This is a genomic window from Citrobacter sp. R56, assembly GCF_016811995.1.
Lineage (GTDB): Bacteria > Pseudomonadota > Gammaproteobacteria > Enterobacterales > Enterobacteriaceae > Citrobacter_D > Citrobacter_D enshiensis.
The window spans coordinates 1,263,051-1,724,423 of sequence record NZ_CP069159.1; the positions used below are offsets into that span (position 1 = coordinate 1,263,051).

General features: G+C 53.4%; 405 protein-coding genes, 8 tRNA genes, 1 other RNA gene, 5 pseudogenes and 1 riboswitch (2 of these 420 running past the window's edge). Of the genes and pseudogenes, 253 read left to right on the forward strand and 166 right to left on the reverse strand.

Annotated elements, in window-relative coordinates:
- Positions 1-748, reverse strand: partial view of an autoinducer 2 ABC transporter substrate-binding protein gene (locus JM656_RS06060; RefSeq protein WP_203360403.1) — the 5' portion only. It extends 236 nt beyond the left edge of the window; the window shows 748 of its 984 coding nt (coding positions 1-748); it begins with the start codon at positions 746-748; the stop codon falls past the left edge of the window.
- Between the two features lie 417 nt (positions 749-1,165).
- Between JM656_RS06060 and JM656_RS06065 the strand changes: the two genes are divergently transcribed.
- Complete coding sequence (locus tag JM656_RS06065) at positions 1,166-1,804, forward strand: DUF1007 family protein (protein ID WP_203360404.1); 639 nt, start codon at positions 1,166-1,168, stop codon at positions 1,802-1,804.
- Positions 1,795-2,775, forward strand: coding sequence for a nickel/cobalt transporter (locus JM656_RS06070; RefSeq protein WP_203360405.1), 981 nt, complete (start codon positions 1,795-1,797; stop codon positions 2,773-2,775). The genes JM656_RS06065 and JM656_RS06070 overlap by 10 nt, the downstream gene beginning before the upstream one ends.
- Positions 2,776-2,864: 89 nt before the next feature.
- Here JM656_RS06070 and suhB read toward each other — a convergent pair whose 3' ends face one another.
- Positions 2,865-3,668 carry an inositol-1-monophosphatase gene (suhB, locus tag JM656_RS06075; protein ID WP_203360406.1) on the reverse strand — a complete coding sequence of 268 codons (804 nt, stop codon included), beginning with the start codon at positions 3,666-3,668 and terminating at the stop codon, positions 2,865-2,867.
- A gap of 118 nt (positions 3,669-3,786) precedes the next feature.
- Between suhB and trmJ the strand changes: the two genes are divergently transcribed.
- From trmJ to sseB, 11 genes are all read left to right on the forward strand, one after another.
- Positions 3,787-4,518: a tRNA (cytosine(32)/uridine(32)-2'-O)-methyltransferase TrmJ gene (gene trmJ / locus JM656_RS06080; RefSeq protein ID WP_203360407.1), complete on the forward strand. Its 732-nt coding sequence runs from the start codon at positions 3,787-3,789 to the stop codon at positions 4,516-4,518.
- 195 nt (positions 4,519-4,713) lie between these two features.
- Entirely contained in the window at positions 4,714-5,205 is a 492-nt protein-coding gene (gene iscR / locus JM656_RS06085) for a Fe-S cluster assembly transcriptional regulator IscR (protein ID WP_192613079.1), read from the forward strand.
- 110 nt (positions 5,206-5,315) lie between these two features.
- Positions 5,316-6,530: a cysteine desulfurase gene (gene iscS, locus JM656_RS06090; protein WP_203360408.1), complete on the forward strand. Its 1,215-nt coding sequence runs from the start codon at positions 5,316-5,318 to the stop codon at positions 6,528-6,530.
- A gap of 25 nt (positions 6,531-6,555) precedes the next feature.
- On the forward strand, positions 6,556-6,942 hold the full coding sequence (gene iscU, locus JM656_RS06095) for a Fe-S cluster assembly scaffold IscU (protein ID WP_002913991.1): 387 nt from the start codon (positions 6,556-6,558) through the stop codon (positions 6,940-6,942).
- 19 nt (positions 6,943-6,961) lie between these two features.
- Positions 6,962-7,285, forward strand: coding sequence for an iron-sulfur cluster assembly protein IscA (gene iscA, locus JM656_RS06100; protein WP_003037681.1), 324 nt, complete (start codon positions 6,962-6,964; stop codon positions 7,283-7,285).
- Positions 7,286-7,377: 92 nt separating this feature from the next.
- Positions 7,378-7,893, forward strand: a complete 516-nt coding sequence (gene hscB, locus JM656_RS06105; protein ID WP_203360409.1) for a co-chaperone HscB — start codon at positions 7,378-7,380, stop codon at positions 7,891-7,893.
- Positions 7,894-7,908: 15 nt separating this feature from the next.
- Complete coding sequence (hscA, locus tag JM656_RS06110) at positions 7,909-9,759, forward strand: Fe-S protein assembly chaperone HscA (protein ID WP_203360410.1); 1,851 nt, start codon at positions 7,909-7,911, stop codon at positions 9,757-9,759.
- 1 nt (position 9,760) lies between these two features.
- Positions 9,761-10,096 (forward strand): ISC system 2Fe-2S type ferredoxin, encoded by a 336-nt coding sequence (fdx, locus tag JM656_RS06115; protein ID WP_203360411.1) that lies wholly within the window; start codon positions 9,761-9,763, stop codon positions 10,094-10,096.
- A gap of 11 nt (positions 10,097-10,107) precedes the next feature.
- On the forward strand, positions 10,108-10,308 hold the full coding sequence (gene iscX / locus JM656_RS06120; RefSeq protein WP_162379114.1) for a Fe-S cluster assembly protein IscX: 201 nt from the start codon (positions 10,108-10,110) through the stop codon (positions 10,306-10,308).
- A gap of 70 nt (positions 10,309-10,378) precedes the next feature.
- Positions 10,379-11,662: an aminopeptidase PepB gene (gene pepB / locus JM656_RS06125; protein ID WP_203360412.1), complete on the forward strand. Its 1,284-nt coding sequence runs from the start codon at positions 10,379-10,381 to the stop codon at positions 11,660-11,662.
- Positions 11,663-11,769: 107 nt separating this feature from the next.
- A complete protein-coding gene (sseB, locus tag JM656_RS06130) occupies positions 11,770-12,546 on the forward strand; it encodes an enhanced serine sensitivity protein SseB (RefSeq protein WP_192613072.1) in 777 nt (258 codons plus the stop codon).
- Positions 12,547-12,635: 89 nt separating this feature from the next.
- Here the strand turns inward: sseB and sseA are convergent, their stop codons facing one another.
- Positions 12,636-13,478, reverse strand: coding sequence for a 3-mercaptopyruvate sulfurtransferase (gene sseA, locus JM656_RS06135; RefSeq protein ID WP_203360413.1), 843 nt, complete (start codon positions 13,476-13,478; stop codon positions 12,636-12,638).
- Between the two features lie 209 nt (positions 13,479-13,687).
- On the opposite strand from sseA, the gene JM656_RS06140 reads away from it, so the two are divergent.
- The 11 genes from JM656_RS06140 (at position 13,688) to JM656_RS06190 (ending at position 30,434) form a co-directional block, all read left to right on the forward strand.
- Complete coding sequence (locus JM656_RS06140; RefSeq protein ID WP_203360414.1) at positions 13,688-18,655, forward strand: alpha-2-macroglobulin; 4,968 nt, start codon at positions 13,688-13,690, stop codon at positions 18,653-18,655.
- The gene (pbpC, locus tag JM656_RS06145) at positions 18,656-20,968 is read left to right on the forward strand and encodes a peptidoglycan glycosyltransferase PbpC (protein WP_203360415.1); all 2,313 of its coding nucleotides are present in this window, start codon (positions 18,656-18,658) and stop codon (positions 20,966-20,968) included.
- Between the two features lie 174 nt (positions 20,969-21,142).
- Positions 21,143-21,574 (forward strand): nucleoside-diphosphate kinase, encoded by a 432-nt coding sequence (ndk, locus tag JM656_RS06150; protein WP_162379108.1) that lies wholly within the window; start codon positions 21,143-21,145, stop codon positions 21,572-21,574.
- A 168-nt stretch (positions 21,575-21,742) separates the two neighbouring features.
- Positions 21,743-22,909 carry a bifunctional tRNA (adenosine(37)-C2)-methyltransferase TrmG/ribosomal RNA large subunit methyltransferase RlmN gene (locus JM656_RS06155; protein ID WP_203360416.1) on the forward strand — a complete coding sequence of 389 codons (1,167 nt, stop codon included), beginning with the start codon at positions 21,743-21,745 and terminating at the stop codon, positions 22,907-22,909.
- Positions 22,910-23,201: 292 nt separating this feature from the next.
- Positions 23,202-24,212 carry a cytoskeleton protein RodZ gene (gene rodZ, locus JM656_RS06160; RefSeq protein ID WP_203360417.1) on the forward strand — a complete coding sequence of 337 codons (1,011 nt, stop codon included), beginning with the start codon at positions 23,202-23,204 and terminating at the stop codon, positions 24,210-24,212.
- A gap of 26 nt (positions 24,213-24,238) precedes the next feature.
- Complete coding sequence (gene ispG, locus JM656_RS06165; protein WP_203360418.1) at positions 24,239-25,357, forward strand: flavodoxin-dependent (E)-4-hydroxy-3-methylbut-2-enyl-diphosphate synthase; 1,119 nt, start codon at positions 24,239-24,241, stop codon at positions 25,355-25,357.
- A gap of 110 nt (positions 25,358-25,467) precedes the next feature.
- Entirely contained in the window at positions 25,468-26,742 is a 1,275-nt protein-coding gene (gene hisS, locus JM656_RS06170) for a histidine--tRNA ligase (RefSeq protein ID WP_203360419.1), read from the forward strand.
- Positions 26,743-26,755: 13 nt separating this feature from the next.
- Positions 26,756-27,376 carry a YfgM family protein gene (locus JM656_RS06175; protein WP_203360420.1) on the forward strand — a complete coding sequence of 207 codons (621 nt, stop codon included), beginning with the start codon at positions 26,756-26,758 and terminating at the stop codon, positions 27,374-27,376.
- 10 nt (positions 27,377-27,386) lie between these two features.
- Positions 27,387-28,565 (forward strand): outer membrane protein assembly factor BamB, encoded by a 1,179-nt coding sequence (bamB, locus tag JM656_RS06180; RefSeq protein WP_203360421.1) that lies wholly within the window; start codon positions 27,387-27,389, stop codon positions 28,563-28,565.
- Positions 28,566-28,681: 116 nt separating this feature from the next.
- Positions 28,682-30,154 carry a ribosome biogenesis GTPase Der gene (gene der / locus JM656_RS06185; protein ID WP_192613062.1) on the forward strand — a complete coding sequence of 491 codons (1,473 nt, stop codon included), beginning with the start codon at positions 28,682-28,684 and terminating at the stop codon, positions 30,152-30,154.
- A gap of 58 nt (positions 30,155-30,212) precedes the next feature.
- Complete coding sequence (locus JM656_RS06190) at positions 30,213-30,434, forward strand: zinc ribbon domain-containing protein (protein WP_203360422.1); 222 nt, start codon at positions 30,213-30,215, stop codon at positions 30,432-30,434.
- A gap of 5 nt (positions 30,435-30,439) precedes the next feature.
- On the opposite strand, the gene xseA is transcribed toward JM656_RS06190, so the two are convergent.
- A complete protein-coding gene (gene xseA / locus JM656_RS06195; RefSeq protein WP_203360423.1) occupies positions 30,440-31,819 on the reverse strand; it encodes an exodeoxyribonuclease VII large subunit in 1,380 nt (459 codons plus the stop codon).
- Positions 31,820-31,980: 161 nt separating this feature from the next.
- Between xseA and guaB the strand changes: the two genes are divergently transcribed.
- From guaB to JM656_RS06215, 4 genes are all read left to right on the forward strand, one after another.
- Entirely contained in the window at positions 31,981-33,447 is a 1,467-nt protein-coding gene (gene guaB / locus JM656_RS06200) for an IMP dehydrogenase (RefSeq protein ID WP_203360424.1), read from the forward strand.
- Between the two features lie 68 nt (positions 33,448-33,515).
- Positions 33,516-35,093 carry a glutamine-hydrolyzing GMP synthase gene (gene guaA, locus JM656_RS06205; protein ID WP_203360425.1) on the forward strand — a complete coding sequence of 526 codons (1,578 nt, stop codon included), beginning with the start codon at positions 33,516-33,518 and terminating at the stop codon, positions 35,091-35,093.
- Between the two features lie 618 nt (positions 35,094-35,711).
- Entirely contained in the window at positions 35,712-36,806 is a 1,095-nt protein-coding gene (locus tag JM656_RS06210) for a NapC/NirT family cytochrome c (RefSeq protein WP_203360426.1), read from the forward strand.
- Positions 36,807-36,827: 21 nt separating this feature from the next.
- The gene (locus JM656_RS06215) at positions 36,828-39,272 is read left to right on the forward strand and encodes a trimethylamine-N-oxide reductase 2 (protein ID WP_203360427.1); all 2,445 of its coding nucleotides are present in this window, start codon (positions 36,828-36,830) and stop codon (positions 39,270-39,272) included.
- A gap of 129 nt (positions 39,273-39,401) precedes the next feature.
- On the opposite strand, the gene JM656_RS06220 is transcribed toward JM656_RS06215, so the two are convergent.
- Positions 39,402-39,593, reverse strand: a complete 192-nt coding sequence (locus JM656_RS06220) for a YfgG family protein (RefSeq protein ID WP_192613055.1) — start codon at positions 39,591-39,593, stop codon at positions 39,402-39,404.
- Between the two features lie 353 nt (positions 39,594-39,946).
- Between JM656_RS06220 and JM656_RS06225 the strand changes: the two genes are divergently transcribed.
- Positions 39,947-42,187 (forward strand): sensor domain-containing phosphodiesterase, encoded by a 2,241-nt coding sequence (locus tag JM656_RS06225; protein WP_203360428.1) that lies wholly within the window; start codon positions 39,947-39,949, stop codon positions 42,185-42,187.
- Between the two features lie 7 nt (positions 42,188-42,194).
- On the opposite strand, the gene ppx is transcribed toward JM656_RS06225, so the two are convergent.
- The 4 genes from ppx to purM form a co-directional block, all read right to left on the reverse strand.
- Positions 42,195-43,739: an exopolyphosphatase gene (gene ppx / locus JM656_RS06230; RefSeq protein ID WP_203360429.1), complete on the reverse strand. Its 1,545-nt coding sequence runs from the start codon at positions 43,737-43,739 to the stop codon at positions 42,195-42,197.
- A 4-nt stretch (positions 43,740-43,743) separates the two neighbouring features.
- Positions 43,744-45,810, reverse strand: coding sequence for a polyphosphate kinase 1 (ppk1, locus tag JM656_RS06235; RefSeq protein ID WP_203360430.1), 2,067 nt, complete (start codon positions 45,808-45,810; stop codon positions 43,744-43,746).
- Positions 45,811-46,021: 211 nt separating this feature from the next.
- The gene (purN, locus tag JM656_RS06240) at positions 46,022-46,660 is read right to left on the reverse strand and encodes a phosphoribosylglycinamide formyltransferase (RefSeq protein ID WP_203361227.1); all 639 of its coding nucleotides are present in this window, start codon (positions 46,658-46,660) and stop codon (positions 46,022-46,024) included.
- Complete coding sequence (gene purM / locus JM656_RS06245; protein WP_203360431.1) at positions 46,660-47,697, reverse strand: phosphoribosylformylglycinamidine cyclo-ligase; 1,038 nt, start codon at positions 47,695-47,697, stop codon at positions 46,660-46,662. The genes purN and purM overlap by 1 nt, the downstream gene beginning before the upstream one ends.
- 286 nt (positions 47,698-47,983) lie before the next feature.
- On the opposite strand from purM, the gene JM656_RS06250 reads away from it, so the two are divergent.
- From JM656_RS06250 to JM656_RS06265, 4 genes are all read left to right on the forward strand, one after another.
- Entirely contained in the window at positions 47,984-49,414 is a 1,431-nt protein-coding gene (locus JM656_RS06250) for a 6-phospho-beta-glucosidase (RefSeq protein ID WP_203360432.1), read from the forward strand.
- A 212-nt stretch (positions 49,415-49,626) separates the two neighbouring features.
- A complete protein-coding gene (upp, locus tag JM656_RS06255) occupies positions 49,627-50,253 on the forward strand; it encodes a uracil phosphoribosyltransferase (protein WP_162379081.1) in 627 nt (208 codons plus the stop codon).
- Between the two features lie 86 nt (positions 50,254-50,339).
- A complete protein-coding gene (gene uraA, locus JM656_RS06260) occupies positions 50,340-51,629 on the forward strand; it encodes a uracil permease (protein ID WP_203360433.1) in 1,290 nt (429 codons plus the stop codon).
- Positions 51,630-51,724: 95 nt separating this feature from the next.
- Positions 51,725-52,426, forward strand: coding sequence for a DnaA inactivator Hda (locus JM656_RS06265; RefSeq protein ID WP_238929233.1), 702 nt, complete (start codon positions 51,725-51,727; stop codon positions 52,424-52,426).
- Positions 52,427-52,468: 42 nt separating this feature from the next.
- On the opposite strand, the gene JM656_RS06270 is transcribed toward JM656_RS06265, so the two are convergent.
- Genes JM656_RS06270 through celB form a run of 3 tightly spaced genes read right to left on the reverse strand, consistent with a single transcriptional unit; the run spans position 52,469 to position 56,178 of the window.
- Positions 52,469-53,899, reverse strand: a complete 1,431-nt coding sequence (locus tag JM656_RS06270) for a M17 family metallopeptidase (RefSeq protein ID WP_203360435.1) — start codon at positions 53,897-53,899, stop codon at positions 52,469-52,471.
- Positions 53,899-54,855, reverse strand: coding sequence for a N(4)-(beta-N-acetylglucosaminyl)-L-asparaginase (locus tag JM656_RS06275; RefSeq protein WP_203360436.1), 957 nt, complete (start codon positions 54,853-54,855; stop codon positions 53,899-53,901). The genes JM656_RS06270 and JM656_RS06275 overlap by 1 nt, the downstream gene beginning before the upstream one ends.
- A gap of 3 nt (positions 54,856-54,858) precedes the next feature.
- Positions 54,859-56,178: a PTS cellobiose transporter subunit IIC gene (celB, locus tag JM656_RS06280; RefSeq protein WP_203360437.1), complete on the reverse strand. Its 1,320-nt coding sequence runs from the start codon at positions 56,176-56,178 to the stop codon at positions 54,859-54,861.
- A 155-nt stretch (positions 56,179-56,333) separates the two neighbouring features.
- On the opposite strand from celB, the gene JM656_RS06285 reads away from it, so the two are divergent.
- Positions 56,334-57,179 (forward strand): XRE family transcriptional regulator, encoded by an 846-nt coding sequence (locus JM656_RS06285; RefSeq protein ID WP_203360438.1) that lies wholly within the window; start codon positions 56,334-56,336, stop codon positions 57,177-57,179.
- Here JM656_RS06285 and arsC read toward each other — a convergent pair.
- Entirely contained in the window at positions 57,176-57,535 is a 360-nt protein-coding gene (gene arsC / locus JM656_RS06290; RefSeq protein WP_203360439.1) for an arsenate reductase (glutaredoxin), read from the reverse strand. The two genes, JM656_RS06285 and arsC, sit on opposite strands and share 4 nt — an antisense overlap.
- Before the next feature lie 11 nt (positions 57,536-57,546).
- Entirely contained in the window at positions 57,547-59,010 is a 1,464-nt protein-coding gene (gene bepA / locus JM656_RS06295) for a beta-barrel assembly-enhancing protease (RefSeq protein WP_203360440.1), read from the reverse strand.
- A 224-nt stretch (positions 59,011-59,234) separates the two neighbouring features.
- On the opposite strand from bepA, the gene JM656_RS06300 reads away from it, so the two are divergent.
- Entirely contained in the window at positions 59,235-60,299 is a 1,065-nt protein-coding gene (locus JM656_RS06300) for an AI-2E family transporter (protein ID WP_203360441.1), read from the forward strand.
- 76 nt (positions 60,300-60,375) lie between these two features.
- On the opposite strand, the gene focA is transcribed toward JM656_RS06300, so the two are convergent.
- The 14 genes from focA to JM656_RS06370 form a co-directional block, all read right to left on the reverse strand.
- Positions 60,376-61,227, reverse strand: coding sequence for a formate transporter FocA (gene focA / locus JM656_RS06305; RefSeq protein WP_203360442.1), 852 nt, complete (start codon positions 61,225-61,227; stop codon positions 60,376-60,378).
- Between the two features lie 117 nt (positions 61,228-61,344).
- Complete coding sequence (locus JM656_RS06310) at positions 61,345-63,360, reverse strand: sigma-54-dependent Fis family transcriptional regulator (protein ID WP_203360443.1); 2,016 nt, start codon at positions 63,358-63,360, stop codon at positions 61,345-61,347.
- A 109-nt stretch (positions 63,361-63,469) separates the two neighbouring features.
- On the reverse strand, positions 63,470-63,883 hold the full coding sequence (locus JM656_RS06315) for a formate hydrogenlyase maturation HycH family protein (protein WP_203360444.1): 414 nt from the start codon (positions 63,881-63,883) through the stop codon (positions 63,470-63,472).
- A 1-nt stretch (position 63,884) separates the two neighbouring features.
- On the reverse strand, positions 63,885-64,643 hold the full coding sequence (locus JM656_RS06320; protein WP_203360445.1) for an NADH-quinone oxidoreductase subunit B family protein: 759 nt from the start codon (positions 64,641-64,643) through the stop codon (positions 63,885-63,887).
- Entirely contained in the window at positions 64,640-65,188 is a 549-nt protein-coding gene (hyfH, locus tag JM656_RS06325) for a hydrogenase 4 subunit H (RefSeq protein ID WP_203360446.1), read from the reverse strand. The genes JM656_RS06320 and hyfH overlap by 4 nt, the downstream gene beginning before the upstream one ends.
- A 10-nt stretch (positions 65,189-65,198) precedes the next feature.
- Entirely contained in the window at positions 65,199-66,926 is a 1,728-nt protein-coding gene (locus JM656_RS06330) for an NADH-quinone oxidoreductase subunit C (RefSeq protein ID WP_203360447.1), read from the reverse strand.
- The gene (gene hyfF, locus JM656_RS06335; RefSeq protein WP_203360448.1) at positions 66,904-68,496 is read right to left on the reverse strand and encodes a hydrogenase 4 subunit F; all 1,593 of its coding nucleotides are present in this window, start codon (positions 68,494-68,496) and stop codon (positions 66,904-66,906) included. Before hyfF ends, JM656_RS06330 begins: the two co-directional genes overlap by 23 nt.
- A gap of 4 nt (positions 68,497-68,500) precedes the next feature.
- Positions 68,501-69,151 (reverse strand): hydrogenase 4 membrane subunit, encoded by a 651-nt coding sequence (gene hyfE / locus JM656_RS06340; RefSeq protein WP_203360449.1) that lies wholly within the window; start codon positions 69,149-69,151, stop codon positions 68,501-68,503.
- 11 nt (positions 69,152-69,162) lie between these two features.
- Positions 69,163-70,602, reverse strand: coding sequence for a hydrogenase 4 subunit D (locus JM656_RS06345; RefSeq protein ID WP_203360450.1), 1,440 nt, complete (start codon positions 70,600-70,602; stop codon positions 69,163-69,165).
- Between the two features lie 16 nt (positions 70,603-70,618).
- Positions 70,619-71,566, reverse strand: coding sequence for a respiratory chain complex I subunit 1 family protein (locus tag JM656_RS06350; protein ID WP_203360451.1), 948 nt, complete (start codon positions 71,564-71,566; stop codon positions 70,619-70,621).
- A gap of 10 nt (positions 71,567-71,576) precedes the next feature.
- Entirely contained in the window at positions 71,577-73,598 is a 2,022-nt protein-coding gene (gene hyfB / locus JM656_RS06355; RefSeq protein ID WP_203360452.1) for a hydrogenase 4 subunit B, read from the reverse strand.
- Positions 73,598-74,215 carry a 4Fe-4S dicluster domain-containing protein gene (locus JM656_RS06360; protein ID WP_203360453.1) on the reverse strand — a complete coding sequence of 206 codons (618 nt, stop codon included), beginning with the start codon at positions 74,213-74,215 and terminating at the stop codon, positions 73,598-73,600. The genes hyfB and JM656_RS06360 overlap by 1 nt, the downstream gene beginning before the upstream one ends.
- Positions 74,216-74,476: 261 nt before the next feature.
- Positions 74,477-74,947, reverse strand: a complete 471-nt coding sequence (bcp, locus tag JM656_RS06365; RefSeq protein ID WP_162379060.1) for a thioredoxin-dependent thiol peroxidase — start codon at positions 74,945-74,947, stop codon at positions 74,477-74,479.
- Positions 74,947-75,519 carry a glycine cleavage system transcriptional repressor gene (locus tag JM656_RS06370; RefSeq protein WP_202882566.1) on the reverse strand — a complete coding sequence of 191 codons (573 nt, stop codon included), beginning with the start codon at positions 75,517-75,519 and terminating at the stop codon, positions 74,947-74,949. Before JM656_RS06370 ends, bcp begins: the two co-directional genes overlap by 1 nt.
- A gap of 145 nt (positions 75,520-75,664) precedes the next feature.
- Here JM656_RS06370 and dapA point away from each other — a divergent pair, with 145 nt between their 5' ends.
- From dapA to ypfH, 6 genes are all read left to right on the forward strand, one after another.
- Positions 75,665-76,543, forward strand: a complete 879-nt coding sequence (gene dapA / locus JM656_RS06375; RefSeq protein ID WP_203360454.1) for a 4-hydroxy-tetrahydrodipicolinate synthase — start codon at positions 75,665-75,667, stop codon at positions 76,541-76,543.
- Between the two features lie 16 nt (positions 76,544-76,559).
- Positions 76,560-77,594, forward strand: a complete 1,035-nt coding sequence (gene bamC / locus JM656_RS06380) for an outer membrane protein assembly factor BamC (RefSeq protein ID WP_203360455.1) — start codon at positions 76,560-76,562, stop codon at positions 77,592-77,594.
- 110 nt (positions 77,595-77,704) lie between these two features.
- On the forward strand, positions 77,705-78,418 hold the full coding sequence (purC, locus tag JM656_RS06385) for a phosphoribosylaminoimidazolesuccinocarboxamide synthase (RefSeq protein WP_203360456.1): 714 nt from the start codon (positions 77,705-77,707) through the stop codon (positions 78,416-78,418).
- 138 nt (positions 78,419-78,556) lie between these two features.
- On the forward strand, positions 78,557-79,423 hold the full coding sequence (locus JM656_RS06390) for a neutral zinc metallopeptidase (protein ID WP_203360457.1): 867 nt from the start codon (positions 78,557-78,559) through the stop codon (positions 79,421-79,423).
- 15 nt (positions 79,424-79,438) lie between these two features.
- Positions 79,439-81,454: a tRNA(Met) cytidine acetyltransferase TmcA gene (locus tag JM656_RS06395; protein ID WP_203360458.1), complete on the forward strand. Its 2,016-nt coding sequence runs from the start codon at positions 79,439-79,441 to the stop codon at positions 81,452-81,454.
- Positions 81,455-81,526: 72 nt separating this feature from the next.
- Complete coding sequence (ypfH, locus tag JM656_RS06400; protein WP_203360459.1) at positions 81,527-82,225, forward strand: esterase; 699 nt, start codon at positions 81,527-81,529, stop codon at positions 82,223-82,225.
- A gap of 79 nt (positions 82,226-82,304) precedes the next feature.
- Here the strand turns inward: ypfH and JM656_RS06405 are convergent, their stop codons facing one another.
- The 3 genes from JM656_RS06405 to JM656_RS06415 are packed head-to-tail and all read right to left on the reverse strand — an operon-like array spanning position 82,305 to position 84,020.
- Positions 82,305-82,505 carry a YpfN family protein gene (locus JM656_RS06405; protein WP_203360460.1) on the reverse strand — a complete coding sequence of 67 codons (201 nt, stop codon included), beginning with the start codon at positions 82,503-82,505 and terminating at the stop codon, positions 82,305-82,307.
- A gap of 27 nt (positions 82,506-82,532) precedes the next feature.
- Positions 82,533-83,660, reverse strand: a complete 1,128-nt coding sequence (dapE, locus tag JM656_RS06410) for a succinyl-diaminopimelate desuccinylase (protein WP_203360461.1) — start codon at positions 83,658-83,660, stop codon at positions 82,533-82,535.
- A gap of 3 nt (positions 83,661-83,663) precedes the next feature.
- Entirely contained in the window at positions 83,664-84,020 is a 357-nt protein-coding gene (locus JM656_RS06415; RefSeq protein WP_203360462.1) for an ArsC family reductase, read from the reverse strand.
- A gap of 413 nt (positions 84,021-84,433) precedes the next feature.
- On the opposite strand from JM656_RS06415, the gene ypfM reads away from it, so the two are divergent.
- Positions 84,434-84,493 (forward strand): protein YpfM, encoded by a 60-nt coding sequence (ypfM, locus tag JM656_RS06420; RefSeq protein ID WP_001386977.1) that lies wholly within the window; start codon positions 84,434-84,436, stop codon positions 84,491-84,493.
- 94 nt (positions 84,494-84,587) lie between these two features.
- On the opposite strand, the gene acrD is transcribed toward ypfM, so the two are convergent.
- A complete protein-coding gene (acrD, locus tag JM656_RS06425) occupies positions 84,588-87,701 on the reverse strand; it encodes a multidrug efflux RND transporter permease AcrD (protein WP_203360463.1) in 3,114 nt (1,037 codons plus the stop codon).
- Positions 87,702-87,885: 184 nt separating this feature from the next.
- Positions 87,886-89,586, reverse strand: coding sequence for a nitrate/nitrite two-component system sensor histidine kinase NarQ (gene narQ, locus JM656_RS06430; RefSeq protein WP_203360464.1), 1,701 nt, complete (start codon positions 89,584-89,586; stop codon positions 87,886-87,888).
- A gap of 236 nt (positions 89,587-89,822) precedes the next feature.
- Here narQ and aegA point away from each other — a divergent pair, with 236 nt between their 5' ends.
- The 3 genes from aegA (at position 89,823) to JM656_RS06445 (ending at position 93,613) form a co-directional block, all read left to right on the forward strand.
- Positions 89,823-91,802 carry a formate-dependent uric acid utilization protein AegA gene (gene aegA / locus JM656_RS06435; RefSeq protein ID WP_203360465.1) on the forward strand — a complete coding sequence of 660 codons (1,980 nt, stop codon included), beginning with the start codon at positions 89,823-89,825 and terminating at the stop codon, positions 91,800-91,802.
- A 67-nt stretch (positions 91,803-91,869) separates the two neighbouring features.
- Positions 91,870-92,445 (forward strand): GDP-mannose pyrophosphatase NudK, encoded by a 576-nt coding sequence (gene nudK / locus JM656_RS06440; RefSeq protein WP_203360466.1) that lies wholly within the window; start codon positions 91,870-91,872, stop codon positions 92,443-92,445.
- A 124-nt stretch (positions 92,446-92,569) separates the two neighbouring features.
- A complete protein-coding gene (locus JM656_RS06445) occupies positions 92,570-93,613 on the forward strand; it encodes a DUF1176 domain-containing protein (protein WP_203360467.1) in 1,044 nt (347 codons plus the stop codon).
- Between the two features lie 43 nt (positions 93,614-93,656).
- On the opposite strand, the gene tkt is transcribed toward JM656_RS06445, so the two are convergent.
- Entirely contained in the window at positions 93,657-95,651 is a 1,995-nt protein-coding gene (tkt, locus tag JM656_RS06450) for a transketolase (protein ID WP_203360468.1), read from the reverse strand.
- A gap of 20 nt (positions 95,652-95,671) precedes the next feature.
- Complete coding sequence (gene tal, locus JM656_RS06455; protein WP_203360469.1) at positions 95,672-96,622, reverse strand: transaldolase; 951 nt, start codon at positions 96,620-96,622, stop codon at positions 95,672-95,674.
- A gap of 272 nt (positions 96,623-96,894) precedes the next feature.
- Here tal and maeB point away from each other — a divergent pair, with 272 nt between their 5' ends.
- The 18 genes from maeB to eutR all read left to right on the forward strand — a co-directional run bounded on the left by maeB (position 96,895) and on the right by eutR (position 114,200).
- Positions 96,895-99,174, forward strand: a complete 2,280-nt coding sequence (gene maeB, locus JM656_RS06460; RefSeq protein WP_203360470.1) for an NADP-dependent oxaloacetate-decarboxylating malate dehydrogenase — start codon at positions 96,895-96,897, stop codon at positions 99,172-99,174.
- 159 nt (positions 99,175-99,333) lie between these two features.
- Positions 99,334-99,669 (forward strand): ethanolamine utilization microcompartment protein EutS, encoded by a 336-nt coding sequence (gene eutS, locus JM656_RS06465; RefSeq protein WP_192613012.1) that lies wholly within the window; start codon positions 99,334-99,336, stop codon positions 99,667-99,669.
- A gap of 12 nt (positions 99,670-99,681) precedes the next feature.
- Positions 99,682-100,161 carry an ethanolamine utilization acetate kinase EutP gene (eutP, locus tag JM656_RS06470; RefSeq protein WP_203360471.1) on the forward strand — a complete coding sequence of 160 codons (480 nt, stop codon included), beginning with the start codon at positions 99,682-99,684 and terminating at the stop codon, positions 100,159-100,161.
- Positions 100,139-100,855 carry an ethanolamine utilization acetate kinase EutQ gene (gene eutQ, locus JM656_RS06475; RefSeq protein WP_203360472.1) on the forward strand — a complete coding sequence of 239 codons (717 nt, stop codon included), beginning with the start codon at positions 100,139-100,141 and terminating at the stop codon, positions 100,853-100,855. The genes eutP and eutQ overlap by 23 nt, the downstream gene beginning before the upstream one ends.
- Positions 100,856-100,864: 9 nt before the next feature.
- Positions 100,865-101,674 (forward strand): ethanolamine utilization cob(I)yrinic acid a,c-diamide adenosyltransferase EutT, encoded by an 810-nt coding sequence (eutT, locus tag JM656_RS06480; RefSeq protein ID WP_203360473.1) that lies wholly within the window; start codon positions 100,865-100,867, stop codon positions 101,672-101,674.
- The gene (gene pta, locus JM656_RS06485) at positions 101,664-102,680 is read left to right on the forward strand and encodes a phosphate acetyltransferase (RefSeq protein WP_203360474.1); all 1,017 of its coding nucleotides are present in this window, start codon (positions 101,664-101,666) and stop codon (positions 102,678-102,680) included. Before eutT ends, pta (JM656_RS06485) begins: the two co-directional genes overlap by 11 nt.
- A gap of 36 nt (positions 102,681-102,716) precedes the next feature.
- Complete coding sequence (gene eutM / locus JM656_RS06490) at positions 102,717-103,010, forward strand: ethanolamine utilization microcompartment protein EutM (RefSeq protein WP_005121908.1); 294 nt, start codon at positions 102,717-102,719, stop codon at positions 103,008-103,010.
- A gap of 105 nt (positions 103,011-103,115) precedes the next feature.
- The gene (gene eutN, locus JM656_RS06495) at positions 103,116-103,403 is read left to right on the forward strand and encodes an ethanolamine utilization microcompartment protein EutN (RefSeq protein WP_162379037.1); all 288 of its coding nucleotides are present in this window, start codon (positions 103,116-103,118) and stop codon (positions 103,401-103,403) included.
- 11 nt (positions 103,404-103,414) lie between these two features.
- On the forward strand, positions 103,415-104,818 hold the full coding sequence (locus tag JM656_RS06500; protein ID WP_203360475.1) for an aldehyde dehydrogenase family protein: 1,404 nt from the start codon (positions 103,415-103,417) through the stop codon (positions 104,816-104,818).
- A 33-nt stretch (positions 104,819-104,851) separates the two neighbouring features.
- Positions 104,852-105,691: an ethanolamine utilization protein EutJ gene (gene eutJ, locus JM656_RS06505; protein WP_203360476.1), complete on the forward strand. Its 840-nt coding sequence runs from the start codon at positions 104,852-104,854 to the stop codon at positions 105,689-105,691.
- Positions 105,681-106,868: an ethanolamine utilization ethanol dehydrogenase EutG gene (gene eutG / locus JM656_RS06510; protein WP_203360477.1), complete on the forward strand. Its 1,188-nt coding sequence runs from the start codon at positions 105,681-105,683 to the stop codon at positions 106,866-106,868. Before eutJ ends, eutG begins: the two co-directional genes overlap by 11 nt.
- A gap of 123 nt (positions 106,869-106,991) precedes the next feature.
- Positions 106,992-108,218, forward strand: coding sequence for an ethanolamine utilization protein EutH (gene eutH / locus JM656_RS06515; RefSeq protein WP_203360478.1), 1,227 nt, complete (start codon positions 106,992-106,994; stop codon positions 108,216-108,218).
- Positions 108,215-109,618 (forward strand): ethanolamine ammonia-lyase reactivating factor EutA, encoded by a 1,404-nt coding sequence (gene eutA, locus JM656_RS06520; RefSeq protein ID WP_203360479.1) that lies wholly within the window; start codon positions 108,215-108,217, stop codon positions 109,616-109,618. The genes eutH and eutA overlap by 4 nt, the downstream gene beginning before the upstream one ends.
- Positions 109,619-109,629: 11 nt before the next feature.
- Complete coding sequence (gene eutB / locus JM656_RS06525) at positions 109,630-110,991, forward strand: ethanolamine ammonia-lyase subunit alpha (RefSeq protein ID WP_203360480.1); 1,362 nt, start codon at positions 109,630-109,632, stop codon at positions 110,989-110,991.
- Between the two features lie 20 nt (positions 110,992-111,011).
- A complete protein-coding gene (gene eutC, locus JM656_RS06530) occupies positions 111,012-111,911 on the forward strand; it encodes an ethanolamine ammonia-lyase subunit EutC (protein ID WP_203360481.1) in 900 nt (299 codons plus the stop codon).
- Between the two features lie 9 nt (positions 111,912-111,920).
- Positions 111,921-112,580 (forward strand): ethanolamine utilization microcompartment protein EutL, encoded by a 660-nt coding sequence (gene eutL / locus JM656_RS06535; RefSeq protein WP_203360482.1) that lies wholly within the window; start codon positions 111,921-111,923, stop codon positions 112,578-112,580.
- A gap of 11 nt (positions 112,581-112,591) precedes the next feature.
- The gene (gene eutK, locus JM656_RS06540) at positions 112,592-113,098 is read left to right on the forward strand and encodes an ethanolamine utilization microcompartment protein EutK (RefSeq protein ID WP_203360483.1); all 507 of its coding nucleotides are present in this window, start codon (positions 112,592-112,594) and stop codon (positions 113,096-113,098) included.
- Between the two features lie 49 nt (positions 113,099-113,147).
- On the forward strand, positions 113,148-114,200 hold the full coding sequence (gene eutR, locus JM656_RS06545) for an HTH-type transcriptional regulator EutR (protein WP_203360484.1): 1,053 nt from the start codon (positions 113,148-113,150) through the stop codon (positions 114,198-114,200).
- A gap of 83 nt (positions 114,201-114,283) precedes the next feature.
- On the opposite strand, the gene hemF is transcribed toward eutR, so the two are convergent.
- On the reverse strand, positions 114,284-115,183 hold the full coding sequence (gene hemF, locus JM656_RS06550) for an oxygen-dependent coproporphyrinogen oxidase (RefSeq protein WP_203360485.1): 900 nt from the start codon (positions 115,181-115,183) through the stop codon (positions 114,284-114,286).
- A gap of 2 nt (positions 115,184-115,185) precedes the next feature.
- A complete protein-coding gene (amiA, locus tag JM656_RS06555) occupies positions 115,186-116,055 on the reverse strand; it encodes an N-acetylmuramoyl-L-alanine amidase AmiA (protein WP_203360486.1) in 870 nt (289 codons plus the stop codon).
- Positions 116,056-116,392: 337 nt separating this feature from the next.
- Here amiA and JM656_RS06560 point away from each other — a divergent pair, with 337 nt between their 5' ends.
- The 4 genes from JM656_RS06560 to yfeX all read left to right on the forward strand — a co-directional run bounded on the left by JM656_RS06560 (position 116,393) and on the right by yfeX (position 118,887).
- On the forward strand, positions 116,393-116,818 hold the full coding sequence (locus tag JM656_RS06560; protein WP_192612996.1) for a GNAT family acetyltransferase: 426 nt from the start codon (positions 116,393-116,395) through the stop codon (positions 116,816-116,818).
- Entirely contained in the window at positions 116,805-117,254 is a 450-nt protein-coding gene (locus JM656_RS06565) for a DUF2919 domain-containing protein (RefSeq protein WP_203360487.1), read from the forward strand. Before JM656_RS06560 ends, JM656_RS06565 begins: the two co-directional genes overlap by 14 nt.
- Before the next feature lie 60 nt (positions 117,255-117,314).
- Positions 117,315-117,890, forward strand: coding sequence for an RpoE-regulated lipoprotein (locus JM656_RS06570; RefSeq protein WP_203360488.1), 576 nt, complete (start codon positions 117,315-117,317; stop codon positions 117,888-117,890).
- Positions 117,891-117,987: 97 nt separating this feature from the next.
- A complete protein-coding gene (gene yfeX / locus JM656_RS06575) occupies positions 117,988-118,887 on the forward strand; it encodes a porphyrinogen peroxidase (RefSeq protein ID WP_203360489.1) in 900 nt (299 codons plus the stop codon).
- 127 nt (positions 118,888-119,014) lie between these two features.
- Here the strand turns inward: yfeX and murP are convergent, their stop codons facing one another.
- Positions 119,015-120,439 carry a PTS N-acetylmuramic acid transporter subunit IIBC gene (murP, locus tag JM656_RS06580; protein ID WP_203360490.1) on the reverse strand — a complete coding sequence of 475 codons (1,425 nt, stop codon included), beginning with the start codon at positions 120,437-120,439 and terminating at the stop codon, positions 119,015-119,017.
- A gap of 327 nt (positions 120,440-120,766) precedes the next feature.
- Between murP and ucpA the strand changes: the two genes are divergently transcribed.
- The 6 genes from ucpA (at position 120,767) to cysM (ending at position 126,508) form a co-directional block, all read left to right on the forward strand.
- Complete coding sequence (gene ucpA, locus JM656_RS06585) at positions 120,767-121,558, forward strand: SDR family oxidoreductase UcpA (protein ID WP_203360491.1); 792 nt, start codon at positions 120,767-120,769, stop codon at positions 121,556-121,558.
- 157 nt (positions 121,559-121,715) lie between these two features.
- On the forward strand, positions 121,716-122,732 hold the full coding sequence (gene cysP / locus JM656_RS06590; protein ID WP_203360492.1) for a thiosulfate/sulfate ABC transporter substrate-binding protein CysP: 1,017 nt from the start codon (positions 121,716-121,718) through the stop codon (positions 122,730-122,732).
- Entirely contained in the window at positions 122,733-123,566 is an 834-nt protein-coding gene (gene cysT, locus JM656_RS06595; RefSeq protein WP_192612989.1) for a sulfate/thiosulfate ABC transporter permease CysT, read from the forward strand. It abuts the gene before it with no gap.
- Positions 123,566-124,441: a sulfate/thiosulfate ABC transporter permease CysW gene (cysW, locus tag JM656_RS06600; RefSeq protein WP_203360493.1), complete on the forward strand. Its 876-nt coding sequence runs from the start codon at positions 123,566-123,568 to the stop codon at positions 124,439-124,441. The genes cysT and cysW overlap by 1 nt, the downstream gene beginning before the upstream one ends.
- The gene (cysA, locus tag JM656_RS06605) at positions 124,431-125,528 is read left to right on the forward strand and encodes a sulfate/thiosulfate ABC transporter ATP-binding protein CysA (RefSeq protein WP_203360494.1); all 1,098 of its coding nucleotides are present in this window, start codon (positions 124,431-124,433) and stop codon (positions 125,526-125,528) included. Before cysW ends, cysA begins: the two co-directional genes overlap by 11 nt.
- Before the next feature lie 68 nt (positions 125,529-125,596).
- Positions 125,597-126,508: a cysteine synthase CysM gene (gene cysM / locus JM656_RS06610; RefSeq protein ID WP_203360495.1), complete on the forward strand. Its 912-nt coding sequence runs from the start codon at positions 125,597-125,599 to the stop codon at positions 126,506-126,508.
- Positions 126,509-126,540: 32 nt separating this feature from the next.
- Here cysM and JM656_RS06615 read toward each other — a convergent pair whose 3' ends face one another.
- Positions 126,541-127,257, reverse strand: a complete 717-nt coding sequence (locus JM656_RS06615; RefSeq protein WP_203360496.1) for a type 1 glutamine amidotransferase — start codon at positions 127,255-127,257, stop codon at positions 126,541-126,543.
- Between the two features lie 13 nt (positions 127,258-127,270).
- Positions 127,271-128,566, reverse strand: a complete 1,296-nt coding sequence (gene ptsJ / locus JM656_RS06620; protein ID WP_203360497.1) for a transcriptional regulator PtsJ — start codon at positions 128,564-128,566, stop codon at positions 127,271-127,273.
- 82 nt (positions 128,567-128,648) lie between these two features.
- Here ptsJ and pdxK point away from each other — a divergent pair, with 82 nt between their 5' ends.
- Positions 128,649-129,515, forward strand: coding sequence for a pyridoxine/pyridoxal/pyridoxamine kinase (gene pdxK / locus JM656_RS06625; protein ID WP_203360498.1), 867 nt, complete (start codon positions 128,649-128,651; stop codon positions 129,513-129,515).
- Positions 129,512-129,751, forward strand: a complete 240-nt coding sequence (locus tag JM656_RS06630) for a cytoplasmic protein (RefSeq protein WP_203360499.1) — start codon at positions 129,512-129,514, stop codon at positions 129,749-129,751. Before pdxK ends, JM656_RS06630 begins: the two co-directional genes overlap by 4 nt.
- Before the next feature lie 155 nt (positions 129,752-129,906).
- On the opposite strand, the gene crr is transcribed toward JM656_RS06630, so the two are convergent.
- The 5 genes from crr to cysZ all read right to left on the reverse strand — a co-directional run bounded on the left by crr (position 129,907) and on the right by cysZ (position 134,788).
- Entirely contained in the window at positions 129,907-130,416 is a 510-nt protein-coding gene (gene crr / locus JM656_RS06635) for a PTS glucose transporter subunit IIA (RefSeq protein WP_008803873.1), read from the reverse strand.
- Positions 130,417-130,456: 40 nt separating this feature from the next.
- Entirely contained in the window at positions 130,457-132,184 is a 1,728-nt protein-coding gene (gene ptsI / locus JM656_RS06640; protein ID WP_203360500.1) for a phosphoenolpyruvate-protein phosphotransferase PtsI, read from the reverse strand.
- A 44-nt stretch (positions 132,185-132,228) separates the two neighbouring features.
- Complete coding sequence (ptsH, locus tag JM656_RS06645) at positions 132,229-132,486, reverse strand: phosphocarrier protein Hpr (protein WP_004936458.1); 258 nt, start codon at positions 132,484-132,486, stop codon at positions 132,229-132,231.
- A gap of 384 nt (positions 132,487-132,870) precedes the next feature.
- Positions 132,871-133,842, reverse strand: a complete 972-nt coding sequence (cysK, locus tag JM656_RS06650; RefSeq protein ID WP_203360501.1) for a cysteine synthase A — start codon at positions 133,840-133,842, stop codon at positions 132,871-132,873.
- Between the two features lie 184 nt (positions 133,843-134,026).
- Positions 134,027-134,788 carry a sulfate transporter CysZ gene (gene cysZ / locus JM656_RS06655; RefSeq protein ID WP_203360502.1) on the reverse strand — a complete coding sequence of 254 codons (762 nt, stop codon included), beginning with the start codon at positions 134,786-134,788 and terminating at the stop codon, positions 134,027-134,029.
- 230 nt (positions 134,789-135,018) lie between these two features.
- Here cysZ and zipA point away from each other — a divergent pair, with 230 nt between their 5' ends.
- The 3 genes from zipA (at position 135,019) to JM656_RS06670 (ending at position 138,315) form a co-directional block, all read left to right on the forward strand.
- Positions 135,019-136,008: a cell division protein ZipA gene (zipA, locus tag JM656_RS06660; protein WP_203360503.1), complete on the forward strand. Its 990-nt coding sequence runs from the start codon at positions 135,019-135,021 to the stop codon at positions 136,006-136,008.
- 71 nt (positions 136,009-136,079) lie between these two features.
- Entirely contained in the window at positions 136,080-138,095 is a 2,016-nt protein-coding gene (ligA, locus tag JM656_RS06665) for an NAD-dependent DNA ligase LigA (RefSeq protein WP_203360504.1), read from the forward strand.
- 1 nt (position 138,096) lies between these two features.
- Positions 138,097-138,315: a DUF3820 family protein gene (locus tag JM656_RS06670; protein ID WP_203360505.1), complete on the forward strand. Its 219-nt coding sequence runs from the start codon at positions 138,097-138,099 to the stop codon at positions 138,313-138,315.
- Here the strand turns inward: JM656_RS06670 and JM656_RS06675 are convergent.
- Positions 138,312-139,310 carry a bile acid:sodium symporter family protein gene (locus tag JM656_RS06675; protein ID WP_203360506.1) on the reverse strand — a complete coding sequence of 333 codons (999 nt, stop codon included), beginning with the start codon at positions 139,308-139,310 and terminating at the stop codon, positions 138,312-138,314. The two genes, JM656_RS06670 and JM656_RS06675, sit on opposite strands and share 4 nt — an antisense overlap.
- A gap of 89 nt (positions 139,311-139,399) precedes the next feature.
- Between JM656_RS06675 and JM656_RS06680 the strand changes: the two genes are divergently transcribed.
- Positions 139,400-140,326, forward strand: a complete 927-nt coding sequence (locus JM656_RS06680) for a LysR family transcriptional regulator (RefSeq protein WP_203360507.1) — start codon at positions 139,400-139,402, stop codon at positions 140,324-140,326.
- A 190-nt stretch (positions 140,327-140,516) separates the two neighbouring features.
- Here JM656_RS06680 and JM656_RS06685 read toward each other — a convergent pair.
- The 5 genes from JM656_RS06685 to JM656_RS06705 all read right to left on the reverse strand — a co-directional run bounded on the left by JM656_RS06685 (position 140,517) and on the right by JM656_RS06705 (position 141,069).
- Positions 140,517-140,643: non-coding RNA, RtT sRNA (locus tag JM656_RS06685), on the reverse strand.
- A gap of 29 nt (positions 140,644-140,672) precedes the next feature.
- Positions 140,673-140,748 (reverse strand) — tRNA-Lys (locus JM656_RS06690).
- A 4-nt stretch (positions 140,749-140,752) separates the two neighbouring features.
- A tRNA-Val gene (locus JM656_RS06695) sits at positions 140,753-140,828 on the reverse strand.
- A 45-nt stretch (positions 140,829-140,873) separates the two neighbouring features.
- Positions 140,874-140,949: transfer RNA gene (locus JM656_RS06700), tRNA-Val, on the reverse strand.
- Positions 140,950-140,993: 44 nt separating this feature from the next.
- A tRNA-Val gene (locus JM656_RS06705) sits at positions 140,994-141,069 on the reverse strand.
- Between the two features lie 258 nt (positions 141,070-141,327).
- Between JM656_RS06705 and gltX the strand changes: the two genes are divergently transcribed.
- On the forward strand, positions 141,328-142,743 hold the full coding sequence (gene gltX, locus JM656_RS06710; RefSeq protein WP_192612973.1) for a glutamate--tRNA ligase: 1,416 nt from the start codon (positions 141,328-141,330) through the stop codon (positions 142,741-142,743).
- A gap of 56 nt (positions 142,744-142,799) precedes the next feature.
- Here gltX and JM656_RS06715 read toward each other — a convergent pair whose 3' ends face one another.
- Together JM656_RS06715 and JM656_RS06720 are read right to left on the reverse strand one after the other, a co-directional pair.
- A complete protein-coding gene (locus tag JM656_RS06715) occupies positions 142,800-143,192 on the reverse strand; it encodes a YfeC-like transcriptional regulator (RefSeq protein WP_203360508.1) in 393 nt (130 codons plus the stop codon).
- Between the two features lies 1 nt (position 143,193).
- On the reverse strand, positions 143,194-143,556 hold the full coding sequence (locus JM656_RS06720) for a YfeC-like transcriptional regulator (protein ID WP_203360509.1): 363 nt from the start codon (positions 143,554-143,556) through the stop codon (positions 143,194-143,196).
- Positions 143,557-143,776: 220 nt separating this feature from the next.
- Here JM656_RS06720 and JM656_RS06725 point away from each other — a divergent pair.
- The 3 genes from JM656_RS06725 (at position 143,777) to JM656_RS06735 (ending at position 146,371) form a co-directional block, all read left to right on the forward strand.
- Positions 143,777-143,852 (forward strand) — tRNA-Ala (locus JM656_RS06725).
- Between the two features lie 38 nt (positions 143,853-143,890).
- Positions 143,891-143,966, forward strand: a tRNA-Ala gene (locus tag JM656_RS06730).
- Between the two features lie 206 nt (positions 143,967-144,172).
- Positions 144,173-146,371 carry an EAL domain-containing protein gene (locus JM656_RS06735; RefSeq protein ID WP_203360510.1) on the forward strand — a complete coding sequence of 733 codons (2,199 nt, stop codon included), beginning with the start codon at positions 144,173-144,175 and terminating at the stop codon, positions 146,369-146,371.
- A 45-nt stretch (positions 146,372-146,416) separates the two neighbouring features.
- Here the strand turns inward: JM656_RS06735 and nupC are convergent, their stop codons facing one another.
- Entirely contained in the window at positions 146,417-147,604 is a 1,188-nt protein-coding gene (nupC, locus tag JM656_RS06740; protein ID WP_203360511.1) for a nucleoside permease NupC, read from the reverse strand.
- A 343-nt stretch (positions 147,605-147,947) separates the two neighbouring features.
- On the opposite strand from nupC, the gene JM656_RS06745 reads away from it, so the two are divergent.
- A complete protein-coding gene (locus tag JM656_RS06745) occupies positions 147,948-149,186 on the forward strand; it encodes an Nramp family divalent metal transporter (RefSeq protein ID WP_203360512.1) in 1,239 nt (412 codons plus the stop codon).
- Between the two features lie 91 nt (positions 149,187-149,277).
- On the opposite strand, the gene ypeC is transcribed toward JM656_RS06745, so the two are convergent.
- Both ypeC and mgrA read right to left on the reverse strand, forming a co-directional pair.
- Positions 149,278-149,616: a DUF2502 domain-containing protein YpeC gene (gene ypeC, locus JM656_RS06750; RefSeq protein ID WP_203360513.1), complete on the reverse strand. Its 339-nt coding sequence runs from the start codon at positions 149,614-149,616 to the stop codon at positions 149,278-149,280.
- A gap of 127 nt (positions 149,617-149,743) precedes the next feature.
- A complete protein-coding gene (mgrA, locus tag JM656_RS06755; protein WP_203360514.1) occupies positions 149,744-150,742 on the reverse strand; it encodes an L-glyceraldehyde 3-phosphate reductase in 999 nt (332 codons plus the stop codon).
- 185 nt (positions 150,743-150,927) lie between these two features.
- Here mgrA and JM656_RS06760 point away from each other — a divergent pair, with 185 nt between their 5' ends.
- Complete coding sequence (locus JM656_RS06760) at positions 150,928-152,583, forward strand: alpha-keto acid decarboxylase family protein (protein WP_203360515.1); 1,656 nt, start codon at positions 150,928-150,930, stop codon at positions 152,581-152,583.
- Here JM656_RS06760 and JM656_RS06765 read toward each other — a convergent pair whose 3' ends face one another.
- Positions 152,584-153,819, reverse strand: coding sequence for an ion channel protein (locus JM656_RS06765; protein ID WP_203360516.1), 1,236 nt, complete (start codon positions 153,817-153,819; stop codon positions 152,584-152,586). It abuts the gene before it with no gap.
- 204 nt (positions 153,820-154,023) lie between these two features.
- On the opposite strand from JM656_RS06765, the gene glk reads away from it, so the two are divergent.
- Positions 154,024-154,989: a glucokinase gene (gene glk / locus JM656_RS06770; RefSeq protein WP_203360517.1), complete on the forward strand. Its 966-nt coding sequence runs from the start codon at positions 154,024-154,026 to the stop codon at positions 154,987-154,989.
- A 76-nt stretch (positions 154,990-155,065) separates the two neighbouring features.
- Here glk and ypdB read toward each other — a convergent pair whose 3' ends face one another.
- Together ypdB and ypdA are read right to left on the reverse strand one after the other, a co-directional pair.
- Positions 155,066-155,806 (reverse strand): two-component system response regulator YpdB, encoded by a 741-nt coding sequence (gene ypdB, locus JM656_RS06775; RefSeq protein ID WP_203360518.1) that lies wholly within the window; start codon positions 155,804-155,806, stop codon positions 155,066-155,068.
- Between the two features lie 14 nt (positions 155,807-155,820).
- Complete coding sequence (ypdA, locus tag JM656_RS06780; protein WP_203360519.1) at positions 155,821-157,518, reverse strand: two-component system sensor histidine kinase YpdA; 1,698 nt, start codon at positions 157,516-157,518, stop codon at positions 155,821-155,823.
- 390 nt (positions 157,519-157,908) lie between these two features.
- On the opposite strand from ypdA, the gene alaC reads away from it, so the two are divergent.
- Positions 157,909-159,147: an alanine transaminase gene (gene alaC / locus JM656_RS06785; RefSeq protein ID WP_203360520.1), complete on the forward strand. Its 1,239-nt coding sequence runs from the start codon at positions 157,909-157,911 to the stop codon at positions 159,145-159,147.
- Positions 159,148-159,199: 52 nt separating this feature from the next.
- Here alaC and ypdK read toward each other — a convergent pair whose 3' ends face one another.
- Both ypdK and lpxP read right to left on the reverse strand, forming a co-directional pair.
- The gene (gene ypdK, locus JM656_RS06790) at positions 159,200-159,271 is read right to left on the reverse strand and encodes a membrane protein YpdK (protein ID WP_010723117.1); all 72 of its coding nucleotides are present in this window, start codon (positions 159,269-159,271) and stop codon (positions 159,200-159,202) included.
- Between the two features lie 434 nt (positions 159,272-159,705).
- Entirely contained in the window at positions 159,706-160,626 is a 921-nt protein-coding gene (gene lpxP, locus JM656_RS06795) for a kdo(2)-lipid IV(A) palmitoleoyltransferase (protein ID WP_203360521.1), read from the reverse strand.
- 421 nt (positions 160,627-161,047) lie between these two features.
- Here lpxP and JM656_RS06800 point away from each other — a divergent pair, with 421 nt between their 5' ends.
- Positions 161,048-161,290, forward strand: a complete 243-nt coding sequence (locus tag JM656_RS06800) for a DUF2545 family protein (RefSeq protein WP_192612958.1) — start codon at positions 161,048-161,050, stop codon at positions 161,288-161,290.
- A gap of 219 nt (positions 161,291-161,509) precedes the next feature.
- Here the strand turns inward: JM656_RS06800 and JM656_RS06805 are convergent, their stop codons facing one another.
- The 4 genes from JM656_RS06805 to JM656_RS06820 are packed head-to-tail and all read right to left on the reverse strand — an operon-like array spanning position 161,510 to position 164,230.
- A complete protein-coding gene (locus JM656_RS06805) occupies positions 161,510-162,181 on the reverse strand; it encodes a hypothetical protein (RefSeq protein ID WP_203360522.1) in 672 nt (223 codons plus the stop codon).
- Positions 162,166-162,690, reverse strand: coding sequence for an RNA polymerase sigma factor (locus JM656_RS06810; protein ID WP_203360523.1), 525 nt, complete (start codon positions 162,688-162,690; stop codon positions 162,166-162,168). Before JM656_RS06810 ends, JM656_RS06805 begins: the two co-directional genes overlap by 16 nt.
- Positions 162,691-162,698: 8 nt before the next feature.
- The gene (locus tag JM656_RS06815; RefSeq protein ID WP_203360524.1) at positions 162,699-163,391 is read right to left on the reverse strand and encodes a hypothetical protein; all 693 of its coding nucleotides are present in this window, start codon (positions 163,389-163,391) and stop codon (positions 162,699-162,701) included.
- Between the two features lie 44 nt (positions 163,392-163,435).
- Positions 163,436-164,230, reverse strand: a complete 795-nt coding sequence (locus JM656_RS06820; RefSeq protein WP_203360525.1) for a substrate-binding domain-containing protein — start codon at positions 164,228-164,230, stop codon at positions 163,436-163,438.
- 532 nt (positions 164,231-164,762) lie between these two features.
- On the opposite strand from JM656_RS06820, the gene JM656_RS06825 reads away from it, so the two are divergent.
- Both JM656_RS06825 and JM656_RS06830 read left to right on the forward strand, forming a co-directional pair.
- Positions 164,763-164,990 carry a hypothetical protein gene (locus JM656_RS06825; protein WP_203360526.1) on the forward strand — a complete coding sequence of 76 codons (228 nt, stop codon included), beginning with the start codon at positions 164,763-164,765 and terminating at the stop codon, positions 164,988-164,990.
- Between the two features lie 66 nt (positions 164,991-165,056).
- The gene (locus JM656_RS06830; RefSeq protein WP_203360527.1) at positions 165,057-166,604 is read left to right on the forward strand and encodes a diguanylate cyclase; all 1,548 of its coding nucleotides are present in this window, start codon (positions 165,057-165,059) and stop codon (positions 166,602-166,604) included.
- Positions 166,605-166,813: 209 nt separating this feature from the next.
- Here the strand turns inward: JM656_RS06830 and JM656_RS06835 are convergent, their stop codons facing one another.
- Positions 166,814-167,872 (reverse strand): AraC family transcriptional regulator, encoded by a 1,059-nt coding sequence (locus JM656_RS06835; protein ID WP_203360528.1) that lies wholly within the window; start codon positions 167,870-167,872, stop codon positions 166,814-166,816.
- A gap of 287 nt (positions 167,873-168,159) precedes the next feature.
- On the opposite strand from JM656_RS06835, the gene JM656_RS06840 reads away from it, so the two are divergent.
- The 8 genes from JM656_RS06840 (at position 168,160) to JM656_RS06875 (ending at position 176,913) form a co-directional block, all read left to right on the forward strand.
- Positions 168,160-168,726 carry an alpha/beta hydrolase gene (locus tag JM656_RS06840; protein WP_203360529.1) on the forward strand — a complete coding sequence of 189 codons (567 nt, stop codon included), beginning with the start codon at positions 168,160-168,162 and terminating at the stop codon, positions 168,724-168,726.
- 140 nt (positions 168,727-168,866) lie between these two features.
- Positions 168,867-170,528, forward strand: a complete 1,662-nt coding sequence (locus tag JM656_RS06845) for a fatty acid--CoA ligase (protein ID WP_203360530.1) — start codon at positions 168,867-168,869, stop codon at positions 170,526-170,528.
- Between the two features lie 421 nt (positions 170,529-170,949).
- Positions 170,950-171,939, forward strand: a complete 990-nt coding sequence (locus tag JM656_RS06850) for a quinone oxidoreductase (RefSeq protein WP_203360531.1) — start codon at positions 170,950-170,952, stop codon at positions 171,937-171,939.
- 1 nt (position 171,940) lies between these two features.
- A complete protein-coding gene (locus tag JM656_RS06855; protein WP_203360532.1) occupies positions 171,941-172,789 on the forward strand; it encodes a TauD/TfdA family dioxygenase in 849 nt (282 codons plus the stop codon).
- A gap of 77 nt (positions 172,790-172,866) precedes the next feature.
- Positions 172,867-173,919 carry a 3-keto-5-aminohexanoate cleavage protein gene (locus JM656_RS06860; RefSeq protein ID WP_203360533.1) on the forward strand — a complete coding sequence of 351 codons (1,053 nt, stop codon included), beginning with the start codon at positions 172,867-172,869 and terminating at the stop codon, positions 173,917-173,919.
- A 110-nt stretch (positions 173,920-174,029) separates the two neighbouring features.
- The gene (locus JM656_RS06865) at positions 174,030-175,367 is read left to right on the forward strand and encodes an MFS transporter (RefSeq protein WP_203360534.1); all 1,338 of its coding nucleotides are present in this window, start codon (positions 174,030-174,032) and stop codon (positions 175,365-175,367) included.
- 28 nt (positions 175,368-175,395) lie between these two features.
- The gene (locus JM656_RS06870) at positions 175,396-175,713 is read left to right on the forward strand and encodes a Rieske 2Fe-2S domain-containing protein (RefSeq protein WP_203360535.1); all 318 of its coding nucleotides are present in this window, start codon (positions 175,396-175,398) and stop codon (positions 175,711-175,713) included.
- 186 nt (positions 175,714-175,899) lie between these two features.
- The gene (locus tag JM656_RS06875; protein WP_203360536.1) at positions 175,900-176,913 is read left to right on the forward strand and encodes a hypothetical protein; all 1,014 of its coding nucleotides are present in this window, start codon (positions 175,900-175,902) and stop codon (positions 176,911-176,913) included.
- A gap of 74 nt (positions 176,914-176,987) precedes the next feature.
- Here the strand turns inward: JM656_RS06875 and JM656_RS06880 are convergent.
- Positions 176,988-177,062: transfer RNA gene (locus tag JM656_RS06880), tRNA-Arg, on the reverse strand.
- Between the two features lie 75 nt (positions 177,063-177,137).
- Complete coding sequence (locus tag JM656_RS06885) at positions 177,138-178,079, reverse strand: formate/nitrite transporter family protein (RefSeq protein WP_203360537.1); 942 nt, start codon at positions 178,077-178,079, stop codon at positions 177,138-177,140.
- A 288-nt stretch (positions 178,080-178,367) separates the two neighbouring features.
- Here JM656_RS06885 and mlaA point away from each other — a divergent pair, with 288 nt between their 5' ends.
- A complete protein-coding gene (gene mlaA / locus JM656_RS06890; protein WP_162383129.1) occupies positions 178,368-179,123 on the forward strand; it encodes a phospholipid-binding lipoprotein MlaA in 756 nt (251 codons plus the stop codon).
- Between the two features lie 62 nt (positions 179,124-179,185).
- On the opposite strand, the gene fadL is transcribed toward mlaA, so the two are convergent.
- Entirely contained in the window at positions 179,186-180,526 is a 1,341-nt protein-coding gene (fadL, locus tag JM656_RS06895; protein WP_203360538.1) for a long-chain fatty acid transporter FadL, read from the reverse strand.
- Between the two features lie 371 nt (positions 180,527-180,897).
- Between fadL and JM656_RS06900 the strand changes: the two genes are divergently transcribed.
- The 4 genes from JM656_RS06900 to sixA all read left to right on the forward strand — a co-directional run bounded on the left by JM656_RS06900 (position 180,898) and on the right by sixA (position 185,509).
- On the forward strand, positions 180,898-181,182 hold the full coding sequence (locus JM656_RS06900) for a YfcZ/YiiS family protein (RefSeq protein ID WP_162383127.1): 285 nt from the start codon (positions 180,898-180,900) through the stop codon (positions 181,180-181,182).
- Positions 181,183-181,359: 177 nt separating this feature from the next.
- Positions 181,360-182,670: an acetyl-CoA C-acyltransferase FadI gene (gene fadI, locus JM656_RS06905; RefSeq protein WP_203360539.1), complete on the forward strand. Its 1,311-nt coding sequence runs from the start codon at positions 181,360-181,362 to the stop codon at positions 182,668-182,670.
- On the forward strand, positions 182,670-184,811 hold the full coding sequence (gene fadJ / locus JM656_RS06910; protein ID WP_203360540.1) for a fatty acid oxidation complex subunit alpha FadJ: 2,142 nt from the start codon (positions 182,670-182,672) through the stop codon (positions 184,809-184,811). Before fadI ends, fadJ begins: the two co-directional genes overlap by 1 nt.
- A gap of 212 nt (positions 184,812-185,023) precedes the next feature.
- Positions 185,024-185,509 (forward strand): phosphohistidine phosphatase SixA, encoded by a 486-nt coding sequence (gene sixA, locus JM656_RS06915; RefSeq protein ID WP_203360541.1) that lies wholly within the window; start codon positions 185,024-185,026, stop codon positions 185,507-185,509.
- Positions 185,510-185,598: 89 nt separating this feature from the next.
- Here sixA and smrB read toward each other — a convergent pair whose 3' ends face one another.
- Positions 185,599-186,150 carry an endonuclease SmrB gene (smrB, locus tag JM656_RS06920; RefSeq protein WP_192612936.1) on the reverse strand — a complete coding sequence of 184 codons (552 nt, stop codon included), beginning with the start codon at positions 186,148-186,150 and terminating at the stop codon, positions 185,599-185,601.
- Positions 186,151-186,315: 165 nt separating this feature from the next.
- Between smrB and prmB the strand changes: the two genes are divergently transcribed.
- Genes prmB through JM656_RS06950 form a run of 6 tightly spaced genes read left to right on the forward strand, consistent with a single transcriptional unit; the run spans position 186,316 to position 190,869 of the window.
- Complete coding sequence (gene prmB, locus JM656_RS06925; protein WP_203360542.1) at positions 186,316-187,248, forward strand: 50S ribosomal protein L3 N(5)-glutamine methyltransferase; 933 nt, start codon at positions 186,316-186,318, stop codon at positions 187,246-187,248.
- A gap of 39 nt (positions 187,249-187,287) precedes the next feature.
- Positions 187,288-188,373: a chorismate synthase gene (gene aroC, locus JM656_RS06930; RefSeq protein ID WP_192612934.1), complete on the forward strand. Its 1,086-nt coding sequence runs from the start codon at positions 187,288-187,290 to the stop codon at positions 188,371-188,373.
- Positions 188,374-188,376: 3 nt separating this feature from the next.
- Positions 188,377-189,201, forward strand: a complete 825-nt coding sequence (mepA, locus tag JM656_RS06935) for a penicillin-insensitive murein endopeptidase (protein WP_203360543.1) — start codon at positions 188,377-188,379, stop codon at positions 189,199-189,201.
- Complete coding sequence (locus tag JM656_RS06940) at positions 189,201-190,010, forward strand: sulfite exporter TauE/SafE family protein (RefSeq protein WP_203360544.1); 810 nt, start codon at positions 189,201-189,203, stop codon at positions 190,008-190,010. Before mepA ends, JM656_RS06940 begins: the two co-directional genes overlap by 1 nt.
- The gene (locus tag JM656_RS06945) at positions 190,010-190,558 is read left to right on the forward strand and encodes an elongation factor P hydroxylase (RefSeq protein ID WP_192612931.1); all 549 of its coding nucleotides are present in this window, start codon (positions 190,010-190,012) and stop codon (positions 190,556-190,558) included. The genes JM656_RS06940 and JM656_RS06945 overlap by 1 nt, the downstream gene beginning before the upstream one ends.
- A gap of 32 nt (positions 190,559-190,590) precedes the next feature.
- The gene (locus tag JM656_RS06950; RefSeq protein WP_192612930.1) at positions 190,591-190,869 is read left to right on the forward strand and encodes a YfcL family protein; all 279 of its coding nucleotides are present in this window, start codon (positions 190,591-190,593) and stop codon (positions 190,867-190,869) included.
- 104 nt (positions 190,870-190,973) lie between these two features.
- Here JM656_RS06950 and mnmC read toward each other — a convergent pair whose 3' ends face one another.
- On the reverse strand, positions 190,974-192,974 hold the full coding sequence (gene mnmC, locus JM656_RS06955) for a bifunctional tRNA (5-methylaminomethyl-2-thiouridine)(34)-methyltransferase MnmD/FAD-dependent 5-carboxymethylaminomethyl-2-thiouridine(34) oxidoreductase MnmC (RefSeq protein ID WP_203360545.1): 2,001 nt from the start codon (positions 192,972-192,974) through the stop codon (positions 190,974-190,976).
- A gap of 158 nt (positions 192,975-193,132) precedes the next feature.
- Here mnmC and fabB point away from each other — a divergent pair, with 158 nt between their 5' ends.
- Both fabB and JM656_RS06965 read left to right on the forward strand, forming a co-directional pair.
- Positions 193,133-194,350, forward strand: coding sequence for a beta-ketoacyl-ACP synthase I (fabB, locus tag JM656_RS06960; protein WP_203360546.1), 1,218 nt, complete (start codon positions 193,133-193,135; stop codon positions 194,348-194,350).
- Between the two features lie 205 nt (positions 194,351-194,555).
- On the forward strand, positions 194,556-195,734 hold the full coding sequence (locus tag JM656_RS06965) for an MFS transporter (protein WP_203360547.1): 1,179 nt from the start codon (positions 194,556-194,558) through the stop codon (positions 195,732-195,734).
- On the opposite strand, the gene flk is transcribed toward JM656_RS06965, so the two are convergent.
- Complete coding sequence (flk, locus tag JM656_RS06970) at positions 195,731-196,732, reverse strand: flagella biosynthesis regulator Flk (RefSeq protein ID WP_203361228.1); 1,002 nt, start codon at positions 196,730-196,732, stop codon at positions 195,731-195,733. The genes JM656_RS06965 and flk overlap by 4 nt on opposite strands.
- 108 nt (positions 196,733-196,840) lie before the next feature.
- Between flk and pdxB the strand changes: the two genes are divergently transcribed.
- The 15 genes from pdxB (at position 196,841) to hisP (ending at position 210,987) form a co-directional block, all read left to right on the forward strand.
- The gene (gene pdxB, locus JM656_RS06975) at positions 196,841-197,977 is read left to right on the forward strand and encodes a 4-phosphoerythronate dehydrogenase PdxB (RefSeq protein ID WP_203360548.1); all 1,137 of its coding nucleotides are present in this window, start codon (positions 196,841-196,843) and stop codon (positions 197,975-197,977) included.
- 67 nt (positions 197,978-198,044) lie between these two features.
- Positions 198,045-199,058, forward strand: coding sequence for an aspartate-semialdehyde dehydrogenase (locus JM656_RS06980; RefSeq protein ID WP_203360549.1), 1,014 nt, complete (start codon positions 198,045-198,047; stop codon positions 199,056-199,058).
- On the forward strand, positions 199,058-199,870 hold the full coding sequence (gene truA / locus JM656_RS06985; RefSeq protein ID WP_192612924.1) for a tRNA pseudouridine(38-40) synthase TruA: 813 nt from the start codon (positions 199,058-199,060) through the stop codon (positions 199,868-199,870). The genes JM656_RS06980 and truA overlap by 1 nt, the downstream gene beginning before the upstream one ends.
- A 49-nt stretch (positions 199,871-199,919) precedes the next feature.
- A complete protein-coding gene (locus JM656_RS06990; protein WP_203360550.1) occupies positions 199,920-200,579 on the forward strand; it encodes a DedA family protein in 660 nt (219 codons plus the stop codon).
- Positions 200,580-200,734: 155 nt separating this feature from the next.
- Positions 200,735-201,649 (forward strand): acetyl-CoA carboxylase, carboxyltransferase subunit beta, encoded by a 915-nt coding sequence (gene accD, locus JM656_RS06995; protein ID WP_203360551.1) that lies wholly within the window; start codon positions 200,735-200,737, stop codon positions 201,647-201,649.
- A 69-nt stretch (positions 201,650-201,718) separates the two neighbouring features.
- A complete protein-coding gene (gene folC, locus JM656_RS07000) occupies positions 201,719-202,987 on the forward strand; it encodes a bifunctional tetrahydrofolate synthase/dihydrofolate synthase (RefSeq protein ID WP_203360552.1) in 1,269 nt (422 codons plus the stop codon).
- Positions 202,977-203,660 carry a cell division protein DedD gene (gene dedD, locus JM656_RS07005; protein WP_203360553.1) on the forward strand — a complete coding sequence of 228 codons (684 nt, stop codon included), beginning with the start codon at positions 202,977-202,979 and terminating at the stop codon, positions 203,658-203,660. The genes folC and dedD overlap by 11 nt, the downstream gene beginning before the upstream one ends.
- Before the next feature lie 244 nt (positions 203,661-203,904).
- Positions 203,905-204,393 carry a colicin V production protein gene (gene cvpA, locus JM656_RS07010; RefSeq protein ID WP_162383106.1) on the forward strand — a complete coding sequence of 163 codons (489 nt, stop codon included), beginning with the start codon at positions 203,905-203,907 and terminating at the stop codon, positions 204,391-204,393.
- Positions 204,394-204,430: 37 nt separating this feature from the next.
- The gene (purF, locus tag JM656_RS07015; protein ID WP_192612919.1) at positions 204,431-205,948 is read left to right on the forward strand and encodes an amidophosphoribosyltransferase; all 1,518 of its coding nucleotides are present in this window, start codon (positions 204,431-204,433) and stop codon (positions 205,946-205,948) included.
- A 97-nt stretch (positions 205,949-206,045) separates the two neighbouring features.
- Positions 206,046-206,615, forward strand: coding sequence for a flavin prenyltransferase UbiX (gene ubiX, locus JM656_RS07020; protein ID WP_203360554.1), 570 nt, complete (start codon positions 206,046-206,048; stop codon positions 206,613-206,615).
- 287 nt (positions 206,616-206,902) lie between these two features.
- Positions 206,903-207,685, forward strand: a complete 783-nt coding sequence (argT, locus tag JM656_RS07025; protein ID WP_203360555.1) for a lysine/arginine/ornithine ABC transporter substrate-binding protein ArgT — start codon at positions 206,903-206,905, stop codon at positions 207,683-207,685.
- Positions 207,686-207,932: 247 nt separating this feature from the next.
- Entirely contained in the window at positions 207,933-208,715 is a 783-nt protein-coding gene (gene hisJ / locus JM656_RS07030; protein WP_203360556.1) for a histidine ABC transporter substrate-binding protein HisJ, read from the forward strand.
- 94 nt (positions 208,716-208,809) lie between these two features.
- Positions 208,810-209,496: a histidine ABC transporter permease HisQ gene (locus tag JM656_RS07035; protein WP_162383101.1), complete on the forward strand. Its 687-nt coding sequence runs from the start codon at positions 208,810-208,812 to the stop codon at positions 209,494-209,496.
- Positions 209,493-210,206, forward strand: a complete 714-nt coding sequence (hisM, locus tag JM656_RS07040) for a histidine ABC transporter permease HisM (protein WP_203360557.1) — start codon at positions 209,493-209,495, stop codon at positions 210,204-210,206. Before JM656_RS07035 ends, hisM begins: the two co-directional genes overlap by 4 nt.
- 7 nt (positions 210,207-210,213) lie before the next feature.
- Positions 210,214-210,987, forward strand: a complete 774-nt coding sequence (gene hisP / locus JM656_RS07045; RefSeq protein ID WP_203360558.1) for a histidine ABC transporter ATP-binding protein HisP — start codon at positions 210,214-210,216, stop codon at positions 210,985-210,987.
- A 58-nt stretch (positions 210,988-211,045) separates the two neighbouring features.
- On the opposite strand, the gene JM656_RS07050 is transcribed toward hisP, so the two are convergent.
- From JM656_RS07050 to yfcG, 4 genes are all read right to left on the reverse strand, one after another.
- The gene (locus JM656_RS07050; protein ID WP_203360559.1) at positions 211,046-211,555 is read right to left on the reverse strand and encodes a GNAT family N-acetyltransferase; all 510 of its coding nucleotides are present in this window, start codon (positions 211,553-211,555) and stop codon (positions 211,046-211,048) included.
- Positions 211,556-211,625: 70 nt separating this feature from the next.
- Complete coding sequence (locus JM656_RS07055; protein WP_203360560.1) at positions 211,626-212,519, reverse strand: TIGR01777 family oxidoreductase; 894 nt, start codon at positions 212,517-212,519, stop codon at positions 211,626-211,628.
- A gap of 21 nt (positions 212,520-212,540) precedes the next feature.
- Entirely contained in the window at positions 212,541-212,903 is a 363-nt protein-coding gene (folX, locus tag JM656_RS07060; protein ID WP_203360561.1) for a dihydroneopterin triphosphate 2'-epimerase, read from the reverse strand.
- Between the two features lie 79 nt (positions 212,904-212,982).
- Positions 212,983-213,606 (reverse strand): GSH-dependent disulfide bond oxidoreductase, encoded by a 624-nt coding sequence (yfcG, locus tag JM656_RS07065; RefSeq protein ID WP_203360562.1) that lies wholly within the window; start codon positions 213,604-213,606, stop codon positions 212,983-212,985.
- Between the two features lie 140 nt (positions 213,607-213,746).
- On the opposite strand from yfcG, the gene yfcF reads away from it, so the two are divergent.
- Genes yfcF through yfcD form a run of 3 tightly spaced genes read left to right on the forward strand, consistent with a single transcriptional unit; the run spans position 213,747 to position 215,599 of the window.
- Positions 213,747-214,391, forward strand: coding sequence for a glutathione transferase (gene yfcF, locus JM656_RS07070; RefSeq protein ID WP_203360563.1), 645 nt, complete (start codon positions 213,747-213,749; stop codon positions 214,389-214,391).
- Positions 214,392-214,446: 55 nt separating this feature from the next.
- On the forward strand, positions 214,447-214,998 hold the full coding sequence (gene yfcE / locus JM656_RS07075) for a phosphodiesterase (protein WP_203360564.1): 552 nt from the start codon (positions 214,447-214,449) through the stop codon (positions 214,996-214,998).
- A 55-nt stretch (positions 214,999-215,053) separates the two neighbouring features.
- Positions 215,054-215,599, forward strand: a complete 546-nt coding sequence (yfcD, locus tag JM656_RS07080; protein WP_192612907.1) for an NUDIX hydrolase YfcD — start codon at positions 215,054-215,056, stop codon at positions 215,597-215,599.
- Between the two features lie 88 nt (positions 215,600-215,687).
- On the opposite strand, the gene pta (JM656_RS07085) is transcribed toward yfcD, so the two are convergent.
- The gene (gene pta / locus JM656_RS07085; RefSeq protein ID WP_203360565.1) at positions 215,688-217,829 is read right to left on the reverse strand and encodes a phosphate acetyltransferase; all 2,142 of its coding nucleotides are present in this window, start codon (positions 217,827-217,829) and stop codon (positions 215,688-215,690) included.
- A 75-nt stretch (positions 217,830-217,904) separates the two neighbouring features.
- Entirely contained in the window at positions 217,905-219,107 is a 1,203-nt protein-coding gene (gene ackA, locus JM656_RS07090) for an acetate kinase (RefSeq protein WP_192612905.1), read from the reverse strand.
- Between the two features lie 337 nt (positions 219,108-219,444).
- Here ackA and yfbV point away from each other — a divergent pair, with 337 nt between their 5' ends.
- The 4 genes from yfbV to JM656_RS07110 all read left to right on the forward strand — a co-directional run bounded on the left by yfbV (position 219,445) and on the right by JM656_RS07110 (position 223,059).
- Positions 219,445-219,900, forward strand: a complete 456-nt coding sequence (gene yfbV, locus JM656_RS07095; RefSeq protein WP_192612904.1) for a terminus macrodomain insulation protein YfbV — start codon at positions 219,445-219,447, stop codon at positions 219,898-219,900.
- 84 nt (positions 219,901-219,984) lie between these two features.
- Positions 219,985-220,479 (forward strand): YfbU family protein, encoded by a 495-nt coding sequence (locus JM656_RS07100; protein WP_162383089.1) that lies wholly within the window; start codon positions 219,985-219,987, stop codon positions 220,477-220,479.
- Entirely contained in the window at positions 220,472-221,149 is a 678-nt protein-coding gene (locus JM656_RS07105) for a sugar phosphatase (RefSeq protein ID WP_203361229.1), read from the forward strand. Before JM656_RS07100 ends, JM656_RS07105 begins: the two co-directional genes overlap by 8 nt.
- Before the next feature lie 77 nt (positions 221,150-221,226).
- Positions 221,227-223,059, forward strand: a complete 1,833-nt coding sequence (locus tag JM656_RS07110; protein WP_203360566.1) for an SLC13 family permease — start codon at positions 221,227-221,229, stop codon at positions 223,057-223,059.
- Between the two features lie 99 nt (positions 223,060-223,158).
- Here JM656_RS07110 and yfbR read toward each other — a convergent pair whose 3' ends face one another.
- Both yfbR and alaA read right to left on the reverse strand, forming a co-directional pair.
- On the reverse strand, positions 223,159-223,758 hold the full coding sequence (yfbR, locus tag JM656_RS07115; protein WP_203360567.1) for a 5'-deoxynucleotidase: 600 nt from the start codon (positions 223,756-223,758) through the stop codon (positions 223,159-223,161).
- 92 nt (positions 223,759-223,850) lie between these two features.
- On the reverse strand, positions 223,851-225,068 hold the full coding sequence (gene alaA, locus JM656_RS07120) for an alanine transaminase AlaA (protein WP_203360568.1): 1,218 nt from the start codon (positions 225,066-225,068) through the stop codon (positions 223,851-223,853).
- Positions 225,069-225,988: 920 nt separating this feature from the next.
- Between alaA and lrhA the strand changes: the two genes are divergently transcribed.
- The 16 genes from lrhA to JM656_RS07200 all read left to right on the forward strand — a co-directional run bounded on the left by lrhA (position 225,989) and on the right by JM656_RS07200 (position 244,677).
- Entirely contained in the window at positions 225,989-226,927 is a 939-nt protein-coding gene (gene lrhA / locus JM656_RS07125) for a transcriptional regulator LrhA (RefSeq protein ID WP_203360569.1), read from the forward strand.
- Positions 226,928-227,553: 626 nt separating this feature from the next.
- Entirely contained in the window at positions 227,554-227,997 is a 444-nt protein-coding gene (nuoA, locus tag JM656_RS07130) for an NADH-quinone oxidoreductase subunit NuoA (RefSeq protein ID WP_162383083.1), read from the forward strand.
- A 15-nt stretch (positions 227,998-228,012) separates the two neighbouring features.
- Complete coding sequence (gene nuoB / locus JM656_RS07135; RefSeq protein ID WP_003028075.1) at positions 228,013-228,675, forward strand: NADH-quinone oxidoreductase subunit NuoB; 663 nt, start codon at positions 228,013-228,015, stop codon at positions 228,673-228,675.
- A gap of 81 nt (positions 228,676-228,756) precedes the next feature.
- Positions 228,757-230,559: an NADH-quinone oxidoreductase subunit C/D gene (gene nuoC / locus JM656_RS07140; protein WP_203360570.1), complete on the forward strand. Its 1,803-nt coding sequence runs from the start codon at positions 228,757-228,759 to the stop codon at positions 230,557-230,559.
- A gap of 2 nt (positions 230,560-230,561) precedes the next feature.
- On the forward strand, positions 230,562-231,062 hold the full coding sequence (nuoE, locus tag JM656_RS07145; RefSeq protein WP_192612898.1) for an NADH-quinone oxidoreductase subunit NuoE: 501 nt from the start codon (positions 230,562-230,564) through the stop codon (positions 231,060-231,062).
- The gene (nuoF, locus tag JM656_RS07150) at positions 231,059-232,396 is read left to right on the forward strand and encodes an NADH-quinone oxidoreductase subunit NuoF (RefSeq protein WP_203360571.1); all 1,338 of its coding nucleotides are present in this window, start codon (positions 231,059-231,061) and stop codon (positions 232,394-232,396) included. Before nuoE ends, nuoF begins: the two co-directional genes overlap by 4 nt.
- An 81-nt stretch (positions 232,397-232,477) precedes the next feature.
- Positions 232,478-235,204: an NADH-quinone oxidoreductase subunit NuoG gene (gene nuoG / locus JM656_RS07155; protein ID WP_203360572.1), complete on the forward strand. Its 2,727-nt coding sequence runs from the start codon at positions 232,478-232,480 to the stop codon at positions 235,202-235,204.
- Positions 235,201-236,178, forward strand: coding sequence for an NADH-quinone oxidoreductase subunit NuoH (gene nuoH, locus JM656_RS07160; RefSeq protein WP_162383079.1), 978 nt, complete (start codon positions 235,201-235,203; stop codon positions 236,176-236,178). Before nuoG ends, nuoH begins: the two co-directional genes overlap by 4 nt.
- Positions 236,179-236,192: 14 nt before the next feature.
- Positions 236,193-236,735: an NADH-quinone oxidoreductase subunit NuoI gene (gene nuoI / locus JM656_RS07165; protein ID WP_005129470.1), complete on the forward strand. Its 543-nt coding sequence runs from the start codon at positions 236,193-236,195 to the stop codon at positions 236,733-236,735.
- 11 nt (positions 236,736-236,746) lie between these two features.
- Entirely contained in the window at positions 236,747-237,301 is a 555-nt protein-coding gene (nuoJ, locus tag JM656_RS07170) for an NADH-quinone oxidoreductase subunit J (protein WP_192612894.1), read from the forward strand.
- Positions 237,298-237,600 carry an NADH-quinone oxidoreductase subunit NuoK gene (nuoK, locus tag JM656_RS07175; RefSeq protein ID WP_000612644.1) on the forward strand — a complete coding sequence of 101 codons (303 nt, stop codon included), beginning with the start codon at positions 237,298-237,300 and terminating at the stop codon, positions 237,598-237,600. The genes nuoJ and nuoK overlap by 4 nt, the downstream gene beginning before the upstream one ends.
- Complete coding sequence (nuoL, locus tag JM656_RS07180; protein WP_203360573.1) at positions 237,597-239,438, forward strand: NADH-quinone oxidoreductase subunit L; 1,842 nt, start codon at positions 237,597-237,599, stop codon at positions 239,436-239,438. Before nuoK ends, nuoL begins: the two co-directional genes overlap by 4 nt.
- Positions 239,439-239,619: 181 nt before the next feature.
- Positions 239,620-241,149, forward strand: coding sequence for an NADH-quinone oxidoreductase subunit M (gene nuoM, locus JM656_RS07185; protein ID WP_203360574.1), 1,530 nt, complete (start codon positions 239,620-239,622; stop codon positions 241,147-241,149).
- 6 nt (positions 241,150-241,155) lie between these two features.
- Entirely contained in the window at positions 241,156-242,613 is a 1,458-nt protein-coding gene (gene nuoN, locus JM656_RS07190) for an NADH-quinone oxidoreductase subunit NuoN (protein ID WP_203360575.1), read from the forward strand.
- A 154-nt stretch (positions 242,614-242,767) separates the two neighbouring features.
- Positions 242,768-244,084 (forward strand): AAA family ATPase, encoded by a 1,317-nt coding sequence (locus JM656_RS07195; protein ID WP_203360576.1) that lies wholly within the window; start codon positions 242,768-242,770, stop codon positions 244,082-244,084.
- 2 nt (positions 244,085-244,086) lie between these two features.
- Positions 244,087-244,677, forward strand: a complete 591-nt coding sequence (locus JM656_RS07200) for a retron system putative HNH endonuclease (protein WP_203360577.1) — start codon at positions 244,087-244,089, stop codon at positions 244,675-244,677.
- A gap of 22 nt (positions 244,678-244,699) precedes the next feature.
- Here JM656_RS07200 and JM656_RS07205 read toward each other — a convergent pair whose 3' ends face one another.
- A complete protein-coding gene (locus JM656_RS07205) occupies positions 244,700-245,704 on the reverse strand; it encodes a chemotaxis protein (protein WP_203360578.1) in 1,005 nt (334 codons plus the stop codon).
- Positions 245,705-245,768: 64 nt separating this feature from the next.
- Positions 245,769-246,686 carry a ribonuclease BN gene (gene rbn / locus JM656_RS07210; RefSeq protein WP_203361230.1) on the reverse strand — a complete coding sequence of 306 codons (918 nt, stop codon included), beginning with the start codon at positions 246,684-246,686 and terminating at the stop codon, positions 245,769-245,771.
- 65 nt (positions 246,687-246,751) lie between these two features.
- Between rbn and JM656_RS07215 the strand changes: the two genes are divergently transcribed.
- The 8 genes from JM656_RS07215 (at position 246,752) to menE (ending at position 254,689) form a co-directional block, all read left to right on the forward strand.
- Entirely contained in the window at positions 246,752-247,213 is a 462-nt protein-coding gene (locus JM656_RS07215; RefSeq protein ID WP_203360579.1) for a GNAT family N-acetyltransferase, read from the forward strand.
- A gap of 53 nt (positions 247,214-247,266) precedes the next feature.
- Complete coding sequence (elaB, locus tag JM656_RS07220) at positions 247,267-247,572, forward strand: stress response protein ElaB (protein ID WP_203360580.1); 306 nt, start codon at positions 247,267-247,269, stop codon at positions 247,570-247,572.
- A 104-nt stretch (positions 247,573-247,676) separates the two neighbouring features.
- Positions 247,677-248,975: an isochorismate synthase MenF gene (menF, locus tag JM656_RS07225; RefSeq protein ID WP_203360581.1), complete on the forward strand. Its 1,299-nt coding sequence runs from the start codon at positions 247,677-247,679 to the stop codon at positions 248,973-248,975.
- 84 nt (positions 248,976-249,059) lie between these two features.
- The gene (gene menD, locus JM656_RS07230; protein WP_203360582.1) at positions 249,060-250,730 is read left to right on the forward strand and encodes a 2-succinyl-5-enolpyruvyl-6-hydroxy-3-cyclohexene-1-carboxylic-acid synthase; all 1,671 of its coding nucleotides are present in this window, start codon (positions 249,060-249,062) and stop codon (positions 250,728-250,730) included.
- Complete coding sequence (gene menH / locus JM656_RS07235) at positions 250,727-251,485, forward strand: 2-succinyl-6-hydroxy-2,4-cyclohexadiene-1-carboxylate synthase (protein ID WP_203360583.1); 759 nt, start codon at positions 250,727-250,729, stop codon at positions 251,483-251,485. Before menD ends, menH begins: the two co-directional genes overlap by 4 nt.
- 14 nt (positions 251,486-251,499) lie before the next feature.
- Positions 251,500-252,357, forward strand: a complete 858-nt coding sequence (menB, locus tag JM656_RS07240; protein WP_203360584.1) for a 1,4-dihydroxy-2-naphthoyl-CoA synthase — start codon at positions 251,500-251,502, stop codon at positions 252,355-252,357.
- Positions 252,357-253,319: an o-succinylbenzoate synthase gene (gene menC, locus JM656_RS07245; RefSeq protein ID WP_203360585.1), complete on the forward strand. Its 963-nt coding sequence runs from the start codon at positions 252,357-252,359 to the stop codon at positions 253,317-253,319. The genes menB and menC overlap by 1 nt, the downstream gene beginning before the upstream one ends.
- Positions 253,316-254,689 carry an o-succinylbenzoate--CoA ligase gene (menE, locus tag JM656_RS07250; protein WP_203360586.1) on the forward strand — a complete coding sequence of 458 codons (1,374 nt, stop codon included), beginning with the start codon at positions 253,316-253,318 and terminating at the stop codon, positions 254,687-254,689. Before menC ends, menE begins: the two co-directional genes overlap by 4 nt.
- 11 nt (positions 254,690-254,700) lie before the next feature.
- On the opposite strand, the gene arnF is transcribed toward menE, so the two are convergent.
- Genes arnF through arnB form a run of 7 tightly spaced genes read right to left on the reverse strand, consistent with a single transcriptional unit; the run spans position 254,701 to position 262,083 of the window.
- A complete protein-coding gene (arnF, locus tag JM656_RS07255) occupies positions 254,701-255,093 on the reverse strand; it encodes a 4-amino-4-deoxy-L-arabinose-phosphoundecaprenol flippase subunit ArnF (RefSeq protein WP_203360587.1) in 393 nt (130 codons plus the stop codon).
- The gene (gene arnE, locus JM656_RS07260; RefSeq protein WP_203360588.1) at positions 255,093-255,428 is read right to left on the reverse strand and encodes a 4-amino-4-deoxy-L-arabinose-phosphoundecaprenol flippase subunit ArnE; all 336 of its coding nucleotides are present in this window, start codon (positions 255,426-255,428) and stop codon (positions 255,093-255,095) included. Before arnE ends, arnF begins: the two co-directional genes overlap by 1 nt.
- Positions 255,425-257,080, reverse strand: a complete 1,656-nt coding sequence (gene arnT, locus JM656_RS07265) for a lipid IV(A) 4-amino-4-deoxy-L-arabinosyltransferase (RefSeq protein ID WP_203361231.1) — start codon at positions 257,078-257,080, stop codon at positions 255,425-255,427. The genes arnE and arnT overlap by 4 nt, the downstream gene beginning before the upstream one ends.
- Positions 257,080-257,979 (reverse strand): 4-deoxy-4-formamido-L-arabinose-phosphoundecaprenol deformylase, encoded by a 900-nt coding sequence (gene arnD / locus JM656_RS07270; RefSeq protein ID WP_203360589.1) that lies wholly within the window; start codon positions 257,977-257,979, stop codon positions 257,080-257,082. The genes arnT and arnD overlap by 1 nt, the downstream gene beginning before the upstream one ends.
- A complete protein-coding gene (arnA, locus tag JM656_RS07275) occupies positions 257,976-259,961 on the reverse strand; it encodes a bifunctional UDP-4-amino-4-deoxy-L-arabinose formyltransferase/UDP-glucuronic acid oxidase ArnA (protein WP_203360590.1) in 1,986 nt (661 codons plus the stop codon). The genes arnD and arnA overlap by 4 nt, the downstream gene beginning before the upstream one ends.
- Positions 259,958-260,941, reverse strand: a complete 984-nt coding sequence (arnC, locus tag JM656_RS07280) for an undecaprenyl-phosphate 4-deoxy-4-formamido-L-arabinose transferase (RefSeq protein ID WP_203360591.1) — start codon at positions 260,939-260,941, stop codon at positions 259,958-259,960. The genes arnA and arnC overlap by 4 nt, the downstream gene beginning before the upstream one ends.
- A gap of 2 nt (positions 260,942-260,943) precedes the next feature.
- On the reverse strand, positions 260,944-262,083 hold the full coding sequence (gene arnB / locus JM656_RS07285; protein WP_203361232.1) for a UDP-4-amino-4-deoxy-L-arabinose aminotransferase: 1,140 nt from the start codon (positions 262,081-262,083) through the stop codon (positions 260,944-260,946).
- A gap of 281 nt (positions 262,084-262,364) precedes the next feature.
- Here arnB and JM656_RS07290 point away from each other — a divergent pair, with 281 nt between their 5' ends.
- On the forward strand, positions 262,365-262,970 hold the full coding sequence (locus JM656_RS07290; RefSeq protein ID WP_203360592.1) for a histidine phosphatase family protein: 606 nt from the start codon (positions 262,365-262,367) through the stop codon (positions 262,968-262,970).
- Positions 262,971-263,042: 72 nt separating this feature from the next.
- On the opposite strand, the gene nudI is transcribed toward JM656_RS07290, so the two are convergent.
- Complete coding sequence (gene nudI / locus JM656_RS07295; protein ID WP_192614381.1) at positions 263,043-263,468, reverse strand: nucleoside triphosphatase NudI; 426 nt, start codon at positions 263,466-263,468, stop codon at positions 263,043-263,045.
- A 273-nt stretch (positions 263,469-263,741) separates the two neighbouring features.
- Between nudI and JM656_RS07300 the strand changes: the two genes are divergently transcribed.
- Both JM656_RS07300 and JM656_RS07305 read left to right on the forward strand, forming a co-directional pair.
- Positions 263,742-264,284 (forward strand): YfaZ family outer membrane protein, encoded by a 543-nt coding sequence (locus tag JM656_RS07300; protein ID WP_192612876.1) that lies wholly within the window; start codon positions 263,742-263,744, stop codon positions 264,282-264,284.
- Positions 264,285-264,412: 128 nt separating this feature from the next.
- Positions 264,413-265,609 (forward strand): nicotinamide mononucleotide deamidase-related protein YfaY, encoded by a 1,197-nt coding sequence (locus tag JM656_RS07305; protein WP_203360593.1) that lies wholly within the window; start codon positions 264,413-264,415, stop codon positions 265,607-265,609.
- A gap of 43 nt (positions 265,610-265,652) precedes the next feature.
- Here JM656_RS07305 and glpC read toward each other — a convergent pair whose 3' ends face one another.
- From glpC to glpA, 3 genes are read right to left on the reverse strand one after another with little or no spacing between them, the layout of a single operon-like run.
- A complete protein-coding gene (gene glpC / locus JM656_RS07310) occupies positions 265,653-266,843 on the reverse strand; it encodes an anaerobic glycerol-3-phosphate dehydrogenase subunit GlpC (protein ID WP_203360594.1) in 1,191 nt (396 codons plus the stop codon).
- The gene (gene glpB / locus JM656_RS07315) at positions 266,840-268,099 is read right to left on the reverse strand and encodes a glycerol-3-phosphate dehydrogenase subunit GlpB (RefSeq protein WP_203360595.1); all 1,260 of its coding nucleotides are present in this window, start codon (positions 268,097-268,099) and stop codon (positions 266,840-266,842) included. Before glpB ends, glpC begins: the two co-directional genes overlap by 4 nt.
- Complete coding sequence (glpA, locus tag JM656_RS07320) at positions 268,089-269,717, reverse strand: anaerobic glycerol-3-phosphate dehydrogenase subunit A (RefSeq protein WP_203360596.1); 1,629 nt, start codon at positions 269,715-269,717, stop codon at positions 268,089-268,091. The genes glpB and glpA overlap by 11 nt, the downstream gene beginning before the upstream one ends.
- 269 nt (positions 269,718-269,986) lie before the next feature.
- Between glpA and glpT the strand changes: the two genes are divergently transcribed.
- From glpT to inaA, 3 genes and pseudogenes are all read left to right on the forward strand, one after another.
- A complete protein-coding gene (gene glpT, locus JM656_RS07325; RefSeq protein ID WP_203360597.1) occupies positions 269,987-271,345 on the forward strand; it encodes a glycerol-3-phosphate transporter in 1,359 nt (452 codons plus the stop codon).
- A gap of 33 nt (positions 271,346-271,378) precedes the next feature.
- Positions 271,379-272,283, forward strand: a pseudogene (glpQ, locus tag JM656_RS07330) (glycerophosphodiester phosphodiesterase); the annotation flags it as partial.
- Between the two features lie 285 nt (positions 272,284-272,568).
- Entirely contained in the window at positions 272,569-273,219 is a 651-nt protein-coding gene (gene inaA / locus JM656_RS07335; RefSeq protein ID WP_203360598.1) for a lipopolysaccharide kinase InaA, read from the forward strand.
- 6 nt (positions 273,220-273,225) lie between these two features.
- Here inaA and yfaE read toward each other — a convergent pair whose 3' ends face one another.
- From yfaE to ubiG, 4 genes are all read right to left on the reverse strand, one after another.
- The gene (gene yfaE / locus JM656_RS07340; RefSeq protein ID WP_162379175.1) at positions 273,226-273,480 is read right to left on the reverse strand and encodes a class I ribonucleotide reductase maintenance protein YfaE; all 255 of its coding nucleotides are present in this window, start codon (positions 273,478-273,480) and stop codon (positions 273,226-273,228) included.
- Positions 273,480-274,610: a class Ia ribonucleoside-diphosphate reductase subunit beta gene (nrdB, locus tag JM656_RS07345; RefSeq protein WP_203360599.1), complete on the reverse strand. Its 1,131-nt coding sequence runs from the start codon at positions 274,608-274,610 to the stop codon at positions 273,480-273,482. Before nrdB ends, yfaE begins: the two co-directional genes overlap by 1 nt.
- A 122-nt stretch (positions 274,611-274,732) precedes the next feature.
- Positions 274,733-277,018: a class 1a ribonucleoside-diphosphate reductase subunit alpha gene (gene nrdA / locus JM656_RS07350; RefSeq protein ID WP_203360600.1), complete on the reverse strand. Its 2,286-nt coding sequence runs from the start codon at positions 277,016-277,018 to the stop codon at positions 274,733-274,735.
- 334 nt (positions 277,019-277,352) lie between these two features.
- The gene (gene ubiG / locus JM656_RS07355) at positions 277,353-278,081 is read right to left on the reverse strand and encodes a bifunctional 2-polyprenyl-6-hydroxyphenol methylase/3-demethylubiquinol 3-O-methyltransferase UbiG (protein WP_203360601.1); all 729 of its coding nucleotides are present in this window, start codon (positions 278,079-278,081) and stop codon (positions 277,353-277,355) included.
- Positions 278,082-278,239: 158 nt separating this feature from the next.
- On the opposite strand from ubiG, the gene gyrA reads away from it, so the two are divergent.
- Positions 278,240-280,897, forward strand: a complete 2,658-nt coding sequence (gene gyrA / locus JM656_RS07360; protein ID WP_203360602.1) for a DNA topoisomerase (ATP-hydrolyzing) subunit A — start codon at positions 278,240-278,242, stop codon at positions 280,895-280,897.
- Positions 280,898-280,981: 84 nt separating this feature from the next.
- On the opposite strand, the gene JM656_RS07365 is transcribed toward gyrA, so the two are convergent.
- The 6 genes from JM656_RS07365 to atoS all read right to left on the reverse strand — a co-directional run bounded on the left by JM656_RS07365 (position 280,982) and on the right by atoS (position 288,245).
- Positions 280,982-282,166 (reverse strand): acetyl-CoA C-acetyltransferase, encoded by a 1,185-nt coding sequence (locus JM656_RS07365; RefSeq protein WP_203360603.1) that lies wholly within the window; start codon positions 282,164-282,166, stop codon positions 280,982-280,984.
- Between the two features lie 29 nt (positions 282,167-282,195).
- The gene (locus JM656_RS07370; protein WP_203360604.1) at positions 282,196-283,518 is read right to left on the reverse strand and encodes a TIGR00366 family protein; all 1,323 of its coding nucleotides are present in this window, start codon (positions 283,516-283,518) and stop codon (positions 282,196-282,198) included.
- Positions 283,515-284,165: a 3-oxoacid CoA-transferase subunit B gene (locus JM656_RS07375; RefSeq protein ID WP_203360605.1), complete on the reverse strand. Its 651-nt coding sequence runs from the start codon at positions 284,163-284,165 to the stop codon at positions 283,515-283,517. The genes JM656_RS07370 and JM656_RS07375 overlap by 4 nt, the downstream gene beginning before the upstream one ends.
- Positions 284,166-284,167: 2 nt before the next feature.
- Positions 284,168-284,827: an acetate CoA-transferase subunit alpha gene (gene atoD, locus JM656_RS07380; RefSeq protein ID WP_203360606.1), complete on the reverse strand. Its 660-nt coding sequence runs from the start codon at positions 284,825-284,827 to the stop codon at positions 284,168-284,170.
- Positions 284,828-285,024: 197 nt separating this feature from the next.
- Positions 285,025-286,410: an acetoacetate metabolism transcriptional regulator AtoC gene (gene atoC / locus JM656_RS07385; RefSeq protein WP_203360607.1), complete on the reverse strand. Its 1,386-nt coding sequence runs from the start codon at positions 286,408-286,410 to the stop codon at positions 285,025-285,027.
- Positions 286,407-288,245: a two-component system sensor histidine kinase AtoS gene (atoS, locus tag JM656_RS07390; protein WP_203360608.1), complete on the reverse strand. Its 1,839-nt coding sequence runs from the start codon at positions 288,243-288,245 to the stop codon at positions 286,407-286,409. The genes atoC and atoS overlap by 4 nt, the downstream gene beginning before the upstream one ends.
- A 168-nt stretch (positions 288,246-288,413) precedes the next feature.
- Here atoS and rcsC point away from each other — a divergent pair, with 168 nt between their 5' ends.
- Complete coding sequence (gene rcsC / locus JM656_RS07395; protein WP_203360609.1) at positions 288,414-291,260, forward strand: two-component system sensor histidine kinase RcsC; 2,847 nt, start codon at positions 288,414-288,416, stop codon at positions 291,258-291,260.
- Positions 291,261-291,365: 105 nt separating this feature from the next.
- Here rcsC and rcsB read toward each other — a convergent pair whose 3' ends face one another.
- Complete coding sequence (gene rcsB, locus JM656_RS07400; protein WP_203360610.1) at positions 291,366-292,016, reverse strand: response regulator transcription factor RcsB; 651 nt, start codon at positions 292,014-292,016, stop codon at positions 291,366-291,368.
- 16 nt (positions 292,017-292,032) lie between these two features.
- The gene (rcsD, locus tag JM656_RS07405; RefSeq protein ID WP_203360611.1) at positions 292,033-294,702 is read right to left on the reverse strand and encodes a phosphotransferase RcsD; all 2,670 of its coding nucleotides are present in this window, start codon (positions 294,700-294,702) and stop codon (positions 292,033-292,035) included.
- A 743-nt stretch (positions 294,703-295,445) separates the two neighbouring features.
- Here rcsD and JM656_RS07410 point away from each other — a divergent pair.
- The 7 genes from JM656_RS07410 (at position 295,446) to mqo (ending at position 304,609) form a co-directional block, all read left to right on the forward strand.
- On the forward strand, positions 295,446-296,540 hold the full coding sequence (locus JM656_RS07410) for a porin OmpC (RefSeq protein WP_203360612.1): 1,095 nt from the start codon (positions 295,446-295,448) through the stop codon (positions 296,538-296,540).
- Between the two features lie 115 nt (positions 296,541-296,655).
- Positions 296,656-297,708, forward strand: coding sequence for an FAD:protein FMN transferase ApbE (apbE, locus tag JM656_RS07415; protein ID WP_203360613.1), 1,053 nt, complete (start codon positions 296,656-296,658; stop codon positions 297,706-297,708).
- 73 nt (positions 297,709-297,781) lie between these two features.
- A complete protein-coding gene (gene ada / locus JM656_RS07420) occupies positions 297,782-298,846 on the forward strand; it encodes a bifunctional DNA-binding transcriptional regulator/O6-methylguanine-DNA methyltransferase Ada (protein ID WP_203361233.1) in 1,065 nt (354 codons plus the stop codon).
- Complete coding sequence (alkB, locus tag JM656_RS07425; protein WP_203361234.1) at positions 298,846-299,502, forward strand: DNA oxidative demethylase AlkB; 657 nt, start codon at positions 298,846-298,848, stop codon at positions 299,500-299,502. The genes ada and alkB overlap by 1 nt, the downstream gene beginning before the upstream one ends.
- 69 nt (positions 299,503-299,571) lie before the next feature.
- The gene (locus tag JM656_RS07430; protein ID WP_203360614.1) at positions 299,572-301,215 is read left to right on the forward strand and encodes a multidrug ABC transporter permease/ATP-binding protein; all 1,644 of its coding nucleotides are present in this window, start codon (positions 299,572-299,574) and stop codon (positions 301,213-301,215) included.
- A 147-nt stretch (positions 301,216-301,362) separates the two neighbouring features.
- Positions 301,363-302,799 carry a magnesium transporter gene (gene mgtE / locus JM656_RS07435; RefSeq protein ID WP_203360615.1) on the forward strand — a complete coding sequence of 479 codons (1,437 nt, stop codon included), beginning with the start codon at positions 301,363-301,365 and terminating at the stop codon, positions 302,797-302,799.
- Between the two features lie 154 nt (positions 302,800-302,953).
- On the forward strand, positions 302,954-304,609 hold the full coding sequence (mqo, locus tag JM656_RS07440; RefSeq protein ID WP_203361235.1) for a malate dehydrogenase (quinone): 1,656 nt from the start codon (positions 302,954-302,956) through the stop codon (positions 304,607-304,609).
- A 50-nt stretch (positions 304,610-304,659) separates the two neighbouring features.
- Here the strand turns inward: mqo and eco are convergent, their stop codons facing one another.
- Positions 304,660-305,157, reverse strand: coding sequence for a serine protease inhibitor ecotin (gene eco, locus JM656_RS07445; RefSeq protein WP_203361236.1), 498 nt, complete (start codon positions 305,155-305,157; stop codon positions 304,660-304,662).
- Between the two features lie 409 nt (positions 305,158-305,566).
- On the opposite strand from eco, the gene napF reads away from it, so the two are divergent.
- The 15 genes from napF to JM656_RS07520 are packed head-to-tail and all read left to right on the forward strand — an operon-like array spanning position 305,567 to position 317,705.
- On the forward strand, positions 305,567-306,058 hold the full coding sequence (napF, locus tag JM656_RS07450) for a ferredoxin-type protein NapF (RefSeq protein ID WP_203360616.1): 492 nt from the start codon (positions 305,567-305,569) through the stop codon (positions 306,056-306,058).
- Positions 306,048-306,311: a chaperone NapD gene (gene napD, locus JM656_RS07455; RefSeq protein WP_162379194.1), complete on the forward strand. Its 264-nt coding sequence runs from the start codon at positions 306,048-306,050 to the stop codon at positions 306,309-306,311. The genes napF and napD overlap by 11 nt, the downstream gene beginning before the upstream one ends.
- Positions 306,308-308,794: a nitrate reductase catalytic subunit NapA gene (gene napA / locus JM656_RS07460; RefSeq protein WP_203360617.1), complete on the forward strand. Its 2,487-nt coding sequence runs from the start codon at positions 306,308-306,310 to the stop codon at positions 308,792-308,794. The genes napD and napA overlap by 4 nt, the downstream gene beginning before the upstream one ends.
- Positions 308,795-308,800: 6 nt before the next feature.
- Positions 308,801-309,496, forward strand: coding sequence for a ferredoxin-type protein NapG (gene napG, locus JM656_RS07465; protein ID WP_203360618.1), 696 nt, complete (start codon positions 308,801-308,803; stop codon positions 309,494-309,496).
- Positions 309,483-310,346 (forward strand): quinol dehydrogenase ferredoxin subunit NapH, encoded by an 864-nt coding sequence (napH, locus tag JM656_RS07470; RefSeq protein ID WP_203360619.1) that lies wholly within the window; start codon positions 309,483-309,485, stop codon positions 310,344-310,346. The genes napG and napH overlap by 14 nt, the downstream gene beginning before the upstream one ends.
- On the forward strand, positions 310,343-310,792 hold the full coding sequence (napB, locus tag JM656_RS07475; protein WP_192612842.1) for a nitrate reductase cytochrome c-type subunit: 450 nt from the start codon (positions 310,343-310,345) through the stop codon (positions 310,790-310,792). Before napH ends, napB begins: the two co-directional genes overlap by 4 nt.
- A gap of 9 nt (positions 310,793-310,801) precedes the next feature.
- On the forward strand, positions 310,802-311,404 hold the full coding sequence (gene napC / locus JM656_RS07480; protein WP_192612841.1) for a cytochrome c-type protein NapC: 603 nt from the start codon (positions 310,802-310,804) through the stop codon (positions 311,402-311,404).
- Between the two features lie 14 nt (positions 311,405-311,418).
- Positions 311,419-312,045: a cytochrome c biogenesis heme-transporting ATPase CcmA gene (gene ccmA, locus JM656_RS07485; protein ID WP_238929205.1), complete on the forward strand. Its 627-nt coding sequence runs from the start codon at positions 311,419-311,421 to the stop codon at positions 312,043-312,045.
- Positions 312,042-312,701, forward strand: coding sequence for a heme exporter protein CcmB (gene ccmB / locus JM656_RS07490; RefSeq protein WP_192612840.1), 660 nt, complete (start codon positions 312,042-312,044; stop codon positions 312,699-312,701). Before ccmA ends, ccmB begins: the two co-directional genes overlap by 4 nt.
- Before the next feature lie 41 nt (positions 312,702-312,742).
- Positions 312,743-313,480, forward strand: a complete 738-nt coding sequence (locus tag JM656_RS07495; RefSeq protein WP_203360620.1) for a heme ABC transporter permease — start codon at positions 312,743-312,745, stop codon at positions 313,478-313,480.
- Complete coding sequence (gene ccmD, locus JM656_RS07500; RefSeq protein WP_192612838.1) at positions 313,477-313,689, forward strand: heme exporter protein CcmD; 213 nt, start codon at positions 313,477-313,479, stop codon at positions 313,687-313,689. Before JM656_RS07495 ends, ccmD begins: the two co-directional genes overlap by 4 nt.
- Positions 313,686-314,165: a cytochrome c maturation protein CcmE gene (ccmE, locus tag JM656_RS07505; protein WP_203360621.1), complete on the forward strand. Its 480-nt coding sequence runs from the start codon at positions 313,686-313,688 to the stop codon at positions 314,163-314,165. Before ccmD ends, ccmE begins: the two co-directional genes overlap by 4 nt.
- A complete protein-coding gene (locus JM656_RS07510) occupies positions 314,162-316,105 on the forward strand; it encodes a heme lyase CcmF/NrfE family subunit (protein WP_203360622.1) in 1,944 nt (647 codons plus the stop codon). Before ccmE ends, JM656_RS07510 begins: the two co-directional genes overlap by 4 nt.
- Positions 316,102-316,659: a thiol:disulfide interchange protein DsbE gene (gene dsbE / locus JM656_RS07515; protein ID WP_203360623.1), complete on the forward strand. Its 558-nt coding sequence runs from the start codon at positions 316,102-316,104 to the stop codon at positions 316,657-316,659. Before JM656_RS07510 ends, dsbE begins: the two co-directional genes overlap by 4 nt.
- Positions 316,656-317,705 (forward strand): cytochrome c-type biogenesis protein CcmH, encoded by a 1,050-nt coding sequence (locus JM656_RS07520; RefSeq protein ID WP_203360624.1) that lies wholly within the window; start codon positions 316,656-316,658, stop codon positions 317,703-317,705. The genes dsbE and JM656_RS07520 overlap by 4 nt, the downstream gene beginning before the upstream one ends.
- Positions 317,706-317,749: 44 nt before the next feature.
- Here the strand turns inward: JM656_RS07520 and narP are convergent, their stop codons facing one another.
- From narP to JM656_RS07540, 5 genes and pseudogenes are all read right to left on the reverse strand, one after another.
- Positions 317,750-318,397 carry a nitrate/nitrite response regulator protein NarP gene (narP, locus tag JM656_RS07525; protein ID WP_203360625.1) on the reverse strand — a complete coding sequence of 216 codons (648 nt, stop codon included), beginning with the start codon at positions 318,395-318,397 and terminating at the stop codon, positions 317,750-317,752.
- A gap of 150 nt (positions 318,398-318,547) precedes the next feature.
- Positions 318,548-318,647 (reverse strand): annotated as a pseudogene (locus JM656_RS22495) (hypothetical protein); the annotation flags it as partial.
- Between the two features lie 248 nt (positions 318,648-318,895).
- Positions 318,896-319,270: a cell envelope integrity TolA C-terminal domain-containing protein gene (locus tag JM656_RS07530; RefSeq protein ID WP_203361238.1), complete on the reverse strand. Its 375-nt coding sequence runs from the start codon at positions 319,268-319,270 to the stop codon at positions 318,896-318,898.
- Positions 319,271-319,515: 245 nt separating this feature from the next.
- Positions 319,516-320,693: pseudogene (locus JM656_RS07535) on the reverse strand (recombinase).
- Between the two features lie 118 nt (positions 320,694-320,811).
- Positions 320,812-321,027, reverse strand: a pseudogene (locus tag JM656_RS07540) (transposase); the annotation flags it as partial.
- Between the two features lie 20 nt (positions 321,028-321,047).
- Between JM656_RS07540 and JM656_RS07545 the strand changes: the two are divergent.
- Positions 321,048-321,323 carry a hypothetical protein gene (locus tag JM656_RS07545; RefSeq protein ID WP_203360626.1) on the forward strand — a complete coding sequence of 92 codons (276 nt, stop codon included), beginning with the start codon at positions 321,048-321,050 and terminating at the stop codon, positions 321,321-321,323.
- Between the two features lie 259 nt (positions 321,324-321,582).
- A pseudogene (locus JM656_RS22265) lies at positions 321,583-321,765 on the forward strand (LexA family transcriptional regulator); the annotation flags it as partial.
- A 131-nt stretch (positions 321,766-321,896) separates the two neighbouring features.
- Here the strand turns inward: JM656_RS22265 and JM656_RS07550 are convergent.
- The 3 genes from JM656_RS07550 to JM656_RS07560 form a co-directional block, all read right to left on the reverse strand.
- Positions 321,897-321,973 (reverse strand) — tRNA-Pro (locus JM656_RS07550).
- A 73-nt stretch (positions 321,974-322,046) separates the two neighbouring features.
- Complete coding sequence (gene yejM / locus JM656_RS07555; protein WP_203360627.1) at positions 322,047-323,807, reverse strand: LPS biosynthesis-modulating metalloenzyme YejM; 1,761 nt, start codon at positions 323,805-323,807, stop codon at positions 322,047-322,049.
- Positions 323,808-323,838: 31 nt separating this feature from the next.
- The gene (locus tag JM656_RS07560) at positions 323,839-324,066 is read right to left on the reverse strand and encodes a YejL family protein (protein WP_162379210.1); all 228 of its coding nucleotides are present in this window, start codon (positions 324,064-324,066) and stop codon (positions 323,839-323,841) included.
- 134 nt (positions 324,067-324,200) lie between these two features.
- On the opposite strand from JM656_RS07560, the gene yejK reads away from it, so the two are divergent.
- Positions 324,201-325,208 (forward strand): nucleoid-associated protein YejK, encoded by a 1,008-nt coding sequence (yejK, locus tag JM656_RS07565; protein WP_192612831.1) that lies wholly within the window; start codon positions 324,201-324,203, stop codon positions 325,206-325,208.
- Positions 325,209-325,311: 103 nt separating this feature from the next.
- On the opposite strand, the gene rplY is transcribed toward yejK, so the two are convergent.
- Together rplY and JM656_RS07575 are read right to left on the reverse strand one after the other, a co-directional pair.
- Positions 325,312-325,596: a 50S ribosomal protein L25 gene (gene rplY, locus JM656_RS07570; RefSeq protein WP_203360628.1), complete on the reverse strand. Its 285-nt coding sequence runs from the start codon at positions 325,594-325,596 to the stop codon at positions 325,312-325,314.
- Between the two features lie 124 nt (positions 325,597-325,720).
- Positions 325,721-327,481 (reverse strand): DEAD/DEAH box helicase, encoded by a 1,761-nt coding sequence (locus JM656_RS07575; protein ID WP_203360629.1) that lies wholly within the window; start codon positions 327,479-327,481, stop codon positions 325,721-325,723.
- 150 nt (positions 327,482-327,631) lie between these two features.
- Here JM656_RS07575 and rsuA point away from each other — a divergent pair, with 150 nt between their 5' ends.
- The 3 genes from rsuA (at position 327,632) to JM656_RS07590 (ending at position 330,248) form a co-directional block, all read left to right on the forward strand.
- Entirely contained in the window at positions 327,632-328,327 is a 696-nt protein-coding gene (gene rsuA / locus JM656_RS07580; RefSeq protein ID WP_203360630.1) for a 16S rRNA pseudouridine(516) synthase RsuA, read from the forward strand.
- 51 nt (positions 328,328-328,378) lie between these two features.
- Complete coding sequence (locus tag JM656_RS07585) at positions 328,379-329,569, forward strand: Bcr/CflA family multidrug efflux MFS transporter (protein WP_203360631.1); 1,191 nt, start codon at positions 328,379-328,381, stop codon at positions 329,567-329,569.
- A gap of 334 nt (positions 329,570-329,903) precedes the next feature.
- A complete protein-coding gene (locus JM656_RS07590) occupies positions 329,904-330,248 on the forward strand; it encodes a YejG family protein (RefSeq protein ID WP_192612826.1) in 345 nt (114 codons plus the stop codon).
- 3 nt (positions 330,249-330,251) lie between these two features.
- Here JM656_RS07590 and yejF read toward each other — a convergent pair whose 3' ends face one another.
- The 9 genes from yejF to JM656_RS07635 all read right to left on the reverse strand — a co-directional run bounded on the left by yejF (position 330,252) and on the right by JM656_RS07635 (position 341,940).
- Positions 330,252-331,841 (reverse strand): microcin C ABC transporter ATP-binding protein YejF, encoded by a 1,590-nt coding sequence (gene yejF, locus JM656_RS07595; protein WP_203360632.1) that lies wholly within the window; start codon positions 331,839-331,841, stop codon positions 330,252-330,254.
- Between the two features lies 1 nt (position 331,842).
- On the reverse strand, positions 331,843-332,868 hold the full coding sequence (locus JM656_RS07600; RefSeq protein ID WP_203360633.1) for an ABC transporter permease: 1,026 nt from the start codon (positions 332,866-332,868) through the stop codon (positions 331,843-331,845).
- Entirely contained in the window at positions 332,868-333,962 is a 1,095-nt protein-coding gene (locus JM656_RS07605) for a microcin C ABC transporter permease YejB (protein ID WP_203360634.1), read from the reverse strand. Before JM656_RS07605 ends, JM656_RS07600 begins: the two co-directional genes overlap by 1 nt.
- Positions 333,963-335,777, reverse strand: a complete 1,815-nt coding sequence (locus JM656_RS07610) for an extracellular solute-binding protein (RefSeq protein ID WP_203360635.1) — start codon at positions 335,775-335,777, stop codon at positions 333,963-333,965. It lies immediately after the preceding gene.
- 110 nt (positions 335,778-335,887) lie between these two features.
- Positions 335,888-337,444 (reverse strand): cyclic di-GMP phosphodiesterase, encoded by a 1,557-nt coding sequence (locus tag JM656_RS07615; RefSeq protein ID WP_203360636.1) that lies wholly within the window; start codon positions 337,442-337,444, stop codon positions 335,888-335,890.
- Between the two features lie 189 nt (positions 337,445-337,633).
- Entirely contained in the window at positions 337,634-338,203 is a 570-nt protein-coding gene (gene mepS, locus JM656_RS07620) for a bifunctional murein DD-endopeptidase/murein LD-carboxypeptidase (RefSeq protein ID WP_203360637.1), read from the reverse strand.
- Between the two features lie 416 nt (positions 338,204-338,619).
- The gene (locus tag JM656_RS07625) at positions 338,620-339,333 is read right to left on the reverse strand and encodes a phosphatase PAP2 family protein (protein WP_203361239.1); all 714 of its coding nucleotides are present in this window, start codon (positions 339,331-339,333) and stop codon (positions 338,620-338,622) included.
- Between the two features lie 34 nt (positions 339,334-339,367).
- Complete coding sequence (locus JM656_RS07630) at positions 339,368-340,354, reverse strand: GTP-binding protein (protein ID WP_203360638.1); 987 nt, start codon at positions 340,352-340,354, stop codon at positions 339,368-339,370.
- Positions 340,355-340,473: 119 nt separating this feature from the next.
- Entirely contained in the window at positions 340,474-341,940 is a 1,467-nt protein-coding gene (locus JM656_RS07635) for a mannitol dehydrogenase family protein (protein ID WP_203360639.1), read from the reverse strand.
- Positions 341,941-342,144: 204 nt separating this feature from the next.
- Between JM656_RS07635 and uxuA the strand changes: the two genes are divergently transcribed.
- Positions 342,145-343,335, forward strand: coding sequence for a mannonate dehydratase (uxuA, locus tag JM656_RS07640; protein ID WP_203360640.1), 1,191 nt, complete (start codon positions 342,145-342,147; stop codon positions 343,333-343,335).
- 66 nt (positions 343,336-343,401) lie between these two features.
- Here uxuA and yeiP read toward each other — a convergent pair whose 3' ends face one another.
- Positions 343,402-343,974, reverse strand: a complete 573-nt coding sequence (gene yeiP, locus JM656_RS07645) for an elongation factor P-like protein YeiP (protein ID WP_203360641.1) — start codon at positions 343,972-343,974, stop codon at positions 343,402-343,404.
- Positions 343,975-344,127: 153 nt separating this feature from the next.
- Here yeiP and JM656_RS07650 point away from each other — a divergent pair, with 153 nt between their 5' ends.
- Positions 344,128-344,382 carry a YkgJ family cysteine cluster protein gene (locus tag JM656_RS07650; RefSeq protein ID WP_203361240.1) on the forward strand — a complete coding sequence of 85 codons (255 nt, stop codon included), beginning with the start codon at positions 344,128-344,130 and terminating at the stop codon, positions 344,380-344,382.
- Here the strand turns inward: JM656_RS07650 and setB are convergent.
- Positions 344,379-345,560 carry a sugar efflux transporter SetB gene (gene setB / locus JM656_RS07655; RefSeq protein WP_203360642.1) on the reverse strand — a complete coding sequence of 394 codons (1,182 nt, stop codon included), beginning with the start codon at positions 345,558-345,560 and terminating at the stop codon, positions 344,379-344,381. The two genes, JM656_RS07650 and setB, sit on opposite strands and share 4 nt — an antisense overlap.
- A gap of 369 nt (positions 345,561-345,929) precedes the next feature.
- Here setB and fruB point away from each other — a divergent pair, with 369 nt between their 5' ends.
- From fruB to fruA, 3 genes are read left to right on the forward strand one after another with little or no spacing between them, the layout of a single operon-like run.
- On the forward strand, positions 345,930-347,060 hold the full coding sequence (fruB, locus tag JM656_RS07660) for a fused PTS fructose transporter subunit IIA/HPr protein (RefSeq protein ID WP_203360643.1): 1,131 nt from the start codon (positions 345,930-345,932) through the stop codon (positions 347,058-347,060).
- The gene (gene fruK / locus JM656_RS07665) at positions 347,060-347,998 is read left to right on the forward strand and encodes a 1-phosphofructokinase (RefSeq protein ID WP_192612813.1); all 939 of its coding nucleotides are present in this window, start codon (positions 347,060-347,062) and stop codon (positions 347,996-347,998) included. The genes fruB and fruK overlap by 1 nt, the downstream gene beginning before the upstream one ends.
- A gap of 16 nt (positions 347,999-348,014) precedes the next feature.
- The gene (fruA, locus tag JM656_RS07670) at positions 348,015-349,706 is read left to right on the forward strand and encodes a PTS fructose transporter subunit IIBC (RefSeq protein WP_203360644.1); all 1,692 of its coding nucleotides are present in this window, start codon (positions 348,015-348,017) and stop codon (positions 349,704-349,706) included.
- Positions 349,707-349,781: 75 nt separating this feature from the next.
- Here fruA and nfo read toward each other — a convergent pair whose 3' ends face one another.
- Positions 349,782-350,639 (reverse strand): deoxyribonuclease IV, encoded by an 858-nt coding sequence (gene nfo, locus JM656_RS07675; RefSeq protein WP_203360645.1) that lies wholly within the window; start codon positions 350,637-350,639, stop codon positions 349,782-349,784.
- Positions 350,640-350,718: 79 nt separating this feature from the next.
- Positions 350,719-351,768, reverse strand: coding sequence for a YeiH family protein (locus tag JM656_RS07680; RefSeq protein WP_192612810.1), 1,050 nt, complete (start codon positions 351,766-351,768; stop codon positions 350,719-350,721).
- 120 nt (positions 351,769-351,888) lie between these two features.
- Here JM656_RS07680 and yieE point away from each other — a divergent pair, with 120 nt between their 5' ends.
- Positions 351,889-352,767, forward strand: a complete 879-nt coding sequence (gene yieE, locus JM656_RS07685) for a DNA-binding transcriptional regulator YeiE (protein WP_203360646.1) — start codon at positions 351,889-351,891, stop codon at positions 352,765-352,767.
- Here yieE and JM656_RS07690 read toward each other — a convergent pair.
- Both JM656_RS07690 and JM656_RS07695 read right to left on the reverse strand, forming a co-directional pair.
- Positions 352,748-353,188, reverse strand: coding sequence for a hypothetical protein (locus JM656_RS07690; RefSeq protein WP_203360647.1), 441 nt, complete (start codon positions 353,186-353,188; stop codon positions 352,748-352,750). The genes yieE and JM656_RS07690 overlap by 20 nt on opposite strands.
- Before the next feature lie 44 nt (positions 353,189-353,232).
- Positions 353,233-353,703, reverse strand: a complete 471-nt coding sequence (locus JM656_RS07695; RefSeq protein ID WP_203360648.1) for a hypothetical protein — start codon at positions 353,701-353,703, stop codon at positions 353,233-353,235.
- A 210-nt stretch (positions 353,704-353,913) separates the two neighbouring features.
- Here JM656_RS07695 and lysP point away from each other — a divergent pair, with 210 nt between their 5' ends.
- Positions 353,914-355,383 (forward strand): lysine-specific permease, encoded by a 1,470-nt coding sequence (gene lysP / locus JM656_RS07700; protein WP_203360649.1) that lies wholly within the window; start codon positions 353,914-353,916, stop codon positions 355,381-355,383.
- A gap of 104 nt (positions 355,384-355,487) precedes the next feature.
- On the opposite strand, the gene JM656_RS07705 is transcribed toward lysP, so the two are convergent.
- Entirely contained in the window at positions 355,488-357,473 is a 1,986-nt protein-coding gene (locus tag JM656_RS07705; protein ID WP_203360650.1) for a ligand-gated channel protein, read from the reverse strand.
- Between the two features lie 284 nt (positions 357,474-357,757).
- Positions 357,758-358,594: an S-formylglutathione hydrolase gene (gene fghA / locus JM656_RS07710; RefSeq protein WP_203360651.1), complete on the reverse strand. Its 837-nt coding sequence runs from the start codon at positions 358,592-358,594 to the stop codon at positions 357,758-357,760.
- A 329-nt stretch (positions 358,595-358,923) separates the two neighbouring features.
- On the opposite strand from fghA, the gene folE reads away from it, so the two are divergent.
- The 6 genes from folE (at position 358,924) to mglC (ending at position 365,858) form a co-directional block, all read left to right on the forward strand.
- On the forward strand, positions 358,924-359,592 hold the full coding sequence (gene folE / locus JM656_RS07715; RefSeq protein WP_043000121.1) for a GTP cyclohydrolase I FolE: 669 nt from the start codon (positions 358,924-358,926) through the stop codon (positions 359,590-359,592).
- 14 nt (positions 359,593-359,606) lie between these two features.
- Positions 359,607-360,764 carry a DUF418 domain-containing protein YeiB gene (gene yeiB, locus JM656_RS07720; RefSeq protein WP_203360652.1) on the forward strand — a complete coding sequence of 386 codons (1,158 nt, stop codon included), beginning with the start codon at positions 359,607-359,609 and terminating at the stop codon, positions 360,762-360,764.
- Positions 360,765-360,913: 149 nt separating this feature from the next.
- Complete coding sequence (galS, locus tag JM656_RS07725; protein WP_203360653.1) at positions 360,914-361,936, forward strand: HTH-type transcriptional regulator GalS; 1,023 nt, start codon at positions 360,914-360,916, stop codon at positions 361,934-361,936.
- A gap of 297 nt (positions 361,937-362,233) precedes the next feature.
- Entirely contained in the window at positions 362,234-363,232 is a 999-nt protein-coding gene (gene mglB / locus JM656_RS07730; RefSeq protein ID WP_203360654.1) for a galactose/glucose ABC transporter substrate-binding protein MglB, read from the forward strand.
- A gap of 79 nt (positions 363,233-363,311) precedes the next feature.
- Complete coding sequence (mglA, locus tag JM656_RS07735; protein ID WP_203360655.1) at positions 363,312-364,832, forward strand: galactose/methyl galactoside ABC transporter ATP-binding protein MglA; 1,521 nt, start codon at positions 363,312-363,314, stop codon at positions 364,830-364,832.
- A 15-nt stretch (positions 364,833-364,847) separates the two neighbouring features.
- Positions 364,848-365,858 (forward strand): galactose/methyl galactoside ABC transporter permease MglC, encoded by a 1,011-nt coding sequence (mglC, locus tag JM656_RS07740; protein ID WP_203360656.1) that lies wholly within the window; start codon positions 364,848-364,850, stop codon positions 365,856-365,858.
- A 49-nt stretch (positions 365,859-365,907) separates the two neighbouring features.
- Here mglC and JM656_RS07745 read toward each other — a convergent pair whose 3' ends face one another.
- The 5 genes from JM656_RS07745 to JM656_RS07765 all read right to left on the reverse strand — a co-directional run bounded on the left by JM656_RS07745 (position 365,908) and on the right by JM656_RS07765 (position 369,140).
- Positions 365,908-366,147: a DUF2542 family protein gene (locus JM656_RS07745; RefSeq protein WP_203360657.1), complete on the reverse strand. Its 240-nt coding sequence runs from the start codon at positions 366,145-366,147 to the stop codon at positions 365,908-365,910.
- Positions 366,148-366,149: 2 nt separating this feature from the next.
- On the reverse strand, positions 366,150-366,869 hold the full coding sequence (gene sanA, locus JM656_RS07750; RefSeq protein ID WP_203361241.1) for an outer membrane permeability protein SanA: 720 nt from the start codon (positions 366,867-366,869) through the stop codon (positions 366,150-366,152).
- Between the two features lie 166 nt (positions 366,870-367,035).
- Complete coding sequence (cdd, locus tag JM656_RS07755) at positions 367,036-367,920, reverse strand: cytidine deaminase (RefSeq protein ID WP_203360658.1); 885 nt, start codon at positions 367,918-367,920, stop codon at positions 367,036-367,038.
- 129 nt (positions 367,921-368,049) lie between these two features.
- Positions 368,050-368,745 (reverse strand): CidB/LrgB family autolysis modulator, encoded by a 696-nt coding sequence (locus JM656_RS07760; RefSeq protein WP_203360659.1) that lies wholly within the window; start codon positions 368,743-368,745, stop codon positions 368,050-368,052.
- Entirely contained in the window at positions 368,742-369,140 is a 399-nt protein-coding gene (locus tag JM656_RS07765) for a CidA/LrgA family protein (protein WP_203360660.1), read from the reverse strand. Before JM656_RS07765 ends, JM656_RS07760 begins: the two co-directional genes overlap by 4 nt.
- 190 nt (positions 369,141-369,330) lie before the next feature.
- On the opposite strand from JM656_RS07765, the gene dusC reads away from it, so the two are divergent.
- Complete coding sequence (dusC, locus tag JM656_RS07770; RefSeq protein WP_203360661.1) at positions 369,331-370,284, forward strand: tRNA dihydrouridine(16) synthase DusC; 954 nt, start codon at positions 369,331-369,333, stop codon at positions 370,282-370,284.
- Between the two features lie 219 nt (positions 370,285-370,503).
- Complete coding sequence (gene mdtQ / locus JM656_RS07775; protein ID WP_203360662.1) at positions 370,504-371,943, forward strand: multidrug resistance outer membrane protein MdtQ; 1,440 nt, start codon at positions 370,504-370,506, stop codon at positions 371,941-371,943.
- A 36-nt stretch (positions 371,944-371,979) separates the two neighbouring features.
- Here mdtQ and JM656_RS07780 read toward each other — a convergent pair whose 3' ends face one another.
- The gene (locus JM656_RS07780; RefSeq protein WP_203360663.1) at positions 371,980-372,549 is read right to left on the reverse strand and encodes a DedA family protein; all 570 of its coding nucleotides are present in this window, start codon (positions 372,547-372,549) and stop codon (positions 371,980-371,982) included.
- 165 nt (positions 372,550-372,714) lie between these two features.
- Between JM656_RS07780 and JM656_RS07785 the strand changes: the two genes are divergently transcribed.
- A complete protein-coding gene (locus JM656_RS07785; RefSeq protein WP_203360664.1) occupies positions 372,715-373,302 on the forward strand; it encodes a Yip1 family protein in 588 nt (195 codons plus the stop codon).
- Between the two features lie 176 nt (positions 373,303-373,478).
- Positions 373,479-374,426, forward strand: a complete 948-nt coding sequence (pbpG, locus tag JM656_RS07790; RefSeq protein ID WP_203360665.1) for a D-alanyl-D-alanine endopeptidase — start codon at positions 373,479-373,481, stop codon at positions 374,424-374,426.
- A 45-nt stretch (positions 374,427-374,471) separates the two neighbouring features.
- On the opposite strand, the gene dld is transcribed toward pbpG, so the two are convergent.
- A complete protein-coding gene (gene dld / locus JM656_RS07795; protein WP_203360666.1) occupies positions 374,472-376,178 on the reverse strand; it encodes a D-lactate dehydrogenase in 1,707 nt (568 codons plus the stop codon).
- 195 nt (positions 376,179-376,373) lie between these two features.
- On the opposite strand from dld, the gene bglX reads away from it, so the two are divergent.
- From bglX to JM656_RS07835, 8 genes are all read left to right on the forward strand, one after another.
- Positions 376,374-378,671: a beta-glucosidase BglX gene (gene bglX / locus JM656_RS07800; protein ID WP_203360667.1), complete on the forward strand. Its 2,298-nt coding sequence runs from the start codon at positions 376,374-376,376 to the stop codon at positions 378,669-378,671.
- Between the two features lie 363 nt (positions 378,672-379,034).
- Positions 379,035-380,399: a glycoside hydrolase family 28 protein gene (locus tag JM656_RS07805; protein WP_203360668.1), complete on the forward strand. Its 1,365-nt coding sequence runs from the start codon at positions 379,035-379,037 to the stop codon at positions 380,397-380,399.
- 42 nt (positions 380,400-380,441) lie between these two features.
- Positions 380,442-381,998, forward strand: coding sequence for an MFS transporter (locus JM656_RS07810; RefSeq protein WP_203360669.1), 1,557 nt, complete (start codon positions 380,442-380,444; stop codon positions 381,996-381,998).
- A gap of 47 nt (positions 381,999-382,045) precedes the next feature.
- Positions 382,046-383,293, forward strand: coding sequence for an MFS transporter (locus JM656_RS07815; protein WP_203360670.1), 1,248 nt, complete (start codon positions 382,046-382,048; stop codon positions 383,291-383,293).
- Positions 383,294-383,363: 70 nt separating this feature from the next.
- The gene (locus JM656_RS07820) at positions 383,364-384,281 is read left to right on the forward strand and encodes an ABC transporter substrate-binding protein (protein ID WP_203360671.1); all 918 of its coding nucleotides are present in this window, start codon (positions 383,364-383,366) and stop codon (positions 384,279-384,281) included.
- A gap of 15 nt (positions 384,282-384,296) precedes the next feature.
- Positions 384,297-385,463 carry an ABC transporter permease gene (locus JM656_RS07825; RefSeq protein WP_203360672.1) on the forward strand — a complete coding sequence of 389 codons (1,167 nt, stop codon included), beginning with the start codon at positions 384,297-384,299 and terminating at the stop codon, positions 385,461-385,463.
- Positions 385,456-386,403, forward strand: a complete 948-nt coding sequence (locus tag JM656_RS07830) for an ABC transporter ATP-binding protein (protein ID WP_203360673.1) — start codon at positions 385,456-385,458, stop codon at positions 386,401-386,403. Before JM656_RS07825 ends, JM656_RS07830 begins: the two co-directional genes overlap by 8 nt.
- Positions 386,387-387,118 carry an ABC transporter permease gene (locus JM656_RS07835; protein WP_203360674.1) on the forward strand — a complete coding sequence of 244 codons (732 nt, stop codon included), beginning with the start codon at positions 386,387-386,389 and terminating at the stop codon, positions 387,116-387,118. Before JM656_RS07830 ends, JM656_RS07835 begins: the two co-directional genes overlap by 17 nt.
- On the opposite strand, the gene JM656_RS07840 is transcribed toward JM656_RS07835, so the two are convergent.
- On the reverse strand, positions 387,099-387,206 hold the full coding sequence (locus JM656_RS07840) for a protein YohO (RefSeq protein WP_192612784.1): 108 nt from the start codon (positions 387,204-387,206) through the stop codon (positions 387,099-387,101). The genes JM656_RS07835 and JM656_RS07840 overlap by 20 nt on opposite strands.
- A gap of 59 nt (positions 387,207-387,265) precedes the next feature.
- Positions 387,266-387,997: an HTH-type transcriptional regulator MlrA gene (gene mlrA / locus JM656_RS07845; RefSeq protein WP_203360675.1), complete on the reverse strand. Its 732-nt coding sequence runs from the start codon at positions 387,995-387,997 to the stop codon at positions 387,266-387,268.
- Between the two features lie 222 nt (positions 387,998-388,219).
- Here mlrA and JM656_RS07850 point away from each other — a divergent pair, with 222 nt between their 5' ends.
- The 3 genes from JM656_RS07850 to JM656_RS07860 all read left to right on the forward strand — a co-directional run bounded on the left by JM656_RS07850 (position 388,220) and on the right by JM656_RS07860 (position 391,217).
- Positions 388,220-389,905, forward strand: coding sequence for a sensor histidine kinase (locus JM656_RS07850; protein ID WP_203360676.1), 1,686 nt, complete (start codon positions 388,220-388,222; stop codon positions 389,903-389,905).
- Entirely contained in the window at positions 389,902-390,621 is a 720-nt protein-coding gene (gene btsR / locus JM656_RS07855) for a two-component system response regulator BtsR (protein ID WP_203360677.1), read from the forward strand. The genes JM656_RS07850 and btsR overlap by 4 nt, the downstream gene beginning before the upstream one ends.
- Positions 390,622-390,746: 125 nt before the next feature.
- Entirely contained in the window at positions 390,747-391,217 is a 471-nt protein-coding gene (locus JM656_RS07860) for a DUF1456 family protein (protein ID WP_192612780.1), read from the forward strand.
- Positions 391,218-391,348: 131 nt separating this feature from the next.
- Here JM656_RS07860 and metG read toward each other — a convergent pair whose 3' ends face one another.
- A complete protein-coding gene (metG, locus tag JM656_RS07865; RefSeq protein WP_203360678.1) occupies positions 391,349-393,382 on the reverse strand; it encodes a methionine--tRNA ligase in 2,034 nt (677 codons plus the stop codon).
- A gap of 164 nt (positions 393,383-393,546) precedes the next feature.
- On the opposite strand from metG, the gene apbC reads away from it, so the two are divergent.
- Positions 393,547-394,656: an iron-sulfur cluster carrier protein ApbC gene (gene apbC / locus JM656_RS07870; protein WP_203360679.1), complete on the forward strand. Its 1,110-nt coding sequence runs from the start codon at positions 393,547-393,549 to the stop codon at positions 394,654-394,656.
- A 236-nt stretch (positions 394,657-394,892) separates the two neighbouring features.
- Here apbC and JM656_RS07875 read toward each other — a convergent pair whose 3' ends face one another.
- The 4 genes from JM656_RS07875 to JM656_RS07890 form a co-directional block, all read right to left on the reverse strand.
- Positions 394,893-395,216, reverse strand: a complete 324-nt coding sequence (locus tag JM656_RS07875) for an RcnB family protein (RefSeq protein ID WP_203360680.1) — start codon at positions 395,214-395,216, stop codon at positions 394,893-394,895.
- Positions 395,217-395,518: 302 nt separating this feature from the next.
- Positions 395,519-395,881, reverse strand: a complete 363-nt coding sequence (locus tag JM656_RS07880; protein WP_203360681.1) for a hypothetical protein — start codon at positions 395,879-395,881, stop codon at positions 395,519-395,521.
- Positions 395,881-396,135 carry a hypothetical protein gene (locus tag JM656_RS07885; RefSeq protein ID WP_238929206.1) on the reverse strand — a complete coding sequence of 85 codons (255 nt, stop codon included), beginning with the start codon at positions 396,133-396,135 and terminating at the stop codon, positions 395,881-395,883. The genes JM656_RS07880 and JM656_RS07885 overlap by 1 nt, the downstream gene beginning before the upstream one ends.
- Before the next feature lie 65 nt (positions 396,136-396,200).
- The gene (locus JM656_RS07890) at positions 396,201-397,166 is read right to left on the reverse strand and encodes a YadA C-terminal domain-containing protein (protein ID WP_203360682.1); all 966 of its coding nucleotides are present in this window, start codon (positions 397,164-397,166) and stop codon (positions 396,201-396,203) included.
- A gap of 688 nt (positions 397,167-397,854) precedes the next feature.
- Positions 397,855-397,952: riboswitch (TPP riboswitch) on the forward strand.
- A gap of 33 nt (positions 397,953-397,985) precedes the next feature.
- On the opposite strand from JM656_RS07890, the gene thiM reads away from it, so the two are divergent.
- The 3 genes from thiM to JM656_RS07905 are packed head-to-tail and all read left to right on the forward strand — an operon-like array spanning position 397,986 to position 400,362.
- Positions 397,986-398,774 (forward strand): hydroxyethylthiazole kinase, encoded by a 789-nt coding sequence (thiM, locus tag JM656_RS07895; protein ID WP_203360683.1) that lies wholly within the window; start codon positions 397,986-397,988, stop codon positions 398,772-398,774.
- Positions 398,771-399,571, forward strand: coding sequence for a bifunctional hydroxymethylpyrimidine kinase/phosphomethylpyrimidine kinase (thiD, locus tag JM656_RS07900; RefSeq protein WP_203360684.1), 801 nt, complete (start codon positions 398,771-398,773; stop codon positions 399,569-399,571). The genes thiM and thiD overlap by 4 nt, the downstream gene beginning before the upstream one ends.
- Positions 399,572-399,615: 44 nt before the next feature.
- Entirely contained in the window at positions 399,616-400,362 is a 747-nt protein-coding gene (locus JM656_RS07905) for a GntR family transcriptional regulator (RefSeq protein ID WP_203360685.1), read from the forward strand.
- Here the strand turns inward: JM656_RS07905 and JM656_RS07910 are convergent.
- Genes JM656_RS07910 through JM656_RS07920 form a run of 3 tightly spaced genes read right to left on the reverse strand, consistent with a single transcriptional unit; the run spans position 400,336 to position 403,576 of the window.
- Positions 400,336-401,301 (reverse strand): PfkB family carbohydrate kinase, encoded by a 966-nt coding sequence (locus tag JM656_RS07910; RefSeq protein ID WP_192612766.1) that lies wholly within the window; start codon positions 401,299-401,301, stop codon positions 400,336-400,338. The two genes, JM656_RS07905 and JM656_RS07910, sit on opposite strands and share 27 nt — an antisense overlap.
- Positions 401,298-402,302: an ADP-ribosylglycohydrolase family protein gene (locus tag JM656_RS07915; protein WP_203360686.1), complete on the reverse strand. Its 1,005-nt coding sequence runs from the start codon at positions 402,300-402,302 to the stop codon at positions 401,298-401,300. The genes JM656_RS07910 and JM656_RS07915 overlap by 4 nt, the downstream gene beginning before the upstream one ends.
- A complete protein-coding gene (locus JM656_RS07920) occupies positions 402,299-403,576 on the reverse strand; it encodes a nucleoside permease (RefSeq protein WP_203360687.1) in 1,278 nt (425 codons plus the stop codon). Before JM656_RS07920 ends, JM656_RS07915 begins: the two co-directional genes overlap by 4 nt.
- 252 nt (positions 403,577-403,828) lie before the next feature.
- Here JM656_RS07920 and fbaB point away from each other — a divergent pair, with 252 nt between their 5' ends.
- Positions 403,829-404,881: a class I fructose-bisphosphate aldolase gene (fbaB, locus tag JM656_RS07925; RefSeq protein ID WP_203360688.1), complete on the forward strand. Its 1,053-nt coding sequence runs from the start codon at positions 403,829-403,831 to the stop codon at positions 404,879-404,881.
- Positions 404,882-404,931: 50 nt separating this feature from the next.
- Here the strand turns inward: fbaB and yegS are convergent, their stop codons facing one another.
- Positions 404,932-405,831 (reverse strand): lipid kinase YegS, encoded by a 900-nt coding sequence (yegS, locus tag JM656_RS07930; protein ID WP_203360689.1) that lies wholly within the window; start codon positions 405,829-405,831, stop codon positions 404,932-404,934.
- Between the two features lie 437 nt (positions 405,832-406,268).
- Here yegS and JM656_RS07935 point away from each other — a divergent pair, with 437 nt between their 5' ends.
- Both JM656_RS07935 and JM656_RS07940 read left to right on the forward strand, forming a co-directional pair.
- On the forward strand, positions 406,269-407,735 hold the full coding sequence (locus tag JM656_RS07935) for an APC family permease (RefSeq protein ID WP_203360690.1): 1,467 nt from the start codon (positions 406,269-406,271) through the stop codon (positions 407,733-407,735).
- Between the two features lie 16 nt (positions 407,736-407,751).
- A complete protein-coding gene (locus JM656_RS07940) occupies positions 407,752-409,353 on the forward strand; it encodes a GMC family oxidoreductase (RefSeq protein ID WP_203360691.1) in 1,602 nt (533 codons plus the stop codon).
- A 142-nt stretch (positions 409,354-409,495) separates the two neighbouring features.
- On the opposite strand, the gene JM656_RS07945 is transcribed toward JM656_RS07940, so the two are convergent.
- Entirely contained in the window at positions 409,496-410,254 is a 759-nt protein-coding gene (locus JM656_RS07945) for a DeoR/GlpR family DNA-binding transcription regulator (RefSeq protein WP_203360692.1), read from the reverse strand.
- A gap of 201 nt (positions 410,255-410,455) precedes the next feature.
- On the opposite strand from JM656_RS07945, the gene JM656_RS07950 reads away from it, so the two are divergent.
- A complete protein-coding gene (locus JM656_RS07950) occupies positions 410,456-411,469 on the forward strand; it encodes an SIS domain-containing protein (RefSeq protein ID WP_203360693.1) in 1,014 nt (337 codons plus the stop codon).
- On the forward strand, positions 411,466-412,377 hold the full coding sequence (locus tag JM656_RS07955) for an ROK family protein (RefSeq protein ID WP_203360694.1): 912 nt from the start codon (positions 411,466-411,468) through the stop codon (positions 412,375-412,377). The genes JM656_RS07950 and JM656_RS07955 overlap by 4 nt, the downstream gene beginning before the upstream one ends.
- A 659-nt stretch (positions 412,378-413,036) precedes the next feature.
- Here the strand turns inward: JM656_RS07955 and yegQ are convergent.
- The 11 genes from yegQ to JM656_RS08010 all read right to left on the reverse strand — a co-directional run bounded on the left by yegQ (position 413,037) and on the right by JM656_RS08010 (position 430,301).
- A complete protein-coding gene (gene yegQ, locus JM656_RS07960; protein WP_203360695.1) occupies positions 413,037-414,398 on the reverse strand; it encodes a tRNA 5-hydroxyuridine modification protein YegQ in 1,362 nt (453 codons plus the stop codon).
- Between the two features lie 113 nt (positions 414,399-414,511).
- Positions 414,512-416,623 (reverse strand): DUF4034 domain-containing protein, encoded by a 2,112-nt coding sequence (locus JM656_RS07965; protein WP_203360696.1) that lies wholly within the window; start codon positions 416,621-416,623, stop codon positions 414,512-414,514.
- Between the two features lie 11 nt (positions 416,624-416,634).
- Positions 416,635-417,354, reverse strand: a complete 720-nt coding sequence (locus JM656_RS07970; RefSeq protein ID WP_203360697.1) for a DUF1266 domain-containing protein — start codon at positions 417,352-417,354, stop codon at positions 416,635-416,637.
- Positions 417,351-418,550 (reverse strand): PcfJ domain-containing protein, encoded by a 1,200-nt coding sequence (locus JM656_RS07975; protein ID WP_203360698.1) that lies wholly within the window; start codon positions 418,548-418,550, stop codon positions 417,351-417,353. Before JM656_RS07975 ends, JM656_RS07970 begins: the two co-directional genes overlap by 4 nt.
- A gap of 26 nt (positions 418,551-418,576) precedes the next feature.
- Positions 418,577-419,287 (reverse strand): tetratricopeptide repeat protein, encoded by a 711-nt coding sequence (locus JM656_RS07980; protein WP_203360699.1) that lies wholly within the window; start codon positions 419,285-419,287, stop codon positions 418,577-418,579.
- 28 nt (positions 419,288-419,315) lie between these two features.
- Positions 419,316-420,038, reverse strand: coding sequence for a two-component system response regulator BaeR (gene baeR, locus JM656_RS07985; protein ID WP_203360700.1), 723 nt, complete (start codon positions 420,036-420,038; stop codon positions 419,316-419,318).
- Positions 420,035-421,438 (reverse strand): two-component system sensor histidine kinase BaeS, encoded by a 1,404-nt coding sequence (baeS, locus tag JM656_RS07990; protein ID WP_203360701.1) that lies wholly within the window; start codon positions 421,436-421,438, stop codon positions 420,035-420,037. Before baeS ends, baeR begins: the two co-directional genes overlap by 4 nt.
- Entirely contained in the window at positions 421,438-422,850 is a 1,413-nt protein-coding gene (locus tag JM656_RS07995) for an MFS transporter (RefSeq protein WP_203360702.1), read from the reverse strand. Before JM656_RS07995 ends, baeS begins: the two co-directional genes overlap by 1 nt.
- Before the next feature lie 3 nt (positions 422,851-422,853).
- On the reverse strand, positions 422,854-425,931 hold the full coding sequence (mdtC, locus tag JM656_RS08000) for a multidrug efflux RND transporter permease subunit MdtC (RefSeq protein ID WP_203360703.1): 3,078 nt from the start codon (positions 425,929-425,931) through the stop codon (positions 422,854-422,856).
- A complete protein-coding gene (locus tag JM656_RS08005; RefSeq protein WP_203360704.1) occupies positions 425,932-429,054 on the reverse strand; it encodes an MdtB/MuxB family multidrug efflux RND transporter permease subunit in 3,123 nt (1,040 codons plus the stop codon).
- A complete protein-coding gene (locus tag JM656_RS08010; protein WP_203360705.1) occupies positions 429,054-430,301 on the reverse strand; it encodes an MdtA/MuxA family multidrug efflux RND transporter periplasmic adaptor subunit in 1,248 nt (415 codons plus the stop codon). Before JM656_RS08010 ends, JM656_RS08005 begins: the two co-directional genes overlap by 1 nt.
- Before the next feature lie 277 nt (positions 430,302-430,578).
- On the opposite strand from JM656_RS08010, the gene JM656_RS08015 reads away from it, so the two are divergent.
- Positions 430,579-430,638, forward strand: coding sequence for a type I toxin-antitoxin system Ibs family toxin (locus tag JM656_RS08015; protein WP_203361243.1), 60 nt, complete (start codon positions 430,579-430,581; stop codon positions 430,636-430,638).
- Between the two features lie 101 nt (positions 430,639-430,739).
- On the opposite strand, the gene yegD is transcribed toward JM656_RS08015, so the two are convergent.
- Positions 430,740-432,092, reverse strand: coding sequence for a molecular chaperone (gene yegD / locus JM656_RS08020; protein WP_203360706.1), 1,353 nt, complete (start codon positions 432,090-432,092; stop codon positions 430,740-430,742).
- 134 nt (positions 432,093-432,226) lie between these two features.
- Between yegD and alkA the strand changes: the two genes are divergently transcribed.
- Positions 432,227-433,096: a DNA-3-methyladenine glycosylase 2 gene (gene alkA / locus JM656_RS08025; RefSeq protein WP_203360707.1), complete on the forward strand. Its 870-nt coding sequence runs from the start codon at positions 432,227-432,229 to the stop codon at positions 433,094-433,096.
- Here the strand turns inward: alkA and JM656_RS08030 are convergent.
- Positions 433,064-436,393 carry a diguanylate cyclase gene (locus JM656_RS08030; protein WP_203360708.1) on the reverse strand — a complete coding sequence of 1,110 codons (3,330 nt, stop codon included), beginning with the start codon at positions 436,391-436,393 and terminating at the stop codon, positions 433,064-433,066. The two genes, alkA and JM656_RS08030, sit on opposite strands and share 33 nt — an antisense overlap.
- A 340-nt stretch (positions 436,394-436,733) precedes the next feature.
- On the opposite strand from JM656_RS08030, the gene udk reads away from it, so the two are divergent.
- The 3 genes from udk to asmA all read left to right on the forward strand — a co-directional run bounded on the left by udk (position 436,734) and on the right by asmA (position 439,928).
- Positions 436,734-437,375, forward strand: coding sequence for a uridine kinase (gene udk, locus JM656_RS08035; protein WP_192612745.1), 642 nt, complete (start codon positions 436,734-436,736; stop codon positions 437,373-437,375).
- A 91-nt stretch (positions 437,376-437,466) separates the two neighbouring features.
- The gene (gene dcd, locus JM656_RS08040) at positions 437,467-438,048 is read left to right on the forward strand and encodes a dCTP deaminase (protein WP_162379963.1); all 582 of its coding nucleotides are present in this window, start codon (positions 437,467-437,469) and stop codon (positions 438,046-438,048) included.
- 26 nt (positions 438,049-438,074) lie between these two features.
- Positions 438,075-439,928: an outer membrane assembly protein AsmA gene (asmA, locus tag JM656_RS08045; protein WP_203360709.1), complete on the forward strand. Its 1,854-nt coding sequence runs from the start codon at positions 438,075-438,077 to the stop codon at positions 439,926-439,928.
- Positions 439,929-439,974: 46 nt separating this feature from the next.
- On the opposite strand, the gene JM656_RS08050 is transcribed toward asmA, so the two are convergent.
- Positions 439,975-441,561 carry a TerC family protein gene (locus tag JM656_RS08050; RefSeq protein ID WP_203360710.1) on the reverse strand — a complete coding sequence of 529 codons (1,587 nt, stop codon included), beginning with the start codon at positions 441,559-441,561 and terminating at the stop codon, positions 439,975-439,977.
- 687 nt (positions 441,562-442,248) lie between these two features.
- On the opposite strand from JM656_RS08050, the gene JM656_RS08055 reads away from it, so the two are divergent.
- From JM656_RS08055 to wcaK, 18 genes are all read left to right on the forward strand, one after another.
- Positions 442,249-443,388 carry a polysaccharide export protein gene (locus JM656_RS08055; protein WP_162379960.1) on the forward strand — a complete coding sequence of 380 codons (1,140 nt, stop codon included), beginning with the start codon at positions 442,249-442,251 and terminating at the stop codon, positions 443,386-443,388.
- Positions 443,389-443,393: 5 nt separating this feature from the next.
- The gene (wzb, locus tag JM656_RS08060; protein WP_203360711.1) at positions 443,394-443,843 is read left to right on the forward strand and encodes a low molecular weight protein-tyrosine-phosphatase Wzb; all 450 of its coding nucleotides are present in this window, start codon (positions 443,394-443,396) and stop codon (positions 443,841-443,843) included.
- Complete coding sequence (gene wzc / locus JM656_RS08065) at positions 443,840-446,002, forward strand: tyrosine-protein kinase Wzc (protein WP_203360712.1); 2,163 nt, start codon at positions 443,840-443,842, stop codon at positions 446,000-446,002. Before wzb ends, wzc begins: the two co-directional genes overlap by 4 nt.
- Before the next feature lie 134 nt (positions 446,003-446,136).
- The gene (gene wcaA, locus JM656_RS08070; RefSeq protein WP_203360713.1) at positions 446,137-446,979 is read left to right on the forward strand and encodes a colanic acid biosynthesis glycosyltransferase WcaA; all 843 of its coding nucleotides are present in this window, start codon (positions 446,137-446,139) and stop codon (positions 446,977-446,979) included.
- Between the two features lie 2 nt (positions 446,980-446,981).
- Positions 446,982-447,470, forward strand: a complete 489-nt coding sequence (wcaB, locus tag JM656_RS08075; protein ID WP_203360714.1) for a colanic acid biosynthesis acetyltransferase WcaB — start codon at positions 446,982-446,984, stop codon at positions 447,468-447,470.
- Positions 447,467-448,684 carry a colanic acid biosynthesis glycosyltransferase WcaC gene (wcaC, locus tag JM656_RS08080; protein ID WP_203360715.1) on the forward strand — a complete coding sequence of 406 codons (1,218 nt, stop codon included), beginning with the start codon at positions 447,467-447,469 and terminating at the stop codon, positions 448,682-448,684. Before wcaB ends, wcaC begins: the two co-directional genes overlap by 4 nt.
- Positions 448,659-449,870 carry a colanic acid polymerase WcaD gene (gene wcaD / locus JM656_RS08085; RefSeq protein ID WP_203360716.1) on the forward strand — a complete coding sequence of 404 codons (1,212 nt, stop codon included), beginning with the start codon at positions 448,659-448,661 and terminating at the stop codon, positions 449,868-449,870. Before wcaC ends, wcaD begins: the two co-directional genes overlap by 26 nt.
- A gap of 32 nt (positions 449,871-449,902) precedes the next feature.
- Positions 449,903-450,649 carry a colanic acid biosynthesis glycosyltransferase WcaE gene (wcaE, locus tag JM656_RS08090; protein ID WP_203360717.1) on the forward strand — a complete coding sequence of 249 codons (747 nt, stop codon included), beginning with the start codon at positions 449,903-449,905 and terminating at the stop codon, positions 450,647-450,649.
- A 15-nt stretch (positions 450,650-450,664) separates the two neighbouring features.
- On the forward strand, positions 450,665-451,213 hold the full coding sequence (gene wcaF, locus JM656_RS08095) for a colanic acid biosynthesis acetyltransferase WcaF (protein ID WP_203360718.1): 549 nt from the start codon (positions 450,665-450,667) through the stop codon (positions 451,211-451,213).
- 29 nt (positions 451,214-451,242) lie between these two features.
- Positions 451,243-452,364 (forward strand): GDP-mannose 4,6-dehydratase, encoded by a 1,122-nt coding sequence (gene gmd, locus JM656_RS08100; protein ID WP_162379951.1) that lies wholly within the window; start codon positions 451,243-451,245, stop codon positions 452,362-452,364.
- A gap of 2 nt (positions 452,365-452,366) precedes the next feature.
- Positions 452,367-453,332, forward strand: a complete 966-nt coding sequence (locus JM656_RS08105) for a GDP-L-fucose synthase (RefSeq protein ID WP_203360719.1) — start codon at positions 452,367-452,369, stop codon at positions 453,330-453,332.
- Between the two features lie 2 nt (positions 453,333-453,334).
- Positions 453,335-453,814 carry a GDP-mannose mannosyl hydrolase gene (locus JM656_RS08110; protein WP_203360720.1) on the forward strand — a complete coding sequence of 160 codons (480 nt, stop codon included), beginning with the start codon at positions 453,335-453,337 and terminating at the stop codon, positions 453,812-453,814.
- Positions 453,811-455,034: a colanic acid biosynthesis fucosyltransferase WcaI gene (wcaI, locus tag JM656_RS08115; protein WP_203360721.1), complete on the forward strand. Its 1,224-nt coding sequence runs from the start codon at positions 453,811-453,813 to the stop codon at positions 455,032-455,034. The genes JM656_RS08110 and wcaI overlap by 4 nt, the downstream gene beginning before the upstream one ends.
- Positions 455,035-455,037: 3 nt before the next feature.
- Positions 455,038-456,474: a mannose-1-phosphate guanyltransferase gene (gene cpsB / locus JM656_RS08120; protein ID WP_203360722.1), complete on the forward strand. Its 1,437-nt coding sequence runs from the start codon at positions 455,038-455,040 to the stop codon at positions 456,472-456,474.
- Between the two features lie 165 nt (positions 456,475-456,639).
- Complete coding sequence (cpsG, locus tag JM656_RS08125; RefSeq protein ID WP_203360723.1) at positions 456,640-458,010, forward strand: colanic acid biosynthesis phosphomannomutase CpsG; 1,371 nt, start codon at positions 456,640-456,642, stop codon at positions 458,008-458,010.
- A 62-nt stretch (positions 458,011-458,072) separates the two neighbouring features.
- Entirely contained in the window at positions 458,073-459,467 is a 1,395-nt protein-coding gene (gene wcaJ, locus JM656_RS08130) for an undecaprenyl-phosphate glucose phosphotransferase (protein WP_203360724.1), read from the forward strand.
- Positions 459,468-459,476: 9 nt separating this feature from the next.
- Entirely contained in the window at positions 459,477-460,955 is a 1,479-nt protein-coding gene (gene wzxC, locus JM656_RS08135) for a colanic acid undecaprenyl disphosphate flippase WzxC (protein ID WP_203360725.1), read from the forward strand.
- A gap of 27 nt (positions 460,956-460,982) precedes the next feature.
- A protein-coding gene (wcaK, locus tag JM656_RS08140; RefSeq protein ID WP_203360726.1) for a colanic acid biosynthesis pyruvyl transferase WcaK crosses the window boundary here: on the forward strand, positions 460,983-461,373 show its 5' portion. Its footprint extends 890 nt past the window's final position; 391 of the gene's 1,281 nt are visible here — the first part of the coding sequence; the start codon lies at positions 460,983-460,985; its stop codon lies beyond the right edge, outside the window.

The following is a 461,373-nucleotide window of genomic DNA, read 5'->3' on the forward strand; positions in this document are numbered from 1 at the left end:
GTGCTGGCATGGCAATACCGACGACGGCAATCTTATCTTTGGCGCGTTTTTTCTGCACAGCCTGTCCTGCACCGATTGGCCCCAGCGAACCGAAACCAATAATGCCCTTCATCTGTGGATAGGTTTTCATCAGGTCAAGTGTCGTGGAGTAGGACTTATCGATACTCTCTGCGACCGGCAGGCGTGAGGTAACTTCGAACATCTCTGGGTATTTTTCTTTTTGATACTTAATCGCATAGTCAGCCCACGCGTTATGCAACGGCACCGTCAGCGATCCGACATAGATGGCATAACCCCCTTTACCACCCATATTTTTCGCCAGCTCATCGACGTTGGCCTGCGCGTATTTTTCACTGTCGATGGTTTCGATATCCCACTGACCAATGTGCTCGTCCGGGGATTCGTGCGTCAGGACGACGATGCCTTTCTCGCGCGCTTTTTTCAGTACCGGCTCAAGGACTTTGGCATCATTCGGTACCACGATGATCGCATTGACGTTTTTGGCGATCAAATCTTCAATCACTTTCACCTGCTGCGCCGGATCCGGCGTAGAAGGGCCGGTCTGGTAGGCGTTCACATCCAGTTTTTTTGCTGCTTCATTGACGCCGGTTTCCATCCGGTTAAACCAGGGAATACCGGTGACTTTGGCAACCACAGCAATCTCATATTTTTCCGCCGCAAAGGACGTGCCGGACAACATGCATGCAGAAACCAGGGTTGCACTGAGTAATGCGAGTTTGAATTTCATCGTTGTACCTTTAGTAGGGGGGTAGGGCATGTCACGGCGCGAGGTTAACAACGAAGGGAAGAGGGAATGAACCATAGATTTTGTAAATGTGATCTATGCCCATTTTTGTAAATACACGGATAATCCGCTGTTATTATTTAGTTAAATTCTAATGCGTTGGTATTCATTCGATTAAATTTATTGTTAATAAAACATTGAAATGAAACCGCGCATTAACAACTTATTATCATTTGACGTAAGTTAACGCGTTCATGACGCCGTTTTCGTTTCACCGTCAGAAAAGAAAGTTTCAGAATTGAGAACTGAATCGAGACCGGAAAACGGTGCTCAACATTTTTTCGTTCAATGATATCCTCACAGCACTTTCGCCAACGACGTCATTTCCGTGGCGGTCTGGATTTTTCTCGTGGAGAGCTCATGCAACGCGTTAAATGTATTGCCGTAACGTTGTTTCTCGCGGTCCTGTCGTTTGGAGCCGGAGCGCATCCCCACAGCTTTATTCGGCTGCAAACAGAGATCGTTAGTGAAAATAACCAGTTTGTGGCGTTGAAAATGCGCTGGACGATGGATGAAATCACCTCGGCCGATCTGCTTTATGACGCTGGCAATGCGAAACCCGGTGATGAAATCTGGAAAAAGCTGGCGGCGGAAGTGATGGCCAACGTACTTGGGCAGCACTACTTCACCGAGGTCTGGCATCGCGGACAAAAGGTAAAGTTTAAAAATCGCCCGACGGAATATGGTATGGAGCGTGAGGAACACCAGGCGGTGCTGACGTTCGTTTTGCCTCTGGCCCAGCCGCAACCGCTTACCGGACAGACCTATCTCATTTCCACGTTTGACCCCAGCTATTACGTGGATATGAGCTATGAAAAGGACAGCGATGCGACACTGCCGCAGACGTTGAACAAGCAGTGTCAGATAGCGATGCACACGCCGACGCCCAATGAAGAGACTCTGAGCTTTGCCCAGTCGCTCGATAAAGAAGATGCCCCGCCAGAGGATATGAATTTGGGCCAACAGTTTGCACAGAAGGTGACGCTGACATGTCAGTAATGTACTCATCACGTCGTCGCCCGCGACGTTGGTGGGCGCTGTGGCCGCTGGCGCTCTTCGTATTACTGGCCGTCGGCGGCGGATATTGCTTGTGGCAGAACTGGCCGCAGGTAATGGTGAAAAGTGTTCTCTGGCAAAGAGAGGTGAACCAGCAGATAAGCCTCTTGCTGAAAGCCGTGGCGGAGAACCCGACACAGGCAGGTGGGTCGCTGTTGTTGTTTAGTTTTACCTATGGCGTGCTGCATGCGCTGGGGCCGGGGCATGGAAAAGTGGTGATCACCACCTGGCTGGCGACACATCCCTCAAAGCTGAAATCCAGTATCGGCCTGACGCTGGCCTCTTCCTTATTACAGGGACTGGTGGCGATTGGGCTGGTGGTTGTGGTGCTAACGGTACTGCAACTGCCCGCGCGACAACTGCATATGAGCAGTTTTTGGCTGGAGAAAGGGAGTTATGCGTTGGTTGGCGTGCTGGGTATTTTGCTGTGCTGGCGGGCGTTGAAAAAATTACGCATGCTGATGCGTCGACCGAAATTTACCGCCTTCTCACCGCATCATGAGCATCATGAAAACTGTGGCTGCGGACATCAGCATTTGCCCAATCCTGAACAGATGCAGAGCGGGAATGACTGGCGCGCCCGGCTGATGATTATTCTGTCGATGGGGATGCGTCCCTGTTCTGGCGCGATCATGGTGTTGTTGTTCAGCAAAGTGATTGGCGTCTTTAGTTGGGGAATGGCGTCGGCGCTGGCGATGGCAGCAGGCACCTCGTTAACGATAACCTCTTTGGCCCTGCTGGTGCACAGTTTTCGAACGCTAGCGGTCAGGTTGAGCGGTAACAGAACGCCGGTATTATGGCGGCAGGTTGGCTGGACAACGCTGGCATTAGCCGGTGGCGCGGTATTGATTGTTGCTGGCGTAATAATGTGGGTGAGTGCGGTGCCGGTGGGAAGGGGATTACGACCGTTTTAAAAAAGCCGGATAGTGGCTGACGCCTTATCCGGCTTACGTGAACGGTATGCATTGATGGCCGGATAAGACGTCTCCGGCACAACAACAGATTAGCGCTTCAGCGCATCGCTCAGTTCGTCACGCATGTTCGCCAGCATCGCTTTAACGACGCGTGGGTTGCCTGCAACGATGTTGCCGGTCGTCATATAGTTATGACCGCCGGTAAAGTCGCACACCAGTGCACCAGCTTCACGGGCAATCAGTTCACCTGCGGCAAAATCCCACGGCTTGAGGCCGATTTCGAAGTAACCGTCAACGCGAGCGGCGGCGACATAGGCCAGATCCAGCGCAGCGGAACCGGTGCGACGGAAGTCAGCGCATTCGGTATACATTTTGCCGAGAATCTTCATATAAGAAGGGGCATGCTGTTTGGCTTTGAACGGAAAGCCGGTGGCGATAATGGTGCCATCCAGGTCGCGAGCGGTGCTGCCGCGCAGACGGTAGCCATTCAGCTGTGCGCCCTGACCGCGAGTGGCGGTGAACAGTTCGTTACGCATTGGATCGTAAACAACGGCGACTTCAGTACGGCCTTTGATGCGTACTGCGATGGATACCGCGAAGTGCGGCAGGCGTTTTACGAAGTTAGTGGTGCCATCCAGTGGATCGATAACCCATTGAACATCCAAATCTTCACCAACATGTTCACCGCTTTCTTCGGTGATGATGGTGTGCTGAGGGTAAGATTTGCGGATCGTTTCGATAATAATCGCTTCGGCGGCTTTATCGACGTTAGTCACGAAATCATTGCTGCCTTTCTGGCTGGTTTCTACAGAGTCTGGAGTTTCGTAGTGTTTGGCAATTACATTACCCGCCTTGCGCGCTGCGCGCACGGCGATGGTCAGCATCGGATGCATCGGTCTCTCTCACTGGATGTTAAAGAACGGGAAAACGGCGCAGAGTATAGCAGCGAGATCGGAATATGTCTTCGATTTATGATAATATGGCCGAATAATCTTTAGCTGAAGAAAGACAATGCTGCAAAATATTCGAATTGTACTGGTGGAAACCTCCCACACGGGCAACATGGGCTCTGTCGCCCGCGCAATGAAGACCATGGGGCTAACCAATCTGTGGCTGGTGAATCCGTTGGTAAAACCGGACTCCCAGGCCATCGCCCTGGCGGCTGGCGCCAGCGACGTGATCGGCAATGCGCAAATCGTTGACACGCTGGATGAAGCGCTGGCGGGATGCAGCCTGGTCGTAGGCACCAGTGCGCGTTCTCGTACACTGCCGTGGCCGATGCTTGACCCGCGTGAATGCGGCTTAAAAAGTATCTCAGAGGCAGCCAATTCGCCTGTTGCGTTGGTTTTTGGGCGTGAACGTGTTGGCCTGACCAATGACGAACTGCAAAAGTGTCATTATCATGTCGCGATTGCGGCAAACCCGGAGTACAGCTCGCTTAACCTCGCCATGGCGGTTCAGGTGATTGCCTATGAAGTGCGGATGGCCTGGCTGGCCACGCAGGAATCCGGTGATGCAGAGGAGTACGAAGAGACGCCGTATCCGCTGGTGGACGATCTGGAACGTTTTTATGGCCACCTTGAGCAAACGCTGCTTTCAACCGGCTTTATTCGTGAAGGCCATCCGGGGCAGGTGATGAACAAATTGCGCCGTCTGTTTACCCGTGCGCGTCCGGAAAGTCAGGAATTAAATATTCTGCGCGGAATTCTGGCGTCGATTGAGCAGCAGAATAAAGGAAAGTAAGTGCGAGAGACTGGCTGGGTAAGCGTAGCGCTATCCGGTTGCAGAAAATGGCACTGAAGGTTAAATACCTGACTAAATCAGTCAAGTAAATAGTTGACCAATTTAGTCAGGAATGTCAGACTTGGCCCTGCTATGCAATACCCCCATTTTACAATAAAAACCCCGGGCAGGGGCGAGTTTGAGGTTAAGTAAGACATGAGACTGACATCTAAAGGGCGCTATGCCGTGACCGCAATGTTGGACGTTGCGCTCAACTCTGAAGCGGGCCCGGTACCGTTGGCTGATATTTCTGAACGTCAGGGAATCTCCCTTTCTTATTTGGAACAGCTGTTTTCGCGTTTGCGGAAAAACGGTCTGGTTTCCAGCGTACGTGGACCTGGCGGTGGTTATCTGCTGGGCAAAGATGCAGGCAGCATCGCAGTAGGTGAAGTGATCAGCGCTGTTGACGAGTCGGTTGATGCGACCCGTTGCCAGGGCAAAGGCGGTTGTCAGGGCGGCGATAAGTGCCTGACGCATGCGCTGTGGCGCGATTTGAGTGACCGTCTGACCGGTTTCCTCAACAATATTACTCTGGGCGAACTGGTGAATAACCAGGAAGTACTGGATGTGTCTGGTCGCCAGCACACCCATGACACCCCGCGCAGTGCTCGCACACAAGACGCAATTGACGTGAAGTTGCGCGCCTAATAAAAAGAATTCAGAGTCAGGCCGGGGTGTTCCGCACCCCGTTAACGCGGTCGTACATCCAGCCGGTTGCCTGACTCCTTGCATTGAGTGATGTACGGAGTTTAAGAGCAATGAAATTACCGATTTATCTCGATTACTCCGCAACCACGCCGGTGGATCCGCGTGTTGCCGAGAAAATGATGCAGTGTCTGACTCTGGACGGAAACTTTGGTAACCCAGCTTCCCGTTCACACCGTTTTGGCTGGCATGCTGAAGAGGCGGTCGATATCGCCCGTAATCAGATTGCTGACCTGGTAGGTGCCGACCCGCGTGAAATTGTTTTCACCTCCGGTGCAACCGAATCCGACAACCTGGCGATCAAAGGTGCAGCCAACTTTTATCAGAAAAAAGGCAAGCACATCATCACCAGCAAAACCGAACATAAAGCCGTGCTGGATACCTGCCGTCAGCTGGAGCGCGAAGGGTTTGAAGTGACCTACCTGGCGCCGCAGAGCAACGGTATTATCGACCTGAAAGAACTGGAAGCGGCGATGCGTGATGACACCATCCTCGTTTCTATTATGCACGTGAACAACGAAATCGGCGTGGTACAGGATATCGCGACGATCGGCGAAATGTGCCGTGCGCGCGGCATCATCTACCACGTAGACGCCACCCAGAGCGTAGGCAAACTGCCTATCGATCTGAGCCAGCTGAAAGTGGATCTGATGTCCTTCTCCGGCCACAAAATCTATGGCCCGAAAGGCATCGGCGCGCTGTACGTGCGTCGTAAACCGCGTATCCGCATCGAAGCACAGATGCACGGCGGCGGTCACGAGCGCGGTATGCGTTCCGGTACGCTGCCTGTTCACCAGATCGTCGGCATGGGCGAAGCCTATCGCATCGCGAAAGAAGAGATGGAAACCGAGATGGCGCGTCTGCGCGGTCTGCGTAACCGTCTGTGGGAAGGCGTGAAAGATATGGAAGAGGTTTACCTGAACGGTGATCTCGAGCAAGGCGCGCCGAACATTCTTAACGTCAGCTTTAACTATGTTGAAGGCGAATCGCTGATTATGGCGCTGAAAGATCTGGCCGTCTCTTCCGGTTCCGCCTGTACCTCTGCAAGCCTCGAGCCATCCTACGTGTTGCGTGCGTTGGGGATGACCGACGAGCTGGCACATAGCTCTATCCGTTTCTCTTTAGGTCGTTTTACTACCGAAGAAGAAATTGATTACACCATCGATCTGGTTCGCAAATCCATTGGTCGTCTGCGTGAACTTTCTCCGCTGTGGGACATGTTCAAGCAGGGCGTGGATCTGAACAGCATCGAATGGTCACATCATTAATCGGTACCGATAAGGGGAATTCATCATGGCTTACAGCGAAAAAGTAATCGATCATTACGAGAATCCACGTAACGTGGGTTCTTTTGACAACAGCGACGAGAACGTGGGCAGCGGTATGGTGGGTGCACCAGCCTGTGGCGACGTGATGAAGTTGCAGATTAAAGTCAACAATGAAGGTATCATTGAAGACGCGCGTTTCAAGACTTACGGCTGTGGTTCCGCCATCGCCTCCAGCTCCCTGGTTACCGAATGGGTCAAAGGGAAATCGCTGGACGAAGCACAGGCAATTAAAAACACAGACATCGCCGACGAGCTTGAACTGCCGCCAGTGAAAATTCACTGTTCTATCCTGGCAGAAGACGCAATTAAAGCCGCCATTGCGGACTACAAAAGCAAACGTGAAGCAAAATAAAAAGAGTTGAGGTTTTGTTATGTCGATTACACTTAGCGACAGTGCAGCAGCGCGAGTCAATACCTTCCTGGCCAACCGCGGTAAAGGGTTTGGTCTGCGTCTGGGCGTGAGAACCTCTGGCTGCTCGGGTATGGCTTATGTACTGGAATTTGTCGATGAACCGGCGGCTGAAGACACCGTGTTTGAAGACAAAGGCGTAAAAGTAGTGGTCGACGGCAAGAGCCTGCAATTTCTGGACGGTACGCAACTGGACTTCGTAAAAGAAGGTCTGAACGAAGGGTTTAAATTCACTAACCCGAACGTAAAAGACGAGTGTGGATGCGGCGAAAGCTTCCACGTGTAACGCGCTTACCGATAACCCCACCGTGGTCGCCTGCGCGTGGGGTTTGTTTTACCTGACTCTCTGTGAAAGAGAATCGCTGCCCTGAGAATGTTATGGACTACTTCACCCTCTTTGGCTTGCCGGCGCAATATCAACTCGATACTCAGGCGCTGAGCCTTCGTTTTCAGGATCTTCAACGTCAGTATCATCCTGATAAATTCGCCAGCGGCACGCAGGCGGAGCAACTCGCTGCAGTACAACACTCCGCCAACATTAATCAGGCCTGGCAAACGTTGCGCCATCCTTTGATGCGTGCCGAATACCTGTTGTCACTGCACGGTTTCGATCTTTCCAGCGAGCAGCACACTGTGCGCGATACCGCGTTCCTGATGGAACAGCTCGAACTGCGTGAAGAGCTTGATGAGATTGAACAGACGAAGGACGAAGTGCGGCTGGAAAGCTTTATCAAGCGTGTGAAAACGATGTTTGAGACCCGCCGTCAACTGATGGTGGAACAGTTAGACAGTGAGACGTGGGATAGGGCGGCAGACACCGTGCGTAAACTGCGTTTTCTCGATAAACTGCAAAGCTCAGCAGAACAACTCGAAGAAAAGCTGCTCGATTTTTAATTTTCGGAAGCGAATATGGCCTTATTACAAATTAGTGAGCCTGGTCTGAGTGCAGCGCCGCATCAGCGTCGTCTGGCGGCTGGCATCGATTTAGGCACCACCAACTCTTTAGTGGCGACCGTGCGTAGCGGACAAGCAGAAACGCTGGCCGATCACGAAGGCCGTCACCTGCTGCCGTCTGTGGTTCACTATCAGCAGCAGGGCCACACGGTCGGTTACGACGCGCGCACCAATGCCGCGCTGGACACCGCCAACACCATCAGCTCGGTTAAACGTATGATGGGCCGTTCTCTGGCGGACATTCGTGCACGTTATCCGCACCTGCCATATCAGTTTCAGGCAAGTGAAAACGGTCTGCCGATGATCGAAACTGCGGCAGGATTGTTGAATCCGATACGTGTCTCTGCCGATATCCTGAAAGCGCTGGCGGCGCGGGCAACTGAATCGCTGTCGGGCGAACTCGACGGCGTCGTCATCACGGTTCCGGCATATTTCGATGACGCACAGCGTCAGGGCACCAAAGACGCCGCGCGTCTGGCGGGCCTGCATGTGCTGCGTCTGCTTAACGAACCGACGGCGGCGGCGATAGCCTACGGCCTGGACTCGGGTAAAGAAGGCGTCATCGCGGTTTATGACCTGGGCGGCGGCACGTTTGATATTTCGATTTTACGCCTGAGCCGTGGTGTGTTCGAAGTGCTGGCGACCGGCGGTGATTCCGCGCTGGGCGGCGATGACTTTGACCACCTGCTGGCGGACTACATTCGCGAACAAGCCGGTGTTGCCGACCGTAGCGATAACCGTGTGCAGCGCGAACTGCTGGATGCGGCGATTGCGGCAAAAATCGCGCTCAGCGATAGCGATGTTGTCACCGTGAATGTGGCGGGGTGGCAGGGTGAAATTACCCGCGAACAGTTTAACGAACTCATTTCCGCGCTGGTCAAGCGTACCCTGCTGGCCTGCCGTCGCGCATTGAAAGATGCCGGTGTTGAGGCGCAGGATGTGCTGGAAGTGGTGATGGTCGGCGGTTCCACCCGCGTGCCGCTGGTGCGTGAACGGGTGGGGGAATTCTTTGGTCGTCCGCCGCTGACCTCTATCGATCCGGATAAAGTGGTGGCCATCGGCGCTGCGATCCAGGCCGATATTCTGGTCGGCAACAAACCGGACAGCGAAATGCTGCTGCTGGATGTGATCCCGCTGTCGCTGGGGCTCGAAACCATGGGCGGCCTGGTGGAAAAAGTGATCCCTCGCAACACCACGATTCCGGTGGCACGTGCGCAGGACTTCACCACCTTTAAAGACGGTCAGACCGCCATGTCTATCCACGTGATGCAGGGCGAACGTGAACTGGTGCAGGATTGCCGTTCGCTGGCACGCTTCGCGTTGCGAGGAATTCCTGCGCTGCCTGCGGGAGGGGCGCATATTCGTGTGACTTTCCAGGTTGATGCAGACGGTTTGCTGAGCGTCACCGCGATGGAGAAATCCACTGGTGTCGAGTCCTCTATTCAGGTTAAGCCTTCGTACGGCCTGACGGACAGCGAAATCGCCTCCATGATCCAGGACTCCATGAGCTTTGCCGAGCAGGATGTAAAAGCCCGTATGCTGGCAGAGCAAAAAGTCGAAGCTGCACGCGTGCTGGAAAGCTTGACCAGTGCGCTCATTGCGGATGCCGCGCTGCTCAGCGCCGCAGAGCGCCAGATTATCGACGATGCCGCCGCGCACTTGAGCGAGGTTGCACAGGGCGATGATGTTGACGCCATTGAACAAGCCATTAAAAACGTAGACAAACAAACCCAGGAATTCGCCGCTCGCCGTATGGACCAGTCGGTCCGTAGCGCGCTGAAAGGCCAATCCGTGGACGAGGTTTAATATGCCAAAGATTGTTATTCTGCCTCATCAGGATCTCTGTCCCGATGGCGCGGTTCTGGAAGCCGATAGCGGAGAAACCATTCTCGATGTTGCCCTGCGTAACGGTATCGAGATTGAACACGCCTGTGAAAAATCCTGTGCCTGCACGACCTGCCACTGCATCGTGCGTGAAGGTTTCGACTCCCTGGCCGAAAGCACGGAAGACGAAGACGACATGCTGGATAAGGCCTGGGGACTGGAGCCTGAGAGTCGTTTAGGCTGCCAGGCGCGCGTCACTGACGAAGATTTAGTGGTCGAAATCCCACGTTACACAATCAACCATGCGCGTGAGCATTAACAGAGGGTAGTATGGGACTGAAGTGGACTGATAGCCGCGAGATTGGCGAAGCGCTGTATGATGCCTTCCCCGACCTTGACCCAAAAACCGTTCGTTTCACCGACCTGCATCAATGGATCTGCGAGCTGGAAGATTTCGATGATGACCCGCAGGCATCAAACGAAAAAATTCTTGAAGCCATCCTGCTGATCTGGCTGGACGAAGCTGAATAAGTAAACGGGCTGCCCACGGGTGGCCCGTTTTTCTGTATGTGCGAATTATGTGCGAATAAGGAAAATAACAATGACAGAAGCCATGAAAATTACGCTTTCCACGCAACCTGCTGACGCTCGCTGGGGAGAAAAAGCGACATACAGCATTAATAATGAAGGCATTACCCTGCATCTCAATGGGAAAGAAGACCTTGGTGTTATCCAGCGTGCGGCGCGTAAAATCGACGGCCTGGGTATCAAACATGTAGAGCTGACCGGAGAAGGCTGGGATGCGGATCGCTGCTGGGCATTCTGGCAGGGTTACAAAGCGCCGAAAGGCAGCCGTAAAGTGGAGTGGCCAGATCTGGAGGACGCGCAGCGTCAGGAGCTGAATAGCCGTCTGACCATTATCGACTGGGTGCGCGATACCATTAACGCGCCAGCGGAAGAGCTCGGGCCGGAGCAACTGGCGCAGCGTGCGGTGGATCTGCTGTGCAGCGTGGCGTGCGACCACGTCTCTTACCGCATTACCAAAGGCGAAGATCTGCGCGAGCAGAACTATATGGGGCTGCACACGGTGGGGCGTGGTTCCGAACGTCCGCCGGTCCTGCTGGCGCTGGATTACAATCCGACGGGCAGCAAAGAAGCGCCGGTGTATGCTTGTCTGGTCGGTAAAGGGATCACCTTTGATTCCGGTGGTTACAGTATTAAGCAGAGCGCGTTTATGGACTCGATGAAGTCCGATATGGGCGGTGCGGCAACGGTGACCGGCGCACTGGCGTTTGCTATCACCCGTGGTCTGAACAAACGTGTGAAGCTCTACCTGTGCTGTGCAGATAACCTGATCAGCGGCAATGCGTTCAAACTGGGCGATATTATTCGCTATCGCAACGGTAAAAACGTTGAAATCATGAACACCGACGCAGAAGGGCGTCTGGTTCTGGCGGACGGGCTGATTGATGCCTGCGCGCAAAAACCGGAGCTGATCATTGATGCCGCGACGCTCACGGGGGCGGCGAAAACGGCTCTGGGTAATGATTATCACGCGCTGTTCAGCTTTGATGATCAACTGGCGGGGCGCCTGTTGGCGAGCGCGACAGCAGAAAACGAGCCGTTCTGGCGTTTGCCGCTGGCTGAGTTCCACCGTAGCCAGTTGCCGTCAAACTTTGCGGAACTGAACAATACGGCCAGTGCAGCGTACCCGGCAGGGGCGAGTACGGCGGCGGGGTTCCTGTCGCATTTTGTGGAAAACTACCAGCAAGGTTGGCTGCATATCGACTGTTCCGCAACCTACCGCAAGGCGCCTGTGGAGCAGTGGTCCGCAGGGGCGACAGGACTGGGTGTCCGCACGATTGCTAATCTACTGACTGCCTAAATGGTGTTTTTGTAGGCCGGGTAAGCGAAGCGCCACCCGGCATTTTGCCTGATGGCGACGCAGTGCGTCTTATCAGGCCTACAATCCATATATAATTTGTGATCTCTATGTCTGAAACAAAAAATGAATTAGAAACCCTGCTGGAGAAGGCGGCTACTGAGCCCGCGCATCGTCCGGCATTTTTCCGTACTTTACTGGAGTCTACTGTCTGGGTTCCGGGCACCGCCGCCGAAGGCGAAGCGATTGTTGAAGACAGTGCGCTGGATTTGCAGCACTGGGAAAAAGAAGACGGCACCACGGTAATCCCGTTTTTCACCTCGCTTGAAGCATTGCAGCAGGCTGTGGAAGAGGAGCAGGCATTTGTGGTGATGCCAGTGCGTACCTTATTTGAAATGACGCTGGGTGAGACGCTTTTTCTCAATGCCAAACTGCCGACGGGCAAAGAGTTTATGCCGCGTGAAATCAGCCATTTGATCGGCGAAGAAGGCAATCCGCTGAGTACCCAGGAGGTACTGGAAGGGGGGGAGTCGTTAATTCTCTCTGAAGTGGCAGAACCGCCCGCGCAGATGATTGATTCGCTGACGACGCTGTTTAAAACCATTAAACCGGTAAAAAGAGCCTTCCTTTGTTCGATCAAAGACAGCGCAGAGGCACAGCCCAACCTGCTGATTGGTATCGAAGCGGATGGCGATATTGAGGAGATTATTCAGGCGGCGGGCAGCGTGGCGACCGACACGTTACCGGGCGATGAACCGATCGATATCTGCCAGGTAGTGAAAGGCGAGAAGGGGATCAGCCACTTTATTACTGAGCACATTGCGCCGTTCTACGAGCGTCGCTGGGGCGGGTTCCTGCGCGATTTTAAACAGAATCGGATTATCTGAAAAAGCAGGATGGCGCTGCGCTCATCAGGCCTGTAAGGTGCAATTCTGTTGGCCGGATAAGCGTTTAGCGCCATCCGGCATGGCAAACATTACGCAGGCTCTACCGGTAAATCGGCGCGAGCGCCCCATTCACTCCATGCTCCGTCATACAGTGCAACGTTCTGCACGCCGAGCGTCGTCAGTGCCAGAACCACAACGGCCGCCGTGACGCCTGAACCGCAACTTGCGATGATCGGTCTGTCAAAACTCACCCCGTGGCTGAAGAAAATAGTATCCAGCTCGTCAGTCGTTTTTAACTCGCCATCACGAACCAGTTCACTCCACGGAACGTTGAGTGCGCCAGGAACGTGACCACGTCTCAGGCCCGGGCGCGGTTCGTCGACTTCAGCATTGAATCGTGCGGCCGGGCGGGCATCGACAATCTGGGCGGTTTTTTCGTGGCTGGCCAGCAGGACATCGGTTAGACGCACGACCGCCTCTGGGGTGAATTTAACCTCAAACTCCCCTTCAGACCAGGCGGCTTCCCCTTCCTGCAACGGCAGTTCTTCACGCTGCCAGCCTGCCAGGCCTCCGGCAAGAATAGAGACATTTTCCACCCCGAAGGTGCGGAGCATCCACCACGCTCGCGGTGCAGAGAAGAGGTTGCCGTCGTCATAAACCACCAGATGTTTATCCTGAAAGACGCCCAGTTCGCGCATCGCGACGGCGAAAGCTTCCGGGCGCGGCATCATGTGCGGCAATGGCGAGGTATGGTCGGAGAGCGCTTCGATATCGAAAAAAACAGCCCCGGGAATATGCCCTGAACGGTATTCGTCCGCAACGTCACGGTCTTCTTGTCCAGGGGGAGCCATACGGGCGTCAATGATTTGTATTTCCGGGTCATCGATATGTTCGGCAAGCCAGTCGGCTGCAACAAACCAGGGGGTAGTCATAGGCGTCTCCATTTTTACCAGTGCTTTGGCAAATTGTCGGCCGTTTGCCGTAAAGGAACAAGTAAAAGAGGCGGATTTATCAGGCGGAGCCACATTTCTCACCCAAAAATCAGAATTCAGCCCCCTGATACAGACTTACACAACTGGAAATCTCGCGCATAATATCTTATCAACAGTGGCTAACGGGCCTGAGTGGCCAGGGATGAACAATGAAACACTTACGTGTAGCAGCCTGTTTGCTGATGGCGGCGCTGGCTGGATGCGACAACAGCGACAACGCAACGACAGCGGCAAAAAATGCCGCCCCTGCGCCGCAGGCGACAAAGGAAAAAAATGCTGCCCCTGCGAAACAAGCTGCCTCGGTGAAAGATCCCGCGCAGTTGCAGAAGCTGGTTCAGCAAAGTCAGGGGAAAGCGCTGACGCTGCTGGATGCATCGGAAGTCCAGGTGGATGGCGCGGCGGCGCTGGTGCTTACATTCTCGATCCCGTTAGATCCTGAGCAAGATTTTTCCCGTACCGTACATGTGGTTGATAAAAAAAGCGGCAAGATTGATGGTGGCTGGGAGCTTGCGCCAAATCTGAAAGAGTTGCGATTACGGCATATTGAGCCAAATCGGGATCTGATCGTGACCGTCGAACGCGATGTCAAAGCGTTGAATAAAGCCACGTTTGGCAGCGAATATGAGAAAACCATCACGACGCGGGATATTCAGCCGAGTGTTGGATTCGCCAGCCGCGGCTCGTTGCTGCCAGGGAAAGTGATTGAAGGCCTGCCGGTGATGGCGCTCAACGTGAACAATGTGGATGTTAATTTCTTTCGTGTAAAACCCGAGTCGCTGGCGGCGTTCGTCAGCCAGTGGGAATACCGTAACGCCCTGTCTAACTGGGAGTCCGACAATCTGCTAAAAATGGCGGATCTGGTCTATACCGGTCGCTTTGATCTGAATCCTGCGCGCAATACCCGTGAAAAACTCCTCTTGCCGTTAAGCGAGATTAAGCCATTACAGCAGGCTGGGGTCTATGTGGCGGTGATGAATCAGGCGGGCCAGTATAACTACAGCAATGCCGCTACGCTGTTTACGCTCAGCGACATCGGTGTTTCTGCGCACCGTTATCACAGCCGTCTCGACGTTTTTACCCAAAGCCTGGAGAACGGCGCCGCGCAACAGGGCATTGAGGTCGCTTTACTCAATGATAAGGGGCAAACGCTGGCGCAAGCGACCAGCGATGCACAGGGACATGTCCAACTGGAGACGGACAAAAACGCGGCGTTATTGCTGGCGAGAAAAGACGGACAAACCACGCTCCTGGATTTGAAATTGCCGGCGCTGGATCTGGCTGAATTTAATATTGCGGGCGCACCCGGTTACAGCAAACAGTTCTTTATGTTTGGTCCCCGCGATCTCTATCGTCCTGGCGAAACGGTGATCCTCAATGGGTTACTGCGTGACAGCGACGGCAACGCGTTACCCGATCAACCCGTCAAACTGGAAGTGGTGAAACCGGACGGTCAGGTGTTGCGTACGGTGGTGAGCCAGCCAGAAAACGGCTTGTATCGCTTTACCTATCCGCTGGACAGTGGCGCGGCGACCGGCATGTGGCACATCCGCGCGAACACCGGCGATAACCAGTCGCGGATGTGGGATTTCCACGTTGAAGACTTTATGCCCGAGCGGATGGCGCTCAACCTGACGGCACAAAAAACACCAATAGCCCCCGCCGATGAGGTGAAATTCTCGGTCGTCGGCTACTACCTGTATGGCGCACCGGCAAATGGTAATGCGTTGCAAGGGCAACTGTTTTTGCGCCCGCTGCGAGACGCAGTACCGGCGCTGCCGGGATTCCAGTTTGGCAATATTGCTGAGGAGAATCTCTCCCGTAGTCTCGATGAAGTTCAGCTCACGCTGGATGATACAGGTCGCGGTGAGGTGACTACGGCAAGCCAGTGGCAAGAGGCGCATTCGCCGTTGCAGGTGATCCTGCAGGCAAGCTTGCTGGAGTCGGGGGGACGCCCGGTGACGCGCCGTGCTGAACAGGCTATCTGGCCGGCGGAGGCGTTGCCAGGCATTCGCCCACAATTCGCCGCGAAAGCCGTGTATGACTACCGCACGGACACCACGGTGAATCAGCCGATTGTTGACGAAGGCAGCAATGCGGCTTTTGACATTGTCTATGCCGATGCGCAGGGTGCAAAAAAAGCGGTTTCAGGATTACAGGTGCGTTTGATTCGCGAGCGACGTGATTACTACTGGAACTGGTCAGAAAGCGAAGGCTGGGAATCACAGTTTGATCAAAAAGATCTGGTGGAAGGGGAGCAGTCTCTCGATCTTAACGCGGATGAAACCGGCAAAGTCAGCTTCCCCGTTGACTGGGGTTCCTATCGTCTGGAGGTGAAAGCACCAAACGACGTGGTCAGTAGCGTGAGATTCTGGGCCGGATACAGCTGGCAGGATAACAGCGATGGCAGCGGCGCTGCCCGTCCGGATCGTGTCACGCTGAAACTGGATAAACCGACCTATCGCCCTGGCGACACCCTCAAATTACATATCGCTGCACCTGCTGCGGGCAAAGGGTATGCGATGGTGGAATCGAGCGACGGTCCACTGTGGTGGAAAGAAATTGATGTCCCCGCCGGGGGGCTTGAACTTGCAATTCCGATCGATAAAACCTGGAATCGCCACGATGTATACCTGAGCGCGCTGGTGGTGCGCCCTGGCGATAAATCACGCTCAGCCACGCCGAAACGCGCTGTCGGGTTATTACATCTGCCGTTAGGGGACGAAACCCGCCGTCTGGATCTGAGCCTGGACACACCAGAAAAGATGCGACCCAATCAACCGCTGACCGTGAAAGTGAAAGCCAGCGTCAAACAGGGCGAGACGCCAAAGCAGGTTAATGTGCTGGTGTCTGCCGTGGACAGCGGAGTGCTGAATATTACGGACTACGTGACGCCGGATCCGTGGCAGGCGTTCTTCGGGCAAAAACGCTATGGCGCAGATATCTATGATATTTACGGCCAGGTAATTGAAGGTCAGGGGCGTCTGGCGGCGCTTCGCTTTGGCGGGGATGGCGACGCACTCAAACGCGGCGGTAAACCGCCGGTCAACCATGTGAACATTGTGGCGCAGCAGGCGCTGCCGGTGGCGCTCAATGAACAGGGTGAAGGCACGGTGACTCTGCCGATTGGTGATTTTAATGGTGAACTGCGGGTGATGGCGCAGGCGTGGACTACCGGAGATTTCGGCAGCAGTGAAAGCAAGGTGGTCGTTGCAGCACCGGTCATTGCGGAGCTGAACACCCCGCGCTTTATGGCTGCTGGCGATACCTCGCGTCTGACGCTGGACGTCACGAACCTGACTGACAAACCGCAAACGCTCAATATCGCGCTGACCGCTAGCGGATTACTCGAACTGGTGAGCCAACAGCCAGATCCCGTCAATCTGGCGCCGGGCGTCAGGACAACGTTGTTTATTCCCGTTCGTGCTCTTGAGGGCTTTGGCGATGGCGAATTACAGGCAACGATCAACGGAGTAAACCTGCCGGGTGAAACCATTGCTGCGCAGAATAAACAGTGGAAGATTGGGGTACGCCCTGCCTGGCCTGCCCAGACGGTAAACAGCGGCGTCACTCTGCAACCCGGAGAAACCTGGCGTGCGCCTGCGCAGAATCTGGAGAATTTCTCTCCGGCTACGCTACAGGGACAATTGCTGTTGAGCGGCAAACCGCCGCTGAATCTGGCGCGTTATATTCGTGAATTGAAAGCGTATCCGTATGGGTGTCTTGAGCAGACCGCCAGCGGCCTGTTCCCTTCACTTTATACCAATGCGGCACAACTGAAGGCGCTGGAGATTGCGGGCGATAGCGATGAAAAACGTCGTGCGGCGGTTGATATCGGTATTTCTCGTTTGTTGCAGATGCAGCGTGATAACGGCGGTTTTGCTCTGTGGGATAAAAACGGTCCGGAAGAGTATTGGCTGACGGCCTATGCGATGGACTTCCTCGTGCGCGCTGGCGAGCAAGGGTATAGCGTGCCAACGGAGGCCGTTAACCGTGGCAATGAACGCCTGCTTCGTTATCTGCAGGACCCGGGCATGATGTCGATCCGCTATAGCGATGATACTCCGGCCAGCAAATTTGCGGTGCAGGCGTACGCTGCGCTGGTACTGGCACGCCAGCAAAAAGCGCCGTTGGGCGCGTTGCGTGAGATCTGGGAACGTCATGCTCAGGCTGCATCAGGCTTACCCCTGTTGCAATTGGGTATTGCGCTGAAAAACATGGGCGATGCCACTCGCAGTGAGCAAGCGTTGACGCTGGCACTCAATACACCGCGGCGTGATACGCAGCAGTGGATGGCGGATTACGGCAGTTCGCTGCGCGATAACGCGCTGATGTTGTCGCTGCTGGAGGAGAATAAACTCAAACCGGATGTGCAAAATACCTTGCTGAACACCTTGTCTGAGCAGGCATTCGGTCAGCGCTGGCTTTCCACTCAGGAAAGTAATGCCCTGTTCCTTGCCGCGCGAACCTTGCAGGATTTGCCGGGGAACTGGCAGGCACAGACGTCGCTTTCAGAGCAGCCGCTTGCGGGCACGAACGCGCAAACGCGTAATCTTGATGCTGACCAGTTATCGACTCTTGCCGTCACCAACAGTGGCGATCAACCGCTGTGGCTGCGTCTGGACAGCAGCGGTTATCCGAATTCTGCCCCTGCGTCGACAAGTCAGGTTCTGCAAATTGAACGCCAGATCCTGGGGACCGACGGGCAGCGTAAATCGCTCTCGTCACTGCGCAGCGGCGAACTGGTGCTGGTTTCGTTGACGGTGAAAGCCAGCCAGAATGTACCCGATGCTCTGGTCGTGGATTTATTACCTGCCGGGCTTGAACTGGAAAACCAGAATCTGGCGAACGGCAGCGCCAGCCTGCAGGACAGCGGTAGCGCGGTGCAGAATCTGTTGAGCCAGATGCAGCAGGCGGATATCCAACATCTGGAATTCAGAGACGACCGCTTTGTTGCTGCCGTCGCGGTAAATGAAGGACAGCCCGTGACGCTGGTCTACCTCGCGCGAGCGGTGACGCCGGGGACTTATCAGGTGCCGGTTCCGCAGGTGGAATCAATGTATGTTCCACAGTGGCGGGCGACCGGGACAACCGAAGGGCTTATGATTGTCACACCGTAAATGATGGGTTTTCGAGGAAAACGCGGCTATTGGATTGGGCTGATAGCCGCCCCCCTGTTCATTCTCTTTTTGGTATGGGGTGCAGATAAAATCTGGCCGCTACCGCTCAGAGAGGTGAATCCTGCACGGGTGGTGGTGGCGCATGACGGCGTACCGCTTTGGCGTTTTGCCGATGCGGACGGTATCTGGCGTTATCCGGTGACGATCGAAGAGGTGTCGCCCCGATATCTGGAAGCGCTCATCAATTATGAAGATCGCTGGTTCTGGAAGCATCCGGGGGTAAACCCGTTTTCAGTATTACGCGCTGCCTGGCAGGATCTCTCCTCCGGGCGCGTGGTGTCTGGCGGCAGTACGCTCACCATGCAGGTCGCAAGATTGCTTGATCCCCATCCGCGCACATTCGGTGGCAAATTTCGTCAGCTTTGGCGCGCACTTCAGCTTGAATGGCATCTCTCCAAACGCGATATTTTGACGTTGTATCTTAACCGCGCGCCCTTTGGGGGAACGCTGCAAGGCATTGGCGCAGCAAGCTGGGTCTATCTCGGCAAACCGCCAGGACAACTGAGCTACTCAGAAGCAGCATTGCTGGCCGTTTTACCGCAGGCACCCAGTCGTTTGCGCCCCGATCGCTGGCCGGAGCGCGCACAAGCGGCGCGAAATAAAGTGCTGGAACGGATGGCGACTCAGGCCATCTGGTCGGTAAAAATCGTGCAGGAATCCCGTGAAGAACCTGTCTGGCTGTCGCCCCGGAAAATGCCGCAGCTGGCGCCGCTTTTTTCGCGCATGATGCTCGGGAAAAGCAAAAGCGACAAAATCGTAACCACGCTGGATGCGGGATTACAGTATCAACTGGAAGAGCTTGCCCAGACCTGGAAAAGCAGGCTTCCCGCCCGCAGTTCACTGGCGATGATCGTTGTTGATCACACGGATATGAGCGTGCGCGGCTGGGTGGGATCGGTGGACCTGAACGACGACAGTCGTTTTGGTCATGTCAATATGGTCAATGCTATCCGATCGCCGGGATCGCTGCTCAAACCGTTTGTTTACGGTCTGGCGCTGGATGAAGGGCTGATCCATCCGGCGTCATTATTACAGGACGTCCCGCGCCGTACCGGTGATTATCGTCCGGGGAATTTTGACAGTGGCTTTCATGGTCCGGTCAGCATGAGCGAGGCGTTGGTGCGTTCGCTGAATTTACCCGCGGTACAAGTGCTGGAGGCGTATGGGCCAAAACGTTTTGCCGCCAAACTTCGCAATGTGGGGTTGCCGCTCTATTTACCTGCCGGGGCAGCCCCCAATCTTTCACTGATTCTGGGGGGCGCAGGGGCGAAGCTGGATGAGATGACCGCAGCCTGGAGCGCTTTTGCGCGTCATGGCAAAGCCGGTACTTTGCGGCTTCAGCCTGACGACCCGTTACAAGAACGCCCGCTGATGTCGCCCGGCGCGGCGTGGATTATCCGGCGAATTATGGCGGATGAGGCGCAGCCTTTACCGGATAATTCGCTGCCGAGGATTGCGCCGCTGGCATGGAAAACCGGCACCAGCTATGGCTATCGTGATGCCTGGGCAATCGGACTTAATGCGCGCTATATCATTGGAGTCTGGACGGGCAGGCCAGACGGCACGCCAGTTGTGGGACAGTTTGGATTCGCAAGCGCCGTCCCGTTACTAAATCAGGTGAACAATATTTTGCAGGCGCGGACAACTGTTCAGCCTGAAGATCCGCGCCCGCCATCGGTCAGTCAGGGCGTGATTTGTTGGCCTGGGGGACAATCACTTCCCGCTACAGAGCCGAACTGCCGCCGCCGACTGGCGACATGGCTACTGGAGGGCAGCCAACCGCCAACGTTGTTGCTACCTGAACAGGAAGGGATAAACGGTATCCATTTTCCGGTCTGGCTGGATGACTCGGGAAAACGTGTCGCGGCTGACTGCCCGCAGGCACGCGAGCAAACGCTGATTGTATGGCCGTTACCGCTTGAACCCTGGCTTCCAGCCTCCGAGCGCCGCGCATCGCGGCTTCCGCCGGTTTCAACCACCTGTCCGCCGTTGGGGCAGGGGGCGCTTTTACCCCTCCAGTTGACAGGGGTTCTCGACGGCGCGATTCTGAGGTGCTTACCCGGAACGCCAGAAGCCTCTTTACCGATCCAAACCCGTGGTGGAACAGAAGCGCGTTGGTGGTTTTTGAATGGTGAACGGCTGCAAGAGCGCGGGCGGAATATCACGTTACGCATTGCGGAAAAAGGGGAGTATCAGCTCCTGGTGATGGATGATGCGGGGCAGGTGGCGACAGTGAGATTTACTTTGCAGTAGCCGGAAAGTAGACCAGATTGCGTAGAATTGTTGCTAATGCTCGTTTTATTTTAAAAAAATGTTACCTCTGTCAATGGTCAATTGGCTGGAGGGCCATTATAATCCGCGCCAGGTCGTACATGCGTATATAAACCCTGGCGGGTATACAACAACAGAACATATTCAGAGGTAATCATGGCTATTGAACGTACTTTTTCCATCATCAAACCAAACGCGGTGGCAAAAAACGTTATTGGCAACATCTTTGCGCGCTTTGAAGCAGCAGGGTTTAAAATTGTCGGTACTAAAATGTTGCACCTGACCGTTGAGCAGGCGCGTGGATTCTATGCAGAGCACGACGGTAAACCTTTCTTCGACGGCCTGGTAGAGTTCATGACCTCTGGCCCGATCGTCGTTTCCGTACTGGAAAGTGAAAACGCCGTTCAGCGTCATCGCGACCTGCTGGGGGCAACCAACCCGGCTAATGCGCTGGCAGGCACCCTGCGTGCTGACTACGCTGACAGCTTCACCGAAAACGGCACCCACGGTTCTGATTCCGCTGAGTCTGCTGCACGTGAAATCGCCTATTTCTTTGGCGAAGGCGAAGTGTGCCCGCGTACTCGCTAATCGAGCACGCTTTTACACATTATTTTCGCTAATGTCTCGCGCAAGCGTGGCATCCTTGCGATAGAATTTGTACAATGCAGCGCCCCCGGACGAGCACCGCTCACCGGGGCGTTTCTTTTTTCAACCCTCCAGGGGCCATAACGTGTAATAACGAGGCCGGAATCGATTATGTCTGAACAAATTGTCACGTCTGAAAGCATCACCCCAGTAGTCCCTAATAAAGAGGGTAAAATTAATCTGTTGGATCTCAACCGCCAGCAGATGCGCGAGTTTTTTAAAGAATTAGGTGAAAAGCCCTTCCGCGCCGACCAGGTGATGAAGTGGATGTACCACTATTGCAGCGATGACTTTGATGATATGACCGATATCAACAAGGTATTGCGTGGTAAGCTGAAAGAGGTGGCGGAAATCCGCGCGCCAGAGGTGGTTGAAGAGCAGCGTTCATCTGACGGCACCATCAAATGGGCGATTGCGGTTGGCGATCAGCGTGTTGAAACGGTCTACATCCCGGAAGACGATCGCGCCACCCTGTGCGTCTCTTCACAGGTGGGTTGTGCGCTGGAGTGTAAATTCTGCTCAACCGCGCAGCAAGGCTTTAACCGTAACCTGCGCGTGTCGGAAATTATCGGCCAGGTGTGGCGGGCGGCGAAGATTGTCGGTGCTGCGAAAGTCACCGGGCAACGTCCTATCACCAATGTGGTGATGATGGGGATGGGCGAGCCATTACTCAACCTGACCAACGTCGTTCCTGCTATGGAAATCATGCTGGATGATTTCGGATTCGGTTTATCAAAGCGTCGCGTTACCCTGTCCACCTCCGGTGTTGTACCCGCGTTGGACAAACTGGGTGATATGATTGACGTTGCGCTGGCAATTTCCCTGCATGCGCCGAACGATGAAATTCGTGATGAAATCGTTCCTATCAACAAAAAGTACAATATCGAAACGTTCCTGAGCTCAGTTCGTCGCTATCTGGAGAAATCCAATGCGAACCAGGGGCGCGTCACGATTGAGTATGTCATGCTCGATCATGTTAACGACGGCACTGAACATGCGCATCAACTGGCGGAATTGCTGAAAGATACGCCGTGCAAGATTAACCTGATTCCGTGGAACCCGTTCCCGGGCGCACCGTATGGACGCAGTTCAAACAGCCGGATTGACCGTTTCTCCAAGGTGTTGATGGGCTACGGCTTCACCACCATCGTGCGTAAAACCCGCGGTGATGATATTGATGCAGCCTGCGGCCAGTTGGCGGGTGACGTGATTGACCGTACTAAACGCACTCTGCGTAAGCGCATGCAGGGTGAGGCAATCGACATTAAAGCGGTTTGATGTTAGTTACGCTGCGGTATAATTAATCTACCGCAGCACTAAGGTAAGCTATTTTGAGGGTATTGCTATATCTCTCAGGTCAATATTAACGGTGCGTTTTTGTCGACTTTAGGGCAGTATGTAGCGGTGCAACAATAGTTTAGCCTTAGGCTTTAGCTGTTTTGTCATGAGTAACCTGACAGTCTTATACTGTCCGACTAAGGTTAACTGACCTGATGTTTCGCGGTGCGGGTGGGCATTGTGGCTCGCCGGCACCTGAACCCTTATTTACACGTACCTGCAGCTGTAGCGAATGAATACTGAAGCCACGCACGACCAAAATGAAGCACAAACCACCGGCGTTCGTCTGCGCAATGCCCGTGAACAACTCGGACTCAGCCAGCAGGCAGTCGCGGAGCGACTTTGCCTGAAGGTTTCCACGGTACGCGACATTGAAGAAGATAAGGCGCCAGCCGATCTCGCTTCAACGTTCCTGCGCGGGTATATCCGTTCTTACGCACGTCTGGTGCATATTCCTGAAGAAGAGCTGCTGCCAGGGCTGGAAAAGCAGGCACCGATTCGACCGGGCAAAGTCGCCCCGATGCAAAGTTTTTCTCTCGGCAAGCGTCGTAAAAAACGCGATGGCTGGTTGATGACGTTCACTTGGCTGATTCTGTTTGTGGTCGTTGGCCTGACGGGTGCCTGGTGGTGGCAAAATCACAAGGCGCAGCAGGAAGAGATCACCACGATGGCCGATCAATCCACCGCTGAGCTGAACGCCAGTAACGAGAGCTCGCAGAGCGTGCCGCTGGATACCAGCGCGACGGCAAGCCAGAATAACGCACAAGCGCCTGCGGACGCCGCGAATACGGCAGCGACAACTGAGCAGCAGGCGGCGGAAGCGACATCTGCTGCGCCGACGGCAGATGCGCAACAAAATGCGGTTGTTGCTCCTTCTCAGGCTAACGTTGATACCGCAACGACGGCTCCTGCTGTTGCTCCAGTCGCCCCGGGTGCGCCATTGCCGGCTGACCAGGCTGGTGTAACGACGCCTGCGGTTGATCCCAATGCGCTGGTCATGAACTTCACTGCCGATTGCTGGTTAGAAGTGACTGATGCAACAGGTAAAAAGTTGTTTAGCGGTATGCAGCGTAAAGATGGCAATTTAAACTTAACGGGCCAGGCGCCTTACAAGCTTAAAATTGGTGCTCCGGCCGCGGTACAGATCCAGTATCAAGGAAAGCCTGTCGATCTTAGCCGTTTTATCAGAACTAACCAGGTTGCACGTCTGACCGTTAATGCCGAACAATCACCGGCTCAGTAACAGACGGGCAATGCGGGAGATTTTTCATGCATAACCAGGCCCCAATTCAACGTAGAAAGTCGAAACGTATTTACGTTGGGAATGTGCCGATTGGCGATGGTGCTCCCATCGCCGTACAATCTATGACCAATACGCGTACCACAGATGTGGCGGCGACGGTCAATCAAATCAAAGCGCTTGAACGCGTTGGCGCCGATATTGTTCGTGTCTCTGTACCGACGATGGATGCTGCCGAAGCGTTTAAACTGATCAAACAGCAGGTCAACGTACCTCTGGTTGCCGATATCCATTTTGACTATCGCATTGCGCTAAAAGTGGCGGAGTACGGTGTCGATTGTTTGCGGATTAATCCAGGCAATATTGGCAGTGAAGAGCGTATTCGCATGGTGGTGGATTGCGCTCGCGACAAAAACATCCCGATCCGCATCGGCGTTAACGCCGGATCGCTGGAAAAAGATCTCCAGGAAAAATACGGTGAACCGACACCGCAAGCGTTGCTGGAATCCGCAATGCGCCATGTGGATCATCTCGATCGTCTCAATTTTGACCAGTTTAAAGTCAGCGTTAAAGCCTCCGATGTCTTTTTGGCGGTTGAATCCTATCGTTTGCTGGCGCGCCAAATCGAACAACCCTTGCATCTCGGGATCACCGAGGCGGGCGGCGCGCGCAGTGGCGCAGTGAAATCCGCGATTGGTTTGGGGTTACTGCTGTCGGAAGGGATTGGCGATACGCTGCGCGTCTCGCTGGCTGCCGATCCGCTGGAAGAGATCAAAGTCGGTTTCGATATTCTGAAATCGCTGCGTATTCGTGCCCGCGGGATCAACTTTATCGCGTGTCCAACCTGTTCTCGCCAGGAGTTCGACGTCATCGGTACGGTGAACGCGCTGGAACAACGTCTGGAAGATATCATTACGCCAATGGACGTTTCGATTATCGGCTGCGTTGTCAACGGACCGGGCGAAGCGCTGGTTTCTACGTTGGGTGTGACGGGCGGTAACAAGAAAAGCGGCCTCTACGAAGACGGTGTGCGTAAAGACCGTCTCGACAACGACGATATGATCACGCAGCTTGAAGCCCGCATTCGTGCGAAAGCCAGCATCCTGGATGAAGCGCGTCGAATTGACGTGCAGCAGGTTGAAAAATAATAACGTGATGGGAAGCGGCGTGCTTCCCGTGTATGATTGAACCCGCATGGCTCCCGCACCGTTTGGGGAAGCGCTGAGGGTTCATTTTTATATTCAGAAAGAGAATAAACGTGGCAAAAAACATTCAAGCCATTCGCGGCATGAACGATTATCTGCCTGGCGAAACCGCCATCTGGCAGCGCATTGAAGGCACACTCAAAAACGTGCTCGGCAGCTACGGTTACAGTGAAATCCGCTTGCCGATTGTAGAGCAGACCCCGTTATTCAAACGCGCGATCGGTGAAGTTACTGACGTGGTTGAAAAAGAGATGTACACCTTTGAGGACCGTAACGGCGATAGCCTGACATTGCGTCCCGAAGGGACGGCGGGCTGTGTACGCGCCGGCATCGAACATGGTCTCCTGTACAATCAGGAACAGCGTCTGTGGTATATCGGGCCGATGTTCCGCCACGAACGTCCACAGAAAGGACGTTATCGTCAATTCCATCAGCTGGGTGTCGAAGTGTTTGGCCTGCAAGGCCCGGACATTGATGCCGAGTTGATCCTGCTCACTGCGCGCTGGTGGCGTGCGCTGGGTATTTCTGAGCATGTCAGCCTTGAGCTGAACTCTATCGGTTCACTTGAAGCTCGTGCTAACTATCGTGATGCGCTGGTTGCCTTCCTCGAACAGCATAAAGAGAAGCTGGACGAAGACTGCAAACGCCGTATGTACACCAATCCGTTGCGTGTTCTGGATTCCAAAAATCCGGAAGTGCAGGCGTTGCTCAACGACGCCCCGGCGCTGGGTGATTATCTGGACGACGACTCACGCGAACACTTCACGGGTCTGTGCAAGTTGCTTGAAGCAGCAGGTATAGCCTACACCGTCAACCAGCGTCTGGTGCGCGGTCTCGACTACTACAACCGCACCGTCTTTGAATGGGTCACCAACAGCCTGGGCTCGCAAGGCACCGTATGTGCGGGTGGTCGTTATGACGGTCTGGTGGAGCAACTTGGCGGTCGCGCAGCCCCGGCAGTCGGTTTTGCCATGGGTCTCGAACGACTTGTTTTGCTTGTTCAGGCAGTTAATCCGGAATTTAACGTCGATCCTGTTGTCGATATATACCTGGTCGCTTCAGGCGTTGATACGCAGTCTGCTGCAATGATCTTCGCTGAACGTCTGCGTGATGAAATCCCAGGCGTAAAACTGATGACAAACCACGGTGGCGGCAACTTTAAAAAACAGTTTGCCCGTGCCGACAAATGGGGCGCCAGCGTTGCATTGGTGCTGGGTGAGACTGAAGTGGCCGACGGTACTGTGGTTGTGAAGGATTTGCGCTCTGGTGAGCAAACGACAGTCGCGCAGGATAGCGTTGCCGCACATTTGCGCACTTTGACTCGTTAAGGAGAAGGACAGCGTGGAAATTTACGAGAACGAAAACGATCAGATTGATGCGATCAAACGTTTCTTTGCTGAGAACGGTAAAGCGCTGGTTGTTGGGGTTATTTTAGGGGTTGGTGCGCTGGTTGGTTGGCGCTACTGGACCAGCCATCAGACAGAGTCAGCACGTTCTGCTTCTCTGGCCTATCAAAATGCGGTAACCGCAGTGAGTGCGGGCAAACCGGAGAGCCTTCCTGCTGCGGAGAAATTTGCTGCAGAAAACAAAAATACTTACGGCGCGCTGGCCTCTATGGAACTGGCGCAGCAGTTTGTTGATAAAAATGAACTTGAGAAAGCCGCTGCCCAGTTACAACAGGGGTTGACGGCCACCAGCGATGAGAATCTCAAAGCGGTGATCAATCTGCGTCTGGCCCGCGTTCAGATGCAACTCAAGCAAGCGGATACTGCGCTGAAAACGCTCGACACCATCAAAGGTGAAGGGTGGGCAGCCATTGTAGCCGATTTGCGTGGGGAAGCATTGCTGAGTAAAGGTGATAAACAAGGCGCGCGTAGCGCATGGGAAGCTGGCGTGAAGAGCGACGCTACCCCAGCGCTGAGCGAAATGATGCAGATGAAAATCAATAATTTGTCCATCTGAGAGGGACCCGATGCAATTGCGTAAATTACTTCTGCCAGGGCTGCTTTCCGTGAGCCTGGTGAGCGGCTGTTCACTGTTTAGTGGCGAAGAAGATATCGTTAAGATGTCCCCGTTACCTGTAGTTGAAAATCAGTTTCAACCGTCTACGGCCTGGAGCACCTCTGTAGGCAACGGTATTGGTGATTTCTATTCCAATCTTCATCCTGCTCTGGCGGATAACGTCGTCTATGCAGCCGATCGTGCTGGCGTTGTTAAGGCACTGAATGCAGACGATGGCAAAGAGGTCTGGTCTGTTAATCTGGGAGAGAAAGACGGGTGGTTCTCCAGAGCCTCTGCGCAACTCTCTGGCGGTGTGACCGTTTCTGGCGGCCATGTTTATATCGGCAGCGAAAAAGCGCAGGTGTATGCCTTGAATACCAGCGACGGTACGCCAGCATGGCAGACGAAAGTCGCCGGTGAAGCGTTGTCCCGTCCGGTGGTCAGTGATGGCGTGGTGCTGATTCATACCAGCAACGGTCAACTCCAGGCGTTAAACGAGGCTGATGGTGCTATCAAATGGACCGTTAACCTTGATATGCCGTCGCTCTCTCTGCGTGGCGAGTCTGCCCCAGCGACCGCTTATGGCGCTGCGATTGTGGGTGGCGATAATGGCCGTGTAAGTGCGGTACTGATGCAGCAGGGCCAGATGATTTGGCAGCAGCGTATTTCGCAAACTACAGGGACGACTGAAATTGACCGCCTGAGCGACGTTGATACGACGCCGGTCATCGTCAATGGAGTCGTTTACGCGCTGGCTTATAATGGTAACCTGACGGCGCTTGATCTGCGCAGCGGTCAGATTATGTGGAAACGCGAGCTGGGTTCGGTGAATGACTTTATCGTCGACGGCAACCGTATTTACCTCGTTGACCAGAATGACCGTGTCATGGCGTTGACCACTGACGGTGGCGTAACCCTGTGGACGCAAAGCGATCTCCTGCACCGTCTGCTGACCTCACCAGCGCTGTATAATGGCAACTTAGTGGTCGGCGATAGCGAAGGCTATCTGCACTGGCTCAACGTTGAAGATGGTCGTTTCGTGGCTCAGCAAAAAGTAGACGGCTCCGGTTTATTGACCGAACCGGTATCGGCTGATGGTAAACTGCTGCTCCAGGCAAAAGACGGCACGGTGTATTCAATTACGCGTTAACCGTCACGGCCGCTCGCTTTGAAAAACGGCTCCTGGTGCAGGGGCCGTTTTACTGTTTTTAACAACGGCATAAAATGTGCGCGTTGTCTGATGATTTTTTAAATGAGGCTTTAAACATGGTACCTGTGGTCGCGCTTGTCGGGCGCCCTAACGTCGGAAAATCCACGTTATTTAACCGTCTAACTCGCACCCGAGATGCGCTGGTTGCGGATTTCCCGGGTCTGACTCGTGACCGTAAGTACGGTCGTGCGGAAGTTGAAGGCCGCGAGTTTATCTGCATTGATACCGGTGGTATTGATGGCACTGAAGACGGCGTAGAAACGCGAATGGCGGAACAGTCGCTGCTGGCGATTGAAGAGGCCGATGTGGTGTTGTTCATGGTTGATGCGCGAGCAGGGCTGATGCCAGCCGATGAAGCCATCGCCCAGCATCTGCGTTCTCGCCAGAAACCGACGTTCCTCGTTGCCAACAAAACTGACGGACTTGATCCTGACCAGGCGATCGTCGATTTCTATTCACTGGGTTTAGGTGAAATCCACCCGATTGCAGCATCTCATGGGCGTGGTGTACTGAGCCTGCTGGAACACGTGCTGCTGCCGTGGATGGATGATGTTGCTCCGCAGGAAGAAGTCGATGAAGACGCGGAGTATTGGGCAAAGCTTGCAGCCGAAGAAAACGGTGAAGAAGAGCCGGAAGATGATTTCAACCCGCAAGACTTGCCGATCAAGCTGGCTATCGTTGGCCGCCCGAACGTAGGTAAGTCTACACTCACTAACCGTATTTTGGGTGAAGATCGTGTTGTCGTTTATGACATGCCGGGCACGACGCGTGACAGCATCTATATCCCAATGGAGCGCGACGAGCGTGAGTATGTACTGATTGATACTGCGGGTGTTCGCAAACGCGGTAAAATCACTGACGCGGTAGAAAAATTCTCCGTTATCAAGACGTTGCAGGCGATTGAAGACGCCAACGTGGTGATGCTGGTGATTGACGCTCGCGAAGGTATTTCCGATCAGGATCTGTCGCTGCTGGGCTTCATCCTCAATAGTGGGCGCTCACTTGTTATTGTGGTGAACAAATGGGATGGCCTGAGCCAGGAAGTTAGAGAGCAGGTAAAAGAGACGCTGGACTTCCGTCTGGGCTTTATCGACTTTGCCCGCGTACACTTTATTTCTGCCTTGCACGGCAGCGGTGTAGGCAACCTGTTTGAATCTATCCGTGAGGCTTATGACAGCTCAACGCGTCGCGTGAGCACGGCGATGCTGACCCGTATCATGACGATGGCGGCAGAAGATCACCAGCCGCCGCTGGTGCGTGGTCGTCGCGTGAAGTTGAAATATGCCCATGCCGGTGGTTATAACCCGCCAATCGTGGTGATCCACGGTAACCAGGTGAAAGATTTACCGGACTCCTACAAGCGTTATCTGATGAACTACTTCCGTAAGTCGCTGGAAGTGATGGGGACGCCGATCCGCATTCAGTTTAAGGAAGGGGAAAACCCGTATGCCAACAAACGCAATACGCTGACCCCAACCCAGATGCGTAAGCGTAAGCGTCTGATCAAGCACATCAAGAAAAGTAAGTAATCTGCTCACCCTCTCCGTTCCGGGGAGGGTGTCATCAACAGGATTGTGAGGAGGATGTATGGAACTCATTTGTCCCGTCTGTCACCAGGCACTGGAACGCAATGGCGAAACAGCGCACTGTGCGTCATGTGAAAAAGATTTCAAACTGGAAGCACGCTGCCCGGATTGCCATCAGCCCCTGCAGGTTTTAAAAGCCTGTGGCGCGGTGGATTATTTTTGCCAGAATGGTCACGGTCTTATTTCAAAAAAGCGGGTTGAGTTCGTTATTAATAACGAATAACGCGATTACTGACTCGCGGGTTTGCGTTTTCGGGGAGCTTTCACTGGCTTAACGTCGGTTATCTGGCTCTCCACCCAGCCATCTTTCAGGCGAGTAGTCATTATTTCTCCTGCCTTCACCTGTTTAACCTGCTTCAGCACTGCGCCATCGGCAGTGCGGGTCACGCTATAACCACGCGCCAGTGTAGAAAGTGGACTGACGGCCTCAAGGTGGGTCACGGCGTTACCGAAGCGTTCACGCGTGGCGCTGAGCTTCGCGCGGAACGTTTCCGTCAGGCGATATTCCAGTTGCTGGATACGCGTCTGGGCACGATGAATTCGCGGCTGCGGACTTTGCTGATTCAGGCGTTGAATCAGACGTTGCTGTTGCGACGACGCGCGTTTGAGCTGGTTCTCCAGGGCAAAACTCATCCTTTTTTGCAGACGCTCCAGCGCGGTTTGCTGGCGCGCCAGCCGTAGCTGCGGATGCTGCTGCTGTAAGCGGTGATGAAGCTGTGTAAAACGGCGCGTACGGTTGGCGAGATAATAATCCATCGCCATCTCCAGCCGTTGCTGTGCAGACTGTACCTGCCGCAGCAATTCCTGCTGATTGCGACTGACAATTTCCGCAGCTGCGGAAGGTGTCGGTGCCCGCAGGTCGGCAACAAAATCAGCAATCGTGACGTCGGTTTCATGGCCGACGGCGCTGACCACCGGAATCTGGCTGGCAAAAATAGCCCGCGCAACGCGCTCGTCGTTGAAGCTCCATAAATCTTCCAGCGAACCACCGCCGCGCCCGACAATCAACACGTCACACTCGTTGCGGGCATTCGCCAGTTCAATGGCTCGGACGATTTGACCCGGTGCGTCATCGCCCTGTACGGCCGTCGGGTAAATGATCACCGGCAGCGATGGATCGCGACGTTTCAGGACGTGGAGAATATCGTGCAGCGCAGCCCCGGTTTTAGAGGTAATCACCCCTACGCAGTGTGCGGGGGAGGGAAGTGGTTTCTTTAACTGCTGATCGAAAAGACCCTCAGCCTGCAACGTTGCTTTTAGCTGCTCATATTTCTGCTGAAGTAACCCTTCACCCGCGGGCTGCATGCTTTCGACAATAATTTGATAGTCGCCGCGTGGTTCATAGAGCGTAATATTGGCGCGCACCAGAACTTGCTGACCGTGCTGCGGACGAAAGGTGACGCGGCGGTTGCTGTTGCGAAACATGGCGCAGCGGACCTGGGCGGTGTCGTCTTTTAGCGTGAAGTACCAGTGACCGGAAGAGGGCTGGGTAAAATTTGAGATTTCGCCGCTGATCCATACCTGCCCCATTTCCTGTTCAAGCAACAAACGAACCGTCTGGTTGAGGCGGGTGACAGTAAAAATTGAGGTGGTTTGAGCGGATAACATGTGAGCGGGATCAAATTCTAAATCAGCAGGTTATTCAGTCGATAGTAACCCGCCCACAGAGGAGCGCAAGTATTATTTGCAAAAAAGTGTGGAAGCAATCGGTTCCGCTCTGTATAATGCCACGGCAATATTTAACCACCCCCAGGTCAGAGATATTGCCCATGCTACGTATTGCTAAAGAAGCTTTGACGTTTGACGACGTCCTCCTCGTTCCCGCTCATTCTACCGTTCTGCCGAATACTGCCGATCTCAGCACGCAGTTAACGAAAACCATTCGCCTGAACATTCCTATGCTCTCTGCAGCAATGGACACCGTGACGGAAGCGCGTCTGGCGATTGCCCTGGCGCAGGAAGGCGGCATCGGTTTTATCCACAAGAACATGTCTATTGAGCGCCAGGCTGAAGAAGTTCGCCGCGTGAAAAAACATGAGTCTGGTGTTGTGACCGACCCACAGACTGTCCTGCCTACCACCACGCTGCGTGAAGTCAAAGAGCTGACCGAACGTAATGGTTTTGCCGGTTACCCGGTCGTCACTGAAGATTACGAACTGGTTGGCATTATCACCGGTCGTGATGTCCGTTTTGTGACCGACCTGAACCAGCCGGTGAGCGTATACATGACGCCGAAAGAGCGTCTGGTCACCGTTCGTGAAGGCGAAGCCCGTGACGTAGTGTTAGCGAAAATGCACGAAAAACGCGTTGAAAAAGCCCTGGTAGTTGACAGTGGTTTCCATCTGCGCGGCATGATTACCGTAAAAGACTTCCAGAAAGCGGAACGTAAACCAAACTCCTGTAAAGATGAGCATGGCCGTTTGCGCGTTGGCGCGGCAGTCGGCGCAGGCGCGGGCAACGAAGAGCGCGTTGATGCGCTGGTGGCTGCCGGTGTTGACGTGCTGCTGATCGACTCCTCTCACGGCCATTCCGAAGGCGTGCTGCAACGTATTCGTGAAACCCGTGCAAAATACCCGGATCTGCAAATCATCGGTGGCAACGTGGCGACTGGCGCTGGCGCACGTGCGTTGGCTGACGCTGGCGTGAGCGCGGTGAAAGTCGGTATCGGTCCTGGTTCTATCTGTACGACTCGTATCGTTACTGGCGTCGGGGTTCCGCAGATCACTGCCGTATCTGACGCGGTTGAAGCGCTGGAAGGTACTGGTATTCCGGTTATCGCAGACGGCGGTATCCGTTTCTCAGGTGATATCGCGAAAGCGATCGCAGCAGGCGCGGCTGCCGTGATGGTCGGTTCCATGCTGGCAGGTACTGAAGAATCCCCGGGCGAAATCGAGCTGTACCAGGGGCGTTCTTACAAATCTTACCGCGGTATGGGTTCTCTTGGCGCGATGTCCAAAGGTTCCTCTGACCGTTACTTCCAGAGCGATAACGCCGCTGACAAACTGGTGCCGGAAGGTATCGAAGGTCGCGTTGCCTATAAAGGTCGCCTGAAAGAGATCATTCACCAGCAGATGGGCGGCCTGCGCTCCTGTATGGGGCTGACCGGTTGTGGTACCATTGACGAGTTGCGTACCAAAGCAGAGTTTGTACGCATCAGCGGTGCGGGCATTCAGGAAAGTCACGTTCACGATGTGACGATCACCAAAGAGTCCCCGAACTACCGTCTGGGCTCCTGATTTTCTTCGCCCGACCTTGTGTCGGGCGATTTATTTAATCTGTTTCACTTGCCTCGGAATTAGCGTCAATGACGGAAAACATTCATAAACATCGCATTCTCATCCTGGATTTCGGTTCTCAGTACACTCAGCTGGTGGCGCGTCGCGTGCGTGAACTTGGCGTTTACTGCGAACTGTGGGCGTGGGATGTTACGGAAGCACAAATTCGCGAATTCAATCCAAGCGGCATCATCCTTTCCGGCGGTCCGGAAAGTACCACTGAAGACAATAGCCCACGCGCACCGCAGTACGTGTTTGAAGCGGGTGTTCCGGTCTTCGGCGTTTGCTATGGCATGCAGACCATGGCAATGCAGTTGGGCGGTCATGTTGAAAGCTCTAACGAACGTGAATTCGGTTACGCGCAGGTTGAAGTGAAAACCGACAGCGCCCTGACGCGTGGTATTGAAGATTCCCTGACCGCAGAGGGTAAACCGCTGCTGGATGTGTGGATGAGCCACGGCGACAAAGTGACCGCGATTCCGGCTGACTTTGTCACGGTCGCCAGCACCGAAACCTGCCCGTTCGCCATTATGGCCAATGAAGAAAAACGGTTCTACGGCGTGCAGTTCCACCCGGAAGTGACTCACACGCGTCAGGGCCTGCGTATGCTGGAGCGCTTTGTGCGCGACATCTGCCAGTGTGAAGCACTGTGGACCCCGGCGAAAATTATCGACGACGCCGTTGCCCGCATCCGCGAGCAGGTGGGCGACGATAAAGTGATCCTCGGTCTTTCCGGCGGCGTAGACTCCTCTGTCACAGCAATGCTGCTGCATCGTGCTATTGGCAAAAACCTGACCTGCGTCTTCGTGGATAACGGTCTTCTGCGCCTGAACGAAGCCGAGCAGGTGATGGACATGTTTGGTGACCATTTCGGTCTGAACATCGTTCACGTGGAAGGCGAAAAACGCTTCCTCGATGCGCTGGCGGGTGAAAACGATCCGGAAGCGAAACGTAAAATTATCGGCCGCGTCTTTGTTGAAGTCTTCGACGAAGAAGCACTGAAACTGGAAGACGTAAAATGGCTGGCGCAGGGTACCATCTACCCGGACGTTATCGAGTCTGCCGCTTCTGCGACCGGTAAAGCACACGTCATCAAATCTCACCACAACGTGGGCGGCTTGCCGAAAGAGATGAAGATGGGTCTGGTTGAGCCGCTGCGTGAGCTGTTCAAAGATGAAGTGCGTAAAATTGGTCTGGAACTGGGCCTGCCGTACAACATGCTCTACCGTCACCCGTTCCCGGGGCCAGGTCTTGGCGTTCGCGTGCTGGGCGAAGTGAAGAAAGAGTACTGCGACCTGCTGCGTCGTGCAGACGCTATCTTTATCGAAGAGCTGCATAAAGCTGACCTGTACAACAAAGTGAGCCAGGCATTCACCGTCTTCCTGCCGGTACGTTCTGTGGGTGTGATGGGCGATGGTCGTAAGTACGACTGGGTTGTTTCCCTGCGTGCTGTCGAAACTATCGACTTCATGACTGCGCACTGGGCGCATCTGCCGTATGACTTCCTGGGCCGCGTTTCCAACCGCATCATCAACGAAGTGAACGGCATCTCCCGCGTGGTGTATGACATCAGCGGCAAGCCGCCAGCTACGATTGAGTGGGAATAATCACGAGTCCCTCTGCTCTGTTCATGCGCAGGAAAAAATGAAATCAACCCTCTGTTTTTACAGAGGGTTTTTTTATGTGTGTTATAAATTCCCAGACGTTGAAAATTATGTGGGATAAATATATTTATAAAATCTATCAAATAAAATGACAACATTTAAATGATTTATATATGATGATGGAAATTGCTCAGAAGCAGCACTCTGGTCAATGATTATGCGCTTTTAGGATATTTTAAATATAGTATTGGAATATCTTTTTCTAACCATAAATAAAGTGAATTATATAAAGCGTTTGGTCTTAGGTGTAAAATCATTATGTATTTAATTATATAACGATGTGCATTTTTCAGATGCAGATGATAATATTTGGTGCTGTCAAAATTTTATTCGTAGTAGTGCTTTTTATTTAGTTTAATAATCCAGTGTTGGGGGGTTAACTCACTATTTTTAGTGTCATTTTTGCTTTAATCTCTCGCTGTTTCTGAATTGAGACGTCATTCATAGTTTCTTCTTTGTCTGTTTCTTCTTCCTTTTCAATTGATGAATGTCAATAAGTCACCTGTGGCGCCTATTTAATGTCTACCTATAAAAGGGTATTTGGGCTTGCCAGGGTATACGATGAAAAAAATAAATAGAATAGTTATATGGATGGTGCTTCTGGGGGCCATTCTTGGGGTGTTTATTATTTTGGCCGCGCAATGGACATTGCACAAAACGTCCAGTACGGAATTTTGTTTGTCGTGTCATACGATGCAGGCGCCTTATGAGGAATATCAGGGGTCCAAACATTTTCAGAATCAGAAGGGAATCCGTGCGGAGTGCGCAGATTGTCACCTTCCGCAAGGTGGTGTGGATTACTTGTTCGCTAAACTGCGTGCTTCGAAAGATATCTATCACCAGTTCATTACTAAAAAGATCGATACCCCCGAAAAATTTGAAGACCATCGTCTGGAAATGGCGCAAACAGTATGGGCAGAACTCAAAGCCAGTGACTCAGCGACCTGCCGCAGTTGTCACAGCATGGATGCCATGGATCTCGAAGCGCAAAGCGCGGATGCCCGAAAGATGCATGAGATGGGCGCTAAGGAAAAACAAACCTGTATCGACTGCCACAAAGGGGTCGCCCACTTCCCTCCAGAAATAAAAATGGACGATACCGCGTTACAAGGGCTTGAAGCACAGGCGGCCTCAACCCCCGCATCAACGAAAGAGCTCTATGTTGTCAGCGCTGGCGCGCTTGGCGATCTGGCGACGCTTTATCCGGCGACGCAACTGCATGTGCTGAAAACTTCAGGAACCTCGCGTCATGTTGAAATTCGCGGTAGCCAGATGCAGGGCAGTGAACAGGTCATTTATTACGCGCCAGGTCAGCGACTTGTGCTTGCCAGCCTGAGTGAAAAAGGACTGCAGGCGCTGAACGTACTCTCTGACTGGAAGAAAGATGAGTATGGCAATGCGTGGCGGGACGTTGCGCTACAGGGGGAGTGGAGTGCTTCTTCCCTGGCCAGTCGTGAACCTATGTGGGATTACGCGCGTAAGCTCGACAATGTGTATTGCGCAGGTTGCCATGCGCCGATCCCCGCGAAGCACTTTACCCTCAATGCCTGGCCTTCGGTGGCAAAGGGGATGGGAGCACGAACCAACATCAGTGAAAACGAGCTGGATATTCTGAGTCGTTATTTCCAGTACAACGCAAAAGACATGAATAAATAAGCGACAACTCCAGGAGAAATCATGAAACTCACAAGACGTGACTTTATTAAAACGGCTGGCGCGGCAACCGGGACTATGGCGATTTCTTCAATGATCCCGATGCCCGCATGGGCAGCAGGACCAGGAGGCGGCGCAGTTCTGACAGCGGCGCGCTGGGGGGCTATTTATGTCGAAGTCAAAGACGGGAAGGTTGTCTCTTCGAAAGGGGCATTACAAAAAACAATTCCTAACTCATTGCAACAGACAGCCCCTGACCAGGTTCATACCAGCGCGCGTATAAAATACCCGATGGTGCGTAAAAGCTATCTGGAAAATCCAGGAAAGGCAGAGGGTAAACGGGGAAGCGATCCTTTTGTCCGTGTGAGTTGGGAGCAGGCGCTTAAACTTATCCATGAGCAGCACAGCCGGATCCGTAGCAGCTATGGCCCAGCTTCGGTATTTGCCGGTTCTTATGGCTGGCGTTCCAGCGGTGTGTTGCACAAAGCACAAACCCTGTTGCAACGTTACATGAGCATGGCGGGGGGGTATGCAGGTCATTCCGGTGATTATTCTACCGGTGCGGCACAAGTGATTCTGCCTTATGTCGTCGGATCGGTGGAAGTCTACGAACAGCAGACAACGTGGCCGATGATTCTTGAACACAGCCAGGTTGTGGTGCTGTGGGGGATGAACCCGCTCAACACATTAAAAATTGCCTGGAGTAGCACTGACGAGCAGGGACTTGAGTACTTTAATTTGCTCAAAAAATCCGGAAAGAGCGTGATTGCTATTGACCCAATGCGATCTGAAACCATTGAATTTTTTGGTGATAATGCCACCTGGATTGCGCCGCACATGGGAACGGATGTTGCGATGATGCTGGGCATTGCACATACGCTGGTGAAAAAGGGTCTGCATGATAAGGCCTTCCTTGAGAAATACACGACCGGTTATCCACAGTTTGAAGAGTACCTGCTGGGTAAAAGCGATAAAACAGAGAAAACCGCGAAGTGGGCCGCGGGCGTATGCGGTGTACCTGCAGAGCAAATCGAGAAACTGGCGGAAATCTTCTCCGGTAATAAAACCATGCTCATGGCGGGTTGGGGCATTCAGCGTCAGCAGTATGGCGAGCAAAAACACTGGATGCTGGTGACACTGGCTGCCATGTTGGGGCAAATCGGCACGGAAGGGGGCGGCTTTGGTTTCTCCTACCATTATTCTAACGGTGGTAACCCGACGCGTACGGGTGGGGTATTACCTGCAATTTCAGCGAAGATTGAAGGCGGCTCCTCTGCAGGCAATGACTGGGCGGTCTCCGACGCGGTGACGAGCCTTCCTGTCGCACGAATTGTTGAAGCGCTCGAAAACCCGGGTGGAAAATATCAGCATAATGGTAAAGAACAAACCTTCCCGGATATCAAAATGATCTGGTGGGCAGGTGGCGGGAACTTTACCCATCACCAGGATACGAACCGTTTAATTAAAGCGTGGCAGAAACCGGAGCTGGTTGTCATTTCAGAGTGCTACTGGACTGCGGCAGCCAAACACGCCGATATTGTTCTGCCGATTACCACATCGTTTGAACGTAACGATCTCACCATGACCGGGGATTACAGTAACCAGCATCTCGTGCCGATGAAGCAGGTTATTGAGCCTCAGTTTGAAGCGCGCAATGACTTTGATGTGTTTGCCGATCTGGCGGAGATGCTCAAAGCGGGCGGTAAAGCTGTCTATACCGAAGGCAAAGATGAAATGGCGTGGCTGAAACAATTCTACGACGCTGCGCAAAAGGCCGCGCGTACGCAGCGTGTGGCGATGCCTCAGTTCAATACCTTCTGGCAACAGAATAAATTGATCGAGATGCGCGAGAACGAGAAGAATAACAAGTATGTTCGCTATGCTGATTTCCGCAGCGACCCGGTGATGAATGCACTTGGCACACCAAGTGGAAAGATTGAGCTCTACTCGAAAACGATTGAAGGATATCACTACAAAGATTGTCCGCCGCATGCTTCATGGCTAGAACCAGATGAGTGGAAAGGCTCAGCGGATAAGGATCAGCTGCAGTTGCTGACCGCGCATCCTGCGCATCGTCTGCACAGTCAGCTGAATTATGCTTCACTGCGTAAAGAGTATGCCATTGCCAATCGTGAGCCAGTGACAATTCACCCGGATGATGCGAAGGCTCGCGGTATTTCCGATGGTGATTTGGTTCGGGTATGGAACGGTCGCGGACAAGTGCTGGTGGGGGCGCGCGTCAGTGATGGAATCAAACCCGGGATTATCTGCATTCATGAAGGGGCCTGGCCGGATCTGGAGAATGGGATCTGTAAAAATGGCGGCGCTAACGTACTGACTGCGGATATTCCGACTTCCCGACTGGCGAACGGTTGCGCGGGTAATACGTCACTGGTCTACGCAGAAAAATTCACCGGCGAAGCGCCAAAACTGACCGCGTTTGACGAGCCTGCGATTGTCACTTTGTAAAACGGTGCATTGTCAGTTTATCTGAACAAAACGGGAGTCTGCGTACTCCCGTTTTTACTGCCCAATGCCAGGGTTGAATAAAAATATATTAAATTACAACGATGTGGGGAGTTTTTAGTCGCGAACAGATTATGACTGTGATGGCGTTTCAGTCGTCAGGGTTGATTGTTGTGATTCTTTTTTATCCTGATGATGATGCCAGGCGCCAATAGAAGAGTAGACGAAACGTCCAAAAAAGAAGAGAAAACTGATAAGCAGTACGATACGGGTCATGCGAGTGTTAAATCGATGTCGTTTTCGCATACTGGTTGCCTGACTCACAAAAGGTTCCTTAGGGTGGGCCCAACGCGTGGGCGATAATGACATTAAGGCACACTGTGAGGCGATGGTCAATTCTTCATTATGTAAAAATACGTCAGTCAATTTATCTTTTAATGTTATGAGAAATAAATTTAATATTTAAATAAATAATAACTTAATGATAAAACAGCAGAAATAAAGGAATAATTAATTAGTGATAAGTGAGTTATTTGACATAAGTCAAATGTTACGCGCTGACGATAACTAAAATCTATGCTCCACAATTGTGATGAGTTTTTCATCATTGTTCTGACGTCAGGTGGGATGCCTGTCTGAATAAAGCCTTCAGGAAACGGAGGTTCTGCTGAGCATCTATGAGCCTTAAGAAATTATATATTCGTATCAGAGATAAATGGTGGGCACTGCCTCTTGTCTTGCCCTCTTTGTTATTACCCATATTGAGCAATACCAATACCTTTGCAAGTACTGCAACAGGTAATGTCGTGCTGTTTTATCTGCCTTTGGCATTAATGTTAAGCCTGATGCTATTTTTCGGCTGGGCGGCGTTACCCGGAATTGCAATTGCCATCTTCTGGTATAAATTTTCGCAGGTAGGATGGTATGAGACGCTGCCCATTATCATTCACTTTGTGGTAACGGTAGTGCTCAGTTGGGGAGGGTATCATGTGTTCGCCCCGCGGCGTGGGCATGTCTATCATGGCGATGTGCGATTAGTCTTTCAGCGAATGTTCTGGCAGGTAGTTTTCCCGGCATCGCTGTTTTTAGTCATATTTCAATTTGCCGCCTTTGTAGGAATGTATGATAGCAAACCCCATCTGATGGGAGTCATGCCTTTCAATATTAACGCATTGATTGATTATCAGGCGCTACTGGTCGGAAATCTTGTCGGGGTTCCTCTGTGCTATTTGATCATTCGCATTATTCGAAATCCTTGTTATTTATATGGTTATTTTTCGCAGCTTAAACTACAAATTGATGCAAAAGTAACGAAAAAAGAAATAGCTATCTGGCTGATAGTATTGGGTATGCTGATGGTTTTGTTATGCATGCCTTTAAATGAAGATAGCTCAATACTTAGCACAAACTATACGTTGTCACTCCTGCTACCCGTTATGTTATGGGGGGCAATGCGCTACGGTTATAAATTTATTTCGCCGTTATGGGCGATAATACTCATAGTATCGATAAATTATTATCACCGTTATATGCCGTTGTATTCCGGATACGATACCCAACTGGCTATTACCTCTTCGAGCTATCTGGTTTTTTCATTTATTGTGAATTATATGGCGATACTGGCGACGCGCCAGAGGATTGTCAGTAGCCGCGCTCGCCGTCTCGCTTACCTTGATCCTGTTGTGCATCTTCCCAATTTACGCGCTCTGAATCGGGCTCTCAAAAGCGCACCCTGGTCTGCCCTCTGTTATTTGCGTGTGCCAGGAATGGAATTACTCATTAAAAATTATGGGATTATGTTGCGCATTCAATACAAGCAACAACTATCTCACTGGATCTCCCCCTTGTTGGCGCAAGATGAGGATGTGTTTCAGTTGTCCGGCAACGATTTGGTGCTGCGTCTGAATACCGAATCCCACCAGCAGCGGATAGAAGCACTGGATAACCATATAAAGCAATTTCGCTTTGCATGGGATGGAATGCCAATGCAGCCGCAGATTGGGGTTAGTTACTGCTATGTTCGTTCGCCGGTAAGCCATATCTACTTATTATTGGGGGAATTAAGTACAGTTGCCGAACTTTCGATTGCGACAAACACGCCAGAGAATCTACAACGTCGCGGTGCCATGAATTTGCAGCGCGGACTGAAAGACAAAGTGGCGATGATGAATCTTCTGCAACGGGCGCTGGAGTACGATCGCTTTTGTCTGATGGCTCAACCTATTCAAGGCGTTCGCGGCGATGTCTATCATGAAATTCTGCTGCGGCTTAAAGACCAGAACGGCGGGATGATTAATCCCGACATTTTTCTGCCTGTCGCCCATGAATTTGGTTTGTCTTCCAGTATCGATCTCTGGGTTATCGAACATACATTGCAGTTTATGGCGGTGAATCGGCAAAAAATGCCTGCCCGGCGTTTTGCCATCAATCTGTCGCCGACATCAGTGTGTCGTGCCCGTTTCCCCATTGAGGTGAGTAAGCTGCTGACTCATTATCAGGTTGAAGCCTGGCAGCTGATATTTGAGGTTACGGAGAGTAACGCACTTGCCGATGCCGAGCATGCGCAAACGACTCTGTTGCAATTACAGCAACTGGGCTGTCAGATTGCTATTGATGATTTTGGTACCGGGTATGCCAGCTATGCGCGTCTGAAAAACGTGAACGCAAATATTCTCAAAATTGACGGCAGTTTTATTCGCAATATCGTCTCGAACAGCCTCGATTATCAGATTGTGGCTTCCATTTGCCATCTGGCGCGCATGAAAAAGATGTTGGTGGTGGCTGAGCACGTGGAAAGTGAAGAGATACGCAACGCGGTGATCTCGCTGGGTATCGATTACCTGCAGGGTTATCTGATCGGGGAGCCGCAGCGACTGGAAGATACCCTGGAGAAACAAGCGCCGGAGTCCGGCGCCTGAATGAGGATCACGCCGCAATATCGGGCGAGCTTTCTTCTTCTTCAATGGTCAGACGCCAGCCGGTTACGGCTTCCCAGTATTGCTGCTCTCTTTCCAGATCGAGCAAAACCAGCGCGTTCTGGCTGAACCAGTCGTGCGGGAAACGTAAAATCCAGTGACTGTCGTGGGTTATCAGCGTTAGTGTTGGCGGCGTGGTCGTTGCCTGACGCTGATTGTTCAGCAGGACGCCGAGGCGCAGCAGCTGGATGAGCGGCAGAAACTGTTTCTTCTTAAACAGTGTAAACCGGGGCAAATCATCCAGTTTTACGCCCTTACGATGGTAACGAACTAATGTCGCCATCATCATTTGCTGTTCCTGGTTAAAACCGGGCAGATCGCTGTGTTGAAGAATATAGGCGGAATGGCGGTGCAAACCGCTATGGTTGATGTTCAGCCCAACTTCATGCAGCATCGCCGCCCATTTCAGTAACGCTTCCAGTTGCGGGTTCACCAGTTTAGGTTGCTGCGACTGCCACTGATCATACATCTGCATCGTGGTGTCCAGCACCCGTCTCGCCTGTTCGCTGTCGATATTGTACTGGTTTGCCAGGCTACTGGCGGTACGGCTGCGCACGTCCTGATGACGGAATCGGCCTTCCATTTCATACAAGACGCCTTCACGCAGCGCGCCATCGGAAAGACGCAGTTCACGAATGGCCAGCGCGTCAAAAACACCGCACAGGATCGCCAGACCCGGTACAAAAACGGCTTTGCGTTCTTCCGAAAGACCCGGAAGACTGAGCGCGTCGAATGAGCGATGTTTAAGAACCTCAGCTTTCAACTTATCCAGACGCTCAGGCGTAATAAAACCATCTTTCTCGCCCATTTCCAGCAGCACTTCGTGTGCCGCTTTTATGGTGCCGGAAGCGCCCAGAGCAACGTTCCAGCCCTGGATACGGAACTGCCAGGTCAACGTTTCCAGTTTTTGCGCTGCCGCCATCCGCGCACGCTGGAAGTTCTCCTCGTTAATCACACCGCCCCGGAAGTAGAGCTGCGCAAAGCTGACGCAACCCATACGACGGCTTTCAACCAGTTTCGGTTCGAAGTTCTCGCCAATGACCAGTTCTGTTGAACCGCCACCAATATCGATAACCAGCTTGCGGCCTTTTTCCGGTTGCGTGTGCTCCACGCCCATGAAAATCAGACGGGCTTCTTCGTTACCGGAAATGATTTCAATCGGGTAGGGGATGACCTTTTCCGCACGCTTTAGAAAATCAGTGGCATTCAGTGCCTGACGTAACGTATGGGTCCCGACAATACAGACGCTCGACGGCGCGAAACCTTGCAGGCGTTCAGCAAACAAGGATAAGCAGCTTAAGCCGCGTTCCATCGATTCTTCACTTAGCCTGCCGTCTTCACCGAGACCATCGGCCAGATGGACACGCTGTTTCAGCCGACCGATAATTTGCATCGCGCCATCCACAACGCGCGCAATGACCATATGGAAACTGTTTGAACCGAGGTCGACCGCAGCAAACTCCTGCGGTCGGGGTGTCCTGTCATGTATTGGCATAGCGTTAGTCTGGTTGCTCAAGTGATTTGATGTAGTCATAGATCGCCAATTGTGACTGCACTTTACGGCGATTTCCGCGCGGTACATAGCGATTACTCAGTTCTTTATCGATATAACGGGCTTTAACCGTGTCGCTGAACAGAATGTCTATAATATCAAGGACCCGCTGTTTGAGGCGAGGGTCAAGCAATGGCGTGGCAACCTCAATTCGATAATCGATGTTACGCGTCATCCAGTCGGCGGAGGAGAGATACACCCGCTTATCGCCGCCATTCTCGAAAATATAGACCCGGTCGTGCTCAAGGTAGCGATCCACGATGCTGATCACCCGAATATTGTCGCTGATGCCTTCCAGATTTGGGATCAGCGAACACATACCGCGGATCAGCAGGTTAATCTGCACGCCGGAACCGGATGCGGCATACAGTCTGTCAACCAGCCCTTTATCGACCAGGTTATTGAGTTTCAGTGTGATGCCCGACGGTAATCCCTGTTGTGCATTAGCAATTTCCCGGTCGATCATCTCATACAGCAGACGACGGGAGTTTTGCGGCGAAACCAGCAGGTAATCGAATGTCACCGGACGATAGGGGTTCTCGATAAAATTGAACACCCGACGCACTTCGTTGGTGATCCGCGCATCCGCAGTCAGTAATGAATAGTCGGTATACAGACGCGCTGTTTTTTCGTTGAAGTTCCCAGTGCCGATGTGTGCGTAACGCACCACGTCATCGCCTTCTTTACGCGAGATGAGGAACAGCTTGGCGTGGATTTTCAGCCCCGGCGCAGAGAAGATCACATGGACGCCAGCCTCGGTCAGACGTTTAGCCCAGTGAATATTGGCTTCCTCATCGAAACGGGCCTGCAATTCCACAACCACGGTCACTTTTTTACCGTTATGGGCGGCGTGAATCATCGCGTCAATAATGCGCGAGTCTTTCGCCACGCGATAAATATTAATTTTTATCGCCAGAACACTCGGATCAAAAGAGGCCTGACGCAGCAGTTCCAGCACATGCTCGAAGGTGTGGTATGGATAGTAGAGCAGCACATCTTGCTCACGAATGGCGTCAAAACCATTGCGGAACTTTTCTTTATCGAACCAGATATGGCGCTGCCGCGGTAACGGTTTGTTCACCAGATTGGCTTTGCCCACATTAGGGAAATTAATAAAGTCTTTGAAATTATGGTAACGCCCGCCGGGAACAATCGAGTCATAGCGGGAAATGGTCAGTTTTTCGCGCAGAACTTCCACCAGCGCATTAGGCATATCACGTTGATAGACAAAACGAACTGGCTCCGCTGTCAGACGTTGCTTCAGGCTGGAGGACATCAATTCCATCAGACTGGATTCCATTTCGTGCACCAAATCGTATTCGGCGTCACGGGTCATCTTCATGGAATACGCATTGAGGGCATCGTAATCAAAGAATCCTTTGAAGATATCGTCGAGGCAGTAGCGCAGAATGTTATCCAGCAAAATCATTGGCTTGCGACGACGCGGCGCTTCCGGCGGCAGATTCACAAAACGAGGAACCTTGTCGGAAGGAATTTCCAGCAGCGCGTAGCGGATGGAATCTCCGCGAATAATCTCCACCGCCAGATAGGTGTAATCGTCCTTCAGAAACTGAACTAAATCCGTCTCCCGGTTGATTAAAATCGGCGTAATGTGTTGGCGAAGATAGTGTTTAAAGTAGTGGCGCAACCAGTCTTGCTGGTTTACCGACAGCTGGCGTTCGTTAATCAGGAAAATTTGATTACGCGCCATCTCCAGCAGTAATTCGTTGTACAGACCGTCAAATTCTTGATCGGCTTTCAATACGCGGGACTGGATTTTGCCTAACAGGTGACGAGAATGAGAATTTGAACCCTGTTCTTCACTAATAATGATGCGACGCTTTAATTCGGCAAAGCGGACTTTGTAGAATTCGTCAAGATTATTGGAATAGATGCCTAAAAAACGCATCCGTTCAATCAGCGGGTTTGATTTATCCGCTGCTTCCTGGAGTACGCGTTCATTGAACGCTAACCAGCTCAGTTCTTTCTCGATGTATAGCTTTTCCTGACCCATTACAACTTTTACTCCGTTTCAATCACGGGACACTGCCGGGTTATTATGGCGAGCATTAGTGTCAGATGTCCAACTGCGCCAGAAGAGTATGACAATAAACCGTCTGTGGCATGTGAGCAACTGACGCATTTTTGCGAAAAGGATGGGGAGACGAACAAGAGATAATGGAGCCGTTCCCCGTCAGTGGTTACTAACGGGGAACAGAGAGACGTTACTCGTCTGATGCGTATCCCTGAGGAGAGAGTTTGATGCCGTCAAGCCATGCTGCGTTTTCGCGCATTTCAAGACGCCCATCGACAAACCAGCTAACCACTAACGGGTAAATTGCATGCTCCTGCACCTGAACGCGTGCGGTGATGTCATCTTCGCTATCGCCTTCAAAAACCGGAATTTTAGCCTGGAGAATGACCGGGCCGCCATCCAGTTCATCAGTAACAAAATGCACAGAAGTGCCGTGCTCTTCGTCGCCGTTTTCCAGCGCCTGACGATGCGTATGCAGGCCAGGGTACTTTGGCAACAGGGACGGGTGAATATTGAGCAAACGCCCTTCGTAGTGCGTGACAAACGCCGGACTGAGGATTCGCATATAGCCTGCCAGTACCACCACATCGGGGGCATAAGCATCAATTTCCCGCATCAGTTCGCGATCGAACGCTTCACGGTTGGCAAATTGACTGGCGGTCAGCGCATGCGCTGGAATGCCTGCTTCCCGGGCACGTTCAAGGCCGAACGCGTCGGCCTTGTTACTGAATACTGCCCTGAGGGTGCCTTTAATTTTCTGCTCTTTGCAGGCGTCGATAATTGCCTGCAAATTGCTTCCGTTACCGGAAATAAGCACCACAATATTCATCATTCAATAACCACACGCTGTTCGGAATCAGAGGCTTTGATGATACCGATTTTCCACGCCTTTTCACCTTTGGCCTTCAGCAGCGTGAGCGCGTTATCGACTTCCGCTTCCGGCAGGGCAATCACCATCCCGACGCCGCAGTTGAAGGTGCGATACATTTCATGCTGACTGACATTACCTGCGGTTTTCAGCCAGTCAAATACGGCCGGCCACTGCCAGGAGGATTCATCAATCACTGCCTGTGTATTGTCGGGCAGAACGCGCGGGATGTTCTCCCAGAAACCGCCGCCCGTCAGGTGCGCGATAGCGTGTACATCAACCTGTTCAATCAGCTCCAGGATTGACTTCACATAGATACGCGTTGGTTCCAGCAGATGGTCGGCTAACGGTTTGCCTTCGAGTTCTGTTGTTTCAGGGTCGCAACCGCTGACGTCGATGATTTTACGCACCAGAGAGTAACCGTTGGAGTGCGGACCGCTGGAACCCAGCGCTATCAGCACATCGCCATCAGCCACTTTCGAGCCGTCGATAATTTCTGATTTTTCGACCACACCAACGCAGAACCCGGCCACGTCGTAATCTTCGCCGTGATACATGCCCGGCATTTCAGCGGTTTCTCCGCCGACCAACGCGCAGCCAGACTGCAGACAACCCTCGGCAATACCGCTGATCACACTGGAGGCGGTGTCGACATCCAGTTTGCCGGTGGCATAGTAATCCAGGAAAAACAGCGGTTCTGCACCCTGAACGACCAGATCGTTAACGCACATCGCCACGAGATCGATACCAATGGTGTCGTGACGTTTTAAATCCATTGCCAGACGCAGTTTTGTCCCTACGCCATCAGTGCCGGAAACCAGTACAGGCTCACGATATTTTTGCGGCAATGCGCACAGCGCGCCGAAGCCACCCAGACCGCCCATCACTTCGGGACGACGGGTTTTCTTCACTACGCCTTTGATTCGATCAACCAGAGCATTACCCGCGTCGATATCAACACCGGCATCTTTATAGCTAAGAGAGGTTTTATCGGTCACTGCTTGGGTCCCCACGCGTTTACTTGCGGTGAAAATTAAATTCGGCGCAATTCTAACAGGGAAAGCAAACGTTTGCGAGCCTGCTTTGCATCGGCATAGAACTGCTGATTTTTTCAACATTTCGCTCTCGAAATTCGGGTTATTTGAACTGCGCCACGAAAATGAACCCGGTTTCATTCTCGTGCTTGAAACCCGCCTGATAAATGCACAGTATCGTAATGAAACCGGTTTCTGTGAGTGTGGCCTGAGACTGCGGCCAGCAAATTGCGACGAATGAGGGAAGCGTATGTCTGGATTTAAAGCGAATTTCATGTGGGGAGGCGCAGTGGCGGCTCACCAGTTAGAAGGCGGTTGGCAGGTAGGGGGAAAGGGCGTCAGCGTGGCGGATGTCATGACCGCCGGAGCGCATGGTATTCCCAGAGAGATAACCCCCGGCGTCATTCCCGGTAAGAATTACCCCAATCACGAAGCCATCGATTTCTATCACCGCTACAAAGATGACATCTCGCTCTTTGCTGAAATGGGATTTACATGTTTCCGCACTTCCATCGCGTGGACGCGTATTTTTCCGTTGGGCGACGAATCCCAGCCGAATGAAGCAGGCCTGCAATTTTATGACTGCCTCTTTGATGAATGTCTGAAACACGGCATTGAACCTGTTATTACGCTGTCGCATTTCGAGATGCCGTATCATCTGGTGACGGAATACGGCGGCTGGCGCAACCGTAAACTGATCGACTTCTTCGTTCGCTTTGCGCAGGTGGTCTTCAAACGCTACCAGCACAAAGTGAAGTACTGGATGACGTTCAATGAAATCAACAACCAGGCCAACTTCCACGAAGACTTTGCGCCTTTCACCAACTCGGGTCTGAAATACCTGCCGGGTGAAGACCGCGAGCCCGTGATGTTTCAGGCGGCGCATTACGAACTGGTGGCCAGCGCCCTGGCGGTAAAAGCGGGGCGTGAAATTAACCCGTCACTGCAAATCGGCTGCATGATCGCCATGTGCCCAATCTATCCGCTGACCTGCGCGCCGAACGACATGATGATGGCGATGAACGCCATGCATCGCCGCTACTGGTTCACCGATGTACACGTGCGGGGGAAATATCCGCAGCATCTGCTGAACTACTTTGCGCGTCGTGGTTTTACGCTGGATATCACCGAAGACGATAAACAGGCGCTGATGCAGGGCTGCGTCGACTATATCGGTTTCAGCTACTATATGTCGTTCGCCACCAAAGCGACGGCGGATAACCTGCAGCTGGACTATGACGAAAGCACTAGCCTGGTCTCTAACCCGTATGTGCAGAAGTCCGACTGGGGTTGGCAGATTGACCCGGTGGGGCTGCGCTATTCGCTCAACTGGTTCTGGGACCACTATCAGCTACCGCTGTTTATCGTCGAAAACGGTTTTGGCGCGATTGATGTCCAGCAGGCCGACGGCTCTGTAGACGATCAATACCGCATCGATTATATGGCCGCGCACATCCGTGAAATGAAAAAAGCGGTGGTCGAAGACGGTGTCGATCTGATGGGTTATACCCCGTGGGGCTGCATTGATTTAGTTTCTGCGGGGACGGGCGAAATGAAAAAACGCTACGGCTTCATCTATGTCGATAAAAATAATGACGGTAGCGGGACGTTAGCACGCCATCCAAAGAAATCATTTGCCTGGTATCAGCAGGTGATTGCGTCTAATGGTGAAAAACTGTAATCCGTGCAGATAGCGGTCAGCATGGGTTGGCCGCTCTCCCTTTTCGTTTTCATGCCCAGCGCTGAGATATTCGTCTGTCGAATATTTGCTCTATTCGCACTAACCCCTCCTATGCTTGATCAACATCAAGTAAATAAATGTTGCCCACTAAAAGAATGGCGGTATAATCCGTCGATTTTTTTTGTGGCTGCCCTATTCAAAGGAGAAAGAGAATGAAGATTGTGGAAGTGAAACACCCACTCGTCAAACACAAGCTGGGCCTGATGCGCGAGCATGACATCAGCACTAAACGCTTCCGTGAACTCGCCTCCGAAGTTGGCAGCCTGCTGACTTATGAAGCCACTGCGGGTCTGGAAACAGAAAAAGTGACTATCGAAGGCTGGAACGGCCCGGTAGAAATAGACCAGATCAAAGGCAAGAAAATTACCGTTGTGCCGATCCTGCGCGCAGGTCTGGGCATGATGGACGGCGTACTGGAAAACGTCCCGAGCGCGCGTATCAGCGTTGTGGGCATGTACCGTGACGAAGAGACGCTGGAGCCGGTACCGTACTTCCAGAAACTGGTTTCTAACATCGATGAGCGTATGGCGCTGATCGTTGACCCGATGCTGGCAACTGGCGGTTCCGTTATCGCCACCATCGACCTGCTGAAGAAAGCAGGCTGCTCCAGCATCAAGGTGCTGGTACTGGTTGCGGCGCCGGAAGGTATCGCGGCGCTGGAAAAAGCGCACCCGGACATCGAGCTGTACACGGCGTCGATTGACCAGGGACTCAACGAGCACGGATACATTATTCCGGGCCTCGGCGATGCCGGCGATAAGATCTTTGGTACGAAGTAAACGAAAAAATAAAAAGAGCCGACTTTTAGAGTCGGCTTTTTTTTGAATAAAACATCAATAACATACAACACTCAGAGGAAAACACTATGACGCGCCGTGCTATCGGGGTGAGTGAAAGACCGCCGCTTTTACAGACTATCCCGCTTAGTTTGCAGCATTTGTTTGCCATGTTTGGCGCAACCGTGCTGGTGCCAGTCCTGTTTCATATCAACCCGGCCACTGTCCTGCTGTTTAACGGCATTGGCACCTTGCTGTACCTCTTTATTTGTAAAGGTAAAATTCCTGCCTATTTAGGTTCAAGCTTTGCCTTTATCTCTCCGGTTCTGCTGTTGCTGCCTCTGGGATATGAAGTCGCGTTAGGCGGCTTTATTATGTGCGGCGTCCTGTTCTGCCTGGTATCAGTGATTGTGAAGAAAGCGGGGACCGGCTGGCTGGATGTGATGTTCCCGCCTGCGGCGATGGGCGCAATCGTTGCCGTCATCGGTCTGGAGCTGGCGGGTGTTGCTGCAGGGATGGCGGGATTACTGCCTGCCGAAGGCCAAACGCCGGACTCGAAGACCATCATCATTTCTATGGTCACCCTGGCGGTAACGGTGTTCGGCTCCGTGCTGTTCCGTGGCTTTATGGCGATCATCCCGATTCTGATCGGTGTGCTGGCGGGCTATGCGCTGTCGTTTGTGATGGGCGTTGTGGATACCACGCCGATTGCACAGGCACACTGGTTTGCGCTGCCGACCTTTTATACTCCGCGTTTTGAGTGGTTCGCCATTCTGACGATTCTGCCTGCGGCGCTGGTGGTTATTGCGGAACACGTCGGTCACCTGGTGGTCACGGCGAATATCGTGAAGAAAGATCTGATCCGCGATCCGGGTTTGCACCGCTCGATGTTTGCTAACGGCCTGTCGACCGTCATCTCCGGGTTCTTCGGCTCCACGCCAAACACCACTTACGGTGAGAACATCGGCGTGATGGCGATTACGCGCGTGTACAGTACCTGGGTTATCGGTGGCGCAGCCATTATTGCGATTCTGCTTTCCTGCGTAGGTAAACTGGCCGCCGCCATTCAGATTATCCCACTGCCGGTGATGGGCGGCGTGTCGCTGCTGCTGTACGGGGTGATCGGCGCATCGGGTATCCGCGTATTGATCGAATCAAAAGTGGATTACAACAAAGCGCAAAACCTGATCCTGACCTCGGTCATTCTGATCATCGGTGTCAGCGGCGCGAAGGTGCACATTGGCGCGGCAGAACTGAAAGGTATGGCGCTGGCGACCATTGTTGGGATTGGCCTGAGCCTGATTTTCAAAGTGATCTCGCTGTTACGTCCGGAAGAAGTCGTATTGGATGCGCAGGACGCGGATCGTCCTCAGCACTAACTCTCTGACCGGGCAGCGACGCTGCCCGGTTCTATCGCGACGGAATTCTGTGGTAAACTCACTGCGATTTTGTGAAATCCTGGGTTGAGGTATCTCTGAACACACCGGCACAGCTCTCTCTGCCACTTTATCTTCCTGACGATGAAACGTTTGCAAGTTTCTGGCCGGGGGATAACGCCTCTTTACTGGCCGCGCTGCAAAACGTGCTACGTCAGGAACATAGCGGATATATTTATCTCTGGTCGCGCGAAGGTGCGGGCAGAAGCCATCTGCTGCATGCCGCGTGCGCCGAGTTGTCGCAGCGTGGCGATGCGGTCGGTTATGTCCCGCTGGATAAACGTACCTGGTTTGTGCCGGAAGTGCTCGACGGAATGGAACATTTGTCGCTGGTATGCATTGATAATATTGAATGCGTAGCGGGGGACGAATTGTGGGAGATGGCGATCTTTGATCTCTACAACCGTATCCTGGAGTCGGGGAAAACCCGCTTACTGATCACCGGCGATCGCCCTCCGCGTCAGTTAAACCTCGGGCTGCCCGATCTGGCCTCTCGCCTGGACTGGGGGCAAATCTATAAACTTCAGCCGCTCTCAGATGAAGATAAACTTCAGGCTTTACAGCTGCGGGCAAGATTGCGTGGTTTCGAACTGCCGGAAGATGTGGGGCGTTTCCTGCTGAAACGACTGGACCGAGAAATGCGTACGCTCTTTGATACGCTGGATCAGCTCGATCATGCCTCCATTACCGCACAACGTAAGCTGACGATCCCCTTCGTCAAAGAGATCCTCACGTTGTAATCTTGCCGGGCGGAGGTTTCGCCTTACCCGGCTACACACAGCTCACGCCTGACGCATATCCTCCAGGAGATGCTCTACCAGCAGGGGAATCGGCCTGCCTGAGGCAACACTCTTCCCGTTTTCCCGCCATAGCGCCGTACCGCTAATATCCAGATGCGCCCAGGGAATTGTCGGCGGGCAAAAGTGGTGTAGCAACCAGGCGGCGGAAGCGCTGATCGCCGCGTTATTGCCGGGCGTATTGCACAGATCGGCAATGGCGCTTTCGGTCTGTTTTTTCAACCGCGCATCAAGCGGTAGCGACCAGACTTCATCTCCGCACTGTTTTCCGGCTACGTTTAGCGCCTGACGCAAAGGTTCATCCTGAGTCATGAGTCCGTTCAGTTCATAGCCCAGCGCTTTCACTACCGCACCGGTTAAGGTTGCCATATCAATAAGATACCTGGCCTGTGGATGTCGCTGGCTGGCCCAGGCAATCGCGTCTGCCAGCACCAGTCTTCCTTCTGCATCCGTATTATTGATTTCCACCGTCAGACCGTTGCAGGCGCGCGCCACGCTACCCGGCTGCATGGCGTCAGGGCCGATGGCGTTTTCAGCCAGCGCCAGCACGCCCATAATGCGAACCGGTAAATGTAACTCTGCAACCGTCAGCAGCAATCCCAGCACATTGGCTGCGCCGCACATGTCGTACTTCATGGTGTACATACCCGCGCCTTCTTTCAGCCACAGGCCGCCGGTATCAAACGTAATACCTTTTCCCACATAGCAGCGTACCGGACCCTCGGCGATGCCATCGTAGTGAATGGCAAGCAAATGCGGCGGACAGGTTGCCCCTTTACCGACGGCATGAAGCAGACCCAATTGCTGTTCAATAATCTGTTTTTCATCAAGTGCTTCGCAGCGAAGGGCAGGGTAGTCGGAGCACAGCCTTTGTGCTTCTGTCACCACAAACTGCGGCGTACAGCGGTCTGACGGAATATCGGCCAGGCGGCGAGCGGCAAGCATGCCATTGGCAATCGCCTGCTGTTGGCGAAATAGCGCCTCTAATCTTTTTTGCTGCGCGGGCAGACAGAGTGCATCTATATGGCAAACTCGCACTGACGCATGGTCTGCCTTTTTGAGCTGTAAATCGCTGAGCCGGTGCGCCTGATTGAACAAAAAACGCAATAACTGCATCAGGACGGTGTCATTGATGTCCGTCACATCAATGACCACACGGGAACTGACAGGCTCTGCCAGCACCGGACGCAACGCGCCCAGCAAACTTTCGGTCAGCGGATCGTGCCAGAAGGCTTCGGGGAGTAACGTAATACGTGCAAACGGCGCGCAACCGAAACACGTATCGGCTGTTTTATCCTGCTGGCGCATCTCGTTGATGAGCGGGGTATCGGGTAGCAGCGGGCAGGATGCGCGTGCAATAAGATGGCTTTCCGGTTGCGTCTCTGTGAGTGAATGAATTAGCTGCCAGGTAATCATTATTCCTCCTCTATCGGGGCACGAATTCGCGCAGCGTAGGCCTGCATCCATTCTTCATCGACCGGCTGATAATGCGTCTTTTCGCGTTGGCGCTCAGCGCGATAAACGGTAAGCGGATGGTGGGCGGAGGCCACCGTGAATGAAAAGGTTTTAATATTGGTGGCGGCGCCAAACTCACCTTTATTGTTCATACAGACAACAGAGAGATCGCCCGCGCGGCCAAAGCGCGACATCAGCTTGTCTTCCAGTTCGAACACCACAGAATCGGCGGCGTGTTGCGGCGTCATCCCCTGCGCCATGCGGCGCACGATTTCATAACTGACGCAGCCTTTCATCAGGTCTTCTCCGACGCCTGTTGCGGTCGCCGCGCCTGTCTCACTGTCGCAGTAGAAACCGGAACCCATGATTGGCGAGTCGCCAATACGTCCGCGTTTTTTCATAAACAGGCCACTGGTGGAGGTCGCGACGCTCATTGAACCGTGTTTATCAAGCCCGATAATTCCGACCGTATCGTGGCCGTCATAGGGGCCCAGACCTTTATCCAGCGTTTCGCGACAGCGCTTGCGATAATGTTGCATAGCGCGGTCAGTCAGCATGGTTTTGCTCGCAAATCCCTGATTCAGCGCCCACTCGCGAGCACCCTGACCCACCAGCAAATTGTTATAGCGCTGGCGGCTTAACGCGTGGGCCACCCGCACCGGGTTGGCGATATCGACCAGATTGCCCACCGCGCCAAACGCCAGCGTGTCGCCATCCATAAAGGCAGCGTCCAGTTCGACATCGCCATTTTCAGTGGGCAAACCGCCGTAGCCAACGGATTTATACAACGGGAAGTCTTCAACGGCGGCAATGGCGTCGACGACGGCAGAGGCCGCGCGTTTTCCTGCCGCCAGCGCAGAGGCAGATTCCGTGACGCCCTCAAGCGCCATTCGCCAGGTGGCGATAATTCCCCACATGGTTTACTCCTGTTTAGCCAGCGTGGCTTCGGTTTGCGTAAGAGACGCGATTTCTGCAGCGCGGTATTGCTTGTCCAGAATACGCAGGAAAGGCAGATACAGCATGGCGCCAATCAGCAGGTTGATAAGCTGCATGATGCTACCGCTGATATGCCCGGTAACGATAAAGCCGCTGATGACCGGTGGCAGCGTCCAGGGGATAAACACCCCGGTCGTCACCGCCACCATGCCGATTTTCATGGCCGCGTACTGGATAGTCACCAGCACCAGCGGTACCAGATTGAATGGAATCAGCATGATCGGGTTCATGATCACCGGCAGGCCAAACAGAATCGGTTCATTGATATTGAACAGTGATGCGCCCGCGCCCAGTCGGGCCACTTCCCGCATGTTTTTGCTACGGGCGAAAATCAACATGGCGATAACCAGCGACAGCGTCGCGCCTGCGCCACCCATCCAGATCATGTCAAAAAATTGTTCGGTGATAATGTGCGGCGGCGTGATGCCCGCCTGAATCGCGGCGATGTTATCGGTCTGATTTTCCATCCATGACGGACGAATAATACCGTTGACCATCGAACCAGAGTTGATCCCCACCGACCACAAAATGGTAATGCTAAATACCGTCAGCAGCGCGCCAATGTAAGAGGTGCCGAAGTGGCGTACCGGGGTGGCGACGACTTCGTATATAAACTGATGAATTGTCTGATAATGGGTGTTCTGGAAGAGAATACGAATGGCGAGCACCAGAATCATCACCAGCAATGCCGGAATCAGCGCGGCGAAGGACTCCTGCACGGCTGGCGGCACGCCATCGGGCATTTTGATCACCAGCTTTTTACGCTTCAGCCAGCAGAATAGCTCTGTCCAGAGCAGCGAGCCAATCATGGCCACGAACAGCCCTTTGCTGCCGATCCACTCAACCGGCATCACCGTAATACCGCCGTTTTCGGCGACTTTAATAAACGGGGTGAGGATAAGAAAACTGACCAGCGACAGAATCCCGCAGGAGAGACGGTCATCGCCATAATGTTCTGCCAGTCTGAAGCCGACCAGAAAGCAGATAAACAGCGACATGGTAGAGAAAACGGCATTAAACGGGATCTCAACGATGTTGCCCCAGTTTTCGCCAAAGGTGCTGGACATGAAATGCTGATAGCCCTCATTGGGAAACGACGAGATCACCAGCAGGATAGAACCGACGATAATAAATGGCATGAACGAGACGTATGCGCCGCGAATCGCACCTAAATGACGCTGCTGCGCCGTTTTTGCTGCGATGGGCATCAGTTTCGCTTCAAGAAATCCCAGAACATTGTTCATTGTGAACTCCGTACAAGATCAAGTGACGTGAAGTGTGTTATGTCTGCGGATTATCAGTGAAGCATGGCGACTGAAAGGTGAATCAGGTCACAATGTAATCGCTGTATTACTATAAATCTCACATGATTAGTTGCGGAAATGCGGAAATTCTTACGATGGAAATCAAATTACACGCCAATGCCACGACCACACCACGTATTCGCCGTTATCTCCAAAATTCGGATAAAAGTGACAGAGAACTCGCCGCTGAGCTTGGCATATCGGTGACTACCGTGAGGCGCTGGCGTTGCCGCGAAGAGGTTTTAGACAAAAAAACGACGCCCGCTGTGATACACAAAGCGATGAGACAAGAACAGGTGTCTCTGGTCAATGCATTGCGTGATGTGTCGGGCGCACCGCTGGATGAACTGCTGTTGCTGGTGAATGACGTGTTGGGGATACCGGTCTCCCGAGCGACGCTGAACCGGTATTTAAAACCGGTTGCGCCTAAACACCGGGACGCGCCGTTACAAGGGAAAAAAGCGTTAAAAGCGGGGCTGTTGCCACATCGACTGGAGGTGCATCACCTTCTGCTGTCATTGCATATGGACGATGGCGGCGAGCATCATTTGCTGTGGGCGCGTGAACCGTTAAGCGGATGGTGTTTTGCCAGACTGTATGCCGGGATCTCACCGCAGCGGGTGGTGAACTGGCTGGAAGAATTACTGAGTGAATGTCCGGCTGATATACAATCTATTGAGACTTTTCTTTTTGAGACTGACAGCGCCAGCGTGAGAAGCGTGCTAAAGCAACGTGGAATTGAGCACAAAATCAATCCGGGTTCACCCGTCAGGGCGCAGGTGGCTGTTCCGTTAATGACGATAATTCCGCGATTGCAGACAGAATCCGCCAGTCAGTTACTGATTCAGATATGCGAATTTTATAACGCAGGGCGGGCGCAAAAAAAATTGGGCGATAAGACGCCGCAGGCTTTTCTTGAGGCGCTGCGGCGTGAGGATTAGCGGACGATGTCCAGTACCTGTTCTGGTGGGCGACCGATACGTGCCTGGCCGTTGGCAACCACAATCGGGCGCTCCATCAGTTTCGGGTTTTCTACCATTGCCTGAATCAGCGCCTCTTCGCTCAACTGGCTGTCTGCCAGGTTGAGCGAAGCATAAAGATTTTCTTTCTGGCGCATAAGCTCACGCGCGCTGGACATCCCCAGCATTTTTAGCAGCTCACGCAGGGTAGCGGCATCAGCGGGGCTTTCCAGATAGAGCACCACTTCCGGCTCCACGCCGTTTGATTTCAGCAGGCTAAGCGTCTCGCGGCTCTTCGAGCAGCGAGGATTATGGTAGATTTTTACCGTGTCAGACATGAGTTCTCCTTTTACATCTTTTCATACGGCTTGAAGCGCTGCTGTAGCTGGCGCAACTGGTCGATGCGGGCATCGTAACGTGCCTGCTGCTGACTCCCCAGTTTGACCTGAGAGCTTGCGTTGCTGAGCATGGTGATCGCCTGATCCAGACGCCCCGACAGTGCATACACTTCAGCACGCGCAGCCAGTTCTTGATCGCGGTTATTTATCGCCGCTTCCACCTGCGCCAGCAGGTCCCAGCCGTTGCTGTCATCTTTATTATTGAAGGTATAGCGATTGAGTATGGTTGCGGCCTCTTTCGCTTGTCCTCCCTGCAACAAGGCATTGGCCAGGTTGAGTTGCAGGACGGGGTTAACGCGCAGATCGCGGGCGCTTTTCAGCCGGTTAATGGCGTCGTTGGGTTTCTTCTGACCGAGATCGATATCGGTTGCCAGGTCGAGATACCACGCATTGTTCGGCTCTGCGCTCAGCAATGGCTGCAGCGTTTTACGCGCCTCGTCATATTTATTGGCTTCCATCGCCTGTAACGCTTTGCCGTATTGCGCAGCGCGTTGCTGACGAACGTTGCCTTTGCTCCATTCATCCAACAGGTCGCTGGTTAACTGGTTGCGCCCTGAATTGTACATCCCCAGCGTACGCGCTTTCGCCAGATAAAAGTCTTCTGAAGATTGCACCACGGCTGGCCGCATCTGGTTCGCACGGTTACGGGCGTCCGCGAGACGGCTTTCCGGCAAGGGGTGAGTGAGCAAAATTTCAGGCGGTCGGGTGGAGTAACGTGCCTGATCGAGCAGTTTTTCCAGGAACGTCGGCATTGCCTGGGGATCGAAGCCCGAACGTTGCAGAACCTGAATACCGATACGATCGGCTTCCTGCTCGTTTTGCTGCGTGAAGCTGATCATCCCCTGGCGCGTACCTGCCAGAGTACCGGTGAGCGCCGCCATACCCGCCTGTGGGCTGGCCATCGCCAGTAATATTGAGCCTAACGCGCCAACCCAGGTGAGCGGGGCGCTACGCTGTTGATCTTCCATCGCACGCGCCAGGTGACGCTGGGTCACGTGGGAGATTTCGTGCGCCATAACGGAAGCCAGCTGGCTTTCGTTGTCGGAATAGCGAAAAAGCGCGGAATGCAGAACGACGTTGCCGCCGAAGAAGGCAAAGGCGTTAATTTCGTCGTTATTAATCAAAAAGAAATGGAAGGGAGTTTTCACCGAATCGGCATGAGAGACCAGGCGCATCCCGAGGGTATTGATGTACTGTACCAGCAGCGGATCGTTAATCAGCGGCGCGCTGCCTCGCAGCTGGCGAACATAATAATCGCCCATCTGCATTTCCTGACCGATGGAAAGCGTGCTGGCTGCCGAGGTCCCCATATCGGGCAGTGTGTCCGTTGGATCTGCAAACGCGGGCGCTATCTGACCGAGGGTCAGCGCAGCGATGAGGGTAGCAACCAGGTTTTTTTTAAACTGCCTGAACATGACCTCTGTCCTGTATTCTTTAAGATAGCCATTTGACCGATGCTGCGAAATATCGTTCCCGCTTCGGTGACATTGGGAGTGTAACTGCGAAACCCGCCAATGAACACCCGGACCAGGACGCTTCTCAGTTTCCTGAATCAGCCATAAAAAGCGAAGTCTTTTTTGAGACATTTCGATACAATTCGGGATCACAATCCCGCTATTGAGTTCAGGGAAGGGTTTTTATGCTCGAAATGTTGATGCAATGGTATCGCCGTCGCTTTAGCGACCCGGAGGCGATTGCTTTGCTGGTTATTCTGGTGGCTGGTTTTAGCATCCTGTTCTTTTTTAGTGGGCTTTTAGCGCCGCTGCTGGTGGCGCTTGTGCTGGCTTATCTGCTCGAGTGGCCGACAGTGCGTCTGGAGGCCATTGGCTGTTCCCGGCGATGGGCGACCTCGATTGTGCTGGTGTTCTTCGTCGGCATATTGCTGTTGATGGCATTTGTGGTGATGCCGGTGGCGTGGCAGCAGGGGATCTATTTAATCCGCGACATGCCGGGCATGTTGAATAAGCTCTCCGATTTTGCGGCGACATTGCCGCGTCGCTATCCGGCGCTGATGGATGCCGGGATCATCGATGCAATGGCGGAAAATTTGCGCACCCGAATGCTCTCAATGGGCGATTCGGTGGTTAAATATTCGCTGGCGTCACTGGTGGGGCTGTTGACGCTGGCGGTCTATCTGGTACTGGTGCCACTAATGGTTTTCTTCCTGATCAAAGATAAAGATCAGATGCTGAATGCCGTACGTCGGGTTCTGCCGCGAAATCGGGGTCTGGCAGGCCAGGTCTGGAAAGAGATGAACCAACAGATTACCAACTATATTCGCGGTAAAGTGCTGGAAATGGTGGTCGTTGGCGTGGCAACGTGGCTTGGATTTTTACTGTTTGGCCTGAACTACTCATTGCTGCTGGCGGTCCTGGTTGGATTCTCGGTGCTGATCCCCTATATCGGCGCATTTGTGGTGACGATTCCGGTGGTGGGGGTGGCGCTGTTCCAGTTTGGTTTAGGGACGGAGTTCTGGAGCTGTTTTGCCGTGTACCTGATTATTCAGGCGCTGGACGGCAATCTGCTGGTGCCGGTGCTGTTCTCTGAAGCCGTGAATCTTCACCCCTTAGTGATCATTTTGTCGGTGGTCATTTTTGGCGGTCTGTGGGGATTCTGGGGCGTCTTTTTTGCCATTCCACTGGCAACGTTAATCAAAGCGGTGGTTCACGCCTGGCCAGACGGACAGACCACTCTCGAAGAGTAATCTTTAGTCCATAAAATAGCCCGGCGGTCATTTGCGCGCCGGGCTACCCTTCATCTCCCTGTACTTGCGTTAATATTTAGTGTTTTTCTTTACGCAAATAAATGATCCAGTACGTCACGCTGACCAGCAAACCGCCGCCAATAATATTGCCGATGGTCACGGGAATCAGATTATCGGTAATGAAATTGCTCATTGTTAATGCCGGGAAATTATCCGCTGTGGTTTGCGTAAGATTCCAGAATGCATCCGGTGAAAAATTGCGAATCAGGATGGCCAGAGGGATAAGAAACATATTGGCGATGCTGTGCTCGAAGCCGCTGGCGACAAACATGCTGATCGGTAATAACATGGCGGCAATTTTATCGGTGAGCGAATGGCCGGAATAACTTATCCAGACTGCGAGGCAGACCATTAAATTACACAACGTGCCCAGACAAACGGCTTCGATAAAGGTGTGATGCATTTTGTGATCGGCGGTTTGTAAAACGTTGAGCCCCCACAAACCGTTGCTGGTCATCGCCTGCCCGGAAAACCAAATCAGGCACACAAAAAAGAGCGCGCCGACCAAATTACCGCAATAGACGATAAACCAGTTGATGATTAATTGTCGCCAGCTGATCAGCCCACTGGCTTTGGCCATGACCGTCATTACTGTCGACGTAAACAAGTCAGCACCACAAACGACGACAAAAATAAGACCGAGAGAAAAACAGAGACCGCCAACCAGTTTGGTTAATGCTGTCGCTGGCTCTGCGCCAGTGGTTACGGTGATATAAAAGACAAAGGCAATAGAAATGAACACACCGGCAGTAATTGCCAGAAAAAATGCCAATTCCTTTTTCTTTGTCACCTTATAGACGCCGGCCTGTTCGGCGACTTTTGCCATTTCTGCAGGCATTCTCAAATCTAAAGAAACGCTGTTCTTCATAAGATACTCCTGAATAGCACTGAGATATCAAAGACTGCATACCTTTATGCACAGTGCGTACCAGAGTGAGAGCCTCTTACGAGAATGAAATGTGAATCCCTTCACAGAGTTGCAGCGTTATAAGACCTCACGCGCGGTAATGCCCAGCCGTTGCATACGCGATAATAAGGTTGTGCGTTTCATGCCCAGTCGCGTAGCGGCGCCACGAGGTCCGGCGACAATGCCGTTTGTTTCCCGTAGAACCTGAATAATACGCTGGCGCTCCTCTTCATCATTTTCTGGCGTGGCGGGATTAAGCATTTCCGACATCGGCCCGGAAACGGGGGAATCGCTTCCCAGCGGCGGCAGCAGCCGGGTCTGGCGGGTATTAAGATGCAAATTCAGGCTATTACCTCGGGTGAGCAATACAGCACGTTCGATCACGTTTTCCAGTTCACGCACGTTCCCAGGCCAGTCCCATGTCATCAGTTGACGTAGCGCTTCCGTCGGGATCACCTCAATGTTCCGGTTCATCCGTTTCGCCATCTTTTGCGTAAAGTGTTTCGCCAGTAGTGGAATATCTTCCGGGCGTTCGCGCAGCGGCGGTATCTCAAGGGGAAAAACGTTCAACCGATAAAACAGATCGCTACGGAATTGCCGGTCTTCGACCATTTGCCAGAGATCGCGGTTGGTGGCGGCAATCATTCGCACGTTGACCGGTATTGTTTTGTTTCCGCCCAGACGTTCGATCTCCCTTTCCTGCAGCACACGCAGCAGTTTGGGCTGTAACTCGAGAGGAAGGTCGCCGATTTCATCGAGAAATAAGGTTCCGCCGTCGGCAATTTCAAACCGGCCGCGATGAGTATTGATCGCGCCGGTAAAGGCCCCTTTATCGTGTCCGAAGAGTTCGCTTTCCAGCAGGCTGGCGGGGATCGCGGCGCAGTTAATCTTTACCAGCGGCTTATCCCGACGCAGACTTAACTGATGGATCGCGCGGGCAATCACCTCTTTCCCCGTCCCCGTTTCACCGCAGATCAACACGGTGCTGTCGCTCTGCGCCACAATGTTGATCTGCGAAAGCAGGTCATCCATTGCCTGGCTTTGATAAATAATATTACCGGCGCCCTGGCTGGCAAACAGTTGCTCACTCAGCTGAAAATTTTCCTGTTTCAGGCTCTCTTTCAGGTCAGTCATGCTGCGCCAGGCATCGGCATTATCTACGGCGATAGCAACGCGGTCGGCAATATGTTGGAGAAGTTCGCAATTCTCTTCGCTGAACTGCGATCGCGAAGGGTGGGCGAGAAGTAAGACGCCCGGCGTATGGCTGCCAAAGGTCAGTGGCAGAAAGAAGGCGCTTCCGACGTGGTTGTTTTTCAGATCCAGCAGCAGCGGGTCGTGCTCCCACAGAACGGGATCGTCTGCCAGATGCAGCAAACAGGCGTGCTTGTCGCGCAGCGTTTGCATCAGCATGATGCTCTGTTCCTGCAGGATAAACTGCAGGCGTTCCGGCTGTTCTTCCTGAGAGAAATCGGTACTCCATGCGCAGAACTTGTCTGTCCGCCGGGTATCCCGCAAAACCATGCTGACGAAAGTAATACCGAAGAAGTGGTTAATCTCTCTGGCAACATCGTCGATCAGCTCATCAAGATTTAAATGGGAGAGCACCGAGTTGGTAATATCGACCAGCACACGATGATGATCGCGTTCTTTCGAGACGGTCTGAAGGGATTCCTGTTGACTCGACTGGGTAAGCATAGATTCCAGTACAGGCGTCATAATGCGAACTAACCAGTTGAATAAGCTGGTGTCCTGGCGGGTAAACGTGCCTTTATCCGTGCGAATGAAGCGCAACTCCGCCATCAGCGTATCGCCGAGCTGCGTGGCGTGTAGCGAAAAGTCGCTGACGTCGCGCAGGTAAGGTTCTTCGACAATCTCGTCGGTTCCATCGTCGAAGCAGCGATAATAAAAGCTGCTTTCCGGGATGTGGAGTTCAATAAGTTGTATTGGGCTGAAGGGCGGGGGGAGCGGAACGAAGGCGTGCAGTATAGAGGCCTTATCATTCTGCCGAGTCAGAGAGTGCATAAGTGAACTGACTACATCATCCAACAACTTACCTACAGGCGGGGCAAAAATTGCCTCGTCAAACTTTGTCATCAACGGTCCTTTTTACTGAAGAGACATTGGGTGTAGCGAGTGCGTTTCGGTAGCGATCATGGCAACGCGACACTTTACCTTATCCCTTCACTTCGTAATGTTATCCGTCTCACGAGATCTTCCGCGCCATCAGATAAATGGCGGGCTCACGAACAATATCATCCAGCAGATGAATCAATTGGATACTCAGATTACGCCACGGTTCCGCGGCGTCATCGGCGAGGGGGGAAAAGGCGCGGCTGAGCATGTTAACGTGACTGGCATCGATAACAATCTCGTCAAAGCGGAGTACGCCCGACATTTTGCGGCGCGCCTCTTCATCTTCCACTTGCGCTATCCATTGGTTGTAGTCTGCCAGCGGGCAGGTTAACGCCACGTTCAGGCAGTCGATGACACCAACGTGATGGCCTATCGCCAGTGAGTAGTACATGACCTGGCGACTTTTTTCCGGCATGGCGACCGTACTGTCGAGAAACTTCTTTCGCAGCGTCCAGAAGACGATTTCGCCGCGCTGATTAACCATGTTACCCCCTGAGAGTCAGTAATAACTGGTGTACGATATCGGTCAGGCGCGGATCGTCCGCCTCTTGTAACCAGCTTGCCACCTGTTGACCGGAAGGATCCTGAGTCAGCACCCGTAAGAGCTGGTCGCAGATCTCCCGTCCCTGGCGATAACCTGCCAGGCGGCGCGCCTCTCTCTCCACGGCGATACGCTGAGCGGGAGGGATCTGCGGCCACAGCGGTTGAGACGGTTCGGCTGCGGCATCGACATAATCCACACCATGAATTTTCTGCTGCAGTAATCCCAGCGCCACGGCAAAACCGTGGATCGTAGCGGCTGGCGTGGGCGGACACCCCGGTATCCACACGTCGATAGGCACAATCGTGTCACTGCCTCCCCACACGCAGTACAGATCGTGGAAAATCCCGCCACCGACGCCGCATGCGCCGTAGGAGACACAAATCTTATGGTCTGGCGCGGAGTGGTACGCGCGCAGCGCAGGCATGCGCATTGCACGGGTAACGGCGCCGGTAAATAACAAAATATCGGCATGCCGGGGAGAAGCCACCACCTTAATACCAAATCGTTCAGCGTCGAACACCGGGGTGATCGCAGAGAAGATCTCGATTTCGCAGCCATTACACCCACCACAGTCAACGCGATAAACATACGCTGAGCGGCGAATATCCTTCAGGAGGCGCTGCTTCATTTGTTGTGCCTGGTCGTCCAGCGTAATGGGCTGACTGACGTGGTGGCGATGCGTTGCCGTCAACGAAGTCATTGCTTCTCCTTAATGGCAAAAGATATATTTTCGCAGCCGCCATGAAACAGCGCGGCGCGTTGTTTACACTCCGGGCATACGCCTGCCTGCTGACGCAGCAATTCCAGGTTTTGCGGCGCATTTTGCTGTTGCACCAGTAACGCGATAGCCATCTCGATCGACTTTTCTGGCGCAAACGGCCGCTGACACTGAGTGCAGTGTTGCAGACGGAACGTTGCGCGGGTGTACAGGTCCGCCTTACAGGTGACCGCCAGCTCGAAGTTTTCAGACAGCCGTATCGCCCGGGTTGGACACACCTCTTCGCAACGACCGCAATAAATACAGCGCCCCAAATAGAGCTGCCAGGTGCGGGTGTTATCCTGCGCGGAGGTTTCCATGGTCAGGGCGTTGGCCGGGCACGCCGACGTACAGGCCGCACACGCGATGCACTGGCGTGGGTCCAGCTCCGGCTTGCCGCGAAAGCCAGGGCTGACCTCCAGCGGCGCAAAAGGGTATTTCACCGTGGGCTCTCCAGCCCGCATGATGGTTTTGAGTAATTTCAGCATTTTTCTGTCCTTACTTCAGCGGCGAACGGCTACGGTCAATGCTGTAGCGCTCGATCTCTTTATACGGCACGGTTTTCGACTTGCGCTTACGCACATCAATCAGCGTCACGCGGTCAGTGCAGGAATAGCAAGGATCGAGGCTGCCGATAATCAGCGGCGCATCAGAAATGGTGTTGCCACGCAGCATGTAGCGCAGAACTGGCCAGTTCGCATAGGTCGCGGCGCGGCAGCGCCAGCGGAACAGCTTCTGGTTGTCGCCGAGCATGCTCCAGTGCACATCTTCGCCGCGTGGTGCCTCTACAAAACCGAGTGCAAAAGCATGCGGGCGATAGGTGAAGCCTTCGGTGAGCAGCGGCGTATTCGGCATCATGTCGAGGGCGTATTCGATCATCGCCAGCGAGTCGAAGGTCTCTTTCACGCGTACCATCACGCGGGAGAACACATCGCCACCAGGGAAGCTGAACAGCGTTTTCGGGATGTTGGCGTAGTCAGAATACGGGTGGTCAAAACGCAGGTCGCGGGCAAAACCGCTGCCGCGAATCAACGGTCCTACGGGACTAAAGTCGCGGGCAATTTGTCGGTCGAGAATACCGACGCCCTGGGTGCGTTGTTCCATATTGGGGGTCGCGAGCAACATTTCGACGAGATCCGAAACCTCTGCGCGCATCTCCCGGACCAGCTTCAGCGTTTGCAGACGCTGCTCTTTGAGAATATCGCGGCGAACGCCGCCGATCAGGTTGAGACCATAGGTTTTACGCGAACCCGTCAGCAGTTCCGCCATCGTCATCGATTTTTCGCGCACGCGGAAAAACTGCATAAAGCCGGTATCGAAGCCGACAAAGTGGCAGGAAAGACCCAGATTAAGCAGATGGCTGTGCAGGCGCTCTACTTCCAGCAATATCGAACGGATGGTATGCGCACGCTGCGGGACGTGGATCCCAAGCGCATTTTCGACGGACGTGGCGTAGGCCACGCTGTGGGCAAATCCACAAATGCCGCAGACCCTGTCCGACAAAAATGTCACTTCGTTGTAGCCCATCCGCGTTTCCGCCAGTTTTTCCATGCCGCGATGCACGTAAAACAGGCGATAATCGGCGTCGACGATCCGCTCACCATCGACAAAAAGGCGGAAATGGCCGGGTTCGTCGGAGGTAATATGCAGCGGACCGATGGGGATCACGCGCGCATCATCACCGCCGTCGTTAATAAACGGATAGGTTTCGCTATCGGTCGTCGGTCCTGGGCGCAGGCGATAATCCATGGCGTCTTTACGCAGCGGATGCATATCGTCAGGCCAGTCGTCTGGCAGCACCAGTCGGCGCTGATCGGGCAAACCGACCGGAATAAGGCCATACATATCGCGAATTTCCCGCTCGCCCCAGACCGCAGCAGGGACGCGTGGCGTGACCGATGGGAACTCACGACTGTTGGCATCGACCAACGCCTTCACCACAATCCAGCATTTTTCCGCGCCTTCAATCGAGAGCGCATAGTAAACCGCATAGTGTCCGTTCAGGCTTCGTTCGTCGTTACCAAACAGCACCGGTAGCCAGCCTTCATGCTGGTAGTAAAGATAATGCACGATGTCGGGCAGCAGATTCGTTTTTACCGTAATCGTCACCTGCGTCGGTGTTTGTCGCTCTTCGTCCAGCACCGCGCCAGGAAACTGATTTCGTACTGCGGCCAGACAGGCTTCGCCGCGGATTGACTGGTTATTAACGCTGTCTGAATAATTCACTTTTACTCTCCGGTACCGATGCAGTAGTGGGGTTAACAAAATCACGCCAGCCGTTTAGCTGAATAGGGCGTTCAGAGGAGCCTGAAAGCACGATCGCGGAGGCATTTTCCAGAATTCGGCTTACCGGTTGCGGTATGTGGGTACCCATGACCAGCATCATGACCAGCAGAACCACCATGGGTAGTGTCGTCAGCCAGCCCAGTTCACCGCGACTCACCGCCTCTGGTGGGCGAGCAAACAGAACCCGGGCGACCATGCGGATCAGACCCGCCAGCACCACCGTCAGCAGCAGCAAGAGCACAATGGTGAGCACGATATGATCACGGGCAAGACCCGCCGTGACGGTCATAAATTCACTGAGGAAGATATTGAACGGAGGCATGCCCGCGAGCGCCAATGCACCGCCCGCAAACAGGACGGCGGTAAACGGCATGATTTTTAGCATGCCGCAGACCACATCAATATTTCGCGTGCCGTATTTCAGCAGTACGTTGCCGGAACCGCAGAACAGCAGGGTTTTCGCCAGACTGTGGTTTAACGTATGCAGCAACGCCGCCAGAATACCCAGCGGCCCGCCGATACCCAGCGCGACGGCGACCAGCCCCATATTTTCCACGCTGGAATAGGCCAGCAGACGTTTCATGTCCTGCTGCACGAGAATAAAGAAGGCGGCAACCCCGACGGACAACAGACCGAAGATCAACAGCAGCGTATTGGGGAAATCACTGCCGATGGCGTTGCAGATAATGATGTAATAACGGATCAACACCAGCAGCGCACAGTTAAGCAGTACCGCAGAAAGCAGGGCGCTCACCGGGCTTGGCGCCTCACTATGCGCATCCGGCAGCCAGGCGTGCATCGGGAACAGACCGGTTTTGGTACCGAAACCAATCAGGACAAACACAAACGCCAGCAGCATCAGTGTCGGATCAAGCAGCGTCGCCTGCTTCAATACGTCGGTCCAGAAAATCGCCAGATTAGGATCGGACATGATGCTCGCGGCGTTGGCGTATACCAGAACGGTGCCAAACAGACCGAAAGCGACACCAACGGTACAGATGATGATGTACTTCCAGGCCGCTTCCAGTGAGGAGCGCTGGCCGTAGATACCCACCAAAAACGCGGAACTGAGGGTGGTGGCTTCAATCGCCGCCCACATCACGATCAGGTTATTGCTGGTCACCACCAGCAGCATCGTGAACAAAAACAAATGGAAGAAACCGTAATAGTTACAGAGCGTAGGCTCGGTGATTTCTCCGTGTTTCACCTCATGATTCATATAACCGATTGAATAGAGGCCCGTGAGAAAACCAATGACCCCCAGAATGGCTAAAAACAGTCCACTCAGGCTATCAATATGCAGCCAGCGATGCCCGGCGAAAATCTCGCCTTCGCTCAGCGCTTCTTTTACCGTCCAGAGCGTCAGAATCAGCAGTAATGTGATCCCCACGGTATGAATCAGGGTGACCGCGTTGCGTGCTGACCCGCCCGTCATGCGACAGGCGAAACAGATCAATGAGATAACCAGTGGCGTCAGCAACAGTAAGGTGAACATGACAGAATGACTCATTTCATTATCCCTTCAACGCAGTCAGGTTGTTCACGTCCAGCGTGCCATGGGTCCGCCAAATCTTTCTGGCCAGCAGCACCATCACGATAACGGCGAAAATAGCGTCGGTCGCAATGCCTATTTCGACCAGCTCCGGCGCGCGCCAGGCAATCAGCGCCAGCACCAGATGGGAGCCGTTCTCCATCAGGCAGTAACCGAAAATCTGCCGCAAAATATTGCGTTGGCTGATAATGCACAGCAGTCCGAGGAGGAAATGCCCCAACGCGACTGCCAGTGCAGGCTTCAGGTCCGCCGCCATCGGTAATTTCACCGGCTGTACGACGAAAGCGCAGAGCAGCACAATGAGTGCGGCCAGTAACGCCATGGTTGCCGGGCCGAACAAGTTCTTCTCTGTGCTGACCGGGGCGATTTTGCGTACGGCAAAACTCATAATCAGCGGCACCATCACCACTTTGGTGACGAAGGCGCTGACCGACCACATCATCAATTGTTCTGCCGCAAACACTCGCGAGAGCGTCACGAAAATGGACACCAGAACCAGCGACTGGACGGCATAAAAAATACATGAGAGGCGATAGCCTTTGACGCAGATCACCAGAAGTGACGTCAGCATCATCAGTCCCGCCAGATTATTTACGAGCGTTGTTCCCGTCATCCTTCACCTCCTTACTGAAGCCAGGTTGCGGCGATGACGCTGGACACAAGCGACATCACAATCAGTACCATCAACACCAGACGCATTGAGAGCGGCAGCGGCACTGCCTGCGCAACGTCGTCACTCGGTTTGCCCGGCACGACGCGACCAAACCAATAAATAAACCAACCGAAGCTGGCGACCGATTCAATCAGCACCAGAACCAGGACAGGTATCAGCAACCAGTACTGACTGGAGAGCATGAAACCGGCGGCGAAAAGCGGGTACTTGCTGAAGAAACCGTTGAATGGCGGTACGCCGGTGATGGCCAGCGCCGCCACGCAGAAACCAATTCCCACCAGCGGCAACGTGCGCAATATGCCGCGCAGGCGCGGCAGCAGACGTGTTCCGCAGCTATAGCTCAGAGAACCCGCGACCAGGAAGAACAGGCTTTTGGCAAAGGCGTGGTTGACGATGTAAGCAATACCGCCCTCGAAAGCGAGATGAGAACCGAAGGTGGCAAGCGACAGCGCGAGAAAGATATAGGCCAGTTGGGTAATGGTCGACCAGGCCAGCAGGCGCTTCATATCGTGTTGCGGCAGATACATCATGAAACCGTAGATCAGCGTCACCAGCGCCATCACCACGCCCGTCCAGCCAATGGCAGGCGGGATCTGACCGCCGTCGAGGATCGCGCGGGCAAAAATGTAGACCCCCACTTTGACCATCGAGGCCGCATGCAGATACGCACTGACCGGCGTTGGCGCTTCCATCGCATCCGGCAACCAGGCCTGGAGCGGCAGCTGTGCCGATTTCCCCCATGCGGCGAACAGAATGCCGCCGTAAACCAGATAGCGGGCGTCACCTTGCACTTCACTCAGCGCGCTGAGCGCAAAGGTACCGGTCTGTAAAAACAGCGTTGCGGCGGCGAGGTACAACCCCAGTGAGGCGATGTGCGTAATCAACAGCGCCTTTAATGCAGAACGCTGTGATTTTGCTGTCTGGTAGTAGCTGATCAGCGCCCAGGAACAGCCGCCAGTGATTTCGAAAAACAGCAGTTGCCCCAGAATGGTGGAAGAGAGGACCAGCCCGGACATTGCGCCGATAAAAATCAACAGAAAGGCGTAATAGCGGTTGCTGCCGTTATGCGGGTGTTCGCGGTTTTTTTCGGTCAAATAGCCGTTGGAAAAAAGTGAAACCAGCAGGCCGAGAAAAACAACCACAAATAGGATTAACGTACTGACGCGATCGATCACCAGTCCAAACAGCGCAATGTCATTGACGCTCGCCAGCGGAAGAACAACCGTCGCTTTCCCGGCCTGGTAAAACATGACCTCCAGCGCCAGCATACTGAGCGTCGCCAGTCCGGCAAAGAGCGTCCCCAATGTGGCGGCCTGGCGCTGTGGGGCAAGCGAAACGACCAGCGCGCCGATAAACGGTAGCAGCAGCGTCGTTAGAGCAAGAGATTCCATGGTATGTCGATGCTCCTTACAGACCGGTTAACCAGAAAACATACGACAGCGCGGCGAGACTAAAACCGAGCCAGGTAACGTGGTGCGTCAGCAGGAATCTGCCGCGCGCCAGAGTATTTTCGACGAAAGATGCCAGTACGAAGAGCAGCAGAACTTTGCCCAGTGTCACGACCAGCGAGATCAGTAAGCTGCTGAAAGTCAGGGTTGTTGCGTTACCAAACGGCAGGAACAGCGAGATGAACAACGCGGCCATCACCACCTGTTTCAACCCAAGCCCCCACTTCACCAGCGCCAGTCCGGCACCGGAATACTCTGTTAACGGCCCTTCCTGAAGTTCCTGCTCGGCTTCTGCAACATCAAAAGGAATTTTTCCCATTTCAATGAAGCAGGCAAAACCGCAGGCGAGCAACGCCAGCAGTGTGGCGACCGGCGATGCCCAACCTGCCGCCAGTACGTTGCTAATGACGGCGATATGCGTAGAGCCGGCCATCAGCGCGATAACGAGCAGAGAGAGGATCAGAATGGGTTCCACCAGGATACCCATCGTCATTTCCCGGCTGGCACCAATCCCTGAGAACGGACTTCCGGTATCCAACCCGGAAAGGGCAAAAAAGAAGCGGAATAAGGCAAAGAGATAGATCAGGGTTATCAAATCGCCGCCGCCCGCGAGGGGCGACGTACGGATGAAGAGTGGCAATGCCATTGCCACCACCAACATGCTGCTGAGCAATACCCATGGCATGACGCGAAACATCAGACCCGATGAAGAGGGCGCGACTTCCTGACGCTTTAACAGTTTGTTGATGTCGCGGTAGTCCTGCCAGATCCCCGGTCCCGTGCGTGAGTGCATACGGGCGCGGATCTGCCGGGAGATCCCGGTGAATAACGGCGTCAGTGCCAATAAAATGACGGCCTGCAACAACGCAAAACCTGCCAGATATCCGTCGAAGAGTGTGGGTGTCATGGTCGTTTCCTCAGACGGCGATAATCAGTAACAGAATGACCAGCGCAGCCACGACATACAGGCAATACAGGCGGAAGTCGCCGCTTTGCAGATACTGTATTTTGTGCGCCAGGCGCTGTGTCATACGAACGATGGGAGCGATGATGTACTCATCCCAGAACGGTTCCGTGTTCCGCGCAGCGGTCGTGGCGTGGAGTAAACCACTGGCGAGCGGTGGTGACGGATCGAGCTGTTTGCGTAACCGATAGAGTGTGGAGAACATCACCCGCAACGGCTGAGTGAAGCTGCCAGCAGAAGGCGCCATCGCACTTTCCCAGCCGTAGCCGCAGGCCCAGGCATCCCCGGCGCGGCGAAACGCGCCACGTCTGGAGCGATAGACCCACCAGTAAAGACCCGGCAGGAGAGGCAAGGCGAGAAGCAACAGGAAAACGGTTGATGGAGTCATCAGGGTTTCATGCATTTCACCCGGGATCAGCGAAATGCCCTCTGCCACAGGCGCGGTGCTGGCCGCCGTAAACGAGAGCACAATCTGCATGATTTGCGGCGCGACCCAGCTTGCGCCGATGCCGGTAAAGACGCACAGCGCGGCGAGCACAATCATCGCCACCACCATCTGCCAGGGCGCTTCCTGCGCCTGTTCCGCTTTTTCGCTGCGTGGTGCGCCGCAGAAACTGATTCCGTAGACTTTTACGAAACACATGGCGGCCAGCGCACCCGTAATGGCGAGCATCACGATGGCGATGGGGCCCGCCAGACGCAATGCCACATCGTCAAACCGGGTCATGGCAAATAACGACTGGTAGGTGTACCACTCACTGATAAAACCGTTCAGCGGCGGCATTGCGGAAATGGCCAGACAGCCAATCAGAAACGCGCCTGCGGTCCAGGGCATCCTTTTCGCCAGCGCGCCCATTTTTTCCATATCGCGGGTGTGCAAACGCCAGATGATGGCCCCGGCGCCAAGAAACAGCAGACCTTTAAACAAGGCGTGATTGAGCAGGTGAAAGAGAGCGCCCAGCAGGCCGACCGCCGCCAGGATTGGCTGGTGTATCGACAGGCCAATCATGCCGACCCCGACCCCGAGCAAAATAATGCCGATGTTCTCAACGGTGTGCCAGGCCAGCAGGCGCTTAATGTCATGCTCCGCCAGGGCATAAAGTACGCCGAGCACGGCAGACACGGCGCCAAACGCCAGCACGATGATGCCCCACCACAGCGGAATGCCGCTATGCGCGAGGAGATCGATACCGACTTTGAGAATGCCGAAAATACCGATCTTCACCATCACACCTGACATCAGCGCGGAAGCATGTGACGGTGCGGCAGGGTGAGCGCGGGGCAACCAACTGTGCAGCGGCAGCATCCCCGCTTTGGCGCCAAAACCAAAAAATGCCAGCAGGAAGACGGCAGAAGCCAGACCGGGCGAGAGTGACAATTCCCGGAAGCTGGCGAAGTCGAGGCTGCCGCTTTGTCGCCACATCAGGAAGAAGGCGATCATGATCAGAACTGAACCGGCGTGGGCGATGAAGAAGTAGAGCATGCCAGCGCTGACGGATTCGTCATCCTGTTCGGCAATCACCAGGAACCATGAGGCCAGCGACATGATTTCGAACAGCACAATAAACCAGAAGGCGTTGTCCATCACCAGCAAACCGACCATCGAGGCGATAAAGAGGTTCATAAAGAACCCCATCGCGGCTGCACCCTTGCCGACATATTCGCGCATGTAGGCCAAAGAGTAGAGCGCACAGACGGTGACCAGCAGTGAAATCACCAGCACCATAAAGGCGGACAGACTGTCCATTCGAACCGTCAGCGCGGCAAATGAGAAGGGGGTCTGAATAGCCCAGGTGAGCGTCGCGCCGGTTTTCAGCTGCGTTATCGCACTGCCGATACCGGTAAGTCCCCCTAAAACCCCCGATAAACCGGCGATATTAATGGCAGCCCGATCGCGTCCTGAGAATAACAATGACATCACGCCGCCGGCGACATAGAGCGCCAGCGACCACATCAATAATTGCAGGGCATCCATCAACGTTGCTCCTGAGTCAATGAAAGAGGATCCAGCGCGAGGTCTGGCATCGCGTCGACAGCCAGCTGCTGTTTCAGTCTGGTCTGCTGGCGCAGGACATCATCGGTGACCAGGTGCAACGCCTGAGTGACGCAGGTGGCGACGCACGCCGGACCTTCGGGGAGGAAATAGCAGAGGTCGCACTTAACGGCGATGGCTTGTACCCCGGCATCCCAGCGTAAGAAGGGGCTGAGCGCCGGCGCGCTTTCCGGTACGTCATTGAGTTGTCCTTCCGCCTGATGGGCAAACTGTGTGGGAACGTCAACAGGACGACTGCCGGAAGGGACAATGGCGCCAAACGGGCAGACAAGGCCGCAAAGTTTACAGCCAATGCAAAGGCTTTCATTGAGCTGAATGGCGTCATCATGGCGCGTGATCGCATTGACAGGACACACCTGCTTGCAGGGGGCGTCTTCGCAGTGACGACAAAGCACAGGCGCGGTGTGTGTGGGGGTTCGCACCAGAGCAAGTCGTGGATGTTGCTGCAAGCCTTGCTTTTTATGTACATCCGAACACGCAGCAAGACAGGTATTGCATCCAATACACCACTGAGGATCGGCTATCACAAAGCGGTTCATGTGGCTCCTTGAGACAAAACAAAACGTTACGCCTGTTATGCACAAAGGATGCCATCTTTTTAATTATCTTAAAATCAACTGGTTACGTGGTTTTTGTTGCGAAAACAGAACAAAAGTGATGGTCAATACCGTCCGCGATTTGGTGTGTCGGCATTAGTGTCGGCAGGGAAAATAACACTGTGATATTAGTCACATTGGGGGGTGTTACGCAGAGAAACACGGCGCTGGCGCCAAAGGTGCCGCCGGCGCGGGGAAGAGGAGTTACGCGTTTTCTTTTAACCAGTTCAGCACCACATCGTGGTGATTGCTGGTTTTAAAGTCATCGAACACATGCTCAATTTTCCCGTCGGGATCGACCAGGAAACTGATGCGATGGATGCCATCGTAGGTTTTGCCCATAAAGGATTTTTCACCCCAGATGCCGAATTGTTCGCAAACCTTATGATCTTCATCTGACAGCAGCGTGAAGTTAAGGACTTCTTTCTCAGCAAATCGGGAGAGCTTCTCAGGTTTATCGGTGCTGATCCCCAGCACTTCAACACCTGCTTTTTTTAACTCGTCCATGTTATCGCGTAAGCCACAGGCTTGAACGGTACAGCCGGGCGTCATGGCTTTGGGGTAGAAATAAACCAAAACTCGCTGTCCCTGGAAGTCGGTTAAATTTACTTGTTCTCCGTCTTGATCCGGCAAGCTAAATTTCGGTGCGGTATCACCGGCTTTCAGTGGGTTCATTACTTAACTCCGTCCTGTTCATCATGTTGTGAGTAATTGACAACGTTTATACTGCCTTGCGCATTGAGTTCTGTACATAGTGCTTTAAACGCTTGTTCAATATTTACCGAAACCTGCGATGCCGGGCTATGTGCGGTAATTTGAATAAAAAGCTGCGCAGCCTTTTCGTTTTCAGCGGGTTGAGTGCGTGAAACCAGTTCGGCGATGTTCATTTGGTGGTTGTCGAACAGGGCGGTAAAACGCTCAATCAAATGCGGAGAGTCTGGCACGTCGACCTGCACCCATACAGTGGCGGGCATTGCCGGGCGAGGACGGGCGGTCGTGCGCTTCATCACAATCAATAAATCCAGCTCTGCGCCTTTCAACGGCAAGGTCGATTCAATCAGGGTGATGGCGTTCCAGGAACCCGATAACAACATAATAAACGTAAACTCATCCCCCAGCATCGCCAGTCGACTGTCTTCGATATTACAGCCGCAGCTGCTGACATGGCGGGTGATAGTGTTCACAATTCCCGGGCGATCGGCACCCAGCGCAGTGATGACCAGATAATGTTGCGATGACGATGTCAATCCTGTTCTTCCTTTCAGAGGTGAGGTAATCATAAGGAAAGCATAAAAAAAACCTGCATACAACAATCAGAACGGCTCTGGTCACTTGCTTTTATTGTCGTACCAAACGTACCATTGAGACACTTGTTTGCACAGAGGATGGCCCATGTTCACGGGAAGTATTGTCGCGCTTGTTACACCGATGGATGATAAAGGTAATGTCTGCCGGTCAAGCCTTAAAAAACTGATTGATTATCATGTCGCTAGCGGCACTTCGGCGATTGTTTCTGTTGGTACCACCGGCGAGTCCGCCACGCTGAGTCATGATGAGCATGCCGACGTGGTGATGATGACGGTGGAGCTGGCTGATGGACGTATTCCGGTGATCGCCGGAACGGGCGCCAATGCGACTGCGGAAGCCATTAGCCTGACTCAGCGTTTCAACGACAGCGGTATTGTCGGTTGCCTGACGGTGACGCCGTACTACAACCGTCCGACGCAGGAAGGGCTGTTCCAGCATTTCAAAGCCATCGCTGAGCACACCGACCTGCCGCAAATTCTGTATAATGTGCCATCCCGTACTGGCTGCGATATGCTGCCGGAAACCGTTGGTCGCCTGTCGAAGGTGAAAAATATTGTCGCAATTAAAGAGGCGACAGGGAACTTAAGTCGCGTTCACCAGATCAAAGAGCTGGTTTCAGATGATTTCGCGCTGCTTAGCGGCGATGATGCGACCTCGATGGACTTTATGCAGCTCGGTGGTCATGGCGTGATTTCTGTAACGACTAACGTTGCAGCGCGCGATATGGCTGAAATGTGCAAACTGGCGGCAGAAGGGCGTTTTGCCGAGGCGCGTGTGATCAACCAGCGTCTGATGCCGTTACACAACAAACTATTTGTCGAACCCAATCCTATCCCGGTGAAATGGGCATGTAAGGAGTTGGGTCTTGTGGCGACCGATACGCTGCGCCTGCCAATGACGCCGATCACGGATAATGGTCGTGAGATTGTCAAAGCGGCGCTTAAGCATGCCGGTTTGCTGTAAAGTTTAGGGAGATTTGATGGCTTACTCAGTACAAAAGTCGCGCCTGGCCAAGGTTGCGGGTGTTTCGCTTGTTATGCTGCTCGCTGCCTGTAGTTCTGACTCGCGCTACAAGCGCCAGGTGAGCGGTGATGAATCCTATCTGGATGCCGCACCGCTTGCTGAACTTCATGCCCCTGCAGGAATGATTCTGCCGGTGCAAACAGGCGACTACAACATTCCGGTGACCAACGGCAGCGGTGCTGTGGGTAAAGCGCTGGACATTCGCCCGCCAGCTCAGCCGTTAGCGCTGGTCAGCGGCGCGCGTACCCAGTTTACTGGCGATACCGCAACTCTGCTGGTGGAGAATGGTCGTGGCAACACGCTGTGGCCACAGGTTGTTAGTCTGATTCAGTCTAAAAACTACCCGATTGACAAACGTGACGATGCCACTCAGACGCTGACGACCGGTTGGGTTGACTGGAACCGTCTGGATGAAGACGAGCAGTATCGCGGACGCTATCAAATCTCTGTTAAACCGCAAGGTTATCAACAGGCTGTCTCAGTGAAACTGGTTAACCTGGAACAGGCGGGTAAACCGGTTGCCGATGCGGCGTCGTTGCAGCGTTACAGCGCTGAGATGATGAACGTTATCTCTGCGGGCCTCGATAAGACGGCCACTGACGCGGCGAATGCGGCGCAGAATCGTTCTGCTGCGACCATGGACGTACAGAGCGCGGCCGACGACACCGGTCTGCCAATGCTGGTGGTACGTGGTCCGTTTAACGTCGTCTGGCAGCGTCTGCCGGCAGCGCTTGAAAAAGCGGGCATGAAAGTGACCGACAGCACGCGCTCGAAGGGTAGCCTCGCCGTGACCTATAAACCGCTTTCTGACAGTGACTGGCAGGAATTGGGCGCAAGCGATCCGGGACTGGTTTCCGGCGATTATAAATTGCAGGTCGGTGATTTAGATAACCGCAGCAGCTTGCAGTTTATCGATCCGAAGGGGCATACCCTGACGCAATCGCAAAACGATGCCCTGGTTGCCGTATTCCAGGCTGCATTCAGTAAGTAATAAAACAGGGCTGGAGATATCCGGCCCTTTTTTCTGATATGATACGCAAACGTGTGCGTCGGCAGAAAAACGCAATTTTTATCGTTAATTCACACCCAGGAGTGTTAAAGATGCAAAAGCAAGCTGAGTTGTATCGTGGTAAAGCGAAAACCGTATACAGCACGGAAAACCCGGACCTGTTGGTGCTCGAATTCCGCAATGATACGTCAGCAGGGGATGGCGCGCGCATTGAACAATTTGATCGCAAAGGGATGGTGAACAACAAATTCAACCATTTCATTATGACCAAACTGGCAGAAGCGGGTATCCCGACCCAGATGGAGCGACTGCTTTCCGACACCGAGTGTCTGGTGAAAAAGCTGGATATGGTGCCGGTAGAGTGCGTAGTACGTAATCGCGCGGCAGGCTCTCTGGTGAAACGCTTAGGCGTAGAGGAAGGCATTGAACTGAACCCGCCGTTGTTCGATCTGTTCCTGAAAAACGACGCTATGCATGACCCGATGGTCAACGATTCCTACTGCGAAACCTTTGGTTGGGTGAGCAAAGAGAATCTGGCACGGATGAAAGAGTTAACCTACAAAGCCAACGATGTGCTGAAAAAGCTGTTTGATGATGCGGGTCTGATTCTGGTCGACTTCAAACTGGAATTCGGTCTGTACAAAGGCGAAGTGGTACTGGGTGATGAGTTCTCTCCGGACGGCAGCCGTCTGTGGGATAAAGAGACGCTGGATAAAATGGACAAAGACCGTTTCCGTCAGAGTCTTGGCGGCCTGATCGAAGCCTATGAAGCCGTCGCACACCGCCTGGGTGTAAAGTTAGACTAACATCTTCTCTGAAACCGGAGGGTTAAAAACTCTCCGGTTCATCCCGAACAGCCGATTCTGGTAGCTGTTTCCTATGGTAATCCTCTCCCTGAGCGCCTACGATCATCACTATAACGAATATATTGATGAGGTATGACTATGCGCTGGCAAGGGCGTCGTGAAAGTGACAATGTGGAAGACAGGCGCAATAGCACCGGTGGTGGCCCCTCTATGGGCGGTCCTGGCTTTCGTTTGCCAAGTGGCAAAGGCGGCATCATTCTGCTGATTGTGGTGCTGGTAGCGGGTTATTACGGTGTGGATTTAAGCGGATTAATGACCGGTGAACCGGTCTCGCAACAACAATCGACACGTTCCATCAGCCCGAATGATGATGAAGCGGCAAAATTTACCTCGGTGATCCTGGCAACAACAGAAGACACCTGGGGGCAACAGTTTGAAAAGATGGGGCGTACCTACCAGCAACCGAAGCTGGTGATGTACCGTGGCGCGACGCGTACCGGGTGCGGTGCGGGCCAGTCGGTAATGGGGCCGTTTTACTGCCCGGCGGACGGTACCGTCTATATCGATCTCTCGTTCTATGATGACATGAAGAACAAACTGGGCGCTGATGGCGATTTCGCTCAGGGCTATGTGATCGCCCATGAAGTGGGACACCATGTGCAAAAACTGCTGGGCATTGAGCCGAAAGTGCGTCAGTTGCAGCAGAACGCAACGCAGACAGAAGCAAACCAGCTTTCCGTACGTATGGAATTACAGGCGGATTGTTTTGCCGGCGTCTGGGGCAACAGCATGAAACATCAGGGTGTGCTGGAATCGGGTGACCTGGAAGAAGCGCTGAATGCCGCTCAGGCGATTGGCGACGATCGTCTGCAACAGCAAGGGCAGGGGCGTATTGTCCCGGACAGCTTTACGCACGGTACATCTGAGCAGCGTTACAGCTGGTTTAAACGCGGATTTGATAGCGGCGACCCGGCACAATGTAATACCTTTGGCAAAGGCTTTTAAACGACCGGGGCAGGGATGTCGGAAAACAATGTGCTGAGTACCTTAACTGCGCAAATGGCGCAGGAGGGCATTCGTCGTCTGTTGGTGCTCAGTGGTGATGAACGCTGGTGCGCTGAACAGGCGCTCATGCTTCGCGACGCGTTAGCGGGCGACTGGCTGTGGGTCGCGTCTGAAGCACCCGTTGAGCCGCACTGTCGGCCTCAGGCGTTGCAAACATTACTGGGGCGAGAGTTTCGTCATGCGGTGTTTGATGCGCGGCAGGGATTTGACGCTGCCGCGTTTGCCGCGTTGAGTGGTACGCTTCAGGCGGGAAGCTGGCTGGTATTACTGACGCCTTCTTATGCTACCTGGGAAAATCACCCTGACGAAGATTCGCTACGCTGGAGCGACTGTCCACAACCGATCCCTACTCCCCATTTTGTACAACATTTTATGCGATGCATCGCCAGCGATGAGCAGGTGTTGCACTGGCAACAACATCAGCCCTTCTCGTGGCCGCACTTTCCTGCCCGTGACGACTGGCAACCCGCGTCGGGTGAGCCGCAGCCTGAACAAGCCGAAATTTTGCAGCAGTTGTTGCAAATGCCTTCCGGTGTGGCCACCGTCACCGCCGCACGTGGTCGGGGAAAATCGGCGTTGGCAGGGCAGTTGATCCGGCGAATCGGCGGTACGGCGATTGTGACGGCACCGGCAAAAGCGGCAACGGACGTGCTGGCGCAGTTCGCGGGTGACAAATTTCGTTTTATTGCGCCGGATGCGTTGCTGGCGGGCGCTGAGTCCGCTGACTGGCTGATTGTTGATGAAGCTGCCGCACTGCCCGCTCCGCTACTTCATCGTCTGGTGGCGCGGTTTCCGCGCACGCTGTTGACCACCACCGTTCAGGGTTACGAAGGTACAGGTCGCGGCTTTTTACTGAAGTTTTGCGCTCACTTTGCACATCTGCAGCGTTTTGAGCTGCGCCAGCCAATTCGCTGGGCGCAAGGATGCCCGTTGGAAAAAACAGTCAGCGACGCACTGGTTTTTGATGACGAAACATACGCGCAGACCCCGCGGGGCAATATTCGTATCTCAGCGTTTGAACAGGATGTCTGGCGCACAAATCCGGAACTGCCGCTGGCGGTATATCGACTGCTCTCCGGCGCGCACTATCGTACATCGCCGCTCGATTTACGCCGCATGATGGATGCTCCCGGTCAGCATTTTCTTCAGGCCTCGGGGACCGACCGTGTGGCTGGCGCCGTCTGGCTGGTGGATGAAGGCGGATTATCCGCCCGTCTGAGTCAGGCGGTCTGGGCGGGCTACCGCCGACCCCGAGGCAATCTGGTTGCTCAATCGCTGGCGGCGCATGGAGGTTACCCGCTGGCGGCAACGCTGACAGGGCGACGCGTGAGCCGCATTGCTGTACATCCCACACGGCAACGTGAAGGCCTTGGTCAACAGTTGATCGCGCAGGCCAGTGCCGACGCGTCTCGACTGGATTATCTCTCTGTCAGCTTTGGCTTCACCGCGACATTGTGGCGCTTCTGGCAACGCTGTGGATTCATCCTCGTCCGGATGGGGAACCATCGGGAAGCGAGTAGCGGGTGTTTTACGGCGATGGCTATTTTGCCAATCAGCGAGGCGGGGAAACAGCTGGCAGAGCGTGAACATCACCGTCTGCGACGGGATGCGGTGGCGTTGTCTCACTGGAACGGTGAAGCGGTTCCGGTTATCCCGCTGAAAGAGGCTACGCTTAATGATGATGACTGGCAGGCGCTGGCAGGTTTTGCTTTTGCCCATCGTCCGCTGCTGACGTCGCTAGGCAGCCTTAGTCGTCTGCTGGAGACCTGCTGTCTCCCGCTTCCTGCGTTACGTGGACGTCTGCGGGACAAAGACAGTGAAGTGCAATTGTGCGCCAGACTGGCTCTGTCAGGGCGTAAAGCGCTGCTGGCCATGCAGAGAGCGGAAGTCGCGCAGGCGCTGGCAACGCTGGATGCCGGACGCGCGCAGCGGTTACATGATCGTATTTTGCAATGGCAATTTTTTCACTAACTCCTTCAATTTCCTGGCATGGTCATTGTGATTAAGCGGCGTAGAATCGACCCATCAGTTAAGGAGATTGCCATGAAACATGACCATTTTGTTGTTCAAAGTCCTGCCCAACCCGCACAACAGTTGTTGCTGCTGTTTCATGGCGTGGGTGACAACCCGGTTGCGATGGGGGAATTGGGGCGCTGGTTTATTCCCCTGTTCCCGGACTCGCTGATTGTCAGCATTGGGGGCGCAGAACCCTGTGGCCCGGCACCGGGACGCCAGTGGTTTTCCGTGCAGGGCGTGACGGAAGAAAATCGTCAGGCGCGGGTAGACGCTATCATGCCGGTATTCGTTGAAACGATCCGCTACTGGCAACAGCAGAGCGGGGTGGATGCGAAGGCTACGGCGCTGATTGGCTTTTCACAAGGCGCAATTATGTCGCTCGAAAGCGTGAAAGCGCATTCAGGGCTGGCCTCCAGAGTGATTGCGTTTAATGGTCGCTACGCCAGTCTGCCGGAAACGGCGACAACCGCGACCACCGTGCATCTGATTCACGGCGGTGAGGATCGGGTGATTGAGTTATCGCATGCGGTGGCGGCCCAGGAAGCCTTATTACGGGCGGGGGGCGATGTCACGCTGGATATCGTGGAAGGTTTAGGGCACGCCATTGATGACCGCAGTATGCAGTTCGCGCTCGATCATTTGCGCTTTACCGTGCCGAAGCATTACTTCGATGAAGCGCTGAGTGGCGGTACGCCCCATGATGATGACGTGATTGAGATGATCTGATAGGTAAGGCCTGATACGCGTAACGCCATCAGGCGCGAGTGCCGGATGGCAACGCTACGCGTGCTATCCGGCCTGCGGGTTACTTCTTCGGTTGATCTTTCTTCGGCCAATCGTCGTCATCGTCCCACTTGTCGTTAAAGTCACGATGTGGGGGAAGATCCGGCTTATTGGCGAGGAATTTTTTATGGTCGACGCGCTTGAGATCTTTGATCACGTTCAGCAGTACGCCTACCAGAAAAACCAGTATCAGAACCCACCAATATTGTGCCAGCCAGTCCATGCTTATTTCCTCTTTTGGGAGCACTCATCAGGCGACGAGTTGCTCCATGATACGTTGATACATACGGGCAAGCAGTTGCAGATCGGCCGCATTCACACATTCATTAATTTTATGAATGGTGGCGTTGACCGGCCCAAGTTCCACCACTTGTGCTCCCATACGTGCAATAAACCGCCCGTCGGATGTTCCACCCGTCGTGAGCAGTTGGGGTTTGATCTCATTATAGTGCTCAATGGCATTCACCACCGCATCCACCAGTTTGCCGCGTGCCGTCAGGAAAGGTTGGCCGGAAAGCCACCAGTCGACGGTGTAGCGCAACTGATGTTTGTCGAGCAGTGCCTGCACGCGGGACTTGATCATCTCGTCGTTCAGTTCCGTGCTAAAACGGAAATTGAACTGGACAAAGAGTTCACCTGGGATCACGTTATTGCTGCCGGTGCCCGCCTGGATGTTGGCTATCTGCATACTGGTGGCAGGGAAGAATTCATTGCCCTGATCCCACTCAATGCCCACCAGTTCGTTCAGCATGGGCGCTGCACGGTGAACGGGGTTATCTGCCAGATGCGGGTAAGCTACGTGGCCCTGGACACCGTGAATCGTCAGATTACAGGTCAGTGAACCACGACGACCATTTTTCACCACGTCGCCGACGATTTCAGTGCTGGAAGGCTCGCCCACCAGACAATAATCGAGTCTTTCGCGGCGCGCCATCAGCGCTTCAACCACTTTAACGGTGCCGTTCTGCGCGCTGGCTTCTTCATCTGAGGTGATCAGGAATGCCAGACGCCCACGGTGATTAGGATGCTGAGCCACAAAGCGCTCTGCCGCCACAACCATCGCCGCCAGTGAACCTTTCATGTCTGCCGCGCCGCGGCCGAACAGCATACCGTCACGGATCGTTGGCTCGAAAGGCGGGTTAATCCACCTATCGACATCTCCGACCGGTACCACGTCGGTGTGGCCGGCAAAGGCGAGGGTTTCACCTTGTCCGCGCCATGCCCAGAAATTCTGTGTGTCACCAAAATCCATGCGCTCGACGGTAAAACCGATAGCGCGCAGGCGTTCAATCATTAACGCCTGACATCCCGCATCATCCGGGCTCAGGGAAGGGCGGCGAATAAGCTGCTGTGTCAGCTCAATGACCGGGCACGACATAGACTACACCTCATTAAAAAACTGCTGATAACTGGATTCGCTAAAGCCAAGCAGCATAGGCTTACCGGGCGTCCAGAGCAATGGTCGTTTTATTATTGCTGGCGTTTCTGTCATCAATGCGGCAGCGGCATTAGCATCGGTAATGCTATTACGCGTCGCTTCATCAAGTTTGCGCCAGGTGGTGCCACGCGTATTCAGTAACGCTTCCCAACCTAACTCAGCAATAAAGGTATTCAATAATTCACTCTCTAATCCGTCTGCACGGTAATCGTGGAAACGGTAGTCAATGCCGTGCGCCTCCAGCCAGCGCCGCGCTTTCTTGATGGTGTCACAGTTTTTGATGCCGAAGACGGTAACCATTTTTGAATCCTTTTACGCGAATTTCGAATAATTAAGCAATATTATCGCAGTGCATGACCACGCGGAATAGTCATCATCGCTGTTATTTCTCAGGTAATTATGATCGTAAAATATAACATTGTTGAATGTATTGTGAATAATGATACATGAATGTTCTTGAATATTCCGCAGAGGTGATAATTCAGATTATCACTTGTTGCAATTGACTGTTTTTACATCAAAATTGAGAAAGTAGTAGATGATGTATGATTGTTGCAAAATATTGCAGTTGGTCACATAAAGTTTATGAGTATAGAACCATAGTGATGACATAGTCTCGTTTTCCGAAACATGTAATTGCACCAATCGGTTAAATTATCTTCTCCTGAAGATAATGTTTTTGTAGAATACCCATAATAATAAGAGAGGTTGTTATGATTGAACGTGAACTGGGGAACTGGAAAGACTTTATCGAAGTGATGCTTCGTAAATAGTTTTCAGGAAGAAATAAGCAGTGAAATAATCATAGTGTGAAGGTTTCACACAGAAAAGGCGACCCGTTGGCAGGTCGCCTTTTTTATGGCGCGATTATTCTGGTCGTGGTTTTAGCGGAAAACGCCGACGCACCAGCACGAAGAACAAGGGGACGAAGTAGATCGCCAGAATCGTTGCGGAGATCATTCCGCCCATCACACCGGTTCCCACGGCGTGCTGACCGCCGGAACCTGCGCCATTGCTGATCGCCATCGGCAACACCCCGAAGATAAACGCCAGCGAGGTCATCAGAATCGGTCGTAAGCGCTGACGACAGGCATGCAGGGTGGCCTCCAGCAGATCGTGCCCTTTCTCATTCATCTCGTTAGCGAACTCGACAATCAGAATGGCGTTTTTCGCCGAGAGACCAATGACCGTGAGTAACCCCACCTGGAAATAGACGTCGTTTTCCAGGCCGCGCATCCACGTGGCGAGCAGGGCGCCGATAACGCCTAATGGCACTACCAGCATCACCGAGAACGGCACCGACCAGCTTTCATACAACGCCGCCAGACACAGGAATACCACCAGCAACGAGATGGCGTACAGCGCTGGCGCTTGTGCGCCAGAGAGGCGTTCCTGATATGACATTGCGGTCCACTCCAGACCAAAACCCGTCGGCAATTCGCGTACCAGCGACTCCATAATATCCATCGCGGTGCCGGTGCTGACACCGGGGGCAGCTTCCCCCACAATCTCTACCGCAGAGTAGCCGTTGTAGCGCTCCAGACGCGGTGAACCGGTCTCCCAGTGGGAGGTTGCAAAGGCGGAGAAAGGCACCATCCCGCCCTCTTTATTGCGCACATACCAGAGATTAATATCGCCTGGCAGCATGCGATATTTTGCCGCCGCCTGAACGTACACTTTCTTCACGCGGCCTCGGTCCATAAAGTCGTTGACGTAGCTCGACCCCCAGGCCGTTTGCAATGTATCGTTGATATCGTCGATAGAGACGCCAAGCGCCTGCGCTTTACGTTGGTCAATTTCAATTTGCAACTGCGGGCTGTCGTCCAGACCATTGTGGCGGACACGGGTCAACAGACTGTCTTTCCCGGCGAGCTCAATCAGTTGGTCGCGCGCAGCCATTAATGCGTCATGCCCGGCACCGGCGTGATCCTGAAGCTCCATATCAAACCCAGCGGAACTGCCAAGGCCGCTGATCGCGGGGGGGCTACTGGCGAACACCCGGGCTTCTTTAATCTTGCTAAAGGCTTTTGTTGAACGCTCGATAATGGCAAACGACGTTCCGGTTGTGGTGTCTCGTTCGTCCCAGTCTTTTAAACGGACAAACATTCGAGCCACGTTCTGCCCGTTTCCACCCGGTCCTGAGCCGACGGTAGAGAAGACGGACATGATGTTGTCTTTCTCATGGGTAAAGAAATATTTCTCGACTTCCTCCACCACTTTCAGGGTCTGTTGCTGCGTTGAACCGCTGGGTAACTGGACGGAGGTCGTGAACATGCCGCGATCTTCCAGCGGCAAAAATGAGGTTGGCAGGCGCAAAAACAGGAACACCATACCGCCAAGCAGCAGCACGTAGATCAGTATCCAGCGCAGGCTGCGATGCAGAATTCTCGCGACCCCTTTTTCGTAACGTTCAGCATTGCGGTTAAAGCTGCGGTTAAACCAGCCGAAGAATCCTTTTTGCCCGTGCTGTTCGCCTTTATGCAATGGCTTCAGCAACGTGGCGCACAGGGCAGGGGTCAGGATCATCGCTACCAGCACGGAGAGCACCATCGCGGCCACAATGGTGATAGAAAACTGTCGATAAATCGCGCCGGTTGTCCCGCCGAAGAAGGCCATCGGCACAAATACTGCGGAAAGCACCATCGCGATACCGACCAGTGCCCCCTGAATTTGCCCCATCGATTTGCGTGTTGCTTCGCGCGGAGTGAGCCCTTCCTCGCTCATTATTCGCTCGACGTTCTCCACGACCACGATGGCGTCATCGACCAGCAGGCCGATCGCCAGCACCATCGCGAACATCGTCAGCGTATTGACACTGTAACCAAACGCGTAGAGGACGGAGAAGGTGCCCATCAATACCACGGGCACCGCAATGGTCGGGATCAGCGTCGCACGGAAGTTTTGCAGGAACAGGTACATGACCAGGAACACCAGCAAGATAGCTTCCAGCAGCGTTTTTACCACGTCTTCAATAGAGGCTTTTACGAAGGAGGTCGTTTCATAGGCCACCTTGTATTCCAGCCCATGCGGGAAGTACTGCGCCAGCTCATCCAGACGGTGAAGCACCAGACTGGCAGTGGCCATTTCATTGGCACCAGAGGCCAGTTTCACCCCGAGACCAGAAGCAGGATTGCTGTTAAAGCGGCTGATGTAATCGTATTTTTCCGCCCCCATTTCGACGGTAGCGACATCCGCCAGTTTAACTTCGGAACCGTCCTGATTGACGCGCAGCGTAATGGCGCGGAATTGATCGGGCGTTTGCAGCAGCGATTGCGCATTAATGGTGGCGTTCAGCGCCTGTTTGTCTACCGAGGGCGTACCGCCAAGCTGCCCGACGGCGATCTGCGCATTCTGCGACTCAATGGCGTCGGTCACGTCTTTGGCGGTCATCTGAACGCTGTTCAGTTTGGCGGGGTCCAGCCAGATTCGCATTGAGTACTGTGAACCGTAGGCATCAATGTCCCCGACGCCATTCACGCGGCTCAGCGGGTCCTGAATATTACTGGCGACATAGTCGGCGATATCCTGCTTATCCATTGAGCCATCGGTAGACACAAACGCGATAGTCAGGATGTTGGTATCCCCGGTTTTTCGCACGGTGACGCCCTGATCCTGTACCGCCTGCGGCAACTTGCGCATCGCGGATTGCAGCTGGTTTTGTACCTGCTGCACCGCTTCATCCGGGTCGGTCCCGGCGATAAAGCTGAGTGTGATCGACGCTTGCCCTGTTCCGCTGCTCTGCGACGACATGTACATCAGATTATCGAGACCAGTCATATTCTGTTCGATAACCTGAGTGACGGTATTTTCCAGCGTTTGTGCGGACGCGCCCGGATAGTTTGCGGTGATTCGCACGTTCGGAGGTGCCAGATCGGGGTATTGTTCAACGGGCAAAGATAAGATGGCCAGGGTTCCTGTCAGGCACAACAGTATTGCCAGCACCCAGGCAAAAATGGGGCGATCGATGAAAAAATTCGCCATTAAAAGAGGACCTCGTGTTTCTACGTATCGTTATGGGTATGACTTGCATCACTGTAGCGGCAAGGCGTCAGGCAAACGTGGAGAAAAAAAGGAGATAATGTAAATTATCATGCCCATTTACAGCGTACGTTTTGTGCCTGTCGCGTCTGGCCTGTATTCAGGTTTTCTGACGCTTTGCCATTATTTACGTCAGTTGACTCTCTTCAGTATCTGAAGACCGGAAACTGATACTCACCAGCGTACCTCCTCCGGAAGGTTGTGAAAAAAGTAAGGTACCGCTGAGTCTTTCAGCACGCTCACGCATAATGTTCAGGCCGTAGTGCCCCGGTGGTTCGTTTGGTTCACCGATCCCCACGCCATTATCCCGAATGTAGACGGTATGATTTCCGTCCGGTGCGGTGACGCAACTGACGGCAATCTCGGTGGCGTCGGCATGTTTAATGGCGTTTAACACCGCCTCCCGGATAATCTGCAGCAAATGCACCTGCATTTGCGCATCCAGCGCCAGCGTGGGCAAGCGACAGTCCAGAGACAGTTTAGCGGAGGTTTGATTTTGCAGGGTATCGAGCATTTCGTGCAATGCCGAGGGCAAATCGGCCTGCTGCAATGTCAGACGGAAGGTGGTGAGCAGCTCACGCAATTGACGCCAGGCATCATTTAACGCGACGGAAAAATCGGAGAGGATCGATTGTGCTACCGCGTTCTCTTCCGCCACCGAGCGTTTTAGCAGGGTGAGCTGAATGCGTAAATAGGAGAGCATCTGCGCCAGCGAGTCGTGCAGTTCGCGGGCGATGGTCGCGCGTTCTTCCATCAACAGCAACTGCTGGAAGTGTTTCTGCGCCTGGTTAAAGTACAACCCGCGCCCCAGCATACTTGAAACGCTGTTCAGCAGCGGTGCGGAGGCATTAATGTTGGGGCTTTGCCAGTGCAACTCACCGTAGACCGTCTCCTGCATGGTGACGGGCAAGATTTGCAACGGGAGGGAGGCGCTCAGCGTCCCTTCGCTGATGCGCCAGTTGTCGCCGACGGTCAACTCCAGATAATACGCGGCGTCATTTTCCCGCACGATCTTCAGAATATGACGGAAACAGTGCACATCGATCTGACTGGTATTCAGCGCCTGCGAGCACTGATAGAGCACCTCAAGTTGACGGTTGGCTTCATGCAGGTCGTGGGTTTTCTCTTCGACAGAGGCCTCGAGCGAACGATAGAGTTTATACAGTTCGCTCGACATCTGATTAAAGGTTTTTGCCAGCAACCCCAGTTCGTTGGGTAAACCGGTATCCAGCGGCGGAGTGTCAAACTGTCCGTGCTCTATACGCTGGCTCGCCATCACCAGTTGATTGAGCGGCCGCACGACCTGTTGGCGAATCCGCCGCAGCGTAAAGAAGACCAGCGTAAAAATCCCAATCCCGCCCGCCAGTGAGATGCCGACGACCAGCATCATTTTCCGCTCGGCGTAGCGCTGGAGCGCCAGCACATACAAATCTATCTGATCGACATACGCGTTGATGTTTTTTTGATACCACGGTAAATCGCCGTCGACCAGTCGTGCGTCCATTTCCAGCCAGTTAGCATGCAGTCGCGCGTAACCGCTTTTTACCGCGTCCGGAACGTACCAGGTATTCAGTTTTTGCAGCACTGGCGAGTTCAGGGTCTGCTGGAACAGCTGGCGGTGCGCATTCAACTGGGGGCTGCGGCTTTGCAGGTCGTAGCCCAGCCGATAGCTTTGCATACGCAGTGAGCCAGAAATATTGATGGCTTCGGCATCCTGCAAACTGCTGGCAAGCGTCAGCAACGCGACACCGGTAGAAAGTATCGACAGCAAAACAATGTAAAAAAATGCCCGGGCCAGGCTGGCCGAGACGGGGCGTTTGACCGTCACACGCGTAATCCTCTGTACAAAGGCAATGGGTAAAGCGCAGGTGATGAAATGATAGAGAAAGTCCTTAATTAACTAAAACGCAATTTCACCTGCCATGAAATAAATTGATCTGCCACAGGTTCTGGAGAAATAGTTGCCCATCCTGGGCAAATGGACATTGCCGACCTTTGTCGGGTCGGTTAATAACATTGTTCCTATAAAGAATAAGGTTTTTACAACCAAAACAGAAGGTCGCCATGAATCGTTTTATTATGGCTAACAGCCAGCAGTGCCTGGGATGCCATGCCTGTGAGGTCGCCTGCGTGATGGCCCACAATGCAGAGCAACATGTACTGAGCCAACAACATTATCAACCCAGGATTACGGTTATCAAACATCAGCATCAGCGCAGCGCGGTGACCTGCCACCACTGCGAAGATGCACCCTGCGCCAAAAGTTGTCCTAACGGCGCGATAAGCCACGTCAACAACAGCGTGCAGGTGAACCAGCAGAAATGCATCGGCTGCAAATCCTGCGTAGTCGCCTGTCCGTTTGGCACCATGCAAATTGTGCTGACGCCGGTCGCCCGCGATCAGGTTAAAGCCACGGCGCACAAATGCGATTTGTGTCAGGATCGTGAAGGCGGTCCGGCCTGCGTAGAAAACTGCCCGGCCGACGCGCTGCAACTGGTGACGGAGTCGTCCCTCGCCAGCTTGTCAAAAGCGCGCCGTTTGCGTACGGCACGTCAGGAAAGTCAGCCCTGGCATGCTGAGGCCACCGGGATGAAGCCTTACGTCATGAGCAAAGTTGAGCAGATGCAGGCGACGCCGCCGCGCGGTGAGCCGGACAAGCTGGCGATTGAGGCGCGAAAAACCACCTTTGAAGAAATTTATCTGCCATTTCGCACGGCACAGGCCCAGCGTGAGGCGTCGCGCTGCCTGAAGTGCGGCGAACACAGTATCTGCGAATGGACCTGCCCATTGCACAACCATATTCCGCAGTGGATTGAACTCGTCAAAGCCGGAAACATCGACGCGGCGGTGGAGCTCTCCCACCAGACTAACTGCCTGCCGGAAATTACAGGGCGCGTTTGCCCCCAGGACAGGTTGTGTGAAGGCGCGTGTACCGTTCGTGACGAGCACGGCGCGATCACTATCGGCAACATTGAGCGCTACATTTCCGATCGGGCGTTGAGTAAAGGCTGGCACCCCGACCTGAGGGGGGTTCAGAAGGTCGACAAACGTGTCGCCATCATCGGCGCGGGGCCGGCAGGTTTGGCCTGTGCCGATGTGCTGGCGCGTCATGGCGTGAGTGCGACGGTGTTCGATCGTCATCCGGAGATCGGCGGTTTGCTGACATTTGGCATCCCGGCCTTCAAGCTGGATAAATCTCTGCTGGCGCGTCGTCGGGAAATCTTCAGCGCAATGGGGATCCATTTTGAGCTGAATTGTGAAGTGGGCAAAGAGGTGACTCTTGAAGCGCTGCTGGACGATTTCGATGCCGTCTTCGTGGGGGTGGGAACCTATCGCTCCATGAAAGCCGATCTGCCGAACGAAGATGCGCCGGGGGTTTACGACGCGCTGCCGTTCCTGATCGCCAATACGAAAAACGTGATGGGAATTGATGAATCGCCGGATGAACCCTTTATTGATACCGCAGGGCTGAATGTCGTGGTGTTGGGCGGCGGCGACACGGCAATGGATTGTGTGCGTACAGCGTTGCGCCATGGAGCCAGTCAGGTCACCTGTGCTTATCGCCGTGATGAAGTCAACATGCCGGGGTCGAAGAAAGAGGTGAAAAACGCCAGGGAAGAAGGGGCAAACTTCGAGTTCAACGTACAGCCGGTTGATCTGGTGCTCAACGATGAAGGACGCGTGAGCGGCGTGCGCTTCCTGCGTACTCAACTGGGTGAACCCGATGCGCAAGGACGACGTCGTCCGGTGCCTGTCGCAGGCAGCGAATTTGTCATGCCGGCGGACGCGGTCATTATGGCGTTTGGTTTTCATCCTCACGGCATGCCGTGGCTGGAAGCGCACGGGGTGAAAGTTGACGACTGGGGACGGATTGCGGCTAACGTCGAAAGCACTTTCCGTTATCAGACCACCAATCCGAAAATCTTCGCCGGAGGCGATGCGGTACGCGGTGCCGATCTGGTGGTCACGGCAATGGCGGAAGGGCGGCATGCCGCGCAGGGGATGATCGACTGGTTGGGGATAAAATCAGTCAAATCTCACTAGGTCGGGCTGACGACAAATCCGGTTTCACGGCGTAGTATGGTGATTCACTTCTCGCTGTGGAGCCGGTATGTCGCAAAAAATTACCCTCATCAAAGATAAAGTCCTCTCTGATAACTACTTCATCCTGCGCAATATCACCTACGATCTGACTCGCCAAAATGGTGACGTCATCCGCCACAAACGTGAGGTGTACGATCGTGGAAACGGCGCGACGATTCTGCTGTACAACGCAGAGAAAAAAACGGTCGTTCTGATCCGCCAGTTTCGTGTTGCCACCTGGGTTAATGGCAATGAAACGGGTCAATTGATTGAAACCTGTGCCGGATTGCTGGATAACGACGAGCCGGAAACCTGTATCCGCAAAGAAGCGATCGAAGAGACCGGGTACGAAGTGGGGGAAGTGAGGAAACTGTTTGAGCTGTATATGTCGCCGGGTGGGGTGACGGAGCTTATCCACTTCTTTATTGCTGAATACAGCGATAGCCAGCGCGCCAATGCTGGTGGAGGCGTGGAAGATGAAGATATTGACGTACTGGAGCTGCCCTTTACCCAGGCGCTGGAGATGATCAAATCTGGCGAAATACGGGACGGTAAGACGGTATTATTACTCAACTATTTACAGTCATCGCATTTAATGGACTGATTAATAAATGTTATAAATATTTACATTTATTAACGTAATCCGATAAATCTGATTGAGCCGGATGGGAACCCCAACGAAGATACTCACTGTGTAGGTTGTTTGACTTCTGGGGTTCGTACCGTCCATGCGCTATCGCGTTATTTTCATTTTCCTGCTCAGCGTCATCGCGGCCCGACTTGCGTGGGCGGCGCCAGCACAACAGTCGTTTTCCGACTGGCAGGTGACCTGTAATAATCAAAATTTCTGCGTGGCGAGAAACAGCGGTGAGCATCATGGCCTGGTCATGACCCTGAGTCGCAGCGCTGGCGCGCGCACGGATGCCGTTTTACGCATCGATCTGGGTGGATTGACGCCCCCCGACGCGAACGAAGCGGATATTGCGCCGCGTCTATTGCTGGAAGGAAAGCCGCTGACACTGGACGCGCAAAACTGGCAGATCTCACCGTGGCATCTGATGACGGGCGATGCGACAACTATCACGTCATTTTTGCAGACCATTCAGCAAGCCCGGGTGATTACTCTGAGCGGAGGGCCACAGATCCTTTCGCTGGAGGGATTAAAGGCTGCCTTACTGTTTATCGATTCTCAGCAAAAGCGCGTGGGCAGTGAAACGGCATGGATTGAAAAAGGCGACGATCCGCCGCTCAGCGTGCCGCCTGCGCCTGCGCTAAAAGGGGTGGCTGTGATTAACCCAACGCCGACCCCCCTGTCTGATGAAGAACGCAGCGATCTACTGGAGTACGCCAACTGGCGAATGAATGGTTTTCGCTGTTCGCTGGACCCGATGCGTCGCGAGGTTCGGGTCACCGCTCTGACGGATGACAAAACGCTGATGATGATAGGCTGCGAGGCTGGCGCTTATAACACCATTGATCTGGCGTGGATTGTTTCGCGCAAAAAACCGCTGACCTCCCGATCGCTGCGTCTACGCCTGCCGTTTAATTCCGGTGCGGAAAGTAACGATATGGAACTGATGAACGCCACGTTTGATGAAAAATCGCGTGAGCTGGTGACGCTGGCAAAAGGGCGGGGGTTGACCGACTGCGGCATTCAGACCCGCTGGCGTTTTGACGGCCAGCGTTTTCGTCTGGTGCGCTATGCCCAGGAGCCAAGCTGCGACAACTGGCATGGGCCAGACGCGTGGCCCACACTGTGGATCACGCGTTGACCGTTATGGTAAGAAAACACGAAGCGTCGGTTTCTGACCTCATCTACCGACTCAACACCTGATGTGCCTTCGCCACGATATTGTCGACCGTGAAACCAAAGTGGGGGAAAAGTTTTTCCGCAGGCGCCGATTCCCCGTAACTGGTCATCCCGACAATGGCCCCTTTCAGCCCGACATATTTGTACCAGTAGTCGGCAATTCCCGCCTCGATAGCCACGCGTGCGCTGACGTTCGAGGGCAAAACCGATTCCCGGTACGCGTCATCCTGCGCGTCGAAAATATCCGTTGAAGGGAGGGAAACAACGCGGACATTGCGGCCTTCTCCGGTCAGCTTTTCTGCAGCCTGTAGCGTTATCTCCATTTCGGAACCGGTCGCTATCAGGATCACATCCGGTTTTCCTCCGCTGTCTTTCAACACATACCCGCCACGGGCGATGTCTTTGACCTGCTCGGGTGTGCGCTCAATCTGAGCCAGGTTTTGGCGGGAGAGGATCAGCGCCGTCGGGCCGCTGCGACGCTCAACGGCCAGTTTCCAGCCGACTGCCGCTTCGACCTGATCGCACGGACGCCAGGTGCTGAAGTTTGGCGTCAGTCGCAGGCTCGCTAGCTGCTCCACCGCCTGGTGCGTCGGACCGTCTTCGCCCAGACCAATAGAGTCATGGGTATAGACCATGATTTGCCGGGCTTTCATTAGCGCTGCCATTCGGGCTGCGTTGCGGGCGTATTCAACAAACATCAGGAAGGTGGCGGTGTAGGGTAAGAATCCGCCGTGATGGGCGATGCCGTTGGCAATGGCGGTCATGCCGAATTCGCGTACGCCGTAGTGGATATAGTTGCCAGCCAGATCCTCAGTCAATGACGTGGAGCCTTTCCAGATGGTCAGGTTGCTGGGGGCGAGATCGGCCGACCCACCGAGCAGTTCCGGCAGCAGTGGGCCGTAGACATTCAATGTGTTCTGCGAGGCTTTACGGGTAGCGATTTTAGCCGGACTAGACTGGAGTTCGGCGATATATTTCTGGGTGGTCTTTTCCCAGGATTTTGGCAGGTCGCCGTTCATCCTGCGGGTAAACTCTGCCGCCAAATCGGGGTAAGCTTTTGCATAGGCGGCGAACTTCTCTTGCCACGCCTGCTGCGTTTTCCCGCCTTTTTCATGGGCATCCCAGGCCTGATAAATCTCTTTAGGGATCTCAAAGGCAGGATGATGCCAGCCCAGTTTCTGGCGAGACAGTGCTACTTCTTCCTGGCCAAGCGGCGCGCCGTGCGCCTCTTCTTTACCGGCTTTATTCGGTGAGCCAAAGCCAATCACCGTCCGGCAAAGAATCAGCGACGGTTTATCTTTCACGCTCTGCGCTTGCAAAATCGCTTTTTTCACCGCTTCCGGGTCATGGCCGTCGATCTCCTCCACCACATGCCAGTGATACGCCTCAAAGCGTTTTGCCGTGTCATCGGTAAACCACCCTTTGGTTTCGCCATCAATGGAGATGCCGTTGTGATCGTAAAAACCGATCAGTTTACCGAGTCCCAATGTGCCCGCCAGCGAACACGCCTCGTGGGAGATCCCTTCCATCAGGCAACCGTCGCCCATAAACACATAGGTGAAGTGATCGACAATCTCATGACCGGGCTGATTAAACTGCGCCGCCAGCGTACGCTCGGCGACAGCCATCCCGACGGCATTGGCCAGGCCCTGGCCCAGCGGTCCCGTTGTGGTCTCGACACCCGACGTATAGCCGATCTCCGGGTGTCCCGGCGTTTTGGAGTGCAGTTGTCGGAAGTTCTTTAACTCTTCTAACGGCAGGTCGTACCCGGAAAGATGCAGGAGACTGTACAGCAGCATGGACGCGTGACCGTTGGACAAAATAAAGCGGTCACGATCGTGCCAGCCGGGGTCAGCGGGATTGTGGCGGAGAAAATCATTCCACAGCACTTCGGCAATATCGGCCATCCCCATTGGTGCACCGGGATGTCCGGAATTGGCTTTTTGCACGGCATCCATACTCAGCGCACGAACAGCATTGGCAAGATCTTTACGGGTCATAAATCACTCCGTGGCAAGGTTTACAGTTTGGCAGCAAGCAGGTCTTCCAGTTTGCGTTGGTCAACGGCGAACAGACGAATGCCGTCCGATAATTTTTCTACTGCCATCGCGTCCTGATTGTGTTCCCAGCGGAATTCCGCTTCCGTCATTGGCGTTGGGCGGGGGAGCGCCTGGGAGGATGGCACCAGTTTGCGGACAACCGGCTCCTCGTTATCCTGTAGCGCTTTTAGCAGGTTAGGGGCGATAGTCAGGCGATCGCAACCGGTCAGCGCCAGAATTTGTTCGGTGCGACGGAAGCTGGCGCCCATGACGATGGTGTCATAGCGATGCTGCTTGAAGTAGTCGTAGATGTTACGCACTGATTTCACGCCTGGATCTTCATCGACCACGTACGGATCCATCGGGCTGCGCGCCTGATACCAGTCGTAAATACGACCGACAAAGGGCGAGATCAGAAATACGCCCGCTTCGGCGCAGGCACGTGCTTGCGCAAACGAAAACAGCAGCGTCAGGTTGCAGTTGATCCCCTCTTTTTCAAGCTGCTCGGCGGCACGAATGCCTTCCCAGGTTGAAGCCAGCTTGATAAGGATCCGTGACTTTTCGACACCTTGTTGTTGGTAGAGGTCTACCAGATGGCGCGCTTTCTGAATGCTCTTTTCTTTATCGAAAGAGAGACGCGCATCCACTTCGGTCGACACGCGACCGGGAATGCTGTTCAGAATTTCCGCACCGAAATTCACCGCCAGTTTGTCGCAGGCTTCGGCCACCTGCTCCCGCTGGGTTTTTCCATGGTGTTTGCCCCAGACAACCGCGTCGTCAACCAGATGACCGTACTGGTCAAGCCCGGCGGCCTTCAGCAACAGCGAGGGGTTGGTCGTGGCATCCTGGGGGTGATAATGACGAATAGACTCAATATCACCACTGTCGGCTACGACTGTCGTGAATTGTTTGATACCGTCTAACTGGTTCATAAGAAATACTCCTTGAAAAGTAAAGTGTTAGCTGAGTGCTGTGATTCACACTTCTGAGAAATTCATGGGGTATATCACAAAAAAGCATAGCAGACGGGCATGGTATTGCTGGTTTAAGCAGGTAACATGACAGTTATAAATTGATAACAAATTCTTTCTTTGAGTAGTGAGAGTTTGGTGACGTTCAAAGTTTGTGCCGCCCAGTAAGGCGATAATGTGCGGCTCAGTTGAACCGCGCCACTTTTTTGATCGATACGTGAAAGGAACAACAAATGGATGACCAGTTAAAACAAAGCGCTCTTGATTTCCACGAATTTCCTGTGCCGGGTAAAATCCAGGTGTCCCCGACCAAACCCCTCGCCACTCAGCGCGATCTTGCACTGGCCTACTCGCCAGGCGTGGCGGCTCCCTGTCTTGAAATTGCAAAGGATCCGCTGGCGGCCTACAAATACACTGCGCGTGGTAACCTGGTCGCGGTGATCTCCAACGGTACGGCGGTGCTTGGGCTGGGCAATATCGGCGCCCTGGCAGGTAAACCGGTAATGGAAGGCAAAGGCGTTCTGTTTAAAAAGTTTGCCGGTATTGATGTCTTCGACATTGAAGTGGATGAACTCGACCCGGATAAATTTATCAATGTCGTCGCGGCGCTTGAACCAACGTTTGGCGGAATTAACCTTGAAGACATCAAAGCGCCCGAATGTTTCTACATTGAGCAAAAACTGCGCGAGCGCATGAATATTCCGGTATTCCACGACGATCAGCACGGTACTGCGATCATCAGCACAGCCGCCATTCTGAATGGCCTGCGCGTGGTAGAGAAAAACATCTCTGACGTGCGCATGGTGGTCTCCGGCGCAGGCGCGGCGGCGATTGCCTGTATGAACCTGCTGGTGGCGCTCGGGATGCAGAAGCACAACATTGTCGTCTGCGACTCGAAAGGCGTTATCTACAAAGACCGCGAACCGAACATGGCAGAAACCAAAGCGGCTTACGCGGTGGAGGACGACGGCAAACGTACGCTGGATGATGTGATTGACGGGGCGGACATTTTCCTCGGCTGTTCAGGGCCAAAAGTCCTCACGCCTGAGATGGTGAAAAAAATGGCCCGCGCGCCGATGATTCTGGCGCTGGCCAACCCGGAACCTGAAATCCTGCCGCCGCTGGCGAAAGAGGTTCGTTCGGACGCCATTATCTGTACCGGTCGTTCTGACTATCCAAACCAGGTGAACAACGTTCTGTGCTTCCCGTTCATCTTCCGCGGCGCGCTGGATGTGGGCGCTACGGCGATCAACGAAGAGATGAAACTGGCGGCGGTGCATGCCATTGCTGAACTGGCGCATGCAGAGCAAAGTGAAGTCGTGGCTTCCGCCTATGGCGACCAGGATCTGAGCTTCGGCCCGGACTACATTATTCCAAAACCGTTCGATCCGCGTCTGATCGTCAAGATCGCCCCTGCGGTGGCGAAAGCGGCGATGGATTCCGGCGTGGCGACGCGTCCGATTGCTGATTTTGATGCCTACATCGATAAACTGACCGAGTTTGTTTATAAAACCAACCTGTTCATGAAGCCTATCTTCTCTCTGGCCCGCAAAGCGCCAAAACGCGTGGTGCTGACGGAAGGGGAAGAGGCGCGAGTCCTGCATGCCACGCAGGAGTTGATCACACTGGGGCTGGCGAAACCGATCCTTGTTGGCCGTCCGAGCGTGATCGAAATGCGCATTCAAAAACTGGGTTTGCAGATCAAAGCCGGCGTCGACTTTGAGATCGTCAACAATGAATCCGATCCGCGTTTTAAAGAGTACTGGAGCGAGTACTACCAGATCATGAAGCGTCGGGGGATCACCCAGGAGCAGGCGCAGCGTGCGGTGATCAGTAATACGACGGTGATTGGCGCAATCATGGTGCAGCGTGGCGAAGCGGATGCGATGATCTGCGGGACTATCGGCGACTATCACGAACATTTCAGCGTGGTGAAGGATATCTTCGGTTATCGCGAAGGTGTACACACGGCAGGCGCGATGAACGCTTTGCTGTTGCCAAGCGGTAACACCTTCATTGCAGACACCTATGTCAACGATGATCCAGGCCCGGAAGAGTTGGCTGAAATTGCCCTGATGGCGGCGGAAACCGTGCGTCGTTTTGGCATCGAACCGAAAGTGGCGCTGCTGTCACACTCCAACTTTGGCTCCTCTAACTGTCCATCCGCGGGCAAAATGCGCACGACGCTGGAGCTTATCAAAGCGCGGGCGCCTGATCTGATGATCGACGGCGAAATGCACGGGGACGCCGCGTTGGTGGAGAGTATCCGTAATGACCGGATGCCGGACAGCCCGCTGAAAGGGTCGGCCAATATTCTGGTGATGCCGAACATGGAAGCCGCCCGCATTAGTTACAACTTACTGCGCGTCTCCAGCTCCGAAGGCGTTACGGTGGGACCTGTGTTGATGGGCGTCTCTAAACCGGTTCACGTATTAACGCCGATCGCCTCTGTTCGCCGTATTGTGAATATGGTGGCGCTGGCCGTGGTGGAAGCGCAAACACAACCGCTGTAATTTCACTTTAATTAATTCAGGCGCGGGTTTCTCCCGCGCTTTTTTATATCCCCATTCTTAGTGATCCATCTCACCTTTTAAACCAGCTTGCCGAATTTTGTTATTTACTCTGACGAAAAATTGCCACGATGAGGAAAGTTTCAGCACAGGCGACGGGTCATGGATAAAGAACGCATCATTCAGGAATTTGTACCGGGAAAACAGGTCACGCTGGCGCATCTCATTGCACACCCCGGTGACGAACTGGCGAAAAAGATCGGCGTTCCCGAAGCCGGAGCCATCGGCATTATGACGCTGACACCAGGAGAAACCGCGATGATCGCCGGTGACTTAGCCATGAAAGCGGCTGATGTACATATCGGTTTTCTCGACAGATTTAGCGGTGCGCTGGTGATTTATGGGTCTGTCGGCGCGGTAGAAGAGGCGTTATTGCAGACGGTCAGCGGCCTGGGACGTCTATTAAATTTCACGTTGTGCGATCTGACAAAAAGCTAATGAGAGGCGGCCATGAAACGAATTGCGTTTGTCGGCACCGTCGGCGCGGGGAAAACAACGCTTTTTAACGCATTACAGGGAAATTATTCCCTCGCCAGAAAAACGCAGGCCGTGGAATTTAATGAAAACGGCGATATCGACACCCCTGGGGAATATTTTAGCCATCCTCGCTGGTATCACGCCTTAATTACCACGCTGCAGGATGTCGATACGCTGATTTATGTTCATGCAGCAAATGACAAAGAAAGTCGCTTACCTGCCGGGCTGTTGGATATCGGTGCCAGTAAACGACACATCGCCGTGATCAGCAAAACAGACGTACCGGATGCCGACGTCGCCGCAACGCGACAATTACTGCACGGATTAGGGTTTCAGGACCCCGTTTTCGAACTCAATACGCATGATCCGAACAGCGTGCAGCATCTGGTGGATTATCTGGCAGCACTTACCGAACAGGAGGAAGGGGCAGGTGAAAAAACTTATCACAGCTAATGACATTCGTGCGGCTCACGCACGTGGCGAACAGGCATTGTCGGTTGTTCTGCGCGCCAGCATCATCACCCCGGAGGCCCGCGAAGTTGCGGAGCTACTGGGCGTCACAATCACCGAATGCGACGAATCTACCCCGGTAGCCGCCGCGGCATCCATTCCCGCGACATCCACTCCGGTGGATGACGGCAAAACGGACAGCCAGCGTATTCGTGAAACCATCATCGCCCAGTTGCCGGAAGGGCAGTTCACCGAAAGCCTCGTCGCGCAGTTGATGGACAAAGTGATGAAGGAAAAACAGTCGCTGGAACAAGGCGGTATGCAGCCGAGCTTTACCTCGGTCACCGGCAAAGGCGGCGTGAAAGTGATTGACGGCAGCAGCGTGAAGTTTGGCCGCTTTGACGGTGCTGAACCCCACTGCGTCGGCTTAACGGATTTAGTGACGGACAAAGACGGTAGCAGCATGGCCGCTGGCTTCATGCAGTGGGAAAACGCCTTCTTCCCGTGGACGCTGAATTACGACGAAATCGACATGATTCTGGAAGGGGAACTCCACGTTCGTCACCAGGGCGAAACCATGATTGCCAAAGCCGGGGATGTGATGTTCATCCCGAAAGGCTCCAGCATTGAATTTGGTACGCCATCGACCGTGAAATTCCTGTATGTGGCCTGGCCTGCGAATTGGCAGTCCTGCTAAGGCGGATGTATGAAGGATTTCATTACTGAAGCATGGCTGAGAGCGAATCACACGCTGAGCGAAGGAGCTGAAATTCACCTCCCCGTTGATGCTCGCCTGACGCCATCTGCCAGGGAACTGCTGGAAAGCCGCCACCTGCGCATTAAGTTTCTGGATGAACAAGGAAGTCTGTTTGTCGATGACGAGGAGCAGCAACCGCAGCCGGTACACGGTTTGACCAGCAGCGACTCGCACCCGCAGGCGAGCTGTGAGTTGTGCCGTCAGGAAGTGACGAAAAAGCCCGACACGTTGACCCATCTGACGGCGGACAAAATGGTCGCCAAAAGCGACCCACGGCTGGGGTTTCGCGCCGCGCTGGATAGCACCATTGCCCTGACGGTGTGGTTACAAATTGAGTTGCCGGAACTCTGGCAACCCTGGCTTGCGGACATTCGCTCGCGTCTGGGCAACATCATGCGCGCCGATGCGATGGATGAACCGCTGGCGGAGCAGTCCATCGTGGGACTCAACGAGGAACAACTGCACCGGCTTTCTCATCAGCCGCTGCGCTACCTTGACCACGATCACCTGGTGCCGGAAGCCAGCCACGGTCGCGATGCTGCGCTGCTCAATCTGCTGCGCACCAAAGTCCGTGAAACGGAAGTGGTGGCGGCCCAGGTCTTTATTACCCGCGGCTTCGACGTACTGCGACCGGATATCCTGCAGGCGCTGAACCGTCTCTCGAGTACCGTCTACGTGATGATGATCCTGAGCGTAGCGAAGCATCCGCAGACGGTCAGCCAAATTCAACAACGACTGGGAGGTGGCAATGATCATTGAACGTTGCCGTGAGTTGGCAAAAAACTCGCCTGCCCGGGTGGTCTTCCCGGACGCGCTGGATGTACGCGTGTTGAAAGCGGCGCATTACCTGCAACAGCAGGGGCTGGCGCAGCCGATTCTCGTGGCCAGCCCGTTTGAGATGCGCCAGTTTTCCCTGACGCACCGTATTGCCATGGACGGTCTTCGCGTAATTGATCCACAAAGCAATCTGCAGATGCGTGAAGAATTTGCGCAGCGGTGGCTGGCGCGGGCCGGTGAGAAAACGCCGCCGGATGCGCTGGAGAAACTCAACGATCCGCTGATGTTCGCCGCCGCCATGGTCAGCGCAGGCAAGGCGGATGTCTGTATCGCAGGCAACCTGTCGTCAACTGCGAACGTACTGCGTGCCGGGCTGCGCCTCATTGGTTTACAACCGGGCTGTAAAACGCTGTCGTCCATTTTTCTGATGCTGCCGCAGTACACCGGACAGCCATTAGGGTTTGCCGATTGCAGCGTGGTGCCGCAGCCAACGGCGGCGCAGCTGGCGGACATCGCCATTGCCAGCGCCGACACCTGGCAGACGATTACCGGCGTTGAGCCGCGCGTGGCGATGCTGTCATTTTCCAGCAACGGCAGCGCGCGTCACCCCAACGTGGCCAACGTGCAGCAGGCGACGGATATCGTGCGTGAACGTGCGCCGCAGCTGGTGGTGGATGGCGAATTGCAGTTTGACGCCGCGTTTGTGCCGGATGTCGCGGCGCAAAAAGCGCCAGCCAGCCCGTTACAGGGGAAAGCCAATGTGATGGTCTTCCCGTCGCTGGAGGCGGGCAACATCGGTTACAAAATCGCACAGCGTTTGGGCGGTTATCGCGCCGTCGGGCCATTGATTCAAGGGCTTGCCGCGCCGCTCCACGATCTTTCCCGAGGCTGTAGCGTGCAAGAAATTATCGAACTGGCGTTGGTGGCAGCTGTGCCGCGCCAGACTGACGTGAGCCGTGAAAACGCCTCGCACACACTGGTTGTATAAGGTCCCGTTCTGGACCCTTTAAACGAGGAAAACACAATGGAAGCATTAGGAATGATCGAAACCCGGGGCCTGGTTGCACTGATTGAGGCTTCTGACGCAATGGTTAAAGCGGCACGCGTGAAGCTGGTTGGCGTGAAGCAGATCGGTGGCGGCCTGTGTACTGCCATGGTTCGTGGCGATGTGGCAGCCTGCAAAGCGGCGACCGACGCCGGTGCTGCCGCAGCGCAACGTATTGGTGAGCTGGTTTCTGTGCATGTTATTCCGCGTCCGCATGGCGATCTGGAAGAAGTATTCCCGATCAGCTTCAAAGGCGACAGCAACGACATGTAATCACCCCATGTGACGTCACAGGCTGGCGTCACTCTCTCTCCTTTTCGCAATGTTCTCTTTGGAGAGCAGGGGGAGGTTTTACCTGAAAATGCCACGGAGGCGGGTATGAAACTGGCAGTCGTCACAGGACAAATCGTTTGTACCGTACGCCATCAGGGATTGGCGCATGACAAATTGTTGATGGTGGAAATGATTGATTCCCAGGGAAATCCCGACGGACAGTGTGCCGTTGCTATCGACAGCATCGGGGCGGGAACCGGGGAGTGGGTGTTGCTGGTCAGCGGCAGTTCTGCTCGCCAGGCTCATCGTAGCGAAGCGTCTCCTGTCGACCTGTGCGTGATTGGCATCGTCGATGAAGTGGTGGCCGGTGGTCAGGTGATCTTCCATAAATAAGGCAGAAAATCATGAATCAACAGGATATTGAACAGGTCGTCAAAGCGGTGTTGCTGAAAATGAAAGACAGCAGCCAGCCTGACCAGGCTGTTCATGAAATGGGCGTCTTTGCCTCCCTGGATGACGCGGTTGCCGCCGCAAAAGTGGCTCAGCAGGGGCTTAAGAGCGTCGCGATGCGCCAGCTGGCCATTCACGCTATTCGTGAAGCAGGCGAAAAACACGCCAGAGAATTAGCGGAACTTGCGGTTTCTGAAACCGGCATGGGACGCGTAGAAGATAAATTTGCCAAAAACGTGGCGCAGGCCCGTGGCACACCGGGTGTGGAATGTCTGTCACCCCAGGTGCTGACCGGCGATAACGGCCTGACCTTGATTGAAAACGCGCCGTGGGGCGTGGTGGCATCAGTCACCCCGTCAACTAACCCGGCGGCGACGGTGATTAATAACGCTATCAGCCTGATTGCCGCAGGTAACAGCGTGGTGTTCGCGCCCCATCCGGCGGCGAAAGGCGTTTCTCAACGCGCCATCACCTTACTCAACCAGGCGGTTGTCGCGGCAGGCGGTCCGGAAAACCTGCTGGTCACCGTCGCAAACCCCGATATCGAAACGGCGCAACGCCTGTTTAAGTACCCGGGCATTGGCCTGCTGGTCGTCACCGGCGGCGAAGCGGTGGTGGACGCTGCACGTAAACACACCAATAAACGTCTGATTGCCGCAGGCGCGGGGAACCCGCCAGTGGTGGTGGATGAGACCGCAGATCTGGCGCGCGCCGCGCAATCCATCGTCAAAGGGGCGTCCTTCGATAACAACATCATTTGCGCCGATGAGAAGGTGTTGATTGTTGTCGATAGCGTTGCCGATGAGCTGATGCGTCTGATGGAAAGCGAGCAGGCGGTGAAACTGACCACGGCTCAGGCCGAACAGCTTCAGCCGGTGCTGCTGAAAAACGTCGACGAGCGTGGCAAAGGCACGGTTAGCCGTGACTGGGTAGGACGCGACGCAGGGAAAATTGCCGCCGCGATTGGCCTGAATGTGCCAGAGCAAACGCGCCTGTTATTCGTCGAAACGCCCGCCACTCACCCGTTCGCCGTCACCGAACTGATGATGCCGGTATTGCCGGTTGTACGGGTGGCGAACGTCGACGAAGCCATTGCGCTGGCGGTCACGCTTGAAGGGGGTTGTCACCATACGGCGGCGATGCACTCGCGCAATATCGACAACATGAATCGGATGGCGAATGCCATTGATACCAGCATTTTCGTCAAGAACGGACCGTGCATTGCCGGACTGGGACTGGGCGGCGAAGGCTGGACCACCATGACCATTACCACGCCAACCGGGGAAGGGGTGACCAGCGCGCGTACCTTTGTGCGTCTGCGTCGCTGTGTGTTGGTGGATGCGTTCCGCATCGTTTAAGTGCCTGCCCATCAGGCTAAACGGAGAAAAGAGATGGCGCACGACGAACAACAATGGCTTACCCCACGTTTGCAGAAAGCCGCAGCGCTGTGCAATCAGACACCGGCAAAGAGCGATTCCGCGCTGTGGCTGGGCGTTGATTTGGGCACCTGCGACGTGGTGTCGATGGTTGTCGACAGCGACGGAAACCCGGTGGCTGTCTGCCTCGATTGGGCCGATGTGGTGCGTGACGGCATCGTCTGGGATTTCTTCGGCGCGGTGACCATTGTTCGTCGCCATCTCGATTCCCTTGAACAACAACTCGGCTGTCGGTTTACCCATGCGGCAACCTCGTTTCCGCCGGGCACCGACCCACGCATCTCGATTAACGTGCTGGAGTCGGCGGGTCTGGAAGTCAGCCATGTGCTGGACGAACCGACTGCCGTGGCAGATCTGCTGCAACTGGATAACGCCGGGGTGGTGGATATCGGCGGGGGAACCACCGGGATCGCCATCGTCAAGCGGGGTTTGGTGACTTACTCCGCTGATGAAGCGACTGGCGGGCATCATATTTCCCTGACCCTGGCCGGAAACCGTCGCATTCAACTGGAAGAAGCGGAGCAGTACAAACGCGGCAACGGGGCAGAAATTTGGCCTGTGGTGAAGCCGGTCTACGAAAAGATGGCGGAGATAGTCGCCCATCATATCGAAGGTCAAGGGATCGCTGATTTATGGCTGGCGGGCGGTTCGTGCATGCAGCCGGGCGTCCATGAGCTGTTTCGCAAGCGCTTTCCAGAGTTAGCGGTGCATTTACCACAGCACAGTTTGTTTATGACGCCGCTGGCGATAGCAAACAGCGGGAAAGAGAAAGCGGAGGGGATCCATGCAAGCTGAATTGCAGACGGCGCTCTTTCAGGCATTTGACACCCTGAATCTGCAACGGGTGAAAACGTTCAGCGTTCCACCGGTCACGTTGTGTGGTCTGGGCGCGCTAAGTGCCTGCGGGCAGGAAGCGCAAACGCGCGGGCTGACGCATCTGTTTGTGATGGTCGACAGTTTTCTGCACCAGGCCGGAATGACGGCCGCGCTCACGCGTAGTCTGGCGATGAAAGGTGTGGCGATCACGCTCTGGCCTTGCCCGGTGGGTGAGCCGTGCATTACGGATGTTTGCGCGGCAGTGGCGCAACTGCGTGAGTCGAAGTGTGACGGCGTGGTGGCGTTTGGCGGCGGTTCGGTGCTGGATGCGGCGAAAGCGGTCGCCTTGCTGGTCACGAACCCGACACAACCGCTGGCAGAGATGACAGCACAAAGCGCATTGCGTCCGCGGTTGCCGCTGATTGCGGTGCCGACGACGGCAGGAACCGGGTCGGAAACGACGAACGTGACGGTCATCATTGATGCGGTCACCGGGCGTAAACAGGTGCTGGCGCATGCGGCGCTGATGCCGGATGTAGCGATTCTGGATGCCGCGCTGACGGAAGGGATCCCGTCGCACGTGACAGCGATGACCGGGATCGACGCGTTGACCCACGCGGTTGAGGCATACAGCGCGCTGAACGCCACGCCATTTACCGACAGTCTGGCAATTGGCGCGATTGCGATGATCGGCAAATCACTGCCGAAAGCGGTGGGCAATGGTCACGATCTGGCCGCGCGAGAGAGCATGCTGCTCGCCTCCTGTATGGCCGGAATGGCGTTTTCCAGCGCGGGGCTGGGGTTGTGTCATGCGATGGCGCATCAGCCAGGCGCTGCGCTGCACATCCCGCACGGACAAGCGAACGCCATGTTGTTGCCAACGGTGATGGGATTTAACCGCATGGTGTGCCGTGAACGCTTCAGTCACATCGGGCGGGCATTAACCAATAAGAAATCAGACGATCGCGACGCGATTAATGCGGTGAGTGAACTGATTGCCGAGGTTGGCCAGACCAAACGGCTCGCCGACGTCGGCGCGCAGCCTTCGCAATACAGCGCATGGGCGCAGGCCGCACTGGACGATATTTGTATCAGCAGCAACCCACGAACCGCCACGCAGAGCGAAATTATCGATTTGTACGCGGCGGCACAATAAAAGCATACCAGGACGTAGGCCAGATAAGGCGTTCGCGCCGCCATCCGGTAAAACGCGGCATCATTGCCTGATGGCGCTGCGCTTATCAGGCCTACGAAAACCCTGGCAAATGGAGACAAGGCTATGGGAATTAACGAAATCATCATGTACATCATGATGTTCTTTATGCTGATTGCCGCCGTGGACAGGATCCTGTCGCAGTTTGGCGGCTCTGAACGCTTCCTCGGTAAGTTCGGTAAGAGTATCGAGGGTTCCGGCGGTCAGTTTGAAGAAGGGTTTATGGCAATGGGCGCGCTGGGTCTGGCGATGGTCGGTATGACCGCGCTGGCACCGGTGATGGCGCATGTGCTGGGACCGGTGATTATTCCGTTGTACGAGATGCTGGGTGCCAACCCATCGATGTTCGCCGGTACGCTGTTGGCCTGCGATATGGGCGGTTTCTTCCTTGCCAAAGAGCTGGCGGGCGGTGATGTGGCGGCGTGGCTATACTCTGGATTGATTCTCGGCGCGATGATGGGGCCGACGCTGGTTTTCTCTATTCCGGTGGCGCTTGGCATTATCGAGCCGTCTGACCGCCGTTACCTGGCACTCGGCGTGCTGGCGGGTATTGTCACCATCCCTGTCGGCTGTATCGCCGGAGGGTTGATTGCCATGTACTCCGGCGTTGAGGTCAACGGCCAGCCGGTAGAGTTCACCTTCGCGCTGATCCTGATGAACATGATCCCGGTATTGATTGTGGCGGTGCTGGTGGCGCTGGGGCTGAAATTTATCCCGGAAAAAATGATCAACGGTTTCCAGATCTTCGCCAAATTCCTCGTGGCGCTGATAACGATCGGTCTGGCGGCGGCGGTGGTGAAGTTCCTGCTGGGCTGGGAGCTGATCCCGGGTCTTGATCCTATCTTTATGGCCCCAGGCGACAAACCTGGCGAAGTGATGCGCGCCATTGAAGTTATCGGTTCCATCTCCTGTGTGCTGCTCGGTGCTTATCCGATGGTGCTGCTGCTGACCCGCTGGTTTGAAAAACCGCTGATGAGCGTTGGCAATCTGCTGAAAATCAACAACATTGCTGCGGCAGGTATGGTGGCGACGCTGGCGAACAACATTCCAATGTTCGGCATGATGAAGCAGATGGATACCCGCGGCAAAGTGATTAACTGCGCGTTTGCGGTCTCCGCCGCGTTCGCCCTTGGCGACCACTTAGGTTTCGCCGCCGCGAACATGAACGCCATGATCTTCCCGATGATTGTCGGCAAGCTGATTGGCGGTGTGACGGCGATTGGCGTAGCGATGCTGCTGGTGCCAAAAGATGACCCGGCAGCGGTTAAAACCGAAGTGGAGGCGCAATCGTGAAGACTCGCCAGCTACTGAGCGTTGGTATCGATATCGGCACCACCACCACTCAGGTGATCTTCTCGCGCCTTGAGCTGGTTAACCGTGCGGCAGTGTCGCAGGTGCCGCGTTACGAATTCATCAAACGCGAAATTAGCTGGCAAAGCCCGGTCTTCTTTACTCCCGTCGATAAGCAGGGCGGGTTACAAGAAGCAGAACTGAAGGCGCTGATTCTGGCCCAGTATCAGGCCGCAGGCATTGCTCCGGAGTCTGTGGATTCCGGGGCTGTCATCATCACCGGCGAGAGCGCGAAAACCCGTAACGCCCGTCCGGCGGTGATGACCCTCTCCCAGTCTCTCGGCGACTTTGTCGTTGCCAGCGCCGGACCGCATCTGGAATCGGTGATTGCCGGTCACGGAGCAGGGGCGCAAACCCTGTCGGAACAGCGTCTGTGTCGCGTATTGAACATCGATATTGGTGGCGGTACGTCGAACTACGCGTTGTTTGACGCCGGGAAAGTGAGCGCAACGGCCTGTCTGAACGTGGGCGGCAGACTGCTGGAAACCAACAGCCAGGGACGTGTTGCCTGGGCGCATCAGCCGGGGCAACAGATTGTTGATGCAGTTTTCGGCGCGGGTACCGATGCCCGCGCGCTGACGGTCGCACAACTGGGGCAGGTGGCGCAGCGGATGGCCGATCTTATCGTCGAGGTTATCGACGGTACGCTCTCGCCGCTGGCACAGGCGCTGATGCAAACAGGGTTGCTGCCCGCAGGCACGCGGCCTGACGTCATCACGCTTTCCGGCGGTGTGGGAGAGTGCTATCGCAACCAACCTGCCGATTCATTCTGTTTTTCTGATATTGGACCGCTACTGGCAATGGCGCTGCATGAGCATCCGCGCCTGCGTGAGATGAACGTGCAGTTCCCGGCGCAAACCGTGCGTGCCACGGTGATTGGTGCCGGGGCCCACACGCTGTCGCTCTCGGGCAGCACGATATGGCTGGAGGGCGTTGCGCTGCCGCTGCGCAATCTGCCGGTAGCCATTCCCGTAGATGAATCCGACCTGGTGAACGCCTGGCATCAGGCGCTGATTCAGCTCGATCTCTGCCCACAAACTGACGCGTATGTACTGGCGCTTCCCGCCTCGCTGCCGGTGCGTTACGCCGCATTACTCACGGTCATCGACGCGCTGTTAGCGTTCGTCGCGCGTTTTCCGAATCCGCATCCCCTGCTGGTGGTGGCCGAGCAGGACTTTGGTAAAGCCCTGGGCATGCTGTTACGCCCACAGTTACAGCAACACCCGCTGGCGGTCATTGACGAAGTGATCGTTCGGTCGGGGGACTATATCGACATTGGTACGCCTCTTTTTGGCGGATCGGTTGTGCCGGTGACGGTGAAATCACTCGCATTTCCTTCCTGAGGGAACGACTTATGAAACTAAAGACCACATTGTTCGGCAATGTTTATCAGTTTAAGGATGTAAAAGAGGTGCTGGCAAAAGCCAACGAACTGCGTTCGGGGGATGTGCTGGCAGGGGTCGCCGCAGAAAGCTCGCAAGAGCGTGTTGCTGCGAAACAGGTGTTGTCGGAAATGACGGTAGCGGATATCCGCAATAACCCGGTGATTTCCTATGAGGAGGATTGCGTTACGCGTCTGATTCAGGATGACGTCAACGAAACGGCCTATAACCGCATTAAAAACTGGAGCATCAGCGAGCTGCGCGAATACGTGCTGAGCGATGAAACCTCTGTTGATGACATTGCCTTTACGCGTAAAGGCCTGACCTCGGAAGTGGTGGCGGCGGTCGCCAAAATCTGCTCGAACGCTGACCTGATCTACGGCGGCAAGAAGATGCCGGTGATCAAAAAGGCCAACACGACCATTGGTCTGCCGGGCACCTTCAGCTGCCGTTTACAGCCGAACGACACCCGCGATGATGTGCAGAGTATCGCTGCGCAAATCTATGAAGGACTCTCTTTCGGCGCGGGCGATGCGGTGATCGGCGTTAACCCGGTAACGGATGACGTGGATAACTTAAGCCGCGTGCTAGACACCGTTTACGGGGTTATCGACAAGTTCAATATCCCGACTCAGGGCTGTGTGCTGGCGCACGTCACCACCCAGATTGAAGCCATTCGTCGCGGTGCGCCGGGCGGGCTGATTTTCCAGAGTATTTGCGGCAGTGAAAAAGGGCTGAAAGAGTTTGGCGTAGAGCTGGCGATGCTGGATGAAGCGCGTGCCGTCGGCGCCGAGTTCAACCGTATTGCCGGGGAAAACTGCCTGTACTTTGAAACCGGGCAGGGTTCCGCGCTTTCTGCGGGCGCGAACTTCGGCGCGGATCAGGTGACGATGGAAGCGCGTAACTACGGTCTGGCGCGCCATTACGATCCGTTCCTCGTGAACACCGTGGTGGGCTTTATCGGGCCGGAGTATCTCTACAATGACCGCCAGATTATTCGCGCCGGTCTGGAAGATCACTTTATGGGCAAGCTGAGCGGCATCTCGATGGGCTGTGACTGCTGCTACACCAACCATGCCGATGCCGACCAGAACCTCAACGAAAACCTGATGATTCTGCTCGCCACCGCGGGTTGCAACTACATCATGGGCATGCCGCTCGGTGACGACATCATGCTCAACTATCAGACCACCGCGTTCCACGATACCGCGACCGTGCGCCAGTTGCTGAATCTGCGTCCGTCGCCGGAGTTCGAACGCTGGCTGGAAACCATGGGCATTATGGCAAACGGTCGCCTGACCAAACGGGCGGGCGATCCGTCACTGTTCTTCTGATGACGCGGGGATGACACACGATGGATCAAAAACAGATTGAAGAAATTGTACGCAGTGTAATGGCGTCAATGGGACAACCGCAGCCACAGGCATCCGCGCCGTTACCGGAAGCGAAATGCAGCACGACGCAATGTGCTACCTCCTCTGCGGTGGAAAGCTGCGCGCTGGATTTGGGTTCGCCCGAAGCTAAAGCCTGGATTGGCGTTGAGAACCCCAACCGCGCTGATGTGCTGACGGAGCTGCGTCGCAGTACCGCCGCGCGCGTCTGCACCGGTCGTGCAGGTCCGCGTCCGCGTACCCAGGCGCTGCTGCGTTTCCTGGCTGACCACTCACGCTCGAAAGATACCGTCCTGAAAGAGGTGCCGGAAGAGTGGGTGAAAGCGCAAGGTCTGCTGGAAGTGCGTTCAGAAATCAGCGACAAAAACCTGTACCTGACTCGCCCGGACATGGGCCGTCGCCTGAGCCCGGAGGCTATTGAAGCGCTGAAGGCACAGTGCCTGGCGAATCCGGACGTGCAGGTGGTGGTTTCCGATGGCCTGTCTACCGACGCCATTACCGCCAACTATGAAGAGATCCTGCCGCCGCTGCTGGCCGGGTTAAACCAGGCGGGTCTGAAGGTCGGCACACCGTTCTTTGTGCGCTATGGCCGTGTGAAGATCGAAGATCAGATCGGCGAAATTCTCGGCGCGAAAGTGGTGATTCTGCTGGTTGGCGAGCGTCCGGGGCTGGGGCAGTCGGAAAGTCTCTCCTGCTACGCCGTGTATTCACCGCGCGTGGCGACGACCGTTGAGGCTGACCGTACCTGTATTTCCAACATTCACCAGGGTGGCACACCGCCGGTAGAAGCGGCCGCTGTGATTGTAGATTTGGCAAAACGTATGCTGGAGCAGAAAGCCTCCGGCATCAACATGACCCGTTAAGGAGACATCATGCCAGCATTAGATTTAATTCGACCCTCGGTCACCGCCATGCGTGTGATTGCCTCCGTTAACGCTGAGTTTGCACGGGAACTTAAATTACCACCGCATATACGTAGCCTCGGACTCATCACTGCAGACTCTGATGATGTGGCGTATATTGCCGCAGATGAAGCCACTAAACAGGCCATGGTCGAAGTGGTGTTCGGTCGCTCGTTGTATGCGGGGGCCGCGCATGGTCCATCACCGACAGCCGGTGAAGTGATGATCATGCTGGGCGGCCCGAATCCGGCGGAAGTGCGTGCCGGTCTGGATGCGATGGTCGCCAACATCGAAAGCGGCGCGGCGTTCCAGTGGGCGAACGATGCCGAAAACACGGCATTTCTCGCGCATGTGGTTTCACGTACCGGTTCGTATCTTTCGGCAACGGCCGGGTGTCGACTCGGCGATCCGATGGCCTATCTGGTGGCGCCGCCGCTGGAAGCGACATTTGGGATTGATGCGGCGCTGAAATCTGCCGATGTACAACTGGTGACTTACGTGCCGCCGCCGTCAGAAACCAACTATTCAGCGGCGTTTCTGACCGGTAGCCAGGCCGCCTGTAAAGCTGCCTGTAACGCGTTTGCCGATGCCGTTCTGGATATTGCCCGTAATCCAGTACAGCGCGCGTAAGGGAGGTTTCCATGATCAATGCACTGGGATTACTGGAAGTGGAGGGCATGGTCGCTGCTGTTGATGCTGCGGATGCCATGCTGAAAGCCGCCAACGTGCGTCTGCTCAGTCACGAAGTGCTCGATCCTGGCAGGCTTACGCTGGTGGTTGAGGGGGATTTAGCGGCGTGTCGTGCGGCGCTGGATGCCGGAAGCGCTGCCGCACAGCGAACAGGTCGTGTTATCAGTCGCAAGGAAATCGGGCGGCCAGATGATGACACCCAGTGGCTGATCGGCAGTTTTAAGCGCCAGCCAACGCCCTCGGTGAAACCGAAAAAGACGCCAGATGAGCCGGTGGCGTCTGAATCTCTGGAGGAATTGCTGGCGCAGTTGGCAACAGTACGTCAGGGAATGACGGCAGGGGAGGTGGCGGCGCACTTTGGCTGGCCACTTGAAAAAGCCAGAAGCGCGCTGGAGCAGCTCTTTTCTGATGGGACGTTGCGTAAACGCAGTAGTCGCTATCGTCTGAAGAACGAATAACCTGTCGGAGGTGCCGGGGGCTTCGGTGAAGTTCCCGGCTTAAAAGATCATGAAAAAGACCCGTACAGCAAACTTGCATCATCTTTATCATGAAGCGTTGCCCGAAGACGTTAACTTTACGCCGAAGGTCGAGGTGGACGCGGTTCACCAGCGACGGACAACGGATGTTTATGAACACGCTCTGACGATTACCGCCTGGCAGCAGATCTATGATCAGCTAAATCCTGGCAAATTTCATGGCGAGTTCACGGAAATCCTGCTGGATGATATTCAGGTATTCCGTGAATACACCGGCCTGGCGTTACGCCAGTCTTGTCTGGTCTGGCCAAACTCGTTCTGGTTTGGCATTCCGGCGACACGCGGCGAGCAGGGATTTATTGGTTCGCAGTGCATTGGCAGCGCGGAGATTGCGACCCGACCGGGGGGAACCGAATTTGAATTGAGCACGCCGGACGATTACACCATTCTTGGGGTGGTCATCTCCGAAGAGGCTATTACACGGCATGCGAACTTTTTACATAACCCGGAACGGGTGCTGCATATGCTGCGCAACCAGTCAGCGCTGGAGGTAAAAGAACAGCATAAAGCGGCGCTGTGGGGGTTCGTACAGCAGGCGCTGGCGACCTTCAGTGAGAATCCTGGCAATCTGCATCAGCCCGCGGTACGTAAAGTGCTGCGGGATAATCTGTTGTTGGCGATGGGGACGATGCTGGAAGAAGCGCAGCCGATCATAACGGCGGAGAGCATCAGCCATCAGAGCTATCGACGGTTGCTGTCGCGCGCGCGGGACTATGTGCTGGAGAATATGTCAGAGCCGCTGACTGTACTGGATTTGTGCAATCAACTGCATGTGAGTCGCCGTACGCTGCAAAACGCCTTTCACGCGATTTTAGGGATTGGGCCGAACGCATGGTTGAAGAGGATCCGCCTGAATGCGGTGCGTCGTGAGTTGATAAGCCCCTGGTCGCAAAACGTCACGGTCAAAGACGCCGCGATGCAGTGGGGGTTCTGGCATTTGGGGCAGTTTGCCACCGATTATCAGCACCTGTTTGCCGAGAAACCGTCACTGACGCTGCACCAGCGGATGCGGGAGTGGAGGTAGTTGCGTGCCTGATGGCGCTTCGCTTATCAGGCCTACAAAGCCAGACTCCGTAGGCCGGATAAGGCGAAGCCGCCATCCGGCAATCACACCCACTCGCGCACTTGAATAAACTCGCTTAAGGCGGCTTCCGGGCTGTCGGCTTCCGGTTGCCAGTCATATTCCCAGCGAACCAGCGGCGGCATCGACATCAAAATGGATTCAGTGCGCCCGCCGGTCTGCAAACCAAACAACGTTCCTCTGTCCCACACCAGATTGAATTCCACGTAGCGCCCGCGACGATAGAGCTGGAAGTTCCGCTCACGCTCACCCCAGGCCATCGTTTTGCGGCGCTCGACGATCGGCAGATACGCATCGCTATACCCTTTACCGACCGCCTGCATAAAGGCAAAACAGCTGTCGAAATCCGGCGTGTTCAGATCGTCAAAGAACAGCCCGCCAATGCCGCGCTGTTCATTGCGGTGTTTGAGGAAGAAGTAGTCGTCGCACCATTTTTTATAGCGTGGGTAGACGTCATCGCCAAAGGGCTGGCATAAATCGCGCGCCGTGCGGTGCCAGTGAATGGCATCGTCTTCAAAGCCGTAGTAGGGCGTGAGATCAAACCCCCCGCCAAACCACCAGACCGGATCCGCTCCGGGTTTTTCAGCGATGAAAAAACGCACGTTGGCATGGCTGGTTGGAATGTATGGGTTGAGTGGGTGTACCACCAGCGAGACCCCCATCGCTTCAAAGCTGCGCCCTGCCAGCTCAGGCCGGTGCGCGGTGGCGGAAGCAGGCATTGCATCGCCGTGAACATGGGAGAAATTGACGCCTGCTTGTTCAAAGATCCCACCGCTGCGCAACACCCGACTGCGTCCGCCGCCACCCGCTTCACGCTGCCAGTTGTCTTCGACAAAGCTGGCGCCATCGACCGCTGACAATTGCTGGCAAATGTCATCCTGCAAACTCAGCAGGAACTGTTTCACGCGTTGTGCATCGGGTTTCATGGTTAACGTTTCTTCGAGTGGGCTTTCTGGTTATCGAACCAGTGAAAATAGCTGATCACGCCGTTGGCGATGGCGGTGGCAATTTTTTGCCGGAATGCGGCGGTGCCCAACAGGCGTTCCTCTTCCGGGTTGGTGATAAAAGAGGTCTCAACCAGCACCGACGGAATTGACGGTGATTTTAGCACCACGAACGCGGCCTGCTCTGTATTGCGCGTGTGCAGACGATGCACGGGTTTGATCTTCCTGAGAATATGCGAACCCAGCGTCAGGCTGTTTTTAATGGTGTCCGTCTGTACCAGGTCGAAAAGCACCTGCTGCAACAGATGATCTTTGTCGGTGGTTTTCTTGCCCGCGACTTCATCGGCGCGGTTCTCGCGATCGGAGAGGTATTTCGCCATGGCGCTACTGGCGCCGCGATTGGAAAGTGCGAAAACAGACGCGCCAGCGGCAGACGGGTTGGTAAAACCATCGGCATGAATGGACATAAACAGGTCAGCGCCGTGTTTGTGGGCAATCTCAACGCGATCGTATAACGGAATAAACGTGTCGCCGCTGCGGGTTAAACGCGCATCAATCCCCTGACCACGCAAGATTGAACGGACGTTTTTGGCGATAGCCAGTACCACGTGTTTCTCTTTCGAACCGTTGCGGCCAATGGCGCCGGTGTCGATTCCTCCGTGGCCGGGGTCGAGTACGACAACACGTTTGGCCCCCGCTTTTTTGGCCTTCGGCTTACTGTGACCATTGCTGGTTTTCAGCGGTTCTTCTTTGGCGATGGCGTTCGACATGCCTGACAGCGTCAGGGCAGCCAGCCCAGCTTTCAGCACCTGGCGGCGCGATGTGAGAGTTTTTAGTGGTTTAAAAGTGCTCATACGGCCTGAGTTGTAATAAAAATAAGTTCCAGATGTACCCGTCATACTTCAACTTGCATGTGCGTTGGCTGCGTTCGCTCACGCCAGTCACTGACTTTAGTCAGCTCCTGGAGATTCACTCACTTGCCACCTTCCTGCAACTCGAATTATTTAGGGTATATATATCGTACCGTGTATTCCGTTACGACTGTTCAGGATGAGAATTGTTTTACGTTTCATTTCAATACGTGACAATGATCTATTATGCCATTTTTTTCACCGCTTCGCGTCAGATATTGGCTAAATCAGGCGATCGCGCCATAATCACTGTTTTTAACCCTAAAAGGTGACTCATACCATGGAGATACGCGTTTTCCGCCAGCAAGATTTCGAAGAGGTGATCACCCTCTGGGAGCGCTGCGATCTGTTGCGTCCATGGAACGATCCGGAAATGGATATCGAGCGCAAGGTGAATCATGACGTCAGCTTGTTCCTGGTCGCGGAGGTGAACGGTGAAGTTGTCGGCACGGTGATGGGGGGATATGACGGGCATCGCGGCTCGGCGTACTATCTTGGCGTGCATCCGGAGTTTCGTGGTCGTGGTATCGCCAATGCGCTACTGAACCGGCTGGAAAAAAAGCTGATTGCCCGCGGCTGTCCGAAAATTCAAATCATGGTGCGGGACGAAAACGACGTCGTGCTGGGGATGTATGAGCGCCTGGGCTACGAGCACAGCGATGTGCTGATTTTGGGTAAGCGTTTGATTGAAGATGAAGAGTATTGAGTTTCATCCTGGCGACTATGACAGTCACGGACGTTTACGCCTGCCTTTTCTGTTCTGGTGCGTTCTGTTGCTACAGGCGCGCACCTGGGTATTGTTTGTGATCGCGGGTTCATCGCGTGACCAGGGCAATACGCTGCTTAATCTGTTTTATCCCGATCACGATTCTTTTTGGCTGGGGCTAATCCCTGGCGTACCCGCTGTGCTGGCGTTTTTACTCAGCGGGCGGCGCTTTGCGTTTCCGGTGCTGTGGCACAGATTTCGCGTGCTTTTGATTTTAGCCCAATCGGTGCTGCTTTGTTGGCAACCGGTATTGTGGTTGAGGGGGGAGCCGGTCAGCGGCGTCGGGCTGGCGCTGGTCGTCCTGGATATCATCGCCCTTATCTGGCTGGTGACCCATCGGCGTTTACGCGCCTGTTTTGCCATTGAAAAAGAATAACGGCACTTTTTAACGAAGCCGGACTCCAACCAACGTTGATTAATAAAGAAAGGAAGTGAGATGAAATCGCTGCGTTTGCTTTTATGTGCGATGCCGCTGGCACTGACCGGCTGTTCGACACTCTCGTCTGTAAACTGGTCCGCCGCAAATCCGTGGAACTGGTTTGGATCATCGACGGAAGTCACCGAACAAGGCGTTGGAACATTAACGGCGTCCACCCCGCTTGATGAAAGCGCCATTGCCGACGCGCTGGATGGCGACTATCGCCTGCGTAGCGGGATGAAAACGGATAACGGCAATGTTGTACGTTATTTCGAGGCGATGAAGGGGGACCAGGTGGCGATGGTGATCAACGGCGACCAGGGAACCATCAGCCGGATTGCTGTATTGGACCGTGAGATTCCGGCACACACCGGCGTTGAGATCGGTACTCCGTTTAGCGACCTTTACAGTAAGGCATTCGGCAACTGCGAGTTGGCGTCTGGTGACGATAGCAACGCTGTTGAGTGTAAAGCGGAAGGAAGTCAGCACGTTAGCTATGTTTTTTCTGGCGAATGGAGCGGTCCTGAAGGGTTGATGCCCTCTGATGACACGCTGAAAAACTGGACGGTAAGCAAAATTATCTGGCGTCGTTAATTTGCGTCTGAACAAACCGCCCCGCAGAAAAAACGGTTACAATAGCCCCCATCAATAATGCCACCACGTCGTGGCATTCTCATATTCAGGAGGAATAATGTCTCAGGTTCAGAGTGGCATTTTGCCAGAACATTGCCGTGCGGCGATTTGGATTGAAGCCAATGTTAAAGGGGAGGTTGATGCCCTGCGTGCGGCGAGCAAAGCGTTTGCCGACAAACTGGCAACCTTCGAAACAAAATTCCCGGATGCGCACTTAGGCGCCGTCGTGGCTTTCGGCAACAACACCTGGCGCGCCCTCAGCGGCGGCGTGGGCGCAGAAGAGTTGAAAGATTTTATGCCTTACGGTAAAGGTCTGGCACCGGCAACGCAGTACGACGTGCTTATCCATATTTTGTCTCTGCGTCATGACGTGAATTTCTCCGTTGCGCAGGCGGCGATGGAAGCCTTTGGCGACTGCATCGAAGTGAAAGAAGAGATCCACGGTTTCCGTTGGGTAGAAGAGCGTGACCTCAGCGGCTTTGTCGATGGGACAGAAAACCCGGCGGGCGCTGAGACGCGCCGTGAGGTTGCGGTCATTAAAGACGGCGTGGATGCGGGCGGCAGCTATGTGTTCGTTCAGCGTTGGGAACACAACCTGAAGCAGCTCAACCGCATGAGCATCCACGATCAGGAGATGATGATTGGCCGCACCAAAGAAGCCAACGAAGAGATTGACGGCGACGATCGCCCGGAGACGTCTCACCTGAGCCGCGTGGATCTGAAAGAAGAAGGTAAAGGGCTGAAAATTGTCCGTCAGAGTCTGCCGTACGGGACAGCCAGCGGCACGCATGGCCTCTATTTCTGCGCCTACTGCGCACGTCTGTACAACATCGAACAGCAGTTGTTGAGCATGTTCGGCGACACCGACGGTAAACGCGATGCCATGTTGCGCTTCACCAAACCGGTCACCGGCGGTTATTACTTTGCGCCGTCTCTGGATCGTTTGATGGCGCTGTAAGGCGTTAATGACTTTTCCGGTAGTGAAAGGCCAGTCAGTGATGTCACTGACTGGCCTTTTTGTTATTCATGTTTCAGCGTGGCGCAGGAGTCATACTGAGGGCAACGCGTCAGGTGATGGTCACTTTTTAATCCAGATTCACGTTACGGCAGCCAAAGAGAACCGTAAAAATAAATCCGGCAATATATGAAACCAGCATGCCGCCTGCATACACCGCCATTGCAGGGAGGATACCTTGCGCGGAGGTCATTAAGGGCAGAGCCACCAGACCGGAGGGACCAAAGGCGCTGTTTAACCCCATCGGCAGACCGGACCAGGCCACCAGACCGATAAACAGACCACCGGCAGCGCCGCCGAAGCAGGCGGTGATAAAGGGTTTCATTCGCGGCAATGTGACGCCATAAATCAGCGGTTCCCCGACGCCGAGTAAGCCTGGAATGATCGCACCGCGAACCTGACTGCGTAACGTGCTGTGTTTTTCTGCCCGCCAGTAGAGCGCCAGCGCAGCCCCGACCTGACCCGCGCCCGCCATGGAAAGAATCGGAAACAGGCTGTTAAAACCCTGACTGCTCATTAACGCCAGATAGACGGGAATAAACCCCTGATGGACGCCAAAGACGACGGAAATCAGAAAAAGCCCGGCGAGGACGGCACAACCCAGCGGATTGCTGTTGAGATGGATAAAGAGCCACGACATTCCTTCGAACAGCCATCCGCCCAGCGGCATAATCACCAGATAAGCCAGAATGGCGGTGATCACCAGGGTCAGCATGGAGGTCAGAAGCATATCCAGATCGTCAGGCATAAAACGGCGAATCAGACCTTCAATGCGCGCGCTGGCCCAGGCGGCGATCAGGACGCCAATAATGTTGCCGCGCGGGTCTATCGTCAGCCCGAAGAAATCCTGAAGACCGGAGTAATAACCCGTGGTGGCGGCTGGGTTGTATCCCAGCAAGAACAGTGAGGCGATGATGGCGCCGTTAACCCCTGTACCGCCAAATGCTTGCGCGGCGTTGTAACCAATAAGAATGACCAGAAAGGTAAAGAGACCTTTGCTGAAGACCTTCATAAAGTTCAGCGCATCGGCAAGCGTGCCGGTCGCATCGGCCGGGACGTGCATCACGGTGCCGATGAGCGTTGCAATCCCGAGTAGCAGACCCGCGGCAATAAAACCGGGGATCAACGGGGTGAAAATAGTGGCAAACGTTGACAGAAATTGCTGAATCCCGGATGTCTGCTTCGCTTTAATCTGGCGTTTGTTCTGCGCCGCGATTTCCGCAGCCTGCGGGGTCACCGTTTCGCCAAGCAACACGTTCATGGCATCTGCCGCGCGTTGCGCTTTACCCGGGCCAAAAATGACCTGCACCTGGTCATTAGAGATCACGACGCCTTTCACGCCTTCCAGCGTTTTAATGGCGGGATCTACCAGACTGCTGTCATGCACTGACAACCGCAAGCGGGTCATGCAGTTGCCGCATTTGGCAATGTTAGCCGCGCCGCCGACCTGGTCGAGGATGCGATTCAGGAGTTCATTACTGATGTCTTTTGCCATTCGCGTTATTCCTCAGAAGCGCAGTGAGCGCCTTCGGTAATCATCTTCTCAAATTGCATGATGTGTGTTTCCTTACAGGTTCGTTGTTACCCAGGCGAATAACTGGAATCATATATTTCATAGCATTAAACACAATGTGAATCATTGCATCCCTGCGCATAATCGAACGCAGTAGCCAGTTGATTAAACCGCTGGGGAAATAGCGTGCTGATTTTTTACTTAAGATTTACCTGAATTAGTGAGCTGTTCCGCAGCACTTATTTGTTATTGCTGTATTTTCAGTGTTAATGGAGTGTAAGGCTCTGTATTCAAATGGAGAACGTTGAAATGGGTAAACTCACGGGTAAAACAGCACTGATTACGGGCGCGTCACAAGGTATCGGCGAAGGGATCGCCAGAGTGTTTGCCCGCCATGGCGCGAACTTAATTTTGTTGGACATCTCCGATGAGATTGAAAAACTGGCGGATGAGTTGGGTGGTCGCGGCCATCGTTGTACGGCGGTTCATGCTGATGTCAGGGATGCTGCCTCTGTTGCCGCCGCCATCGCCCGCGCGAAGGCGACGGAAGGTAAAATTGATATTCTCGTCAACAACGCAGGCGTTTGCCGGTTAGGTAACTTTCTCGACATGAGCGAGGAGGACCGGGATTTACATATCGATATCAATATTAAAGGTGTCTGGAACGTCACCAAAGCCGTGCTGCCCGAAATGATCGAGCGCAACGACGGTCGCATTGTGATGATGTCTTCCGTGACGGGCGATATGGTTGCCGATCCGGGCGAAACCGCCTATGCCTTATCCAAAGCGGCGCTGATCGGCCTTACCAAATCACTGGCCGTGGAGTTCGCGCAGGCGGGGATTCGTGTGAATGCTATCTGTCCCGGCTACGTGCGCACCCCGATGGCGGAAAGCATTGCCCGGCAGTCCAATCCGGATGACCCAGAGTCCGTGCTGACCGAGATGGCGAAAGCGATCCCGATGCGCCGCCTGGCGAGCCCGCTTGAGGTCGGTGAACTTGCAGCTTTCCTCGCCTCCGATGAATCCAGCTATCTGACGGGGACGCAAAACGTCATTGACGGTGGCAGCACGTTGCCGGAAAGCGTCAGCGTCGGTGTCTGATTGACACCCATAACCTCCTCACCGTCGGTGGGGAGGTGTTCTCTTATTCTCTTTTCAACTTTCAAATCATCAAACGGTATATAAAACCGTTACTCCTTTCACCCTGGTTATAAATATGATGGCAAATAGAAAGTCATTAAATTTATAAGGGTGCGCAATGGCCGTTAACTTACTGAAAAAAAGAACCCTGACGCTGGTAGCGTCTCTGTTACTGGCCACGCAGGCGCAGGCAACGGAACTGCTGAACAGTTCATACGATGTTTCCCGCGAACTGTTTGCCGCCCTGAACCCGCCGTTTGAACAGCAATGGGCGAAAGACAACGGCGGCGACAAGCTGACGATTAAACAATCTCATGCCGGGTCATCAAAACAGGCGCTGGCGATTTTGCAGGGTCTGAAAGCCGATGTCGTCACCTACAACCAGGTGACGGATGTGCAGATCTTGCACGATAAAGGCAAGCTTATCCCGGCGGACTGGCAAAGCCGTCTGCCAAATAACAGTTCACCGTTCTATTCCACGATGGCGTTCCTGGTGCGCAAGGGCAACCCGAAGAACATCCACGACTGGAATGACCTGGTGCGCACTGACGTGAAACTGATTTTCCCGAACCCGAAAACCTCCGGTAATGCGCGTTATACCTACCTGGCGGCCTGGGGTGCGGCGGATAAAGCCGATGGCGGCGATAAAGCCAAAACCGAGCAATTCATGACCCAATTCCTGAAGAATGTTGAGGTGTTTGACACCGGCGGTCGTGGCGCAACCACTACGTTTGTTGAGCGTGGGCTGGGCGATGTGCTGATCACCTTTGAGTCGGAAGTGAACAACATTCGCAAACAGTATGAAGCGCAGGGCTTTGAAGTGGTGGTGCCGAAGGTGAATATCCTCGCCGAGTTTCCCGTGGCGTGGGTCGATAAAAACGTGAAGGCCAACGGCACTGAGAAGGCGGCGAAAGCGTATTTGAACTGGCTCTACAGCCCTGAAGCGCAGACCATCATTACTGATTTCTACTACCGCGTGAACAACCCGGAAGTGATGGACAAGCTGAAAGACAAATTCCCGCAAACCGAACTGTTCCGCGTGGAAGATAAGTTTGGCGACTGGCCTGCGGTGATGAAAACCCATTTTGTCAGCGGTGGCGAACTGGACAAACTGCTGGCGGCGGGGCGCTCGTAAATGTTAGCCGTCTCCTCCAGACGCGTGCTGCCCGGCTTTACCTTAAGTCTGGGCACCAGCTTGCTGTTCGTCTGCCTGATTTTGCTGCTGCCGCTCAGCGCGCTGGTGATGCAACTTTCTGAGATGAGCTGGGCGCAGTACTGGGAAGTGATCACCAACCCGCAGGTGGTTGCGGCCTATAAAGTCACGCTGTTGTCGGCCTTTGTGGCGTCGATTTTTAACGGTGTGTTCGGCCTGCTGATGGCGTGGATCTTAACCCGCTATCGCTTCCCGGGGCGCACATTGCTGGATGCGTTGATGGATCTACCGTTTGCCCTGCCAACGGCGGTCGCGGGTTTGACGCTGGCGTCGCTGTTTTCGGTCAACGGTTTTTACGGCGAGTGGCTGGCGAAGTTTGATATCAAAGTCACCTATACCTGGCTCGGTATTGCGGTGGCGATGGCGTTTACCAGCATTCCGTTTGTGGTACGTACGGTGCAACCGGTGCTGGAAGAGTTAGGCCCGGAATATGAAGAAGCGGCAGAGACGCTCGGTGCGACCCGCTGGCAGAGCTTTCGCAAGGTCGTGTTGCCGGAGCTCTCTCCGGCGCTGGTGGCAGGCGTGGCGCTCTCCTTCACCCGCAGTCTGGGTGAATTCGGCGCGGTGATTTTTATCGCGGGCAATATCGCGTGGAAGACCGAAGTGACATCGCTGATGATTTTTGTTCGCTTACAGGAGTTTGATTATCCGGCGGCGAGCGCGATCGCGTCGGTGATCCTTGCCGCGTCGTTGTTACTGCTGTTTTCGATTAACACTCTGCAAAGTCGCTTTGGTCGACGTGTGGTAGGTCACTGATGGCGGACGTTACTCAATTAAAGCGCTATGACGCGCCCCGCATTAACTGGGGGAAATGGCTGCTGATTGGCGCGGGCATGCTGGTGTCCACGTTTATTTTGCTGGTGCCGATGATCTATATCTTCGTGCAGGCATTCAGCAAAGGATTGATGCCGGTAATACAGAATTTGGCCGACCCGGACATGCTCCACGCCATCTGGCTGACCGTGCTGATTGCATTGATTGCTGTGCCGGTCAACCTGGTGTTCGGCGTGTTGCTGGCCTGGCTGGTGACGCGCTTTAACTTCCCGGGTCGCCAATTGTTGCTGACGCTGCTGGATATCCCGTTTGCCGTCTCGCCAGTGGTCGCTGGTCTGGTGTATCTGCTGTTCTACGGCTCTAACGGTCCGTTGGGCGGCTGGCTGGATGAGCATAACCTGCAAATTATGTTCTCCTGGCCGGGCATGGTGCTGGTCACTATCTTCGTCACCTGCCCATTTGTGGTACGTGAACTGGTGCCGGTGATGCTAAGTCAGGGGAGCCAGGAAGACGAAGCGGCGATTTTACTCGGTGCCTCCGGCTGGCAAATGTTCCGCCGCGTGACGCTGCCGAACATCCGCTGGGCGCTGCTGTACGGCGTGGTGCTGACCAACGCCCGTGCGATTGGCGAGTTTGGCGCAGTGTCGGTAGTCTCCGGCTCGATTCGCGGTGAAACCCTGTCGCTGCCGCTACAGATTGAATTACTGGAGCAAGACTACAACGCTGTCGGCTCCTTTACCGCTGCCGCGTTACTGACGCTGATGGCGATTGTTACCCTGTTTTTGAAGAGCATGTTGCAGTGGCGCCTGGAAAATCAGGAAAAACGCGCGCAACAGGAGGAAAATCATGAGCATTGAGATTGCCAATATTAAGAAGTCTTTTGGTCGCACCCTGGTGCTGAACGATATCTCACTGGATATTCCTTCAGGTCAAATGGTGGCTCTGCTGGGGCCGTCTGGTTCCGGGAAGACCACGCTGTTACGGATTATCGCCGGGCTGGAACATCAGTCCAGCGGCCATATTCGCTTCCACGGGACGGATGTCAGCCGCCTGCATGCCCGCGATCGTAAAGTCGGTTTCGTGTTCCAGCACTACGCGCTGTTCCGCCATATGACCGTATTCGACAATATCGCCTTTGGTCTGACAGTGCTGCCGCGTCGCGAGCGCCCGAATGCGGCGGCGATTAAAGCGAAAGTGACAAAGTTGCTGGAGATGGTGCAACTGGCGCATCTGGCGGATCGCTTCCCGTCTCAGCTTTCCGGCGGGCAGAAACAGCGTGTGGCGCTGGCGCGCGCGTTAGCCGTGGAACCACAAATTCTGTTGCTTGATGAACCGTTTGGCGCACTCGACGCTCAGGTACGCAAAGAGTTGCGTCGCTGGCTGCGTCAGCTGCATGAAGAGCTGAAATTCACCAGCGTCTTTGTGACGCACGATCAGGAAGAAGCCACCGAAGTGGCGGACCGCGTGGTGGTGATGAGTCAGGGCAATATTGAGCAGGCCGATGCGCCGGATCAGGTATGGCGTGAGCCAGCGACCCGCTTCGTGCTGGAGTTTATGGGCGAGGTGAACCGCCTGCGGGGGACAATCCGCGGCGGGCAGTTCCACGTTGGGGCGCACCGCTGGCCGTTGGGCTATACACCGGCTTATCAGGGGCCTGTCGATCTGTTCCTGCGCCCGTGGGAAGTGGACATCAGTCGCCGCACCAGCCTTGACTCACCGTTGCCGGTACAGGTGCTGGAAGCCAGTCCGAAAGGGCACTACACCCAATTAGTTGTGCAGCCTTTAGGGTGGTACAACGAGCCGCTGACGGTGGTGATGCAGGGTGACGATGCGCCAGTCCGCGGCGAGCGCCTGTTCGTTGGGTTGCAAAATGCGCGGTTGTATAACGGCGAACAACGCATCGAAACGCGCGAAGCGGAGCTTGCTCTGGCTGAATCGGCCTGATAGGTTAATTCGTATGTTTATCGGCCGGGTAAGCGCAGCGCCACCCGGCTTTTTTATGAGCAGAAAACGTGAATACATTAGAACAAACCATCGGCAACACGCCGCTGGTTAAATTACAACGTCTGGGGCCGAACAACGGCAGCGAAATTTGGCTCAAACTGGAAGGCAATAATCCGGCGGGCTCGGTAAAAGATCGCGCCGCGTTATCGATGATTGTCGAGGCGGAAAAGCGGGGCGAAATCAAACCGGGCGATGTGCTGATTGAAGCGACCAGTGGTAACACCGGAATTGCACTGGCGATGATTGCCGCGCTGAAAGGCTATCGCATGAAACTGTTAATGCCGGACAACATGAGTCAGGAACGACGCGCCGCCATGCGTGCTTACGGTGCTGAGCTGATCCTGGTCACCAAAGAGCAGGGGATGGAAGGGGCGCGGGATTTGGCGCTGGAAATGGCGAATCGCGGTGAAGGTAAGCTGCTGGATCAGTTTAACAATCCGGATAACCCGTACGCGCACTACACCACCACCGGTCCCGAAATCTGGCAGCAAACGTCCGGGCGGATCACCCATTTTGTCTCCAGTATGGGGACGACCGGCACTATTACCGGCGTGTCGCGTTTCATGCGTGAGCAAGAGAAACCGGTGACGATTGTGGGTTTGCAGCCTGAAGAAGGCAGCAGTATTCCGGGTATTCGTCGCTGGCCGGCAGAATATATGCCGGGGATTTTCAACGCCTCGCTGGTGGATGAAGTTTTAGATATTCATCAGGACGACGCTGAAAACACGATGCGTGAACTGGCGGTGCGTGAAGGCATTTTCTGCGGCGTCAGCTCCGGCGGCGCAGTAGCAGGGGCGCTGCGCGTGGCGAAAGCGAATCCTGGTACGGTGGTCGTGGCGATCATCTGCGATCGCGGCGATCGCTATCTTTCGACTGGCGTCTTTGGCGAAGAGCACTTCAGCCAGGGAGCGGGAATCTAAGAACATCGCCCGGCAATGGCCGGGCATGTCGGTTATTTGCGGTGTTTCTCGACCAACAGGTCCAGGAACTGCCACAGTTTTTCATTCATTTCCCGGTAATTCCATTCACGCATTTCCTCGTTTGAGCGAATAAAGCGCTTCCCTTTGGCTTCTGCCAGTTCCTGTTCGGAATGCTGAATCAGTCCTGCCACCGCTTCAGCGGTAAACTCCATATGGCACTGGAAACCATAAACAAAATTACCGTACTGCACGATTTGCCGTGGGCAGCCTGTGCTTGTGGCAAGTACCGTTGCCTGATCGGTTAACCCCGGCATGTCGTTGTGCCAGTGACCCACCATCAACGGGGAGCCAAAGTGAGCAACCAACGGATGCTGTTGACCTGCCTCGGTCAGCGTAATGGGGTAATGACCAATCTCTTTTTCCGGGCTTTGACACACTTTCGCCCCCAACGCCTCGCCAATCAGCTGTGAGCCTAAACAGATCCCCACCACAATCCGTTGCGCGACAATGGCCTGGTTGATCAGATGCTGCTCGGCCAGTGAGTCAAAATGTGGGCACTCAGCAAGCGTGGTGCGCGGTGACTGCGGCCCGCCAAAAACCACCAGCATATCGAAATCATCGGCATTGGCGGGGACGGGCTCTCCGCTATAGACGCGAGACCAGGAGATGGCGTAACCACGATCTTCAGCCCATTGCAAATATGCTCCGGTTGATTCGAACGACTCATGAACAACAAAATGAACTCGCACTTGTATTCTCCTGTTAGCGTTTCAGCGCCTGATGAATATCAGCCGCCAGTGTGTTGATGTCGCTGTCGCTGAGTGTCGACAGCGTAATGCGCAGGCCGTGGGCTGGCGTATTCACGGCAAACACTTCACCTTCACGTACCAGCCATCCTGATTTTGCCAGTTTAAACGCAACCGTCTGGCTTGCGTCATGAAGCGGTAGCCACAGATTCAGGCCGTCGCCGGGAGAGACGGAATCTATGCCCTGATGGCGTAATGCTGCCGCCAGTTTTTGCTGCTGAGAGGCATAAAACTGCCGGGTATCATGAAGTGATTGCTGGTAGTCCTCGTCGGTCAGACAGGCGCAGACGAGATCCTGTAACAGATGGCTGACCCACTGACTGCCGGAGTTTAACCGTAAACGAAGCTTCGCCGAGGTGGCCGCGTCGCTGCAAACGATGGCGAGGCGCAGGTCCGGGCCGAGCGTTTTCGACATGGAACGCACCACAGCCCAATGTTGCGTTTCGCGGGCAATGACCGGATACCAGGGAGATGAAGAAAGCAGGGCGAAGTGATCATCGACAATCACCAGCACTTGTGGGTAGAGAGCCAGAATGGCGTGTAACGCGGCCGCGCGCGATGCGCTCAGGCTGCATCCTGTTGGGTTGTGCGCCCGTGGGGTCAGAATAACGGCTCTTGCCCCTTTTTGCAGAGCCTGCTCCAGCCCTTCCGGCAGTATGCCTTCGCTATCGACAAGTACCGGAGCTGCGCTAAATCCGGCGTAACGGAGCATGCTGATACTGCTTAAAAAGCAGGGGTCTTCCACCACCACACTGTCGCCAGGCAGCAGGTGCGCACAGAGCAGGCGCTCAATCGCATCAATGGCGCCGCTGGTAATATCAATTTCGCCAGCCTGAGGGGTTGCATCCTGCATCCAGTGCGCAGCCCATTTCTTGAGGTCAGGAGACACTGCCGCATCGCCATACAGACGGGGCGACCTGTTTATCGCGGTGAAGTAGCGGCTGAGATCGGGTAGGCGCTGAGGATCAGGGTTACCACCGGAGAGATCGGTCAGCGGTGTTCCTGGGTTGCTCCCTTCGAGCGCGACAGGCGATGGAGTACCTTTGATCACCGTCCCGTTGCGCCCGAGGCTGACGGCAAGCCCGGAGGTGACCAGGCGCTTGTAAGCCGCCGCGACAGTATTGCGGTTGATCTCCAGCGCGGTCGCCAGTTCACGAACCGGCGGCAGCGTTTCGCCTGGCGTCAATTTGCCACTTGCGACATGTTGACGAATATTGTCAAAAATTTCGTTGGCGGTTTTTCCGTCGATCATTATTGACCTATGACAAAATGAATTTTAGCATATGACGATAATAGTGAGGCGTGAGCCCGCTGTCCAGTGAGAGGAGAAGGCAATGGGGCAGGAGAGTGAAATACAGTCAGTGCTCTTCGACGATACGCATCGGGCGATACAGACCGATATTGTCGCCGTTCAGTCACAGGTCGTTTATGGTAGCGTCGGCAACAGCATTGCGGTGCCTGCCATTAAAGCACAGGGATTACGGGTGACCCCGGTCCCTACGGTACTGTTTAGCAATACCCCGCATTATCAGACGTTTTATGGCGGCATTATCCCTGCCGACTGGTTTCGCGGTTATCTTCAGGCTTTGAATGAACGTGACGCACTGCGTGAACTCAAAGCCGTGACCACCGGTTATATGGGAAGCGCAGAGCAGATCGAACTGTTGGCGCAGTGGCTGACGACGGTCCGGGAGTCGCATCCTGATGTGTGTATTCTGGTGGACCCGGTGATAGGCGACACGGACAGTGGAATGTACGTGAAAGCGGAAATTCCCGCCGCGTATCGCCACCATCTGCTGCCGTTGGCGCAGGGACTGACACCCAACGTCTTCGAACTGGAGATGCTCAGCGGGAAGCCGTGCGGCACGCTGGATGATGCAGTGATCGCCGCCAAATCGCTCCTTTCCGACACCTTGCTATGGGTGGTTATCACCAGCGCGCCGGGTGAAACCGATGAGACGATAAACGTTGCGGTGGTGACCGCCGATTCGGTGGATGTCATTGAACACTCACGGGTGAAAACCGATCTGAAAGGGACCGGCGATCTGTTCTGTGCGGAACTGGTGAGCGGTCTCGTGAAAGGGAAAACGCTGGTGGCGGCGACGAAAAGTGCTGCTCAGCGGGTGCTGGACGTCATGACCTGGACTCAGCAATGCGGTTGCGATGAACTGATACTGCCACCGGCAGGGGAGGCGCGATGAAGAGTTATCGGTTAGTGGTTCGCCAGCAGGGGCGTGTCGTCGGCCATTTCGAAACCAGCGGCCTTGAGGCGCTGGAAGACATTTGTGTGGCGCGGGCAATGTTCGGCGTTGCAGGGGGATATCAGTGCGAATTGCAGGTTGCTGATTCAGAGAAGCGGATGCTGGAAAGCGGGCCGGAAGGGATGAAAATCCTGATGCGTGAAAAATGTTATCGCCCAGTGACCTCGCCATTGTGACCGCGGCACTGATGCCGGATGGCGGCGTGAACGCCTTAGTCTAATTCCGTGGTGACAATTCGCGTAGGTCTGATAAGCGTAGCGCCATCAGGCAGACCGGATGAAGTGTATAAAAAAATGGCGCCATCAGGCGCCATTCTTCACTGCGGCAAGAATTACTTCTTGATGCGGATAACCGGGGTTTCACCCACAGTCACGCTACCGGACAGTTTGATCAGTTCTTTGATTTCGTCCATGTTGGAGATAACAACCGGAGTCAGGGTAGACTTGGCTTTTTCTTCCAGCAGCGGCAAATCGAATTCAATAACCGGGTCGCCAACTTTAACGCGCTGGCCTTCTTCAGCGATACGCTTGAAACCTTCGCCTTTCAGTTCAACGGTGTCGATACCGAAGTGAACGAACAGCTCAATGCCGCTATCAGATTCGATAGAGAACGCATGGTTGGTTTCAAAGATTTTGCCGATGGTACCGTCAACAGGCGCTACCATTTTGTTGCCAGTTGGTTTGATAGCGATGCCATCACCAACGATTTTTTCAGCAAAAACAACATCCGGCACGTCTTCGATATTGACGATCTCGCCAGAGAGCGGAGCAATAATCTCAATAGTTCCGGTGTCTTTCTTATCATCAGAAACCAGAGATTTCAATTTATCAAACAAACCCATGATCTTCTCCTAAGCAGTAAATTGGGCCGCATCTCGTGGATTAGCAGATTGTTTTTTCTTCAATGAACTTGTTAACCAGCGTCATTAACTCGTCCGTTGTCGGTTGAGCAAGAGCCTGCTCTGCTAACACCTTCGCATCTTCGAAGTTCGTGTTACGGATAATCTTCTTAATGCGCGGGATAGAAATGGCGCTCATAGAGAATTCGTCCAGACCCATCCCCAGCAACAGAAGTGTAGCACGTTCGTCGCCTGCAAGCTCACCACACATGCCAGTCCATTTGCCTTCCGCATGAGAAGCATCGATAACCTGCTTAATAAGCGTAAGGACAGACGGTGACATTGGCTGGTAAAGGTGTGAAATCATATCATTACCACGGTCAACTGCCAGAGTATACTGCGTTAAATCATTGGTACCGATACTAAAGAAGTCCACTTCTTTGGCTAAATGACGCGCAATCGTCGCGGCGGCCGGTGTTTCCACCATCACGCCAATCTCAATGCTCTCGTCAAAGGCTTTCCCTTCGTCACGCAGTTCCTGTTTGTAGATTTCGATCTCTTTGCGCAGTTCGCGTACTTCTTCAACAGAGATGATCATCGGGAACATGATGCGCAATTTACCGAAAGCAGACGCACGCAGGATGGCGCGAACCTGGTCACGCAGGATCTCTTTGCGATCCAGCGCGATACGCACGGCACGCCAGCCGAGGAACGGGTTTTCTTCTTTCGGGAAGTTCATGTACGGCAGCTCTTTGTCGCCGCCAATGTCCATGGTACGTACGATAACCGCCTGAGAGCCACACGCTTCAGCAACGGCTTTATACGCCGCAAACTGCTCTTCTTCAGTAGGCAGAGCGTCACGGTCCATGAACAGGAATTCGGTGCGGTACAGGCCAACACCTTCAGCGCCGTTACGCTCGGCACCTTCAACATCACGTACAGTACCGATGTTAGCGCAAACCTCAACCTGATGACCGTCAAGCGTGATGGCCGGCAGATCTTTCAGTTTCGCCAGTTCGGCTTTCTCAGTCGCAACTTGCTCCTGAACGGCGCGCAGCTGTTCGATTTCTTCGTTCGTTGGATTGACGTAAACCAGGTTGTTTACGGCATCCAGAATCAGATAGTCGTCATTTTTTACCTGAGCGGTAACGCTACCGGTACCTACGATGGCAGGCAGTTCCAGAGAACGCGCCATAATAGAGGTGTGCGAAGTACGGCCACCGGCGTCAGTAATGAAACCCAGCACCTTGTTCAGGTTCAGCTGTGCGGTTTCTGACGGCGTCAGGTCAGCCGCAACCAGGATAACTTCATCCTGAATCGCGCTCAGATCGATAATTGCCAGACCAAGAATATTACGCAGCAGACGTTTACCGATGTCACGCACGTCAGCCGCACGTTCTTTCAGGTATTCATCATCCAGCTCTTCCAGGGCAGTGGCCTGACCTTCGATAATTTCATGCGCAGCTGCATCAGCCGTCATGTGTTTATCTTTAATCAGGGCTATGATTTCCTGCTCCAGCTCCTCATCTTCGAGCAGCATAATATGCCCTTCAAAGATGGCTTCTTTCTCTTCACCGAACGTTTCACCAGCTTTCGTTTTGATCGTTTCCAGCTGTGCAGATGCCTTGGCACGACCGCTCAGAAAACGTTCAACTTCCTGATCAACCTTGTCGGCAGAAATTTTTTTCCGGTCAATGACGATTTCGTCTTCTTTCAGCAGCAGTGCTTTGCCGAAAGCGATACCCGGGGATGCTAAAATGCCTGAAATCATAACCCTACCTTACTTGTGACTGATTTTTAAAAGAACCCGGAAAATTACTCGAGTTCCGCCATCAGTTTAACCAGATGTTCAACCGCTTTCTGCTCGTCTTCACCTTCCGCAGAGATGGTAACAACGGTGCCCTGAGTCAGACCCAGAGTCTGCAGTTTGAACAGGCTTTTTGCGCTAGCGCTTTTGCCATTGGAGGTCACGGTAATATCAGAAGTGAAGCCTTTCGCTTCTTTAACAAACTGAGCAGCAGGGCGGGTATGCAGACCGTTCGGAGCGGTAATGGTAACTTCTTGCTGGAACATTGTATTTCCCCAACTTATAGGTTTAGTGTTGTGGAACTAAAGTCTAGCCTGGCGGCTCAACTTTAGCCTGTATTGTTAGCGCCGGCGTAAACGGGGCACGACACAGTCGGTGTTCTACGCAATTCCGTTGCTGGCAACGTCTGGCCGCTGACGTTTCGCTCGTCATTAAACATTATGCCGCTAAAGGAAGACTTGAACCAAATCATAAAATCGATTCAGCTAGCGGTTTTCGTGTAACGATTAATTTCGCGCATCAAAATAATTAGTCTGGTTAAATACCAGACCCGGCAGGGTGAATCAATGCCAGGAGGAGTGAAACTTTGAAGCAGGCCACAAAAAAGCGCCCAAAAAGGCGCTTTTTTACGCGTTATTAACATGCTGGCATTACTGTTGCAGTTCCTTCTCAGTGAAGAGATCGGCAAACAACGCAGTGCTTAGATAACGCTCACCTGATGATGGTAATATAACCACAATGTTCTTACCGGTAAAGGTCTCATCTTGCTGGAGCTTAAGCGCTGCAGCAACGGCGGCACCCGAGGAGATACCTGCCAGAATGCCTTCTTCTTCCATCAGACGACGTGCGGTGGAAATAGCCTCATCGTTGGTGATGCCGATAACTTTATCAATCAGTTTTAGATCCAGGTTACCGGGGATGAAACCCGCGCCGATACCCTGAATTTTGTGCGGGCCGGGTTTCAGCTCTTCGCCTGCCAGCGCCTGAGCAATAACCGGAGAGTCCGTCGGCTCAACGGCAACGGTTACCAGATCCGTTTTGCCTTTCGTTCCCTTAATGTAGCGGGATACGCCGGTGAGCGTACCGCCAGTACCAACGCCGGAGATAAACACATCGACCTGACCGTCGGTATCTTCCCAAATTTCCGGGCCAGTGGTTTTTTCATGAATTTCAGGGTTTGCCGGGTTGCTGAACTGTTGGAGCAACAGGTACTTAACCGGATCGCTGGCGACGATTTCTTCTGCCTTCTGGATTGCGCCTTTCATGCCTTTGGCGCCTTCGGTCAGCACCAGATTTGCGCCCAGCGCTTTGAGTAGCTTACGACGCTCAATGCTCATGGTTTCCGGCATGGTTAACGTCAGTTTGTAACCACGAGCCGCAGCCACATACGCCAGAGCGATACCCGTGTTGCCGCTGGTCGGCTCAACCAGTTCAACGCCTGGTTTCAACACACCACGTTTTTCGGCATCCCAAATCATATTGGCACCAATACGGCATTTGACGCTGAAGCTCGGGTTACGTGATTCCACCTTCGCCAGAATGCGTCCGTTACCGATACGGTTCAGTCGAACCAGCGGCGTATGACCGATAGTCAGCGAGTTATCTTCAAAAATCTTACTCATGGCCTGTCCTTAACTGTATGAAATTGGGGTACATGGGCTAGCATACCCGCTCAGAGAATATGCGGAAGTAAGGATTTAGCATATCTATATTCAGAAGGGAAATAATGGGGATCCGGATGGAATAAGGAGCGGCATAAGCCACTCCCATTTTGCACAATTTTTTTACAAATAGAAAAAAGATCAATTACTTCCAGAGCGCGTGTTTATCACGATAGCAATCCACCCACATTGCCGTCGCGCCGCAGACGGCAACCGGCATAATGAACAGGTTGAGCACGGGCAGCATAGTGAACAGACTGGTCATCGCGCCGAACTGCATATTGGTCACTTTTTTCGTACGCAGGGCGTTCTTCATCTCTTTGAACGGGACTTTGTGGTTGTCGAAGGGATAGTCGCAGTATTGAATCGCCAACATCCACGCGCTGAACAAGAACCACAGTACCGGCGCGACGGTTTGCCCGATGCCAGGAATAAAATAGAGAACCAGCAGAGCAATCGCGCGCGGGAGATACCACGCCAGTTTTTGCCATTCACGTTTCATGATGCGCGGCACATCTTTCATGATGCCGAGTACGCCAGTGTCGGGAGGCGTCGCCCCGGTTAAACGCGCTTCAAGCTGTTCGGCAAGCAAACCATTAAACGGCGCCGCTATCCAGTTGGCGAGCGTCGAGAAAAAATAGCCGAAAACCAGCAACACCGAGAGGACGATAATCGGCCACAGCAGGTAACTTAACCACTGTAGCCAGTCCGGTACATGGCTCATCAGCGAAGGGATCCAGGTGTCCAGTTCGGTAAACAGCCACCAGAACGCGCTGCCCATCAACAGAATGTTGACCATCATAGGTAAAATCACAAAACGACGGATACCCGGTTGGGTGACCAACTTCCATCCCTGAGAAAAATAATAGAAACCACTGCGTGGCGCAGTTGCGGATGATGAAACCATAATCAGGACATGCTCCTTTTGTTTAAGCCCCGGCTAAACTTTGTCTATCTTACCGTGTTGTGGCCTGGTGGACAGTTAAGAAATGTTCGAAAAATCAGCAAAAAGTACAATTTCGTTCATCTTTATGCTGTGAAAGACAAGAGTCCACTTGCACTTGAGGTAATCGGCAAATACTCTTAGTGAGTAAATGTTTGCCGTGGTGGCAAGGTGTTAGAACAACAGAGAATATAATGATGCAGGATTTGCGTCTGATATTAATCATTGTTGGCGCGATCGCCATAATCGCTTTACTGGTACATGGTTTCTGGACCAGCCGTAAAGAACGATCTTCTATGTTCCGCGATCGTCCACTAAAACGCATGAAATCAAAACGTGACGACGAGTCGTTTGACGACGATGTCGATCAAGACGACGAAGGCGTGGGTGAAGTTCGTGTTCACCGCGTAAATCATGCCCCGGGCAATGCGCAGGAGCATGACGCACCTCGCCAGCCGCCGCAACACCAGTACCAGCCGCCTTATGCGTCTGCGCAGCCGCGTCAACCGGCTCAGCAACCGCCTGGCGCGTCGGTACCGCCGCAGCATGCTCAGCCGCAGCCAGTACAACAGCCGCAACCGGTACAACCGCCTGTGCAGCATCAGCCGGTACAACAACCGGCCACGCCGCAGGTGCAACCGGTTCAACAGCCTGTGCAGCCTGCACCGCAAACATTCCAGCCTGCGGAACCCGTTGCCGAGCCAAAACCTCAGCCAGAACCTGTCGTGGAAACGCCGCCGCCAGCGCCTGAAAAACCGCAGCGCAAAGAAGCGGTCATTATCATGAACGTCGCGGCGCATCATGGCACCGAATTGAACGGTGATATCCTGCTGAATAGCATTCAGCAAGCCGGCTTTAAGTTTGGCGATATGAATATTTTCCATCGTCATTTAAGCCCGGATGGCAGCGGTCCTGCGTTATTCAGCCTGGCAAATATGGTGAACCCAGGGACGTTTGATCCTGAAATGACGGGTGATTTCACCACCCCTGGGGTGACTATTTTCATGCAGGTGCCGTCCTACGGCGATGAACTGCAAAACTTTAAGCTGATGCTGCAGTCTGCACAGCATATCGCTGACGAAGTGGGCGGCGTGGTGCTTGACGACCAACGCAGAATGATGACCCCGCAGAAATTGCGTGAGTATCAGGACCGCATCCGCGAAGTGAAAGACGCTAACGCCTGATTCTACTCAGGCGTGACATTTCCTTTCTGAACCCCCGCATGTCGGGGGTTTTTTATCATTGATGGTGCGATATGGAATCAATCGAACAACAACTGACAGAATTACGAACCGCGCTTCGCCATCATGAGTACCTTTACCATGTGATGGACGCGCCGGAAATTCCCGATGCGGAATATGACCGCCTGATGCAGACGCTGCGCGAACTGGAAGCAAAGCACCCGGAAATGGTGACGTCAGACTCGCCAACCCAGCGCGTCGGGGCTGCTCCGCTGGCGGTATTCAGTCAAATTCGCCATGAAGTACCGATGTTGTCACTGGATAACGTGTTTGACGAAGAGAGCTTTCTGGCTTTTAACAAACGCGTACAGGACCGGCTGAAAAGCACCGACAAACTGACCTGGTGCTGCGAATTGAAACTCGATGGCCTGGCGGTGAGCATTCTGTATGAAAACGGTGTGCTGGTCAGTGCGGCGACGCGTGGCGATGGGACAACCGGTGAAGATATTACCTCTAACGTGCGTACCATCCGCGCTATTCCGCTCAAACTGCGCGGCGACAATATTCCTGCGCGTCTGGAAGTGCGCGGTGAAGTCTTCCTGCCACAAGCCGGTTTTGAAAAGATTAATGAAGATGCCCGCCGTACGGGGAATAAAGTGTTCGCGAACCCGCGTAACGCGGCGGCAGGTTCATTGCGCCAGCTTGACCCGCGTATTACCGCGAAGCGACCGCTCACATTCTTCTGCTATGGTGTTGGCGTACTGGAAGGAGGCGAACTTCCCGATACGCACCTCGGGCGTTTGCTGCAGTTTAAAGCGTGGGGGCTTCCGGTGAGCGATCGGGTGACGCTCTGCGACTCCCCTGAGGCGGTACTGGCCTTCTACCACAAAGTGGAAGAGGATCGCCCAACGCTCGGCTTTGATATTGACGGCGTCGTCATTAAGGTCAACTCACTGGCGCTCCAGGAACAACTGGGCTTTGTGGCGCGTGCGCCACGCTGGGCGGTGGCCTTTAAATTCCCCGCGCAGGAGCAAATGACCGTTGTTCGTGACGTGGAATTCCAGGTTGGGCGGACGGGCGCAATTACCCCTGTAGCCCGCCTCGAGCCGGTGCAGGTGGCGGGCGTACTGGTGAGCAACGCAACGTTGCATAATGCCGATGAAATTGAACGCCTCGGTTTACGCATTGGCGACAAGGTCGTTATCCGCCGTGCGGGGGATGTGATCCCTCAGGTGGTTAACGTGGTGCTTTCAGAGCGCCCGGAAGAGACTCAGGAAATTGTTTTCCCTACCCATTGCCCGGTCTGCCAGTCGGACGTCGAGCGTGTGGAAGGTGAAGCGGTTGCCCGCTGTACCGGTGGCCTGATTTGCGGGGCGCAACGTAAAGAATCGCTTAAGCATTTCGTCTCACGTCGCGCCATGGATGTTGACGGTATGGGCGATAAAATAATCGACCAATTGGTCGAGAAAGAATATGTCCATACGCCTGCCGATCTGTTCACTCTGACGGCCGGTAAGCTCACCGGTCTTGATCGCATGGGGCCGAAGTCGGCGCAGAATGTGGTTAACGCGCTGGAGAAAGCCAAAGAGACGACATTTGCACGTTTCCTGTATGCGCTGGGTATTCGTGAAGTCGGCGAGGCGACCGCTGCCGGACTGGCGGCGTATTTCGGTACGCTGGAAGCGCTGGAAGCCGCCTCTCTCGACGAACTGCAAAAAGTCCCGGATGTGGGCATCGTAGTCGCCACACACGTGTTCAACTTCTTCGCGGAAGAGAGCAACCGTGAGGTTATCGAACAACTGTTGGCGCGGGGCATTCACTGGCCTGCTCCGGTTGTTGTCAATGCGGAAGAGATCGACAGTCCGTTCGCCGGTAAAACGGTGGTACTGACTGGCAGCTTAAACCAGATGTCCCGTGACGACGCCAAAGCGCGTCTGGTAGCGCTGGGCGCGAAGGTGGCAGGCAGCGTGTCGAAGAAAACCGATTTGGTGATTGCGGGCGAAGCAGCGGGTTCGAAGCTGGCGAAAGCGCAGGAACTGGGCATTGCCGTTATTGACGAAGCCGAAATGCTCCGCTTGCTGGGTGTCTGAGATGGAAAAAGAGCAGTTGGTCGAGATAGCCAATACGGTGATGCCGTTCGGCAAGTACCAGGGGCGTCGATTGATTGATGTACCGGAAGAGTATTTGCTGTGGTTTGCCCGCAAGGATCAGTTCCCGGCGGGAAAATTAGGCGAGCTGATGGCTGTCACGCTGTTGATTAAAACAGAGGGGCTGACGCAGCTGGTTCAGCCCCTGAAACGCCCGCTCTAAGCTTTCGCGGCGCGGTTTTCTTGCTGCGCCTGTAACGCCTCGGTCTGGCGCTTGTAGCGACGCGCCAGCACCGCGCACACCATTAGTTGAATCTGATGGAAGATCATCAGCGGCAGTACCATCATCCCAATCACTGAGGTCGGGAACAGAATGTTAGCCATCGGGATGCCGTTGGCGAGACTCTTTTTCGAACCACAGAAAACAATCGTAATCTCATCAGCCTTGTTGAAACCGCATTTGCGGGCCACAAACATGTTGATTGCAATAACCATCGCCAACAGCACGATGCTGACCACCATGATAAACAGCAGCGATCCCCAGCCCACTTTGTGCCAGATACCGTTCACAACCGCTTCACTGAAGGCAGAATACACCACCAACAGGATCGAGGTTTGGTCGGTTTTACCAATCCACTTTTTATTGCGCGCCACCCAGTTGCCAATCCACGGGCGTGACAGATGCCCGAGCACAAACGGTAGCAGCAGTTGCAGCATGATTTTACCGACCTGCTCCAGGCTACCTTCTGCGCCGTGGATATTCATCACCAGGCCCACCAGAAGTGGCGAGAGGAAAATGCCCAGCAGGCTGGATGCGGATGCGGAACAGACCGCGGCGGCGACGTTACCGCCCGCCAGGGAGGTGAAAGCGATGGCGGACTGGACGGTAGCAGGAAGAATGCAAAGATAAAGAAAACCGGTATAGAGCATAGGGTCGACTTTAACCGGCGCCCACCAGGCAAATAACACGCCGATTATCGGGAACAGAACGAAGGTACTGCACATCACCCACAGATGAAGTCGCCAGTGGCTACCGCCAGCAATAATCGCTTCGCGAGAGAGTTTGGCACCGTGCATAAAAAACAGCAGTGCAATGGCGGCCGTGGTTAAACCTTCGAAGAAAGGAACAAAGCTGCCTTCGGCCGGAAAAAACGAGGCCAGCAATACGACGGTGATAAGGGTCACGGTAAACGGATCAAGGATACGAAAAAGTTTCATAAATACTCCAGGAATCTGATGCCGATATTTTGCGTTTTTCTATTTGAGAAATAAAATTGATTTATTGCATCTATATATGAACTGAATTAATGAATTACTCTCTGCGTCAACTCCGTATCTTTGTCACCGTTGCACAGGCTAAAAGTTTTAGCCGTGCGGGGGATATTATCGGTCTGAGCCAGTCGGCAGTCAGTCACAGTATTAAAGAGCTGGAGCGACAGACAGGCGTCAAACTGTTGGATCGCACAACGCGTGAAGTCGTTTTGACGGAAGCCGGGCAGCAACTGGCGACACGCCTGGAGCGGGTGTTGGATGAACTGCACAGCACCCTGCGTGAAGCGGGGAGGGTGGGCACACAGTTGACCGGCACGGTACGCGTGGCGGCCAGCCAGACCATCTCAGCGCATCTTATTCCGCAGTGTATTGCGCAAAGTAATCACCTTTACCCTGCGATTGATTTTGTTCTGCATGACCGTCCACAGCAGTGGGTGCTGGAGAGTATTCGTCAGGGGGACGTCGATTTTGGCATTGTGATCGATCCCGGTGCCGTGACAGATTTGCAGTGTGAAACCGTGTTGTCTGAACCGTTTTTGCTGCTCTGCCATCAGAATCATCCCTTCGCCAGGCGAGAGTGGGTGAGCTGGCAGGATCTTGAGCATGAGCGGCTGGTATTGCAGGATTATGCTTCAGGCAGTCGACCATTGATTGACGCGGCATTGTCGCATTTTTCGATTGATGCCAATATCGTGCAGGAAATTGGTCACCCGGCGACGCTGTTTCCGATGGTGGAGGCGGGCATTGGTATCAGTGTATTGCCTGCGCTGGCATTACCGTTGCCACAGGGGAATCAATTACAGGTGAAGCGACTCACGCCTGTCGTGGAAAGACAACTCATGCTGGCCCGGCGGAAAAACAGGTCTCTTTCGACCGCCGCTCAGGCGCTCTGGGATGTGGTACGTATGCAGGCCAGTGAGCTTACCGCTGGCCGCGCGCAGGACCCGCTGTATCAGATCTAGATAGTGCAATAAGCGCCTTCCACCAGAATGCCAGGGTTTCAGCTGTTATTATGCGGAAGGCATTGACGCAGTATAGGGGGGGGCAGGGCAGGTAGCCGTAGGTCTGATAAGTGAAGCGCCATCAGACAAGCAAGGCAAAGGTTCTAAATCGCAGATAGCAAAAAGGCGCCTTTAGGGCGCCTTTTTACATTGGTGGGGCGTGCAGGATGACTCGCTTCGCTCGCCCTTCGGGCCGTCGTCGCAAGCGACTCCGTTGTTTCGCTGCGCTCAACACCGAACCTGCTGCAGGTTCGAATCGTACAAATCGCAGATAGCAAAAAGGCGCCTTTAGGGCGCCTTTTTACATTGGTGGGGCGTGCAGGATTCGAACCTGCGACCAATTGATTAAAAGTCAACTGCTCTACCAACTGAGCTAACGCCCCGAAGTGGTGGGTGATGACGGGATCGAACCGCCGACCCCCTCCTTGTAAGGGAGGTGCTCTCCCAGCTGAGCTAATCACCCACTTCGGTACTTCACATTTTGCAAGAAATCCAGCTGGCGAGAAAGTGGTGGGTGATGACGGGATCGAACCGCCGACCCCCTCCTTGTAAGGGAGGTGCTCTCCCAGCTGAGCTAATCACCCACTTCTCAATTTCTTGCTACACGGCGGAGACTACATAAAGTAGTTGGTGGGTGATGACGGGATCGAACCGCCGACCCCCTCCTTGTAAGGGAGGTGCTCTCCCAGCTGAGCTAATCACCCCCGCTGTGTGGAGTCGCATTATAGGGAGAGTTGAAAATGAGTCAACGCCTTTTCTAAATAATTTGTTCGTTCGTCGTAAAATTAGACAAAACGATCGCAAAATGGTCCGCGCCGCATGATTTATAAACAAAAATGGCAAAGCGTGATGTTCCAACCGGATCAACATTGAGGAATCAGGCCACAGTGATAGAATACCAGCCTACTGATCTTTCCAGGATTTGCCGGTTGTCGGCATCTTTATAAACGTAAGGCCATTTCATGAAAACTAAAACTCGCTTCGCGCCAAGCCCGACAGGATATCTGCATGTCGGCGGTGCGCGTACTGCTCTTTATTCCTGGCTTTTTGCACGTAATCACGGCGGTGAGTTTGTGCTGCGTATTGAAGACACCGATCTCGAACGTTCCACGCCGGAAGCTATTGAAGCCATTATGGATGGCATGAACTGGCTGAGCCTGGAATGGGACGAGGGTCCGTACTACCAGACGAAACGCTTTGATCGCTATAACGCGGTGATTGATGAAATGCTCGAAGCAGGAACCGCATATAAATGCTACTGCTCAAAAGAGCGTCTGGAAGCGTTGCGTGAAGAACAAATGGCGAAAGGCGAGAAGCCACGTTACGACGGCCGCTGCCGTCATGGTCATGAACATCATGCGGAAGATGAACCCTGCGTGGTGCGTTTTGCCAACCCGCAGGATGGTTCCGTTATTTTTGACGATCAGATCCGTGGCCCGATCGAATTCAGCAACCAGGAGCTGGACGATCTCATTATTCGCCGCACTGATGGCTCTCCGACCTACAACTTCTGTGTGGTGGTCGATGACTGGGATATGGAGATCACTCACGTTATCCGTGGTGAAGACCATATCAACAACACCCCGCGTCAGATCAACATCCTGAAAGCGCTGAATGCGCCGGTGCCGGTTTATGCACATGTGTCCATGATCAACGGTGATGACGGTAAAAAGCTCTCCAAACGTCATGGCGCGGTAAGCGTGATGCAATACCGTGATGACGGTTATCTGCCGGAAGCGTTGCTGAACTATCTGGTTCGTCTGGGCTGGTCCAGCGGTGACCAGGAGATCTTTACCCGCGAAGAGATGATCAAACTCTTTTCTCTGGGGGCGGTGAGCAAGTCAGCCAGTGCGTTCAATACTGAAAAACTGCAATGGCTGAACCATCACTACATTAATTCTCTGGCGCCGGAATATGTGGCGACTCACCTGCAATGGCACATTGAGCAGGAAAACATCGACACCCGCGTTGGCCCGCAACTGGCTGAACTGGTGAAATTGCTGGGTGAACGTTGTAAGACCCTTAAAGAGATGGCGCAAAGCTGCCGTTACTTCTACGAAGATTTCGCTGAGTTTGATGCTGATGCAGCGAAAAAACATTTGCGTCCGGTTGCGCGTCAGCCGCTGGAAGTGGTGCGTGACAAACTGGCCGCGATTGATACCTGGACTGCAGAAAATGTTCACCACGCGATTCAGGCGACTGCCGATGAGCTGGAAGTCGGTATGGGTAAAGTTGGGATGCCGCTGCGCGTTGCCGTCACTGGCGCAGGTCAGTCCCCAGGTCTGGACGTTACCGTTCATGCTATCGGGAAATCCCGTAGCATCGAACGTATTAACAAAGCACTGGCGTTTATTGCTGAACGTGAAAATCAGCAGTAAGACAGGTGGGTAAATAAAAAACGGCAGGAGCGTATCCTGCCGTTTTTTTTGAGATATTACTTAGATTCATCAATATTCAGGCGAGCGAGAAAGCCGCGAATACCTTCACGTGACAGTAACTGCGCAAGTTTTTCTTGTTCTGTCGAGGACATGTTGTCCAACGCATCAACAATCTGTCGATAAGCATGACTATGAGCAAAATGTTCGTATTCCGCGAGGGGTTCTTCCATTTGATAAAACGAAGGGGTTTTACGAAAGGCAGGAATATTGAGGATAAACTCCCGTACACTGGCATCAATATGAATGAGTCTTGCCCGACCACCCTTAACTCCGGGGAATTTTTCTGTTTTCCAGTTTTGTTCTCTGATCCAACGGTTAACAGTTTGTTTGGCCACGTTCAGGCACTCCGCCAGCTCTTCCGTAGTCATTTTGCTGCGTAATCTTTTCATATTATTTGCTATCGCGAATCCCTAAGCGTTGTAACAAACCGGTAATTCCTTCCCGCAAGAGCAATGACGTAAAGTTCTTCTGTTCCGAAGGCGTCATCTCCTTGGCGAGTGTGATGAGCAGAGTTTCAAGTGAAGTATCACCGGCCAGCGGAAAAGGTTCCGCCATACTTTCAGTTGAACGTTCGGCACTACGGATATATTCACGCACCTGTTCATTGACATGAACCAGACGTGCCTTGCCTCCCTGAACTCCGGGTTTTGGTGATGTCGCCCATCCTTCCTTGCGCACCCATTTATTGATGGTCTGTCGGCTATAACCGGTCAGATTCGCGAGTTCTTCTGGCGTCATCCGTTCCTTGAACATAAGATTCCCTGAATAGATGTGGGGTTAATTAGTGGTTCATTTTATAGCACCATTTTAGTAGAAACCGTGACGGGATTAACTACTGAATGCGAGTTGTTACGCAATGATCTTCATTTGCATGCTTTTTCAGCGATTGAGTTCTGCAGGGTCATTTTGCCGTTGACACGTGCGAAGGGAATTCATATGATGCCGCCCGTCAACTCGACAAGCTTTACGTAATGGGGCTATAGCTCAGCTGGGAGAGCGCTTGCATGGCATGCAAGAGGTCAGCGGTTCGATCCCGCTTAGCTCCACCAAATTCTATCCCAAGGAATTTGGTACGTAATGGCATCGTGGGGCTATAGCTCAGCTGGGAGAGCGCTTGCATGGCATGCAAGAGGTCAGCGGTTCGATCCCGCTTAGCTCCACCAAAATTCTAACCCTCGCTGAAAAGCGGGGGTTTTTTGTATCTGCGCTTTTCCTTTCTATTTCATTCAGTTTAACCCTCCGTGGTGTACCTCTACGCGATGCAATAGCTCGCAAAGCCTGGCGTTAAGCGGGTATCAGGTTGCTTCGTGCCGCGAATAAACTTATCATTTATGCGTCAACTTTATCGTTCTATGAGAGCATTAACGTAATGCCAGTGAAGCATAACATGTTAAAAAACATAAGAAAATTTACTCTGGCTTTAGCGCTTTCCGTTATTGCGATACAATTTTCCCGCTTGATTTCCCCGTTAGCCGTTGTTGATTCCAGCGCTATTTACTTAGCCTGGCTACCGCTGTGCGTTATTTATTCCGTACTGTTTCTCTTTGGCAGACACGGGATTGCGCCAGTCGTTCTCGGCATGATGCTGACCAATCAGTGGAACTTCCACCTGCCGTTTGCACAGGCAGCGGTTCTGCTGTTTTGCCAGCTCTTTTTTGTGTTAGGGATGTGCGCGCTGGTGCGCTGGCAAATCGGCTCGCGTTGGCGCTATCGACTCCCTGACAAAAATATCTGGGTGAGGGTGTTCTGGCTGGGGTTTATTGCTCCCGTTGGGATCAAAGTTATGATGCACCTGGCAGGGCGTTATCTGGACTACCCGGTAGAGATTTCAACCTTTTTTGGTACTGCGACGGTTATTTACACCGTTGTCGACGTTTTAAGTTTGATTTCTGCCGCGCTGATTTTCACTTTATTTTTCTACTACCCCATGCGGATGATGGTGAATCCGCGTTATGCGCGCTTATTTTGGCGTAGGGAAGTCGTCTCCCGCATTTGCAAAAAGAATCGACTCTTTATCACGGGTTGGTTCATGGTGCTGTCGGCGTTGTTAGGGGTGATGTGTACGCCGTATCATGCGGACTATGTTGCAGGTTACCTTGTCCCTGTATTCTTCATTATTTTTACTCTTGGTATTGGCAAGTTCAGCTATCCATTTTTGAATCTCAGTTGGGCTGTTTCAGCGCTTGCGTTACTGACGTACAACAAAAATTTCCTGCAAGGCGTGGTATCAGCCTATTCGCTGGCTTTTATTCTCTCCGTACTGATCTCATTCAGTATTTGTATGCTTTACATGGCGCGGATGTACCAGCGTGGAGAATGGCTTAATCGGCGCTGGCAATTGCAAGCACTAACGGATCCGCTCACTCAATTACCCAACCTTCGGGCGCTGGAGAAATTCCTCGGTAACGAGTCCGGACAGAGTGTCTGTTGCCTGCGCATGGAAAATCTGGAGTTTCTGAGCCGTCATTACGGCATGCTGATGCGCGTTCATTGCAAGAAATCGATATTTCGCGCCATACAACCGCTGCTGATGGAAAAAGAGAGCGTATTTCAACTGCCGGGGAGCGAGTTGTTGTTAGTGCTGACAGGGCCGGAGACCGAAGCCAGATTGCAGCATATGGTCAACCTTCTCAACAGTCGAAAAATTCACTGGAATAATACCGGACTGGATATGGAGTATGGTGCTTCATGGGGGACGTTCGATGGTCGGCAAGAAACATTACAACCTATGCTCGGGCAACTGAGCTGGCTGGCGGAACAATCCTGCACGCACCAGCAGGTTCTGGCGCTGACGAACAGTCTTGAGGCAGCATCGGGGCAGACGACCGAGCGGGTATTGCTGTTGCAAAAAATACGTAGCGCCCTGGAAAGCGACGATTTGGTTTTGTATGCACAACCGATTTATGACGCGCAAGGGAAAGGCTACCATGAGATTCTGGCGCGTCTGAGAAGTGATGACGGCCTGATGATGCCTGATCAGTTTATCCCCTTAATTACCCGGTTTAACCTCAGTGCGCGCTTCGACTTACAGGTGGTGGAGGCAGTGCTGAAATGGCTTTCTGCACATCCTTCACAGCAGAAGGGGGCGCGTTTTTCCGTCAATTTGATGCCGCTGACGTTGATGCAGAAAGAGATCTCGCTGCACATTATTCAACTGTTCAAACGTTATCAGATAGCGCCGGAAAGCGTGATCATTGAGATTACGGAAGAACAGGCTTTTTCTAACTCAGAGAGCAGCGTGCAGAACATTGAACATCTGCGTAAATTCGGTTTCAGGATAGCCATCGATGATTTTGGGACCGGGTACGCCAATTATGAACGCCTGAAACGGCTGAAAGCCGACATTATCAAGATCGACGGTGTCTTCGTGAAAGACATTGTGACTGATTCCCTGGATGCCATGATCGTCAAATCCATCACCGATATGGCAAAAGCAAAGTCTCTGAGCGTGGTGGCTGAGTTTGTCGAAACCCCGGAACAGCAGGCGCTTTTATTCAGTCTTGGCGTGAACCATCTGCAGGGTTACCTGATTGGGCGACCCAGTCCGCTGGCAGAATTGCAGGCATAAAAAAACCGGGGAGAAGCCCCCCGGTTTTCAATGTTATCTCTAAGATTACAGAACCAGTGCAGCGATAGACGCTGACAGTACGCTGACCAGCGTAGAGCCATACACCAGCTTCAGACCAAAACGGGAAACCACGTTGCCTTGCTCTTCATTCAGGCCTTTGATTGCGCCTGCGATGATACCGATAGAAGAGAAGTTAGCGAAGGAAACGAGGAAGACAGACAGAATACCTTCAGCGCGCGGAGAAAGCGTAGAGGCGATTTTCTGCAGATCCATCATCGCAACAAACTCGTTAGAAACCAGCTTGGTCGCCATAATACTGCCCACCTGTAGCGCTTCGTTCGCCGGAACACCCATTACCCAGGCAATCGGATAGAAGATGTAACCCAGAATGCCCTGGAAGGAGATACCCAGTACGGCAGCAAACAGTGCGTTCAGTGCGGCAATCAGAGCGATGAAACCAATCAGCATGGCGGCAACGATAATCGCTACTTTAAAACCAGCCAGAATGTATTCACCCAGCATTTCGAAGAAGCTTTGGCCTTCGTGCAGGTTGGACATCTGAATATCTTCTTCGCTGGCTTCGACACGGTACGGGTTGATCAGGGACAGCACGATAAAGGTGCTGAACATGTTCAGAACCAGCGCCGCAACCACATATTTCGGGTCCAGCATGGTCATGTAAGCGCCGACGATAGACATGGAAACCGTGGACATCGCCGTGGCGGCCATGGTGTACATGCGGTTGCGCGACATTTTGCCAAGAATATCTTTATAGGCGATAAAGTTCTCGGACTGGCCCAGAATCAGGGAGCTTACGGCGTTAAAGGATTCCAGTTTGCCCATACCGTTGACTTTGGACAGAAGGAAACCGATAGCACGGATAACGATCGGCAAGACGCGAATATGCTGAAGAATACCGATCAGCGCAGAAATAAAGACGATAGGGCAAAGGACTTTCAGGAAGAAGAACGCCAGACCTTTATCGTTCATGTTGCCGAAGACGAAGTTTGTCCCTTCATTGGCGAACCCGAGCAGTTTTTCAAACATCTCGGAGAAGCCTTTTACAAAGCCCAGACCGACGTTCGAGTTCAGGAAGAACCACGCCAGTAAGACTTCAATGACGAGTAACTGAATAACGTAACGAATACGAATTTTTTTACGGTCATGGCTTACCAGCAGCGCGAGCACTGCAACGACGGCGAGGGCCAGGACAAAATGAAGGACGCGGTCCATATTTGCTCCAAATATGAGGCAGGTTTAATTTCCGTGCACATTCTATGTAACAACACCAAAGAAAACGAGATCAAACACACACTATAATAAGGACCTGTGACGAGATTCAAAATTAGTGATCTGCAATACACTTCCGCTATGCTGAGTATGGAAGTGAAAAGTTATGTCATTGTGCTAATCTAATAACAATTATTAAACAATATACAACCCTATCCCAAGACTTCAACGATCCATCGTTCAACCCTATCAGAGAAATCAATTCTACTTGCTTCGATGCACTTGATAAGCATTCTCAATAAACATAACATGAAACATAGCAAAGGCTATGTTTCTGAGGCACAAGATGACAGACGATCGCGTTGAGAGTAGCAGTGGACGGGCAGCGCGCAAGTTGAGGCTCGCATTAATGGGACCTGCGTTCATCGCGGCTATCGGATATATCGATCCCGGTAACTTTGCGACCAACATTCAGGCCGGGGCCAGCTTTGGGTATCAATTGCTGTGGGTGGTCATCTGGGCCAACCTGATGGCGATGTTGATCCAGGTGCTGTCGGCCAAACTCGGTATTGCGACCAGTAAAAATCTCGCGGAACAGATTCGCGACCACTACCCGCGTCCTGTGGTCTGGTTCTACTGGGTTCAGGCCGAAATTATCGCCATGGCGACCGATCTGGCGGAGTTTATCGGTGCAGCCATCGGCTTTAAACTTATTCTTGGCATCTCGTTATTGCAGGGGGCGGTACTGACCGGTATTGCCACGTTTTTGATTCTGATGCTGCAACGCCGTGGGCAGAAACCGCTCGAGAAAGTCATTGGCGGATTACTGCTCTTTGTGGCGGCGGCTTACATTGTGGAGCTGATTTTCTCCCAGCCGAACCTGGCGCAACTGAGCAAAGGGGTGATTATCCCGAGTTTACCCAACTCTGAAGCGGTCTTTCTGGCGGCCGGGGTTCTGGGGGCGACGATCATGCCGCACGTTATTTATCTGCACTCTTCGTTAACTCAGCACTTGCACGGTGGTTCGCGCCAGCAGCGCTATTCGGCAACCAAATGGGATGTGGCGATCGCGATGACAATCGCGGGGTTTGTGAACCTGGCGATGATGGCGACAGCCGCCGCGGCATTTCACTTTAGTGGCCACACCGGTATTGCCGATCTTGATCAAGCCTATTTAACGCTGGAGCCGCTGCTCAGCCATGCCGCCGCCACCGTTTTCGGCTTGAGTCTGGTGGCTGCGGGGCTCTCCTCCACCGTGGTGGGAACCCTGGCAGGGCAGGTCGTGATGCAAGGGTTTATTCGTTTTCATATTCCGCTTTGGGTACGCCGTACGGTCACGATGATGCCGTCGTTTATTGTGATTCTGATGGGGCTTGACCCGACGCGTATTCTGGTGATGAGCCAGGTATTGCTCAGTTTTGGTATTGCGCTGGCGCTGGTGCCTTTACTGATGTTCACCAGCGACCGTTCCCTGATGGGCGATTTGGTCAACACCTTGTGGGTAAAATATCTGGGATGGTTGATTGTCATACTGGTTGTCGCGCTGAACATCTGGCTGCTGGTTGGTACGGCTCTGGGAATGTAATAATCACCATCGGGCGCGCCGTGAGCGTCGCAGCGAGAAAACATTCAGTCATAAACAGAGCGTAATAAAAAAGAGCCCGAAGGCTCTTTTTTTAATGGTGATGTTTTTTACCGTGACCGTGACCACGGCCATGACCCCGATGATCATCGCGATCGTTCCAGCCTTCACGGTATCCGCGTTCGTAAGCTTTGCGCTTATCCCAACCACGGTGATAACCATTATCATGTCGCCACCAGCGATTCTGGCGCCATTCGTAATTATGGTGCCAATAATCGCGGTCACGCCAGTATCCGCCGTCCCAGTAGTTACCGTAATTGTCGCGATCGCCAATTTGTAATTTTATTGATGGCAACAGGGTGATTTCGCCAGCGTTAACGGCCAGCGGTGCAAAAGCCAGTAAAGCTGCTGCCAGAATCAGTGACCTGAACATACTTTCTCTCCTTCCACGATCGAAGCCGTAACCGGCCTGTTAACGTAATATTACGAGGCAGTAAAGCCCCGTTTCATCGCCTTAACTCTTAAATCTCGTAGGAGAGCACTTTTTGTTAAAACTGTATTTATTTTGTACTATTCAGAATGGCGTCAATCTCTGCACATTCCCCGGCGGAGAAGTGGCGGTTTGCCAGCATTCCAATCGCATCCTCAATTTGCGCACATTTACTGGCGCCAATCAGTACAGAAGTCACGTTATCATTGCGTAGCACCCAGGCTAAGGCCATTTGCGAAAGTTTCTGTCCCCGTCGCGCGGCCAGCGCATTCAACTGGCGGACTTTATCCAGTTTTTCTGTGGTGATCTGCTCAGGATTCAGGAAACGGCTGGTGCTGGCCGCACGGGAATCAGCAGGAATACCATTGAGATAGCGGTCAGTTAACTGCCCCCCTGCCAGAGGTGAGAACGCGATACTCCCGACCCCTTTCTCCTGTAGCAACGCTAAAAGACTGTCTTCCACCCAGCGTTCGAACATCGAGTATTTGGGTTGGTGGATCAGACAAGGCGTTCCCAGATCGTCGAGGATCTCAATAGCTTGCCGGGCAAGGTCTGCCGGATAATTTGAAAGTCCCACATACAGCGCTTTACCCTGACGCACGATATGATCCAGGGCCTTCATTGTCTCTGTGAGCGGTGTTTCGGGATCGGGACGGTGGTGGTAAAAAATATCGACATACTCAAGCCCCATGCGTTTCAGGCTTTGATCAAGGCTGGAGATCAAATATTTGCGTGAGCCCCAGTCACCGTAAGGTCCCTCCCACATGGTGTAACCCGCTTTGGTGGAAATAATGAGCTCGTCGCGCCAGGGTAAAAAATCTTCCTGGAGAATACGCCCAAAGTTGCGCTCTGCGGAGCCGGGAGGCGGACCGTAGTTGTTGGCGAGATCAAAATGGGTGATACCCAGGTCAAAGGCTCGCTGCAGGAGCGAGCGACTGTTCTCTAGCTGGGTGGTGTCACCAAAATTGTGCCATAGCCCCAGTGAAATCGCGGGGAGCTTTAATCCGCTTTGACCGCAACGGCGGTATTCCATTGTCTGATAACGATTTTCATCAGCCTGATATGCCATTTTATTCCCCCTGTCAGTGACGTCATCGTTTAAGTGTATACGTTTACACTGAACCTGATTCAATGAGATTGCGCTGCGAAAACTGTAAATTTTGCTTTCCACCCCCAATCGCCGTGGCGTTTCTGGACAGCCATCACAGTTCTTTAATACTCAACAGTGAGGTTACCGTCAGAAGGATAGCTGTCATGAAAACCCTCTACTCAATAGCGGATTATCTGCTGGACAGACTGGCAGGTTGCGGTATCAACAATCTTTTTGGTGTACCGGGCGATTATAATTTGCAGTTTCTCGACCATGTTATTGAGCACCCCGAGGTACGTTGGGTCGGGTGTGCAAACGAACTGAACGCCGCCTATGCTGCCGATGGTTACGCCAGAGTAGTAGGGGCAGGGGCGTTACTGACAACATTTGGCGTCGGTGAATTAAGCGCCATCAACGGTATTGCGGGAAGCTATGCAGAGTTTGTTCCCGTCTTGCATATTGTGGGGGCGCCTTGCCAAAGCGCACAGCGAAAGAGGGAGCTGATGCACCACACCCTTGGCGATGGCGATTTTCAGCACTTTTACCGTATGAGCCAGTCGGTAACGGTTGCCAGCGCCATACTGGATGAACAAAACGCCTGCCATGAAATTGACCGCGTACTGCGTGAAATGCTGACTGAACGTCGACCCGGTTATCTGATGCTTCCCGCAGACGTGGCAAGATCGCCTGCGACTCCGTTCGCAAATGCGCTCACGGTAACGCCGTCAGAGCCAGACAACAGCGTTGTGGCGGCGTTTCGCTATCATGCCCGCCAGCGGTTGATGAACAGCCCACGGGTCGCATTGTTGGCCGATTTTCTGGCATTGCGTTTTGGCTTGCAGCCGGTGCTTCAACGCTGGATGGCGGAGACGCCCATGGCGCATGCCACCTTATTGATGGGAAAAGGGCTGTTTGATGAGCAGCATCCGCATTTCGTCGGCACCTACAGCGCCAGCGCCAGCAGTGAATATGTGCGTCAGGCGATAGAGGATGTCGATATGACCCTTTGTGTCGGCACCCGATTTATTGACACGCTGACCGCCGGTTTCAGTCAGCAGCTCCCGCAGGAACGCACGATTGACGTCCAGCCTCATGCCTCGCGAGTGGGCAATACCTGGTTCAGCGGCATTTCTATGGAACAAGCCGTCACCACATTACGAGAATTATGTCTGGAGTTGTCTTTTTCACCTCCTCCTGCTCGCCCTCCTGTTGCGCGTACGCAGATCGAAAAGGGACCGCTAACGCAGGAAAATTTCTGGCATACGCTGCAGAAGTATCTGGTTCCCGGGGATATTGTGCTTGCCGATCAGGGCACCGCCGCGTTTGGCGCAGCCTCGCTCTCGCTCCCCGCCGGAGTGGACGTGCTGGTGCAGCCGCTTTGGGGATCGATTGGCTACTCGTTGCCTGCTGCATTTGGCGCGCAAACAGCCGCGCCAGACCGTCGGGTGATCCTGATAACCGGAGATGGCGCGGCGCAACTGACCATCCAGGAGCTGGGGTCAATGATGCGAAATGGACAGGCGCCGATCGTTTTAGTGCTCAACAATGACGGGTACACCGTGGAACGCGCCATTCACGGGGAGAATCAGCGTTACAACGATATTGCGAACTGGAACTGGACTCAGGTGCCGCATGCGTTGAATGCGGAAGGCCAGGCTGAATGCTGGCGGGTGACGCAGGCCGTTCAACTGGACGAGGTGCTTGAACGTCTGAAATATCCGCAGCGGCTTTCGCTGATCGAAGTCGTGTTGCCGAAAGCCGATTTACCGGATCTGTTAAGGACGCTCACCCGCTCGCTGGAGGCGCATAATGGGGCTTAGTTATTCATCGTGACGATGGGCGATCATCATCGGTTTCCCTGCCAGCAGTAGCCACGCCGGGAGCATCACGATACACAGCAATGGCAGCAGGGTGGCGTTAGGAACGACGACTGCTGCCATAAACAAGCTCAGCCACCCGTCACGCGTGACCACCAGTACCAATCCAAGAATTGCGCAGGATACGGTGATTGCCGCCGGAACTGCCTCCACGTGAGCGTGCAGCATCAGACCTAACGCCACGCCCACAAACACCGCGGGAAATATCCGTCCACCGCGAAAACCGCTGGCGGCTGCAACAACCAGTGCCGCCAGTTTTATCACTGCGAGCATAAAAAAGTCAGAGGTACCCAGAGTCTGGCTAAAGGCCAGTTGCTGCATTTCGTCCAGACCTTTAAATAAGGTCAACGGTCCACCGATCACCCCCAGAATCCCCAGGATAAAGCCGCCAACGCCCAGCATCAGTACCGGGTTTTTCAGCCGATGTATCAGGCGGTGCAAACGCGGCAAACACCAGACCGCCACCATCCCTGTCGCTATCGCAATGGCCGCCACGATCGCACCGCTGAGGATATCCACCAGTTGCATCTGCGCATAGTGGGCAATGGGTAAAGAAAAATGGGGGTGAAAAAACAGGCTGGTCGTGAGTGAGCCCGCGGCGGCAGCCATCATGGGAGCAAACAGGCGATCCCATAAGGGGATATCGTTGGTGCCGTTCAGCGTTTGTGAAAATATCAGCGCGGCGGCAACCGGAGTGCCAAACAACGCCCCGATAGTGCCGGCAGACGCCAGAATGGTCCAGTCGAGGGCGCCAATTCGGGGGAACAGGCGAGCGCCGAGGGCAACGGCTAACGCGATATTCACGGCCATAATGGGATGTTCCGGGCCAAGGCTGACGCCGCCAGCCAGACCGAGGATCAGCGCCATCAGTAAACCGGGAAGTGCGCCTGGGTTTACCGGTGCGCTAATCAAAGGCTCTGTCGCGGGATCGGGCCCAGCATGGCCAGGACTGAAGCGGATCACGAGCCCGACCATAATCCCGGTCAGCGTCAGAATACCGACAATCCATAGTGATGAGTCGTGAGCCACGCCGAGACTGGCAGGCAGACGTTCCCACAGTATCTGCTGTAAAACGTTCGCGACTTTCATTACAGCGATTAATATCAGACTGGATACGATCCCGATAACCAGCGCGGGAACTGATAATAACAGCATGGTTCTGGCTCGCGGATGGAGCATGATTCATTCCTTGTACACGGGTATAAGCCATAGTTTGCACAACCTGCTGGCTGTCATCGCTGCAAATGGTGCTGAAACGATAAAGTAATTCTGTGACCCAGATCTATATTTTCAGGGCGCCCGCTTTCCAGGCGTTGTTGTTATGTCCTCGTGAATCTACAGTGTGGCAAAGAATCATTTTGACTTTAGCGGAGCAGTAGAAGAATGACAAAGTATGCCTTAGTAGGTGATGTCGGCGGCACCAACGCGCGACTTGCTCTGTGCGATATCGCCAGCGGAGAAATTTCGCAGGCGAAAACCTATTCGGGGCTTGATTACCCGAGCCTGGAGGCCGTTGTGCGTGTCTATCTGGACGAGCATAGCGCCAGTGTGGAAGACGGATGTATCGCCATTGCCTGTCCGATCACCGGTGATTGGGTGGCAATGACCAACCATAGCTGGGCATTTTCTATTGCGGAAATGAAAAAGAATTTGGGGTTCAGCCATCTGGAAATTATCAATGATTTCACCGCCGTGTCGATGGCAATCCCGATGCTGAAAAAAGAGCACTTGATTCAGTTCGGTGGTGCGGAACCTGTTGAAGGTAAGCCCATCGCGGTGTATGGCGCGGGAACCGGCTTAGGCGTGGCGCATTTGGTGCATGTGGCTAAGCGTTGGGTCAGTCTGCCGGGCGAGGGGGGGCACGTTGACTTCGCACCGAACAGCGAAGAAGAGGGCATCATTCTGGAAGAACTGCGTGCCGAAATTGGTCACGTTTCGGCTGAGCGCGTGCTGTCAGGCCCGGGGCTTGTGAACTTGTATCGTGCCATTGTGAAATCAGACGGGCGTCTGCCCGAGAATTTACAACCGAAGGATGTCACTGAGCGTGCGCTGGCGGATACCTGCATCGACTGTCGTCGTGCGCTGTCGTTGTTTTGCGTCATTATGGGGCGCTTCGGCGGTAATCTGGCGTTAACGCTGGGAACCTTTGGTGGCGTCTATATTGCGGGCGGTATCGTGCCGCGCTTCCTGGAGTTCTTCAAAGCGTCGGGTTTCCGTGGCGGATTTGAAGATAAAGGCCGTTTTAAAGCCTATGTTCAGGACATTCCTGTCTATCTGATCGTCCATGACAACCCCGGTTTACTTGGCTCCGGCGCGCATCTGCGCCAGACGCTGGGGCATATTCTGTAACCGGAGTACCGGATGGTGTTTTCGACGCCATCCGGTAAACACGGCAAACTGAGCGGAATACGCGCTTGTTCCCGTACTACAAATGCATTAACTGCCTGAACTCTTTCACTTTACTTCGACTGACCGGAACTTCAAATTCCAGATCTTTGAGCCGCAAAATGTAGGTGTTATTAAACCAGGGCTCAATCTCGCGAATTTTATTCAGATTCACGCAAAATGAGCGGTGGCAGCGGAAGAAATGCGACGCCGGAAGTTTGCTGCAAAATTCGGTGATATTCATCGGCATGACATACGATTCCCGTCGCGTATAAACAAAGGTCATCTTTTCATGGGCTTCAGCGTAATAAATATCGTTGATCGGCGTGACGATAATTCGCTCATCTTTCACTAAGTTGATGGTGTCATTCTCACGCGTTACGAGGCTAGCGGGCGCTGTCCCGGGCGGCAGTTGCTGTTGTTGCCAGGCTGATTCCAGTTTTTGCAGCATGCCAACAATACGTGACTCCTGATAAGGTTTCAGAATGTAGTCAAATGCTTCCAGCTCGAACGCTTCCACCGCATGCTCCTTCCACGCAGTGATAAACACGATAAACGGTTTATGGGCGAACTGACTGATGTTTTGCGCCAACAGAACACCATCCAGCGACGGAATATTAATATCCAGGAAGATGGCATCGACGCGGTTATGCTGAAGAAACTTCAGAACATCCAGACCATCGTCAAACGTACCGACAATCTCCATCTGGCTGTGTTCTTTTATCAGCCAGCTTAACTCTTGCTGGGCAAGGAACTCATCTTCAACAATGATGACTTTCACAACACATCTCCGAATTAAAGCAATAACGTTGCCGGCGCGGCGGCAGGGGAGTGCTGATTAGGCACATAGAACGCAATCTCTGTACCGGGCTCCAGGCGACGGATATGCAGCCCTTCACCATATAACAGCTTAACGCGGTGGTGGACATTGAGCAGACCAATTTTATTTCCCGGCATTTCATTGGATTCCACCCGTTCGATCACTTTAGGGTCAATTCCGTGACCGGTATCTCTGACGGCAATCCGTACGCGATTACCGCATTCGGCGACGCTGATGGTGACCACGCCTTTCCCTTTGCAAGGCTGAATGCCGTGGACAATAGCGTTCTCGACCAGCGGTTGAATAAGCAGGCTGGGAATATAGCAGCTCACCTCTTCATCGATATCATAAATAACCGTCAACTTGTCGCCAAAGCGGGCCTGCTCAATAGCAATGTAATCTTTAATTTGATACAGCTCTTTCTTGATATCGATCTGCTCATCATCTTTCAATTCAATGTTATAGCGCAGGTAGCGCGATAAATTAAAAATGAGCTGACGCGCGGTGTCCGGGTTTAAGCGGATTGAGGATGAAATCGCGTTCAGCGCATTAAACAGGAAATGAGGATTTATTTTGCTCTGTAATGCCCGCAGTTCTGCCTTATTTGCCATTTCACGTAATTGTTCAGCGCGGGAGACTTCCAGTTGCGTCGAGATGATTTGCGACAGGCCAACCGCCATCTCCTGCAGTGAGGAGGTGATCTGGTGAGCGTGACAGTAATAAATTTTAAGCGTACCGGTGACGATGCCTTTCTCCCACAATGGGATCACCAGCATGGAGTGTATCTCTGGCGTCCGATGTGCCTCATCATTGTTTTTTATAATGATTTCGCCGTGATTTATCGCTTGCTGAGTGGTAGGACTGACAAAATCATCGTTCTCGCGATAATTCATTTCCCCGACACCGACATAGGCAAGCACATGCTGCGTATTGGTGATGGCGACCGCATCGGCGTGAATATCATGGCGAATGATTTCACAGACCTGGCGTAATGACTCGCTGTTAACATGCCGAAACAGCGGCAGTGTTTTATTGGCAATATCCAGAGCCAGCTTGGCTTGTCGCGCAGCACTGGCTTCCTTTTCCCCTTCAACGCTTTGTACCAACAGCACAATAAAGCCGATGCACACGCTGCCGAGAATCATGGGGATACCGATCTTCGAGACAATATCCAGACCCAGTTCGGTGGTTGGCGCCCACACAATCACCAGGATCATGGTCAGCGTTTCACATAACACACCGCCTAAAATACCCGCCCGCCAGTGCTGCGCTTTGGGGATCTTGCGATTAATCCATCCTGCAATGCAGCCTGCCAGAATGCTGGTGATAAAACACGGTATGGCGGTGACGCCTCCGATATCAATGAGATAGCGATGGATACCTGCGATCACCCCCGTAATGATACCTACCCACGGGCCAAACAGAATTCCGCCTGACATGACGGCGATAATGCGCACATTGACCAGTGAACCTTCCACGGGAACGCCGGACCAGGTGCTGAACAGCGCAAACATGGAAAAGATGGCGGTGACGGCGAGCAGCTCTTTTGGGGAGTGTGCTGACTTGTGCAACAGTTCGCGGAACAGACGGATACGAATGAGGAAAAAAAGACAGAACAGCATCAGCGCTGCCCGATCGAATACCGCCAGCAGCATGTTGAATATTTCGTGCACGGGTGACTCTTGCGAAAGGATTAAACCCCTATGATAGGTAACCTGAGCCCGCTTGACCAGCGTACCGGGAAGTCCTCTCTAATGAGGAAAAACCATAATATTAAAAGGGGATTGATATTCATCCAGTTAATTGACAGTAGATCACCCGGTGGTGCGAATTTTTTGTGTAATTACATTGATGTCAATATGTTAATTAAATGATGGTGGTTTGTCGTTAAAGGTGTTTTTGATATTCAGGTTTTGTTGTTCATTGTTCCTCTTTTTAATGGCCAACATTATTTTCGTTTTTCCCTCGACAGACGGTTTTTTTTCAGGCTATTTTCTAAGCGTGCCACCTTTGTGGCAGCGTCGCTCGGACGGTCCGGGCGCTCACGTTAATTTGAGGATATTATGGCTGACTCTCGTCCAGAACGTCGCTTCACGCGTATTGATCGTCTCCCTCCCTATGTTTTCAACATTACTGCTGAATTGAAAATGGCTGCGCGTCGGCGCGGCGAAGATATTATCGACTTCAGCATGGGGAACCCGGATGGCGCCACGCCACCTCATATCGTCGAAAAACTGTGCACCGTGGCCCAGCGCCCGGATACGCACGGTTATTCGACCTCCCGAGGCATCCCGCGTTTACGTCGGGCGATTTCCCGCTGGTATCAGGAACGCTACGATGTGGAGATTGATCCGGAAACGGAAGCCATTGTGACCATTGGTTCGAAAGAGGGGCTGGCGCACCTGATGCTGGCGACGCTCGATCATGGCGACACGGTACTGGTGCCGAATCCAAGCTATCCCATTCATATTTATGGCGCCGTCATTGCCGGAGCACAGGTACGTTCTGTACCGTTGGTAGAAGGTATTGATTTCTTTACTGAGCTGGAGCGTGCTATTCGTGAAAGCTATCCGAAACCGAAGATGATGATCCTCGGATTCCCCTCTAACCCAACCGCACAGTGCGTTGAACTCTCGTTTTTCGAGAAAGTGGTCGCGCTGGCAAAACGCTATGATGTGCTGGTGGTCCACGACCTGGCCTATGCCGATATTGTTTATGACGGCTGGAAAGCGCCGTCGATCATGCAGGTGCCAGGGGCGCGTGATGTGGCCGTTGAATTTTTTACCCTCTCGAAAAGCTACAATATGGCAGGCTGGCGCATTGGCTTTATGGTCGGAAACGCTACGCTGGTCAGCGCGCTGGCGCGCATTAAGAGCTATCACGACTACGGTACGTTTACGCCGTTACAGGTCGCTGCGATTGCGGCACTGGAGGGCGACCAGCAGTGCGTGCGCGATATTGCTGAGCAGTATAAGCGTCGCCGCGATGTGTTGGTGAAAGGGTTACATGAAGCGGGTTGGATGGTTGAGATGCCGAAAGCATCCATGTACGTGTGGGCCAAAATTCCTGAGCAGTATGCCGCAATGGGCTCGCTGGAATTTGCCAGAAAGTTGCTGAAAGACGCCAAAGTCTGTGTTTCGCCGGGAATTGGTTTTGGTGATTACGGGGATACTCATGTGCGTTTTGCGCTGATTGAAAACCGCGATCGTATTCGTCAGGCAATCAGAGGCATCAAAGCCATGTTCCGTGCTGATGGCGTATTGCCAACGAGTGCGAAATCCACGCCGGAAAGCGAAGAGTAGAAAAGCAAAACAGGAGCCAATGGGCTCCTGTTTTTTTGCTGCATTTTTGTTTTTAGATCATCAGGGCAAAAGTACCGGCCCAAACGATGACCATAAATGAAATGCCCATAAAGAAATATTTCACGTTTCATCTCTCCGCGTAACTTCATGTACGCCTAAATGAACTTAAACTCACCTGATTATAGAGAGCTGGTGCCAGACCGAATGAAACTGAGAATGTTCCCCGTTTCGTCTGCGGCATCACCTCAGAATTCTGTGCTTCATTGCTCCAGACGGCGCTAATGTACGCCTAAAAATGAGGCGAGACAAGAGGCATTTTTTTATTTACTTTTAGTAACTTACAAGTGTCGTGATTCGACGACAGTTTAATTTCTGGCGGTAATAAATGGTCAATCAGCGACGTGAGTTTTGATCGGATAACGCCTGCTTTACCTTGCTGTAATTATGGTTATTTTTACGCAAAAGCCACACTACATGGCGTGATGTCAGCGTGGTCTGGATGGCAGGGGCGGAGCATAAACAAGGCAGAAAAAAAGAAAGGCCATACGGCCTTTCTTTCTAAATATAGAGGGAAGCTTCACCCTGCGGGCGGGTTTTAAACCGACGGTGGATCCAGAGATATTGTTCAGGTGCGCGCATGATCTCTCTTTCGATGATCTTGTTCATGTAGGCGGCAGCCTGGTGCTCTTCGGTTGGGTAACCTTCCATTTCAGGCGAGATGAACAGACGGTATCCTGAGTTATCGGTTTTTCTCACCATGGTGACGGTCAGCATGGCGGCACCTGACAGACGGGAAAGCACATACGTCCCGTTAGTGGTGGCAACATTTTTGACTGCAAAGAAGGGAGCAAATGAGCTGCCTTTACGTCCATAATCCTGGTCGGGCGCAAACCATACGGCTTCGCCTTTTTTCAGCGCACTGACGATGCCACGCAGATTGTTTCTGCCGATCATCGCTTTATTAGAGCGCATACGTCCGCGCGTCTGAATCCATTCCATTAACAGGTTATTATGCGGACGGTAGGTTGCCATCATCGGCTGGCAAAGTCCCATGACGCGACCGCCCAGCTCCAGAGACATAAAGTGAACGCCGACGACCATGACACCCTTGTTTTGCGCCTGAGCGCGCAGCAGGTTATCCATGCCTTCGACATCAAACCATTTGCGTACGCGTTTGTCAGGCCAGAACCAGGCCATGCCCGTTTCGAGCAGCGCCATGCCGAGAGAGTGAAAGTTCTCTGCAATCATGGTCTCTCTCTCTTCCGGCGATAATTTTGGGAAGCAGAGTTCAAGATTTTTACGGGCGATAGATTCGCGACGTTTTAAAAATGGGCGCGCCAGCTTGCCGGTTCGGGTCCCCAAAAAGCATAAAACGGGATAAGGCAATTGCACCAACAACCAGAGCACACCGACACCAAACCAGGTGAGCCAGTAGCGTGGATGCAGGAATGCGCGTGAAAATTTGCTTGTTGGGAACATAAGCACCTTCAATAGATACGGGAGGTTGTATCGCAGAAGATTTCTGGTCTGCAGCGGTACACTTTTACTTAGGCCATCATGTACGACAATGGTTCCTGTAAAGAGTGTAAAGCTGAGTCAGGACAAAACCACGAGGGGCATGAATGCTTGCCCATATAATATACCATTTTAGGATTAGAACCTGCTATAAAATCTTACACAAGAAACGTAAAGTTTTTTCGGGTTGTGAGAGGGGAAAGTGTTTAATTTTAATTCTATGTTTTAAATGCTTTTTGATACCGAAAAGCACGATGAGAGCAGGGGGCCAAATTGTGAGGCGAATGTTATACACGCGGTTCTTTTATAAGGTATAACTTAAAGTATAAACGGTAAGGAATGTAAAGCTATACGGGAAGCAGCACCGCCCACAGGAGGTAACGCTATGATCTATTTATTGATGTTTCTTGCGATAAGTATTGTAGCCGTAAGCGGTTATATTGGTCAGGTTTTAGGGACCGTTTCAGCCATTTCTTCTTTTATCGGAATGATTACGCTTGCAATCTTAATATACTACTTCACCTGGTGGTTGACCGGGGGAGCAGAAATGGTGACCGGCTTTTTTCTTTTTCTCTCTCCGGCCTGTGGGTTGATGATCCAATTAATGGTCGGGTACGACAGGCGATAAAAGCAGACAACCTCCTCCAGGTAAATAAAATTGAATAATAACCTAAGCTTATTCTAAACATTTTACTTATTTTCATGTGTTAAGTGCCAGCCTGGTCTGGCACTTAATTTGGATAAACCAGATGTAAAATAGCGTATTGTTCAGTTTTGCCGATTATTCCTCATTTTCCTAACGTCCCCCTGACCGACGGAAACGTTGGGTTTTCCGAAAGTAGCCGGGCTAAAGTGTGAGACATTTGCCGGAAAACAACGTGCCTTCGTTATCTTTGACGATCAGTTGATCACTGTTTTTCAACTGCTTCCATTCACCGGGCGTCAGATAGTGCAAATCCTGCAACTGCGTCATCGGGGCAAGGTACACCAACTGGCCGCTGGTTTTGTCGCGCATCCACAACGTTGCCTGCTTAAACGCTGACGGGTCGCTGTGCGCGCTGTATTGCACACGAATGCTGGACTGTCCGGGTTTACTTCCCTGGAATGCCAGCAGGACAAAACAATCCCGACACTCCGGGGACGACATCATCGCCAGATAACTTACGGGCTTTATTTGCTGCGTTACCGGCGTCAGCGTCATAAACATCAGTAGCGCCCCTGCAGCCAGCCACCCTGCATTACGCAGCCAGTGTTTTAACCCGCGCGACGATGCGCCTCTGTCCATTGACGCCTGTATATTGCGCCAGACGCGTGCCGGGGGATGTGCGACAGGGGGACTGCGAGCATCCAGGTGCTGCTGCCATTGTTCCACCGCCTCCCATAAAGAAGGATCCAGTTCCAGAAGGCTTTCAAACCGCCGTCTGGCAAGTGGAGACAGGACACCCAGCAGATATTGACTGGCGAGATGCTCGCGGATCTGCGGATGACGATAGCGGGAAGGGGTTATTGGCTGAGGCATTGTTTTAACTCGCTGAGACCCCGGCGGATCCAGGATTTGATCGTGCCCTGCGGCGCACTGAGATGGCTGGCAATTTCGGGGTGTGAAAAACCGTGATACCAGGCGAGGACGATGGCGCTGCGTTTCTCTGCTTCCAGTCGGGAAAGGCAGTCGGTGAGCCGACGTTCTTTCTCCTGTTGCGGCGGTGGCGCAATGAGGTTGTCTTCCTGACCCAACAGCGCTGTTTCACCGCGTCTGCCGTGTTGTCGGATGTGGTCAATCGCCTGGTTGCGCATGACCTGGCATAGCCATGCCCAGGGAGCGTCAATCGGTGAACGGAGTTTACCGTGCCAGATTTTTATATAGCCCTCCTGGAGCAAATCAGCAGCTATCGCCCTGTCTCTCACGATAAGTAAAATGCGGGTATATAAATACCCGCTGGTGCGTTGATAAAGGGTGGTAAAGGCTTCTCTGTCCTGCAGCATGATCCGCGAAAAAAGTGTGCGGATCTCTTCCTTATCAATGTCCACGCAATGCCTTATTGAGTAATGGAGATGATATGCCACACGTTTTTGACGTTATCTCCGGTGGTGTCGCCTGGGGCACGATCCTGTTTCCAGAGATAGAGTGGCATGTTGTTATAACGCAACTGCCGCTGGCCGTCCCGGCGAGCGGTGGAACTGAATGGCGGCGTTAATTTTGCACTTGCCCCGACAATCACTGGCGGCCACTTTTCCGCGCAATCGTCATAGCAGACCGGGATGCCATTCTGATCTTTATCAAAGGTGTAAAGCGTCATGTTTTCGGCGTTCACCAGAATACGGCCTGTTTTTGTCGAATACACCCGGACTGGCGTTTCGTCGGCGCGCGCCAGCTGCCAGACGTTTTTGACCCCCGCGCCAGTGGTATCGCCGGGTTTCATATCTTTTACCCAGCGGTAGAGCGGTTTACCGTTGAGTGCCCATTGTTGGGTGCCATCCTCTCGCTTGATGGCTTCAAGCCCATCGATCGCGGGCGACATCTTTTCCGTGACCCGCAGCGGCGGCCAGTTTTTGCTGCACTCCGCGTCGCAAACGGACATGCCGTTAGCGTCTTTATCAAAGGTATAGAGCGTCATGCTCTCTTTGTTGGTATACACCTTTCCAAGTGACGTATCATGTACGGCGATATCTGCGGCCTGCACGGCACAGGTGGTTCCTGCTAACATCACACTCCAGATGAATTTGTTCATAGCTGTTTCCTGTTGATTGATTGTAGACGGAATTTTCTAACGGGTTATTGCATCCAGCCTTCATGAGCAAAAATTTTGCTCGCCTCCGGGGAGCTCAGGTAACGGACGAAATCCTGGATCTGCGGATCGGCATTTTTCGCGACAGCGATATTCATATCCCGATAGATCCGCCGCTCGGGTTCTATCTCGACCAGAGTGGCCTGATCGGGGTGCGCGAGAGGCCAGTCGCTCCAGGTTATCCAGGCATCGGCCTGGGGTTGCTGAAATGCCTTAAATGCCGCGCCGCTGCCTTTTTCAAACGCAATAATTTTGCTGCGGATGTTTTTGATATCAGCAAGCTGGCCGGTACGTCCGGCGATATCCTCCCAGACTCCGGTTCCGGAGGTGTTGTAGACCCCTGCACCTTCGGTGACCACGATGCCGACGTCTTTGTTCAGTAGATCGTTAATTCCCCTGATGTCTTTAGGATTTCCCGGTTTCACCGCAATCACCGAGCGCTGTAAATAGAGGGGCTGTACATCCTTACTTTGAATAAAGGCATACGTTTCCAGAAAAGCGGTCATCGACTGCTGGGAAGAGCCGAAAATAAGATCGGCATCGTGCTGCGCCTCTTTGCTCCATTTACTTTCCGGTCCATAGATGATCGCAACGTTAACGCCTGATTGTTTCGACCAGGCGCTGGCGGCTTTTTGCAGCGCAGAGTGCGGACCACCCGGTCCATAGACTTTTATTACGCCATCCTGAGGCTGATGCTGAATGGAAGGATCGGTAAGCGGTGAGGCAGAAAAAGCCGTAAAACCGGGTAACAGCATTGAAAGGATCAGGTACTTATATTTCATGAGAACTCCAGTAGCGGTGTGGGTTTACTGGAGAGACGATGCAAAAGCCAAAATGGATGCACCTGAAACAGAATTTTTTGTCGGATGTTTTTCCTTTTCCCTGTGAGATGGGCAAAAGACCCGTCAGGGGGCTACGCGTTTATCTGACATGCACAGTGTGGGTGTGTTTTGCATACCCCGAACCTTTACAAAGCCGCAGGCCTGGGGCATGTCTCGCCACAATGCGCAGCCGTAATTAAATAGTTGAATAAAATCATGCGGTAAAAATAGGCATTAAAAATGACGGGAGAGAATAATTGTGACTAATGAAAAATGCTAAATCATTAAACGATAGGCAATGATTGACGTAAAAAACTGTGTTTACTCTCGGTACTAATGCTTTCATCTTCACTATCAGGTTTCTGTTTTTAGATTGATGATGTTTTTTATCATGGCTCAGCGTTTAACTCTGCTTTTGTGTGTGTTGAGTATTTTGAGTGTAATGGTAATAATTTGAAACATTATGTGAATCTTTCATTAGGAAACCATCTGTATGGCCAGTATATCGCCTTCAAAATTTGACAGTGCCTTTACTTTCACAGGGTTAGATTTTATTGCCAGAAGTATGGTGATGATGGAAACCAACGGCACCTATATTTCACTTGCTGCTGTGACCGGTAATATGACCCATGAACAAAAAGAAATCTTAACGGCGCGTTGGGAATATCATCAGAACAGACGAAATATATCCGGTAATGAGAAGCAAATATCAGCTGAATAAATAGTTTCAGTGAATGTATTACAGACCAATTGTCTCTACAATTAGCCCTATTGATCAGGAAAGCGCGTGCCGTACGGAAAAATTGCCTCATACTGTGGCCATCTTAGCCTGGCCGCAAAGCGGGGTTTACTTCTGCTGTTTATTTTTGTGCAAACGGCAATTCTTGCCGGGCATCTTTATTATCAATATACATATATTATGGGTGAGGCTGCCCGTATTCTGCGGAATACTATTTTATTGGAAGCCGAGCGTTTCGAAACCAGTCTGGATGCGATGGGGTATCAGGTACGTCTTATCGGCAATGCTTTGTTGCTGAATCACACCGTTACGTCTGAAAATACCAATCGGTTTCTTGATGAAGAGCTGAAACAAGACTGGCTCGATGGTGTGATCGTGTTCGATGAGAAGGGCGACTTTGTTGCTCAGCGTGCGCTTTTCCCGCTGGAAAACGCACTTAGCGCATCGACTATCGCGCAGGCCAGCTTTCGCGATAGCCCTCTGTTTAAGCAACTGCGCTACAGTAAAGAGAATGACAGCCTGTTTTACTGGCAGAGTGATGGAGCGGATCCCAATCTCCACGGGTTTGTGATGTACCATGCTATCCGTGACATCAAAGGAAACTTCCTTGGGGGTGTTGTTGGATATTTCGATGCCGATTCAATGGTAGAGATATTCCGAAAACTCAACGATAAAGGTTTTTATCTCGGCTCCGGTGGGGCAATGGTTGTGCTGGATCGTGATAATTATATTCAGCTCACCCGCGTGGGAGCCGGTGTTACAGCGGGTCCGCTTCATTTCTACCCTTACCTCAAGGAGGTCATGAAATATTCCTCCGATTCGGCTCAGACCAATCAATATATATCGCCTATTGACGGTACCCCACGCATGGGGGTATTCCTCAATTTGAGTCATCATAAATGGGTGATGGCTGCGGGACTTGCGGAACATGAGATCCTTCATGGCTGGTATTTGCAGGTCTTTTGTTCGGTCATGGCGCTTATTGCCATCATCATAACGCAGTGGTCATTGTTGAATTATATGCATGCGAATTCCCTGCAACGGGCGCAACTTGTCAAAGACGCTCTGCGTGATCCTCTGACCGGTTTGGCAAACCGCCGCTATTTTGACGAACAAGTCCGGAATATCTGTCGTGTGGTGAGCCATCAGCGACAATCATTGTGTGTGCTGAACATCGATTTGGACTATTTCAAAAGGATCAATGACAACTTCGGTCACAGTGGGGGAGATGAGGTACTCCGGTGTGTAGGGCAAATATTACCGGGATTGGTACGGGGAAATGATATTGTCGCCCGACTTGGCGGTGAAGAGTTTGTTGTGGTGATGCCATTTACAGAACCTGAATACGCCGAAGAGGTGGCCGAACGCATCCGTATCAATTTCGCGCGTCAGGAGGTGAATTTCCATGGCCGTAAGATTCAATTCACGGCAAGTTTTGGTCTTGCACAGATGACGCCTGATGAACTGAACGCCAGTGAGGGTTTCCAGGCGACGCTTGACAGAGCCGATCAGGCGCTTTACCGCGCGAAACGGGAAGGGCGTAACCGGGTCTGCGTGGCGAGCAAAAATCGGCAACTCATTCTGTATCCAGCTTAGCCGAGAGAGTCGGCACAATATGGCGGGAAATAACGCATCAGGAAGGGTATTACAACCGCTGCGAGAACAAACCCGCTTACGAGCCAGTATTGATAGATCCCACTCTCAGCGCTAATTCCAAAATCCTAATCCAGACCGACATGCCGTATCCGCTTCTTGCGCAGGTTTACGGCTGCGGTCTTTTCGCGTTTCGTCATTATCCGTCGCTGTTATTCAGGTGATGAATATAAACATTCCGTAGCTGTCTGGATGGCCCTGGGGACTTTGCTGTGGCGAGAGCGCCAGGTCGCGGGAGGCATACCGAACTGGGCACTGAACCAGCGCGTGAAGGAGCTGGGCATGGAGTAGCCGAGCATGTCGGCGATGTGACCAAGGGAGTAGCCTGGATTCTGCAGGTAACGGATCACCAGGTCGCGTCGCACATCATTGATAAGCTCGCTGAAGGTGGCGCCGCTCTCTTCCAGATGGCGTTGCAGGGTACGCACATTCATCCCCAGGGTACGGGAGATCTGCTCTATGGTGGCGCGCCCCATCGGCAGACGCAGGTAGATCGACTTGCGCACGTCGAACATCAGGGACTGGTGGTTTTCCACCAGCAGGGAGTCGAGGTAGTTGCGCGCGTGGAGAGCCATGGCCTTATTGGCCAGCGGGTTGGCGATGTCCAGATCGGCAGCCTGACAGACAATTCCATTGAATTCGCTGCCAAACTCCACCTTGCAACCGAATATGCGTTTGTGGACGGAGAGATCCGTCGGCGCAGGATGAGTGAAATTGACGCTGATAGGACGCCAGTTTGCGCCAACACCGACCTGAGCGGCGCAGAAGCGGTACATAACACCGACCGCCAGCTCGCTGGCATGGCGTGACGCGGTGGGGATGTCGGTGATCACCTCCTCGCGAATGATGACCATCTTACCCGCCTCCTCGATGTAGATTGCCAGCGAGTCATTGCACAGCTGGCGATACTGCACTATCCCCTGCAGCGCATCACGCAGGGTGGGCAGGTGGCTGAGCAGCAGACTTATCTCGCCAAAGTCCGACAGATGACGATGTTCCGCCATCCGTAGGCCCAGGGTATCGCATCCGCTGACGAGGGCAGACTGCTCGATCAGCTTGATGGCGGTAGAGACGGGGATGCGTTGATTGGGCATCCCCAGGATGGATGTACTAAGCCCCACCTGCGCTAATAAGTGCTGGGTATTGAGACCGAGTTGACGGGTGACGTCCAGATAATTGGTGAGGATGGCGGCTCTGGCTAAGACAGTCATAGTGCAGCTTCCTTAAGTTATTAATCTGTGTCGTGAATAATTGGTTAGCATTTACTTAGCAGTCATGTAACAAAATTGAAAGTTTTATGGTTGTATTTTGCAACATAGATGCTTCACTTATTTGGGGAAGTGGGGTAGGCAGGCGCGGGCCGTAGTCTTGTTTGCCAGTGTCGTAAAATGAAAAATCGATGACGTCAAAAGTAAAGCAACGTGAAAGTTGGGGCTTTAGTGTTGCTCCCGAGGCGCTGGCCCTTAGCCGGACCCGTATGGAGAGTAAGGAAAGTCATATGGATAAATTACATACCAGGGCGACAGTGCTGATCGTCCCCGGATTGCGCGAGCATGTGGCGGAACACTGGCAGACGCATCTGGCGGCCAGTCTGGCCAGGGTGCGTTCAGTGTCTCCTCTGACCCAGGATAAGCTCAATTGCCGGGCTCGTGTCGGGGCCATTGCACAGGAACTGGCGCAGATCGACGGCCCGGTTATCCTGGTGGCGCACAGTGCCGGTGTATTGATGACGGTGCACTGGGCGCAGCAGCATCAGCACCAAATCAAAGGCGCCCTGCTGGTCACTCCCCCGGATCTTAACGCCAACTGGCCGGCCCAATACCCGAGCAAGGAGACCTTGCAGGCCGGTGGATGGTGCCCGTTACCGCGCACGCGGTTGCCGTTTCCCAGCCTGGTGGCCCTCAGCAACAACGATCCCCTGGCCAGCGCCGACGCGGTGCGTGCCATGGCGACCGACTGGGGCAGCGATGTTGTTGAGTTGGGCTCCGTGGGCCACCTCAATCCGGCGAGCGGCTTCGGTCCCTGGCCACAGGGGCTGGATCTGGTGCGTCGCCTAGACACCTGAGGCTCATGTTCAGCGACTATTGATATTCAGGGAAGCGGGTTGGGCAGTGAGCCGCCAGCTTCCTGTCCAGAGGGCAGAGGTTAACCTTCCTCTGCCATTGCAATCTTACCGAGCAGATAATGCGCCAGGGAGTCACCTGCATGGTGAAGACAAGAATCATACCGTCAGCGCAGGGAGCCCATGCTTATCCGTTGCTGATCAAGAGCCTGCTGCTGTCGGGCGGGCGTTATCACCCCGAGCGAGAAATCGTCTACGCCGATAAGCTGCGTTACGACTATCGCACCCTCAGACAACGTATCCACCGTCTGGCAAACATGCTGACCACGGCCGGTGTTAAGCCCGGTGACACCGTCGCTCTGCTGGACTGGGACAGCCATCGCGCCCTTGAGTGTTTCTTCGCCGTGCCCATGATGGGTGCCGTGCTGCACACGGTCAACGTCCGCTTCTCGGCGGATCAACTTGCCTACACCATGAATCATGCCGAGGATCACCTGGTGCTGGTGCACGACGACTTCTTGCCGGTGATTGAGTCGCTGGCGGAGACGCTGACCACGGTTCGGGGCTACATCCAGCTCAGTGACGACGGGGGGAAGGAGACCAGTCTGCCGGTGCTGGGGGAATATGAGACCCTGCTGGCTGCGGCAGGGGATCACTTCGACTTCCCCGATTTCGATGAAAACTCGATGGCCACCCTGTTCTACACCACGGGCACCACGGGCGACCCCAAGGGCGTCTACTTCAGCCATCGCCAACTGGTGCTGCACACTCTCAACGAACTGGGAACTCTGGCGGCTAACGAAGGGCAGTCGCTGCTGCGTTCGAACGATGTCTACATGCCGATCACCCCCATGTTTCATGTCCACGCCTGGGGCGCCCCCTATGTGGCGACGATGCTGGGGGTAAAACAGGTCTACCCCGGTCGTTACGAACCCAACAAGCTGGTACGTCTCTATCGCGACGAGGGGGTGACCTTCTCGCACTGTGTGCCGACCATCTTGCAGATGATCCTCGAGTGCGGCGAAAGCGCGCAGACCGACCTGTCGGGATGGAAGATGCTGCTGGGCGGCAGTGCGCTGTCTCTCGGGCTGGCGACGCAGGCACACCGCAAGGGCATACGTATCCACGCAGGCTATGGCATGTCGGAGACCTGCCCACTCCTCTGTCTGACCCACCTGAGCGATGCAGAGCTGACCCTGCCCATGGAGGAGCAACTGCCCCTGCGGATCCGCACAGGTCTGCCCGTCCCGCTGGTGGATCTGCGCATCGTCGATGGCGAAGGTCGGGAGGTGGTGCAGGATGGCGAGGCGCTGGGCGAGATAGTGGTACGAGCACCCTGGTTGACTCAGGGGTATCTGAAGGAACCCGAAAAAGGAGCTGAGCTATGGAGCGGCGGTTGGCTACATACCGGCGATATGGCCTCGATCGATCCCCATGGGATAGTAGAGATCAAGGATCGCATCAAAGACGTGATCAAGACGGGCGGGGAGTGGATAAGCTCGCTGACGCTGGAGAGTCTCATCAGCTCCCACGCGGCGGTCAGATCGGTGGCCGTTATCGGGATCCCGGATGAGCAGTGGGGAGAACGCCCCCTGGCGCTGGTGGTTTGCAAGGAAGGGGAGTTCCTGGAGCCGCAGGCCATAGCGGCGCATCTGCAAGGGTTCGTCGACAGCGGACGCATCAATAAATGGGCTATCCCCCGGCAGATCCGGATAGTCGCGGATATTCCCAAAACCAGTGTTGGTAAGATCAACAAGCGGCTGATCCGGGAAATCGAAATCAGCGACGGGAAGGAAAGCATTTGAGTGTTCAGCCGGGGACTCACCCTCCCCGCGCGGATACTGATATTGCCCCTACGCAACCTATGCATCCATTCTATGCCGCCCTCGGTGAAGATCCTGTCGGCGGCGCACTCCAGTGACCAGTCAATACCGTTCGCCGCCAACGAACTTATGGCCCGCCTTGTCTTTTTTTATCAAATTCAAACGATTGCCTTTTAAAAAAACCATTTTGACGGTTGTCCCTGGGGCAAGGAAAACTGTCGCAAGGCGGTAACACGAAGTCAGTTTTGGTGGTTTCCCTCCCGCTAAGACAATGAATTCAGGGCGATAGTCACGAGATGAAAAGCGGCTGTCGCCGGATGAAAAGCGTAGGTTTACGTCATCTCCTAGATTCAATTCAGTTCGAGGCATTTTGCTCACATCAAAGACGAGTTGGAGAACAGAGATGGCCAAAGCCGTACGCTTTTATGAGACTGGGGGACCGCAGGTTCTGCGCTACGAAGACGTCACGGTCGGAGAGCCTGGCCCGGGCGAGGTTCGTCTGCGTCAGGTCGCCGTCGGCCTGAACTACGCCGACACCTATTTCCGCAATGGTACTTACCCGATCCCGATGCCGAGTGGTATGGGTGTCGAGGCGGCCGGGGTGGTGGAGGCTATCGGCGCCGGGGTGACTAACGTGGCGGTGGGCGATCGTGTCACCTACACCGGTTTTCTCAATACCCTCGGCGCCTATGCGACTGAGCGACTGATCCCAGCCGCCCCGCTTATCAAGTTGCCCGACCACATCACCTTTGAGACGGCCGCCGCGATGACCATGCGTGGGCTGACCTCGGCTTATCTGATGCGCCGTATCTATGACTTCAAGCCCGGCGATACCATCTTGCTGCACGCCGCCGCAGGTGGCGTCGGCCTCATCGTCGCCCAGTGGGCCAAACTGCTCGGCCTGACTGTGATCGGCACCGTCTCCAGCGAGGCCAAGGCCGAGATCGCCCGTGACCATGGCTGCGATTACACCATCAACTATAGCCATGAAGATGTGGCCCAGCGCGTGCGTACCCTGACCGAGGGCGTCGGCGTCAACGTGGTATTCGACAGCGTTGGCAAGAGTACCTTCATGGGGTCGCTGGACTCGCTCAAGCGTCGCGGTCTGATGGTCTGCGTCGGCACCGCGTCCGGTCCCATCCCGCCGTTCGATCCTGTGTTGCTGGCGATGAAAGGGTCGCTCTGTCTGACCCGCCCGGCGCTGGCCGACTATATTGCCGATCCGGCCGAGAAGGCGGCGCTGGCCGCCGAGCTATTCGACCACGTCGGCAGCGGGCGGATCCGGATTGATATCAATCAAAAATATGCGCTGCAGGATGCGGTGAAGGCCCACAGCGATCTCGAATCGCGCAAGACCACAGGCTCATCTGTCTTTGTCATCCAGGGGGCATGACATGCGTGTAGAACAACTGACCTACCATATCGGCGCTGAGCTGATCGGTGTTCGTCTGGCCGATGCCATTCATGATGCTGGCTTGTTCGCAGAGATCCGCGCGCAACTGCTCAGACATCGAGTCCTGTTCCTGCGCCAGCAGGATATCAGCCGTGCCGAGCACGTCGCCTTCGCGCGAATGTTTGGCGAACTGGAGGATCATCCGGTGGCAGGCAGTGACCCGGACCATCCAGGTCTGGTTCGTATCTACAAGACGCCAGAAGTGGCGAACGAGCGCTATGAAAATGCCTGGCACACCGATGCGACCTGGCGCGAGAAACCCCCGATGGGGTGTGTGTTGCGCTGCGTCGAGAGTCCGCCAGTGGGTGGGGATACGCTCTGGGCCAACATGGTGGTGGCCTGGCAGTACCTGCCGGAAGACGTGAAACAGAAGATCGCAGGCTTGCGTGCCTACCATAGTCTGGAGTCCAGCTTCGGGGCGGCCACCCCCATCGAGAAACGGCTGGCGCTCAAGGCGCAGTTCCCGGACGCGGAGCACCCGGTGGTGCGTACCCATCCGGAGACGGATGAGAAGATCCTGTTCGTCAACGCCTTCACCACGCACTTCAGCAACTACCACACCCCGCAGCATGTTCGCTACGGGCAGGACTACACCATGGGCGGCAGCGATCTGCTGCGCTATCTGATAAGCCAGGCCTACCTTCCTGAATACCAGGTTCGCTGGCGCTGGCAGTCCGGCAGCATCGCCATCTGGGACAACCGCAGCACCCAGCACTACGCCGCCATGGACTACCCGCCCAGCCACCGCAAGATGGAGCGGGCTGGGATCATGGGCGACAAGCCCTTCTAGATTGCACCTCCACCTGGGCGACGTCGCCCGGGTGAATCAACGACTCATCAAAACCCTACTATGCCAGGAGAGAATAGATGCAATTTTTTGACGATTCCCTGCACCCGGAGAATATGGAAAAGGTCGTGATCACCGTGGCCCCTTACGGCCCTGAGTGGGCGCCGCAAGACTTCCCGGAAGACATCCCGGTCACCATGGGGGAGCAGATCCAGAAGGCGGTGGATTGCTACGAAGCCGGTGCGACCGTGCTGCACTTGCATGTGCGTGAATTGGACGGTACAGGCTCCAAGCGCCTGTCCAAGTTCAACGAACTTATCGCCGGGGTGCGCAAAGCCGTGCCGGACATGATAATTCAGGTCGGCGGCTCCATTTCCTTCGCCCCGGAAAGTGATGGCGAGGCGGCCAAGTGGCTGTCAGACGACACCCGCCACATGCTGGCCGAACTGACGCCGAAGCCCGATCAGGTCACGGTCGCCATTAACACCACCCAGATGAACATTATGGAGCTGCTCTATCCGGAATACCTGGAAGGCACTTCCCTGGCCAACCCGGCCTTGCAGGCCGCTTACAGCGAGATGACGGTCCCGGCGGGTCCTGCCTGGGTGGCAGAGCACCTCAGACGCCTACAGGCCCATGGCATCCAGCCACACTTCCAGTTGACCGGCATGCATGCCTTCGAGACCCTGGAGCGCCTCGTGCGCAAGGGTATCTACATGGGCCCGCTCAATCTGACCTGGATTGGCATCGGTGGCGGTTTCGATGGCCCCAATCCGTACAACTTCATGAACTTCGTCCAGCGCGCGCCTGATGGTTGCACCCTGACCGCTGAATCCCTGCTCAAGAACGTGCTGCCGTTCAACATGATGGCGATGGCCATGGGTCTGCACCCGCGCTGCGGCATTGAGGACACCATCATTGGCCAGCACGGTCAGCGTATGAGTTCGGTCGAGCAGATCCAACAGTGCGTGCGGGTGGCGCACGAGCTGGGTCGCGAGGTGGCGAACGGCAAGGAAGCTCGCGCTATCTATCGTATCGGCGTCCAGTACGACAGCATCGAACAGACCCTGCAGGCTAACGGCATGGCGCCGAATCGCAAGGCGGGCCAGAAAGGCGTGCCGCAACGCGGCTAAACGAGATGGGCCGCCCCTCCACCGCGGATGGGGCAGCCTGACAAGTTCGGTTGGCAAAAAGGTTGCTGTCCTGAGCGCTATGCGGTGCGGGCAGATGAATGAGGGACTGTATGGCTACGTATCATATCAACAACGATGACGACGCGAGCAAGGTTACCGTTCCGCGTCGTTATGCCTGGGTCGTCTTTGCGCTGACCTTTGGACTGCTGATCTCCGACTATATGTCGCGTCAGGTGCTCAACGCTGTCTTCCCAATGCTCAAAGGAGAATGGGCACTCACAGATACGCAACTTGGCCTGCTCAGCGGCATCGTGGCGCTGATGGTCGGGTTGCTGACTTTCCCGCTCTCCCTGCTGGCGGATCGCTTCGGCCGGGTGAAGAGCCTGACGCTGATGGCCATGCTGTGGAGTCTGGCGACCCTGGGCTGTGCCGTGGCCCAGAATTACGAAGAGATGTTCATCGCCCGTTTACTGGTCGGCGTGGGGGAGGCCGCCTATGGCAGCGTCGGTATCGCCGTGGTGGTCTCCGTCTTCCCACGGAGTATGCGGGCCACCCTGTCAGCCGCCTTCATCTCCGGAGGCATGTTTGGCTCTGTACTGGGTATGGCCTCCGGGGGCTTTCTGGCCCATCTGATGGGCTGGCGCCCGGCCTTCGCTGGCATGGCGTTGTTTGGCCTGTTGCTGGCGGCGATCTATCCTATCATCGTCAAGGAAACACGCATCTCACCAGCACGTGGCGTAGCGCGTCCTGCCCCCGAGGTTTACAGCAAGTCGTTGCGAACCCTCTATTCTAGTCGCTCCGTGATTTCGGCCTATGTTGGCAGCGGCTTGCAGCTGTTTGTCGGGGGGACCGTCATCGTATGGATGCCGAGCTATCTCAATCGTTATTACGATATGGGCACGGAAAAGGCGGGGAGTATCGCCGCTATCATCGTGCTGTTCAGCGGTGCTGGCATGATCCTATGCGGTATTCTGAGCGACAAACTGTGCCGGGATCGGCCGGATCGCAAGATAAGCCTGGCCATCTTCTACAGCCTCAGCAGTTGCGCTCTGCTATCACTGGCATTCGCCCTGCCGATCGGCATCCTCCAACTGGTCCTGATCTGCCTCGGTATGTTCATCGCCACCGGCACCTCGGGCCCGGCGGGTGCCATGGTTGCTAACCTGACCAGCGCCAGCGTGCATGGCACGGCTTTTGCCACCCTGACCCTGGCCAACAATCTACTCGGGCTGGCCCCTGGCCCCTTCGTCACAGGAAGGGTCTCCGACCTCATAGGTCTGGATAATGCTTTCCGGCTGGTGCCTCTGATCAGTATCGTGGTGGCCGCCATCTTCTTCTATGCTAAGCGCCACTATCATAAAGACATCGCCAGGCTGGAAAGTGATCCGCAGCCGTCTGTTGCTTGCGAGTCTGACGTCGGTACCCAAAGCACGGAGGCCCGGACATGAACATAATCGTGAAAGTAGAGATCTATTTATGAAAGAAAAACGCATCGCCGTTCCGGTCGGGCGCGTACCAACCCCTGGCCAGCGTGTCTTGATCGAGGCGGAGGGCAAAAGCCTGGCGCTGTTCAACGTTGCCGGGCAGTTCCACGCCATCGATGACGGCTGTCCCCATCAGGGGGCGTCCCTGTGCGGTGGTCGGCTGGAAGGGGAGGTGATCCAGTGCTGTGCTCACGGTCTGCGTTTCAATCTACGCACCGGCTATCTGCTCAACTCGACCCAGCTCAAGGTCAGTTGCTACCCTGTCGAGCAGGTAGACGAACAGCTGTTTATCGTCATCGACGCTTTGTAAGCGTGTACTGACCACCGCTCTGAACCATCACGTAGCCGAGGTGGAACAGGAACAGCGGAATATCAAACGACGATCAAGACACATTTACTCTGCTTTTTTTACCCTTAATACGACACAATCGTTTATTCTGGTTTCTGTTTACAACCGTTCTCATTCGTCGTGAGATAACGCTTTGCAGGTGGTTTAATGGGGTATATTTCAGAAAAATTTCAACGTGCATATCAACGAGAATACGAAAAAGAGGCTGAAAAAAATGCCTTGATATGGATGACTTCGAAGGACTATTTAACTAAATGCCTGGATATTCATGAGCAGCTCCACAACGATTATTCACTTCAGGAGCAGGTGAGTTCATGGCTTTTTATGCTCAGAATGAAACGTACACCGGATTTACTGGGGTACAAAACAGCGATATTGTCAAACGATATGGCGGTACTCCATTCAGCGTTGCTTCAGTCTGCGATGATTAAGCATGTGACGCTGGGGGTGGATTCAGGATGCGATCACTGCATTAATATATGGATAACCCTGGATATTCTTGCTGCTGGTCTGTTTACCCGTGTTCCACTTCTTTTGCCTGAAAGGCTTGGCATGAGTGACAATGGTCATCCTGTAACAATAGCCATAACTAATTTAGTCATGGCGTTATGGTACAAACGTACTGACTTTGAAGTTGATGCAAGGAAAAAAGCAGAAGCGGTACTTGCATCTAAGCAAGCCACCATCGATCTCGTGACCATTCGTTATCTTATCGCACTCCTCGATGGCGATGTTGAAGAAGCAGGGAATCAACTCGATTTATATTGCCAAAATGTACCGCGGGTGAAGGAGTACGGGGTCACTAAGCTTAATAAAATGTTCTGGCCATATGCGCATGGGTTATACAACCTTGCTTTTGTTGTTTGGGGCAATGAAAAGGCCAGCGCTATTACAAAACCAGAGTCAGATTGTTTCTTTAACGATCTGGCGGAATGGCAAATTCAACATAATTACCGCCATGGGAAATTGTTTTTTGAATACCCAATGCCAATTGATCTCATTAATACCATTATCGCTTGCACTCCACCGGAATGTTCGCTGCATCAACCCTATCTGGATACAGATAAAAAATATAAAGAGAAAAGATATCTGCACGCAGAACATTTTGAACAACAGATGACGAAGATGGCTTTGGAGGCACTATTGCAAAGAACGCCGTGACCCTGGCCCAAAATCAGTGCAGCGCTAAATCAGAAAGGAGATCAGACGGTAACAGACGTTGGTGTATGGCGGGATGGTGTCCCCTGCAGGAATCGAACCTGCAACTAGCCCTTAGGAGGGGCTCGTTATATCCATTTAACTAAGGGGACGAAGCGGCACGAGTATAGCGTTTTTTATGCAGCGCGGTAAGTATAAGGCCGCCTGACTGCTCAAACCGTCGCCATTCAGGACTGTTTTTTCTGGTTTTTCTGCTGTCGCTCATTATCCTCGGCGCGTTGTCTGGCCTCTTCTTTACGTTTGGTGCTCATATCGTTGCGAATTTGCGCGTGACTCATCAGCGCAAAGATAAAAGTACCACCGCAGATGTTTCCGGCGAGTGTGGGGAGGGCGAAGGGCCAAAAAAAGTCGCTCCAGTGTAGCGTGCCGTTAAACACCAGATAGAGAATTTCAACCGACCCGACGACAATGTGCGTGGTATCACCCAGCGCGATGAGCCAGGTCATCAGGATGATCACCACGATTTTTGCTGCCCCAGCAGCCGGAAACATCCACACCATGGTGGCAATCAGCCATCCCGAAATGATCGCGTTGGCAAACATTTCTGACGGACTGTTTTTCATCACCTCCATACCGATACTGACAAAAGCGTCCCGCGTTTCTTCATCAAATATTGGCATATATTCAAAGGCCCAGGCCGCGATGCCGGTGCCGAGAATATTGCCCAGCAGCACAATTCCCCAGAGTCGCATCAGCAAGCCGATATTGCCTGGCGTTGGCTTGTGCATGATGGGAAGGACAGCCGTTACGGTATTCTCTGTGAACAGTTGTTGGCGTGCCATGATGACAATGATAAAGCCAAAGGTATAACCAAGGTTCTCGAGTAAAAAGCGGCCGGGAACATCATCCAGCTGAACATGAAAAATCCCTTTTGCCAGTAAAGAGGCTCCCATGGAGAGACCGGCAGCAATCGCCGACCACAGCAGCGCCATTGCGTCGCGCTCCAGTTCTTTCTCGCCATCCTGACGGATGTGCTCATGTATGGCCATTGCCCGCGAGGGGAGGCGATCTTCGTCGAGCTCAATTTTCTTGCCGCGCTGTTTCTCTTCGCTTTCTACTTCAAGTCCATCGCTGTTCCGATCGATTTTATCGCTGCTGAGCTTGTCCATCGGGTCACCCTGTTATGAGCACGTATAGCTAAAGCGTAGCGACTTTTTATTCACGGAAGAGATACATACTTTGAAATCGCAAAAATGGTAACGTTTGGTTTTTCGCCGTCAGTTAAAATAGAGGCATTACGAGCGTTGCGTTACCAGGCTATGATCAGATCAACGAGATTGGGTATATAGACATCGTTTGACGTGCTGTTACAATCGCTCACACCTAAACAGGCGGATACGTTTTCGTACCGTCATGGATGGCAATCAGCGATAGCCATAATCAACAGGGAGACATTTATGAAGCTTCGCCTGTCGGCGCTTGCGCTGGGAACCACACTGCTGGTGGGGTGTGCGAGTTCCGGTACAGAACAGCAGGGGCGTTCCGACCCGTTTGAAGGGTTCAACCGCACCATGTACAACTTCAACTTCAATGTGTTGGATCCGTATGTCGTTCGACCGGTCGCTGTCGCCTGGCGTGACTATGTTCCTCAACCTGCACGAAATGGTCTGAGCAACTTTACCGGCAACCTTGAAGAACCCGCGGTAATGGTGAACTACTTCCTGCAGGGCGATCCTTATCAGGGGATGGTGCATTTCACCCGATTCTTCCTGAACACCCTGTTGGGGATGGGCGGCTTTATTGATGTTGCGGGAATGGCGAATCCGAAACTGCAGCGTGCTGAACCTCACCGTTTCGGCAGTACGTTAGGGCACTATGACGTGGGTTACGGGCCGTATATGCAGCTTCCATTCTATGGCAGCTTTACGCTTCGTGACGACGGCGGCGACATGGTGGATGATCTCTATCCTGTTCTTTCCTGGCTGACCTGGCCGATGTCTATCGGTAAATGGACGCTGGAAGGGATTGAGACCCGCGCTCAGCTTCTTGATTCTGATGGCCTGCTGCGCCAGTCTTCCGACCCCTATATTATGGTGCGTGAAGCGTACTTCCAGCGCCATGATTTCATCGCCAATGGCGGGAAGCTTAAACCTCAGGAAAACCCGAACGCGCAGGCGATTCAGGACGACCTCAAAGATATTGATTCTGAGTGATGGCCTGAGGCCAATAAAAAAGGTGAGCCTGAAGCTCACCTTTTTTTATGTCCGGGATAAACTTAGAACGCGTAGTTAAAGTTGGTGCCGAACAGCCAGGCCTTACCTTCAGATTCGAACTGGTATGGACCTTCGTTGATCGTAACGCTTTGACCGTGCATGTAAGAGACGCCGACATCAATAGAGGCATCTTTATTAAAGGCGTAAGTTGTACCTGCGCTCAGCCAGAAACGGTCCTGATCCGGAATAGAGATGGAACGCTTATCGGCCGGGACTGGGCTATCATCAAACGCGATACCGGTGCGGAACGTCCAGTTATCATCGTAATAATAGGTGGTACCCAACGCGATACGGTAAGCATCTTTAAAGCCTTCATCTTTCTGGAACAGCGTGTCGCCACTGGTCGATGTCGCTTTCAGCTCCTGGAACTGACTCCAGCTGGTGTACGCCAGGCTATAGTGAATCGCCCATTGCGGCGCAACGCGGTTATAACCGGAGATTTCCCACATTTCAGGCAGGTTCAGCGTTAAATAGCCTGACTGGGTTGAACCGCCAGTGGCGGTCGGGATTGGGAGGCCAAAACTGTTGAGTCCACTGTTCAGATCGCTACTGTAGTTACCTTTGAAGTCGATTTTCACTTCAGAACGGTACGTTAATGCGTAGCGGTTGTTTTTGTCGACTTCATAAAGGATACCGGCGTTCCAGCCAAAGCCCCACTGATTACCGTTCAGGTGAGCAATATTGGTGTCGCTTGGGATACCGTTTGCTGTCGCTGCCAATTGCTGGCCTTGCGGGGTCTGCCCGAGAGGAGACTGCATAATCTGACCCGCAACCAGTTGACCTAAGTCACCGGCATAGCGATCAATTTTAGCGCGGGCATAGACGGCATTCAGACCGAGACCAAAGCTCCAGCTTTCATTTAAGCGATACGCACCGCTTAAATTCATATTCATGGTTTCGAGGTCGGTCGTACCGCCAACTGAACCTGCGGTGTAAGTATCGTTAAACTCGGTGGCCAGACCGTAGTTAGAGGTAATAGATGCCCCGATACCAAACTGATCGTTAATTGGCGCAACGAAATGTACGTTCGGAACCCAGGCAGTTGGCGCGATGTTATCTGCGTCCAGGCTGCGACCTGACGGCGAACGTCCGCTAATATTAACATCAGGATCGATATACACTGCACCGGCTGAGAACGTCGGGCGATCGAACATGGTGATTAACGCAGGGTTACGACTGACGTTACCCGCGTCGTCTGCGATAGCACCTTCGCCCGAATAGGCCCGGCCAAGGCCAGAGGAAGAAAATTCGTTTAACTGAAAGCCTGCTGACCAGGCCTGTGTGGAGATGATTGCCACTGTGACTGCGAGAGCAGACTTTGTAAACAGGGTTTTCTGGCTCATGACCATAACCTCATTGATTTATTTTTATTCAAACAATGTTACATGCCGTAACAGGAGCGCGAAGTGTAGGGTCTGAGGTACGACAGAGAAATCAGACCAGTGGCGAGAGTATAGGTCTGACCAGATAGAATGTTGCAAGTATGTTTATAAAATTTTTCAATTGTGATCTTAGAAACGCGATCCAGCTGGCAAAATTGGGGGTATGCGCACTCACCCGTTTAGGTGATTTTTGTTTTAGATCATTTTTAAGTGTGATTTCGCTCACTTATCCCATTTCACATCATTAACGACTGGAGAGGTGAATGGCGGGAGCGTAAAATGTCCCCAGCGTTTATCTGGCACCTAAGGTGCGAATACAGAGGAAATCTACAATGAGTAAATGCAGTGCTGATGAAACCCCGGTTTGCTGCTGTATGGACGTTGGGACCATTATGGACAACTCCGACTGCACCGCGTCGTACAGCCGTGTGTTCGCGAACCGCGCGCAGGCTGAAGAAACGCTGGCTGCGTTGACGGAGAAAGCGCGCAGCGTGGAATCCGAACCTTGCCAAATCACCTCCACTTTTACTGAAGAGTCTGAAGGTGTACGTCTGGATATCGATTTTGTCTTCGCCTGCGAAGCTGAAACGCTGATCTTCCAGCTGGGCTTGCGTTAATCCCCTCCTTTCAAACACCCTTGTCAAATACTGGCAGGGGTGTTTTCGTAACGCTATGTAACTATTCACTGTGCCATAGCTCGCACTTTCTAATGTCTCCCCTTGGCTAAATGTAAAAAATTGGTTAAGACTGTGATCAGGTCAGACCACTTAAAATATTTTTTACAGGGGAGTGTTATGAGTCAGGCTTTACCACTGGTCACCCGTCAGGGCGATCGTATTGCCATTGTCAGCGGTTTACGTACACCGTTTGCCCGGCAGGCTACTGCATTTCATGGCATTCCCGCCGTTGATTTGGGGAAAATGGTGGTAGGTGAACTGCTGGCGCGCAGTGAAATACCCCCTGACGCGATTGAACAACTGGTTTTTGGCCAGGTTGTACAAATGCCTGAAGCGCCAAACATTGCGCGCGAAATCGTGCTGGGTACCGGGATGAACGTTCATACGGACGCCTACAGCGTGAGTCGGGCCTGTGCGACCAGTTTTCAGGCGGTGGCGAATGTGGCCGAGAGCCTGATAACGGGCACTATTCGCGCCGGTATCGCTGGTGGGGCCGATTCTTCCTCCGTATTGCCCATTGGCGTGAGCAAAAAGCTGGCGCGCGTGCTGGTGGACGTCAATAAAGCCAGAACGACCGGTCAGCGACTCAAACTCTTTTCCCGCCTGCGTTTACGCGACCTGATGCCGGTTCCTCCTGCCGTGGCGGAGTATTCGACGGGGTTGCGGATGGGGGATACCGCCGAACAAATGGCGAAAACGTATGGTATTACCCGTGAACAGCAGGATGCGCTGGCGCACCGTTCTCACCAGCGTGCCGCTCAGGCGTGGGCCGACGGTAAGTTAGCGGATGAAGTCATGACTACCTGGGCGCCGCCCTTTAACGATCCTTTCTCCGAAGACAATAATATTCGCGGTAACTCTACGCTGGCTGATTACGCAAAACTGCGTCCCGCGTTCGACAAAAAACACGGCACTGTGACGGCGGCTAACAGCACGCCGCTGACGGACGGTGCGGCTGCCGTTATTTTAATGACGGAATCTCGCGCCCGGGAACTGGGACTGGTCCCGCTGGGGTATCTGCGCAGCTACGCCTTTACCGCCATCGATGTGTGGCAGGACATGTTATTGGGTCCCGCATGGTCTACACCGCTGGCGCTGGAGCGTGCTGGATTAACGATGGCCGATTTAACGCTCATTGATATGCATGAAGCGTTTGCCGCGCAGACGCTGGCCAATATTCAACTGCTTGGCAGCGAACGTTTTGCCCGTGACGTTTTGGGACGGGCACATGCAACCGGTGAAGTGGATGACAGCAAATTCAACGTGCTGGGCGGGTCGATTGCCTATGGTCACCCGTTTGCCGCCACAGGTGCACGCATGATCACCCAGACATTACACGAATTACGGCGTCGGGGCGGGGGATTCGGTTTAGTTACCGCCTGCGCGGCGGGTGGTCTGGGTGCGGCAATGGTTCTGGAGGCGGAATAATGGAAATGACATCGGCTTTTACGCTTAACGTGCGTCTGGATAATGTCGCCGTCGTTTCTATGGACGTTCCCGGCGAAAAGATGAACACCTTAAAAGCGGAATTTGCGACGCAGGTTCGCGCCATTCTGAAACAAATCCGTGAAAACAAAGCATTGCGCGGCGTGGTGTTCATTTCCGCAAAGCCAGATAATTTTATTGCTGGCGCCGATATCAATATGATTGGCCATTGCCGCAGCGCTCAGGAGGCTGAAACCCTCGCACGTCATGGCCAGCAGATAATGTCCGAGATTAACGCATTGCCGATCCCGGTCATTGCCGCCATTCATGGTGCGTGTCTGGGCGGGGGGCTTGAGATGGCGCTGGCCTGCCACCAGCGCATTTGTACCGATGATGCAAAAACAGTTCTGGGCCTGCCGGAAGTACAGCTTGGGCTGTTGCCGGGCTCGGGCGGCACACAGCGGTTGCCGCGCCTGGTCGGGGTAAGTACGGCGCTGGATATGATCCTCACCGGCAAGCAATTGCGTGCCAAACAGGCGCTGAAGGCGGGGCTGGTGGATGAGGTTGTTCCCCATTCCATTTTGCTGGAAGCCGCTGTTGAATTAGCCAAACAGGATCGGTCTGCTCATCGTGAATTACCGGTTCGTGAACGCATTCTTGCAGGCCCGCTGGGGCGTGCACTGTTATTTCGTATGGTCAGGAAACAGACGGCGCAGAAAACGCAGGGTAACTATCCGGCCACCGACCGTATTCTTGACGTGTTAGAAACCGGGCTGGCGCAGGGGAGCAGCAGCGGGTATGACGCGGAAGCTCGTGCGTTTGGCGAGCTGGCGATGACGTCAGAGTCAAAAGCCCTGCGTAATATCTTCTTTGCCAGCACAGAGGTGAAAAAAGACCCAGGCAGCGACGCGCAACCCGGCTCGCTCGACAGCGTAGGGATTCTTGGTGGTGGATTAATGGGCGGCGGTATTGCTTATGTTACGGCCTGTAAAGGCGGCGTGCCAGTTCGCATCAAAGACATTAATACGAAAGGAATCAATCACGCGCTGAAGTACACCTGGGATCAACTTGAAACGAAAGTGCGCCGCCGCCATATCAAGGCAAGCGAACGTGACAAACAGCTGGCGTTAATTTCGGGCTCTACCGATTATCGCGGTTTCTCTCACCGGGATCTGGTTATTGAGGCCGTGTTTGAAGATCTGTCGTTAAAACAACGGATGGTGGAGGAAGTTGAGCAGAATTGTGCGTCTCACACGATTTTTGCTTCTAACACCTCATCTTTACCGATTGGAGATATTGCAGCAAAGGCCCTCAGACCGGAACAGGTCATCGGCATGCACTTCTTCAGTCCGGTAGAAAAAATGCCGCTGGTTGAGATAATCCCGCATGCAACCACGTCTGAGAAGACAATTGCGACAACTGTTAAGCTGGCGAAAAAACAGGGTAAAACGCCCATTGTAGTGAGTGATAAAGCGGGGTTCTACGTTAACCGCATTCTTGCTCCGTATATCAACGAGGCAATCCGGTTGCTGACAGAAGGGGAGCGCGTCGAACATATCGACGCAGCGCTCGTAAAGTTTGGTTTTCCGGTGGGGCCAATCCAACTTTTGGATGAGGTTGGAATCGATACAGGCACTAAAATTATACCTGTACTGGAGGCGGCTTACGGAGAACGTTTTAGCGCGCCTGCAAATGTTGTTGCTTCAATTTTGAATGATGATCGCAAAGGTAGAAAAAATGGTCGGGGTTTCTATCTTTATGGTGCAAAAGGGCGTAAAAGCAAAAAACGCGTCGACCCTGCAATTTATACGCTTATTGGCGTGCAAGGGCAGAACAGGTTTTCCGCGCAGCAGATTGCTGAACGTTGCGTGATGTTAATGCTCAATGAAGCGGCACGTTGTTTCGATGAGCAGGTTATCCGGAGCGCCCGCGATGGTGACATCGGCGCTGTTTTCGGTATTGGTTTTCCGCCATTTCTTGGCGGCCCGTTCCGTTATATGGACTCCCTGGGGGCGGGAGAAGTGGTTGCAACGCTGCAACGGCTAAGCGCGCAATATGGCGACCGGTTTACGCCGTGTGAGCCGCTATTGCAGATGGCGCAGCGTGGTGACCGCTTCTGGAAGAGAGGGGGAACGGACCTGTAAGTATAAGGTCAAAGGTAGGATGAATCCGCACCGAATGAATGTATCATGCTCAATTTGTAAACAGAAATTGACTATACTTACGCCATTACGGTAAAAACAGCGTTTCATTCGGTGAGCGGATAAGGCACAATGCCGGCCACCGCATTTTTACCACTACCATTAAGGTATTGAGTACGAATGTGGGTGATTCTGGTTAACAAAAGCGGTGCAATATGCAAGTTTTTATCATGCGTCACGGCGACGCGGCCCTCGATGCCGCCAGTGATTCGGTTCGTCCCTTAACCTCTTGTGGTTGTGACGAGTCCCGCCTAATGGCGAACTGGCTGAAGGGTCAAAAAGTGGATATCGAACGTGTTCTGGTGAGCCCGTTCCTGCGAGCCGAACAAACGCTGGATGTCGTTGGGGAGTGTCTGAACCTGCCGAAGGGCGTCGATATTTTGCCGGAGTTGACCCCCTGTGGCGATGTTGGTCTGGTCAGCGCCTATCTGCAGGCTCTGGCTAATGAAGGTGTCGCTACTGCGCTGGTGATCTCTCACTTACCTTTGGTGGGATATCTCGTGTCTGAACTTTGTCCGGGTGAAACGCCGCCGATGTTTACCACGTCCGCAATTGCGAGCGTAACGCTTGATGAGAGTGGTAACGGTTGTTTCAACTGGCAGATGAGTCCATGTAATCTGAAAATGGCGAAAGCCATTTAACGGTAAAATGCTGGATAAGGCGAAACCGCCCTCTGGCACACACAACGATTAAAAGAGCCGCTGCTGCGGCTCTTTCTGTTTTTGGTGGTTCAGGGAAGCTCGGGTGGTAGCCACTCTTCTACTTCTATCAACACCAGCAGTGCCGCGTCGCCGCCATACTCTTTCGGCGCCTGATGAAAAGCCATCACATGCGGGTGTTGCGCCAGCCATAGCGGTGTCTGCTGTTTAAGGATGTGCTTGCCATGCCCGTGCATCACGCAGGCGCAAAACACATGTTCCCGGCGGCAGGCGGCAATCAATGCGCCTAACTCTTGTTTGGCTTGTTGCTGGGTCAAACCATGCAAGTCGAGAAATAGCTCCGGGGAGTAATCGCCACGGCGCATCTTCTTCAGTTCAAAATGGCTGACGTCGGGACGAAGGTATTTTACCGGACCATCAGTATTCAACAGAGGCTGAAATTCGTCAGAGAAATAGTGACTGGCGTCTGCCTGCTCCGAAAGGAGTCGCTTAACCGGAACCTCGGTGATTTTTTTACGCTGCGGGCGGTGAACAATCGTGTCCTGCTTAATCTGACGGGTGCCGGTCATCAACTGCCGGAACAACGCCTGGTCCTCCTCGCTGAGCGGATTTTTCTTTTTCATTCGCGCGTCTCATCTTCTGTTTTGCGCTAGTTTACCCGACTCCGGGGATATCCGATCCGCCAAAACGTAATTTTCGTGTTCATGCTCTGCGTGAATGCTGATTTATCCCCGTCTTCGTGGCAAACTAGCCGCCGAATTTAATGCGAGCATGCCCTGGAGGAATACGTGGATAAAATTTTCGTCGATGAAGCAGTGAGTGAACTGCATACCATTCAGGACATGTTGCGCTGGGCGGTCAGCCGTTTTAGCGCGGCAAATGTATGGTACGGCCACGGTACGGATAATCCCTGGGATGAAGCAGTTCAACTGGTATTGCCGACGCTGTATTTACCGCTGGATATTCCTGAAGATATGCGTAGCGCGCGTCTGACGCCGAGCGAACGTCACCGCATTGTTGAACGCGTGATCCGTCGCGTTAATGAGCGCATTCCGGTGGCCTACCTGACGAACAAAGCCTGGTTCTGCGGTCACGAATTCTATGTGGATGAACGCGTGCTGGTACCGCGCTCGCCGATTGGCGAACTGATCAACAATCATTTTGACGGGCTAATCCATAGTCAGCCGAAGCATATTCTGGATATGTGTACCGGCAGCGGCTGCATTGCGATTGCCTGCGCCTATGCTTTCCCGGAAGCGGAAGTTGATGCCGTTGATATTTCCACCGATGCGTTAGCGGTGACCGAACACAACATTGAAGAACATGGCTTGCTCAATCACGTAACGCCTATTCGTTCTGATGTGTTCCGTGACCTGCCGAAGGTTCAGTACGACCTGATCGTCACAAATCCGCCGTATGTCGATGCAGAAGATATGTCCGATCTGCCGAGTGAATATCGCCACGAACCTGAACTGGGTCTGGCATCGGGATCCGATGGGTTAAAGCTCACCCGCCGTATCCTGGGCAATGCGCCGGATTACTTGTCTGATGACGGTATTCTGATTTGTGAAGTCGGAAACAGCATGGTACATCTGATAGAACAATACCCGGATGTGCCGTTTACCTGGCTGGAATTCGACAATGGCGGCGATGGTGTCTTCATGCTGACGAAAGCGCAGCTGATTGCGGCTCGTGAACATTTCAGCATCTACAAAGATTAATCAAACGCGCAAACACACAACAACGATAACGGAGCCGTGATGGCAGGAAATACACTTGGACAACTCTTTCGCGTAACCACTTTCGGCGAATCGCACGGGCTGGCGCTCGGGTGTATCGTCGATGGCGTTCCGCCTGGCATCCCGCTGACAGAGGCTGATTTGCAGCACGATCTCGACAGACGTCGTCCGGGCACCTCACGTTACACGACTCAGCGTCGTGAGCCGGATCAGGTGAAAATTCTGTCGGGTGTGTTTGAAGGCGTCACCACCGGCACCAGCATCGGTTTACTGATTGAAAACACCGATCAACGTTCGCAGGACTATAGCGCCATTAAAGACGTTTTTCGTCCGGGCCATGCCGACTATACCTATGAGCAGAAATACGGTTTGCGTGATTACCGTGGCGGCGGGCGTTCGTCTGCCCGTGAAACGGCCATGCGCGTCGCGGCCGGAGCGATTGCCAAAAAATATCTGGCCGAAAAATTCGGTATCGTTATTCAGGGCTGTCTGACCCAGATGGGTGATATTCCACTGGCGATCAAAGACTGGTCGCAGGTCGAGCTTAACCCGTTCTTTTGTCCCGATCCGGACAAAATCGACGCGTTAGATGAACTGATGCGCGCGCTGAAAAAAGAGGGCGATTCCATTGGCGCAAAAGTGACGGTGGTGGCGAACGGCGTACCGCCGGGTCTTGGTGAGCCGGTGTTTGACCGCCTGGACGCCGACATCGCCCACGCGCTGATGAGCATCAATGCGGTAAAAGGGGTGGAAATCGGTGACGGTTTCGATGTGGTCGCGCTGCGTGGCAGCCAGAACCGTGACGAAATCACCAAAGCGGGTTTCCAGAGTAACCATGCCGGTGGCATTCTGGGCGGGATCAGCAGTGGGCAACAAATTGTGGCTCACATGGCGCTGAAACCGACCTCCAGCATTACCGTGCCGGGGCGGACGATCAACCGTTTTGGCGATGAAGTTGAAATGGTAACCAAAGGGCGTCACGATCCTTGTGTTGGTATCCGCGCTGTCCCGATAGCTGAAGCGATGCTGGCGATCGTTTTGATGGATCACCTGCTGCGTCAGCGGGCGCAAAATGCGGATGTAAAGACTGATATACCACGCTGGTAACAGATGAAAAAAACGGTACTTGCACTGCTGGCCCTGTTGGTCAGTAGTGCCAGCCTGGCGGCGACGCCCTGGCAAAAAATAACCCATCCCGTCTCGGGAAGCGCGCAATCTATTGGCGGGTTTTCGAATGGTTGTATCGTGGGCGCCGACACGCTTCCCGTACAGTCTGAATCCTACCAGGTGATGCGCACCGATCAGCGCCGCTATTTCGGCCATCCTGATCTGGTGATGTTTATCCAGCGTCTGAGTACGCAGGTGAGCCAACTGGGGTTGGGGACGGTGCTGATTGGCGATATGGGGATGCCTGCTGGCGGTCGTTTCAACGGCGGACATGCCAGCCATCAGACCGGCCTGGACGTCGATATCTTCCTCCAGTTGCCGAAAACGCGCTGGACGCAGGCTCAACTGTTGCGACCTCAGGCATTGGACCTGGTGGCTGCGGATGGTAAACACGTCGTGCCGTCGTTGTGGAAACCCGAAATTTCCCATCTGATTAAACTGGCGGCGGAAGATAACGACGTCACGCGAATTTTTGTCAATCCTGCGATTAAACAACAACTTTGCCTGGATGCCGGGACCGATCGCGACTGGTTGCGTAAGGTTCGCCCGTGGTTCCAGCATCGTGCGCATATGCATGTAAGACTACGCTGCCCAGCCGACAGCCTTGAGTGTGAAGATCAACCATTGCCGCCACCGGGTGATGGATGTGGAGCGGAGCTACAGAGCTGGTTTGAGCCGCCGAAACCTGGAACAACCAAGCCTGAGAAGAAGACACCGCCACCGTTGCCGCCTTCCTGCCAGGCGCTACTGGATGAGCATGTACTCTAATGGACAACTTTTTAGACCTGTTTATGGTGTCTCCGCTGTTGTTGGTGGTTCTGTTTTTTATCGCGGTGCTGGCAGGCTTTATTGATTCAATCGCCGGAGGCGGGGGGCTGCTGACTATTCCCGCTCTGATGGCGGCGGGAATGTCGCCTGCGAACGCACTGGCGACCAACAAACTGCAGGCCTGCGGTGGCTCCATCTCGGCCACAATCTATTTTATTCGCCGCAAGGTTATCAATCTGGCGGAGCAAAAACTCAACATTGCGATGACCTTCATAGGATCAATGAGCGGCGCGCTGTTGGTTCAGCATGTGCAATCTGATGTGCTGCGTCAGATCTTGCCCGTTTTGGTTATCTGCATCGGTCTTTACTTTTTGTTGATGCCGAAACTGGGAGAGGAAGACAGACAACGTCGTCTTTACGGTCTGCCTTTTGCGCTGATCGCCGGAGGATGCGTCGGTTTTTACGATGGTTTTTTTGGACCCGCGGCAGGATCGTTTTACGCACTGGCTTTTGTTACCCTCTGCGGATATAACCTCGCCAAATCAACGGCTCACGCCAAATTACTTAACGCCACCTCAAACGTGGGCGGTCTGTTATTGTTTATCATTGGCGGAAAAGTGATCTGGGCGACCGGCTTTGTAATGCTGATTGGCCAGTTCCTTGGTGCGCGTATGGGCTCCCGACTGGTATTGAGCAAAGGGCAAACCCTAATTCGGCCCATGATCGTTATCGTTTCGGCGGTGATGAGCACCAAACTACTTTATGATAGCCATGGACAGGAGATCCTCCACTGGTTGGGGATGAGCTAATGAACAGTACACATCACTACGAACAGTTGATTGATATTTTTAATGGCTGTTTTGCCGATGGGTTTAATACCCGTCTGATTAAAGGCGATGACGAACCGATCTATCTTCCTGCTGACGCTGAGATCCCCTATCACCGTATCGTCTTTGCCCATGGCTTTTACGCCAGCGCCCTGCATGAAATTTCGCACTGGTGCATTGCGGGTAAAGCGCGTCGGGAGCTGGTCGATTTTGGTTACTGGTACTGCCCGGACGGCCGGGATGCGCAGACTCAGAGCCAGTTTGAAGATGTGGAAGTGAAACCACAGGCATTTGACTGGTTATTTTGCGTGGCGGCGGGTTATCCGTTCAACGTCAGTTGCGACAATCTGGAAGGCGACTTTGAGCCGGACCGCGTGGTGTTTCAGCGTCGGGTACATGCTCAAGTGATGGAATATCTGGAAAAAGGTATCCCTGAGCGTCCAGCACAATTCATTAAAGCGCTACAGAATTATTATCACACGCCTGATCTTAAGGTGGAACAGTTCCCGTGGCCAGAAGCGCTCAACTGAAGCCAGCGCCACGTTTACAATGAGGAAAGAAGATGATCGCGGAGTTTGAATCACGCATTCTGGCATTAATCGACGACATGGTAGAGCATGCAAGTGATGATGAGCTTTTTGCCAGTGGGTATTTGCGTGGCCACCTGACGCTAGCCGTTGCTGACCTGGAAGGGGGGGATGACCATTCCGCCGAAGCGGTATACGCCAATGTCACCCTGAGTCTGGAAAAGGCGATTGGCGCGGGTGAACTCTCGCCGCGCGACCAGGCATTAGTGAAGGAGATGTGGGACTCTCTGTTCCAGAAGGTCACGGCAAAATAGCGGCAAATTGTGCCGGATAGCGACGCCTGACGTCTTATCCGGCCAATGATCCCACATTCTGTAGGCTGGGTAAGCTGTCTGCACCGCTATTCGGCATTGCTCCGTTACTGTACCGCTTTCCCCTTCAATAGCTTCCGTACCCATAAACGATTCGGGTTTAATGCCGCCAGCGTGTTCGCATCCATCGGGATCGGCTCCTCACTCATTTGCGCGGCGAGGATCTCCGCACACAGTGGGGCAGAGCACAGCCCACGCGATCCCAGCGCACCCAACATAAACAGATCCGTGTAGACCGGCGCACTTTCCGCGTCAGCTTTGTGTTCAGCCAGGTCTGCATATTGGATGAGCGTCGCGTCATAGTCCGGCACATTACCCACCATGGGCAGGTGGTCGCGGGTGGCGCAACGCACGCCGCAGCGCGCCTCTTTTCCGCTCACATCGACCTCTTTTGCCCACCCGGCATGCGGAAAACAGTCAATCAGGCGCTGCCGATTCTGTTGCTGGTCGTCCTCGCGATAGTATGTTTCTTCACTACCACGATGATAGCTGGCGCCGATACAGTGATGCTGATTGACCGGGTTTTGCGGGGTGAGATAGCCGTCATAGCACAACACCTGTCGTAGGGCGGAGAGCGCAGTGGTGGTGGGAATATGGCTCACCTGACCACCAACAGAGTAAACCGGCAACGGCTGAGTCTGCTCAAAACGATTAATCTGATGACCGTTTGCCAGGACGACAACCTGATGTTCAGCTTGTGTTCCGTCTGTGAACGTCAACTGCCAGCCTGTTTCCTGCGCTGAAAGGGTCGTCAAAGAATGCTGATAACGGGTACGTAATCCCTGTTTTTCGGCCAGGGCTAGTACCGCTGCGGTCAACTCCGCCGGACACAGCCAGCCGCCTTGAGGCCAGGTGATCCCTCCGCAGTTTACCGACAGACCAATGGTTTGCTCGATCTGCGTCGCATCAACGGCCTTTGCGAACGCATTGGGTAATAACTGCGACAGCATTTGTTCGATTTTCTGCTCACTCTTTTCATCCCAGCCTAACTGCGTGACGCCACACCAGTCGTGCGCAAACTCAACGGGCAGGGCGTCATACAGGCGGCGGGCAAAGGTGAACGCAGCAGGAAAGAAGTGGTTAATGGCCGCGTCGTGTTTGCTGAGTAACGGATACAGCGCGCCCTGACGATTACCTGAAGCGCCCTGTGCGGGTTGCTTATCGGCGCAATACAGTGTGACCTGCCAGCCACGGCGTAGCAGCGCCAGTGACAATAATGCGCTGGCGATGCCGCCGCCGATAATTGCCGCTTCACGTTTTGCGGTTCCACGGCGGAGAAACCAGGGAGCAGCGGACGGTTGTGCCAGGGTTTTTTCCATCACACCGCAAAGCATTTCGCGCTTGCGCCCAAACCCTTTGCATTTTTGCATGGTAAAACCGGCATCCTGTAAACCTCGACGCACAAAACCTGCGGAGGTAAAGGTCGCCAGCGTACCGCCAGGACGGGCCAGTCGCGCCATAGCGTTAAACAGATTCTGCGTCCACATATCCGGATTTTTTGCCGGCGCGAAACCGTCGAGGAACCAGGCGTCTACTTTCTGGTTCAGTGTCTCATCCAGTTGCCCGGTCAGCTCATTGATATCGCCAAACCATAAATCCAGCGTCACACGACCCTCGTCCAGAAACAGACGATGGCATCCGGCCAGCGGCAGAGGCCACTGAGCTTGCAACTGTTCAGCCCAGGGCGCCAGTTCAGGCCAATGCTGATGCGCCTGAACCAAATCGGGGTGACTCAGGGGATACTTTTCGAAGCTGATAAAATGAAGTCGTTCTAACGTGGCCTGCGGGTGTGAAGCGCGAAAGGCAGTGAATGCCTGCCAGAGCGTCAGGAAATTGAGACCGGTACCAAAGCCGCTTTCTGCCACAACAAATAATTGCCGTGAATGAGTGGGGAAGCGTTCCGCAAGATGATTTCCACCGAGAAAAACATAACGTGTTTCCTCCAGTCCATTATCATTAGAGAAATAGACATCATCAAAATCTCGGGAAACAGGTGTACCCTCAGCATTAAATTCAAGGTTGGCAGGTTGTATTGCGTATTGTTTCACGTAAGTTACTCGTCTCACAGGCAGTGTCACGATCTTAGCGATGTGTGCCTGGCGGCGCAAATTTCCGCATAAATTGGCTGATCGGACTTGTTCGGCGTACAAGTGTACGCTATTGTGCCATTCGAAACTTAATATAGTGCGACTTACAGAGGTATTGAATGAAACGTGCAGTGATTACTGGCTTGGGCATCGTTTCCAGCATCGGTAATAACCAGCAGGAAGTCCTGGCATCTCTGCGTGAAGGACGTTCAGGGATCACTTTCTCTCAGGAGTTCAAAGATTCAGGAATGCGCAGCCACGTGTGGGGTAACGTCAAACTGGACACCACCGGTCTGATTGACCGTAAAGTGGTCCGTTTCATGAACGATGCCTCTATCTATTCCTATCTCTCCATGCAGCAGGCGATTGAAGACGCCGGTCTGAAAGATGAGGTTTATCAGAACAATCCGCGCGTGGGCCTGATTGCCGGTTCTGGCGGTTCGTCTAAATCTCAGGTTTTTGGTGCCGATGCGATGCGTAGCCCGCGTGGCCTGAAAGCGGTGGGTCCATATGTGGTCACCAAAGCGATGGCCTCTGCGGTATCCGCGTGCCTCGCGACACCGTTTAAAATCCACGGTGTGAACTACTCCATCAGCTCCGCTTGTGCGACGTCCGCACACTGTATCGGTAACGCGGTAGAACAGATTCAGCTGGGCAAGCAAGACATCGTCTTTGCGGGCGGCGGCGAAGAGCTGTGCTGGGAAATGGCGTGTGAATTTGACGCAATGGGCGCGCTGTCTACCAAATATAACGACTCTCCAGATAAAGCTTCCCGTACTTATGATGCAAACCGTGACGGTTTCATTATCGCAGGCGGCGGCGGTATGGTTGTTGTTGAAGAACTCGAACATGCTCTGGCTCGTGGCGCGCACATCTATGCGGAAATCGTTGGCTACGGCGCAACGTCCGATGGCGCTGACATGGTTGCTCCGTCTGGCGAAGGCGCAGTGCGCTGCATGCAGATGGCGATGCACGGTGTTGACACGCCAATCGACTACCTGAACACCCACGGGACTTCCACGCCGGTTGGCGATGTGAAAGAACTGGGCGCTATCCGCGAAGTGTTCGGCGATAACTCTCCGGCTATGTCCGCAACCAAAGCGATGACTGGTCACTCTCTGGGCGCTGCTGGCGTACAGGAAGCCATTTACTCTCTGCTGATGCTGGAGCACGGTTTTATCGCACCAAGCATCAACATTGAAGAGCTGGACGAGCAGGCTGCGGGTCTGAACATCGTGACGGAAGCGACCGATCGCGAACTGACCACCGTGATGTCCAACAGCTTCGGTTTCGGCGGGACGAACGCCACGCTGGTTATGCGTAAACTGAAAGCGTAAGCATCCGTGATGTAAGAAGAGGGGAGCCAAATGGCTCCCTTTTTTATGCGTTGACAATAACCGGTCCCCAAAGGCAAACTCCACGCTCAACATTATCTCTCTGATAATAGTGGGCGTTTAACGTTATCCAACGCACCTTAATCCTGGCGGTCAGGTAGAGGGGGCGTGGCATTTCCTCGCCTTACTCTGCATTTCGGAGTAACGCATGACAGCAGTAACCCAAACAGAAAAAACATCTTCTGCGAATTTTTCGCTATTTCGCATCGCCTTTGCGGTTTTCCTGACCTATATGACGGTCGGTTTACCCTTGCCCGTCATCCCACTTTTTGTGCATCAGGAACTGGGCTATGGCAACACCATGGTCGGTATCGCCGTGGGCATTCAGTTTCTGGCTACCGTACTCACGCGAGGCTATGCCGGGCGACTCGCCGATCAATATGGCGCGAAACGTTCTGTGCTACAGGGCATGTTTGCCTGTGCTCTGGCGGGCGTCGCGTGGCTGCTGGCAGCGCTGCTGCCGGTCTCCATTCCGGTTAAATTTGCGCTGCTGATTGTCGGGCGTTTGATCCTGGGCTTTGGTGAAAGCCAGTTACTGACCGGCACATTAACCTGGGGAATGGGTCTGGTTGGGCCGGGACGTTCGGGTAAAGTGATGTCGTGGAACGGGATGGCGATTTACGGCGCGCTGGCGGCCGGTGCGCCGCTGGGTCTGTTAATCCACAGCCATTTTGGTTTTGCCGCGCTGGCGGGCACCACGATAGCGCTTCCGCTGCTGGCGTGGGCGTTTAACGGCACGGTACGTAAAGTTCCAGCCCATCCAGGCGTACGTCCTTCACTGTGGAGCGTGGTTGGGCTTATCTGGAAACCGGGTGTTGGTCTGGCGCTGCAGGGCGTCGGGTTTGCCGTTATTGGTACCTTCATTTCGCTCTACTTTGCCAGCAACGGCTGGGCGATGGCGGGTTTCACCTTGACCGCTTTTGGTGGCGCGTTTGTGCTCATGCGTGTGCTGTTTGGCTGGATGCCGGATCGCTTTGGCGGTGTGAGGGTGGCAATCGCATCATTGTGCGTTGAAACCGCCGGGCTGGTGTTGCTCTGGCTGGCGCCAGGTGCAGGGTTTGCTTTGCTGGGGGCGACATTAACCGGAGCCGGGTGTTCATTAATCTTCCCGGCGCTGGGCGTAGAGGTGGTAAAACGCGTACCTTCACAGGTACGTGGCACCGCGTTGGGCGGATATGCCGCCTTTCAGGACATTTCCTACGGTGTGACCGCACCTCTGGCGGGGCTATTAGCCACCTCATGCGGTTATCCCTCAGTATTTCTGGCCGGGGCGATCTCCGCAGTGGTGGGCATTATGGTGACATTACTCTCTTTTAGGAAAAGTTAGGAAACCAACAAAAAAAGAGCCAAGGCAATCATGAGCGCGATAATCAGTAGACCGGGCCGTGCCGACAGCGATTTAATGGTTTCAATAATCGGCGCGAACGGACTGTAGATCGGTTGAATATGGCGCGGATCGTTCAATTCCCGGTCTCGTTCGACACGGCGCAGGAAGATCTGGTTAAGCAGGTCCTGCACCTGAACCGTGGTCAGAACCGTTTGTGGCTGGATCTGATAGCTCTGCTGCGCATACTCTTTGATTGCCGTAAATTCATTCGGCTCTAGCGGCTGCTTCAACGCCGCCTGCAGCGTTTGCAATGTGGGCGCGTTCTGTAGGCTGAGTGTCTGGCGCGCCTGTAGCCAGGTCACCAGATGGGTGAACTGTTTCGCCGGGATCAACTCGCCGCTTTTCACGCCGGAGAGTTCCAGCATTGATTGCCAAATCAGCTTGCCAGATTCCCCCGTGGCGGCAGCCAGTTTGGTCACAAGCTGGTTGAGCGTATTGTGTTCGGCGGGTAATAACGGTCTGTCGGTTGCCGGGCGCTGCTGCGGTTGCGGGATAGAGAGCAGCCCTTGTTGCAGTAGCGTCAGCACGTTCTTCAACTGTTCTGGCGTAAGCTGGCTTAACGCAGTCTGGTTATACTGCTGGCGGATAAAATCACTGACGGCCTGGCGATTGTTCCCTAAGCTCAACAGTTCCGTTAATTGCGCCAGCACCTGACGATTAGCGTGGTTTTGCTGGGCGACGCCCAGTCGTTGGCTGAGATTTTGTTCAGCGGCAGGGAAATGACGCGAAAGCAACGGCGTGTCGCTTTTTACCCCTAAATCGTGTTTTATTCCGGCCCAGACTTCCGCACTTTGCTGTTGCGTCAGCGAAATCAGGCGAGTGATCAGTCGTTCCAGCACGGTACGTTGTTGGGTGGACAACGGCTGTTCGCCCGCAATGGAAGGACGGTTCTGTCCTTCACCGGGAGGTTGTGCGGGAGTTCCGGAAATGGGTTGCATCATCACTAATCCTTAAATCTTTGCAAACCAGGTCTCGCAGTATGCCTGGCGGCGAGATTATGGCACACTTGCCCGGTTAACTCTCGTTCTCAAACAGGTACGACAGACGTGAAAATCCTCGTTGATGAAAATATGCCTTATGCCCGCGAATTGTTCAGTCGTTTGGGGGAGGTAAAAGCGGTTCCAGGTCGCCCCATTCCCGTTGCTGAACTCGAAGACGCAGATGCGCTAATGGTGCGCTCGGTCACCAAAGTGAACGAATCTTTGCTGAGCGGAAAGTCCGTTAAGTTTGTCGGAACGGCGACCGCAGGCACTGACCATGTGGATGAGACCTGGCTTAAACAGGCAGGGATCGGCTTTTCTTCTGCGCCTGGCTGCAACGCCATCGCGGTTGTCGAATATGTTTTTTCCTCGTTGCTGATGCTTGCTGAACGCGATGGTTTTGCTTTACGCGATCGTACCGTGGGCATTATTGGCGTAGGGAATGTCGGCGGTCGTTTGCAGGCGCGACTGGAAGCGCTGGGCATTCGCACGTTGCTGTGCGATCCACCGCGCGCCGACCGTGGAGACGAGGGCGATTTCCGCTCTCTTGAAGAGCTGGTGCAGGAAGCGGATATTCTGACCTTCCACACGCCGCTTTTTAAACAAGGGCAATATAAGACGCTGCATCTGGCTGACGACGCGATGATTCGCCGTCTGAAACCTGGAACCATTTTGGTCAATGCCAGTCGCGGCCCGGTGGTGGATAACGCTGCCTTGTTGGCGCGACTGAATGCCGGGCAGTCGCTAAGCGTGGTGCTGGATGTCTGGGAAGGTGAGCCAGAGCTCAATGTCGAATTGTTGGAAAAGATCGATATTGGTACGCCACATATCGCAGGCTATACCCTGGAAGGGAAAGCGCGTGGCACCACTCAGGTCTTTGAAGCGTATAGCGCATTTATTGATAAGGCGCAGCAAGTCGCACTGGATACGCTGTTACCCGCGCCAGAGTTTGGCCGCATCACACTTCACGGCACGTTAGATCAGCCGACGCTGAAAAGACTGGTTCATTTGGTGTATGATGTGCGGCGCGACGATGCCCCGTTGCGAAAAGTTGCCGGGGTTCCGGGTGAGTTTGATAAACTGCGTAAGAATTACCTTGAGCGCCGTGAGTGGTCATCTTTGTACGTGATGTGTGATGACGCTGAAACGGCTGCGCTGTTGAAAAAACTGGGTTTTAACGCCGTTTACCACCCAACACATTAATGTCTTCTTAATGCTCCCTGACGAATAATTCGGCAGGGACGCTTATGTTTTTCTGGAGTAAATCACCATGTCTGAAGGCTGGAATATTGCCATCCTGGGCGCCACGGGTGCCGTAGGCGAAGCCCTGCTCGAAACGCTGGCCGAACGCCAGTTCCCGGTCGGTGAAATCTATGCGCTGGCGCGTAATGAAAGCGCTGGCGAGCATCTGCGCTTTAACGGTAAATCTATCATCGTGCAGGATGTCGCTGATTTTGACTGGACGCAGGCGCAGCTGGCGTTTTTTGTTGCCGGGGCTGAAGCTTCTGCAGCCTGGGTGGAGGAAGCCACCAATGCCGGTTGTCTGGTGATTGACAGCAGCGGGTTGTTTGCTCTCGAGCCGGACGTCCCGCTGGTGGTGCCGGACGTTAACCCGTTTGTCCTGGCGGACTATCGTAACCGTAACGTGATTGCGGTCCCTGACAGCCTGACCAGCCAGTTGTTGTCTGCACTGAAACCGCTGATCGACGAAGGGGGACTTTCCCGAATCACGGTGACGAACATTTTGTCGGCATCCGCGCGCGGTAAAAAAGCGGTCGATGCGCTGGCAGGTCAAAGCGTTAAATTGCTTAACGGCATTCCGATTGATGACGAGGATTATTTTGGTCGTCAGCTGGCATTTAACATGCTGCCGCTGTTGCCGGATCGTGAAGGCAGCGTGCGCGAAGAGCGCCGTATTGTCGATGAAGTCCGCAAAATTATGCAGGATGAGGGATTAATGATCTCCGCCAGTTGCGTACAGTCGCCGGTATTTTACGGCCACGCGCAGATGGTAAATTTTGAAGCGCTGCGTCCACTGGCGGCTGAAGAGGCGCGTGATGCGTTTTCTCGCGGCGAAGATATTGTCTTGTCTGAAGAGACGGATTTCCCGACTCAGGTCGGCGATGCCACGGGTAATCCACAGCTTTCGGTCGGCTGTGTTCGTAACGATTATGGTATGCCGGAACAAGTTCAGTTTTGGTCAGTCGCAGATAACGTCCGTTTTGGCGGCGCGCTGATGGCGGTGAAAATTGCTGAAAAACTGGTGCAGGAGTATTTGTACTAATGTCTGACCAGCAACAACCGTCAGTTTATAAAATTGCGCTGGGCATTGAGTACGACGGCAGTAAATATTATGGCTGGCAGCGCCAGAACGAAGTGCGCAGCGTCCAGGAAAAGCTGGAGACGGCGCTTTCGCAGGTAGCTAACGAACGTATCAACGTATTTTGTGCGGGTCGTACGGACGCTGGCGTGCATGGTACTGGGCAGGTGGTGCATTTTGAAACCACCGCTCAGCGTAAAGATGCTGCGTGGACACTGGGTGTAAATGCGAACTTGCCTGGTGACATCGCTGTGCGTTGGGTGAAAGCTGTACCTGATGATTTTCACGCCCGGTTTAGCGCCACGGCGCGCCGTTATCGCTATATCATCTACAACCATCGGCTGCGCCCGGCGGTTTTAGGTAAGGGCGTTACGCACTATTATGAGCCGCTGGACGCAGAACGTATGCACCGGGCGGCGCAGTGCCTGATTGGTGAAAACGATTTTACCTCGTTTCGTGCAGTGCAGTGCCAGTCACGCACGCCGTGGCGTAATGTGATGCACATTACTGTGACGCGTCATGGTGCGTATGTGGTGGTCGATATCAAAGCAAATGCCTTTGTACATCATATGGTAAGGAATATTGTCGGTAGCCTGATGGAAGTGGGCGCCCACAACCAGCCGGAGAGCTGGATCGCAGAGTTGCTGGCGGCTAAGGACAGACGGCTTTCTGCAGCAACGGCGAAAGCGGAAGGATTGTATCTGGTCGCGGTAGATTACCCTGACCGGTTTGAACTTCCCAAACCGCCGATGGGCCCGCTGTTTTTGGCGGACTAATCAGAATGGCATACCCCGAATATGACGGGGACAATAGGCAAAAGCAATTATGGATCTGATTTACTTCCTTATCGATTTTATTTTGCACATTGATGTGCACCTGGCGGAACTGGTGGCGGAATATGGCGTGTGGGTTTATGCCATTCTGTTCCTCATCCTGTTCTGCGAAACTGGCCTGGTGGTCACGCCGTTTCTGCCAGGTGACTCGCTACTGTTTGTGGCGGGGGCGCTTTCAGCGTTGCCCTCCAACGATCTCAATGTTCACCTGATGGTGGGGTTGATGGTGGTGGCGGCGATTATTGGCGATGCGGTGAACTACACGATTGGCAGACTGTTTGGCGAGAAACTCTTCAGTAATCCAAACTCGAAGATCTTTCGTCGCAGTTACCTGGATAAGACCCATGCGTTCTATGAACGTCATGGTGGTAAAACGATTATCCTGGCGCGTTTTGTCCCTATCGTGCGTACATTTGCGCCATTTGTGGCGGGAATGGGACACATGTCTTATCGCCATTTTGCGTTGTACAACGTGGCGGGCGCACTGCTTTGGGTACTGTTGTTTACCTATGCGGGCTACCTGTTTGGCGATCTGCCGGTAGTTCAGGAAAACCTGAAATTGCTGATTGTGGCGATTATCGTGCTCTCGGTATTACCGGGGGTTATTGAAATTATTCGCCATAAGCGCGCGGCGTCACGTGCCGCAAAATAGAAAGTAACTCAGCGGTTCGACCACTTTTTTATCCAAAGTTTCGGGCTGTTATGTTTTAATGTGCAACATTCATGGTCTGTTGGGGGCAAAAATGGCATTATGCGCCCCCAAAGATAAAACTGGCATCGAACCAGGTTCAGGCAGAAAGGTCACTAATGAGCTGGATTGAACGAATTAAAAGCAACATTACTCCCACCCGCAAGGCAAGCATTCCTGAAGGGGTGTGGACCAAGTGTGATAGCTGCGGTCAGGTTTTATACCGTGCTGAGCTGGAACGTAATCTTGAGGTCTGTCCGAAGTGTGATCATCATATGCGCATGTCGGCGCGCAATCGCCTGCATAGCCTGTTAGATGAAGGAACTCTTGCGGAACTGGGTAGCGAACTTGAGTCGAAAGACGTGCTGAAGTTCCGTGACTCCAAGAAGTACAAAGATAGACTGGCGTCCGCGCAAAAAGAAACCGGGGAGAAAGACGCTCTGGTCGTGATGAAAGGCACGCTTCATGGCATGCCCGTTGTCGCTGCTGCGTTTGAATTCTCTTTCATGGGCGGTTCTATGGGCTCTGTCGTCGGCGCACGTTTCGTTCGTGCCGTTGAACAGGCGCTGGAAGATAACTGTCCGTTGATCTGCTTCTCCGCTTCCGGTGGCGCACGTATGCAAGAAGCGCTGATGTCGCTGATGCAGATGGCGAAAACCTCCGCAGCGTTGGCAAAAATGCAGGAACGCGGATTACCGTATATCTCCGTACTGACCGACCCAACGATGGGTGGCGTATCGGCAAGCTTCGCGATGTTGGGCGATCTCAACATTGCGGAACCGAAAGCGCTGATCGGCTTCGCTGGTCCACGCGTCATCGAGCAAACCGTACGTGAGAAACTGCCGCCGGGGTTCCAGCGCAGTGAGTTCCTGATTGAAAAAGGCGCTATCGATATGATCGTCCGCCGCCCGGAAATGCGCCTGAAACTGGCAAGCGTTCTGGCGAAGCTGATGAATCTCCCGGCGCCAAATCCGGATGAACCGCGCGAAGGTGTGGTGGTACCGCCGGTACCGGATCAGGAAGCAGAGGCCTGATAACTGAAAAGGGCAGGGCCATCGGCGCTGCCCTTTTTCTTTTCTCACCGTAGCGAATTTACAAAAATCATGGACAATAAACGTATCCCTAAAGCCGCGTCGCCCCTGGCCTCGTGGCTTTCTTATCTGGAAAACCTGCACAGTAAAACCATCGATCTGGGCCTTGAGCGTGTCAGTCAGGTCGCGGCACGTCTCGGTGTACTTAAACCGGCACCGTTTGTCTTTACGGTGGCAGGAACGAACGGTAAAGGCACGACCTGCCGCACGCTGGAATCCGTGCTGATGGCGGCGGGCTATAAAGTCGGTGTCTACAGTTCGCCACATCTGGTGCGCTACACTGAACGTGTGCGGGTGCAGGGGCAAGAATTACCCGAGTCTGCGCACACCACGTCGTTTGCAGAAATCGAAGAGTCTCGCGGTGGGATTTCGCTGACCTATTTTGAGTACGGCACGCTTTCCGCGCTGTGGTTGTTTAAACAGGCGCAACTTGATGTGGTGATCCTGGAAGTAGGGTTAGGCGGTCGTCTGGATGCCACCAATATTGTGGACGCAGATGTCGCCATCGTGACCAGCATCGCGCTGGATCATACTGACTGGCTGGGACCGGATCGCGAAAGCATTGGTCGTGAGAAAGCGGGGATCTTTCGGGCGGAAAAACCGGCCATTGTTGGCGAGCCTGAAATGCCTTACACCATCGCCGATGTTGCACAGGAAACCGGAGCGCTGTTGCGTCGTCGGGGAGTGGACTGGCATTTTGAGGTGTCAGGCGATAGCTGGTCGTTTACCGACAGCAACGGTACGGTAACAGATTTGCCATTGCCGCTGGTGCCACAACCTAATGCCGCCACTGCGCTGGCCGCGCTACGCGCCAGTGCGCTGAACATTAGTGAAAAAGCGATTCGCGAAGGGATTGCTCAGGCCATTTTACCGGGGCGTTTTCAGATTTTGAGCGAATCGCCACGTGTTATTCTTGATGTTGCCCATAATCCTCATGCGGCGGAATATCTTACCGGCCGCATGAAAATGTTGCCGAAAAGCGGGCGAGTGCTTGCTGTTATCGGTATGCTACATGATAAAGATATTGCAGGAACATTGGCCTGGTTGAAAAGCGTGGTCGATGACTGGTATTGCGCGCCGTTGGAAGGGCCGCGAGGTGCGACGGCGGAGCAACTGCTGGAACATCTGGGTAGCGGTAACGCCTATGACAGTGTTGCTCTGGCATGGCATGCGGCAATGGCGGACGCAAAACCAGAGGATACCGTGCTGGTGTGTGGATCTTTTCACACTGTCGCACATGTCATGGAAGTGATTGACGCGGGGAGAAACGGTGGCAAGTAAATTTCAAAATCGTTTAGTCGGCACCATTGTGCTGGTCGCGCTTGGGGTGATCGTGCTTCCTGGGCTGCTTGATGGGCAGAAAAAACATTATCAGGATGAGTTTGCCGCGATCCCGCTGGTACCGAAACCCGGCGATCGTGATGAGCCGGACATGATGCCTGCTGCGACGCAGGCGCTACCGACTCAGCCGCCTGAAGGCGCGGCGGAAGAGGTCAGGGCAGGGGACGCAGCTGCGCCATCCCTCGATCCGTCTCGTCTGTCGTTGAACAATACCGCCGATCTCGATCCGGTTCCTGAGCCTATTGAACAACCCAAACCAAAGCCGGTTGAAAAGCCGAAGCCGCAACCGCCGCGTGAACAGCCGGTTGCTGTGACGCCGACGCCGCCTCCTGCGCCGAAACCGGTCGCTGAGGAAAAACCAGCACCGACCGGCAAAGCCTGGGTTGTACAGCTGGGCGCCTTGAAAAATGCCGACAAGGTCAATGAGATCGTTGGTAAACTTCGTGGCGCGGGGTTCCGGGTATATACTTCCCCCTCAACGCCAGTACAGGGTAAAATAACCCGCATTCTCGTTGGGCCTGACGCTTCGAAAGATAAGCTGAAAAGTTCACTGGGTGAGCTTCAGCAGATCTCAGGCTTAAGTGGGGTGGTGATGGGTTATAGCCCGAATTAAGTGACGTTGTTGCCTGATGGCGCTGCGCTTATCAGGTCTGTGATTCGACACTTATATCGTCCGGATAAGGTGTTTACACCGCTATCCGGCAGTGCCCATTGATGCAAAAAGTACGATGGCGTTGAAGATTTTTTCAGCGCCATTTTTATTTACGCGTGGAAAGGAAATCCCTACGCAAACGTTTTCTTTTTCTGTTAGAATGCGCCCCGAACAGGACGACAGGGCGTAAAATCGTGGGACATGTATGGTCTGGATTGATTACGCCATTATCGCGGTGATTGGTTTTTCCTGTCTGGTTAGCCTGATCCGTGGCTTTGTTCGTGAAGCTTTATCGTTGGTGACATGGGGTTGTGCTTTCTTTGTCGCCAGCCATTACTACACTTACCTGTCTGTCTGGTTTACGGGCTTTGATGACGAACTGGTTCGAAATGGGATTGCTATCGCGATACTGTTTATCGCGACGCTTATCGTCGGCGCTATCGTCAATTTTGTGATAGGTCAGCTGGTCGAGAAAACCGGTCTGTCAGGGACTGACAGGGTATTGGGGATCTGTTTCGGGGCTCTGCGAGGAGCGTTGATAGTCGCTGCCATTCTGTTCTTTCTCGATACCTTTACAGGCCTGTCGAAAAGTGAAGACTGGAGTAAGTCGCAGCTTATCCCGCAGTTCAGTTTCATCATCAGATGGTTCTTTGACTATCTGCAAAGCTCGTCAAGTTTCTTGCCCAGAACATAACTGAGTTCTGAGATGTGGCTTAACGAGGAAAAGACGTATGTGCGGTATTGTCGGTATCGCCGGTGTTATGCCGGTCAACCAGTCGATTTATGACGCGTTAACGGTGCTCCAGCATCGTGGTCAGGATGCCGCGGGCATCATCACCATCGATGCGAACAACTGCTTCCGCCTACGCAAGGCGAATGGCTTAGTGAGCGATATTTTCGAAGCTCGCCACATGTTGCGTTTACAAGGCAATATGGGCATCGGTCATGTGCGTTACCCTACGGCTGGCAGCTCCAGCGCCTCCGAAGCTCAACCTTTTTACGTCAACTCACCGTATGGTATTACGCTTGCCCATAATGGCAATCTGACCAATGCGCATGAGTTGCGTAAAAAGCTGTTTGAAGAAAAGCGCCGCCACATCAACACCACGTCAGATTCTGAAATCCTGCTCAATGTCTTCGCCAGCGAACTGGATAACTTCCGCCATTATCCGCTGGAAGCCGACAACATTTTTGCGGCCATCGCGGCGACCAACCGTCAGATCCGCGGCGCGTATGCCTGCGTGGCGATGATTATCGGTCATGGCATGGTCGCGTTCCGCGACCCGAATGGCATTCGCCCGTTAGTGCTGGGCAAACGTGATATTGGCGATGGCCGTACCGAGTATATGGTCGCTTCCGAAAGTGTTGCGCTTGATACTCTGGGTTATGAGTTCCTGCGCGATGTAGCACCTGGCGAAGCGGTGTATATCACCGAAAAAGGCCAGTTGTTTACCCGTCAGTGTGCTGATAATCCGGTCAGCAATCCCTGCCTGTTCGAGTACGTTTACTTTGCGCGCCCTGACTCCTTTATCGATAAGATTTCCGTCTACAGCGCCCGTGTGAACATGGGCACCAAACTGGGCGAGAAAATTGCTCGTGAATGGGAAGATCTGGATATCGACGTGGTCATTCCGATTCCGGAAACCTCGTGTGATATCGCGCTGGAAATCGCGCGCATTCTGGGTAAACCGTACCGCCAGGGGTTTGTGAAAAACCGCTATGTAGGCCGTACCTTTATCATGCCGGGCCAGCAGCTGCGCCGTAAATCAGTGCGCCGTAAGCTGAACGCCAATCGCGCGGAATTCCGCGATAAAAACGTCCTGCTGGTGGATGACTCAATCGTGCGCGGCACAACCTCCGAGCAGATTATTGAGATGGCCCGTGAAGCGGGCGCGAAGAAGGTGTATCTCGCTTCCGCGGCACCGGAAATTCGCTTCCCGAATGTCTACGGTATTGATATGCCGACGGCGACGGAGCTTATCGCGCATGGCCGTGAAGTCGACGAAATCCGCCAGATCATCGGGGCAGATGGGCTTATCTTCCAGGATCTGAACGATCTTATCGAAGCTGTACGTGCCGAGAACCCGGATATTCAACAGTTTGAATGTTCGGTGTTTAATGGCGTGTATGTGACGAAAGACGTTGACCAGCAGTATCTCGATTTCCTGGATACCCTGCGTAATGACGACGCCAAAGCGGTACAACGTCAGAACGAAGTGGAAAACCTCGAAATGCACAACGAAGGGTAATTTCCTTCTCCGGGCAAGGGCGCAGGCAGCGCCCTTGCTTGCAACTCCCCGTAAAATCCTGCAAAGTCAGCCCTGAAGCAAGAAAGGGCAAATAAACATGAAACGACTCATCGTAGGGATCAGCGGCGCCAGCGGCGCGATTTATGGCGTGCGCTTATTGCAGGTATTGCGCGACGTTGCTGACGTGGAAACCCATCTGGTCATGAGTCAGGCGGCGCGGCAGACGCTTTCGCTGGAAACGGATTTTTCTTTACGTGAAGTACAGGCTTTCGCAGATGTCACTCACGATGCGCGTGATATTGCGGCCAGTATCTCCTCTGGTTCTTTTCAGACGGCGGGAATGGTGATTTTGCCATGTTCTATCAAAACCCTGTCTGGCATTGTGCACAGTTATACCGATGGATTGCTGACCCGTGCGGCTGATGTGGTGCTGAAAGAGCGTCGCCCGTTAGTGTTGTGCGTACGCGAAACACCGCTACATCTTGGACATCTGCGTCTGATGACGCAGGCGGCTGAAATCGGTGCCGTGATTATGCCACCGGTCCCGGCGTTTTATCATCGCCCTCAGACCCTGGATGATGTGATTAATCAGACGGTTAATCGCGTTCTCGACCAGTTTAACATTGCTCTGCCGCAGGATCTTTTTACCCGCTGGCAAGGGGCATAATTTGCACTTCCCCCGCGCATAACTTATTCCGTTGCCCTGTTTCAGGGCAATTTTGTAACCGCGATCATATCCTCAACATTTAATTCGTCAAAACCCACCGAAACGCTGCGGTTCAACCGCTATACCTGCTATCTTCAACATCAGGACAATATTGCAACGTTTTATTAACAAATTTAACGTCAAATATCCTCATTGACGTGAAAATGGCATAAGACCTGCATGAAAAAGTCTGCAAACACACAACACAACGTAAAACATAATAAAATTACGCCACTTGAGGGTTATGTATGAAGAAGACGGTTCTCGCTTTGTCTTTGCTGGTAGGACTTTCCGCGACAGCGGCCAGCTACGCAGCATTGCCACAGACGATTCGCATTGGAACAGATACCACCTATGCGCCTTTCTCATCGAAAGATGCCAAAGGGGATTTCGTGGGGTTTGATATCGATCTGGGTAACGAAATGTGTAAGCGTATGCAGGTTAAGTGTACGTGGGTCGCCAGTGACTTTGATGCGCTCATTCCGTCGCTGAAAGCGAAAAAAATTGATGCGATTATCTCTTCTCTCTCTATCACCGAGAAGCGTCAGCAAGAGATTGCCTTCTCCGACAAACTGTATGCCGCTGACTCGCGACTGATTGCCGCGAAAGGCTCGCCGATTCAGCCGACCCTCGATTCACTGAAAGGAAAACATGTTGGTGTCCTGCAAGGCTCAACGCAGGAAGCCTATGCCAACGATACCTGGCGGAGCAAAGGCGTCGATGTCGTGGCCTACGCCAACCAGGACCTCATCTATTCTGACCTGACGGCAGGACGTCTTGATGCTGCATTGCAGGATGAAGTGGCGGCCAGCGAAGGGTTCCTCAAACAGCCAGCCGGTAAAGATTATGCGTTTGCCGGTCCTTCTGTAAAAGACAAGAAGTACTTTGGCGACGGTACCGGTATTGGTCTGCGTAAAGACGATACCGAGCTGAAAGCGGCGTTTGATAAAGCGCTGGGCGATCTGCGTAAAGACGGTACCTACGACAAAATGGCGAAAAAGTACTTTGACTTTAATGTCTACGGTGACTGATTCACCGCAGCGGGAAATTTACTGCACCGTTTTGGTTAACCAAAGCGGTGCATGATAAGTTCCAGGCACTGTTATGGTGCAACAGTTGCTGTCGAAATGAGCATGAATGCATACTTAAGCGTTTTTCATGCAAATTAATATTGCTGGCAGGGTAGAATGCTTTGCCTTGTCAGCCCGATTGATGGCACGATAACTGCTGCTGGTCCTGTAAAGATCCCCTATAAAAGACAGTCTGTTGAGGATAGTTATGAAAAAACTGGTGTTGTCTCTTTCTCTGGTCCTGGCTTTCTCCAGTGCTACCGCCGCATTTGCAGCAATTCCGCAAAAAATTCGTATCGGTACCGATCCGACTTATGCCCCGTTCGAATCGAAGAATGCACAGGGTGAATTAGTCGGTTTTGATATCGATCTGGCGAAAGAACTGTGCAAACGTATTAATACACAATGTTCCTTCGTGGAAAACCCGCTGGACGCGCTGATCCCTTCGTTAAAAGCGAAGAAAATCGACGCGATTATGTCTTCGCTGTCCATCACTGAAAAACGTCAGCAGGAAATCGCGTTTACCGACAAGCTTTATGCAGCAGATTCTCGTCTGGTTGTCGCGAAAGCGGCTGACATCCAGCCCACCATTGAATCCCTGAAAGGGAAACGTGTTGGCGTATTGCAGGGCACCACTCAGGAAACGTTCGGCAATGAACACTGGGCTCCAAAAGGCATTGAAATCGTTTCTTATCAGGGGCAGGACAACATCTATTCCGACCTGACGGCAGGACGTATTGATGCGGCGTTCCAGGATGAAGTCGCTGCAAGCGAAGGTTTTCTGAAGCAGCCTGTAGGCAAAGATTACAAATTCGGCGGCCCGTCAGTGAAAGATGAGAAACTGTTCGGCGTCGGTACCGGGATGGGTCTGCGTAAAGAAGACAATGAGCTGCGCGAAGCCCTGAACAAAGCATTTGCTGAAATGCGTGCTGATGGTACTTACGAGAAGCTGGCGAAAAAGTACTTCGATTTTGATGTATACGGCGGCTAATCACCCCGGCAGTTGATAAAGCCCACTCCCTCCTGCTGATGCGGGAGGGAGAAAAAAGAGGCGAAGCGTTACCACACACGACAGGACAGGCAGCATGTTGTACGGGTTTTCAGGCGTTATTTTACAGGGCGCGATTGTTACGCTGGAGCTGGCTCTCAGCTCAGTTGTGCTGGCCGTTCTCATCGGTCTCGTCGGCGCGGGGGCAAAGCTGTCGCAAAGCCGCTCGATGGGGCTTATCTTCGAAGGATACACCACCCTGATTCGCGGGGTGCCGGATCTGGTCTTAATGCTGCTGATCTTCTACGGGTTGCAAATCGCGCTTAACGCGGTGACCGACGCGATAGGGATCGGCCAGATTGATATCGATCCTATGGTTGCAGGTATTATCACCCTGGGTTTCATCTACGGCGCCTATTTTACGGAAACGTTCCGTGGGGCGTTTATGGCCGTGCCCAAAGGGCATATTGAGGCGGCAACGGCTTTCGGTTTTACCAGCTCGCAAACCTTCCGCAGAATTATGTTTCCGGCAATGATGCGTTACGCCTTGCCGGGCATTGGCAATAACTGGCAGGTGATTCTCAAGGCGACGGCGCTGGTTTCACTTCTCGGACTGGAAGATGTGGTCAAAGCCACTCAGTTGGCGGGTAAAAGCACCTGGGAACCGTTCTATTTCGCGGTGGTGTGTGGGGTCATCTATCTGGTATTTACCACGGTCTCGAATGGCGTGTTGCTCTTCCTTGAGCGTCGCTACTCTGTGGGTGTGAAGAGGGCTGACCTGTGATCGAAATTATTCAGGAGTACTGGAAATCCCTGCTCTGGAGCGATGGCTATCGCTATACAGGCGTGGCGATTACCTTGTGGTTGCTGATTTCCTCTGTGGTGATGGGCGGGGTTCTGGCCGTGTTTATGGCCATCGGTCGCGTCTCAAGCAATAAGTTCATCCAGTTTCCTATCTGGCTGTTTACCTATATTTTTCGTGGTACGCCGCTTTATGTGCAACTGCTGGTGTTCTATTCCGGGATGTATACGCTGGAGATCGTTAAAGGTACTGATTTCCTCAATGCGTTTTTCCGCAGTGGGCTTAACTGTACGGTGCTGGCGCTCACGCTGAATACCTGTGCTTATACCACCGAAATTTTTGCGGGCGCTATTCGCTCGGTACCGCACGGCGAGATTGAAGCAGCACGTGCTTATGGCTTCTCATCGTTCAAAATGTATCGCTGCATTATTTTGCCTTCCGCATTGCGAATTGCGTTGCCAGCATACAGCAATGAAGTCATTTTAATGCTGCACTCAACGGCGCTGGCATTTACGGCGACGGTGCCGGATTTGTTGAAAATCGCCCGCGATATCAACTCGGCAACTTACCAGCCGTTTACCGCATTCGGTATTGCCGCCGTACTGTATTTGATTATTTCGTATGTCCTGATCAGTCTGTTCCGTAAAGCGGAAAAACGCTGGTTGCAGCATGTAAAACCTTCGACGCACTGAGAACATGATGTCTGAGAATAAATTAAACGTAATCGATTTACACAAACACTACGGTGAGCATGAAGTGCTGAAAGGGGTATCGCTGCAGGCTAATGCCGGGGATGTGATCAGCATTATCGGCTCATCCGGCTCCGGGAAAAGTACCTTTCTGCGCTGCATTAACTTCCTCGAAAAACCGAGTGAAGGATTAATCGTGGTCAACGGACAGAACATCAATCTGGTTCGGGACACCGATGGTCAGCTCAAGGTGGCGGATAAAAACCAGCTGCGTTTGCTGCGTACGCGTCTGACGATGGTATTCCAGCATTTCAACCTCTGGAGCCACATGACCGTGCTGGAAAACGTCATGGAAGCGCCCATTCAGGTGTTAGGTCTGAGCAAGCAGGAAGCCCGCGAACGTGCGGTGAAGTACCTTGCGAAGGTTGGCATTGATGAGCGCGCTCAGGGGAAATACCCGGTGCATCTTTCCGGCGGTCAGCAGCAGCGCGTCTCTATCGCGCGCGCGTTGGCCATGGAGCCAGAAGTATTGTTATTTGATGAACCGACTTCGGCGCTTGATCCGGAGCTGGTAGGCGAAGTGTTGCGAATCATGCAACAACTGGCGGAAGAGGGGAAAACCATGGTCGTGGTGACCCATGAAATGGGCTTTGCTCGCCATGTTTCCACCCACGTGATCTTCCTGCACCAGGGGAAAATTGAAGAAGAAGGTGATCCAGAGCAGCTGTTTGGTAATCCGCAAAGTCCCCGCCTGCAGCAGTTCCTTAAGGGATCGTTGAAGTAACCTTTTGCCCGGTGGTATAACGCCACCGGGTGCGCATTATGACGTGCGTATCCGATGCTTACACTGGGTTGCGCTCAAGGCGATACACCCAGTCATCGTAGTGTATGCCATTGACCTCATACGCTTTCTCCAGCACCTGAGTACGTATAAATCCCTGTTTCTCCAGCACGCGCGCGGAAGGCGTGTTATCCGCCAGCACGTAACCGTTAATCGCGTTTACACCCGTTTGGGTAAAGGCGTACCGGCAGATTGCCTGAAGTGCTTCGCTGGCAATCCCTTTGCCTTGTGCCGATGGGATCACGGTATAGCCGACATCGGCTTCCTGCGGATGCAGATGGCTTATCCGTAACCCAATATCGCCCAGCGGTGTCCCGTTTTTCTGATCGCGAATAACAAAGGTATGCTGTGCGGCAAGGCGACGGGCAAACAGGAGGCGGGTTTCTCTTTCCGGGCTGATATTAGCCATAAAACGCATAATGTCCGGGTTTTCACGCAGCGCCAGGAAAAACAGCCAGTCTGAAGGTTGAAAAGGGGACAGAGTGAGTCGTGATGTCGTAATGATCGCCATAAAGTCGTTATTCCGGTAGTCAGGCTTATCACCTTACCACCGGAACGATTGTGATGAACAGAGGAGGGGATTAGTGGACAACATCCGCCAGCGCCTCTTCTAAGTCGTACCAGCGAAAAGCAAATCCGGATGCCTCCAGCCGTTTGGGAAGTGCGCGTTGTCCACCGAGAACCAGCACGGAAGATTCGCCCATCAGCAGCCGAATGGCGGTAGCCGGTATGCGAACAATGGCGGGACGGTTCAGCGCATGACCCAGCGCATGGGCGAATTGTTCATTGCGCACGGGATACGGCGAAACCATATTGAAAGGTCCCTGCAGGTCGTGATTGAGCAACCAGAGAATCCCGTTGACCATATCATCGATGTGGATCCAGGCCAGGTATTGACGTCCGGTACCGATAGGTCCGCCCATCCCGATACGAAAAGAGGGGACCATTTTCGCCAGAATCCCGCCTTTCGGCGCCAGTACCACGCCGGTCCGCAGCAGACAAACCCGTGTTTTTTCACTTTGCGCGCTGCTGGCGATCTGCTCCCAGCGCGCACAAAGTTTATGGGTAAACTCGTTGTGAGGCGGCTCTTCTTCTGTCACCACTACTTCACCCAGATCGCCGTAATAGCCAGCGGCGGAACCGGAGATCAGCACCGCAGGGGGCGTGTCGCTGGCGTTGATTAAGTCCGCCAGCTTTTGTGTGATGCTCCAGCGGCTCTGGCACAAGCGTTCCTTTTGCTGTTCGGTCCAGCGTTTGTCGGCAATGGGTTCCCCGGCGAGGTTAATCACGGCGTCAACGTGGTTGAGGTTTTTCTTATCCTCCAGCCCTTTCCAGAGTATGACCCGGGAGTCCAGAATCTGGCGTGCCTTTTCAGGGTTGCGCGTTACAACCGTCACCTGATGTCCTGATTCCAGCAAACGGGGGATCAAATGACGTCCAATAAGACCAGTACCACCGGTTACCACTATTTCCATACCGCCTCCCGAAGTCTGCGCTTAGCGTCGCCAGTTCAGCGTCATTGAGACGGAGTCGGCGTAACGCAGTGCATGTAGTTTATCGATCTCTACTTCAGCATAAGTGACCCAGTGATGTTCACGTGCGATATCGAGCACATCCTGAGTTAATTTTTCCAACAATGAGAAGCGGTTGCTCTCAACATGCCCAATGATGCTTTTGGTGATGGTGCGATAATTCAGCGCATCGCTGATGTCCTCGCTGGTGCGTGCGTTTTCCGCCGGATAATGAATAACAACATTGATGACAATGTCCTGGCGGTTGTTGATCTCTTCTTCTTTGATACCAATAAACGTGCGCAGGCGAAGATTTTTTATACGAATAATAGCGTCAGACTGTGACATTGCAGGTCTCCTCCATGTATGAACCTCTGCATGATACACGAGAATAGGAATGCTTTATCTCCCCCGAACGAGGGCGCGTCTACTGCACGTGCTGCATTGCCCGCACTGTCGCGGGACGTGTACGGATACGTTCGAACCAGTTATTGACCGCCGGAAACATATCGAGATCGATCCGTTGCCGTTGATGTGCATTTATCCATGGCCAGCACGCGATATCGGCAATGCTGTACCGATCGCCGCCCAGCCACGGGGAAGACTCCAGACGTTTGTTCAGCACGTTGTACAGACGCTGCGTCTCAACCTGATATCGTTCAATCGCGTAGGGGATCGTCTGTGGCGCAAAGTGGTTGAAGTGATGATTCTGGCCGAGCATCGGGCCAAGACCGCCGACTTGCCAGAAAAGCCATGTGAGCGTCGTGTGGCGTTCGCGTAACTTTTCACTCAGCAATTGCCCGGTTTTTTCCGCCAAATACAGCAAGATCTCACCCGATTCAAACACACTGAACGGCGCGCCGCCGTCTACAGGGGTATGGTCAACAATCGCCGGAATTTTATTGTTGGGCGAGATAGCTAAAAATTCGGGGCGGAACTGACTACCTTTACTGATATCCACGTTGATCAGACGATAGTCAAGGCGGGTCTCTTCCAGAAACAGCGTAATTTTATGCCCGTTGGGGGTAGGGGCGTAGTAGAGGTCGATCATTTCAGCTCCCGTGCATATCGAAAAAATGGCTGACCAACACAAGTATAGAAAGCCTCTTGCGGTACGTGAGTTTTCATCAAGTGACAGCGCGTAAAAGACTCTATATTTTGAGATAACGCCTAAACATCGATGAGGATATTATGAGCAAGCCCGCGATAACGCTCTGGTCAGACGCTAACTTTTTTTCTCCCTACGTGATGTCTGTCTACGTTGCCCTGCAGGAGAAAGGGCTTCCCTTTACCCTCAAAACCGTTGATCTGAACAATGGTGAACATTTACAACCGACCTGGCAGGGTTATGCGCTCACCCGTCGCGTCCCGGTGCTGGAGATCGAGGGTTTTGAACTCAGCGAATCTTCGGCCATCGCGGAGTATCTGGAAGATCGCTTCGCGCCGCCGCAATGGGAGCGCATTTACCCTCTCGATTTGCAAAAACGTGCTCGTGCTCGCCAGATTCAGGCATGGTTGCGCAGCGACTTGATGCCGATTCGCGAAGAGCGTCCCACGGATGTGGTGTTTGCAGGCGCGAAAAAGGGCCCTCTCAGCGAGGCGGGAAAAGCCAGCGTGGAGAAATTGTTTGCGACAGCTGGCAATTTGCTTGCCCACGGCAAACCGAATTTATTTGGCGAATGGTGCATTGCCGATAGCGATCTGGCGTTAATGATTAACCGCCTGGTGCTACAGGGTGATGAGGTGCCTGAACCGCTGGCTGAATATGCAGCATTCCAGTGGCAGCGCGCTTCTGTCCAGCGTTTTATCGCGCTTTCCGCGAAGCGTTCTGGCTGATAATCCACGCGTATTCCAGTATCATAGAGGGGTTATTTACGACGAGGAGTGAGTGATGAAACTGATGTTTGCATCAGACATTCATGGGTCGTTACCGGCCACGGAACGTGTACTCGAACTGTTTACTAAAAGCGGTGCACAATGGCTGGTGATACTGGGGGATGTGCTGAACCACGGCCCGCGCAATGCGTTGCCGGAAGGCTATGCGCCTGCTCAGGTTGCAGACCTTCTAAACACACAGGCCGGGCGGATCATTGCCGTGCGGGGCAACTGCGACAGCGAAGTGGATCAAATGCTGCTTCATTTCCCGATGACGGCGCCCTGGCAGCAGATACTGATGGAAAACCAGCGCCTGTTTCTGACGCATGGGCACCTTTTCGGACCGGAGAACCTTCCTGCATTAAATGCCGGTGATGTGCTGGTGTATGGACATACACATCTGCCTGTTGCAGAAAAGCGGGGAGAGGTATATCACTTTAATCCAGGTTCGGTGAGCATCCCGAAAGGTGGCTTTAAGGCAAGCTACGGGATTCTGGATGATAATGTTATACGTGTTATCGCACTCAATGATCAAAGTACCATTGCGCAGATGACAATTAATCCGTAATTTACCCCACAATTGTAAACGCGCCGTAAGAGCGCTAGATAAAGAAGGTTTCCTGATGGTGGAACAGCGTCGTTTGGCAAGTACTGAATGGGTGGACATTGTGAATGAAGACAACGAAGTCATCGCACAATCCAGCCGCGAACAAATGCGGGCGCAATGTTTACGTCATCGTGCAACATACATCGTTGTGCATGATGGCATGGGCAAAATCCTGGTTCAGCGTCGTACCGAAACAAAAGACTTTTTGCCGGGTATGTTAGATGCCACTGCGGGTGGTGTGGTACAGGCCGATGAGCAATTGCTTGAATCCGCTCGCCGTGAAGCGGAAGAAGAGCTGGGTATTGCAGGCGTTCCGTTTGCTGAACACGGCCAGTTCTATTTCGAAGATAAACACTGCCGCGTGTGGGGCGCTCTGTTTAGCTGCGTATCCCACGGCCCGTTTGCGCTTCAGGAAGCCGAAATCAGTGAGGTCTGCTGGCTGACGCCCGCGGAGATTACCGCGCGCTGCGATGAGTTTACGCCCGATTCGCTGAAAGCATTGGCGCTGTGGATGACCCGCAATGCGAAGAATGAAACCGCCACGGCGGAAGAAACAGAATAATACTGTTTTGCAGAAGTAAAAAAGGCAGCCTGATGGCTGCCTTTTTCGTCTCACCGCCAGATAATCTGTTCGATTATCTGGCGAGATATTACTGCTGCTGTGAAGACTGAATCGCGGTCAGAGCGATGGTGTAGACGATATCGTCTACCAGCGCGCCACGGGACAGGTCGTTCACCGGCTTGCGCATACCCTGCAGCATCGGCCCGATGGAGATCAGGTCGGCAGAACGCTGTACCGCTTTGTAGGTGGTGTTACCGGTGTTCAGATCCGGGAAGATGAACACGGTAGCGCGACCAGCAACCGGAGAGTTCGGCGCTTTTGACTTCGCAACATCAGCCATAACTGCGGCGTCATACTGCAGCGGACCATCGATCATCAGGTCAGGACGTTTTTCCTGCGCCAGACGAGTCGCTTCGCGTACTTTCTCTACATCGCTACCTGCACCAGAGGTGCCTGTGGAGTAGGAGAGCATTGCCACGCGCGGTTCGATACCGAAGGCGGTCGCGGAGTCAGCAGACTGAATCGCGATTTCTGCCAGCTGTTCTGCGGTCGGATCCGGGTTGATCGCGCAGTCGCCGTAAACGTAAACCTGTTCCGGCAGCAGCATGAAGAACACAGAAGACACCAGAGAGCTACCCGGCGCAGTTTTGATCAGCTGCAGCGGCGGACGAATGGTGTTCGCGGTGGTGTGAACGGCACCGGAAACCAGACCGTCAACGTCGTCCTGTTCCAGCATCAGAGTACCGAGAACCACGTTGTCTTCCAGCTGTTCGCGGGCAACAGTTTCGGTCATGCCTTTGTTTTTACGCAGTTCGACCAGGCGAGCCACATAGCTTTCGCGAACCACATCCGGGTCAACGATTTCTACGCCAGCACCCAGTTCAACGCCCTGAGAGGCAGCAACACGGGTGATCTCATCCGGGTTACCCAACAGTACGCAGGTTGCGATACCACGTTCAGCACAGATGGCGGCGGCTTTAACGGTACGCGGCTCATCGCCTTCCGGCAGAACAACACGTTTACCGGCTTTACGCGCCAGTTCGGTCAACTGGTAACGGAACGCAGGCGGAGACAGGCGACGGCTACGCTCAGAGGTCGCAGTCAGAGACTCGATCCAGTCAGCGTTGATGTAGTTAGCTACATATTCCTGAACTTTCTCGATGCGCTCGTGATCGTCAACCGGTACTTCCAGGTTGAAGCTCTGCAGGCTCAGGGAGGTCTGCCAGGTGTTGGTGTTCACCATAAATACCGGCAGGCCGGTTTCGAAAGCACGTTCGCACAGTTTAGTGATGCGCGCGTCCATTTCGTAGCCGCCAGTCAGCAGCAGGGCGCCGATTTCTACGCCGTTCATTGCGGCCAGGCATGCTGCAACCAGCACGTCCGGACGGTCAGCGGAAGTCACCAGCAGAGAACCTGCGCGGAAGTGTTCCAGCATGTGCGGAATGCTGCGTGCACAGAAGGTGACAGACTTCACGCGACGCGTGTTGATATCGCCTTCGTTAACCACGGTAGCGTTCAGATGACGCGCCATGTCGATTGCACGCGTTGCGATAAGGTCGAAGCTCCATGGCACTGCGCCGAGAACCGGCAGCGGGCTGGATTCTTGCAATTTAGCCGGATCAACTTTAACCACTTTCGCTTTGGAGGAGTCGTCAAAAATCTCGGACAGATCCGGGCGAGTACGGCCTTGTTCGTCAACAGGTGCGTTCAGCTTGTTAACGATAACGCCAGTAATGTTGGTGTTTTTGGCGCCGCCGAAGCTGCTGCGAGTCAGTTCAATACGCTCGTTCAGCTGTTCTGGCGTGTCGGTGCCCTGAGACATGACAAACACGATTTCCGCGTTCAGCGTTTTCGCGATTTCAAAGTTCAGCGCCTGAGCAAACTGATGTTTACGGGTCGGTACCAGACCTTCAACCAGAACGACTTCTGCATCTTTGGTGTTCGCGTGATAGTTCGCGATGATCTCTTCCATCAGCACATCTTTCTGATTGCTGGAGAGCAGAGATTCTACGTAGCTCATGTTCAGCGGTTCTGCCGCTGGCACAGAAGAGTTAGCACGTAAGATGGTCGTGGTCTGGTCTGGCGCATCGCCACCGGAGCGCGGCTGAGCGATTGGCTTAAAGACGCTCAGACGAACGCCTTTACGTTCCATAGCACGGATCACGCCAAGGCTGACGCTGGTCAGGCCGACGCTGGTTCCGGTAGGGATCAGCATAATAATACGGGACACGGTTTATCCTCTTTCGTTACCACCGGTTTCGGCGGGTTACAAAACAGCACCGCCAGCAAGGCTGGCGGTGTGAAATCAGGCAGTCAGACGGCTCGCGTCTTGCGCGATAACCAGTTCTTCGTTGGTTGGGATAACCACCGCAGGACGGGTACCTTCTTTATTGATGAAACCAGATTTGCCGAAACGGGCAGCCAGGTTGCGTTCGTGGTCAACTTCAAAGCCCAGCACGCCCAGTTTGCCCAGAGACAGTTCGCGAACCATCGCCGCGTTTTCACCGATACCACCGGTGAAGACAACAGCGTCCAGACGACCATCCATCAGCGCAGTGTAAGAGCCGATGTATTTCGCCAGACGGTGGCAGTAAACGTCCATTGCACGTTTAGCGTCTTCCTTGGTGGTGTAGTTGTCTTCAACGTAGCGGCAATCGCTGGTGACTTCGGTCAGACCCAGCAGGCCAGACTCTTTGGTCAGCATTTTGTTGATCGCGTCAACGCTCATGCCCAGGGTGTCGTGCAGGTGGAAGATAATCGCCGGGTCAATATCACCGGAACGCGTACCCATTACCAGACCTTCCAGCGGGGTCAGACCCATAGAAGTATCGACACATTGACCGTTACGGATAGCAGAAACAGAACCACCGTTGCCCAGGTGGCAGGTGATGATGTTCAGTTCTTCAACCGGTTTGTTCAGCATTTTTGCCGCTTCCTGAGTAACGAAGAAGTGGCTGGTGCCGTGCGCGCCGTAACGACGAACGCCGTGCTCTTTGTACAGGCTGTACGGCAGGGCATAGAGATAAGATTCTTCCGGCATAGTCTGATGGAACGCGGTGTCAAACACAGCAACGTTCTTGTCTTTCAGATTCGGGAAGGATTTCAGCGCTTCTGCGATACCGATCAAGTGAGCCGGGTTATGCAGCGGTGCGAAAGAGGCAGAGTCTTTGATGCCCTGGATAACGGAGTCATCAATAACCACGGAGCTGGTATACTTCTCACCGCCGTGTACGATACGATGACCAATAGCAGTCAGCTGCGCAGACAGTTCTGGTTTTTGTGCCAGAATAGTATTAACGATAAAGTTCAGCGCTTCACTGTGAGCGGCGCCTGCACCTAAAGCCGCTTCTTGTTTACCGCCGTCCATTTTCCATTTGATACGTGCTTCTGGGAGATGGAAACATTCGGCTAAACCAGAAAGGTACTCTTCACCATTAACTGCATCGATGATTGCAAATTTCAGTGAGGAGCTACCGCAGTTCAGAACCAGTACTAACTTACTCGACATGGAAGTACCTATTTATGATACGTGGCTAAAAAAACGTCAGTGAGCCATAGAGCGTAGCGCATGATGACGCTGACATTTATGATTAACATCATGCTCAATTATCTTTTTTGCATGATGGAAGAAATACCTTTGAGTCTATGCCATTTTGCGTATTTTTCAGCCAATGGCATACTGTATGTAAATTTGACGACTCAATAATTTTGTACTACTGGCCATACAGGCCGACACAGGATACCCGATAGTGGGTATCGAAGACAAAATGTTTTGAACGTTGTCCCATGCAGTTGTTGTTTTGCACAAATATTTTAATTTTTGTATGTGAAGTTGAGGTAAAGCCATGTCGACACCGGATAATCGCTCCGTAAATTTTTTTAGTTTGTTTCGCCGGGGGCAGCACTACGCAAAGACGTGGCCAATGGAAAAGCGACTCGCACCCGTTTTTGTTGAGAATCGCGTGATCCGGATGACGCGTTATGCCATTCGCTTTATGCCGCCCATTGCTGTGTTTACGCTGTGCTGGCAAATCGCGCTGGGAGGGCAACTCGGCCCTGCTGTAGCGACCGCTCTGTTCGCACTCAGTTTGCCGATGCAGGGGTTATGGTGGCTGGGTAAACGCTCCGTAACACCACTGCCCCCCTCAGTTTTGAGTTGGTTTTATGAGGTCCGCAGTAAATTACAGGAGGCCGGACAGGCGCTGGCGCCGGTAGAAGGTAAGCCTGATTATCAGGCATTAGCTGACACGCTTAAGCGCGCCTTCAAACAACTGGATAAAACTTTCCTTGATGATTTGTAATTGACCCCTGATTACGCATATAAAAGAAGGCATAAGATGCCTTCTTTTTTTTCACCGTAGTAGAAGTGATACAGGAGTCCCAAAATGGAAATGACTAACGCACAACGTCTTATTTTGTCTAACCAGTACAAAATGATGACCATGCTCGACCCGAGCAACGCCGAACGCTATCGTCGTATACAGACGATTATTGAGCGTGGCTATGGTTTGCAAATGCGTGAGCTGGATCGTGAGTTTGGCGAGTTGACCGAAGAAACCTGCCGCACGGTGATCGATATTATGGAAATGTATCACGCACTCCACGTTTCCTGGACTAACCTGAAAGACGCGCAATCTATTGATGAACGTCGTGTCACGTTCCTGGGTTTTGACGCGGCAACAGAAGCGCGTTACCTCGGCTATGTTCGCTTTATGGTGAATGTGGAAGGGCGCTATACTCATTTTGATGCGGGCACGCATGGTTTTAATGCTCAGACGCCGATGTGGGAGAAGTATCAACGTATGCTGAATGTCTGGCATTCTTGCCCGCGTCAGTATCACCTGAGCGCGAATGAAATTAATCAAATCATTAATGCCTGAGGGGGTCAGTGTGCAGTGCAAAGGTTTTCTGTTTGATCTGGATGGAACGCTGGTCGACTCATTGCCCGCCGTAGAGCGAGCGTGGTGCAACTGGGCCGATCGTTTTGGGCTCAATCACGATGACGTGCTGGGCTTTATACACGGCAAACAGGCGATCACCTCGCTAAGACACTTTATGGCGGGCAAGTCTGAATCGGAGATTGCGGCCGAGTTCTCGCGTCTGGAACAAATAGAGGCCACCGATACTGCCGGAATTGTCGCTCTGCCTGGCGCGATTGCATTGCTGAATCACCTCAATAAAGCCGGGATCCCCTGGGCGATTGTCACGTCAGGCTCCATGCCGGTTGCACGTGCCCGGCATAAGGCGGCGGGACTTCCTGTCCCGGAAGTCTTTGTCACGGCCGAACGGGTAAAAAGAGGCAAGCCGGAACCTGATGCATACCTGCTGGGCGCACAGTTGCTTGGGTTCTCGCCGCACGAATGTACCGTGGTTGAAGATGCGCCAGCCGGGATTCTTTCTGGCCTGGCCGCGGGATGCCACGTTATAGCGGTGAATGCGCCAGAAACGACCCCTCGCCTCGATGAAGTTGATTTTTCCCTGCAGAGTCTTGAACAGATTTCCGTGACTAAACAACCCAACGGAAATGTCGTGGTTCTCAGACATACCTGATCATGATTTAGCCCCGTCCATGCGGGGCTTTTTTATGGCAGAATCAGTCTATCCCCCTCATTACACAAGGATATGTTGTGAACGGTGAATTGATATGGGTCCTCTCCTTACTGGCGATCGCCGTTATCCTGTTTGCGACGGGCAAAGTGCGTATGGACGCGGTCGCTTTGCTGGTCATCGTGGCGTTTATTCTGAGCGGAACGCTGAGCATCACAGAGGCGTTTTCGGGGTTTAGCGATCCTAACGTTATCCTGATTGCTGCCTTATTTATCATCGGTGATGGCCTGGTGCGCACTGGCGTGGCGACCGTCATGGGGACCTGGCTGGTAAAAATGGCCGGTAGCAGTGAAATCAAAATGCTGGTGCTGCTGATGATTACGGTTGCCGGTCTGGGCGCGTTTATGAGCTCAACGGGCGTCGTTGCTATCTTCATTCCTGTGGTGTTAAGCGTGTCAATGCGTATGCAGACGTCACCTTCGCGTCTGATGATGCCGCTCAGTTTTGCCGGGCTTATCAGTGGGATGATGACGCTGGTCGCCACCCCCCCCAACCTGGTGGTCAACAGCGAATTGCTGCGCGAAGGGTTACACGGTTTTAGCTTCTTTAGCGTTACGCCGATTGGCCTGGTGGTCCTGGTGCTTGGGATCATCTATATGCTGCTGATGCGCTTCATGCTAAAAAGCGAGACGCCGGGGCAGCAGCGTGAAGGGTGGAAGCGGCGTACCTTCCGCGATTTAATCAAAGAGTATCGCCTGGCAGGACGCGCCCGCCGTCTTGCTATTCGTCCGGGCTCTCCGCTGGTAGGTCAGCGTCTGGACGACCTGAAATTGCGCGAGCGTTATGGCGCAAACGTCATTGGCGTGGAGCGCTGGCGACGTTTTCGGCGAGTGATCGTCAATGTTAATGGTGTGTCAGAATTTCGCGCCCGCGACGTGTTACTGATCGATATGTCGACGGCCGAGGTGGATCTCCGTCAGTTTTGCAGCGAGCAATTGCTGGAGCCGATGGTGCTGCGTGGGGAGTATTTTTCCGATCAGGCGCTGGATGTCGGGATGGCAGAGATTTCGCTGATCCCTGAATCAGAGTTAATTGGCAAATCGGTTCGGGAAATCGCCTTTCGTACACGTCACGGTCTGAATATTGTGGGTCTGAAACGTGACGGCGTTGCGATGGAAGGCGCCGTAGTCGATGAACCGTTGCTGATGGGCGATATTATTCTGGTGGTGGGAAACTGGAAGCAGATAAGCCTGCTGGCGCAACAAGGCCGTGACTTTGTGGTGCTCAATATGCCGGAGGAGGTCAGTGAGGCTTCACCTGCGCATAGCCAGGCGCCGCATGCGATTTTCTGTCTGGTGCTGATGGTGGCGTTGATGCTGACAGATGAAATTCCTAACCCTGTCGCCGCCATTATCGCCTGTCTGTTGATGGGTAAGTTTCGCTGCATTGACGCAGAAAGCGCCTACAAATCCATTCACTGGCCGAGCATCATCCTGATTGTCGGCATGATGCCTTTTGCGCTGGCGTTGCAAAAAACCGGCGGTGTCGATCTGGTGGTGAAAGGATTGATGGACGTTGGGGGCGGGTACGGTCCGTATATGATGCTGGCCTGCTTGTTTGTCATGTGTGCCAGCATCGGATTATTTATTTCTAATACCGCAACGGCGGTGCTGATGGCACCCATTGCGCTGGCGGCGGCGAAGTCTATGGGCGTTTCGCCGTATCCTTTTGCGATGGTGATTGCGATGGCGGCATCGGCGGCCTTCATGACGCCAGTATCGTCACCGGTCAATACGCTGGTTCTGGGGCCGGGGAACTACAGCTTCAGCGACTTTGTGAAACTGGGTGTGCCGTTTACCGTCATCGTGATGGTGGTATGTGTGGTAATGATACCGATGCTGTTTCCGTTCTGATTTTGTGTCGCGTTGCCGGATACGCTAACGCTTATCCGGCCTGGTACAGAAATTGTCTTACAGGCCGGATAAGACGTTTACCTCGTCATCTGGCAACGGTTATAGCGGAGAATCCTGGCTAATCTCATCCAGAGATAAATGGAAGCTTGGCACAAACACATCCATAAAATAGTCCATCTCTTCGCTGCGGCGCGATTCCAGCGTTTTTTCCAGACGCGCTTTTGCCAGCAAAAATTCATTGTTGCCAGCGGACAGCTCTTCCAGACATTTCAGATACGCGCACAGCGCATCGGCCTGTTTAACAATCGATTTTTCTTCTTCGCTGTAGGCTTGTTCATCAATCAGCGGCTCGAAAATATCACGTAGTTCCTCAGGCACCATATCGACCAGTTTCTGCTGAGCGATTTTCTCAATGGCTTTGTATTCCTGCGCAATCTGCGAGTTAAAGTATTTGACCGGAGTAGGCAGATCGCCTGTCAGGACCTCAGAGGCATCGTGATACATTGCCAACAGAGCAATACGCTCCGCATTGACCTGACCTGCAAATTTACGGTTTTTAATGGCGGCCAGCGCATGGGCGACCATGGCAACCTGCAGACTGTGTTCGGAGACGTTTTCCGTGCGTACATTACGCATTAGCGGCCAGCGGTTAATGAGTTTGAGGCGGGAGAGGTGGGCAAAAAAATGGCTCTGCTTCATAGTGACCTTTTCATCATGACAACCTGAAGGTCATTTTGCGCAGAGAACGCTGCCGGATGCAAATACCGGCAGCCAATTTCAGACGGTGGCCTTTAAGCCTGGCGATAACCCGACAGGAAACGCTCAAATTTGCTGAGCGACATCTCAATGTCGTCAATACGTGGCAGCGTCACGATGCGGAAGTGATCCGGCCATGGCCAGTTGAACGCGCTTCCCTGAACCAGCAGCACTTTTTCCTGCAACAGGAAATCGAGCACCATTTTCTGGTCGTCATGAATATTAAAGCGTTTTGCATCAATTTTCGGGAACATATACAGTGCGCCACGCGGTTTCACGCAGGAAACACCAGGAATATCATTAATCAATTCCCATGCGCGGTTACGCTGTTCATAAAGGCGTCCGCCGGGCATGATAAATTCGCTAATGCTCTGGTATCCGCCTAATGCGGTTTGAATGGCGTGCTGCGCTGGCACGTTTGCGCACAGACGCATTGACGCCAGCATCTCCAGGCCTTCGATATACCCCTTCGCATGTTTCTTCGGCCCGTTCAGAACCATCCAGCCCTGACGGAATCCAGCCACACGATAGGTCTTGGACAAGCCGTTAAAGGTGATCGTTAGCAGATCCGGCGCCAGCGCGGCGATGGAATGGTGCTCGGCGTCATCGTAGAGAATTTTGTCGTAAATTTCGTCGGCAAAAATAATGAGATTATGCTGGCGAGCAATCTCAACAATTTCCATCAGCAGCTCTTTGGAATAAACGGCGCCGGTGGGGTTGTTGGGGTTGATGATGACAATACCACGGGTGCGCGGCGTAATTTTGGCGCGGATATCATCAAGGTCTGGGAACCAGTCAGAAGATTCATCACAAAGGTAATGTACTGCTTTGCCACTTGAAAGCGAAACGGCCGCTGTCCACAACGGGTAGTCGGGCGCTGGCACCAGCATTTCATCCCCGCTGTTCAGCAACGCTTGCATTGCCTGAACGATAAGCTCAGATACGCCGTTACCAATATAAATATCTTCTACGGTGACATCGCGTATTCCGCGAGCCTGGTAATGCTGCATGATCGCTTTACGGGCAGAGTAGAGACCTTTTGAGTCGCAATATCCTTGCGCCGTTGGCAAATTACGGATGACATCAACCAGAATCTCATCAGGCGCTTCAAAACCAAAAGGCGCGGGATTGCCAATGTTCAGTTTCAGAACTTTATTGCCTTCTTCTTCCAGACGTTTTGCTTCTTTCAGAACCGGGCCGCGGATGTCGTAACAGACGTTATCTAATTTGCTGGATTTTTCAATAGGGGACATGAATCTTGACCTTTTAGCTGTTATCGCCACTCCCTGCCGTGGAAGTCAGCACGGAACAATGTACTCCCACGACGGTGAGTTTTGAAGGGTCTACAGTAGAAGATTTTGCCAATGGGTGGCGCATGAATGTGCTGTTAATGACTTTATGGATGCTGATTTGTTAGTTTTATATTTGTTAGGATCATTATTATATAGAATATAATTCTTTGTGACTGCGCAAATTTTGGTGTTTTGTGTTGTTAAAAAATAATCTATTTTTGCGTAGGATCGCGTTCTCAGCAGAGCTCCTGCAGGTAAATAATTCGTAAATACTGAAAGCTTGCAATGCGCGACTGTTATAAATGTGTTCGATGGGCTTGAGGGTGTGAATCTATTGTTAAGTAGAATTAATGAATACTGTGTTTATTAATTAATTATTATTTAATATTTAAAAAGCATTTACCAAAGGCATTAATAATAAAGAATACTTTGATCAGCATAACATAACTTTGCATCAGATTAATCGCATTAAGGCTTATAAATAATGCGGTTTTAGGTTAAGATAACCATGAAAAATGGCGCGAAGGTTATGATTTCTGCTATTAGGCAAGAGATGCTTTAATAACTAACTCATTGCGCAACTTGCTTTTTTTGTGTCTGCGAGAGTACGTTAACTATTCTTACATTTACCATGCTTACACGTTTAACATTAGCAAGAAACCACGAGCATCTAATAGATACGACGCTTTTTAACGATATATATTTTAGTATATATCGGATAGGGGAGTCATGTTGTCAGCAACGTGATATTCCCCCTTACTTCGCTCAGTGACACCAGAGTGATACTGCCAGGGAGGGACATTACAAATGGAGTTGTTTGTTTCCGAATACACAGCATTAGCCCGCTCAGCTCAGTATGAGCCGCCAGTAAGTGAAAAATTATGATAAATGCAAATCGTCCGATCATTAATCTCGACCTCGATCTGCTGAGAACGTTTGTTGCTGTTGCGGATCTGAACACCTTCGCGGCTGCAGCTGCGGCAGTATGCCGTACGCAGTCTGCGGTCAGTCAGCAAATGCAACGCCTTGAGCAGCTCGTAGGAAAGGAATTGTTCGCCCGACATGGTCGTAACAAGCTTTTGACTGAACACGGTATCCAACTTCTGGGATATGCCCGAAAAATTCTGCGTTTTAATGATGAAGCCTGTTCATCATTAATGTTCAGTAATCTTCAGGGGGTATTAACAATCGGCGCTTCCGATGAATCTGCCGATACGATACTGCCTTTTTTACTCAATCGCATCAGTTCGGTTTATCCGAAACTTGCACTGGACGTCAGGGTGAAGCGTAACGCCTTTATGGTCGATATGCTGAAGTCGCAGGAAGTGGATCTGATTGTGACCACCAATCGACCAGGCGCTTTCGACTGCCTTAATCTGCGCACATCGCCCACTCACTGGTACTGTGCCGCAGAGTATGTGCTGCAAAAAGGCGAGCCGATTCCGTTAGTGTTGCTGGATGATCCCAGTCCGTTTCGTGACATCGTGCTGGCAACATTAAATGCGGCGAACATCCCGTGGCGTCTGGCGTATGTTGCGTCGACACTACCGGCAGTTCGTGCGGCGGTGAAGGCCGGATTAGGGATCACCGCGCGTCCAGTCGAGATGATGAGTCCGGATCTGCGCGTGTTGAGCGCAGTGGATGGACTACCGCCGTTGCCTGACACGGAATACCTGCTGTGTCGCGACCCTGCCAGCCAGAACGAACTCGCGCAGATTATCTATCAGGCGATGGACAGCTATCAGAATCCCTGGCAGTACTCGCAGTTTACCCCGGAAGGGGGAGATGATTCTCTGATGGTTGAAGGTGACTTCGAGTAACGCGCCACCCAAAAACGTTATTAATTGTAAGTGTAAAAAAGAACCGCTGGTGATGAAAAATCATTCAGCGGTTCTTTTTTTGTACAAATTGCCTGAATTGGTATTCGAAACTGAAAGAAAGTCTCATTAAATCAATTGGTAAAGATTATTTTTCAGTATTGCGCATAAAATACGCACCTGGGGCTTGAGTTTCTGTCAATGTTAAAAAACTAGAGAAATTGTTGCTGTTTTTTAGGGTGGATTAACAAAAGCGTGTCACAGATCAAGAAAATACTCCTATTTAGGGGGAGGCATCTGCACGAATTCCTGTCAAAATAGAGGCGCATTAACTCTTTAACCTCACAACGGACACGATTCAACAAAGTTAAAGCCGACTGGCGATGCGATCGAAATCAGTCATAACGGCATTAAATGTTAACCAAGTTGTCTTGATGTGAATTAATGTGAGGTAACTTTTGTTAAAGTTGACAAAAGGTTATAGAAAGGAGTAAAAAACCACATCAATTAGCTGTTTAATCATTTTCTACAGTTATTGTAGGGTTTTTTTTATTCCTCCCCATGAATCGATGTGGCGTTCATCTGCCGAAAAGAGCAGAGAATTTGGCGCTACTTTTGATGAGTAAGCAATGAGTATGTCAACATCCACTGAAATCATCGCTCATCACTGGGCATTCGCTATCTTTCTTATTGTTGCCATTGGACTGTGCTGCCTGATGCTCGTCGGCGGTTGGTTTTTAGGCGGTCGCGCACGCGCGAGGTCGAAAAACGTTCCGTTTGAATCAGGTATTGACTCAGTTGGCTCCGCCCGCTTGCGCCTGTCTGCCAAGTTTTATCTGGTAGCCATGTTCTTCGTTATCTTCGACGTTGAAGCGCTGTATCTGTTCGCATGGTCAACTTCTATCCGCGAGAGCGGCTGGATTGGCTTTGTGGAAGCTGCAATTTTTATTTTTGTGTTACTGGCAGGTCTGGTTTATCTGGTGCGTATTGGCGCGCTGGACTGGACGCCCGCGCGTTCACGCCGCGAGCGTATGAACCCGGAAACGAACAGTATCGCTAATCGTCAACGCTAACCGCGAGGCATTAAGATGGATTATACGCTCACCCGCATAGATCCTAACGGTGAGAATGACCGTTACCCCCTGCAAAAACAGGAGATCGTAACCGACCCCCTGGAGCAAGAAGTTAACAAAAACGTGTTCATGGGCAAACTGCATGACATGGTTAACTGGGGCCGTAAGAACTCAATTTGGCCGTACAACTTCGGCCTTTCCTGCTGCTACGTAGAGATGGTGACCTCGTTCACCGCCGTGCATGACGTGGCGCGCTTTGGTGCGGAAGTACTGCGTGCTTCGCCGCGTCAGGCTGACCTGATGGTGGTTGCGGGAACCTGCTTCACCAAAATGGCGCCAGTCATTCAGCGTCTTTATGACCAGATGCTGGAGCCGAAGTGGGTTATCTCCATGGGCGCATGTGCCAACTCTGGTGGTATGTACGATATTTACTCGGTGGTTCAGGGCGTTGATAAGTTTATCCCGGTGGATGTGTACATCCCGGGATGCCCGCCGCGCCCGGAAGCGTATATGCAGGCGCTGATGCTGCTGCAGGATTCCATTGGCAAAGAACGTCGTCCGCTCTCCTGGGTGGTTGGCGATCAGGGCGTTTATCGCGCCAATATGCAGTCAGAGCGCGAACGTAAACGCGGCGAACGCATTGCAGTAACGAATCTTCGTACACCAGACGAGATTTAATTTGCGCCTGTCGGCAGCCGAACTTCGCTCATCACTACATAAATAGCGCGAAGCACTGCCGACCACCACGGACCATTTGCAATGGTGAACAATATGACCGACTTAACCGCGCAAGACGCCGCATGGCAAACCCGGGATCATCTGGATGACCCGGTTATTGGCGAACTGCGCAACCGTTTTGGGCCGGATGCCTTTACCGTTCAGGCGACCCGCACCGGAGTACCCGTTGTTTGGGTTAAACGCGAACAATTGCTGGAAGTTGGCGATTTCTTAAAGAGACTGCCAAAACCTTACGTCATGCTGTTTGACTTACACGGCATGGACGAGCGTCTGCGCACACACCGTGACGGGTTACCCGCCGCGGATTTTTCCGTTTTCTATCACCTGATCTCCATTGAACGCAATCGCGACATCATGCTCAAGGTGGCGTTGTCTGAAAACGACCTGCGTGTGCCGACCTTCACCAAACTGTTCCCCAACGCCAACTGGTATGAGCGTGAAACCTGGGAAATGTTTGGTATCGATATCGAAGGTCACCCGCACCTGACGCGACTGCTGATGCCGCATACCTGGCAGGGCCATCCGCTGCGTAAAGACTACCCGGCGCGTGCGACCGAATTCGATCCGTTTGAGCTGACCAAAGCCAAGCAGGATCTGGAAATGGAATCGCTGACCTTTAAGCCAGAAGATTGGGGAATGAGTCGCGGTACCAACAACGAGGACTTCATGTTCCTCAACCTCGGTCCGAACCACCCGTCTTCCCACGGTGCATTCCGTATTGTGCTTCAGCTTGACGGCGAAGAGATCGTCGACTGCGTACCTGACATCGGCTACCACCACCGTGGCGCTGAAAAGATGGGCGAACGTCAGTCCTGGCACAGCTACATTCCGTACACTGACCGAATCGAGTACCTCGGCGGTTGCGTCAACGAAATGCCTTACGTGCTGGCCGTTGAAAAACTGGCGGGGATTACCGTGCCGGATCGCGTCAACGTGATCCGCGTGATGCTTTCCGAACTGTTCCGCATCAACAGCCACCTGCTGTATATCTCGACGTTTATCCAGGACGTCGGCGCGATGACTCCCGTGTTCTTCGCCTTTACCGACCGTCAGAAAATCTATGACGTGGTAGAAGCGATCACCGGTTTCCGTATGCACCCGGCCTGGTTCCGTATCGGCGGCGTTGCTCACGACCTGCCGCGTGGCTGGGACAAACTGCTGCGTGACTTCCTCGACTGGATGCCGAAGCGCCTCGATTCTTATGAGAAAGCCGCGCTGCGTAACACCATCCTGAAAGGTCGTTCGCAGGGCGTTGCCGCTTACGGCAAGAAAGAAGCGCTGGACTGGGGTTGTACCGGTGCTGCGCTGCGCGCGACCGGGGTTGACTTCGACGTGCGTAAATCACGTCCGTACTCTGGCTACGAAAACTTCGACTTTGAAGTACCGGTTGGCGGTGGTGTTTCCGACTGCTATACCCGCGTCATGTTGAAAGTAGAAGAGTTGCGTCAGAGTCTGCGCATCCTTGAGCAGTGCCTCAATAACATGCCGGAAGGCCCGTTCAAAGCGGATCACCCGCTGACCACGCCGCCGCCGAAAGAGCGCACGCTACAACATATCGAAACCCTGATCACTCACTTCCTGCAAGTGTCGTGGGGCCCGGTGATGCCGGCGAACGAGTCCTTCCAGATGGTGGAAGCGACCAAGGGTATCAACAGTTACTACCTGACCAGCGATGGCAGCACCATGAGCTACCGTACGCGTATCCGTACCCCGAGTTTTGCGCACCTGCAGCAGATCCCGGTGGCGGTTCGCGGCAGCCTGGTGTCCGACCTGATCGTCCATCTGGGTAGTATCGATTTTGTTATGTCAGATGTGGACCGCTAATTATGCACGAGAATCAACAACCACAAACCGAGGCTTTTGAGCTGAGTGCGGCAGAGCGTGAAGCCATTGAGCACGAGAAGCACCACTACGAAGACCCGCGTGCGGCGTCCATTGAAGCGCTGAAAATCGTTCAGAAGCAGCGTGGCTGGGTGCCGGATGGCGCGATCCATGCGATCGCTGACGTGCTGGGTATTCCGGCCAGCGACGTCGAAGGCGTTGCGACGTTCTACAGCCAGATCTTCCGCCAGCCGGTCGGTCGCCATGTGATCCGCTATTGCGACAGCGTGGTGTGCCATATCAACGGCTACCAGGGGATTCAGGCGGCGCTTGAGAAAAAGCTCGACATCAAGCCGGGGCAGACGACCTTTGACGGTCGCTTTACGCTGCTGCCGACCTGCTGTCTGGGGAACTGCGACAAAGGGCCGAACATGATGATCGATGACGATACTCATGCTCACCTGACCCCGGAAGGCATTCCTGAATTACTGGAGCGGTATAAATGAAAAACATTATCCGTACTCCCGAAACGCATCCGCTGACCTGGCGTCTGCGCGATGACAACCAGCCGGTATGGCTGGATGAATACCGCAGCAAAAACGGTTACGAAGGTGCGCGTAAAGCGCTGACCGGTCTCTCTCCGGACGAGATCGTCAACCAGGTGAAAGACGCTGGCCTGAAAGGGCGCGGCGGCGCAGGCTTTTCCACGGGTCTGAAGTGGAGCCTGATGCCAAAAGACGAATCCATGAACATCCGTTACCTGCTGTGTAACGCCGATGAAATGGAGCCGGGTACCTATAAAGACCGTCTGCTGATGGAACAGCTGCCGCATCTGCTGGTGGAAGGCATGCTGATCTCCGCGTTTGCGCTGAAAGCGTACCGTGGTTACATCTTCCTGCGCGGTGAATACATTGAAGCGGCAGTGAATCTGCGCCGCGCCATTGCCGAAGCAACCGAAGCGGGTCTGCTCGGTAAAAATATTATGGGCACCGGCTTTGACTTCGAGCTGTTTGTCCATACCGGGGCAGGGCGTTATATCTGCGGTGAAGAAACCGCGCTGATCAACTCCCTCGAAGGTCGTCGCGCTAACCCACGCTCCAAGCCGCCGTTCCCGGCAAGCTCCGGTGCATGGGGCAAACCAACCTGCGTCAACAACGTTGAAACGTTGTGTAACGTCCCGGCGATCCTCGATCACGGCGTGGAGTGGTATCAGAACATTTCGAAGAGCAAAGATGCGGGCACCAAGCTGATGGGCTTCTCCGGTCGCGTGAAGAATCCGGGACTGTGGGAGTTACCGTTTGGCACCACCGCGCGTGAGATCCTCGAAGATTATGCTGGCGGTATGCGCGATGGCCTGAAGTTCAAAGCCTGGCAGCCGGGCGGCGCAGGTACTGACTTCCTGACCGAAGCACATCTCGACTTGCCGATGGAATTCGAAAGTATCGGCAAAGCAGGTAGCCGTCTGGGAACCGCGCTGGCGATGGCCGTTGACCATGAAATTGGCATGGTTGGCCTGGTGCGTAACCTGGAAGAGTTCTTTGCCCGTGAATCGTGTGGCTGGTGTACGCCGTGCCGCGATGGCCTGCCGTGGAGCGTAAAAATTCTGCGTGCGCTGGAGCGTGGCGAAGGCCAGCCGGGGGATATCGAGACACTTGAGCAACTGTGTCGTTTCCTCGGTCCGGGGAAAACCTTCTGTGCGCACGCGCCAGGTGCGGTTGAACCTTTGCAGAGCGCCATTAAATATTTCCGCGAAGAATTCGAAGCCGGCATCAAGCAGTCGTTCAGCAATACCCATGCGATTGGTGGTATTCAGCCGAACCTGCTGAAAGAGCGCTGGTAATTTCAGGGGTAACCCTGGATCGCGATATGAATTTCGATTAACGCTCAGTCACAGACTGAGCCAACTGGAAGCATGCTGACTATGGCTACGATTCATGTAGACGGCAAAGAATATGAGGTCAATGGCTCAGACAACCTGTTACAGGCATGTCTGTCCCTCGGCCTTGATATTCCGTACTTTTGCTGGCACCCGGCGCTGGGAAGCGTCGGTGCTTGCCGCCAGTGTGCGGTGAAGCAATATCAAAACGCGGAAGACACGCGTGGTCGCCTGGTGATGTCTTGTATGACACCGGCCACCGAAGGCACCTTTATCTCTATTGACGACGAAGAAGCGAAACAGTTCCGTGAAAGCGTGGTCGAGTGGTTGATGACCAACCACCCGCACGACTGCCCGGTATGTGAAGAAGGCGGTAACTGCCATCTTCAGGATATGACCGTGATGACCGGCCATAACTTCCGTCGCTATCGTTTCACCAAACGTACTCACCGCAATCAGGATTTGGGGCCGTTCATCTCTCACGAAATGAACCGCTGCATCGCGTGCTACCGCTGCGTGCGTTACTACAAAGATTACGCTGATGGCGGCGATCTGGGCGTTTATGGCGCACACGACAACGTTTACTTCGGTCGCCCGGAAGACGGTACGCTTGAAAGCGAATTCTCCGGCAACCTGGTCGAAATCTGCCCGACCGGCGTCTTTACCGATAAAACGCACTCCGAGCGTTATAACCGTAAATGGGACATGCAGTTTGCGCCAAGCATCTGCCAGCAGTGTTCCATCGGCTGTAACACCAGCCCGGGTGAGCGTTACGGCGAATTGCGTCGTATCGAAAACCGCTATAACGGGACCGTTAACCACTACTTCCTCTGCGACCGTGGTCGTTTTGGCTATGGTTACGTCAACCTGAAAGACCGTCCGCGTCAGCCGGTTCAGCGTCGTGGCGATGATCTGATCACGCTGAACGCCGAACAGGCGATGCAGGGTGCGGCGGATATTCTGCGTCAGTCGAAGAAAGTGATTGGTATCGGTTCTCCACGCGCCAGCGTAGAGAGCAACTTCGCGCTGCGTGAACTGGTGGGTGCGGAAAACTTCTATACCGGTATCGCTCACGGCGAACAGGAACGTCTGGAACTGGCGCTGAAAGTGCTGCAAGAAGGCGGCATCCATACCCCTGCGTTGCGTGATATCGAATCTTACGATGCCGTGCTGGTGCTGGGTGAAGACATCACGCAGACCGGGGCGCGCGTTGCGCTGGCCGTGCGTCAGGCCGTGAAGGGTAAAGCACGTGAAATGGCAGCAGCACAGAAAGTGGCTGACTGGCAGATTGCGGCCATCCTTAACATCGGTCAACGTGCGAAGCATCCGCTGTTCGTCACTAACGTTGATAACACCCGTCTGGATGATATTGCGGCGTGGACTTACCGTGCGCCGGTCGAAGATCAGGCTCGCTTAGGTTTTGCTATTGCTCATGCGCTTGATAACAGCGCGCCGGCAGTGGACGGAATCGATCGCGATCTGCAAAACAAAATTGATGTGATCGTTCAGGCGTTGGCCGGCGCGAAAAAACCGTTGATTATCTCCGGCACCAACGCTGGTAGCGCGGAAGTGATTCAGGCGGCTGCCAACGTGGCAAAAGCACTGAAAGGCCGTGGCGCTGACGTCGGTATCACCATGATTGCCCGCTCCGTGAACAGCATGGGCCTCGGCATGATTGGCGGTGGTTCGCTTGACGACGCGTTAACCGAACTGGAAACCGGTCGTGCTGACGCCGTTGTGGTACTGGAAAACGACCTGCATCGTCATGCTTCGGCCATTCGCGTTAACGCCGCGCTGGCAAAAGCGCCGCTGGTGATGGTGGTTGATCATCAGCGTACGGCGATTATGGACAGTGCCCACCTGGTGCTCTCCGCAGCAAGTTTTGCTGAAAGTGACGGTACCGTTATCAACAACGAAGGCCGCGCACAGCGTTTCTTCCAGGTGTATGACCCGGCGTACTACGAAGCCAACACCGTCATGCTGGAAAGCTGGCGCTGGCTGCACTCGCTGCACAGTACTGTACGTAACCGTGAAGTCGACTGGACGCAGCTTGACCACGTCATCGACGCCGCGATTGCTGCGCTGCCGCAACTGGCGGGTATCAAAGATGCCGCGCCGGACGCGACGTTCCGCGTGAAGGGTCAGAAACTGGCGCGTGAGCCGCACCGTTACAGCGGTCGTACCGCGATGCGCGCCGATATTAGCGTTCACGAACCGCGTCAGCCGCAGGACAAAGACACCATGTTTGCCTTCTCGATGGAAGGGAACAACCAGCCGGACGCACCGCGTTCGCAGATTCCATTTGCCTGGGCGCCAGGCTGGAACTCCCCGCAGGCATGGAACAAATTCCAGGCTGAAGTGGGCGGAAAACTGCGTCATGGCGATCCGGGCGTTCGCCTGATTGAGGCCTCTGAGGGTGGTCTGGAGTATTTCACGACCGTTCCGGCAGGTTTCCAGGCAGAAGAGGGTAAATGGCGTATCGCACCGTACTACCATCTGTTTGGTAGCGACGAGATGTCACAGCGTTCTCCGATCTTCCAGAGCCGTATGCCGCAACCGTACATCAAACTCAACCCGGCCGATGCCGCGAAGTTGGGAGTGAATGCCGGTACGCACGTTTCCTTTAGTTATGATGGCAACACGGTCACGCTGCCGGTTGAAATCGCTGAAGGACTGACGGCAGGGCAGGTCGGTTTGCCGATGGGTATGCCGGGCATTGCGCCGGTGCTGGCGGGCGCGCGTCTTGAGGATCTGCAGGAGGCACAACAATGAGTTGGATTACACCGGATCTGATTGAGATCCTGCTGAGCATTCTCAAAGCGGTGGTGATCCTGCTGGTGGTGGTCACCTGCGGGGCATTCATGAGCTTTGGCGAACGTCGCCTGCTGGGTCTGTTCCAGAACCGTTATGGACCAAACCGTGTAGGCTGGGGCGGTTCGCTCCAGCTGGTCGCGGACATGATCAAAATGTTCTTTAAAGAAGACTGGATCCCGAAATTCTCGGATCGCGTCATCTTTACGCTGGCGCCAATGATCGCCTTTACCTCGCTGCTGCTGGCCTTTGCTATTGTGCCGGTCAGCCCAGGCTGGGTGGTTGCGGATCTGAATATCGGGATTCTGTTCTTTCTGATGATGGCGGGGCTGGCGGTCTACGCGGTGCTGTTTGCCGGTTGGTCGAGCAACAACAAATACTCGCTGCTGGGTGCGATGCGTGCCTCTGCGCAGACCCTGAGTTATGAAGTGTTTCTGGGACTTTCCCTGATGGGCGTGGTGGCGCAAGCCGGTTCATTTAACATGACCGACATCGTCAATAACCAGGCTGATATCTGGAACGTTATCCCGCAGTTCTTTGGTTTCATCACCTTTGCCATCGCGGGCGTGGCGGTGTGTCACCGTCACCCATTTGACCAACCGGAAGCCGAGCAGGAACTGGCTGATGGTTACCACATTGAATATTCCGGTATGAAGTTCGGTCTGTTCTTCGTGGGGGAGTACATCGGTATCGTCACCATTTCTGCGCTGATGGTTACCCTGTTCTTCGGTGGCTGGCATGGCCCGTTCTTACCGCCATTCGTCTGGTTTGCGCTGAAAACCGCATTCTTCATGATGATGTTCATTTTGATTCGCGCGTCATTACCTCGTCCTCGTTATGACCAGGTGATGTCCTTCGGCTGGAAGATCTGCCTGCCGCTGACGCTTGTCAACTTGCTGGTAACGGCGGCTGTCATTCTCTGGCAGGCGCAATAAGGGGCGAAAAGACCATGACCTTAAAAGAATTGTTAGTAGGCTTCGGCACCCAGGTACGCAGTATCTGGATGATCGGCCTGCATGCGTTCGCCAAGCGCGAAACGCAGATGTACCCGGAAGAACCGGTCTATCTACCACCCCGTTTCCGTGGCCGTATCGTCCTGACGCGCGACCCGGACGGCGAAGAACGCTGTGTTGCCTGTAACCTGTGTGCGGTAGCCTGCCCGGTAGGCTGTATCTCTCTGCAAAAAGCAGAGACCAAAGATGGTCGTTGGTATCCGGAGTTTTTCCGCATCAACTTCTCACGCTGCATTTTTTGCGGACTGTGTGAAGAAGCCTGTCCGACAACGGCAATTCAGCTCACGCCAGATTTCGAACTGGGTGAGTACAAGCGCCAGGATCTGGTTTACGAGAAAGAGGATCTGCTGATCTCCGGTCCGGGCAAATACCCGGAATATAACTTCTACCGGATGGCAGGTATGGCAATCGACGGCAAAGATAAGGGCGAAGCAGAGAACGAAGCCAAGCCTATCGACGTCAAGAGCCTGTTACCGTAAGGAGAGGGGCAATGGAGTTCGCTTTTTATATTTGTGGGCTGGTAGCCATTCTCGCGACCTTGCGAGTGATCACCCACACCAATCCGGTGCATGCGTTGCTGTATCTGATTATTTCGCTGCTGGCGATTTCCGGGGTGTTCTTCTCGCTGGGGGCTTACTTCGCGGGTGCGCTGGAAATTATCGTCTACGCAGGCGCCATCATGGTGCTGTTCGTGTTCGTGGTAATGATGCTCAACCTGGGCGGTTCCGAAATCGAACAGGAACGTCAATGGCTGAAACCCCAGGTATGGATTGGTCCGGCGATTCTGTCGGCCGTCATGCTGGTGGTCATTGTGTATGCCATTCTGGGTGTTAATGACCAGGGTATCGACGGTACGCCGATTAGCGCGAAAGCGGTCGGTATCTCTCTGTTCGGACCTTACGTACTGGCGGTTGAACTGGCTTCCATGCTGCTGCTGGCGGGTCTGGTTGTGGCCTTCCACGTCGGTCGCGAAGAGCGTGCAGGCGAAGTGCTGAGCAACCGCACTGAAGACCGTGCGAAAAGAAAAACGGAGGAGCACGCATGATCCCCTTACAACATGGACTGATCCTCGCTGCGATTTTATTCGTTCTGGGCTTAACCGGTCTGGTTATCCGCCGCAATCTGCTGTTTATGCTGATCGGTCTGGAAATCATGATTAACGCTTCCGCGCTGGCCTTTGTGGTCGCCGGTAGCTACTGGGGCCAGACCGATGGTCAGGTGATGTACATTCTCGCCATCAGCCTTGCGGCTGCTGAAGCGAGTATCGGACTTGCGCTGTTACTGCAACTGCATCGCCGTCGCCAGAACCTGAACATCGATTCAGTAAGTGAGATGCGTGGATGAACATGCTTGCCTTAACCATTATTCTGCCATTGATTGGCTTTGTACTACTGGCGTTCTCTCGCGGTCGCTGGTCGGAAAACCTCTCCGCTACCGTGGGCGTAGGCTCCATTGGTCTGGCTGCGCTGGTGACAGCGTTAGTCGGCATGGACTTCTTCGCGAACGGTCAGCAAGCGTATAGCGTCCCGCTGTGGACCTGGATGTCGGTCGGCAACTTCAACATTGGTGTTAACCTGGTACTGGATGGTCTCTCCCTGACCATGCTGTCGGTGGTCACCGGTGTAGGCTTCCTGATCCACATGTTTGCGTCCTGGTATATGCGCGGTGAAGAGGGTTACTCTCGCTTCTTCGCCTACACCAACCTGTTTATCGCCAGCATGGTTATCCTGGTGCTGGCCGATAACCTGCTGTTGATGTACCTCGGCTGGGAAGGCGTGGGCCTGTGCTCCTATCTGCTGATCGGTTTCTACTACACCGATCCGAAGAATGGCGCGGCTGCGATGAAAGCGTTTGTCGTGACCCGTGTGGGTGACGTCTTCCTCGCCTTCGCGCTGTTCATTCTTTACAACGAACTGGGCACCCTGAACTTCCGCGAAATGGTGGAACTGGCGCCAGCGCACTTCGCCGCAGGCAACAACATGCTGACCTGGGCGACGTTGATGCTGCTGGGTGGTGCGGTCGGTAAATCTGCGCAGTTGCCGTTGCAAACATGGCTGGCAGACGCGATGGCAGGCCCGACGCCTGTTTCTGCGTTGATCCACGCCGCGACCATGGTAACCGCCGGTGTCTACCTGATTGCCCGTACTAACGGTCTGTTCCTGATGACCCCGGATATTCTGCATCTGGTGGGTATCGTTGGTGCGGTAACGCTGGTACTGGCCGGTTTCGCCGCGCTGGTGCAGACCGATATCAAACGTGTACTCGCTTACTCCACCATGAGCCAGATTGGCTACATGTTCCTGGCGCTGGGCGTTCAGGCGTGGGATGCGGCGATTTTCCACCTGATGACGCACGCCTTCTTTAAAGCGCTGCTGTTCCTGGCGTCCGGTTCGGTGATTCTGGCCTGCCATCACGAACAGAATATCTTCAAGATGGGTGGTCTGCGTAAATCCATTCCGCTGGTTTATCTCTGCTTCCTGGTAGGTGGCGCGGCGTTGTCGGCTCTGCCGCTGATCACCGCGGGCTTCTTCAGTAAGGATGAGATTCTGGCGGGCGCGATGGCCAACGGTCATATCAATCTGATGGTTGCAGGTCTGGTCGGTGCGTTCATGACCTCCTTGTATACCTTCCGTATGATTTTCATCGTGTTCCACGGTAAAGAACAAATTCACGCTCATGCAGGGAAGGGGATTACCCATCACTTGCCGCTGATTGTGCTGATGATCCTGTCCACCTTCGTTGGCGCGCTGATTGTGCCGCCGCTGCACGGTGTACTGCCGGCAACAACCGAGCTTGAGCACGGCCGCGTGATGACCCTGGAAATTACCTCTGGCGTCGTGGCGATTGTGGGCATTCTGATGGCGGCCTGGCTGTGGCTGGGTAAACGCACTCTGGTGACCTCGATTGCCAACAGCGCTCCGGGCCGTCTGCTGGGGACCTGGTGGTATAACGCCTGGGGCTTCGACTGGTTGTACGACAAAGTGTTCGTGAAGCCGTTCATGGGTATCGCCTGGTTGCTGAAAAGCGACCCGCTGAACTCAATGATGAACATTCCGGCGATCCTTTCCCGCTTTGCAGGTAAAGGCCTGCTGTTCAGCGAGAACGGTTATCTGCGCTGGTATGTGGCGTCCATGAGCATTGGTGCGGTCGTGGTGCTGGCACTGTTGATGGTACTGCGTTGAGTTTGAGGATTGCGGTTGTTTTGCCCGGTGGCGCTAACGCTCACCGGGCCTACAAGACCGTAGGTCGGGTAAGCGTTAGCGCCACCCGACATTAAAACCACAATCCGAAGTGAATTTTCTGTTGTGAGAATTCGTTGAAAATCAGGTCCTGTTGGGACTTTAACAAGGAATAAAGATCGCCATGTTACTACCCTGGCTAATATTAATTCCCTTTATCGGTGGCTTCCTGTGCTGGCAGACCGAACGCTTTGGCGTGAAGGTGCCGCGCTGGATAGCGCTGGTAACCATGGGACTGACGCTGGCGCTTGGTCTGCAACTGTGGTTGCAGGGCGGCTATTCACTGACGCAATCCGCTGGCATTCCGCAGTGGCAGTCTGAGTTCGTGCTGCCGTGGATCCCGCGCTTTGGCATCTCAATCCATCTGGCTATTGATGGTCTGTCGCTGCTGATGGTGGTGCTGACCGGTCTGCTGGGTGTTCTGGCGGTACTGTGTTCCTGGAATGAAATCGAAAAATACCAGGGCTTCTTCCACCTGAACCTGATGTGGATCCTTGGCGGCGTTATCGGCGTGTTCCTTGCCATCGATATGTTCCTGTTCTTCTTCTTCTGGGAAATGATGCTGGTGCCGATGTACTTCCTGATCGCGCTGTGGGGGCATAAAGCTTCTGACGGTAAAACGCGTATCACGGCGGCCACCAAGTTCTTCATCTATACCCAGGCGAGCGGTCTGGTGATGTTGATTGCCATCCTGGCGCTGGTGTTTGTGCACTACAAAGCCTCGGGCGTCTGGACCTTCAACTATGAAGAGCTGCTGAATACCCCGATGTCCCACGGTGTGGAATATCTGCTGATGCTGGGCTTCTTCATCGCCTTTGCGGTCAAAATGCCGGTGGTTCCGCTGCACGGCTGGTTGCCGGACGCGCACTCCCAGGCACCGACGGCAGGTTCCGTTGACCTGGCGGGGATTTTGCTGAAAACCGCGGCCTACGGTCTGCTGCGTTTCGCACTGCCGCTGTTCCCGAACGCGTCTGCGGAGTTCGCGCCAATCGCCATGTGGCTGGGTGTTATCGGTATTTTCTACGGCGCATGGATGGCGTTCGCTCAGTACGACATCAAACGTCTGATTGCTTACACCTCTGTTTCACACATGGGCTTCGTGCTGATTGCTATCTACACCGGCAACCAACTGGCGTACCAGGGTGCGGTTATCCAGATGATTGCGCACGGTCTGTCCGCTGCGGGTCTCTTTATTCTGTGTGGCCAGCTGTACGAACGTCTGCACACCCGTGATATGCGTATGATGGGCGGTTTGTGGGGCAAAATGAAATGGTTGCCTGCACTGTCGATGTTCTTCGCGGTCTGTACGCTGGGTATGCCGGGCACCGGTAACTTCGTCGGCGAATTCATGATTCTGTTCGGCAGCTTCCAGGTGGTTCCGGTCATTACGGTGATCTCAACCTTTGGTCTGGTGTTTGCCTCTGTTTACTCGCTGGCGATGCTGCATCGCGCTTACTTCGGTAAAGCGAAAAGCCAGATTGCCAGCGTTGAACTGCCAGGGATGTCGCTGCGTGAGCTGTTTATCATCCTGTTGCTGGTCGTGCTTCTGGTACTGCTCGGCATCTATCCGCAGCCGATTCTGGATACCTCGCATTCAGCGATGGGCAACATCCAGCAGTGGTTTGTTAATTCCGTTACTACTACAAGGCCGTAAATCGCCATGACAATAACTCCACAACACCTGATTGCGCTGCTACCGCTGCTGATCGTCGGCTTGACGGTGGTGGTTGTGATGCTCTCCATTGCGTGGCGACGCAATCACTTCCTCAATGCCACGCTGTCGGTCATTGGGCTTAACGCCGCGCTGGTTTCGCTCTGGTTTGTTGGCCAGGCGGGCGCGATGGACGTGACGCCGCTGATGCGCGTCGATGGTTTCGCGATGCTCTACACCGGGATGGTTCTGTTGGCGAGCCTCGCCACCTGTACCTTTGCTTATCCGTGGCTGGAAGGCTATGACGACAACCGGGAAGAGTTCTACCTGCTGGTGCTGATTGCTGCGCTGGGTGGGATCCTGTTGGCCACCGCTAACCATCTGGCAGCGTTGTTCCTCGGTATCGAGCTTATCTCTCTGCCGCTGTTTGGCCTGGTGGGTTACGCGTTCCGTCAGAAACGTTCGCTGGAAGCCAGTATCAAATACACCATCCTGTCTGCCGCAGCGTCTTCATTCCTGCTGTTTGGTATGGCGCTGGTGTACGCGCAGTCCGGCAACCTGTCGTTTGTCGCACTGGGTAAGAGCCTGGGCGACGGGATGCTGAACGAGCCGCTGCTGCTGGCGGGCTTTGGCATGATGATTGTCGGCCTTGGCTTTAAACTCTCTCTGGTGCCGTTCCACCTGTGGACGCCAGACGTTTACCAGGGTGCTCCGGCACCGGTTTCCACGTTCCTGGCGACGGCGAGCAAGATCGCTATCTTCGGCGTGGTGATGCGTCTGTTCCTGTACGCACCGGTTGGCGACAGCGAAGCGGTACGTGTGGTGCTGGGCGTGATTGCCTTTGCCTCCATCATCTTCGGTAACCTGATGGCGCTGAGCCAGACCAACATCAAACGTCTGCTCGGTTACTCCTCTATCTCTCACCTCGGTTATCTGCTGGTGGCGTTGATTGCCCTGCAGAGCGGTGAGATGTCGATGGAAGCGGTCGGTGTTTACCTGGCCGGTTACCTGTTCAGCAGCCTCGGCGCGTTCGGCGTGGTGAGCCTGATGTCCAGCCCGTACCGTGGTCCGGATGCGGATTCACTGTTCTCCTACCGCGGTCTGTTCTGGCATCGTCCGATCCTCGCGGCCGTGCTGACGGTGATGATGCTGTCTCTGGCGGGTATCCCGATGACGCTGGGCTTTATCGGTAAATTCTACGTCCTTGCCGTCGGTGTCCAGGCTAATCTGTGGTGGCTGGTCGGTGGCGTAGTCATCGGCTCCGCGATTGGTTTGTACTACTACCTGCGCGTTGCTGTGAGCCTCTACCTGAGTGCGCCGCAGCAGCTTAACCGTGATGCGCCGTCAAACTGGCAGTACAGCGCGGGCGGTATCGTGGTACTGATCTCCGCGCTGCTGGTGCTAATTCTCGGTGTCTACCCGCAGCCGTTGATCAGCATCGTGCAGTTGGCCGCACCGCTGATGTAAGCGAAATGCAGAAACGAAAAAACCGCCGATTTCGGCGGTTTTTTTATACCTGCAGTAAAATTGCGTAGGACAACGCAGAGTTGAAACGTTGATGACAGTGAGAGAATATCAGGGTGTAATATGCCAATACTCATGATTATCCAGAGATTCCATCATGCGACAGCCTTACAGGATTGAAAGCGTCACCCTAAAAGGTATTGGCGTGTTTGAGCATACCCATATCGAATTTCCGCCGATCAAACGTGAAGAAAGAGATGTTGAGAAGGCGGAGATTCATATCTTTACGGGACCGAACGGCTGCGGTAAAAGTACAATGCTTTATGCGTTGGCGGGGATCTTTAGCTTCGAACTGACCAATATCAGTCTTCTGACGAAACGATTTAAAGATACCAGTAGCAAAGTGGTGTACCGATTTGCCGGAGGAAAAGGGTCTATTTCCGCGGCAACTCTTGAACCGAAGAAGGTGGGGGTCTCCTTCTCCCGTCACCAGATACTTACAGATTATCGGCAATTCACTCAACAAGTCACATACCCGCTTTCGGGTTCCACTCCTTTTGCGGCATTTGCCTATTCCGGTCAACGCGCAAACAGAGATAGTTTGTACGTCAAAGATATCGAGGAGATTACAGATTCTCCTTTTGATGATGCCCTGTCATTTGAAAATACCATTCGACCTCGCCTTATTGCCAAATGGGTCGCCAATACGTTTGCTAAAGCAGCCCTGGCTCGTGCTGAAAATGCGGAAGAGGAAGCGCGTGATTATGAGCGCTCGTTGGAGAGAATTACGCTTTTCATCAATGATGTATGCGATGAAAAAGTTGAGTTTCGACTAAATCGGAAGACGTTTTCAGTAGATATAATGGTTGAAGGCGAACTTTTGAAATATGATATTTTGCCTGACGGTTTGAAATCAATCATAACGTGGATTGCTGATTTGGCGCTACGCCTGGAAAACACGCCATGGCTTGAATCGCGAGATATTTTTGCCCAACCGATTATTTTATTCCTCGATGAAGTCGATATTCACCTTCATCCAAAATGGCAGCGCAGAATTCTACCGGCAATTCAGAAATTGTTACCCAATGCGCAGGTGTTTGTGTCCACTCATTCTCCTTTTGTTGTTGGTTCAGTTGAGGATGCCTGGGTGTATCGTTTACCTGAGCACAAAAATAACGTCTGCCGCGATACAACTGTCCCTGAGACGATCGGTGCAATACCGTCGAAAGCAGGCAAAAGCTATCAGTTGATCCTTGCCGAGGTGTTCGGGGTTGATGAGGAGTTTGATATTGAAACCCAGCAGCAATTGTCCGCGTTTAAAGACGGCATTAACGCGCATATGCGTGGTCATCAGGATCTGGTGAGTGTCATGTCACTCGCGCAAACACTGAGCGACAAGGGTGAAGAACTGGCGAATATTGTCAGTCTTGAATTACGTCAAATGCATCGGTTAATGAGTAAAACGCAGGGATAAATATGTACCCTTTTGTTCGCTCTGTATGCCCTGATTACCTTAACGTCTGTTGGCAGGCGCTGGGGATTCGTTTTCGGGACGCACGAGTCCGTAATCCTCGCTATAAGTTCATATGGTACGCAAAATTTCAGAAAGACGAATCCCTGAGACGTTTACTGGAAATGACAAAGGGCCATTGCGCTTTTTGTGACGGCGCTAATCTTGGTGCGGAAAGTCGAAAAACGATTGAACATTTCCGGCCGAAAAGTGAATTTCATACCATTGCCTATCAATGGGAGAACCTTTACCCCTGTTGCGACCAATGTCAGTCGGCAAAAGGGGAAGATTTTGATGAGGACCTGTTGGCAGGAGATCAGGTTGATTACGCATTTGAGTCTTTTTTTAGTCTGGACTATAGCTCAGGGGCGATCCTTCCTAATCCCGTTGCCAGCGATAATGATCAACAGCGAGCCCGTATTACCATTGCATTTTACGGCTTGAACCTTGAAGAGCGAAAAATTGCCAGAAAGAGGCAGCATAAGTTCTATCAGTCACGGCCAAATGATATGGAACTGGACGATTTTAGCTATCGGTTCTATTTAACAGATGCCTGATAAACAGGCATCTGTTCTGGCTTCAGCCGATCAGTTGACGGCTCACCAGCGGGCCGCTGACGTTTTGCGCCGCGCGTTCCATTACCTCCTGAATCACCGATGACAGCTCATTAACTTCAAACTTCGCCACATAGCCATCGGCTTTCACTTTGCGCACATGGTCTTCGTTGGCGCTACCGGAAAGCGACGAGTGGATCACCACCGGGATCTTCTTCAGCCGTTCGTCGGTTTTGATTTTACGGGTGAGGGTAAAACCGTCCATCTCCGGCATTTCGAGGTCGGTCAACACGAGGGCGATTTTCTCGCTAATCGGTTTGCCTTCCGCTTCGGCCTCTTTGGCCAGTTGCTGGATCTTCTCCCAGGCATCTTTACCGGTGATATGCATCTGATGCGGGATTTCCATGGCATTTAGCCCTTTCTCCAGCATCGCGCGGGCCACTCTCGAATCTTCTGCGACGATCGCCACCGCTCCTGGCGTGATATTGAACTTATTGGTCTTCAGATGGGCGGCGCGCAAATCGTGATTTGACGGTACGATGTCATAGAGGATCTGCTCAACGTCGAGCACCAGCGCCAGGTTGTTGGTTTCTTTGTCTTCATCCAGACAGGCGATACTGGTGATATAGCGCCCGTTGACGGCTTTCTCGGCGGTATGAACCTGCTGCCAGTCCAGACGCATGATATTCTCGACAGACTCCACGGCGAATGCCTGAACACTGCGGGCATATTCGGTGATCAGCAGAATATTCAAGCCGGTCTCGGGTTTACATCCGGCGACGGCCGGAAGGTCGATAACCGGGATCACCTGATCGCGAATGTTGACCATACCTAAGAGGGGCGCTTTCATTCCGGCCGGGCGCGTAAACGTCGGCATGGGAACAATTTCGCGCAGCTTAAATACGTTGATGCCAAAAAGCTCTGATTTCTGTTCGTGCAGGGATGTCCCGAGACGAAACAACAGCAATTCAAAACGGTTGGACAGGGTCAGGTTCGCCCTGTCATCAATATCTTTCTGGAAATTGTCCATTCTGTCCTCAATGTGAAATCCAGCCTTGTCACTGTTATCGGCACCGAGGGCAAAAAATGGAGCGTTAAACTGTGAAAACGGCGAAATCGTAGGCCAGTTCGGTCGCAGGGAAAATTGCCTGACACTCCGCCAGCATCCTGCGGCATCCTTCTGCGTCATAGCGTGAACTGATATGGGTAATTACCAGGCGACCGACGCACGCCTCCTTCGCCAGCAGCGCAGCCTGTCGGGTTGAACTGTGTCCACGGCTATTGGCTTTTTCTTCCATCGACGTCTCCAGCGTGGTTTCATGCACCATCACATCCACGCCTTTTGCCAGTTCGTACGCGCCGGCACAGGGAGAGGTATCGCCGAAGATCGCCACGGATTTTCCCGCAACGGGGGCCGCGAGATAGTCCGCGCCGTGGATCCGTCGACCATCCTCCAGCACGACGCTTTTTCCAGCCTTCAAATCCTGAAAGTGGGGACCGGGCTTAACGCCTGCCGCCTTTAACGCTTTCGCATCCAGCGCGCCGGGTTTGTCGTGCTCTTCAACACGGTAGCCGTAGCATTCCAACGGATGTTCCAGCGTATACGCCGTCACTTTGCGTAAACCATCGTCCAGAATCTCACCGGCGGTGATTTCAATAATCTCCAGCGGGTAGTCGGTCCAGGAACCGCTGAGGCGCAGCGCCGTTTCGGTAAATTCGCGCAGTCCCTTTGGTCCGTAAATCGTCAGCGGATGGGGATTGCCCGCCATCGACCGACTGCACAGTAAACCCGGTAAACCGAACAGATGATCGCCATGCAGATGGCTAATGAAAATGCGTTCGAGCTTACCCGGATTAAACGCGGTGCTGAGCATCTGGTGCTGCGTGCCTTCGCCACAGTCAAACAGCCACAGCCCGGGCTGCGTAGGGTGCTGTAGATTCAGTAAGATCGCCGTCACATTGCGTGAGCGCGTAGGAACGCCTGCAGAAGTACCTAAGAAAATGAATTCCATCATTCCATTACACTTTTGAACAACATTCTGGCTAGTATAAAGCGAATACGACAAAGGAGCGCACAATGATCCACTGGCAAGATCTTCACCATTCTGAATTATCCGTCACCGCGCTCTACGCGCTGCTTAAATTGCGTTGCACGGTCTTTGTGGTTGAACAGCAGTGTCCTTATCAGGATGTCGATGACGACGATCTGGTGGGGAACAATCGCCATATTCTGGGGTGGCACAACGATGAACTGGTCGCGTATGCAAGGATTCTGAAAAGTGACGATGAACTGGAGCCTGTGGTGATTGGCCGGGTGATTGTCAGCGAGGCGCTGCGCGGAGCAAAACTGGGTGAACAACTGATGACCCGAACGTTAGCCTCTTGCGTTAACCACTGGCCGGAAAAGGCATTTTATCTGGGCGCGCAGGCGCATTTACAATCGTTCTATGCGCGTTTTGGATTTACCCCCGTGACCGGAGTCTATGACGAAGACGGTATTCCTCATATCGGTATGGCGCGGGAGCCCGGACAGGCGTAACCGGGCTCAGTTGTCTATAGTTAGCGGATACGTTAATCGCAAGGGAGAAGACAATGTCATTTCATTCTTATCATTCACGTATCGATGACGACATCGAATTTTTGAGCGAAACGCTGGAAGAAGTTCTGCGATCCTCGGGTGACCCTACCGATCAGAAATATGTCGAGCTCAAAGCGCGGGCGGAAGCGGCGGTGGAAGAGGTCAAAAATCGCGTGAGTCACGCATCAGACAGCTATTATTACCGGGCGAAACAGGCTGCCTACCTGGCGGATGACTATGTTCATGAAAGACCCTGGCAGGGAATTGGCGTGGGTGCGGCGGTTGGACTGGTGCTCGGATTACTGCTGGCGCGGCGTTAAATTCCGTCTTGTAGCCGGGATCGCATTTCCTCCCTAAACTGAGGTACTGCAATTTCTTTGCAGTACCCCGTATAATGTGAGGTTTTTAACAGGGAGAGGTCCGCGTGCATTCAATTACTACAGCGCTGGAAAATCTGATGCGTCAGTTGTCGCAAGAGATACCAGCGGCACCCGGAATTCGTGTTTTCGACGTTCCTTTTCCTCTAAACGATGCGTTTGACGCCCTGAGCTGGCTGGCGAGCCAGCCCATCTGGCCGCAATTTTACTGGCAGCAGCGCAATGGCGATGAAGAAGCCGCCGTGCTGGGCGCGGTGGCCACATTCCGCTCTCTGGACCTGGCGCAACAGTTTTTGCGCCTGCATGCGCACCATGCCGATCTGCGTATCTGGGGATTAAACGCGTTTGAGCCGCAGCGCGGGAACCTGGTGCTACCGCGCCTGGAATGGCGACGCTGTGGCGGATCTGCGACACTGCGCCTGCATCTCTACAGCGAGCATTCTCTGCGTGAAGATGCCGCAGACGCAGTTCGCTTTCTCTCATCACTGGTGAGTATTAAATCGCTGCCAGCGCTGCATTTGACTCTCACGGATGAAAAGCATTCGCCGGATAAAACCGGGTGGATGAATTTAATCCAGCTCGCCACCCGCACCATCGCTCAGGAACAGCTTGATAAAGTGGTGCTGGCGCGGGCGACGGATTTGCAGTTTTCTCGTCCGGTGAATGCCGCGGCGGTGATGGCATCAAGCCGCCGCCTGAACCTGAACTGCTACCACTTTTTCATGGCATTTTCTGCCGACAGCGCTTTCCTGGGCTCTTCACCTGAACGCCTCTGGCGTCGGCGCGATACGGCGCTTCGTACTGAAGCGTTGGCCGGGACAGTGGCGAATCATCCCGACGATCACCGTGCCTGGCAACTCGGCGAGTGGCTGATGAAGGACGATAAAAATCAGCGTGAAAATATGCTGGTGGTGGAAGATATCTGCCAGCGACTGCAAAACTGCACCCATACGCTTGATGTTCTCCCTCCGCAGGTTCTCAGGCTGCGTAAAGTTCAGCACCTGCGACGTTGTATCTGGACGGCGCTCAATCAGCCGGACGACGCGCTCTGTTTACATCAGTTACAACCGACGGCGGCGGTAGCGGGGATTCCTCGCGAACTGGCGCGTCAATTTATTCAGCAAAATGAACCCTTCGAACGTGAATGGTACGCCGGTTCGGCGGGCTATTTGTCGCTACAGCAAAGTGAATTTTGCGTGTCGCTCCGTTCGGCGAAAATTACCACCAATATTGTGAGGTTGTACGCAGGTGCGGGGATTGTGCGCGGCTCGGATCCTGAGCAAGAATGGCAGGAAATAAACAACAAAGCGGCAGGGTTGCGCACTTTATTACAGATGGAAGTGTAATGAGTTACACATTCCCGACTCATATCAAAAATCCATTATTTCGATTCTCTATACTTAGTCGCAATATTGATACCGGACAATCTCATGTCAGTAAGCGCATTTAACCGACGCTGGGCGGCGGTCATTCTGGAAGCTTTAACCCGCCACGGCGTGAGGCATGTTTGCATTGCCCCTGGCTCTCGTTCAACGCCATTAACGCTGGCGGCGGCGGAAAATCCTGCTTTTATCCACCACACGCACTTTGATGAGCGTGGGCTGGGCCACCTGGCACTGGGGCTGGCGAAGGTCAGTAAACAACCGGTTGCGGTGATCGTCACTTCCGGGACGGCGGTGGCTAACCTCTATCCGGCGCTGATTGAAGCCGGGCTGACGGGCGAAAAACTCATTTTGCTCACGGCGGATCGTCCGCCAGAATTGATCGACTGCGGCGCCAATCAGGCGATTCGCCAGTCAGGCATGTTTGCTTCACATCCCTCGCAGACACTCTCTTTACCGCGACCGACTCAGGATATTCCGGCAAGCTGGTTGGTTTCTACCCTTGATAATGCGCTTGCTTCGTTGCATGCCGGCACCGTTCATATCAACTGTCCTTTTGCTGAGCCGCTGTATGGCGAGATGGACGACACGGGCATTGAGTGGCAGCAGCACCTTGGCGACTGGTGGCAGGACGATAAGCCCTGGCTGCGCGAGGCGCGTCGGCTGGAGAGTGAAAAACAGCGTGACTGGTTCTTCTGGCGGCAAAAGCGCGGCGTGGTGGTTGCCGGGCGGATGAGCGCGGAAGAGGGCAAAAAAGCTGCGCTTTGGGCGCAAACGCTGGGCTGGCCGCTGATTGGCGATGTGCTATCGCAAACCGGGCAACCGCTGCCCTGTGCCGATCTTTGGTTGGGTAATGCGAAGGCAGTAACCGAACTGCAGCAGGCGCAAATTGTCGTGCAGCTGGGCAGTAGCCTGACCGGTAAACGCCTGCTTCAATGGCAGGCCAGTTGCTCTCCGCAAGAATACTGGATTATCGACAATATCGAAGGTCGTCTGGATCCGGCTCACCATCGCGGACGCCGACTGGTGTCGAAAATTGCCGACTGGCTGGATCTGCACCCGGCGGAAAAACGCAATCCGTGGTGCGTGGAGATTCCGCGTCTGGCCGAGCAGGCATGGCAGGCTGTAGTTGCCCGTCGCGAAAACTTTGGTGAAGCCCAACTGGCTCACCGAATTCGCGAATATTTACCGGAGCAGGGGCAACTGTTCGTGGGTAACAGTCTGGTGGTACGACTGATTGATGCCTTATCGCAACTGCCTGCCGGATACCCGGTATACAGTAACCGCGGGGCGAGCGGAATTGACGGCTTGCTCTCAACAGCCGCTGGCGTCCAGCGTGCGAGTGCGAAATCGACGCTGGCGATTGTGGGCGATTTGTCGGCGCTTTACGATCTCAATGCGCTGGCGTTATTGCGCCAGGTCTCTGCGCCGTTTGTGCTGATCGTCGTGAACAATAACGGCGGGCAAATTTTCTCGCTGTTACCCACTCCGCAGAGCGAGCGCGAACGTTTTTATCTGATGCCGCAAAACGTCCATTTTGACCATGCGGCGGCGATGTTCAATCTGAAATACCATCGTCCGGAAAACTGGGCTGAGCTGGAAGACGTGCTGGCCGGCGCGTGGCGCACCCCGACTGCGACGGTGATTGAACTGGTGGTCAATGACACCGACGGTACGCAAACGCTGCAACAGTTATTAGCGCAGGTCAGCCACCTGTGACCCTGCACGCCCACGCAGTAAAGGGACAGCCGGGTTCGCCCTGGCTGGTCTTTTTGCATGGGTTTTCCGGCGATTATCGGGAATGGCAAACCGTTGGCGAGCAGTTTCAGACCTGCTCGCGGTTGTATGTTGACTTGCCAGGGCACGGCGGTTCTGCAACGATTCGTGTAGAGGGATTCAGCGAGGTGATTGCGTTGCTGCGCAGAACCTTGCTTAGTTACAACATACTCAACCACTGGCTGGTGGGATACTCTCTTGGCGGCCGGGTGGCGATGATGGCGGCGAGCGAGGGGATTCCTGGACTGTGCGGTCTGATCGTTGAAGGCGGTCATCCTGGGCTGCAAAGCGAGGCTGAACGCGACGTGCGTCGACGCTCTGATGGGCTTTGGGCGGCGCGTTTTCGTCATGAACCGCTGCGTGATGTCTTTAACGACTGGTATCTGCAGCCAGTTTTTGCCTCGCTGAACGCACAGCAACGAGAAGCACTGGTTGCACTGCGTAGCCAGAACAACGGCGAAACGCTGGCGGCGATGCTCGAAGCGACGTCGCTTGGCGTACAACCTGATTTACGTGATGCGCTTAATGCGCGCACATTTGCGTTTTATTATTTATGTGGCGAGCGGGACAGTAAATTTCGCGCACTGGCGAGTGAACTGTCTGCGCCTGTCCATGTGATTCGTAATGCCGGACACAACGCGCATCGGGAAAATCCCGCAGGCGTGGTGGAAAGTCTGGCTCAGATTCTGCGTCTCTGACTAAAGGACACACTATGATCTACCCTGATGAAACAATGCTTTACGCACCGGTTGAATGGCATGATTGCTCTGAGAGCTACACTGACATTCGTTATGAGAAATCCACCGATGGTATCGCAAAAATCACCATTAACCGTCCGCAGGTACGCAACGCATTTCGTCCTGTGACCGTCAAAGAAATGATCCAGGCGCTGGCGGATGCACGTTATGACGACAATATCGGCGTGATTGTTCTCACCGGCGCAGGCGACAAAGCGTTTTGCGCGGGCGGCGACCAGAAGGTCCGCGGCGACTACGGCGGCTATCAGGATGACTCCGGCGTCCATCACCTGAACGTGCTGGACTTCCAGCGCCAGATCCGTACCTGTCCGAAGCCGGTAGTGGCGATGGTCGCGGGATACTCCATCGGCGGTGGTCACGTACTGCATATGATGTGTGACCTGACTATTGCAGCGGATAACGCTGTCTTTGGGCAGACTGGCCCGAAAGTCGGCTCCTTCGACGGCGGCTGGGGCGCATCTTACATGGCGCGTATCGTTGGCCAGAAAAAAGCGCGTGAAATTTGGTTCCTGTGCCGTCAATACGACGCGAAGCAGGCGCTGGACATGGGCCTGGTCAACACCGTGGTTCCGCTGGCGGATCTGGAAAAAGAGACCGTTCGCTGGTGCCGTGAAATGCTGCAAAACAGCCCGATGGCGCTGCGTTGCCTGAAAGCGGCGCTGAACGCTGACTGCGATGGTCAGGCGGGTCTGCAGGAACTGGCAGGTAATGCCACCATGCTGTTCTATATGACGGAAGAGGGTCAGGAAGGCCGTAACGCCTTTAACCAGAAACGTCAGCCTGATTTCAGCAAATTTAAACGGAATCCGTAATGCGTAGCGCGCAGGTATACCGCTGGCAGATCCCCATGGACGCGGGGGTGGTTCTGCGCGATCGGCGGTTAAAAACTCGCGACGGTCTGTATGTTTGTCTTCGTGACGGCGAGCGCGAAGGGTGGGGAGAGATCTCCCCACTGCCGGGCTTCAGCCAGGAAACCTGGGAAGGGGCGCAGACAGTCCTGTTGGCGTGGGTTAACGACTGGCTTGCGGGCGCCGCATCGCTGCCGGAGATGCCGTCCGTCGCCTTTGGCGTCAGCTGTGCGCTGGCCGAGCTGGAAGGCACCTTGCCAGAAACGGCTGATTACCGGGCTGCACCGCTGTGTACGGGTGATCCTGATGATCTGGTGCTCCAGCTTGCCGACATGGCAGGCGAAAAAGTGGCGAAGGTGAAAATCGGCCTGTACGAAGCCGTACGCGATGGCATGGTCGTTAACCTGTTACTGGAGGCGATTCCGGACCTGCATTTACGTCTGGATGCTAACCGTGCCTGGACGCCGTTAAAAGCGCAGCAGTTTGCGAAATATGTGAACCCGGATTTCCGTTCCCGGATTGCCTTTCTCGAAGAACCGTGCAAAACCCGCGATGATTCTCGCGCGTTTTCCCGTGAAACCGGTATTGCAATCGCCTGGGACGAAAGTCTGCGCGAGGCCGATTTTGCCTTTATGGCCGAAGAGGGCGTGAGTGCGGTAGTGATCAAACCGACCTTGACCGGTAGCCTGGCAAAAGTACGCGAGCAGGTTCAGGCGGCGCATGCGCTCGGACTGACCGCCGTCATCAGTTCTTCTATCGAATCCAGTCTGGGTTTGACGCAGCTGGCGCGCATTGCTGCCTGGTTGACGCCACACACGATTCCGGGTCTGGATACGTTAAGTCTGATGCAAATCCAACAGGTGCGTACCTGGCCGGGGAGCACGCTGCCGTGCGTAGACGTTGATGCACTGGAACGACTGCTATGATCTTCCCTGACTGGCCGTGGCGGTACTGGCGGCAAGTTCGGGGAGATGCGCCAGCCTTACGCCTGAATGATGAGGTGTTAAGCTGGCGCACGCTCTGTACACGTATTGATCGCCTGGCGGCGGGGTTTGCCGCCCAGGGCGTGGAAGAAGGCCGTGGTGTCATGCTGCGGGCCTGGAACCATCCGCAGTCTCTGTTGGCCTGGCTCGCCCTGTTGCAATGCGGGGCGAGAATCTTGCCCGTCAATCCGCAACTGCCTCAACCGCTGCTGGACGCCCTGCTACCTGAACTCTCTTTACACTTTGCGCTGGTGCTGGACGGGGAAAATAGCTTTCCTGCGCTGGCCCCGTTGCAGATGCAGGACATTGAAAACGACTATGCCTGCGTGTGGCAGCCGCAGCGTCTGAGTTCAATGACGCTGACCTCTGGCTCGACGGGATTACCCAAAGCGGCGGTACACAGCTGTCAAGCGCATCTGGCTAGCGCTGCGGGCGTTTTATCGTTGATGTCCTTTGGTGAAGGCGATGACTGGTTGCTGTCGCTGCCGTTGTTTCATGTCTCTGGCCAGGGCATTTTGTGGCGTTGGCTATGTGCTGGCGCGCGAATGACCGTACGCGAGAAACAACCGCTGGAACAGATGCTGGCAGGTTGTACTCACGCCTCTCTGGTGCCGACGCAGCTCTGGCGTTTGCTGGTCAACCGTTCATCGGTGACATTAAAAGCGGTGCTTTTAGGCGGTGCGGCGATTCCGGTCGAGCTGACAGAAAAGGCGCATGAGCAGGGGATTCGCTGCTGGTGTGGCTACGGTCTGACGGAGTTTGCTTCCACGGTGTGTGCGAAAGAGGCGGATGGTCTGGGCGATGTTGGCTCAGCGCTGCCTGGCCGGGAGGTTAAAATCGTCAATGACGAGGTCTGGCTGCGTGCCGCCAGTATGGCGGAAGGATACTGGCGCAACGGTAAGCTGATGCCGTTAGTCAATGACGAAGGCTGGTTTGCCACGCGCGATCGCGGCGTGTTGCAAAACGGCAGGCTAACGATTGCTGGCCGTCTGGATAATCTGTTTTTCAGCGGCGGCGAGGGGATTCAGCCCGAAGAGGTGGAGCGTGTTATCACCGCGCATCCCCACGTGCTACAGGCCTTTGTCGTTCCGGTTGAAGACCGTGAGTTTGGCCATCGCCCGGTGGCGGTGGTTGAATATGACGCTCAGGCTGAAGGTGTCGACCTCGCAGCGTGGGTTCAGGACAAACTGGCGCGTTTTCAGCAACCCGTTCGCTGGCTGACACTCCCGCCAGAGTTGAAAACCGGTGGCATCAAAATTTCTCGCCGCGCGTTGCTGGAGTGGGTTCAGAAAGTGGAAGCCTCTGATGGGTAAAAAGTGACAGCTCAGGTTCGGCGAGGGATTTTTTGTGCGGGTAAGAAAATGATCATTAGTCCGGCCATAATGCACGCAACGCCCAACAGTGCTTTCACAGAGAACGCGCCCTGCATCCCAGGCAGCACCATCGACGCAACCCAGACGAGAATATAACTGAGACTCAGCAAGGCGTATGCCTTACTGAGTTCGAGATGATGCAGTGCGTTATGCCAGCAAAAGACGGAAGCCAGATAGCCCAGCAGTCCGGAAAATAACGCGATGGCACTGGCGTGAGCGGAAAACAGCGCCACAATGAAGGCGCCTGGGTGCAGTATGGGCGGCAATGACGCCATGGCAAAGCCAAGACTCAGTTGGGCTGCCGACGTAATCAAAACGCTGAGAAGTCCCCACAGTAATCCCATTATACCGCGCTCCCAAGCACAAAAATGCCGGTGATAATCAATCCGACACCAAGCCAATGGCGAACAGTGACGGGCTCTTGCCAAATTTTCCAGGCTGCCAGCGTGACCCAGACAAAGTTAAGACTGAGCATCGGATAGGCAATGCCGACGGGGATCGTTTGTAAAACCAGTAACCACAGCACCATTGCCGAGCCGAGGCAGGTCAGCGCAAGACCAAGCCACAGGGCGATGTGGCGTTTTCGGTAGTGCGACTGAACCGGTCGGGTAGCCTGCTTCTGGCATAACTGTCCGCCAACGCTGAGCAAACTGGCCAGGATTAAGACTGGCCAGATCATTTGGGATAGTACTGAATTAGCACCAGACGCCCCTGATTATCAATATTATCGGCAGGGGGTATGGCAAGGTCATTGATGTTTTCATCTTTTGCAATTGAAAGTACGAGTGAAATCTTCCCTTCCTGACGATGTTGGCTAAGCCAGTCATTAAAATCAGCACGGCTGACAAAACGCCCTTTAGCGTCCGGATAATTGAGGCCATACTTTAGCTCTCCTTTCTGCCCGTACATGATGATGTCATCTCGCCGCAGACTCCAGGCCAGACCGGCCGCCACGCCGACGCCGTCCGTCAGAATATAGCGACTCGTCATCAACGATTCCCGGGTCATCTCGACGAAAAACTGCGGTTGCTTCGATTCCATGACCCGGTCGGGGATCGAAAAACCAACGAAAATCGCCAGTCCCAGAGGGCTCAACGCAGAGAGCATCCACGTGTTGCGGGGAGAACTCAGGGTATACCAGCCAAAAAATGTCCAGATGATGAAGATCCCCCATGAGCAAAAGACCTTGTACAACTCGATATGTTGCCAGATGGGGGATTTCAACGGTCCCCAGGGGGAAATAATAAAGGTCGCGACGATGCCGAAAATGCCAAAGGCGATGTTAATCCAGGCATTGGCACGCAGTGAGCGGCTCTCTTTGCGTGCCGCCAGTTGGCCGTAATGTGCCATTAATAGCGCTAACGGCGCGAAACAGGAAAGAACATAGGTTGGCAATTTACCCCTGGCGATGCTGAAAAAGAGCAGCGGCATGACAATCCAGCATAACAAGTAGCCGGTGGTACGTGCGGGATCGCGGTTTTTCCAGCCCGCCCACAGTGAACCGGGGAGCAGCCCCAGCCACGGAAGGCTTCCCGCAATTAACACGGGCAGGTAGTACCAGACAGGGGCTTTATGTTGGGCGTCGTCCATCGCAAAACGTTGAATGTGTTCGACCCAGAAGAAATAGTGCCAGAAATCCGGCTCACGCAGGGCGATGGCAATCCCCCACGGGAGTACGATTGCAGTACAGCCCAGGATCGCCAGCCAGCCGTAAATGAACAGATCTTTCCAGCGTTTTTGTACCATCACCCACGGTAAAACGCTCACGACCGGAACGGCCAGCGCAAGAAAACCCTTGGTCATCACCCCCATGCCGCACGTCACGCCCAACAAGAGAAACGCGATGATTTTTGTCTTTGTTGACGTTGCCTGCATCCCTTCCCAGAAACAGCACATACCGGCCATTAACCACAGGGCGATGATCGGGTCGAGTACGGCAAAGGTGCCAATACTGTACACCGCAAACATCGTCAGATAGATAATGCAGGCGAAGGCGGCAGTGCGTTTGTCTTGCCAGAATCGGAATGCAAGCCAGCCCACCAGTAATGTGGTGAGTAATGTTGCAACAATAACACCGGCCCGAACGCCAAAATTGGTGGCGCCAAATAACCACTGTCCGAGACTATTGAGCCAATAACCCGCCACGGGTTTTTCAAAATAGCGTAATCCCAGAAAATGCGGGACTACCCAGTCGCCGGACGCCAGCATCTCACGGCTGATTTCCGCGTAGCGTGATTCATCAGGCTGCCAGAGCAGGCGACTGTTGATGGGGAGAATATAGTAGAGCGTAAATAACGCGGCGAATGCCAGATAATAACGTAGAGATTTCATCACGTGTCACTCACCTGTTGCTGGCAGCCCAGCCAGCCTTCACGGCCTGCGATTTTGCCACGACCAATTTTCCCCACAGGTAATGCCTCCGGCGTGACCGGAAGTAAATCGCCAAGAGGACAGAAAGTAATCCCCGCCTCTGCGGCACGAATAAGCAGATCTTCAAAGTTGCGATGCCAGGCAATCCCTTCAACTTCTGCGTGAATGGTATAGACCGGGGTTCCTTCGCTCATCGATATGCGAGAGAGGAGCCAGGTATTGAAATCCTCTGCCTTCACTTCCCGCCCTACAACCTCATCCCAGGTGGGGAGCGTAACGGGGATCTGCGGGGTGCCTGTTTGACCTGAATCGAGTACGGGGCGGAATAATGACGAACCCCGACAGTCGCTGTTATAGCGCAAATGGAAGGTTTCTTTCGCATGAACGACGCGCTGGTCGGCACGCCAGCCCGCGACGGCGGAGCAGGTGACCGGTCGTCCGGTTAACGCCTCCAGCGCGGTGATGCCTCGTTCGATATCGTTAATGAGCGTGTAATCATCCCAGTTTCCGCTGTGGGTCTGCCAGGCATGATGATCCCAGGCGTGTAACCCCGTTTCGTGTCGCGCGGCGGTATCGCGGATAATTTGCGCATTTGCACGCCCAATCTCTTTACCCGGCCAGGCGGTGCCTGCCAGCAGGATATCCCAGCCGTAAAGCGATGCTGCGTTCGAACGCAGCATTTTCCACAAAAATTGGGGCTTCACGAGACGCCAGAGATGGCGCCCCATGTTGTCGGGTCCGACGCTGAAGAAAAAACTTGCCCGAATATGATATCGGTTCAATGTTTCTAACAGACGGGGTACGCCTTCGCGCGTCCCCCTGAAGGTATCGACATCAATACGCAAACCCACCGTTGTCATAATGCGTGTTCCGTTATATCCACGCTGCGCAAGAAGAAGTCCAGCGTCTCTTCTACGGTTTCATCCATAGCAATGGACGGTTCCCAATCCAGGCAGCGTTTTGCATTACGGATATTGGGTTTGCGGTGCTCGACGTCCTGATAACCTTTACCGTAGTAGGTGCTGCTTTCGACGACCCGGAAACCGGCAAACGGCGGGAAATGCTGGCGCAGCGGGTGTTTCTCGAAGCTGCTGAGCAACATTTCCGCCAGTTCCTGAATGCTCGCTTCATTATCCGGGTTACCGATGTTAATAATTTCACCCTCGCAACGGCCTCCTTCATTTTCAATGATGCGGAATAACGCCTCAATGCCGTCGCGAATATCAGTAAAGCAACGTTTCTGTTTTCCGCCTTCAATGAGTTTAATGGGAGAACCTTCGACCAGGTTCAGGATCAATTGGGTAATGGCGCGCGAACTGCCAATACGGGCGGCATCAAGGCTGTCCAGGCGCGGGCCCATCCAGTTGAAAGGACGAAAGAGGGTAAATCGTAAGCCTTCTTTTTCGCCGTATGCCCAAATCACGCGGTCCAACAATTGCTTGGAAACCGAGTAAATCCAGCGCGGTTTATTCACCGGGCCGACAATGAGATTCGAACTATCCTCATCAAACATCTTATCCGTACACATGCCGTAGACTTCAGATGTTGACGGGAAAATAATCCGCTTACGGTATTTCACGCAGTAACGGATGATTCTCAGGTTTTCTTCAAAATCCAGCTCAAAGACGCGCAGCGGGTTACGGGTGTACTCAATCGGGGTCGCAATCGCCACCAGCGGCAGCACGACATCGCATTTTTTGACATGGTATTCAATCCATTCGGAATGAATGCTGATGTCACCTTCCACAAAATGAAAGCGCGGATGATTGAGAAAACGGCCAATCGCATCGCTGCCAATGTCCAGACCATAAACTTCGTAGTTCTCTTCCCGCAGCAATCGTTCGGTCAAATGATTACCAATAAAACCGTTCACACCGAGGATCAGCACGCGGGTAGGCCGTGTAGCGGTTGAAACAGACTGCGTATTCAGGCGAGAACCCGCGACCAGACCTAATGCCAGCGCCAGCTGCGAGCCTTGCATATAGATACCGTCACCGGCTTGCCCGGTGACAATCTCCAGTGCGCCATCCGCGCAGGCGATAAGCAACGGCGCGATGGAGATCACCGTGCCCGCCGGATGGTTAACTGCCATCCTGGGATGTATGCGTGATGACCAGACCGTGAACTTTTGGGTGCCCACGTAGCTAAACGCGCCAGGCCAGGGATCTGACACCGCACGAACCATACTGTGTAATTCTGCTGCCGGTTTATTCCAGTCAAGGCGGCTGTCTTCTGGCGTGCGACGGCCGTAGCAACTGGCGTCGGATTCCCGCTGGGGCATCTCTTCAATGTGCCCGTTTTTAATGGCGGGCAGAATGTTTGCCAGTAACTGGCGGGCTGCCTGACATAATTTTCGGTGCAAGGTAATCGCGACGTCTTCCGGTGCGATGGTAACGTGTTGCTGAGCGACAATCGCCCCCGCATCAGCGCGTTTCACCATCCGGTGAAGCGTCACGCCGGTTTCGGTTTCGCCATTGACCAACACCCAGTTCAGCGGCGCGCGCCCCCGGTATTTGGGCAGCAGTGAACCGTGAAGATTGAATGCACCTGCCGGCGCGAGGGACAAAATGTCATCGCTGAGCAAATGGCGGTAATAGAATGAGAAAATAACCTCAGGGGCGAGCTGGCGAATACGCTCAGTCCAGATGGGATGGTTGACGTCATCCGGGGCAAATACCGGGATCCCGGCATCCGCACCCAGACGGGAAACCGAGCCAAAAAATGCTTTTTCTGCAGGGTTATCAGCATGGGTAAAAATGGCGGTTATTTCATAACCTGCGTCCAGTAATGCCTCAATTCCCTGACATCCCATATCGTGATACGCGAAGACGACGGTTTTCATGCGTGACTTTCCTCAGTTGACTGCGGGTTTTGTGGACGGATAACGTGCTGAACAAAATAGCGGGGACGGGCGCGTACATCGTTATAGATGCGTCCAATATATTCACCGAGTAACCCCATACCGATGAACTGTGCGCCGATAAACGTAAACAGGACGGCAAACAGCATAAATACCCCTTCTGCTGCCCACTGAGGCCCGAGCGTCAGTCGAAGCACGACGAGAAGTACTGCCAGGGTAAAGCCGGAAGCGGCGATCACGCTACCCAACAGGCTTAACATGCGCAGGGGCGTGGTTGTCAGGCAGGTCACCAGGTCATACATCAAATTGATCAGGCGCATGAAGCTGTATTTGGAATCGCCAAATTCGCGCTCTGCGTGATGCACCGGAATTTCTGTTGCCCGGCGGGCGAAAATATTGGCCAGAATTGGGATGAACGTACTGCGCTCCTGGCAATGCAGCATGGCGTCGACAATGTGACGACGATAAGCTCGCAGCATGCAACCATAGTCTCCCATGGCTTTGCCCGTTGTCCGTTGAATCAAATGATTGATCATTCGGGAGGCTGTTTTGCGAAACAGACTGTCCTGCCGGTTTTGACGCACCGTTCCAACGACATCAAATCCTTCCTCTGCGGTGGCCACCAGACGCGGGATCTCTTCCGGTGGATTTTGTAAATCGGCGTCCAGTGTGATTACCAAATCCCCTGTGACGTGACTGAAACCGGCCATAATGGCGGAATGTTGACCATAGTTGCGATTCAATAAGACAGCCACGATGTGGCTGTCTTCACCCTGAGAAGCGTTGATGAGCAGCTCTGCTGAGTTGTCGCTACTGCCGTCATCAACCAGCAAAATTTCGTACTCTTTACCGAGTTGTCGGCATGCGGCGTTGGTTCGTCTGATAAGTTCAGGCAGGCTCTCCTGTTCGTTATAGACAGGAATAACAACAGACACTTTCTTAATGGGGGCAGCGTCAAACATGATTATTGTCCCACCAGCTGTTGAAGCGCCGTAATGACGCGGTCAGTATCATCGGAAGTCATATCAGGGAATAACGGCAGTGAGCAGATGCGGGCGCTGTTCCATTCGGTATTCGCAAGCCGCAGGTCTTTGAACTGCTCACGGTAATATTTTTGCGTGTGTGCGGCCCGGAAATGTAAACCCGTACCAATTCCGCGGGACTTAAGCGCTTCCATTAACGCGTCCCGATCCATTCCACAACGCGTTTCATCTACGCGGATAATAAACAGATGCCAGGCATGAACGTGCGCCCAGGAAGGCTGAGCCAGCGGTTGAAAGGGAGTATTCGCCAGCGCCTGTTGATAGCGCAGGGCAATCTCCGTCCGACGGGCATTAAGTTGCTCCAGCTTACGCAACTGCACCAGAGCGATAGCCGCATTAATATCAGTCAGATTGTATTTAAAACCGGGAGCGAGGACTTCTGCCTGTGGCGCCCGGCCATAGGTTTGTCGGTCATAGGCATCAACGCCAAGACCGTGAAACTTAAGGCTACGAAGCTGTTGGGCGAGTGCAGTGTTATCCGTGACAATTAGCCCACCTTCCGCACAGGTGACGTTTTTGATGGCGTGGAAGGAGAAAATGGCGGTGCCGCGCCAGCCGACATGATGCCCCTTATACCGGGTGCCTGTAGCATGGGCGGCGTCTTCAATAATCGGAATACCATAACGCTCGCCAATCGCGTAAATAGCGTCCATATCGGCCGGTGCGCCTGCGTAATGTACCGGGATAATGGCTTTAGTACGGGGCGTGATCGCGGATTCGATTTGCTCCGGCGTGACCATCAACGTGTCCCTGTCAATATCGATCATCACGGGCGTCGCGCCCAGCAACACAATCATGTTGAGTGTAGAAACCCAGGTCATTGACGGTGTAATCACCTCGTCGCCTGCACCGATGCCAAGCGCCATGAGCGTGATGTGCATTCCGGCGGTGGCAGAACTCACGGCAATGGCGTGTTGGTTTCCGGTTAGCGTACAGAAGGCGTCTTCTAACGCCTGGTTTTTGGGACCGGTCGTTATCCATCCAGAGTCAAGAACTTCCCGGACAGCGGTAAGTTCTTCCTCACCCATCGCTGGGCGAGAAAAAGGCAAAAAGTCAGACATCATATTTCCTTTAGCCATAAATCGCTGTCACCCCTTATATTCAAAGAGGATAAATAGCAGAACGAAAGGGTAGTTATTTCATTTGGTCATGCAGATTAAAGATTGAATATTAATTTAACCTTAAGAACTTAAGATGAATGAAAAATAATAAAATATTTTTGTTTTCATCTATTTATCTTTTGCCTTTATCATTTTTTTAAGGCATTTTGCGCACATTCCTGGATTTATTTTTGAGCTGGCCTGGTAACGTGGTTTATCAGTTTTAATGAGTGGAAATTATCGTGTTAGCATTAACCCTAAGTTCAGTAAAATCTAAAAAAATTGTCACTATCATGATGATGGTGTTCGCGATTCTGGCTGGTCTCAGCACCCGGTTAGCCTGGAGTAGTAATGGGTTGCCACGGATCGATAGTGAGACGCTCGCGGCAATTGCCCAGCATCATCCCGTCGTGGTGCTATATCGCCACGCTGAGCGCTGCGATCGCTCTGATAATAAATGTCTGTCGGATCAAACCGGGATCACCGTTAACGGCGCGCATAACGCCAGAGAGCGTGGCAAAATGTTTAGTACCAATATTGCAGATTACGATCTCTATTCCAGCGATGCCGTACGTACAATCCAGTCTGCGACCTGGTTTTCCGCTGACAAGAAGGTCACTGTCGATAAAAATATGCAAAAATGTGGGCACAGTATTTATGGTTCAATTGAAGCATTACAGGAGAAGTCAAAAAATAAAAATGTGGTGATATTTACGCACAATCATTGTTTATCTTATATTGCGAAGGATAAGCGCGGCGTCAAATTTGAACCTGACTATCTGGATGCGCTGGTGATGCATTCTGAGAATGGAAAGTTAATCCTGGATGGTGAACTTGTTTCCAGATAAGTAGACTGTATGAGGTTATTATGACAGTGTGGGAAATGTCATAATAATAACCTTTAAATATGTCTGGTCTAATTACAACAGACCTTTTAATGATAACGTCTTACGGGTGGCGACATTGAGGTCGTAACCTGCAAGGTCTTCCGGTTTTACCCACGCCCAGTCCTGGAACTCTTCATTAATCTGTACATCACGATTCGCTGAAATGCAGTCAAAAATAAGATAAATCATATAGATTTCTTCCTGACGACCATCCGCATACGTCTTGGTGCGAATATCATCACTGAACGTCCACGGGGTAATATCGGTCAGGATTAACTTCTCGCCAAGTTCTTCCCTGACTTCCCGGCGCAGCGCTTCTTCGATCCGTTCACCTGGCTCAACGCCGCCGCCGGATAGCGCCCACTGACCGGGAAATACACCACGGTCATCGGCCATTTTGCATAATAGATAACAGCCATCATTCTGAATTAACGGGCAGACAATAGTCCTTTGACGCATCGATATATTCCTTGCAGGAGAGGGAGAAGGGCAGATAAAGAATACGGGACCCGGCGCACCTGTGGAAGCGGTTATTTTGCCATAACGATCGTCACACCACGGTTATTGTTTCTATCAAGTTAAAGTTTGTAACCATTGAGAAACACCATGAGTAGTATTTGGTTACAATATGCCATCGGATCGCTTTTTTAGATCATTGATTCCTGAAGCACTGGCAGTACAATCCTGCGGTTTTGGGATCTTAAATTTATTTGCTTGCTGGAAAGGGAAAAAATGAAAAAAAGCGTTTTATTCGGTCTTGCTGGGATACTGTTTGTTTCTGCGTCGGCGAATGCAATCAGTATTAGCGGCCAGGCTGGCGAAGAGTACACTAACCTCGCTGTTGGTATCGGTACTGAATCTTCCGGACTGGCGTTGAGCGGTAACTGGATGCATAGCGACGACGACGGCGATACGGCGGGCCTTGGCCTTGGTGTGAACATCCCGTTGGGCCCGTTTATGGCAACAGTTGGTGGGAAAGGTCTTTGGACCAACCCGCAAGATAACGATGAAGGCTATGCTGCTGCGGTAGGCGGTGGTTTACAGTGGAAGATCGGCCAAAACTTTAACCTGTTTGGCGAGTATTACTACTCTCCGGACTCGCTCTCCAGCGGAATTGAGAGCTATGAAGAGGCAAATGCAGGGGCGCGCTTAAACATTCTGCGTCCGCTGAGCATCGAGGCTGGATACCGTTATTTGACCCTCACAGGTAAAGACGGCGCTCCTGATAACACGATTGCTGATGGCCCGTATGTAGGTGTGAGTGCCAGCTTCTGATCCTGATGGCGCGACCTTCGTCGCGCCTGCTTTATCCTGTTCACCCTTTCCCTCCTCTTTGCTTCTTACCCCCTCTCTGTGCGCTTTGCGTTATATACTCCTCATACTTCAAGTTGCAGGAGAACACGATGTTAAACGTGGAGATGTTATCCACCGGGGATGAAGTGTTGCACGGACAAATCGTGGACACTAATGCCGCCTGGCTGGCTGATTTTTTCTTTAACCAGGGAGTGCCGTTATCACGCCGAAATACGGTGGGTGATAATCTTGACGATCTGGTGGCGGTATTACGCGAACGTAGCGAACATGCCGACGTGCTCATCGTCAACGGTGGTCTGGGGCCAACCAGCGATGATCTGAGTGCGCAGGCCGCGGCGACGGCAAAAGGTGAAGGGCTGGTGCTTCATGAGGCATGGCTTGCCGAAATGGAACGTTTCTTCCGCGAGCGTGGGCGGGTCATGGCACCCGCCAACCGCAAGCAGGCCGAACTGCCTGCCAGCGCCGAGTTTATCAATAACCCGGTGGGGACGGCGTGCGGATTCGCCCTGAAGCTCAATCGTTGTCTGATGTTTTTTACGCCGGGCGTCCCGTCTGAATTTAAAGTGATGGTCGAACATGAAATTCTGCCGCGTTTGTGTGAGCGTTTTTCACTCTCGGAACCTCCGCTTTGTCTGCGTTTGACTACGTTCGGGCGCTCGGAAAGCGATCTCGCACAGAGTCTTGATTCGCTGACACTGCCGCCTGGGGTCACGATGGGTTATCGATCATCGATGCCGATCATTGAGCTGAAACTCACCGGACCTGACACGCAGCGAGAAGCGATGCAGGCGATATGGCCGCAGGTCAAACGTGTCGCCGGGCAAAGCATGATTTTTGAAGGCACCGAAGGATTGCCTGCGCAAATAGCCCATTGCTTACAAGAGAGTCAACTGAGTCTGACCCTGAGTGAGCAATATACCGGCGGTCTGTTAGCGCTTCAGCTATCACGAGCGGGCGCGCCGTTGCTTGCCAGCGAAGTGGTGCCCTCTCAGGAAGAAACGCTGGATCAGACCGCACACTGGACAACGGAGCGACGCAGCAAGCATTACGCCGGGCTGGCGTTAGCCGTTTCAGGGCTCGAAAACGAACATCTCAATTTTGCGCTGGCGACACCGGAAGGCACGTTTGCTTTACGTGTACATCTCAGTGCCAATCGGCACAGTTTGCAGGTGCGTCAGGAGGTCTGCGCCATGATGGCGTTGAACATGTTACGTCGTTGGTTAAACGGGATGGACATCACCAGTGAACATGGCTGGATTGAGGTGGTTGAATCGCTGACGGTTTAGCTCTGTAATACCCGATGGCGCAACGCCATCGGGTAAAACACAATTAACCCAGCGCTTGTGCTAACAGCGTGATCGGATGTTCGCAGCGTTTGCTGGTGGACATCTCGATTTGCCATTTACAGGTTTCGCAGTCGGTGACCACGATATCTGCGCCGCTCTCTTCAATCTGCTGAAACAGCGGGGCACCGATAGACTGCGATGTCGGGTAGTTTTCCTTTTTAAAACCGTATGTACCGGCAATCCCACAACACTGGGAGTCCAGCACGGTTAACTCCAGACCCGGAATTTTGCGCAGCAACTCCAGCGTGTAGAGCGTCCAGCCCATTTTTTCCATATGGCACGGCGTGTGGTAGACCACTTTGAGCGGTAGTGTTTTCAGCGGCAGGGTTTTCCCTTCATCCAGTTTGCGCCACAGCCAGCGGGTCGCCAGCTCAATGTGCTCACGCAAGCCCGCGTTATCCACGTCCAGCACTTCGGGATACTCATCGCGCAGGGCAAAGGTACAGGTTGAAGAGGTGGCAATCACCGGAATGCCTTTCACACCGATGGCTTCGCGTAGCGACTCAACATTGCTGATCGCCTGTTTGCGCGCTTTGTCGGTAAAACCATTGGCGATCAGCGGCACGCCGCAGCATTTCTCTTTACTCAGTAACTGCACGCCGGTGCCCATCGCATTGAGCACCTTGATCAAATCTTTACCCAGCTGCGGATGGTTGTAGTTAACGAAACAGCCGTGGAAGAAAGCGACCTGATCTTTGTATTGCGATTGTTGTGCCGCCACGTTGCGATACCAGCGACGGAACGTGCCAAAAGAGTATTTCGGCAATGTGCGGCGATGATCGATTTTCAGCGCATAATCGAGCAACTGACGTACGGGCTTCAACGATGTGGCCGTATTCACTACCGGCGCGAACGGCGTGGAGACGCTGCCCATCAGATCGGTATGGCTCAGAATGAAGTTACGCAGCGACGGACGCGTGGTGTCATATTTCGCGCGTGCGCGCTGGATGATATCGCCAATTTTGACGTCCGACGGGCAGGCAACTTCACAGCGCTTGCAGTTGATACAGTATTTCAGTGCTTCGTCATACAGCGCACCGTCTTTCAGGCGCAGACGCTCACCGTCCGGTCCGGCCTGTTTGGGGCCAGGATAACTGGGATTGACCCGACTCACCGGGCACGCGGTGGTGCACACCGTGCATTTGATACAACTTTCAAAACGCGTGTCGCTCATTGCTGGCCTCCGGCACGTTCTGCTATTTGATGAGCGGCATGTAATGCGCTGACTGCGCATACGCCGCCGCCACAGCCCTGGGCGATAGGGTCGAAACCACTGAGAACTGAACCTACGGCAAACAGGTTCTCTACTGTTTTACCGGCAAGCGATGGACGAAGCGCGCTATCGGTGGTAACGCCAAACTGTTGCCATGGCTGCGGGTCAAAGAAATCACGTTGATACCATTCGGCGCGGGTTGCCGTTTGTTGAACATCCAGCCCGAGAATAGGTTCGCGAATACCCTCGCGACCGGCTACCAGACCACTGCTAAAGAAACTGCCGCTGGCGAGCACCGCAAAGCGAGGGCGCAGTGGAATATCGGCATGGTTGCGGGTCCAGATTTCGCTCACGACGCCATTTTTACAGGTCACTTTTTTCACTTCATCACCCGGCATCCAGATCCCGCCCTGGCGCACGAACTGACGCTGCAGTTGATTGTGCAGACGCATTCCCAGAACGGAAGGCGGTAGGGTGGGAAGTAGCGTCAGCGAGCAGGGTAGCTGTTCATTAAGCCAGCGCCAGAGTGTATCGTCCACCAGTCCGAAGCAGGCTGGCATAATGATCATCTCGCCGGATTTCGCGACCGGCAGCAACGCTTCATACAAAAGCGGCCACTTTTCTTTGTTATCCAGCAAACGGGCGATGTTCACCGCGCGAAATTCGGTCGGGTTATCGCGCAGGACATCCAGTTCGGGGAGATCAATTTCTGCGGTTTCGACCTCAAGGCCGAGTTGGCGCAAAGAGGCGGCCGCAAGGTGCGCCTGAAAATCCAGCAGGCCGCTTACCCCCACCACACGAATGCGTTGGGCGGCAAGCGGCCAGACTGGCACTTCCGGTGAACTGAGCCAGGTCGTTCGCAAGGTGCCCAGCGGTGTGACACGCTGATGCGCTTGCAAAACGTCGCCGTGTAAACGGGCGCCGCACGCTTCCAGCAAGTCCTGCGCTTGTTGTGCCAGATTCAGCACATGTTGTGAGCCGATGGTGGAGTAGGGATGAGCAGGCGCTTGCGCCTGCAATAATTCCAGACCCGTTTTGATATCGGTGACGGGCTGACCATCCGGCAACGTACTCAGGAGATCCAACGAACCGGAGGAAAAATGCAGCGCGCTTTGACCACGGGTAACGATAGCGCAGCGGAGTCCGCTTTTTTGCAGTTGCAGGCCGCACAGTAATCCGGCGAGACCACCGCCCATAATGACCGTATCAAATTTCATTCTGCTGCTCCTTCTCCAGACCGCATAATCCCTGATATACCCAGCGGGTGAATTCACTCTCGCGCAGCGCATCACCCCAGGCAATAGGTTGTACCCCTTTCCAGCGTTCATTGAGGAATTCAGAAAGCTGGGTGATAGATTGCGCGGCGGTGGTGACATTAAAACGTTGTAGCAGACCGGCGGCACGACAGGCGCACAGTTCGCCCTGACAGGTTCCCATCCCGACACGGGTACGGCGACGTAAATCCAGTAGGCTGTTCACCGTTAAATTTTCGACTGCGTACTGAACCTCACCGGCAGTGACCGCTTCGCATTCACAGACCAGACTGCGATGCTGACGCCCTTCGCTGAGCCATGCTGGCGTACGATCGCCATGGCGATAGACGGCAGAACCGCGCAACGGCGCGGGCAGGGAAATGATGCGGCGTAGCGTATTTTCAGTGGGTTCCTGCGAGCCAGGCAGCGCGGTTTGCGCCGTGACGCAGGGACGACTGTTGCCCAGTTTGCGGCAAACGGCGTCGGTTGCCCATTCCGCCATCAGGCGGTAGGTCATCAGCTTCCCGCCGGTAATGGTGATAAAGCCGTCCAGTCCATCACGTTGGGCGTGGTCAAACAGCACAATGCCACGGCTGACGTTACGCCCGCTCGGATCATCGTCACTGGCGACCAGCGGGCGCACACCGGAGTATGCGCGTAGAATGCGCGTTTTCGCCATTACTGGTGCCAGCTTCTCACCTTCGCGCAGCAGGATATCAACCTCTTCGGCGGTCACGCGGTTGCTGTCAATCTCGTTGTAATCGATATGTGTCGAGGTCGTACCGATGAGTGAAATGGTATCGCCGGGGACCAGAATATCGGCATCGGACGGTTTACGGCAGCGGTTGATCACATGCTGGTTAATACGGTGGTCCATGATCAGCAGCGAACCTTTCGCCGGGAACATGCGGATACTGAGGTCGGCATACTCGGCGATGCGCTGACCCCAAATTCCGGCGGCGTTCACCACGACCGGTGCGTGCAGAGACTGGGTTTCGCCTGTCAGATGGTTGCGCACGTTGACGCCACACACCGTTGCTCCTTCGCGAATTAACCCTGTCACCTCGTGCGCTGTCAAAATGGTTGCGCCATGCTCTTTCGCGTCCAGCATGTTGGCGGCGGTCAAACGGAATGGATCAACCGTGCCATCCGGCACTTTAACGGCACCAATCAGCGCGGGGTTAACCGCAGGTTCAATGATTCGCGCCTGTTGGGGATCAATCGCCTCAGCGCGGATCCCCGCCTCTTCACAGGCGCGAATAAAGGTAGCCTGAAAGGATAATTCATCTTCGGGTAGGGTAATAAAAAGGCCGTCGGTTGGTTCGACACAATGGCGAGCGATCCTTTTCAGGATCTGATTTTCGCTAATACACTCGCGCGCGGATTCGGCATCCGTCACCGCGTAACGCGCGCCGCTGTGCAGCAACCCGTGGTTACGGCCTGTTGCGCCAGTCGCGATGTCATGGCGTTCTACTAAGATGACGCGCAATCCGCGCAGCGCACAGTCGCGGGCGATCCCTGCACCTGTGGCCCCTCCGCCAATGATAATCACGTCACCTGATTGCGAGTCGCGCGTTTTCATTGTTTTTCCTCATTGTTCGTTTTTTATCATTTAGCCACATAAAAATCATGGTTTGTTTGATTTCGCGCATAATCGCGCATTATTCGAAAATGAAACGTGATTTCGTGCGCCTTTTTGAACATTTGTCATAATTCCGTAACAATATGTGCTGTAATTCACATTAACGACATGTATCTTTCCTTAACATCGCGGCCACACTGGGAGCAGAGGGGCTGTTTGAACGAACTGCGGTGTCTATCTCAAACTAAATACGGCCACGGAGGCTACATATGTTAAGTATTTTTAAACCCGCGCCGCATAGTGCGCGTTTGCCAGCGGCGGAGATCGACCCGACGTATCGTCGGTTGCGCTGGCAAATATTTTTGGGGATTTTCTTTGGCTACGCTGCGTACTATCTGGTACGTAAAAACTTTGCTCTGGCGATGCCGTATCTGGTCGAGCAGGGCTTTTCCCGTGGCGATCTTGGTTTTGCCTTGTCCGGGATCTCTATCGCTTATGGTTTTTCAAAGTTCATCATGGGGTCAGTTTCTGACCGTTCGAATCCGCGCGTGTTCCTGCCTGCGGGCCTGATACTGGCGGCGGCAGTGATGTTGTTCATGGGCTTTGTACCGTGGGCAACGTCCAGTATCGCCATTATGTTCGTTCTGTTGTTCCTCTGCGGCTGGTTCCAGGGGATGGGATGGCCGCCGTGTGGCCGCACGATGGTGCACTGGTGGTCACAGAAAGAGCGTGGCGGTATTGTTTCTGTCTGGAACTGCGCGCATAACGTGGGCGGCGGTATTCCACCGCTGCTGTTCCTGCTGGGTATGGCCTGGTTTAACGACTGGAAAGCGGCGCTTTACATGCCGGCGTTCGGTGCGATTGTTATCGCGCTCTTTGCCTTTGCCATGATGCGCGATACCCCGCAATCCTGTGGCTTACCGCCTATCGAAGAGTACAAAAACGACTACCCGGACGATTACAACGAAAATGCAGAAGAAGAGCTGACGGCGAAGCAAATCTTTATGCAGTACGTGTTGCCGAACAAACTGTTGTGGTACATCGCGATTGCTAACGTGTTTGTCTATCTGCTGCGCTACGGCATCCTCGACTGGTCGCCGACCTATCTGAAGGAAGTGAAACATTTCGCGCTGGATAAATCCTCCTGGGCTTACTTCCTTTATGAATATGCCGGTATTCCGGGCACGCTGCTGTGCGGCTGGATGTCGGATAAAGTCTTCCGTGGTAACCGTGGGGCAACAGGCGTGTTCTTTATGACGCTGGTGACTATCGCCACTATCGTCTACTGGATGAACCCGGCGGGTAATCCAGGTGTGGATATGGCATGTATGATCGTTATCGGCTTCCTTATCTATGGCCCGGTCATGCTGATTGGTTTGCACGCCCTTGAACTGGCACCGAAAAAAGCGGCAGGTACAGCGGCGGGCTTTACCGGCTTGTTCGGTTATCTGGGTGGCTCCGTGGCGGCGAGCGCCATTGTGGGTTACACCGTTGACTTCTTCGGCTGGGACGGCGGCTTCATGGTGATGATCGGCGGCAGCGTGCTGGCGGTGATTCTGCTCGTTGTTGTGATGATTGGCGAAAAACGTCATCACGAAGAGCTGACGCTGAAACGGAGCGGGAGTTAATCAAATGAAAACGACGCTAAAGAACCTGAGCATGGCGCTGATTATCTGGAACAGGATTAGGTGATGACAAAGGACGACCATTTAGTCGTCCTCCATGACCATTATCTTGACCGGGTCACCGATGTTGCCGAACGTTTTCCAGACCGTGCGCGTAAAGACGGTCGTTACTACGCCATCGACTTTACGCTGGATGAAATTAAGTCGCTGAAATTTACCGAAGGCTTCGACATTGAAAACGGTAAAAAGTGCAGACTTATCCAGGGCGTTTCCCGATGGGGAAATCTGATTTCCGTGTTCATACCTTTGAAGAAGAGATCGAGTTTGTTCAGGGATTGAATCACTCGACCGGTAAGAACATCGGTATTTATCCGGAAATGAAAGCACCGTGGTTCCATCACCAGGAAGGGAAGGACATCGCGGCGAAAACCCTGGAGGTACTGAAAAAGTACGGTTACACCGGTAAAAAGGATAACGTCTATTTGCAGTGTTTTGATGTGGCGGAACTGAAACGCATCAAACATGAGCTGGAACCGAAAATGGGGATGGATCTCAACCTGGTTCAGCTGATTGCGTACACTGACTGGAACGAAACTCAGCAGAAACAGGCGGACGGCAGTTGGGTGAATTACAACTACGACTGGATATTTAAGCCAGGTGCGATGAAGCAAATCGCGGAATATGCTGATGGCATCGGCCCAGACTACCATATGCTGGTTGATGAAAAGTCTAAGAAAGGGAATATCCGGCTGACAGGCATGGTACAGGACGCTCATCAGAATAAGATGGTGGTGCATCATTTTACCGTTCGTGCTGACCAGTTTCCGGACTATGCGACTGACGTAAACCAGCTTTACGATATTCTGTATAACCAGGCCGGTGTTGACGGGTTGTTCACCGACTTCCCGGACAAAGCGGTCATGTTCCTGAATAAAAAATAACGGCTCGCGCGGTTAGCGCATCGAAACTGCACCCCAAAGGTGGAAAGTCCACTAAGTAAGGTGCAGTTTTTTTTACTCAAAGGTTGCTAATGAATTCTCTGAGTCAGCCGGAAATAAATCATCATTTGAAGTGTGTTTGGGTTATGAATGAAATGAATTATGGCGGCGCATTGGTGTTTTACGCAGAAATCCACCATTCAGCACGAATATCTTAAGATTTACTTAACTTAAACATTTATATTATCGCCTGAAATATTATCGGGTCAGAATAACGGGCGGTAGGGTATGACATTGTCAGCAACACACAACGAATTTGAGCGCTGGTGGGCAACAGAAGGCGATTGGGTCGAAGAACCTAACTACCGTCGTAATGGAATGAGTGGTGTGCAGTGCGTGGAGCGTAACGGCAAGAAAGTTTATGTTAAACGCATGACCCAACACCTTTTCCACTCTGTCCGTTATCCTTTTGGCCGCCCGACCATTGTTCGTGAAATCGCGGTAATCAAAAAGTTGAAAAGCGCGGGCGTTATCGTGCCTGAAATCATCTACGGCGAAGCGACAAAAGTAGAGGGTGAATGGCGTGCACTGCTGGTCACAGAAGACATGGCGGGCTTTATCAGTATCGCTGACTGGTATCATCAACATGCCGAGACGCCGTTTCCTGATGATGTGCGTGAAGCCATGCTGAAAGCCGTGGCTGTCGCCTTTAAAAAGATGCACAGCGTGAATCGCCAGCATGGGTGCTGCTACGTTCGTCATATCTACGTGAAAACTGACGGTACGGTTGAGGCCGGTTTCCTGGATCTTGAAAAAAGCCGCCGTCGTTTACGTCGCCATAAAGCGGCTAATCATGATTTTTCACAGCTGGAAAAATATCTTGATCCGATCCCGAAAGCGGATTGGGAACAGGTGAAAGCGCATTACTACACGCTGTAACGCACACTACATTTCAAGTTCGATATCGCCTCTTGCCTTGCAACAGCAGGGCAAGATTTCCCCTGGTTGAACAAAGGCCAGAGGTTCTGCAATCCAGTCAACCTGACCTGCGACCAGTCGAATTCGGCAGGAACCGCAATAACCTTCCCGGCACTGATACTCAACGTTGACGTTATGCGATTCGAGCGCGGTGAGCAGGGAAGGGTGTTCATCCTGGCACAGCAATTGTGTGCCAGTTATGCGAAGCGTAACACGTCCCATCAGAGCTGGAAGTTGCTCAGGTCGTCGGTGTCGACTTCGGAGTCGATCTGCCCGACCAGGTAAGAGCTGACTTCGACTTCCTGCGGCGCAACCTGTACGTTATCAGAGACCAGCCAGGTGTTGATCCAGGGGATCGGGTTTGAACGCGTTTTAAAAGGCAGATCCAGCCCAACCGCCTGCATACGAATATTCGTGATGTACTCGACGTACTGGCACAGAATATCTTTATTCAGACCAATCATTGAGCCGTCGCGGAACAGATAATCGGCCCACTCTTTTTCCTGCTGCGCGGCCAGCACAAACAAGTCATAGCACTCTTGCTGGCACTCTTGGGCAATTTCCGCCATTTCCGGATCGTCGACACCGCTGCGTAGCAGATTAAGCATATGCTGCGTTCCGGTCAGATGCAGAGCTTCATCACGGGCGATCAGGCGAATGATTTTGGCGTTACCTTCCATCAATTTGCGTTCTGCGAAGGCAAAAGAGCAGGCAAAGCTGACATAGAAACGGATGGCTTCCAGGGCGTTAACGCTCATCAGGCACAGGTACAGCTGTTTTTTCAACGCGCGCAGATTGACGGTCACGGTTTTGCCGTTCACGTTGTGGGTGCCTTCGCCCAGCAGATGCCAGTAGCTGGTCATTTCAATCAATTCATCGTAGTAATGCGAAATACCTTCCGCACGTTTCTGAATCTGCTCGTTAGTGACGATGTCATCAAAAACAACGGCCGGTTCGTTAACGATATTACGAATAATATGGGTGTACGAACGAGAGTGGATCGTCTCGGAGAAGGCCCATGTTTCTACCCAGGTTTCCAGCTCAGGAATGGAGATGAGCGGCAGGAGCGCCACGTTTGGGCTACGTCCCTGGATAGAATCCAGCAATGTCTGATACTTCAGGTTGCTGATAAAAATATGTTTTTCGTGATCGGGCAAGGAGTGGTAGTCGATACGATCGCGAGAAACGTCAACTTCTTCCGGACGCCAGAAAAAAGAGAGCTGCTTTTCGATCAGCTTTTCGAAGATGTCATATTTTTGCTGATCGTAGCGTGCCACGTTGACCGGCTGACCGAAAAACATCGGCTCTTTGAGCTGGTCGTTTTTCGTCTGTGAAAAGGTGGTATATGCCATTGAAGTGAGTCCTGTAGGAGTGTAATGCCGGGTGGCGCTTCGCTTACCCGGCCTACAACGCCTCAAAATGTTTTGTAGGCCGGATAAGGCGGTTACGCCGCCATCCGGCAAAAGGCAAAAAATTAAATCTTACACGCACCGCTTTCGCAGCCGTCATCCTGAATAGAAGGCGCCAGATCGTCCTGCGCATCTTCTGCACCGTCACGCGTGTTGTGATAGTACAGCGTTTTCACGCCAAATTTATAGGCGGTAAGCAGGTCTTTCAACAACTGTTGCATCGGCACTTTGCCTGACGGGAAACGCGTCGGGTCGTAGTTGGTATTGGCGGAAATCGCCTGATCGATAAATTTCTGCATGATGCCTACCAGTTGCAGGTAACCGTCGTTATTCGGCATTTCCCACAGCAGCTCATACGCGTCTTTCAGCGATTCATAATCAGGGACAACCTGGCGCAGAACGCCATCCTTCGAGGCCTTGATACTGACATGACCGCGCGGCGGCTCAATGCCGTTGGTGGCATTGGAGATCTGCGAAGAGGTCTCGGACGGCATCAGGGCTGAAAGCGTGGAGTTACGCAGACCGTGCGTCTTGACGGATTCGCGCAGGGCTTCCCAGTCAAGGTGCAGCGGTTCATTGACGACCGCATCGAGATCTTTCTTATAGGTGTCGATCGGCAGGATCCCTTGCGCGTAAGTGGTTTCGTTAAACCACGGGCAGGCACCTTGCTCTTTCGCCAGTTCATTAGAGGCTTTCAGCAGGTAATACTGAATGGCTTCAAACGTTTTGTGGGTCAGGTTATTTGCGCTGCCGTCAGAGTAACGCTTGCCGTTTTTCGCCAGCCAGTAGGCGTAGTTGATCACGCCAATACCGAGGGTACGACGTCCCATCGCGCCGCGTTTGGCGGCCGGGATCGGGTAGTCCTGATAATCCAGCAGCGCATCCAGCGCACGAACGGCCAGCACGGCAAGCTCTTCCAGTTCATCAAGGCTATTGATTGCACCCAGATTGAACGCGGAAAGGGTACACAGCGCAATTTCGCCGTTCTCATCGTTGACGTCAGTCAGCGGCTTGGTCGGCAGTGCGATTTCCAGGCACAGGTTAGACTGGCGTACCGGCGCAACCTGAGGATCAAACGGGCTGTGGGTGTTGCAGTGGTCGACGTTCTGAATATAGATACGGCCTGTAGAAGCACGCTCCTGCATCATCAGCGAGAACAACTCAACGGCTTTAACACGTTGCTTACGGATGCTGTCGTCTTTTTCGTATCGGGTGTACAGGCGCTCAAATTCATCCTGATCGGCGAAGAAGGCATCGTACAGGCCCGGGACGTCAGACGGGCTGAACAGGGTAATGTCTTCGCCTTTCAGCAGACGGGTATACATCAGTTTGTTGATCTGTACGCCGTAGTCCATGTGACGCACGCGGTTGCCTTCAACGCCACGGTTGTTTTTCAACACCAGCAGGCTTTCGACTTCCAGATGCCACATCGGGTAGAACAGCGTTGCCGCACCGCCGCGCACACCGCCCTGAGAGCAGGATTTCACCGCCGTCTGGAAGTGTTTGTAGAACGGGATACAACCGGTGTGGAAGGCTTCACCGCCGCGAATCGGGCTACCCAGCGCACGGATGCGACCGGCGTTGATACCGATACCGGCACGCTGGGAAACGTATTTCACAATCGCGCTGGAGGTGGCATTGATGGAGTCCAGGCTGTCGCCGCACTCGATCAGCACACAGGAGCTGAACTGACGCGTCGGGGTACGCACGCCAGACATGATCGGCGTAGGCAGAGAAATCTTGAACGTGGAGACCGCGTCGTAAAAACGTTTGACGTATTCGAGACGGGTTTCACGCGGATAGTTAGAGAACAGGCAAGCCGCAACCAGAATATAGAGGAACTGCGCGCTTTCGTAGATTTCACCGGTGACGCGGTTTTGTACCAGGTATTTACCTTCTAACTGCTTTACAGCGGCGTAGGAGAAGGTCATATCGCGGTCATGCACGATAAACGAATCCATCTGCTTGAACTCTTCTTCCGTGTAGTCTTCCAGCAGATGATTGTCGTATTTACCCATCTCAACCATTTTAGTGACATGATCGAACAGTTTGGGCGGTTCAAACTCACCATACGCTTTCTTACGCAGATGGAAGATCGCCAGACGCGCAGCCAGATACTGATAATCCGGAGCGTCGCGCGAGATCAGATCCGCAGCAGCTTTGATGATCGTTTCGTGAATATCGGAGGTCTTAATACCGTCGTAAAATTGAATGTGGGAGCGCAGTTCAACCTGAGAAATCGATACGTTATTCAGTCCTTCTGCCGCCCAATCCAGAACTCGGTGGATTTTGTCGAGATTGATGCGCTCTGTACTACCATCACGCTTTGTCACCAGCAGACTCTGATTCATGTTTTACCTGTCCGTGAAAGAAAAAATATCCCCTGGCTTATCCACTTGTGACTAACTCTGTGGATAAATACTATATATAGGGGTTGGGTGTTAAATGAAACGCTATATGGTGAGTATTCTAGTAGGGATTCTTTTCAGTACAAGAGTTGATTTTGAGGTTAAATTGAGGTTGCAAAAGGGTAAGAAACGCTAAGTGCGCGTCTTATAAGGCCTGGAGGCCATGTCAAGATTTCGCGAAAAAAAATGAAAATTTGATCGAGTGCTGATTTCTTCGGCTAAGAAAAAGATTGCGCCTTATGACGCAGCGCAATCTTTATAAGAATAGTTGATGACGTTAGTCGTTTTTGGCCGTTGTATGCAACATGTAGTTAACATCAACGCCTGGGCCTAACTTGAACGAATTGGTGATCGGATTGTAATGCAACCCGGTCATGTGACGTTCTTTGAGTTCCGTCTGATCAACCCAGCTTAACAGTTCAGCCGGTTTAATAAATTTTTTCACATCGTGCGTACCTTTGGGCACCATGCGCAAAATATACTCAGCGCCCACAACGGCCATTAACCAGGATTTCCCGTTGCGATTCAGCGTGGAGAAAAAGACCTCGCCGCCGGGTTTCACTAACTGCGCGCACGCCCTGACGACCGATTGCGGATCAGGAACATGCTCCAGCATTTCCATACAGGTCACGACATCGTACTGATGCGCATGTTTCGCCGCATGTTCCTCGACGGTTTCCTGCACGTATTCCACCTGGATGCCGCTTTCCAGCGCATGCAATTTTGCCACCTGTAGCGGCTCAAAGCCCATATCGAGACCAGTGACCGTTGCGCCCTCACGCGCCATGCTCTCTGCCAGAATGCCCCCGCCACAACCGACATCGAGCACCTTTTTACCAAACAGGCCGCCTGAGCGCTCGGTAATGTAGCCCAGACGCAAAGGGTTAATGCGGTGCAGAGGCTTAAATTCTCCCTCAAGATCCCACCAGCGCGACGCGACTGCTTCAAACTTGGCAATTTCTTCATGGTCAACGTTGTGGGTTACCGGGGGTTTTTCGGCATTCATGGGTGCTTCTACTCCTTATTTGGCAAGACAGATGAGTATATCAGCCTGACGGGACGAATAAAGCCTCTCGAGGAGGCAATCCGTTTACCTGTATTAGCGTGGTTGTGTTATAATTTGCGACCTTTGAATCCGGGAAACAGTAGAGGGATAGCGGTTAGATGAGCGACCTTGCGAGAGAAATTACACCGGTCAACATTGAGGAAGAGCTGAAGAGCTCCTATCTGGATTATGCGATGTCGGTCATTGTTGGCCGTGCGCTTCCGGATGTCCGAGATGGCCTGAAGCCGGTACACCGTCGCGTTCTTTACGCCATGAACGTATTGGGCAATGACTGGAACAAAGCCTACAAAAAATCTGCCCGTGTCGTTGGTGACGTAATCGGTAAATACCACCCTCATGGTGATACTGCCGTTTATGACACTATTGTTCGTATGGCGCAGCCATTCTCCTTGCGTTACATGCTGGTTGACGGCCAGGGTAACTTCGGTTCTGTCGATGGCGATTCCGCCGCAGCGATGCGTTATACGGAAATCCGTATGTCGAAAATCGCCCACGAGATAATGGCAGACCTGGAAAAAGAGACGGTGGATTTCGTCGATAACTACGACGGCACCGAAAGAATTCCAGATGTTATGCCGACCAAAATTCCTAACCTGCTGGTGAACGGTTCGTCCGGTATCGCCGTTGGTATGGCGACCAACATCCCGCCACATAACCTGACGGAAGTGATCAACGGCTGCCTGGCGTATATCGACGACGAAGACATCTCGGTCGAAGGCCTGATGGAACACATTCCTGGCCCGGACTTCCCGACAGCGGCGATCATCAATGGCCGTCGCGGCATTGAAGAAGCCTATCGTACCGGTCGCGGTAAAGTGTACATTCGCGCTCGCGCGGAAGTGGAAGCTGACGCGAAAACCGGTCGCGAAACCATCATCGTTCATGAAATCCCTTACCAGGTGAACAAAGCGCGCCTGATCGAAAAGATTGCTGAACTGGTGAAAGAAAAACGCGTTGAAGGTATCAGCGCGCTGCGTGACGAGTCTGACAAAGACGGTATGCGCATCGTGATTGAAATCAAACGCGATGCGGTCGGGGAAGTGGTACTGAATAACCTCTATTCCCAGACGCAGTTGCAGGTCTCCTTCGGTATCAACATGGTTGCCTTGCACCATGGCCAGCCGAAGATCATGAACCTGAAAGACATTATTTCTGCGTTCGTGCGTCACCGTCGTGAAGTGGTGACTCGCCGTACTATTTTTGAACTGCGTAAAGCCCGCGATCGTGCGCATATCCTCGAAGCACTGGCGATTGCGCTGGCGAACATTGACCCAATCATTGAGCTTATCCGTCGTGCGCCAACGCCTGCGGAAGCAAAAGCGGCATTGATCGCGCGCTCCTGGGATCTGGGCAACGTGGCTGCCATGCTGGAACGTGCGGGTGATGACGCGGCACGTCCTGAATGGCTGGAGCCAGAGTTCGGCGTGCGTGACGGTCAATACTATCTGACCGAACAGCAGGCACAGGCGATCCTGGATCTGCGTTTGCAGAAACTGACCGGCCTTGAGCACGAAAAACTGCTCGATGAGTACAAAGAGCTGCTGGAGCAGATCGCGGAACTGTTGCACATTCTGGGCAGCGCCGACCGTCTGATGGAAGTGATTCGCGAAGAGATGGAATTGATTCGCGAGCAGTTTGGCGATAAGCGTCGTACTGAAATCACCGCCAACAGCGCGGACATCAACCTTGAAGACCTGATCAACCAGGAAGATGTGGTTGTGACGCTGTCTCACCAGGGTTATGTGAAGTATCAGCCGCTTTCTGAGTACGAAGCGCAGCGTCGTGGCGGGAAAGGTAAATCTGCCGCACGTATTAAAGAAGAAGACTTTATTGACCGACTGCTGGTGGCGAATACGCACGATCATATTCTGTGCTTCTCCAGCCGTGGCCGCGTTTACTCCATGAAAGTCTATCAACTGCCGGAAGCGAGCCGTGGCGCACGTGGCCGTCCGATCGTCAACCTGCTGCCGCTTGAGCAGGATGAACGTATTACCGCGATTCTGCCGGTGACTGAGTTTGAAGAAGGCGTGAAAGTCTTCATGGCGACCGCCAACGGTACGGTGAAGAAAACCGTTCTGACCGAGTTCAATCGTCTGCGTACCGCCGGTAAAGTGGCGATCAAACTGGTCGAAGGCGATGAACTGATTGGCGTGGATCTGACCAGCGGTGATGATGAAGTCATGCTGTTCTCTGCCGAAGGTAAAGTGGTTCGCTTTAAGGAAGCCTCGGTTCGTGCGATGGGTTGCAACACCACCGGTGTTCGCGGTATTCGCTTAGGTGGGAGCGACAAAGTGGTTTCGCTGATCATCCCACGTGGTGAAGGCGCAATCCTGACGGCAACACAAAACGGTTACGGTAAACGTACGGCGGTAGAAGAGTACCCAACCAAGTCGCGTGCGACGAAAGGGGTTATCTCTATCAAAGTCACCGAACGTAACGGTTCTGTTGTCGGCGCGGTGCAGGTCGACGATGCGGATCAGATTATGATGATCACCGATGCCGGTACGCTGGTGCGTACTCGCGTGTCGGAAATCAGCATTGTGGGTCGTAACACCCAGGGCGTTATCCTCATCCGTACTGCGGAAGATGAAAACGTGGTGGGTCTGCAGCGTGTTGCTGAGCCTGTCGATGATGAAGAACTGGATTCTATCGACGGTAGCGCCGCAGAAGGGGACGAAGACATCGCCCCGGAAGTGGAAAGCGATGATGACGTCGCAGACGATGCCGACGACTCAGCGGAAGACGCTGACGAGTAATCACCTTGATATGCAAAGGGCCGGAATTCCGGCCCTTTTTCGTTATCAACCTTAAACCACCCCATGGAGGTGGCGATCGTTAATTTAGTTCATCCGTTCAACAATCATCGCGATCCCCTGACCGCCACCCACACACAGCGTCGCCAGCCCCAGTGTTTTATCGTGCGCCTCCAGGCTGTGAAGCAGCGTGACCAGAATACGCGCACCGCTGGTCCCGATAGGATGCCCAAGTGCGATAGCGCCGCCGTTGATATTCACTTTCTGATGATCAAAGCCAAGGACTTTACCCACTGCAAGGAACTGCGCGGCAAATGCCTCATTGGCTTCGATGAGATCGATATCAGAAAGCTGGAGCCCGCTCTGTAACAGCGCTTTTTGGGTGGCGGGAACCGGCCCCATCCCCATCAATGCGGGGGCGACGCCGCCGCTGGCCCAGGATTTAATACGCGCAAGCGGCTTCAGCCCCGCCGCCAGTGCCGCCGATTCGTCCATCACCACCAGAGCTGCTGCGCCATCGTTGATCCCCGAGGCATTACCGGCAGTCACGGTACCCTCTTTGTCAAAAGCGGGACGCAACGCGGCGAGGCCTCCCGCCGTTGTTTCGGCTTTCGGAAATTCATCACGGTCAAAAACCAGGGTTTTCTTGCGCGATGTGATGGTGACGGGGACGATCTCTTTCTGAAACGCGCCGCTTTCCATCGCCGCTACGGCTTTACGCTGGGAGTGGAGCGCCAGTTCATCCTGCATCTCGCGGCTGATATCGTATTCCCGGGCGATGTTTTCCGCAGTGATCCCCATATGGTAACCGTGGATGGCGCAGAGCAGACCATCATGCAGAATGGAGTCGGATAATTGTCCGTCGCCGAGGCGATAGCCCCAACGGGCTTTTGCATCCAGCAGATAGGGCGCCTGACTCATGTTCTCCATGCCGCCCGCGATGATGGCTTGTGCTTGCCCGGTCGCAATCGCCTGTGCGGCCAGCGCGACGCTTTTCAGGCCAGAGCCGCACAGTTTGTTGACGGTAAAACCGCAAACCGTATCGGCAAGACCGCTTTTTAACAACGCCTGGCGCGCCGGGTTTTGTCCCAGACCCGCCTGAAGCACATTGCCCATGATCACTTCATCAACCCGTTGAGGATCGAGTTGCGCACGTTCAAGCGCAGCTTTGATCGCCGTTACCCCAAGATCGATGGCGCTGGTGGCTGCCAGCGCGCCGTTAAAGTTGCCAATGGCGGTACGTGCCGCACTGACGATGACACTGTTTTTCATCTTCTGTTCCTTACTGTGAAAGGTTGTCGTCAGAACACGCTCAGGCCAATGACGAATATGATCCCGGAAAAGAGCAGGGCCGTGATGCAGTAACCCATGATGTCGCGCACCCCAAGCCCGGCGATGGCCAGCGCAGGTAGCGCCCAGAACGGCTGCGCCATGTTCATCCACTGCTCGCCGTAGGCAATCGCCATGACCGACTTGCCAAGATCGGCGCCCAGCGCCTCAGCGGCCGGAAGCACGAAGGGGCCCTGGATGACCCAGTGTCCGCCGCCCGACGGCACGGCAAAGTTAATCAGCGCAGAGCTGAAGAAGGTCATGAGGGGGAAGGTGTCTTTGTTGGCGACGTTGATGAAGAACTCGGTGATAAGCCCCCCGAGGCCGGAGTGTTCCATCATCAGCTGAATTCCCGCGTAGAAAGGGAACTGAACCAGAATACCTGCGGTACTGCGGGCGGCTGCGCTGACGGCACGCATATAGGCCATGGGCGTTTTGTGGAGTAACAACCCGGCAATCAGGAACATCAGGTTGACGGTGTTAATCGTGATATTGAACCCTTTCTCTGCAAAGTCGAACGCCAGATAAGCAATACCCAACGCACCGATGATCAGCGTCAGAATGCGGCTCTCTTCCAGTTTCTCAGACGGCGGGGCATCAGCCGGTAATGTTTTCTGAAAATCAGTGTCGTCCAGCAATAATTTGGGATCAACGGAGACGACATCAGACGGTTTTGGCACCATCAAACGGGTAATGAACGGCATCACCACGATAAGACTCAGCGTAATGAAGATATTGAATCCGGTGAAAATGGTGTCCCCGACCGGAATTAACCCTGCAATATGCTCGACCGGGTTGCCTGGCGTCGCGGCGAGCAGCGGCATCGAGCCGGAGAGGCCGCCACCCCAGGTGATAAAGCCGATATAGGCGCAGGCAATGAGCAGGGGATAGTCGGAACCGGGTACCCGGCGTGCGACCTCGCGGGCAAACATCGCTCCCACCACCAGACCAAAACCCCAGTTGATGACGGATGCGACCGCGCCAAAGAACGTTACCAGCATCACCCCTTGTGCCGGGGTTTTGGCGACCGATGCGGCGGTACGCAGCAGGCTTTTCACCGGCCCGGAACTGGCCAGCGCATGTCCGGTGACAATGATTAACGCCATCTGCATCCCAAATGCCAGCAGGTTCCAGAAACCGTCACCCCAAAATTTCACCATCTTGATGGGGGTTTGTGGCGTTAACCAGAGCGCAATCCCAAACGTCAGCAGCGTCAGCATCATGGCAAAGATCAGCGGATCGGGGAGCCAGCGACTGACAAAGCGCGTCATAAAGCGTGAGATACGACCAATCATGCATCACCTCGTTGGATTATCAGGTTGGCTGCAACGTCAAAATGCGCTTCGGTTTTCGCGCGAAGCGTGGCGATATCACATTCTTCAGCGATTTCGGTAAGCCACATTTTGCCGTCAATGAAACGGAATACGGCGAGCTCAGTCACCAGCATATGTACCGCGTGCTGGGCGGTTAGCGGCATGGTGCAGTAACGCAGAATTTTGGCTGAACCGTCTTTCGCGCAGTGCTCCATGGCAATGATCACTTTGCGCGCGCCAGTGACCAGGTCCATCGCGCCCCCCATACCGGGCACCAGTTTGCCGGGAACGACCCAGTTGGCGAGGTTGGCCTTCTCATCCACCTGCAATCCGCCGAGGACGCAGGCATCAACATGGCCACCGCGAATCAGTGCAAACGACATTGCGCTATCAAACATCGCGGCGCCGGGTAATATGCCGCACGGTTGCCCGCCAGCATTCACTAAATCGGGATGGGCAGTGGTGACGGGACCCAGCCCAAGAAAACCGTTCTCTGATTGCAGCGTGATATGGATATCGGCGGGAAGATAATTAGCGACCAGTGTCGGCAGACCAATCCCTAAGTTAACGACGTCACCATCACGAAGTTCTTGCGCCACGCGGCGCGCAATACGTTGTTTAGCATCCATGATTAACGCTCCTGTGGAATAACGATATGGTCGATAACCGCGCCTGGGGTGACAATCTGGTCTGGCAACAGGCAGCCTGTTTCGACCAGCTCGTCAGGTTCCACCAGCGTGATATCGGCGGCGAGGGCAATCAGGGGGTTAAAATTGCGGGCGCTGAGTTGATAGGTGAGGTTGCCGAGGGGATCGGCGCGGTGGGCGCGGATCAGCGCCAGATCGGCACGCAGTGGACGCTCAAGCAGCCACTTTTTTCCATCGAGCGTCATGGTCTGTTTACCGTCCTCCACCACAGTGCCGACGCCCGTCGGGGTCAGAAAACCGCCGAGACCCGCGCCGCCACAGCGGATTTGTTCTATCAGGGTTCCTTGTGGAACCAGCTGTACCTCCATTTCTCCGGCAATCATTCGCCGACCGGTTTCGGGGTTGGTGCCAATATGCGAGGCGATAACTTTGCTCACCCGGCCATTGACGATAAGCGGGCCAATACCGGTATCGATAAAGGCGGTATCGTTGGCGATTAGCGTGAGATCCCTGACGCCGGAATCAAGGAGGGCCTCGATCAGACGGGGCGGGGTGCCAACGCCGATAAAACCGCCAACCATGATGGTCATGCCGTCACGAAAAAAATCGGGTGCGTCCTGTAAGGTAATCAGTTTTGTTTTCATTATGTTTCCCTTTTGCATACTCCATGTTGGGTACGCATAGGGAATAGCAAGCGGAATGCCAGAAGCGATGAATAACAAAAATATTAGTTAAGATATTAATTATGAAGGTTTATTTTTGAGTGGGTGGGTATGTGAGACGAGGAGAAATAGGCAGAATTTTGCGCACTGTGCAAAATTCTGCATAGCAGATTCCGGTATCAATTATCAGCCGGGTCAATACCATACTCCTGCAGTTTGTACATCAGGGCGCGTCTGCTAATCCCCAGCATAAGGGCGGTGCGCGTACGGTTTCCCTGTTGTTGTTCAAGCACCTCAACGATAATGCGTTTTTCTTCGCGCTTGATCTCTTCTTTCAGATTGCGCTCTCCCGGTTGGGGTGTTTTGACTTCGCTGGCGGGGCTCACCGGCAGGCGAAACTGAGCGGGTAAATCCTCAGCAAAAATAACCGCGCCAGTATTCATGACAACCGCACGCTCAATCACATTCGATAACTCACGGATATTGCCTGGCCACGGCCATGCGCTGAGTATCGACATTGCCGTAGGGTCGATCTCTATAATATCGCGTTGATTTTCTGAGCTAAATTTTTGTAAAAAGTGGTTGGCGAGTAAGGGGATATCTTCCCGGCGCTCTTTTAAGGGAGGTAGCATCAGATGGATCACATTTAACCGATAAAACAGATCTTCGCGGAAAGCGCCTTCTTTTACCATGGCGTGGAGATCGCGATTGGTGGCGGCAATAATGCGGATATCGACCTGAATGGTCTGGTGCCCGCCAATGCGTTCAAACTCTCGTTCCTGCAAAATACGCAGCAGCTTGGCCTGGAGAACGAGCGGCATTTCACCGATTTCATCAAGCAATAACGTTCCCTGATGAGCACGTTCAAACAGCCCCTGGCGTAATGTTTGCGCACCGGTAAATGCCCCTTTTTCATGGCCAAACAGTTCGCTTTCCAGTAACGATTCCGGCAGTGCTGCGCAGTTGATTTTGATAAACGGGCCATTCGCCCGGCGGGAGTTATAGTGGAGCGCGCGGGCAATCAGCTCTTTCCCCGTTCCACTCTCCCCACTGATCAGTACGCTGGCTTGGGAGAGGGCGATTTTGGCCGTATCTTTACAGATATCCATCATGACAGGGCTGTTGGTCAGGATATGTCCCCACTGCCAACTGCTACTCAGCGCTTTGTGGAGGCTGCGGATCTCTTGCTTCATGGCCTGGAGTTGTAGCGCTCGCTGAATAACTAAAGTGAGCTCGTCCAGATCGAAGGGTTTGATGACATAATCAAATGCGCCGCTGCGGAGTGCCTCGACGGCTGTCTCTACTTCAGCATAGGCCGTCATCAAAATGATGGGGATTCGGGGCTGCTGGGCTCTCATGATTTTCAGCGCTTCGATACCGCTCATTTCCGGCATACGGATGTCCATCAACACCACGTCCGGCTCTGTTTCTTCAAAGCAGTGCAGTGCGGCCTTACCGTTGCTGGCACAGAGTGTTTCATGCCCTTGCAGCGAAAAGGCGGTGGTCAGCATACGGCGAACATTGTCTTCGTCGTCAACGATGAGAATACGGTAGGTGGAATTCATTCCGGGACGGTTCCCTGCGGGTTAATCGGTAAAATCAGCGTGAAAATTGCCCCACAGCCAGGCATGCTGGCAACGCGGATATCGCCCTGATGCGCATTGATGATGCGCTGGCTGAGCGCCAGTCCAAGACCGGTTCCTGAGGCTTTCGTCGTAAAAAAGGGATCAAATATCTTTTTCTGCATTGCGATATCAATACCACAGCCATTGTCTTCAACCGTCACCGCCTGTTGTGACGCCGTGTATTGCCAGGTACGAATACGAATTTCCCCTCGGGCGCCGATCGCCTGCACCGCATTAATTAATACGTTCAGAATCACCTGTCTGAGCAATTCACGATCTGCGACTATCGGAGACAGTTGGCTATCTAAGTCCACGTGGAATGAAATCCGTGCCTGGACGCCAGCGGTTTGTACCAGGATAAGCGTCTCCTCGACCAGTGCATTGAGCTGGATTTGTTGCCACTGGCTCTGGCGGGGGCGGGATAAATCTAACAGCTGTTGGATCACTTTATTGATTGAGTCGATTTCATTCAGCACCACAGAGAGGTATTCCTGGTGGAGCGGCTCAGTTGTCTGCTGGCGGATGATTTGTACATAGCCGCGAATAGCCGTTAGCGGGTTGCGCACTTCATGCGCCACGCCCGCCATCAGTTCTCCGAGGGTGGCGAGTCTTTCCGTTTGCGCCTGCCGACGCTGTTTCTCTTTACGGGCCGTTAAGTCGGAGAAAATGACCAGAGCACCGATTAACTCGCCCCAGGCATTATGAATTCGGCTGGTGGTGACGCGGATCTCAATGGTGCGATCGCGGGCAGGGAAACTGATCTCCTGGGCCAGATGTTCCGTTCCGTGCGCCAGGGTGTCGAGTACCGGGCTGTAAAATTGCGAGTGCGTAAACAGGCTGGCATAAGATTTACCCACCAATTCCTGTTGCGTATAGCCGGTGATTTGTTCTGCTGCGGGATTGATGGTGATGACGTCGCCTTGTCGGTCGATAGCGATAACGCCATCGGCGGCGTTTTCAATGATCAGATCATTAAGGGTTTTGGTCTCCCGCAAGGTTTGCGCCAGGGCGTTGACACTCTGGCTGATTTGCCCCAGTTCACCGGACAGAGAGGGGAGACGCATATGGCTATTTTGCGCAAGAAGCGACAGGCCATCGGTAATTACACCGATGTTAGCGCTGAGTCGCCGTGAAAAAAAGATGATCAGCAACAGGCTACCGATCAGGCCTGCGGCCAACACCGTGATGATCCTGACGTCCATTTTCCACGCTTGTTGGCGAATGTCTTCGGTCAGTTCGTTGGCCCAGATATAGCCGAGAACATTACCCTGCCGCTCAATGGGGATCATGGAGTTAAGGATATCGCCCCGTACCTGTTTTCCTGAGTACACCAGCGCAGAATGGCTACTCATGACGTCGCGGCCAGGGTGATCGGGGGATATTGTGATGCCGACATTATGTTGATAAAGCGCAGCGGGCGCATAGGTGATAACGGCGTCTAACGCCTGGTTGTAATATCCAGCGCCAATTCCGGGAAACGCGGCAGTAATACGTTCTGTGATGGGGCCTAACTCAGCATTAAGCGCGCGAATGCGTTCCTCTCGCGGCAGGTCACTATAGAGATTAAAACGATCGCCTAATGCATCGTCAAGAAGGCTTAAGACGGCGGACAGTTTTTTCTCTTTTTCGGACAATACTGCTGAACGGCCTTCAGTTTCTACGATATAACCAATAGAAACAGTGGGTATAATGACCATCAATATGGCCACCAGGATCATCTGGTTTCGCAAGCGTCGTGGGTATAAGCGGCGAATTACCCATTGTAGATAGCGCATGCTGAATTCCATGTTGTGTTTTTCAGGCAAACGCCGATTATCGGTGATTAGGGCGTAAGTTTCTCAGCGGTGCATCATATTCCCGTCATGAGAGACCATTGCGACGTCGGTCATTTACCGCTACCTTAATCACACTCTATTTACATCCTGAGGCGGAGCTTCGCCCTTTTGAAATACCTTGCTTCCTTCCGCACCACCCTGAAAGTGTCGCGCTACCTGTTCAGGGCGTTGGCGTTATTAATCTGGCTTTTGATTGCGTTTGCTTCGGTGTTTTACATCGTGAATGCGCTGCATCAGCGAGAGTCAGAAATTCGTCAGGAGTTTAATCTCAGTTCCGATCAAGCCCAGCGCTACATTCAGCGTACTTCAGACGTGATGAAAGAGCTGAAGTACATTGCTGAAAATCGCCTCACGGCGGAAAACGGCGTGATGTCTTCGCGGGCGCGGGACGAAAAGGCCGAAGTGCCCACTTTCGAACCACTTTTCGCTGACTCCGACTGCGCCGCCATGAGCAATATGTGGCGGGGATCGCTGGAGTCGCTGTCCTGGTTTATGCGCTACTGGCGCGACAATTTCTCCGCTGCTTACGACCTGAATCGCGTATTTCTGATCGGTAGCGATAACCTCTGTATGGCGAATTTTGGTCTGCGCGATATGCCTGTTGAGCGTGATGCGGCGTTGAAAGCGCTGCACGAGCGTATCGTCAAGTACCGTAACGCGCCCCAGGAAGAGAGCGGGAATAACCTCTTTTGGATAGGTCAGGGACCGCGGCCGGGCATCGGCTATTTTTATGCGCTGACGCCGGTCTATCTGGCTAATCGTCTGCAGGGGCTGCTCGGCGTTGAACAGTCTATTCGCATGGAAAACTTTTTCACGCCAGGCAGTCTCCCCATGGGGGTAACGATTCTGGATGAAAATGGTCACGCCTTAATTTCGCTGACCGGTCCGGATGGCAATATCAAAGCGGAACCGCGCTGGATGCAGGAGCGCTCCTGGTTTGGCTACACGCCAGGTTTTCGCGAGCTGGTGCTGAAGAAAAATCTGCCGCCGTCGTCCCTGAGTATTGTCTACTCGGTGCCTGTCGATCTGGTGCTCGAGCGCATCCGTATGCTGATCCTTAACGCAATTATACTGAATGTGCTGGTCGGGGCTGCCTTGTTTACGCTGGCGCGCATGTATGAACGGCGGATTTTTATTCCGGCGGAAAGCGACGCCCAGCGCCTGGAAGAACATGAACAGTTCAACCGTAAAATTGTTGCCTCCGCGCCCGTGGGGATCTGTATTTTGCGCACCATCGACGGCATCAATATCCTCAGTAATGAACTTGCGCATACCTACCTTAATATGCTCACCCATGAGGATCGCCAGAGGCTGACGCAAATTATCTGCGGCCAGCAGGTCAACTTTGTGGACGTGTTGACCAGCAATAACACGAACCTGCAAATTAGCTTTGTGCATTCACGCTATCGCAATGAAAACGTGGCGATTTGCGTGCTGGTGGATGTGAGCGCCCGCGTGAAGATGGAAGAATCGTTGCAGGAGATGGCGCAGGCGGCTGAACAGGCCAGCCAGTCCAAATCGATGTTCCTCGCCACGGTCAGCCATGAACTGCGCACACCGTTGTACGGAATTATCGGTAACCTCGATCTGCTGCAAACCAAAGAGCTGCCGAAAGGTGTGGATCGCTTGGTGACGGCGATGAACAACTCCTCCAGCCTGCTGCTAAAAATCATTAGCGACATTCTCGATTTCTCGAAAATCGAGTCTGAGCAGTTGAAGATTGAGCCACGCGAGTTTTCACCCCGGGAAGTGATGAGCCATATTACGGCAAACTATTTGCCGCTGGTGGTGCGTAAACAGCTAGGACTGTATTGCTTTATCGAACCGGATGTTCCGGTCACGCTGAATGGCGATCCGATGCGTCTGCAGCAGGTTATTTCCAACCTGCTCAGCAATGCCATTAAATTTACCGATACGGGCTGCATTGTGCTGCATGTGCAGTGTAACGGCGACTATCTCAGCATTCGGGTGCGCGACACGGGGGTGGGTATTCCGGCGAAAGAAGTGGTGCGCTTGTTCGATCCTTTCTTCCAGGTGGGAACCGGGGTGCAGCGGAACTTCCAGGGAACGGGCCTGGGGCTGGCGATCTGCGAAAAACTGATCAGCATGATGGACGGCGATATCTCCGTGGATTCAGAACCCGGCATGGGAAGCCAGTTTACGCTGCGTATCCCTCTGTATGGCGCGCAATTCCCGGTGCGAAAAGCCGTGGACGGCCTTGCGAAAACCCGTTGCTGGCTGGCGGTGCGTAACGCCTCGTTGGCCCATTTTGTGGAGTCCAGCCTGGCGCGTAACGGCGTGCAGGTGCTCCGCTATGACGGTCAGGAACCGGCGCCAGATGACGTATTGATAACGGATGATGAGCTGGAGCAGCCGTGGCTGGGGCGTGCCGCCGTGATCTTCTGCCGTCGCCATATCGGGATACCGGTGGAAAGAGCGGCGGGCGAGTGGGTGCATAGCGTTGCGTCGCCGCACGAATTACCGGGTTTACTGGCGCGTATTTACAGTATTGAGCTGGACAGTGAAGACGCCTCAACGGCGCTGACGGCGCCTGAGAAAGTGGGCGATGCCAATGATGATATGATGATTCTGGTGGTGGACGATCATCCTATCAACCGCCGTCTGCTGGCCGATCAGTTAGGATCGCTTGGATATCAGTGCAAAACGGCAAATGACGGCGTTGATGCCCTGAATGTACTGAGCAAAAATGCTATCGATATTGTGCTTAGCGACGTCAATATGCCGAATATGGATGGCTATCGCCTGACACAGCGTATTCGTCAGTTAGGGCTGACGCTGCCGGTGGTTGGCGTGACGGCCAACGCGCTGGCGGAAGAGAAACAACGTTGTCTGGAGTCGGGTATGGATAGCTGCTTGTCGAAACCGGTCACCCTGGATGTATTGCAACAGACGCTGGCGCTCTATGCTGAGCGGGTTAGAAAAATGCGGACATAAAAATGCCGGAGGGCGGTTTCGCCTTATCCGGCTTTTGGGTCTGATATTATCAACGTCTAAGCCTGACAGGCATCGCGCCATCAGGCTCGTGACGGTCAATAGTTATCAATCTTTGTCGTTTGGACTCAGCGTTACCGAAGAGAGGTAGTTCAGCAGCGCGATATCGTTCTCCACGCCCAGCTTCATCATCGCCGATTTCTTCTGGCTACTGATGGTCTTGATGCTGCGGTTTAGCTTCTTGGCAATCTCCGTCACCAGGAAACCTTCGGCGAACAGACGCAGGACTTCACTCTCTTTCGGTGACAAACGTTTGTCACCGTAACCGCTCGCGCTGATTTTTTCCAGCAGGCGAGAAACGCTTTCCGGGGTGAATTTTTTGCCCTTTTGCAGCGCGGCCAGCGCTTTTGGCAAGTCGGTAGGGGCGCCTTGTTTCAGGACGATGCCCTCAATATCGAGATCCAGCACGGCGCTCAGGATCGCCGGGTTGTTGTTCATGGTCAGAACAATGATCGACAGGCTCGGGAAATGGCGCTTGATATATTTGATCAAGGTGATCCCGTCACCGTATTTATCCCCCGGCATTGAGAGGTCGGTGATTAAAACATGCGCATCCAGTTTAGGGAGATTGTTGATCAGTGCTGTGGAGTCTTCAAATTCGCCGACAACATTCACCCACTCGATTTGTTCAAGTGATTTGCGAATACCGAACAGTACAATCGGATGGTCATCGGCAATAATTACGTTCATATTGTTCATGTATTGGGCTACCTTGCTACAGCAAGCTTTTGACGTAAGCGTCAATGTCGCTGATGTATTTTTCTATACCTGGAGCATCTTTCTCACGAATAAGATGTTCCAGCGTTTCACATAACTGCTTGCCGGGTACCAGATTAAGCATGGCAAACACCCCTTTCAGGCGGTGGGCCGTTTGGGCCAGCGCAGCAAAATCGCTGGTTTCCGCCTCAGTATACAACCTCTTAACATCATCCGGTACTGTGTCTACAAATAGCGCGTAATAACCGCTGGCATGAAGTTCGGCGTTTTCATCTCCTCCCAGAGGGGACTCTGGAATTTCTTCCTGCGCCAGTTGCTCTTCGATAAGTTGTAAGACAGCTTCCTGCATAGCATTGCTCATATTAAAGTTGACGCGCAGTTGGCCAGGGCCGATTTTTCGCACGCCTGACTCATCATCGCTTAAAAGCAAGCCCGAGGCAGTAAGATTAGACGGATTATCCGTTAAAAAGAGATCATATTCTTGACTTACCAGCCGTTCGTCCGGAGTGAGGCACGTCGCGCCCCAGTTTTCCAGCTGGCGAACCACAATGTTGCGCACGTCGTTAGAGGTGACATCAACCATCACACAAACGTCATCAAGCAGGCGCTCTTCGACTTCAGCATGCTGGTCGTGCGGCGTCATTTTAACATGGACGGTATAGCGCGTGCCGAGCGTTTCCCGCGTTTTGATATTCAAATGACCGCCGAGTTTGCGGGCTAACTGATCGCACAACCAGAAGGTGAGTGGGTTCGCTTTGCCGTAACGGTCGCCCTGCGTTTCATTAATATACGGGAAATGCAGATTATCTATTTCATTCGGCGCCACACCTTCACCGGTATCCAGAATGCGGAAGGTCAGACGTTCTTCTGCGGACTCGTCCTGATCAACTTCAAGGGTAATTTTACCGATCTGAGTCGTGGTGACGGCGTACTGGATGAGCAGCAGTAAGATCCGGCGCAGAGCGTCGCGATCGCCACGGCGCTCGTCGCTGGCGTTAAGGTGGTTATTGATCAACAGTTGTAGCCCTTTGCGCTTAATTACCGGCAGGACCTCCGGCACGACTTCGTCGATCAGCGCCTGAACAGAGAACAGTGTCGATTCACTCTTCCAGCTATCATTCTCCAGAATGTTCGCGAGTTGAATTTCATCCACCATACGTACCAGCACATCGGCCTGATTAGCCAGTTTTTGGCTGTCAGGGGTATTCAATGCGGCGGCGTTAACCGCCAGCATCCGTACCGGCTCTTTCAATGCCGCGCCGATATTCTGCATAAATGCGGCACGACCCTGCTGGTTTTTCTCATACAACCGCTGTGCCTGCTTAAGCTTCTTATTGACCAGTACCTCACGATCCTGATCGCGGATGATAAAGATCTGGGTGCGCGGCGCAATCTGGCTACGAAACAGGCGAATTTCATACAGCTCGTTATTGATGGTGGCCTGAATGATCCCCTGATGCTGTTCCGCCATGCTGGTGATGTTCTGCAAATTTAAGTGTGGCAGCAGATGATCGGCAATTTTATTGCTGATCACCGTCCGATTGGCTTCCTGGTCATGAACCAACAGACCGAGAGGCAGCAGGGAGACAATCTCTTCATTTATTGCACGCAGAATACGCAGTTCATTATTTGCCGCGGTATTGGGCGCAACCTCCGTCGAGCGACCTGGCTGGTGGCGGAAGGTGGTGTAACCAAACAACGCCAGCGCGAGCAGACCAATATTGAGCAGCAACGGCAGCAGGATATTTTGCAGCGTATCAAGCAGCAGCGTCCCGAAAGGCACCAGCCAGACCAGACGCATATCGGTTGAGTTCAGGGCTGATGAAATTTCAATTTTAGCGCTGTTAAAACTGATGCTGACGCTGTCTGGCGACTCTTTTTCATTATTATGTACGGTCGTTGGCGTGGCGTCAGGCTCAAGACGAAAGCTGTCCAGCGGCATGCCAGGTGGGATCAGATCGTTAATCGGCAGATCGAATGCGACCACGGTCGCCAGATGTCCGGGTTGGTTAAAGGTGGTGCGTAACGTGAAGTAATGCCCGTTTTGCCATGTCAGATGACGCAGAGAAGAGAAACTTTCTCTTTCATCAAGCGCGTTCGCTTGTTGCAGCATTTCCGCGCGTCGCGAGTCGACGATATTACCAATAGTCGACTCTTTAAAGCCGGACGCGAGATCTTTAAGCGGCAATGTGGAGATGAGGATTAAGCTGTTGTCCTGCCCGTTCAGGTAATACATGGACCACGGTACTGTCTCGGCACCCCACAACGTATCCAGATAGGTTGAAATACGCTGGGTCATTTCCAGCGTTGAACTGTCATGGGAGCCAAAAATGAGGGCCTCGGTCTTACGACGCGGTTTCTCCAGATAGTAGACATCTTGTTTCAGCCGCGTTTCTTGCAGACCTTCCCCTGTTGAAGGGTTAGCGGTTGCGGCGATGTTGTCATAAATTTGCCACGTTACGTAGCGCCAGGTATCGACCCGCTTATGCAGCGCGTGGGTGATATCGACAATCTGATAGCTTTTATCTTTCAACCAGGCATTCACGGCGCTTTGCACCATAACACCCATCGTCACCAACAACACAATGATCAGTAATAAGAAGAAACGGGTAATGCTTCCCGGCAGAAGGGAGAATCGGGTAGAAACCGTTGTGTCAGTCTGACGCATTCGTGTTTATGACCTGTTAACAAGGCGAAAGGAGATAGGGCAGTATAAAGGGTAATGTGTGAATTTCCAGACTCTCGCCTCTTACCGACACTGCATTTCCGTCTGCCTGAGGGATCAGCATTGCTACTGTATAAATGTGTACATCGCATGAAATGGGGTACACATATTTAGGAAAATACTGAAAAATGCAGCATTAAATAACAAGATAATATTTTTGACATTAATTCTGAGCGTGCGTGGAAGAAAACGCTGAATTTCCGTGACTCTTTTTTACGTCGTAGCACAATGTGAAGGGGAACAGTGTAAAGAAGGGTAAAAAAAAACCGAATGCAGTGCATTCGGCTGAAATAGGGGTAAACAGACATTCAGAAATGAATGACGGTAATAAATAAAGTTAATGATGATAGCGTCTTTATTTTAGTGATCGGCGAGTTTTTTGTTTTGTCATTCAGTGCTATGAATTTTCCGTATGTAACATTCTGTTTTTAAAATGAAAATTAATGCATCTTGTTAATTCGTGCTTATTTTTTGCATTTTCCGATTTAAAAAAAGTTCCACGAAATTAACATTTAGAAACATCTATGCCGATAAATGAAACATTTTAAAAGTTTTAGTATCATATTCGTGTTGGATTATTCTGTCATTTTGAGGAGAATGAAGTTGCCGACTGGTTAATGAGGGTTAACCAGTATGCAGTGGCAATAAAAAAAGCAAATAAAGGCATATAACAGAGGGTTTACAAAATGAAAGTTAAAGTACTGTCCCTCCTGGTACCGGCTCTGCTGGTAGCGGGTACCGCGAATGCGGCCGAAATTTATAACAAAGACGGCAACAAATTAGATCTGTACGGTAAAGTCGACGGTCTGCACTATTTCTCCGATGACGACCGCGTTGATGGCGATCAGACCTACATGCGTCTCGGCTTCAAAGGCGAAACCCAGGTAAATGACCAACTGACCGGTTACGGCCAGTGGGAATACCAGATTCAGGGTAACACGTCTGAAAACCAAAATGATTCCTGGACCCGTCTGGCGTTTGCCGGTCTGAAATTCGGTGATGCCGGTTCATTCGACTACGGTCGTAACTACGGTGTGGTTTACGATGTAACCTCCTGGACCGACGTTCTGCCGGAATTCGGCGGCGACACCTACGGTTCTGACAACTTCATGCAACAGCGTGGTAACGGCTTCGCGACCTACCGTAACTCTGACTTCTTCGGTATGGTTGATGGCCTGAACTTCGCTATCCAGTATCAGGGTAAAAACGGTAGCCCAAGCGGTGAAGACCAGACGAACAACGGTCGCGATGCTCTGAGACAGAACGACGAAGGTGTTGGCGGTTCTATCACTTATGATATCGGTGAAGGCTTCGGTATCGGTGCTGCGGTTTCTGGTTCTAACCGTACCTTTGATCAGAACAACTCTGGTTTTATCGGTACCGGCGATCGTGCTGAAACCTACACCGGTGGTCTGAAATATGACGCCAACAACGTTTACCTGGCTGCACAATACACCCAGACTTACAACGCGACTCGCACTGGCGATCTGGGTTGGGCTAACAAAGCACAGAACTTCGAAGTGGTTGCACAGTACCAGTTCGACTTCGGTCTGCGTCCGTCCGTTGCCTACCTGCAGTCCAAAGGTAAAGACCTGGGCCGTGGCTACGGCGATCAGGACATCGTGAAATATGTTGATGTTGGCGCGACTTACTACTTCAACAAAAACATGTCCACCTATGTTGATTACAAAATCAACCTGCTGGATGACAACCGCTTTACCAACGATGCTAAGATCAGCACCGATGACATCGTCGCTCTGGGCCTGGTTTACCAGTTCTAATTGTCGGTTTTGTCACCTAAAGGGCCTGCGGGCCCTTTTTTAATGCCTTTATTCCGGCGTACAAATAACTGTTTTTGGTGTACTCTTGCGCCCGTTCGCATGAGGATAATCACGTATGGAAATGACTTCTTTTCGGGCGGTCCTGTTGGCTGCCACGCTCTTTTTTGTGGGATGCGATAACGCCCCACAGCCAGTTAAGCCGGTTCCCGAGGCGCAGGTGCTGGAAGGTAAAACGATGGGAACCTTCTGGCGCGTCAGTGTTGTGGGCGTCGATGCCAAACGCCTCCAGGATCTACAGGTCCGGATTCAGACTCAGCTTGATGCTGACGATCAACTGCTCTCCACCTATAAAAATGATTCCGCATTAATGCGCTTTAACCAGTCGCAAAGTCTCTCGCCCTGGCCCGTCAGTGAAGCGATGGCCGATATAGTCACCTCCGCGTTGCGTATTGGCGCAAAAACGGACGGAGCGATGGACATTACCGTCGGTCCGCTGGTCAATCTGTGGGGTTTTGGCCCGGATCAACAGCCAGTGAAGATCCCCACTCAGGAACAGATTGACGTCGCAAAAGCCAAAACCGGCCTGGCGCATCTGACGGTTATTGAGCAGGCGCGCCAACAGTATCTGCAAAAAGATATCGCGGACTTGTACGTCGATCTCTCCACCGTTGGCGAGGGATATGCAGCGGATCACCTGGCATATCTGATGGAGCAGGAAGGTATCTCCCGCTATCTGGTTTCGGTTGGCGGCGCGCTGAGCAGTCGTGGCATGAATGCCGAAGGGCATCCGTGGCGGGTGGCTATCCAGAAACCGACAGACCAGGAAAATGCGGTACAGGCGATTGTCGATATCAACGGGCATGGCATCAGCACGTCCGGCAGCTATCGCAACTATTATGAGCTGGACGGTAAACGCGTCTCTCATGTTATTGATCCGCAAACCGGACGCCCTATTGAGCACAACCTGGTGTCGGTGACGGTGATCGCCCCGACGGCGCTGGAAGCCGATGGCTGGGATACAGGACTGATGGTGCTCGGCACCGAAAAAGCGAAAGAGGTGGTTCGCCGCGAAGGGCTGGCCGTTTATATGATCGTCAAAGAAGGCGACGGCTTTAAGACCTGGATGTCTCCGCAGTTCCAGGGCTTCCTCATCAGCGAGAAAAATTAAAAAGCAAGATTGCGGGTTTTCGTTCGATGGTTTGTGGACACACTAAGCACTATGCTTACCGAAGGAGTCCATGATGAAAAATGTCTTACGAGTAAACGATGATCAACGCTGGCAGTCGGTGGTGGAACGCGATCCCAATGCCGACGGCCAGTTTGTCTTTGCGGTGACGACGACGGGGATCTTCTGCCGACCTTCCTGTCGGGCGAAGCATGCCCTGCGTAAAAACGTTCGTTTTTTCGGGGATGCCGGTGAAGCGCTGAGCGCAGGATTCCGTCCCTGCAAACGTTGCCAGCCAGACAAAGAAAATGCCCATCAACAGCGGCTGGATAAAATCACCCGCGCGTGCCATTTGCTGGAACAGGATACACCCATCACATTAGAGGCACTGGCGCAGGACGTTGCCATGAGTCCGTTTCATTTACATCGTTTGTTTAAAGCAACGACGGGAATGACCCCAAAAGCGTGGCAGCAGTCGTATCGTGCCCGCCGTTTGCGCGACGCGCTGGTAAAAGGGGAGACGGTAACGCAGGCACTCCTTAACGCCGGCTATCCTGATAGCAGCAGTTACTACCGTAAAGCCGACGAAACGCTGGGCATGACGGCGAAGCAGTTTCGCAAAGGAGGCGACAAGGTGACTGTTCGCTATGCCATAGCAGACTGTACGTTGGGTCGCTGCCTGGTGGCGGAAAGTGAACGCGGGATCTGTGCGATCCTGTTAGGTGACGACGATGCCGGGCTTATCGCCGGATTGCATGAAATGTTTCCCGCCGCACGGGATGAACCTGCGGATGCGGATTTTCAGCAACGGGTACAGCAGGTGATTTACAGCATCAATGCCCGCAACACGCCGCTGGCTTTACCGCTGGACATACAGGGGACCGCATTTCAGCAACAGGTCTGGCAGGCATTACGCGCCATTCCCTGCGGTGAAACGGTCAGTTATCAGCAGGTCGCCAACGCCATCGGAAAACCGAAAGCGGTCCGTGCCGTTGCCAGCGCCTGTGGGGCAAATAAGCTGGCGATAGTGATCCCCTGTCATCGTGTGGTGCGGGGAGATGGCTCGCTTTCCGGCTATCGCTGGGGTGTGGCGCGTAAGGCGCAATTGCTCAAGCGCGAGACGCAACGTGAGGAGTCATGATGCTGGACCTGTTTGCGGACGCTGAGCCATGGCAAGAGCCGCTGGCACCAGGTGCTGTGATCCTGCGTCGTTTTGCTTTCAGTGCGGCGCAGAGACTGCTGCAGGATATTTTGGCGATTGCCAGTCAGTCACCGTTTCGCCATATGGTCACACCCGGCGGGTACACCATGTCAGTGGCGATGACCAACTGCGGCCCGCTGGGCTGGACCACCGATCAGCACGGTTATCTGTACTCGCCCGTCGACCCGTTGACGGGCGAACGTTGGCCGCCGTTGCCTGAGGCTTTCGCCAGCCTGTGCCAACAGGCAGCAACGGCGGCAGGTTACCCTGACTTTACGCCTGACGCTTGTCTTATCAACCGTTATGCGCCGGGGGCGAAGCTGTCGTTGCATCAGGATAAAGATGAGCCTGACCTGCGTGCCCCCATTGTCTCGGTTTCGCTTGGGTTGCCCGCTGTCTTCCAGTTTGGTGGCTTGCACCGCAATGACCCGTTAAAACGGCTTTTACTTGAGCATGGCGATGTTGTGGTCTGGGGCGGCGAATCCCGGTTATTTTATCATGGTATACAACCGCTTAAATCGGGTTTTCATCCGTTGACCGCCGACTGTCGCTACAATCTGACATTCCGTCAGGCGGGTAAAAGGGAATTAAAATAAGAATTATTATTGCTGTCGGCGTTGAGATGTTTAAACTGCGGGCTGTTATTACTTGTCCGGGTTGTCTGCATGGAACTTCTTCTTCTTGTCTGGCGGCAGTATCGCTGGCCATTTATCAGCGTCATGGCGCTCAGCCTCGCCAGTGCTGCGTTGGGAATCGGGCTGATTGCGTTTATCAATCAACGTCTGATCGAAACGGTCGACGTCTCGCTGATGGTATTACCGGAATTTCTCGGATTGCTGTTGTTGCTGATGGTGGTGACGCTTGGATCACAGCTGGCGCTGACCACGTTGGGACACCATTTTGTCTACCGTCTGCGCAGCGAGTTTATCAAACGCATTCTGGATACCCGCGTTGAACGCATCGAACAACTGGGCAGTGCCTCGTTGCTCGCAGGCTTAACCAGCGACATCCGCAACATCACCATTGCGTTTGTGCGCCTGCCTGAACTGGTGCAGGGTATCATCCTGACCCTCGGCTCTGCCGCCTACCTCGCCATGCTCTCAACCAAAATGTTGCTGGTCACCGCAATCTGGGTGGCGGTAACCATCTGGGGCGGATTCGTGCTGGTGGCGCGGGTTTACCGGCATATGGCGACGCTGCGCGAAACGGAAGACAAACTGTATAACGACTATCAGACCGTGCTGGAAGGGCGTAAAGAACTGACCCTGAACCGTGAGCGCGCGGAACATATTTTTAATCAGTTGTATGTGCCGGATGCCAAAGAGTACCGTCATCACATTATTCGCGCTGACACCTTCCATCTTAGTGCCGTCAACTGGTCGAATATCATGATGTTGGGGGCGATTGGCCTGGTCTTCTGGATGGCAAACAGCCTCGGTTGGGCAGACACTAACGTGGCCGCAACCTACTCTCTGACGCTGCTTTTCCTGCGTACGCCGCTGTTATCTGCGGTGGGGGCGCTCCCGACCTTGCTCACCGCTCAGGTGGCGTTCAATAAGCTCAATAAATTTTCTCTGGCGCCGTTTAAAGCCGAATTCCCACGCCCCAAAGCATTCCCGAACTGGAAAACGCTGGAGTTGCGTAATGTCATGTTCCACTACCAGGACAACGCGTTTTCGGTGGGGCCGGTCAATCTGACCATTCATCGTGGGGAGTTGCTGTTCCTGATTGGCGGTAACGGGAGCGGAAAATCAACGCTGGCGATGTTGTTGACCGGGTTATACCAACCGCAATCCGGCGAAATTCTGCTGGATGGCGAAGCGGTCCCGGTGGATAAACCTGAAGACTATCGTAAGCTCTTTTCCGCCGTATTTACCGATGTCTGGCTGTTTGATCAGTTGTTGGGGCCGGAAGGAAAACCTGCCGATCCCGCGCTGGTTCAGAAGTGGCTCGAGCACCTGAAAATGGCGCACAAACTCGAGTTAAGCGATGGGCGTATTCTGAACCTGAAGCTGTCAAAAGGGCAGAAAAAACGCGTGGCGCTGCTGCTGGCGCTGGCGGAAGAGCGTGACATCATCCTGCTGGATGAGTGGGCCGCCGATCAGGATCCGCATTTCCGCCGCGAATTCTACCAGGTGCTGCTGCCGCTAATGCAGGAAATGGGAAAAACCATTTTTGCCATCAGCCACGATGATCACTACTTTATTCACGCCGACCGTCTGCTCGAAATGCGCAATGGACAGCTTAGCGAGCTGGTGGGTGATGAGCGTGATGCCGCGTCACGCGATGCGGTAGCGCGTACCGCCTGACCTCCCAGGCCCGAGGACGCTACGCGTATCGGGCCGTCGATCCCCTACATAACGCCGATTTTTTATCCAACCACGTTGACCGTTTATTGTTATTTACATTTTTGGGGGCCATCCTTACTGGCATTCCATAATCTGGATTTATAACTAATGACCGTAACAACGAAAAATACTGCCAGGCAACGTGATGAAGAGCGTGCCCGCCTCATCTGGTTGCTGACCACCGATAAAGCCGTTATTTCCACCCTGTTAGGCAAACTCACCCTGGCTGAGCAATATGACGTCGGTACGTTATCCGACGATATTGCTGAGGTAGGGGCGTTGGTCGCTCACCTGCCGCCTGCCGATCTCGCCGATACCCTGGAAGCATTGCCTTCCGAAGAGCGTCACGCGCTGTGGCGGCTGGTTGAAAGTGAAAAACGCGGCAAAGTGTTGATTGAAGCCTCAGAAAACGTCTGGGACGATTTGATTGATGAAATGACCGACCGTGCGCTGCTGGATGCGCTGCAGTATCTCGATATCGATGAACAGATTTATCTGGTGCAGCATTTGCCGCGTAATCTCACCGGGCGGCTGCTGGCGACCTTGCCGCCGGAAGAACGCGCCCGCGTGCGTCAGGTTATGCACTACGAGAAAAATCGCGTTGGCGCGATCATGGAATTCGAAGTCATTACGGTGCGCCCGGACGTGACCTTAGAAGTGGTGCAGCGCTATTTACGCCGTTTGGGAAAAATGCCGGAAAACACCGATAAACTCTTTGTTATCAATCGGAAAAAAACGCTTGTCGGCGAGCTGACATTAACCTGTATTTTGCTCAACGATGCGCAGAAAAAGGTGAGTGAGGTCATGGATGATGACCCCATGACCTTCGCCCCGGAAGACAAAGCCGAGAACGCGGCGCGTACCTTCGAACGTGACAACCTGGTCAGCGCCGCGGTGGTGGATACGTCCGGTAAGTTAATGGGCCGCTTAACCATCGATGAAATTGTCGATGTGGTGTATGAAGAAACGGATACCGATTTGCGGCGCATGGGGGGATTAAGCGCGGAGGAAGACGTCTTTGCCCCGGTCACGAAAGCGGTGAAAACCCGCTGGGCGTGGCTGGCGATCAATCTGTGTACTGCGTTTATCGCCTCCCGCGTGATTGATGGTTTTGAACACACCATTTCGCAACTGGTCGCGCTGGCCTCTCTGATGCCGATTGTCGCCGGGATCGGGGGGAATACCGGGAATCAGACCATCACCATGATCGTGCGGGCGCTGGCGTTGCAGCATATTCAGCCGGGGAATTTAACCTTCCTGATCCTGCGCGAGATGGGCGTCGCGTTGATCAATGGCCTGGTCTGGGGCGGGATCATGGGGGGCGTGACCTGGTGGCTGTATGACGATATGGCGCTGGGGGCGGTGATGACCTTAGCCATGGTGCTCAATCTGCTGGTCGCCGCGTTGATGGGGGTCATCATACCCATGACGATGCTGAAGTTTGGCCGCGATCCGGCGGTGGGCTCCAGCGTGATGATCACGGCGCTAACGGACACTGGTGGCTTCTTCATTTTTCTTGGCCTGGCGACGATTTTCCTCCTTTAGGTTGATAAACATTCAAATAATCAACAATAACTTTAAAATTTTAATATAATTTATAAACAATATTTAAATTTTATGACTTAAATGTTAACGTTAATGCCGATTGATTTTCACCTGCGAAAAGCAAAAGCGATACTCAAAGTAAGGCATTAACATGATGAAAAAAGCGACGGCCATGCTCTTCACCCTGGCCGTGGGGCTGAATGTTGTCTCTGTGGCAGCACAAGCGAAAGCGACCGAAGAGCAAGAGACGGATGTACTGTTGATTGGCGGCGGCATTATGAGCGCCACCCTGGGGACGTACCTACAAGAGCTGGAGCCGGAATGGTCAATGACCATGGTCGAGCGACTGGATGGCGTTGCGCAGGAGAGCTCAAACGGCTGGAACAACGCCGGGACAGGCCACTCCGCACTCATGGAGCTGAACTACACGCCGAAGAAAGCCGATGGCTCCATCAGCATTGAAAAAGCCGTCGACATCAACGAATCCTTCCAGATTTCTCGCCAGTTCTGGGCGCATCAGGTCAACAGCGGTGTACTCCACGATCCGCGTTCCTTTATCACGACCGTTCCGCACATGAGCTTCGTCTGGGGCGACGAGAACGTGAACTTCCTGCGCGCCCGCTATGCAGCGCTCCAGCAGAGCACCCTGTTCCGTGGTATGCGTTACTCCGAAGATCACGCGCAGATCAAAGAGTGGGCACCGCTGGTAATGGAAGGGCGCGATCCGAAACAGAAAGTAGCCGCCACGCGTACTGAAATTGGTACTGACGTGAACTACGGTGAAATTACCCGTCAGATGATCGCCTCTTTACAGAAAAAACCAAACTTTGCGCTGCAAGTGAACACGGAAGTTCGTGGCTTTAAGCGTAACGCGGATAACTCCTGGACTGTGACCGTTGCCGATTTGAAAAACGGTGAAGCAGAGCACGACATCAAAGCGAAGTTTGTCTTTATCGGCGCGGGTGGTGCGGCGCTGAAACTGATGCAAGAGTCCGGTATTCCGGAAGCCGATGGCTATGCCGGATTCCCGGTGGGCGGTCAGTTCCTCGTCTCGGATAACCCGGATGTGGTGAATCGCCACCTGGCGAAAGTGTACGGTCAGGCTTCAGTAGGCGCACCGCCGATGTCCGTACCTCATATCGATACCCGTGTTCTGGACGGCAAACGTGTCGTGCTGTTTGGGCCATTTGCGACCTTCTCGACCAAATTCCTGAAAAACGGTTCGCTGTGGGATCTGATGAGTTCAACCACGACATCGAACTTTATGCCGATGGTTAACGTGGGGCTGGACAACTTTGATCTGGTGAAATACTTGATGAGCCAGGTCATGCTAAGTGATGACGACCGTTTTGAGGCGCTGAAAGAGTACTATCCGCAGGCGAAGAAAGAAGACTGGCGTCTGTGGCAGGCGGGTCAGCGCGTGCAGATCATCAAGCGTGATGCAGACAAAGGCGGCGTATTGCGTCTGGGCACCGAAGTGGTAAGCGACAAAGACGGTACCATTGCGGCACTGCTGGGCGCGTCACCGGGTGCATCAACAGCGGCACCGATCATGCTGCATCTGATGGAAAAAGTGTTTAAGGATAAAGTCGCCAGTCCGCAATGGCAGGCGAAGCTGAAAACGATTGTGCCGTCATACGGAACAAAACTGAACGGTAACGTTGAGGCGACGGAACAAGAGTTGCAGTACACCAGCGAAGTGCTGGGTCTGAAATATGACAAGCCGCAGGTGGCGGACGCTGCGCCACAACCGCAACTGAAACCTCAGGCTCAGCCAGAGCGTAAAGAAGTCGCGGATATCGCGCTGTAAAATAAAAAAACCTGCCTCGGCAGGTTTTTTTTATCTCTGAGAAAAACGTATTAACGCGCTACAGCGTTCTGAACGTTTTCGTCCGCTTTCCAGATACGGTATTTCACTTCCACGTTTTCAGGGGTATAGACCACGATAGGCAGTTTGCTGTTGTAGCGCAGCATCCCGGCATCACCCAAATAGGCGGTGACGAATTTTTTCTCTTTCTTGCCTTCCGGGCAGGCCATCATGGTTGAAGCTGGGCCCGTGACTTTGTCGACGACGTAGTAGTTGTAGCCCCAGCCTTCCAGGGTTTTGCTTTCCAGTTGGCCGCCAAGACGATGTTGGTTGCAATCCACTTCCAGCGTTTGACCAATCAGCAGTTCTACTTTGAGGGTAGATTCATCTTGTTCAGGCGTGAGTTGGATAACCTGACGTTTCATGCCTTTCTCGGCCTTCGGATACGGCGCGACTTTTTCCAGCGGCTGAGAATTCGTCTCTTGCGTGGTTGCCAATGCAGAAGTACTGGCGAAAGCGGCCAACAGTACCGCAGGAACGAGGGTCTTCATTTTATTGTTCACACTATTTCCTTTTTCTCGCTTATGAACGATTTCGCGCAGCGTAACACATTCACAATTCTTATTAATCTAAATTTACTTATATTTTAAGTGTATTGATGAGTGGTTTATTCATAATCCAGATTTATATGCTGATATGAATAATTTAAATAAGATAAATCTCTGTTTTTGTGTTTGCGGCTGGTGGTTGAAAGATAACCTACTGAAATGTGAGCAAAAGCACATTACCTCACGGCAATCCGACACTCTTTTGATCCGGCAACAGCATTTACCCCCATCGGGGTATGCACCTCGATCACATCCTGAAATATCGTACACCTAAAAATAACGACTCATAAAAAATGCGGTTTTTATTGTCGTTCACTCTCCTGAGTCAGCGTCGTTATGGAAGGACAATGTCATGGTTGATTTATCCCGTCGCGGCATATTGACAGGCGCCTGGCGCAAAGCCAGCAACGGGATCTGTCCGCCGTGGAGCGGGGAAGTCTCACACTTTCTGGCACATTGTATCCGTTGTGACGCCTGCATTCAGGCATGTGAGAACGGCATCCTGCAGCGAGGCCAGGGCGGCTACCCGAGCGTAAATTTCAAACAGGGCGAGTGCAGCTTTTGTTATGCCTGCGCGCAAGCCTGTACCGAATCTCTTTTTCTTCCGCGCCACACCAGGGCCTGGGATCTGAATTTTACCCTTGGGCAAGATTGCCTGGCATATCAGTCTGTTGAGTGTCATCGCTGTCAGGATAGCTGTGAACCTATGGCTATCACATTTCGCCCCACGCTGTCGGGCATTTATCAACCGCAACTTAACAATCAGGCATGCAGTGGATGCGGGGCGTGTGTCGCCAGCTGCCCGGTGTCAGCCATTAATGCGGAGTACAACCATGCACACTAACTGGCAGGTTTGTAGCCTGGTCGTTCAGGCGAAAAGCCAGCATATCACCGATATCAGCGCGCAATTACAGCAGTTTTCTGGCTGTGAAGTCGCCCTCAGCGATGTGGAAAGCGGTCAGCTGATCGTGGTGGTAGAAGCAGAACACAGCGAAACGCTGATGCAAACAATTGAGTCGGTACGCAACGTTGCGGGCGTGCTGGCGGTGTCGCTGGTTTATCACCAGCAGGATGAGCAAGGTGAGGAAACACCATGAAACTCAGTCGTCGTAGCTTTATGAAAGCTAACGCCGTTGCGGCCGCTGCGGCGGCTGCCGGGCTAAGCGTGCCGGGCGTTGCCCGCGCCGTGGTCGGTCAGCAGGAAGCCATCAAGTGGGACAAAGCGCCGTGCCGTTTTTGCGGAACGGGCTGCGGCGTGCTGGTGGGGACTCAGCAGGGGCGCGTTGTCGCGTGTCAGGGCGATCCTGAAGCGCCAGTTAACCGTGGGCTTAACTGCATCAAGGGTTACTTTCTGCCGAAAATCATGTACGGAAAAGACCGTTTAACGCAGCCGATGCTGCGTATGAAAGACGGCAAGTACAATAAAGAAGGCGAGTTTACCCCGATTAGCTGGGACCAGGCCTTTGACATCATGGAAGAGAAATTCAAAACCTCTCTGAAAGAGAAAGGGCCAGAAGCGATAGGCATGTTTGGTTCCGGTCAGTGGACCGTCTGGGAAGGTTACGCGGCGGCGAAACTGTTCAAAGCTGGTTTCCGTTCCAACAACATCGATCCGAACGCGCGCCACTGCATGGCGTCGGCGGTGGTGGGCTTTATGCGCACCTTCGGTATGGATGAGCCGATGGGCTGCTATGATGACATCGAACAGGCCGACGCGTTTGTGCTTTGGGGTGCCAATATGGCGGAGATGCACCCGATTTTGTGGTCGCGCATTACCAACCGTCGTTTGTCTGATCCCAATGTGAGCGTGGCCGTGCTCTCCACCTTCCAGCATCGTAGTTTTGAGCTGGCCGATAACGGTATGGTGTTCACACCGCAAACCGATCTGGTGATCCTCAACTACATCGCGAATTACATTATTCAGAACGACGCCATTAATCAGGATTTCTTCAGCAAACACGTCAACCTGCGCAAAGGGGCGACGGACATCGGCTATGGTTTACGTCCAACCCATCCGCTGGAGAAAGCGGCGAAAAACCCGGGTTCCGACGCCTCTGAGCCGATTAGCTTCGACGAGTACAAAGCGTTCGTCGCGGAGTATACGCTGGAAAAAACCGCTGAAATGACCGGCGTGCCGAAAGATCAGCTGGAACAGCTGGCGCAGCTGTATGCCGATCCGAAGAAGAAAGTCATCTCCTACTGGACGATGGGCTTTAACCAGCACACGCGCGGCGTGTGGGCCAACAACCTGGTCTACAACCTGCACCTGCTGACCGGTAAAATTTCGCAACCTGGCTGCGGTCCGTTCTCTCTGACCGGTCAGCCTTCCGCCTGTGGTACCGCCCGTGAAGTGGGGACCTTCTCCCACCGTCTGCCTGCGGATATGGTGGTGACCAATGAGAAGCACCGTGACATCTGTGAGAAACACTGGCAGATCCCAGCGGGCACTATTCCGGCCAAAATCGGTTTGCACGCGGTGGCGCAGGACCGTGCGCTGAAAGACGGCAAGCTGAACGTCTACTGGACGATGTGTACCAACAACATGCAGGCCGGACCGAACATCAACGAAGAGCGTATGCCGGGCTGGCGCGATCCGCGCAACTTCATCATCGTCTCCGATCCTTACCCAACCGTCAGCGCGCTGGCTGCCGACCTGATCCTGCCGACGGCGATGTGGGTTGAAAAAGAAGGGGCTTATGGCAACGCCGAGCGCCGTACCCAGTTCTGGCGTCAGCAGATTAAAGCGCCGGGTGAAGCGAAATCTGACCTGTGGCAACTGGTACAGTTCGCACGCCGTTTCAAAACTGAAGAGGTCTGGCCGGAAGCGCTGCTGGCGCAGAAACCGGAACTGCGGGGTAAAACGTTGTATGACGTGCTGTTCGCCACCCCTGCGGTAAGCAAATTCCCACTGACAGAACTGGCGGAAGATCAACTCAACGATGAATCCCGCGAGCTGGGTTTCTACCTGCAAAAAGGGTTGTTTGAAGAGTACGCCTGGTTTGGTCGCGGACACGGTCACGATCTCGCCCCGTTCGATGATTATCACAAAGCACGCGGTATACGCTGGCCGGTAGTCGACGGGAAAGAGACGCTGTGGCGTTACAGCGAAGGCCACGATCCGTATGTGAAAGCGGGTGAAGGCTACAAGTTTTACGGCAAGCCGGATGGCAAAGCGGTGATCTTCGCGCTGCCGTTTGAACCCGCAGCGGAAGCACCGGATAAAGAGTACGACCTGTGGCTTTCTACCGGTCGTGTGCTGGAACACTGGCACACCGGCAGTATGACGCGTCGTGTGCCTGAGCTGCACCGTGCGTTCCCGGAGTCGGTGCTGTTCATTCATCCGCTGGATGCGAAAGCCCGTGATCTGCGCCGTGGCGACAAAGTGAAAGTCGTCTCCCGTCGTGGTGAGGTGATTTCGATTGTCGAAACGCGTGGACGTAACCGTCCGCCGCAGGGACTGGTGTATATGCCGTTCTTCGATGCCGCACAGTTGGTGAATAACCTGACGCTGGATGCGACGGATCCTCTCTCTAAAGAGACGGATTTCAAGAAGTGCGCAGTGAAACTGGCGAAGGTGTAATAGGGTATGTCCCGGTCAGCGAAATCGCAAAATGGCCGCCGTCGCTTTCTGCGCGATATGGTTCGCGCAGCGGGCGGGCTGGCTGCTGTTGGCGTGGTGCTGGGGTTACAGCAGCAAACCGCACGCGCAACGGGTGTGCGGTTGCGACCGCCTGGCGCCATCGCTGAAAACGCATTTGCCAGCGCCTGTGTTCGGTGCGGGCAGTGCGTTCAGGCGTGTCCGTATGACACGCTAAAACTGGCGACGCTGGCCTCCGGGCTTGCCGCCGGGACGCCCTATTTCGTCGCCCGCGATATCCCCTGTGAAATGTGTGAAGACATTCCGTGCGCCAAAGTGTGCCCGAGTGGGGCACTGGACCGGGAGATTCGCTCAATTGATGATTCCCGCATGGGGCTGGCGGTATTGCTGGACCAGGAGAATTGCCTCAACTTTCAGGGATTGCGTTGCGACGTCTGCTATCGCGAATGCCCGAAAATCGATGAGGCGATCACCCTGGAACTGGAGCGCAATATGCGCACAGGCAAGCATGCGCGTTTCCTTCCTACCGTTCACAGCGACGCCTGCACAGGCTGCGGTAAGTGCGAAAAAGTCTGTGTCCTGGAGCAACCGGCAATAAAAGTATTGCCGCTGTCGCTGGCGAAAGGGGAGTTGGGTCACCACTACCGCTTCGGCTGGCTGGAGGGGAACGATGGCAAATCGTAAACGTGATGCCGGGCGTGAATCCCGGGTGAAAAAAGGCTGGTGGCGCAGCCATCGCTGGTTGGTTTTTCGTCGCGTAAGTCAACTGCTGGTGCTGGGAATGTTTCTGAGCGGCCCGTGGTTGGGGGTGTGGATCCTCCACGGTAACTACAGCAGCAGTTTGCTGTTCGACGCCATCCCGTTGACCGACCCGCTGATAGCCCTGCAAAGTCTGGCCAGTGGACATTTACCGGCCACGGTAGCGCTGACCGGGGCGGTGATCATCACGGTGCTGTATGCCCTTGCGGGAAAGCGATTATTTTGCAGTTGGGTCTGCCCTCTGAACCCCGTTACCGATTTAGCTAACGGGCTACGCAGAAGGTTTGACCTGAATCAGTCCGCGAGCCTCCCTCGTCATATACGGTACGTTCTTCTGGTTGTGGTGCTGGTCGGATCGGCCCTGACAGGAACGCTACTGTGGGAATGGATTAACCCGGTTTCTCTGCTGGGACGAAGCCTGGTGATGGGATTTGGTAGTGGCGCACTGCTGATTATCGCTCTGTTTTTATTTGATTTACTGGTCGTTGAACACGGCTGGTGCGGGCATCTCTGCCCTTTAGGCGCACTGTATGGCGTGCTGGGAAGCAAAGGTGCGCTGACCGTTGCGGCGAAAGACAGACAGAAATGTAACCGCTGTATGGATTGTTTTCATGTTTGCCCGGAACCGCATGTGCTACGTGCGCCGGTGCTGGATGAGCAAAGCCCGGTGCAGGTCACCAGCCGCGACTGCATGACCTGCGGTCGTTGCGTGGATGTCTGTTCTGAGGACGTTTTTACAATAACAACACGATGGAGTTCGGGAGCGAAATCATGAAAAGCCATGACCTGATTAAAGCGCTGTGTCAGTGGACGGCCGGGCTGGCCCTGGTGGTCAGTAGTGCGGTTTGGGCAGCAAACGGAGTAGATCTGAGCCAGTCGCCAGAAGTGTCTGGGACGCAGGAAGGGGCGATTCGTATGCCTAAAGAGCAGGAGCGCCTGCCGCTGAACTATGTCAATCAGCCCCCTATGGTTCCACACAGCGTGGATGGGTATCAGGTAACCACCAACACCAACCGCTGTCTGCAATGTCACGGTGTGGAAAGCTATCGCACCACGGGGGCGCCGCGTATCAGCCCGACGCACTTTATGGATAGCGACGGCAAAGTATCAGGTGAAGTCGCGCCGCGCCGCTATTTCTGTTTGCAGTGCCACGTACCGCAGGCAGACGCAGCGCCGATTGTTGAAAACACGTTTACGCCCTCGAAAGGTTACGGGAAATAAGAGGTCATTATGGAAAATTCTAACCGTAAACCGGGTGTCATTAAGCGCGTCTGGCAATGGTGGCGTCGACCCAGCCGCCTGGCGCTGGGCACGTTACTGTTAATCGGTTTTGTCGGCGGCATTATTTTCTGGGGCGGTTTCAACACCGGTATGGAAAAAGCCAACACCGAAGAGTTCTGCATTAGCTGCCACGAAATGCGTAATACGGTTTATCAGGAGTATATGGAAACCGTACACTACAACAACCGCAGCGGCGTGCGGGCAACGTGTCCTGATTGCCACGTCCCACACGAGTGGGGCCCGAAAATGATCCGTAAGATCAAAGCCAGTAAAGAGCTGTATGCCAAGGCATTTGGTCTTATCGACACCCCACAGAAGTTTGAAGATCATCGTCTGACCATGGCGCAAAATGAGTGGCGGCGGATGAAAGACAACAACTCGCAAGAGTGTCGCAATTGCCACAACTTCGAGTTTATGGATTTAACGGCCCAGAAAGGCGTCGCAGCTAAAATGCACGACCAGGCCGTGAAAGAAGGGCAAACCTGTATCGATTGTCACAAAGGTATAGCGCATAAACTCCCGGATATGCGCGACGTTAAACCAGGCTTTTAACAGGATGTTGATGAGTGGGAATACTTGAAGCCAGAGAACTCCTCTGCGAGCGAGACGACAGAATATTGTTCAGCGGACTGTCGTTTCGCGTGAAGGCCGGAGAATGGGTACAAATTACCGGAGGCAACGGTGCAGGGAAAACCACGCTCCTGCGCTTGCTTACCGGGCTGGCTCGCCCTGATGCCGGGGAGGTCTACTGGCAAGAGCAACCATTACGCAACGTGCGGGACAGCTATCATCAGGATCTGCTGTGGATCGGACATCAGCCGGGGATCAAAACCCGGCTTTCGGCGTTGGAAAACCTGCGTTTTTTTCATCAGGATGGCGATGTCGCACAGTGCCTGGAAGCTCTCGCGCAGGCCGGACTGGCTGGCTACGAAGACATTCCCGTTAATCAACTTTCTGCCGGACAGCAGCGCCGCGTCGCGCTGGCGCGTCTCTGGCTCACCCGGGCCAAACTCTGGATCCTCGACGAACCTTTTACCGCCATCGATGTGAACGGCGTGGAACGCCTGACGCAGCGGATGGCGCATCATACTGACCAGGGTGGGATTGTGATTCTGACCACCCATCAGCCGATGAATGTCGACACCGACAGGATCCGCCGTATTGCGCTGACCGGTGAGAGGGTAGGGCAATGATGTGGCGAATTTTCCGTCTCGAACTGCGGGTTGCGTTCCGTCATAGTGCGGAAATTGCCAATCCATTATGGTTCTTTCTGATCGTTATCACCCTGTTCCCGTTAAGTATTGGCCCTGAGCCGCAGCTTTTGGCGCGCATTGCGCCTGGCATTATCTGGGTGGCTGCGTTGCTCTCTTCGCTGTTGGCGCTGGAGCGCTTATTCCGCGACGACTTACAGGATGGCAGCCTTGAACAGCTGATGTTGCTGCCATTGCCATTACCGGCGGTGGTGCTGGCCAAAGTGATGGCGCACTGGATGGTGACGGGACTTCCGTTGCTGATCCTCTCCCCCCTGGTGGCGTTGCTGTTGGGAATGGACATCTACGGCTGGAAAATCATGGCGCTGACGTTACTGCTGGGGACGCCGACGCTGAGCTTTCTCGGCGCACCGGGGGTGGGGCTGACGGTAGGACTCAAGCGCGGCGGCGTGCTGCTGAGCGTGCTGGTGCTGCCGCTGACGATCCCATTATTAATTTTTGCAACCGCCGCGATGGATGCGGCATCCATGCATTTGCCTGTTGAGGGATACATGGCGATCCTCGGCGCGCTGCTGGCAGGCAGTGCGACGTTAAGTCCTTTTGCGACGGCGGCAGCGTTACGCATCAGTATGCAGTAACGCGGTTTTTATCTGTTTTGTTTGAGTCTGGTGACTGAATTATGTGGAAAACACTTCATCAACTTGCGATCCCGCCACGGCTCTATCAGATCTGTGGCTATTTTGTTCCGTGGCTGGCTATCGCCACCGTGGTGGCCCTGGCGACGGGCTGGATCTGGGGATTCGGCTTTGCTCCGGCGGATTATCAGCAGGGACAAAGCTACCGGATTATTTATCTGCATGTGCCTGCGGCGATCTGGTCGATGGGGATCTATGCCTCAATGGCGGTTGCCGCGTTTATCGGCCTGGTCTGGCAGATGAAAATGGCCAACCTGGCTGTGGCTGCGATGGCGCCGATTGGTGCCGTGTTTACCTTTATTGCGCTGGTCACCGGTTCCGCATGGGGCAAACCGATGTGGGGAACCTGGTGGGTATGGGATGCCCGACTCACCTCAGAGCTGGTGCTGCTGTTTCTCTATGTTGGCGTTATTGCGCTGTGGCATGCGTTTGACGATCGCCGTCTGGCCGGTCGTGCGGCAGGGATTTTGGTGCTGATTGGCGTGGTTAACTTACCGATTATTCATTACTCGGTGGAGTGGTGGAACACCCTGCATCAAGGCTCGACGCGCATGCAACAAAGCATTGATCCGGCGATGCGTTCCCCGCTTCGTCTGGCGATTGTGGGGTATCTGCTGCTGTTTATGACTCTGGCGTTGATGCGTATGCGCAACCTGATTCTGATGATGGAAAAACGCCGCCCGTGGGTGAGCGAACTGGTATTAAAAAGAGGCCGCCAATGACCAGCGCATTTGCATCCTGGAGTGATTTCTTCGCGATGGGCGGTTACGCCTTTTATGTCTGGCTGGCGGTGGTGATGACGCTGATTTCGCTGGGGGGACTGGTGCTGCATACCGTCTTACAACACCGGGCGATTTTACGCGGCGTGGCGCAACAGAACGCGCGCGAAGCCCGAATGCAGGCGGTGCGGACGCAACAGGAGGTCGCGTGAATATTCGACGTAAAAATCGGTTGTGGATAGCCGTTGCCGTACTGGGCGGTCTGGCGCTGACCATCACGTTGGTGCTGTATGCGCTGCGTTCCAACATCGACCTGTTTTACACGCCGGGCGAGATTATTTACGGCAAGCGTGAAACGCAACAGTTGCCGGAGGTTGGCCAGCGCTTGCGTGTCGGCGGCATGGTTATGCCGGGAAGTGTGAAACGCGCCCCGGATTCGCTCAAAGTTAACTTCAGCATTTATGACGCCGAAGGCGTGGTGGATGTCACATACGAAGGCATTCTGCCGGATCTGTTCCGCGAAGGGCAGGGGGTCGTGGTGCAGGGGATGCTGGGGGAGAACAATCATGTTCAGGCAAAAGAGGTGCTGGCCAAACATGATGAAAACTACACGCCGCCAGAGGTTGAAAAAGCGATGCAGGAAAACCATCGCCGCCCGGAAAGCGTCTACAAGGATAAAGCATCATGATGCCTGAGATTGGCAACGCGCTGCTGTGCCTGGCGCTTGGCGTGGCGTTATTGCTCTCGATTTACCCGCTGTGGGGCGTGGCGCGTGGCGATGTGCGCATGATGGCGTCATCGCGACCTTTCGCATGGCTCCTGTTTATTTGCGTCATGGGTGCCTTTATGGTGCTGGTGAATGCGTTCGTGGTGAACGATTTTACCGTGACCTACGTGGCCAGTAATTCCAACACCCAGTTGCCGGTCTGGTATCGGGTGGCGGCCACCTGGGGCGCGCATGAAGGCTCACTGCTGTTGTGGGTGTTGCTGATGAGCGGCTGGACGTTCGCGGTGGCGCTGTTCAGCCAGCGGATGCCGCTGGATATCGTCGCTCGCGTGCTGGCGGTTATGGGCATGGTTAGCGTCGGTTTTCTGCTGTTTATTCTGTTCACGTCGAATCCTTTCGCCCGTACATTGCCGGACTTCCCCATTGAAGGGCGCGATTTAAACCCGCTGTTGCAGGACCCTGGCCTCATTTTCCATCCACCGCTGTTATATATGGGCTACGTGGGTTTCTCGGTGGCGTTTGCCTTTGCTATCGCCTCGTTGATGAGCGGGCGTCTGGACAGCACCTTTGCTCGTTTTTCTCGCCCCTGGACGTTGGCCGCGTGGGTTTTCCTGACGCTCGGCATTGTGCTGGGCTCCGCATGGGCGTATTACGAGCTGGGCTGGGGCGGTTGGTGGTTCTGGGACCCGGTAGAAAACGCTTCATTTATGCCGTGGCTGGTGGGAACCGCGCTGATGCATTCGCTGGCGGTGACGGAACAGCGCGCCAGCTTTAAAGCCTGGACGCTGTTGCTCTCAATCTGCGCTTTCTCGCTTTGTCTGCTGGGGACTTTCCTGGTGCGCTCTGGCGTCCTGGTTTCTGTTCACGCGTTTGCCTCCGATCCTTCCCGCGGGATGTTCATCCTTGCCTTTATGGTGCTGGTAATTGGCGGCTCGCTGCTGCTGTTCGCCACGCGCGGACACAAGGTGCGTTCGCGGGTGAATAACGCCCTGTGGTCGCGTGAGTCATTGCTGCTGGGTAACAACGTGTTGCTCATTGCCGCCATGCTGGTGGTGTTACTGGGTACGCTGCTGCCGCTGGTGCATAAACAGTTAGGGCTGGGCAGCATTTCCATCGGCGAACCGTTCTTCAACACCATGTTTACCTGGCTGATGGCACCATTCGCGTTGCTGTTGGGGATCGGGCCGCTGGTACGCTGGGGCCGTGACAGGCCGCGTAAAATCAAGATGTTACTGGTTGTCGCATTTGTCACCACCCTGGTGCTGTCACTGCTGTTACCGTGGTTGTATGAGAACAAAATTGTCGCGATGACGGTCGTCGGACTGGCAATGGCAAGCTGGGTTTTTGTGCTGGCAATGGCGGAAGTGGCGCTGCGTATCTCGCGCGGCACAAAAATGAGCTTCAGCCATTGGGGAATGGTGGCCGGTCATGTCGGACTGGCGGTCACGCTGGTGGGGATTGCCTTTAGCCAGAACTACAGCGTTGAACGTGATGTACGCATGAAGGCGGGTGATAGCGTGGATATTCACGAGTATCGCTTTACGTTCCGCGAAGTAAAAGAGGTCGCCGGGCCAAACTATCGCGGTGGCGTGGCCCTCATTGATGTGACGCGAGAGGGCAAAGCGGAAGCGACGCTCCATGCGGAGAAGCGCTTTTACAACAGCAGCCGTTCGATGATGACGGAAGCGGCGATTGATGGCGGGATCACCCGTGATTTGTACGCCGCGCTGGGTGAAGAGCTGGAAAATGGCGCATGGGCTGTGCGGCTGTATTACAAACCGTTTATTCGTTGGATATGGGCGGGTGGGTTGCTGATGGCGCTGGGCGGGCTTTTCTGCCTGTTTGACCCGCGTTATCGCAAGCGCGCTTGTTCGCGCAACACCGCGCCGGAGGCTGTATGAAGCGCAACGTACTGTTGATACCTTTTGTTATTTTCCTCGTCATCGCCGCGGCGCTGTTGTGGCAGCTGGCGCGTAATGCTGAGGGGGACGATCCGACCAATCTGGAATCGGCGTTGATTGGCAAACCTGTACCGACTTTCCGGCTGGAATCGCTGGAGAATCCCGGTCAGCATTATCAGGCAGACGTATTAACGCAGGGTAAACCAGTATTGCTTAACGTTTGGGCAACCTGGTGCCCGACCTGTCGTGCGGAACATCAGTATCTGAATCAGCTTTCGGCGCAGGGTATCCGGGTGGTGGGGTTGAACTACAAAGATGACCGCCAGAAAGCGATCGTCTGGTTGAAAGAGTTAGGCAACCCGTACGCGCTAAGTCTGTTTGATGGTGACGGTATGCTTGGCCTCGATCTGGGGGTGTATGGCGCGCCAGAAACATTCCTGATCGACGGTAAGGGGATCATTCGCTATCGTCATGCGGGCGATCTTAACGCGCGAGTGTGGGAAAGCGAAATCAAGCCGCTGTGGGAAAAATACAGCAAGGAGGCCGCGCGATGAGATTTTTATTGGGGGTGCTGATGCTGGTGATCTCCGGTTCGGCGCTGGCCACCATTGATGTGATGCAGTTTAAGGATGAGGCGCAGGAGCAGCAATTCCGTCAGCTCACCGAACAATTGCGTTGCCCGAAATGCCAGAACAACAGCATTGCCGATTCTAACTCGATGATTGCCACCGACCTGCGACAAAAAGTGTACGAGCTTATGCAGGAAGGTAAAAGCCAGAAAGAGATCGTCGATTATATGGTGGCGCGTTACGGTAATTTCGTCACCTACGATCCGCCGTTAACCCCGTTGACACTGCTGCTGTGGGTACTGCCGGCAGTGGCTATCGGAGCGGGTGGCTGGATTATTTTTGCCCGTTCGCGTCGCCGTGTACGATTGAAACGGGAAGCGTTTCCTGACGAACTCCCCACGGAAGAAAAGCGCGCCGGGTTTGGTATCTACATTCCTGGGATTGTAATTGCCATTGTCATAGGGGCGGTCAGTTATTATCGGACCGGCAATTATGCACAGGTGAAAATCTGGCAACAGGCCACCGCACAGACGCCAGCCCTGCTTGAACGTGCGCTGGATCCGAAAGCTCAGCCGCTCAATGAAGAAGAGATGACGCGTCTGGCACTGGGCTTACGTACTCGCCTGCAAAGTGATGAGGGGAATACCGAAGGCTGGATTATGCTTGGGCGCATCGGCATGGTGTTGGGAAACGCCAGTACGGCGACGCAAGCCTATGCCAACGCCTACCGGCTGGATCCTAAAAACAGTGACGCGGCGCTGGGTTATGCAGAAGCGTTAACGCGCTCTTCCGATCCTGATGATAATCGACAGGGAGGCGAGTTACTGCGCCAGTTGGTGCGAAGCGATCATGCTAACGTCCGCGTGCTGAGCATGTATGCGTTTAATGCTTTTGAGCAGCAGCGGTATGGTGAGGCGGTGGCGGCCTGGGAGATGATGCTGAAATTACTGCCTGCCAACGATACGCGCAGGGCGGTGCTTGAACGCAGTATTAAACAGGCGATGCAGCAACTGTCGCCCCAGGCAGAGTAATCGGCGGATTGCCGGATAAGCAGCGTTATCCGGCATGCTGCTCTTTAATGCAGGCCGCGTGTTTGCAGAAACAGGATCGTCGCCGCGACGCGTGAACGCACGTTGAGCTTACGCAACAGATTGCGGATATGTACCTTTACGGTCTGTTCTGAGATGTTCAGCACAGCGGCAATTTGCTTATTAGACAGCCCCTGAGCAAGTTCATGCAGAACATCCAGTTCACGCTCAGTCAGCATACTGAAGGGGTCTTCTTCAGCGCCAAACATTTCCCGTTCACGCAGGTACTCACTGACGCGATCGCTGAAGACGTTGCCGCCGTTCGCGCCCTTGCGAATTGCATCCAGCAGAACTTCAGGATCACTGTCTTTCAGCAAATAACCATCAGCACCTGCGTCAATCAACGCGTAAACGTCGCTGGCAGAGTCGGAAACAGTGAGAATGATGATTTGCGCGGTGACGCCATCGCGACGCAACGCATTCAGGGTATCCAGCCCACTCATGCCTTTCATATTCAGATCAAGCAGGATCACATCGACGTCAAGACGGTTCGCCAGATCGATAGCGCTCGCGCCATCGCCCGCTTCAGCAACGACGTTAAATGCGCTATCCAGCTCCAGTAATTGACGAATGCCCCGCCGCATAAGCGGATGATCATCCACAATGAGCACCTGAAAAGGGGTTGCTTCAGGCATGCTGTTCTCCTGAGATTATTAGAATCATTATTGTTTTCAGCGTGTCAGTTTTCCAGATTCGTCGCGCTGATGAGAGCGTAAATTTTACCCTAATTTGTCTATGGGTACGTAGTAAAACCTGCGTGACTGAAAGGGCTTTGCGGGAAGAGATAAACGTCAGACATAAAAAAACCAGCCGTAAAAGGCTGGTTTTCTTGGGGAATTTTGGTCGGCACGAGAGGATTTGAACCTCCGACCCCTGACACCCCATGACACCGATTAAAATTCGCTGTAAACCGCGTCATTACTGGTGTTAGATAGTGTTTGTATGTATAAACAAACAGTGCTTTTTAAGCAAATTCTGCTCTATATACATCAATGGGTTAGGGGAGGGTTTCTCCCCATGCCATTTAGATGTTTAAGCTCAGATTAGACCTGCTGGTGTTCTATGACAAAACACAATCAAATCTGTCAATCAGGGTCGAATGTGCAGTGGTTTCTTTCAACATCTGGATATGACTAACCGTTCATATTGAAACCAGACTTTTTAAAATCCCGATATACTTCTGGGTTGGTAAAGGCTGGGAACTTAGCTTTCTCAGCAGCTAATTTTACCGCCTCGCAGTACTCTTTATTACCATTGCTGGTTGATATGTTCGAAGCCGTGCCATCCTGCGCAAATTCTATATGCAACCTACATTTCTTTCCTTTCCAGCTTTGTGGATCGGTTAGTTTGGAATTTACCGCTGCCCTGATTGCCCGAGCTTGTGCACCCCATTCATCTTGGTCATCCCAGTTACCTGAGCTACAGCTTCCCAATGCTGTGGTTTTATGGCAGCCAGGTGGATGTAACGGCGCGCACCCCGTTACTAGGTAGACTACAGCTGAAAGCATGATTATTTTCTTTACTATAGTCACTTGTTCACTCCTTGAAGTTTAAAATATCTATCTAAAAATCAGTCGCCTACTTCTTCATTTTTGTGTGTGTTTACAGCATGGTTTATATATTCATCATCTGAATGATACAAACTCTTTTTGGTAGTAACAGTAGGAACTGTAAAACGGTAATGTTCGAGATGTGTATGCTACGTGTCAGATTAGATATGGCTTTGTGCCTTACTAATCCGAACCAATGCAACTTAACCGGCTTTAATTTCCCCATGAGGTACCACGACCCAATCAATATGATTTTGCGTGTAGATCTTTGTCGATTTTGCATCGCTGTGGGCCATGCGACCTTGAGGATCTATGCCCTGTACGTCGAACAGGTGAGCAGCCAAAGCTCGTATTTCGTGAAAGGTTGGCCGTTTCTTCCAATGCCGGTTGTCGCATAAACCCAGCTTGTCACGCATAGCAGAGAATGACCGACTTAAGTAATCTGGGGCAACTTGAGTGGGGTGTGAAACCTCTTTGCTGCGTTTAACTTGCCGCTCCGGGAGCCTGTGAACGACAAACGGACTGGCCACATTATCGCGGCTATCGTCAATAATCCGCTTTAACTCCTCCCCAATCGGGATCGCTACGTGTGATGCCTCTTTCTTTTGAACCTTCTGCCTATGGATATACAATGTCCCATATATCCCGTTTTCAGTCTGCGCTAACCATACGCATCCGCAAACACCGTCTTTTGGTTCATTGATGGAGTAGCGGATCCGTGAAACCTCTAAACGAGCATGTGTCGTTTGTAATGCTAAATCCATAGCCGTTCTGAGCCAAGGTTCTGCGGAGCGCCTGATGGCTTTAAAGTTATCAAGTGAAAGGCGCTGGCGTTTCTTCTCTTCAGTCCTGCGCATTTTTTTACGGGTTGCCGGATTATCGAACATCAGCGATTCATCGACCGCATAGGAGAAGAGTTTTTTAAGAAAACTGACTTTCCTGTTTTGTACGTTTGCTGACGCGTCAGCATGGTATTGGTTGATGTACGCATTAACATGTTCCAGTTCGATATCACACGCAGGGATATTAATAAAAAATTCTTTCACGCGTTGAGAGTCGTTATTCCAATCCTCTTGTGTACCCTGAGATGGACGCTCGTCCTTAATAGCTCTAGCTATTATATGATCTACATGTTCAGCAAATGGTTTGGCTTCTCCTGTTACCCGACCAGATTCTCTTATGAGATTATCAACTGAAGGCGTGAGTGATGGTCTCATTCTTAGGTTGTATTCGCGGGCTATGGCAATTGCGATTGCCCTGTCTTTACCAATATTTTTTTCTTCCCTGTAACCAGAGTGAATTTATAAACACTGCGATCTTTATCAAAAATAAGATAATCAGGTAGATGTCGGTATTCTCTTTTTCTTGTTCTTGCTACCATGGTCAGCCCTAATTTATTAACTTACGAACTGCTTGTGTAAATAGACCCGTTTTAGTTCCAGGCATTTTTTGAGATCCCGGCCAAATTGACCCTGGCCCAAATTCAGTACAGTGCTAAATCAGAGATCTTCGTCTTTCTGGAGACTTCGGATGAATTCAGCCGGAGTCATGTCATTTAATGATGAATGTGTCCTTTCATGATTGTATTCCCGGCGCCAGCTGTCGAGTTTTTCCTGTGCATCTTCCAGTGACAGCAACCAGTGAATGTTCAGGCATTCATCCCGCAGGCTACCGTTAAATGATTCAATAAACGGGTTATCTGTCGGTTTTCCCGGCAATTCGTGGAAATAATGGAATGCAGCAACTGCCAAACGGCGGTGGGATAGTAGAACAATGGGGAAATATCACAATCCCGACAGGTATGGTTTCCCCCGGATATGTTGATGTGGTTTTCCCTGTTGCGTTTAGCTCTGCCCCTTGGCTCATCGCTCTGAATATTTTTAGCAATAATTTCGGGCGATTTGAGCTTTCATACAGTAATCCAACCGCAACTGGTTTTCGCCTTCACTGGTCATCAACTGCTACGTTGACTGTTACTCAACAGTTTTCATGGAGCGCAAAAGGGTACTGATATGAGCCAATTCGCTTTTAGTGCATCAAACAATATGTTTTTTTATTTCATCAATGAAAGAGCATTATAAGGCTTCGGGGATGTGGCCTGAAGATCTCGTGGGAGTTACAAACGAGACCGTAGAAATGTATACGGCACAACCACCAGATGGCATGTGCCGTGGTTCAGATAAAAATGATAATCCTGTTTGGGTTGAAATGTGAAAGAAATTTATTAACTATAGCCTGGCCTAAGCTAGGCTAAGTATCAATGAAGGTCTTTCAGGATCAAGCGATATCGCACTTACCGGAAACCACACCTGATCAATCTGGAAAACGGACGAAGGGAGGCGCTGCCAGTTGATGTGGGCGGCTACAATACTTCACGTCCTGTGTTTGGGGTAATTACCTATATCATCAATGACGCGAGGTTAGGGGAATTCGACGATTGCCCGGCTATGTGATCTGCCGGAATTATGCAGTAAAGTTGATAAGCTCCGTCGGTTTTTTTCCCCCAATGGCTCCCCATTAATTCCGCACTCAGAAAATAAGCATAAAAAAACCAACCGGTTAAGGTTGGTTTTCTGGGGGATTTTGGTCGGCACGAGAGGATTTGAACCTCCGACCCCTGACACCCCATGACAGTGCGCTACCAGGCTGCGCTACGTGCCGACTCGTGGGTGCTAATACTACCGCTTTCCACCACGAATGCAAGGGGATGTCTTGCTAACTGATTTATAATTAATCAGTTAGCAATGAATCGTTTCTCATCCGTCAGCACCTGCAACAATAGACTCAGCTGCGGTTTCTGGTCTTTTATCTTTTCACCACGCAGATCGTACGTTTGATAGTTGCCGTTATTTTTCAGCACCAGCGTCATTCCCGGCGTGGTCACCGCCAACGTGCTTCCGTCGGCAGCCGTTACCCAGTAATGGCGGCGTGTCGCATTGAAAAGATCCTGCCCCTGAGAGTACTCGTTAGCTGGCGTGCTCACGTGCAGTAACCGTTGCATCAATGTCGTCATGAGGTCGGTATGGTCAGTCAGGCTATTAATACGCTGCGCTGGCGTTCCTGGCCAGTGGATGACAAGCGGTACCTGCAGATGTCCGCGGGACCAGTCAAAATTGTTCTCTTCCTGAGTCAGAGGCACACCACGACCCGCAGTAATGATCACTACCGTGTTGTTCAGTTTACCGGCGTCTTGTAGCGCGGTAAGCACACGGTTAATTTGTGCATCAACATTTTCCGCGGCACGGGCATACCGTTTCGCAAAATTCTTCTGGTTACTGTCATCAATGTTGGTGCCGTTGAAGGAGACCCACGAGAACCAGCGGTTATCTTCCTGGGCGTAGCGACTCAGCCAGCTAATCCACTGACTCGCCGTTTGTGCATCAGACTGCGTCTGAACCGTCGGCATAGAGAAGTCTGACAGCAGCGCCTGGCGATAGAGCGGGCTGGTAAATCCGTCGGACGAGAATAAGCCTAACTGATAGCCTTGCTGATTCAGTGCTGAAATCAGAGCAGCCGGCGTTCTGGTCGACAAAATACCGTCCATATAGCTGGGGGATACGCCATAGAACAGGCCAAAAATACCGTTATCCGAGGTGTTGCCCGAACTCATATGACGGGTGAACGAAATACTCTGTTCTGCAAAACGGGCAAGCGCAGGCATCTGTTTTTCATAACGGGAATAGTTCAGACCATCCACCGTAATCAACAGAACGTTTTGCCCAGTCCCCATGTCACGGTATTGCAGATCGCTCAATGGATATTGTACGGATACCGCTTCCGGATTTCCCTGTTCCACCAGGCGGCGCTGATACTCTTGCGCATCCAGCAAACCGTGTTTCTCAAGAAAGCGGCGCGCCGTCATCGGATAAGAGAGCGGTAGGTTTGCGCGCTGCATGGTGATCGGGCGATAGAAGTTGGCATCAGCCCAGATGTACACCATATGCGAAGCAATAAACGAAATAAAAAGGAAGGCGGCAAGCGGCCTGGCAAAATGGCGACGACGCGTCAGGCTGCGCAGTTTCTGCCAGCTCCAGGTCGCAAACAGCATTTCGATTAGCAGAATAATGGGCACGCTGATAAACATCAGCTGCCAGTCACGCGCCATCTCGTTCTGGTCTGGGTTAATGACCAGTTCCCAGACAATGGGATTAAGATGCAGGTGGAAACGGGTGAAGACTTCGCTGTCGATCAACAGCAGCGTCATGCCCGCTGTCGCCAGGATGGCTGATAAGAAGCGCATCAGCCGCTGGGACATGACGATAAACGTCAGGGGAAACAGAATCAGCAGATAGGTGGCAAACACCAGAAAACTGAAATGCCCGACAATGCTCAGGTAGGAGTAGATACGACCCGCAAGCGTTGTCGGCCAGTCTGCGACAAACAGGTAACGACTGCCAAGCACCATGGCCAACAGAATGTTGAACAGAGCAAACCAGTGCCCCCAGCTAACCATCTGAGAGACTTTTTCACGGTAGCGCTGACGATGAGTTACCATAACCTGTCGTTATTTTCCCCGGAGCCGGTTCTTAGTGCGCTTTGTCTTCGTTAACCGAGGACTTCAGGGCACGGGCAAAAGAGTCTGCAATCGCCTGGCGTTGGGCCGGGGCAATGCTGGTGTTAATCAGGTTCGTCACCATGTTTCCCAATACCATCAGGGAAAGGTCGGTCGGCGCCTTATGTTTTTCCAGTACGTTGAGCAGTTCACTCAGTAATTGTTCAACGTGTTCGTCACTGTAGCGGGAATGTTGTGGCATAAATCGACATCAGTTTGTTCATGAAAGGGCAACATATTACCGTAGCAACAGTTTTTTTTCTGCTTTTTTATCTTCTATTGCGTCACTGACCAGCAGGTGGTTGAATACCGCCCGGTCTTAAAGGAGAGTTTATCATGAGTCTGGATATCAACCAGATTGCCCTGCACCAGCTTATCAAGCGTGATGAGCAAAACCTTGAGCTGGTCCTGCGCGATTCATTACTGGAACCGACAACCACCGTTGTCGAGATGGTGGCTGAACTGCACCGGGTCTATAGCGCGAAAAACAAAGCGTATGGCCTGTTCAGCGAAGAGAGCGAACTGGCGCAAACGCTGCGGTTACAGCGTCAGGGCGAGGAAGATTTTCTTGCCTTCAGCCGTGCGGCAACCGGTCGTTTACGTGATGAGCTGGCGAAGTATCCGTTTGCTGACGGCGGTATTGTGCTTTTCTGCCACTATCGCTATCTGGCGGTGGAGTATCTGCTGGTCGCGGTGCTGAACAACTTAAGCAGCATGCGTGTGAATGAAAACCTGGACATTAACCCGACGCACTACCTGGACATCAATCATGCGGATATCGTGGCGCGTATTGATTTAACAGAATGGGAAACCAATCCGGAATCCACGCGTTATCTGACTTTCCTGAAAGGTCGGGTAGGGCGCAAGGTTGCTGATTTCTTTATGGATTTCCTCGGTGCGAGCGAAGGGCTGAACGCGAAAGCGCAAAACCGGGGTTTGTTGCAGGCGGTGGATGACTTCACGGCAGAAGCGCAGCTGGATAAATCAGAGCGCCAGAACGTGCGTCAGCAGGTGTACAGCTACTGCAACGAGCAGCTACAGGCGGGCGAAGAAATTGAGCTCGAGTCGCTGTCGAAAGAACTTGCTGGTGTTAGTGAAGTAAGCTTCAGCGAGTTTACGGCGGATAAAGGCTATGAGCTGGAAGAGAGTTTCCCGGCCGATCGCAGTACATTACGCCAGTTGACCAAATACGCCGGTAGCGGCGGTGGGTTAACCATTAACTTTGACGCCATGCTGTTAGGCGAACGCATTTTCTGGGATCCGGCGACCGACACCTTAACCATTAAAGGCACGCCGCCGAATCTGCGCGATCAGCTGCAACGCCGGACGTCAGGCGGAAATTGATCGAATATGCCTGCTGGCGCTGCGCTCTTCAGGCATACGGTTCAATAAATGACAGAAACAAAAAACCCCGCCGAGGCGGGGTTTTTCTTCAACTTGTTGGCGATTACGCGCGAACGAAGTCGATGTGAGACAGCTTCGGCTTGTAAGCGTGACGCTGTACAGCCTGAGCTTTAACTTTAACTTCTTTACCGTCAACAACGATGGTCAGAACTTCGCTGTAAAATTCAGCTTTAGCTTGCATGTTCATGATTGAATCGTGATCCAGTTCGATAGCAATCGGGGCTTCTGCGCCACCGTAGATGATTGCCGGGAACTTGTTAGCGGCACGCAGGCGGCGGCTCGCACCCTTACCCTGCTCTTTACGTACTTCAGCATTGATAGTAAACATTTAAATCTCTCTTAAATAATTCCTGCTACAGGCGACCCAGCAACAGGTAAGTGATCTGCTTTGCGTATGCAAAAGCGGGCGGAATTCTATACTCAAATGCCCGTTACATCAATCAAAAGTACGATTATCCGCGTAATTCATGTGCCCGGCGGAAGCGTCCTTCGTAGTCAAAGACCTTTTCACGTACCTGCCAGTACTGGCCCTTCATGCGTGCGACGACAAAGTCGGGATGCCGCAACAGCGGTTGTTGCGCGAGAATATCTGCGGCGGTGATCCAGCGTAACGGAACGCCTGGCGTGCGGGTGTGAGGGCGAATGAAGAGCTGCTCAAACGCGGTGCGCTGAGCGGGCGTCTGCAAGCGAAAACGCTCGCTGACGTCGGCACCGTCCTCATCGTAATAGGTGATTTTCAGCCATTCGCCTTTTTCATCCTGTCCGTGTTGCATTGCCATGCCGCTACAGCGCAGCACCAGCGCATCTTTGAGTTTTAGCGCGGCCTTTAGCATATCGTCTGGGTCGACAAGTACGGTATCGCACTCGCGGCAGCGACGTGCCGCAATGTCGTTTTCCGCGTTGCATTGTGGGCAGTTTTTAAAGCGGAAGCGAAAATCGCACTGTTCACGATGACCCTCATCGTCTTCAAACCACCCCTGGCAGCGACGACCAAAGTGCTCAATCAGCGTGCCGTCGGCAGTGGTTTTTCCCCAGAATGTATTGGCGAAACCACAGGCAGGGCAGAAGACCTGGACGGGTACGTTGTCGCTTTTCCCTTTCGGCGCGCCCACTTCCGGTGCGTATAAGTCATGAGGATTACCGGCATAATCGAGGATCAGACAGTCGGTCTTCCCTGGCGACAGGCGCAGGCCACGACCTACGATTTGCTGGTAAAGGCTGACGGACTCCGTGGGGCGCAAAATGGCGATGAGATCGACATGCGGGGCGTCAAAACCGGTCGTCAGCACCGCAACGTTGACCAGAAACCGAAAGCGCTGCGCTTTGAAGTCTTCAATCAACACGTCGCGTTCAGCGCCCGGCGTGTCGCCAACGATCAGTGCGGCGTCATCGCGGGGCAGCAGGCCAACAATCTCTTTCGCATGTTCAACGGTGGCGGCGAAAATCATCACCCCTTTGCGTGTCTGGGCGAACTCAATGATTTGGCTGATGATATGCGGCGTTATTCGCTGCTGTTTTTTCAGCTCGTGATTGAGGTCGGCTTCGCTAAAGAGACCATTACTCTGTGCCTGCAAACGGCTGAAATCATACTGCACGACCGGCATGTCCAGGCGCTCCGGAGGTGTCAGATAGCCGTGTTTGATCATGTAGCGCAGCGGCAACTCGTAAATACAGTCGCGAAAAATCGCGTTTTCGTTGCCGCGTACCATGCCGTGATAATGAAAACGGTACATCCAGCCTTTGCCCAGGCGAAATGGCGTGGCGGTCAAACCGAGCAGACGAAGCTGGGGATTGACCTGACTCAGGTGGGCGAGGATTTGCTGATACTGGCTCTCTTCGTCGTCGCCAATACGATGGCATTCATCGACGATCAGCAGGGAAAATTCACCCTGAAAATGGCCCAGATTGCGGGCGACCGACTGTACGCTGCCGAAGACGACTTTGCCGTGGCTTTCTTTACGTTTTAACCCGGCGGCGAAGATATCGGCATCCAGACCCAACGCACAATATTTTGCGTGGTTTTGTGCGACCAGTTCTTTTACATGCGCCAGCACCAGAACGCGTCCACGCGCTACGCGCGCCAGCTCAGCGATTACCAGGCTTTTACCTGCGCCGGTTGGCAAGACAATTACCGCAGGGGAGCGATGGTGGCGAAAATGGTTGAGCGTGGCATCCACGGCTTCTTGCTGATAAGGACGAAGTGTAAAAATCATGGTCTCGCTGCGATAATGAATCCCGCGTTTAGTATGCCATGAATCATTTCCTTTGAGCGAAGTATAGACCCCGTTATACTGAACGGATAACGGCTTCAATTCTCGGGCGAAACGCTCGATTTCCGTATTATTACAGGCAAAATCACTCTCATGCGACTTGATAAATTTATCGCTCAGCAACTCGGCGTCAGCCGTGCTATTGCCGGGCGCGAAATCCGTGCTCACCGCGTTACCGTGGATGGCGAAATCATCAGAAATACCGCGTTTAAACTGCTGCCAGAACATGCCGTAGAATATGACGGCAATTCGCTGGTTCAGCAAAATGGACCGCGCTACTTCATGCTGAATAAACCGCAGGGCTATGTCTGCTCGACGGAGGATCCGGATCATCCGACGGTACTCTATTTTCTTGATGAACCGGTTGCGCATAAACTGCATGCGGCAGGGCGTCTGGACATTGATACCACCGGGCTGGTGCTGATGACGGATGACGGACAGTGGTCGCATCGGATCACATCCCCACGTCATCATTGCGAAAAAACCTACCTGGTGACGCTGGAATCACCGGTGGCAGAGGAGACTGCCGCACAATTTGCACATGGTGTTCAGCTACATAATGAGAAAGATCTCACTAAACCTGCGATGCTTGAGGTGATCACGCCAACGCAGGTGCGTTTGACGATCAGTGAGGGGCGCTATCACCAGGTAAAACGTATGTTTGCCGCTGTCGGAAATCACGTTGTGGAACTGCACCGTGAACGTATCGGCGCGATCGTACTGGATGCTGATCTGGAGCCGGGTGAATACCGCCCTCTGACAGAAGCAGAAATTGCCAGCGTTGGCTAAACCTTGTGGCCAGGTTTTAACCTCCAGCTAACTAAATTCAGGAGTCTCTTTGTGACCACCCGACAGCACTCATCATTTGCCATTGTCTTTATCCTTGGCCTGTTGGCCATGCTGATGCCATTGTCGATTGATATGTATCTCCCTGCGCTGCCGGTTATCTCCGAACAGTTTGGCGTGCCCGCGGGTAGCGCGCAGATGACGCTCAGTACCTATATTCTGGGGTTCGCGGTGGGGCAGTTGATCTACGGCCCAATGGCGGACAGCCTTGGGCGTAAACCGGTGATCCTCGGAGGGACACTGATCTTTGCAGCGGCGGCGGTGGCCTGCGCGCTGGCGCAAACCATTGATCAACTGATTGTCATGCGTTTCTTCCACGGTCTGGCGGCGGCAGCGGCGAGTGTGGTGATCAATGCTCTGATGCGCGACATCTACCCGAAAGAAGAGTTCTCGCGCATGATGTCGTTCGTCATGCTGGTGACGACCATTGCGCCGTTGATGGCGCCGATTGTCGGCGGGTGGGTGCTGGTGTGGTTGAGCTGGCACTACATCTTTTGGATCCTGGCGGTGGCGGCGATTCTGGCGTCCGTCATGATCTTCACGCTGATTAAAGAGACGCTTCCCGTTGAGCGCCGTCAGCCTTTCCGTCTGCGCACGACCATGGGGAACTTTGCCTCGCTGTTTCGTCATAAACGCGTGCTGAGTTACATGCTGGCCAGCGGCTTTAGTTTCGCCGGGATGTTCTCCTTCCTCAGCGCCGGGCCGTTTGTCTACATCGAGGTAAATCACGTCTCTCCACAACATTTTGGCTATTACTTCGCGCTGAACATCGTGTTCTTATTTGTGATGACGATTATTAATAGCCGATTTGTGCGCCGGGTCGGGGCATTAAACATGTTCCGTACCGGGTTATGGATCCAGTTTGTGATGGCGGGCTGGCTGGTTTTGAGCGCGCTGTTCGGGTTCGGTTTCTGGGCGCTGGTCGTGGGGGTCGCGGCGTTTGTGGGATGTGTTTCGATGGTGTCATCCAACGCGATGGCCGTCATTCTGGATGAATTCCCCCACATGGCGGGAACCGCCTCTTCACTGGCAGGGACTTTCCGTTTCGGCATCGGCGCTATTGTTGGCGCGCTGCTGTCGCTGGCGACGTTTAACTCGGCCTGGCCAATGATTTGGTCGATTGCATTTTGTGCAACCGGCTCGATCCTTTTCTACCTCTACGCAAGTCGCCCGAAAAAAAGGTGATAAAATGCACAACATGGGAGCTGTAAGGCTCCCTTTGTTGATGTACATCAACCTCAAATCGCTCATTCAACCCAAAGATGTTTATTTTATGTAAAATCAATTTATGTAAAAAGTCACATCATTGTAGTTAAAAAGGTTGAGTTAGATCGCAGAAACGGGTACATATAGCCCGCAAATCTGTCCGCACCGGTCAATAATATTTTAACAATCGGCAGTATAAGCCGCACGAGTCGTGGATACCGGCGTTTTCGATCCGTTTAAGGACGGGTTGTCAATGATGTGTTAAAATGGATGTAAATAAATTGTGAAGTTATTGTGCTTCCGGGGAATAAAAGTGAATACATTACAGCTCTCAATCGTTCATCGCTTGCCACAGAACTATCGTTGGTCAGCGGGTTTTGCAGGTTCGAAAGTTGAACCGATTCCGCAGAATGGCCAGAGCACGGAAAACAGCCTGGTGGCGCTTAAATTACTGAGTCCGGATGGCGACAGCGCATGGCCGGTGATGCATAAACTCAGCCAGGCGCTGAGCGATATTGAAGTCCCTTGTTCTGTACTGGAATGCGAAGGCGAACCGTGCCTGTTCGTTAACCGTCAGGATGAGTTCGCCGCGACCTGTCGCCTGAAAAATTTTGGTGTTGCCATTGCCGAGCCTTTTTCAAACAACAATCCATTTTGAGCGTCAGCTTAGCGCGAGCAACTGACGCGTATACGCTTGCTGCGGTGCGGTAAACACCTGCTCGCATGGCCCTTGCTCTACAACATCTCCTTGTCGCAGCACAATCACCTGATGGCACAACGCGCGCACAACGTGCAGATCGTGGCTAATGAAAATATAGGCCAGGCGATGCTTTTGCTGCAGCGACTTCAATAGCGCCAGGATTTGCGCCTGGACAGTCTTATCTAGTGAAGAGGTAGGTTCGTCGAGAATGATCAGCGAGGGTTTTAAAATTAACGCCCTGGCGATAGCAATTCGCTGACGTTGGCCGCCGGAAAACTCTGCGGGGTAGCGATGACGGGTTTCGCCGTCCAGACCGACCTCCGCCATCACCGATATGACCTGCTGTTCGCGTTGTTGCGCTGAAAGCGCTGGCTGGTGGACGCGTAACCCTTCTTCGATAATTTGCAAAACGCTTAGCCGTGGATTCAGGGAAGAGTTCGGATCCTGAAAGACCACCTGAATGCGGTGACGCACCGGTAAAAGCTGGCGGCGGCTTAAGTTATGCAGCGGCTGACCATCAAACACAATGCGACCCTGCGAGGTGATTAGCCGCAACAGCGCCAGGCCGGTGGTACTTTTGCCTGAGCCGGATTCACCCACCAGTCCCAGAGTTTCTCCAGGTTGCAGACTGAAACTGACGTTTTTTACCACTTCGTTATTGTCGACAACGCGTTTTAGAATTCCTTTACGAATCGGGAAGGCGACGCGGAGTTGACTGACTTCGAGCAGCGGGGCCTGTTGGGCGGATAACGGCACCGGATCGCCAGACGGCTCGCTGTTTAACAATTTTTGTGTGTACGGATGGGTGGGAGCACTGAGCAACGGCTGTGCGCGGTTTTGCTCCACGCATTGGCCGTTTTGCATAACGGCGATGGTGTCGGCCAGTTTCTTCACAATGCTCAGATTATGGGTAATAAACAGCATTCCCATATTCAACTCGCGCTGCAATTCACGTAACAGCTGCAGGATTTGCGCCTGTACCGAGACGTCCAGCGCCGTAGTCGGCTCATCGGCAATCAGCAGCTCCGGTCGGGTTAATAGCGCCATGGCGATCATCACGCGCTGACGCTCGCCGCCGGAGAGCTGGTGTGGATAATCTCCCAGTCGCCGTGCGGCGTGACGAATGCCAACGCGATCCAGACAGCTCAGGATTTCGCCTCTGGCGGCTTCCCGACGCATACCCCGGTGTAAAGATAGCACCTCATAGAGCTGCTTTTCCAGGGAGTGCAGGGGATTGAGCGACACCATTGGCTCCTGGAAAATCATGGCAATCTTATTCCCGCGCACGCCGCGCAGGGTGTGCTCGCTGGCATGCAGCAGCGACTCGCCATGAAAACGAATATCGCCGGCAAGGTATACTGCGGGTGGGGAAGGCAGCAGGCGTAAAATAGACAGCGCGGTGACGCTTTTCCCCGAGCCTGACTCGCCAACCAGCGCCAGCGTTTCGCCTGCCTCAACGCACAGAGAGACATCGTTGACCACCGTGCGTACGATCCCTTGCTTGCTAAAACCGACCGATAAACGATCTATCGCTAACAGAGGTTGCGTCATGCTATACCGCCTTGTTGGGATCAAACGCGTCGCGCACGGCTTCGCCAATAAAAATCAGCAGCGACAGTAGCACCGCCACCGACAAGAACGCGGTGATCCCCAGCCACGGCGCCTGCAGGTTATTTTTGCCTTGCAGGAGTAATTCACCGAGCGAGGGCGATCCCAGCGGTAAACCAAACCCCAGAAAATCGAGCGATGTCAGTGTGGTAATTGAGCTGCACAAAATAAAGGGGATAAAGGTCAGCGTGGCGACCATCGCATTGGGCAGCATATGACGCAGAATGATACTGCGATCGCTGACGCCTAACGCCTGTGCTGCGCGAATGTAATCGAAATTGCGGGTACGCAAAAACTCCGCGCGCACCACCCCGACAAGACTCATCCAGCCAAAGATCACCGTAATCGCCAGTAACCACCAAAAATTGGGTTGCACGACGCTTGAGAGGAGAATAATCAGAAACAGCGTTGGCATTCCAGACCAGACTTCGATTAAACGCTGCCCCCACAGATCGACTTTTCCCCCGTAGTATCCCTGCAAGGCACCGGCCAGAACCCCCATGATGCTGGAGCAAAGGGTGAGCATCAGCCCGAATAAGATGGAGATGCGCGTGCCATACAGGATCCGCGCCAGCACATCGCCGCCGTTGGCATCGGTTCCCAGCCAGTTTTGCGTTGACGGTGGCGACGGGAAGGGCTGTTTGGTCGCAAAGTTAATGCTGTTGGCGCCGAATCTGACCGGTGCCCACAGAACCCAACCCCGCTGTTCAAGCTGCTGTTGCAGCCAGGGGTCCTGATAGTCCGCCTGAGTCGCAAACGGTCCGCCAAAATCGCTTTCACTGTAATTCTTCACCAGCGGGAAATACCAGCTCTGGTCATAGCGAATCAACAGCGGTTTATCATTGGCTATGAGCTCAGAGCATAAACTCAGGCTGAAGAGCACAAGGAAAATCCACAGTGACCAGTAGCCCCGACGATTGTGGCGAAAACGCGCCCAGCGGGCCTGGTTTACAGGGCTTAATCGCGGCATTAGCGTCCCTCAAAATCAATGCGTGGATCAACCAGCGTATAGCTGATATCGCTGAGGATGTTCAGCAGCAAGCCGATCAGGGTGAAAATATACAACGTGCCAAACATCACCGGATAGTCACGGGACACGGTCGCTTCATAGCCCAGCAATCCCAGCCCATTTAATGAGAACATCACTTCAATCAGCAGCGAGCCAGTGAAAAACATGCTGATAAATGTGGCCGGAAAACCGGCAATGACCAGCAGCATGGCGTTACGGAAAACGTGCTTCCACAAAATGTTGTTTTCGCTGACGCCTTTGGCGCGCGCCGTGACAACATACTGTTTGCGAACCTCATCGAGAAACGAGTTCTTTGTTAGCATGGTCAGGGCGGCAAAACCGCCAATTACGGTCGCCAGCACCGGCAACGCGATATGCCAAAGATAATCGGTGATTTTCTGATACCAGGGCAACGAGTCAAAATTGGCGGAGACCAAACCCCGCAGCGGAAAGAGGTCGTAGTAGCTGCCGCCGGCAAAGAAAACAATCAAAAGAATGGCGAACAGGAACGCTGGGATGGCGTAGCCGATGATGATAAAGGCGCTGCTCCACACATCAAACCGGCTGCCGTTATGGACCGCTTTACGGATGCCCAGCGGTATCGACACCAGATAGATGATGAGCGTACTCCATAAGCCCAACGTGATGGAGACGGGCAGGCTGTCTTTAATGAGCGTCAACACGGAAGCGCTGCGAAACAGGCTGTCGCCAAAATCAAAGCGAACGTAGTTCCACAACATGGTGAAGTAACGTTCGTGAAGCGGTTTATCAAAGCCGTAACGCCGTGTAATTTCGGCAATCACCTCAGGGTCAAGCCCGCGACCGCCGCGGTATTGGCTGTCGCTGATATTGCCAACCCCGGTCTGCGCGTGGCTGGCGCGTAAACCTTCGCCTCCAGTACCGGGCAGTGCGCCTGACTGACCGAATTCAATCGCGGCAATGGCCTGGTCAACCGGCCCTCCTGGCGCAATCTGCACGATAAAAAAGTTGATGGTAATGATGGCCCAGAGCGTGGGGATCACCAGCAACAAGCGTCGAATCAGATAGGCGCCCATTTATTCTCCTTGTCGTCTGGCCGCCGGAAGTTTCGCGGCTTTATTGACGTCATACCACCAGGTGTCCAGCCCAATGGTATAAATGGGACGGATAGCCGGATGGGAGAATTTGTCCCACCAGGCCAGTCTGTCTTCTGCCATATACCACATCGGCAGCATGTAGTAATTCCATGTCAGCACCCGATCCAGCGCCCGCCCCAGCGGAACCAGTTTGGCTTTATTGCCCTGAGCGGCAATGATCTGCGCAATCAGCTTATCAATCACCGGACTCTGCACACCGGGAGAGTTATAGCTGGAATCAATATACTCAGAGGCCCAGGAGATTTGCAGATCGGAACTGGGCCACGGCATGGCGCGCCACAACCTCGGCATCATGTCATAGTCGCGGCTGCGCATGCGATTGGTGATTTGCGAATTGTCGACCTGGCGGATCTCCATCGTAATGCCCAGGCGTTGCAGATTGTGCTGGAAGGGCAGAACCCACTGGCTGTTTCCCCCCGCCGGAAGCAGAAGTTCAAACGTCAGCGGTTTACCGGTGGTACTGCTGATGCGCTGTTGTCCTTTTAGGATCCATCCCGCCTGAGTGAGCAATTCTCCGGCTTTCAGCAGATTTTCACGATTGTAACCATCTCCACGAGACACAGGAGGATGGTAAATCTGGCTGAAGACTTCTGGCGGCAGATCGTTTTTCATCGGGGCGAGCAGGACTAACTCATCCGCATCGGGATACTGGCTGGCGGCATATTCGGTATTCTGGAAATAGCTGCTTGTGCGGCTCCAGGCATTATAAAACAATGCCTTATTCATCCATTCAAAATCAAAGGCGAGGGTGATGGCTTCACGCACACGCCTTTCCTGAAACACCGGGCGCTGAATGTTAAACGCCAGCCAGCGGGTGTCCTGCGCGGACTCATTCTTCTGTTCTTCTTTGACGATGTAATGATTGGCGAAATTTTTACCGGTGTAACGGGTTGCCCAGTTTTTAGCATCATTTTCCAGTCGCAGGTCAAACGCTCCGGCTTTAAACGCTTCGAACGCCACATTGTCATCCAGGTAGTAGTCATAGCGAATGGTATCGAGATTCCAGCGCCCGCGGTTTACCGGTAGACTGGCCGCCCAGTAATCTTTAACGCGTGAATAGACAATATACTGGCCCATTTTCCACTGGGTGATGCGGTACGGGCCGCTGGCCAGCGGAGGGGAAGAGAGCGGGTCGCTGAGTTTGTGATTTTTCCAGAATTTTTCCGGCATGATGGGTAAAGAAAACAGACTGAGCATATCTTCTTTGCCGGGTTTGGCGAGCTCAATGCGCACGGTGAGGGGCGCTATGGCTTTGACGGTCGTCCCTTTGTATACCAGGCGGAACTGCGGTACGCCTTCGGTCATAAATTTGTGGAAGGTGAATGCCACGTCGCTGGCGGTGATCGGAGAACCATCATGATAACGTGCGCGTGGATTGATGGCGATTTCCACCCACGAATAATCGTCCGCGTAACGGGCTTTTTCAGCAACCAGCGGGTAGTAGCTGCCGGGTTCGTCGTCAGAAGTGGTGAACAGCGTGTCATAAAGCGAATCGGTGCGAACACCCGGGTTTCCACGCATCGAGTAACGATTGAAGTTATCAAATGTGCCAACGGCAGACAGCGTCATTTGGCCGCCTTTCGGTGCGGCGGGATTCACATAATCAAAGTGTTCAAAGTTGAAGGCGTATTTCGGCTCACCCAATACGGCAAAGGCGTAACTTTCTTTGATGGCCTGAGCCTGAACGCCGAAACTCAACAGGGCGACAAACAACACGATTACGCGAGTCATCATTTAGGCGTGATTTCCTCTTTTCAGCACCTGCCACTGTCCGGCAAGCGTCATGACTGAATAATAAGTGACGTAGCGCGCATTGTGAATCCATTCGACGCAGCAGGTTGCCGTTACCACCTGGGCGTAGGGGAAACGGCAAGCCAGAGTAAGAAATCGTCCAGCGGTAAAGGTCGGCTTATCCAGTATCCCTGGAGGAAATTAACACCGTGGTCGCGTAGCCATTTTGCCTGCTCAGGGGTTTCAACGCCTTCTGCGACGGTAAGCATATTCAGGCGTTTAGCTAGCATCAGGACGGCATCCAGCACCGGAGAGGTGACGGTTTCCGTACCAATGGCATTGACGAAGCCCCGATCGATTTTCAGGTAGTCCAGCGTGAAGCGTTCCAGATAAATAAGCGCGCTATGGCCTGTCCCGAAATCATCAATGGCAATTTCGAATCCTGCGGCATGCAGCCATTCAAACAGTTTCGTGGCTTCCTGGTGTTTGAGCATGTCGCGTTCGGTCATTTCCAGTACTACCTGAAAATGATGCCGAGGTAAGGACGCACCCAGGCGGCGAATATCTTCTTTAAAGCTCTCGCTGTGCAGATGGTCCGGGGCAATATTGATGCCAAACTTCGCGCCGACGGGGAGTACTTTTTGCAATGTAGGCGCGTCGCGGGCAATCAACTCGAACAGGTGTTGCGTCAGCGGCACAATCAATTGCTGCGCTTCTGCATAATGGATGAAGACATCAGGCGGAATTTCACCGACCGTCGGATGTCGCCAGCGTAAGAGCACTTCCAGACCGGTAACCTTCAGGGTTTTCGTCTCTACGACGGGTTGGTAAACCACATAAAACTGATTGCGCTTGATGGCCGTCAGAATCTCTTTTCCGGGGCGCATTCGAATAGAGTTGATGTAATAGCAGAGCAAGCCCGCAACGATCCCCCCCATACACCCAAGCATCAGGGCATACCACAAGTCGGTATAGGTCCAGCTGTTGCCGTACAGGCGAATCTTCAGGGGGACGCCTTTCACCGCGGCCTCACGTGTTGGCGTGTCTGTCAGCTCGTTTAATGTCATTAAATGACTAGAAAACGTTGAGAGGGCGGTATTGCCCACAATCAGTGCGATTCCGTCAAAATCTTCCTGTCGGGAGGTGTACAGCAGGTACGGCGTCAGATTGATATTGAGTGAGGTGAATACCCCGCTTTCCGGTAACAACGGATTCTGGTACCAAATCGCCATTGCGGGTTTGTCCGGCATCATTGGGGTGCCAGGCAATAGGGCCATATCGATTTTTTTACGTGTGTCGAGGGCTGGCACCAGTGCTTTAAGCGCTGTGTTCATCGGCCCGGTGGCTGAGGAGCAGAATGCTTTATTCTCTTTGATGAGCAAAAAGGCGCGTACGTTAAGGCTAAATGCCGCGCGGGAGGTCAGATCAGCGGCGACGTGCTGACAGGAATTTAAGGTCAGCGGCTGGAGCTGGTCGGTGGTGGCTTTGAGGTCGGCAAAATAGCTCACCAGGTAGTGTTGTACATCTGAAATCAGCGTGTCGTATTTGACTTCGCGTTTGTGCCATGACATTAAAAACTGCAGGCTACTGATGAGCAAGGCGACCACAACCCCCGTCGCTACACAGGTGAACAGGATTTTTCTACCGGACGAGGAGGCGCTTGTGAACATAGTTCCTGGTTTACCTGATAGGGCCGCTTAATATTAAACTAATTGATTTACAAGACTATAGCCTGGAACACCGGTGATAGTCATACTTTTCTGCGGGGCATTACTACAGCGCAAAAAAAAGCACTGCGTCTGCAGTGCTTTTTTATGTGTCTCGTCAGGATAGCCAAGGGATAGCTTTCAAACGAACGGTTAACTGCGGCTCAGAACCCGGCGCGCTTCGTTGTAACGTTTTTTCCAGTAAGGCTCGTTCATACTGGAAATAATCACGCCGCTGCTGGTTGAAGCATGAACAAACTGGTTGTTGCCGATGTAAATACCGACATGACGACCGGTTGAACCTGCCCGGAACAGCACCAGATCGCCGGTGCGCAGATTACTGCGCGAAACGGATTTACCCGTCTCCTGTTGCTCGTAGGTTGAGCGTGGAAGCTCTAAACCAAATTGCTCGCGGAATGTACGTTGTACAAAGCTGGAACAATCAATGCCTTTTTTGGTGCTGCCGCCAAGGCGGTAACGCACACCTTTCCAGTCAGCATACTGATCCATAATCCGCGATTTCACATCGAGGTTACGAACCATATTTTCAAATTCATCCTGAGAGGCTTGCAGTGAAGAGTTATCTCCATTACCCACAGCATGCGTCTCAGAATGCATATTTTTCGCGGTGTTCGTTGTCGTACATGCAGAGAGCAGAATCGCCACTGCTATCGCGGGAATTCCCCGCAAGATATATCTCAAAATCGGTTGAGATCTGACCATTTTGTTTGTTTTCCCTTGAAGTCCTTAACGATAAATATCGTTATAAAAAATGCCAAACGTGACGAGACTAATTACCTACGCATGATGAAACAATTCCTTAAGGTCAAAACTGTGGCAGAACGCACAATTTTATTCATAACGAGATAATGACCAGGCGAGGCAAAACGAGTTCGAGATTACCCGATCACTCCTGCTATTGCGAGCGAATTTACGTGATTTTTTATAAGAAAAAGTGATACGGAAAGTGAAAAAACGGGATTGAACAAATTAAGTACAGTTGGGGTAAAAAATAGGCAATTAACTAATTTATAAAGGGAATGTGATGACCCTTTGGATGATAGTTTCAGTGATGAATTATCCAGATTCACTCTCAGGAGATAAGAATATTCCCTGATGATAATGTTAATTACTGTGAGTTATTTGTTTAAAATTTGTTTGTTTTCGCCGGGGAGGTAGTGATCAAATAAGAAAATAACGCGATCGCTTAATGGCGTCATTAACCACCACGGTAATCCAATCAGTACCACCGTGAGCGAACCCACGACGATATCTGTCAGCCAGTGGGCGCCAATCATCACACGAGGAAAAGCAAAAACCACAAATATAATAAGGGCGGTAATGCCTGCGGTTTTTCCGAAATATCGCATCATAAATGCGGAAAAAATAAGCAGCATCATTCCATGATCGCCGGGAAAACTGTCTCTGGAGGCATCCTTGGTGGGAATATGCAACAACTCGCTCACGCGATAGATATTATCAAATGTGAGCGTCGGACTGGCGCGTTTAACCGGAATAAGCGTCTGACCAAGCTGATTTAGCACGACGGCAGTTAACAGCATCACCAGACCCATAATGACGATCTGCCGACGGCCCGCTGACGTCTCTTTTAACCAAAAGCGCAACATCAGACAACCCATCGCCAGCAGCGAACAGCCATCGAACGCCCGATTGTTGGTAATGGCGACCCCCCACAGGAATAGGCGATTTTCACCCAGCTTGTGGTTGAAAAAACGAAAGACCTCGACGTCGAGGGAGGCCCAGACCCCGTGATTTTCAGGCAGATACCATGATAAAAACAACGCCAGTCCAGCAAGATTCAGCAGGAATATGAGGGGATACCGGGTTTTCATCATCGTTTCGCCGTTCAAAAAATCGGAGGCAACCTTACGCGTTTTCAGCTAAACGAAGCTTCAACAATGCCGTCTGCAGCGCATTCCAGTCGGTATCCACGCTGGTGATAAGCTCAATTCGGCTGTCTGGCGGCGCGACATTTTGCGTCTCAATGTGCAGGTCATCCCCCTGGCGGTTAATGCGTACCAATCCTTCTTTTATACGCATCACGCCTTTGACGCGCGCAACAGGCGCAAGGCGAGCCCATTCCAGCAGACCGATGGTGTCAAATACGGTATCCGCATCGAAAATCCAGCCGCAGGCCTGGTGGCCCTGACCACTGTTCAGGCTACGACGCCAGCGTTGTTGCGCCGGTAAACTCAGCGCCGCAAGCCCCTTTTTGTCAGCATGCTGGTGGGCGTGTGCGGCACTGGAGGGCAGTTCTGCCCGGTTTAGCCGGGGTAAGTCCAGCCAATGGCCCTCTATTTTCCCCTGTTCGGTATGAATCAACTGACGATGACCGCCATACTGTTGCCACCAGGCGTGCAGCGCAGCCTGGCTTTCGGGCGTGGCGCGATCGGACTTGTTGGCCACAATGATATCGGCTGCCGCCAGCTGATCGCGAAAGTTCTCGTTGGTCACGCTTTTTTCATCCAATAAAAGGCGTGGATCAAGGACGCAAAGCGTGGCGCGAAGATCAATCCACGGTTCATAAACAGGGGCGGTGAGCAAATCCAGAATCTGTTTGGGATGTCCAAGCCCTGTGGGTTCAATCAGCAATCGATCGGGTTTACCCTGACGCAGAAGGGTATTCAGCCCAACCTGCATTGGCAGACCGTTAACGCAACACATGCAACCCCCAGGGATCTCTTTCAACAGCGCGCCGCTGTCGGCGAGCAGGGCGCCATCGATGCCGACTTCGCCAAACTCATTGACCAGCACCGCCCATTTTTCCGCCGGGTCTTTATTCGCTAATAGATGAAGAATGGAAGTGGTTTTTCCGCTACCGAGAAAACCGGTAATGAGGTTGGTTTTGGTCACATCTGCTCCAGAATGATTCGATACCTTAACGGTTTCCCGTCATCCTGGCGAAAAAAAGAGAAAAAGAGAAGAGGAGAGCGGGTGAAGAAACTCATCACCCGCATTAATGGCAGAAATAGTTAATTTTTTAACGTATCGATGATGGCCTGATGCGCCCCTTGTTGCGAGATACGTTGCCAGGCGTGTTCAATCACCCGCACAAATTGTGGGTTTTGCACGAGGTCGGCCGCAAAAATTTCGTGTAATGAAAGTAACGCGGTCACTCTTTGCGTGTCACTACTGTTTTCAACAATGGCGCGGATCTTTTCGCTCATCGGGTCGCGAACATCAATTGGCGCGCCTGCATCATCCACCCCGCTGACATAACGCATCCAGCCAGCGATGCCCAGCGCCAATAACGGCCATTCAGTTTGACGTGCCAAATGCACGCGAACACCTTCCAGCATGCGTTGAGGCAGCTTTTGGCTGCCGTCCATCGCTATCTGCCTGGTTTTGTGTTTCAGCGCCGGGTTAGCAAAGCGTTCGAGCAGGCTGTCGGCATACTGCGCAAGATCAACATTCGTGATGCGCAATGTCGGCGCCTGCTCCTGCATCATCAAACGGTATGCCGCCTCGCGAAATGCGCTGTTCTGCATGCAGTCGCTGATGTGCCGGAACCCCGCCAGATAACCGAGATAGGCCAGAAACGAGTGGCTGCCATTCAGCATGCGTAATTTCATCTGTTCCCACGGCAGAACATCCGCCACCATCTGCACGCCAGCGGCTTCCCACTGCGGGCGACCGGCGACAAAGTTGTCTTCGACTACCCACTGGATGAAAGGCTCACAGCTGATTGCGCAGGGATCCGGCACGCCCAGTTCGCGGGTAATTTCTTCCAGAGATTCGGGGGTGGCGGCAGGCACAATTCTGTCGACCATCGTGCCAGGAAAACTGACCTGTTCCGCAATCCATTTTGCCAGTTCTGTAGAACGTTTTGCCGCCATGCCCAGCACGGCGTTTTTCACTACATGGCCGTTGTCCGGGATGTTATCGCACGAAAGTACGGTAAAGGGCTTCAGCTCGCGCTCGCGTCTGCGATGCAGGGCTTCAACGAGAATACCCGGTGCCGAGTGGGGTTCCGACGGGTTCTGCATATCGTGGAGGATACGAGCGTTTGTCTCGTCCAGTGAACCGGTCGCCGGATCGATGCAGTAGCCTTTTTCGGTGATTGTCAGTGAAACGATCGCCACCTGCGGTTCACAAAATTTTTCGATAATCGCGGCGAGTGAATCCAGTTTTGCGTTCAGACACTCATTAACGGCGCCGATAACAATGGCCTGGTTGCCGTGTGCGCCTTTCTCCAGCACGGTATAGAGGTGATCTTGCGCGCGCAGGTCGCTCATCAATTGATCGCCGCTAAACAGGCTTACCTCACAGATTCCCCAGTCTCCGCCGTGTGAATTCAGAACCCTGTCCGTCAGTAACGCCTGATGGGCACGGTGAAAAGCGCCAAAGCCAAAATGGACGATCCGCGTTTGCAACTGCTGGCGATCGTATTGTGGCAATAGCACATTTTCCGGAAGTCGAACGGAAGCAATAGTAGTCATTAAGCGCACACCTGATTAACCATAAATTAACAACATCAGTGTAAAGTTATATGACAGCAAGTTAAATTGGTATGCCGTATTTATCCGGGGAATGTGAGCTGGATCAATCAAACATGGGTACTGTATTGATCATTGGCGAGATGCATGTATGGTAGTCGTCATGCAGATAAATTAATTTGGTATAACAACTTGTGAGGTGAAGCAATGGAACAAACCTGGCGTTGGTACGGACCTAACGATCCGGTATCACTTGATGATGTGCGTCAGGCTGGCGCAACGGGCGTTGTGACCGCATTGCACCACATTCCGAATGGTGAAGTGTGGCCAGTCGAAGAAATTCAAAAGCGTCAGGCGATTCTGGCGGAGAAAGGGTTGACCTGGTCGGTGGTGGAAAGTATTCCAGTACACGAAGACATCAAAACCCGCTCCGGGCAGTACCAGACGTGGATTGCAAACTATCAGCAGAGTATCCGTAACCTGGCAACGTGCGGGATTGATACCGTGTGTTACAACTTCATGCCGATCCTCGACTGGACGCGTACCGACCTTGAATATCAGTTGCCGGACGGCTCTAAAGCGTTGCGCTTCGACCAGATTGCTTTTGCCGCGTTTGAACTGCACATTCTGAAACGTGAAGGCGCGCAGGCCGATTACACAGAAGAAGAGCAGCGCCAGGCGCTGGCGTACTTCAATGCCATGACCGCAGCGGATATTGAGAAGCTGACGCGCAATATTATCGCCGGTTTACCGGGCGCTGAAGAAGGCTACACGCTGGACCAGTTCCGCGCGCGCCTGGCGGAATATGATGGCATCAGCAAAGACGATCTGCGTGACAACATGGCGGTATTCCTGCGCGCAATCGTACCGGTTGCGGAAGAGGCGGGTGTACGACTGGCGGTGCATCCGGACGATCCGCCGCGCCCAATCCTTGGTCTGCCGCGTATTGTCTCTACCATTGAGGACATGCAGTGGTTGAAAGAGACTGTCGACAGCATTCACAACGGCTTTACGATGTGTACCGGTTCTTACGGTGTACGTGCTGACAACGATCTGGTGAAAATGATTGAAACCTTCGGCGATCGTATTCATTTTACCCACCTGCGTTCCACGTGCCGCGAAGATAATCCGAAAACCTTCCATGAAGGCGCGCATCTGCAGGGCGACGTCGATATGGTTGCCGTGGTTACGGCGATTCTGACGGAAGAACAGCGTCGTAAGAAGGCGGGCGATCTGCGCCCCATTCCGATGCGCCCGGATCATGGCCATCAGATGCTTGACGATCTGCACAAGAAAACCAACCCAGGTTACTCCGCGATTGGCCGTCTGAAAGGGCTGGCTGAGGTTCGTGGGGTTGAGCTGGCGTTGAAACAAACGCAGTTCCGCGATCTGCTGTAAATCAACAATAAAAAAGGGACGGTGCTGAATGCGCCGTCCCTTTTTTGCATTTATGGTGCTGCTGACTCAGTCAGCACGGCCCATATAGCGACGTTCTTCAATATGGATGCGGATTTTTTCTCCGGCGCTCAGGTATTCAGGAACCTGAATCACCAGACCCGTGCTCAGCGTCGCGGGTTTGTTGCGGGCACTTGCTGAAGCGCCTTTAATGCCTGGTGCTGTTTCAACAATTTCCAGATCAACCGTCTGCGGCAGTTCAAGCGCCAGCAGTTGTCCATCCCAGGTCAGAACCTGCATATCAGGCATGCCGCCTTCCGGGACGAACAGCAACTCTTCTTCAATCTGATCTTTGGTGAAGGTATACGGGGTATAGTCTTCTTTATCCATGAACACGTATTCGTTGCCATCGACGTAAGAGAAATCAACGCCGCGACGGCTCAGGGTCACGGTATCCACGATGTCGTCGCCCTTGAAACGTTCTTCCACTTTCAAGCCAGTACGCACATCGGAAAAACGCATCTTGTACAGTGTTGCAGCACCGCGGGCGGAAGGGGACTGAATATCAATATCTTTTACAATCAGCAGCTTGCCATTGTAATTCAGTACCATACCTTTTTTAATTTCGTTCGCTCTTGGCATTGAAAAAATCCTGTTGTAAAGAATGTCAAAAATATCGCGTCAAACTACTCGCGCCCGGTCATTCAGGCAAGCGGAATTCACACTTTTGCTGGTGCAAAAAAGGTGATACTGTTCGCTGCCTTCGATCCGGTGGTTAATAAAAGAGAAAACAGTATGGAATGCCGTCCGGATTGCGGAGCCTGTTGCACGGCCCCTTCGATTTCCAGCCCCATCCCAGGCATGCCAGACGGCAAGCCAGCGAACACTCCCTGTATTCAGCTTGACGACCGTCTGCGCTGTAAGATTTTTGCTTCTCCGCTGCGCCCCAAAGTCTGCGCGGGATTACAACCCAGTGCAGAAATGTGCGGGCAGTCAGCGCAGCAGGCGATGACGTTTCTGATCACGCTGGAAGCGCTTACGGCGCCTTAAACATCTTTAATACGCAGCAGACAGCCCATTGTGACGACGATCATTACCAGGGCGAACCAAAATACGGAATGAAAACTCCAGAGTTCTGCCGCAATGCCCGCCAGAGAACCGGCAATAATCCAGCCGACACGAATCGTATTGGTATAGAGCGTGGTGGCTGACCCTGCCTGTCCCGGCATCAAATCCTGAAAATAGAGCATGCCGATACCCCCCAAAATCCCGATATAAATGGCGTTCAGCAATTGCAGGCCGAGCAACACCGCAGGAGAGTGCGCCAGCAACATCCCCGCGTAAAAGCAGAACCCGGCAACGATAGCAATACGCATCAGCAGACGTTTGCCCAGTCGTTTAGCGAAATATCCTGCGATCAGCATTGTCGGGATCTCTAACCCCGCCGCCGTGCCCATCATGATGCCTGCCAGCTTCTCAGGCAGATGCAATTCGTTGATGATAAACAGCGGCATATTAATGATATAGAGACTGTTGGTGCCCCACATTAATGTGCAAATAATAAAGAGCAGCAATGTATCGCGACGATTACGGCGGGGGGCTTCCAGGGCACCGGTCCCAAGGGGCGCTTCTTTGCGCATGGAAGGTAAAAACAGCCATACCATCACGCCACAGACAATAAACGCCACCGCCGCGCTCAGATACATGACAGTGAAGCTGAATCCCATCGCCAGCGCATAGGCCAGCGGCGGACCTATCACCCATGCCAGCGAAACCTGCGCACGGAGTATGGAGCTGAACATCACGGCTTCACGGCCGGTCCTGTCGGCATGTTCGCGGGCAAGAGCGAACATTTGCGGGTTGGCGGTCGAGCCAAAACTACTGAGGAAAACGCCGACAAACAGCAGAATAAAGTAGTTGCGGTTCCAGGCGAACAACACACAGGCCAGCATCCCCAGCGCGCAGCAAAAAACGATCAGACTTTTGCGATCGCCTTTCTTATCCGAACGCCCCGCCAGAAACTGACTGACCAGAATGCCGATCACCGCGCTCCCGGTAAAAAAGAAACCAACCATTGCCGGACGGGCATGAACTTCGTCAGTCAGAAAGAGGCTGAGCGTCGGCGTCTGTAACGCACCGGCAATACCGGTGAGAAACGCGACGAACAGAAACGCCCACGACGTCAGATCAAACGTTTTCGGGGTGGCGGCAACGGGGGTGTTATGCATGTTTTTATATCAATAATGTGAAGAGACGCGGAGTTTACGCTGCTCGTTAAAAAATAAACAGATACCTAAATCAAAATCGCCACGAAAAATCAAAATGGCATTTCACTCTTTTTATGCCTGGTGCTGACGTTGCTGAAATGGGGGTGTCGCTGTGGGGTTTTGCGTCAGCAATGCGTGCAACAAGGATATGGAAATGTGGTTTATATCTAACTTTTATCATCAAATGTGTAACTTTACTTGCGTGCTGACGCAGAAAGAGCAAGACTAATTGAAACGTTTCAGCGCTGTCTTGTTGTTCATGATAAACCAGATCAGCGTCTTTTTTCTCATAATGGCTGAATCGTTTCAATTCGGCAGGAGAGGAGAATCATGTTCCAGTTATCTGTTCAGGATATTCACCCGGGCAAGCAGGCCGGAAACAAAGAAGAGGCCATTCGCCAGGTTGCCGCCGCATTAGTGCAGGCGGGCAATGTGGCGGAGGGTTACGTTGCTGGCATGCTGGCGCGTGAGCAACAGACATCCACCTTCCTCGGTAATGGGATCGCCATTCCACATGGCACCACGGACACACGCGATCAGGTGTTGAAAACCGGCGTTCAGGTGTTTCAGTTTCCGCAGGGCGTGACCTGGGGAGAAGGGCAGGTCGCTTATGTGGCGATTGGTATTGCCGCCAGCTCCGATGAACATCTCGGGCTGCTGCGTCAACTGACGCACGTGCTGAGTGATGATTCGGTGGCTGAACAGCTGAAATCAGTCACGACGGCTGACGAGCTGCGCGCATTGCTGATGGGAGAAAAGCAGAGTGAACAGCTGAAGCTTGATAACGAAACCCTGATGCTGGACGTCGAGGCCCGCGATCTGCTGACGCTGCAGGCGCTCAATGCGGCGCGTCTGAAAGAAGCAGGGGCAGTGGACGCGGCATTTGTCGCGAACACGATCAACGAGCACCCCATGAACCTGGGGCAGGGTATCTGGCTGAATGACAGCGCGACAGGCAATGTGCGTAGCGCTATCGCCGTCAGCCGTGCAACCCGTGAATTTGACGTGCAGGGCGAGTCGGCGGCCATGCTGGTGACTGTCGCGATGAACGACGATCAGCCTGTCGCGGTCCTTAAGCGTCTTGGCGATCTGCTGTTGGACAATAAAGCTGACCGATTGCTGAAAGCGGACGCCGCAACAATGCTGGCGCTGCTGACCAGCGATGAAGCATTGACTGATGATGTGCTGAACGCGGAGTTTGTCGTGCGCAATGAGCACGGCTTACATGCCCGTCCTGGCACCCTGTTAGTCAATACCATTAAACAATTTAATAGTGAAATTACCGTGACAAATCTTGATGGAACCGGAAAACCGGCGAATGGACGCAGTTTGATGAAAGTGGTTGCGTTAGGTGTGAAAAAAGGCCACCGCCTGCGTTTTACCGCCCAGGGGGCAGATGCTGAACAGGCGCTGAAAGCGATTGGCGATGCCATCGCGGCAGGTCTTGGGGAGGGCGCATAATGAGCAGACGTGTTGCTACCATCACCCTGAATCCGGCGTATGACCTGGTGGGTTTTTGCCCGGAAATTGAACGAGGCGAAGTGAACCTTGTCAAGACCACGGGCCTGCATGCGGCGGGTAAAGGCATCAATGTCGCCAAGGTATTGAAGGATTTAGGTATCGATGTCACGGTCGGCGGTTTCCTGGGCAAAGATAACCAGGACGGCTTTCAGCAATTGTTCAGCGAACTGGGCATTGCTAACCGATTCCAGGTGGTGCAGGGCCGTACCCGCATTAACGTCAAATTGACCGAGAAAGACGGTGAAGTGACCGATTTCAACTTCTCCGGTTTTGAAGTGACGCCAACCGACTGGGAACGTTTCGTTAATGATTCGCTAAGCTGGTTGGGTCAGTTTGACATGGTTTGCGTTAGCGGCAGCTTGCCATCCGGCGTCAGCCCAGAGGCGTTCACTGACTGGATGACTCGCCTGCGCAGTCAGTGTCCATGCATTATCTTTGATAGTAGTCGTGAAGCATTAGTCGCCGGGCTGAAAGCGGCACCCTGGTTGGTAAAACCTAACCGCCGTGAGCTGGAGATTTGGGCTGGCCGTAAGCTGCCAGAAATGAAAGATGTCATCGACGCCGCACATGCCCTGCGCGAACAAGGGATCGCTCACGTGGTGATTTCGCTGGGGGCAGAAGGCGCGTTGTGGGTAAATGCGTCAGGTGAGTGGATCGCTAAACCACCGTCTGTCGAAGTGGTGAGTACCGTTGGCGCGGGGGATTCGATGGTTGGCGGTCTGATTTATGGCCTGCTGATGCGCGAGTCCAGTGAACATACGTTACGTCTGGCGACAGCGGTTGCTGCCCTGGCCGTAAGCCAAAGCAATGTGGGCATCACCGATCGTCCTCAGTTGGCCGCAATGATGGCGAGGGTCGACTTACAACCGTTTAATTGACAGCAGGAGAAGCAGAATGAAAACGCTGCTGATTATTGACGCTAATCTTGGCCAGGCTCGCGCTTATATGGCGAAAACCCTGCTCGGAGCGGCGGCACGTAAAGCAAAACTGGAAATTATCGACAATCCGAATGATGCCGAACTGGCCATCGTCTTAGGCGAAACCGTGCCAAATGACAGTGCGCTGAACGGTAAAAAAGTCTGGCTGGGTGATATCGCACGCGCTGTCGCCCATCCGGAACTGTTTTTGAGCGAAGCGAAAGGCTATGCTAAACCGTACAGCGCGCCGGTAGCGGCGGCTCCTGCGGTTGCTGCCAGCGGTCCGAAACGGGTTGTGGCGGTGACCGCGTGTCCGACAGGCGTCGCCCATACGTTTATGGCGGCAGAAGCCATTGAAACCGAAGCGAAAAAACGTGGATGGTGGGTGAAAGTTGAAACCCGTGGTTCTGTTGGTGCGGGCAATGCTATCACCCCGGAAGAGGTGGCGCAGGCGGATCTGGTGATCGTGGCGGCGGATATTGAAGTTGACCTTGCCAAGTTTGCGGGAAAACCGATGTACCGTACGTCGACCGGTCTGGCGCTGAAAAAAACAGCGCAGGAACTGGATAAAGCGGTTGCTGAGGCCGTGCCGTATCAGCCCGCAGGCAATACTCAGGCGGCAGGAACGGAAGGTAAGAAAGAAGGGGCGGGGGCGTACCGTCACCTGCTGACCGGCGTGTCTTACATGTTGCCGATGGTTGTTGCGGGGGGATTGTGTATTGCGTTGTCCTTCGCATTTGGTATCGAGGCATTTAAAGAACAAGGGACGCTGGCGGCGGCGCTGATGCAGATTGGCGGCGGTTCGGCTTTCGCACTGATGGTGCCGGTTCTCGCCGGGTACATCGCCTTCTCAATTGCGGATCGCCCGGGTCTGACGCCAGGCCTTATCGGCGGTATGCTGGCTGTGAGCACCGGTTCCGGCTTTATTGGCGGGATCATTGCTGGCTTCCTGGCCGGTTACATTGCGAAGTTGATTAGCACCCGGCTGAAGCTTCCGCAGAGCATGGAAGCGTTGAAACCTATCCTGATCATTCCGTTAATTTCCAGTCTGGTGGTCGGTCTGGCGATGATCTACCTCATCGGTAAACCCGTTGCCGGTATTCTGGAAGGGTTGACCCACTGGTTGCAAACAATGGGGACGGCGAATGCGGTACTGCTGGGCGCTATCCTGGGTGGCATGATGTGTACCGATATGGGTGGGCCGGTCAACAAGGCGGCCTATGCGTTTGGCGTTGGCCTGCTCAGTACGCAAACCTATGCGCCGATGGCGGCGATTATGGCGGCAGGGATGGTTCCACCGCTGGCGCTGGGACTGGCGACGCTGGTTGCGCGGAGTAAGTTCGATATGGCGCAGCGTGAAGGGGGAAAAGCCGCGTTAGTGCTGGGGCTGTGCTTCATCACTGAAGGTGCGATTCCTTTCGCCGCGCGCGACCCGATGCGTGTTCTGCCATGCTGTATCGTCGGTGGCGCATTGACTGGCGCTATCTCTATGGCGGTCGGCGCGAAACTGATGGCACCCCACGGCGGCCTGTTTGTTCTGCTGATTCCTGGGGCAATTACGCCGGTGCTGGGATATCTGATGGCTATCGTTGCCGGTACGCTGGTGGCGGGTCTGGGATATGCTTTCCTGAAGCGCCCGGAAACAGAGGCTGTCGCAAAAGCCGCCTGATTTCCTTCGCATAACACTCGCATAAAAAGGGCAGAGATTTCTCTGCCCTTTTTGTTATGTATTGCTTGATGGTGACTAGGCTACCGCTTGTTCAGTCTGTTGTGCCTTCAGCCAGGCAATCTCTTGTGCCCAAATGTCGGGGTTGATGGTTTCGAGAACCAGTGGAATACCATCAAAACGGTTGTCCTGCATGATCCAACGGAACGCATCGTGACCAATGTTGCCTTCACCTAAACTGTGGTGGCGGTCGACGCGGCTACCGAAGGTGCTTTTGGCGTCATTCAGATGCATGCCGCGCAGGTATTTAAACCCGACAATGCGTTCAAACTCCGCAAAGGTCTTTTCGCACTCGGCGGCGCTGCGCAGATCGTAGCCTGCGGCGAAAGCGTGGCAGGTATCAATACAAACGCCAACGCGCGACTTGTCTTCCACGCCATCAATGATGGCGGCCAGATGTTCAAACTTAAAGCCAAGATTGCTGCCCTGGCCAGCCGTATTCTCAATCACCGTGGTGACGCCCTCGGTTTGGGACAGGGCAATATTGATGGATTCCGCAATGCGCGCCAGACACTCGTCTTCAGGGATCTGCATCAGGTGGCTGCCCGGGTGGAAGTTCAGGAGCGAGAGTCCGAGTAACTCGCAGCGTTGCAGTTCATCAAGAAACGCATCGCGTGATTTTTCCAGCGCTTCGCTGACCGGATGGCCGAGGTTGATCAGGTAACTGTCGTGCGGGAGGATTTGCGCAGAGGAAAAGTGGTATTTCTCGCAGGCGGCTTTAAAGTCATCAATGGTTTCAGTCGTGAGCGGTGCTGCGCGCCATTGACGCTGATTTTTTGTGAAAAGCGCAAATGCCGTCGCCTCGATTTCAGCGGCGCGAATCGCGGCATTTGCCAGACCGCCAGCAGCGCTGACGTGCGCTCCAATATATTTCATGAAAGACTCCTGTTAACCCCACAGGGGAGAAAAAGCATTTCCCAATGATAGCGGGTTAACAGGAGGAGGATGTAGTGGTTTATGCCATCAGGCTATGGATCGCAACGTTAATCATGCCACCGCCGACGATTAACCAGATGAAAAGCACCAGCGCCATCAGTAACGGTTTCGCACCTGCTTTCTTCAACGCGCTGACGTGGGTGGTCAGACCCAGTGCCGCCATCGCCATTGCCAGCAGAATGGTGTCCAGCGTCACCAGCATGCTCACGACCGCCTGCGGTAACAGGTGGAATGAGTTAAAGATGGCAACCACAATGAACAACACCGCAAACCACGGAATGGTGATTTTGCTTTTTTCCGAACCGCTGGCAGGTGACAACTGTTTCACACGGGCAGCCAGCAGAATAAGGAATGGCGCTAGCATCATTACACGGAGCATTTTCGCAATGACCGCTGCGTTTTCCGCATCCGGGTTAATCGCGTGTCCTGCCGCGACCACCTGCGCAACTTCATGCATGGTTGACCCAATATAGATACCGTACGTTTCCGGGCTGAACCAGTGCGCCAGCAGCGGATACATCGCCGGATAGAGAAAGATAGCCAGCGTGCCGAAGATAACGACGGTTGCAACGGCAACGGTCACTTTACTGGCTTCAGCTTTCACGACCGGTTCGGTCGCCAGTACGGCGGCAGCGCCGCAAATGCTGCTCCCGGCGCCAATCAGCCAACTGGTGTGGCGATCCAGTCCAAAGACTTTCTGCCCCAGAAAACACGCCAGCATAAAGGTGCTGGAGAGCGTTAATACGTCAATCACAATACCGCTGATGCCGACATCCGCAATCTGCGAAAAGGTCAGGCGAAAGCCGTAGAGAATGATCCCCAGACGCAATAAATGTTGTTTGGCAAACAGCACGCCGCCGTCGCATTGTTTCCAGATCTGCGGGTAGACCGTATTACCGATCACCATCCCCAGCAAAATAGCCAGCGTAAGGGCGCTGAATCCGGCCCCCCCGATGGCGGGAATGGAACCACCCCACAGGGCAGCCCCAGTGATTACTGCGCTCAGGGCAAGCCCTGGAAGAAAATGCCACACTGTACGACGATGATTCTGTAAGGTGAGTTCTGTCATAACCTTCTCCTTTAGTTGGAGAAAAGAGTACGGCGAACTGGTTTAAAAATAAAATTGATTATATATTTATAATTAATCTTTATAAGTGGTAAGCAGGCGCTGCCCGGGTGGAAAACGACGATGCACATCACGCTGCGACAACTCGAAGTCTTTACCGAAGTACTGAAAAGCGGGTCGACAACTCAGGCATCCGTGATGTTGTCGTTGTCGCAGTCTGCCGTGAGCGCAGCGCTGACCGATCTGGAAGGCCAGCTTGGCGTTCAGCTCTTTGACCGGGTAGGGAAGCGGCTGGTGGTTAACGAGCACGGGCGTCTGTTATATCCCCGTGCGTTGGCGTTGCTTGAGCAGACCGTCGAAATTGAGCAACTGTTTCGCGAAGATAATGGCGCCATTCGCGTGTATGCCAGCAGCACCATTGGTAACTACATTTTACCGGCAGTTATTGCCCGCTATCGGCAGGATTATCCCGACTTGCCGCTGGAACTGAGCGTCGGCAACAGTCAGGACGTTATCAATGCGGTACTGGATTTTCGTGTGGACATTGGTCTTATTGAGGGACCCTGCCACAGTACGGAAATTATCTCTGAGCCGTGGCTGGAAGATGAACTGGTGGTATTTGCCGCGCCAACGTCTCCGTTGGTTCAGGGACCGGTGACGCTGGCTCAACTGGCGGCAGCGCCCTGGATCCTGCGTGAGCGAGGCTCGGGTACGCGGGAAATTGTTGATTACCTGCTGTTATCGCATTTACCGAGATTCCAGATGGCGATGGAATTGGGCAATTCCGAGGCGATCAAGCATGCCGTACGCCACGGTCTGGGAATAAGTTGCCTGTCACGTCGGGTGATTGAAGAGCAGCTGGAAAGCGGAAAACTGGTCGAAGTGCCGGTGCCATTACCGGGTTTGAACCGCACCTTGTGGCGGATTCATCATCGGCAGAAACATTTGTCCAATGCGCTGCAGCGTTTTTTACGCTATTGCGTCATTCAACCGGAAAGCTAAGAAACCGGATGGGGGCGAGCCCATGCTGCATGCAGATATCGGCAGTTTTCGCGTAGTACCAGGTGGCGAACGGCATGGGTTCCCAGCAGCGCACGTAATTTTGCGGGCTGAAGAGGGTAAAGTGCAGGGTGAAAATCAGCGTGTTGGCGACGAGCAGCAGCGCCAGCGTAAGACCAAGAATAATGCGTATTACCGTTTTTTCAGCCAGTGTTGCAGTGTGCGTAAAAAAGAGTTGTTGATTAAATAACCAGCATACAGCCATCAGTACGGGAATTGAGCAGACGAAGTTAGCCTTCAGCAGCGAAACTGAAATGAAGTCTGGTGCCTGTGTTAAGAGCAGTAGCGGGAAATAATCCGGCAACAGATACAACGCAAACAGTGTCAGACAGGGCATCACAACAATGGCTGTCACATACTCCATAACGTTATGTTCCTTGTCGGGAGCGATGCGATTTGCCCTGGGTTTCATGGCGCTTTCTCCGGCGCAGGGCGTTTGACTTCATAGCCATTCACGCGACACCAGTTTGTATCCGATACATAGATATCAATCTTATGGCCGCGAGCGCTTTTCATCTCGCAAACACCCAGTTGTGGGTTATCGTCGTAACGGGAAATCGTGCTGAAGCGCAAACCGGTGATGACTACACTCCATATTGGGAAAAGCAGTACACACACAATGGAAAGATAAAAAATGCAGTTATGGATCCGATTGTTTTTTTTCGTACGCCAGTCGGTGAAGGTTCCCAGCAGTAAGCAAGCCGCGAAAAACAGGACACCGCTGAAAGCAGAACAGGAGGTATCGGTTAGGTGATCGGGTGTCAAACGCCAGTCTTCAATAATCTGGACACTGATATAGAGGCCAGACACAAAGAGATAGAGACAGAAAATCGACATCCCGGTAGACAGCAAGAACAACTCTTTTCGCTTTTTAGCCATTTCCTATAGCCCACTTTCCCTGTGTTACCGCCTATTTTGCGTCCAGGTGCGGCCTCTCAGCGTGCGCTTTTGTGCTACTGCGACATTACTGCTTTACTTATAACTGACCGCTCATCATGAAGGTCTCTTATAACAGCGCATTTGTGCCGGAAGGAATGTCATTCGTCTGCTACAATCGCGCCTCATTTTTTGGATGGATAGCATTTTCACATGGTTTCCGAAATTAAAACCACAGAAGCGCCCGCGTTACGTCGCGAACTTAAGGCGCGCCACCTGACGATGATCGCCATTGGTGGTTCCATCGGTACAGGTTTGTTCGTTGCATCCGGTGCAACGATTTCTCAGGCGGGCCCAGGCGGCGCGCTGTTTTCCTACATTTTGATTGGCCTGATGGTGTATTTCCTGATGACCAGTCTTGGTGAACTGGCCGCGTATATGCCGGTTTCCGGTTCGTTTTCGACTTACGGTCAGAACTACGTAGAAGAAGGCTTTGGCTTCGCGCTGGGCTGGAACTATTGGTACAACTGGGCCGTAACCATTGCGGTTGACCTTGTGGCGGCGCAACTGGTGATGAGCTGGTGGTTCCCGGACACGCCAGGCTGGATCTGGAGTGCGCTGTTCCTGTGCGTCATTTTCTTGCTGAACTACATCTCCGTGCGCGGATTTGGTGAGGCGGAATATTGGTTCTCGCTGATCAAAGTCACCACCGTGATTATCTTTATCGTGGTTGGCGTGATGATGATCATCGGCATCTTCAAAGGCGTAGAGCCGGTAGGCTGGAGTAACTGGACGACGGGCGATGCGCCGTTTGCCGGGGGCTTTGCGGCGATGATAGGTGTGGCGATGATCGTCGGCTTCTCATTCCAGGGTACCGAGTTGATCGGTATTGCTGCGGGTGAGTCAGAAGATCCGGAGAAGAACATTCCGCGCGCAGTGCGTCAGGTGTTCTGGCGTATCCTGCTGTTCTATGTGTTCGCCATTCTGATTATCAGCCTGATCATTCCATACACTGATCCGAGTCTGTTGCGTAACGACGTGAAAGACATCAGCGTCAGCCCGTTCACACTGGTATTCCAGCACGCGGGTCTGCTCTCTGCGGCAGCGGTAATGAACGCAGTTATCCTGACGGCGGTGCTGTCGGCGGGTAACTCGGGTATGTATGCGTCTACCCGTATGCTCTACACCCTGGCGTGCGACGGCAAAGCGCCGCGTATTTTCGCGAAGCTTTCTCGTGGTGGGGTACCGCGTAACGCGCTGTATGCGACAACGGTGGTTGCGGGTCTGTGCTTCCTGACTTCTATGTTTGGCAACCAGACTGTTTACCTGTGGCTGCTGAACACGTCCGGGATGACGGGCTTTATCGCCTGGCTGGGGATCGCCATTAGTCACTATCGTTTCCGTCGCGGCTATGTGATGCAGGGGCATGATATTAAGGACTTACCGTATCGTTCAGGATTCTTCCCGCTGGGGCCGATCTTTGCGTTCGTGCTGTGTCTGACGATTACGCTGGGCCAGAACTACGAAGCCTTCCTGAAAGACACCATTGACTGGGGCGGCGTGGCGGCGACCTACATCGGTATTCCGCTGTTCCTGATTATCTGGTTCGGCTACAAACTGACCAGAGGTACGCGCTTCGTTCGTTATAGCGAAATGCAATTCCCGGAACGTTTCAAGAAATAGTGTGAGTCAGTTGTCGGCAGGATTTGGCGTTTGCGCTGCCCTTCGACAACGATGAATAAGAAAAAACCCCGGCAGAGATGCCGGGGTTTTTTGTTGTACTGAACTCAGAAGTTGTACGTTAAACCGACTGTATAACGACGACCATCGAGAATCGTGTCATAGGTATCGTAATCGATCTGCTTATCCAGCGCGTTGTATACCCCAGCGGTCACCAGCAGATTCTTGTTGGCGTTGTAGCGCATGCCCACATCAACCTGAGTATAAGAAGGCGTCCCCTGCGACATCGACGTACGGCTCAGGTATTCAGAGGTTTTACCGCGGAAGTTCAGGCGGCTCCAGAAACCGACATCCTGCGTTGCCTGCCAGTCCAGCGTGGTGTTGAACATGTGTTTCGGCATCTTGTTCAATGGTTTGCCCGAGAACTGGCCGCTTTTCTGCTCTGATTCGGTATAGGTGTAGTTCGCCGTCCAGTTCAAATCGGAGGTGATCTCCCAGCCAAACGTCGATTCCACGCCGCGCATGTTTGCTTCATCAACGTTGACACGATCGCTGACGAAATCGTAGGTTTCATCGCCGATAGTACAGGCGGGATCGGCGCTGCTGTTGCAGCGGCGAACTTCGGTGATCTTGTCTTTGAAATCGGTGTTGAACAGGGTGACGCCGGCGTTGAGGTTATCGCCGTTATCCCACAGCAGGGCGATTTCTTCGCTCAGGCTTTTTTCGGGTTTCAGATCCGGGTTACCCACAATGATGCCATTCAGGCGACCACCGCCAGTGACCTGTCCCCAGCTTGCTGAAGACTGGCGCAGATCAGGGGCGCGGTAGCCCGCAGAAACGCCACCTTTCACGGTCCACTGCTCCGCCAGATGCCAGACACCGTAGCCGCGTGGCGTCCAGTTGTCGCCGTAGTTTTCATCTTTATCCATTCGCAGGCCGCCGGTCAGCGTGAAGGTGTCGGTGATCGCCCACTCATCTTCAGCAAACAGTGCCCAGCTCCAGCGCGTCAGTTTGTTCAGGCCATCGGCCGCCTGCAACTGGTTTCCGTTATCGCGGAGTTTTTCATAACGGTATTGCCCGCCCAGCGTCAGAGTATGTGCGCCGAGGAATATCTGGTTCTGGTTGTTGAAAATCGTATTGTAAGACTTCATCTCGCGACCCGGGTTATTGGTCTCTTCCTGCTGAACGTAGCTGGTGGTGTTGAAGTCATCGTAATAACCGCTGTGCGTTAATGAGTACGTGGTGTGCTCGTAGCGGTTTTCACTTTTGGTGTTGGGTTTACAGGTGGTGCCACGGCAGGTGACTTCCGCCATGGACATGCCTGGCGTGCTGTCGCGGTCCTGCAATTCGCGCGCAATGTCGAAATCAATATCGTTTTTTTCATCTGGCGTAAAGTTAAGTGTCAGGCCGCCGTTGCGCAGGCGCTGCTCATTAAAGCCATTGACGATCTGATCCTCGGCGCGGCGTGACAGCAACCCTGTCACTTTAGCGCCCAGCAATCCGTCAATTAACGGACCAGAGGCATAGGCGTTTGTCTGGAAGAGATCGCCGGAATCACTGTTTTCCTGGAAGGTGGCATCGCCATGCAGAGAACCGGTCCAGCCTTTGGTATTGGAGACTTTCTTGGTGATCACGTTGATCACGCCACCCATCGCGTCAGAGCCGTAAAGAGATGACATCGGTCCGCGAATCACTTCGATCCGCTCAATAGACTCTAGTGGAGGCAGCCAGCCTTGTTCAATCCCGGCGTTATCGCTGTTCGGTCGCGTGCCGCGGGTGCTGATTCGCTTACCGTTGACCAGGAAAAGCGTGTATTGCGAGGCCATGCCGCGAATACTGATGTCGCTACTGCTCCCGCCGCCGGTCACTACCACGCCAGGGACATCTTTTAGCGCATCGGTGACATCGCGGTAGGCTTTATCCTCAATCTGCTGTTTGGTAATCACAGAGATGGAGGCGGGGGCGTTCTGAATCTTCTGCTCAAATCCCGTAGCGGTAACAACGACGGTGTCCTGGTCAGCAGCATGGGCGAGTGATGGGAGGCTGGCTACGCTTACTGCGATAGCTACGGCCTTAACGTGAGGTATGGTCATTTGTATCATTCCATTAAATGAATAAAAAAACTGCGTGTCATGTGTAAAGCCACGACGACTGTATGTATTTGTCTTTTAAGTATTCTTTACGTAGATGAGGCGGGGGAATTGTACAAAAGAATGATTTTTTGTAAACACAAATGATAATTGGAATCATTTGTGTTTGTGTGAGTTTGAGTTGAAATAGTTTTAAATCAATAAGATAGATAAATGTAAATATGGCGGGAATGTGAAGGAAAAATGAAGATACGCGGGAGGAGAAGGAGGGCTGGCGCCCCCCTAAATTACTTCAACAAATGCTGTGCGTGAAACCGCAGATGATCCTCAATAAAAGAGGCAATGAAGTAATAGCTGTGATCGTAGCCGGGTTGAATGCGCAGTGTCATTGGCCATGACGTCTGGCGAGCCGCTTCCGCCAGTACCGCAGGCTGGAGCTGATCGGCGAGGAACTGATCGTTATCGCCCTGATCCACCAGGGTTGGAATGGCGTGTTCGGGTTTACTGGCCAACATTAACGCACAGCTATCCCACTCGGCCCACTGCGTCCTCTCTTCACCCAAATACGCGGTAAAGGCTTTTTCACCCCACGGCACGCGACTCGGATTCACAATGGGCGCAAAAGCGGAAACGCTGGTGTATTTACCGGGATTCTTCAGCGCCATGATGAGTGCGCCATGTCCGCCCATCGAATGTCCGCTGATAGCGCAGCGGCTGCTGACGTTAAATTGCGACTGGATAAGCAATGGCAGTTCATCGCGCAGATAATCATACATGCGAAAATGCGTGGCCCAGGGCTGCTGTGTCGCATTCAGGTAGAATCCGGCGCCTTTGCCCAAATCGTAATGTTCATCATCGGCGACCTGTTCACCACGCGGGCTGGTGTCTGGCATGACCAGCACAATCCCCAGTTCTGCCGCGATGCGCTGCGCACCGGCTTTGGTGGTGAAGTTTTCATCATTGCAGGTCAACCCTGACAGCCAGTACAGCACGGGAGGCGGCGCGGTATCACGGGGAGGGGGAAGAAAAATACTGAATGTCATCGCGCAATTCAGCGTGCTGGCGTCGTGCCGCCAGCGTTGCTGCCAGCCTTCAAAACAGCGGTGCTCTTCGAGCATTTCCATGCGTGGCTCCTGTTGTGTTGTGCGTTGTGAACTCCCCATAATACAGATTATTCATTGTGCTGTGAGTAACTTTCACTTCCGCATTTAGCTAACATGCTTCATCATCTACACAACTTTGCATTAACACTCAGGCATCGTGAGCCATCAGGTTTGCCGGTCAGGGGAGGCGTGTAAAATCCAGGTGATGAAAGGCAGCGTCAATTTCAATAATTATCACTGCGAATACTGGATTATGTGCGCGGCCTCACGCACAATGTTTGGGCTGTCATACAGCTTAAAAACTTTGCCCCACGTAGGGCAGAGGCGCCACACCTGCAGGAGAAAAAGAAATGTCATCACTCAGTAAAGAAGCGGCTCTGGTTCATGAAGCGCTGGTTGCGCGTGGTCTGGAAACCCCGCTGCGCCCGCCCGTGCATGAGATGGATAACGAAACGCGCAAACGTCTTATCTCAGGCCACATGACTGAGATCATGCAGTTATTGAATCTTGATTTGAGCGATGACAGTCTGATGGAGACGCCTCACCGCATCGCCAAGATGTATGTCGATGAGATCTTCTCCGGTCTTGATTACGCCAACTTCCCCAAAATCACCGTCATTGAAAATAAAATGAAGGTCGATGAAATGGTAACGGTGCGTGATATCACCCTGACCAGTACCTGCGAACACCATTTCGTGACCATCGATGGGAAGGCGACGGTGGCATATATCCCGAAAGAGTCGGTGATTGGCCTGTCGAAAATTAACCGTATCGTGCAGTTTTTTGCCCAACGCCCGCAGGTTCAGGAGCGTTTGACCCAGCAAATTCTGACGGCGCTGCAAACATTACTGGGTACTAACAATGTGGCGGTGTCGATTGACGCAGTGCATTACTGCGTGAAAGCGCGTGGAATTCGCGATGCGACCAGCGCAACGACGACGACCTCGCTCGGTGGGTTGTTTAAATCCAGCCAGAATACCCGCCAGGAGTTCCTGCGCGCTGTTCGTCACCACAACTGATTAAGGCCCAGGCTATGGAGCGTAATGTCACGCTGGATTTTGTTCGTGGCGTTGCCATCCTGGGCATTCTGCTTCTCAATATCAGCGCCTTTGGTTTGCCAAAGGCCGCGTATCTCAATCCCGCCTGGTACGGCGATATTACCACTGCGGATGCCTGGACCTGGGCTGTCCTCGATCTCTTTGCGCAGGCCAAATTTCTCACACTCTTTGCACTGTTGTTCGGCGCGGGGCTGCAAATGTTGCTGCCGCGCGGCAAACACTGGATCCAGTCACGTCTGACGCTGCTGGTGTTGCTGGGATTTATTCACGCCCTGTTTTTCTGGGATGGCGACATTTTGCTGGCCTACGGTCTTGTGGGGCTGATTTGTTGGCGACTGGTGCGTGACGCGCCCTCCGTGAAGAGCCTGTTCAACACCGGCGTCGTGCTTTATCTGGCAGGGATCGGTGTTTTGCTGCTGCTGGGAACGATCTCGGGTAATGAGATCAGCCGGGCCTGGACCCCGGATGCTTCCGCGCTGTTGTATGAAAAATACTGGAAGCTGAACGGGGGAGTGGAGGCCATCAGCAATCGAATTGACGGGCTGTCGAACAGTTTGCTGGCGCTGGGGGCGCAGTATGGCTGGCAACTGGCGGGGATGATGTTGCTGGGGGCGGCGTTAATGCGAAGCGGCTGGTTGAAAGGTCAGTACAGCCTGCATCACTACCGCCGAACAGGCACCTTACTGATTGTCGCCGGGGTCTTGATTAATCTGCCCGCCATCGTCGCGCAATGGCAGTTGGACTGGGCCTGGCGTTGGTGCGGTTTTCTGTTACAGGCGCCGCGAGAGCTGAGCGCGCCGTTTCAAACGCTGGGGTACACCGCGCTGATGTTTGGCTTCTGGCCTCAGTTGAGCCGCAGCAAACTGGTTATCGCCATTGCTTGCGTAGGGCGAATGGCGCTGAGTAATTACCTCCTGCAGACGCTGATCTGTACCACCTTGTTTTATCACTTCGGTTTGTTTATGAAATTTGACCGACTGGGGCTGTTGCTGTTTGTGGTTCCAGTGTGGCTGGTGAACCTGCTTTTCTCCGTCATTTGGCTCCATTTCTGGCGTCAGGGGCCGGTGGAATGGCTGTGGCGTCAATTGACCCTACGTGCGTCAGGGGCATCATTATCTCGATCATCCAGATAACGATCTGGATCACATTCATTAACAAAACGCATGTAACCGTTTCCAACCCTGTGACCTTACTCACGCAGTCCTGCGCGCGTCGCTGACAAAATGGCCGCCTGCAAAAGGGGTGTCTGTGAGCAACGGCAATTTCAAACAGGGTAGTGAATATGATAACCATTCGTGATGTGGCACGTCAGGCGGGTGTCTCTGTGGCGACCGTTTCTCGTGTACTGAATAACAGTACGTTGGTGAGTCCTGATACGCGTGACGCCGTCATGAAAGCGGTCACTTCACTGGGTTATCGTCCGAATGCAAATGCGCAGGCGTTGGCAACGCAGGTGAGCGACACCATCGGCGTTGTGGTGATGGATGTTTCAGATGCCTTTTTTGGCGCGCTGGTAAAAGCGGTCGATCTGGTTGCTCAGCAGCATCAGAAATATGTGCTGATTGGCAACAGCTACCACGAGGCTGAAAAAGAACGGCATGCCATTGAGGTGTTGATCCGCCAACGCTGCAACGCCCTGATTGTCCACTCAAAAGCGCTAAGCGATCGGGAACTGAGCGAATTTATGGATCAGATCCCCGGCATGGTGCTGATCAACCGTCTCATCCCCGGCTATGCCCACCGCTGCGTCTGTCTGGACAATATCAGCGGCGCAAAAATGGCCACGCGGATGCTGCTTAATAATGGTCACCAACGCATTGGCTATCTGGCTTCCAGCCACCGTATTGAAGATGACGCGATGCGAAAAGAAGGGTGGTTAGCCGCACTGAGAGAGCAGGGGATCACCCCGTCTGAGAGCTGGGTTGGTACAGGCTCGCCTGACATGCCGGGTGGCGAATCCGCCATGGTTGAGCTTTTGGGGCGCAACCTGCAACTCACCGCCGTGTTTGCCTACAATGACAACATGGCCGCCGGCGCGCTCACCGCGTTGAAAGACAACGGCATTGCCATCCCACTACATCTGTCAATTATCGGTTTTGATGATATTCCCATCGCACGTTACACCGACCCGCAACTGACGACGGTGCGCTACCCGATTGCGTCAATGGCAAAAATGGCGACTGAACTGGCGTTACAGGGCGCAGCAGGCACGTTAGATGCATCGGCAACGCATTGTTTTATGCCGACTCTGGTGCGTCGGCATTCCGTGGCATTGCGACAGAATGCGGCCCTGATCACTAACTAAAAATGTCGTTGTATGTAACCGCTTTCAATATGTGAGTAAATTCACAGTATCTTAACAATGTGATGGCTATGATGGCACCGTTTCAAGCGCTGTAACTATTATGTAACGGTGAGCAATCAGTTTTACCGCTGCGTTAGCGCTTTAAACAATAATTAAAGCCTATTTTTGGAGCGTTACCGGGCACGGAATAAAGATTTTTTAAAAGTGAGCTTCGGCGTTCAGTAACACTTCATTAACGTTCTGCCCTGCCGAGCATTTTTCTCAAGTACTACCCTGCATAATAAAACCGGAGATACCATGAATAAGAAGGTGTTGACTCTGTCTGCTGTGATGGCAAGCATGTTATTCGGCGCGGCTGCGCACGCTGCTGATACCCGCATTGGTGTGACGATCTATAAATACGATGATAACTTTATGTCCGTGGTACGTAAGGCTATCGAGCAAGATGCCAAAGCGGCACCTGACGTACAGCTGCTGATGAATGACTCCCAGAACGATCAGTCTAAACAAAACGACCAGATCGACGTTCTGCTGGCGAAAGGCGTGAAAGCGCTGGCGATCAACCTGGTTGACCCGGCGGCGGCAGGCACAGTGATTGAGAAAGCGCGTGGTCAGAATGTCCCGGTTGTCTTCTTCAATAAAGAACCTTCCCGTAAGGCGCTGGACAGCTATGACAAAGCCTATTACGTCGGCACTGACTCTAAAGAATCCGGAATTATTCAGGGCGACCTGATTGCGAAACACTGGCAGGCGAATCAGGGTTGGGATCTGAACAAAGATGGCCAAATTCAGTTTGTTCTGCTGAAAGGCGAGCCGGGCCACCCGGATGCTGAAGCCCGTACCACCTACGTTATCAAAGAGCTGAACGATAAAGGCATCAAAACCGAGCAGCTGCAGTTAGATACCGCGATGTGGGACACCGCGCAGGCGAAAGATAAAATGGATGCCTGGTTGTCCGGTCCGAACGCCAACAAAATTGAAGTGGTTATCGCCAACAACGATGCAATGGCAATGGGTGCTGTAGAAGCCCTGAAAGCGCACAACAAAACCAGCGTACCGGTATTTGGTGTGGATGCATTGCCTGAAGCGCTGGCTTTGGTGAAATCCGGCACGCTGGCGGGTACCGTGCTGAACGATGCCAACAACCAGGCGAAAGCGACGTTCGATCTGGCGAAAAACCTGGCGGATGGCAAAGCCGCTGCTGAAGGCACCAACTGGAAAATTGAGAACAAAATTGTTCGCGTTCCTTACGTAGGTGTTGATAAAGATAATCTGACTGAGTTCACCAAAAAATAATTGTTGTTATCCGTTTTCTCGGGCGCAAATCTCTTGCGCCCTTTAATAACGCACTCTGCGAGGCCAACAAGGTATAATTATGGTCAGCACTACTACTCAGTCGTCAGGCGAATTCTTGTTAGAAATGAGCGGCATCAACAAGTCTTTCCCCGGCGTTAAGGCACTTGATAATGTCAATTTAAAAGTCCGCCCCCATTCCATTCATGCATTAATGGGAGAAAACGGTGCAGGGAAATCAACATTATTAAAATGTCTTTTTGGAATCTATCAAAAAGATTCTGGCAGCATTTTATTTCAGGGCAAAGAAATCGATTTTCATTCCGCCAAAGAAGCGCTGGAGAATGGCATTTCGATGGTTCACCAGGAATTAAACCTGGTGTTGCAGCGTTCCGTGATGGACAACATGTGGCTGGGGCGTTATCCCACGAAAGGCATGTTTGTTGATCAGGACAAAATGTATCGCGATACCAAAGCGATATTTGATGAGCTGGATATTGATATCGACCCGCGGGCGCGAGTGGGGACGTTATCCGTTTCACAAATGCAGATGATCGAAATTGCGAAAGCGTTCTCGTATAACGCTAAAATCGTGATTATGGATGAACCTACCTCTTCATTAACAGAGAAAGAGGTTAATCATCTGTTTACCATTATCCGTAAGCTGAAAGATCGCGGCTGCGGTATTGTCTATATCTCTCATAAAATGGAAGAAATTTTCCAGTTATGCGATGAGGTCACTGTCTTGCGCGACGGCCAGTGGATTGCGACGCAACCGCTGGAAGGGCTGAATATGGACAAAATTATCGCCATGATGGTCGGGCGCTCGCTGAACCAGCGCTTCCCGGACAAAGAAAACACGCCTGGCGAAGTGATTCTGGAAGTGCGTAATCTGACCTCTTTACGTCAGCCTTCAATCCGTGACATCTCGTTTGATCTGCATAAAGGGGAGATCCTGGGGATTGCCGGTCTGGTCGGGGCAAAACGTACGGACATCGTTGAAACGCTGTTTGGTATCCGTGAAAAATCGTCTGGCACCATTACGTTGCACGGCAAAAAGATTAACAACCACAGTGCTAATGAAGCCATTAACCATGGTTTTGCGCTGGTGACGGAAGAGCGTCGTTCGACCGGTATTTACGCCTATCTGGATATTGGCTTCAACTCCTTGATTTCCAATATTCATAATTACAAAAATAAAGTCGGTCTGTTGGACAACTCCCGGATGAAGAGTGATACCCAATGGGTCATTGACTCTATGCGGGTAAAAACGCCGGGCCACCGTACGCAAATTGGTTCTCTTTCGGGCGGAAACCAGCAAAAGGTCATTATTGGCCGTTGGTTGTTAACTCAGCCAGAAATATTAATGCTGGACGAACCTACGCGTGGGATTGATGTGGGCGCGAAATTTGAAATTTATCAGTTAATCGCGGAGCTGGCGAAGAAAGAGAAGGGAATCATTATCATCTCCTCGGAGATGCCGGAATTGTTAGGGATCACAGATCGTATTCTGGTAATGAGTAACGGTCTCGTTGCTGGAATTGTTGACACCAAAACGACTACGCAAAACGAAATTCTGCGTCTTGCGTCTTTGCACCTTTAAGATCAGGGGCTCCTCATGAGTGCGTTAAATAAGAAAAGTTTTCTTACTTATCTAAAAGAAGGCGGCATTTACGTTGTTCTTTTAGTCTTACTGGCCATTATTATTTTCCAGGACCCCACATTCTTAAGTCTGCTGAACTTGAGTAACATCCTGACGCAGTCTTCCGTACGTATTATTATCGCATTGGGTGTTGCCGGACTGATTGTTACCCAGGGGACTGACCTGTCAGCGGGGCGTCAGGTCGGGCTGGCGGCGGTGGTTGCGGCGACGCTGCTGCAATCGATGGAAAACGTCAATAAAGTCTTCCCAGAAATGGCGACCATGCCTATTGCGCTGGTGATCCTGATCGTCTGTGCGGTGGGGGCCATTATCGGTCTGGTGAACGGCATTATTATTGCCTACCTCAATGTGACGCCGTTTATCACCACCCTTGGCACGATGATCATCGTTTACGGTATCAACTCCCTTTACTACGACTTCGTGGGGGCATCGCCAATCTCTGGTTTTGATAGCGGCTTCTCGACATTCGCGCAGGGCTTCATTGCACTGGGCAGTTTCCGACTCTCTTACATCACCTTCTATGCGCTGATTGCCGTGGCGTTTGTTTGGGTTCTGTGGAACAAAACCCGTTTTGGCAAAAACATTTTTGCTATCGGCGGTAACCCGGAAGCGGCAAAAGTCTCTGGTGTTAACGTCGCACTGAACCTGCTGATGATCTACGCATTGTCCGGTGTGTTCTACGCTTTTGGTGGTTTGCTGGAAGCCGGTCGTATCGGTTCTGCCACCAACAACCTCGGCTTTATGTACGAACTGGATGCGATTGCGGCGTGCGTGGTCGGCGGCGTGTCGTTCAGCGGTGGGGTAGGGACCGTCTTCGGGGTCGTGACCGGTGTGATTATCTTCACCGTCATCAACTACGGTTTGACCTATATCGGCGTGAACCCTTACTGGCAGTACATCATTAAGGGCGGCATCATTATCTTCGCGGTCGCGCTGGATTCTCTGAAATACGCCCGTAAGAAGTAATTCATCAACGGAAAACAAACCGGTGCAGAGACGTTCTGCACCGGTTTTTTTATTTGAGAAAGACTAACCAAATTCCCACCAGCAGTGCGCCCAGCGAAAGCCCAAAATAGACACCGATATAGATCCAGTACGTCGTGGGTTCTGCGGAACGTTGAATTAAGAGTGGCTCTTGCGAGCCTTTGACCGTTTTCTCGATGACGCCAGTGCGTATCCCCTTTAGCCCTTGCCGGAAGGTCCAGACGACGACCATCAGTACGCCAATTACGATAAAAAGGGTTTTATCTTCCACGCTTATTTTCCTTGTTTCTTTTGTAATTCCAGCAGTTGCTCAGGCGTTACCGCCGGATAACCCTGTGCATCGTCAGGGACCTGATGCATAGCGGGAATGGGCACCAGCGGGCCTAAAAAGCGCGGTTCACGCTTGAAGAGATAGAGGTCGGCCAGCGCGCCAAAACGCGCGCCGAATTCGCGCACCCGGACGGTGAGCATATCTTTTGGCGAAGGCACTGCGTAGCACTGCGCCTGTATTCCCATATGCAGCGCAATGAATAAGGCGCGTTCACAGTGGAAGCGCTGAGTGATGATGATGAAATCGTTGGTATCAAAGACCTTGCGGGTGCGCACAATCGAGTCCAGCGTGCGAAAGCCCGCGTAATCGAGCACGATATCGGCAGGATCAACGCCTGCTGCGATGAGATCTTTACGCATCGTCATCGGCTCGTTATAGCTTTGCAGCGCGTTGTCGCCGCTAAGCAGAAGGTAGTTAACCTTACCGCTGTTGTAGGCGTTAAGCGCGCCCTGAATACGGTAGCGGTAATACTGATTAATCACGCCGGTGCGATAGTATTTGGCGGTGCCTAAGACCACGCCGACCTGGCGATAGGGCAGGTCCTGCAATTCGTCATAGATGTACGGGGCCGTTTTCCAGCTCATCCATCTGTCGAGGCCAAGCGCAGTTAACAGCAGCAAGCCGACCAGGACTAACAGGCTGTAAAACAGACGCTTTAACATTGCGAAGAACTCGATAAAAGGAAGAATTTTCAATCAGGCTACTTTACCCAGCGGCGTTGCGCAAGAAACGGTAGTCTGATTGCGGGGATTTTCGACAGACTTCAACGAAGTCGGAAGGGGCTTGCCGTTTAAGGCCCGGTAAACTTGCGCCACCGGGCACAACGATTTACGCCAGCAGTACGCGCTCGATGTTGTCGCAGCCCAACGCTTTCAGCGTCGCGGCGGTGGCATCCCATTGAATCAACGGCGCATCCGCTTTCTCTGCCAGAATTGCACGCTGGATATCCGGATAGTCGTAACCGTTCAGATTCAGCAGGTTTAATGCGCCTTGCAGAGGCGGCAGCGTTGGGTTAAAGGCGGCATTTTCAGCATAGCTACCGGTGAAAATACGCCCGTCTTTGCACTCCAGCGCCACACCGCTCGGGGAGTTGCTGTAGGGCATATGGCATCGGTTGGCTGCGCGAATCGCTTCCTGAGTCAGCGCGTCGCCTTTCAGGGCGAAGCCGTGATCTTGTTCGTCCATCAGCAGCGTTTTGATCTCCAGATCTTTCGGGCCGAAAGCGTCTGGCAAATAGTGACGCAGCGTGTGCGGCTCGCGGCCTGGCAGGTGAATGCGCAGATCCAGTCCGCTGTTCAGTTCGTTCATAAACTGACGGCAGTGACCACACGGGGTGTAGTTGACGGTAATAGCGGCAAGGGCTTTTTCGCCACGTAACCAGGCGTGGCTGATGGCGCTTTGTTCGGCATGGACGGTTTGCTGCATGGTGGCCCCCAGGAACTCCATGTTCCCACCGAAATACCATCTCCCACTGACGCCGCGCGCCACGGCGCCAACGTTAAAATGGGAAAGGTCGGTACGCGCGCAGGCGGCAGCCAGCGGCAGGAGCGCGAAAGCCAGCGCGTCTTCGTCCAGCCCCGATTCACTTTTAAGCGTCGAGACCTGCTCTGCACTCAGCATGGCGGGGAAATGCTTATCCGCCAGAAGTGGTGCCAGCGCTGATTGCAAATTATCCGCTAGTTCGGCAAAAGCAGTTTGAAAACGTGGATGCATGGCGTTGCCTCATAACAATGTAATGGAATCGTAGTGTACGGGCCTGTTACCGCTTTATATGTGATTCATATCTCATTACTTGTGCAACTTATGAAACTTAAACTAAAAATGCGCGACGCATCGCAAATTTTAACCCACTACCGCCAGAATGACAGGAAACAAAAAGGGGGCCAAAAGCGAGGTGATAATCCCGCAAATCACCAGCGCCAGCGAACTGAAGGCGCCTTCCTGGTAATCCAGCTCAGCGCAACGTGCAGTGCCGAGGGCATGCGATGCGGTTCCCATTGCCAGCCCGCGCGCGGCTTTGGTTCGGATCCGCATGGCGTTTAACAGCGTATGACCAAACACGGCTCCGAGGATCCCGACAAAGATCACGCATACGGCGCTGATCGCCGGAATGCCGCCAAGACTTCCCCCCACCGCCATCGCGATAGGCGTGGTGACTGATTTAGGTAATACCGACGCGGCGATTTCAGGCGTGGCGCCCATCAACAGGGCCACCGACGTGCCCGTCACCATGGCGACCACGCTGCCAAAGAAACAGATCGTGATGATGGATTTCCAGCGGGCGCGGATCTGGTGCAACTGCTCATAAAGCGGATAGGCCAGCGCGACCACGGCGGGTTGCAGCAGGTCGTTCAGCACTTTGCTGCCCTGAAAATAGTGTTCGTAAGGCGTCCCGGTGAGGATAAGCAACGGAATGATGACCACCATGGCGACCAGCAGTGGGTTCAGCAATGGCATTTTAAAACGCACCGCCAGTTTGCGTGCTGCAAAAAACACCGCCAGTGTCAGAGGTAACGACCACCAGATGTACGACATCATTGTTTTGATCCTTTATGCCCAATCACTTTTCGTTCGCCGTGCACAATATGCGAGCTCCAGCTAACCACCAGAAAGACGACCAGCGTACTTATTGCGCAAGAGACAATGACAGGCCCAAACTGCGCGCGCAGCAGGTCAAAGTACTGCATTACACCAACGCCAATGGGAACGAAAAGTAGCGCCATATAGCGAATCAGCACGTAGCAACCTGGGTTGACCCATTTAGCCGGCAGAATTTGCAGTGCCAGTAAAACGAAGAGGATCAGCATGCCGATGATGCTGCCGGGAATCGTAATGGGAAGCAGCGACGCAATAAAAATACCGGCATATAAGCAGGCATAGATCAGCACAAATGCGCGTAAATATTGCCAGACAATATTCAGTGATTTACTCATAGTAAACGCCCTTGATGAGAGGTATTCATCATACAATTAAACTTTAAAATGTGCTACCGATCACATCATGAATTCTGAGCATGGTGAATATAGACAACGGGAACGTTGCGTCATAAAGATCATAGCGGAGAGACTTTAAACCGCCCTGGAGAGACGCTACCATAGCGCCTCTTTTTTTGCGGGTAACGATATGCGTGTTTTGCTGGCGCCGATGGAAGGCGTGCTTGATTCTCTGGTGCGCGAGCTCCTGACCGACGTGAACGACTACGATCTGTGCATCACGGAATTTTTGCGCGTGGTGGATCAGCTCTTGCCTGAGAAAGTATTCCACCGTATTTGCCCGGAACTGCTCAATGCCAGCCGGACACCCTCGGGCACATTGGTGCGCATACAGCTTCTGGGGCAATATCCGCAATGGCTGGCGGAAAATGCCGCGCGCGCGGTGGCGTTAGGATCGTATGGCGTTGATCTTAACTGCGGCTGTCCGTCAAAGCTGGTCAACGGCAGCGGCGGCGGTGCAACTTTGCTCAAAGATCCTGAACTTATCTATCAGGGGGCAAAGGCGATGCGTGAGGCAGTACCGGCACATCTGCCCGTGACGGTTAAAATACGTCTTGGCTGGGACAGCGGCGACAGAAAATTCGAAATTGCCGATGCGGTACAGCAGGCGGGTGCGAGCGAACTGGCGGTACACGGTCGCACGAAAGAACAAGGGTATAAAGCGGAGCACATTGACTGGCAGGCGATTGGCGAAATCCGACAGCGGTTAACGATTCCGGTTATCGCCAACGGTGAGATCTGGGACTGGCAAAGTGCGCAGGACTGTATGGCAGTCAGCGGTTGCGACGCGGTGATGATGGGGCGAGGGGCATTAAATATTCCCAACCTGAGTCGTGTCGTGAAATATAACGAACCGCGTATGCCGTGGCCTGACGTGGTTGTTCTGCTGCAGAAATATAGCCGACTGGAAAAGCAAGGCGATACCGGGCTGTATCACGTGGCGCGCATCAAACAGTGGCTGGGGTATTTACGTAAAGAGTACTCAGAAGCGACAGCACTTTTTCAGGAGATTCGTTCTCTCAATAACTCACCGGATATTGCCCGTGCGATCCAGTCCATTGATATTGCGGCGTTGCGGCCATGAGACATGGCCGATGGCACATCGGCGGATTGGGCAAATCAGGGGAACAAAATGGGGTCTATATTTATTTATCATTTAAATAATTTTTAAATATTCATTTAAGCTGAATATATTTTTCTGATTATTTCTTTTATTTTCCAAAGATGTATTGCCACGCGTAACTAAAAAAAAAGATGCGACACCACGTAATCTCTGCGCACCTTTTCTTACCAGAACACCCCCATGAATCGTTATTCTCCTTTTGTTGCGACCGCGTGTTTGCCGCTATTTATTGCACTTGCGGGATGCGCCCCGATGCACGACAACCGCCAGACGCTGGCGCAGCAGGTGCCCACGTCACACGTCGAATCTGCATTACCGGCAGCATTAAAAAACGGTTGGCCGGGCAGCCAGTGGTGGCGGACTTATCAGGATCCTCAACTGAATGCGCTGATTGAGAGTGCGCTGGCACATGCGCCAGATATGCAGGTGGCAGAACAGCGCATTCAATTAGCGGAGGCGCAGGCCAAAGCCGTTGAAGCGCAGGACGGACCGCAGGTCGATTTCTCGGCGAATGCAGAGCGGCAGAAAATGTCAGCTGAAGGGGTGATGGGGCCCTTTGCCAGCAGCGATCCTGCTGCGGGCACGACCGGCCCGTGGTACACCAACGGGACATTTGGGCTAACAGCAGGCTGGAACCTGGATTTGTGGGGCAAAAACCGGGCAGAAGTGACGGCGCGGATTGGCGCCGTCAAAGCGCGTGAAGCCGAGCAGGAACAGACTCGTCAACTGCTGGCGAGCGGGGTGACGCGTTTATACTGGGAGTGGCAAACCCAGGCGGCGCTGAGCAACGTGTTAACGGAGATTGAACAAGAGCAAAAAAACATCATTACGGCTGACCGCCAGTTGTATCAAAACGGCATTACCTCCTCCGTGGAAGGCGTGGAGACGGACATAGACGACAGCAAAACGCAGCAACAGCTCAGTGATGCCGCCGGTAAAATGAAAATTATTGAGGCAAGGCTGGCGGCGCTAACCCATCAGCAATCCACGCCGCTGACGCTGCATGCGGTTGCGCTGCCGAAGGTGGAAAGCGCATTACCCGCGCAGTTAGGGTACTCATTACTGGCTCGTCGGGCGGATCTGCAGGCGGCGCACTGGTACATTGAGTCCTCTCTGGGCAGCGTCGACGCGGCGAAAGCGGCCTTTTATCCTGATATCAACCTGATGGCCTTCCTGCAGCAGGATGCTCTGCACATGAGTGACCTTTTCCGTAGTTCAGCGCAACAAATGGGCGTCACTGCCGGACTGACGCTGCCGATATTCGACAGTGGCAGGCTGAATGCGAATCTCGATATCGCCAGGGCGCAGAGTAACCTCTCAATAGCGAATTACAACAAAGCGGTGGTTGATGCGGTGAATGACGTGACGCGCGCGGCAAGCCAGGTTGAAACGATGGCGGCAAAAAACCAACACCAGATGCAGATTGAACATGATGCTCAACGGGTTGTCGGGCTGGCGCAGGCGCGTTTCAATGCCGGTATCATTGCCGGTTCGCGGGTCAGTCAGGCGAAGATCCCGGCGCTGCGCGAGCATTGCAATGGCCTGATTTTACAAGGCCAGTGGCTTGATACCTCTGTTCAACTGACCAGCGCATTAGGCGGGGGCTACCACACAAGCTGACAGCCAGCAGCCGTCAGCGCGGGCTGTCGGCTGCCTTTATTGCACTTTTTGCCTGCTGCGCCGTTTCAGCCACCAGCGTGTCCCCACCACCAGTCCGACGATCAGCACCAGCCAGACCCCATGTTTGATGTGCTGATCGAGATGGTGCAGCCAGGGTGCAATCACTTCGCCGCCGAGATAGCCCAGAGCCGTAAACAGCAGCGCCCAAATCAGCGCGCCCAGAATATTCAGCGGCAGAAAGATCTTTGGCGGTAGATGGCTGGCGCCAATCAGAAGCGGGCCGATGACGCGAAATCCGTACATGAATCGTGTACCGATTACAAACAGGTAAGGGCGGCGTTGGATCATCTTTTGCGCGTAATGAATTTTGCTGCGGTGACGCGATAAGCGGCGCAGCAGTTTCCCACCAAATCGACGCCCCACTAAATAAAGGACCTGATCGCCGATCATGCCGCCGAGCGCAACGGAGATGACGACCAACGGAAATTTGAGCAACCCCTGATGTGCGGCAACACCCCCTAACAGGGTGATGGTTTCGCCTTCGGCCAGACTGCCAATGACCAGCGCGGCATAGCCGTAATGCGCGATAAGACTGTTTATATCCATACGTCGGTATGACCTCCACAATCTTTAGCATACACCTTATGAATCTTTATGGCCGGAAAAGCGCCCGTTCAGCGGACCGGTATTTCGTGGGCTGTACATAAAATAATCGAAAGCTGAATTATACTTGAAGTGTTGAGGTCCGGAGCTGACAAGAAGGGGGGCGGTATGAACCATGTCTGGGGGCTGTTTTCCCATCCCGATCGTGAAATGCACGTGATCAAAAGTGAGAACGAAACCATTTCGCACCACTACACCCACCATGTCCTGATGATGGCGGCAATCCCGGTGATTTGCGCATTTATTGGCACCACGCAAATTGGCTGGAATTTTGGCGATGGCAATGTGTTTCAGCTCTCTATGTTCACCGGTTTTGCACTGGCCATTGTTTTTTACGCGGTCATGCTGGCAGGGGTGGCGGTAATGGGCCGGATCATCTGGTGGATGGCGCGAAACTATCCGCAACGTCCTTCTCTGGCGCACTGCATGGTCTTTGCCGGCTATGTCGCTACGCCGCTTTTCCTGAGCGGTTTTGTCGCGCTATATCCGCTGGTATGGCTGTGTGCGCTGGTCGGTACCATCGCGTTGTTCTACACCGGTTATTTGTTGTACCTCGGTGTGCCGACATTCCTGAACATTAACAAAGAGGAAGGACTGAGCTTTTCCAGTTCGACGCTGGCTATCGGCGTGCTGGTGCTGGAGGTCCTGTTAGCTATCACGGTGATCCTGTGGGGCTACGGGTACCGGTTATTCTGATTTAATCTTCTTCAATGGCGTTGCTGGCGTAAAAGTCAGCAACGCAGCATTTGTTGACGATTCTTCTGTGGCGGCAAACCTGCCCGATCGCTATGATGCCTGAGCTAGCTTGAGTTTATACTTAACTCCGGCGGTGCGCGTTGTGACGTGCGTGAACCATTATCAGAAATCTCATCATGCTGAAATTCCGAGTTTCAATACTAAGCCTTGCCCTGATGCTGGCTGTCCCTTTTGCGCCGCAGGCTGTGGCGAAAACGGCGGCTACCGCAACCGCGTCTCAACCTGAGATTGCGTCTGGTAGCGCGATGATTGTTGATTTAAATACCAACAAAGTGATCTATTCGAACCATCCTGACCTTGTGCGTCCGATTGCGTCGATCACCAAATTAATGACGGCGATGGTGGTGCTTGATGCACAACTGCCGCTGAACGAAAAACTGAAAGTGGATATCAGCCAGACGCCAGAAATGAAAGGGATATACTCCCGCGTGCGTCTGAACAGTGAAATTAGCCGTAAAGATATGCTGCTGCTGGCGTTGATGTCCTCGGAAAACCGCGCGGCGGCAAGCCTCGCACACCATTATCCGGGCGGCTACAACGCGTTTATCAAAGCGATGAATGCCAAAGCCAAAGCGTTAGGCATGACCCATACGCGGTTTGTGGAACCGACGGGGTTGTCCATTCATAACGTCTCGACGGCCCGCGACTTAACAAAGCTGCTGATTGCCAGCAAACAGTATCCGCTGCTGGGTCAGTTGAGCACGACCCGCGAAGACATGGCCACGTTTGCCAACCCGGCCTACACGCTGCCATTCCGCAACACGAACCATCTGGTGTATCGCGATAACTGGAATATTCAGTTGACCAAAACAGGCTTCACCAACGCGGCGGGTCACTGCCTGGTGATGCGCACCACCATTAAGAACAAACCGGTGGCGTTGGTGGTGATGGATGCGTTCGGCAAATATACCCACTTTGCCGATGCCAGCCGTTTACGTACGTGGATTGAAACCGGCAAAGTCATGCCGGTTCCGCCAGCGGCGCTGAGTTATAAGAAGCAAAAAGCCGCACAGATGGCCGCAGCAGGTGCCAATAAGAGCGAGCAAACGGCACAGAACGATTAATGTGTTTCAGTATGCCCGAGAGCGCTACGCTCTCGGGCAATCACTTCACTTCCAGAACTTCTGCTTACTTGTCTTACCGATACCTGGATTCATGCTATTCGTTGGGTCGTTTTCACGATAAAAACGCGTGAGCGTTTCTGGCGCCTTATACAGATGCCCTACGTTATGTTCCGCCGGGTATTGCGCCCCGCGCTGCTGGAGCAGTTCCAGCATCTGCTCTTTTAACGCATGCGCATCGACGCCTTTCTTCACGATGTAATCCTGGTGGAAGACGTAGCACATAAAATGGCCGTAATAGAGTTTATGCACCAGTTGATCGCTGATTTCGGGCGGCAGGTGTTCATACCATTCGGTGTCGTTGCGGCGCAGGGCAATGTCGAGCGCCAGAATATCCTCAACCTCATCAGCATGAACTGCCTGATAACGAATGGCCGCGCCTGCCGCCGCAAAACGGTGCAGGAACGCCTTACTGCCTTCTTCCGGCGTGCAGGCGAAAAAGTCACCCTCGGCGGTTTTGAAGAACTCCGTCAACCAGCTTTGCGCTTCCGCTACGCCGTCTCCTGCCATTTTTAACAACAGGTGATGTTCGTATTTATCGCGCCAGCTTTTCATCCGTGGCGGCAGGTGGCTCGGGAACAGATGGCCGAACTTCTGCATTGCGCGGTCGGTAAAGTGCGGACGGAAAAATTTTACGTTTTCCAGCATCGCATCGGTACGGCCTTTCAGCGTGAAGAAGAACGGCATTTTGTCGGTGCCGAGCTTATCGATCATCAGGAACGTATCTTTGCCGTACTTTTCCGCGATGTCATAGATGTCGCGATGCATATATTCGCCCGCAACTGGCAGGTTCTCAAACGTCGCCAGGATATGGCGGCGGATCTCCGTCAATACGTCCGGCTGGTTGGTGCCGATGTAGAAGACCTGCTGATTTTTTTCCGCCGGGAAGGTGTCCAGACGTACGGCGAATACGGCCAGTTTGCCTGCGCAACCGGAGGATTCATATAGGCGGTCCGGGTCGGCGTTGTAGCGTGCGGGGGTGTCGGCTTCAATATCGCGCACGCGGGTGACGTAATCGTGGTCGTGTGCGTGGCGACCATCATGGCGAACGTCTTCATCTTTGACGCGTTCGTCATCCAGTTTGCTGAGGATCTGCTCCGGCGTCTCGCCCAGGTCGATACCCAGATGGTTAACGAGTTGCAATTTACCCTGTTCATCAATGCGCGCGAACAGTGACATCTCGGTGTAGGCCGGGCCACGTTGCACCAGCGATCCCCCCGAGTTATTACAGATACCGCCGATGACGGAAGCGCCAATGCAGGAGGAGCCAATCACCGAGTGCGGTTCGCGACCAAAGGGCTTAAGCGCTTTTTCCAGCGAGTAGAGGGTGGTACCAGGATACGCCAGCACCTGTTCGCCTTTGTCCAGCAGATGAAGTTTGTCGAGGCGCAGGGTGCTGATAATGACAATGTCCCGGTCGTAGTCATTGCCGCTGGGCGTGGAGCCTTCGGTCAGCCCGGTATTGGCGGCCTGCATCAGAATAATTTTATCGGCGTTGACGCAGGCATTGAGCACGCGCCACAGTTCCATCAGCGAGCCAGGGAAGACCACGGCCAGCGCGTCGCCGTGTCCGGAACGAAAGCCCTTGCGATAGCGGGCGGTTTTAGCCGGGTCAGTGAGCAGGTGTGAATGACCCACCAGGCGGGCGAGCTCATGAATAAGATCGTTATTATCGGTTGTTGTAATGGAAGACATTTTCCACTCCTTGTGGTGGGACAAAATATCGGTGTTAAGCATAGCGCTTTGTATGACGATTTCATTCATGAATGTTTCGAAAAAATCAGAGAATAACCTTAGCTTTCTTTTTCTCACCCGTTTAGGCTTATGGCAAACTACGGTTTTTGCTATATTTTCGCCGCCTCTGCGGGCTAAAAATAAGAGAGAAACAACATGAAATGGCTATGTTCTGTAGGTGTCGCGGTGAGTCTGGCCATGCAGCCAGCCTTGGCGGAGTCGCTGTTTGGCAATCATCCCTTAACACCTGAAGCGCGGGACGCGTTTGTCACTGATTTGCTCACGAAAATGACCGTTGATGAAAAGATTGGTCAGCTGCGTTTGATAAGCGTGGGTCCGGACAATCCAAAAGAAGCCATCCGTGACATGATCAAAGACGGGCAGGTGGGGGCGATTTTTAATACCGTCACCCGCCAGGATATCCGCAAAATGCAGGATCAGGTCATGGAACTCAGCCGCCTGAAAATTCCTCTGTTCTTTGCCTATGACGTGTTGCACGGCCAGCGTACTGTTTTCCCTATCAGCCTCGGTCTGGCATCTTCCTTTAACCTGGATGCGGTCAACACCGTGGGACGCGTTTCGGCCTATGAAGCGGCGGATGATGGTCTGAATATGACCTGGGCGCCGATGGTGGATGTTTCGCGCGACCCGCGTTGGGGCCGAGCTTCCGAAGGGTTTGGCGAAGATACTTACCTGACCGAAACGATGGGTAAAACCATGGTTGAAGCGATGCAGGGCAAAAGCCCGGCGGATCGCTACTCGGTGATGACCAGCGTGAAACACTTCGCCGCTTACGGTGCGGTTGAAGGCGGTAAAGAGTACAACACGGTGGATATGAGTCCGCAGCGCCTGTTCAACGATTATATGCCGCCGTACAAAGCCGGGCTGGATGCGGGAAGCGGCGCGGTGATGGTGGGGCTTAACTCATTAAATGGCACCCCGGCGACCTCCGATGCCTGGCTGCTGAAAGAGGTATTGCGCGATAAGTGGGGCTTTAAAGGCATCACCGTTTCCGATCACGGGGCAATCAAAGAGCTGATTAAGCACGGTACCGCCGCCGATCCTGAAGATGCTGTGCGTGTGGCGATCACGTCCGGTATCAACATGAGCATGAGTGATGAGTATTACAGCAAATACCTTCCGGGGTTGATTAAGTCGGGCAAAGTGACAATGGCGGAGCTGGACGATGCCGCGCGTCACGTCCTCAACGTTAAGTATGATATGGGGTTGTTTAACGATCCCTACAGCCACCTGGGGGCGAAAGAGACAGACCCGCAGGACACCAACGCTGAAAGCCGTCTGCACCGTAAAGAAGCGCGTGACGTTGCCCGCGAGAGTCTGGTGTTGCTGAAAAACCGTCTCGAAACGCTGCCGCTGAAAAAATCCGGCACCATTGCCGTGGTCGGGCCGTTGGCCGACAGCAAACGTGATGTGATGGGCAGTTGGTCCGCCGCAGGCGTTGCCGATCAGTCCGTGACGGTGCTGACGGGCATTCAAAATGTGTTGGGCAATAAAGGAAAAGTGGTGTACGCCAAAGGGGCGAACATTACCAACGATAAAGGCATTGTTGATTTCCTCAATCTGTACGAAGAGGCGGTGAAGGTCGACCCACGCTCACCGCAGACGATGATTGATGAAGCGGTGGCCGCCGCGAAGCAATCGGACGTCGTGGTCGCCGTGGTCGGGGAAGCCCAGGGGATGGCTCACGAAGCTTCCAGCCGTACCGATATCGATATTCCGCAAAGCCAGCGTGATTTAATCACTGCGCTGAAGGCGACGGGTAAACCGCTGGTGCTGGTGTTGATGAATGGGCGTCCGTTGCAGCTTGTGAAAGAAGACCAGCAGGCCGATGCGATTCTGGAGACCTGGTTCGCCGGTACGGAAGGCGGCAACGCCATCGCCGATGTGCTGTTTGGCGACTATAACCCCTCCGGTAAGTTACCGATGTCCTTCCCGCGCTCTGTCGGGCAGATTCCGGTTTACTACAGCCACCTGAACACCGGTCGCCCGTATAACGCTGACAAGCCGAACAAGTACACCTCGCGTTATTTTGATGAGGCGAACGGTCCGCTGTATCCGTTTGGCTATGGGTTGAGTTACACCACATTTACGCTGTCGGAGGTGAAACTCTCCTCCCCGACGATGAAACGTGATGGCTCAGTCACCGCCAGCGTGCAGGTCACCAATACCGGCAAGCGTGAAGGCGCGACGGTCATTCAGATGTATCTGCGGGATGTGACGGCGTCCCTGAGTCGCCCGGTGAAACAGCTGAAAGGGTTTGAGAAAATCACGCTGAAACCGGGTGAAACGCAGACCGTCAGTTTCCCGATTGACATCGACGCGCTGAAGTTCTGGAACCAAAGCATGAAGTATGATGCTGAACCCGGTAAGTTTAACGTCTTCATCGGCATGGATTCCGCCAGGGTAAAACAAGGCGAGTTTGAACTGCTGTAACCTGTAAACAAAAAGGCTGGGAAACCAGCCTTTTTTTCTTTGCATTGAACATTTTCTTGTTTGCAATAGCGATTCTTTTGATTTTTATGGAATTGTGATGGCCGTCGATATTTATTGCGTATGAGGAAGAATGACCTCTACATGCGATCCCCTGCTCCCTTCATTTAAGTTAAAACTGTGCGTTAGATCACCTCTCAGGTGAAGTTGCTGTCGCGTTTTGTGCGCGTGTTCAAATTTTTATTGCCTCCACCTACCCAGACGTGAAGCGTTTCACTGTTACGTCAAAAAGCCGGTTTTCGTCGCGGGCGAGAGAGAGAAAAACTTCGTTAAATGCCGTCCAATACACTTGTGACAGGTAGGACTATGAAGCTCTCTTTAGAAAATAGCTCGCTTGATAAAACCGGTAATACGGTGGTCACCACGCAGCTTCAGCAAATGATTGACGAGATTGATAGGGCGGGCGGCGGTACGCTTACTCTCACGCCTGGAATTTATCGCACCGGTACGCTGGTACTTCCTTCGAATTTTACGCTGCATCTCGAGGCTGGAGCGAGCCTGCTTGCAAGTGCCGATGCTGAGGATTATCAGACGGTAGAAACGGTCACGATGGCTGAGTTGTCGCGCATGGCGCTGATTTATGCCCGTGGCCAACACCACATTACGCTCAGTGGCGAAGGTCGCATTGACGGCGAGGCCGCCAACTGGTTTGCCGCACAGCCGGACTCGCAAGGCTATCGACTGCCGAAGAACCAACGCCCACGTCTGCTGGTGCTGGAAGGCTGTGAACAAATCCGCATTCGCGATATCACGTTGTATGACGCCCCGATGTGGACTGCGCATCTGGTGAGTTGCAACCACGTCTATATTCGCAATCTGACGATTGATAACGATCTGACGCTGCCTAACACCGACGCGCTGGATATCGACAGTTGCCAGCACGTGCATATCAGCGACAGCTACTTCAGCGCGGCAGATGACGGTATTTGCCTGAAGACCACCAACAAGCCCGCCTCGCTGCAACAGCCTATTCGCAACGTTGTGGTGAATAACTGCATCGTGCGTTCGAAAAGCTGCGCCATCAAGATTGGCACCGAAACGTTCGCCGATATCGAAAATATCACCCTGTCCAACTGCACCATTTTTGAGTCTAACCGCGGGATTGGCCTGGTGTCGCGTGACGGCGGACGTTTTCAGCAGATGGTGTTCAGCAACATTCTTTTTGACTGCTGTCATGCTCACCCTTGCCATTGGGGTAAAGCCGATCCGGTCTACATTTCTGTGCGCCATCGCGCGCCTGACATTACGCCTGGCATTGTTTCAAACATCACGTTCAGCAACCTGGCCGGGACTGCGGAAGGGGCGATTAACCTGCACAGCGAAACGGCAGGCATGATCCGCGATGTCATGTTCAATGGGGTCAGTATCGAACAACGGGTCAGCACGTCTGAAGAACAGGGGTTCTACGACATTCGCCCGCCGTGCAATCCAGAACGCCCAACGGGTATGGGACTGGACAATGCGTACAACGTTAACCCGCAGACCGGTCGCGCCCATGGCGTCGAAGCCTTCCCCGGCGGATTACCTGTGTTTTACGCCAACGGCGTCACGGGATTGCGGTTATCGGGCATCACTGTTCGCCGCCCTGAAACGCTGCCTGCTCACTGGCATACACAACCCATCGTATTGCTCAACGTTCAGGACTGCCTGACGGATTCTCCCTCTGTATGAGGGAAATGCTTTGTATGCCTTCTCAGTGACCGGGGATAGAAAATGATAAAAAAAGCTCGTGAAATAAAAATGCACAACTACGTCTGCTATGGTCTTGCAGATGTGATTGGCTCCGGCGCCTTCACTCTGGTGAGCGCATGGCTGCTGTTCTTTTTAACCACTTTTTGTGGACTGACGCCGATTCAGGCCGGTTCACTGTTTGCTGTGGCGCGTATCGTTGATGTGATCATGTGCCCGTTAATGGGCTACATCTCGGACAACTTCCACAAAACGCGTCTGGGCCGTCGTTTTGGTCGCCGCCGTTTCTTCCTGCTGCTGAGTATCCCGCTGGTGGCGGTGTATAGCCTGCTGTGGGTGGAAGGCTTCAACTATTGGATGTATCTGCTGGTCTACATCCTGTTTGAAGTGGTCTATTCCATGATCATCATCCCGTATGACACGCTTTCTGCGGAGATGACGTCCGACTTTAACAAACGTTCAAAACTGACCAGTGCGCGTATGTACATCGCACAGCTTGCCGGTTTTGCCGCGGCGTTCCTGCCAGGACGACTGATCTCTTACTTTGGCGCCGATTCGTCAGACTCATTTTTCTATGCGGGCGCTATCTTCACCGTTTCGTTCATGATCGTGCTGTTCTTTGTTTACTTCGGAACCTGGGAACGCTCCCTGGAAGAGATCGAGCAAAACGAGCGCAAAATTGATGAAACGGAAAAACTGCCTCTCGGCACCCGTATTTACAATATTTACTACGATTTTGTCTCCACGCTGAAAATCAAAACCTTCCGTTCGCATCTGGGGATGTATCTGGGGGGCTCTGTTGCCCAGGATATCTTCAACTCCGTGTTCACCTATTTTGTGGTGTTCGCGCTGATGACCTCTTCTGTGACGGCTTCAAACCTGCTGGGAATGATCAACGGTCTGCAATTCTTTGGTGTTGGTCTGGCGACCTGGTTAACGCTGCGTTTCTCGCCTTCACGCGCGTTTGCTACTCAGGGTGCGCTGGCTGTTCTGGCATTCATTCTGTTTACCGTTACCTGGATGAATGGCTCAACCAGCATGGCGATGCTGTATCTGGCGGCGGGTATTGCCGGTCTGGCGCGCGGTGGCATTTATGCCATTCCGTGGAACAACTACACCTTTGTAGCCGACGTGGATGAAATCCTCACCTGTAATCGTCGTGAAGGGATCTTTGCCGGGTTCATGAGCCTGCTGCGTAAAGCCTCCCAGGCGCTGTCCATTTTCCTGGTCGGTGTGGCGCTGCAGATGGCCGGTTTTGTTTCCGGACAAACCAACCAGCCAGAGTCTGCCATCAATATGATCATGATAATCATGATTGTCCTGCCGGTGCTCCTCACCCTGTGGGGGATCTGGTCTGCATTCCAGTTCAAGGTCAATAGCCGCACCCACGCGATCCTCAATGAAGAGGTTGCCCGTCTCAAGCGTGGCGAAAGCAAAGCGACCGTTAGCGCTGAAAACAAAGCCGTTATCGAAAGCCTGACCGGGATGCCGTACGAGCAGTGCTGGGGCGAAAACACCGTTGGCTACATCAACCGCAGCCACATGAAATCGCAGTCAGCTGCCCAACCTAAAAATGCCTGAATACCGGGGCGGACAGCAATGTCCGCCTGCTATTGGAAGAGAACAAAATGACTGAACAGAGCCTGGTGATGCAACAAGGGCTATGGGCGCGGATGGGATTACCTCGCGAACTTTGCTGGGGATTTATCGGCGTATTTCTTTTTATTACGGGCGCAACAATAGAACAAAGTTGGCTCTCCTCAATGCTGCAACAGCGGGGATTCTCTCCGTTTGATATCAGCCTGTTGTCATCCATATTTGGCCTGTGCGTGGCGGCGATCTCCTGGTTTTCCGGCATCGGTGCCGGGGTTCTGGGATTACGCCGTTTAATGTGGGTCGCAACGGCGGTGTACTTTATCGGTTCTGTGCCGTTTATCTTTTTTGCCTTACCGCAAAACAACTACCCGCTGATGGTCGCCACGTATGCGCTGCGCGGCGTCGCATACCCGCTTTTCGCCTACTCGTTTCTGGTGTGGATCAACCAGCGCTGCGAGATTCGGATCCTGGGGCGCGCGGTGTCCTGGTTCTGGATTGCGTTTGGTGTCGGCATGACCATCGTCGGCCCGTGGTATTCAAGCCTGATGATTGCGAAATGGGGTGAAACCAACACGCTGCTGAGTGGGTTTGCTTTTGTCCTGTGCGGCGCGTTTTGCGCACTGGTGCTTAACCGCGATCGTCCCGACTGGCAGCGGGGTCAGGCGTTAGGCCCGGCGCTTCTCGAAGGGATAACCGTACTGGCGCGCGAGCCGAAAATGCGTCTGGCGGTGGTGGTGAAAACCATCAACGACATTGGTAAGTTTTCACTGGTGATCCTGATGCCAGTGTACCTGCCCCGGTTTGGCTTCAGCATCGCGGAGTGGCTGACTATCTGGGGTCTGGTCAACGTCATCAATATTTTCTCCAGTTATCTGTTTGGCTGGTTAGGCGATACCATTGGCTGGCGGAATACGGTGGTGTGGTTTTCCGGCACGCTGTGTGGGGTTGCCTCGCTGGCAGTTTGCTACGCGCCGGTGTTATTTGGTCACAGCGAACTGGCGCTGTTCCTGGCGTTGTCGATTTATGCGATTGGACTGGGGGCGTTTGGGCCACTGAGCGCGCTGATTCCCTCGTTGTTGCCGCAAAATAAAGGGGCGGCCATTTCGTGTCTGAACCTGGGATCCGGGTTAAGTAATTTCGCCGGGCCGTTTATTGTGACGCTGTGTGTCGGGCCGCTGGGCGTGGAAGGGACGCTGTGGGTGATCGCCATTCTCTATTTTGCCGCCAGCCTGTTGACGATCCCGCTGAGATTGCCTGATAACCCGCAATCTCCAGGTTAACCTCTAACTTTTCGTCTATGCTTTTTCCTCAAGTCTCTGAAAAGGGCAGCAAAAGAGTGAGGAAAGCGACATGACAATCTCAAAGCTATGGTTGAGCTCACTGGCGCTGGTTGCGGCAGTGAGCTTGCCATTACAGGCTGCATCTCCTGTCACCGTCGGGTCGAAGATCGATACCGAAGGGGCGCTGCTCGGCAATATTATTCTGCAAGTGCTGGAAAGCCACGGCGTTAAAACAGTCAATAAAGTGCAACTGGGTACCACGCCCGTGGTGCGCGGGGCGATCACCTCCGGGGAGCTAGATATTTATCCGGAATACACCGGTAATGGTGCCTTCTTCTTCAAAGATGAAAACGATCCGGCGTGGAAGAACGCCCAGGCAGGCTTTGAAAAAGTCAAAAAGCTGGACGCTGAGCAAAATAAACTGGTCTGGCTCACGCCCGCACCCGCAAACAATACGTGGACCATTGCCGTACGTCAGGACGTGGCAGAAAAGCACAAGCTCGCGTCGCTTGCCGATCTGGGGCGCTATCTGAAAGAGGGCGGTGAGTTCAAGCTGGCGGCGTCTGCTGAATTTATCGAGCGCGCTGATGCGCTTCCCGCCTTTGAAAAAGCCTACGATTTTAAACTGAATCAGAACCAGTTGTTGTCGCTGGCCGGTGGCGATACGGCGGTCACCATCAAAGCTGCCGCCCAACAAACCTCCGGCGTCAATGCGGCAATGGCGTATGGCACCGATGGGCCGGTGGCGGCGCTGGGTCTGCAAACGTTGAGTGACCCTAAGGGTGTTCAACCCATTTATGCCCCCGCGCCGGTGGTTCGCGACGCCGTGCTGAAAGCGCATCCGCAAATCGCCGAATGGCTACAGCCGGTCTTTGCCAGTCTCGATGAGAAAACGTTGCAGCAATTAAACGCCAGCATTGCCGTCGAAGGACGGGATGCGAAAAAAGTGGCGGCAGACTACCTGAAGCAAAAAGGGTGGGTGAAGTAACTGAATTTGTCTGCGATGCGTAAGGTGTCAAACGTCAGTATCAATCGCGTGCTGTTGCTGCTGGTGCTCCTGACCGCCATTGCCGCTGCGCTTCCTTTCGTGAACTACGCCCCGAACCGACTGATGTCAGGTGACGGGCGTCAGCTCTGGGATATCTGGCCGGACATGACATGGGGACTGTCAGGGGGATTCGCGCTACTGCTTACCCTGTGTCTGTTCCCCGGTCAACGCGGTGCAGTTGTTACGCTGGTGGTTGTGCAACTGCTGCTGACGGCCGTGCTCATCGCGGCTGGAAGTGCGGCGATGCATCTGGCCCAGACAGGCAGCCCGCTGGCGCGAACCAGCCTCGGCAGCGGTTTTTGGCTGGCGCTGGGTTCTACGCTTCTGGCCTGTAGCGATGCCATTCGGCGCATTACCGTACACCCGCTGTGGCGCTGGATATTGCACGCGCAAATCGCCGTGGTGCCGCTGGCGCTATTGTTTTCCGGCGCGTTCAACGATCTCTCGCTGCTGAAAGAGTACGCCAACCGTCAGGATGTCTTTGATGATGCTTTTGCGCAGCACCTGACACTGCTGGTCGGTACGGTGGTGCCTGCGTTGCTGATTGGCGTACCGCTGGGGATCGGCTGTTTTTTCTCAGCCGCGCGTCAGGGGGCTGTCTTTGCGGTACTGAATGTTATCCAGACGATTCCCTCCGTCGCTCTGTTTGGCCTGTTGATTGCGCCGCTTGCCGGGCTGGTGAAGCACTTTCCCTGGCTGGGGAGCGTGGGGGTGGCAGGCACTGGCCTGACGCCAGCGCTGATCGCACTGGTGCTGTATGCCTTATTGCCGCTGGTGCGCGGCGTGGTAGCAGGGTTAAACCAGGTGCCGCATGAGGTTCTGGAAAGCGCCAGAGCCATGGGGATGAGTCTTAGTCAGCGTTTTATCCATGTCCAGTTGCCCCTGGCGCTGCCGATTTTCTTGCGTAGTTTACGGGTGGTGATGGTGCAGACCGTCGGTATGGCGGTGATCGCCGCGCTTATCGGCGCCGGCGGATTTGGCGCGCTGGTGTTTCAGGGATTGCTCAGTAGCGCCGTTGACTTAGTCTTACTGGGGGTCGTTCCGGTTGTTGCGCTGGCGATCGTTATCGATGCGCTGTTCGATTTACTGGATGCACTCCTGAAGGTCAAACACGATGATTGAATTTAGCCATGTCAGCAAATCGTTTGGCGAACAAAAGGCCGTCAGCGATCTCAATCTGCACTTTCGTGAGGGCAGTTTTTCGGTGCTGATTGGAACGTCTGGCTCAGGTAAATCCACCACGCTCAAGATGATTAACCGACTGGTGGAACATGACAGTGGGCGGATCCGCTTTGCCGGGGAAGAGATTCGTAGTCTGCCGGTGCTGGAACTGCGCCGACGGATGGGATACGCCATCCAGTCGATCGGACTTTTTCCCCACTGGACGGTGGCGCAGAATATCGCCACGGTGCCACAACTGCGGAAATGGTCGCGTTCGCAAATTGATGACCGCGTAGAGGAATTGATGGCGCTTCTGGGGTTAGAGGCGGGGCTGCGTGAGCGTTACCCCCATCAGCTTTCCGGTGGCCAACAGCAACGGGTGGGCGTGGCGCGCGCACTGGCGGCGGATCCGCAGGTACTGTTGATGGACGAACCGTTTGGTGCGCTGGACCCGGTGACACGCAGCGCGTTACAGCATGAGATGACCCGCATTCATCGCCTGCTAGGGCGCACTATCGTGCTGGTGACGCACGACATTGATGAAGCATTACGCCTCGCTGAGCATCTGGTGCTGATGGATGGTGGCGAAGTGGTGCAGCAGGGAACGCCGCTGGAGATGTTGATGTCTCCTGCCAGTGATTTCGTACAGGCATTTTTTGGTCGCAGCGAACTTGGCGTGCGGCTGCTGTCGCTGCGTCGAGTGGGCGATTTTGTCCGGCGTCAGGAGCGGCTGGCAGGAGAAGCGCTGGCAGAGGAGATGACGCTGCGTGACGCGCTTTCCGCCTTTGTGGCGGGTGGGTGCGACGTCTTGCCGGTGGTTAATCAGCAGGGCGTTCCCTGCGGGACGCTCCATTTTCGCGATTTACTTTCAAAGACTTTGCCTCATGAAACGTCTGCGTGATCCGTTGTTATGGCTCATTGCCGTTTTTCTGCTGTTGCTGGTCAGCTTGCCGCACAGTCAGGCGCTGTTTGGCGCGCTGTTTCCCCAATTACCGCGCCCGGTGTATCAGCAGGAAAGTTTTCTCGCGCTGGCGTTGGCGCACTTCTGGCTGGTCGGTATTTCGAGCGTGGTTGCCGTGGCGGTAGGCGTTGGGGCGGGGATCGCGGTGACGCGTCCGTGGGGGAGCGAATTTCGTCCGCTGGTTGAAACCCTTGCGGCGGTTGGACAAACCTTTCCACCGGTGGCGGTGCTGGCGATAGCGGTTCCGGTGATGGGATTCGGTCAGGAACCGGCGATCATCGCCCTGATCCTGTATGGCGTGTTACCGGTTTTGCAGGCCACCCTGGCGGGGCTGGGGGCAATTCCACAGAGTGTGGTCGGCGTGGCGCGTGGAATGGGGATGAGCCGTGGGCAGCAGTTGCGCAGCGTTGAGCTTCCTCTGGCGGCGCCAGTGATTTTGTCCGGTATTCGGACGTCGGTGATTATCAATATCGGAACGGCGACCATTGCGTCAACGGTGGGGGCCAGCACGCTGGGCACACCCATTATTATTGGGCTCAGCGGATTTAACACAGCCTATGTGATTCAGGGCGCGGTACTGGTGGCGCTGGCAGCAATTATTGTCGATCGCGTTTTTGAACGGCTCGGGCAATACCTTACCCGGCATGCAAAATAAACGTATAACCTGCGAGCATGACGCCGCCAATGCCACCGATGGCCATCAGCAGGAAGAGGGTAATAACACCGATTTTAGCTACGCTCATTATGCACTCCTTATGTTAACGGAGAGATTATATGATAAAGCGTATTTGTTAATGAACCATTAAATGCCGAGTAGATGAATATCGTGACCCTGCGCAAGCCATTCGGCAAGCTGCTGCTGTTGGGCAGGGGTCTGGTTTTCGCCGCACCAGATGAGCAAGGTTCGCCCATCAAACAGTTCCGGGCGCAGTTGATTCAGTGAATGGGGCAGCACGTCAACGCGCCATCCCTGCTGACTGGCTACCCACCCCTCCAGCCACAATCGCGTGGTATCGTGAATATTCCAGCCGACGACCAGCGCATCTTTTCCCTGTTTTTTGCGGGCAGTGGCCAGACAAATCGCAATGTAGTTGATCAGTACGCCGTCGAGAATACCCAGCAGCGCCTGTAGGGTGGGCTGCTGGCATTGCAAACGTCGGCGCAGGGGAATAAACAAGTGTGTGGTGAGCGTTTGGGCCGGATAATCCTGGCCGCGTTCTTTGATCCACAGCCTGAGGCTCTGCAGATTGTTGCTTTGCAAATAGTGCAACAGCGTTTCTTGCTGTTCGCGCCAGCCGTTTTGCAAATCGATACTATCATTGCTCAGTAGCATTTTGACCTTGCTGACCTGCACGCCATTGTCTATCCAGCGCTTGATCTCACGGATCCGGTCGATGTCCGCATCGTTAAACAGGCGATGACCACCGTCGGTTCGTTGCGGTTTCAACAACCCGTAACGCCTCTGCCACGCGCGTAATGTGACAGGGTTGATATCACAAAGCAAAGCCACTTCACCTATCGTGTAAAGCGCCATCGTCTCACCCTTGCTCGCGAGGTCCCAGTCTTACTGTAGACGCTCTTTTGCGAACCAGGTAGTTTTGTCTGTTTTTTGTTCAATCAGGGGGTGAGAATGTGCGCACTCACGTGCTTTTGAGTGATCGCACTCACGAATTGATGTTTTTATGCAACAGTTCAAAGAAAGTTCAGCGGACTCAATGTATGTTACGCGGTTTTAAGTGATGTGTGGTTAGCGGGTATGTACGAGTTCAATCTGGTGTTGCTGCTGCTTCAGCAGATGTGCGTGTTTTTGGTTATCGCGTGGTTGATGAGTAAAACGCGTCTGTTCATCCCGCTGATGCAGGTTACGGTTCGTTTACCGCATAAATTCCTCTGCTATATCATCTTCTCTATTTTCTGCATTATGGGCACCTGGTTTGGCCTGCACATTGACGATTCCATCGCCAACACGCGTGCTATTGGCGCGGTGATGGGCGGTTTGTTGGGAGGGCCGGTCGTCGGCGGGCTGGTGGGCTTGACCGGTGGCTTACATCGCTACTCAATGGGCGGTATGACGGCGCTCAGTTGCATGATTTCGACCATTGTCGAAGGGCTGCTGGGAGGCCTGGTGCATAGCGTGCTGATTCGCCGTGGTCGGACCGACAAAGTCTTTAGCCCGCTGACGGCAGGGGCGATTACCTTTGTGGCTGAACTGGTGCAGATGCTGATCATTCTGCTGATAGCCCGTCCGTTCGAAGATGCGCTGCATCTGGTCAGTAACATTGCCGCGCCGATGATGGTGACCAATACCGTCGGGGCGGCGTTGTTTATGCGTATTCTGCTCGACAAGCGCGCCATGTTTGAAAAATACACCTCGGCGTTTTCAGCGACCGCGCTGAAAGTGGCGGCCTCCACCGAGGGTATTCTGCGTCAGGGCTTTAACGAAGTGAACAGCATGAAAGTGGCGCAGGTGCTGTATCAGGAACTCGATATTGGCGCAGTGGCGATTACCGATCGCGAAAAACTGTTGGCGTTTACCGGTATTGGCGACGATCACCATTTACCCGGCAGACCTATCTCATCGACCTATACGTTGAAGGCGATTGAAACCGGAGAAGTGGTCTATGCCGATGGCAATGAAGTGCCATACCGGTGTTCATTGCACCCGCAGTGCAAATTGGGGTCGACATTGGTTATCCCGCTACGTGGAGAGAATCAGCGGGTCATGGGCACCATTAAGCTGTATGAAGCGAAAAACCGGCTCTTCAGCTCGATCAACCGCACGCTGGGGGAGGGCATCGCCCAGCTATTGTCGGCGCAGATTCTGGCGGGTCAGTATGAGCGGCAAAAGGCGCTGCTTACCCAGTCGGAAATCAAACTGCTGCACGCGCAGGTAAATCCTCATTTTCTGTTTAACGCGCTCAACACGATTAAGGCGGTGATCCGCCGCGACAGCGAGCAGGCCAGCCAGTTGGTTCAGTACCTTTCGACCTTCTTTCGTAAAAATTTAAAACGCCCGTCGGAGATTGTTACCCTTGCCGATGAGATTGAGCATGTGAATGCCTATTTGCAGATCGAGAAGGCCCGCTTCCAGTCTCGTCTGCAGGTGACGCTGACCGTACCGGACGCGCTTTCGCACCAACAACTGCCCGCATTTACCCTGCAACCCATCGTAGAAAATGCCATCAAGCATGGGACTTCCCAGCTACTGGGAACCGGCGAGCTCTCTATTACCGCGCGCCGGGAAGGGCAATATCTGATGCTGGATATTGAAGACAATGCCGGATTGTATGAGCCAACGAACAATGCCAGCGGCCTCGGTATGAACCTGGTGGATAAACGGCTGCGGGAGCGATTTGGCGACGACTACGGCATCAGCGTAGCCTGTGAACCCGATCGCTTTACCCGAATAACTTTACGACTTCCTCTGGAGGAACACGCATGATTAGAGTGCTGATTGTGGATGACGAGCCGTTAGCGCGGGAAAATCTGCGGATTCTGCTGCAAGTTCAGAGTGATATCGATATTGTGGGTGAATGTTCAAACGCGGTGGAAGCGATTGGCGCGGTGCATAAACTGCGCCCTGACGTCCTGTTTCTGGATATTCAGATGCCGCGCATCAGCGGGCTGGAAATGGTCGGGATGCTCGACCCGGAACACCGCCCTTATATCGTCTTTCTGACGGCGTTTGACGAGTACGCCGTTAAAGCTTTCGAAGAGCATGCGTTTGATTATTTGCTCAAGCCCATCGAAGAAACACGGCTGGAGAAAACGCTGGCGCGTCTGCGCCAGGAGCGGAGCAAGCAGGATGTTTCGGTGCTGCCGGAAAATCAGCAGGCATTAAAATTTATTCCCTGTACCGGACATAGCCGGATTTACCTGCTGCAACTGGATGATGTGGCGTTCGTCAGCAGCCGGATGAGCGGCGTCTATGTGACGAGTAGCGAAGGCAAAGAAGGTTTTACCGAACTGACGCTCAGAACGCTGGAAAGCCGCACGCCGCTGATGCGTTGTCATCGCCAGTATCTGGTCAACATGGCGCATCTGCAGGAGATCCGCCTTGAAGACAATGGCCAGGCTGAACTGCTGTTGCGTAACGGACAGACGGTGCCGGTCAGCCGTCGCTATTTAAAGACCCTGAAAGAGGCGTTGGGACTGTAATTCGTGTATACTCGTCGCGCTTCAAGTTGCAGCTGCGCTCGCTTGCCGCCTTGCTGCAACTCGAACTGCTTAGAGTAGAGACTTAGCCCCCGCATTTTTTATTTTTCACCATCACCGAAGGCACTATGGTCAGTAACGATATTTTACGCAGCGTCCGCTACATCCTGAAAATCAACAATAACGATCTGGTGCGTATTTTCGCGCTGGGGGAAGCCGAAGTGACGGCGGAACAACTGGTTCCCTGGCTGCGTAAAGAAGATGAAGAGGGCTTCGTGCGTTGCCCGGACATCTTAATGTCGTGCTTTCTGAACGGTCTGATTTATGAAAAGCGCGGGCGTGATGATTCGGCGCCGGCACTGGCGGTCGAGCGTCGCATTAACAACACTATTATGCTGAAGAAGCTGCGCATTGCGTTTGCGCTGAAAACCGATGATATCCTCGCCATTATGACCGAGCAGAAGTTCCGCGTTTCGATGCCGGAAATCACCGCCATGATGCGCGCTCCTGACCACAAAAACTTCCGTGAATGTGGCGATCAGTTCCTGCGTTATTTTCTGCGTGGGCTGGCGGTGCGTGAGCACGCCAAAAAAGCCTGAACGTTGTTGGCCGGATAAGCATAGCGCCATCAGGCGGTAGTGAGCAGATAGCCGGATAGCGGTTTCGCCTTACCCAGCCTTACAAGCTCCGATATAAAAAACGCTGCCGAAGCAGCGTTTTTTTATGCAGATTATTTCACCTGCTGTCCAGGCTTCGCACCTTCGTCCGGGCTTAACAGGAAAATGTCTTTTCCACCAGGACCTGCGGCCATCACCATCCCTTCAGAGATGCCGAAGCGCATTTTGCGCGGCGCCAGGTTGGCGACCATCACCGTATGGCGACCGATCAGCACCTGCGGGTCGGGATAAGCCGTACGGATCCCCGAGAAGACGTTACGTTTCTCGCCGCCAAGATCGAGCGTCAGGCGCAGCAGTTTATCGGAGCCGTCAACAAACTCGGCGTTTTCGATCAGTGCGATGCGCAAATCCACTTTGGCAAAATCATCAAAGCTGATGGTTTCCTGAATCGGGTCGTCAGCCAGCGGGCCGGTTACCGGCGTGCTCAGCGCTTTGACTTCTTCTTTAGACGCTTCAACCAGTGCTTCGACTTGTTTCATCTCGATGCGGTTGTAGAGCGCTTTGAAGACATTGACCTTGTGAGCGAGCAGCGGCTGCGCCATGGCATCCCAGCTCAGTTCCGTATTCAGGAACGCTTCCGCACGTTCGGTCAGCGTTGGCAGAACCGGCTTCAGATAGGTCATCAGCACGCGGAACAGGTTGATACCCATTGAGCAAATTGCCTGTAGGTCGGCATCGCGGCCTTCCTGTTTCGCAACTACCCACGGCGCCTGTTCATCGACATAACGGTTGGCGACGTCGGCCAGCGCCATGATTTCACGGATTGCTTTACCGAATTCACGGCTTTCCCACGCTTCGCCAATCACTGCTGCGGCATCGGTGAAGGTTTTATACAGCTCAGGGTCAGCCAGCTCAGAAGCCAGTACGCCATCGAAACGCTTGTTAATAAAGCCCGCGTTACGCGACGCAAGGTTAACCACCTTGTTCACGATATCGGCATTCACGCGTTGCACGAAATCTTCCAGATTCAGGTCGATATCATCGATACGGGAAGAGAGCTTCGCGGTGTAGTAATAACGCAGGCTGTCGGCGTCAAAATGGTTCAGCCAGGTGCTGGCTTTAATGAAGGTGCCGCGTGATTTTGACATCTTCGCGCCGTTCACCGTCACATAGCCGTGAACAAACAGGTTCGTCGGTTTGCGGAAGTTGCTGCCTTCCAGCATTGCGGGCCAGAACAGGCTGTGGAAGTAGACAATATCTTTACCGATGAAGTGATACAGTTCGGCATCGCTGTCTTTCTTCCAGTATTCGTCAAAGCTTACGGTGTCGCCGCGCTTGTCGCACAGGTTCTTGAATGAACCCATGTAGCCGATTGGCGCATCCAGCCAGACGTAGAAGTATTTGCCCGGCGCATTCGGAATTTCAAAACCGAAGTACGGTGCATCGCGGGAGATGTCCCACTGTTGCAGACCGGATTCAAACCATTCCTGCATTTTGTTTGCGACCTGCTCCTGGAGTGCGCCGCTGCGGGTCCACGCCTGAAGCATCTCGCTGAAAGAAGGCAGGTCAAAGAAGAAATGCTCAGAATCACGCATTACCGGCGTGGCGCCGGAAATCACGGATTTCGGCTCGATAAGCTCAGTTGGGCTGTAGGTCGCGCCGCACACTTCGCAGTTATCGCCGTACTGGTCCGCCGCCTTACATTTCGGGCAGGTGCCTTTGACAAAACGGTCCGGCAGGAACATGCCTTTTTCCGGATCGTAAAGCTGAGAGATGGTGCGGTTTTTGATAAAACCGTTCTCTTTCAGGCGCGAGTAAATCAGCTCGGACAATTCACGGTTCTCGTCGCTGTGCGTCGAGTGGTAGTTGTCATAGCTGATGTTGAAACCTGCGAAATCAGTCTGATGCTCCTGACTCATTTCGGTAATCATCTGCTCAGGCGTAATGCCCAATTGCTGTGCTTTCAGCATGATTGGCGTGCCGTGGGCGTCGTCTGCGCAGATGAAGTTAACCTGATGGCCGCGCATTCGCTGGTAACGGACCCAGACATCAGCCTGGATGTGCTCCAGCATATGGCCGAGGTGGATAGAGCCGTTTGCGTACGGCAGCGCGCACGTTACCAGAATTTTCTTCGCGACTTGAGTCATAGTAGGTATTACTTCTTCTCTATTAAAAGGGGGTTCTGATGTTACCTGAAAGGGAATAACTACGCCAAGTGATAAGGGCATTTATCCATAAATGAATATTTGTTACCACTGGAGTAGACTAGGTAGTTACAATCGTTTTTTCAGAACAACAAAAAGGAGTCGGGATGAACGCACAATCCCAGGCCAAATCACCAGAAACCTTGCGCGCTATGGTCGCCGGGACGCTGGCGAATTTTCAGCACCCCACCTTGAAGCATAATCTTACAACGCTTAAAGCGTTGCATCACGTTGCCTGGATGGATGACACGCTGCACGTTGAGCTGGTCATGCCGTTTGTCTGGCACAGCGCGTTTGAGGTGTTAAAAGAGCAATGTAGCGGTGACCTGCTGCGGATCACAGGCGCAAAAGCGATCGACTGGAAGTTGTCGCACAACATTGCGACGCTTAAGCGTGTGAAAAACCAGCCGGGTATTAACGGTGTTAAGAACATTATCGCGGTCAGTTCCGGTAAAGGCGGAGTGGGTAAATCGTCTACTGCGGTGAACCTGGCATTAGCGCTGGCTGCGGAAGGGGCGAAGGTCGGCATTCTGGATGCGGATATTTACGGTCCGTCTATTCCCACGATGCTCGGCGCAGAAAATCAACGTCCAACGTCACCTGACGGCACCCACATGGCGCCGATCATGTCTCATGGGCTGGCGACGAACTCAATCGGGTATTTGGTGACAGAAGATAATGCCATGGTATGGCGTGGTCCAATGGCCAGCAAAGCGCTGATGCAGATGTTGCAGGAGACGTTGTGGCCCGATCTGGATTACCTGGTTCTGGATATGCCGCCGGGAACCGGTGACATTCAATTGACGCTGTCACAGAATATTCCGGTGACGGGGGCTGTGGTCGTCACCACCCCGCAGGACATCGCGCTTATCGATGCCAAAAAAGGCATTGTGATGTTCGAGAAGGTCGAAGTGCCTGTACTGGGCATTGTTGAAAACATGAGTATGCACATCTGTAGCCACTGTGGTCATCATGAGCCAATCTTCGGCACGGGCGGTGCGCAGAAGCTGGCAGAACAGTACCGTACTCAGTTGCTGGGACAGATGCCGCTGCATATTAGCCTGCGTGAAGACCTCGACCGGGGAACGCCGACGGTGATCAGCCGTCCTGACAGTGAATTCACAGCGATGTACCGAGAACTGGCTGACCGTGTTGCCGCGCAACTGTACTGGCAGGGTGACGTTATCCCGGGCGAAATTGCCTTCCGTGCGGTCTAATATTCGCTAATTTACGCCTCTAATCCGTTCGCCACATCAATATTAAACTGGTGTGGCGAACGCTTTTAACCTGCCATAGCTTCCATTTCGCTTATCTCTTTTAAAGATAACGCACATGTCTGAAATCGAAACGCAACGCGATGTAAGTTATGGCAGAACGCGTAAGAATGAGTTCGCGGTGAATAATAGAGAAAAGGGTCACTGTATTCCCCCTCTGAAAAGAGGGGGATATTTGATTATCGGTGATAAAAAATCTCGCCGTCGTAGGCTTTCACGATTTTGCCATCGGTATCGTTGACCAGAACGTAAGCGCTGCCCATATAAGTCCAGTGAGTTCCCGCATCCGGAGCAGGCAGGTTGCGCAGTTGCCACTGTTTAATTTTGTACTCATCAGTAAGGTACAATTGCGGTACGGTATCCCCGGGTTTGAAATGGGTGAAGTCGGCAACAAATCCGCTTAATTCGTACTGAGCGATGCCTGTTTTGGCTCCCGTAGCGGCCCAGACGGTGCTGGTTGCTAACATCAGGGCGCCCATCAACATCATTTTCTTCATACCCATATACTCTCCACTTTCCACTCTATCGGGTCACAAAATTTAGCCGTGTATCATTCCCACCGCGTGGTATGTGTGACAAGCACTTTTTTGTAATCACACCTATTATTTCGTAAAAAGTGTAAACGAAAGTACCAATAAACGGTATCACTAACCCGTAGTCCCTTTTGCGAACAGTGGTTTTAAGAATCATCCAGGTCAATTTTCGGTTTGCATTGCATGATGCAGACAACGTCGCTCTATATCCATGTTAAAAGAAGGGATTAATAATTATATTTTATTATCGCTCATCCTTAAGCGATTATTACTTACTTCGCATATCCAGCAAATTGGTCATTCTTCATTACGGCAATTTTATGGTTTTTATAAGTGATGATTTTATAGATCCCTTGTTGCCATGTGGCACCGTATCCACCGGATTCAATCACCACCGCCGGTTTACCATCGACCGTGACGCTCTCGTTAATTTTCCAGATGATTTTTAAGCCGTCATAGTGCTTGATAATTGTTTGGCTATCAGAAACAGCCTGGTGATTACCACAAGTACCGGCCGCATCCTCGACTTGCGTACAGCCAGATTTCTCCAGCTTATCGCGATAAGAATGGCTGATAGCAAAAGCCGGAGAGGTGGCTAGCGTAGTCAGAACCAGAGATACAATCAGCGTTTTCATTAATAACCCTCGCCGTTGGCGTTTTTGTGATGGTGGTGAGTCTGGTCGGTTTTATTGCTGTACAGCGCATTGGCATTTTCTAACGCTTGTTTCTCAGCCGCAGCGTTAATTGCCGATTGACGGTTTTGATCTGCGATATAACAAGCATCACGGCTAACGCCCTGAGACTCACATGCCGCCATACGAGAAGCGGAGGTCGAGCAGCCACTCAGAATAGCGCACGCGGTGGCCAGAATAAGAATAGCTTTCATCATATACCTTTATTTATTTGAAATATGTCTTCATCTCATCCCCTGTTATATAAAGGGGAGTGCCGTTATTAGAAACCGATACCCACGCCTGCACCCATCGCAAAATCATTATTGGTTGAATCGCTAATTCCTGCTTTGATAATGGTGTTACTGCCTGCGTGGAAAGATGCACCAACACTTAACGCTTGCTCATTTTTAAAAGAACCCACGCCAGCAGAAACCATCATGGCCTGGCTTGCCTGAACCTGCGGCATTGAAGCAATCGCAATCGCTGAAGCAGCGCCGCTACGAGCCTCTTTTTTATTACTGTCGACTTCATCTTTTAACGAATTGAACTGCGCATTGCTGCTGGCTTGCTGTTGAGTGAAAAACTGCTTCGCATCCTGAAGGTCTTGCGCGACATTTGCCGATTGCTTAGCGGTAGCGGTAATAGCCTGGCTATTACTGGCAACTTTCGATTGCGTCGCGGTATCGACTTTTGTCACCGTGGTGGTGACTCCATCGCGCCCATCTTTGCCATCTTTTGGTTTAGGGGCGTCTTCAAGGGCTTTAATGCGGTTGTCTTCGTGGATATTTTGATTCAATAACGCATGATTCACTTGCTGCTGGTCGGCTTTGTTAGTGGTGATTTGCGTTTGCAAATTCTTATCCCCACTTAAACGGTTTTCCGCTTCACTATCAACAGTGCTCTGATCCGCTTTGGTGTTGAATAAAATACCAATTTGATGATTATTCGAGGCAATTTGGCCAGTATGTAAATCGGCTTGCGTTTGAACATCATCCACTTTTTTGTTTACGACAATGACTGCATCTTTCGTGCTATTTAAATCAGCATCAACAGACGTAATGCGATTGGTATTATTTTGAATCTGATCCAGGTCGTATGTTTTAACAGACTCATCAACCCCTTTAACAGCGATAAAGGTATTTGTACCATCTATCGTACCGATATAACCAACGCTGGCAGCATGAGCAGAAGAAATGGCGATGGCGCTAAAAACAACGACAGAAACTGCAGATTTAACAAATTTCATTTAAACGTTCCTACAAAAAATTAACATAAGTGTTATTACTATTATTTTTAAGCGCTGAGACGGCCTTTGTCTCTTCCAGACAATATCTTACCGAGTGGTGACTAATTTCCTTTTTTAGTAACGCGAATAAACTATCCAGCAACGTGATAGGTTAAACTTTGACGTAGATCACGCATGGCACGAATAGCTAAAGTTTTGGGGGGTGAAAATCTGCTGTTATCCAGATCAATAGAAGATTAGAGAATAAATGGAAGGGCTGTTGAATTATATTTAATCTAAGAATGAACTATATGTAACTCAGGTTATTATTTCTTTCTGATGCTTTATTTTATTTTTTCTGGTTCGCTATTTTGAATTTTATTGATAATACGTAGTGTTAATATTTTAGATAGGATGGTTCTATTAGATGGCTTAAAGTAGAGTAAGTGATATTGATATGTAAAAAATATGCATAGCATTAATCACGGCTAGCATGCTCAATAACGTCATCTTTACGCTTTAACGAATGCAACACGGTGTTATCCGGATGAGATATTGACGGTAAAAATGGGCATGATGCGTGCTGGCGTCATTTATCGTTTTCGCTTTCTTGCTGACCCTGAACCAGGGCTGGATATCAGCCAGCCAGCGAGGGCTTGCAATCGCCAACTGCTTTCCTTACTCTGTTAATAATCAAGCGATTTGTACTACTAACGACTCGGGGTGCCCTTCTTAAATGAAGGCTGAGAAATACCCGTACCACCTGATCTGGATAATGCCAGCGTAGGGAAGTCTGACACTGCCCGTGTCTCATCTTCTTCACGCGGGCAGGAGCTGAACATGCAGCCTGACCTGCACAGCCGCGCTCTGGCGGCTCACACCTTGCACCAATTTCGAACACTTTCTCCTCTCACGCACTGTATGACGAATGATGTCGTACAAACGTTTACGGCGAACACATTGCTGGCGTTAGGCGCTTCACCTGCCATGGTGATTGAACCTGAAGAGGCAGGCCAGTTTGCTGCCATCGCGAGTGCGCTTCTGATTAATGTCGGAACACTGACACAGGCACGCGCTGAAGCCATGCGCACGGCGGTGGAGCAGGCGCGCATATCCAATATCCCCTGGACGCTTGACCCTGTCGCCGTGGGCGGACTCGATTTCCGTCGTCGCTTCTGCCTGACGTTGTTGGCGCTGCAACCTGCCGCTATTCGCGGGAATGCGTCTGAAATTCTTGCGCTTGCCGGAATGTCTGCGGGCGGACGCGGAGTGGATACTACCGATACAGCCGCCTCGGCGTTACCTGCTGCGCTTGCCCTGGCGCGTCAGTGCGGAAGTGTCGTGGTGGTGACGGGAGAGGTGGATTACGTGACCGATGGTCAACGCACCGTCTGTGTCACCGGTGGCTCACCATTGATGACGCGTGTCGTAGGTACGGGGTGTGCTTTATCCGCAGTGGTGGCGGCAAGTTGCGCGTTGCCGGGGAATACGCTGGACAATGTCGCCTCCGCCTGTAGCTGGATGAAGCAAGCGGGGCAAATAGCAACCGATCGTAGTCAGGGACCCGGCAGTTTTATTCCCGCTTTTCTTGATGCTCTCTATAACCTGAACGCGGAGGAATACGCATGAAACGGATAAATGCTTTAACCATTGCTGGCACGGATCCCAGCGGCGGTGCGGGAATTCAGGCCGATCTGAAAACATTCTCGGCCCTCGGTGCGTATGGTTGCTCCGTCATTACCGCGCTGGTCGCGCAAAATACGCGCGGCGTTCAGTCGGTATACCGAATTGAACCTGATTTTGTCGCGGCGCAGCTTGATTCTGTGTTCAACGATGTGCGAATTGATACCACCAAGATCGGTATGCTGGCGGAAACCGATATCGTTGAGGCTGTGGCCGAACGTTTACAGCGCCATCAGGTGAAAAATGTGGTGCTGGATACCGTCATGCTGGCAAAAAGCGGCGATCCATTGCTTTCACCTTCCGCCGTTGAGACGCTGCGAACCCGCTTGTTACCGCAGGTATCGATTATTACGCCAAATTTACCTGAAGCCGCGGCGTTGCTTAACGCTGAACATGCGCGTAGCGAGCGGGAAATGCTGGAGCAAGGTCGCGCGCTGCTGGCGATGGGCTGCGGCGCGGTGCTCATGAAAGGAGGACATCTGGACGATGCTCAAAGCCCGGACTGGCTGTTTACGCGCGAAGGCGAGGTGCGTTTTACCGCCCCCAGAGTGAACACCAAAAACACCCATGGCACAGGCTGTACGCTGTCGGCGGCGCTGGCGGCGCTTCGTCCTCGCCACCAAAATTGGGCCGAAACGGTGCAGGAGGCAAAAATCTGGCTTTCTGCGGCGCTGGCTCATGCAGATACGCTGGAAGTGGGCGAGGGGATTGGGCCGGTACATCATTTCCACGCATGGTGGTAATGGTAGTATACTGGCAACAGACTCGTCTGCCAGGAAAAAGATAAATGGAACAATCGCATACCCGGCTGATTGCGCAACTGAACGAACGAATTTCAGCGGCGGATAATACGCCGCTTTACATGAAGTTTGCAGAAACGGTCAAGAATGCTGTGCGTAGCGGTATTCTTGAGCATGGCAATATCTTGCCTGGTGAGCGTGATCTTAGCCAGTTGACTGGCGTTTCGCGGATTACGGTTCGTAAAGCGATGCAATCGCTGGAAGAAGAAGGGGTGGTGACCCGTGCGCGCGGATACGGGACGCAAATCAACAATATCTTTGAGTATTCCCTGAAAGAGGCGCGTGGTTTTTCTCAGCAGGTGGTGTTGCGCGGTAAAAAGCCCGATACGCTGTGGGTCAATAAACGTGTCGTCACCTGCCCGGACGAGGTGGCGCAACAACTGGCGATTGCGACCGGAAGTGATGTCTTCCTGCTAAAACGCATTCGCTATGTGGATGAGGACGCGGTTTCCATCGAAGAATCATGGGTGCCGGTGCATCTTATTCATGATGTGGATGCCATTGGCGTCTCACTGTATGACTATTTCCGCAGCCAGCACATTTTTCCCCAGCGTACGCGTTCTCGCGTGAGCGCACGTATGCCGGATGCTGAGTTTCAGTCACATATTCAGATGGACAGCAAAGTGCCGGTGCTGGTGATCAAGCAGGTGGCGCTTGATCAACAACAGCGGCCCATTGAGTACAGCATCAGCTACTGTCGAAGCGATCTATACGTTTTTGTGTGCGAGGAGTAGCTCTTCGCGCAGGGGCGCGCAATCTCCCCCGCGATGCCCAACCACCCAGGATGCCACTGCGTTGCCGAGCAGCACGGCATCTGCCAGTGACCAGCCGGATGACAGTCCGGCCAGTACACCTCCGGCATGGCTGTCTCCCGCGCCGATAGTGTCTACGACCTCGACCGGAAATGCCGGGACGCAGCCCGCAGCATGTTGACTGAAGAACCATGCGCCGTCTTTATCGTGGCGCACGACCACCGGCGCGGAAAATCGCGCCAGCCATGCTGCGCCGAAGGCCGTCATTTCGGTACTGAGTTCAAAACGTTCGGCGGCGATTTCCGCCTCCTGGCGGTTAAGAGACACCAGCGGACGCAGCGCCATAATCCGTGACATTAATGCGTCAGGAATATCGCCAATGCGTGGACCAAAATCGATAAAAGGCGTCACGTCGTCCAGACTTTCCAGCCAGCATACCAGCCGTTCACCGCACGGGGCGGCGAGCTGATAACCTGAGAGATAGAGCAAACTCTGGCGGGGGACGGACAACTGCGCCAGCCAGTCGCTATTCCACTGGTTTTCTACGCCGCTGAATGACATAAAGGTGCGCTCGCCATCAGGCTCCACCAGGGCCAGACACCAGCCGTTATCGCCTTCGGCATTGTCGATCAGGCTCTGTAAACCCTCTTTTGCCATTCGGTTACGGATAATATCAGCCCATACGCCCTGACCCAGTGGCAGGGCATTGCTGGCTTCAATCCCCAGACGTTTTAAGGCCACGGCGATATTCAGCGCGCAGCCGCCAACATGCACACCCTGTTGTTTTAACTCAATGTCGCAGCCGCGCCAGGGCAGAGCCCAGGCATCGGCAATCACGTCAATCACCGCCGCGCCCACCACGGTGACAGGGCGACGGGTGGTCAGGGTCGGCAACAGATCCCGCAGGTGTGCGGCATTCATGCTACCTCCCGCATTTGGCGCAAACGTGCCAGTTCGGTGGCGTAGCGAGCAAAATCCAGCTGATTTACCGCATCCAGTTCTTGTTTCAGGTCCGGGGAGATAGCCCCAATACCGTTTAATGCGCCGCAAATCGCGGTCGCCATCGCGCCAATGGTGTCGGTGTCGCCGCCGAGGTTGGCGCAGAGAATGGCGCAACGATTCGGGTCGGTCTGCGCCAGCGCCACCATCGCGATGGCGCAGGGCACGGATTCAATGGTGCTGGTGCCCGCCCCGACGACCTGGTAAAGCTGTTCGCTGGCGGATTCAACACCGTTGGTTTCACGAACGATCTTCAACGCCAGTTCCAGGCGGGCCGAGAGCGAAGCGCTAAAGGTGGTGATGCGTTTTTGCTGGGCGTGATGGGCGATGGCAGGCAGTGAGTCGACAATTCTCGCCCAGGACTCGCCATCAATCGCACGAGATATCGCCCACGCGACCACCACGGCACCCGCCACCGCGAGATCGGACTTATGTGTTGGACTGGAGGCCAACGCCACTTCATCGATAAAGGTATCCAGAGAATGGGTCGGCAACAGGCAGCCTAACGGTGAGACGCGCATCGCAGCACCGTTAGTGACGCCGTTGTTCTCAAGCTCAGCCACCGGTTTACCGTTGCGGATGGCGTTAAGCGCAATTTTGGATGTTGGGCCCAGCACGTTTTTGTTGAAAGCATCGAAGCGTTCCGCCCACGCCAGAATGTTGCGTCCGATCAGGTCAGGATTAATTTTCCCGTCACATTCGAGCAAGGCATCCGCCAGACACAGCGCCATGGAGGTATCGTCCGTAAACTCCGCACGATTAAAATAACAGGCGGCGTTGTTCTCCTCCGGGCCTGGCAGGAAGCGGTCAATCCAGCCAAAATGTGCTTTTACGCGCGTTCTTGGCCATAGCTCAGACGGCATTCCCATCGCATCTCCTAATACTTGCCCGTAAAGAGCGCCGAGAATACGTTCAGCTTTCATTTTACTTCCCCTTTTGTCAGTGCAATATCGCGATCGTCCACGTTAATCGCGGTGATTTCCTTATCGGATTCGCGAAAGAAAATCATAAACAGGACGGCAATCACCGCGATCATCACCGCGCCAAATGTCCACATTCCCGCCCAGTTGAAGGTGAGGCCGTTTACAGGCTCTTTATACGCAAACATCTTTTCCATCATCATGCCGCCGAGGCGGTAGCCCAGCAGACTGCCAAACCCCTGACAGCAGAGCGTAATCAGACCCTGAGCCGCCGTACGCATATGAACGGGCGCTTTTTTGTCGACATAGATGTAGGCCGTCACGTAGTAGAAATCGTAACTCACCCCATGAAGCAGAATGCCGAGGAACAGCAGGGCGTAAGTGAAGTATTCCTCTGCGCCGCCGTAAATAAAGAATCCGTAGCGAATGGCAGCGGTGATAAGACCAAGTAACAGAACCTTTTTAATACCAAAGCGTTTGGTAAAGAAAGGCAATGCCAGCATAAAGAAGATTTCAGAGAACTGCCCAAGCGTCATCCAGCCGGTCGCATTCTGCATACCCACTTCCGTCAGATAGCCATTGGCGAAGATGTAGTAAAACGCTAGCGGCATGGCAAACAGGAATGAACAGAAGAAGAAGACCAGAAAGTTTTTATCACGCAGCAGGATCAACGCGTCCAGACCCAGCATCACTTTGAGATCCAGCTTGCCGGTACTTTTTGGCGGCGTATCCGGCAGGAAGAGGGCAAAGACGCCCAGCAACGCCGAACTGCCCGCGGTGATAAGCAACGGAATATTGGTCGGCGAGATATCGCTGTAACCCAGCATCTGCGGTAAGAATCCGCAGGCAAGGCCTGAGGCTATCCAGCCGATCGTTCCCATGACGCGGATGCGCGGAAAGTCGCTTTCAACGTCCCCTACGTTGGAAAACGCAATGCTGTTGGTCAACGCGATGGTCGGCATATAGGTGAGCGAGTAGGCCAACAGCAGCGGGAAGAAGCCGGAAAATGTGGTTTGCTGCGCGGCAAAATACATCAACACGGCGCCTGCAAACATCAGTACGGCTAACACTTTTTGCGCGGAGAAAAAGCGGTCAGTTAACGAGCCGACGAGGATAGGGGAAAGGATGGCGGCGATGGCGGTGCATGCGTAAGACCAGCCGATTTCACCAGCGGTAAAACCACTTTTACTGAGCCACAACCACAAAGGGACGAACCAGGCGCCCCAGATAAACCATTCAACAAACATCATGAACGACAGCTTCACTGTAGTTTTCATCTTTAAATCCTTCATGACAGGTAAGGTACGCTCAGACACTACCATTAAATAATACCTTTAAAATACCTTTGAGCTGCAAATTTGACCGCTGTAACACTTTTTCGTACGTGAATCGTGCCAGCCGATAGCGCTGAAAAGTGCCTTAAAGTTGGAAAAAATGCCCACCTGATACCAGGCTTATGGCTGCCCGCAAAAAGGCGGGTCAGGATAATACACACTCCGATACGCAATCGGAATGACGGGAGCATAGCTATGACTGATATTGCGCAGTTGCTTGGCAAAGATGCCGACAGCCTTTTACAGCATCGTTGTATGACCATTCCTTCTGATCAACTTTATCTGCCCGGACATGACTACGTTGACCGCGTGATGGTTGATAATAATCGCCCGCCTGCTGTCCTTCGTAACATGCAGACGCTGTACAACACCGGGCGTCTGGCAGGCACCGGGTATCTCTCCATTTTGCCTGTCGATCAGGGGGTAGAACACTCTGCCGGGGCGTCCTTTGCGGCGAATCCACTTTATTTTGATCCGAAGAACATTGTGGAACTGGCGATTGAGGCGGGCTGTAACTGTGTGGCCTCCACTTACGGCGTACTGGCGTCGGTTTCACGACGTTATGCGCACCGCATACCGTTCCTCGTGAAACTCAACCACAACGAGACGCTGAGTTACCCCAATACCTTTGACCAAACGTTGTATGCCAGTGTCGAGCAGGCATTCAATATGGGCGCGGTGGCGGTCGGCGCAACCATCTATTTTGGTTCGGAAGAGTCGCGCCGCCAGATTGAAGAGATCTCAGCAGCTTTTGAGCGTGCGCATGAGCTGGGAATGGTAACCGTGCTCTGGGCGTATCTGCGCAATTCAGCCTTCAAGAAAGACGGCGTGGATTACCATGTGTCTGCTGACCTGACCGGGCAGGCCAACCACCTGGCGGCCACCATTGGTGCGGACATCGTCAAACAGAAAATGGCGGAAAACAACGGCGGCTATAAAGCGGTTAACTTCGGCTATACCGACGATCGTGTCTACAGCAAGCTGACCAGCGATAACCCCATCGATTTAGTGCGTTACCAACTGGCGAACTGCTACATGGGGCGTGCGGGGCTGATTAACTCCGGTGGTGCCGCAGGAGGAGAGACCGATCTCAGTGATGCCGTACGCACTGCAGTTATCAATAAACGTGCAGGCGGCATGGGCCTGATTCTGGGGCGCAAAGCCTTCAAGAAATCGATGGCGGACGGCGTGAAATTGATCAATGCCGTACAGGATGTCTATCTGGACAGTAAAGTGACCATCGCTTGATGTCACGCATTCCTCTCTCTCTCTGTGGGAGAGGAATGTTCTCCATGACTTCAGCGAAGCAAAGGACAGTCTGGCGGTAAGCGGCAGCGCAATGCGGCGGGCAGGATCTCAATGTGAAACTGTTGACCGCTGAGCGGTTCGCCATCCAGGTTAAAGGTTATTTCGTGCGGTGCCTGAATATCAAACCACGATGAAGTGCCGTCGATGATGTTCGGGTTTTCCTCGGGTTGTTTCAGCGTCGATAACAACGCAGGGAGGAGTTCTTCGCCCGTGAAGATCCGCAACTGTAAAAGACCATCATTAATGAGCGCATCCGGGCAGAGCTGTTGTCCGCCGCCAGCCTGACGGCCATTTCCAATACCAATGACCAGCGCGTCGCCTTGCCACTGAAAGTTCTCGCCCCGGATTTCGCACCGGTCAGGTTTAAGGGCATCCATCCGCATTAACCCATGAATAAGGTACGACACGCCGCCCAGCGCCGCTTTCAGTTTTTCTGGCGTTTCGGTCGTGATCCGCGTACCGAATCCGCCGGTCGCCATATTAATAAAACAGGTTTTATCATTGACCTGCGCCATATCGATTTCCACCGCAGAACCGGCGATGGCCAGCTTGAGGGCGTTGTCCAGCGCATCAGGAATCCCCGCGCTGGTGGCGAAATCATTGGCGGTGCCCAGCGGTAAAATCCCCAGGGCAGGGACGTTTGCCCCCTGACACTGGAAGAGCGCGGTAGACACTTCATTGATCGTGCCGTCACCGCCCCCCGCGATAACGGTCTCAACGCCTAACCGGCGGGCCTCTTCGACATAACGTTGCGCGTCGCCCTTTTCCCAGGTGACACGAACATGGATATCTACGCCTTCGTTACGCAGCAACGCAATGGCTTCGCGCAGAAGTGGGTTGTCTGCACTTTTACCATTCAGGATCAGTAAGCTGGCGGGGAATTTTGCCATCCGTTATCTGCCTTTTTCATTAATCTGTTGAAAGTGTAGAGCAGAACGGGAAAGAGAGGTTCAGAACAGGATGAAATACCGATGCGTTGTGCAGGGGGGCAGCAGCCCATGCTGCGCAATCTTGTCTGGTAGAGTTGATGGCGTTCTACATGTATTTGCAGTACCAGAGAATGATAACACCCGTGAAATAGCGGCCTTTTAACGGGTTTATCACAGACTCCTGCCAGAAAAGATTCGTTCAGACTAACAGCCGCCAGATCTTTACAGTCACTCCGATCGTGCCAGCGAATGCCCCAAAACCCACCTTGGCTCACATTTCTATCATGTAAATTTCATATAGCTTGTTTTCGTGCATTGACTTGCACGAATTCGTGCAGTAAAAATTTAAACTCATGGTTAACATTACTGTAACTATCTACGCGGCACGGGAGCATACTATGACCAGTAATCGGCCCCAGCATGGGCAAGACGTTGGTTTACAAAAGAATTCGATAGGGCTGGGAACTGTTCTGATGCAAAGTATTGCTCAGATTGCTCCTGCAGTTGGCATTTTGACAACAATTGCTTTCAATACCCAACAGGCTGGAATAAGCGCACCTTCGGCTTATATTTTTGCCTTTATCATTGGTCTGATCGTCGCGATTTCGCTGGCACAACTTGGTAAACACTTTCCGTCTGCCGGTGGATTTTATACTTACGTCAGCGGAACTGTCGGACCCAGTGCGGGTTTTATTGTCGGGTGGATGTATTCATGGATTGTTGCCCTGATTCCCGGAGGTCTGTCAGCATATACCGGATTTGTAATCCAGACAGAGCTTGCAAAAAATTACGGTATTAATATTCCATGGCAGGTAGTCTCCTTTTTCATTTTAATTATGGTGGGAACTATTGCGTATAAAGGAATTAAAACCTCGGGTAAAATCCTGACCATACTTTCTCTTGTAGAAATGCTGATTCTTGCTGGTCTTGCATTCAGCGGATTACTATCACCGGGAGAAGGTGGCGTGTCATTCGAAGGTTTTCTCCCGACGGGGAGTCCTACCCCACATGGTTTCTTCCTGGCTGTAGTGTTGTCAATCTTTGCATTTACAGGCTGGGAGGGGGCTGCAGCGGTTGCTGAAGAAGCTCGCAATCCGCGCAAAGTCATTCCTCAGGCGATTATTGGTTCACTGATTTTATTGGGGATCTTCTACGTCTTCTGCGCGTGGGGGATCCAGACCGGCTGGGGCATCGCTCACACGGATACCCTGGGTTCATCTGATAACCCGGCGTTGATTGTTGCACATCGCCTGTGGGGACCCGCCTGGATTCTGGTTCTGCTGGCGTTGCTTAACTCCGGTATTGCGGTCTGTATCGCCTGTACGGTCGACGCAACACGCAACTGGTACGCGATGGCCCGTTCGGAAACGATGCCTAAAGCGCTGAACAAAGTGCATCCAAAGCACCATACGCCTCACGTCGCTATCATTACGCAGACCTGCTTAAGCCTGATTGTCTGTCTTGTATTTGGTACTCTCATCGCACCGGATGTAGTGCTATTTATGCTTGGCACTCTGGCGACCATCATCTATGTGTTTGTGTATATCATGGGTAATATTGGTATTATTCGCTTCTTCACTCAGGTAAAAAGAAACGAACTCAATATTATTACCCATATAGTGTTCCCTATAATTTCAAGCATTGCTTTAATCTGCGTGCTTTATTATTCTCTCTGGCCACTACCAGCGCCGCCTGTCGGATATGCACCAATAGCCTTCGCCGTCATTCTTTTTGTTGGGCTGTGGAGATTGTTCAAATTGAAACGTAGCGAAAACCGTCGTTGGGAAGTCCTTTCTCAATATGTTGTTGAAAATGACGTTTCAGAATCTTCTCAGGTTATGACGAAGCCTCTGATATCAAAGTAATTCATTAGGTAATCTTATGTCTAAGCAGAAACAAATGTACGATTATATTATTGTTGGTGCGGGATCAGCAGGTTGCGTTATGGCTAACCGCTTGAGCGAAAATAAAAATGTCAACGTGTGCCTGATTGAGGCAGGTCCTCGTGACAACAGTATTTTTATTAAAATGCCTGCGGCACTGACTTTTCCGATTGAAAGTGATGTGTACAACTGGAAATTTGAAAGTGAGCCGGAGCCAGAACTTGGCGGTCGCAGAGTCGGGCAGGCCCGGGGGCGTTGCCTCGGGGGCAGTTCGTCTATAAATGGCATGGTACATGTCCGTGGTCATAAAAAAGATTATGACAGTTGGAAAAAGTTTGGAATTCAAGGTTGGGATTTTGAAGACTGTTTGCCCTTTTTTAAAAAAATGGAAAGTTTTGAAGGGGGTAAAGATCCGCAGCGAGGCGGATCAGGCCCGATAACCGTGACGCGTAGTAAGGCAGAACATCCTCTTTACCAGACTTTTCTAGAGGCTGGTCAGCAGCACGGACTGCCAAATGCGGGTGACTACAACAGTGGTGATCAGGCGGGTGTTCACGTAACGCAGGCAACTATCCGAAACGGCATTCGTTGCAGCTCCAGCTTAGCTTATCTCAAGCCTGCTGCAGAAAGGGAGAACCTCACGGTCATGGTGGGGTGTCTGGTCGAAAAGGTAAATGTCGCCGGAACGGTTGCCACGGGTGTGACATTAGTGCAGAACGGTGAGCGCAAGACTCTTCATGCAGGGCGAGAAGTCATTCTGTGCGCTGGTACTATAGGCACGCCGCACATTCTCATGCTGTCGGGGATTGGCAATACCGATGCGTTTAAAACGTTTGGAATTGCTCCTGTAGCCCATCTGCCGGGGGTTGGCTCTGATCTTCAGGACCATGTCGTAGCGCCATTGCGTTTTCAGTCGCCTTCTGGTGTTTCCATCGTCAAACAACTGAATACACTGGGCAGGTTAAAGTTAGGTGCGGAATGGACTCTGTTCAAAACTGGCCTGGGAGCCACAAATTTCTTTGAAGTAGGGGCATTTTTCGCAAGCAGCAGTGATGTTGATTACATCAATATGCAGCATGAGTTTTTGCCTTTCCTTGCAGACTTCCAGTCAGGAAAAGTGAATATTGCCGACGGTTTTCAGTATTTTGTCAGCCAGATGCGACCGTATAGTCGAGGCAGCATCACGCTTAATACGGCGAATCCGAAAGATAAACCTGCAATTCGTTTTAATTATCTCAGCGACAGACGCGATGTCCGCGAAATGATTGATGGCATCCGTAAGACGCTGGAAATGGCTCACCAGCCTGCATGGTCCCGCTACCGTGGGAAAGCGGTCGATACGCCAAATGTTGATGCAACGGATGCAGAACTGGAAAAATGGCTCCGAATTGTGGCCAACACCGAACACCATCCAACCAGTACATGTAGAATGGGGACGGATGCAATGGCGGTAACGGACGGTCAGGGGCGGGTTCATCAGCTTTCCGGATTACGTATTGTAGACGGCTCAATTTTGCCTCAAATACCAACCGCGAATATTAATGCGCCAATTATCATGGTAGCGGAGAAGATCGCATCCACGATGATTCATCAGAACTGATTAAGCCCCCGTCAAATGGGATTCCCTCCCCAGGTCACTCATAGGGTCTGGGGAGATATCCTGAAAATGGTAACCCTTGCAGAGGTTATTCATCGCGTAAAGAGTGATCCGAAAAATAGTAAAACTGATTACTGAGAAGATATCAGCCTACTATTACGATTTTATCGTTAAACTGATCAGGGTATTTTTCAGTTTTCTTTTTATCCGTAATTATCATATCGACACTTTCAAGCCCACATACATGCGACAGAGCTCTATAGCCAATTTTAGATGAATCTGCCAGAACAACTTTTTTCCTTGCCGCGTTTAAAATTGCTTTCTTAGTCGGTATTTCTATGGCGTTTACGTTAGTAATACCTGCCTCCGCGTGCACCCCTTCAGCACCCATAAATGCCCAGTCAGCAAAGACTTCGCCAAATTTACGCGTTGTATCAGGACCGACTAGCGTGTAGGAACTGCCTACAATGGAGCCCCCGGTGACAATAAGGTTTATGGCAGGATACTGGCAAAGTAACATGGCTATATTCAGATCATTAGTAATGACAGTGAGATCTTTTTTTAATGCGAGAGCAACAGCCAGTTCATAAACAGTAGAACCATTGTCCAGTATCACTGAGTCGCCATCAGCGACAAGTGAAGCCGCATATTTACCAATCGCAATCTTCTGCTCATGATGCCGGGATTTACGAATATTATAGGGGGTATCTTGCCCTTCAGTAGAAAGAACCGGCAATACACCACCATGAGTCCGGATGATTTTTCCTGCTTTTTCCAGCGCGATGAGATCCCTTCTTACTGTGGAGCTATCAACATTGAATTGCTCAGCAAGTTGATTCGCGTTGAGGTAACCTGTTGAAACAAGCATTGAAAGAATCGTTTCCCGCCTTGTTTTCGTCAGCATTTCCTTCCCCCTACACATTTAATTGCAGTCGATTTTATCATGAAACCTGGAAAAAACACCGCCAACTTCATAAGAATCATTAGCTTATTTATCTATGTCTTAAAAATGCAACCGGCGTCACATGAATTATATCGCGCATTGACATGCACGATATCGTGCATATAGATTATTTGTGTCATTCACATTAAATCTGAGGTGGTTATGTCTAATCCGTATGAAATCGATATAGCAATGCAGCCAGAATCAATTATGGCGCAGCTTAACAACCCGCTTCCAGAGCGTCTTTTCACTCTGAAGTTGGAAGAGTACGACCGTATCGTGTTGACCGGTATGGGGTCATCTGATTATGCGATGATCCCTGTTGAGCGTGCACTGGTAGCGCAAGGCTACCCGGTATGGCGCGTCGATGCGGGTCGTTTACTCGATATGCCTGAGCTGATCACTGAGAACACTCTCCTGTGGGCCACCTCCCAGTCAGGCATGAGCGGTGAAATTGTAGCACTCCTCAATCAGGGACACCGTCCTAAGACTATTATTGGCTTAACGAACGATGAGAACAGCGTTTTGGGTAAAAACGCCCATATTCTTATCACGCTGAAAAGCGGTGATGAAGCGACGGTCAGTTCCAAGAGTTATCTGAACACGTTGATCGCCTGTTACCGCACGCTGGCAGTATTGCTGGGCGAACCGGAAGAAAATGTACTGGCATCTGTCACTCACACATTGAACAACATCAAAGAGCTGGTTCAGCAAAAAGACATTGTAAACCCATATGCAGATAGACTATTTACTTCCGCTCGCCCACGCATTGCTTATATTGCCACTGGCGCCTTTGGTTCCAGCGCGCTCACCGGTTCCCTGATCACCAAAGAAGCATCAAAAGTCAGCTCTGAAGGGTTCATTGGCGGTGAATTCCGTCACGGTCCTATGGAGACCTCTGGTGATGGAATGCTGGCGGTATTGCTGGGCAAACCTGGTGACAAAACACTGGAAAAACTGGCTGTTGAGCTGCAGGCGAATGGCACCGATGTTGTGACCATCGGTGTCGAAGCTTACGCTAACTCAGCACTTCTTCCCGTGCCTGCAGAGGATGAGCTCAGCCAGCTTCTCTGCGGATTTATCTATATCGAGCATCTGACCGTTGCCCTCGCACGTAATAACGGTTTCGTCGCCGGTCAGTTCCTTTATGGCCAGAAGATTACGGTGGCAGTATGACGAATTTGGTCAAAGCAGGGATAGACATTGGCGGTACAGGCACTCGGATTATCATTCAGGGTGAAGATGGAACCCTGAATTCGAAATCTATTGCCACAGCTGAGTTCGCTGCTATCGAAAAGTCAATGCGTTCAGACGCATTAGCGGCACATGTTCTCTCGCTGATCCCGGAGGGGATGAAATTAGAGAGCGTGGGGATTGGAGCCAGTGGTCCGGTTGATACTAACCTCGGGATAATTCGTAATAAAGATACCCTCGAGTGCTTCTCATTTTTTCCGTTGGTTAATGAATTAAGCCAGAAGCTTAATGTAAAAGTCGGGATCGACAACGACGCTGTAGCAGCAGTTCTCGGTGAATATTACTTTGGCGCGGGGAAAAATACTAAACGCCTACTGATGGTAACGTTGGGTACGGGCGTAGGCGTGGCGCTTCTTGAAAATGGTAAACCCTTCAGAACACGCGACGGTCAGCATCCGGAAGCAGGACATATTCCGATTTCTGGAGATCCTGTGACATGCTATTGCGGTCTGAAAGGATGCTGGGAATCTCTGGCCTCCAGAACATGGTTACAGCAGAATCTGGAAGCGTTATTACCCAACACACCCTTTGAAAAGCATAACGTTAATTTCTACAAGACAGTTGCGCTGGAAAGAGAAGATGTCGCCAACGTATTTCATCGTTACGGAAATCACCTTGGACGTGGACTTGTGACGTTGCTTACTCTTTACGGTCCTGATTTAACAATTCTGAGTGGTAGTGCTGCACACTATTACCCTCTATTTAAGTCGGGCATGGAAGAAGCGCTCAAGCGTTCGGATGGATATGCGATCAGTACGTTGATTGTCCCTTCTGAGTTAGGAGACGTCGCTGGTGCCCTTGGCGCTGTCGTCATTCCAGAGTTAACGTAAAGTTATATTTCGCGAGATAACATCATGGTAAATATCGGCATCGCGCAATGACATATAAACGTAAAATATTCTGGAATATGTAAGCATATTAACCAGCCATGTCGGTAATTATTTCATCGGTTGGGAAGCTGGCATTTGGCTATGATGCTGGGATTTTTCGGTGGGGACATTGTTTACATCGAAAAGGAATTCCAGATAAATGCACTATGTGAAAGGTATTATCGTATGGGTATTGCCTTCGCTTTATTGCTAGTGATGAATGACCTGACAGTGACCAAAAACCTTGTCGTATAACTCAGGTGATTTTGAAACGACGGTCAGGCTGTATCCGGACGCCCGTTCCGCCGCACCCGACATCATCAGGTCAGCAACAAATTCACTGGATGTGACAAACGAAAAAGCCCCGCAAATGTGGGGCTTTTTGTATCGATGTGGTCAATGTGTGGACATTGATAGAAATAAATCCATTTATTTCATTAAGTTAGAACCAAAAAATACGCCTGCGTAAGGGAGATTACGCAGGCTAAGGAGGTGGTTCCTGGTACAGCTAGCATTTATGGGTTATGTTTTTCAGCGGATGGATAATACCCTCAATAAACGAAGCGGTATGTGATCGGTTTCTAAAAATCATTCCATCATGAAAAAATAACATGAATTAATTACTTAGCATGCGGGTTACGCGTGGATTCACCGGCAAAATTACGCATTAACAATGCATAGTTAAGGTCGATATCCTGTGGGATTGGCATCCAGACTGTGTAACCGTCACCCGGTGCAACCGGCATTGCTTCGCCTTTCGCATTTTCCATCTGCTCCAGGGTAAAGTTCACATTGCCTTGCGGCGTCATCAGTTCGAGGCTGTCGCCGACGGTGAATTTATTCTTCACGATTACCGCTGCCAGTTCACCTTTACGCTCGCCGGTAAACTCACCGACAAATTGCTGACGTTCTGAAACAGAGAATCCATACTCGTAATTCTGGTAATCGTCATGGGTGTGGCGACGCAGGAAACCTTCGGTGTAACCGCGATGCGCCAGCCCTTCCAGCGTTTCCAGCAGTTGCGGGTCAAACGGCCGACCCGCTGCGGCATCATCAATGGCTTTACGGTACACCTGCGCGGTGCGTGCGCAGTAGTAGTAAGACTTGGTACGACCTTCGATTTTCAGCGAATGTACGCCCATCTGCGTCAGACGTTCAACGTGGGCGATGGCGCGCAGATCCTTCGAGTTCATGATGTAGGTGCCGTGCTCGTCTTCGAACGCGGTCATATACTCGCCCGGACGTTGGGCTTCTTCGATCATGAACACTTTGTCAGTGGGCGCGCCAATACCCAGCGTCGGTTCAACGTTCTGGACAGGGATCGGTTCGTATTTGTGGACGATATTGCCGACCGCATCTTCTTTCCCTTCCTGCACGTTGTATTCCCAACGACAGGCGTTGGTGCAGGTTCCCTGATTTGGGTCGCGCTTGTTTATGTAACCGGAAAGCAGGCAGCGGCCGGAGTAGGCCATGCACAGCGCGCCATGAACGAAGATTTCAATCTCCATTTCGGGCACCTGGTTGCGGATCTCTTCAATCTCTTCCAGCGACAGCTCGCGGGAGAGGATCACGCGCGTCAGCCCCATTTGCTGCCAGAATTTTACCGTCGCCCAGTTGACGGCGTTCGCCTGTACCGAGAGGTGAATAGCCATTTCCGGGAAGTGCTCACGAACCAGCATGATGAGCCCAGGATCGGACATGATCAGGGCATCCGGACCCATTTCCACCACCGGCTTCAGGTCGCGGATAAAGGTTTTCAGTTTCGCGTTATGGGGGGCGATGTTAACAACCACGTAGAATTTTTTGCCAAGCGCATGGGCTTCATTGATGCCGAGCTGCAAATTTTCGTGGTTGAATTCATTGTTGCGCACGCGCAGTGAATAACGCGGTTGGCCCGCATAAACAGCATCTGCGCCATAAGCGAAAGCGTAACGCATATTTTTCAGCGTTCCCGCCGGGGAAAGGAGTTCCGGTTTAAACATAGTTTTCTCGTTCTGATGACAGGTCAGATCCGTCCCAACGGGTGGGACGGTTAGGGGAGTGCCCCCACTTTAAGGGCGGGCATTGTAGCGCTAGCGGGCCTGTGAGTAAACGGCTACACCATCGGGTTGACCTGGCCGGGTAATTCCGAGGCCGGGATTCGCACGGTATGCCAGGTATAACGCATGCGTTTCCAGCGCGTATCGAAATGCACCTTGTAGAGGCAATCTCTGACAATCTCATTATCGGGATACAGCGTGTCGGCGAAGTGGGTCCAGCGAGCACTTTTCTTTATATTAAATAACTGCTTATCTTGCTTGTTACCGTACAATCGCGCGAGTGTCACCATCGCCTGAAGCGTGCCTTTGTTCGCTTCCTCCTCGAGCAGCGCTAAATGAGCATGTGCCAGCGTCAGATCGGAAACTTCAAAAATGTTGAGCAGGAATAAATCCTTAGCCTGTTCGTGACCCAACTGATGCGCCTGCCAGAGACTATCGAGGAGATTTTTTTCGTAGCCTGCCCACTTTGCGGGATCGTCATCTTCCATACACAGTCGCTGATTGCAGATAGCGAGACTGAAATAAATATCGCGTAAATCCGCTTCGTACCCGCTATAGCCGCCATTGGCGATAAGAGGCCAGGGCGTGCTGTCGCGCTGGGCGATGTGGTCACGCAGAATCAGTGCGGCGTGCTGATAATAGTTCAGCGCGGTGGTGGTTTGATAAGGCACAAGGGTGCCATTGTCCCGATTGTTATATTCATCCGCCAGCCAGTGTAGCGCGCCGGGAATATTACGCTCTGCGCCAACCTCAGCCAGCGGTACGCAATACTCAGAACGGTTGAGCCAGCCGAAAGAGCGAATGGTCCATTTCCAGGTCGCGCTGTGTTGTATGGCTGAAACGCGGTCCAGCCAGGCATTGCCGCGTTCGGTATTTTTCTCAAAGCCAAACAGTCCCGCGAGCTGGAAATAACCGCGATAAATTACCGCTGCCCAACCTTCAGCGTTCTGTGAATTCTGACAAATAAAATTATAGATCCAGTGGCTGTCGGGGAAATCACGTAGCGCAAACTTCAGGGCCTGATATGTGAAGTAATTGTCTAACTTCTTTTTCTCCATCACTGCATGTTGAATGCAGCTCCAGAGCGCCTCTTCATCGTCTAAATCGTCATAGCAGTTAAGCAGCCACCCCAGCGCATTGTGGCGATCTTCCTGATTGCGGGCATGGCAGGCAACGGCTTGCGCTTTCGCGATGGTTTTGATTCTGATCTCAGGCTCGTCAATCTCTTTGACGCTCAGGTCACGATACTCATCCCACCAGATCAGTAGCTCCAGGTGTTCGCGTTCGCTATCAGAGAGATGAGCACAGGCCCCGGACGCCAGAAACGCATTTATCTCTTGATGGGTGCCGTTCCAGCGCGGCATGCGAAACGGAAGATACTCGCCCAATGCAGCGTATGCCGTTGGGAAAATCCTCAGACATACGGTGAGCCAGTAATTGGGGCTGAAGTCATCCTCAGTGCTCAGCAGCACAGACGGTCGCGGCAGGGAAGGGCAAACGGCGTTGTCCAGCGACAAACCGGAATGAGCCATCAGTGCATCGATTTCCTGCGGCGAACGCTGATGATAATCGGCAAGTTTCGGAACGCCTGGGGTGCCGACGGTGTCATTGCCTTCAAGAAAATCAGCCATCCAGTCGGGAAAACCAAAGACCTGCGCGTTGGTGTTGGCGAGTGAAGCGGCCATCCACTGGCGCGGATCGCAGTCGATAGCGTTAATGGCGGCGATCATCATCTGTTCATTGCAGGCGCTGGCGCAAATCCACATGGCGTGCGACGTGTCGCGCGCCCAGCCGTAGCTACGGTACAACCATGCGCGATGGTTCCAGTACTGCACTTCTGCAAGCCAGGCGTGCGTGGAGCGCGGACGCGCGTTTTGCCAGGCTTTAATAAGCGCCAGGCCTTCTGGTCCGGCTTCAACGAGCGGCTCCAGATCATAGAGGGGGTTACACATCTGCGTCCAGGCGAGGAAATAGCGTTTTTCCGCTTCCCGGCTGGTGAAGCTTTCCGTCAGCGCATGGTTAAACAACTCGTCCAGCTCGTCATAGCGCTTAAGGCGCAGGAAACTGGCGATATCGGCGATGAACCACTCCCGTTGCCCGCTGTTTTCCGCCATTTTGTGGTTGCACATTGTCGCGGTAGCATTGAGTACGCGATCGTTCAATTCCATATGTTCGTCTCTCAATTGAGTTCAAAAATTTTAAAGTCATTCCACGGCAATTCTCGCCAGTGGCTGAGCGGATCTTCCAGATGCTGCATGACTTCCTGGAGATCGCGCCCGGTGATTGTCGTCGGTGTGTGGTGGAGTTCCAGCCATGTCTGGCGCGCGCGAACGTAAGCGGTAGCGTAATCTTCCCAACTGTGAAAGCAGTCCTGAGCACGCTGGGCGTTGAGGAGTAAAACCAGCCATGCCTGCTCGTCGCGACACCAGCCTAATCCGGCGATGCAACGCGTTAAAAAGGCGGTACGCGCGCAGTCGAAAGCCAGCGCGTCACGCACTTGTCCCCGGGCGGCTAACTGCTCATAAAACCCCTGCGGCGTCTTACCGACGCCGGCAGGCCAGCGCTGCAAAATATCCGCAACCTGCTGGCGTAGCGTCTCCTCGTGAAGATCTTCCGCCAGCCCCAGCTCTTTTTTCACCTGTGGCGCCAGCTGTTGACGTTTATGCTCATCAATGGGCAACGCCAGCGTGACGTTTTCCGTTTTCAACCCGTTGCGCAAAATGAGAATATCCGCCAGCGCCAGTGCCCATTTGCGGCGACGGGTATCGCGGCGTCGTTCTGCCAGCCGCTCTTGTTCTTGCTCCTGTGCAGTGGGTGTTTTTCTTCGCGCCGCTTTTTTGCATTTCCAGATAATGACCAGGATGGCGACCAGCAGTGAAAGGATCAGATGCAACGTCATTTCCTCTCGTCAGTGGCTAAATAGCGGGTGGTTTGCAGCGTGACGCTTTCAATTTCAAACGGTTCGCAGGTGGTGTTTTTTCCGGCAACGGTGGGATGCCACAGTTGCTGTGGGTATAACATTTCGGCTGCCGTGGCGACCGTGGGGTCGATCGTCTGTAGCTGGTGTAGTTCACCCGGCGAGCTATGTAGCAGCAGCCACTGTAGCGCAACGGGCGGATCTGTGACGTGTCGCAGCAGATGAAAATTGTTGTGCAGCACGCTAAGCAGAAAACTTTCATCAAAGATATCGGTAATGAATTTCCAGCCCTCGTGCTCCGGTGTTTTTTCGTAAACAATTCCCATACCTTCACAGTCGGCATGGCGTGTCGGTTGTGGCGCGATGTGGCGCAGTAAATGCAAAACATCGGTGGCGTATTTTTTCACCGGATAACGGTTTTGTTTGCCTTTGATCTGCTCGATTTCCAGCCCGTCAGACTTTACCTGCATGCTAATGGTGACGTGAGGAATATTATTTTCGTCGCGCAGGCTGAACAGGCGCATTGCCCCCTGTTCAATTTGTCTGGCGTAGTAGTCACCGTAGCCGCCTGCCAGGGCGTTGTTATCCTGAAATTGCCCCACGCAGTGCTGCATGTGCCAGGACTCATAGGCCATTTCGCAGCGCAGCGCCGGATGCGTGGCGTCAAATTCAACCAGCGTCCCGCAGGTCACGCTGAGCACCCTTTTTAGTACCTCCTGGGTGGCGGGTTGCCAGCCTTGTTGACGGCGGCGCTGCATTTTTTTATGTTCCGCTTCACGCATCGTCAGGGCGGTAAAACAGTTGATACGCTGCAGTTTACCTGCCAGCCGGGTGTCATTTTGACGAGAGAGAAACTCCACCAGATTGCGCTCCGTGGCGTGCAATTCCGGATGCTGCGGATCGAGATAGTAGAACGTTGTGCCGCCGGTGAGTTTTGGCGGCAACCATTCGGGCATTTCAGTTTGCGCGCCGAACCAGGTGGCATAATCAAGCGCGTTTCGAATTGGGGAAACGAGAGGAAAACTACCGATAGCCCAGCGATAAAAGTGGTTGCTCAACCAGCGGCGAATGTCTTCGCTGTCGCCGCGCTGCTCACTGCGCGACGTAATAGTTGCCATGACATCGGTGGAATTGATGACATTGCGGGGCTGGTATGTCTTAACGCTATCTTCACTCATGGCTTTCCCTGCCGGGTTGGTAAACGTCAGTCAACGCGTAGATAACGCCCGTCGGCGCTGACGTTAGCACCAAAGCCGCACTGGGCGGGATCATCTGTTTTCACATCGATAGCGTCGGGCGAGACGGTTAACGAGATATCACAATGGATGTAATCGCCTTCTCTGAGTGCGATGACACCGGCATTGTCTTTTAGCGTGACCTTCTCAGAAAACTCGCCCATGTTGGGACCGTAATATATCGCCATCATGCCTAAATAATAGCCCTGAAAATCTACCTGGTAGTCGGATTTATTTTCCAGCGGTTTTATGATAAGCGTTTCCCACGTGCCCATCCCCGCGTAATTCCAGTATTCGCCCGCAGCAGTTGAGGGGGCAGGCAACGCCGCGAGTTTATCTTTGATCAGCCCCAGATTGTAGACAGACTTGCGATCGTCCGGTTTGATCATCAGCCAGGCGCGGGCTTTACGCCATTCGCCCTCGCGCATCCAGGTGAGTGCAACGTTATTGTACGCCGTGGCGATGGCCTTGCTGTCAAGTCGACAGCTTTCGCTCCAGGTCACCTGTTTTTCAAACGCTTCACGCGCGCCGGCGTAGTTTTTCGCTTTGTAGAGTTGCTCTCCCTGACGGGCATAGTCAGGGATTTTTGCGCAGTCGGCGACAAATTGTTGCTCAGAGATTTCTGCGTGAACGGTGCCTGAGATCAGCAGAAGCAGTAACGCGCTATTTCTTAAATCCATGACAATCCCTTGGTTCTTTTGAATGACGTTAAACAATCCGACAGGCATCGGCTTCCCAGCGATACCCAACACCATAGACGGCACGAATAAATGACTGCTCGGCGTCCAGGGATTCCAGCTTACGGCGCAAATTTTTAATGTGGCTGTCGATGGTGCGATCGGTCACCACACGATAATCATCGTAGAGGTGATTGAGCAGTTGCTCGCGAGAAAAGACCTTACCCGGCTCATGCGAAAGGGTTTTCAGTAAGCGGAATTCGGCAGGCGTTAAATCGAGCATCTTACCGCACCAGGAGGCCTGAAAGCGGCCTTCATCGACAATCAGCGGGCTGTCGGCGTCCAACTGTTGCAGTTCTTTGTGGGGGCGACAACGGCGAAGAATGGTTTTGACACGGGCGACCACTTCTCGCGGGCTGTACGGTTTGCAGATGTAATCATCGGCACCTATTTCCAGCCCCAGCAATCTGTCGATCTCTTCAATTTTGGCCGTCACCATGACGATTGGGATTTCAGAAAAACGGCGGATTTCCCGACACAGGGTTAAACCGTCGGTGCCGGGTAGCATAAGATCCAGCAGAATCAGATCGGGCGGTGTTTGACGCACGTAAGGCAGCACCTGATCGCCGTGGCCGATCAGGGTCGGTGCATAACTCGCGGCGCGCAGATAGTCGATAAGTAGTTGTCCCAGTTTGGGTTCATCTTCCACAATCAAAATGCGTGGTGTGTTTTCATCAATGGGTAACTCTGTCATACATCTCTCTGTAAATCGCGTTCCAGCGGTAACTCTACTGTAATGCTAACCCCGCCAAAAGGCGAATGGGCTGCGCGGATGTGGCCATTATGTGCCTGCACAATGTTGACGCAAATCGCCAGTCCCAACCCGGATCCGCCACTGGCGCGGTTGCGGGAGCCTTCTGTCCGGTAAAAACGTTCAAACAGTTTCTGTAGCTGTTCGTCGCTGACGCCGGGCGCGGAATCAGCGAAGGTCAACAGCAACGATTTGTCGCGTTGTTCTGCGGAAATATGCAGACCGCCACCGCTATCGGTGTAACGCAGACTGTTTTCCAGCAGATTATTGAACAACTGCATCAGACGATCCCGGTCACCAAACACGCAGACGCTGTCGGGCAACGAAAGTTGTAGCGTCAGTCCCCGGCTGGCGAAACGCTCGCGAAACGCACCGCCGGCGACTTCCAGAAGAGGAATAAGATCGACCGAGGTTTTCTGGTACGCCAGCGCCCCCTCATCAGACATCGACAACTGATGCAGGTCGTTTACCAGCTTGGTCAGTGTGCCGACTTCGGCCTGTAACGAGGCCACGGATTCCGGCGTGAATTGACGCACGCCGTCCTGAATCGCCTCCAGCTCACCGCGCAGAACGGCAAGTGGCGTGCGCAGTTCGTGCGAGATGTCGGCCATAAAATCGCGGCGCATTTGCTGGTTTTTTTCCAGCGTACTGGCGAGCTGGTTAAAGTCCTGCGCCAGTTTACCCAGTTCATCTGTGCTGGTGGAGGCGACGCGGGTAGTGAAATCACCGGCTGCCAGCTTGTGCGTACCTTCCACCAGGCGTTTCACGGGCGCCAGCAGTCCACGCGCCAGTGAAAAGGTCGCCAGCGCGGCCAGCAGCGTGGATAACGCTACAATCAGCCAACTGGTTCGCCGCTGCTGTTTATCAAAATTAATGTCGGTGTTGCGCGTTAAGCGCTCGACAGGGGAGGCGATGACTGCGCCGACTTCCATGCCATTCACGAGGATAGCCCGCCGCGTGCCGTCGTGCGGAACGGGGGCTCTGGGGCCCACCAGGACGCGGGCATTTTGGTCGACGACCCAAAACTGGGTGCGCCAGCCGTGCGGAGGCATCCCCGGGCCGGGTTTGTCATCGTCATTATCATGTTCTAAAGAGCGCAGGATCTGGAACACAAAACGATCGTTGTTGCGTAAAAAACGCCAGTTGCCATGCAGCTGGTACTGCTCGCCTAATGCGTCGCTCAACAGTTGCAAACGCTGCTCGTTGCCCTGTTTGATGTAGTCAATGAATCCGCGCTCGAAGCTAATGCGTACGGCCCAGTGCATGGTGATGAGCAAAACAATGCAGGTGGCGAAAATGGCCAGAAACAGTTTACCGGTGATACCGGGTCGCCAGAATTTCATCACAGACTCCTTTTTCGCCGCGAAATGACTGTGTTTTTGTGTGTGTCGTTAGGGACCCGGGAAAAAATAATCGCCGGGAGTGCAATGATGAACGCCATACAAAGCCAGCTGTACATAAAGACGGTTTGCGTTGCGCCTGCCTCAGCGGTGAGGTGTTGTTGACCAAACATCCCCAGCAATAATCCGGCAATGGTCACGCCAATACTCATCGACAACTGCATAATCATCGACAGCAAACTGTTGCCGCTGCTGGCTAAATCGTCCGGAAGGTCTTTCAACGTCAGGGTGTTCATCGAGGAGAAGCGGGTTGAGTTAACCATCCCTTGCAGGAACAGGACAAAAGGCAGGAAGTAATACCAGCCCAGCAGCGCGGTGGTCATAAACAGCAGACTGACCAGCGCCAGGCCGAGGGTGGTGGCGACCAGTACCCGGCGATAGCCAAACCGGTTGACTACCTGTACTACTATCCGTTTCATCCCCATACTGCCAAGTACCATCGGGATCATCATTAACCCGGCATGGAAGGGCGAAAAACCTAACCCAATTTGTAAAAATACCGGGGTCATGAAGGGGAGCATGCCGCTGCCGATACGCCCGGTGAAACTGCCGAGCAGACCGAGTGAAAAGGTGTGAGTGCGGAATAAGTTCAGACTAAACAGGGCGCGTGGATTGCCCTTCGCATGCCGGAGATACAGCAGGATTGCAACGCAGCCGCTGGCGATGAGCAGCGCCAGCGCGGCGTGAGAGATCCCCGACCCTTTGCCGCCATCAAGCGCCAGCGTGAGGACCGCCATGCCGACAGCCAGCAGAAGAAATCCGGACAGATCAAAACGCCGCGTTTGCATCATGTAGTTTGGCATCAGCAGCAATGTGGCAATGGCCCCGACGATCCCAACGGGAATGTTGATCAGGAAAATCCAGTGCCAGGAGGCGTACTCCACCAGAATGCCCCCTAACGCCGGGCCGAGCAGCGGACCAATCTGACCGGGCAATGTCACGAACGTCATGGCAGCCATATACTGTTCGCGCGGGACGATTTTCATCACCGTTAGCCTGCCGACCGGCACCATCATTGCGCCGCCGACGCCCTGTAGCACGCGCGCCATCACCAGTTCATTGAGCGTGTTGGAACCTGCGCAAAACAGCGATCCCAGCGTAAACAGGATGATGGCGGAAAAGAAAATGTTACGCACGCCGATTTTGTCCGCCAGCCACCCGCTGGCGGGGAGCATCACGGCCACGGTCAGTACATACGACACGACAACCATGTGCATATGCAGCGGGCTTTCCCCAAGACTTTTCGCCATCGAGGGCAGCGCGGTGTTCACAATCGTGGTATCCAGCGACTGCATAAAGAAGCCGAATGCCACAATCCAAAGTTGCCAGCGGGTGCTGTCGGGAAGTTCTGTCATTTTCTATACCGGGACGGTTTTGCTGTTTTTACGTGAAAAACGTAGCCGCAGACGGTCAAAAAAGAGATACACCACCGGGGTGGTATAGAGCGTCAGGAGCTGGCTCATGACCAGACCTCCGGCAATCGTAATCCCCAGCGGCTGGCGTAACTCTGAACCGTCTCCGCTTGATAACACCAGCGGCAGCGCGCCAAACAATGCTGCCAGCGTGGTCATCATGATGGGGCGAAAACGCAGTAAACAGGCCTGAAATATCGCCTGTTCCGGCGTCAGATTGCCGTTTCTCTGCGCCTCCAGCGCAAAATCGACCATCATGATGGCGTTTTTCTTCACAATGCCAATTAATAGCATGATCCCTATCAGGGCAATTAGGCTGAACGGGGCATCAAAAAGCTCCAGCGCCAGTAGCGCGCCGACTCCGGCAGAGGGGAGCGTTGAGAGAATGGTCAGCGGGTGAACATAGCTTTCATATAACATTCCCAACACAATATAGACCGTGGCGATCGCTGCCAGAATCAGAATCACCTGGGCGTTCATGGTGTCCTGAAACACCTGCGCGGTACCGGCAAAACTGCCGCGAACCGTGGAGGGCACCCCAAGCTGTGTCATGGCGCGGTTGATAGCGTCGGTGGCTTGTGAAAGCGACGTCCCGGTCGGCAGGTTAAAGGCGATGGTCGAGGCGGCAGATAAGCCCTGATGGTTTACCGACAGCGGCGCGTTCGCGGGCTGCCATTTCGCAAAGCTCGAGAGCGGAATGGCTTTCCCGTCATTGTTAATTACGAACATTTTATCCAGCGCGCTGATGTCCTGGGTATAACGCGGATCCACTTCCATCACCACTTTGTACTGGTTCATCGGCTGATAAATGGTCGAAATCTGCCGCTGACCAAAGGCATTGTTCAGCAAACTGTTCGCCGCCTGAACGTCGATACCCAGCCGTGACATGGTGTCGCGATCGTAGACAAGATCCATCTCTGCACCGTTGTCCTGCTGGTCAGAGTTAACATCGGCCAGTTGCGAAAGCGAGGAGAGCGATTTACGAATTTTGGGCTCCCATTCGCGAAGCGCCGCCAGGTCATCGGACAGCAGCGTGTACTGATAGCTGGCGTTGGCCTGACGTCCACCGACGCGGATATCCTGCACCGCCATCAGAAACAGATTGGCGCCGGGTTCTTTTGCCAGCTTTACCCGCAGCCTGTCGATGATCTGCTGCGCGGTTTCGTGCCGCTCATCGCGTGACTTCAGGGTGATAAACATCATGCCGCTGTTGACTCTCGAACCGCCGGTAAAGCCAGTGACGTTATTCACCGCCGGATCGTCACGGATGATTTTCATAAAGTCTTCGAGCTTACCGCGCATCGCCTGGAACGAAATGCTCTGATCGGCCTGAATGCCGCCCATCAACACCCCGGTATCCTGTTCAGGGAAAAAGGTTTTCGGGATCGAAATATAGAGCCAGATATTCAGCGCGATGGTGCCAAGCAGGACAACGCCCACCAGACGGGTATGTTTTAAAACCCATTTCAGTGAGTTGCCGTAACCTTGTTGCAATGCGACCAGCAGGCGTCCAAAGCCCCGCTTGCGCGTCTGCTCGCGCGGCTTGCCGGATTTGAGCATCCAGCCGCACATCATCGGGGTTAAGGTCAGCGAGACGAGCAGTGAAATCCCTATCGCCACTGACAGCGTAACGGCAAATTCGCGCAGCAGCCTGCCGGGCAATCCCCCCATCAGCAGTAGCGGCAGAAAAACCGCCACCAGCGAAAGACTCATCGAGAGCACCGTGAAACCGACTTCCCGCGTTCCCTGTAGCGCCGCCTGTAAGGGTTTCATTCCCGCCTCAAGGTGGCGGGAGATGTTTTCCAGTACCACGATGGCGTCATCGACGACAAAACCGGTCGCAATAGTTAACGCCATCAGCGACAGGTTATTCAGGCTAAAGCCGCACAAATACATGGCGGCGAAAGTACCAATCAGCGAAACCGGCACGGCGACGGCAGGGATCAAGGTTGCCCGCCCGGAACGCAGGAACAAAAACACCACCAGCACCACCAGGGCGACGGAAATGATAAGCGTCTGTTCTACCTCTTCCAGCGAAGCGCGAATCGTCGGAGAGCGATCCTGGGCGATTTGTAAATCAATGGAGGCCGGGATCAGCGTTTGCAGGTCAGGGATCTTCGCCCGAATACCGTCCACCGTCTGAATAATATTGGCTTCCGGCAGCTTGCGGATCATCAACAAGATCGCCGGTTTCGCGTTGGTCATCCCGGCATTACGCACATCCTGTACCGAGTCGCTGACCGTGGCGACATCGCCCAGCCGCACCGCCGCGCCGTTGTTGTAATGAATGATCAGCGGCTGGTATTCCGCAGCGGTTTTCAGTTCATCATTGGTCTGTATCTGCCAGCGCTGGCGCTGATCTTCGAGCGCGCCCTGTGGTTTTCGCACATTGGCATCGCTGATGGCGGTACGCACATCGTCCAGCGAAACGCCCTGGTTAAACAGCGCCTGTGGATTCAGCCCAACGCGCACGGCGGGTAACGAACTGCCGCCGACGTCCACATCGCCCACGCCGTCGATTTGGGCGATGGTCTGGGCAAGCTGCGTTGAGGCAAAGTCATACAGCTCGCCCTGAGTCCAGGTATCCGATGTCAGCGTCAGGATCATGACCGGCGCATCAGACGGATTGGCCTTCCGGTAGGTCGGGCGGCTGGGCATTCCGCTGGGGAGCAAACTTTGTGCGGTGTTGATCGCCGCCTGCACGTCACGCGCGGCACCGTTGATATCGCGGTCAAAATTAAACTCAAGAATAATGCGCGTGCTGCCCAGTGAGCTACTGGAGGTCATTTCATTGACGCCGGCGATGCGCCCTAGCGCGCGTTCCAGCGGCGTGGCGACCGAAGAGGCCATTGTCTCCGGTGAAGCGCCCGGCAACGAGGCGCTTACCATGATTACTGGGAAATCTACCTGCGGCAACGGCGCGACCGGCAACAGCCGGAAGCCCAGCACGCCGCACAGGGTAATCGCGAGAGCGATCAAAATGGTGGCGACCGGACGATAAATGAAAAGGGCGAAAAATTTCATTTACGCTTCCTCTTCCCGGCGCGAAAAGCGGTTTTTCATCGACAGCGATAAGCGGTCAAACAGCAGATAAATGACCGGTGTGGTGAACAGCGTCAATACCTGGCTGACCAGCAGACCGCCGACCATGCCAATGCCCAACGGACGGCGCAATTCGGCCCCTACGCCGGTACTTAGCATCAACGGTAATGCCCCCAGTAATGCTGCCAGGGTCGTCATCAGGATCGGGCGAAAACGCAGCAAACAGGCCTGGAAGATGGCTTCCTGCGGCGCCATGCCCTGTTCGCGCTCAGCGGCAAGGGCAAAGTCGATCATCATGATGGCATTTTTCTTGACGATACCAATCAACAGAATGATGCCGATGATGGCGATAACATCCAGTTCACTGCCTGCAATCATCAAGGCCAGTAGCGCGCCGACGCCTGCCGTTGGCAACGTGGAGAGAATGGTGATGGGGTGAATAAAGCTTTCGTACAGCACGCCGAGCACGATGTACATCGCCACCACCGCCGCCACGATAAGCCAGACGGTGTTGCCGAGAGCGGCCTGGAAGGCGAGGGTGCTACCCTGGAACTGGGTGGTGATATCCGCAGGCAGATTGAGCGTTTTTTCGGTGTCCAGAATCGCCTGTACCGCATCGCCGAGCGCATAGTCGTCCGGTACGTTAAAGGAGATGGTGGTGACCGGGAACTGATCGAGATGGTTAATGGAAAGCGGGGCAAAACGCTGGCCGATACTGGCGATAGCGCTGAGCGGTACTATGCCGCCGTCGCGACCGGTCAGACGCACGGAATCTAATGCCGCCAGCCCCGGCGTGTTTTCCGTGTTGTGTTCAAGGACCACGCGATACTGGTTTGCCTGGGTATAAATCGTCGAAATCAGCCGCTGACCGAACGCGTTATACAGGGCGTTATCGACATCAGCCATGCTGATCCCCAACCGGCTGGCGCTGTCACGATCGACATTGACATACGCCACCAGACCTTTGTCCTGCCAGTCGCTGCTCACGTCAGAAAGCTGCGGCAACTGCTGCAGTTTTTCCACCAGTTGCGGCACCCAGGTACTTAGCGCATCCAGTGATGTCGCCTGCAGCGTGAACTGATATTGCGTGCGGCTCACCTGGGTATCGATGGTGAGATCCTGCGTCGGCTGAAGATAGAGATCCACGCCCGGCACGGTGTCTGCCGCTTGCTGTAGGCGTGAAATGACCTGCGAAACGCGATCGTCGCGCTCATCAAGGGGCTTCAGGTTGATTTGCAATCGGGCGCTGTTCAGTGCCGGATTAGTGCCATCCACGCCGACAAACGCGGTCAGGCTTTCGACGGCAGGGTCTTTGAGAATGAGGTCGGAGACCTGACGCTGGCGCTGCGCCATGTTGGCAAACGAGCTGGATTGCGGCGCCTGAAGCGTTCCCTGAATAATGCCGTTATCCTGGATTGGAAAGAAACCTTTCGGAATAAATATCCACAGCATCACGCTCAGGAGCAGCGTGCCCAGCGCGACGCTGAGCGTCAGCCAGGGATGATTGAGCACTTTCGCCAACAGATGACCATAACCGGCGATAATGCGATCAAACATTCTTTCCGAGGCGCGGGAGAAACGGTTTTGCTTGCGCAGTGATTCCTGACTCAGCATCCGGGCGCACATCATTGGGGTCAGCGTCAGTGACACCACGGCAGAAATCAGAATGGCGACCGCCAGCGTCACGGCAAATTCGCGAAACAGCCGCCCGACGATATCGCCCATAAACAGCAGTGGGATAAGCACCGCAATCAGCGAGAAGGTTAACGAGATAATGGTAAAGCCGATCTCGCCCGCCCCTTTGAGCGCGGCCGCCAGCGGTTTCTCGCCTTTTTCGATATACCGCGAAATGTTTTCGATAACCACAATGGCGTCATCCACCACAAAACCGGTGGCGATGGTGAGCGCCATCAACGTCAGGTTATTGATGGAGAAATCGAGAAATACCATCACGGCAAAGGTGCCGATCAGCGACAGCGGTACGGCGACGCCGGGAATTATCGTGGCGGGAATATTGCGCAAGAACAGGTAGATAATCATCACGACCAGCGCAATAGCCAGCATCAGTTCGAACTGGGTGTCCGTCACCGAGGCGCGAATATTGGTGGTGCGGTCCGACAATACGGTCACCTTGACCGATTTCGGCAAACTGTCGGTCAGTTGCGGCAACATCTGGCGAATACTGTCTGCGGTGGAGATAATATTCGCGCCGGGCTGGCGCTGCACATTCATCACGATGGCTTGTTCTTTATTAGCCCAGGCACCCAGCCAACGGTTTTCTGCACCTTGTTCAACGGTGGCGACATCGCCCAGGCGTACAGGCGCGCCGTTTTGATAAGCCACGATCAACTGGCGATATTCATCCACGGACTGCATCTGATCGTTGGCGGAGAGCGTTACCGCGCTCGTGGGGCCATCGAGGCTGCCTTTTGCTGAATTGACGTTCGCGCCAGTGATGGCGGTACGGATGGTTTCGCTGGTAAGACCCAACGCAGCGATGGCCTGTGCATTCAGCTTCACGCGTACTGCCGGGCGTTGTCCCCCGGAAAGGGTCACCAGGCCAACGCCGGAAACCTGCGAAATTTTTTGCGCCACCCGTGTTTCGACCATATCTTCTACCTGCGTCATCGGCAGGGCGGTAGAGGTGACGGCCAGCGTCATAATGGGCGGATCAGCCGGGTTAACTTTGCTGTAAACCGGAGGGTTAGGGAGATCGTCCGGTAGCAGATTGGTGGCGGCATTAATGGCGGCCTGCACTTCCTGCTCGGCGACATCCAACGGCAATGAAAGCTGGAACTGTAGCGTCACCACCGATGCGCCGCCTGAGCTCTGGGACGACATCTGTTTCAGACCTGACATTTGTCCAAACTGGCGTTCAAGGGGGGCGGTAACGGCGGAGGTCATCACATCGGGGCTGGCGCCAGGATAGAGCGTCACCACCTGAATCGTCGGATAGTCCACTTCGGGCAATGCGGCAACGGGCAAGAATCGATAGCCGATAATCCCGGCCAGCAGAATTGCCACCATCAATAGCGTAGTGGCAACAGGGCGCAGAATAAACAGGCGGGAAGGGCCGCCCGTTCTGCCTGGCGGTAACACCTGCATCAGGAGTTCGCTCCTTTTTTGCCATATTCTCGCGTGGTGGCTTTACCGTCAGTTGGGGTTGCGGATTGCGCCTCCACCACTTCAACTTTCGCCCCTTCCGTCAGACGGTCAATACCGTCGGTGACGACACGATCGCCGACGGATAATCCGGCGCTAATCACCACGTTCTGGCTGTCCTGAATACCGGGTTTCACCTGATGTTTGCTGACTTTGTTTTCGTCATTCAATACCCAGACAAAATGGCCTTCGTTACCCATTTGTACGGCGGCAGTCGGAATTACAACGGCATTGTGCTCGGTATCAACCAGCATTCGTGCATTGACGAACTGATTCGGGAACAACGTATCATCCTGATTATTAAAGCGCGCTTTGATCTTAATGGTGCCGGTTGTGGCATCAATCTGGTTGTCCAGGCTCAGCAATACCCCTTCGCTCAGCTTTTGCGCGTTGGTGCGATCCCAGGCCTCAACGGTGACGGTTTTCCCCGCTTTTTGCGCCTGCACCACCGTGGCGATATCGCTTTCCGGCAGAGTAAAAATGAGATCGATAGGGTGAGTCTGCGTGATAACGACGATCCCGGTGGTGTCGCTACTGGCGATCTGATTTCCGATATCCACCTGTTTCAAACCGACGCGACCATCAACCGGTGCGGTAATGCGGCTCCAGTCAAGCTGAAGTTGCGCGCTGGCGACGCTGGCCTCATCAGCTTTAATCGTTCCCAGAGTTTCGCTGACCAGCGCCTGTTGGGCGTCCAGCTCCTGACGAGAAACGAGGTTGGTTTTTGCCAGTTGTTGAAAGCGGGCTAAATCACGGCGGGCATTCGCCAATGTGGCGTTGTCTTTGGCTAATTGTCCCTGCGCCTGCGCTAACGCGACCCTGAACTGGCTGGGATCAATCTCCGCCAATAGATCGCCTGCTTTGACCTGTTGTCCTTCCTGAAAGTGCAGCGCCATCAGTTGACCGTCCACGCGGCTGCGCACCGTCACCGTATTGGCCGCCGTCACGGTTCCCAGCCCGGTCAGATAGCGCGGCACTGCTTGTTCTACGGCAGTCGCCGCCTGCACCGGCGCTAACAGGCCGGAACGCATACCGCGTCGACCTTGTCCGGCGGGGTGTTGCGCATGCCCGGTCGCGCCTGGCGTTGTTCCCTGTGTTTCACCACGATTATGCCAGAACCAGACTGCGGAAATGGCCGCCGCAGCGACCACAATAGCGAGCATCCAGCGGGATTTGTTACTGCCTTTCATCGTTATAAGTTTCTCATCCTGAAACGTTTCGCGGAATGATACTAGTTTAGCCAGCGAACAAGGGAGAATAATGGAGGAATTATGAAACACTGTCTGGATTCGTCTGAATGGCGACGGGCTTTGCGAGGCGTTACGCAACAATTATCGACAAAAAGAGAGGGCGCTGGGTATTACGTTAAAGTGACGACACGGCGAAGGAGGTAAGCCACTCATTTCAGCAGGACGCTGAAACGGGAAAGCCCCTCCCGAGGAAGGGGCCTTAAATAAGGAAAGGGTTATGATGAGGTTAGTCATCATACTGGTGATACTCTTAGTCATTAGCTTCCAGGCTTACTAAGACACCAGGGGGAGGGGGAAACCTCTCCCTTACCCTCACTCCTGACGTTAAGCGTTGGCAACGATAAAGTCAATCCACACGCTATTCAGCTTGCGAGGTGATTAGCGAAAAACCACGTCCGCCCAGCGAGCCAGACCGGCGGTTACCGAACCAAAATCATCGCCCCCGGCAATCGGAATTCCCGGTAGCTGTTCGGCCAGCGCTTTCCTGAGCAGCGGTGAACGCGCGCTGCCGCCGGTCAGGTAAATCACATCCGGGTTTTCCTGTGCGTTATCCAGCGCCAGTTGAACCTGTTCCAGAATTCTTGCCAGTGGCTGGTTCAGCGCTGCTTCCAGCCCCTGCTGACTGATTGCCGCCGCGAGTTCGTCACTGATGAAAGGCAGCGACGTGGTGACATGGGGCTGTTCGGAAAGAGCAATTTTGCTCTCTTCCGCACTGCGCACCAGGCGATAGCTCAGACGTTGACGCCAGACTTTGAGCAGCAGCGCCACTTTGTCTGCTTCACGCGCGTCACGCACCAGATCGTTAAGCAAGCGACCGTTGGCGGTGCTGTAAAAATCACTTTGCGCCGGGACATCATTTATGGCGACGGCATTCCACCATGGCAGAATCGGCAGCGCGATGCCTTTTTCTGTTTCGCCACCCATGCCGAGCAGCGGCATCAGGTTTTTAAACGCCAGAGCGATATCAAGATCGTTACCGCCGACGCGACATCCGCTGTGTCCGAGCAGACTGGTTTCGCGGTCAGCGCGTTGATGCCACTGGGGGCCCATCAACAGCAAGGAGCAGTCCGTAGTACCGCCGCCAATGTCGACAACCAGAACCCGTTTTTCTTCTGTCAGCGTGGCTTCATAATCCAGCCCTGCAGCAACCGGTTCATACTGAAATACCACCTCCGCAAACCCCGCGCGTTTTGCCGCACGTTCCAGAATCCCTTGCGCCTGGGCATTGGCGTCGTCTCCGCCTAATCCCTGAAAGTTGATCGGGCGACCAATGACCGCCTGGCTTATCGATTCGGGTAACTGACTCTGTGCCTGAAGACGGATGTGCAGCATCATGGCGCACACCAAATCCTCGAACAGCGCAACCTGCTGCGGCTTAAGTCCGCTGGCACCTAAGAAAGATTTGGGCGATTTAACGAAGTAAACCTCTTCGGGATCGTCAATGTACTGGGCCAGAGAGGCGAGTCCAAACTGTACACTGCCGGCGTTGACATCAATGTCTTCTTCACGGTTGTAGCGCATCGCGCGACGCAACAAGGCCTGCGTTTCTGCATCCGTTGCCGGAACATCGTGATGGCGGTACAACCATTCACTCACCGCTTCGCGCGTGGGAGCGCACAGCATAGAAGGTAACAACGTGCTGTTATTTTCCATTCGGAGCAGGCGTGGTTGCCCATCTTGCATAACGGCCACTGAACAGTTCGCCGTACCGTAATCAAAACCAATAAACACTGAAAAATCCCCATGCCAGTGAAGAAGGGGCGTGACTTTAACGAAATGTTGCCGCCCCGACAACTGGAATATGAAAGCAAGGCGTAACGTGGATAAACCGTTTATGCTGAAGATTCACCGTTAAAGGAGTCGCAATGTATACCCTAAGCTGGCAACCGCCGTATGACTGGTCCTGGATGTTGGGTTTTCTCGCCGCACGTGCGGTTGAAGGTGTGGAGACCGTGGGGGCGTCGTCCTATGTGCGAAGTCTGGCTATCGGGGAGCATCGGGGACTGCTGACCGTGGTGCCAGACCCGCAGACGCATTCGTTGCAGGTTACCTTGAGTCCTGGTTTACAGCCCGTGGCAGCGGAATGTCTGGTGAAAATCGAGCGCCTCTTCGATCTTCGCTGTGATCCGTTGCAGGTGAGCGATGCGCTTGGCGAACTGGGGGCTGCACGCCCGGGGTTACGCTTGCCGGGCGCTGTTGATGCGTTTGAACAGGGTGTGCGGGCGATACTGGGGCAACTGGTCAGTGTGGCGATGGCCGCTAAACTGACCGCAAAGGTGGCCCGCCGCTATGGCGAGACACTGGAGGATGCCGCGGGCTATGTCTGTTTTCCCGGCCCTGAAACGCTGGCCGCTGCGGATCCGGTCGAGCTTAAAGCGCTGGGGATGCCACTCAAACGCGGTGAGGCGTTGGTTCACCTGGCTCAGGCAACGCTCAATGGCGCATTAGCGGTCACGCCGCCCCCTGACATTGAGCTCGGTGTCAAAGCGCTGCAAACGTTTCCCGGTATTGGTCGCTGGACTGCCAATTACTTCGCGCTGCGCGGCTGGCAGGCAAAGGACATTTTTTTGCCAGACGATTATCTGATTAAACAGCGCTTTCCTGGCATGACGCCCGCGCAGATTCGGCGCTATGCCGAACGCTGGAAGCCCTGGCGCTCCTACGCGTTGTTGCATATCTGGTATACGGAAGGCTGGCAGCCGTCAGTTGATGGCGAAATAGCTGGTGCTAAGTAGCAGATCCAACGGCTGAGCGTCGGCAATGATATCGCCATAAATCAGGTCAACCCCGATGCCCGAAAGCGCATCCATGATAACCGGCGTCTGCACCGGACCGACCAGCGTTTTGATCCCCAGTCGCTGTGCATTGCCCTGGATGATTGAAACCAGCATTTCGTCCATCAAATTCCCGTGCAGGCTGGTGGCGAGTTCACTTTCAAGCAGCAGATAGTCAGCCATGTGTGGGGTCAGATGGCTGAAGAGTTCCAGATCGCGACCGACCTGGCTGAAAATCATTCGGCATCCCGCCTGGCGCAGTTTTTGAATGGCAGAAGCGGTTTCAGTTGGATGTGTGATCATGATATCGGCTGGCACCACCAGATGCAGCAGACGTGCCGGAAGCGGGCTAAGTTCAAGATGAGTCAGTAACTCATCGATCAGGGTCGCGCTGATTAACCCGGCGGCGGAGAGGGGGAGGGCGACGCTCAGCCCCTTGCTGGCAACCGACGGGGCCGCATGGTGGAAAAACTCATGCAATACACGGCGGTCAAGCGCATGATTGAGTGCCGGATCCACCAATCCCGCGCGGAAGGCTTGCTCTTCCACGACGTCGCCTTCACGGGTCCACAGGCGTAATGAAATCAACCAGAAACTGCATGTTTCAGGGATCCTCGGTGATGCCACCCCCCGGGCCAGCATCAGCAAATGGTGGTCTTTAATCATATGCCACTGCTCATCCAGCGACATCATTCCCCGTTCTTTGTGAGTCTCTTCTTGCTGAGGTTCATACACGGTGACGCGACCACGGCCATTGTTTTTGGAGGCGTAACAGGCGATGTCAGCCTGTGACATGACGTCCGTTGCCAGATAATTGCGTTCGTCAATCCGCGTTATCCCGGCGCTGGCGCCAATACGGTGCAGGCGTCCTTCCCACATAAAATGATAATCGTTGATGGCGTTAATCATTCGCGTTGCGATGAAACGGGCGCTTTCGATATTACAGTCTGGCAGTAACAGCCCAAACTCATCCCCGCCCAGCCGCGCCAGCACGTCGCTGGAACGGAGCATACTGAGCATGAGCGCCGAGATCTCGCGCAACAGCGCGTCACCGGCGGCATGGCCTGCGCTGTCGTTGACGGCTTTGAAACGGTCAAGGTCAATAAAGATTAGGGCATGGCGTTGGCGGGCGTCGTGAACGGTTTGCAGCAAACGCTTCAGGTGGTTTTCGAAACTGACCCGGTTAGCCAGGTGGGTCAGGGCGTCATGGGATGCGCTGTAACTGAGCTGGCGCAGCATTTTGCGCGATTCAGTGACGTCCTGGATAACCAATACCGACCCAATATTACCGCCGTCCAGCGTACTGAGCGGGGTAATGCTGTAATGGATATCGTAGTTGCCGCCGGTACGGCAATGCAGCACCACATCCTGCTCAATCGCGGAGCGGGACATGTCCGCGCTGTAGATATTTTCCATTAACGGACCGTTGTCGCCAAAGGTAATGCGCAGCACGGTCAGTAGCGGCACCCCCATTGCGTCTTTTTGCTGCCAGCCACTCATCTTTTCCGCCACCGGGTTCATAAAGGTGACATTCATGTCGACGTCAATACAGACCACGGCTTCTCCGATGGAGTCCAGCGTAATGTGCAGACGCTCTTTTTCCTGGTATAGCGCTTCGTTCAACTGCTTGACTTCGGTCATGTCCATATTGATGCCGAGTAAGCGTTCCACTTCGCCGTCTTTATTTAAGACCCGGTTTGCCAGTGAACGGATATGGCGGACACCACCTTTTACCGCAATACGAAACTCCAGTTTGAAGGGGCGGCGGGCGGTAAGCGCATCCCGGATCACTCGTTCTGCGTGATCGCGATCTTCTGGCAATACGCAGTCATACCAGACTTGCCACGAGGGTTTGATATGCGGCGGGAGCTCGTAGAGATCGAACATGCGCTTATCCCAACTGAACACGTCAGGCTCCAGTTCCCACTCCCAGATGCCAATACCGCCCGCTTCATTCGCCAGCGTGATCCGCTCCATCAGGCGTTTATTCACCCATTCGGTTTGCTTCAGGTCGTTGATATCTTCAATCTGCGCAATAAAGTAGAGCGGGGTGGTATCGTTATGGCGCACCAGCGAGACGGTCAGCAGCGCCCAGACCACTTCTCCTTCCCGGGTGTAGTAGCGCTTTTCCATCGAGTAACTGTTGATATCGCCGCGAACCAGCATATTGAGCTGTTCAAGATCGTTATTGAGATCTTCCGGCCAGGTCAGTTGCTGGAACGTAAGCGCGCGTAACTCATCCTGGCTATAGCCAAGAAACTGGCACAACGCCTTGTTCGCTTGCAGCCACTGACCTTCGGTACCGACCAGCGCCATGCCGATGGCGGAGTATTCCATGGCGTTGCGAAAGCGCGCCTCGCTTTCAGAAATGTGTTTACGCTCAGTCCGAAACGCATACATCACCATGGTCATCACGTTGGCGGGTAGCAGAATCATTAAAAACGGCAGCCAGGGGACGTTCGCCATGATGTGGGTTTTGGGCGTTGAGAGCAGCGAGGGGTCGACGGCCATCATTAATGACACCATCATCACGGTCGCAAGGAAGATTAAAAAGGCTTCCACACGTGGCAGACGTACCGCGCTCCACATCAGCAACACGATGACGCTGGTAAACGGCCACGGCAGATATTGCATTGAGAGCCAACTCAGCACCAGCGTGACGGCCAGCGTCAGCAGCGTCTCAAGCAATAAACGCGGGTCACGGTGGCGCAGCAAATAATGCGGTTTAAACAGCAAACCCAGGGGAACCAGCGCCAGCGCACCGATGGATTCAGAAAGAACCCAAATAAGAAATGCTTTCAGCGGTGTGCCTTCCGGCACCAGCAACCAGACAAGGAGTCCGCCCACCAGCGGCGGAACCACCGCGCTGCCTATCGCCAGCCGGATCCAGTCGCTAAGATTTTGCAACGGGTTATACCAGGGCAGAAGTTTACGCAGCAATAGTGCGCCGATGACGGCTTCGAAAATATTAATGGCGGTATAGGTAAAGTTCAGCGAGGTGTCAGGGAAAAGCAGTAACGCCGCGCCGAGACTGCCCAGCGAGCAGAAGAGCGCAATACCTGGCCACATGCGCCCCGCGTGACGGTAAAACGCCACCATCATAATGGAGGTCGGGAACCACAAAGGCGCCAGCTGTGTACCAAAACGCGATAATTCGAGCGAAAACAGCGTAAAGATAAAGGCCACCAGGCCTAAACTGACAAGACGCAGTAGAGGATGGGGTAGGGTAACTAAAACATGTTGGAATTGTTTACTCATTACCGCGTTATCCGAATAGCCCGTACCGTCACGGAACACCCGGACGCGTCAGTTTTTATCTGTGGTTATGCTAGTACAAACAATTTACAATTTATACGCCAACTGCTCATAAAATGACACGATTAGGTTAATAATTCCTTACGAATGGAAATAACCTTCCTGCCTGCTTTAAAGTTGACCATTTTAATTTGCGAAAGGGAAATATTGGGGCGTAATTTAGCAGGCGCTGCGCCATCTGCTATCTCGACTGGTATCGCGCGCCTGAAATCCCTATAATTGCCGCGTTTGGCGTTTCTACGCCGCCCTCCCTAACATCCAGGTTAATCAGGTCGCTAAATTTATGACTGATCAGTCTCATCAGTGCGTCATTATCGGTATCGCTGGCGCGTCCGCTTCCGGCAAAAGTCTTATTGCCAGTACCCTTTATCGTGAGTTGCGTGAACAAGTCGGTGATGCACATATTGGCGTTATTCCCGAAGACAGCTATTACAAAGATCAAAGCCATCTGTCGATGGAAGAGCGCGTAAAAACCAACTATGACCATCCGAACGCGATGGATCACAGCTTGCTGTTTCAACATCTGCAAACGCTCAAACGCGGCACTGCGATTGAACTGCCGGTGTACAGCTATGTTGAACATACCCGCATGAAAGAAACGGTTCGTGTGGAACCGAAAAAAGTCATCATCCTGGAAGGCATTTTGCTGCTGACGGATGCGCGTTTACGTGAAGAGATGAACTTCTCTATTTTTGTTGATACCCCGCTGGATATCTGCCTGATGCGTCGCATCAAACGCGACGTCAATGAGCGTGGCCGTTCTATGGATTCGGTCATGGCGCAGTATCAGAAAACCGTCCGTCCGATGTTCCTGCAGTTTATCGAACCCTCTAAACAGTATGCGGATATTATCGTGCCGCGCGGCGGTAAGAACCGCATCGCTATCGATATTCTGAAAGCGAAAATCAGTCAGTTCTTTGAATAAGTTCAGCGAATTGTGTACCGTTCAGTGATAACCTGGTTCGCCCTTGACGCACCATGCGTCAAGGGATTGATGCTCAAAAGGAGAAAGTACCATGCGTTTGTGTGACCGAGATATTGAAGCCTGGCTGGATGAAGGCCGTTTGTCGATCAACCCGCGTCCTCCTGTAGAGCGCATCAACGGCGCGACAGTCGATGTGCGCCTGGGCAATAAGTTTCGCACCTTCAGTGGCCACACGGCCGCATTTATCGACCTGAGTGGTCCTAAAGCGGAAGTGAGCGCCGCGCTGGATCGCGTGATGAGCGATGAAATCGTGCTGGATGAAGGCGAGGCCTTTTTCCTGCATCCTGGCGAACTGGCGCTGGCTGTGACCTATGAATCTGTGACGCTGCCGCCGGATCTGGTGGGATGGCTGGACGGTCGTTCTTCGCTGGCGCGTCTGGGGTTGATGGTGCACGTGACTGCGCACCGTATCGATCCCGGCTGGTCGGGTTGTATTGTGCTGGAGTTTTACAATTCCGGGAAATTACCGCTGGCGCTGCGCCCTGGCATGTTGATTGGCGCGCTAAGCTTCGAGCCGCTTTCCGGCCCCGCAGCGCGTCCTTACAATCGTCGTGAAGATGCGAAGTATCGCGATCAACAAGGTGCGGTTGCCAGTCGGATTGATAAAGACTAAGCCTTTTCCGATCCATTGAGGATAGCATGAGACGATTTCTGACGACGCTGATGATCTTACTGGTCGTGCTGGTGGCCGGTTTTTCTGCGTTAGTTATGTTGGTCAATCCAAATGATTTCCGCGCATATATGGTGCAGCAGGTTGCTGCGCGTAGCGGATATCAACTCGAACTGGATGGGTCACTGCGTTGGCATGTCTGGCCACAGCTTAGCATCCTCTCCGGGCGGATGACCTTGACGGCGCAAGGTGCAAGTGAGCCGTTAATTCGCGCAGACAACATGCGTCTTGACGTCTCCTTGTGGCCGCTCCTGAGCCATCAGCTCAAGGTTGAGCAGGTGATGCTGAAAGGGGCCGTGATCCAACTGACCCCGCAGTCGGAAGCGAAGCCCGGTAAAGACGCCCCGGTTGCGCCAAAAGACAATACATTACCAGACATCGCCGAAGATCGCGGCTGGTCGTTTGATATCGCCAGTCTACGCGTGGCGGACAGCGTGCTGGTTTTCCAGCATGAGAACGATGAGCAGGTCACGGTTCGCGATATCCACCTGCAAATGGACCAGGATACCCAACATCGCGGTTCGTTCGAGTTTTCCGGACGCGTCAACCGTGACCAGCGCGATCTCAATCTTGCCCTGAATGGTACGGTTGATGCTTCTGATTATCCGCATAATCTGGAGGCATCGATTAAACAGTTCACCTGGCAATTGCAAGGGGCCGATCTACCCAAACAAGGGATTCAGGGACAAGGGCAATTACAGGCACAGTGGCAGGAAGAAGACAAAAAACTCTCATTTAGCCAGCTTAATTTAACGGCCAATGACAGCACGCTTACCGGAAAAACAGAGATAACGCTCAATAATAAACCGGAATGGGTGATTGACCTCCAGTTTGGCAAGCTCAATCTTGATAATCTTCTCCCACGCACTGAAGAGGCGCCAGGCGCAAACGGTATTGCGCAGCAGGGGCAGAGCCAGCCAACGCTCGCGAGACCAGTGATCTCATCACGGATAGATGAACCGGCTTACAGCGGCTTGCACAGTTTTTCTGCGAATATCTCGTTGCAGGCTGCCGATGTTCGTTGGCGGGGGATGGAATTTACCGATGTTACCGCCAAAATGTCGAATCAGTCAGGGCTGCTGAATATCGACCAGCTAGAAGGGAAACTCGATGGCGGTCTGGTTTCGCTGCCGGGTGAACTGGATGCCAGGGCGCAGGAGCCGCAGGCGGTATTTCATCCCCGTCTTGAGAATGTTGAGATTGGCACCATTCTTAAAGCCTTTAATTACCCCATCGCTCTGACCGGGAAGATGTCACTCACCGGGGAATTCTCGGGCGCGGATATTGATGCGTGGGCGTTTCGCCACAGCTGGCAGGGTCAGGCGCGTGTTGAAATGAATGACACGCAGATGGAAGGAATGAACTTCCAACAGCTGGTGCAACAGGCTGTGGAGCGGAACGGCGGCGATGTGCAATCACAACAAAGCTTCGATAACGCCACGCGTCTGGATCACTTTGAGAGCGATGTCACGCTCAGCAAAGGCGAGCTGACGCTCAACGATATGCAGGGGCAATCTTCGCTGCTGGCGCTTTCCGGTAAAGGGACGTTGGATCTTATCGATCAGACCTGTGACACCGAGTTTAATATTCAGGTACTCGACGGCTGGACAGGGGACAGTGACCTGGTCACTTTCCTGCAAGAGACGCCAGTTCCGCTCAGGGTTTATGGGAACTGGGATTCACTGAATTACACCCTAAAAGTAGACCAGGTCTTGCGTAAACATATGCAGGATGAAGCGAAACGTCGTCTCAACAACTGGGCGGATCGCAATAAAGGTAGCCGCAACGGTAAAGACGTGAAGCAGTTGCTTGATAAGATGTAAGCATTGACCGGATGGCTACCACATTTTGTGTGCCATCCGGTTTCCATCACACCTCGTAGTCCAGATCTTCTTCATCATGACGCAGCGGAATCAACTGCACCTTTTGCACCCGGTGGCTTTCGACCTCTAGCGTTTTTAACAGATAATCGCCGACCTGAACTTCTTCACCGGGTTTCGGTACCCGCTGTAGATATTCCATCAGTAGCCCGGCGATAGTGTGGTATTCACGTTTCTCGTCCAGCGGCAACGGGACATATTGCACAAGGTCTTCCAGCGGCATATGGCCATTGGCGGTCCAGGATCCGTCCGGGTTCTTCTGAATGTCGTGACGGGCGTCGATCTCCTCGATTTCATTGGGCAGGTTCCCGGCAATCGTCTCCATCACATCACTGAGCGTGACAATCCCTTCAACAGAACCAAACTCATCCACCACAAAGGCAAAGTGGGTACGCGCGTTACGGAACTGCTCCAGGGCGGGAAGCAACGGCAGCGTTTCCGGGAACACCAGCGGCTGGCGGATCAACGCCCGCAGGTCGAGCTGCTCACCGCGCAGCGATTGCTGCAACAGATCGATGACGTGCACTACGCCAAGCAAATCTTCTTGCTCGTTTTCTGCGGTGACCACCAGACGGGTATGCTGATTTTTCTCCAGCAAGGCGCGCACATCTGCTTCGGGAGCGCTGAGATCGATATGTTCAATATCGTGGCGCGAGGTCATGATACTGCTGACCGTACGTTGATTCAGATTTAGCACCCGTTCAATCATCCGTCGTTCTTGCGGATTGAAGATCTGGCGATTGTCGTGATCCGCCAGCATTGAAGCGGTTTGTGCATCCAGTTCTGCATCTTCTTTTTGCCCGCTCAACAGGCGCATGACCGCTTCTGTGGTGCGCTGGCGCAAGGTATGGTTTGCGGACAGAAAGCGACGGCGGTTAAAAATAGCCAGTTGGTTAAGGGCTTCAATCATCACCGAGAACCCGATGGCGGCGTACAGATACCCTTTCGGAATGTGGAACCCAAACCCATCAGCCACAAGGCTGAACCCGATCATCAGCAAGAAGCTGAGACACAGAATAACGATAGTCGGGTGGCTGTTAACAAAGTGCGTCAGGGACTTGCTGGCAAGCAGCATCAGGCTAATGGCGACAATCACGGCGGCCATCATAACGGCAAGGTGATCGACCATCCCCACGGCGGTAATGACCGAATCGAGCGAGAAGATGGCGTCCAGTACCACAATTTGCGTCACCACCCCCCAGAACTTCGCTCCCTTCCGCTGAGTGGGATTATCGCTGTCTTTCCCTTCCAGCCTTTCGTTCAGCTCCATGGTGGCTTTAAACAGTAAGAAGAAGCCGCCAAACAGCATAATCAGGTCACGCGCGCTGAAGCTAAGCTCATGTATGCTGAAAAGAGGGGTGGTCAACGTGACCAGCCATGAGATTGACGCCAGCAGCAGCAGGCGCATGACCATTGCTAATATAAGCCCGGTGACGCGCGCGCGGTCACGCTGCGCAGGAGGCAGTTTTTCTGCGAGGATAGCAATAAAGACGAGGTTATCAATGCCGAGGACTAACTCAATCACAATAAGCGTGACGAGTCCGGCCCAGATTGACGGATCGGCAATCCATTCCATAGTAAAAGTAATACCCTTGGTTATATGACAATTGTCACAATTCGATCATGGATAAAGCTGGGCCAAATTGCAATGCCGTAACGCGATTTCTCTTCCTTTTATATCAACGGGTGGCAGCGGAAAATTGACGTCAAAATAACCACGCTATTTCCACAGGGAACACATAGAGTACGGAATTATATTTAGGATATATCGCAGATGGTTGGTTGAAATGAATATTGTCAACATCAATAAAATCCTAAAATTATAAACAAACAGGTCTTAATATTAATCTTAAAAAGAGTGAGGTACGGACTTGTTACCTTGCCTGCTATTACGTTAGCTGCAACAATTCCGGATGCATTACCACCAGGCAATAAAAATATTCCTCAGCGACGAAGCAGACGCTGTCTGTTCTTTATTATTTTCTGCGACATTGCTCCGTTGGCAAGAATATGAAAATAAAGAGGATTGCAAAAACATAAGTGAATCAGTGTATTGGTAGCTAGAAAGCCAAGGGCGGTAGCGTGCCTGGCTGCCTGAAGATGAGCCTCAATTATTCTGTCAATAGCCTGTTGGCGAAAGCCGATTTTTTAGGACTGATACCAGTTAAATTCCTGGTCAATTAACTGCAAGGTAAATATGAACAGGTGAAGTCGCTATTTAAATTGCACGGGATAATTACTCTACCAAAGTGATAAATAATCAATGATGAAATCCAAAATGAAATTGATGCCATTATTGGTGTCGGTAGCCCTGATCAGTGGGTGCACAGTACTTCCGGGCAGCAATATGTCTACGATGGGAAAAGATGTCATCAAACAACAGGACGCTGATTTTGATCTCGACCGAATGGTGAATGTCTATCCGTTAACCCCGCGTTTGGTTGAACAATTACGCCCGCGACCCAACGTGGCGCAACCCAATATGTCGCTAGACCAGGAGATCGCCAGCTACCAGTACCGGGTCGGTCCTGGCGACGTGCTGAATGTGACTGTCTGGGACCACCCGGAACTGACCACGCCAGCGGGGCAATATCGTAGCTCCAGCGATGCCGGTAACTGGGTGCAGCCCGATGGCACCATGTTTTATCCCTACATTGGCAAAGTCAGCGTGGTCGGAAAAACGCTGGGTGAAATCCGCAGTGATATTACCGGGCGCTTAGCGAAGTATATTGCTGACCCGCAGGTGGACGTTAATATCGCCGCTTTCCGCTCGCAGAAGGCCTATGTCTCCGGGCAGGTGAATAAATCGGGCCAGCAGGCGATCACCAACGTTCCTCTGACCGTCCTCGATGCCATCAATGCTGCAGGCGGTCTGACGGACGCCGCCGACTGGCGCAATGTGGTGCTAACCCATAAAGGGCAGGAGCAGCGCATTTCCCTGCAGGCGCTGATGCAAAACGGCGATCTCAGCCAAAACCGACTGCTGTACCCCGGGGACATCCTGTTTGTGCCGCGCAACGACGATCTGAAAGTCTTCGTGATGGGCGAAGTGAAGAAACAGAGCACCCTCAAAATGGACTTCAGCGGTATGACGCTGACCGAAGCGCTGGGTACGGCGGAAGGCATCGACCTGACGACCTCCAACGCCAGCGGCATCTTTGTGATCCGTCCGCTGAAAGGCGAGGGCGGGCGTAACGGCAAGATTGCCAATATCTATCAGCTTGATATGTCCGATGCCACCTCTCTGGTGATGGCGACGGAATTCCGTCTGCAACCTTACGACGTGGTGTATGTCACGACCGCGCCGGTGGCTCGCTGGAACCGTCTGATCAATCAGTTGCTGCCGACCATTAGCGGTGTCCGTTACATGACGGATACGGCCAGCGACATTCACACCTGGTAATCGTCATGTTTAACAAAATCTTAGTTGTCTGCGTGGGGAACATTTGCCGTTCCCCAACGGCAGAACGTTTGCTGAAAAGTTATCACCCCGCGCTGACGGTGGACTCCGCCGGTTTAGGGGCGCTGTCTGGTCATGGGGCCGACCCGGCGGCATTCAGCGTCGCGGCGGCGCATAACCTCTCTCTGGAAGGGCACTGCGCGCGTCAGATTTCCGGCCGTATGTGCCGCGACTATGACCTGATTCTGACCATGGAGAAACGCCATATTGCCCGGTTGTGCGAGATAGCGCCGGAGATGCGCGGCAAAGTGATGTTGTTTGGTCATTGGGATAGTGAACGTGAAATACCCGATCCGTATCGCAAAAGTCGTGATGCGTTTGAAGCGGTGTACTCACTCCTTGAACGGTCTGCCCGCCAGTGGGCGCAGGCACTGAATGCAGGGCAGGGAAAACAATGACGGAAAAAGTAAAACAGTCTGCGGCACCCGTAACGGGCAATGATGAGATTGATATCGGTCGTCTGGTGGGGACCGTGATTGAGGCGCGCTGGTGGGTGCTTGGCATCACGGCGGCGTTTGCGCTGTGCGCCAGCATCTACACCCTCTTCGCCACGCCTATCTACAGTGCCGATGCGCTGGTGCAGATTGAGCAAAATAACGGTAACTCACTGGTCCAGGATATTGGCTCGGCGCTGTCGAATAAACCGCCAGCATCAGATGCAGAAATCCAGCTGATTCAGTCACGCCTGGTGCTGGGAAAAACGGTAGACGATCTGGATCTGGATATCGCCGTCACCAAAAACAGCTTTCCGCTGTTTGGCGCCGGGTGGGATCGCCTGATGGGGCGTCAGAATGACACGGTAAAAGTGACCACGTTCACCCGCCCGAAGGCAATGAATGAGCAGGTGTTTACCCTGCATGTTCTGAACGACAAAAGCTACGAACTGACCAGCGATGGCGGTTTTAGCGCTCGGGGTCAGGTGGGACAATTGCTGAGCAAAGAGGGGGTGACCCTGAACGTTAGCGCGATTCAGGCCGCGCCAGACAGCGAATTCACGGTGACGAAATTCTCCACCCTGGGGATGATCAACGCGTTACAAAACAACCTGACGGTGACGGAAAACGGGAAAGATACGGGCGTATTAAGCCTCAGTTTTACCGGGGAAGACAGAGAGCAGATCCGCGACATTCTCAACAGCATCACCCGCAACTATCTCGAGCAAAATGTTGCGCGCAAATCTGAAGAGGCGGCAAAAAGCCTGGCGTTCCTGGCGAAACAGTTGCCTGAAGTGCGTGACAGTCTGGACATCGTAGAGAACAAGCTGAACGCCTTCCGTCAGGATAAAGACTCGGTCGATTTACCGCTGGAAGCGAAAGCGGTGCTGGATTCGATGGTCAACATTGATGCCCAGTTGAACGAACTGACGTTCAAAGAGGCGGAAATCTCCAAGCTGTACACCAAAGTGCATCCGGCTTACCGCACATTGCTGGAAAAACGCAAGGCGCTGGAAGAGGAAAAAAACAAGCTGAATGGCCGCGTGACGGCGATGCCGAAAACGCAGCAGGAAATTGTCCGTCTGACGCGTGACGTGGAATCCGGTCAGCAGGTCTATATGCAACTGCTGAATAAACAGCAGGAGCTGAAAATCACGGAAGCCAGCACGGTAGGTGATGTCAGGATTGTCGACCCGGCCATCGCACAACCCGGCGTGCTGAAGCCGAAGAAAGCGCTGATTATTCTCGGCAGCATTATTCTTGGCCTGATGCTTTCCATCGTTGGCGTTCTGCTGCGCGCCTTGCTTAATCGGGGGATTGAAAACCCGCAGGCGCTGGAAGAGAACGGGATCAGCGTTTATGCCAGCATTCCGCTCTCGGAGTGGCAAAAAGCGCATGATAACGTCAAAACCGTTAAAGGCGTTAAGCGCTATAAGCAGAGTCAGTTGCTGGCGGTGGGTAATCCCACTGACCTGGCCGTTGAAGCGGTACGTAGCCTGCGCACCAGTCTGCACTTCGCCATGATGCAGGCGCAAAATAATGTGCTGATGCTCACTGGCGTGAGTCCTTCCATCGGCAAAACGTTTGTCTGCGCCAACCTGGCGGCGGTCATCAGCCAGACCCATAAACGGGTACTGCTGATCGACTGTGACATGCGCAAGGGCTACACCCATGAGCTGCTCGGCACCAATAACGTGAATGGGCTGTCCGATATTCTGGCGGGAAAAGGGGAGGTCGCCACCAGTGCCAAGCCGACCTCTATCCCCCATTTCGATCTCGTGCCGCGTGGGCAAGTCCCGCCGAACCCTTCCGAGCTGTTGATGAGCGAACGTTTCGGCGAGCTGATTCGCTGGGCCAGTGCGAACTATGACCTGGTGCTGATTGATACGCCGCCAATCCTCGCAGTGACCGATGCCGCGATTGTGGGACGTCATGCCGGTACCACGCTGATGGTGGTGCGTTACGCCGTCAACACGCTGAAAGAGGTGGAAACCAGCCTGAGCCGCTTTGAACAAAATGGGGTTCTGGTCAAAGGCGTGATCCTCAACTCCATATTCCGCCGGGCTTCCGGGTACCAGGATTATGGCTACTACGAATACGAGTACATGTCGGATTCAAAATAAAAAATCGTGAGTGGCCTGCTAATTCAGTAGGCCTGATAAGCAAAGCGCCATCAGGCATAGCTGCCGGATGGCGGCGTAAACGCCTTATCCGCCTACACGCTGTGCCATCAGGCAAAACTTCCCTGGAAACGAGCATGAAAACAGACAACCCATTGATTTCAATTTATATGCCAACCTGGAACCGGCAACAGCTCGCCATTCGGGCGATTAAATCGGTATTGCGCCAGGATTACCGTCACTGGGAGATGATCATCGTGGATGATTGTTCCACCTCGTGGGAACAGTTGCAGAAATTTGTGGAAGGGCTGAACGATCCTCGGGTGCGCTATATTCACAACGACGTCAACTCCGGTGCCTGCGCGGTGCGCAACCAGGCCATCATGCAGGCCAATGGCGCCTACATTACCGGGATTGATGATGATGATGAATGGACGCCGAACCGTCTGAGCGTCTTCCTTGAACACGCGCATCAACTGGTGACACACGCTTTTTTATATGCCAACGATTATGTCTGTGAGGGAGAGGTTTACTCACAGCCTGCCAGTTTGCCGCTGTACCCCAAATCGCCGTACTCGCGTCGTTTGTTCTACAAACGCAACATTATTGGTAATCAGGTGTTTACCGGAGCATGGCGTTTTAAAGAGTGCCTGTTCGATACGTCGCTTTCGGCGGCGCAGGATTATGACATTTTTCTGCGTATGGTTGTCGAATATGGCGAGCCGTGGAAAGTGGAAGAGGCGACGCAAATCCTGCACATCAATCATGGCGAGATGCAGATCACCTCATCGCCGAAAAAATTCTCCGGCTACTTTCATTTTTACCGCAAGCACAAAGACAAATTCGACCGGGCCAGCAAAAAGTACCAGCTGTTTACGTTGTATCTGATCCGCAATAAGCGCATGACATGGCGCACGTTGTTGACGCTCTTATCCGTACGTAACGGCAAACGGCTGGCCGACGGACTGCGGGGGCGCTAAGCATGCTGGAAGATCTACGCGCAAACAGCTGGAGCCTGCGTCCGTGCTGCATGGTACTGGCGTACCGTATTGCCCATTTCTGCTCCGTCTGGCGCAAAAAGAATGTACTGAACAATCTGTGGGCGGCACCGGTACTGGTGCTGTATCGCATCATCACCGAAGGCTTTTTCGGTTATGAAATACAAGCCGCGGCCACCATTGGCCGCCGATTCACCATCCACCACGGTTATGCGGTGGTGATTAACAAACACGTGGTGGCGGGCGACGATTTTACCCTTCGCCACGGCGTCACTATCGGTAATCGCGGCGCTGACAATATGGCCTGCCCGGTGATTGGCAACGGTGTGGAGCTGGGCGCCAATGTCATTCTGCTCGGCGGCATCACCATTGGTCATAACGTGACGATTGGCGCAGGCAGCGTCGTACTCGACACCATCCCGGACAACGCCCTGGTGGTGGGTGAGAAAGCGCGCGTGAGGATCATTAAATGAACATTCTGCAATTTAATGTGCGGCTGGCGGAAGGCGGCGCGGCAGGCGTGGCGTTAGATCTTCACCAGCGCGCGCTGCAAAAAGGGCTGACCTCTCGCTTTGTGTACGGCTATGGCAAAGGCGGCAAGAAAAGCGTTAGCCACCACAACTATCCGCACGTCATCAAGCACACTCCGCGTCTGACCTCGATGGCGAACATTGCGCTGTTTCGTGTATTCAATCGCGATCTGTTCGGCAATCTGAATAATGTATACCGCAGCGTAACCCGCACTTCTGGCCCCGTGGTGCTGCATTTTCATGTGTTGCACAGTTACTGGCTGAATCTTGCTGAGGTGGTGGCGTTCTGCGAAAAGGTTACAAACCACAAGCCCGACGTGACGCTGGTGTGGACGCTGCACGATCACTGGAGCGTCACTGGCCGCTGCGCCTTTACCGACGGCTGCGAGGGGTGGAAGTCGGGCTGTCAGAAATGCCCAACGCTGAGTAATTATCCGCCGGTTAAGGTGGATCGCGCACATGACCTGGTAGACGAAAAGCGCCAGCTGTTTCGTGAAATGCTGGCGCTGGGCTGCCAGTTTATCTCTCCCAGCCAGCATGTGGCACAGGCGTTCAATAGTCTGTATGGCGCAGGACGTTGCCGGGTCATCAATAACGGTATTGATGTGGCAACCGAAGCGATTCTCTCAACGTTGTCTCCGGTCGTTGAAACCCAGGGGCGTCCGAAAATTGCCATTGTCGCGCACGACTTACGTTATGACGGCAAAACAAATCAACGGTTAGTACGCGAGCTGATAGCGCTGGGCGACAAGGTGGAACTGCACACTTTCGGCAAGTTTTCGCCATTCGAAGGGGCAAACGTCATCAACCACGGTTTTGAAACGGACAAAGGGACGCTGATGAGCGCCCTTAACCAGATGGATGCATTGCTGTTCAGCTCCCGGGTCGACAACTATCCGCTGATCCTCTGTGAGGCGCTGTCCATTGGCGTCCCGGTTATCGCGACCCACAGCGAGGCCGCGCGGGAAGTCTTGCAAAAATCGGGGGGGAAAACCTTCGCTGAAGAGGAGGTAATGCGGCTGGTGCAGCTGAGCAAATCAGAGATTGCCAAGGCGGTATTCGGGAGCACGCTGGCCGCGTTTCGTGAACGCAGCCGTGCGGCGTACAGTGGAGATCAGATGCTGGAGGAGTATGTCTCGTTCTATCAGAATCTGTAGTTATCTGCTGCTGCCGCTTATCTATCTGTTGGTTAACGTTAAAATTGCGCAGCTGGGCGAAAGTTTTCCCATCACCATCGTCACCTTTCTGCCGGTTCTGCTGTTGTTGTTTGTGGAACGCATCAACATAAAAAAACTGATGATCGCGTTAGGCGTAGGGGCAGGGCTGACGGCGTTTAACTTTCTGTTTGGTCAGTCGCTGGATGCCAGCAAGTACGTGACGTCAACCCTGCTGTTTGTCTATATCGTCATCATTATTGGCATGGTCTGGAGCATTCGCTTCAAAACGATTTCACCGCACAACTACCGTAAGATCCTGCGTTTTTTCTACCTGGTGGTGGCGCTGGTGGTGTTGCTCGCCGCGGCTGAAATGGCGCAGATCATTCTCACCGGCGGCAGCAGTTTAATGGAAGGAATTTCGAAATATCTTATTTACAGTAATAGCTATGTTCTGAATTTTATTAAATTCGGGGGTAAGCGAACGACAGCACTGTATTTCGAACCCGCATTTTTTGCTCTGGCGTTAATCTCAATTTGGCTCAGTATCAAACAGTTTGGTATCAAAACACCTAAAACTGATGCTATGATTCTGGCAGGGATAATATTATCAGGATCGTTTTCAGGGGTAATGACATTTATTCTGTTTTACTTACTGGAGTGGGCGTTTCAGTATCTGAATAAGGACGCGATAAAGAAAAAGTTACCACTGGCGATAATCTCATTAGCCGTATTTTTGGTCGGTTTGATATTTGCATTTCCTTACATCTCGACCCGCCTCGGTGATTTAGGTACTGAAGGCTCATCATCCTATTATCGTATTATCGGTCCGTTAGTGATGGTGGGTTATTCGTTGAGCCATATTGATGGTGTTATCAGATTTGGCTCACTTTATGAATATGTTGCATCATTCGGAATTTTTAACGGTGCAGATGTCGGTAAAACAATAGACAATGGGTTGTATCTGCTGATTATTTATTTTTCCTGGTTCGCGGTGTTATTGACGCTGTGGTACATGTGGAAAGTCTTAAAAATGACATTAAATGCGTTTGGCGATAATCAGAATTTTCGGGTGCAGCTTTATCTTTTTACGCCGGTGTCGCTGTTTTTTACCGGTTCGATATTTAGTCCGGAATATGCATTTTTAATTGTGTGTCCGTTTATTTTGCGCAAAGCGCTTAGCGTCTGAGTCATCAGGCGCAATGTTACGAGGTCATTCACATGTTGCTCAGTATTATCACCGTCGCCTTTCGTAATCGGGAAGGTATCGTCAGAACGCATGCGTCGTTAGCGCATCTGGCACAGGCGAACGATATCAGCTTCGAGTGGATCGTGGTGGATGGCGGGTCAAACGACGGAACCCGTGAATTTCTCGAAAATTTGAACGGGGATTACCACTTACGCTTTGTCAGCGAGCCGGATAACGGTATCTATGATGCAATGAACAAAGGGATTGAGATGGCGCGCGGTCGCTTTGCGCTGTTCCTCAACTCTGGCGATATCTTTCATCCACAGGCCGCCCGTTTCGTCCGCCAGCTGCAATCGCAAAAAGATGACCGGATGATTACCGGCGACGCGCTGCTGGATTTTGGCGACGGTCATAAAATAAAACGCAGTGCGAAACCCGGTTGGTATATTTATCACAGCTTACCGGCGAGTCATCAGGCAATATTTTTTCCGGTGAGCGGTCTGAAAGTCTGCCGATATGATCTGCAATATAAGGTTTCTTCCGATTATGCGCTGGCCGCCAGGATGTATAAAAACGGATACCCCTTTAAAAAACTGAACGGCCTGGTATCGGAATTTTCAATGGGTGGGGTGTCCACGACGAATAATCTGGAATTATGCCAGGACGCGAAAAAAGTGCAGCGCCAGATATTACGCGTGCCGGGTTTTTGGGCTGAATTGTCATGGCACTTACGCCAGCGCACAACAGGTAAAACGAAGACCTTATATAACAAAACGTAAATATAAGGAGATGTGATGCAGGATCTCAGTGGTTTTTCTGTGCCAAAAGGGTTCCGGGGCGGCAATGCCATCAAAGTGCAATTATGGTGGGCGGTACAGGCGACATTATTTGCATGGTCGCCACAGGTGATGTATCGCTGGCGTGCATTTTTATTACGCTTATTTGGCGCAAAAATCGGAAAAAACGCAGTAATTAGACCGTCAGTAAAAATTACCTACCCGTGGAAATTAACCCTGGGAGATTACGCCTGGGTCGGGGATGACGCGGTTTTATATACGCTGGGTGAGATTACGATAGGTGCACATTCTGTTATTTCACAGAAAAGTTATTTGTGCACCGGTAGTCACGATCACCGCAGTCAACATTTTGATATTAACGCCACACCGATTGTGATTGGCGAGAAATGCTGGCTGGCGACGGATGTTTTCGTTGCCCCTGGCATCACCATCGGCGACGGCACCGTGGTCGGTGCGCGCAGCAGTGTTTTTAAGTCGCTACCGGCAAACGTGATTTGTCGTGGCAATCCGGCAGTGGTGATACGCGAACGCGTTCAGGCTGAATAATTTCTAATAAGTACAGAAGGAAAACAGACATGTCAAAAGTCGCTCTCATTACTGGCGTCACCGGGCAGGACGGTTCTTACCTGGCGGAGCTTCTCCTGGAGAAAGGTTACGAAGTGCACGGTATCAAGCGCCGCGCTTCGTCGTTCAACACCGAGCGTGTGGATCACATCTATCAGGACCCACACGCCAGCAACCCAAAATTCCATCTGCACTACGGTGATCTGACTGACTCCTCCAACCTGACGCGCATTTTGCAGGAAGTGCAGCCCGATGAAGTTTACAACCTGGGGGCGATGAGCCACGTCGCGGTGTCCTTTGAATCGCCGGAATACACCGCTGACGTCGATGCGATGGGGACGCTGCGCCTGCTGGAAGCAATCCGCTTCCTCGGTCTGGAAAAGAAAACGCGTTTCTATCAGGCCTCCACCTCTGAGCTGTATGGCCTGGTGCAGGAAATCCCGCAGAAAGAGACCACGCCGTTCTATCCGCGTTCTCCGTATGCGGTGGCCAAACTGTACGCCTACTGGATCACCGTAAACTACCGTGAATCCTACGGGATCTACGCCTGTAACGGCATTTTGTTTAACCATGAATCGCCGCGCCGTGGCGAAACCTTCGTGACCCGCAAAATTACCCGCGCGATCGCCAATATCGCTCAGGGTCTGGAGTCGTGCCTGTACCTCGGCAATATGGATTCCTTGCGTGACTGGGGCCACGCCAAAGACTACGTCAAAATGCAGTGGATGATGCTGCAGCAGGAGAAACCGGAAGACTTCGTGATCGCCACCGGTGTGCAGTACTCCGTGCGTCAGTTCGTTGAAATGGCGGCAGGGCAACTGGGGATCAAATTGCGTTTCGAAGGGGAAGGCGTAGACGAGAAAGGTATCGTCGTCTCCGTGACCGGTCATGATGCGCCGGGCGTTAAAGCGGGTGATGTGATTGTGGCGGTTGACCCGCGTTATTTCCGCCCTGCGGAAGTGGAAACCCTGCTGGGCGATCCTTCCCGCGCGCACCAAAAACTGGGCTGGAAGCCGGAGATTACCCTGCAGCAGATGGTGTCAGAGATGGTCGCAAACGATCTGGAAGCGGCGAAGAAGCACTCACTGCTGAAATCTCATGGTTACGAGGTTGCCATCGCGCTGGAGTCCTGAGGATGATGAAACAACGTATTTTTGTGGCGGGCCATCGCGGGATGGTGGGCTCTGCCATTGTCAGACAACTGGAACAGCGCAGCGATGTGGAACTGGTATTGCGCACCCGCGACGAGCTGAATCTGCTGGATAGCAAAGCGGTGCAGGCGTTCTTTGCCGACGCGCGCCTCGATCAGGTGTATCTGGCGGCGGCGAAGGTGGGCGGTATTGTGGCGAACAACACGTACCCGGCTGATTTCATTTATGAAAACATGATGATAGAGAGCAATATCATCCACGCCGCGCATTTGCATAACGTCAATAAGCTGCTGTTCCTCGGCTCATCCTGCATTTATCCAAAACTGGCGACACAGCCGATGGCGGAAAGCGAGCTGTTGCAGGGAACGCTTGAGCCGACCAACGAGCCGTACGCCATCGCCAAGATTGCTGGGATCAAGCTGTGCGAATCCTATAACCGCCAGTATCACCGCGACTATCGTTCGGTGATGCCGACCAATCTGTACGGTTCGCATGACAACTTCCATCCGAGTAATTCGCACGTGATCCCGGCGCTGCTACGTCGTTTCCATGAGGCGACGGTACAGAATGCAGCGGATGTGGTGGTGTGGGGCAGCGGTACGCCGATGCGTGAGTTTCTGCACGTGGATGACATGGCGGCTGCCAGCATCCATGTTATGGAACTCGACCGAGAAGTCTGGCAGGAGAATACCCAGCCGATGCTGTCGCACATCAACGTCGGTACCGGCGTGGATTGCACCATTCGCGAACTGGCGCAAACCATCGCGAAGGTGGTGGGCTACAAAGGTCGCGTGGTATTTGACGCCACGCAACCGGATGGCACCCCGCGCAAACTGCTCGACGTCACCCGTCTGCACCAGCTTGGTTGGTATCACGAGATCTCGCTGGAAGCGGGCCTTGCCAGCACGTACCAGTGGTTCCTTGAGAACCAGCACCGGTTTCGGGGGTAAGCATGTTTTTACGTCAGGACGATTTTGCCACCGTAGTGCGATCCACACCGTTGATTTCCATTGATCTGATTGTGGAAAACGCGCGCGGAGAATTTCTGCTGGGCAAACGCCTCAACCGACCCGCGCAGGGAGACTGGTTTGTGCCCGGCGGTCGGGTGCAAAAAGATGAGTCGCTGCACGCGGCCTTCGAACGCCTGACGCAGGCTGAACTGGGCTTACGTTTACCGATATCCGCAGGCGAATTTTATGGTGTCTGGCAGCACTTCTATGACGATAACTTCTCGGAAGAGACCTTCTCGACCCATTACGTTGTGCTCGGTTTTCGACTGCGCGTTCAGGAAGGCGACCTTCAGTTACCGGACGCCCAGCACGAAGCATACCGTTGGCTGACGCCTGCTGCGCTGCTGGCAAGTGACGACGTTCATGAAAATAGCCGCGCCTATTTTATGCCGGAACGCCAGGCCGGGGTGCCGGGCTTATGAAAATTTTGGTATACGGCATCAACTACTCACCAGAACTGACCGGCATTGGTAAGTACACCGGCGAGATGGTGGAGTGGATGGCGCGTGAAGGCCATGAGGTCCGGGTGATTACCGCACCGCCGTACTATCCACAATGGAAAGTCGGCGAGCGCTACTCCAGCTGGCGTTACCGCCGGGAAGAGGGCGATGCCACCGTCTGGCGCTGCCCGCTCTACGTACCGGTGCAACCGTCAACGCTGAAGCGCCTGCTGCATTTGGGCAGCTTTGCGCTGAGTAGCTTTTTCCCGTTACTGGCGCAACGGCGCTGGAAGCCGGATCGCATTATTGGCGTGGTGCCCACGCTGTTTTGCACGCCGGGGATGCGTCTGCTGGCAAAACTCTCCGGCGCACGCACGCTGTTGCATATTCAGGATTACGAAGTGGACGCGATGCTCGGCCTGGGGCTGGCCGGGAAAGGCAAGCGCGGTAAGGTTGCCAGACTGGCAGCGGCGTTTGAGCGTAGCGGCCTGCATCATGTTGACAACGTCTCCACCATCTCCCGCTCAATGATGAATAAAGCGCAGGAGAAAGGGGTGGCGGCGGAGAAGATCATTTTCTTTCCAAACTGGTCGGAAGTGGCCCGTTTTCGTGATGTTAGCGACGACGATGTCCGCACACTGCGCGCACAGCTTGAACTGCCGCTTGATCGCAAAATCATTCTCTACTCCGGCAACATTGGCGAAAAACAGGGGCTGGAAAGCGTGATTGCGGCGGCGGAACAACTGTGCGAACAGCCGCTGTTGTTTGCGATTGTCGGTCAGGGTGGCGGTAAAGCGCGACTGGAAAAAATGGCCCGTGAACGCGGCCTGGAGAACATTAAATTCTTCCCGCTTCAGCCTTACGCCGCGTTACCTGCGCTGCTGAAAATGGGCGACTGCCATCTGGTGGTGCAAAAGCGCGGCGCGGCGGACGCGGTTCTGCCCTCCAAGCTCACCAATATTCTGGCGGTGGGCGGCAATGCGGTGATTACCGCAGAAGCCCAGACCGAACTGGGTCAGCTCTGCGACAGCTATCCGGGCATCGCCGTTTGCGTGGAGCCCGAATCGGTCGACGCGCTGGTGAGCGGTATTATGCAAGCGCTCGCCATGCCTGAAAACAACACGGTGGCACGTGACTATGCCGAACGCACGTTCGATAAAGAGAACGTGTTACGTCAATTTATTGCAGATATTCGGGATTAAATAATGAATCAGACCAAACTCTATCCGGTCGTGATGGCGGGTGGCTCCGGTAGCCGCTTATGGCCGCTTTCCCGCGTACTTTATCCAAAACAGTTTTTATGCCTGAAGGGCGATCTCACGATGTTGCAAACGACCATTTGTCGTCTGAACGGCGTGGAGTGCGAAAGCCCGGTGGTGATTTGTAATGAGCAGCACCGCTTTATCGTCGCGGAACAACTGCGACAGCTGAACAAGCTGACCGAGAATATCATTCTCGAACCGGCAGGGCGTAACACCGCCCCCGCGATTGCGCTGGCGGCGCTGGCGGCTAAGCGCCACAGCCCGGAGAACGACCCGTTGATGCTGGTGCTGGCGGCCGATCATGTGATTGCCGATGAAGAGGCGTTCCGCACGGCGGTGCGCAACGCGATGCCGTATGCCGACGCGGGCAAACTGGTGACGTTTGGGATCGTGCCGGATCTGCCGGAAACCGGCTATGGCTATATTCGTCGCGGCAATGTCACTCCGGGTAAGCACGATGCCGTCGCGTTTGAGGTCGCGCAATTTGTCGAGAAACCCGATCTCGAGACCGCGCAGTCGTGGGTGGCAAGCGGTGACTACTACTGGAACAGCGGGATGTTCCTGTTTCGCGCCAGGCGTTATCTGGAAGAGTTGAAAAAATACCGTCCCGATATTTTTGACGCCTGTGAGAAAGCGATGAGCGCCGTTGATCCCGATCTTGATTTCATCCGCGTGGAGGAAGAGGCGTTTCTCGCTTGCCCGGAAGAGTCTGTGGATTACGCGGTGATGGAACATACTGCGGATGCCGTCGTTCTCCCGATGGACGCGGGCTGGAGCGATGTGGGGTCGTGGTCCTCACTGTGGGAAATCAGCGCGCATACGGCGGAAGGCAATGTCCATCATGGCGATGTGATCAGCCACAAAACCGAGAACAGCTATGTGTATGCCGAATCCGGCCTGGTCACCACGGTTGGCGTGAAGGATTTGGTGGTTGTGCAGACCAAAGATGCTGTGCTGATCGCTGACCGTAACGCGGTACAGGATGTGAAAAAAGTGGTGGAACAGATCAAAGCTGACGGACGCCACGAGCACCATATTCACCGCGAAGTGTACCGTCCGTGGGGCAAATACGATTCCATCGACGCGGGCGACCGCTACCAGGTGAAACGGATCACCGTGAAGCCGGGCGAAGGGCTTTCCGTTCAGATGCACCATCACCGCGCCGAACACTGGGTTGTGGTGGCAGGTACCGCAAAAGTCACCATTGATGGTGATATCAAACTGCTCGGTGAAAACGAGTCTGTCTACATTCCTCTGGGGGCGACCCACTGCCTGGAGAATCCGGGAAAAATTCCGCTCGATTTAATTGAAGTGCGCTCCGGCTCGTATCTCGAAGAGGACGACGTGGTGCGGTTTGAGGATCGCTACGGTCGGATGTAGGCCTGATAAGACGCGTAGCGTCGCCATCAGGCAATGACCGCCGGATAGCGCGTTGCTTATCCGGCCTACGGATCGCGCCGGGTCACTACCTGGCAAATAACGACAAAGCTAATTTTTGGCCATTAACGGGTCAGGGCTAACTGTTGCCTGAAGAAGGGTAAAAACATGACGAAATTAACCTGTTTCAAAGCCTACGACATTCGCGGCAGGCTGGGCGAAGAGCTTAACGACGAGATCGCATGGCGCATTGGTCGCGCGTATGGCGAATTTCTGAAACCGAAAACGGTTGTGCTGGGCGGCGACGTCCGTCTGACAAGCCTGGCGCTAAAGCTGGCGCTGGCGAACGGGTTGCAGGATGCCGGCGTTGACGTGCTGGACATTGGCCTGTCCGGTACCGAAGAGATCTATTTTGCCACTTTCCACCTCGGCGTGGATGGCGGTATCGAAGTGACGGCCAGCCACAACCCGATGGACTACAACGGCATGAAACTGGTGCGCGAGGGCGCCCGGCCGATCAGCGGCGACACGGGGCTGCGCGATATCCAGCGTCTGGCCGAGAGCAATGACTTCCCGCCGGTGAATGACGCCAAGCGCGGCAGCTACACACAGATCTCCCTGCGTGATGCCTATATCAATCATCTGTTCGGCTACATCAACGTCAACAACATCACCCCGCTGAAACTGGTGATTAACTCCGGTAACGGTGCGGCGGGTCCGGTGGTGGATGCCATCGAAGCCCGTTTTAAAACGTGCGGCGTGCCGGTTGAGTTCATCAAAGTCCACAACACGCCGGACGGCAATTTCCCGAACGGGATACCGAATCCGCTGCTGCCAGAGTGTCGTGCGGATACCCGCAACGCGGTGATTGAGCATGGCGCAGATATGGGCATTGCGTTTGACGGTGATTTCGACCGCTGCTTCTTCTTCGACCAGACAGGACAGTTTATTGAGGGCTACTACATCGTCGGCCTGCTGGCGGAGGCGTTTCTTGAGAAGCATCCGGGCGCGAAGATCATTCACGATCCGCGCCTTTCCTGGAACACCGTTGATGTGGTGACGGCGGCGGGCGGCACGCCAGTGATGTCGAAAACCGGTCACGCGTTCATTAAAGAACGGATGCGTCAGGAAGACGCCATCTACGGCGGCGAGATGAGCGCCCATCACTATTTCCGTGATTTTGCCTACTGCGACAGCGGGATGATCCCGTGGCTGTTGGTGGCTGAACTTGTGTGTCTTAAAGGACAGTCGCTGGGCGAAATGGTGCGCGACCGGATGGTGGCGTTTCCGGCAAGCGGAGAGATCAACAGCCAACTCGCAGAGCCGGTATCGGCGATTGGCCGCGTTGAGCAGCACTTTGCGGGCGAGGCGCTGGCGGTGGACAGAACCGACGGCATCAGCATGTCGTTTACTGACTGGCGTTTCAATTTGCGCTCGTCAAACACCGAGCCGGTGGTGCGTCTTAACGTTGAATCGCGTGGCGATATTCCGCTGATGGAAGCGCGAACGCGCACTCTGCTGGCGTTGTTGAATCAGTAATGTCAGTGCTTCTCTTATCCAGTCAGGGAATGGCTGGATAAGGGCTAAGAACAGGAACAACGATGACAAATCTAAAAAAGCGCGAGCGAGCCAAAACCAATGCATCGTTAATCTCTATGGTGCAACGCTTTTCAGATATCACCCTCATGTTTGGCGGGCTGTGGGTCGTCTGCCAGGTGAGCGGCTTGCCATTTCTGTATATGCACCTGTTGGTGGCCTTAATTACGTTGGTGGTGTTCCAGATGCTGGGAGGCATAACGGATTTTTACCGCTCCTGGCGCGGGGTCAAAATTTCGACGGAACTGGCGCTGCTGCTGCGTAACTGGACGCTGAGCCTGGTGTTTAGCGCAGGTTTAATCGCTTTCAATAACGACGTTGAGAACCGTCCTGCCGTCTGGCTGGCGTGGTATCTGCTCTCAAGCGTTGGACTGGTGGTCTGTCGTTCGTTGATTCGCTACGGGGCAGGCTGGTTGCGCCATCGTGGGTACAACAAACGGCGGGTGGCGGTGGCGGGCGATTTACCCGCCGGTCAGGCGTTGCTGGAGAGTTTTCGCAACGAACCGTGGCTGGGCTTTGAGGTGGTCGGCGTATATCACGATGCGAAACCGGGCGGCGTCTCATCGGACTGGGCGGGCAATCTGCGACAGCTGGTGGAAGATGCCAAAGCGTCACGCATTCACAACGTTTATATCGCCATGTCGATGTGTGATGGTGCAAGGGTGAAAAAGCTGGTGCGAGAACTGGCCGACACCACCTGCTCGGTGATCCTTATCCCTGACGTTTTCACCTTCAATATTTTGCACTCCCGCATCGAAGAGGTGAGTGGCGTGCCGGTTGTACCGCTGTATGACACGCCGCTCTCAGGCATCAATCGGCTGCTTAAACGTGCCGAAGACATTGTGCTGGCGTCGCTGATTTTGTTGCTGATTTCTCCGGTGCTGTGCTGCATTGCGCTGTCGGTCAAGCTGACATCTCCCGGCCCGGTTATTTTCCGCCAGACGCGCTACGGCATGGATGGCAAACCGATCAAAGTGTGGAAATTCCGATCCATGAAAGTGATGGAAAACGATGCGGTGGTCACTCAGGCGACGCAAAACGATCCGCGCGTCACCCCCGTGGGTAACTTTCTGCGCCGCACATCGCTGGACGAGTTACCGCAGTTTATCAACGTGTTGACGGGCGGCATGTCTATCGTGGGCCCGCGCCCCCATGCGGTGGCGCACAACGAGCAGTATCGCCAGCTTATCGAGGGTTACATGCTGCGCCACAAGGTTAAACCGGGCATTACCGGCTGGGCGCAAATCAACGGCTGGCGCGGTGAGACCGACACATTAGAGAAGATGGAAAAGCGGGTTGAGTTTGATCTTGAGTACATCCGCGAATGGAGTCTGTGGTTCGACATCAAGATCGTCTTTCTGACCGTGTTTAAGGGCTTTGTGAACAAAGCGGCTTACTGAGGAACGATCATGAGTTTACGCGAAAAAACCCTCAGTGGCGCTAAGTGGTCGGCGATGGCCACCGTGGTCATTATCGGGCTGGGACTGATTCAGATGACGGTGCTGGCGCGGATTATCGACAACCATCAGTTTGGTCTGTTAACCGTCTCGCTGGTGATTATTGCGCTGGCCGACACTCTCTCGGACTTTGGCATCGCCAACTCGATTATCCAGCGTAAAGAGATAAGCCATCTCGAACTGACCACGTTGTACTGGCTCAACGTCGGTCTGGGAATAGTGGTATGCGTGGCGGTGTTTCTGCTTAGCGACGTGATTGGTAATGTGCTGAATAACCCCGATCTGGCGCCATTAATCAAAACCTTGTCGCTGGCATTTGTGGTTACCCCCCATGGGCAGCAGTTCCGTGCGCTGATGCAAAAGGAGCTGGAATTCAACAAGATTGGCATGATCGAGACCAGTTCGGTGCTGGCGGGGTTTACCTTTACGGTGGTCAGCGCCCATTTCTGGCCGTGGGCGTTAACCGCGATCCTTGGTTATCTGGTCAACAGCGCGGTCCGTACGCTGCTGTTTGGCTATTTTGGCCGCAAAATCTATCGTCCCGGACTGCACTTTTCGCTGGCATCCGTCTCGTCGAACTTACGTTTTGGCGCGTGGCTGACGGCAGACAGCATCATCAATTATGTGAATACCAATCTCTCAACCCTGGTGCTGGCGCGCATTCTTGGCGCAGGCGTGGCGGGGGGATACAACCTGGCGTACAACGTGGCGGTCGTACCGCCGATGAAACTCAACCCCATCATTACCCGCGTGTTGTTTCCTGCATTTGCCAAAATTCAGGACGATACCGAAAAGCTGCGGATTAACTTCTATAAGCTGCTGTCGGTGGTGGGGATCATTAACTTCCCTGCGCTGCTTGGCCTGATGGTGGTGTCGAACAATTTTGTGCCACTGGTTTTTGGCGAGAAATGGAGCGGTATCGTTCCGGTACTGCAGCTGTTGTGCGTGGTAGGACTGCTGCGCTCCGTTGGTAACCCGATTGGCTCGCTGCTGATGGCGAAAGCGCGCGTCGATATCAGCTTCAAATTCAATGTGTTCAAAACGTGCCTGTTTATTCCGGCCATTCTCGTCGGTGGTCATCTGGCGGGTGCTATTGGTGTCACGCTGGGCTTTCTGCTGGTGCAAATCATCAACACGGTGCTGAGTTACTTCGTGATGATCAAACCGGTGCTGGGCTCCAGCTATCGTCAGTACATCCTGAGCTTATGGCTACCGTTTTATCTCTCTTTACCGACGCTGGCGCTGAGTTATGGCCTGGGCGTTGCGTTGCAAGGGCATCTGCCGCTCGGCGTATTGCTGGCAACGCAAATTGCTGCGGGCGCGCTGGCCTTTGTCGTGATGATCGTGGCGTCGCGCCATCCGTTAGTGGTGGAAATAAAGCGCCAGTTTTGTCGCAACGAAAAAATGAAAACACTGCTACGCGCAGGATAAAGCTCAAACATGATTAATGGGATACAAATGAAACTACTCATACTTGGCAACCATACCTGCGGCAACCGTGGCGACAGTGCGATTTTACGCGGCCTGTTGGATGCCGTTCATCGCCTGGAGCCCGACGCGGACGTCGACGTGATGAGCCGTTATCCGGTGAGCTCTTCCTGGTTACTCAATCGTCCGGTGATGGGCGATCCTATCTGGCTGCAAATGAAGCAGCACAACAGTGCGGCTGGCATGATGGGACGGGTGAAAAAAGTGCTGCGCCGCCGTTATCAACATCAGGTTCTGCTTTCGCGCGTCACGGATACCGGCAAGCTGCGTAACATTGCGATTGCCCAGGGCTTTACGGACTTTGTCCGTTTGCTGTCGGGTTACGACGCGATTATTCAGGTTGGCGGATCGTTTTTTGTCG

Bases quoted from the DNA above. Each gene is read 5' to 3' on its own strand.
- JM656_RS06065 (WP_203360404.1), top strand. From the start codon at position 1,166: ATGCAACGCGTTAAATGTATTGCCGTAACGTTGTTTCTCGCGGTCCTG.
- JM656_RS06070 (WP_203360405.1), top strand. From the start codon at position 1,795: ATGTCAGTAATGTACTCATCACGTCGTCGCCCGCGACGTTGGTGGGCG.
- suhB (WP_203360406.1), bottom strand. From the start codon at position 3,668: ATGCATCCGATGCTGACCATCGCCGTGCGCGCAGCGCGCAAGGCGGGT.
- trmJ (WP_203360407.1), top strand. From the start codon at position 3,787: ATGCTGCAAAATATTCGAATTGTACTGGTGGAAACCTCCCACACGGGC.
- iscR (WP_192613079.1), top strand. From the start codon at position 4,714: ATGAGACTGACATCTAAAGGGCGCTATGCCGTGACCGCAATGTTGGAC.
- iscS (WP_203360408.1), top strand. From the start codon at position 5,316: ATGAAATTACCGATTTATCTCGATTACTCCGCAACCACGCCGGTGGAT.
- iscU (WP_002913991.1), top strand. From the start codon at position 6,556: ATGGCTTACAGCGAAAAAGTAATCGATCATTACGAGAATCCACGTAAC.
- iscA (WP_003037681.1), top strand. From the start codon at position 6,962: ATGTCGATTACACTTAGCGACAGTGCAGCAGCGCGAGTCAATACCTTC.
- hscB (WP_203360409.1), top strand. From the start codon at position 7,378: ATGGACTACTTCACCCTCTTTGGCTTGCCGGCGCAATATCAACTCGAT.
- hscA (WP_203360410.1), top strand. From the start codon at position 7,909: ATGGCCTTATTACAAATTAGTGAGCCTGGTCTGAGTGCAGCGCCGCAT.
- fdx (WP_203360411.1), top strand. From the start codon at position 9,761: ATGCCAAAGATTGTTATTCTGCCTCATCAGGATCTCTGTCCCGATGGC.
- iscX (WP_162379114.1), top strand. From the start codon at position 10,108: ATGGGACTGAAGTGGACTGATAGCCGCGAGATTGGCGAAGCGCTGTAT.
- pepB (WP_203360412.1), top strand. From the start codon at position 10,379: ATGACAGAAGCCATGAAAATTACGCTTTCCACGCAACCTGCTGACGCT.
- sseB (WP_192613072.1), top strand. From the start codon at position 11,770: ATGTCTGAAACAAAAAATGAATTAGAAACCCTGCTGGAGAAGGCGGCT.
- sseA (WP_203360413.1), bottom strand. From the start codon at position 13,478: ATGACTACCCCCTGGTTTGTTGCAGCCGACTGGCTTGCCGAACATATC.
- JM656_RS06140 (WP_203360414.1), top strand. From the start codon at position 13,688: ATGAAACACTTACGTGTAGCAGCCTGTTTGCTGATGGCGGCGCTGGCT.
- pbpC (WP_203360415.1), top strand. From the start codon at position 18,656: ATGATGGGTTTTCGAGGAAAACGCGGCTATTGGATTGGGCTGATAGCC.
- ndk (WP_162379108.1), top strand. From the start codon at position 21,143: ATGGCTATTGAACGTACTTTTTCCATCATCAAACCAAACGCGGTGGCA.
- JM656_RS06155 (WP_203360416.1), top strand. From the start codon at position 21,743: ATGTCTGAACAAATTGTCACGTCTGAAAGCATCACCCCAGTAGTCCCT.
- rodZ (WP_203360417.1), top strand. From the start codon at position 23,202: ATGAATACTGAAGCCACGCACGACCAAAATGAAGCACAAACCACCGGC.
- ispG (WP_203360418.1), top strand. From the start codon at position 24,239: ATGCATAACCAGGCCCCAATTCAACGTAGAAAGTCGAAACGTATTTAC.
- bamB (WP_203360421.1), top strand. From the start codon at position 27,387: ATGCAATTGCGTAAATTACTTCTGCCAGGGCTGCTTTCCGTGAGCCTG.
- der (WP_192613062.1), top strand. From the start codon at position 28,682: ATGGTACCTGTGGTCGCGCTTGTCGGGCGCCCTAACGTCGGAAAATCC.
- JM656_RS06190 (WP_203360422.1), top strand. From the start codon at position 30,213: ATGGAACTCATTTGTCCCGTCTGTCACCAGGCACTGGAACGCAATGGC.
- xseA (WP_203360423.1), bottom strand. From the start codon at position 31,819: ATGTTATCCGCTCAAACCACCTCAATTTTTACTGTCACCCGCCTCAAC.
- guaB (WP_203360424.1), top strand. From the start codon at position 31,981: ATGCTACGTATTGCTAAAGAAGCTTTGACGTTTGACGACGTCCTCCTC.
- guaA (WP_203360425.1), top strand. From the start codon at position 33,516: ATGACGGAAAACATTCATAAACATCGCATTCTCATCCTGGATTTCGGT.
- JM656_RS06210 (WP_203360426.1), top strand. From the start codon at position 35,712: ATGAAAAAAATAAATAGAATAGTTATATGGATGGTGCTTCTGGGGGCC.
- JM656_RS06215 (WP_203360427.1), top strand. From the start codon at position 36,828: ATGAAACTCACAAGACGTGACTTTATTAAAACGGCTGGCGCGGCAACC.
- JM656_RS06225 (WP_203360428.1), top strand. From the start codon at position 39,947: ATGAGCCTTAAGAAATTATATATTCGTATCAGAGATAAATGGTGGGCA.
- ppx (WP_203360429.1), bottom strand. From the start codon at position 43,739: ATGCCAATACATGACAGGACACCCCGACCGCAGGAGTTTGCTGCGGTC.
- ppk1 (WP_203360430.1), bottom strand. From the start codon at position 45,810: ATGGGTCAGGAAAAGCTATACATCGAGAAAGAACTGAGCTGGTTAGCG.
- purN (WP_203361227.1), bottom strand. From the start codon at position 46,660: ATGAATATTGTGGTGCTTATTTCCGGTAACGGAAGCAATTTGCAGGCA.
- JM656_RS06250 (WP_203360432.1), top strand. From the start codon at position 47,984: ATGTCTGGATTTAAAGCGAATTTCATGTGGGGAGGCGCAGTGGCGGCT.
- upp (WP_162379081.1), top strand. From the start codon at position 49,627: ATGAAGATTGTGGAAGTGAAACACCCACTCGTCAAACACAAGCTGGGC.
- uraA (WP_203360433.1), top strand. From the start codon at position 50,340: ATGACGCGCCGTGCTATCGGGGTGAGTGAAAGACCGCCGCTTTTACAG.
- JM656_RS06270 (WP_203360435.1), bottom strand. From the start codon at position 53,899: ATGATTACCTGGCAGCTAATTCATTCACTCACAGAGACGCAACCGGAA.
- JM656_RS06275 (WP_203360436.1), bottom strand. From the start codon at position 54,855: ATGTGGGGAATTATCGCCACCTGGCGAATGGCGCTTGAGGGCGTCACG.
- celB (WP_203360437.1), bottom strand. From the start codon at position 56,178: ATGAACAATGTTCTGGGATTTCTTGAAGCGAAACTGATGCCCATCGCA.
- JM656_RS06285 (WP_203360438.1), top strand. From the start codon at position 56,334: ATGGAAATCAAATTACACGCCAATGCCACGACCACACCACGTATTCGC.
- arsC (WP_203360439.1), bottom strand. From the start codon at position 57,535: ATGTCTGACACGGTAAAAATCTACCATAATCCTCGCTGCTCGAAGAGC.
- bepA (WP_203360440.1), bottom strand. From the start codon at position 59,010: ATGTTCAGGCAGTTTAAAAAAAACCTGGTTGCTACCCTCATCGCTGCG.
- JM656_RS06300 (WP_203360441.1), top strand. From the start codon at position 59,235: ATGCTCGAAATGTTGATGCAATGGTATCGCCGTCGCTTTAGCGACCCG.
- focA (WP_203360442.1), bottom strand. From the start codon at position 61,227: ATGAAGAACAGCGTTTCTTTAGATTTGAGAATGCCTGCAGAAATGGCA.
- JM656_RS06310 (WP_203360443.1), bottom strand. From the start codon at position 63,360: ATGACAAAGTTTGACGAGGCAATTTTTGCCCCGCCTGTAGGTAAGTTG.
- JM656_RS06315 (WP_203360444.1), bottom strand. From the start codon at position 63,883: ATGGTTAATCAGCGCGGCGAAATCGTCTTCTGGACGCTGCGAAAGAAG.
- JM656_RS06320 (WP_203360445.1), bottom strand. From the start codon at position 64,643: ATGACTTCGTTGACGGCAACGCATCGCCACCACGTCAGTCAGCCCATT.
- hyfH (WP_203360446.1), bottom strand. From the start codon at position 65,188: ATGCTGAAATTACTCAAAACCATCATGCGGGCTGGAGAGCCCACGGTG.
- hyfF (WP_203360448.1), bottom strand. From the start codon at position 68,496: ATGAGTCATTCTGTCATGTTCACCTTACTGTTGCTGACGCCACTGGTT.
- hyfE (WP_203360449.1), bottom strand. From the start codon at position 69,151: ATGACGGGAACAACGCTCGTAAATAATCTGGCGGGACTGATGATGCTG.
- JM656_RS06345 (WP_203360450.1), bottom strand. From the start codon at position 70,602: ATGGAATCTCTTGCTCTAACGACGCTGCTGCTACCGTTTATCGGCGCG.
- JM656_RS06350 (WP_203360451.1), bottom strand. From the start codon at position 71,566: ATGACACCCACACTCTTCGACGGATATCTGGCAGGTTTTGCGTTGTTG.
- hyfB (WP_203360452.1), bottom strand. From the start codon at position 73,598: ATGGATGCCCTGCAATTATTGATGTGGTCGCTGGCGCTCTATGTCGCC.
- JM656_RS06360 (WP_203360453.1), bottom strand. From the start codon at position 74,215: ATGAACCGCTTTGTGATAGCCGATCCTCAGTGGTGTATTGGATGCAAT.
- bcp (WP_162379060.1), bottom strand. From the start codon at position 74,947: ATGAACCCACTGAAAGCCGGTGATACCGCACCGAAATTTAGCTTGCCG.
- dapA (WP_203360454.1), top strand. From the start codon at position 75,665: ATGTTCACGGGAAGTATTGTCGCGCTTGTTACACCGATGGATGATAAA.
- bamC (WP_203360455.1), top strand. From the start codon at position 76,560: ATGGCTTACTCAGTACAAAAGTCGCGCCTGGCCAAGGTTGCGGGTGTT.
- purC (WP_203360456.1), top strand. From the start codon at position 77,705: ATGCAAAAGCAAGCTGAGTTGTATCGTGGTAAAGCGAAAACCGTATAC.
- JM656_RS06390 (WP_203360457.1), top strand. From the start codon at position 78,557: ATGCGCTGGCAAGGGCGTCGTGAAAGTGACAATGTGGAAGACAGGCGC.
- JM656_RS06395 (WP_203360458.1), top strand. From the start codon at position 79,439: ATGTCGGAAAACAATGTGCTGAGTACCTTAACTGCGCAAATGGCGCAG.
- ypfH (WP_203360459.1), top strand. From the start codon at position 81,527: ATGAAACATGACCATTTTGTTGTTCAAAGTCCTGCCCAACCCGCACAA.
- JM656_RS06405 (WP_203360460.1), bottom strand. From the start codon at position 82,505: ATGGACTGGCTGGCACAATATTGGTGGGTTCTGATACTGGTTTTTCTG.
- dapE (WP_203360461.1), bottom strand. From the start codon at position 83,660: ATGTCGTGCCCGGTCATTGAGCTGACACAGCAGCTTATTCGCCGCCCT.
- JM656_RS06415 (WP_203360462.1), bottom strand. From the start codon at position 84,020: ATGGTTACCGTCTTCGGCATCAAAAACTGTGACACCATCAAGAAAGCG.
- acrD (WP_203360463.1), bottom strand. From the start codon at position 87,701: ATGGCGAATTTTTTCATCGATCGCCCCATTTTTGCCTGGGTGCTGGCA.
- aegA (WP_203360465.1), top strand. From the start codon at position 89,823: ATGAATCGTTTTATTATGGCTAACAGCCAGCAGTGCCTGGGATGCCAT.
- nudK (WP_203360466.1), top strand. From the start codon at position 91,870: ATGTCGCAAAAAATTACCCTCATCAAAGATAAAGTCCTCTCTGATAAC.
- JM656_RS06445 (WP_203360467.1), top strand. From the start codon at position 92,570: ATGCGCTATCGCGTTATTTTCATTTTCCTGCTCAGCGTCATCGCGGCC.
- tkt (WP_203360468.1), bottom strand. From the start codon at position 95,651: ATGACCCGTAAAGATCTTGCCAATGCTGTTCGTGCGCTGAGTATGGAT.
- tal (WP_203360469.1), bottom strand. From the start codon at position 96,622: ATGAACCAGTTAGACGGTATCAAACAATTCACGACAGTCGTAGCCGAC.
- maeB (WP_203360470.1), top strand. From the start codon at position 96,895: ATGGATGACCAGTTAAAACAAAGCGCTCTTGATTTCCACGAATTTCCT.
- eutS (WP_192613012.1), top strand. From the start codon at position 99,334: ATGGATAAAGAACGCATCATTCAGGAATTTGTACCGGGAAAACAGGTC.
- eutP (WP_203360471.1), top strand. From the start codon at position 99,682: ATGAAACGAATTGCGTTTGTCGGCACCGTCGGCGCGGGGAAAACAACG.
- eutT (WP_203360473.1), top strand. From the start codon at position 100,865: ATGAAGGATTTCATTACTGAAGCATGGCTGAGAGCGAATCACACGCTG.
- pta (WP_203360474.1), top strand. From the start codon at position 101,664: ATGATCATTGAACGTTGCCGTGAGTTGGCAAAAAACTCGCCTGCCCGG.
- eutM (WP_005121908.1), top strand. From the start codon at position 102,717: ATGGAAGCATTAGGAATGATCGAAACCCGGGGCCTGGTTGCACTGATT.
- eutN (WP_162379037.1), top strand. From the start codon at position 103,116: ATGAAACTGGCAGTCGTCACAGGACAAATCGTTTGTACCGTACGCCAT.
- JM656_RS06500 (WP_203360475.1), top strand. From the start codon at position 103,415: ATGAATCAACAGGATATTGAACAGGTCGTCAAAGCGGTGTTGCTGAAA.
- eutJ (WP_203360476.1), top strand. From the start codon at position 104,852: ATGGCGCACGACGAACAACAATGGCTTACCCCACGTTTGCAGAAAGCC.
- eutG (WP_203360477.1), top strand. From the start codon at position 105,681: ATGCAAGCTGAATTGCAGACGGCGCTCTTTCAGGCATTTGACACCCTG.
- eutH (WP_203360478.1), top strand. From the start codon at position 106,992: ATGGGAATTAACGAAATCATCATGTACATCATGATGTTCTTTATGCTG.
- eutB (WP_203360480.1), top strand. From the start codon at position 109,630: ATGAAACTAAAGACCACATTGTTCGGCAATGTTTATCAGTTTAAGGAT.
- eutC (WP_203360481.1), top strand. From the start codon at position 111,012: ATGGATCAAAAACAGATTGAAGAAATTGTACGCAGTGTAATGGCGTCA.
- eutL (WP_203360482.1), top strand. From the start codon at position 111,921: ATGCCAGCATTAGATTTAATTCGACCCTCGGTCACCGCCATGCGTGTG.
- eutK (WP_203360483.1), top strand. From the start codon at position 112,592: ATGATCAATGCACTGGGATTACTGGAAGTGGAGGGCATGGTCGCTGCT.
- eutR (WP_203360484.1), top strand. From the start codon at position 113,148: ATGAAAAAGACCCGTACAGCAAACTTGCATCATCTTTATCATGAAGCG.
- hemF (WP_203360485.1), bottom strand. From the start codon at position 115,183: ATGAAACCCGATGCACAACGCGTGAAACAGTTCCTGCTGAGTTTGCAG.
- amiA (WP_203360486.1), bottom strand. From the start codon at position 116,055: ATGAGCACTTTTAAACCACTAAAAACTCTCACATCGCGCCGCCAGGTG.
- JM656_RS06560 (WP_192612996.1), top strand. From the start codon at position 116,393: ATGGAGATACGCGTTTTCCGCCAGCAAGATTTCGAAGAGGTGATCACC.
- JM656_RS06565 (WP_203360487.1), top strand. From the start codon at position 116,805: ATGAAGAGTATTGAGTTTCATCCTGGCGACTATGACAGTCACGGACGT.
- JM656_RS06570 (WP_203360488.1), top strand. From the start codon at position 117,315: ATGAAATCGCTGCGTTTGCTTTTATGTGCGATGCCGCTGGCACTGACC.
- yfeX (WP_203360489.1), top strand. From the start codon at position 117,988: ATGTCTCAGGTTCAGAGTGGCATTTTGCCAGAACATTGCCGTGCGGCG.
- murP (WP_203360490.1), bottom strand. From the start codon at position 120,439: ATGGCAAAAGACATCAGTAATGAACTCCTGAATCGCATCCTCGACCAG.
- ucpA (WP_203360491.1), top strand. From the start codon at position 120,767: ATGGGTAAACTCACGGGTAAAACAGCACTGATTACGGGCGCGTCACAA.
- cysP (WP_203360492.1), top strand. From the start codon at position 121,716: ATGGCCGTTAACTTACTGAAAAAAAGAACCCTGACGCTGGTAGCGTCT.
- cysT (WP_192612989.1), top strand. From the start codon at position 122,733: ATGTTAGCCGTCTCCTCCAGACGCGTGCTGCCCGGCTTTACCTTAAGT.
- cysW (WP_203360493.1), top strand. From the start codon at position 123,566: ATGGCGGACGTTACTCAATTAAAGCGCTATGACGCGCCCCGCATTAAC.
- cysA (WP_203360494.1), top strand. From the start codon at position 124,431: ATGAGCATTGAGATTGCCAATATTAAGAAGTCTTTTGGTCGCACCCTG.
- ptsJ (WP_203360497.1), bottom strand. From the start codon at position 128,566: ATGATCGACGGAAAAACCGCCAACGAAATTTTTGACAATATTCGTCAA.
- pdxK (WP_203360498.1), top strand. From the start codon at position 128,649: ATGGGGCAGGAGAGTGAAATACAGTCAGTGCTCTTCGACGATACGCAT.
- JM656_RS06630 (WP_203360499.1), top strand. From the start codon at position 129,512: ATGAAGAGTTATCGGTTAGTGGTTCGCCAGCAGGGGCGTGTCGTCGGC.
- crr (WP_008803873.1), bottom strand. From the start codon at position 130,416: ATGGGTTTGTTTGATAAATTGAAATCTCTGGTTTCTGATGATAAGAAA.
- ptsI (WP_203360500.1), bottom strand. From the start codon at position 132,184: ATGATTTCAGGCATTTTAGCATCCCCGGGTATCGCTTTCGGCAAAGCA.
- ptsH (WP_004936458.1), bottom strand. From the start codon at position 132,486: ATGTTCCAGCAAGAAGTTACCATTACCGCTCCGAACGGTCTGCATACC.
- cysK (WP_203360501.1), bottom strand. From the start codon at position 133,842: ATGAGTAAGATTTTTGAAGATAACTCGCTGACTATCGGTCATACGCCG.
- cysZ (WP_203360502.1), bottom strand. From the start codon at position 134,788: ATGGTTTCATCATCCGCAACTGCGCCACGCAGTGGTTTCTATTATTTT.
- zipA (WP_203360503.1), top strand. From the start codon at position 135,019: ATGATGCAGGATTTGCGTCTGATATTAATCATTGTTGGCGCGATCGCC.
- ligA (WP_203360504.1), top strand. From the start codon at position 136,080: ATGGAATCAATCGAACAACAACTGACAGAATTACGAACCGCGCTTCGC.
- JM656_RS06670 (WP_203360505.1), top strand. From the start codon at position 138,097: ATGGAAAAAGAGCAGTTGGTCGAGATAGCCAATACGGTGATGCCGTTC.
- JM656_RS06675 (WP_203360506.1), bottom strand. From the start codon at position 139,310: ATGAAACTTTTTCGTATCCTTGATCCGTTTACCGTGACCCTTATCACC.
- JM656_RS06680 (WP_203360507.1), top strand. From the start codon at position 139,400: ATGAATTACTCTCTGCGTCAACTCCGTATCTTTGTCACCGTTGCACAG.
- gltX (WP_192612973.1), top strand. From the start codon at position 141,328: ATGAAAACTAAAACTCGCTTCGCGCCAAGCCCGACAGGATATCTGCAT.
- JM656_RS06715 (WP_203360508.1), bottom strand. From the start codon at position 143,192: ATGAAAAGATTACGCAGCAAAATGACTACGGAAGAGCTGGCGGAGTGC.
- JM656_RS06720 (WP_203360509.1), bottom strand. From the start codon at position 143,556: ATGTTCAAGGAACGGATGACGCCAGAAGAACTCGCGAATCTGACCGGT.
- JM656_RS06735 (WP_203360510.1), top strand. From the start codon at position 144,173: ATGCCAGTGAAGCATAACATGTTAAAAAACATAAGAAAATTTACTCTG.
- nupC (WP_203360511.1), bottom strand. From the start codon at position 147,604: ATGGACCGCGTCCTTCATTTTGTCCTGGCCCTCGCCGTCGTTGCAGTG.
- JM656_RS06745 (WP_203360512.1), top strand. From the start codon at position 147,948: ATGACAGACGATCGCGTTGAGAGTAGCAGTGGACGGGCAGCGCGCAAG.
- ypeC (WP_203360513.1), bottom strand. From the start codon at position 149,616: ATGTTCAGGTCACTGATTCTGGCAGCAGCTTTACTGGCTTTTGCACCG.
- mgrA (WP_203360514.1), bottom strand. From the start codon at position 150,742: ATGGCATATCAGGCTGATGAAAATCGTTATCAGACAATGGAATACCGC.
- JM656_RS06760 (WP_203360515.1), top strand. From the start codon at position 150,928: ATGAAAACCCTCTACTCAATAGCGGATTATCTGCTGGACAGACTGGCA.
- JM656_RS06765 (WP_203360516.1), bottom strand. From the start codon at position 153,819: ATGCTCCATCCGCGAGCCAGAACCATGCTGTTATTATCAGTTCCCGCG.
- glk (WP_203360517.1), top strand. From the start codon at position 154,024: ATGACAAAGTATGCCTTAGTAGGTGATGTCGGCGGCACCAACGCGCGA.
- alaC (WP_203360520.1), top strand. From the start codon at position 157,909: ATGGCTGACTCTCGTCCAGAACGTCGCTTCACGCGTATTGATCGTCTC.
- lpxP (WP_203360521.1), bottom strand. From the start codon at position 160,626: ATGTTCCCAACAAGCAAATTTTCACGCGCATTCCTGCATCCACGCTAC.
- JM656_RS06800 (WP_192612958.1), top strand. From the start codon at position 161,048: ATGATCTATTTATTGATGTTTCTTGCGATAAGTATTGTAGCCGTAAGC.
- JM656_RS06805 (WP_203360522.1), bottom strand. From the start codon at position 162,181: ATGCCTCAGCCAATAACCCCTTCCCGCTATCGTCATCCGCAGATCCGC.
- JM656_RS06815 (WP_203360524.1), bottom strand. From the start codon at position 163,391: ATGAACAAATTCATCTGGAGTGTGATGTTAGCAGGAACCACCTGTGCC.
- JM656_RS06820 (WP_203360525.1), bottom strand. From the start codon at position 164,230: ATGAAATATAAGTACCTGATCCTTTCAATGCTGTTACCCGGTTTTACG.
- JM656_RS06825 (WP_203360526.1), top strand. From the start codon at position 164,763: ATGGCCAGTATATCGCCTTCAAAATTTGACAGTGCCTTTACTTTCACA.
- JM656_RS06835 (WP_203360528.1), bottom strand. From the start codon at position 167,872: ATGACTGTCTTAGCCAGAGCCGCCATCCTCACCAATTATCTGGACGTC.
- JM656_RS06840 (WP_203360529.1), top strand. From the start codon at position 168,160: ATGGATAAATTACATACCAGGGCGACAGTGCTGATCGTCCCCGGATTG.
- JM656_RS06845 (WP_203360530.1), top strand. From the start codon at position 168,867: ATGGTGAAGACAAGAATCATACCGTCAGCGCAGGGAGCCCATGCTTAT.
- JM656_RS06850 (WP_203360531.1), top strand. From the start codon at position 170,950: ATGGCCAAAGCCGTACGCTTTTATGAGACTGGGGGACCGCAGGTTCTG.
- JM656_RS06855 (WP_203360532.1), top strand. From the start codon at position 171,941: ATGCGTGTAGAACAACTGACCTACCATATCGGCGCTGAGCTGATCGGT.
- JM656_RS06860 (WP_203360533.1), top strand. From the start codon at position 172,867: ATGCAATTTTTTGACGATTCCCTGCACCCGGAGAATATGGAAAAGGTC.
- JM656_RS06865 (WP_203360534.1), top strand. From the start codon at position 174,030: ATGGCTACGTATCATATCAACAACGATGACGACGCGAGCAAGGTTACC.
- JM656_RS06870 (WP_203360535.1), top strand. From the start codon at position 175,396: ATGAAAGAAAAACGCATCGCCGTTCCGGTCGGGCGCGTACCAACCCCT.
- JM656_RS06875 (WP_203360536.1), top strand. From the start codon at position 175,900: ATGGGGTATATTTCAGAAAAATTTCAACGTGCATATCAACGAGAATAC.
- JM656_RS06885 (WP_203360537.1), bottom strand. From the start codon at position 178,079: ATGGACAAGCTCAGCAGCGATAAAATCGATCGGAACAGCGATGGACTT.
- mlaA (WP_162383129.1), top strand. From the start codon at position 178,368: ATGAAGCTTCGCCTGTCGGCGCTTGCGCTGGGAACCACACTGCTGGTG.
- fadL (WP_203360538.1), bottom strand. From the start codon at position 180,526: ATGAGCCAGAAAACCCTGTTTACAAAGTCTGCTCTCGCAGTCACAGTG.
- JM656_RS06900 (WP_162383127.1), top strand. From the start codon at position 180,898: ATGAGTAAATGCAGTGCTGATGAAACCCCGGTTTGCTGCTGTATGGAC.
- fadI (WP_203360539.1), top strand. From the start codon at position 181,360: ATGAGTCAGGCTTTACCACTGGTCACCCGTCAGGGCGATCGTATTGCC.
- fadJ (WP_203360540.1), top strand. From the start codon at position 182,670: ATGGAAATGACATCGGCTTTTACGCTTAACGTGCGTCTGGATAATGTC.
- sixA (WP_203360541.1), top strand. From the start codon at position 185,024: ATGCAAGTTTTTATCATGCGTCACGGCGACGCGGCCCTCGATGCCGCC.
- smrB (WP_192612936.1), bottom strand. From the start codon at position 186,150: ATGAAAAAGAAAAATCCGCTCAGCGAGGAGGACCAGGCGTTGTTCCGG.
- aroC (WP_192612934.1), top strand. From the start codon at position 187,288: ATGGCAGGAAATACACTTGGACAACTCTTTCGCGTAACCACTTTCGGC.
- mepA (WP_203360543.1), top strand. From the start codon at position 188,377: ATGAAAAAAACGGTACTTGCACTGCTGGCCCTGTTGGTCAGTAGTGCC.
- JM656_RS06940 (WP_203360544.1), top strand. From the start codon at position 189,201: ATGGACAACTTTTTAGACCTGTTTATGGTGTCTCCGCTGTTGTTGGTG.
- JM656_RS06945 (WP_192612931.1), top strand. From the start codon at position 190,010: ATGAACAGTACACATCACTACGAACAGTTGATTGATATTTTTAATGGC.
- JM656_RS06950 (WP_192612930.1), top strand. From the start codon at position 190,591: ATGATCGCGGAGTTTGAATCACGCATTCTGGCATTAATCGACGACATG.
- fabB (WP_203360546.1), top strand. From the start codon at position 193,133: ATGAAACGTGCAGTGATTACTGGCTTGGGCATCGTTTCCAGCATCGGT.
- JM656_RS06965 (WP_203360547.1), top strand. From the start codon at position 194,556: ATGACAGCAGTAACCCAAACAGAAAAAACATCTTCTGCGAATTTTTCG.
- flk (WP_203361228.1), bottom strand. From the start codon at position 196,732: ATGCAACCCATTTCCGGAACTCCCGCACAACCTCCCGGTGAAGGACAG.
- JM656_RS06980 (WP_203360549.1), top strand. From the start codon at position 198,045: ATGTCTGAAGGCTGGAATATTGCCATCCTGGGCGCCACGGGTGCCGTA.
- truA (WP_192612924.1), top strand. From the start codon at position 199,058: ATGTCTGACCAGCAACAACCGTCAGTTTATAAAATTGCGCTGGGCATT.
- JM656_RS06990 (WP_203360550.1), top strand. From the start codon at position 199,920: ATGGATCTGATTTACTTCCTTATCGATTTTATTTTGCACATTGATGTG.
- accD (WP_203360551.1), top strand. From the start codon at position 200,735: ATGAGCTGGATTGAACGAATTAAAAGCAACATTACTCCCACCCGCAAG.
- folC (WP_203360552.1), top strand. From the start codon at position 201,719: ATGGACAATAAACGTATCCCTAAAGCCGCGTCGCCCCTGGCCTCGTGG.
- cvpA (WP_162383106.1), top strand. From the start codon at position 203,905: ATGGTCTGGATTGATTACGCCATTATCGCGGTGATTGGTTTTTCCTGT.
- purF (WP_192612919.1), top strand. From the start codon at position 204,431: ATGTGCGGTATTGTCGGTATCGCCGGTGTTATGCCGGTCAACCAGTCG.
- ubiX (WP_203360554.1), top strand. From the start codon at position 206,046: ATGAAACGACTCATCGTAGGGATCAGCGGCGCCAGCGGCGCGATTTAT.
- argT (WP_203360555.1), top strand. From the start codon at position 206,903: ATGAAGAAGACGGTTCTCGCTTTGTCTTTGCTGGTAGGACTTTCCGCG.
- hisJ (WP_203360556.1), top strand. From the start codon at position 207,933: ATGAAAAAACTGGTGTTGTCTCTTTCTCTGGTCCTGGCTTTCTCCAGT.
- JM656_RS07035 (WP_162383101.1), top strand. From the start codon at position 208,810: ATGTTGTACGGGTTTTCAGGCGTTATTTTACAGGGCGCGATTGTTACG.
- hisP (WP_203360558.1), top strand. From the start codon at position 210,214: ATGTCTGAGAATAAATTAAACGTAATCGATTTACACAAACACTACGGT.
- JM656_RS07050 (WP_203360559.1), bottom strand. From the start codon at position 211,555: ATGGCGATCATTACGACATCACGACTCACTCTGTCCCCTTTTCAACCT.
- JM656_RS07055 (WP_203360560.1), bottom strand. From the start codon at position 212,519: ATGGAAATAGTGGTAACCGGTGGTACTGGTCTTATTGGACGTCATTTG.
- folX (WP_203360561.1), bottom strand. From the start codon at position 212,903: ATGTCACAGTCTGACGCTATTATTCGTATAAAAAATCTTCGCCTGCGC.
- yfcG (WP_203360562.1), bottom strand. From the start codon at position 213,606: ATGATCGACCTCTACTACGCCCCTACCCCCAACGGGCATAAAATTACG.
- yfcF (WP_203360563.1), top strand. From the start codon at position 213,747: ATGAGCAAGCCCGCGATAACGCTCTGGTCAGACGCTAACTTTTTTTCT.
- yfcE (WP_203360564.1), top strand. From the start codon at position 214,447: ATGAAACTGATGTTTGCATCAGACATTCATGGGTCGTTACCGGCCACG.
- yfcD (WP_192612907.1), top strand. From the start codon at position 215,054: ATGGTGGAACAGCGTCGTTTGGCAAGTACTGAATGGGTGGACATTGTG.
- ackA (WP_192612905.1), bottom strand. From the start codon at position 219,107: ATGTCGAGTAAGTTAGTACTGGTTCTGAACTGCGGTAGCTCCTCACTG.
- yfbV (WP_192612904.1), top strand. From the start codon at position 219,445: ATGTCGACACCGGATAATCGCTCCGTAAATTTTTTTAGTTTGTTTCGC.
- JM656_RS07100 (WP_162383089.1), top strand. From the start codon at position 219,985: ATGGAAATGACTAACGCACAACGTCTTATTTTGTCTAACCAGTACAAA.
- JM656_RS07105 (WP_203361229.1), top strand. From the start codon at position 220,472: ATGCCTGAGGGGGTCAGTGTGCAGTGCAAAGGTTTTCTGTTTGATCTG.
- yfbR (WP_203360567.1), bottom strand. From the start codon at position 223,758: ATGAAGCAGAGCCATTTTTTTGCCCACCTCTCCCGCCTCAAACTCATT.
- alaA (WP_203360568.1), bottom strand. From the start codon at position 225,068: ATGTCCCCTATTGAAAAATCCAGCAAATTAGATAACGTCTGTTACGAC.
- lrhA (WP_203360569.1), top strand. From the start codon at position 225,989: ATGATAAATGCAAATCGTCCGATCATTAATCTCGACCTCGATCTGCTG.
- nuoA (WP_162383083.1), top strand. From the start codon at position 227,554: ATGAGTATGTCAACATCCACTGAAATCATCGCTCATCACTGGGCATTC.
- nuoB (WP_003028075.1), top strand. From the start codon at position 228,013: ATGGATTATACGCTCACCCGCATAGATCCTAACGGTGAGAATGACCGT.
- nuoC (WP_203360570.1), top strand. From the start codon at position 228,757: ATGGTGAACAATATGACCGACTTAACCGCGCAAGACGCCGCATGGCAA.
- nuoE (WP_192612898.1), top strand. From the start codon at position 230,562: ATGCACGAGAATCAACAACCACAAACCGAGGCTTTTGAGCTGAGTGCG.
- nuoF (WP_203360571.1), top strand. From the start codon at position 231,059: ATGAAAAACATTATCCGTACTCCCGAAACGCATCCGCTGACCTGGCGT.
- nuoG (WP_203360572.1), top strand. From the start codon at position 232,478: ATGGCTACGATTCATGTAGACGGCAAAGAATATGAGGTCAATGGCTCA.
- nuoH (WP_162383079.1), top strand. From the start codon at position 235,201: ATGAGTTGGATTACACCGGATCTGATTGAGATCCTGCTGAGCATTCTC.
- nuoI (WP_005129470.1), top strand. From the start codon at position 236,193: ATGACCTTAAAAGAATTGTTAGTAGGCTTCGGCACCCAGGTACGCAGT.
- nuoJ (WP_192612894.1), top strand. From the start codon at position 236,747: ATGGAGTTCGCTTTTTATATTTGTGGGCTGGTAGCCATTCTCGCGACC.
- nuoK (WP_000612644.1), top strand. From the start codon at position 237,298: ATGATCCCCTTACAACATGGACTGATCCTCGCTGCGATTTTATTCGTT.
- nuoL (WP_203360573.1), top strand. From the start codon at position 237,597: ATGAACATGCTTGCCTTAACCATTATTCTGCCATTGATTGGCTTTGTA.
- nuoM (WP_203360574.1), top strand. From the start codon at position 239,620: ATGTTACTACCCTGGCTAATATTAATTCCCTTTATCGGTGGCTTCCTG.
- nuoN (WP_203360575.1), top strand. From the start codon at position 241,156: ATGACAATAACTCCACAACACCTGATTGCGCTGCTACCGCTGCTGATC.
- JM656_RS07195 (WP_203360576.1), top strand. From the start codon at position 242,768: ATGCGACAGCCTTACAGGATTGAAAGCGTCACCCTAAAAGGTATTGGC.
- JM656_RS07200 (WP_203360577.1), top strand. From the start codon at position 244,087: ATGTACCCTTTTGTTCGCTCTGTATGCCCTGATTACCTTAACGTCTGT.
- JM656_RS07205 (WP_203360578.1), bottom strand. From the start codon at position 245,704: ATGGACAATTTCCAGAAAGATATTGATGACAGGGCGAACCTGACCCTG.
- rbn (WP_203361230.1), bottom strand. From the start codon at position 246,686: ATGGAATTCATTTTCTTAGGTACTTCTGCAGGCGTTCCTACGCGCTCA.
- JM656_RS07215 (WP_203360579.1), top strand. From the start codon at position 246,752: ATGATCCACTGGCAAGATCTTCACCATTCTGAATTATCCGTCACCGCG.
- elaB (WP_203360580.1), top strand. From the start codon at position 247,267: ATGTCATTTCATTCTTATCATTCACGTATCGATGACGACATCGAATTT.
- menD (WP_203360582.1), top strand. From the start codon at position 249,060: ATGTCAGTAAGCGCATTTAACCGACGCTGGGCGGCGGTCATTCTGGAA.
- menB (WP_203360584.1), top strand. From the start codon at position 251,500: ATGATCTACCCTGATGAAACAATGCTTTACGCACCGGTTGAATGGCAT.
- menC (WP_203360585.1), top strand. From the start codon at position 252,357: ATGCGTAGCGCGCAGGTATACCGCTGGCAGATCCCCATGGACGCGGGG.
- menE (WP_203360586.1), top strand. From the start codon at position 253,316: ATGATCTTCCCTGACTGGCCGTGGCGGTACTGGCGGCAAGTTCGGGGA.
- arnF (WP_203360587.1), bottom strand. From the start codon at position 255,093: ATGGGATTACTGTGGGGACTTCTCAGCGTTTTGATTACGTCGGCAGCC.
- arnE (WP_203360588.1), bottom strand. From the start codon at position 255,428: ATGATCTGGCCAGTCTTAATCCTGGCCAGTTTGCTCAGCGTTGGCGGA.
- arnT (WP_203361231.1), bottom strand. From the start codon at position 257,080: ATGAAATCTCTACGTTATTATCTGGCATTCGCCGCGTTATTTACGCTC.
- arnD (WP_203360589.1), bottom strand. From the start codon at position 257,979: ATGACAACGGTGGGTTTGCGTATTGATGTCGATACCTTCAGGGGGACG.
- arnA (WP_203360590.1), bottom strand. From the start codon at position 259,961: ATGAAAACCGTCGTCTTCGCGTATCACGATATGGGATGTCAGGGAATT.
- arnC (WP_203360591.1), bottom strand. From the start codon at position 260,941: ATGTTTGACGCTGCCCCCATTAAGAAAGTGTCTGTTGTTATTCCTGTC.
- arnB (WP_203361232.1), bottom strand. From the start codon at position 262,083: ATGTCTGACTTTTTGCCTTTTTCTCGCCCAGCGATGGGTGAGGAAGAA.
- nudI (WP_192614381.1), bottom strand. From the start codon at position 263,468: ATGCGTCAAAGGACTATTGTCTGCCCGTTAATTCAGAATGATGGCTGT.
- JM656_RS07300 (WP_192612876.1), top strand. From the start codon at position 263,742: ATGAAAAAAAGCGTTTTATTCGGTCTTGCTGGGATACTGTTTGTTTCT.
- JM656_RS07305 (WP_203360593.1), top strand. From the start codon at position 264,413: ATGTTAAACGTGGAGATGTTATCCACCGGGGATGAAGTGTTGCACGGA.
- glpC (WP_203360594.1), bottom strand. From the start codon at position 266,843: ATGAGCGACACGCGTTTTGAAAGTTGTATCAAATGCACGGTGTGCACC.
- glpB (WP_203360595.1), bottom strand. From the start codon at position 268,099: ATGAAATTTGATACGGTCATTATGGGCGGTGGTCTCGCCGGATTACTG.
- glpA (WP_203360596.1), bottom strand. From the start codon at position 269,717: ATGAAAACGCGCGACTCGCAATCAGGTGACGTGATTATCATTGGCGGA.
- glpT (WP_203360597.1), top strand. From the start codon at position 269,987: ATGTTAAGTATTTTTAAACCCGCGCCGCATAGTGCGCGTTTGCCAGCG.
- inaA (WP_203360598.1), top strand. From the start codon at position 272,569: ATGACATTGTCAGCAACACACAACGAATTTGAGCGCTGGTGGGCAACA.
- yfaE (WP_162379175.1), bottom strand. From the start codon at position 273,480: ATGGGACGTGTTACGCTTCGCATAACTGGCACACAATTGCTGTGCCAG.
- nrdB (WP_203360599.1), bottom strand. From the start codon at position 274,610: ATGGCATATACCACCTTTTCACAGACGAAAAACGACCAGCTCAAAGAG.
- nrdA (WP_203360600.1), bottom strand. From the start codon at position 277,018: ATGAATCAGAGTCTGCTGGTGACAAAGCGTGATGGTAGTACAGAGCGC.
- ubiG (WP_203360601.1), bottom strand. From the start codon at position 278,081: ATGAATGCCGAAAAACCCCCGGTAACCCACAACGTTGACCATGAAGAA.
- gyrA (WP_203360602.1), top strand. From the start codon at position 278,240: ATGAGCGACCTTGCGAGAGAAATTACACCGGTCAACATTGAGGAAGAG.
- JM656_RS07365 (WP_203360603.1), bottom strand. From the start codon at position 282,166: ATGAAAAACAGTGTCATCGTCAGTGCGGCACGTACCGCCATTGGCAAC.
- JM656_RS07370 (WP_203360604.1), bottom strand. From the start codon at position 283,518: ATGATTGGTCGTATCTCACGCTTTATGACGCGCTTTGTCAGTCGCTGG.
- JM656_RS07375 (WP_203360605.1), bottom strand. From the start codon at position 284,165: ATGGATGCTAAACAACGTATTGCGCGCCGCGTGGCGCAAGAACTTCGT.
- atoD (WP_203360606.1), bottom strand. From the start codon at position 284,827: ATGAAAACAAAACTGATTACCTTACAGGACGCACCCGATTTTTTTCGT.
- atoC (WP_203360607.1), bottom strand. From the start codon at position 286,410: ATGAATTCCACCTACCGTATTCTCATCGTTGACGACGAAGACAATGTT.
- atoS (WP_203360608.1), bottom strand. From the start codon at position 288,245: ATGCGCTATCTACAATGGGTAATTCGCCGCTTATACCCACGACGCTTG.
- rcsB (WP_203360610.1), bottom strand. From the start codon at position 292,016: ATGAACAATATGAACGTAATTATTGCCGATGACCATCCGATTGTACTG.
- rcsD (WP_203360611.1), bottom strand. From the start codon at position 294,702: ATGCGTCAGACTGACACAACGGTTTCTACCCGATTCTCCCTTCTGCCG.
- JM656_RS07410 (WP_203360612.1), top strand. From the start codon at position 295,446: ATGAAAGTTAAAGTACTGTCCCTCCTGGTACCGGCTCTGCTGGTAGCG.
- apbE (WP_203360613.1), top strand. From the start codon at position 296,656: ATGGAAATGACTTCTTTTCGGGCGGTCCTGTTGGCTGCCACGCTCTTT.
- ada (WP_203361233.1), top strand. From the start codon at position 297,782: ATGAAAAATGTCTTACGAGTAAACGATGATCAACGCTGGCAGTCGGTG.
- alkB (WP_203361234.1), top strand. From the start codon at position 298,846: ATGCTGGACCTGTTTGCGGACGCTGAGCCATGGCAAGAGCCGCTGGCA.
- JM656_RS07430 (WP_203360614.1), top strand. From the start codon at position 299,572: ATGGAACTTCTTCTTCTTGTCTGGCGGCAGTATCGCTGGCCATTTATC.
- mgtE (WP_203360615.1), top strand. From the start codon at position 301,363: ATGACCGTAACAACGAAAAATACTGCCAGGCAACGTGATGAAGAGCGT.
- mqo (WP_203361235.1), top strand. From the start codon at position 302,954: ATGAAAAAAGCGACGGCCATGCTCTTCACCCTGGCCGTGGGGCTGAAT.
- eco (WP_203361236.1), bottom strand. From the start codon at position 305,157: ATGAAGACCCTCGTTCCTGCGGTACTGTTGGCCGCTTTCGCCAGTACT.
- napF (WP_203360616.1), top strand. From the start codon at position 305,567: ATGGTTGATTTATCCCGTCGCGGCATATTGACAGGCGCCTGGCGCAAA.
- napD (WP_162379194.1), top strand. From the start codon at position 306,048: ATGCACACTAACTGGCAGGTTTGTAGCCTGGTCGTTCAGGCGAAAAGC.
- napA (WP_203360617.1), top strand. From the start codon at position 306,308: ATGAAACTCAGTCGTCGTAGCTTTATGAAAGCTAACGCCGTTGCGGCC.
- napG (WP_203360618.1), top strand. From the start codon at position 308,801: ATGTCCCGGTCAGCGAAATCGCAAAATGGCCGCCGTCGCTTTCTGCGC.
- napH (WP_203360619.1), top strand. From the start codon at position 309,483: ATGGCAAATCGTAAACGTGATGCCGGGCGTGAATCCCGGGTGAAAAAA.
- napB (WP_192612842.1), top strand. From the start codon at position 310,343: ATGAAAAGCCATGACCTGATTAAAGCGCTGTGTCAGTGGACGGCCGGG.
- napC (WP_192612841.1), top strand. From the start codon at position 310,802: ATGGAAAATTCTAACCGTAAACCGGGTGTCATTAAGCGCGTCTGGCAA.
- ccmB (WP_192612840.1), top strand. From the start codon at position 312,042: ATGATGTGGCGAATTTTCCGTCTCGAACTGCGGGTTGCGTTCCGTCAT.
- JM656_RS07495 (WP_203360620.1), top strand. From the start codon at position 312,743: ATGTGGAAAACACTTCATCAACTTGCGATCCCGCCACGGCTCTATCAG.
- ccmD (WP_192612838.1), top strand. From the start codon at position 313,477: ATGACCAGCGCATTTGCATCCTGGAGTGATTTCTTCGCGATGGGCGGT.
- JM656_RS07510 (WP_203360622.1), top strand. From the start codon at position 314,162: ATGATGCCTGAGATTGGCAACGCGCTGCTGTGCCTGGCGCTTGGCGTG.
- dsbE (WP_203360623.1), top strand. From the start codon at position 316,102: ATGAAGCGCAACGTACTGTTGATACCTTTTGTTATTTTCCTCGTCATC.
- JM656_RS07520 (WP_203360624.1), top strand. From the start codon at position 316,656: ATGAGATTTTTATTGGGGGTGCTGATGCTGGTGATCTCCGGTTCGGCG.
- narP (WP_203360625.1), bottom strand. From the start codon at position 318,397: ATGCCTGAAGCAACCCCTTTTCAGGTGCTCATTGTGGATGATCATCCG.
- JM656_RS07530 (WP_203361238.1), bottom strand. From the start codon at position 319,270: ATGCTTTCAGCTGTAGTCTACCTAGTAACGGGGTGCGCGCCGTTACAT.
- JM656_RS07545 (WP_203360626.1), top strand. From the start codon at position 321,048: ATGCAGCAACTGCCAAACGGCGGTGGGATAGTAGAACAATGGGGAAAT.
- yejM (WP_203360627.1), bottom strand. From the start codon at position 323,807: ATGGTAACTCATCGTCAGCGCTACCGTGAAAAAGTCTCTCAGATGGTT.
- JM656_RS07560 (WP_162379210.1), bottom strand. From the start codon at position 324,066: ATGCCACAACATTCCCGCTACAGTGACGAACACGTTGAACAATTACTG.
- yejK (WP_192612831.1), top strand. From the start codon at position 324,201: ATGAGTCTGGATATCAACCAGATTGCCCTGCACCAGCTTATCAAGCGT.
- rplY (WP_203360628.1), bottom strand. From the start codon at position 325,596: ATGTTTACTATCAATGCTGAAGTACGTAAAGAGCAGGGTAAGGGTGCG.
- JM656_RS07575 (WP_203360629.1), bottom strand. From the start codon at position 327,481: ATGATTTTTACACTTCGTCCTTATCAGCAAGAAGCCGTGGATGCCACG.
- rsuA (WP_203360630.1), top strand. From the start codon at position 327,632: ATGCGACTTGATAAATTTATCGCTCAGCAACTCGGCGTCAGCCGTGCT.
- yejF (WP_203360632.1), bottom strand. From the start codon at position 331,841: ATGACGCAACCTCTGTTAGCGATAGATCGTTTATCGGTCGGTTTTAGC.
- JM656_RS07600 (WP_203360633.1), bottom strand. From the start codon at position 332,868: ATGCCGCGATTAAGCCCTGTAAACCAGGCCCGCTGGGCGCGTTTTCGC.
- JM656_RS07605 (WP_203360634.1), bottom strand. From the start codon at position 333,962: ATGGGCGCCTATCTGATTCGACGCTTGTTGCTGGTGATCCCCACGCTC.
- JM656_RS07610 (WP_203360635.1), bottom strand. From the start codon at position 335,777: ATGATGACTCGCGTAATCGTGTTGTTTGTCGCCCTGTTGAGTTTCGGC.
- JM656_RS07615 (WP_203360636.1), bottom strand. From the start codon at position 337,444: ATGTTCACAAGCGCCTCCTCGTCCGGTAGAAAAATCCTGTTCACCTGT.
- mepS (WP_203360637.1), bottom strand. From the start codon at position 338,203: ATGGTCAGATCTCAACCGATTTTGAGATATATCTTGCGGGGAATTCCC.
- JM656_RS07625 (WP_203361239.1), bottom strand. From the start codon at position 339,333: ATGAAAACCCGGTATCCCCTCATATTCCTGCTGAATCTTGCTGGACTG.
- JM656_RS07635 (WP_203360639.1), bottom strand. From the start codon at position 341,940: ATGACTACTATTGCTTCCGTTCGACTTCCGGAAAATGTGCTATTGCCA.
- uxuA (WP_203360640.1), top strand. From the start codon at position 342,145: ATGGAACAAACCTGGCGTTGGTACGGACCTAACGATCCGGTATCACTT.
- yeiP (WP_203360641.1), bottom strand. From the start codon at position 343,974: ATGCCAAGAGCGAACGAAATTAAAAAAGGTATGGTACTGAATTACAAT.
- JM656_RS07650 (WP_203361240.1), top strand. From the start codon at position 344,128: ATGGAATGCCGTCCGGATTGCGGAGCCTGTTGCACGGCCCCTTCGATT.
- setB (WP_203360642.1), bottom strand. From the start codon at position 345,560: ATGCATAACACCCCCGTTGCCGCCACCCCGAAAACGTTTGATCTGACG.
- fruB (WP_203360643.1), top strand. From the start codon at position 345,930: ATGTTCCAGTTATCTGTTCAGGATATTCACCCGGGCAAGCAGGCCGGA.
- fruK (WP_192612813.1), top strand. From the start codon at position 347,060: ATGAGCAGACGTGTTGCTACCATCACCCTGAATCCGGCGTATGACCTG.
- fruA (WP_203360644.1), top strand. From the start codon at position 348,015: ATGAAAACGCTGCTGATTATTGACGCTAATCTTGGCCAGGCTCGCGCT.
- nfo (WP_203360645.1), bottom strand. From the start codon at position 350,639: ATGAAATATATTGGAGCGCACGTCAGCGCTGCTGGCGGTCTGGCAAAT.
- JM656_RS07680 (WP_192612810.1), bottom strand. From the start codon at position 351,768: ATGACAGAACTCACCTTACAGAATCATCGTCGTACAGTGTGGCATTTT.
- yieE (WP_203360646.1), top strand. From the start codon at position 351,889: ATGCACATCACGCTGCGACAACTCGAAGTCTTTACCGAAGTACTGAAA.
- JM656_RS07690 (WP_203360647.1), bottom strand. From the start codon at position 353,188: ATGGAGTATGTGACAGCCATTGTTGTGATGCCCTGTCTGACACTGTTT.
- JM656_RS07695 (WP_203360648.1), bottom strand. From the start codon at position 353,703: ATGGCTAAAAAGCGAAAAGAGTTGTTCTTGCTGTCTACCGGGATGTCG.
- lysP (WP_203360649.1), top strand. From the start codon at position 353,914: ATGGTTTCCGAAATTAAAACCACAGAAGCGCCCGCGTTACGTCGCGAA.
- JM656_RS07705 (WP_203360650.1), bottom strand. From the start codon at position 357,473: ATGACCATACCTCACGTTAAGGCCGTAGCTATCGCAGTAAGCGTAGCC.
- fghA (WP_203360651.1), bottom strand. From the start codon at position 358,594: ATGGAAATGCTCGAAGAGCACCGCTGTTTTGAAGGCTGGCAGCAACGC.
- folE (WP_043000121.1), top strand. From the start codon at position 358,924: ATGTCATCACTCAGTAAAGAAGCGGCTCTGGTTCATGAAGCGCTGGTT.
- yeiB (WP_203360652.1), top strand. From the start codon at position 359,607: ATGGAGCGTAATGTCACGCTGGATTTTGTTCGTGGCGTTGCCATCCTG.
- galS (WP_203360653.1), top strand. From the start codon at position 360,914: ATGATAACCATTCGTGATGTGGCACGTCAGGCGGGTGTCTCTGTGGCG.
- mglB (WP_203360654.1), top strand. From the start codon at position 362,234: ATGAATAAGAAGGTGTTGACTCTGTCTGCTGTGATGGCAAGCATGTTA.
- mglA (WP_203360655.1), top strand. From the start codon at position 363,312: ATGGTCAGCACTACTACTCAGTCGTCAGGCGAATTCTTGTTAGAAATG.
- mglC (WP_203360656.1), top strand. From the start codon at position 364,848: ATGAGTGCGTTAAATAAGAAAAGTTTTCTTACTTATCTAAAAGAAGGC.
- sanA (WP_203361241.1), bottom strand. From the start codon at position 366,869: ATGTTAAAGCGTCTGTTTTACAGCCTGTTAGTCCTGGTCGGCTTGCTG.
- cdd (WP_203360658.1), bottom strand. From the start codon at position 367,920: ATGCATCCACGTTTTCAAACTGCTTTTGCCGAACTAGCGGATAATTTG.
- JM656_RS07760 (WP_203360659.1), bottom strand. From the start codon at position 368,745: ATGATGTCGTACATCTGGTGGTCGTTACCTCTGACACTGGCGGTGTTT.
- JM656_RS07765 (WP_203360660.1), bottom strand. From the start codon at position 369,140: ATGAGTAAATCACTGAATATTGTCTGGCAATATTTACGCGCATTTGTG.
- dusC (WP_203360661.1), top strand. From the start codon at position 369,331: ATGCGTGTTTTGCTGGCGCCGATGGAAGGCGTGCTTGATTCTCTGGTG.
- mdtQ (WP_203360662.1), top strand. From the start codon at position 370,504: ATGAATCGTTATTCTCCTTTTGTTGCGACCGCGTGTTTGCCGCTATTT.
- JM656_RS07780 (WP_203360663.1), bottom strand. From the start codon at position 372,549: ATGGATATAAACAGTCTTATCGCGCATTACGGCTATGCCGCGCTGGTC.
- JM656_RS07785 (WP_203360664.1), top strand. From the start codon at position 372,715: ATGAACCATGTCTGGGGGCTGTTTTCCCATCCCGATCGTGAAATGCAC.
- pbpG (WP_203360665.1), top strand. From the start codon at position 373,479: ATGCTGAAATTCCGAGTTTCAATACTAAGCCTTGCCCTGATGCTGGCT.
- dld (WP_203360666.1), bottom strand. From the start codon at position 376,178: ATGTCTTCCATTACAACAACCGATAATAACGATCTTATTCATGAGCTC.
- bglX (WP_203360667.1), top strand. From the start codon at position 376,374: ATGAAATGGCTATGTTCTGTAGGTGTCGCGGTGAGTCTGGCCATGCAG.
- JM656_RS07805 (WP_203360668.1), top strand. From the start codon at position 379,035: ATGAAGCTCTCTTTAGAAAATAGCTCGCTTGATAAAACCGGTAATACG.
- JM656_RS07810 (WP_203360669.1), top strand. From the start codon at position 380,442: ATGATAAAAAAAGCTCGTGAAATAAAAATGCACAACTACGTCTGCTAT.
- JM656_RS07815 (WP_203360670.1), top strand. From the start codon at position 382,046: ATGACTGAACAGAGCCTGGTGATGCAACAAGGGCTATGGGCGCGGATG.
- JM656_RS07820 (WP_203360671.1), top strand. From the start codon at position 383,364: ATGACAATCTCAAAGCTATGGTTGAGCTCACTGGCGCTGGTTGCGGCA.
- JM656_RS07825 (WP_203360672.1), top strand. From the start codon at position 384,297: ATGCGTAAGGTGTCAAACGTCAGTATCAATCGCGTGCTGTTGCTGCTG.
- JM656_RS07830 (WP_203360673.1), top strand. From the start codon at position 385,456: ATGATTGAATTTAGCCATGTCAGCAAATCGTTTGGCGAACAAAAGGCC.
- JM656_RS07835 (WP_203360674.1), top strand. From the start codon at position 386,387: ATGAAACGTCTGCGTGATCCGTTGTTATGGCTCATTGCCGTTTTTCTG.
- JM656_RS07840 (WP_192612784.1), bottom strand. From the start codon at position 387,206: ATGAGCGTAGCTAAAATCGGTGTTATTACCCTCTTCCTGCTGATGGCC.
- mlrA (WP_203360675.1), bottom strand. From the start codon at position 387,997: ATGGCGCTTTACACGATAGGTGAAGTGGCTTTGCTTTGTGATATCAAC.
- JM656_RS07850 (WP_203360676.1), top strand. From the start codon at position 388,220: ATGTACGAGTTCAATCTGGTGTTGCTGCTGCTTCAGCAGATGTGCGTG.
- btsR (WP_203360677.1), top strand. From the start codon at position 389,902: ATGATTAGAGTGCTGATTGTGGATGACGAGCCGTTAGCGCGGGAAAAT.
- JM656_RS07860 (WP_192612780.1), top strand. From the start codon at position 390,747: ATGGTCAGTAACGATATTTTACGCAGCGTCCGCTACATCCTGAAAATC.
- metG (WP_203360678.1), bottom strand. From the start codon at position 393,382: ATGACTCAAGTCGCGAAGAAAATTCTGGTAACGTGCGCGCTGCCGTAC.
- apbC (WP_203360679.1), top strand. From the start codon at position 393,547: ATGAACGCACAATCCCAGGCCAAATCACCAGAAACCTTGCGCGCTATG.
- JM656_RS07875 (WP_203360680.1), bottom strand. From the start codon at position 395,216: ATGGGTATGAAGAAAATGATGTTGATGGGCGCCCTGATGTTAGCAACC.
- JM656_RS07880 (WP_203360681.1), bottom strand. From the start codon at position 395,881: ATGAAAACGCTGATTGTATCTCTGGTTCTGACTACGCTAGCCACCTCT.
- JM656_RS07885 (WP_238929206.1), bottom strand. From the start codon at position 396,135: ATGATGAAAGCTATTCTTATTCTGGCCACCGCGTGCGCTATTCTGAGT.
- JM656_RS07890 (WP_203360682.1), bottom strand. From the start codon at position 397,166: ATGAAATTTGTTAAATCTGCAGTTTCTGTCGTTGTTTTTAGCGCCATC.
- thiM (WP_203360683.1), top strand. From the start codon at position 397,986: ATGCAGCCTGACCTGCACAGCCGCGCTCTGGCGGCTCACACCTTGCAC.
- thiD (WP_203360684.1), top strand. From the start codon at position 398,771: ATGAAACGGATAAATGCTTTAACCATTGCTGGCACGGATCCCAGCGGC.
- JM656_RS07905 (WP_203360685.1), top strand. From the start codon at position 399,616: ATGGAACAATCGCATACCCGGCTGATTGCGCAACTGAACGAACGAATT.
- JM656_RS07910 (WP_192612766.1), bottom strand. From the start codon at position 401,301: ATGAATGCCGCACACCTGCGGGATCTGTTGCCGACCCTGACCACCCGT.
- JM656_RS07915 (WP_203360686.1), bottom strand. From the start codon at position 402,302: ATGAAAGCTGAACGTATTCTCGGCGCTCTTTACGGGCAAGTATTAGGA.
- JM656_RS07920 (WP_203360687.1), bottom strand. From the start codon at position 403,576: ATGAAAACTACAGTGAAGCTGTCGTTCATGATGTTTGTTGAATGGTTT.
- fbaB (WP_203360688.1), top strand. From the start codon at position 403,829: ATGACTGATATTGCGCAGTTGCTTGGCAAAGATGCCGACAGCCTTTTA.
- yegS (WP_203360689.1), bottom strand. From the start codon at position 405,831: ATGGCAAAATTCCCCGCCAGCTTACTGATCCTGAATGGTAAAAGTGCA.
- JM656_RS07935 (WP_203360690.1), top strand. From the start codon at position 406,269: ATGACCAGTAATCGGCCCCAGCATGGGCAAGACGTTGGTTTACAAAAG.
- JM656_RS07940 (WP_203360691.1), top strand. From the start codon at position 407,752: ATGTCTAAGCAGAAACAAATGTACGATTATATTATTGTTGGTGCGGGA.
- JM656_RS07945 (WP_203360692.1), bottom strand. From the start codon at position 410,254: ATGCTGACGAAAACAAGGCGGGAAACGATTCTTTCAATGCTTGTTTCA.
- JM656_RS07950 (WP_203360693.1), top strand. From the start codon at position 410,456: ATGTCTAATCCGTATGAAATCGATATAGCAATGCAGCCAGAATCAATT.
- JM656_RS07955 (WP_203360694.1), top strand. From the start codon at position 411,466: ATGACGAATTTGGTCAAAGCAGGGATAGACATTGGCGGTACAGGCACT.
- yegQ (WP_203360695.1), bottom strand. From the start codon at position 414,398: ATGTTTAAACCGGAACTCCTTTCCCCGGCGGGAACGCTGAAAAATATG.
- JM656_RS07965 (WP_203360696.1), bottom strand. From the start codon at position 416,623: ATGGAATTGAACGATCGCGTACTCAATGCTACCGCGACAATGTGCAAC.
- JM656_RS07970 (WP_203360697.1), bottom strand. From the start codon at position 417,354: ATGACGTTGCATCTGATCCTTTCACTGCTGGTCGCCATCCTGGTCATT.
- JM656_RS07975 (WP_203360698.1), bottom strand. From the start codon at position 418,550: ATGAGTGAAGATAGCGTTAAGACATACCAGCCCCGCAATGTCATCAAT.
- JM656_RS07980 (WP_203360699.1), bottom strand. From the start codon at position 419,287: ATGGATTTAAGAAATAGCGCGTTACTGCTTCTGCTGATCTCAGGCACC.
- baeR (WP_203360700.1), bottom strand. From the start codon at position 420,038: ATGACAGAGTTACCCATTGATGAAAACACACCACGCATTTTGATTGTG.
- baeS (WP_203360701.1), bottom strand. From the start codon at position 421,438: ATGAAATTCTGGCGACCCGGTATCACCGGTAAACTGTTTCTGGCCATT.
- JM656_RS07995 (WP_203360702.1), bottom strand. From the start codon at position 422,850: ATGACAGAACTTCCCGACAGCACCCGCTGGCAACTTTGGATTGTGGCA.
- mdtC (WP_203360703.1), bottom strand. From the start codon at position 425,931: ATGAAATTTTTCGCCCTTTTCATTTATCGTCCGGTCGCCACCATTTTG.
- JM656_RS08005 (WP_203360704.1), bottom strand. From the start codon at position 429,054: ATGCAGGTGTTACCGCCAGGCAGAACGGGCGGCCCTTCCCGCCTGTTT.
- JM656_RS08010 (WP_203360705.1), bottom strand. From the start codon at position 430,301: ATGAAAGGCAGTAACAAATCCCGCTGGATGCTCGCTATTGTGGTCGCT.
- alkA (WP_203360707.1), top strand. From the start codon at position 432,227: ATGTATACCCTAAGCTGGCAACCGCCGTATGACTGGTCCTGGATGTTG.
- JM656_RS08030 (WP_203360708.1), bottom strand. From the start codon at position 436,393: ATGAGTAAACAATTCCAACATGTTTTAGTTACCCTACCCCATCCTCTA.
- udk (WP_192612745.1), top strand. From the start codon at position 436,734: ATGACTGATCAGTCTCATCAGTGCGTCATTATCGGTATCGCTGGCGCG.
- dcd (WP_162379963.1), top strand. From the start codon at position 437,467: ATGCGTTTGTGTGACCGAGATATTGAAGCCTGGCTGGATGAAGGCCGT.
- asmA (WP_203360709.1), top strand. From the start codon at position 438,075: ATGAGACGATTTCTGACGACGCTGATGATCTTACTGGTCGTGCTGGTG.
- JM656_RS08050 (WP_203360710.1), bottom strand. From the start codon at position 441,561: ATGGAATGGATTGCCGATCCGTCAATCTGGGCCGGACTCGTCACGCTT.
- JM656_RS08055 (WP_162379960.1), top strand. From the start codon at position 442,249: ATGATGAAATCCAAAATGAAATTGATGCCATTATTGGTGTCGGTAGCC.
- wzb (WP_203360711.1), top strand. From the start codon at position 443,394: ATGTTTAACAAAATCTTAGTTGTCTGCGTGGGGAACATTTGCCGTTCC.
- wzc (WP_203360712.1), top strand. From the start codon at position 443,840: ATGACGGAAAAAGTAAAACAGTCTGCGGCACCCGTAACGGGCAATGAT.
- wcaA (WP_203360713.1), top strand. From the start codon at position 446,137: ATGAAAACAGACAACCCATTGATTTCAATTTATATGCCAACCTGGAAC.
- wcaB (WP_203360714.1), top strand. From the start codon at position 446,982: ATGCTGGAAGATCTACGCGCAAACAGCTGGAGCCTGCGTCCGTGCTGC.
- wcaC (WP_203360715.1), top strand. From the start codon at position 447,467: ATGAACATTCTGCAATTTAATGTGCGGCTGGCGGAAGGCGGCGCGGCA.
- wcaD (WP_203360716.1), top strand. From the start codon at position 448,659: ATGTCTCGTTCTATCAGAATCTGTAGTTATCTGCTGCTGCCGCTTATC.
- wcaE (WP_203360717.1), top strand. From the start codon at position 449,903: ATGTTGCTCAGTATTATCACCGTCGCCTTTCGTAATCGGGAAGGTATC.
- wcaF (WP_203360718.1), top strand. From the start codon at position 450,665: ATGCAGGATCTCAGTGGTTTTTCTGTGCCAAAAGGGTTCCGGGGCGGC.
- gmd (WP_162379951.1), top strand. From the start codon at position 451,243: ATGTCAAAAGTCGCTCTCATTACTGGCGTCACCGGGCAGGACGGTTCT.
- JM656_RS08105 (WP_203360719.1), top strand. From the start codon at position 452,367: ATGATGAAACAACGTATTTTTGTGGCGGGCCATCGCGGGATGGTGGGC.
- JM656_RS08110 (WP_203360720.1), top strand. From the start codon at position 453,335: ATGTTTTTACGTCAGGACGATTTTGCCACCGTAGTGCGATCCACACCG.
- wcaI (WP_203360721.1), top strand. From the start codon at position 453,811: ATGAAAATTTTGGTATACGGCATCAACTACTCACCAGAACTGACCGGC.
- cpsB (WP_203360722.1), top strand. From the start codon at position 455,038: ATGAATCAGACCAAACTCTATCCGGTCGTGATGGCGGGTGGCTCCGGT.
- cpsG (WP_203360723.1), top strand. From the start codon at position 456,640: ATGACGAAATTAACCTGTTTCAAAGCCTACGACATTCGCGGCAGGCTG.
- wcaJ (WP_203360724.1), top strand. From the start codon at position 458,073: ATGACAAATCTAAAAAAGCGCGAGCGAGCCAAAACCAATGCATCGTTA.
- wzxC (WP_203360725.1), top strand. From the start codon at position 459,477: ATGAGTTTACGCGAAAAAACCCTCAGTGGCGCTAAGTGGTCGGCGATG.